The organism is Corynebacterium falsenii (genome assembly GCF_020099275.1).
Taxonomy (GTDB): Bacteria; Actinomycetota; Actinomycetes; order Mycobacteriales; family Mycobacteriaceae; genus Corynebacterium; species Corynebacterium falsenii.
The window spans coordinates 229760-691132 of record NZ_CP083646.1 but is presented as its reverse complement, the minus strand read 5'-3'; the positions used below and the strand labels follow the sequence as shown (position 1 = coordinate 691132).

The window sequence follows — 461373 nt, the reverse complement described above, 5'->3', positions numbered from 1 at the left end:
CCAAGGGCTTGATTTTCGCCATGCCGCACCGCCACCTCACGCTGGTGCGGGAGGTGACCAACGGGGCGTCGTTGATGAACTCCATCGGGCTCATGGTCTCGATCGCCGCGGAACAGTACACGTCGCAGCCGGGCTCGATTAGCCCTCGGCTGCACCTGTGGCACGAGGGGCAGGTGGAGACGTTTACCGACATCATCTGGGGCGACGATGAGCGCCAGGCCGAGATTCAGGTCAAGCCGAGCCCGTACCTCATGGCGAAGATCAACGAAGGACTGGACGGCCCTGAGGGACCTGAAGGACTCGAGGGGTCGGGTGGCGGCCCGGAGCCGTTCTAGGCGCGAGTTGGGGCGGCGCCTCAGCGCCGTCTCTGCAGATATCTGCAGAAAGAAAACTACTTAATAGGCTCCATATTAGATATTTCTTAATTTTATCTGTTGAACTGTCAGTTTTCTCCAAGTAACGTGCAATGCGTCACGGAGCACTCACTCACACGCTCCACCTGCCTACACACGCTTGGTTTATAAGTAATGAAGAAATTCCCACGCCTGGCAACTGCCAGCTTGCTCGCGCTCCCGTTGAGCTTCCTCGCCATCCCGTCCGCACACGCCACCAACACCGGCACGACCTCCGGCGACAACAGCCAGAAGTGCTCGGTCGACTGGTATGCATCCGCGGTCATGGATGTGGACAAAAAGGTCGATCCCGCTGACATCGGCGCTTACTACAACGGCAATGTCGATGACCTCTGGGTCGATCTCGAGGGCAACCCCGTGCACTACAGCAACGGTGGCTTCATCAAGGAAGTCAGCCCCGTCTACGGTTCCCCGCAAAGTTTGAGGTCCAGCACTACTTCACCGGCCGTGGAGATAACTTCCGGCTCAACTTCCACTACTACATCGGCACCCAGTACGCCGTGGACAATGCGAAGCTCAAGCTCGATCTGCCCGATGTCCCCGGTAATGGCCAGTGGAACTACGAATCCACCGACTGGGGAGCGGCTCGTTTCGCTCCGGCGGCCGGCCTGCCCTACACCACCCCGCACCTCCTGGATAACCCAGTTCCCCAGGACGGGGTGGTCGACCTCGGCAACCTACCTGAGAATTCCTCCACGACCTTCGTGGCTTCGGTTCTAATTCCGCAAGCGAACGAGAATGACTCGTTCGTCGCCGCCGGAACGATCACCGGCGAGTCCGGCCCGGACCGCAACGGTTGCGGAATCACTCCCCCGAGCCTTCCGGAGAGCGAAAAGTGCGTGGTGAATCTCGTCGGACAGACGGTTCGCCTGCCCGGCGGCAGGGACGTCATTGCTCGCGATAGGTGGGACAACAACGGCGCAATCCGGCTGACCAACAACTACGACGATTCGTCCGATGACTACGTCCGCACGGATCCTTCGCCCCTCGGCAAGGTCAACGCCGATAGCTGGGACAGCAACCCCATGTACTACCGCCTCTACGGCGCGGCTGACGTGGACCTCAAGGACGTCGACTACACGGTGAAGGTCGCAGAAGGCCTGACCTTCAGCAAGCAGGACGAGATCAAGGTCATCACCGGCCTCGCCCCCGGCGAGGGCGGAATGGGCCAGCTGCCAGGCAACGGCTACACCAAGCCCGTTGTCGGTGCAGGCACCCCGGTAGTCTCCGACGACGGCAAGACCATCACCTTGCACATCGACTCCATGCCCGCACAGTCCGCTTTCGCTATCACCCTGCCGACTACGCCGGACGCCGACGCCAAAGCCTAAGTCCTGAACGAGTACCTCACCGGTAACGAGGAGGGCTGCGATCCCGACGAGGTCGTGCCGCCGACTGAGACGACGGACCCGACTGAGCCCACTGACCCCACTGACCCCACCGATACGACCGACCCGACTGAGCCAACCGACCCGACCGAGCCCACCGATACGACTGAGCCCACTGAGCCCGGCAAGCCTGGCGAAGGAACGGACAAGCCAGAGCCCTCTAATCCTTCTAAGCCCGGTGAGACCGACACCACGACGCCCGGTGGCTCCAACAACGGCGGTTCCAACAACGGCAACGGCGGTTCCAACACTGGTGGATCCAACGCTGGTGGCTCTAACAACAGCAATGGCGGCTCCGGAAGCAACCACTCCAGTGGCCAGCACGGTTCCAGCAGCCGAGGCAACCTGGCTAACACCGGTATCGCCACCTTCCCGCTGCTGCTCATCGGCGCAGCCGCTGTGGCCACCGGCGCTGCCTTGATCAGCCGTCGCAAGAACGCCTAACGGCTCACTGCCGGCGGCTAGCGGCTAGCGGCTAGCGGCTAGCGGCTAGGGACTAGGCGCCCCGCCGCTGGCAGCGAACCGGTTCCGACTGCGCAGCACAGCACAAAGGGGCGGCCGCCCTACCTCGCGAAGGTAGGGTGGCCGCCCCTTTGGTTTGTCCCAGAGCCACGCCTAGCCAGTGCGCGGACTTGCGCGCAACACACGCTAGCCGTGAGCGTCAGCTCTTAGGCGTCCGCGATGATCACCATCGCGTGCCGCAGCACGCGGTCGCCCAAGCGGTAGCCCTTGCGCAGCACGGTGCCCAGCACCTTGTCGTCGCCGGAGCTGGTGTCCTGCACAGCCTCGTGCAGGTCAGGGTTGAACTCCTCGCCCTCGGCACCGAAGGATTCCACCTTGATGGCGGACATCACGCCCTGCAGCTTGTCAGCTGCGGACTTCAGCGGGCCGGTGAGGTCCCCGTGGGACTCGGCCAAGTCGAGGTCGTCCAGGATGGGCAGCAGCTTGCTTGCCACATCGGCCTTCGCACCCTCGATGACGGCAACGCGGTCGCGCTCCACGCGGCGGCGGTAGTTCGTGTACTCCGCAGTGACGCGCTGGAGATCCTCGGTGCGCTCATTGAGCTGCTGCTGAAGGCCAGAGTCACCCGTGGCACGGGCGGCATCCTCTTCGGCTGCATCCACGGCGGCGTCCTGGGCTGCCTCGAGGTCGCCGGTGGCCTCACCGTCGAGGACATCCTCCACGGCGGCGTCCGCCTCCGGATCCTCGATAATTGGCTCGCCGACACCGTCCGCACCCGCTGCACCAGCACCGGCACCTGCGGAGGCCGGGTTCTCGCCAGCGAATTCACCAGCAAACTCGTCGCGGCCCTCACCTGCGGCTTCCGCTGCGGCAGCTTCAGCGCGCTCGGCAGAGGTAGCTTCGGGATCGGTCGCCTCGGGGGCGCCGGGGTCTTGGCTAAAATCTCGTTCGTTCATCGTCTTCCTCTATTTCTCAACGTAGCTGAACGCCCCGAGCCCACAGCTGGGCCCGGGGCGGTGAAGGCTTACTTGTTGTCGCTCTTCTTGTCGTCGTCTTCGTCAACGACCTCAGCGTCTACAACGTTGGGATCCTCGGAGCCGGACTCAGCACCTGCGGCGCCAGCTGCACCGGCTTCGCCAGCCTGTGCGGCCTCGGCCTCGTAGAGAGCCTTGCCCATCTCCTGGGACTCAGCGGAGAGCTTCTCCACTGCATCCTTGATGGCCTCGAGGTCGTCACCCTTCAGGGCCTCGTCCACAGCCTTAGCTGCGTCCTCGACCTTGTTCTGGGTCTCCTCGGACACCTTCTCCTTGTTGTCCTCGACGAACTTGCGGGTCTGGTATGCCATGGACTCTGCGGAGTTGCGGACTTCCTGCTCCTCGCGGCGCTTCTTGTCCTCCTCAGCGTGAGCCTCGGCGTCCTTCACCATCCGGTCGATCTCTTCCTGGGACAGGCCGGAGCCTTCCTGGATCTTGATGGTGTTTTCCTTGCCGGTGCCCTTGTCCTTCGCGGTGACGTGCACGATGCCGTTGGCGTCGATGTCGAAGGTCACCTCGATCTGCGGCACACCGCGGGGTGCGGGTGCGATGCCGCCCAGTTCGAAGCTGCCGAGCAGCTTGTTGTGGGCTGCCATCTCGCGCTCACCCTGGAAGACCTGGATCTGCACCGAAGGCTGGTTGTCCTCAGCGGTGGTGAAGGTCTCCGAACGCTTGGTCGGGATGGTGGTGTTGCGCTCAATGAGCTTGGTCATCACGCCACCCTTGGTCTCGATACCGAGGGACAGCGGGGTGACGTCCAGCAGCAGCACGTCCTTGACCTCGCCGCGGAGCACGCCAGCCTGCAGGGCAGCGCCGACGGCCACGACCTCGTCCGGGTTCACGCCCTTGTTGGGCTCCTTGCCGTGGGTCAGCTCCTTGACCAGATCGGTCACGGCGGTCATGCGGGTGGAACCACCCACGAGGACCACGTGGTCGATGTCGTCAACGCTGATCTCAGCATCCTTCAGCACGGACTGGAACGGAGCCTTGGTGCGGTCCAGCAGATCCTGAGTGATCTTCTGGAACTCGGTGCGAGACAGGGTCTCGTCGAGGAACAGCGGGTTCCGGTCCTCGTCGACGGTGATGTAAGGCAGGTTGATGGATGCCTGCTGGCTGGAGGACAGTTCGATCTTTGCCTTCTCGGCTGCCTCACGCAGACGCTGCAGGGCCATCTTGTCCTTGCGCAGGTCGATGCCGTGGGCTGCCTTGAACTTGTCAGCCAACCAGTCGACGATGCGCTGATCCCAGTCGTCGCCACCCAGCTCGTTGTCACCAGCGGTTGCGCGAACCTCAACCACGCCGTCGCCGATCTCCAGCAGGGAGACGTCGAAGGTACCGCCACCGAGGTCGAACACCAGGATGGTCTGTTCCTTGTCGCCCTTCTCCAGGCCGTAGGCCAGTGCGGCCGCGGTGGGCTCGTTCACGAGGCGCAGCACGTTGAGGCCTGCGATCTGGCCCGCGTCCTTGGTGGCCTGGCGCTGTGCGTCGTTGAAGTATGCGGGCACGGTAATAACGGCGTCCGTGACGTCCTCGCCCAGGTAAGCCTCGGCGTCCCTCTTGAGCTTCATGAGGATACGAGCGCTGATCTCCTGTGCGGTGTATTCCTTGTCGTCGATCTTGACGGTCCAGTCAGTACCGATGTGGCGCTTCACGGAGCGGATGGTGCGGTCAACGTTGGCCACTGCCTGGTTCTTAGCGGACTGGCCGACGAGCACCTCGCCGTTCTTGGCGAAAGCCACGATGGATGGGGTGGTACGGGAGCCCTCGGAGTTGGCGATAACCGTTGCGTCGCCGCCTTCAAGGACAGACACCACAGAGTTGGTGGTACCCAGATCGATTCCTACTGCGCGTCCCATTGTTGTTTCCTCCTATGTTTGTGGGGCGAATATTAACTCGAGCCTTTAGTGTGGCTGACTCAACTTCGCTTCAACTTCTAGTGACCAGTATCCGCAAATTTTGCGTCTCGTCAAGCTGACTTGAGTTTGTGCCACTCAACTTGCTCACATCTCCTACAACTACTCGCTGCTCAAAGTTGTTCCCAACTCGCTCAACTTTTGTGAAAAATTTTTTTGTAGGCTGTCCCCATGAGTCTCTCGATGCGTCTTCGCGCCTGGTTGTCTGGTCATCGCCACCCTTCTTTCGACGCCACCAGTGACCCCACACCACCCTCTCCTGCGGAACCGCCACACGCCCTGCGCCAACACTTCGCAGTCAACGAGCGCGAGATCCTCGGTTTCCCCGTCTACTCCATCGCCCCCATGCAATTCGGCGCGACGGATGGGCACAGCGCCAGCGCCGAGGCCCTCCACGAGCTCTCCCCCGCCCAAGCCGCCGACCGCGCGGTCCTTTACATCCTTCCCGGCGGGTTCGTGAACCCCATCAAGGAACGAAACTGGGACTTCGTGGGGCAGCTCGCCGAGGCGGGCCTGCGCGTGGAGGTCCCGCTCTACGGGCTACTCCCCGACCACACCGTGGAACAGGCCCTCCCCCTGGTGCGCGAGGTGTATTCACAGCTGGTCACCGACCACGGTGCAGATAAAGTCACAATCATTGCCGACTCCGCTGGTGGCAGCCTTGCCCTGGGCGCGCTCACCTTCCCCACCCCCTGCCCTACCCCCACGTCGCTTATCCTCAACGCACCATGGGTGGATATGGACCTAGCCAATCCGGACATTCCGCAGTACGAGGCCGTCGATCCCCTCCTCAACGCGGAGCAGCTCCGCCGGCAGGGAGCGCTGTGGTCACAGGGGCTCGTAGCGATGGGCGTGACCGACGCGCAGACTGCTACCTCCCACCCGGCCGTCAGCCCGATTCACCTCGACCCCGAGGTCATTCGCGCCACCTTGGGGAGCACTGACCTGCATGTGTTCTGTGGCGACAAAGATCTCTCGCTTCCGGATGCACGGGCTGTGGCGTCGAAAATAAAGAAACAGGGAGTACCGACAACCGAGCATTACCAGCCGGGTGCGATCCACATGTTCCACCTCACCAACAGCAGAGAGGGCAAGCATGCCCGCAAGACGATGATTGACATTGCAACGACTGGCGGCGCGGGGGCGTAGAGCAGCCGCTCACGCGCCGTATTTTCACAACATTTGTGTTGCCGATATGGGCACGTCAGAGGTGTGGTGAAAAGTACAAAAACTGCTCCTTGCCCTGATAATCTGCACCAGTAAGTAATTAGTTCATACATACTTGGCCTTTGCGAGGAGCACCACATGTACCTGCAGGCAGCAGGGCAGGCGACGCACTCCGACATCCCGTGGGAAATCACGGTACCGCTCGGCATCATCGGCGCACTGCTTTCCATCCCCGCCTGGGTAGTCTTCATCCGCGGCGTTGTTCACATCGTGAACACAATCCGCCTGGGACAACCAGCGCTTCCCCGGACGAACAACCCGGGAGCACGTCTTGCCAACCTGATTAAGGAATTCCTGGGCCACACCAAGATGGCCAAGAAGCCGGGCGTGGCCATCGCGCACTGGTTCGTGATGATCGGCTTCATCCTGGGTTCCCTCGTGTGGTTCGAGGCGTACATTCAGACCTTCAACCCCGAGGGCGGCTGGCCCATCATCAGCGACTGGGCGATCTACCACTTCGTTGACGAGATCCTGGGCCTCGGTACCGTCCTGGGCATCACGGCCCTGATCATCATCCGCCAGCGCATCGGCGACAAGGAAAAGAAGGCCCGTTTCTACGGGTCCAACGCCGGTGCGGCCTACTTCGTGGAAGCCGTGGTGCTCCTCGAGGGCCTGGGCATGGTGCTGGTGAAGGCGGGCAAGATCGCCACCTTCGCCAAGTACGACGGCGGTCACGTGGCCACCGACTTCTTCACCATGCAGCTGGCGAAGATCCTTCCCGAATCGCCGCTGCTCGTGAGCGTGTTCGCGCTGGTGAAGCTGCTCTCCGGCATGGTCTGGCTGTTCATCGTGGGCCAGAACATCAAGTGGGGCGTGGCATGGCACCGCTTCATGGCCTTCTTCAACATCTTCCTCAAGCGCAACTCCGACGGCCGCAACGCGCTGGGCGAGGCCAAGCCGCTGACCTCCGGTGGCCGCAAGCTCACCATGGAGAACGCCGATCCTGAAGAGGACACCATCGGCGCCGGCAAGATCGAGGACTTCACCTGGAAGGGCTGGATGGACTTCACCTCCTGTACGGAGTGTGGACGTTGCCAGGAACAGTGCCCGGCATGGAACACTGCCAAGCCGCTGAGCCCGAAGCTGTTGATCACCAACCTGCGTGACCACGCCATCGACTCCGCACCGTACCTGCAGGCCACCCGCGCTAACGCAGATCGTGGCCAGGGCATGTTCACCCAGCACGAGGGTGGAGACACCGCACTGCTGGACGATCCGGCGATGGAAGCACACGCTGACCTGCCGTTGCTGCAGCTCGTGGGCGCCGGCGAGATGGGTGTCATCGATCCCGACGTGCTGTGGTCCTGCACCAACTGTGGCGCCTGTGTGGAGCAGTGCCCGGTGGATATCGAGCACATCGACCACATCGTTGACATGCGCCGCTACCAGGTGCTGGTGGAGTCTGAGTTCCCCACCGAGCTGGGTGGCCTGTTCAAGAACATGGAAACCAAGGGCAACCCTTGGGGCCAGAACAACAACAAGCGCTCCGAGTGGATCGAAAAGGCCAAGGCCGACGGCATCGAGGTGCCGGTCTTCGGCGAGGACGTGGAGAACTTCGACGACACCGAGTACCTGTTCTGGGTCGGTTGCGCCGGTGTGTACGACGACAACGCTGTGAAGACCACCCGCGCCGTCGCCGAGCTGCTATACACCGCTGGTGTGAAGTTCGCCGTGCTGGGCGAGGGCGAAGGTTGTACCGGTGACTCTGCACGCCGTGCCGGTAACGAGTTCCTGTTCCAGATGATGGCCGAGCAAAACATCGAGATCCTAGACAACACCTTCGAGGGTGTCCCGCCGAAGCAGCGCAAGATCGTTGTGACCTGTGCTCACTGCTTCAATGCTCTACGCAACGAGTACCCGGAGATGGGCGGCAACTACGACGTTGTCCACCACACCCAGCTGCTCAACAAGCTGATCCGCGAGGGCCGCTTGGAGCCGGTCGCTGCACCGCAGTCCGGCCGCCAGGTGACCTACCACGATCCTTGCTTCCTGGGCCGCCACAACAAGGTGTTCGAGGCACCGCGTGAGCTGATCCAGGCTTCCGGTGCTGACCTCCACGAAATGCCACGCAACCGCAACACCGGCTTCTGCTGTGGTGCTGGTGGTGCCCGCATGTGGATGGAAGAAAACATCGGCGAGCGCATCAACCTGAACCGTACCGACGAGGCCCTGGCCACCGGCGCAGAAGCCATCGCCATTGGCTGCCCGTTCTGTAAAACCATGATGACCGATGGTGTGAACAACCGGCAGGCAGACATCGAGGACAAGAACGACCGCACGCAGGTCCTGGATATCTCCCAGATGTTCCGCGAGTCCATCCTGGTCGACGGCAAGCTGCCCGCACCCAAGAGCCCCGAGTTCCTGGCACCGCCGGAGCGTGGCTGGGTTGACGAGGAAAAGCTGGCCCGCGAGGAAGCCGAGCGCAAGGCCGAGGAAGAGGCCAAGAAGAAGGCCGAAGCCGAGAAGAAGCGCAAGGCCGAAGAGGCAGCGAAGAAGAAGGCCGAGAAGGAGCAGGCCGCTGCTGCCGCCGGCGGCGCTGCTGCTGGTACCGCTGCTGGTGTGGCTGGAGCCCCGAAGGCTCCCGCAGCACCGAGCGCGCCTGCTGCACCATCTGCACCGAGTGCACCGAGTGCACCGAAGGCACCTGCCGCTCCGGGCGCTCCTGCCGCAGGCAAGGCTCCCGCGGCTCCGGGCGCACCCAGCGCACCAAAGGCACCGTCTGCTCCTGGCGCTCCCAAGGCTCCCGGCGCACCTGCTGCTCCAGGTGCTCCTGCTGCGGGCAAGGCTCCCGCAGCCCCAGGCGCCCCGAAGGCCCCGAGTGCTCCGGGCGCTCCTGCAGCCCCTGGCACGCCCAAGGCTCCAGGCGCACCGGCCGCTCCCGCTGCGACGAAGGCTCCTGCAGCACCCAAGGCTGAGGAAACACCGAAGGACGACGCTGCAGCACCCGTCCCCGAGGCTCCGAAGGACGGTGGGCCCATCAAGCTGAGCTCCACCGCTCCGGGTGCGCCTGGTGCACCAGGCGCTCCGGCTGCCGCCCCAGCCGCTGCAGCCGCTGCAGCCGCTGCTGCACCGGCGGCGCCGAAGGCAGAATCCACTGACTCCCCTGCTGAAGAGGAGGCCACCAAGGCACCAGAAGCTCCTGCGGCTCCTAGCGCACCGAAGGCACCTGCTGCCCCTAAGACTGAGGAAGCTCCGAAGGACTACGCTGCGGCAACCCAGTCCGAGCAGCCCGTCGCGGAGGCTCCTAAGAACGGCGGCCCCATCAAGCTCGGTGCTATGACTCCGGGCGCTCCCGGCGCACCTAGTGCACCGAGTGCACCTGCCGCCGCAGCTCCGGCTGCTCCGGCAAGCGAGCCTGCTGAGGCCGAACGTCCGGCCGAGGCGGAGCAGGTCCAGCAGGCTGAGCCGACCGAGGATACTTCGGATGCCGAGGCTCCAGAGTCCGCTGAGTCCATTGAATCTGCGGCCCCCGCTGAGGAAGCTGCAGAGGAAGCTCCCTCCCAGGAGGAATCCTCCCAGGAAACCCCGGCTAGCCCCGCTGCCACGACCGACGGCGGCGCGATCAAGCTGAGCCAGATTGTTCCCGGCGCACCGGGAGCCCCTGGCGCACCAGGTAAGTAGCCCCCCCCCCGGGGCAACGCCCCCTGAGGTCCCACAAGGCCCGGCACCGATAGGTGCCGGGCCTTGTGGCGTCGAAGGTGAGGAAAGAAAAGGGACCCGCCCTGAACAGGGCACATGGGATATCGGGGGCTACTTGACTACAGTAGAAATATCCGCAGAAATCCCCCCTCGCTCGTTATCTGAAGGTACATACTGGCTCCATGACTGCTGACGATTCCACACAAGGTGGACAACCGAACGCCAACGGCTCCGCCGATGCCCAGCCCCCGGCGAAGGCAACACCGTCGTCCAACACCAAGGACGCACAGGCAACATCTCAGGGTGCCAACGTCCCTCACAACGGAGAGAACAAGCTCTCTACCGGCGGTCGAGACTCGTTGGACAGTGCCGATACGGCCGTCATCCCTGCGGTCAATGCGGAAGAAGAATCCTCCCCGCTCAAAAAGCCAACCGACGGCGCCACGTCTGAAAAGACTGACAAGACTGCTGATTCCGACGCGACGGATGACAAGACACAGGGCGCTAAGAGCTCCACGCAGACCGGCGATACGTCCGACAGTGAGAAGGCCGACAGCGAAAAATCCGACGGCGACAAGGCTGCGGCTCAGGAGACTGGCGGCGAGAATACCTCGATCTGGAAGAAGGCCAGAGATTTCATGCCAGTCTGGGCCTGGATCCTGGCTGTTGGGCTGGTGCTCGCCCTCCTCAGCGCGATCGTATCGTTTGCCGTCATGAGCAGCGCCAAGACCACCACGACCGGTGGCGTGGGAGAAGCGACACAGGTGACCCCCTCCTACCCTGCAGCGACCACCACCGGTAAGTACGACGATAAGGAGAACGCACTTCGCGGTGGTCGAGACACGGGCGGCTCTAGCGGTGGTTATGGCTCCGGATCGGGCTCGCAATCCGGATCCGGTTCCAGCGGTGGCTCAGGCGCAACGAGCAGGACCACGAGCGAAGATACTCCCGAGGAATCCGCAGTGGAGCAGCAGCCAGGAACACCGTCTGAGGCACCATCGCAGCCGGAAACTGGTAACCCCGGCACCAATGAGCCGCCGACCCAGCCAACATCTCAGCCCACCCAGCAACCAACGGCCAAGCCCACGGCGCAGCAACCTCCCGTCACCACTGGAGGCCCGACCAACCAGTAGGGCAAGTGGGATCAGTGCACTGACGGGTAGTGAAGATGGCACAATAGAAAGAATGAGTACCCCGAAACGGCCCAGCGAGCTCCGCACGCTGGATCAGTCCACGAAGCTGCAAAACGTCCTCTACGAAATCCGCGGCCCGGTGAACACCGAGGCCGAGCGGATGGAAGCGGACGGCCACCGCATCCTCAAGCTCAACACCGGCAACCCCGCCGTGTTCGGCTTCGAGGCGCCAGACGTGATCATGCGCGACATGATCGCCGCGCTTCCGACCGCCCAGGGCTACTCCACCTCCAAGGGCATCATCAGCGCCCGCCGCGCGATCTTCAGCCGCTACGAGGTTATCCCGGATTTCCCCACGTTCGACGTGGAGGACGTCTACCTGGGCAACGGTGTATCCGAGCTCATCACCATGACCATGCAGGCGCTGCTCAACGACGGCGATGAGGTGCTGATCCCCTCCCCGGACTATCCCCTGTGGACGGCCTCCACCTCCCTGTCCGGTGGCCGGCCCGTGCACTACCTCTGCGATGAGGAAAACGACTGGATGCCCTCCATCGAGGACATCAAGGCCAAGGTCACCGAGCGCACCAAGGCGATCGTGGTCATCAACCCGAACAACCCGACCGGCGCGGTGTACTCCCGGGAAGTTCTGCAGCAGATCGTGGATGTGGCGCGCGAGCACTCCCTTCTCATCCTCTCGGACGAAATCTACGACAAGATCCTCTACGACGGCGCGAAGCACATCAACATCGCCTCCCTGGCACCCGACCTGCTGTGCATCACCTACAACGGCCTGTCCAAGGCCTACCGCGTGGCGGGCTACCGCTCCGGATGGATGGTCATTACCGGGCCGAAGGGGCACGCGCAGGGCTTCATCGAAGGCCTCAACGTGCTCGCCGGCACCCGCCTCTGCCCGAACGTTCCCGCACAGCACGCCATCCAGGTGGCGATCTCTGGCCGCCAGAGCATCGACGACCTCGTGCTTCCCGGCGGTCGCCTGCTGGAGCAGCGCAACACGGCGTGGGAGAAGCTCAACGAGATCCCCGGCGTGAGCTGCGTGAAGCCCATGGGTGCGCTCTACGCCTTCCCCCGGCTGGATCCGAACGTGCATGATATTCACGACGACGAGCAGTTCATGTTCGACCTGCTGCGCGCCGAGAAGATCCACCTCGTGCAGGGCACCGGCTTTAACTGGCCCACCCCGGATCACTTCCGCGTGGTCACGCTGCCGTGGTCGCGTGACCTCTCCGATGCCATCGAGCGCCTCGGCAACTTCCTGGCCTCGTACAAGCAGTAGGGCTAAGCGCTACGCGCCTAACCCCAGCGCCAGGAACTCCCAGCCCACGTTAATCCACTCCTGACGCGGCAGGCAGTTCCGCCCATCGAGGACCTTCGGGGTGCCCGCGACGAGCTGCTTCGTGCGGGTCGGATCGAGGTTCTGGAACTCTTTCCACTCCGTCGCCACGATGACCAGCTCGGCGTCCGCCAGCGCCTCGTCGGTGCTGGCAGCGTAGTTCAGCGTGGGGAATAGCTTCGCAGCATTGTCCATCGCCTCGGGGTCGTACACCGTCACGGTCGCGCCCGCGAGCGAGAGCGATCCGGCCACGCTCAGCGCCGGCGAATCGCGCACATCGTCGCTGTTGGGCTTGAACGCCGCGCCGAGCACGGTCACGTTGCGCCCGATCAGGCTGCCGCCCAGCGCGTCCTTGGCCATGTCCACGGTCTTTTCGCGGCGCCGCATGTTAATCGCGTCGACCTCGCGGAGGAACGTGAGCGCCTGGTCCGCACCCAGCTCACCGGCCCGGGCCATAAACGCGCGGATGTCCTTCGGCAGGCAGCCGCCGCCGAATCCGAGCCCGGCCCCGAGGAACTTCCGACCGATGCGCTCGTCGAACCCGATGGCATCGGCGAGCGCCGTCACATCCGCACCCGCGGCCTCGCAGACTTCGGAGACGGCGTTGATGAACGAGATCTTCGTGGCCAAGAACGCATTGGCCGAGACCTTCACCAGCTCCGCGGTCGGCAGATCCATCACGAGGAAGGGCGTGCCTTCACCCAGCGCAGACGCATAAATCTCCCGAATCGTGCCCACACTCTGCGGTTCCTCGCCGCTGCCGGCCAGGTAGTCCGGCACGCCCACCACGATCCGATCTGGGTGCAGCGTGTCCTTCACCGCGTGCCCCTCGCGGAGGAACTCCGGGTTCCACACCACGGTCATGGTCGGAGTGGGCTTGTCGGCTTCGCCGTAATTCTCGACGCCACCACGCTCCCTTAGCAACACATCCGCCCGGGACTGCAGCTCGGTGGCTGTCCCGACGGGCACGGTGGATTTTCCGATGATGAGGTGATCGCCCTCCACCACGCTGGCGAGCCGCTCGATCACGGCGTGGACGTACGTGGTGTCTGCGGCATAAGAACCCTTGCGCTGAGGGGTGCCCACGCCGATGAAGTGCACGTTCGCGAACTCGGCGGCGCGGTCGTAATCGGTGGTGAAGGAGAGCCTGCCGTTATCGATATTCCGGCGAAGAATCTCTGGGAGCCCGGGTTCGAAGAAGGGAACCCTCCCTGCTGCTAGGGCCTCGATCTTGGCCTCGTCAACGTCTACTCCCAGTACCTCGTGCCCCAGCTCAGCCATGCAGGCCGCGTGAGTGGCACCGAGATACCCCGTACCGAAAACTGTCATACGCATAGGGTTCATTCTTACCCGAACGAAGTAAACGGAGGTTTACGTGGAGGTGATGTTTTAGCTCACCAGCCCCTTGTCCTTCAGCCAGTCGTGGGCGATCTGCTTGGGCTCGGCTTTTTCCTTGCCGGAGTTGCGCAGGTTCATCTGCTTGAGGTCATCGGTGGTGAGCTTTTCCTGAACCTTCTTCAGCGCATCCTTGGCCTTGTCGTTGAGGGAATCGGTCCGCATGAGTGGGATGACCTGCTGAGCCAGGATCAGGCGCTTGGGGTCCTTGAGCTCCACCACGGAGACCTCGTTACCCGAGCGATCCAGCACTGGGGAAGTGGTGTAGATGTCCGCCATGTTGACGGTGCCGTCCTTGAGGGCGTTGACGGTCAGTGGGCCGCCACCATCACTGATCGGCTGGAACTCGATCTTGCTCTTGGGAACGTCGTAGACCTTTTCGAGCCCCTCGGGGCCGTAGGGGCGGGTCTCTAATTCCGGATTGCCGGCGAGCTTGATCGTGTTGTTCTCGGCGAAAGCGGCCAGATCGCTCAGGCTGGTGAGGTGGTGCTGTGCGGCGAAGTCCGGCATCACGCGGTACGAGTCGCGGGATTCAGCGGGGGCAGCCTCTCCCGCGGATATTCCTTCGGGGAGCACCTTGTCTAGGGTCGACAGCACCTCCTTAGGTTCGGTGCCTGGACCCAGGTCAGCTTCTTCCGGCTTGCCCTTGGCGTAGTACTGCGCAGCATTCCCGGAGTATTCCGGGACGAGGTCAATGCTGCCCTTCTGCAGGGCAGCTAGGTACACGTCGCGAGCACCGATGCCGCCCTGGAAGTTGGCGTTCACGCCTGCGTTCTGCAACACCTGTGTGTAGAGCTGCCCGATTATCTCGCTCTCTGGGAAGTTCGCAGAACCCACGGCGACGGTGCTGTCATTCCCGTCATTAGTCGCCGTTGGGTCTTCGTTGGCTCCGCAGGCGACAAGGGCAGTAGACCCCAACACGGTGGTGGCCACCACCGCCGCGATCTTAGTGCTCATCGATCCGAACAAGCCTGTTGAATGGGTGGTCTTGGTGGTCATCATGGGGTATATCCGTGGTCCTCTTCGCGTATCGCGATTAGTTGTGGCTGGACTCTCGCGAGCCCTTGGGTGCCACCAGCTTACCGAGGCTCGCCAGGAGTATCTCGAAAAATAGGACAATTGCAATCACAATTACCGCACCGGACAACACCTCTGGGTAGTCTCGCGTGGCCAGGCCGTCGATCAAGTACCGACCCAGGCCACCGATGCCCAGGTAGGCACAAATGGTCGCCGTCGAGATGATTTGTAGCAGCGAGGACCGGATGCCATCGATGATCTGCGGAATGGCCAGCGGGATCTCTACCCTGCCCAATACCTGCAGCGGGGAATATCCGATCGTGGTGGAGCCGTCTTTGATGGGGGCCGGGATGGCGTCGATACCCGAATACGTTCCAGCGAGGATCGGTGGGATACCAAGCACCACCAGGACCACGAGCGACGGGATCATGGCGTTGGCAACGCCGCCGGGAATGATCAGCGCCAGCGCCGTCAGTAGACCGAGCGACGGGATCGCGCGCAGGGCGCCGGACGTCCCGACGATCAGGCCACGCCCGCGGCCCGTGTGACCGATAACCAGGCCCAACGGCAACGCGATGAGTAGCGAGAGAGCTAGGGCTATGAAGCTGATCTGCAGGTGTTCCACGATGCGGGCGATGAACCCACCGGAACCGGTCCACGAGGCCGGATCCGTGAGCATGGAGATGGTTTGGGACAACATTTACGCCACCACCTTCGACCGCCACGGCATAGCCAACCGACCGGCGATGACGAGCACGATGTCAGCCACAATGGCTAGCACCACGATCCCGACGATCCCCACCAAAATCTGGGTGGGGAAACTGCGCTGGAAACCGGCGGTGAGTAGATCGCCCAGGGAACTCACACCAATCAGCGCGCCGACTGAGATCAGGGAAATTGTGGATGCAGCGACCACGCGCATGCCCGCCACGATGGAGTTGCCTGCCAGTGGCAAGTCGACCAGCCAGAAGCGCTGCCACATCGAATAGCCAATGGCGGTGGCGGCGAGTTTAGCGGTGGGATCGGCAGCGTCGAACGCCTCGGCAACCACACGAACCTGCAGCGCCAGGCCGTACAGCAGCAGGGCAACGATTACATTCAGCGGGCTCAGCACGGACGTTCCCAGGATCACCGGCAACACCACGAACAGCGCTAGCGAAGGAATGCCGTACAGAATGCCCGTCGCCACGATGACGGCCGAGCGCGCGGGCTTCCAGCGCCTCGACAACCCGGCGCGGTGGGCGGCGTAGCCGATGGGGATCGAGAGGAAGAACACGAGGACGATCACCGGCACGGCCAGCTTGATGTGGTCCACCGTGAGGTTCCAGATCATCTGCGTGTTCGACGAGATCCAGGACGTGTTGAGCCAGCTGCTTGCGGGGCTACTCATCAAGCACACCCACAATGCCACCGCGGGAATCCACGACCACATCCCGGCCATCCTGGCTGACGACCTTGAGATCGCGAGTGGTGGCCTGCAGGAAGTCTTGCACGAACTCGTCGGCCGGGTGTAACGCCAGATCCTTGGGTGAGCCCTGCTGCGCGATCTGCGCGCCCTCCTTGAGCAGCACGATATGGTCGGCGAGGGTCATGGCCTCAGACACATCGTGGGTGACGAGCACGACCGTTTTGTTCAGCCGCTTCTGCAGATCCAACATGAGGTCTTGCAGGCCACGGCGCACAATCGGATCGACCGCGCCGAATGGCTCATCCATCAGGAGGATATCCGGATCGGCGGCTAGCGCTCGGGCGACGCCAGCACGCTGCTGCTGCCCTCCGGATAGCTGGGACGGGTAGCGGTTCAGCATCTCTGGAGACAGGCCCACCAGGTCGGCGGTGTGAGCAGCCCTCTCCTTGGCCTCATTCTTGGGAACCTTGTTGAGGCGCAGCACGCTGGCGATATTGTCTGCCACGGTCTTGTGTGGCAGCAGCCCCGCATTTTGCAGCACGTAACCGATGGAGCGGCGCAGTTTCACGGGGTCTTGGGTGCGAACATCATCGCCGTTGACGTAGACCGTGCCCTCGGTGGGCTGCACGAGGCGATTGACGGTGCGCAGCAGGGTGGTCTTGCCGCAACCAGACGATCCCAGCAGTACGGTGGTGGTGCCTTCGGCCACGTCGAGGCTGAAGTCCTTGACGGCCGGCGTGGTGGTGGGTGGGTAGGTGACGGTGAGGTGGTTAAAGGAAATTGCTGGTTGTGGCACGATAAGTGGTATCTAAGTGTTGTTTCGGAAGTTGAGGTAGGCCTTGGACGGGGTGGGTCCGCGCTGGCCCTGGTACTTGCTGCCCAGCGAACCGGTCCCGTAGGGGGACTCGGCGGGGCTCGTCATCTTGAACAGAGCAAGCTGACCGACCTTCATGCCCGGGTAGAGCGCGATCGGGAGGTTCGCCGTGTTGGACAGCTCTAGGGTGATGTGGCCGCTGAAGCCGGGGTCAATGAAGCCCGCGGTGGAGTGCGTGAGCAGACCCAGCCGCCCCAGGGAGGACTTGCCTTCTAGGCGACCCGCGAGGTGAGCGGGGATGGTGAACTTCTCCAGCGTTGCGCCGAGCACGAACTCACCGGGGTGGAGGATAAAGGCCTCGTCATCGGGGCATTCCACCAGCGTGGTGAGTTCTTCTTGGGGGAGCTTCGGGTCGATGTGGGTGTACTTAGAGTTGTTGAACACCCGGAACAGGCCGTCCAGCCGCACGTCGATACTCGAGGGCTGCACCATCTCATCACTGTGAGGTTCGATGGCAAGTTCGCCCGATTCAATGGCGGCGCGGATGTCACGGTCTGAAAGAAGCACGTTGTTCAGTCTAACGTTTTTCCCACCGGCGTTGGGCTAGTTGGGGTTGTTGTTCGGGAGTTTTCGGGCGCAGTGCTAGGATCATTGATCAGCACAGCACGGCGCCCTGTACGCGCGAGTGTCTTGTGTCCTTGCCGATGTAGTTCAATGGTAGAACTCCTGCTTCCCAAGCAGGCGGCGCGGGTTCGATTCCCGTCATCGGCTCCATTCAAGCGCCAGCGGTGTTTACCGCTCCAGCGGCCGCACGTAGGGGAACGTGATGACCTGGCGGATGTCGGTACCGCAGATCAGCATCACCATGCGGTCGAAGCCCATGCCCATGCCACCAGTCGGCACCAGACCGAGCTCCATCGCATCGAGGAAGTCCTGGTCTAGGCTCATCGCCTCCGGGTCGCCCGCGGCCGCCGCCAGTGATTGCTCGTAGAAGCGCTTCGCCTGCTCCCGCGGGTCCGTCAGCTCCGTGTAGGCAGTGCCGAGCTCCATGCCGAAGGCCACCAGATCCCACTTCTCCGCCAGTTTCTCGTCCGAACGGTGTCCGCGCGTCAGCGGGCTAATTTCCGCAGGGAAGTCCGTGTAGAACGTCGGGTAGCTGGTGGTGGGCTCCACCAGTGCCTCGTAGAGTTCGTTCACCGCGTGTGCCCATGAGGGTTCAATACCCACGTCTACCCCGTGCTTCTCGGCCAGCGCGCACAGCTGCTCCACACTGGTGTCCGAATCCACGTGCTGTCCGGTCGCCACGGAGATCCCCTCCAGAACCGTCACGACCGGCCACGGCTCGGACACATCCACTTCCACCAGCTCAACCGGGCTGTTGTGGAACACATCCGAGTAGGCGCGTTCCTCCTCGCTCGCGGTCGGATCTGCCACGCCGGGTCCCTCAGAAAGGTGCAGTTCGGGCGCCGTGGGGAGGCGTCGAGCATGAAGATCTTCGATGACATCCTTCGGCTGCCAGATGACCTGCTTTCCGTGGATTGCTTGGATCGACGCCCGAATGAGGCTTTCCGTCATCTCCCGCATGTCCGTGTAATCGCTGCCTGCCTTGTAGGCCTCCAACGAGATGAACTCTGGGTTGTGGGTGGCGTCCACACCCTCATTGCGGAAGGACTTGCCCAGCTCGAACACGGCCTTCATGCCGCCGATGGCGAGCCGCTTGAGGTAGAGCTCCGGGGCGATGCGCAGGCTCACGGTCGCGTTGTAGGCGTTCAGGTGCGTGAAGAACGGGCGGGCGTTGGCGCCACCGCTGACCGGGTTGAGGATGGGGGTTTCCACCTCGGAGTAACCCTCGTCGGTCAGGAAACGGCGCAGGGCAGCTCCGGCCCGGGAGCGGTAGTGCAGTAGCGTCATGCTGCGGGGCTGGTTGATGAACTGCAGGGTCCGGTCGCGCGCCAACGTCTGGCGGTCGATCGCCACAGACGGTGGCGGGACGGGGCGCAGCGACTTGGCGAGCATGCGCCACTGATCCACGAACACCGTGCGTTCGCCGGTATTCGAGGTACCAACCCGGCCGTGGACCGCGATGGTGTCTCCCACGTCAAGGAGCCTGACCAGCGCGTAGTCGGATGCCGCGTGGCTTCCGAACAATGCCTGGGTGCCCGAGAGGCCATCGTAGAGATCCACGAACGTCAGGCCGCCGTGGTTGCGCTTGGCCTGGATGCGAGCGTGCACCCAGATCTCCTCGCCGTCGTGGGAATCCACCAGGCTCACCGCGACGGGGCGTTCCTGGGGTTGACCCGGCGGGTAGGGATGCATTCCGGCCGCCTCCAGGCGGGTTGCCTTCGCCCGGCGGACCCGCTGCTGCTCGTTGAGTTTGGCGGGCTCGTAGTCGATCTGGACGGCGTCCTCATAGATCTTGCGCACGGCACGGATGTGCTCCTCGTCGCGAACCCACGAGGGCGTACCCGGCGGTTCCCAGCCCAGGCCGGGCAGGAAGCCTTCCGCGCGACCGGAGGCAATGATGATGGAGGTCATCTGCCACGTGCCGGGGTAGCCGAAGTAGCGCGTTTGCCATTCCGGAAGGTAACGGGCATTGCTTTCGTAGAGACTTTGCAGCTGCCAGAACTTGGAAGCGAACACCATGAAGTTGCGCAGGGCGCGTTGGGTGAAGCCTGCGTCCACGGCTTCGCCTTCTTCAAAGACGTGCCGGAACATGGCGAAGTTGAGGGAGATCTTTTCCACGCGGTGTTCGCGGCAGTAGTCGATGAGGTTGAGGACCATGGCCTCAATCACGCCGTTGGTACTGGTGCGGCTGCGGCGCATGAGGTTGAGGCTGAGACCCTGCCTGCCCCAGGGCACGAAGGTGAGCACTGCCTCGAGGTTGCCCTCGGTATCCCGGGCGGTCACCACGGTCTGGTCACCGTCGAGAGGCTCGAGGAAACGATCTAAGGCCATGGAGAAACCGCGCTCGTCGCCGCGGCGGAACCTCTCCGCGGCATCGGCGACTTCCGCGCGCTCGTCATCGGAGAGCGCCAGGAGCTTGCGGCATTCGATGTCCACGCCCGCGCGCTGCACGCGGCGGCGGGCCTCCTGCAAGGGCTTGGTGGTTGGCAGGTTGCTGTTGAAGTCGTCGACGACCACGATCGCCTCGTCGCCCATGGCGCGGATGCGGAAGCCTGCGGCACGGAACACACGCGCCCCCGTGTTGGAGCAACTAATGACCCCGGGAACGTGCCCGGCGCGGTAGACATACTTTAGCCACTCACTGACCGCGTCCTCCCACGACGCTGGGTCGCCGATGGGATCACCGCCCGCCAGGGCGACATCGCCAACCACGGCATAGCTCACCGCTGCCTTGCGATCGCGGGAGAAACACACCTGGCGAACATTGCCAGTGGCAAAGTAGCTCAGAGAATCGCCCGGATAATCGGCTAGACACCTATGCAGGTCGAGGTCATCCTGAGCGGAGCGCAACCCAGGCTTTTGGCTGCGCAAAAAGATACGCAAAGACACCAAAAGCGCAACGAGCGACAACACAGAAATGACCCACGCGAGCCACAGGTGACCCCCGTGCGGCAAAATCGATTCCTCGGTAAAGAGGTTGTAGCCGAATGCGGAAGCCGCCACCCATTCCAACCGAACTGATCCCTCGGCCAAACGCCCCGGCCAAATGTTCACCAGCCAGTAGCCGAGCACCAAAACCAGGGCCTGTCCCACCACGAGGGCCAAAGCACCTTTCACCGCTGCACCGGCGTTGATGTGAGAAGTGAATTCGTTGCGCAGCAGTAGGAGCGCAACCAGGATCACGATGGAGATCGCCGCGTTGAGATATAGGTACCAGTCACCCGCCGGTTGACCGACATCGTCCCGAGCTCCGAGCTCCACCCCAATCACGACCAGCATGAACACCTGAACAAGGCAGATGAGCCACACAACCACTCGCTTGCGGCGATACGCTGCGCTAGCAAAAACCAGCAATAGAAGAGCGAGGAAGATCGATGGTCCGTGCACGATGTTGAACACATCGACCACGGGGCGAATGACACTAAGGACGTGGTTTCGGGAATAACGCTCGAAGTACTCGATCACGCTAAAGATGGCTGCGAGAACACTGATCCACGAAACGATATCTGGCACTTTGGCGCGCCATGTACGCGAGGTCAACGGCATGAGGGGCCTATCATGTAATTTGCTGGTACGAACTAGATCAGATCGTAGCTTAAGCCCCTCCCAGAACGGATATTTCCCTCTGTCGATTGACTGTCAATTTCACCGGGGAACCCGGGATTTTTGACCCCCGGGAAACACCTGCGGCTTCGGGCTACGGTTTGCAGCTCACGATGGGCTGAGGATCGTAGACCGTGGTGGTGGTCTTGCGCGAGCGCTCCGACCCATCGAGGTTGCGCACCACTCGCGTGTCCGTGGTGGTGAATCCGGGCGCACCGCTCGACGGAGAGCACTTGTCGCCACTGAGCTCCATCCGCTTCGGCTGGGTGGGGTTCGTACGCGGACCGGGGATGGATTCCACGTTGACCTGCTTTACGCCGTACATCTTCACCGTCACGCTGCTGGAATCAGCCGAGGTGACGATGCGCACGGGCGTATCGAACGGGTTGCGGAACTTTAGGTCGATCGCGCCTTCGTACACGGTCGCCTCGCGCCCGGCCGGGTAGCGGGAGATGTAGTAGGAGTGCGGCGTGTGCGCCACGTCGTCCATGCCCGCGAAGTAGGAGGCGTTGTACAACGTGGTGGCGAACTGAGAGATGCCACCACCCACGGCTTCGCCGGAGTGACCATCAATGATGATGCCGGATTCCACGAAGCCCTGCGCCCGCCCACGCGGGCCGGTGTAACCGTTGAGGGAGAACGTCTGCCCCGGCAGGACAATCGCACCGTTGACCATCTCGGCGACGCGGCGGATGTTCACGCCCGAGGCATCCGAGAATCCGCCGGTGGTGAATTCGCCGACCACGTCGTCGAAGTGTGCCTTCTGCGCCTGCTCGGTGGTGTACTTGGCGGGCTTGTCTTCGTAGGTGACGTCATACTGGCGGTTCTTGGTATCCAGAGCCTTCTTCGCGAAATCGCCAATCGTCTTGTCCCACGTGATGGACACTCCATCCTGGGAGGGAACCACGGTCACACCGTTGCCCGCGAAGGTGAAGCTAGCGTCCCGGTACTCCGTTTCGGTGGAACCCAGCTGCTCGCTAAGGATCTTTTGGACCGCGTCCGTGTTCCACTCCGGGCGGAACGCGCCGTTATCAGGGACGAAGGTGAGGATCTGCCCCATGTTCTGCGGGGTGATGATCCCGTCCACGCCATCGCGGCCGTGGAACACGAGGTTGCCGGACGTCGCCGGATCGAGCACATCCTTCACCGCCTTATCAGCGGCCTCGCGGCGAACATTGGCCTCCACGATGGTGGCCTGCCCGTTGATCGTGCGGTTGGTGTTCAGCCAGTTATCCACGACATTCTGGCGCAGGACGGACTGATCGATCGTCTGGCCAGGAATGTCATCCCGGATGTCCGCGCGACCGGCGGTATTCACGGTAAGTGCCGCGTTCTGCGGTTCCCGGGTCAGCTCGCGGCTGACGCGGTTCATCTCGCGGTTCAGCGGCTCGTCCGTGATCTTCGAGATAATGCCGACTTCGCGCGTCTCGAAGAACGACCGGATGCGCGTGATCGGGTTCAGCGGCTGCTTGCCCGCCTGCTTAACGGTGGCGCCCCAGTCGACCTGGAGGCCCGCCTGGGTCGGCTCCAGCATCGAGGACATGTTGCCGGCCTTCACGGTGACTGGCTCGCGGACCTGCTCCCCCAGCTTGAGCCGGAGGCGCTGCTCGGCCTGCGATTCCGACATGCCACCGATATCCACGCCGCCCACGGTCACGCCACGGGGAACCTGCCCCTTACTCATGGCGTAGTCCACCCCATAGAGCACGCCCCCGAGGCCGATCAGCGCGATGAGAAACCACGCCCACAAGGGGAAACGGCGCTTCTTGCGGGGCTTCACCGGGCGAGCACCATCGCCTACGGTCGGCGCATCATGACCAGCTGCGAGCTCATCCCCGGTGGGGAGGCTCGCAGTATGGTGATTTTTGCCCGAGTTTTGCACGCATCAATTTTAACGCGGAAAGCAGCTAACCGTGAATTTGTTAGCCCATTTGGATCCAATTTGTAATCTTTTCCCCATCCCCGCCTAACGGCAGGAGCGCTGCGCCGATTCCACCGCGCGCGCCCGGTCAATCCGCCCATCATCAATGGCGGCAGAGATCTCCTTCACCACCGTGGGAATATCCACGGCACCTGCCGCAGCCAGGGAAATGTCCGCACCCGCAGACAGCGCCGCCACCGCGGCCAACCCGCCCGGATACTTATCCGTGACGGCCTTCATGCCCGTCAGATCGTCGGTGTACACCACACCGTTGAATCCCGGCGCGCCCGCGTAGCCGCCCTTGCGCAGCAACTCGTAGGCAGCGGGGTTGATGGACGACGGCGTGCCCGGCGCGCCGAGCCCCGGAACCTCCACGTGTCCCACCATCACATCCACGCCGGGGATGCTCACCAGCTGGGCGAAGGGAATCATGTCCGCCTGCTCCATTTGATCCAACGGCGGGGTCTTGACTTCACCATTGTGGGAATCGCCCTGTGCATGCCCGTGGCCGGGGAAGTGCTTGAGCACCGGAGTAATGCCCGCCTGCAGCAGGCCCTCCGCGTAGGCGCGGCCGTAGTTCGCAACCGTTTGCGGGTCCGCACTGAACGCGCGGGAACCGATCGCGTTGTCGGAGATCTCCTGGCCGCCGGCCAGATCCACGTCCGGAGCGAAGTCCACCGTGATACCCAGCGCCCGCATCTTCTCGCCGTGGACGCGCATCATGTCGCGCACCTGATCGGGAGTCATCGTTTGCGCCATCTGCTGCGCGCTCGGCAGCTCACCGATCAACGAGGTCAGGCGCTGCACCAAGCCGCCTTCCTCGTCCACGCTCACCGTCAGCGGCTCACCCGCGCGCCGCTGCAACTCCGCGAGGCTGCGCTTAGGGTCGCCCTGGCCGTTGAGGATGGACTTGTCCGTCTGCGATCCAATGAACAGGTGCCGCACACCTAGGTCCACTGCCTGCTCGGCGGAGGCGTAATCCGTCACGCCCACTCCCAACAGGCGGGCCGCCAGCTTCTCCGTGGACTGGTCCTTGATCTGGTCACAGGATGCCGTCCCCGGAGCACCGGCATCCCCCGTGGCCTCCCCCGAGGCAGCGGACCCGGTCGATTCCACCGAGGCGGACGGGGAGGTGGTGGAGTCTGGTGGCGTCGACGATGAGGAGCAACCAGCAACAGCCAGACAACAGATCGCGGATAGGGCAACAAGGTAACGGCGCATAAGACTAACGTAGTGACAGAAGACAATAGGAGGAAAGATATGTCCACCAACGAGCAGCCCTTCGACCCGAACGGCGACACGGTCCTCATTGCCTACGACGGCTCCGACCAGGCGAAACGAGCAGTACAGCACTCGGGACGGTTCCTGTCCGCGAAAAACGCTTACATCCTCACGGTGTGGGAGCCGATCCATCGCCAGGCCGCCCGCGCCGCCGGAATGAGCGGGATGATGCAGCACGGGTGGTCCTCCGAATCCGCCAATGGCGACCCGGAGGAGAACGACCCCGCCTACGCCGAGGCCGTAAACATCTGCTCTGAGGGCGTGGATATTGCCCGCGAAAATGGGTTTGTCACCGAACCTTTCCTGGTAGAGTCCGGTACAGCAGTCTGGAGCGCCATCGTGGACGCTGCAGAGGAGCTAGACGTTGACCTCATCGTCACGGGGACGCGAGCACTTTCTGGGTGGAAATCTTTCCTAAACTCCAGTGTGTCGGATAGCATTATCAAGAATGCGGGCCGACCGGTGCTGATCGTTCCCCCGGCCGGCGACGAAGATTAAGGCAGAGACTGGAGAAACTCAGTCCCTGGAAGAACAGGATTATTCATGGCATACGATAACGAATCCCGCGAGCGCGGTTCCGCTGGCGCGCTGATCGTCGCTGCCGTTGCAGGCATCGTCCTCGGTGGCGCATTGGCCTTCGGTGCTGGCGCGATGGCGGATTCCACCACACTGCCTTCGGACGAGCAGATCGCGGTGAACCAGGATAACGCCTTCCTGGGCAGCGTCCAGTACGGCGGCCGCCTCGGCCAGTAGGGCTCACTGCCGCGGTGATCTGCACGTATTCGCACCCTGAGTGGGTGGGATGCGGCGCGGGTCGCCTCTTTAGTGTGCCCTGCCTGATGCCTGTGCCCGCCCGCGCCCGCGCGATTGCCCTGATTTTCCTTAGCGTCCCATGATGTCTCCCTCCGCCGCATCCCCGCGTGGAGGATCCACCATGGTCGACGCCACCACGCCCCCACACGCCCCACTCAGCCGTAGGACCCTTGCGCTGTGTGCTCTGGCATGGGGGCTTTTTGCTTTTCTGCAATCGCCGGGGCTGATCAGCGCGGACACGAAGCTCGACCTCACGGCTGACCCGTGGGGGTTCCTCCGCCAAGCCCTCTACCCGTGGACGGACACGTTCCCGCTGGGGCAGCTGCAGAACCAGGCCTACGGTTACCTGTTCCCGCACGGCTTGTTTTTTGCGCTGCTGAGCTGGCTCCCGGCGTGGATTGTGCAGCGCTTGTGGTGGACGCTGCTGCTGTGGCTTGCGTTTGCCGGAACGGTGCGGCTGCTGGAGGCGGCTGGCGATCGGGGGATCGGCAGCCGCAGCTCGCGCGTGATCGCGGGCATCCTGTTTGCGCTGTCGCCGCGCATCCTCACCACTCTTGGAGCGATTAGTTCCGAGGCGTGGGTGTGCGCGCTCGTGCCGTGGGTGCTGCTGTTCGTGGTGCGCGCGGTGAGTGCGGGAAGTTATTCGGGGCGGCACAGCAGCGCAGGTGGTGCTGGCAGCGCTACCAGCGCTACCGGGGCTGGCAGCGCCACCGGGGCGAGTGCTCGCGAGCCGGGCGGCCGCCTGCCGAAGCGCTATCTCGCAACGCAGGGGTTGCTCGGCGGCGTGGCGATCCTGTGCCTCGGCGCGGTTAACGCGGTGGCCACGGCCGTGGCTGTTATTCCGGCGGCACTGTTTTGGCTGTCGGCCGTGGTGGGCTTCGGCGCGGGAAGCAGCGGTGCCAGCAGTGCCGCCGGTGCCGCCGGCTCGCGGCGCGCTGCAGTCTTGCGAGCAGCCCAGCGGCGGCGCGCTCTGTACTTCGGCATGTGGTGGATCCCCGCCGGAGTGCTCGCCACCTTCTGGTGGATCGGCCCGCTGATTCTGCTGGGCAAGTACTCTCCTCCGTTCACCGACTACATCGAGTCGGCCTCGCTGACCACGCGCTGGCTCAACCCGATGGAGGTGCTGCGCGGAGCCACGAGCTGGACGCCGTTCATCTCCGCAGAACGCCCGGCCGGAAATGCACTGGTCACCGAGCCAGTGTTCATCGTCGCCACGCTCATCGTTGCCCTCATCGGCCTGTGGGGGCTGTCCCGGCCGGGGTTGGCCTTTGCTGGCCGCTGGCTGCTCATCCTGCTGGTGGGCATGTCGGCAATGATCGTGGCCGTGGCCCCCTTCTCCCCCATCGCCGAACCTGTCCGGGAGTTCCTCGACGGTGCCGGCGCCCCGCTGCGTAACCTGCACAAGTTCGATCCGGTGGTGCGCATCGCCCTGGTGGTGGGCATCGCCCACGGGCTCCGTGGCCTGGAATGGCCGGGGCGTTCGCGGAACAAGTGGGTGGCCTGGCGCAACCCGGAGAAAAACCCGCAGGTCGTCAAGGCCATCGCCGTGAGCCTGCTGCTGGCCGTGGCCACCGCCCCCGGGTGGTCCGGGCAGCTTCCCGCCGCCGACGCCTACCGCGGCGTCCCCCGCTACTGGATCGAGGCCGCGCGGTGGCTCAACGAGCATGCTCAGGCCTCGCCGGGGCATGTCACCCCGCGCACGATGATCCTGCCGGAGGCCCGGTTTGCACGCCAGACCTGGGGCAACACCAGGGACGAACCCGCTCAGCCACTGCTCGACGTGCCGTGGGTGGTCCGCGATTCCGTCCCGCTGGTGCAGCCGGAGGCCATCCGTGCGCTCGACGGTGTGCAGCAGCAGCTCAACACCGGCGTGGCCATCCCTTCACTGTCTGGCACCCTGTGGAGCCAGGGCGTGGGTTACGTTCTGGTCCGCAGGGACCTCACGCGGGCAGCTGACACCCCGGGCGCCAAGCAGGTGGACAAAACGCTGCAATACTCCGGCGGTTTCACACCCGTGGCCACCTTTGGCGGCGAGAGCGGTCAGAACCGCGACAAGTCGGGCGCCACAGACGAGCAGATCACGATCTACCGGGTCGACCCCACCCCAGCTCCCGCTGCTGGCACCGCCGGCGATCTGCGCATCATCGACACCCGCAACGTCGAGGTCGTCTCCGCCGGCCCCGAAGCCCTCCCCCGCCTCAACTCCGCTGACGGCGCCCTGGGCCGCACCGGCACCCCGCGCACCCGCATCCTCGCCGGGCAAGCCCCGGACGATGCCGCCCTGGCGCCATCCCAGACCGCCACCGACACCCCTGCCCTCCGGGAGCACAACTACGGCAACGTCACCCACGCGGATTCGGAGATCCGGTCATCCAAGGACCCCTCTTCGCTACTCAACCCCATCACCGACTACCCGGTCCGCAACACCTCCAGCCCGGACAACACTCCCCTCCCCGCCAGCGACTACACCCAGGTCGTGGGCACCGGTGGGGCCGTGGTGGCATCGTCCACGGCGGCGTCGCCTACCTCATTCGGAGGCGCCGAGACCTACTCCTCGGCCACCTCAGCGGTCGATGGTTCCACTTTCACCGCGTGGCGCCCCGCCCCCGGGCAAGCCGCGGGCCAGTACATCGAGTTCCAGCTCCCGAAGGCTTACGCCAACCTGGGCCTCGAGCTGCGCACCCAAGGGTCGCTGGCGCGCGTGCAGGTCACCACGTACCTGCGCCACAACGACCAGCACCCCGATCAGATCGGTGAGCGCATCGACCCCTCGCAGGCACAGGGGTCCGTGGTCGCCAGCACGACTGCCACGGTGCGCTCCGGCGAGGATAACGTGATCACCGTGCCCGCTGGCCTGGCCGATACCGTGCGCGTGACGATCGTGGGCACCTTCGGTGACTTCGGCATTTCTTCGGCCACGGTCATCAGCACGCAGGGCGATTCCACCACGAACGTCACTCCCCACCGGGTGCCCACGCTGCCGGAGTGGCCCACCGACCCGACCCACCCGGCGCCGAACCGCTGGGTCTACGGCCAGGAGATCCCCGAGGGTGTCATGACCCGCGAGTTCACCGTGCCCGCCACGGTCGGCGGCGGCACCCCGGAGCGCCCCGGTGAGCTTCCGGTGGTGGTGCACACGGATCGCTGCGTGCGGGGCCAGGATGCTCGCGTGACCATCGACGGAGTGGCACACCCCTGCGGAGAGGTCTTCACCCTCACCGCGGGCCCGCACAGGTTGGAGGCCAAGGATCGGTGGGTGTCGCTGACCGTGGCCGAGCCGCTGTATGGCGCCGCCGTGCGCGAGACCCCGTCCGCGCAGCCGCTCACCCAGTCTGACACCCCGGCTGGAACCCCGGACGGCCACGGCGAGCAGTCCACGAACCTCGCCGCCTCGGATCAGCAGCGCATCCTGTTCTCCCCGTCGCAGGCGAACCCCGGCCGCGTGGCCACGTTGGACGGCACGCGCCTCACGCCCGTCACGGTCAACGGTTGGCAGCAGGGTTGGATTGTGCCCGCGGGTGCGTCTGGCCTGGTCACGATCACGTTCGCGGGTACGCACCTGTACCGCGCGTGGCTGCTGGCCGGGGCCGCCGCGGCGGTGCTGTTGCTCCTGGCCGCAGCGCTCATGGTCTTTTCTTCTCGACGCCACCCCACGCCATCCCGCCTCCCGGTCGCTGCAGTGACCACCAGTGAGCCCTCGGCACGCAGAGGCATCAGGCGGTACGCGTTCCCCGTGGCGTTCGGCACCTCGAGCTTCGTGCTGGTGCTGCTCGCCGCGCGTGGCCCGTGGGGCGGGCTGAGCTATGCCGGCGATTCGTGGCTGGTGGCCGGGGCGACCGGCGTGGCCGTGGCCTCCGTGGTGCTGCGCTCAGTGCTGCGCTGGGTGCCGCGTTCCCGCCAGCGCGCGTCCACACCCTTCCACCAAGAGTTGATCCAGCGGCGCGAAGGCTCCTCCACCAGCGAGTAACTTAGGGCTGCGACCGGCACCGTGAGCACGAACGTACCCAGCAGCACGGGGATGACGTAGCCCTGGAACAAGCCAATTCCCAGCAGGGGGAACACCAGCGACAACATCGACATGTGCCACAGGAAGATCGAATACGACCACCTGCCGAGCGCCTGCATCCCGGCGGACTCGAGCCACGGCGACCTGGGGGACACCGCGTAGGGAATGATGAGCGCCGCGGCGAAGATCAGCCCGTAGAACGTGCGGCGAGCGAACTCCGCCGGGGTGGAGTGGGTCAACCCCTCCGGCCCATCCGAAGCCGCCACGGCCAGCGCACCCACCGCGATGAGCCAGAACAGCCAGCGGAACCGCGCCAGGAAGCGCACCACGGCCAGCTCCTCCCGCCGGTCGTTATCCACCTTCGCCAGCACCATCGCCTCCAGCTCCGCGGCGATGAACCCCACGGCGAACCACGCCGTGAAGGCCGGTGGCATGATGTGCGGATTGAGGCCTCCCGGCGGGGGCGGATCAGCGAAGGCGGGGATGAAAGCCCAGCCGAAGCTCAGCACGGACAGCGCCACGATCACCGTGATGCGCCACCGCTGCGTGATGCGCCCATAACAGATGGCCAGCAGGGGAAGCACCAGGTAGAACGCCATTTCCACGCACAGGCTCCACAGGTGAGTCAGCCCGCCCACGAGGCCATCGGGCACGTAGATTTGCGTCATCGTCACGTTCGCCAAGATCTGCACCACCGATGGGCGCTCGGCAACCGGAAAGAATGCAATGACAATCAGGACCGTGGCCAAATACGCCGGGAAGATGCGCCCAATGCGTTTCACGTAATAGCCCACGATGGTGCGCCGGCTGGTGGCGTCGAACGAAAAAGAAAAATCAGTTCGATGCCGCCGCCACAGAAGAAAACCCGACAAAGCGAAGAACACGGGGACGAAAAAATCCGTGCGCGCCATCATGCGGTTAATGAGCGAACCCGTATCCGACCCGGTTTGGAACGCAACGTGGGTGATGATGATGCCGCTACACGCCACCGCGCGCAGGCCCTCCAGAGAAGGCAGGAACGGCGCCGGCGGGCGGGACATCGGGGATCTCACGGCTAGTCAGTCTACCGAACGCCCCCGCTGAAGTTGCATACAACGAAATATTCAAATTTGTCACTAAAACAAGTTTCCATTCGCTACAGTATGACAAGCTATTCCATCGAACAGAGTCAGGAAAATAAGTCCTATGAGGAAGTTTTTCGCCTACGCGGCGGTTGTGCTCGGCGCCATGCTTCTGGTTTTCGCCATTGCACTGCCCACTTACGTAGTCCCCAAGGGCAAGGTTCTACCCCTCGACGTGGTCTCGACGACCGCCACCGACCCCACGCCCGGTAACCTCCTGGATGCCTCCGCACTCGCCTCCGGCAAGCCCGTTCAAGACAACGGCTCCAAGCCCGAGTGCCAAGGCAAGAACCCCCAGATCAGCTGCTTTATGTGGAAGGGCCTGGACATGCAGTCCCAGCGCTTCACCACTGCCCAGGAGCCCTCGAACGACAAGGTCATCACCCTCGAGGTCGGCCAGACTCTGTTCCGCAACGACCGGGAGGAGCCGAAAAACCTGCTCAGCGCCTCCATCGACCGCGTGACCCTGGATCGCAAGACCCAGATGCCCGTACCGGACCCCGTATCCACCGTGCAGATCAACGCCCCGGCGCAGAGCGGCCCGGGTGAGGTGAAGGCATCCGTGGCACCGTTTACCCGCACGGGTATCACTTACCAGTTCCCCATGGGCACTGACCGGAAGTCCTACGACTACTTCGACATGCAGATCCTCAAGGCCCGCCCGATCGACTTCGTGGGCGAGGAAGAGCAAGACGGCCAGAAGGTTTACCGCTTCGAGCAGACCGTGCCGCCGACCGAGCTGTACTCCGCGATCCGCGAGCGCCTGGAGCAAGATGGCGACATCTCCGTGGCCGACGAAGGCACCCTGGCCGCGCTGCGCCTGAAGTTCCCCGCCAAGGTGTGGGGACTTACCGAGGATCAGATCCGCAAGAACAACGTCACGGACAACGAGCCGCCGGTGGAAGAGACTGACGCCGAAGAAGCCGTGGACGCACGCGACAAGAAGGAAGACGACCTCGGCCCCGAGGTGGAGATGAGCCGCTACTACACCGTGCACCGCACCATCTGGGTGCAGCCGGACACAGGCGTGATCGTCAACGGTAACGAGGACGTGTTCCAGTACTACGCGCAGGACCAGGCCGAGGCGGACGAGATCGCGAAGAACCGCGACCAGGAGATCGCCAACCCCACCCGCACCGCGACCTTCTACCCCGGTAAGTGGAACCAGGCTTCCAAGGATGCACAGATGGACAAGGCCATGGAGGGCAAGAACAAGCTGCGCCTCATGGGCACCATCCTGCCGTGGACCTTGGGCATCATCGGCGTGCTGCTGCTCGTCGTGGGATTCGTGCTGGCCCGCGGTTCCAAGCGCAGCGCCGCTGCCGGTGAGGAGTACGACCACTACGAGCACGGCAACAACCACGGCAACAGCTTCGACAACCGTTAGTGTCCTGCCCGTTGGCTACACTAGGCACGTGAGCTCCCCGCAACCGACCGCCGCCCTCCCCGAGCGCTCACGTGCCGACTTTCCCCCGACCACCCTGTCCCCCGCCCGCTGGTGGGTGTTGGCAGGGTGGTCGTGCGTTATCTCCATCGTGACGCTGTGGCCGTTCTGGCTCGGCCTGCGCCCCAGCGAATCACGGGCGTTCATGTTGCGGGACATGTTCGTGCCTTACCGCATGATCGCCAACGCCAACACCCTCGGCTCGGCGGAGGGGCCACCGCGCGCACTGCCGCAAGATGCCATCATGGCCATCTTCAGCCCCGTCATCCCGGCATCCATGCTGGCCTCTTTGCTGATGATCGCGGCCGCCACCCTGGGCAGTTGGTTCGCCGCTGCCATGGCCCGCGAGATGGCCGGCGCCCGATTCTCCGCGCAGCTGGCCGTGGCCCTGTTCGTCCCGTGGAACCCGTTCGTCATCGAGCGCCTCCTCCAAGGCCAGTGGACCCTGGCGGCGGCGGGCATGATGCTGCCGGCCATCGCCTACCTCGCCGCGGCGGGTCCGGGGCACCGTGGTCTGTTGCTTCTGCTCATTTCCGCGTGCGCCATGGTGCCCTCCGGGTTGATCCTCGCCGCCGTGGTCGCGCTGCTGTTTTCCAGCACGTCCCGCGATCGGCTCTGCAATATGGTGGCCTGCGGTTTGGCGTCTATGCCCTGGGTGCTACCCATGATCCTGGCGCCCTCCCCCGGCGCCGCCACCGCCGACCCGGCCTCCGCCGCCGCGTTCGCCGCCCGTGCGGAAACTGGGGTCGGTACCCTCGGCGCGCTGGCGGGCCTCGGTGGCATCTGGAACGCAGACGCCATCCCCCCGTCCCGCACCGTGGCTTCCTCCATCGCGGGCGTGGTCTTCGCCATCATCCTGCTGCTCGGGGTACGGGAGCTATGGCGGGTCTACCGCGCCGTGGCCGTCGTCACCGTCGCCGCGGTCGTGCTGCCCGCCCTGCTGGCCACCGGCCCCGGCATCGCCTTCATGGGTGGGCTGTTGCACTACGTTCCCGGCGCGGGCCTGTTCCGCGATACGTCCAAATTCGTGGCCCTCGCGATCCCGGGATATGTGCTGCTCATCGCCACTGTTGTGGAACGCTGCGATGTCCGCAGGGGTTCTTTCTTTTTCGACGCCACCCCACGCCGCCGACCCCGGCACCTCCCCACGATCGCCGCGGCGGCGCTGTGCGGGCTGTGTGTCCTGTCGGTTCCTGCTTACCCCAGGGATATCGCCCCGCTCGAGGAGGTCACGGTCCCGGAATCCTGGGCTCAGCTGCGCACGGCCATTGTGGCATCACCGAGCGGCTCCACCCTGCTGTTGCCGCCGGGCAACTACCGCATGATTGGCGACCGGCCGGTCATCGCCCCCTCGCTGAAGTTGCTCCCCGGCCACCCGCTGGATCCGGGGTTCCTCGTGGTCGATGGCAAGGTCATCGACGGCAACCCCTCCACCATGCGGATCCTCAGCGACGTGATGAACGGGCGGAACACGCTCCGGGAAAACGGGGTGGGCTGGGTGCTCATCGACTGGGAATCCGTCCAGGACAAGAAGCAGATGGACAAGGCCATGTCTGTGCTGTCCCAGCCGGGCATCCGGGAAACCGCCGCGGCCGACAACTTCGCCCTGTACCGAGTGAGTGATCCGCAGGTGGCCAACTCGCCGTCCGACTTCCGGCGCAAGGCCGCCACCCTGCTGGGGTTGGTGCTGTACTGGTCCGTGTCCGGAACGGGTGCCTCACTGTGGCTATGGTCGCTGCTGCGGCGGCTCAAGAGCCAAGCTGGCGCAACAACTGCTCCCACGCCTGACCCGTAGCCTCCCAAGAGAACTCCTGGGCGCGGGCCTTCGCATTGGCGCCCATCCGCTCGGCCTCCTCGGGGTGATCCAGCAGATACTCCACAGCATTGATGAGCCCGCCGGGCGAGCCACACAGCAGGCCCGTGGTGCCATCCACAATGGAATCCCGCAGACCAGCCGATGAGGCATAGCCCACCGTGGGCACCCCGTGCTGCGCGGCTTCGATAACCGCCAAGCCCCAGCCCTCCTTGCGGGACGGCATGACGTGGATCGCGGCCCGGTCCAGGAGCAAATGCTTCAGCTCCTCAGACACGTGACCGTGGAACACCACGTGCCCTTCCACGCCTAGGTCGCGGGCGTGCTCGCGCAGCTTCTCCGACCACCAGCCATCGCCGATCACGTCCAGCCGCACGTTCGGATGCGTGCGGATGACAACTGCGAGGGCGTCGAGGGCGTGCTCGATCTGCTTGTGAGGCACCAACCTGGAAAGTGCAACGAGGTGCACCGTTGAGGTCCCATCGCTGGCGGAGGAAGTTTGGCGCGGTGGGGCGTCGGGTATGAGAGACGCCGGAACGGGATCGATGCCATTGCGGATAATACGCACGTGATCGCGGGGGATCCCGAGTTCAGCGAGCTCGTCGGCGGAGGGAGCGGAGACGGTCACCCAGGGCGAACGGCGGTGGATCAGGGGCGACAGGCGCGACTCGATGAACCAGCCCAGGCGGGACAGGAACGGGCCGGCGACCGACCACTGCTCGCGGTGGCAATGGTGGGTGAGCACGACGGTCGGCGCGCCGGAGACGAGGGAGGCGAAGAACGGCACGCCGTTCTGCGTATCCACGACCACATCCGGGCGGCCCATGTCCGCCAGCGGCAAGCGGTGAGAGAAGCGGCCGAACCCGATGCGCTTGATGCCGAGGCGTGCGGCAAGGAGAACCGCGAGGGCGCGCGGGTAGACCGAGAGATTGCTGCCGCCGCGGGAAAAGACGACGGGCGCGTGGGGCGTCGTGCCATCCTCGTCGACGGTGACGACCTCGCGGCGGGCGGAGCCGGGGTACTTAGCGGTGCGGAAGATGACCTGGTGCCCCTGGTCGGCGAGGTAGGCGGCGACCCTTTGGAGGTAGCGTTCGCTGCCACCGCCTTCGGGGTGGTTGGTGTCTCGCCAGCACAGAAGCACTATTTTCATGGTGGGTACTATCTTAATGCGCTGGTGGGGGCATGGGCGGTATTCGAAGAAATAGTAGATATAAGTGGATACGTAAGCAGTGGTGTGGGTGGGGTTGGTGAAACTCAGGCGTGTCGCCGGAGGTGCTGCGGTAGGGTTTCCACTGTGAAACTGCCTCGACTTGTCTCCCGCGTTGTTTCCCGTGTTATTCCGGGTGCTATCGCTCGCGCAGTTCCGGGCACCGCTCCTAGTGCCCTGCGGTACTTCGCGGAGCACGCGACGCTGCGCCGCTCCTTCGGGCTGCTGAACGACTTCAAGTACGAGCAGACGCAGCCCGACATCTTCTACGGCCACTTGGCCGAGGACACGGTGGGGCTCATCCGGGATGTGTACCGCGGCGTTGTGGGCGGGGATGGTGGTGAGGACCTCAGCGGGGCTGGAGGTTCTGGCCTAGGCGGGGCCGATGGTACTGAGGGTTCCAATGCAGAGCCGAGCCTGCTGGCGGGGAAGAAGATTCTCGACGTCGGAGGCGGCCCCGGGTATTTCGGCGTGGCCTTCGACCGCGAACAGGCGGACTACTACACCTGCGAACCGGACGTGGGCGAGATGGCAGCGGCGGGGATCACGCTGCAGTCCTCTGTGCGGGGATCTGGCCTGGACCTGCCGTTTCTGGATGACTCCTTCGACATCACCTACTCCTCCAACGTGGCCGAGCACGTACCCGATCCGTGGCGGATGGCCGACGAAATGCTGCGCGTCACCCGCCCCGGGGGCGTGGTGATCTACAGCTATACGGTGTGGCTGGGCCCGTTCGGCGGTCACGAAACCGGCCTGTGGCAGCACTACGTTGGCGGTGAATTCGCAGCTCAGAGGTATGAGAAGGTCCATGGGAAGCGCCCGAAGAACCGCTGGGGCGAGAGTTTGTTTGACGTCTCCGCAGCTGACGGCCTGGCCTACGCCCGCCGCGCCGACGCCGACCTTCTCGCATCCTTCCCCCGCTACCACCCGTGGTGGGCGTGGTGGATGGTGAATATTCCCATCGTGCGGGAATTCGCTGTCTCGAACTTGGTCTTGGTTCTGCGCAAGCGCTAGCCCTCCCCTAGGGCCGAATTCCTCTCCCCTTTGGTTCCCAGTTCCGGGTTCCTCAGGCCCCAGGTTCCGGGTGCCCCAGCCCCCAGTTCCGGGTGCCCCAGGCCCCAGATTCCCCGCCCTTCATCTCCCAGCTCCGGCCTCGGGCTCCGTTTCTCCTCTTCAGCGCTGGTTCGAAATCTTGTCAAGGCTAATACCAGGATTTTGTCAAGGCTTATCCCATACTTTTTGGCGAAAACTGTCTATTTAGCCTTGACAAAATTCTGATCAGCCACTCCCCCTACCCAACGACCCCCTACCCGCGCAGCCGGTCCACCTGCTTCTGCGCCAGCTCCTTCACCACGTCCTTGCTCGCCGTCTTCCCCAGGCTCACCACCTGGAAGTACACCCCGTTGACCGTTCCCGCGATCAGGTAGTTGGTCTCCCCGATGCCGGGCATGTCGCTATCCTGCCCGCCGACCGTCACGTTATCCAGCTTCTCCTCCGCCGCGACGAGCTCATCCGCCCCGTCGATGCCCGCATCCCACGGCGTGGTGGAGAAGTTCATCACCCGCGCGCCGCTCATCTGCGTGTATTCGCGGGTGAACGTCTTGCACGCCCCGATGTCCTGGGGCACCTTCGGGCTCGAATCGGATCCGCTGAGCACCACGGAGTAGGTCGCCCCGTCGGCGCCCGTGTCGGTGCCGGGCTGTTCGACTGCCGCGTCGCCTTCGGCCTGCGCGGCGGGGTCTTCGGGGTTCGCGGGCTCGGCCGCATTGTCGCCAGCACCGCCGACACTGTATTGCACCGCCGCGACCTTCTGCGGGTCCCGCGCCACCATCGCGATGAGGTCCGCGCCGGAGAGGTACAGCCCCGTGCACTCGGGCGGGTTGAACGTGGTGTCAGACGCCATTTGGCTGAACATTTGCGCGTCCTCGGGGTGCGCTCCCTGCCGCTCGTTGAAGGTCGCACCCACGTTGAAGTATTCCGCGCCCTGCGGCCCGTCCTGCGGCGTGAGAATCGCTTCGTTGAGGTTGGAGTCTTTGTTCACCGCCGCGCTGCTCGTGGCCTTTTCGTCGCTCGACGCCACCCCACTGTCCTTATCCTTACTTCCGTCATCGGAGCAGGCGGTGGCCCCGCCGACCAAGAGACCGAGGGCCGCGATTCCCGCGAGGCTCTTCGCCTGCCAGCGGTGGGTTCGGGTGTTGGTGCCTGAGGACGGGTCAGAGGTCAGGTCAGAGGTCAGCTTTGCAGAGGGCTGCTTGGTCATCGTGTTCGGTCTCCCCATGTCAGTGTGAAAGATGTTTCGTCAGGTGACCTATGTTCCCACAGTGGCGGATGTTTCGCCGAGCCTTCCCCGAACATTCGCCGAGCATTCGCTGTGAATTCCCCAAAGCGCCAACACCCCAAGAAAAGGGATAGGAAACGGAGAGACTGCAGCTCAAGACGGAGAGCGCCGATAGAAGAGCTGCAGCGCAAAACAATGACAACACTGAACAATGACAGCGCAGCGACGGCTGCAGATGGGGTAGTCAGTGGGGCTAGAAACCCTAGATTTGCAGATAAGGTTACAACTATTCGCCTCTAAAGCGGGTAATGTGGCGTGGGACACAAGGTGTGCATTTCGCACCACCGGATCACGGACTTTTAGTCACGACCGAAGTTAGGAACCAAGGACTGTCATGACCAGTAACACTGGCGCCCCAGAGGCCTTCATCTACGACGCCGTCCGCACCCCCCGAGGCAAGGGAAAGCCAGGCGGATCCCTCCACACCGTCAAGCCCGTTGACCTGCTCAGCGGCCTCATCGAGGCCCTCGTCGAGCGCAACCCGGGCATCGACCCCAACGCCATCAGTGACGTCATCGCAGGCTGCGTGACCCCCGTCGGCGACCAGGGCATGGACATCGCCCGCACCGCCGCCCTCAACGCCGGCCTGCCGTACACCGCCACCGGCCTGCAGATCAACCGCTACTGCGCCTCCGGCCTCACCGCCGTGAACCTCGGCGCACAGAAGATCCGCTCCGGCTGGGACGACCTCGTCTTCGTCGGCGGCGTGGAGTCCATGTCCCGCGTCCCCATGGGCTCCGACGGCGGCGCCCTGGCACTCGACCCGAACTCCAACTTCTACAACGACTTCGTCCCGCAGGGCATCTCCGCGGACGTCATCGCCTCCCTTGACGGCGTAACCCGCGAGCAGCTCGACACCTACGCCGCCCGCTCCCACGAGCGCGCCGCCAAGGCCTGGGAAGAGGGTCGCTTCGACCGCACCGTAGTCCCCGTGAAGGACCAGAACGGTGTGACCCTCCTGGACCGCGACGAGACCATCCGCCCCGGCACCACCGTGGAAGGCCTCTCCGGCCTCAAGCCGGCCTTCGCCGCCATCGGCCGCGACGGCGGCTTCGACGCCGTGGCGCAGACCAAGTACCCGCAGCTCGAGCGCATCAACCACGTGCACCACGCCGGTAACTCCTCCGGCATCGTCGACGGCGCCGCCCTGCTGGCCATCGGCTCCGAAAAGGCCGGCAAGGACTTCGGCCTCACCCCGCGCGCCCGCGTTGTCTCCGTGGCAACCTCCGGCGTGGAGCCCACCATCATGCTCACCGCCCCAGCACCCGCCTCCCGCGCGGCCCTCGCCAAGGCCGGCCTCAAGCCCGAAGACATCGACATCTGGGAAATCAACGAAGCCTTCTCCTCCGTTGTCCTGCGCGCCCAGCGCGAGCTCAACATCCCCGACGAGAAGCTCAACGTCTCCGGTGGCGCCATCGCCATGGGCCACCCGCTCGGCGCCACCGGCGCCATCATCACCGGCACCGCCGTGGACGAACTGCACCGCACCGGCGGCCGCTACGCCCTGATCACCCTCTGTGTTGCAGCAGGCATGGGTGTCGCAACCATCATCGAGCGCATCTAACCCCCGCGCCCACAAACCCAACACAGCCTGGGCACCCCAAACCCCAGCGAGGACGCACCCTCACTGACCCCCTTCAACCCCAGGCACTTCGCACAACAACCCATGACTCAGCGTCGACGCACTAAGCCCGCAGGGTGGCGTCGAGAAAAAGGAGCAACACAATGAGCGAGAACATGTTCGGATGGGACGTGGATGCTGACGGCATCCTCACCCTCACCATGGACGACCCCAACGCGCCGGTCAACACCATGAACCAGACCTTCCAGGACGCGCTGACCCCCACCGTGGAAAAGATCAAGTCCGGCGTGGAATCCGGCGAGATCAAGGGCGTGGTCATCACCAGCGCGAAGAAGACCTTCTTCGCCGGCGGCGACATCAAGTCCATGATCAAGGCCACCCCGGCAGACGCCGAAGCCCTCACCAAACAGATCGACGGCATGAAGGCTGACCTGCGCGCACTCGAAACCCTCGGCGTGCCCGTGGTCGCGGCGATGAACGGCGCGGCGCTCGGCGGCGGCCTCGAGATCGCCCTGGCGACCCACCACCGCATCGCCACCGACGCGAAGGGCGCCAAGTTCGGCCTGCCCGAAGTCACCCTCGGCCTGCTGCCCGGCGGTGGCGGCGTGACCCGCGTGGTGCGCATGCTCGGCATCCAGGACGCCCTCATGAAGGTCCTGACCACTGGCAAGCAGTTCACCGCCGAGGCCGCCGTGAAGGCCGGGCTCATCGACGAGGTCGTGCCCGCCGACCAACTCATCGACACCGCCAAGACCTGGATCAAGAACAACCCCGAAGCAACCCAGCCCTGGGACCAGAAGGGCTACAAGATCCCCGGCGGCACCCCCTCCACCCCGGCGCTGGCGCAGTTCCTGCCCAGCTTCCCGGCGAACGTCACCAAGCAGATCAAGGGCGCCCCGATGCCCGCGCCGAAGGCCATCCTCAAGGCCGCTGTGGAAGGCGCGCAGCTGCGCAACATCGAAGAAGCCACCCGCGTGGAAACCCGCTACTTCGTGGAACTGGTCACCGGCCCGACCGCGAAGAACATGATGCAGGCATTCTTCTTCGACCTGCAGTACATCAACGGCGGCGGCTCCCGCCCGAAGAACGCCTCCGGCGAGAAGTTCGAAAAGACCCAGTTCAAGAAGCTGGGCATGGTCGGCGCCGGCATGATGGGCGCAGGCATCGCCTACGTGGCGGCCAAGGCCGGCATGGAAGTTGTGCTCAAGGACATCAAGATCGAGGCCGCGGAAAAGGGCAAGTCCTACTCCGAGGGCCTGGAGAAGAAGGCCCTGGAGCGCGGCCGCACCACCGAGGAGAAGTCCAAGGCGCTGCTGGACCGCATCAAGCCCACCACCGACTACGCAGACCTGTCCGACTGTGACATCGTCATCGAGGCCGTGTTCGAGAACACCGAGCTCAAGCACAAGGTCTGGGCCGAAATCGAGGCCGCTGTGCCCTCCGATTGCGTGCTCGGCACCAACACCTCCACCCTGCCCATCACCGGCCTGGCCGAGGGCGTGGAGCGCAAGGGTGACTTCATCGGCATCCACTTCTTCTCCCCCGTGGACAAGATGCCGCTCATCGAGCTGATCTCCGGCGAGCAGACCGAGGACGCCACCCTGGCCAAGGCCCTCGACTTCGCCGCCCAGATCCGCAAGACCCCCATCGTGGTCAACGACTCCCGCGGCTTCTACACCTCGCGCGTCATCGGCTTCTTCCTCAACGAAGCTATGCGCATGCTCGTCGAAGGCGTGGACCCGGCAGTCATCGAGGCAGCAGGCCGCCAGGCAGGCTACCCCGCCCCGCCGCTGCAGCTGCAGGACGAGCTGAACCTCAAGCTGGCCCGCAAGATCAACTCCGAGACCAAGGCAGCCCAGGAGGCCGCTGGCATCTCCGTGGACGATGGCGGTGTGACCGGCATCATCGACAAGATGCTCGACGAGTACGACCGCCCCGGCAAGCTCGAGGGCAAGGGCTTCTACGAGTACAACGAGGAAGGCCGCCGCACCGGCCTGTGGCGCGGCCTGTGGGACGAGCTGGGCGCTGGCACCGTCAAGGTCGCCGATGCCGAGTCCGCCCTCTCCGGCCACGGCCTGGACACCGCTGCCGCAGGTGCCGTGAAGAAGGCTGCAGGCCACGCCTCCGCCGGCGACGGCAACGAAGAGGGCATCTCCACCGGCACCCCCGCCGGCGCGGACGTGCCCGCCGAGGCTCCGGCCTTCATCGACCTGATCGAGCGCATGCTGTTCAGCGAGGCTCTGGAGACCCAGAAGTGCCTCGATGAAGGCGTGCTGACCAGCGATGCAGATGCCAACATCGGCTCCATCATGGGCATCGGCTTCCCCGCATGGACCGGCGGCACGCGCCAGTACATCAAGAACTACGCGCGCCCGGCCGCCGCTACTTTGCCGGAGGGCAAGACCGCTGACGTTGACGGCGGGGACTACCCGACCACCGGCGTTGCAGGTTTCGTTGCCCGCGCCGAGGAGCTGGCCGCCAAGTACGGCGAGCGCTTCACCCCGCTGGATTCCCTGAAGGGCTAGCGTTCCGGCTGGCGGAGTGGCTGGGTTGGCTCGGGTGGGCTGGGTATTTTTGAGCCGACGCCACCAGCCGCCCACCACCCCAGTCTCCTCCTGGGGTGACTAGGAGGCACTTGCCTAGGGGCTGGCGCGGCGCGGCACTGCGCGGCGCGCCCTGCCTCCCCACCACCTCTCTACAGAAGTTTTTCCACCCTGGCCGGCACTCGGCCGCCGATTTTCAACATTGCCATCGTCACCCGCAGCACTGGAATACCTGCACCCAAAAGAACCGCCGAGATTTCCGAATCGCGGTTCTTCTGCTCATTGCTGAGGTGATGGCTGCCATCAAACATGAGCGCCACAATCCCTTGGCCTCCTCCACCAACCTTGCCCTTGTCCGGAACTTTGAGAATTCGGCAAGGGTATGCCTCACTCCAAGACTTGGGGTTGGGGATCTCTTCCACGAGGCGCAACCTGGTGGTGTGCACGAGTAAGGCGTCGACCACGGTAATAACCCGATCACCGCTCACTATGGCAACCTGAGTCAGGTATTCATACCCGTTTTTCTTCAGTATTCCTCGCAGTTGGATCCTCATGAGCGATTCCGGTGGAGACTCCGACCCCGCATCCGCTCTTTCCCATACCCACCGGAACAGCTTTTCATCGCAACTCCCCGCAATCTGTTCCACGACTTTGTCTACCCGTCGCCTCCTGATTGGTTGCGTCCGTAGGGTGGCGTCCAATATTTGAATCTGCCGTATTTCCTTGCCCCAGGGTTCCAAGAAAGCCGGAATATCCCAGGGCACTACGGCCCTCTCGTCGCCAGATTCGAGAGCCGCGATCACCTGAGCGCACGCGACCATGGGACGAACCGCATGGAGTTCCGGGTTAGTGCAATCCGGTCTCCACAACTTTCCGGAAGGAGTCCCCCATCGGGCTTGCCGAGTATGCAAGCGATTCCCCGGGGTATCAAGGTTCAGGCCGGGGAAAAATAGCTTGTCGTCTCTAGGGCTCTTTGTCAGCGCCAGTGTTGGCTGTTCGTCTACGAAATACTTCATCTTGGCGAGGGCTAGGGCTCCGAATCCAGCTATCACGGCCCTGGGGTTCGCCAGGTGATATGCCCTCGCGCGTTCCACAGCATCCAGGACGAACAGTTCCTTACCCCTATGGTCTTTGACGGGGCTTACAGACCGCCCGGGAACGTAAACTCCCTTGAGAACTCGGGAATACCTGGTACGAAGTTGATACCCGGAGACACCAAATTGTCTGAGCTCCTCGATCCCCAATGTCGTCTGCACCCCTAACTCCCTCAAGACGACAGCATTGCTCGATGTCAGCCCCTTCATACCCCTAAATACCCCTAATGCCCCTCATGGCCCTCATGGCCCTCATGGCCCTCATAGCCCTCATAGCCCTCATGGCCATAGTGAAGCACTCACCGCATCCGATAGTCACCTACCTGATATGCGCACCTGTGGAACGTGGAGTGAGTTATCCACAGCCTTGAAAACTAGGGGCACTTTGCCAACCAGGGACCGTCCGGCCTCCGCGGTCGAGGACTTGCCCTTCAACCCGTCAAGGATCTTGACCCGAGGCTCTCAAAACTCCGTCAAGATCCCCGCCAAATAGCCGATCGAGAGCCCGTTGAGAGCCTGTCAAGGCTCAGCAGCAAAATTAGTCAAGGCTCCCGTCCACTTCTGGACCCTTTCCTCGCAGCCCGCCTTGACAAAACTTGCAGGCCAGCATTGACACCTCCCGAACTGCGAAAACACCCCTACCTCAGCCCGGAGCCAGGTCCCCCGCCCCACCCCGGCCGAACACCACCCCGGCCAGGTCCAATCCCAAACATCACCCCGGCCAACTCCAAACCCCCAAACCCCAAACCCCCTAGTCCTTCACCTCGGTCTTGTGCAGCTGCTCGTCCAAGTCCTCCGGGTCCAAGTTCGCCTTAGAAAAGCCCGAATCCAGCGGCAACCGCAGCTCGAGGTCCGTGCCGGGGCACAGCTCGATCTCCCCCTCCGTCAGGGTGAAATCCAGGACGTGCCCGCCAACACGGCGCTCATCATCAATGAAATGCACATGGCACCCAGGCACACTAATGCCCTTCTCATAGATGGGAGTACGGAAACCAACGATCACCCCGGAGATGTCGTTGAAGTTCTGTTCTTCGTCCTCGTCGGTGGCCTCCGTCATGGGGCGGTAGGGCTTCTCCTGCTTCACCACGGTGCGGGTCTTCACGTTCGAGAAGTGCCCCGTGATCCGCAGCGCGTACATGTAGTTTTCGCTGGGTGTCATGCCGTCGATGAATTCGGATAGCTCCGAGCGGCGGATATTTTCCGGTGCCTTCCTGCGGATACGCGGCACGAAGTTCGTCGCTACCGCGTAGGGGCTGCAGGCCTCCAGGTCGGCCCGGGTGGCCGAGCCGTCGTGGCGTACCTGGTAACACACGCCGTCAACGATCACCATTTCGCCGTCGAGCCCATCGAAGGTCCCGATGCCAAAGTTGCCCTTGCCGAGGAGTTCACCAACGGTCATGTCTCCTTCGTAGATGCCGTCGAGGAGTGCGGTCATCAGCGAGGTTTGGAAGATTGTGTGCCTTGTGAGCGGACGATCAGTCATGGATATAACTTTGCCACAATCCGCCGAAGGGGCTGGCCATAGCAATTCGGAGTGTTAATGTGGATTTTCTAAGCGAAGCACGTCCCACCGAAACGGCGTGCAGACGGAGAGAACCATGTTCAAGAGGATCGTCACCGTAGCGCTCGCGTTCGTGGGATTGTCGGTGGGGGCCGGCTTCGCGTCGGGTCAGGAAGTGCTGCAGTTTTTCGTTCACTTCGGGGTGGGTGGCCTCATCGGGGCGGTTGTTGTGGCGCTGCTCATGGGCTGGGCCGGCGGAATCCTGTTGCAGTTGGGGTCGTTTCACCAGCCCAGCGATCACAATGTGGTGTTCCAGCGGTCGTTTAGCCCCATTCCCGCCCGCTTGCTGGATATCGCGGTCATCGCCACGGTGTTCAGCCTGTCCACGGTGATGTTCGCGGGCGGCGGCTCCAACCTCAATCAGATGTGGGGTTTGCCCACGTGGGTCGGGTCGGTGCTGCTCTTGGTCCTGGTCCTCATCGCGGGCAACGCCCCCAGCGAGCGCATCAGCTCGGTCATCGCGTGGACGACTCCGCTGATGGTGATCCTCATCATCGTCGCCTTCGTCTATTCTGTCTGGACCTTTTCCTCCGACGCCACCACGAGCCTCGATTCCCTCAACGCCGCTGCGGCCAGCACGAGCAGTACTCTGCCCAATGTGGTCATCGCGGTGATCAGCTACCTGGGGTTTTCCATGATCGTTATCGTCTCCATGGGCTTGGTCATCGGCGGCGAGTTCATTAACACCCGCGTGGCTGGCATCGGTGGTGTGGCGGGTGGCTTGTTGTTCGGCATCCTTTTGGTCATGGTGGCCTTCACCATTTATGTCAATGTGGGCGACGTCGGAATGGACCAATTCCCCATGTTGTCCTCGGTGACTATCGTCAGCGGCGCGGCTGGCACGCTGATGTCTATCGCGATTTACGCGATGATCTTCAACAGTGCGCTGGGCATGACGTACGCGTTCACGTGCCGTTTCGTGGAGGATCGCAGGAGCATGCGTTTTCATGTGGTCTACAGTGTCACGGCAGTGGTGGCTTTTGGGCTGTCGTTCTGGGGGTTCAGCAATATCGTGGGTTATGTGTTCCCCGTGCTGGGTTACATCGGGGCGGTGTTGTTCCTGCTGCTCAGCGTTGAGTATCTGCGGCGCCGGACCCAGATCAAGTGGGTGAGTAACTTCCGCGTACGCCGGTCGTGGCCGCTGCGCAAGGGGCAGAAGGGTGGCTCGGGCAACACGTCCGGCGCGGCCGACAAGAACAGCGCGACAGGTACGAGCAGCGCGGCTGATAAGGCTGAGTAGCCCCCTCCCCCGCGCATCTACCCACCGGCTGCGGTATGAGAGATACTAATGTACATGATCAACAGCTCTCCGCAGTCTGCTTCTCCTTCCCCGGATGACTCCGGCGACATCTCCCCTGTCGCCGACCAACTCGACGGCACCTACACTGAGCCCGCCCAGCCCAGCTCCGTAACCACGGCTCCCCCTACGTCCCACCGCGAGCTCGTCACTGCCCTGCGCAAGCTCGGCCTCCCGTCGGTTCTTTCCGCCCGCGACCGCGCCCAGGACCTGCTCCGCCGCGTGGCCGTTCCCCTGTGGCTCGTCGCAGGCTTCATGATCACCATCGCCTTGCTCAATCGAGCCATGGTGATCCTCGCCGACTCCCCGATCACGGACGGCGAGTCGGACCTGGACCTCCCCGAGGAGGTTTATGCCCCGCTGGGCGGCGCGGTCATCTTCTTCGTCGCAACCCCCATTCTCGGCATCATTGCCGCGGTGCTGACCAGCCGCAAGCGGTCGCACGCCTTCGCCTCCGCAGTGGGCGTGGCCGGCGCGCTGGTCACGATCTTGCTGCCGGTGTTTCCCTCGCCGGATAAGCTATCCGCTTTGTTCTGGGGCGTCGCCATCACGGCGGTCATCTTCGGCGCCACGTATATCGGTATCGGCTCGGTGCTGTCCTGGTCGATCCATCGCGTGGGCCAAGAGCTTTTCAGCCTCGGCCCAATGATCGCGCGCACCTTGCCCCTGTTCACCCTGGCCAGCCTTTTCCTGTTTTACAACGCCGAGATCTGGCAAGTCATGTTGCCACTCACGTGGCCGCGCATTCTTCAGGTCGCGGCCGCCCTGGGAGTGCTCACACTGTTGCTCGTGTCCGTCACCACCCGCGACGAAGTCCAGGAGCTCCTCAGCAACCACGCGGACGATCTGCGCCGTTCCGAGCGGCTCAACATTGTTCTCATCCCCAGCCTGGTGACGATTATTCAGTCCCTCTTTTTCGCACTGTTGGTGTTCCTGTTCTTCCTTGCTTTTGGCCAGCTTTCTGTATCCGACGCCACCATTTTCCAATGGACCCAGGCCCAGGTGGACAAGACGTTGTGGGAGCACTACCGGATTCCCTTCGCGCCGACCCTGATCAAGGTGTCGTTCATCCTTTCCGCGTTGGCTGCCTTAAACTTCGCCGCCAGTGCTGCGTCTGACTCGAACCATCGGCAGCGGTTCGTGGCTCCGCTGATCTCGGAGGTCGCCATGGGGTTGGATACGCGCGCAGCCTATTTAACGTCCCAACGTGTTACCCCCGTTCACTAAGCCTGCCCACATCCCCTGATAGTCGCAGATCAGAAGCCCAAAGCGGGGGAAACGTGGCGTGGCGTCAGGCTAAAACTACACCCACATTAATTAGGTTTAACCTATAGGCGTGCAGAGACGTGAAGGTAATGGCTATAGTTGGTGGTGTCAGCGGAACCGACAAGCAAACAAGGAGAACGCTATGTCTCTGATCAACACCGAGATTCTCGACTTCAAGACCCAGGCTTTCCACAACGGCGAGTTCGTTGAGGTCAGCAAGGACGATGTGCTGGGCAACTGGTCCATCTTCTTCTTCTACCCCGGCGACTTCACCTTCGTCTGCCCCACCGAGCTGGGCGACCTGGCTGATTACTACGACCAGCTGAAGGACCTCGGCGTGGAGGTCTACTCCGTATCCACCGACTCCCACTTCGTGCACAAGGCATGGCACGAGAGCTCCGAGGAGGTCGGCAAGGCCAACTACTACATGCTCGGCGACTCCACCGGCCAGCTGACCAACAACTTCCAGAACATGCGCGAGGGCGCCGGCCAGGCCGACCGCGCAACCTTCCTGGTTGACCCCGAAGGCGTGATCCAGTACATCGAGCAGACCGCCGAGGGCATCGGCCGCTCCGCTGCCGAGCTGATCCGCAAGGTCAAGGCTGCTCAGTACATCGCTTCCCACCCGGGCGAGGTCTGCCCCGCTAAGTGGGAAGAGGGCGAGGACACCCTGACCCCGGGCATCGATCTCGTGGGCAAGATCTAAGACAGATCTCACCGAGCAGGTCTGTGATCAGGGCCTGAGACAACCCTTCCTCGGTCGGCGTCGCGGGCAACCGCTCGTCGGCTGAGCTGGCGGGCGGGCCTGGTGCCCGTCCGCTTTTGTCTTGCCAGCGCGGGGCCGGTGTGGGTCCGACGTGGCTCCCGCACGGGCTCCACCTGGCGCTGTAGCTAGCACTAGCTTTTTCCGCTCCTTTTCAATCGCTCACCGTCTTGCGCCGTGGTCCGCGGTGGTCCGCGGTCGCACACACGCCGCAACTCGCTCTCAACAACACACCAAAGAAACTCACCGAAAAACTCAGCTAACCGAACACTTAGGAGACCCCATGGCTAAGCAACTTCTCGATGACAACCTCAAGAAGCAGCTCGGCTCCCTGGTGCCCCGCATTACCGAGGACATCGAGCTGGTCTACAGCCTCGACGACCGCGATGCGTCCGCCAACCTGGAGAAGCTGCTGCAGGACATCGCCGAGCTGTCCGACAAGATCACCGCCCGCCAGAATGACGACGCGCACGACCGCAAGCCCGCCTTCACCATCGTGCGCAGCAACGACGAGAACATCGCCGTGACCTTCGCCGGCATCCCGATGGGGCACGAGTTCAGCTCCCTGGTGCTGGCCCTGCTGCAGGTCGGCGGCAACCCCATCAAGGAAGACCAGGACGTCATCGACCAGGTCAAGGGCCTGGCCGCGGATGGCAAGGACCTGGAGTTCACCACCTACATGTCCCTGTCCTGCCAGAACTGCCCCACCGTGGTGCAGGCACTGAACACGATGTCCGTGCTCAACCCGCACATCAAGCACACCGCCGTGGAGGGGTCCCTGTTCCAGGACGAGGTCAACGACAACGGCATCCAGGCCGTGCCGACCGTGTACCTCAACGGCGAGGAGTTCACCTCCGGCCGTACCTCCATCGAGGACTTCGTGCGCATGCTTGATTCCGGCGCCGCCGCTCGTGAAGCCGCGAAGCTCAATGAGAAGGGCGAGTTCGATGTGCTCGTCGTGGGTCAGGGCCCCGCTGGTGCCACCGCTGCTATTTACGACGCCCGTAAGGGCCTCAACGTGGGTCTGGTGGGTGAGCGCTTCGGCGGCCAGGTGCTGGACACGATGGCCATCGAGAACTTCATCTCCCAGAAGTACACCGAAGGCCCCAAGCTGGCCGCTGCCCTTGAGGAGCACGTCAACGACTACGAGGTCGACGTGATGAAGGCTCAGTCCGCCACCGGCTTCACGCCCGCCGCCAACCCCGGCGAGGCGCACACGGTTCACTTCGGCGACGAGGCTTCCCTGAAGGCGCGTCAGGTCGTCATCGCGACGGGTGCGAACTGGCGCCTGATGAACGTGCCGGGCGAGTCGGAGTACCGCAACAAGGGCGTGACCTTCTGCCCCCACTGCGATGGTCCGCTGTTCAAGGGCAAGGACATCGCCGTGATCGGCGGCGGCAACTCTGGCGTTGAGGCTGCTATCGACCTCGCAGGCATCGTCAAGCACGTGACCGTGCTGGAGTTCGGCGAGCAGTGCCGCGCGGATGACGTGCTCATGGACAAGCTGAACTCGCTGGACAACGTGGACGTGATCACCAGTGCCGCCACCACGGAAATCGTGGGTGATGACAAGGGTGTGACCGGCCTGAAGTACACCGACCGCACCAACGACGAGTCCAAGTCGCTGGAGCTCTCCGGTGTGTTCGTGCAGATCGGCCTGGTGCCGAACACCCAGTGGCTGAAGGACTCCGGCATTGAGCTGAACAAGATGGGCGAGATCGTCATCGACAGCCACAACGCCACCAACATCCCCGGTGTGTTCGCCGCCGGTGACTGCACCGCCATCCCGTTCAAGCAGATCGTGGTCGCCGAGGGTGCGGGCGCAACCGCTGGACTGTCGGCCTGGGAGTACTCCGTGACCGGACCGGCTCCGGTGGAGGCTCCGGCCCAGTAGGCTCCCAAAGCCCCCGGTTCCATAGGACCTGGAGTACTTTTCCCGGCACGTTCGCTCGGATTTGTTTAGGCACAATTAAAGCCCGGCTCCTGTATCAGGGGCCGGGCTTGTTGTCGTTCAGGTGTCAGGTCTGTGCCGGTGCCACATCTGTGCGGGTGTCAGGTCTATACCGGCGCCAGCTTTCGCGAACCGGACCTACTTTCCCGACTCGGCGACCTTCTTGATGGCAGCCAACGTCTCGGGGATGCCTTTGATAGCGGAGTTGCGCCGCTCTTCTGCCTCGGATGCGCCTCGGTCGCCCCACTTCTTGAAGAAGGCGTCGCGGCCCGGCTGGTGGAAGTCCCAATCCTCGTGGAGTCGTGTACCAGCATCGATCTCTTCGACGCGGTACCCCCAACGGACAAAACCGCCCTCAACGGCGTCGGGGCCAACAACCCAAGCGAACTCGTGCGGGCGATCTGCAGCAACCACCTCGGATTCGGTTTCCCAAGTGCGCTCCGGGGTCTCGTTGTGCCCCTTGAATCGGCTGCCGACCTTGCCAGCTTCGCCGAGCCATTCGCACCACTTGCACGTCGGCGACCATTCCCCGGTGCGGGTGACATCGGAGATGAGGTCGTAGACGTGCTCGGCTGCGGCGTTGATATCGACCGAGTTGCTGACCTTCCAATGGTCAGCACCATCGGCGGTATCAGCGAAGTTGGTGGTGTTCGTGCTGGTGTTCTCTGTGGTACTCATAACCCCAGACTAGCGAGCTGGGGCGGTCTCGTCATTGTTCCAGACCTGCATAGCGCCTTCGTGACCAGTCATGATGACCGTGACGATCACAGCGATGGCGGCAACGATGGTCAGCACTCGAACTAAGGTGAGCAGCCAGCCGGGCATAGCCACGAAACGGCTGATCACGAAGAACCCCAGCACCACGGCGCCGAGGGCGATCACGCTGCCCGTGAGGTAGTTAGCGTATTCGGCGTGCTTGGCCAGCGGGCCCGGGTCTTCTTCGGTGAAGCCCTGCATCTTCAGCAGCGTCTCACCCGAGGAGCGGGCGAGCCAGGTGAAGCCGAGGGATAGAAGGTTGACGGCTGCGGCGGTGTAGCCGAGCGTCTTGGCTTGCGGGCGAATAGCCCACGCGATACTGATGAGCGCAGCGAGTGGGGCAAACACCACGGCTGCGTGGACAAACAGGGGGTGCGCAGGCACACCGGCAATCGTTGATAGCATGCCACAAGTTATAGAGATGGCATTTCACGGTGGCAACCAATCTCATGCTGCCCTAAGCGAATGGCCCCTAAGAAAAGCAAAGACGTCCTAAGCTGCGCTGCTACTTCGCAGCCTCCACGCGAGCCTTGAGGTCGTTGAACTCGTCCCAGACCTCGGAGGGAACGCGGTCGCCCAGGAACTTCAGCCATTCCTCGTTGTCGGCAATGTCGGCATCCCAGTCGGCCGGGTTCACGGACAGTGCCTCGCGGATGTCCTCCTCGGTCTCCTTGAGGCCGTCGGTGTCCAGGTCCTCGTAGCGGGCGGTGTAGCCCACCACGGTCTCGTCGGCTTCCACGCGGCCTTCGATGCGGTCCACGATCCACTTCAGCACGCGGGAGTTCTCGCCGAATCCGGGCCACAGGAAGCGGCCGTCTTCGCCGCGGCGGAACCAGTTGACCAGGAAGACCTCGGGCATCTTGTCGCCGCCCTTTTCGCCCATGTCAATCCAGTGCTGCAAGTAGTCACCGGCGTTGTAGCCGATGAAGGGCAGCATGGCCATGGGGTCGTGGCGCAGGGATCCCACTGCGGCCTCGGCAGCGGCGGCAGTCTGGCCGGAGGCCAGGGTGGCGCCGATGTAGGTGGCGTGGTTCCAGGAGTGGGCTTGGGTCACCAGCGGCACGGTGTCGGGGCGGCGGCCGCCGAACAGGATTGCGGAGACCGGCACACCCTTCGGGTCGTTGAACTCCGGTGCGGCCGCGGGGCACTGCTCGATCGGCACGCAGTAGCGGGAGTTGGGGTGGGCGGCCACGCTGCCGTCTTCGGGGGTCCACTCGTTGCCGAGCCAGTCGATGAGCTTCTGCGGCTCGCCTTCCTTGGACTCCCACCACACGTCGCCGTCCTCGGTGAGGGCAACGTTGGTGTACAGCGCGTTGCCGGGCTCCATGGTCTTCATGGCCACGGGGTTGGAGGCGTAGTTGGTGCCCGGTGCCACGCCGAAGAAGCCGTTCTCCGGGTTCACGGCGTACAGGCGGCCGTCCTCGCCGAAGCGCAGCCATGCGATGTCGTCGCCCACAACCTCGGCCTTCCAGCCTTCGATGGTCGGCTGGATCATGGCGAGGTTGGTCTTGCCGCAGGCAGAGGGGAATGCGGCGCAGATGTAGTAGTCCTTACCCTCCGGGCTGATGAGCTTGAGGATGAGCATGTGCTCAGCCATCCAGCCCTCGTCCTTCGCCATGGCGGAGGCGATGCGCAGTGCGTAGCACTTCTTGGCCAGGATGGCGTTGCCGCCGTAGCCGGAGCCGTAGGACCAGATCTCGCGGTCCTCGGGGAAGTGGGTGATGTACTTGGTGTCGTTGCAGGGCCATGCAACGTCTTCCTCGCCGGCCTCCAGCGGAGCGCCCACGGAGTGCCAGCCCTTGACGAACTCGCCGTCGTCGCCGATCTTGTCCAGGGCTTCCTTACCCATGCGGGTCATCACGCGCATGGACATGACCACGTAGGGAGAATCGGTGATTTCCACACCCAGCTTCGGCTCGGGGTCGCTGATGGGGCCCATGCAGAAGGGCACGATGTACATGGTGCGGCCGCGCATCGCGCCGGAGAAGTGTTCGCGCATCTCAGCGCGCATTTTCTCCGGGTCGACCCAGTTGTTCGTCGGGCCCGCATCGCCCTCGTCCTTGGAGCAGATGAAGGTGCGGGACTCCACGCGGGCCACGTCCGCGGGGTTGGACCGGGCGAGGAAGGAGTTGGGGTTCTTTTCCTCGTCCAGCTTGATGAGGGTGCCATGCTCCACGAGCTGGGCTGCAAGTCGATCCCACTCTTCATCCGAACCGTCACAAAAAACTACGGAATCGGGCTGGAAGAGCTCAACGCTCTCCTCAATCCACTTCAGCAGCTCCTTGTTGTTCGTGGGTGCCTCGCCGACAAGCCCTTTAATGGTCATCGCTGTTTCTCCCTCAAGGTTTTGAGCGTTGATAGGTATGTGGAACGTTTCCTACCCTCTACTTTAATTGCGAATGGGACTGTTATTAGAAGGTTTCGCGTTCGCCACATATGGTTCTCAACACACCCTAGCCCCAGTCCCCCCGTTCCACACATTTCCACGTTTCCGTTTTCCACTCTTGCTGACCACCATCGGGGGTAGCGGGGGGTTGCTCGCTATCGCTCGTCTTTTCTTCGACGCCACCAGCCTCCTCGTCCTCCACAGCACTCCAGGCTGACCATCCTCCCTGGAAGCAGACGGAAGACAGGTAGTCGACCCGCCCGTCTCCGTTCGTGTCGGAGAGGATGTTCATGGTGGTGTCGTCCGCCAATGTGATGGATTCCACAGTGCCAGTTGTGGTAGGGGCTCCCACGGCGTACCGCTGGCCGTTGTAATCAAAAAACAGATACGCCATCTCACTGTTGGCCTCTCCACCCGCTTCGGGGTGAGGCGCGAGCTGGACGTGGGGGCTGTTGATGAGGTGCTCCAGGGGGTTCGCTGGCGGTGGCCCCTCGGGGATGATGGGGGGTCGGATGCTGGTGGCGTCGGAGGGGTCATCGATGCCGCCGAGCGGGTCCACCAGGAAGCCGTGGTTGCCGTAGCTGGTGGTGAGGCCTTCGGGGCCGATGGGTTCGAGGGGGGCGAGCGGGTCGTTGAATCCGTCGCCGGAGAAGTCAAAGTAGTGCTCAACGGGCATGGGTGTTCAGTCCTCTCGGGAGGGTCGGGATGGTGTCGGCGATGCGGGGGATGTGGAGGCGGGAGATGACGTCCGCGACGAGCGCGATCCACACCTCGCGGAGGCGTTGGGCGTTGGCACGCCGCTGGGCTGCGCGGTGTCGCGACCGGACCAGCCACAGCCGCACCCCGACCAGCGCGCACCACACGAGCAGCGCCGCCACGATGGCCGCGAAGGCGCTGCCGGTGATGCGGTACGTCAGTGCTCCCACCCCCGCCGCGCCGGCCAGGCCACCGGCGGCGGCGAGGGCCCAGCCAGAGATGCGTTCGCGCGTGGGTCGCGGGGATGAATGCGGGGCGGTAGGTGAGTGAGGTGCGGCGGACAAAGCTGCGCTCCCCGTGTCCACGCGCGGAAAACACACGCCCTGCTCCGCCACCGCGACGCGCAGCCGTTGCACGAAGCGGTGGTGGAGCTGCTCGGCCTCGGACTCGCTCACGCCAGCGCCCGAGCCCGCACCGCCCTTCCGGTCGCGCGCCTTCGCCTGCTCGCCCGGTGACTCCCCTAACACCTCCCCCAGCAGCTCCGCGGAAATCCGGTGCGAGGCCAGTCGGATCGCCATGCGCACCCGTTCGAGCCGCTCGGCGTCCGCCCGTTGGGCATCGCCGGCCCAGGCAGTCAGATCCACACACGCGCGGTTCACCAGCGTGGCCGCATCCTCAACGGATTCCACCGAGTGCCACCCGGGATAGTGGGGCCAGGGCCGGGGTGTGGCGTCGACAATAAGAACAACAAACCCCACGGACTCAGAGACCGCCTGCGCGATATCCACATCCTCGGCCGTGGGATCGCCCACGACCGCCACGACAACATCCGGCCGCGCCTCCGGACCCGCGCCCACGATGACCGTAGTGCCGGGGCGCACGAGCTCCCGCAGCTTCTCCGCGCACGCAGTCACCCGTGCGCTATCCGGGCCGATAATTGAGACCGTCTTGGTCACAGCTTCCCCCACTTTCCCCCGTACATCTGCCACAATGAACGGGATGAATAATTCTGATAAGAGTCCCGATAAGACAGATAATGATGCTCGTTCAACCGGTTCCCTACCCCAGGGCCGGCCACTGCAAACCGATTTTAACGATGGACGCGACTATCCGCGACTGGGCAACTTCAGCTTCCGCCGCGGCACCCTGACCGACAACCAGGAAGCACTGTGGGAGCAGCACTGGCCGCGGCTGGGCACTGTGCTCTCTGACAACGTCATTGACCTGCAGGATTGGTTTGGTCGCGACGCCGAAACGATCGTCGAGATCGGGTCCGGCACAGGTACCTCCACGGCGGCGATGGCGCCGCTGGAAGCGGAGACGAACATCGTGGCGGTGGAACTGTACCGCCCGGGTCTGGCGAAGCTGCTGGGGTCCGTGGTGCGCGGCGATATCGACAACGTGCGCATGGTCCGCGGTGACGGCGTGGAGGTGCTGCAGCGCATGTTCGCGCCGGAGTCGCTGGCTGGGGTGCGGATTTTCTTCCCGGATCCGTGGCCGAAGGCGCGTCACCACAAGCGCCGCATTATTCAATCGGGCACGTTGCACCTTATTGCCTCGCGGTTGAAGCCCGGCGGGATTCTGCACGTGGCGACGGACCATGCGGATTACGCCGAGTGGATCGACGAGCGCGTGGAGGTAGAGGAGCAGCTGGAGTACCTGGGCTGGCCCGATGCCGAGGGGATGAAGGACATTCCGGTGCTTACGGACCGGCAGGTGATCACGAAGTTCGAGGGCAAGGGTCTGGATAAAGACCACGTGATTAAGGAGTACCTGTGGCGGAAGAAAGCGGGCGCCGCAGAAGCAGAGGGAGAAGAACATGCTTGATTACGACGAGCCCACCACGCCCCGGCTGCTGCTGGTATGGGACGCGCCGAACATCGACATGGGGCTGGGGTCCATCCTCGGCGGACGCCCCAACGCAGCGCATCGCCCTCGCTTCGATGCGGTGGGCCGCTGGCTGCTGGATCACTCCAAGGAATTAGAGAACACCTTTGGCGAGGCAGTGGAGCCGGAAGCCACGGTGTTCACCAACATCGCCCCTGGTAGCGCCGATGTTGTGCGCCCGTGGGTGGAGGCACTGCGCAACGTTGGTTTCGCCGTGTTCGCCAAGCCAAAAGTCGACGAGGATTCGGATGTGGACCCGAATATGCTGGCGCATATTCGGCTGCGTCGCGAACAAGGAATGCTCGATGGACTTGTGGTGGCCAGCGCTGACGGGCAGAATTTCAAGGATCTGTTGGAAGAGCTGGCGGATGAGATCCCCGTGTTTGTGCTGGGTTTCCAGGAACACGCCACGTGGGCTGTCGGATCACCGCTGCTGGAGTTCATAGACTTAGAGGACATCCCTGGGGTGTTCCGCGAACCCTTGCCGCGCGTCAACCTGGACTCCCTCCCGGACGAGGGCGCGTGGCTGCAGCCCTTCCGGCCGCTTTCCGCTTTGTTGGATTAATCGTGGATTAGTCCGCACTAGTCCGCATTAGTCCGCACCCCACCAGCGTGGTGGCACCACACCGCGCACCCGGGTGGTCGCCACATCACACGACCGCCCAGCCCAGTCTGACCCGAAGGAGGACCCCACAGTGTTCATGAGTTGGGGCGATACCGCATACCGGTTCCGCCGATTGATCCCCCTGGTGATCATCTCTGCCGTGGTGGCTCTCTATGCCATTTTTGGGCTGCAACTGGGCGACCGCATGAGCCAGGAGGGTTGGGACGATCCCAACTCGCAGTCCACCCGCGCTGCGCAGCTGGAGCAGGAGGAGTTCGGCCGCGATGCCAACGGAGACGTCATCGTGCTGGTCAACGGCGACCAGCCGGGATCGGCCACGTCCCCTGCGGTGAAGCAGGATATCGGCGCCCAGCTCGATGCGCTCAAGGCGAACCATCCCGATGCGGTCGCGAGCATTACCAGCTACTTCAACGGTGGCCCGGCCGTGCTGGCCAATGAGGACGGCACAGCGGCCTTCGCCATTGTGTCCCTCCAAGGCGTGGAAGACGATGTGCTCATCAACTTCCGCAAGATCAAGAGCGAACTGGAGTCCATCCAGGCCCCCGGTGTGACCGTGGAGATCGCCGGTGCCACCGCGATCTCCGATGCCCTCGATGATGGCATGGCCGGGGATATTCACCGCGCGGAGATCTTCGCCCTGCCCGCGGTGGGTATTTTGCTGTTGTTCGTCTTCGGCGGCGTGGTCGCTGCGCTGATCCCGCTGCTGGTGGGCGCGCTGTCCATCCTGGGATCCATGGGTGTGCTGTCCATCCTGGCGCAGTTCACGCAGATCAACGTGTTCGCCCAGTCCGTGGTCACGCTGCTGGGCCTGGGCCTGGCCATCGACTACGGCCTGTTCATGGTGTCTCGCTTCCGCGAGGAGCTGGAGGAAGGCAACGACGTGCGCACGGCCGTGCGCAACACCACGGCCACGGCAGGTAAGACCGTGCTGTTTTCCGCAGCGATGGTGGCCGTGGCACTGTCCGGCCTGTTGATCTTCCCGCAGGCGTTCCTGAAGTCCGTGGCGTTCGGCGCAATGTCCGCCGTGGGCTTGGCCGCGCTGCTGTCCGTTGCGGTGCTGCCGAGCATCTTCGCCCTGCTAGGCAAGAACATCGATAAGTTCGCCATCCGCCGCCGCCCGCGCAAGCGCGCGGAGGTGGTGAGCGGCATGTGGGGCAAGATCCCCGCCTTCGCGATGCGTCACTCGAAGAAGCTCACGTTCCTCGTGGTCGCTGGCTTGCTGGCCCTGACCGTGCCGATTGCCGGGATCAAGCTGGGTGGCATCAACGAGACGTACCTGCCGCCGACTAACCAGACCCGCATTGCGCAGGAGCACTTCAACGAGGAGTTCCCGAAGTTCCGTACCGACCCCATCAAGCTGGTCATCGAGGGCGATAACCAGGCCATCGCTGCCGTCTACCAGAAGACCTACCAGATCGAGGGCCTCACCGGACCGTTCCAGGTCACCCGTCCCACCAAGGACAATGTCACGGTACTGTCCACCGGCATCGTCAATCGTGAGGATAACGGCCGGATCGTCCGCGAGCTCGAGAATCTGGACGTACCCGGCGCGACTGTCCTCGTGGCGGGCACCCCGGCGCTGGAGGTCGAGTCCATCGAGGCGCTGTTCCACAAGCTGCCGTGGATGTTGCTCTACATCGCGGTGGTCAGCTTTGTGCTCATGGCGATGATCTTCGGCTCGCTGATCATCCCGGCCAAGGCGGTGATCATGAACATCTTGGGCATCGGCGCCACGTTGGGCATGCTCACGCTCATTTTCGTGGACGGCATGGGCGCGGATCTGTTCAACTTCACCCCGGGTCCGCTGATGAGCCCCGTGCTGGTGCTCATCATCGCGATCCTCTTCGGCCTGTCGACGGACTACGAGGTCTTCCTCGTCTCCCGCATGGTGGAGGCGCGGGCGCGCGGCGCGTCGACGGATCAGGCGATCCGCTTCGGCACCGCCACGACGGGCAGCATCATCACCGCTGCGGCGTTGATCATGATTGTGGTCTGTGGGGCGTTCGGGTTCTCGTCGATTGTGATGATGAAGTACATCGCGTTCGGCATGGTCATTGCCCTTATTCTCGACGCCACAGTCATCCGCATGTTCCTCGTTCCTGCGGTAATGCACTTGTTGCGTGACGACAACTGGTGGGCTCCGCGCTGGGTACAGAAGTTGTCTGAGAAGGTGGGCCACAACGAGCAACTCGACGGGCACTCCGCTGCAGTGCCAGCTGCAGTCGGCGCTGGAGTGGGCGCCGGTGCTGGTGCTCGCCCCGAATCCGCAGCGGAAACCACGGGCTCCCGCCTGCGGGTGGCCGACCTCGCGGAAGCCATGGAGCACCGGGAACACCGGGACCGCAAGGATCGCAGAGAGCATCACGATCAGTACAACCACCACGCAATGGGTAGCGGTGCTGGCCGCGCTGGCGAGACCGATGCGTCCGGCGAACTCATCGATCCTTCCCGCCACGAACGCACGCTGCCGTTTAGCGAGCTCATGAAGCGCGTCAACGATCGCCGCGATGATTCTGGTGATCGCCACTCATGATGTCCTTTCTCAAGAAACCCTCCGTGAGAGCTGCCCTGGCTCTGATCCTGATCGTTGCGATTGGGGTCATTGCCCGGGAGCACTTGCACTTCATCGGCGATGGCTGGCGGGAGCTGGAACACGCCAACAACAAGTGGATCAGCCTAGCTGTCCTCGCGTTGGCCCTGTCGATGGTGGCGCAGGCCGAGGTCATGGTGATCCTCATGCGCAGCGCTGGGGTGCAGGTCAAGCGCCTCAGCGCGAACATGCTGGGGCTGGCCGCCAATGCCTGGTCCGCGACCTTCCCCGGTGGCCCTGCCCTGTCCGCCGCCATGATCTTCCGCGAGCAGATGAAGTGGGGCGCCACCCCAGTCATCGCCAGCTGGTACATGGTGCTGTCTGGCGTGCTGGCCAGCGGTGGCATGGCCATCTTGGCGATCGGTTCGATCTTCTTCCTTGGCCTTACCGTGAAGCCGCTGACGCTGGCGCTGTCCGTGGTGGGCGTCATCGCCTTGGCTATCGCCACGAACTGGGTGGCCACCCACCCGCGGCAGGTCGAGAACTGGCTGCTTCGCCAGGTTCGGCGCTTCAACCGCTGGCAGCGCAAGCCGGAGGATCGCTTCACCGAAGCGATCCTCGGTTTGGGTCAGCAATTGTCCGCCGTGAAGCTGCCGCTGCCGCGCCTGAGCGCCGCGATTACCGCGTCCTTGCTGAACTGGATCTTCGAGATCCTGTGCCTCATGGCCTGCATCTTCGCCATCGGCGCGCAACCGCCGGTCGCCGGTGTCATCTTGAGCTTCCTCACCGCCAAGCTGGCTGGCCAGGCGCAGGTCACGCCCGGTGGCTTGGGTCCGGTCGATCTCGCGCTGACGAGTACCCTGGTAGGCTTTGGCGCCATGACCTCCGTGCAGGCCTTCGCCTCGGTGATCGTGTTCCGCATGCTTAGCTTCATCGGGCTGGCGTTGGTGGGCTGGATCGTCTTCTTCGTCACCAAGCTGGCTAACCCCCGCGCTGCCGAGGAGACCGAACCGGCCGGAATCGCGCAAGACTCCGCCTCTGCGTAGCACTGCCCCAACCTAGAGCCCCGAACCGGGGCTGGCGTGCCATACCTCGGGGAGGGTGTGGAGAGGAAAGGTTGTGGCGTCGGATATGGATAACCGGCGAAAGTTGAGAGGGCTTAGACTGACAGGTATGAACGCAACGAGGACGCACCGAAGCTCGACTCATCGAAGCCCCGTGTCGGCGCTTGTCGCCGATGTGATCGCCATTGCGGTGTTCGCGCTGCTGGCGAGGATCGCGCACAATACGCCGGAGATGCCGCTGAGCTTCGTCGGGTGGCTGGATACCACCTGGCCGTTCCTGCTCGGCGTGGCGCTGGCGTGGGCGCTGCTGTGGTTCGGGGTGCTGCCGCAGCTGCGCAATGGGGGTAGTGGGCACGATATGGCGTCTGGTGTAGTGGTGTGGATCTTCGCCGTCGTGGTGGGGCTGCTGGTGTGGGGGCTGCGCCACGGTCAGGTGCCGCACTGGTCGTTCATGCTGGTCGCCACGATCATGTCTGCGATCCTGCTGCTGGGGTGGCGAGGGATTCTGCGGCTGCGGTCGCGAAAGGCCTAAAACGCTGCCTAAGGATTTCTAACAATTTCGGCGGAGTTAACCGTTCGTACACCTTCAGTCCATCACGATGTCAATTGAGGCCCATAACCTCTCTCCCGTTCACAACTAACGTTTCAACGATGGGAACCACTGACTATGGGCCTTCTGGGTAAAAACCTGCTTGACAAGATGGACTTCACCTCCAGCCGTTCGCACCGCACCTGCGTATACAAGTGTGGCGACGCCTGCTCGAAGCCCGTCCCCAACACCTCCGACAACAGCTACTTCGGCGACATCGTGAAGGCAACCTTCTCCCGCCGTACCGCGCTGCGCGCCGGTGGCGCCGCAGTTGTCACCGTCGGTGGCGCTTCCTTCCTGGCGGCCTGCAGCGATTCCAACAACGGCGGCAGCGGCTCCAGCTCCTCCTCCGCATCCGGTTCCGCTTCCTCCTCGGCTGCTGCAGACGTACAGCCGCCGAAGGGCCTGCAGTTCGACATGGTTGCACCCAACACCGAGGACAAGGTTATTGTACCCAAGGGCTACAAGTCCGAGGTCGTCATCCGCTGGGGCGATCCCGTCATCGAGGGCGCGCCTGAGTTCGACATCAACAAGCAGACCCCCGAGTCCGCAGCGAAGCAGTACGGCTTCAACAACGACTTCGCCGGCCTGCTGCCCATCGAGGGTGAAAACAACCGCTACCTGCTGGTGTGCAACCACGAGTACACCACCCCGCAGCAGATGTTCCCGGGCTACGATGCCAACAACCCCACCAAGGAGCAGGTGGACATCGAGATGGCCAGCCACGGCATGACCGTGGTTGAGGTCGAGGGCAACGACAAGGACGGCAAGCTCAAGCCCGTCATGGGCAAGTACAACCGCCGCATCGACAGCAGCACCAAGTTCGAGCTCCGCGGCCCCGCCGCCGGCACCGACCTGGTCAAGACGCAGGACGACCCCGAAGGCAAGACCGTTCTGGGCACCCTGAACAACTGCTCCGGCGGCGTGACCCCGTGGGGCACCGTGCTCTCCGGCGAGGAGAACGTGGACCAGTACTTCGCCGGCGGCGAGAAGGTCAAGAACGAAGAGGTTCGCAAGCACCTCAAGCGCTACGGCATCGAGGATGCCGAGACTCCTCGCCACTGGGAGCGCTTCTACGATCGCTTCGACGTGACCAAGGTGGAAAACGAGCCCAACCGCTTCAACTACGTGGTGGAGATCGACCCGTGGGATCCGGAATCCCGCCCGGTCAAGCACACCGCCATGGGCCGCTTCAAGCACGAGGGTGCCAACATCTTCGTGACCAACGACGGCACCGCAGTGGCCTACTCCGGCGACGACTCCCGCTTCGAGTACCTCTACAAGTTCGTCTCCTCCCGCAAGGTCCGCAGCGGCAACTCCCCGGAGGACCGCCGCGAGAACATGAAGATCCTCGACGAGGGCACCCTGTACGTGGCCAACTTCGAGGGCAACTCCCCCGACTTTTCCGAGTCCGGCAAGCTGCCGAAGGACGGCAAGTACGACGGCACCGGCAAGTGGATCAAGCTGCTGACCGTCAAGGAGGACGGCTCCGCTGAGTCCCACGTGGACGGCATGAGCGCCGAAGAGGTCGCCGTGTACACCCGCGAGGCTGGCGACAAGGTCAAGGCCACCAAGATGGACCGCCCCGAGGACGTTGAGCCGCACCCCGTGACCGGCAACGTCTACGCTGCGCTGACCAACAACAAGTACCGTGGCGCCAACCGCGACGGCAAGAATGATGCCCCCATCGCCGAGTACGCTCCGATCAAGGAGAACAAGAACGGCATGATCATCGAGATCGAGGACAACCACACCGGCGAGGACATGAAGTGGAACCTGCTGCTCGTGTGTGGTGACCCGAACGAGGCCGAGACCTACTTCGGCGGCTTCGACAAGTCCAAGGTTTCCCCGATCAGCTGCCCGGACAACGTGACCTTCGACTCCTTCGGCAACCTGTGGGTCGCCACGGACGGCAACGCACTGAAGTCCAACGACGGCCTGTTCGCCGTGTCCCTCGAGGGCGACACCCGCGGCATGACCAAGCAGTTCCTCACCGTGCCCGCTGGCGCCGAGACCTGTGGCCCGCTGGTGTTCGAAAAGCGCGTGATCGTCAACGTTCAGCACCCAGGCGAGGACGAGGAAGCCACCGTGGAAAACACCAAGTCTCACTGGCCGGATGGCGGCAACTCCCTGGCTCGCCCCGCCACTGTCGTGGCGTGGAAGGACGACTTCGGCACCATCGGCACGAACTAGTCGGCGCTAGTCCCCGTTAGTCGGCGCTAGTCGGCGTGCCACTGCGGCTGGCCCGCATGCACGCGGCTGGCAACGAACTCCCGGAAAGCGTCGGCGGCCGGCGCCCGCGAGGCGTGCGACCGCCACACCATCCCCAGCTCCCGTTCACGGGTTTCCGTGAGCGGGAGCATTACCATTCCCGGCACCACAATGTTCGGATCCCCCAGCGGCAGCAGGGCCACTCCCAGTCCCGCCGAGACCAACCCCGCCAGCGTGGTGAGCTCCATCGACTCGAACACGAGCCGGGGGCGATACCCGGCGCGGGCCGTAAGCTCGTCGAGCAGCATCCGCGTTCCATACCCGGGCAGCATGGCCACGAACGGCTCATCCACAGCCTCCGCGATGCTGATCGACTCCCCCCCTGCCCACCGATGCGTCGCGGGCACGGCCAGGGCCAGCCGCTGCGTGGCCAACTGCAGCCACTTCAGCTCCCCGGATTCCACGAAGCTCGTCGGCTTCGGCCCCACCAGGGCAACGTCCGCATCCCCGGCGAGCACATGATCGATGAGTACCTGCGCTGCGCCCTGCACCAGTTGGAACGTCACCTGCGGGTGTTCCTTGCGGTAGTTCCCCAGCAGATCGGGCACCAGCCACGTGCCGAGCGAGTGCATGAAATCGAGCCGCACCGTGCCCGTTTCCGGATCCATGAGCCGGTGCACTTCCTCGATGCCGCGCTGCCACACGCTCGTGGCCTCGCCCGCACGTTGCGCCAACGCTCGGCCGCATTCGTTGATCGAGAGGTGCCGGCCGTGCCGGTCGAACAGCGCGCAGCCGACCTCCTTCTCCAAAGACGACAGCCGTCTCGACAGCGCCGATTGGCTAATCCCCAGGTGCAGCGAGGAATCCACCATGTTTTGGGTGCGCGCGAGATCCAAGAACCACTCAAGTTCCTTCATATCCAAAATTGTTGCACATTTTGGGACACGAAGGCCTGATTATTGCATTTACAGAATTGAGTTCTCATCCACCACAATTGAGGTGACAGGAATCACCCCTCACGATCCCAGTATGACACGGCAAAAAGGAGGCCCCTGATGGCGTCGCCAGAAAAACCCATCCCCCTCACACCCACCGACGCGGGCTACAAAAAGGCCCTCGCCGCCTCACTCTGTTCCGGGCTGGCCTCCTACAATGCCCTGTACGCTACGCAGGCAATTCTCCCCGCCTTGGCGGATGATTTTCATGTGACGCCAACAGTTACAGCGCTCACAGTATCCGCCACGACTGGCGGTTTGGCTCTGATGGTGGTTCCCGCCAGCGTGATCTCGGAACGGGTGGGCCGCCGACTGATCATTCAGATCTCGGTGATGGCCTCCACGCTGCTGTCGCTGGCCCTGGTGCTGTTGCCCTCGATCCAGTCGATCATTGCCGTGCGGCTGGTGCAGGGCTTCGCGGTGGCGGGCGTACCCGCAGTGATGATGGCATTCCTTTCGGAGGAGGTCGACCGCAAGTACCTGCCCCGGATTATGGGCTTTTATATCGCCGGCAATTCGCTGGGCGGGCTCATCGGGCGCCTCATCCCCGGCATCACGTTGGACTTCGCGAGCTGGCGGATCGCGATCCTGCTTAGCGCGATCTTTGCGGTGGTCATGGCGATCATTACTGTGCTCCTGCTGCCACAGCAGCGCTTCTTTACGCCGAAGAAGATCACCCTGTCGCACGAGGTGGAGGCGTTTGCGCAACACCTGCGCAACCCCACGTTGCTGAAGCTGTTCGTACTGCCGTTTTTGATGATGGGCGCGTTCGTGTCGCTGTATAACTACCTGGGGTTCCGGCTGATCTCGCACTTTGGACTGCCGGAGTCGCTGGCGGCGATGGTGTTCATCATGTACCTGTCCGGTACGTGGTCATCGGCGCGGGCGGGCACGTACGTGGCGCGCTTCGGCAGCGGTTCCGTGGTGGCCGGGTGCACTGCCCTGGCGCTGGGGAGCCTGTTGCTGCTGCTGGTTCCATCCTTCGTGACGACGCTCATTGCGGTTCTGCTGTTTACCGCGGCGTTCTTCGCGGCCCACTCGGTGGCCAGTGCGTGGGTGGGGGAAGTTGCGACGCATGACCGCGCTGAGGCCTCGAGCTGTTATATCCTGTCCTACTACCTAGGTAGCTCGTTGCTGGGATGGATCTCTGGATATTTCTTCGACTTCGGGTGGTCCGTGTTGGTGCTGTGGCTGGCGGCGCTGTTCCTAGTCGCTTTTGTGACGGCCGTCAGGGTAAAGGCCGAACGCGGGAAAAATTAGTGCTTTTTGCACCAAAACCACATCAGTTTACCTGGCGTTTTGTTGCTTTAGGGTTCAAAACAGAAACTTTTTTTTGAATTTTGCTTCGAAACAAACATCTATGTGAGTAGCATCACATGCATGGGTCACACACGTAAACTACGCTTCGTCGGCGTCCTGGGAGTCGGACTCCTGGCTACCGCCGGTATGGGAGTTGCCGTCGCTCAGGGCGGCGTCTCCGCAAACCTTGCTCTGTCCAACACGCTCTTCAACATGAAAGTCGGTCAGCTCCGTGGAGAGGGATTCAGCCTGTTCACTGACGCCGACAAGATGCACTACGGCGATGAGGCAATCTCGCGCATGCGTATCAAGGACGCGCACGTTACCGACGTGTGCATGACCGCCCCGGTAAAGATCCCGGGTGTGGGCGATAAGAAGTTCCAGATGCTCGTGCCGGGCGAGAACTTCTCCGCACAGAACCTCATCATCGGCGCCAAGAACATCGGCGGCGCGCTGACGCTGAACAAGCCGCAGATCGGCATTGACGCTAACTTGGTGGATAGCGACGCCCCGAAGGGCGCGTGGGGCCTGACCGCTTCCGAGATCATCGCGAAGGATCAGGGCATCGAGACCTCATCCATCTCCGCCGATCAGCTCACTGCGGCGGGCAGCAAGATCACTTTGGAGGATCCTGACAATGCCAAGTGCTAGTAGCAAACGCGCTACTGGTTTCGGCGGTTGGCGTAGGCGCCGACCGTTCGCAGCCGGACTGTTCATGTTACTTTCCGGCATCGTCATGGTCACTCCGGCGTACCTTTCGTTCGAGGTCTCGAACATCATCATCCAGGTCTCGACGATCTCCGGCGTGTCCACGCTGCTGATCGGTGCTCTCCTGGCGACCTGCGCGATCATGGCGTGGTACAAGCCGGAGATGCGCCTACTCGCTGGCGTGGCGGCCATGATCCTGGGCATTGTGGCGCTGCCAATGTCCAACTTGGGCGGCTTCATCATCGGCACGCTACTGGCGCTGATTGGTGGCGCGCTGGCGTTGTCATGGACTCCGGAGGACAAGGATCGTGACGGCGACGTTGTCTACGATTCCGAGAACCCGGACGACGTAGCTGAACAAGCCGAGTCTGAGCAGCCTGAGCAGTCTGAGCAAGCCGAGCACTCTGAACACACTGAAGAAGCCTCCGTTGATGCCTCTGCCGCCACGGTACCCGCCTCGAGCGTGGCAGCGGAGCCGGTGGAGCCAGCTGAAACGGCATCTCAGTCTGATCGGTTGCAACACACTGACCAGCACGACACCGCCGCCCTCGATCCCCAGCCGGCCGCCGACGAGTCCGAGACTCAGGTCATCCCCACAGTCGAGGAAACCGCCGAGCCGAAGCGCCGTAAGCCATGGAGCAAGCTGCGCCGGGGCTCCAAGACCACCGTTCTGGCGCTCCTCGTCACCATGGGTACCGCCGCTGGTGTGGTGACCTACGACGCGCCGAATGCCCAGGCTCAGATCCCGCTTCCCCAGCTTCCTCAGCTGCCGGGAATGCCGGGTCAGCAGCCTGCCCAGCCGGGTCAGGGTGGTCAGCCATCGCAGCAGGATACAAATCAGCCCCAGGCGCCTCAGGTTCCGGGGCTCCCCACGCTACCGCAGCTGCCCCCTCCCCCGTCGCTGCAGGATCTGGCGAACTCTCCGCAGATTCCCGAGGATTTGCGTTTCGACTTCTCCCCACCATCCCCGATTCCGGACGAGCTTCCGGTGCAGGACTCGATGTTCGAGATCAAGTCCGATTCCACGAAGCTGGTGGGCCACGTAAAGTTCTCGCTGATCCAGCAACCCACCACGCGTGGCCCCGAGCCCGCCCTGCGTATCGACGCCGACAAGGCCATCCTCGATAACCTCTCCGTGCAGTTCCCCGGAACCCCGGCGAATAACTACGTCTCGCGTAATCAGCGCAGCGGCCCCGGTCAGATTTCGACGCTCACCGGAAATTTCCACATCATCGTTCGGAAACTCACGGTGACGCCGCAAGTCTCCGGAGTCACCACCTTCCCCATCACCCTTGATGCCAGCATGGCCCCGATTGAGCTCCAAAAGGAGCTGTCCAAGGTCGGACTCGGTCAACCAGAAGCCCTGGCCTCGCAACTGGTGATGCTCAACGGTGTGATGGACACCTACTTCGTGAAGGCTGACCAGCTGGATCTCGGCCCGGGCACTCAGATCGGCGACTAGCTCCAGCTCGCCCCACTTGGGCATAGGAAAACCCGCCTCCCAACCAGAAATGTGGTTGGGAGGCGGGGTCATTTGTGCTCCCCTTCCCCTCAGAGGATTCCGCTCCTCAGGAGATCTTTCTCCTAGGGAGGGAGCAGCTCAGCCTACGAGCCTGGCCTACCGGCTCGGCGGTAGCATGCGCGGCATCACCTTGCCGGTGGGGTTGCGCGGCAGGCGATCCATAAAGACCACGTCACGCGGCACGGAGTGCTCAGCCAGCTCGGAACGCACCCACTCCTGGATGCTCTCCTTCGTCAGCGCACGGCCGGCCTCGGAGTCCTCGCGCACCAGCCACACGGCCAGGCGCTTGAAGGTCTCCTCGTCGTCCACACCGTGCGCGTAGAGGTCCTTCACGCCGGGCATCGGCGCCAGGACTTCCTCCATGGACCGCGGGTAGACGTTCTCGCCGCCCACGATGATCATGTCGTCGGCGCGACCCAGCACGTATAGGCGGCCGTCCTCATCCATGTAGCCGCGGTCGCCGATTTCCAGCAGGCCGCGCTTGATCTTCATCTTGTCGCGGGCGTGAACGTAGCGGCGCATCGTCATGCTGCAGCGCGTGTAGATCCTGCCTGGGACATTGGGCGGCAGGACGTTGCCGTCGTCGTCCAGGATCTTCAGGCGCACGCCGGAGACAGCGCGGCCGGCCAGAGCCGGGTCCTTCGCCAGCTCCTCCTTCGTCGCCACGGCGCACACGGAAGCCTCCGTGGAGCCGTAGAAGTTCACGGTCACCTCGCCGAACTGCTCGTTGAGTCCGCGGATGAGGTCCTCGTGCATCGCGTTGCCGGAGCTCACGATGAACTCCACGCTGGAGTGATCGTAGTGGCCTTGCTGGGCGACCTTCAGCTGCTCCTTGACGAAGATGGGCGAGGTCACGATGCCGTTGACCTTGTAGTTCTCCACATCCTCCATGGCCTGCTTCGGGTCGAACTTGCGCCGCACCAGGGCGGTGCACCGGTGCGCGAACAGGATGTTGATGTTCGCCCATCCCCAGGAGTGGAACATCGACGCCGTCAGCTGGATCATCTGGAACGGCCGCCACGGGATCATGTAGGCCAGATCAATGACAGGGGTTGGGAAGAGCGGCTCGCGGTGCATCACGGCCTTCGGGGTTCCGGAGGTACCGGAGCTCATGATGACGATGTGTCCAGCGGATGGGAACGTGGGCAGCTTCTCTTCCTCGGCGGAGGGGGCATCGTCGATGAGCTGCTGGAAGGTCGGCCACTCCGGGTTGGGGGCCTTCGGGTTATGCAGATCCTCGGCGTGGCCGATCACCACCGTGGCCTTGTCGTAATCAGCGGGTAGGTGGCCAGCGAACTCCTCGTCGAGGATGACTATCTCGATGCCGAGCTCGTCGATGCTCTTCTGCAGCTGCGTGGGCGAGGACGCCGGGTTGAGCAAGTAGATGTCCGCGCCGATGAAGCCCTTGGCCGTCAGCGGGTAGATAATGACGCGGGAGTTCCGGGCCATCACGCCAATGCGGGAGCCCTTGCCGAGACCGCGGTGCTGGAAAGCCCGAGCGAGGGCCTGAATGTCGCTGCGCATCTCCTTAAAGGTGCGCTCGCCCATGTCGTCGATGAGGCCGAGGCGGTTGGGCTCGATCTCTGCGGCGTACCACACGTGCCGAGCACTGGTGAAGTGGTAGCGGAGGATGCCCTCCACCAGCTTGGCCTTGGTCTTCAAGCCGCCGCCGCGGTGCACGGCACCGGAGCGCAGCAAGGGGCCGAGGCCCTTCGCAATCGTCTTCACTTCAAAAGCCAGCGCCTCTGCGCCGTACCTGGCGTTTTCCAGGCGCTGCTTTACTGTTGCTTTCTCTCCCACAGGATCCTCTCCAATTGAGGCTAAAGACGGCAGATTCCCGGCGGGCACTCCATGCACCTCGCCAGCACTGTGCGCATGGTTGTGCCCTGCCGGGGCTACGTCGCTAACCTCGTGATCGATCAGTTATCTCTCATCACGATTGTCACGTAATAATTGAAACGCTTTCGCAGACCGAAATGTTACTATTCCGTCGCCACTTTCTCAGCGATTTCACATACTTAACCGGTCGGGATCCCGTCTGGATCCGATCTACATCGGCATGATCGTGTGCTTCTTCGGCGGATCCAGCTGGAACTTGTGCTGCAACTGGCGCAGCGCCTGACGCAGGCGCACGCGCGTCTCTTCGGGAGTAATAACGCTATCCAGGTAGCCACGCTCCGCAGCCACGTACGGGCTGGTCATGTTCGCGTTATAGAAGTCCATGAACATCTGCTTCGCCGCCGGGCGCTGCTCCTCCGGCATCGCTGCCAGAGCCTTGCCCTGCATCATCACCACGGCCGCCTCCGCGCCCATCACGGCGATCTGCGCGGTGGGCCACGACAGGTTGATGTCCGCGCCCAGGTTCTTTGAACCCATCACGGCATAGCCACCGCCGAAGGCCTTGCGCACGACCACGGTGATCTTCGGAACGCTGGCTTCCACCGTGGCGAAGGCCAGTTTTGCGCCGCGGTGGATCAAGCCCACCTTTTCCTGCTCCACGCCGGGCATGTATCCAGGCGTGTCCACGACCCAGACCAAGGGGATGTTGTAGGCGTCGCAAATACGAATGAAACGGGCGGCCTTATCGGCAGCGTCCGCATCCAGGCACCCGGCCAAGACCATGGGCTGGTTGGCGACCACGCCGACGGAATGACCATCGATGCGGGCGAATGCCGTGATGACGTTGGAGCCGTAATCCTCCTGGACCTCGAGCACGTTCTCGTCATCGAAGATGCGCGTGAGCACGTCCATGATGTCGTAGGCGGCGTTCGGGTCGTCCGGGATGATGTCGTTGAGCTCGTAATCGCGGGCGGTCAGCTCGTCGGAAGCACTCCAGAACTCCGGCGTGGGGTCGAACGCGCTGCTGGGTAGGAAGTCCAGCAGATCCTTGACGTAGTTGAAGGCCTCTTCCTCGGAGGGAGCCACGTAGGAGACGTTGCCGTTGCGGGCCTGCTGGCGCGCGCCGCCGAGCTCCTCCATGGAGACCTTCTCGCCGGTGACGGACTCGATCACGGCGGGGCCGGTGACGAACATCTGCGTGCGACCCTCCACGGCCACAACGAAGTCCGTGGTCACGGGCGCATACACGGCACCGCCAGCGGAGGGGCCGAGCAGAATGGAGATCTGCGGGCTCTGTCCGCTCAACGGCAACTGGCGGCGGCCGATTTCGGAGTACATAGCTAGGGACATCACGGCGTCCTGAATGCGGGCGCCACCGGAGTCGTTGATACCAACGATGGGGCAGCCGATGCGGGTGGCCATGTCCATGACCTCCACGACCTTCTTGCCGAACGTCTCGCCCACGGAGCCGCCGTAGACGGTCTTATCGTGCGCGTACACGGCAATGGTGCGGCCGTTGACCTGGCCGTAACCGGTGACCACGCCGTCGCCGTAGGGCGCGTCTTCATCGCCCGGCGCGCGGCCGAGGGCACCGATCTCGACGAAGGTACCTTCGTCCAGCAGCGCGGCGATGCGCTGGCGCGGGGTGGTGAAGCCTGCTTCGTCGCGCTTTGCCTTGGCCTTCTCGGAGCCGGGGTCTTGGGCCTTTTCGAGGCGGGCGTGCAGGTCCGCGAGCTTCTGCGCCGTCGCGCCGTTCACAGCACCGCCCGCAGCATCCTCGGGGTTGGTGCCCTCTGGTTGCGTCGTGTCAGTCACAAGTAATCCCTCTAGCTCTCTCGGTTACCGTCGCCGGCCTTATCGGCCTCGCCAGCCTCGGCCTCGCCGGCCTGCATCTGCCGAATCCGCTCCGTCACAATCCGGCCCACCGTGGAAATATCCGGCTCATCCACGATCGCCAGGTGGTCGCCGCGCAGGTGCACGATCTCCAGATCGTCCACGATCTGCGACCACCCGCCGTCTTCAGCAATCTCAGCATAGGCGGGTTCCAGTTCAATGGCGCCATCGTGCATCCTGGACGCCCTAAACAGCGTCACCGGCGCATCCACATCCGACCACGCAGCGAAGTCCAGCGAGTCCAGGATCCGGTTGTCCACGAAGCTGGCCCGCTGGTGCTCCAGCACGCCCGCCGGCAGTCCCATGCCCTTGGCCTCGGGGGATTCGAGGAACTGCTGGAACAGCGTCAGCATCACGGATTCGCCGTGCTCGTCCAGCAGCTCGTGCGGGATCTCCAGCGGCAGCCCGTAGGTGCGCTGCACAAAGTCGGCGTAGCGGTCCCACCGGGCGTGCATCTCCTCGGCGGTGTCGGGCGCGGGGTTCTTCGGCTGCACGGTATCCAGCAGCACGATCCGTGCGACCTCCGCGCTCGGCTCGCCTGCCTTGGCCCGTTGCGCGAGCTGGTGCGCGGCCTCGTAGGCCAATGCGCCGCCGAAGCTCCATCCGCTGAGGATGACGGGCTGACCCGCGGCGAGTTCCACGATCTCGTCGAGGTACTGCGCCACGCGTTCGCTGAGCTCGCCTTCGAGTCGTTCCACGCCGTAGACGGGCACGTCCTCGGGAAGGCGCCGCATGAGCGGGTTGAACACCACGGACGACCCACCGGCCGGATGGAACACGAACACTGCTGGCGCCGCCTTGGCGGCATCGCTGTCGCCGCGGGCACGCAGCACGCGGATGTTGCCTTCCACTTCGCTTTCGAGGCTGTCGCGCACGAGGTCGCTGAGCGGTTCCATCGTCTCGGCGCTGTGCACGTCCGAGGCGCTGATCGTCGCGCCGGACCGCTCGGACAGTCGCTCGGCGATGGCCTCGGCGTGCTCGTCGGTGATCTGCGGAAGTTTGCTGGTCACGCCCTTGGCGGCCTTGCCGGTCACCTTCGCCCACGTGGCGAACACGAGGCGCTCGGAGGCATCGCGCGGGGCCACTCCGCCGCCAGTGGCGGTGTAATCCGTGGTCGCGTCTGCTTCCTCCTTATTGTCCTTCTCGTCTTTATTATCGACGCCACCAGCTTCCCCGCCCTCGGCGGCAGCACTGGACTCGCCAGTTTCAGCGGCGTCAGTGGCGTCAGCGGCACCAGCGGCGTCGGCGGATTCGTGGCGCTCCGCGATCATGCGCTCGACCATCGCGATGACATCATCCACCGAGGCATCACGCAGCGTCTGCACCTGCAGCGGGGGAAGATCAAAGTCGTACTCCACCCGGTTCTTGATGCGCATGCCCATGAGCGAATCCAGGCCCAGGTCGATGAGCGGCAGTTCGCCGGGCAGATCTTCAATGTCGTAGCCCATGGACTCAGAGACGATTGATCGCAGCCGGTCGGCGGGCTTTTCCCCAGACTCCGGGGACCAGCGGGCCGCACCTTCGTCCACTTCGGGCAGCTTGTTGCCGGCGGTTGTCTTCTCCTCGCCAGCGGCACCAGCGACAGCGGCTCCACCAACACCAGCGCCACCGGCGACACCCTGGGCGGGATCGTCACCGGGGAGGCTGGTGGCGTCGGCGGACGAAGAGCTTGCGGCAGCGGACCCGAGCAGGGAGGATGCGAACGCCTCGGCGAGGAGGGGCAGGGAGGCGGATTCGGCGTCGTGGACGGCGATGGACCAGCCGCCAAGCGTGCGCGAGGCGATGGTCGTGAGCTGGCCCGCGGTCGGCAGCGGAGAGTGCTCCTCGACGGCCACGATGTTTGCGTCACCAGCCACCTCGGCGGCGACGGACTCCACAAGCGCCGGAACGCTCGGCACCGTATCAGCGGCCACGGAGAACGCGACCGTGCCACCGGGCAGGTTCACGCGCGTGCCCGGCAGATCCACCACGCCGCCGGACGACGGCCGCGCGTTCGTCCAATGCCGCTGCAGGTTCCAGTGCACACCGGGAACATCAGCAATCGGGCCGGGGCCCACGAGGCGTTTCAAGTCAATATCGGCGCCCTGAACGTACAGCTCAGCCAGGGCGCTAAGGATGGTCTCGGCCTCCGGCTCCTTGCGCTTGAGCAGGAACATCAGCTTGGAATCGCTGGCATCATGCGCGAAGGAGTTGTTCATCATCGGCATGAGGGCCACCGGGTTCGGGGAGATCTCCAGGAAGGTACGGAAACCGTCATCGAACTGCTTGCCGGTGGCATCGGAGAACCAGACGGGCTGGCGGGTGCAGCGCAGGAAGTACTCGGCATCGTGGACCGTCTCGCCCACGCCGTAGACGCGGCCGCGATCCACCGAGGAGTACAGCGGGATCTGCAGCGGCTGCGGATCGATATCGCAGATTTCGTAGTGCAGCTCGCCGAGGATCGGGTCCAGGGTGGAGGTGTGGCCCGCGCCCTTGACCGGGAGCATGCGGGCGAACTTGCCCTGCTCCTCGAGGTAGTCCACGAGCTTCTGCACGAGCGTGGCGGGTCCGCCCACCGTGGTCATGCCGGGGGCCGCGTAGACGGCGGCCTCTACCTTCGCGAACTCGGGGTGCTCGGCGGTGAAGGTTGCTAGATCGTCGACGCCGAACTCCACCACGGCCATCGCGCCTTGCTTATCTCCCACGAGCATCTTCTCGCCTTCGCCCATGAGGCGGGAGCGGTGGCAGGCGATGCGCACGGCATCATCGCGGTTCAGGCCACCGGTGGCGTAGGCGGCGGCGATTTCACCCATGGACATGCCCGCCACGGCTGCGGGGCGTGCGCCCAGGTGGAACAGCAGGTCCGTGAGCGCGATCTGCAAGCAGGTGATGCCGACTTGTGCGGTTTCGGTGTCGTAGTTCTGCTCGTCATCGAGCACCATGTCCACGAAGGACCAGCCGGATTCGCGCTGGACGATCTCGTCGATCTCGTCCAGGCGGGCGGCGAAGAACGGGGACTGCTCGTAGAGGGCCTTGCCCATCTTGCGGTGCTGGGAGCCGAAGCCAGAGAACACCCACACCGCGCCGTTGGCGGACGGGGAATCGGCGACCTTGATCATGGAACCGCTGCGACCCTCGGCGAGGCGGTTCAAGCCCTCGAAGGCGCTATCGCGGTCGGCGGCGAGCACCACGCCGCGGGAACGGCCGTGGTTGTGGCCGGCCAGCGCGCGGGCGATGGCGGTGAGGTCGGCGGAGTCTGAGTCTGCGGCGTCGGCGCCGTTCTCCTCCATCCAGTCCTTGAGGTCCGCCGCGGCCTGGCGGCGGCGGGAGGGCAGCAGGCCACTGACGGGCAGCAGCGCGGGGCAGTCCAAGCCGACGGGCTCGGTTCCGGGCTCGGCAGGCTGGCCATCAGCAGCACCAGCCGCGCGCGCCAAGTCCTGCGGCTCCGGGGAGACCACCACAACGTGCGCGTTCGTGCCGCCGAAGCCGAAGCCGGAGACACCTGCGATGGCGCGCCCGGAATACTCCGGCCACTCGCGCGGATCCTCCACGACCTCCAGGTGTTCCTTGTCGAAGTCGATGTACGGGTTCGGCCCGGAGTAGTTCAGCGAGGGCGGCAGCAAGTCTTGCTGCATCGCCATCGTCACCTTCATCACGCCCGCCACACCCGCGGCCGCCTCGGTGTGGCCGAAGTTCGTCTTCGCGGAGCCGAGCAGCAGCGGACGGTCGGCTGGGCGGTTGTGCCCCAGCACGGCACCCAGGGCGGTGGCCTCAATGGGATCACCCAGGATGGTGCCGGTGCCGTGGGCTTCCACGTAATCCACGGTGGTAGGGTCGATGCCCGCGTCGTTGTATGCGGCGCGCAGCACGTCCACCTGCGCGTCCGGGTTCGGGGCGGTCAGGCCGTTGGAGCGGCCGTCGGAGTTCACCGCGCTGCCCTTGATCACGGCCATGACGGTATCGCCGTCCCGGCGCGCGTCAGCCAAGCGCTTCAGCACGATCACGCCAGCACCATCGGAGCGGACGATGCCGTCGGCGTCGTCGCTAAAAGCGTGGATAGCGCCGGTCGGGCTGAGCACGCCGAGTTCCGAGAACGCCACGGAGGCAAACGGGCTGGCCAGCAGGTTCACGCCGCCGGCGATGGCCACGGTGGAGTCACCGTCGCGCAGGGAGCGCACGGCCTGGTGGATCGCCACCAGCGAGGACGAGCACGCCGTGTCCACGGCCACCGACGGGCCGCGGAAGTCGTAGGCGTAGGAGATACGGTTGGCGATCACGGCCGTGGAGTTGCCGGTGAGCGCGTACGGATGCGCCTCGGCCGGGTCGGCGGAGATGAGCATCGCGTAGTCGTTGTTGGTGCTGCCCATGAACACGCCCACGGGCAGTCCACGCAGCTGGTTGGCGGGGATGTGCGCATGCTCCAGAGCCTCCCACGTGAGCTGCAGCAGGATGCGCTGCTGGGGATCCATGTTGGCGGCTTCGAGCGGAGAAAGGCCGAAGAATTCCGCGTCGAAGCTGGCGATGTCCTCGATGTAGCCGCCGGTGAGCTGTGCGTCCTTCATCCGCTCGGAGAGGTTGTCCTCCCCCGCGTATTCGGCCCAGCGGCCCGCGGGTGGTTCGCCCACGCCGCTGCGGTAGTTGGCGAACATGTCCCACATGGCCTTGGCGTTTGGTGCGCCGGGGTAGCTTCCGGCCATGCCGACGATGGCGATGTCGCGTTCCTCGGGCGTGAGTGCTCGGCCGGATCCGCTGGTCACGGCTGCTTGGAGGCTGCCGAGGTTCGCGCCATCCCCGCGCCCGTTGATGAGGTAGTCCGCGAGCGCGCTAATGGTGTTGAATTCGTAGGCGATGGTGGCGTCGAGTACCTGGCCGGTGAGGCGTTCCAGGTCTCCGGATAGCACCACGACGTCGCGCGAGGACAGCCCGAAGGCTTCCAGCGAGCGGTCGTCGGCGATATCCGCGGTAGACAGTCCGGTCGTGTCCGCCACCCAGTTGCGCAGCCAGTCGCGCATTTCCGTGATCGTGGTGGGGCGTGACGTGCTGTCCATGTGCGTGTCTCCCATACGTTTGTGCCGCATTCCTTCCTGCGTGTTGCGTGCAACAATCAATAAAACGGCCACTACTGCTGCGATCCAAGTGGCCGTGTTGTCGTTATTATTCTATCGGTTGATGTGCGGCGCTTGTTTCTCACTCTCCCCTTTTTATACTCGACGCCACCGCCCAGTTGAACAAGGCTGGCCGGGGTGTTCGTGCGTGTGGCCAGCCTGTTCTGGGTAGCAGAGCAGAAGAGCGCGGCCGAGTACGGCCGAGTGAGGCGGGGCTAGAGCTCGCCGTCGAGGTAGGCCTTCGCTGCCACGCGGCGGGCGATCTTGTTGGCCGTGGAGCGGGGCAGCTGGCCAGGGGCCACGATGCGCACGTCCTGGGGCTGCACGCCGTGCTTCTGGCTAACGGCCGCGCGGATGTCCTCGATAGCTTGATCGTCGCCGCTGGGGTCGGAGTCGGGGTCGCGCTCGGCGACGATGACGAGCCCTTCCACGTCTTCACCCTGCACCGCGAAGGCGGCGATGACGGCACCGGCGGTGTGCTCGGTGGATTCGTCGGCGGTGGCCTCGATGTCCTGCGGGTAGTGGTTGCGACCCGCCACGATGATGAGGTCCTTGAGGCGGCCGGTGATGTACACGTGGTCGTCGAGGATCACGGCGAGATCGCCGGTGCGCATCCAGTTGTCCTCGTCCGCACCCTCGGCGCGGGAGTTATCCAGGCGGTTGGCTGCGGGCAGGTGGTTGCGGAAGGTCGCTTCCGTCTCGTCCTCGCGGTTGAGGTAACCGGCGGCCATGTTGTCGCCGTGGGACCAGATCTCGCCGACGGTGCCGTCTTCGACTTCCTTGCCGGTCTCCGGGTCCACGATGACGAGGTGCTGCGCGGGGCAGACCTCACCGAGGGACATCAGCGGCAGGGCCTCCGGGTCGTGCGGCTCGAGCACGGTGGCGGTGCCCTCGTTAAGGTCGGTGCGCTTGAACCAGGTGGTCAGCGGGCGATCCGGGGTCTGCGGCGTGGACACGATGAGGGTCGCCTCGGCCAGGCCGTAGGACGGGCGGATGCACTCGCGCTTGAGGCCATAGGGGCCAAACATTTCCTCGAACTTGCTCACGGAGTTGAAGTGCACGGGCTCCGAGCCGCAGATCAGGCCGTCCACGGTGGACAGGTCCAGATCCTCCAGGCCCTTGGTAGTGGCCGGATCGGCGTAGCGCACGGACAGCTCGAGGGCGAAGTTCGGCACGACGGTGTAGACGTTCTCGTCGTCGTCCTTCTTGCTGAGCTGCTTGAGCCAGCGGGCGGGGTCCTGGATGAAGTCGCGGGGGCTCATGAGGTCGAATGGCAGGCCCAGGATGATCACGAAAGTACACAGGATCACGCCCATGTCGTGGTGCAGCGGCAGCCACGTGGACAGGCGCATGGGGGTCTGCAGGTTGATGGCCTTGAAGATCTGCAGCACGTTGGTGACGATCGAGCGGTGGGTCAGCACCACGCCTGCGGGCGTGCGGGTGGAGCCGGAGGTGTACTGCAGGAACGCCTCCGCCGAGGAGCTGGGCGCCAAGGAGGGGTCGGCCATGATGGCCGCCATGGGGTTGACCCACTCATCGGCCAGGGCGTCCGGTAGGGCGTCGACGGTAAGAATGCGTGGACGCTCAGCGGTCGGCGTGCCAGAGAAGTGCTGACGCACGGCGGTGGCCGAGCGCTTATTCGTGAGAACCACGGTGGGCTCGGAGGAACCGAGGACGGCGTTGAGGTGGCCGGTGTGGCCGGGCTCGTTCGGGTCGTAGAGGGGAACCGGGACCATGCCGGCGTACATCGCGCCGATGAAGGAGTACATGTACTCCGGCGAGTTGTTGGCCAGGATGGCCACGCGGTCGCCACGCTCGGCGATCTGCTGCAGGCGGACGCACACGGCCTTGATGCGGGTATTGACCTGGGCGCGGGTGATCTCGTGGACGGTGCCCTCGCGGGATTCGGAGAAGTCCCAGTAGCGGATGAGGGTGCTATCGGTGGTTCCCTCCATCTGGGCCATGGTGAACAGCATCTCGCACATGCCGGGCAGCGTGAGCTGGTCGGGGATGGCGATCTGGCCCTTCTCGTTGAAGAACTGGCCCATTGCCGTGGTGATGTCCATGTAATCTCCTTGTCGTCACACCCTGCGCGGCGGTCGGCTCGCTGTGGTCCTGCAGCGCTTCAGCGGCGCATCAGTAATGTTTCATACCCAATTATTTTAACTAGTGAACCATATCAGAGGGACAGCGACACCCGATTGCCCGAATCGCCCCGGCCGCGGGGTCGGCGGGGTCGCTGCCTAGCTGCCCCGCCTAGTTGCCGTTCTGCTGGATGAGATCGCGGGCCCAGTTCACGATCCACTGCGGCACGGTCTGTCCGGGCACCACGGTGCCGTTGGTGGCGTACTGGGCGTGCACGGCGTTGGCCGCCACGAGGTCCTGGGCGCGCTGGATGGCGTTGCCGAGGTTCGGTGGGGCGTCGCAGACGAGATCCTGCACGGCGCAGAAGTTGTTCACTCGATCATTGAGCACGCCGAAGCCATCCGGGCGAGGGCCGCGCATCGTGGCGCCGGGCACGATCGGTTGCACCAGACCGCTCACCGGGTTGAGCGCGATCTCCGCACCCACGCCCTTAACGTTCTTGTCGCCGATGAGGTTGCCCTTGTCGAGCTGCTGGCGGCCGTCCGCGATGAGCGCCACGCCCGCAACGTTCTCGGCCGGAATGGGGCCGCGGCCGTTGCCGATGTCAGAGGCGATGTCGCCGGTGATGACCGCACCCTGGCTGAAGCCGATGAGGGCGAACTTCGTGGCCGGGCACGCGTTGTGCGTAGCCGTGAGCTTCTGCTGCATCTTGGTGAAGCCCTCTTGGCGGGAGTCGTCGTAGGACATCTCCTGCGGCGCGTTGAAGTTTCGGAACTGCGCAGTGTACGGCAGCGTCCACACCTTCACCTGCTCGGGGGAAAACTCCTGCTGCAGCGGCTGGGTGATGGCCAGCATCAGGGAGTTCGGGTTCGCGTGCGGGTTCACCGGGTCGTCATTGGCCGCGGACTCCCACGTGCCCGGTGCAGCGATGACCTCAAACGGTGCGCAGCCGGGAGGGTTCTTCGCCTCGGACGGCTGGGCGGACTGACCTTGCGGCGGGTTCGCCGGGCCCGGACCCTTGTTGTTCTGGTTCATCCAGTTGCCCACGCCCACGGCAATGACGACGAACAGGATGACCACACCGAGAATGGTGAGAACTTTCTTCATGGACCTATCTTTCACAAGAACCTAACTTCCATCAGGGTGTATGCCCCCGAAGTATCGGTATAAATAGAAGAATTCTCCAACACTTTAGCCCTCCCGCGTGGGAGGAAGCTGTGAAGTGCTGGAGAATCGAATGGTGGGACTTACTGGCAGTACGCCTCCGTGGCGGCGTCCTGCATGATCTTCTCAGCCTCCTGCGGCTCGCCCTGGTACACACCCATGGTGGTCAGCTGGCCCGCCGCGACGGGGAGGAAGATGTCCGGCTTGTTGTCCTTTTTCGCCTCGCAGTGGGCACGGCCAGCGGCGATGACCTGGTCCTCGAGACCACCGGTCTTGTCTGAGCCTTCGGCCTTTGTGACGTCGACGCCCTTATCCTTTAGCAGCGACAGGTACTTCTCGTCCTCTGGGGTTCGGCTGGCCTGGGTGGGCACTTGGTCGACCTGGTTGACGTTGCCGTCCTGCGCGGAGCCACCGTTGGCCTGGTTATCCCCGGCGTTGCCCTGAGCGTCATTGGGGTTTGCGGACGTAGGGGCGTCGGATGGCTTGGCCGTGGAGGTGGTGACCGAGGGAACAGTGGAGCTGTTATCGGAGTTATCGACGGTCGCGTCCGAGCCGCAGGCGGCGAGCAGGAGCGCGCAGGCGCCTGCGGTGACACCGAGTGCGGAGCGGCGGATGGTGCGGGAAAGTGACTGGTGAGATGACTTGAGAGGGGTCATAAATTACTAGCGGCTTTCCTGAATCTGGCCGTTGACCAGCTTGATGTTGCCGTGCTGGAAGTCGATCTCCTCGCCGCCGGCAGGGATGGCACGCTGGTCGGAGGTCGGCCAGCCCAGACCGGACTCGGGGCCGCCGTCAGCGAAGTACTTCTGAGCGATGGGCCCCTGCACAGCGACCACGCCACCATCGGGGCGGCGCAGGATGGCACCGTTCTGGAACTTCATCACGGAGCCGCCAGCGACCTCCTTCTCGGGCTCGGTCGGGTAGCCCAGTGCACCCTTCTCGTAGCCGAGATCCCTGTACTTGGCGAACATGTCCGACTTGATCTCCACAGCGCCGGTCTCATGCGACCAGTAGATCGCGCCGTTCTGGAAGTGCACGATGCGTCCGGCGTTGTTCGGGCCGATCGCGGATTCCTGATCGGTGGGGTAGCCCAGGAAGGAGGACGGCCCGCCGATTCCGGCGTAGCGGGCGCCAATGCGGCCCCACATGAACTGCGCACCCGTGGCGGGCGTCCAGTATGCGCGACCGCTGCGGAAGTCCTGCACGCGGCCACCGTTGGGGGCATCGTACTCGGGGGAGACACACGGTCCGACCTCGTTCTGGATGGACGGCCACTTGTCGCCGATGGCGCCGCTGGGCACGCAGGTTGCGGTGGTGTCTTCAGCGCCGAGGTTCAGGCTCTTGGCGATGTGCGGCCATGCCTGGGTCATCTCGAACTGCCAGTAGGGCCAGGAGTGCGTACCGGCGGGGCGGAACGCGGTGATCACGTTCACGCCAGCGCGGTTGGCGTAGTTGACGAAGGTCTGCGTGGTCAGTCGAGACATGACCTCCAGACCGAAGCCAGCCATGTTGTCCGGGATGCCGGGGATGGGGCCGTTGTGGTCGTACTGGCCGGTGTTGCCGTTACCTGCGGAAACGTACACACCCATGTTCTTGAGCTTATCGACGCCCAACTTCGGATCGTGGTCGATCCAGTCCTGGGAGTAGTAGGGGCCCCACATCTTCTTTGCGTCGTAGCCGCCGCCGTCGTGGGTGGCGTAATCGATGCCCATGGGCATGCCGTAGGAGGTGGTGTCCAGGTAGCCGGAGAAGGAACCGACGAACTTAAACATCTGCGGGAAGCGCTCAGCCAGGTTCATCGCGGCGGTGCCGCCCATGGACAGGCCAACGATGGCGCGGTCGTTGTTGGTGCGCCAGCCCTCGGAGAGCACCGGGGGCAGCTCCTTGGTCAGGAAGGTCTCCCACATGTAGTGCTTGCCGTTGTCGGGCTGCTGCCAGTCGGTGAAGAAGGAGGACTCGCCGCCGACCGGGAGGATGACGTTGACGTTCTTGTCTGCGTAGAAGTCAGCGATGTTGGTGGCCAAGGTCCAGCCGGACTCGTCATCGCGGGCGCGCAGACCGTCAAGAGCCCAGACGCTCGGGAAGGTGCGGTTGGGGTCCTTGTACCAGTCGCGGGCCAGCAAGATCTGCACCTTGATCGGCTTGCCGGGCATGGCCTTGGAGTTGATGTAGACGTTGGCCCAGCGGTTGGTGATCCACTCGACCTTCTCCACGCTCACGCCGGCGGGCAGGCCGGGGAGGTTCTGCTCCTCTACGCGCTCAACCGTGCGGTTGGGCTGCTGGTTGGGGCGCAGGAAGTTGGTGTCGGAACCGGGGCCGAGCTGGGGAGCTGCGGTCTGAGCGCTGGCGGCCGGGGTAACAACCGACGGCATGGTCAGGCCAAATGCCAGGGGCAGTGCCAGGGAGGCGGCACCGATGCGTCGGTTGAAGCGGCGACGGGAGAGGTTCGCGTTGGAGCGCATAGGTTCTTCGTCTTTCCTTACGTGAGCGTTAGGGCGTGGGCTTTCGAGCTTGAGCTTTAAGGCTTGAGCTTTAAGGCTTGGGCTTTCGAGCTTGTGCATTAGAGCGTGAGCGTTCGGTCGAATGGTCGTGTGCTCACGGATGGGTACCGCTGGGGGCACGAGCTCTTTGATGCTATAGGAGTACATCGTTCGCGTGGGTAGATATGTAACAAAACGAACATAATTACATCTCTGTAATTTTCCGCCCTGCCCATACCTCGCACGGCTCGCACAATTCGATCCGCCCAGACTGCAGAATCCAGCCCAAACGGTCTAGCCCCGTACAGTTCGGTGCAACCGGAGCAGGTTCCCCTCCTGCTCCGAGTGCACACCATCCGTCGTGACAGTGCCATTGAGGTCATTATCGCAAGTTTTTAGGAGTCCGCCTGCGAAACACGCGGAAAACCTAAAGTTTTACTTGAGAGTTAGCTTAACACGCCGCTCCCGGCCTGAACACTCCCCCGCCCCACCTTCAGACAGCCCCTCGGCACCCCTCTTAAACCAGGAGCTTCACATTTGCTGCGAAATCATTGCCCGAAATGTACATTTTCAGGCCCTCAACGTACCCCTTCGGTAGATATTTTCGCAGCACATGTGCTACTGGCGGGTGTTTGCCCCGTCGGGAGAGTGCCAAGGGACGAAAAATTGCGAGGTTTGAGCCGGAGGACTGGCAGGAGGGTCCGGGCAGCAGAAAACGCCACATCCCAGGGCCTGCGGGGAGGCGGGGTGGGGTGTGGCGTCGAGGATAAAGAGAGAAGAGAGAGGAGCTGCGGTTTAGTAGCCGAGGGCTGCCTGGATGTGCGGCTTAGCCTTGACGAGCTCGCTCTTCCACAGGGGCCAGTCGTGGATGCCGGTGATCGGGTAGTCCGTGACCGGGTTGGAGCCGGTGGCACGGGCGGCCAGCTCGAACTTGGCGGTAGAGGTGCGAGCCATCCACTCGAGGCCCACGCCCACGGAGGTGCCCAGCGGGTCAGCAAGGAAGTCGCGGCCCGGCTCCGGCACGCCAGCGGCAGCCGAGATGTACATCGGGATGCCGCTCAGCTGCGGGGTGTTCAGCAGCGGATCGTTGCGGAAGCGGGTCAGATCCAGCGGGTTGCCCCACATGTCCCAGATGCGAGCGCCGGGGCCGGCGGAGTCGAGCATGGCAATCTCGATGCCGGCGTACATGCCGGGCCAGGTCGGGTTGAGGTAACCGGACAGGGAGGTGACCTGCTTGAACTGGTCGCGGTGGTGTGCAGCCAGGTTCATCGCAGCGGTGCCGCCCATGGAGAGGCCGACGATGCCGTTGCGGGTCTTGCTCACGCCGAAGTTCTTCTGCAGGTAGTCCGGCAGCTCGGCGGTCAGGAAGGTCTCCCAGCGCGGCTTGCGGGGACCGTTGGTGCCGTCCCAGGGGCCGATCCAGTCGGTGTAGAACTGAGCCTGGCCGCCGACGGGCATCACGAGGGTGACGTTGTCGTTGACGAACTGCTCGGGAGCACCGCCCCACGGGCCCCAGGCGTTCCAGTCGTCGCGGGCGCGGAGGCCGTCGAGGAGGTAGAGGCCGGCGTCGCCGCCCTGGGCGGCGGGCTTGATCTGCACCTTGATGTTCTGACCCATTGCGGCCGACCAAACATCACAGTCCTGCACGTAGAACTTAACACCCGAAGGGCCCTTATCTGCCCAGGTGCAGCCCGGACGGGGGCGGAAGTTGGGGTTATCCTCCGCGGACGCTCCCGGCGCAGCAACGACGGCCAGGCCCAGCGCGGTGGCCACTGCCAACAGCGCGGCCATCATCTTGGAACCGAAGCCCTTAGTGGTCTTAGTGGTGGTCATACGGTCTCTTCTCTCTCGAACTCTAGCGACCTGCGTGCACGATCCTGACTCAGCATGTGTGCAGCTCATAGGCGCGCGCCGTAGTGAACGCCCGCCGCGGATGCCCGTGCACCGACATCCGCAAGCCACTGCCGCAAAGTAGCCAGCATATACGCGACCGGGAAGCTACTCCCAATCGCAAGGATTACCGCAACGTTATCAAAAAGTTATTGAAACTTCTAAACAGCGTAACAAATTACTGGTTGCAACTTGTTTTGACAACAAAATAACGCCTGCATCGCAGGGGTTAGTCCGTTAGCGCGTGCAAGTTGGCGACCTGCCCGCTGGTGCGTTAGCGAGCTTGCCCGCTGGACCGTCGTGCGCACGCGGCGCTCGACTGTTTGCGACTCTACTAAGACCATCGTCCCGGCGGCGGGAAACGTAACAGCCGCAGCCGCCACCAACCGCTAGAACAGCGGCACGATGTACACGGCCATCGCCACACACGCCAGCCACAGCAGGGCCAGCAGCTGCAGCGTCCGGTCCTCCAGCGCGATCTCATCCGGCGCTCCGCCCTGCCCGCGGTCCACATCCGCGGCGTAGCGCAGAATCGCAATTGTGAACGGCACCATCGAGATCTGATACCACACGGCCGCAGCCCCGGAGTTCTCCTGCTGCGACAGGTCAAAGCCCCACAGCGCGTAGCTCAGCACCACGGCAGTCGCGGACAGCGTCCACACGAACCGCAGGTACGTGGGCGTGTAGCTTTCCAGGGACTTGCGGATCTTCGCACCACTGCGCAGCGAGAGCTTCAGCTCCGCGTAGCGCTTGCCCGCCGCCATGAACAGCGAGCCAAACGCCGCCACCAGCAGGAACCACTGCGACAGATCAATAGAAGCCGCCACACCACCAGCCATCGCGCGCAGCATGAACCCGGAGCTCACCAGCGCAATATCAATGACTGGCTGATGCTTCCAGCCGAAGCAGTACCCCAGCTGCAGCGCGATGTACACGGCCACCACGATGGACAGCCCGTACCCGGAGGTCGCCAGGAACGATCCGCCCACGGCCAGCGCAATGAGCACCACGGCCAGCACGTACGCCAGCTTCACGGGCAGCACGCCGGCTGCGATGGGCCGGTAGCGCTTGGTGGGGTGTGCGCGGTCGGCTTCGACGTCTCGCGCGTCGTTGATCAGGTAGATCGAGCTCGCCGCCAGGCAGAACACCACGAACGCCACGAGCACGTCGAACAGCACCGATGGGTGGAACAGTTTGTCGCCACCGGCGGCCACGGGCGCGGCGAGCACCAGCGCGTTCTTGGTCCACTGCTTGGGCCGCATCGCCTTGACGATTGCTTCCGGCAGGTTCCGCGGCGCGCGCAGTTTCTTGTTGTTAACGTCTTCGGGCGCGGGGCGTTCCAGGCCGGAGGTGTGCGGTTCGTGTCCAATTAGCGGTTCTGTGTGGTCGCTTGGCTGTTCGCTCACCGTGTGCTCCTTTAGTTCTTCTTTTTGTCTCGACGCCACCAGGCTCCCCCACCGTCATTCTCCCCATAGTAGGCGGAGATGGCGCGGCGCATGGCTTGCGCGGTGGTGGCTCCGATTGCGGTGCCGATGGCAACGTCGGTGGGGTAATGCACTCCGAGGACCAGGCGTGAGAGCGCCATGGCCGGGATTCCCACGAGTGGCAGTGGGTTTCGGATGGTTTCTGCGATGGTGACCAGCGCCGCGGTGGAACTGGTCGCGTGCGAGGATGGAAAGCTCAGTTTAGATGGTGTGCCCACTCCGATGACAATGTCGGGGTGGTGTGGCCGTGGTCTCCGCACGATGCGCTTGAGCACCACGCTGGCCGCGTGCGCGGTGAACGCGGAGGCACCGACGGTGAGCCAGCCGATCCGGGTGGGATCATTGGCGGGCTTGCCCTGGGCGACGGTCACGCCGTAGCCCAGCGCCGCGGTGCCGAGCCAGCCGAGGGCGTGTTCCCCGAAGAAGCTCATGGCTTTGGCTGCGGGGATCACGCCGGGGCGGTGCGCCAGGGCGTGCTGGATGTTGATCAGCGCCGCTGATTCGTTGAGCGGGTCGCCGGTCACGTGGGACATTACTGGGCACCCGCCTCGGTGGTGCTGGAGGTGCCAGCAGTAGAACCAGCGGCGCCTGCAGCAGCAGAGCCCGCACCAGCAGAGCCCGCGGCACCGGCGGCAAGGTCGCTGCCGGGCTCGAAGATCTGCGCCCATGCCTCACGGCTCACGAGCTGCGGGTGCGCGGCGCGGTAGCGGTCCCGCATTTCGTCGAAGCGGTCGAGCACTTCCTTCTGCAGCTTGGCGGATTCGCGCGCCAGGGCGATCATTTGGCCGCGGTCGCGCTTGCGGAACACCACTCCCCTGCCGTCGGCGGTGGTCACGGTGCCGCCGTCGATGCGGGACATGCTGAACCAGCGCGCTTCGATCGGGGGCAGGTTCACCTGCGGGGCGTGGTGGTGGCGTGCGTCGGCAGGCTTGGCGTTGTTGATCACGGCCTGGGTGAGGGTCTTCACCTTGGCCCAGGGCGACAGCGGGATGCGCGTCAGGTGAGCCGGGCCTCCGGTAGCCGGTGGGAGTTCTGCGGCAGAGGGGATCACAATGGCGTCGGAGTAATTCTTGCGCATCTTGTTGATCCGCGGCAGTGCGGTTTCGAGGATGTTGAAGAGGTTCTCCGGGCCTGCGAGGAAGTCCTTCATGGCCTCGTTCTGGATGGCCACGGTGGAGTATTCCAGGCACAGCAGGTGCTTTGCGGTGGCCTTGGCCATGGAGCTGACGATGCCCTTCGGGGAGCCGTCGTGCTGGATGGCGGCCACGATGAGGCGGTTGCGCAGGTGGAAGTAGGCCTGCCAGTCGATGGCGTCGTCCTTGTCGGACCATGCCATGTGCCAGATGGCGATGCCGGGCCAGGAGGCGGTGGGGAATCCGGCGTCGCCGGCGCGGAGGCCGTATTCGCCGTCATCCCACTTGATGAACAGCGGCAGGGGCTGGCCAATGCGGTCGGCCACGAAGCGCGGGATCATGCACATCCACCAGCCGTTGTAGTCCACGTCGATGCGGCGGTGCAGGTCCTTGGAGTCGATGTACTCGCCGGAGGCGTTGCGGCCGTACTCGCCACGGTCGCGCAGCGGGTGGCGGTAGAAGTCGTGGTCGTAGTGGGTGTGCGGTGCGGCGGTCCACATGAAGCGGCCGCGGTCGATGATCTCGCCCATGGAGTGCAGGTGACTGCGCTCCTGCAGGTTGAGCATCTGGCCACCGATGAGCATCGGGGACTTCGCGTAGCGGGCGGCGGCGAGGCTGCGGAGGATGGAGTCCGGCTCGATGGCGATGTCATCGTCCATGTAGAGGATGTACGGACTGGTGGTGCCCCGCTCCGGGTGGCGGGCCTCGTACATGATGCGACTGTATCCGCCGGAGCCGCCGAGGTTGCCCTGCTGCATGATACGCAGGCGGTCACCGAAGTGCTCGGCGACGGCGGCGAAGCCCGGCTCATCGGCCGGGTGCTTGTTGCCCTGGTCGGGCATGATGACGGCCTCGATGACGCTGTCTACTTGGGCGTCGCTCGAAAGAGCTTCGAGGGCAGCGACCGCGTCGGCGGGGCGGTTAAACGTGGGGATGCCCACGGTGATCCTCGGCTCGGCGGCGGGCAGCTCCTGGCCTTCGAAGTGCTGCGGGCCGGCTTCCTTGGTGGCGTACCAGCCGGCGGAGTGGATGGTGGTTTCGGATTCGCAGGTGATGTCGAACCAGATCCAGCCGCCGTCCTCGAACGGCGCCAGGGAGATGGTGAACTCGGCGGTGCCGCGGCGGTTTTCGTTGACTTCCACGTTGCCGCCGGTGACGGCGATGCGGGAGCCGTCGATCTTGGAGCGGTAGATGTCGATGCGGGCATCGCCGGTGAGGTCCACACGGAGCTGCACTTCGTCCAGCTGGGACCAGCGGCGCCAGTAGGAGGCCGGGAAGGCGTTGAAGTAGGTTTCGAAGGAGACTTCCGTGCCGCCGGGAATGACCGCTTCGGTGCGGGAGCGTGCCGTGACGCGGCCGGGTGTGGCCGATTCGTTTTCCACGATGTAGAGGGATCGAACGTCGCGGGGCTCACCGCGCTTGGGCAGGATGATGCGGGCCAGGCGGGTCGCGTCGAATTGCTGTGCAGTCATTAGCTTGGAAGCCAACCTCCGAGTAGACAGTAATACACCTCGATTATCCACCACGTGGGGCATCGAGGTTCAGTACGACACTACCCGAGCGGATGATTCCAGCTCGGGTAGTGGGCGCGCGGCATGCGCGGCTAGCGCGGTGCGGCTAGCGCGGCTAGTGCGGCTAGTCCTCCGGGTGTCGGCGGCTCAGGTAAATGGCTCACGCGGTAAACCAACGTGGCTGGCAGCGCTACAGCAGCGGCTCCAGCTTGTTATCAAACATGCTCAGCGCCGCACCAATAGCCATGTGCATGTCCAAGTACTGGTATGTGCCCAGGCGACCGCCGAAGAACACCTTCTCCTCGTTCGTCTCCTGCTCCGCACGCTCGCGGTACTTTAGCAGCATCTCGCGGTCGGCGGGAGTGTTGATCGGGTAGTACGGCTCGTCATCGTCCTCCGCGAAACGGCTGTACTCCTTCATAATGACCGTCTTATCCTTTGGATACTTATCCTCCCGCTCCGGGTGGAAGTGACGGAACTCGTGGATCCGGGTGTAAGCGAACTCCGCATCGTTGTAGTTCATCACCGGGGTGCCCTGGAAATCGCCCGTCTCCAACACCTCCGTCTCAAAGTCCAGCGTGCGCCAACCCAGGCGCCCCTCCGAGTAGTCGAAGTAGCGATCCAGCGGGCCGGTGTACACCACGGGAGCATCCGGCGACTCCGCCCGGATCTCATCGCGCACCTCGAACCAGTCCGTATCCAGGCGCACCTCAATGTTCTCGTGCGCCGCCATGTTCTCCAGCCACGCGGTGTAACCCTCCACCGGCAGGCCCTCGTACGTGTCGTTGAAGTAGCGGTTGTTGAACGTGTAGCGCACCGGCAGGCGGCTGATGTTGCTGGCCGGCAGATCCTTCGGATCAGTCTGCCACTGCTTCGCCGTGTAGTCGCGCACAAACGCCTCATACAGCGGGCGACCAATCAGGGCAATGCCCTTTTCCTCCAGGTTCTTCGCCTCATCCGGGTTCAGACCATCCGTCTGCTCCTCGATGAGCTTGCGCGCCTCATCCGGGCTGTAATACTTGCCGAAGAACTGGTTGATCAGCCCCAGCCCCATGGGGAACTGATACGCCGTGCCCTTATGCATCGCGAACACACGGTGCTGGTAATCGGTGAAATCCGTGAACTGATTGACGTAATCCCACACACGCTTATTCGACGTGTGGAACAGGTGTGCACCGTACTTGTGGACCTCGATGCCCGTCTCCGGCTCCGCCTCCGAGTACGCGTTGCCACCGATGTGATTGCGCCGCTCCACGATGAGCACGCGCGCACCCTTCTGCGATGCCGCGCGCTCCGCCACCGTCAAACCGAAGAAACCACTGCCGACCACGATGAGGTCATACGCGCCCTTCGCGTCGCTCGTGCCCTTCGTACCGCTCTCGCCCTGTGTGCCTTGATTACCAGATTCACTCATGGCTGCAACGTTACCTAAACGAAGCTAAAACCAGCGCTCCAACACTTGTGCCACACCATCAGAGTTGTTGTCCGCCGTCACTTCATCCGCAACGGACTTCACCCCATCCTCGGCATTACCCATCGCCACGCCCAGCCCCGCCCAGCGCAGCATCTCCACATCATTCGGCATGTCACCGAAGGCCACCACCTCGCTGGCGTCCACCCCAATGTCCTCAGCGATCCACTCCAACGCCGAGCGCTTCGACACTCCCGGCGCGCTGACCTCCACCAGGCCACCCTCCCAGGAGTACGTGGCCGTGGCCACCTCCGGATCGATCACCGGCGCCAGCTTCTCGTACAGCTCCGCAGAGCTCAACCGCGGGTCGCGCACCAGCAGCTTCACCGCAGGTGAACCCACCAATCCAGCCATATCCACATGCGTATGCTCATCCGAATCCCACGCATGATCGTAGCCATCAGTCACCGCAAACAACTCGCCCGCGTCCGGGACAGCCCGCTCGCCCTCGCCGGCGCGTTCCGCACCGAAGCCGACCCCCGGCACAGCGGAGCGTATGGACGTCACCAACTGATCAAGCACATCCGGAGACAACGCAAACGTGTGCGTGATCCGATCCTGCGACGAGTCATACACCACCGCACCATTCGCGCACACGCACACCGGCCGCACGGGCAACTGCTCCAACACCGGCAGCAACCACCGCGCAGGCCGACCCGAGGCAATCGTGAACACCGTGCCCTGGTGGTTCATGCTGCGCACCACGGCCCTCATACGGTCGGTCACGCGCTCCCGGCTGGTCAGCAACGTGCCGTCCACGTCACTGACCACCAGCAACGGCGGTTGCATCATCGGTGATCGCGCTCCTGCTTCTCCTTGAGCTCCGCAGCGCGCTTCGCCTTCCTCGCGGCGGCATCGGCGCGGTCCTTCGCCGTGGCCTCCTCCAGCGTCGGCGCGGTTCCGCCCATAGACGCCGGCACCCAGTACATCCCCTTCGGCATCTCACCGAAACGATCGGCATACACCTTGCGGGTGCGCTCGAGCTGCTTGACCATCGTGTCGTGCAGCCGCTCGGTCGTCTCCGCCGCGTCGTCGGTGACCTCCACCGGCTCACCGACGATGAGCACCAACCTCGCATCCTTCGGGCGCCAAATCGGCTTATGCCCCTTCGTCCACACCTGCTGGGAACCCCAAATCGTCAGAGGAATCAGCGGCACACCGGCATCGTGGGCGATCTTCGCCGCTCCCTGCCGGAACTCCTTGATCTCGAAACTGCGGGAAATCGTGGCCTCCGGGAAAATCCCCACCAGCTGACCTTGGCGCAGCCGCGCGATCGCCTCGTCGACCGACGCCTGACCGTCCGCCCTGTCCACCGGAATGTGCTTCATTGCACGCATGAGAGCGCCGACGCCTTTGACGTCGAAAATCTCCTTCTTCGCCATAAAACGCACCAGGCGGCGACCGTTGAAGTGTGCGGGGATGCCGCCATAGACGAAGTCCCAGTAGCCCGTGTGGTTCACCGCGATCATCGCGCCGCCTTCGGCGGGGATGTTCTCCGCGCCGATGATCTCCACATCAAGGCGTTGCACGTACTTCATCCACAGCTTCGCCAACGGGATGATGATGCGGCCGTACACCGGTTCCTTGGCCTCGCGGTGCTTAGGGGCTGGGGTGAAATCGTCGGGGAGGTGGATCTCGGGCATGTGAGGCTCGCTGTTCCTTGTCTGCAGGGGTGGAGGGGCTGGGTGCCGCTGGGGCCGCTGGGTGCGGGTGCTGCTACAGCTTAGTTTCCTTTGGGTTCAAGAACATCTTTACCCACGAAAGGACGCAGCGCCTCCGGCACCACCACAGAACCATCGGCCTGCTGGTTGTTCTCCAGGATCGCCACGAGCCAGCGGGTCGTCGCCAACGTGCCGTTGAGTGTGGCGGCGATCTGTGCCTTGCCGTCCGCATCGCGGTAGCGGGTCTTCAACCGGCGGGCCTGGAACGTGGTGCAGTTCGAAGTACTCGTGAGCTCGCGGTACGTGTTCTGCGTAGGCACCCACGCCTCCGTGTCGTACTTCCGCGCCGCCGAGGAACCCAAGTCGCCACCGGCCACATCAATCACGCGATACGGCACACCCACGGCAGCGAGCATGTCCTTCTCCATCGCCAGCAGCTCCTGGTGCTGCGCCTGAGCCTCCTCCGGCTTGCAGTAGACAAACATCTCTACCTTGTCGAACTGGTGCACGCGGATGATGCCGCGGGTGTCCTTGCCATAGGAACCAGCCTCGCGGCGGAAGCAAGACGACCAACCGGCATAACGCACCGGACCGTTGGAAAGGTCAATGATCTCATCAGAGTGATAGCCCGCCAGCGCCACCTCCGAGGTGCCGACCAGGTACATATCGTCTTCCTCGAGGTGATAAATCTCATCCGCATGCGCACCCAGGAAGCCCGTGCCGGACATCACCTCAGGGCGCACCAGCACCGGCGGAATCATCAGTGTAAAGCCATGCTGCACAGCCTTCTGAGCGGCCAATTGCAGCATGCCGAGCTGCAGCAGTGCGCCGTCGCCAGTAAGGAAATAAAAACGTGCGCCGGAAACCTTCGTACCGCGCTTCATATCAATCAAGCCCAAAGACTCACCCAGCTCCAGGTGATCCTTCGGCTCGAAATCAAACTGCTTCGGCTCGCCAACATGCTCCAACACCACGAAGTCATCCTCGCCACCAGCCGGGGCGCCATCCTCCACAATGTTGGAAATGCGCATCTGCAGATCATGGACCTTCTTCTCCGCAGCGTTCTGCGCAGCCTCAATCTGCTTAACGTGCTCCGCCTTCTGCTTGCCCTCCTCGCGCAGAGCCAGCTTCTCCTCATCAGACGCAGTGCGCATCTTCTGGCCCATCTCCTTCGAGAAGGCCTTCTGCTCCGCGCGGGCAGAGTCTGCGGCACTAATGGCCTCACGGCGCTGCTCGTCAGCCTCGAGCAACTGGTCCACCAGCGCAGGGTCCTCCCCACGAGTGCGCTGAGACTCACGTGCCACATCCGGATTTTCACGCAGAAGCTTAAGATCAATCATGACCTTTAGCTTAGCTATAGTAGAACGAACCGTGCTGCGCGGGCACACCCTCCCGCGCACTCCACCATGGGAAGAGAAGCAATGTCACTCAGCACAGCCAAGCGCACCCGCCGCGGCCGCTCCGTGGGCGTGACCCTCACGGCCGCGCTCTGCGGCGGCGTGGCAGCAGCGGCCTTCGCGGCCGCAGCTCCCGAGGGCAGCACACCACTCGCCCCCTCCAGCACCTCCGCCAGCAACTCGGCAAAAGGCGGAAACGGTAAAAACGACTCCGGAGAGGTCGACCCCTTCACGACCGCCAACGCCGGCGACTGCGTCAACTGGACCCCCGGCCCCAACGGCGTGAACAGTGGATTCACCACCGTGGACTGCTCCCAGCCACACCGCTTCGAGGTCTCCTCCCGCGAAGACCTATCCAAATACCCCACCAGCGAATTCGGCCCCGACGCTGCCCAGCCAGACCTCAACCGGCAAGAGCAACTCACCGAAGAACTCTGCACCGGGCCGACCCTGAAATACCTGCAGGGCAAACTGGACCCAGAAGGCCGCTACTCCATCTCCCCGATCCTGCCGCCGCAAGCAGCCTGGGCCGACGGCGACCGGACGATGCTGTGTGGCGTCATGGTCCAAGATGCGCAAGGCAGGTCAGTAGAAACGACAGGCTTCGCTGCTCAGCAAGACCAAGCGCGCGTCTTCCCCGCCGATACCTGCGTGCGCGTGGACGGCGACGTGCCGAACGAAGTGCCCTGCGACGAAGACCACTCGTGGCAAGTGACCTCCGTGGTGAACCTCGGCGAACACTTCCCGCAAGGCTGGCCGACGATCCAGCAGCAAAACGACTACCTCAACGGCATGTGCACCGAAGCCGCGCGGGCGTACTTGGGCGGCGATGACGCGCTGTACAACTCCACGCTCACGCCATTCTGGACCACGCTGCAGCAGCAATCGTGGGACGCCGGCTCGCGATCCGTGAACTGCGCGCTGACGTACGGGCACCCCGGCGGTGGCTTCGCGACGCTGAAGGGCGACGTGCGCAAGGAGTTCACCATCGACGGACAACCGCCTGCGAAGCAGCCGCCGCGGAACCCGCTGCGGAACCGGTAGGTAACTGGCGCTGGCGGTGCTGGCGGTGCTGGCGGTGCTGGATTCGTGGCAGGACTAGAGGGCAAGGGCTAAAGGGAAGGTAGGAGTCAGCGGATGGCAATTGAAGTTTCAGAGGAGCGATTCGAAGAGCTCGTCGACGCCGGCCTCCGCCGCATCCCCCAAGACCTCCTACGCAACGTCAACAATGTCGCGATCGTCACCGAGGACATGAACGAGGCCGGCCCGCACATCCTCGGGCTGTACCAAGGGGTGGCGCTCACCGAGCGAACCAGCGAATACACGTCCGCACTGCCGGACAAGATCACCATCTACCGTCTCGCCATCGCCGGAGTCTGCAACACGGAGGAGGAGCTGGTGGAGCAGGTCGCCGTGACGGTGATCCACGAGCTCGGTCATCACTTCGGTATCGACGACGCCAGGCTCCACGAACTCGGCTGGGCCTAACCGCCTCGCCCTTCCCCGGCTCCCACCCGCGCTGCCCCAGGCACCCCAGCAATCCCATCTATCACACGCAGTGCCTTCCGCCGGCCCACGCAAGCCTCCTTCCGCCCGCCACTGGGGCTTCAAGTGTGACAATGTTGTGTTTTGTGGAAAACGGCTCCGCAAAACCCCAGGTCGCGATTTCTGGAAACCCGCAAAACACAACATTGTCACAAGTGCAGCCCCCAAGAGGCTCCGCACGTATGGGTTGAAGCTCTGCAGGCCTAGGCTGAAGCCCTGCACGCACGGGTTTGAGGCCTGCGGACGGTGGTATTGCTGCGCCAGGCGAAGGTATTGAAGGGGGATCGTGTGCGAATGCCGTGTGTTAACGAATTCACGATTGCAAAAAACCAGGTGGTCAAATCTGCTACCTCACAAAACGCGCCATTCGTACACCGGCACACAGGAAACCCGGCGGGCAGATGGGCACAGCAGGGCTGCGGAGTGCAGAGTGCGGAATACGGGGTGCGGGGTGCGGAATACGGGCAGCCCTGGCACCAGGGAAACGGAGTGCCGATCAGGGCAGCGGGTGATCACCCCAGGAAGTGATGCTCATGGTGTTGCGGAGTTTGGTGAGCAGGTCGTCGGCCTGTTGGGCAGAATCAGACGCCGCAGAATTAGATGCCGCAGAGCCAGACGCGGCGGGGGCATCGGCATCGGAGGACGAGGAACCGGTTAGCGAAGCAGAAGAGGAAGCGCCGGGTTCCACCGTGATGACCTGGGCATTGCGCAGGTAGGCGCCGTACGCCCAGTCCGGATCCACGCCGCCGAGGAACGCCGCAACCAAGCGGATGACGGCGCCGTGACTAACAAGGGCCACATCGCAGTTATTGCGCCGCCCAGCATCCAACAGCTCCAGCACGCGCGGCAGGTAGCCCTGCAGGATTTCCGTGCCGGTCTTTCCGCCGGGGACGCGCTCGTCGATATTGCCGTGCAGCCATCCACCGAGGATGGAGTGGTACATCTCGTGAGCGTCTTCGTCGTTGCGCATTTCCATATCGCCCGCGGCAATCTCCGCGACACCCGGCACAATCGCCAGCTTCGCCTGCAACTCCCGCGACCGCTGCGCTGCCGGAACTGGTGCCGCAGAATCCGAAGCAGAATCCGAGGTTGCGGAGCCAGCGGACCCGGCACCCACGAAAGCGATATCGGCGAGTTGCTGCGCAGTGGCGTCGGATAAAGGAAAAGCCGAAGGCACATCAGCCGGCACCAGGTCCGCGCCACCGCGTTCCAGCGCCGCCGCCACATTCACCGCAGTCTGCTGCGCCCGCGCGGCCAACGACGACAACACCATCACCCGGTCACTCACCCCCGCGAGGCGACCGCCCGCCTCCGTGGCCTGCTCCCGGCCCAGCGGCGTGAGGTCAGCGCCGGGCAGCGCGGTGTCCAGCGCGTGGATCGTATTCGACGTGGTCTGCCCGTGGCGCACCAGGAACAGACGGGGAGAACGGACGGAGCTTTCTGACATTACTGACGGCCTTCTTGCAAATTCGCAATCCACTGATGAGAAGCAGTGTAACTGGGCGGCGCGCTACCGGCATGGCGGTTCACGCGGTCGCGGGAGCCGTCGTGGGCGCCTGGCCGCATGACCTCATCGGCGGCCGGCCAGCTGCCCAGGTAGCGCACGGACTCCGTGCTCCGGTACAGGCCGGCGAGGGCTTCGGCAACGGCGGCATCGTCAATGTGCCCCACAATCGCCACGTGGAACATGTACATGCCCATGCGGGTGCCGTCCTCTCGCCGTAGCGGGCGCGAACTAATCCTCGACATATCGACGCCACGAGTACTCAACTCCGCCAACGCATCCAACAGGGACGCCGGGCGGTTCTGCAACGTGAGGATCACGCCGGTGCGATCGTGGCCCGTGCGCCCCGTGGGTTTCGAGGGGCGCCCAATGAGGACGAAGCGGGTGTACGCGCCCTGGATGTCGGCCACGCCCTCGGCCACGGCGCGGAGGTGGTGGATGTCGCCGGCGCGTGCGGGGGCTGCGGCGGCGTCTGCCTTCCCCTCGGCCACGGCCTGGGCGGCCGCGCCGTTCGAGGAGGCTGGGATGAAGCGCGCGTTCGGGATGTTCTTCGCGATCCAGTTACGCACCTGGGCCTCGGCGACCGGGTGGGTGGTGAACGTGGAGATGCTGGACAGGTCGGCGGCGGCATCGCCCTCCCCAGGCCGCACGAGGATCGAGAACACCACCGGCACCAGCACCTCGTGGAAAATCTGCAACGGCTCGCCGTACGCCAGCGCGTCCTCGGTCTGCGACACCGGCCCGTCCACGGAACTCTCCAACGCCACGCAGGCGTAGTCCGCATCCCCGGCACGCACCATGTCCAGCGCAGCGCGCGGCGACGTCACCGGCACGGCCTCCGCATCCGCGGGCACGAACCCCTCTTCTTGCATGTCGCGCAGGGCCTGTTCGGTAAACGTCCCCTCCGGCCCCAGGTAAGCCACGCGCACTGGCCCAGCCGCAGCAGCGGTATCGGAAGAAGGTGCGGGCGTGGCGGCGTCGGACGAAGACGAAGAAGAAGAGGCGGCGCTGTTCATAAAACCCACCATACTGAACCCCGAGACACGCGTTAGACTACCAACGATGAACACCTTCGCCCGATCCGTGCAGCGCCTCAGCGACCGCACGGGCCTGACCCCCGGCCAGCTTGGGATCGCGCGCGTCTTCGACACGCCGCACCACAACCCGCACGCCACCGGGCCGCTGCAGGGCATGGACGTGCTGGTCAAAGACCTGCACCAGGTCGAAGGCGAAGTGACCACCATGGGCTCCGTGCACCAACAATTCACCGCGCCGCACTACGACTCCGCCGCCTACGCGCTGCTCGAAGCCGGCGCGCGGTTGGTCGGAATGTCCACGAGCGCGGAGTTCGGCACCACCGCCTACACCGAGCCGGTGGGGATGGACCACCCCGTCAATCCGATTAGTCCGCTGATGATGACCGGCGGGTCGTCCGGTGGCGCGGCGGTGGCGGTGGCGCGGGGGCTCGTGGACGTCGCGCATGCCACGGACGGCGGCGGGTCGATCCGCATTCCCGCAGCGTGCGTGGGCCTTCCGGGGCTCAAGCCGGCGCACGATCGGACGGTTGGGCACTTCACTCCGGCGGCGCAGGGCTTCATCGCCAAGGACATTGCCACCACGGCGCGGGCGTATGGCGTGGAGCTGTCGGAGGACTTCGGGGCAGGCCCTGCCGGGGCGGCCAGCAACAACCCAGCCCGCCCCACCCACCGCCTGCGCATCGGCTACACCAACCAACCTTTCCACTCCATCAGCCGCGTGGACCCCGCCATCGCGGCAGCAACCGCCGCAGCATCGGCGCTGGCGGCCACGCACCCAGGCGTGGAGTCGGTCTCACAAGCGCCGCCGCCGTATCCCCCGGCGATGTTCGACCTGTTCTCCGAGATGCTCGCCGCCCGCTGCGCGTACCTCCCCGGCGAGCTCACACCGCTCACCGATTGGCTCCGACGCCGCGGCCAGCAAGTCCCCTCCTGGCGCCGCATGCGCGTGGAGGACCAGCTGCTGGGCCTTAACCCGATGGAGGCGTGGTCGGAGTTGGACGTCATCCTCACCCCCACCCTCGCCTGCGCTCCCCCGCCGCCGGGCACGTTCTCGGCGCTACCGCCCGCGCGCAATTTCCAGGCGCAAACAGCGTGGACGCCCTGGGGCACCCTGTGGAACATCACCGGCTGGGCCGCGGTATCCGTACCGCTCGTCGACCCGGCGCGCGTCCCGGGCCGCTGGCCGATCTCGCTGATGATCGGGGCGGTTGGTTCGCGGGTGTCGGCTGGCGAATTGCTCTCGTTGGCTTCTTTTATTTCCGACGCCACCAGCTCCCTCCCCGCCGAAGGCCTCTCGTTGGAGTTGCCGGGGGATGTGGAGGCGCTGGATTACCTGCGGAAGCCGGATAACTCGCATCAGTACGGGCACGAGCACGGTGACGGGCACGAGCACGGTGACGAGCATGGCCACGGTGAGGGTGCGCATGGCCACGGCTGACCGGCGGGCGCTGCGCTGGGAGCTGCTGATCGTCCTAACCATCACGTTCGGCACCAGTGGAGTGCGGGCCGTGCTGCGCCTCATCGAGGCCGCCGCCCGCCCGGAGAATCTCAATGACCAGGAGGCCACGCTCAACCAACGCCAGTCGGTACTACCGTGGCTGGATCCACTGTTCCAGCTCATCAGCAGTGGCGTGCTGATCGCGTGGGGCGGGTTGGCGATTTTCCTGCTGCTGCGGCACGTCCCGGTGCGCGTGGGCGATGCAGGGGCACTGTCGTCAGGGGCGCCAAACATTGCGTGGCGGATGCGCGGCGCGGACTGGCTCCACGGCGCCGGACTGGCGGCGGTGATCGGCCTGCCGGGGTTGGTGTTCTACTTCGGGGCTGTTGCCCTGGGTTTGAGCAAGCAGGTTGTACCCACCGGGTTGGGTGATTCGCCGTGGGAGATTCCCCTGCTCGTGGTCAATGCCTGGGCCAATGGCTTCGCCGAGGAGTGGATCGTGGTGGCCTGGCTGGCCACGCGGTTGCGGCAGTTGCGTGTGAACTGGGTGTGGGTGTTTGTGGCGTCCGCTGTGTTGCGGGGCAGTTATCACCTCTACCAGGGCTATTCCGCCGGTGTCGGCAACATCATCATGGGGGTTGTTTACCTCTGGTACTTCAAGAAAACGGGGCGCGTGTGGCCCCTCGTAATCGGTCATGCGCTGATCGACACGGTCGCTTTTGTGGGCTATCCGTTAGTTCTCCAATAGTTGTTGTCTCACTGAACCGCTAGAATGTCCTTCATGGATTCACGCGACGATGTGGCACGGGACCGCAATGGCAAACCGATCCTGGACCGCTTCGGGCGGCCGGTTCGGCGTCGTCCGCTGCCGCCATCGTCGAAGGGGACGGGCGCTGGAGTGGGTACAGGAACTGGCGCCGCGGGCTCCGAGGAGCGCCCGCGCGGCCGCCACGCCGCCCCGGACGGCGAACGCCCCGAGTGGTTGGAACGCCGCCTGCGCGACCAACCGCGGGCCTGGGAGAACTCCGGTGAGCGCGGAGCTCACAGCGCGGGTGGCGCTCACGCGCGCCACAGTGCTGACCGGGCTGACCGGGCTGACCGGGGAGATCGATCAGATCGCGCGGCGCGCAACCCCCGCTACGGCGGCTACGAACGCAACGACCGCAACGCCGATTCCCCCCGCCGCCGCGAGGGCGTAGTCCCCGAGCCTCCCCGGTACTCGCGCCGCGAGCAGCACGACCGCGAGCTGCGGAATCGCGAGCAGCCCTACGCTCCGAACCGCGGTGACTATCGCCGCCGGGCAGCGGCAGCCGCAGGAGCAGCCGGAGTTGCTGGCGCAGGCGCCGCCGCGTCCGCCGGCGCATACCCGCCGCCGCGCCCCAACGCTCCGGAGCGCATGGAAGGATGGCAGGCGCCCGAGCAGCGCCCGGGTCGCTCCTCCCGCCGGTCCGCTCGAGTGGCACGCGGGGAAGGCCGCCCGAAGCGGCGTCGGATAAAAATCGGCCGGATCTTGGCCGCGGTCCTCGTGGTCATCGTGGCGCTGACCGTGGGCACCGGCGTGTGGATCAACTCCAAGCTGCAGCGCACGGACGCGATCCAGAACTACGACGGCCGCCTCGGCAACACATCCGGCACGAACTGGCTGCTCGTGGGCTCCGACTCGCGCGCGGGTCTCACGGAGGCGGACGCGGACCGACTCATGGCCGGCGAGCTAGACGACACCGTGGGCCGCACCGACACCATCATGCTCGTGCACCTGCCCACCTTCGGTGGCCAAGCCACGATGCTGTCCATCCCCCGCGATAGCTACGTGGACATCCCCGGCTACGGCCAGAGCAAGATCAACGAGTCCTTCAGCCTCGGCGGGCCGGCGCTGCTGCAGCGCACGGTCGAGCAGGCCACGGGCATCCACATCGACCACTACGCGGAGATCGGCTTCGGCGGATTCGCCAACGTCGTGGACGCCGTGGGCGGCATCGAGATCTGTGTGAAGGACCCGCTCGACGACCCCATGGCGGGCATCAACCTGCAGCCCGGGTGCCAGAAAATGAATGGACCCACGGCACTGGGATACGTGCGCTCGCGCTACGCCTCGGCCAATGGTGACCTGGATCGTGTGCAGCGGCAGCGGCAGTTCCTCACCGCGCTGAGCGACAAGATCGCCTCGCCGGGCACACTGCTCAACCCGTTCCGTGCCGTGAAGGTTATCGACACGGTGACGGCCAGCCTGACCGTCGATAACTCAGACAACGTGCTGAACCTGGCCCGGCTGGCATGGGGCATCCGCGGCGCGAAGCAGGAGACAGTGCCCACGTCCGGCACCGAGGACACCGACGCGGGCAACGTGCTGCTCTGGGACGACGGCGCCGCAGAGCAGCTGTTCCAGAGCCTGCGCTAGCGGGCTAGCGGATCGTCACCTGGCGGGAGACGATCGTCTGCTTCGCCTTGTGCTCATCACCGGTGAGCTCGGGGGCGGAGCCATCGGCCTCAGCGGCCAGCTTCTCGGCGAACTTCTTGTCCAGAGCCTCGAGGCCTGCGGCCCAATCGTCGGCATCCTTGGTGTTGTCCAAGTCCCACACCGGCACGAGCACGCCGTGGGTGCGGAACACGCCAGCGAACTTGGAGCCCTCACCGAGGTTCAACTCACCAGCAGCGTGCAGGCGAGCGAGCACGTTCAGCAGATCAGCTTCCTTCTCTTGGCGCACCCAGCGGATGTGAGCCTTCTCAGAGGGGTTGATCCACCACGCCACGCCATTGATCTCCGCGGCGACCTTCTCGGAAGGCAGCACGGAATCGTTGGCCTGCTGCAAGGTGGCCACGACCTGCGGGTTGTCGCGCTGGTCCTCGGTGAGCCACCAGTTGAAGTCCTGAGCCACGGTAATGGGCTCGTCCATGTCCTTATCCAGCAGATCAGTGAGGGCGGGCTCGCTGCCGTCGGCGATGCCGGTGTCCAGGGACTCGCCCGGCTTGGCGTTGATCGCCCAGTTCAGCTTGTAGGCGAGGTCGCGGTTCGGGTTGTCGCCGCGGCGCTGGGTTTGCAGCGCCACGAGCGCCTCCACGGCACCGTTGGAGCCGTTCGAGTCTTCCTCGGAACGCACCAGCGCAGCCACAGCACCGGGCAGCACGGTGACGATGCGCACCGTGCGGTCGGCACCCTTCACATCAGCGGTGAAGTGTGCGGACGGCACGAACTCCTGCAGCGCGATGAGGTCGGCTTCCATCGCGAACCCGTCGTACGGGCGGGGGTCCTTCTGCAGCTTCGCGCGCTCAGCGGCGCGGGCAGCCAGCTTCGCTTGGCGCCGGCTCATGCCCTCGGGCAGGTTTTCTTGGTTCTTTTTCTTCTTAGCCACGCGGCCAATCCTACCTGGGCGCTCCCCCGGCGCCGCTACCGCGCGTATTGCACCTGCGCTTCGTCATCGCTCCACATCTTCGCGCGACCCGGATAATTCGTCGCCAACCAGGTCACGTCCCGGCGCGCGGCCCAGCGCACGTCTTCTTCCTTGTCGGCGGTCCACACGTAGGTGCCGTCGCCGTAACGACCAATAATGTCCGGGCGCACCTTGCCACGCGCCACAGACAGCCCGTGCGCATCGACAACGTGCAGCGCCTGCAGCCCGGGGTTGAGCATCCGCTGGTACTCGCGGCGCAGCAGAATCCGGTGGATCTTCGGGTTAATCAGCTTGAATCGCACCAGCGATTGCGGGCTGAAGCTAATGAGGTGCACGCCCGAGTCGGCGTCGAGCCCCTGGTAACGAAGTTCCTGGTTGAGCGCTGATTCCACACGGGGCCCGTACCTGTTGGGGTGCTTGGTTTCGATGAAGATTTCCCTATCGTCAGCGCCCCCACGTTCCCGACTGTCTCGGAAGAATTCGAGGAGTTGCCGCAGCGTCAGCACCTCGGCGGGCTCCTCGGGCGTGCCGAAGTTGAGCTCGCGCAGTTGCGCGAGCGTCATTTCGCTCACGGCGCCCGTGCCGTCGGAGACTCGTTCCACTGTCCGGTCGTGGATGCACACCAGTTCGCCGTCGCGGGTGAGGCGAATGTCGCACTCGAACCCGTCGGCGTCGCGTTCCAATGCGAGCTCGTAGGCGGCCATGGTGTGCTCGGGGCGTTCCCCGGAGGCCCCACGGTGGGCAATAATCTTCATGACCTCCATTCTGGCCCCATTCAGGAGAAAATGACAGGTCGAGAAGCCCTCCGCCAACAAGACTTCACTTTCAGTTCACTTGAGTGTCAGTTCACGCACCGCTGCAGTTGCCAGTCCACACCCCAACCCCCGCACGCGGGTCTCAGCTGCGTCTCAGCTAACCACGCGGTACCCTGTTCCACGTGCTTACGGTCAACAACACCGCGCTCGTCTTCGAAGGCGGCGCCATGCGGGCGGTGTATTCAGCCGCACTCGTGGAAGCGCTCATCGAGGCAGACGTGGATTTTCGCTGGGTCTACGGCAACTCGGCCTCCACGTCCCACGTCGCGTTTTACATCACCAAGGATGTTGACCGGATGCGGCAGACGTTCACCACGTTCCCATCGCACCCCGAGTTCGGAGGACTCAGGGCGTGGGCGCGCGGCCGCGGGTTCTTTAACGCGGAGTTCGTCTTCGGCCGCGCCACCGAGCCCGACCATCCCCTCAACATGGACTGGGATGCCTTCAACAATTCCCCGGTGAATTACCGCATCACGGGGTTCAACGCCCTCACCGGCCACACCGAGCACTGGGGGCGCGAGGACATCCATTCCCCCAAGGATTTCTACCTGCGCGCCCGTGCGTCGTCTTCCCTGCCGTTCTTCATGCCACCCGTCTGGATCGACGGTGCCCCGTGGTATGACGGTGCCTTCGGCCCCACCGGCGGACTGCCGCTCGATTCCCCGGCCGTGGATGGTTTCGATCGCGTCTTCGTGGCCACCACCCGCACCCGCGATTACCGCAAAGCCCCTGGCCACATCGACTACCTCGTGCGCAAGCGTTTCGCGGCCTACCCGCACCTCGCGGAGTCCATCATCACCCGGCACGAGCGCTACAACCAGACCAAGGATCACCTCCTCGAGATGGAGCGCGAGGGCCGCGCCTACATCTTCACCCCGGAATCCATCACCATCGGCAACGGCAACAGGAACCGCAAGCGCCTCGAGGAGGCGTACTCCCGCGGTCTCGAGCAGGCCCGGCGCGAGATGCCCGCCATCGTGGACTTCCTCCGCGCCGGCGAAACCAACGCCCGCGCCGGCGAAACCGGCAGCACCGAAACCAACGCCCGTTAGTTCAGCCCGGTACCCTTCATCACCCCGGCCAGCACCTCCGCCGAGTGCGCGAACTGCTCCCGCTCGGTCTCATCGAGGTCCAGCTCCACAACGTGCCGGATGCCCTGCCGGTTGATCACCGCAGGCGTACCAATATAAAGGTCACTGAACCCGTACTGCCCCTCGAGCAGCGCGGAGACGGGCAGCACCACGTCCTGGTTGCCGAACACCGCCTGGGTAATCCGCGCCAGCCCCATGCCGATGCCGAAGCTCGTGGAGCCCTTCGCCTGGATGATCTCGTAGGCAGCGTCGCGCGTGCGAGTGAAAATGTCATCCATGTCCATCTTCGACCGCTCCCCCATCGTCTGCAGCCGCCGGGTGATGGACGTGCCCGCCACCGATCCGGCCGACAGCACCGGTAGCTCCGTGTCCCCATGCTCACCGATCACGTAAGCATGCACGGAGGTCGGCGCCACGTCGAAGTACTGCCCCAGCCCGTAGCGGAAGCGCGCAGTATCCAAGATGGTTCCGGAACCGATGACCCGGCTGGAATCCAGCCCGCTGATCTTCCACGTGGCGTACGTGAGGATATCCACTGGGTTCGACGCCACCAGGAACACCCCATCGAACCCATTGTCCATCACGTCACCGATGATCTTTTCGAAGATCTTCGTGTTCTTCGCCACCAGGTCCAGACGCGTCTCACCCGGCTTCTGCGCCGCACCCGCGCACACCACGACCAGCGCGGCGTCCCGGCAGTCCTCGTAGCTGCCGACGGTCACGCGGGTGTTGTGGTGCGACCACGGCACGGCGTGGTTGAGGTCCTGAACGTGCCCCCACGTCTTCCGCTCGTCGAGGTCAATAATCGCGAGGTGGTCGGTCAACCCCTGGTTCACGACCGTGTACGCGTACGCCACGCCCACGTCCCCCGCCCCGATGAGCACGATCTTGCTGCCCAGCGTTGCCCCGCCTGTATTGGTGTTTTCTTTATTCGACGCCACACCTGAGCCCTGTGCATCCGCTTCCGCGGACTGGCCGTGTGCGTGTGCGTACGTTGTCATGTGCCCTCCACTGGTCACCGGTACTGTGCAACTTCTGTGCAACTTCTGTGCGACTCCACCCTAGAGACAACCCAGCCCTGGTGCACCGATAGGCGACATGGGGAAAGGGGGTGCATGGTGGCGTCGAATATGAAGAAATGGCCAACGACCTGCTACTTCAGAATTGGAGCTTGCAGGCTCACCTAAAGCGCGTAACACTTGTTGTTGTAGGAATCACAGCAAACGCCGAAAGGAAATTTTTCATGCAGAAGTACGAACTGCCCGATCTGCCTTACCCGTACGACGCTCTAGAGCCCCACATCTCCGCTGAGATCATGGAGATCCACCACACCAAGCACCACCAGAACTACGTTAACGGTGCTAACACCGCTCTGGAGAAGCTGGCTGAGGCTCGCAAGAACGGCGAGCTGGGCCCCGTTGTTACCGGCCTGTCCAAGGACCTGGCGTTCAACCTGGGTGGCCACACCAACCACTCCCTCTTCTGGAAGAACCTCTCCCCCAACGGTGGCGGCGAGCCGACCGGTGAGCTGGCAGAGGCCATCAACCGCGACTTCGGCTCCTTCGAGGCTTTCAAGGAGCACTTCTCCGCAGCCGCACTGGGCCTGCAGGGCTCCGGCTGGGCTGTGCTGGGTTACGACCACATCGCTGGCAACCTGGTTATCCAGCAGATGACCGACCAGCAGGGCAACCTGTCTGTCGACCTGACCCCGCTGCTCATGCTGGACATGTGGGAGCACGCCTTCTACCTGCAGTACAAGAACGTGAAGGCTGACTACGTGAAGGCCATCTGGAACGTCTTCAACTGGGACGAGGTCGCCAAGCGCTACGAGGCTGCTGCTAAGTAGTCAGTAAGTGGTGGCGACTGCGCCACCATTGCGCTAGCACTGGGCAGCACCGCTGCTCGGCTCGGCCACGACCTGAAAAAAGGGGCCGCATCCTCTCCATTGTGGAGTGAGGATGCGGCCCCTTTTTATGCTGTTCTGGTGAGGTCGCGGAGGGTTAGATCACACCGACCGGGCAGCTCACGCCATTCGGCCCGTGGTTGCAATAACCGCCGGGATTCTTGTGCAGGTACTGCTGGTGCTCATCCTCGGCGAGGTAGTAGTGGCCATTGCCGGTGGTGACCAGCTCGCTGACCTCCGTGGTGACCTCGCCCAGGCCGGCATCAACGAAGCGCTGCTTCCACGCCGCAACGGCGGCCTCGGCGCGCTTCTGCTGCTCGGGGCTCGAGGTGTACACGGCAGAACGGTACTGCGAGCCCACATCGTTGCCCTGGCGATCACCCTGGGTGGGATTATGGTTCTCGAAGTCGATCTTCAAAATCTCCTCCACGCTCACCACCTCCGGGTCGAAGACCACGCGGACGACTTCCGCATGGCCAGTGCGACCGGTGCAGACCTCGCGGTAGGTGGGGTTCTGAGTCCACCCACCGGCGTATCCCACGGAGGTCCCCACCACGCCGTCGACATCCCAGAACATCCGCTCGGCACCCCAGAAACAGCCCATACCCAGCACGATCTCATCGAGAGCGCGGCCATCCCACGCGGGATCATTCGCGCCCACCAGCGGCGTGCCGAGCACCGCGTTCGGTTGGGGGTTGGGCAGCACGGGGTGCTTGCCGCCCTTGAGTGCGGAGTTGGCGTCCACCCGCTCAGCGCGGAAAGGACCGCGCGTGTTAAGGGCCATCATTCGTTCAAACAAGCTGCTCATGGTCTGTTCAGCTCCCCTCATACCTCTTTTATTCCCGGCGCGCCCCGCCGCAGCCAGGCGCGCACGGCAGACGTTGCCACGCAGTCATCCGCGTTGTAGCGCTCCAGCGTACGCCGCGCCGCCTGCGCTGTGGTCTTGGAACCGGAAATGGCCTGCTCAAACAGGTGCACGGCGGCTTTGCCGTCCACGCCCTCCTGGCTGAAGGAGAACCCGGCCAGGGGCGCAACCGTCTTCAAACCCAGGGAGTCCGTGGGCGCCAAGGCCTTTCTCACCAACTGGAAGCAATCGCACCAGACCTCCGAGGCAATGAACTCGTTGACCTGGTCCAGCGTGGGCATGGTGATGGTGCGACCATCAGCCAGCGTGTAGATCTGCCCGCCGTGGCGCTCGGCGTAGAAGCGCAGCCAGTAGTTCTCGCCCTGCTCCGAGTAGACCCACACGCGCAGGCGCTTACCCGCGCCCTCGGCGCGGGTGCGCTGCTGGCCCAGCCACGCCCAGAACTCCGCGACGTGCCGCCCGTCATCGCCCGCAGCGCTGAAATCGCCGAAGCCAATGTAGCGGGAGCCGTCGAAGGTGCCCCACAGGAACGTGCCGCGGTGCGGGTGCGCCTCCATGTCCACGTCCACATCCACCACGTCTGCCAGCTGCTGCTCCATCGGGCGGGTACCCACCGCGGGCATGACGAACTCGTGGCCGCCCCACAGCATCGGATCCGTGATCCACCGGCGCAGCGGCCGCCGCAGCGCCGACTCCCCACGCATCCAGGCCGCGGCCAGTGCGGATGCCTCGCCGCGGTCGGCCTCTGCCAGCTGCGGCAGCGTGGAGATGCCGTCCTCGCGCAGCAGGCGGTTCTTATCCCCGGGCAGCATCAGCGAGATATCCAGCGAGCTCAGCAACTGCGCGCGACAATGGTTATGGAACTCGCAGACCTTGCATTCCTTGACCCGGCTCGGGACAGAGGGAACCGGCTCAGCCAACGCGGCGGACAGGCCGGGGAGGACCGTGGTGGCGTCGAAATAAAAACAGCGAACGCGCGTGGTGCCGGCACGGCCGATGAGCGCCACCTGGCCGGAGGCGAAACCGAGCTGCTCCAGCACCACATGCGCCATCGCCACTTTCTGCGACTCCCCTGCCGAGGCGCGGTGGCGCCACGGCGCCGGAGCGGGCACGGCCAGGCCCAGGGCGTTGACGTCCGTGACGCGGCAATCGGCGTGTGCGGCCGACCGGGCCTTGCGCGCCACCGAGTGACCGGAGACGACCGCCGGCGTGTAGGTCATGAACTCGTCCACGCCGTGACCGCGATCGTGGCGAACCAGCAGGTCCGCCTCCACATGCAGCGGACCGTACTCCAGCGCCGGGCGGGTGATCAGGCGCGCGCCGGAGGCCATAGCCTCGAGCGTGTCCTCCACGGCGTTGGGCCCCGGAGTGATGTCCACGCGGGAGGGGAAGAGCTTGTCGCCGATGCGCGGGCGATCCGGGAGGCAATCGAAGACCACCTGGCGGCGGGCGGCGGTGGTGATGCGATGCGAGAGGCGCTCGACCTCGGACTCGATATCCTGGCGCACCCACATGCGCGGCGACGGCCACGAGGCGCGGCGCAACACCGCACGGTGACGACAACCCACGATATCTGCGGGAGTGACCGGCGCGGGCAGGGCTGCCGGGGCGGTGGGCGCATCACGATGGTCACTAGTCACAATGCCTTGTAGTTTATGCGAGGGTTGTTGGCCACGGGCGACTAGCAGGCAGTTAAAGGTGCCCAGATCAAACCCCCTGCAGTAAGGTGGGTGGGGAAAAATACCGAAATTAGACGGACTCAATCGGAAATTAGACGGAAGAGGCTCAGGGACTATGGGACTGCTCGGCACGATGCGCAAGCGCCGCATGGAGCGCAAGGCGGCAGAAAAGGCCGCTCGCTACAAGGCAAAGGCACAGGTCAAGGCCGATGCTGAACTGGAGAAGCGGAAGGAAGCCTACCTGCGCAAGACCGCCAAGCAGGTGCGCAAGATCGACGCCAAGGAGATGAAGGCGCGCCGCAAGCACGAGCAGAAGATGGCGAAGTCCGCTGTGGAGCAGCTCAAGGCCGGGCGCTTTAACGCGCAGACCATTAGCCGCTACGCCACCGCGTCCCGCGTGGCAGCCCCCATCGCCGTGCCGCTGGTGTACCGCCTGCTGACCCAGCTGCGTGGCGCCACCGAGGCCACCGCCGCCTCGCGTGCCGGTGTGAACCGCGACGCGCTGGCGAAGTACTCCGGCCAGGACGAGGCTGCAGCGGCATACCGTGCTCGCATCGACCAGGTGCGCGACAGCCTGGATAAGGGCGTGCCCAGCGGCTTCGCCAAGGACATTGACGAGCGCCTCGACGATCTGGACGATGCGGTGAAGAACTCCGGTTCCATGACCGAAAACCAGGCCCGCCACGTACTGAAGTCCGTGGATCGCGAGCTGGACCTCATCGAAGCCCAGGTGTCCACGAAGAAGTCCTAGCGCTACCGCCGCGCCGAGGCGATTCCTAAGCCTGAACTAGAGCTTCAGACTTAGCGCCCCTTAACCTGCAAAAGCTCGGCGCATGTGGTGTGATTCTAGGCATGTCTGACACCTCTCCTTCCGCGCGTTCTGCGGTTCCCCGCCGCCGCGTGCTCCAAACCGGCGCCGTGGGCGCCGCCGCGCTGGGCCTCAGCGCCGCCCTCCCCCCGTCCGCCTCAGCCAACGCCCCTGCCGCACCCGTCGCCGGGGCCCCTGCTCCCGGGTCCGCCGGCTCAGCCTTCCAGCACGGCGTTGCCTCCGGCGACCCCTACCCCACCAGCGTGATCCTCTGGACGCGCATCACCAGTAACGACGCCGACTACCCCGGCCTCGGCAAAGGCACGCCCACGGCCGTGACGTGGGAAGTTGCCCCGGATGAGGGCTTCGGGACGATCGTGAGCAGCGGATCCGCCACCGCCACTCCGGATACTGACATGACAGTGAAGGTGGAGGCCGCCAACCTGCAGCCTTATACCCCGTACTTCTACCGCTTTACCGTGGCCGATGGGGAGAAGAAGGGCCAGGTCTCTCCGGTAGGCCGCACCCGCACCGCACCGGCCTCCGGCCAGGACATGTCCGAGCTGCGCTTCGCCCTGTTTAGCTGCTCCAACTGGGAGGCCGGCTACTTCAACGCGTACCGAGACATGTCCCAGCGCGGCGACATCGACTACGCACTGCACGTGGGCGATTACATCTACGAGTACAAGCGCGGTGAATACACCGGCAAGACCGGCGCCGTGCGCGACCACGAGCCCGCCAACGAGATCGTGTCCCTGGCGGACTACCGCCAGCGCTACGCCCTGCACCACACCGATCCGGACGTACAGGCCGGCCACGCCGCCTGCCCGTGGATCGTCACCTGGGATGACCACGAGGTCGCCAACGATGCCTGGTCCGGCGGTGCGGAGAACCACTCGCCCGAGGAGGGCGATTTCACCGCGCGCCGCAATGCCGCCATGCAGGCCTACACGGAATGGCTGCCAATCCGTGCCACCCCGGTATCCCAGGGCGGGCACATTTACCGCAATTTGGGCTTCGGCAACCTGCTGGAGCTCAACATGCTGGATCTGCGCACCTACCGCAATGAGCAGGCAAGCTTTAAGAATTCCAAGGTGGTGGACGACGATAGCCGCACCATGATGGGTTCCGAGCAATTCGGTTGGCTCACTAAGAAGTTGGCTTCATCCACCGCTCGCTGGAACGTGATCGGCAATTCGGTGATGATTAGCCCGGTCCTTATTCCGCCGCTGGATCCGCAAACCACTGCCGCTGTTACTCAGCTCCTTGGCCTTCCCGAACAAGGCATGCCTTACAATTTCGACCAATGGGACGGATATGCGGCTGAAAGGCGCAAGCTGATCCGATTCCTCCAAGACAAGAACATCAACAACACCGTGTGGTTGACGGGCGATATTCACACCTCGTGGGCCGTGGATGTTCCCGTGGAGCCCGCGACCTACCCCGCTTCCGGCACGGCTGCTGTGGAAATTGTATGCCCCTCCTTAACGTCTTCTAATATTGACGATATTTTGAAACTCCCGGAGGATAATCCGCTGAGCCAGGGCGCTGAATTGGCATTCACGAATCTGAATAAGCACATTCAGTACCTGGATATGGATTCCCACGGTTACACGGTTGTGCAGATCACTCCGGACTTCGTGCAGGCAGACTGGCTGTTCCAGGCGCCGGACGGCAAGCTCATCGCCGGAGCGCCACTGCACTACGCACAGTCCGCGCGTGCCGCGCACGGCCAGGGCATCCGCCCCACCATGGGCGCGATTAACCCCGCTGTGCACTCTGCACGCTAAACGGCACAGTTCTGCACAGTTCTGCACGCCTAGGCACAGATCCGCGCAATGGGGCCAGGGAAGATCTTTTCCCTGGCCCCATTGTTATGCCCAGTTATGCCCAGTTATGTCCGGTTATGCCCGCAGCTCACACTGCCTTGCAACCTTCTTGCCAGCCTCTTGCCAGTCTCGCCTAAAACTCCGTTTAATAATCAGAGCAATAAGCTAATAAAATATGGTTTATCCCTCAGCTACTGTGTGACTTGTCGAATATGATTTGTTTTTTAACGCATCAAACGTATGATGGGTTTGGAAACAGACAAAGCCATCTTTTAAAGAACACATGGAGGGCATGAAGTTATGGCACGCCGAGAAGTGACCCAGTACTTTGATGATCTAGATAACACCACCCTTAACGAGGAAGAAGTTCGTGTCGTCGACTTCTCCGTTAATGGTGTGGATTACACCCTGGATTTGTCCGAGGATAACAAGGCCAAGTTCGAAGAGGCCTTGGCTCCCTACATTCAGGTTGCTCGCCGCAAGGTGCGTGGTGGCGCCGCTGGTCGCCGTACCGCTACCCGCAGCGCTAACCCGCAGCGCAACAAGATGATCCGCGAGTGGGCTCAGGCCAACGGCGTAGAGGTCTCCGAGCGCGGCCGCATCGCGCAGTCCGTCATCGACCAGTTCGAGAAGGCTCAGGGCTAACCCGGCCTCGCGATTATCCGCACAACGTCACCGCAGCACGCTTTCATGGTGTTTTCCGATTTTCGACGCCGCCACGTAACCCACGTGGTCGCCACGGCTCTCACCGCGTGTTGCGGTGTTGTCATGCTCACGGGGTGCAACAGCTTCGGTTCGGATTCCGGATCTGACCCCGGAGCCGACACGCAAGCCCAGCAGCCAGCAGACCCGGCAACCGAGCAGACCTTCCCGCCGGTGCGCGGCACGGAGCTTCCCATTGACGCCACCGCGGATCCCGTGCCCGCCGGCCAGCCAGCGGGCACCACGAGCTGCCCCTACATCGACAGCACGTGGCTGGGGAACACCACCGGCCAGCGCTTCACGGGAGTCGGCCTGGACGAGCGCTTCGATCCGCCCGCGTGCGTGTTCTGGTCCTACGAGGACTTCCCCCAGGCCACCGTGCTGGTGCGCCACATGACCACGAACAAGGATGCCGTGGCCGTGGTGGACTTCCACGCGCCCATCGACTCCACGCTCAAGGCCCTCCAGCCCGAGGGGTGGAGCGGCGGGCGCCGCGGCGGCAACACCGATGACGGCACGCCGGGGGCCTCCGGCGCTATCTACGCCGTGTGGAAGGGCCCCACCGCGGTGGTCGTGCACACCGCACAGGATCAGTCGGTGAAGGCACAGCAGATCGCAGAGGAAACGATCCGCAACCTCAATCTCTAGGCGCCTCGCACGCCCGCTCCCCCCTAGCTAAGCGCCTCGCGCTAGTGGACGTCCACCTCAGTCCACGGCATCATCGGCCCGATCCACGGGAACACAACCTCCATGAGGAGGAAGAACACGCCCACCAGCAGGGCGATCACGATGAGCAGCCGCACCCACCAGGGTCCGGGCAGCATTCTCCAGAACGCGGCGTACATCCTAAACCTCCTGCGTCATTTCCGGCGGATAGTACCCCGGCTTCTTCGGGTCAGAGCGCACCATCACCGCATGGACAATCATGCGCTCCCGGTTGGAGAACTGCGGGTGGCACGTCGTCATCGTCAGCAGGGACGCATCATCGGGAGCCACGTCCGCACTCGGCTGATTCGGAATGGGATTGATCACTTCCACATCGCCCGGGGTGGTGATGTAGCGCCCCTGCAAGCCCTCGTACGGCCCGGAGGTCACCTTCTGCGCCAGCGCCGGATCCATGCACGCCTCCGCGGCGCGCACCCGATCCTGTGGCGGCACGTCGATGGGCAAGACGCGATAGACGTTCCACGACCCGGCGGTTTCCACCACTATGGCGTCGCACGAATGCAGCAAACCGAGGTCGTTGAACGGCGAGCCGCGGCCCACCCTGTGCCCGGCGAGGGCGAAGTTGCCCGGCTGGTCAGGGTCCTGCGAATCCAGGTACTGTCCGGGGCCTTTGCGCAGGTCGGCGTCGCTGGTTCCCTTGACCACGGCGAAGTCGAAGTCCGAGCCGAAGCTCGGGATGAACAGGCGGGCAAACGCCGTGCCCTCGGACGGCGCGGTCAACGGGCGCGGGTTGCGGCTATCCCATTGATCGTCCAGCCGCTGCGCCACGTGGGACTGCTCGCGGGCGGATTGCACGTTCGTCCACACCACATCCCAGAAGGCGAACAGCAGCGCCAGCACACCCAGGGTCACCAAAATCTCCCCAAGTACACTCACCGGATCGAGGCGGCGTGTGCGGGCGCGGCGGGCTGAACTCATAGATCGCATCTTACAGGGGCAATGTAAGCTCACACACATGATCGTTGTGGAGTACCCAGTCGCACTCGTGCTGAAGGGTTGGCATCTGCTCCTCACCGCGTTGGGCATCGGCCCGGATCAGTCGTGGCTGATCTCCCTGGTGTTGCTCGTCATCACCATCCGCGCGTTGCTGTTGCCGCTGTACTACCGGCAGATCCGCTCCGGGCGCATCCTGGCCAACCTCCGGCCGCAGATCCGCGCGCTGGAGGCCACATACGCGAACCGCCACGATCCTGCCTCGCGCAAAGAGCTCATGGCCAAACGCAAGGAGCTGCAGAAGGAGAACAACTATTCCATGGCGGATGGGTGCATGCCGATCTTCGTGCTCCTGCCCGTCATCATGGGCCTGTACCGGCTGCTCATCCGCATCGCCCGCCCCTCCGAGGGCCTACAGGCAGCGCACGAGGGCTTCGGCCCGCTGAGCAGCGCGGATATCGACTCGTTCCTCCGCGCCGAGTTCGCCGGAGTGCCGCTGCCCGCGTATTTCCGGATGCCGGTAGACCAGCTGCAGTTCCTCGGCACGACCCGCGCGGACGTGCTGCACGTTGTGCTGCCGATGGCGATCTTCGCCTCAATCTTCACCACGAGCAACTGGGCATATACGATGCGCCGGAACCTGCGCACGCTCGACTACGGCTCCGGCGCGGCGCGATTCATGATGAAGTTCATGTGGCTCATCGGGCCGATGATTATGCTCTCGCCGTTCCTCGTGAGCTTCGGCGGTCCCGGCCCGGTGGCCATCCTCGTCTACTGGGTGTGCAACAACTTGTGGACCACCACTCAGGCGGTGGCGGTGCAGAAGTATCTGGATCACACGATGCCCTACACCGACGAGTTCCACGAGTTCACCCGCACGGAAAAGCAGAAGCTGGTGGATCGCCGCCGCGAGGTCAAGCGGGCCAAGCGGGTGTTCAACGAGCGCGAGATGAACCGCGCCCGCCTGCTGCAGCAGGGTGGCCCGGTGGCGGCCATCAAGGAGGAGTCCGCCCGGGAACGCGCGGAGCTGGACCGGCTCATCAACGGTCCGAAGTTGGCGAAAAAGCAGCGCCGCCTCGAACGGCGCCGCCAGATCGCCGCGGCCCGGGCGCATAAGAAGGCTGCTTCTGCATCGTCGACGCCACCAGCCACCCCCGCCCCGCAGGCCGAGACGGTTAACAATCAGGTGGCCCGACCCGAAAAGACCCGGCCGGAAGAAACCCAGCCCGAAAAGAAGCGCCGCTTCCCCGGCAGGCAGGCGCGTCTCGAAGACTTCAAGCGCGTGCCGTCCGGCGGAAAGAAGAATTCAGGGCGCCACCGCGCCTAGGCATCCCCTCGGCACGCTGCGGGGTTCGGTGGCTAGATGTTGTACGTAATCGGCGCCGTCAGCAGCAGCTGCTTCGCCAGGCCACGCGCGGTTTCCAGCGGCACGGTTGTGCGGGACATCTTCGCGCCCGCGAGACCGCCATCCATGAACACCATGAGCTGATCCGCTAGGGTGCTGGACGCGTAGCCGAACTTTTCTGTGAGCAACTCGGCCATCGTGTCGCGGCACCAACGGCGATACTCCATGGCGGCGTCGCGAATACGCTGCTCAGAGTCAGTCTCCGGCCGTGGGTATTCGCTGGCGGCGTTTTGGAAGTGGGAACCGCGGAAGTTGTTGCCGGGTTCGTCGCGGATGCACAGGTCGAAGAAGGCGATGATGCGATCCTCGGGCTTCTCGCGCTCGTCGGCGAGAGCGTGCCAGTCCGCACGCCACTTCTTATCGAGCTCCTGCAGGTAGGCGACCACGAGATTGTCCTTGGAGCCGAACAGGGAATAGAGGCTGGCCTTGGCCACGTCGGCATCGCGGAGGATACGGTCAATGCCGATCACGCGGATGCCCTGGGTGGTGAACAGGTTGGTGGCGCTGGCGAGCAAGCGCTGGCGGGGTCCTGGCCGGTTGCGGCGAGAAGACGTCGCCTTCTTCGCCGGCTTCGATGCCCGCGAAGAGTCTCCTGCACTTGCCATCCAACACCCTCCTAGCCTGGTGCCGCCGGGTACCGGGGCACATGTGGTGCACCCCGGCCGCCGACGGCCGGAATCGTTCTCAGCTCAAACTTTATCGCACTGGGTGCGCGATCAGTTCAATTGGAGAGTTGTTCGCGCGCACTCAAGCGCACTCGCGCGCTGAAGCGCGCTCTTAGATGTTGTCGCTCGGGCGCACAACCATCATCGGGCACGGAGCGTACTGCAGCAGGGCGCGGGAGGTGGAGCCCAGCAGCATGCCCTTGAAGCCACCGCGGCCGTGGGAGCCGAGCACCAGCAGCTGCGCACCCTTGGCGCACTCAACCAGAGAGTGCACGGCACGCTCGCGCTCGACGATCTCTTCGACCTGCACGGAGGGGAACTCCTCGAGGAAGGGCTTCAGCTCGTCATCGAGCATGTCCTGGCGCTCGGAAACTTCCTTGTCCATGCGGTTCTGCGCATCGACCAGGCCCACGTAGGTGGTGTGCACCTGAGCGTCGGTGTAAGCGTGCACGGCGCGCAGCAGGGCGCCGCGGGCCTCGGCCTCACGGAAGGCCACGCGCATGGCCTTGCGGCTCACGTCGGAACCATCGACACCCACCACCACGGGGCCGTACTTGGTGTCCTCGTTTACGTCATTGTCCTTGCGCACCACAACAACGGGGCAGTTGGCGTGAGAGACCACAGCGCTAGAGACGGAGCCCATCACCAGGCCGGACAGTCCGCCGAGACCACGGGAGCCCATGACGATCATCTCTGCGGAATCGCCGAGCTCCAGCAGCAGATCAATCGGAGCGGATTCCTTCAGCAGGCGGGAGACCTCCACCTCAGAGCTGAAGTCGGTAACGATCTTCTGGGCGTTGTCCAGCTTGTCATTGGCCTCGCCCTCCAGCTCGTTGTAGAGCTCCTGCGGGGGCACCATGCCGTCGGCGTACATGAACTGTGGCATCGTGTAAGCGGTGACGAGCTTCAGCGGCTGCTTCCGCTTCAACGCTGCGTTGGCGGCCCACTTCACGGCCTGGTTGCTGGCATCGGAGCCATCGACGGCGACAACAATTTCTTTAGTGCTTTGTTCAGACATGCTAGAAAGCCTTTCCAGTTGAGTGCTCGGTCTTTCCTTTTACACCCCCATTATCCCGCATTTTCCTACCCCTGTGGGCAGCCCCACGTTTTTCAACCCCAATCGTGCACTGCCTGCGGGGGCACACGGCTACACACGGCTACACATGGACAAACCCCGTCGCTGGCGCTGCGCTGGCTACAACGAGTGAGGCACAGCAGGTGGGGCACAGCAGACGGGGTACAACAGGCGGGGTGGTGCTGGTGGGGTTTAGTTGGTCGGCTTGTTCGGGGTCGGCAGCGGCACGTCGCTGGCAGCCGGGGCGTTGGCGGGGAACAGGTTGTTGAAGATTGCTACGATTCCCTGGAAGACTGCGCGGCCGAAATCGGTCCGGATGAAGTTATCGAAAATCTGGGTGAGTGAGTTGAGATCCATGCGGAGGATAATACCGACTCGATGAAACGTTTGCCAATAAAACAGGGGCTCAATCCCACGCGCGCGCAAGTCCCTCGGTCGTGGCCCGGCCCGGTCGCCGCCGCCGAATTCGTGTGGTTCCTCATCGACAACCAACGCCACCGGGCGCCAACGGATAGCTTTTCTGCTGTGCTGTCGCGCTTTTCGCGCGGCGAAGTTCTTTCCGACGCCGGAACGCGCCTCCGGCCTTTCGATGCCGTCCATCCGGGTTCTTTCGTGAATTTCTACCGGGCGCCGGCACCGGAACGCGAGGTGCCGGGGGACATTCACGTACTGCACCAAGATGACACCCTCGTGGTGATCGACAAGCCGCCCTTCCTCTCCACGATGCCCCGCGGCCAGCATATTTCCCAGACCGCACTGGTGAAGGCGCGCGTGCAGCTAGGCATCCCCGAGCTCTCCCCCAGCCACCGCCTGGACCGGCTCACCCGCGGCGTGCTCATGTTCACGGCCCGGCGCGAGGCGCGCGGGGCGTACCAGACGATGTTCGAGCGCCGCGAGGCCACGAAGATCTACGAGGCGCTCACTCCGCGCCGAGGCGCCGCACCGTTCGCCCCGATCGAGCGCTTCGCCGACTGGCACCAGTGGCCCGCCCCCAGCGAGGACCAACCGTGGACGCTGACCCACCACATGGTGAAAATCCGGGGGCACTTGAGCACATATGTGGTGGAGCCTCCCGCGGGAGCTGCCGCTGCGGTGCCACCGGAAGCCAACGCGGTGACTCACGTGCTCGGCGTGCGCGAGGACGTTCGCGACGGTCGCGACGTGCTCGTCTGGCGCCTCAAACCCGCCACGGGCAAAACGCACCAGCTCAGAGTGGTGCTACGCAGCCTCGGCCTGCCGATCATCAACGATCCCCTCTACGAAGAGCTCAGCGACGCCGCCCTCCACGATCCCTCCGCTCCCACCCCGCACCCGCCTTTCGCCGACGAGGAAGACTTCTCCCACCCCATGGGACTGATCGCCAAGGAACTGCGGTTCACCGATCCGTTGACGGGCGAGCCGCGGCGGTTCATCAGCAACTACTAATCGGCTAGTCCTGCAACTCCACGCGCACGCCGCGCAAGATCCTGCCCGTGTACAACGCACCGGCTATCAACGTGACAACCACCACCCCTGCGGTTACCGCATAGGCGCTGGAATAGGCGCTGGCTGCGGCGTCGAGAATAGAAGACGCAACGATGGGCCGCGCGCCATCGACGGCGATCACAGCATCCTGGAGCGACTCACCGGCCCGCGGCGGCGAGCCGGCAGGGGCGTGGAAGAAACGCGAGTAGCAGAACGTGACGAGCGACCCGAGGATGGCGACGGCGGTGAGGGAGCCGAACTCGTAGCTGACTTCCTCCACGCTAGAGGCCATGCCAGCGCGGTGTGGCGGGGCACCGGAGATCATCGCGATCGAGGCGACCGACATCACCCCGCCCATCCCCATGCCGAGGACGAGCATGCCCAGCACCAGCAGCGGCGTGGAGGACACCAACCCCGCGACGCCCACGATCGCGGTGCCGATGGCCGACACGCCCAGCCCGCCCGCGATGAGGCGCCGCACCCCCATGCGGCGCAACGACGCACCGGCGGCCAGGGAGGTCACGAGCGAACCCGCCGCGATGACCGCCACGACCAACCCCGATTGCAGCGGCGAGAAACCGTCCGCGAGCTGCAGCTTCTGAGTGGTGATGTACTGCAAGCCCACGATGGCGAACATGGCCAGGCTGGCACCGATCGCCCCGGAGCGGAAGCTGGGGCTGCGGAAGATATCGAGGGTAATCAGCGGCTGCGCGAGGGAGTCTTGGCGCCGGACGAACAGCGTGCCGAAGACAAGCGCGAGTACCACGGCCACGGCGATGAGGGCCCAATTCTGTGGCGAATGCGCGGCCTCCTTGATGATGAGGACAACGCTGACGAGGGTGACCATGGCGAACGCGCTGGAAATCCAATCCCAATGCTTGGTGGGGTCCCGGCGCTGGGCGGGTTTGACAAAGGGGATGGTGACCAGGGCGAGGACGACGAACGGGATGTTGAGCAGGAAGGCGCTGCCCCACCAGAAGACCTCCAACAAGGCGCCGCCGACGATCGGGCCGAGGGCCGAGGAGATGGTGGCGAGGGAGGCCCAGATGCCGATGGCGAAGTTCATTTCCTGTGGATCGGTGAACGTCAACCGAATGAGGGACAGCGTGGAAGGCATCATCGTGGCGGCGCCGACGGCCAACAAGGCACGGGCGGCGATGAGCATCTCCGGGGATACGGCGAAGGCCGCGAGCAGGGAGGCGACGCCGAAGATCGACATGCCGATGGTGAACATCGTGGCATGGCCGATCTTGTCCCCGAGGGTGCCAGTGCCGAGCAGGAGACCTGCGATGACGACCGGGTACGCGTTGACGATCCACAGCTGCTGGGTGATGGAGGCGTTGAGATCCTCGACGAGGCGCGGGAGGGCGGTGTAGAGAATCGTGTTATCGAGCGTGATGAGGAAAACGCCCATGCCAACCGTGGCGAGCAGAACCCAGCGCGTGACGGCGCTGGCGGGTTCTGCTGATGACTGTCGCACGGTGGGGCACATTCCGGTCTTTGGTTTCGACACACGGGGGCTGGGTGGTTCAACGCTGTCACAGTATCAAAGGCATGAGACAGCCCATCCCGGGTGTGCGAGGGAAGGTGCGCGGGGCGGGGGCGTGCGTGGGGCGAGCGCAGGGCGAGCGCAGGGCGAGCATTGTGGGCGGGTTCGATCACTGCTTCCTGCGAACACCAAAGGCAACGAGTGCACCAATGACCACCAGGATGATCACCCCACCACCGATGAGCAGCGGCATTTTCTGTGACATCGGGGAGCTTTCCGCTGCAGCGTCTTTTGCAGCGTCTTTTGCAGCATCGCTCGGTTGTGCGTGGCCGGTATTAGGCTCCGAGCTTCCGTCGCGGGACTTGATTGGTGTAAACACTGGGCCGGGCGTGATCTCTTCGCCCTCCCGCGCCACTGCGAGTAGGAAGCGCTGCGGTTGAACGTTGCCCTGGCCAACGCCTAGGCCGTGCTGTTGCAAGGACTCTTGGTTGGTGTCCTTGGTGACAGCGATGATCTGCTCGCCTGGGTGTGACGGAAACGCTTCGTAATCGTTATTAGAAGTCTTTTTCACGCCTAGCGTGGCGTCGAGTTGCACGGCTTCGGTCCCAACGACCGATCGCGGTTGCGTACCGGCGGCGTCCGGCCCTTCGTCTATAACCTTGATACCGCCCGCCGAACTGCTATAGGAAAAATCGGGAGAAAAGGTGTGCAGCCTAAGAACTTGGCTGATCTTTTCTGATTCACTCTCGGGGCCACTGAGTGGCTGCGCGACTGCTGCGTACGATTGTCCCCAACCGAGACGGATCCTGTAATACCGCACTTCGCCCGGTGCGATGTCCGTCGTCACCGTACCTGGTTCCAATAGAGGGGCATTAGTTGGATCGGTGCCACCGGCCACGAAGGGGCTGGAATCTGGCCCCACGCGTACAACCGTAGGATCGAGTTTCTTCGGCGGGGCGCTGTCGGCGTTCTCAACATCGTGAAATGCAGCAAGGGCCAACATGAACGGCACGGGATCAGACGCGAACTTCATCCCGCCGGATTTCCTCACTGACACGCCGTAAAACGCATCCGCCCCAGCGTGAAAAGTTTGGGAAGAGGATGGAATCGTTAAAAGAAAATAGGACGGGTCAATATCGACGTTGGACCCAGATTGCTCGAACCAGCCGCCCTCATCCGACAGTGACTTCTCAGTGACAGTTGTCTCAAGCACCGCTGCTCGATCATCTGGATGTGCATCTCCAGGAAGGGGACGCCTAGGGGCGAGGAACCCAACCACGAGGGTATCGCCCTTATTTAGCCAGACTTTGTACGACCGATACTGGCTACCCCTATCATCGCCAACAGGATTGAGGTTAACGCCTTCTGGGACCGGTGGTACTTCGTCGGTGTAGATCTTCGGCTCAGCCATCGTTCCTGGCACCGCTTCCGGAGCATCGCCGAAGGTCTGCTCTGACGTGCGATCCTTGAGATCGACCGTAGATCTGGGAGCTGTCCAATCTTTGCCCGCGATCGGTTCGCCTGCGTACGTTGCGCCTGCAACGTCGCGAGTGGCCACCGAAAGCTGCTTACTTAGGCTCGCTGCGTCATTGGCATCCGCATAAACTCCACCCGTGGACTGTGCAATGCACTGCAATTCCGATCGGCCCTGATCGTTAATGTTCAGGCCAATAGTATTGACCTTCACATCGATGCCCTTCGCCACGAGATCCTTAGCCACCTCACACACCGGCGGTGGAGCACACGTATCCTCACCGCCCGAGACAAGGACAACGGTTCCCTTGTTGTCTGGCAACAGGTCAGCAGCCTGCTGCAAAGCCTTGCCAATGGGGGTCCAGCCACGTGGCTGAATGCCGTTGACTGAATCAACCGCCTTCTGCTTATCCCCGGTCGCTAGCGGCCGGAGGATCGTGACGTCCTGGCAGCCACGCTCCTTGTCAGCATCATCGCTGCTGGTACCGGCACCGTAGGTCACCACCCCAAACTTCTGATCCTCGGCCAGCCCATCGATCAACTGTCGGGTCGCGTCCTTGGCGGCGTCGATACGCTTCTGGCCACCGGCATCATCTGCCAACATCGAGCCGGAAGCATCAAGAACCAGCACAATCGGGCGCTGCTCAGCGTCCTGGGAGGATGGGGCTTGCGCTTCAGCACTACCAACTGCGAAGGGACCAACGGGGAGCACAAGCCCGAACAGCAAAAGCATGAGCGAAAACCGAGCGACTGCAGTCTTCCACGAACAATTCCACAAACGATCCCACGATGACCGAGCCATGCGAGGCCCCTCTCCAGTACACGTCAGCAATGACCTGGGAAAACCGTGAGGAATTAATCCCCGTCTGGCCTCAACAGGTTAGATTTGTTCAACAAGATACCGAACGTCATTCAGGTTTGCAGCACATATTCAGCACAGACCTGCCATCCCACCCCTGAATGCCGCGGAGTTGCCTGAGCAATCTGGGCTGATTCGCATGCACAGCTGAGCTATTCACCCCCTTTTAACTTCTTTCCGCGCATGCGAAAAGAGGGTGGTCAGTGCCGGTTGTGATCATCACGAATTTGTGACGAACACAGCCAACACTGACCACCCACTATCAAGTTTAAGGCCGGCGGTGACTTACTCTCCCACACCCTCCCAGGTGCAGTACCATCAGCGCAGGTAAGCTTAGCTACCGGGTTCGGAAAGGGACCGGGCGGATCCTTACCGCTAACAACCACCGACACAACAAACGGAACCAAACACACCCACCCACACACAATGGTGGTGGTGTGCCGTGTCGTTCCAGACACTGCATAACAGACGCGAGCAACCCACAAACAGGGTAACAAGAATAATCGTTTATCCAACACGCTCCATGTGACCAGCCGAACACCACCAAACAGGGTGTCACGGGTGTGATCCACACAAACCAACAATTTTATGTGTGTTGAACATTGGTAAATTAGTACCGGTCACCTCCACACCTCACAGTGCTTCCAGATCCGGCCTATCAACCCCATCATCTATAGGGAACCTCAAAAGAAACCTCATCTCGAAACAGGCTTCCCGCTTAGATGCTTTCAGCGGTTATCCCTTCCATACGTAGCCAACCAGCCATGCCACGGGCGTGACAACTGGCCCACCAGAGGTATGTCCGTCCCGGTCCTCTCGTACTAGGGACAGCCTTTCTCAAGTTTCAACGCGCACGGCGGATAGAGACCGAACTGTCTCACGACGTTCTAAACCCAGCTCGCGTGCCGCTTTAATGGGCGAACAGCCCAACCCTTGGGACCTACTCCAGCCCCAGGATGCGACGAGCCGACATCGAGGTGCCAAACCATCCCGTCGATATGGACTCTTGGGGAAGATCAGCCTGTTATCCCCGGGGTACCTTTTATCCGTTGAGCGACACCGCTTCCACAAGCCGGTGCCGGATCACTAGTCCCTACTTTCGTACCTGCTCGACCTGTCAGTCTCACAGTCAAGCTCCCTTGTGCACTTACACTCAACACCTGATTGCCAACCAGGCTGAGGGAACCTTTGGGCGCCTCCGTTACTCTTTGGGAGGCAACCGCCCCAGTTAAACTACCCACCAGGCACTGTCCCTAACCCGGATCACGGGCCGAGGTTGAGATGCTCAATACGATCAGAGTGGTATTTCAACAACGACTCCACCACCACTGGCGTGATAGCTTCACAGTCTCCCACCTATCCTACACAAACCGAACCAAACACCAATACCAAGCTATAGTGAAGGTCCCGGGGTCTTTTCGTCCTGCCGCGCGTAACGAGCATCTTTACTCGTACTGCAATTTCGCCGGGCCTGTGGTTGAGACAGCAGGGAAGTCGTTACGCCATTCGTGCAGGTCGGAACTTACCCGACAAGGAATTTCGCTACCTTAGGATGGTTATAGTTACCACCGCCGTTTACTGGGGCTTAAATTCTCCGCTTCGACCCAAAAGGGTCTAACAGGTCCTCTTAACCTTCCAGCACCGGGCAGGCGTCAGTCCGTATACATCGACTTCACCGTCTTCGCACGGACCTGTGTTTTTAGTAAACAGTCGCTTCCCTCTATTCTCTGCGACCACCACCAGCTCAAAACCAGTCTGTCACCAGCAGTGGCCCCCCTTCTCCCGAAGTTACGGGGGCATTTTGCCGAGTTCCTTAACCACAGTTCACCCGATCGCCTTAGTATTCTCTACCTGACCACCTGTGTCGGTTATGGGTACGGGCCATGTATGCACTCACTAGAGGCTTTTCTCGACAGTACAGGATCACCAACATCCCCACAACGGGTACGCATCACGCCTCACACATCATGTGCCCCGGATTTACCACTGGGCACGTGCCACACGCTTACACCACAATCCAATAAGTGGCTTGGCTACCAACCTGTGTCACCCCATCGCTTGGCTACTACCAGATCAGGTCCCACGCATCACCACACACCACAAGGCAAAGCCTCGTTAGTGGCGGGTCAGGGTGGTTAGTATCCCCGATTCACCATTGGGCGCACATACACGGGTACGGGAATATCAACCCGTTATCCATCGACTACGCCTGTCGGCCTCGCCTTAGGTCCCGACTCACCCTGGGAAGATTAGCTTAACCCAGGAACCCTTAGTCATCCGGCGGACAAGTTTTCCACTTGTCATTCGCTACTCATGCCTGCATTCTCACTCGCATAGCCTCCAGCACTGGGTCACCCCGCACCTTCACCGGCCACACGACGCTCCCCTACCAACCCACACAAAATGTGAGTTCCGCGGCTTCGGCGGTGTACTTGAGCCCCACTACATTGTCGGCGCAGAACCACTCGACCAGTGAGCTATTACGCACTCTTTCAAGGATGGCTGCTTCTAAGCCAACCTCCTGGCTGTCTTCGCGATCCCACATCCTTTTCCACTTAGTACACTCTTAGGGGCCTTAGCCGGCGATCTGGGCTGTTTCCCTCTCGACTACGAAGCTTATCCCCCGCAGTCTCACTGCCGCGCTCTAACTTACCGGCATTCGGAGTTTGGCTGATGTCGCTAAGATGATAGTCCCGCTAAACCAACCAGTAGCTCTACCTCCGGCAAGAAACACACGACGCTGCACCTAAATGCATTTCGGGGAGAACCAGCTATCACGGAGTTTGATTGGCCTTTCACCCCTACCCACAACTCATCCCCTCAGTTTTCAACCTAAGTGGGTTCGCGCCTCCACAACCTCTTACAGCTGCTTCACACTGGCCATGGGTAGATCACCCCGCTTCGGGTCCAGGACATGCCACTACAAACACACTAGTTAGTATTCGCTTTCGCTACGACTACCCCACATACTCGGGTTAACCTCGCGACATGCCGCTGACTCGCAGGCTCATTCTTCAAAAGGCACGCCATCACCCCACAAGAGGGCTCTGACGGATTGTAAGCACACGGTTTCAGGTACTATTTCACTCCCCTCCCGGGGTACTTTTCACCATTCCCTCACGGTACTAATCCGCTATCGGTCACAACAAGTATTCAGGCTTACCGGATGGTCCCGGCAGATTCACAGCAGATTCCACGAGCCCGCTGCTACTCGGGAACAAACACACACCACCACAGTCATGCTTTCACGTACCGGACTCTCACCGTCTACGGCAGGCCATTCCAAACCACTTCCGCTAACACACTATGACAATGCACGGCATGGCAGCACCGCACGCATTCGTCCCACAACCCCACACACGCAACCCCTGCCAGGTATCACACGCATATGGTTTAGCCACATAATCCGCGTTCGCTCGCCGCTACTAACGGAATCATTATTATTTTCTTCTCCTACGGGTACTGAGATGTTTCACTTCCCCGCGTTCCCTCCACACCAGCTATGAATTCACTGGCAGGCGACCACCCATAACGATGGCCAGGTTTCCCCATTCGGACACCCTCGGATCAACGCTCTATTGGCAACTCCCCGAGGCCTATCGCGGCCTTACACGTCCTTCATCGGCTCATTGTGCCAAGGCATCCACCGTGCGCCCTTCACAGACAACACACACAAACAATCAGATTTCTATGGATACACCACAAACAAAATCACACTAAACAAGAAGAATAAAGAATATTCAACACCCACCACACACAAACACACACAAGCATTCACGCGTGGCGAGTAAAGATACTCGCGTCCACTATACAGTTCTCAAACAACACGAACCCCACACCCACACACAACCAACCAGTCATGCGCAAACCATGGGAATCCCACTCAAAGGAACAACACAAGCCGTTCCAGACACCCAACAATATGACAAACCAAGAACAAACAACAATTCACATCAACCACTGGTGTTGATCATCCACCACACCAACCCCACACCAATCGTGGGGCACGGTCCGTGAACTACCCAGATGAAAATAATGAAAATATAACTCCTTAGAAAGGAGGTGATCCAGCCGCACCTTCCGGTACGGCTACCTTGTTACGACTTCGTCCCAATCGCCGATCCCACCTTCGACAGCTCCCTAACGAGTTTGGGCCACTGGCTTCGGGTGTTACCAACTTTCATGACGTGACGGGCGGTGTGTACAAGGCCCGGGAACGTATTCACCGCAGCGTTGCTGATCTGCGATTACTAGCGACTCCGACTTCATGGAGTCGAGTTGCAGACTCCAATCCGAACTGAGACCGGCTTTCAGGGATTAGCTCCACCTCACGGTATCGCGACCCTCTGTACCGACCATTGTAGCATGTGTGAAGCCCTGGACATAAGGGGCATGATGATTTGACGTCATCCCCACCTTCCTCCGAGTTAACCCCGGCAGTCTCTCGCGAGTCCCCACCATAACGTGCTGGCAACACAAGACAAGGGTTGCGCTCGTTGCGGGACTTAACCCAACATCTCACGACACGAGCTGACGACAACCATGCACCACCTGTATACAGACCACAAGGGAAACTACATCTCTGCAGCGATCCTGCATATGTCAAGCCCAGGTAAGGTTCTTCGCGTTGCATCGAATTAATCCACATGCTCCGCCGCTTGTGCGGGCCCCCGTCAATTCCTTTGAGTTTTAGCCTTGCGGCCGTACTCCCCAGGCGGGGCGCTTAATGCGTTAGCTACGGCACGGAAATCGTAGAAAGATCCCCACACCTAGCGCCCACCGTTTACGGCATGGACTACCAGGGTATCTAATCCTGTTCGCTACCCATGCTTTCGCTCCTCAGCGTCAGTTACTGCCCAGAGACCTGCCTTCGCCATCGGTGTTCCTCCTGATATCTGCGCATTTCACCGCTACACCAGGAATTCCAGTCTCCCCTACAGCACTCCAGTTATGCCCGTATCGCCTGCACGCCCGGAGTTAAGCCCCGGGATTTCACAGACGACGCGACAAACCACCTACGAGCTCTTTACGCCCAGTAATTCCGGACAACGCTCGCACCCTACGTATTACCGCGGCTGCTGGCACGTAGTTAGCCGGTGCTTCTTATCCAGGTACCGTCACCACAAGTGGCTTCTTCCCTAGCGAAAGAGGTTTACAACCCGAAGGCCGTCATCCCTCACGCGGCGTCGCTGCATCAGGCTTGCGCCCATTGTGCAATATTCCCCACTGCTGCCTCCCGTAGGAGTCTGGGCCGTGTCTCAGTCCCAATGTGGCCGTACACCCTCTCAGGCCGGCTACCCGTCGTCGCCTTGGTAGGCCATTACCCCACCAACAAGCTGATAGGCCGCGGGCTCATCTTGTACCGAAAAAACTTTCCACCACACACACTAAAGCATGGTCCTATCCGGTATTAGACCCAGTTTCCCAGGCTTATCCCGAAGTACAAGGCAGATCACCCACGTGTTACTCACCCGTTCGCCACTCGAGTACCCCTGCAAGCAAGGGCCTTTCCGTTCGACTTGCATGTGTTAAGCACGCCGCCAGCGTTCGTCCTGAGCCAGGATCAAACTCTCCATAAAAACATTGTTTCAGAACAAAGAGCCTGAACAACTGGCAAAATAACCAAAAATTACTGACAAAAAATCAAAACATTCATCATCAGACCCCCACCCACAAAACAATAAGTAGGGGATTACGCACCACAATATTTAACGCGGCGGCGTTACCCACCCGCGCTGGCACGAACCACACCAACCACACACCCATATACGGCATGCAGCCATGCGGCCAACGATGAACAATCAACAAGGTTGAAAAAATAATCATTCAACAGCACACAACAACACAAAACATGCCATCATGCACTGCACTTGGTTCATCACACTATTGAGTTCTCAAACAACTTACGCACACAACAAACCACCCACACCCACAAGATGTGGAGCTCATCGTGACAGGAATCCGAGCTTATACCAACCACACGCTACAAAGCAAATCCGTGGCGAACAGGATGTAAACACTCGGTGAACACCACTGCTACTTCAATGGAAACCGTCAGGGCCGTTGTCCTGCCGCACACCCACCACATCACCCAAGAACAATCTCGGTAACTATTGTGGTCACGGTCGCGGTGTCGGTCGCGCTGACTCGAATAAATCTACACACCCCACCACCAACACACAAATCCCCAGCTCACACCCCACAAACACCACCCAGCAACCACACACCATGGTGGCGTCGAACCACCAAGAAGCCGAACCACCAACCAGAACGGAACGGCCACAGGCCGCGACCCCACCGCCCGCGATTCGCGTCTACACTTCCTCCTATGTCCAGCAACCTCCCCACCCAGTGGTTCCAATCCATCACCGACCGTCTGGATACCTGGGACAGCACCGGCCTCACGCGCACCATGGCGGAGTTCTCCACCGGCCAGGACCCGATTTGCACCATCGATGGCGACTCGCGCGTGCTGTTTTCCTCCTCCAATTACCTAGGTCTTGCCCAGCACCCGCAAGTCGTGGGCGCAGCGCAAACAGCTTTGGAGATCTACGGCGCCGGATCCGGCGGATCGCGCCTCACCACCGGCACCACGGATCTGCACAACGGAGTGGAGCGCCGCATCGCCTCGTGGCTCGGCTACCCAGAGTGCTGCTTCTTCGCCACCGGTTATCAGGCCAACGTGGGCCTGATCTCCACACTCGCGGATGAAGCCACCATCATCTTTTCCGATCAGCGCAACCACGCTTCCATCATCGACGGCTGCCGCCTGGCCAAGGCCACCCGCGGCACACGCACTGTCGTGTTCCCGCACCGCGATGCCGCCGCGCTGCGCACGCTCCTTGCCGACTACCGAACCATCTACCCCGATCACCGCTTCCTTGTTATTAGTGACGGGGTGTTCTCCATGGACGGAACCTGCGCCGATCTGCCCAGTCTCGTGGACACCGCCCACGAGTTCGGGGCTCTCGTCATCGTCGACGACGCGCATGGAATCGGCACCATCGGCGCATCCGGCCGCGGCGTGATCGACGTTTCGCCTGATCACGCCCCCGATATCCTCGTCGGAACGGCCAGCAAGGCCCTTGGCGCGGAGGGTGGTTTCGTGTGCGCTCCCGAGCCCGTGGTGCGCCTGTTGCGCAACCAGGCTCGTAGCTTCGTCTTTTCCACATCGACCTCTGCCGCGAACATGGCCGCTGTCGGCGCGGCGGTGGGTGTGGTGCGCTCGGCCGGCTCGCCGGTGCCGCAGCTGCAGGCCAATTCGCTGGCTCTTCGCGAGAAGCTGCGCGATGCGGGCATCCTCGAGACACCTGAGACAGCGGAATCAGCCGTGCCCGCCGACCCCACCGAATGCTCGCCCATCATCCCCATCCCCATCGGCGCGGAATCGACCGCCATGGCCGTAGCCGCCGAACTGCGCAGCCGCAGCTTCCACGTGCCGGCGATCCGCTACCCCACCGTCCCCCGCGGCGCCGCGATCCTGCGGGTCACTGTGATGGCCACGCATAGTTCCTCGCAGATCACCGATTTTGTCGACGCCATTACGGACGCCCTCGCCCACGTCAGCGATTAAGCTCCCGGGGCAGCGATATCCACTGGCGGGCCCCGCGGACGAACTCTTCCTGAGTGAGCGCTCCCGCGCCCTGCGGGATCCCGCCGAGCCACGGCACGCGAGTGGGGCCGAAGCCGCCGGATGCGGAAAATTCCTCCAGCGTCAGCCCGGTCGCCAGGTCCGGGTCGGCGGGGACTGACCCGCCGATCAGCCCGGCGCAGCCCACGCCCCGGCGCTCAATGGATTCGAGGGTGAGCAGTGCGTGGTTGAGGCTTCCCAGGCCCGTGGTGGTGGTGACCACGAGGGGCGCGGAGAGTTCCCGGGCCAGGTCGGCGATGGTCCAGCCTTCGCCCAGCTCCACCATGAGACCACCCGCGCCTTCGACGAGAAGGAGGGTGCTGGTGGCGTCGGATGAAGAAGAGAGCGCGGTGAGCTCGGCGGCGACATCGGCGAGGTCGAGGGTGGGCATTCCGGCGCGGCGGGCGGCCATGACCGGGGCGAGGGGCTCGGGGTAACGGGCGCATTCGTGCAGGTCAGAGATGCCGGTGAGGGACTCGACGGTCGCGAGGTCCCCGTGGCCGGCGGGCTCGCCGGTTTGGATCGGCTTGGCCACGCGCACGTGCCAGCCCGCGTGCTCAGCAGCGGCGGCGAGGGCTGCGGTGGCGATGGTTTTGCCAACGTCCGTGCCGGTGCCGGTCATACACAGAATCATGAGGTCAACCTTTCTAATGTGCGCGTCTCATGTGCGCTTCCAATATGCACGCGGTCTCGAGAGGGCTAGCGCGCGAGCTGTGCCACGGTGTGTGCCATAGCGTTGACGATGGTGGCGATGTCCTCGTCCGTGCTGATGAACGGCGGCATGGTGTAGAGCAGGCGGCCGAAGGGGCGCAGCCACACGCCGCTATCCAGCAGCGCATCCGTGGCCGTGCGCATGTCGATGGGTTCGCGCATCTCCACCACGCCGATGGCGCCGAGCACGCGAACGTCTGCCACGGCTGGGTTGTCGGCGGGGCCGCAGACGTCGTGGAGTCGCTGCAGCCCGGTCTCGATGCGGGGCACGGATTCGCGCCAATAGCCCGACTCGATGAGGTCCAGCGCAGCGCCCGCGACCGAGCAGGCCAGGGGGTTTCCCATGAACGTCGGCCCGTGCATGAGCGCGCCGCCGCCGGACGGGGAGTCGATGCCACGGGCCACCCGGGCGGAGGTCAACGTGGCGGCGAAGGACATAAACCCGCCGGTCAGCGCCTTGCCGAGGCAGAGAATGTCCGGCAGCACTCCCGCAGCGTGGCAGGCCAGGGCGTGGCCGGTGCGGCCAAAGCCGGTGGCGATCTCGTCCAGGATCAGCAGCGTGCCGGTGCGGTCGCAGATCTCGCGCAGGCCGGTGATCAGCTCCGCGTCATGGAAGCGCATGCCCCCGGCGCCCTGGACGATCGGCTCCACGATGACGGCGGCGATGTTCCCGGCTTCGACAAGGCTGCGTTCCAGGTCGGCGAGGTAATCGGCCCGCTGCTGCTCGGTCGCCCCCATGACGGGCGGGGCGGGCACGAAGCGTTGGCGGGTGAGGGTGCCCTCCCACAGGGCGTGCATTCCGCCGTCCGGATCGCACACGCTCATGGGGCCTTGCGTGTCGCCGTGGTAGCCACTGCGCCAGGTGAGGAAGCGGTCGCGGTGGGGGTTGCCGGTGCCGCGTTGGTATTGCAGCGCCATCTTTAGCGCGACTTCCACGGCCACCGAGCCAGAGTCGGAGTAGAACACACCGTCCATGGGATCGCCGGCGTTGACTGAGCCGCTATTGACCCAGTTCACCAGCCGTTCGGCCAGCTCAGCGGCGGGCTGGTGGGTGAGCCCGCCGAACATCACGTGGCTCATCCGGTCGATCTGCCTGTGCGCCGCCTCCACGAGGTGCGGGTGGCCGTGGCCGTGGCAGGCCGCCCACCACGAGCTCATGCCGTCGATGACCGTTCGCCCGTCCGCGAGGTGAAGGTTCACCCCTTCCGTCGACGCCACAGCCTGCGCCGCCTGGAACGCGTCTGCATCGGTATCGGCCAGGGTCCGCGGCGCGTAGGGATGCCACACGTAGCGCTGATCGGCCTCGATGATGCGTTCGGCTGTCCACGGCTGCGCCGATGGCGTGGGAGTTCGTGGTTGGTCTGAGGGCGATTGCGCTGTTGGTGATTGCGCTGCGGGTGAAGCAAGCATGGTTTCACTGTAACGCACTGCTCACAGGCCAACTTGAACGGCGTTCACCTAACTCCCGGAAGCTCGATGCCCGGCGCGGGGGTCGATTGATTCGTTGCAAACGTCATTAATACAGCCCTCTGCTTTCTGCGACTTGGTCAACCAACGTGCGGACCCGCTGCTGATCCATCCCCAGCTTCACCGCTTCATCGACCATGGGGACCACGTACGCGGACACGAACGCCGCGCGGCGCAACTGCATGATCTTCTCCCGCGCGCCGTGTTGCACGAACATGCCCACGCCGCGGCGCTTGACCAGGACCTCTTGATCGACGAGCACGGTGAGGCCCTTGCGGGCCGTTGCCGGATTGATGTGGTGGAACTCTGCGAGCTCGTTGGTCGAGGGGGCCTGCGCTCCCTCGGGAAGCGAACCATCCACGATGGCATCCGCAATCAAATCCGCTACTTGCTGAAAAAGCGGTGCCGATGCCTCATCCATCTGACCTCCACCTTTCCCACCTAGTTAGTTGGTTAGTTACTTGTGTAACTAACCGTAGCACGATGTTTTCAGGCATGCTAGAGAGGAGATATAAGTTATCGAGCGAAATGAAATGGACTATGAACAATGCTGGAACGCACGCAAGTCTTTGTCGACACGTCTTACCTGCTAGCGAGCTTCTACAACTCCTGGGACACAGGCGCCCGGGCACAGTTAGAAATCGACCTCCCCGAGGTCGTATCCGTCCTCAACCATATGGTGCAGGACCAGCTTAAACAGCCCGTTCACCGCCAATTTTGGTACGACGGCATCCCCGAGTCCGGACCCCACCGCTACCAACGCAGCCTGCGCAGCGAACCCGGGGTTCAGCTTCGCGCTGGCCAGCTCATCGAATGGGGCGACCGCCGCACCCAGAAGGCCGTGGACACACGCCTGGTAGCGGACATGGTGCTCGCCGCCACCCGCGGGCACGTCTCCGACATCGTGCTCGTCTCCGGCGATGCCGACATGCTCCCCGGCGTGGAAGAGGCCGTCAACGCGGGCATCCGCGTACACCTCTACGGCTTCGGCTGGGACTCCATGTCCTCCGCCCTGCGCTTCGCCTGCGACACCACCACCATCCTCGACCCGCGCGAGGACTTCCGGGACACCATGCGCCTGCAGATCCTGGAAGGCCCGCTGCCCGCCGGCGACCAGCCCATGGAACCGGCACCCAAGCCGCTCGGCGACGCAACCTCCCCCGAGGAGCCCACGCCGTGCGTCCTCACTTCTCCCACCTCTCGGTCCGACGCCACGCCGAGCGAGCCCAGCCCCCAGGACGCTCCCGCGGGTGACCAGCCCCAGCAGCCCGAAGGCTCCACGGCGGATGAGCCGACCGAGGTGGCGTCGAACACCAAGGCCGAAACCGCACCCAGTGCCGAGGTTGACACAGAAAAAGCAGCCCCGGCGGAGCCTGCCGAGGCGCAGATTCCCGGGCCGGTGCGCAGTGGCCCGGAGGCCACGTCGCGCGGCACGCAGCCGACCGGTGCCAACGAAATCGGGGACAACGCTACAGCCGCTACAGCCGCCACAGATGCCACAAATGCTGCAGGCGCTGCAGACGGCACAGAGGATAACGACGGCGTCGACGAAGCCGAGCAGACCCAACAGGCCACCGAGGTCGGCGCCGCTGCGGACAAGAGCCCGGCCAGCGATGACAAGCCCAAGCCCCGCCCCAACCCCGGCATGATGGCGCGGCACCGCAAGCTCCGCAGCCGGTACGTGCCACTGCCCAACGAAGTGTGGGCGTCCTCGGGCGAGCAGAGCCCCTTCGACATCGGCCAGCAATACGCCGTGTGGTGGTACGACCACGCCGCCACCGAGGACCAGAAGGACAACGCCCACCTGCTCTCCGGCGGCGGGCTTCCCCCAGAGATCGACCGGCCGCTGCTGCAATTCGCGTGCGAGACGCTGCACGAATACACCCTCACCGAGACCCAGCGCGTGGGGCTGCGCGACGGATTCCACTCGGGCATCCGTGGCATCATGCTGCGCTAGCACCTCTCAAAGTCCTTAATGCCGTTCCGGGTATGCGAAAATTGAGGGCATGACTCAGCAGGATCAGGCCAGCCGACCCAGCACACCCGCCGCACCCGCCGGAGATTTCCTGCGCGTGCGCACGATGGTGCTGGAGATGATCCTCGCCGGCGGCGCGTCCGCTGTGCTGGCGCTCGTGGCCTGGGCCGTGATGGGCCACACCAACATGCCGGCCTTCAGCAACAGCTACGTGCTGCGCGCCCTGGCCGTCGCCGGCATCACCATCTCCATCGTGGGCACCGCCGTGGCCTGTTACTTCTGGGTACACCCGCGCAAAGGTCACCACACGCGGGCGTCCACCTTCCTTATCAAGGCCGTGGTGCACCTCGCCCCGGCGCTATTGGTGATCACCGCCATCGGCGTGCCGCTGGCCGCTACCCGCCTGTACCTCGACGGCATCAGCGTGGACCAAGTCTTCCGCACCCAATACCTCACCCGCATGACCAACCACCCCGGCTGGGAAGACATGGCCTACATGGACATGCCCTCCTTCTACCCCGGGCTGTGGTTCTTCACCGGCGGCATCTTCGCCAAGGTCACCGGCATCGCCGCATGGGCGGCGTACCAACCGTGGGCGCTCATCACACTGTCCGCCACCGGCGCGATGCTGGTGCCGGTGTGGCAGCGCATCACCGCCTCGCTGCCGACCTCCAGCGCCATCTCCCTGCTGACCGTGGCCGTCACCCTGGCCGTAGCACCCGAGGAGCCCTACGCCGCCATCGTCGCCATGGGCGTGGCCCCTGCCATGGTGCTCGGCTACCGTGCGGTCCGCGGCTCCACCCTGGCCATCCTCGGCATGATCGTGTACCTGGGGCTGTCTGCCAACCTCTACACCCTGTTCACCGGAATCTCGGCACTATCCGTGGTGGTGCTGGCCCTCATCACCGCGTGGAACCTGCGTTCCATCCGCCCGCTGCTGCGCGTCACCGCCATCGGCCTGGGATCCATCGCACTCGCCCTCGTGGGATGGGGACCCTACCTCTACGCCCTGGCCACGCGCCCCCACGGGCCGACCGGCAAGGCGCAGCACTACCTGCCCGAGATGGGCACGCAGATCCCCGCCCCCTTCTTTGAGTCGGTAGTGCTCGCCTTGCTCAGCATCATCGCGGTGATCTGGCTGGTGACCCGACGCCGAGACGCAGATGCCTTCAGCCTCGGCATCGGCCTCATCGTCAGCTACGCCTGGGTCATCCTCTCCATGCTCGTCACCGTCCTAGGAACCACGCTGCTGGGATTCCGCGTAGAACTGCCGATCATGCTCATCCTGTCCACTGCCGGCGCCCTCGGCATCACCGAATGGCTGCGTCAAGACCGGCCCCAGTTCATCACGGTGAACTGGGGAGCCCTCGCGGCGGCGTCGAGCAAAACAAAGGCAGAGGTGGCCGGTGACGACGTCGCCGTGAAGGGCGGACACTCCGCCGACGGCAACACGGTGTTCGTCCGCATCATGGCGATCGTGCTCGCCTTCTCCGGCATCTACTACGCCACCACGATCCCCAGCCTCAACGAGCGGCACATCGACTTGGCCTACACCGACTCCGATGGGAACGCCAACCGCGGCGACCGCTTCCCCGCGGACTCCACCGCCTACTACGCCACCATCGACAAGGTCCTGTTCGACAAGCTCGGCACCCGAGCGGGCGCGATCATCCTCACGGATGAGAAGAACTTCATGGCCTACTACCCCTACCACGGCTACCAGGCCATTACCGCCCACTACGCCAACCCGCTCGGCGAATTCGCCAAGCGCAATGACGAGATCGAAACCTGGACCAAGATCACCGACCCCGCGAAGCTCACCGCCGCCATGGACAAGGCCCAGGAGACCCACGGCTGGCAAGCCCCAGACGCCCTGATCCTGCGCGGGCAGTTGGACGTCGAAGGCGAGATAGACAAATCCGGGTCACTGATGCCCAAGGACGGGTCGCTGCCCACCGTCAAGGGCACCGGCGACGGCGAGTTCAGCTACATGATCGCCGACGACATCTACCCCAACCAGCCCAACGTGCGCTTCCGCACCGTGAAGTTCAAGGCCAAGGCATTCGCGGAAGGCTGGGACCTCAACCAGGTCGGCCCGTACGTCGTTGCCATCCGTCAGCGGTAGTCCCCGGCCGTCCCACGCACAGTTCCCCCAGCGGACTGCGACGGTGTTGAGATGATGCTGAGATGATGCTGCGATGATGTTGTATCCATCACGGTTAGCTTTTTTCAGCTAGAGCAGTTCGGAATGCCTGGTGTCGTCGCATAGAATCAACACCCGTGTCTACAGTCCAGCAGCAGAAACGAACAGAAGAAGGGTTTTCCGATTCCGCAGACAGCGGCGCGGCAGACAAGCGCCGCCGGATCAAGCTGATCTCGATCATCTCCGGCTTCCTCGGATTCTTCCTTTTCCTCTCCATCCCATTCCTGCCCGTCAAGCAGGAACAGGCCAGCTTCAGCTGGCCGCAGGGCGGGGACCTCACCTCCGTGACGGCCCCGCTGATGTCCTACGTCCCGCAGGACCTGGACATCTCGCTGCCGATTGAAGAGACAACAAAACTTAACCCGGGCGCGACCACGGTGCTTTCCACCGTGCCCCAAGACGCACAAGAGGCCACGCTACGCGGCCTCTTCGTGCGCTCCACGGACAACGGCCTAGATGTGGTCATCCGCAACGTGGTGCCGCTGAGCATCCCCAAGGATGACCTGAGCAAACTCCCCGCCAACGCCGTGCTGCGCATCACCAGCGATTCCACGAAGACACACGTGTGGATCCCCGACGCAGACCGCCCCGATGGTCAGCCCTACGATTCCACCATCAACGATGACATCCGGCCGATGCTCACGGGCATCTACTCCGAGATGGACAACACCCCAGCCAACACCCAGGCTGCGGAAGCTGCTGGACTGAAAGTCGACGTCAAGGTCGACTCCCGCTTCACCACCTCGCCCTCGCTGATTAAGACGCTCGCGATGTGGCTGGGCATCCTCGCCACCCTCGTGTCCCTGTGGGCCCTCTACCGCATCGACGCCATGGACGGCCGCCGCCGCTCCGGGCGCTTCCTGCACAAGAACTGGTGGAAGCCGCGCCCGCTGGACGCCGTAGTGGGCTTCGTCTTGCTCGCCTGGTACTTCGTGGGCGCCAACACCGCCGACGACGGCTACCTGCTCACCATGGCCGAGGAATCCCAATCCTCCGGCTACATGGCCAACTTCTACCGCTGGTTCGGTGTGCCCGAATCTCCCTTCGGCTCCCCGTACTACGACCTGCTGGGCCTCATGGTCCACGTGTCCACCGCCTCCATCTGGATGCGCCTGCCCTCCCTCATCGCGGGCATCATCACGTGGCTCGTGCTCTCGCGCGAAGTCATGCCCCGCCTCGGCACCAAGATCAACTCCCGGCGCGTGGCCCACTGGACCATGGCCAGCATGTTCCTGCTGTTCTGGATGACGTACAACAACGGCACCCGCCCCGAGCCGATCATCGCCATGTTCAGCCTCCTAGCCTGGGTCTCCTTCGAGCGCGCCATCGCCACCCGCCGCCTGCTCCCCGCCGCCATCGGCACCATCCTGGCCACCCTGGCCCTCGGCGCCGGACCCACGGGCCTCATGGCCGTCGCGGCCCTGCTGGCATCGCTCGGTTCGCTCATCAAGATCGTGATCCGCCGCCTGCCCATGCTCGGCGCCCCGAAGGGCTCGAAGCGCTCCACCTCCATCGTCGCAGTACTGGCGCAGATCGCCCCGTTCCTGGCCTCCGGCACGGCCATCCTCATCGCCGTGTTCGCCGACCAGACCTTCCGCACCGTCATGGAAGCCATCAAGGTACGCAGCGCCATCGGCCCATCCGTGCCCTGGTACCAGGAATACCTGCGCTACGAAGCGCTCCTCGAGCAGACCGTGGACGGCAGCTTCCCCCGCCGCTTCAGCATGCTCATGCTGTTCTTCTGCTTCGCCGTGGTCATCGCCTCCATGCTGCGCAACGGCGGGCGCGTGCCCGGTGCGGCCAAGGGCCCATCCACCCGCCTGACGCTCATCATCCTGGGCACGATGTTCTTCATGACGTTCGCGCCCACCAAGTGGACCCACCACTTCGGCGTGTACGCCGGCATCGGCGCAGCCCTCGCTGGCCTCGCCGCCGTGGCCGCCAGCCACGTTGCCCTACGCTCGCGGCGCAACCGCATCCTATTCATCGGCGCCTCCCTGCTGCTGTTCGCCTTCACCCTCGCCGGCACCAACGGCTGGTGGTACATCAGCTCCTACGGTGTGCCGTGGTGGGACAAGACCATCCAGCTCGGCGGCATCCAGGCCTCCTCCGTGATGCTCGCCCTCTCTCTGCTGGTGCTCGTGTGGGGCGTGCTCGTCGGCTTTCTCTCCGACGCCCGCCACGCCCGCGCCGAAACCACCCAGGACCTTCGGGATATCGACGCCGCCGAGCGCAAACGCCTCCGCCGATTCAACGGTGTCGCGGCCGCGCCCATCGGTGTGCTCACCAGCATCGTGGTGGTCTTCACCCTGCTCTCCCTCACCAAGGGCTTCATTGGCCAATGGCCGGCATACACCGTGGGCAAGGGCAACGTCGAGGCCCTCACAGGCAACACCTGCAACCTGGCCAGTGACGTGCTCGTGGAGAAGAACACCAACGACTCCTTCCTGCCCGTCGCCGACGGCAGCCCGCTCAAGGACTCCCTCACCACCGAGGGCAGCACCGGCTTCAAGCCGAACAACATCCCCGCCAAGATCCAAGCCGGCTCCGAAGGCTCCTCGGAGGCAGCCACCGCCACCACCCAAGGAGACCAGTTCTCCAGTTCCGATAGCAGCAACACGACCGCCGGCTCCGGAACGGATAAGTCGGGAACGGGCGACGTTGAGGCGTCGAACCAAGATAGCCCCGAGAAGACAAACAACAACGAGGCCGCACCCACGGCCTCCAGCAACCCCAACGACTCCGGCACGACCGGCGGCACGCGCAAGACCCCCGGCATCAACGGCTCCTACGCGCAACTGCCCTTCGGAATCGACGGCAACAAGATCCCCGTGGTCGGCAGCTACCGCGACGGACTGCAGGAACCCGCGCAGACCACCACCAAGTGGTACACCCTGCCGCCGCGCAACGCCGACACCCCGCTCATCGTGTTCACTGCCGCCGGGCGCATGGCACACAACGACATGAACGGCGTGTTCCAGTACGGCCAGGAAATGAAGGTCCAGTTCGGCGAGAAGGAACCGAACGGGAAGTTCAAGGTCATCAGCGACTACGTGCCGCTCGACATCGGCACCGGGCCGGAGTGGCGCAACATGCGCATCCCCATGTCCGTGGTGCCGCAAGACGCCACCGACATGCGCATCGTCGCCGTGGACACGAACCTCACGCCCGACCAGTGGCTGGCGTTCACGCCGCCGCGCGCTCCCGAAATGGAGGGCCTGAACCAGTACCTCGGCAAGAACGAACCGGGCCTGCTGGACTGGTCCACCGCCTTCCAGTTCCCCTGCCAGCGCAACTACCACCACTGGGCAGGCGTGGCCGAGGTGCCGAAGTTCCGCATCTCGCCGGACCACAGCGCCCGCCGCGCGCACACGCCGGTGATGGACTACGCCGGCGGTGGCTCCATCGGCCTCATGCAGATGACCACCCAGCCGAACGAGGTTCCGACGTACCTCAACAACGACTGGCAGCGCGACTGGGGCGTGCTCGACCGGCTCTACACCTACCACTCCGTGACGGGGCAGGCGCCGAAGCCGGCGAAGCTCGATGTCACCACGGTGACGCGGTCCGGGCTGTGGTACCCGGGGCCGATGAAGTTCTCGTCGTAGGGCGCTGGGGCCGGAGCCGCTGAGCTGGCTGGGGCCGGTAACGCGGTATTAACAAAACCGTAGTTCGCACGACTCACAGCGCTCCTAGGGTGAAAGCAATCGCGGAACGCACACGCCTTCCGCGCGGCTTTTCCCTCGAATGATCAGGAGCTCATCGTGACCACCAGCCTCTCCAAGCCCACGGTCCACCGGCATACCTTGCCAGCCGACCAACGCCCGCCGGCGATTGATGGGATGAGGGCGGCGTCGAGGTTAAAGGAACTAGAGGCCGGCGCCCGGCGCGAAATGGAAATCCTCGGCCACAACCACGACTGGGTACCCGACCCCTCCGACGGCGCGTACAACGTGCTCATCATCGGCGGTGGACAGGCGGGGCTCGGGGCCGCGTTCGCGCTGCAACGGCACCGAATCGGGAAGGTAAAGATTCTCGACGCCGCCCCAGCCGATTCCATCGGATGCTGGTCGCGGTACGCGCGGATGCACACGCTGCGGAGTCCAAAGAATATGAAAGGCATCGAGTTGGATGTGCCTTCGTTGCACACTGAGTCGTGGTTCCGGGCGAAGTACGGGGACGAAGCCTGGGAGCACACCACGCTCGTGCCGCGGCTGGACTGGCACGAATACTTGGAGTGGTACCGCACGGTCACCGACGCGGATGTGGACTTTGAAACAGAGGTGACGGAAGTGCTGCCACCGAGCGAGCCGGGTGGGGCGTTTACCGTTCGGGCGCGGCGCGGTGGCGACGGCGACGGCGACGGCGGTAGTGAGGGCGTGGAGTACCGCGCGCAACGGGTCATTTTCGCCCTGGGGCTCGACGGCGGCGGCGGAGCCTTCGTGCCATCTTTAATCCGTGAGCTGCCGCATAAGTTCTGGGTGCACACCGAGGACATGATCGACTTCTCGCAGTTCGAAGGGCGGCGAGTGTTAGTGGTCGGCGGCGGCGCTTCCGGCTTCGACAACGCGGGTACGGCCTTGGAGGCAGGCGCGGAGTCGGTGACCTTGTTCCAGCGTTCGGCGCAGGTCGCCACGAAGAACTCGCTGCGGTGGATGGAGTTCCCCGGCATGCAGGAGCGCTTCTTCGACCTGCCGGACGACAAAAAGTGGGAGTTTGGCCTGTTCAACGGCGGCCTTCCCCAGCCGCCGACGCAAGCGAGCATCTGGCGCGCGTTCGCCTTCGACAACTTCTCGCTCCATGAGGGCACCACGATTCAGTCGATTGAGGTGATCTCGGATGGTGACGCCGCTGGTGGCACAGGTGGCACGGAGGAGCTGCTGGTCACCGACAATCACGGCGACGTCACCGTGGTCGACTTCATCATCTCCGCAACGGGCTACACCGTGGATCTGGCCCTGCGGCCGGAGCTGCAGGAGTTCGTGGGCGACATTCAGCTGTGGAGTGATCAGTACTCCCCTGCTGCGGGGCACCCGATGGGCAAGTGCCCGTACTTGGGCGATGGGTTCCAGTTCCAGCCGAAAGCTGGGGCTGAGGCTGAGGCAGAGGTTGGGGTTGAGGCTGAAGCTGGCGCCGATCCGGCCGAATACATTCCCCGGCTGTACCACTTCTCTACCGGGGCGCGGGCTTCCCATGGCCTTGCGGGCAACCAGCTTTCCGGCATTTATGCAGGTATTACTCGAATGTCCGCGCGCATCGCCACGGACATTATGGCCGAGAACTGGGACGATTTCTTCGAGGACTTCAAGGCTTTTGAGCATGTCGAAGTCACCAATGTGGGTCGCCACAAAGAAGGCGACCCCTGGTACCCCCAGCAGCCGCGCTACTAGGCAGCGAGCTCTGCGTGTACGAATGCCGTGTTTTGTGAGGTAGCACATTTGACCATCTGGTCTTTTGTGCCCGCGAAATCCACAAACCACGGCATTCGTACATGTCCCTGCTGGGTTTTCCGGATCGTCGGTCCAGACCGTGCCGCGCTGATCTGCACGCTGATTTGAAGACCTCCAATCGCCTGAACCCTCCGCCTTCTCACCGCCAGCGGTGCTTCACTTGTGACAATGTTGTGTTTTGAGGGGTTACAAAAATTTCGACCTGGGGTTTTGCAAAGTGAATTTCGACAAAACACAACATTGTCACATCTGAAGCCCGGCGCTCACGCTCAGGACCCGCGGTACGTTGAGTAGCCGTATGGGGACAGCAGCAATGGAATGTGGAGATGCGACGCCCCCGCACCGAGGTCCACATCGTCCACCCGGAACGTCACATCGACCCAGGGATACAGTCCACGAATACCGCGTGCAGCAAAGTAAGAGTCCGTGTCGAACCGCAGGTTGTACACGCCGGCCCCCAAGCGATCGGCGAAGGAGAAACGGCCGTCAGCGTTGGTCTCTCCGCTCTCCACTACCGACTGACCAGGATTGACAGTCGCATCGCTGCCGACACCTGCACTTTCCTCAGCACTGTTGGCACTGTTGGCGATGGCACTGCTGGCACTGGCACTGCTATCGCTGCTGGTACCGCTACCACCACTGACCCATTGAATCAGTTGCAGCTCGAAATGCACCCCAGACGCCGGAAGCCCAGTGGATGTGTCCAGCACATGAGTTGATAGCGTCGGGCCGGTCACACCCAGAGACTCCAGCATCTGCCGCATCCGCAGCTCATTGATTGCCGCAAGGTTGCCCAGCACCTCACTCCACTCAGCTTCGGGTGTGTTGGTGAGGCGCTGCTCGAGGTTGGCCAAGATCTGCCCTGCCGTCAACCCCGCCGCACGAATGAGGAACGTGTAGCCAAAGCGCCCTCGGTACTCTTCGTTGAGTGCGCGAATCGTGGTGAGGGGATCAGCACCATCGCCTTCACCACCGCCTTCGCCACCTGCGCCCTGATCACCCAGGGCCGCCGACTGCTCCGATTCCGACAGCGACCCCTTCTCCACCGAACCACCAATCGGAGGATGCGCATTGACGCTTTCCAAAATGGCATCTTCGGGCAGGTCACGGAGCAATTCCTTCATTTCGTCGACGGCATCATCCGCCGTTGCGAAAGGACGCGCCGCCACCACCTGCTCGGCCAGCTGCGCGCTGCAGAAAAGCGGTTCAAGCAGCGAAACAGCTTGCCGCTCAGGGGCGTGATTAAACGCTTCGACGCCGCCAGTCTCGCCCTTCCCCGATGCCGTTCCCGATGCCATTACCTCGATCCTCTCTTCAGTGATGTGTTCATTCATTATTGCCTGCCGCTTCCGCATAGTGTCATGGTGCATAGTGTCATGGGGCTACCCGCGCTCCACGGCACGTGCCGGTCGCCCGTGCACCCAGACTTCGCGAAGGACGCGCTCGTCGGCAAGGAGGAACGTCGCGAACAGCGCTTCCTCGGTGCTCCCACCAGGGCCACCACCGGAAGCACCACTGCACGCGTCCCCAGACACACCACCGCCCAACCGCGCCGCCAGCGCCGGACACGCCGCCGGATCCACCACCAGCACGTCCGCATCCTTGCCCACCTCCAGGCTCCCCACGTGCGCATCCACACCCAGCGCCTCCGCGCCGGCGAGCGTCGCCAGGTACAGCATCTGCCCCGCGTTCACCGGGGTGCCGAGCAGCCGCGACACCTTGTATGCGTCCGCAGCCACGGACGGCGCCCACAGACTCGGCCCAGCACCGACATCCGATCCCAGCCCCACGCGGACGCCCGCGTTCCAGGCCGTTGTGGCGTCGAATAAACCAGACCCCAAAAACAAGTTAGACGACGGACAGTGAGCCAACCCCGCCCCTGTCTCCGCGATGCGGTGCAGCTCAGCAGGCGACAGGTAGATCGAGTGCCCCAGGATGCTGCGCTCGCGGACCAGGCCGCGGCTGGCGTACACATCCGTGTAGTCGGCAGCCTCCGGGTACAGCTCGCGAACCCACTCGACCTCGCCGCGGTTCTCCGCCAGATGCGTCTGGATCACCACAGTGGGAAACTCGCGCGCCAGCTCTCCCAGCGCGTCCAGTTGCGCAGGCGAGCTCGTGGGGGCGAATCGCGGCGTGATCGCGTACTCCAACCGGCCCACGCCGTGCCACGCTTCGATGAGCGCACGGCTGTCGGCGTAGGCGGTGTCCGGGGTGTCCAGCAGCGGCTCGGGGGCGTTGCGGTCCATGCACACTTTGCCGCAGATCACGCGCATGTCCCTGGCCTGGGCAGCGCGGAACATGGCGGCCGCGGAGTGGGGGTGGCTGGTGGCGTACACGCTGGCGGTGGTCACGCCGTGGGCGATGAGTGCATCCGCGAACACGTCTGCTTTCGCCTCGGCGAAGGCGCGGTCGGCGTAAGCCTGCTCGGCGGGGAACGTGTAGGTGTTCAGCCAGCCGAGCAGCTCTTCGCCCGGGGAGGCCACCATATCGAGCTGCGGGAAATGCACATGGCAGTCCACGAACCCAGGCAGCAGGAAGCAGCCACGGTGGTCGCGCACGGTTACCTGGTCCGCTGCTTGTTCCGCGCACTCCGCACGCACGCTGGCGTAGTCTCCCACGGCTTCGATCGTGCCCGTGGCGGTGTCGATGGCGATGGCTCCGTCGGGAATATCTTTGATCTCGACGCCACCAGCCTCTCCCCATCTCACCTGCCCCTGTCGGAGTGCTGCGGAGCCCTGGGCGAGAGGGGTGAGGACGTGGCCGCGCAGGATCATCACGCCGCTGGGGTTGGGGCTGCCGATGGGGTTGCCGCTGCGGTGTGCGGTCTGGGGCTGCTGAGTGTTCACCGAATCCAGCATTACAGATCCAACACCAACTCCGCCGAGCGACTGCGCGAACAACACACGTTGATCTGCGTGTTCGCCTGATGCTCAGCCTCGCTTTGCACCTCATCGCGGTGATCCGGCACGCCGGAGACCACTCCCGTGATGCACGACCCGCAGATGCCCTGCTCGCAGGACAGTTCCACGTGGTAGCCGTGATCGGCCAATACCTCTGCAATGGTCTGCTGTTCGCCGACGGGCATGCGCTCGCCCGTGGAGTGGGCAACCACCTCGAACGCCTCGCCCGTGGTGTCCACCGGCTCGGAGAGCCGGAATCGTTCCACGTGGATGGTGTCTTCCGGCCAGCCTGCGTCTCGCGCTACTGCCACGGCATGGTCGATGAAGCCGGCCGGCCCGCAGATATACACGTGGTCACCGGGCTGATATTTCCGTGGCAGGGCGGTGGCAGTGCGGAAGCTGGGTTCCTCGTCCGAGTAGTGCTGGTGCCACGCCGCCTGCGCGGTTGGTGCGGTTGGCACGGTTGGCGCTGTTGGCACGGTTGGCGCAGTTGGCGGGTCGGGTACAAGGACACTTCCGATGTAGTCCGCCAGCGGGGCGTCCCGGCGCGTGGAGGCATACGTGTGCAGCTCGAACTCCTCGCCCGCCCCGACCAGGTGCTGAGCCATGGCGGCCAGGGGTGTCACCCCGATGCCGCCGCCAAGCAGCACGTGCTGTCCTCCGGCGGTGTGGTGATCCCCACGAGCCAACGGAAAGGTGTTCCGCGGCGCGGAGATGTCCACGATGTGGCCGACGCGCAGCACGTCGTGGATCAACCGCGAGCCACCACGGGACTGCGGCTCCCGAAAGACGGCTATGAGATAGCGCTGGGGTGTGGCGTCGGAGTTGATGAGGGAGTACTGGCGAATGGCGTCGCGGCCATCGACGGGAAGATGGATATCGATGTGCGAACCCGCGCTGGCCTGCGGGAATGCGCCGGTAACGGGGCGGAGTTCGACGATGAGGACGTCCGGTCCACCCCAGGTCACGGAGTGCACGTAGGCCTCAATAGTGCCGGAGGGCGTGCTGGCAGACATGCTGGTTGTCATGCTCGCCCCCTTACGCCGTGAAGAACTCAGACAGGCCGAGGGCGCGCAACGCCCGCCGGTACGCGATGGACGACTTGTCCGCGGGGATGTGCACCTCCAGCTTCGGATCGAGCGGGAGGTTCTCCGGCTTCTGGGCCTCCACCATCGCGCGGTCTTCCTCGAAGACTTGGCGGTTGAAGTCGTAGACGTCCTGCACGGGCTGGTCGGTGTCGAAGTTGCGGCAGCGGGCGTCGAACAGCCGAGTCTTTTTCGCCGAGACGGGGCTCGCGGCGTTGAGCATCGACAACCGCGCTCCCCCGGGGAAATGCACCACCAACGACGCCGCAAAAGGCACATGCAACCGGAAATGCCGCAGCCACTGGAAGCCTTCCGGAACGTCCAGCTCCACGCCGTGCGGGACGTTCGGCATGGTGGACCAGTACTCGGCCTCGAAGCCATCGTCGGTGAGCACGGGGGTGTAGTTCGGCACTTCCTCAATGGCGGCATCGGCGAAGGAATCGGCGTGGACGAAGGGGAAATGCGCCACGTCCAAGAAGCCCTCGACTTGGCGGCCCGCGAAGGCCTCCACGTCGATATACGGGCAGTTGATCTGCTGGAACTCCGGCTCGTCCCAATGCGGCACCGGCGGGATGTGTGCGGCGGGGTCCGCCGCCTCCCCGGCACCGGCCTCCCCGGCGCGGACGGCCAGGCAGGTCCACACCAATCCATAGCGCAGCACCACACCGTAGGAGCGCAGATGCATCTTCTCCGGGATCTTGTTATCCGGGTGCGCCGGAACCGAAATGCACCGGCCGCCCTTGCCGAAGCGCAGGCCATGGTACGGGCACTTGATGCCCTGGCCATCGCCCTGGTCCGAACCCATGGACAGTTTCATGCCGCGGTGCGGGCAGAGATCGTCAGCGACAATTATCTCACCTTCATGGCGGTACACCACCAGCGGCATGTCCAGCAGCGTCACGCCCATCGGCCCCTCGGTGACATCCTCAATCCGCGCCACCGGGTACCAGTAGCGGGCGAGGATCTGCCAGTCACTTGGGATGAACGTGAGGGTACGCGGCAGCGGCAGGTCGCCTGGGTTCTGGCTGGTCTCGCGCGCTTGATGCGTGTTGTCGGTCGGGGTGGTTGCGGCAGTCGGGGCGGTCTGTCCGCCACGACCTGCCATTCTGCGCAGGCTAGTAGTCACAGGGTGTCCTTATCGGTCGGTTGCTCAGCGGGGTTGTGGGGGTCTGCGCGGCCCTACGCCCCGTGCGCGATCTGGCCCACCGGCCAGCCCGCGTACCGCTCCGTGATCACTGAGTTCATGGCGTGCCCGCCCCTTCGAGCGCGCGCTTGGTCTCGGTCGCCGTCTTTTTCTCGACGCCACCAGGCTCCCCCACCTCAGCGTCCGCCTCGCTGGCCAGCTCTGCGCTGACCTCGGCTGCGCCCAGCGGGGTGGTCTCCGCACCCATGGTCTCGTCCACATGACCATTGCCTTGGCGGTTAATCAGCAAGTTCAGAAGGATAATGCTGATTGCGCCCATCGTGATTCCCGAATCAAGGATCATGGCGAAGGTCTTCGGTAGGGCGTCGTAAAAACCAGAAGAAATAGAGGGCAACAGGGCGATGGACACAGACACGCCGACGATGAGAGCGCGGGTCTCATTCCATTCGATGCTGGCAAGGGTGCGGATGCCCGAGGCGGTAATCATGCCGAACAGCGCGATGCCCGCGCCGCCGAGAACCGGGGTGGGGATCGCGGCCACGGCGCCACCGAGCTTCGGCAGCAAGCCGAGGGCAATGAGGATCACGCCCGAGGCGGTCACCACGAAGCGGGAGAACACGCGGGAGAGGCTCACCAAGCCCACGTTCTGCGCGAATGCCGTGTAGGGGAACGTGTTGAACACGCCGCCGAGGAGGGTGGACAGGCCGTCGGCGCGCAGGCCGTTGCCGAGCACCTGCTTGCTTGCGGGGCGGCCGGTGATCTTGCCGACGGCGATGATGTCGCCCGTGGTTTCCGTCATAATGACGAGGCCCACGATGGCCATGGTGAGGATCGCGCCGATCTGGAAGGTGGGAAGGCCAAACTGGAAGGGAGTGGGCACGCCGATCCACTCGGCCTTGTGCATCTCAGTCCAGTTCGTGGCGCCGAAGAGCTGCGCGACGATGGTGCCGACGATCACGCCGCCGAGGATCGCCATGGGGCGCCAGCTGGCGGAAGAAAAGCGGTGAATGACAACGACCGTGAGGAGCGTGACCAGGGCGAGGAGGAAGTTCAGGCCGCCGCTGAGGTTCGGGGCCATCTTGTCCGAGACGATCCAGCCGGCGGGGACCTTCATGAGGGAAAGACCAATGATCGTCATGATGGTGCCGGTGACAATCGCCGGGAAGTACTTGACGATCTTCGAGAACACGGGGGCCACGGCGATCATGATGAGGCCAGTGGTGATGACGGAGCCGTAGATGGCCTGCACTCCGAATTGGCTTCCGATGGCGATCATGGGGGCCACGGATACGAAGGACACGCCCTGGATCAGCGGAAGGCGTGAGCCGAACTTCCAGAAGCCGACGGACTGGATGATGGAGGCGATGCCTGCCACGAACAGGTCCGCGACGATGAGGTGGTGGATATCGGACTGCTGCAGCTTGCCCGCGGCGACCATGGCTCCGCCGACGATCAGCGGCACGGCCACGGCGCCTGCGTACATGGCGAGGACGTGCTGGAGGCCGAGGATGAAAAGCTTGCCGAAGGGTGGGCGCTGGTCCACGGGGTGCGGGGTGTTGGGGGTTGCAGCGGTGGTGGCCGCTGTTGTGGTGTTTGCCATGGCGGTAGTCGAAGTGGTGGCCGGGGTGGTGGTCGCAGCGGTGGAGGCCGTGGCGGTGGAGGCCGTGGCGGTGGAGGCCGTGGCGGTGGAGGCCGTGGCGGTGGAGGCCGTGGCGGTGGAGCTGCGACGCATGGAGACCCTCGACCTCGCTGTAGTTACCCCGGACTTCACTCGATTTGTAGCGCTGGCCCAGATCGTGCGCTCAGCCTCTGCGCGGGCTCGGGCTTTCGCTGCGGCTGCTTCAAGTCTCGCTGTGGCTAATGCCAGGCTGTCTCCGGTTGTCATGATCAGGTCTCCTCATCTCATCATCGGGGCCGGTGTTGCGCCGATAGGGATAAGTCTGATCGATGAATGTTTCGCAGCAGTTAAACAGCGATTACATATAGAAAGCGATGGCCGGGGATCTGTTTTCAGCGGTGTTAACGGAGCCAGAGCATTGGCGGGACTGGAAAGTAAAAGGTCAAGGGGAAGGAGAAGGGGTTTCCGTGGCGTCAATGACCCCGTCAAGGGAAAAGTGCAATTTTGGTCAAGGCAGAACTAAGCAAAAAGCAGGTTTTTACGTAGTTTTGCCTTGACAAAATCTGACCAAATCTCCATTGGCATCTCAGGACCCCCACACAGCCTCGACGTGGAACAGCATTGCACGTTCCGGGAAGCCCTCAACGCATCGAATGCTTCCACCACGCAGCAATTCAGCGTTCCCAGCGCGCCTCGAGCTCGCGCAACCCCGCACCCGTCAACGAGCCAAACACGCGCAGCCGTGCCAAGCCTCCGTCCGGGTACACGTCCAGACGCACGTGGGTAATCGGAAGGTCGCGGGCTTCCTCGGATACCGCGAATCGGTGGCGCGTGTCCGGCAGAACCCGGCGCTTGGATACCAATTCGATGATCTCGGGCCCAGCATTGCTACCAGCACTGCCATCACTGCCATCAGCATCCACACCAGCACTGCTCGCACCGCCATCGCTGCCATCAGCATCCACGCCAGCACTGCCATCAGCATCCACATCACCGCCAGCGTTCCACCCGGTCAGCCGGATCTCCCCCGGCGCGTTGAACACGAAGTAGCTCGTATCCACCTCCACGAACTCCGGGACGCTCTCCCCAGCCAGCCGGATGACGACATGGTCGTTGCCACCATTGCGGCGTCGAGCATTTTCCCAACCCCCACCCATATTGATCGCCCGGCCGAGGCTCAAGATCTGGTTCGGCGAGGAGTAGAACATGTTGGAACATTCGGTGACCCACCCGCCGTGCTCGATCGCCGCGAGGTCCACCGTGGACCCCAGGAACTGCGGATTCGGCGCGGGGATGCCGTGGACGCGCAGGCGAGCGATGCCACCGTCCGGAATCATGATGAGCTTCACGTGCGTGACCCGCGTCTGCCCGGCCGCACTGTCCGGGTCGATGGCCACGGCGTGCCGCGTATCGCCCTGCGCGTCGGTGACGCCAACCAGGTCGAACCACTCACTATCGGGCAGCGCGGCGATCTCGTCTGCGGGGAGGTAGTCGTCAATGCAGATGCCCTTGACCGCGAACTGCGGCGGGTAGTTGCCGGTGAACCAGGAGGTGTCTACGACCACGCCGCGGATGTGGCCGGGCACGCCGAGGCGGACGATGGCGGCATCGTTGTGGCCAATTTCCTCGTGGCGGCGCCGGCGTGTTTCCCAGCCGTCGTAGACCTTGCCTTTGTTGCCGAACAGGGCGGGGTCGAAGGCGGGGTCGTGGGGCATGATGAGGTTCTCGCGCTCGGCGAAGGACTCGTCGCTGGCCCAGATCACTGATCCCGCGAGCTGGCGATTGGCCAGGTCGGGGTAGTTTTCGAAGTCCTGGGGTGTGCTCATGTTCCTAGTTTCCTTGTCCACCGTTGTGTGTTTTAGCGTCGACGCCACCATGCTCCCCCACCGCATCCGGCCTATCGACGAGAGGCGGTGTGCCCCCGGGGAAGGTAGCGGTGTCCGCCTGGGCTGCCGAGTCCGTGGGACGTGCAGCATCAGCTGTGTACACGACCTCCCCGGCGACCCAGGTGGTGTGCACTACCCCGGCCAGGGCGCGCTGGGCGTACGCGGAGACCTTGTTCTTGTGGTGGAGTTTGTCTGGGAGCACAACGAAGGCGTCATCTGCGCTGACGGCCACGAAGTCAGCACGCGCGCCGGGGACGATCGCGCCACGGTCGGTGAGGCCGCACCACCGTGCTGGGTTGGTGCACATCCAGCGCACCACGTCCGTGAGCCCCAGTCCACGCAGGCGGGCCTGTGACCACACGACGGGCAGCCCAAGCTGCACGGATGCCACGCCTCCCCAGGCTTGCCCGAAGCTGCCTTCGGAGCCGCGGCCGTCTGCGCCGGCGCCGCCGAGGTTGGTGCCTTCGGCGTCCATGGCGGAGAACGGCGCGGGAGCGGCGGTGGCGAACTTCTTCAGCTCCGCGGTGCACGGCGAGTGATCCGAGACCACCGTGGAGATCACCCCATCCACTAGCCCGGCCCACAGCCGCTCGCGGTTACCTGCGGTGCGGATCGGCGGGCAGCACTTGTACTGGGTCGCGCCGTTCTGGATTTCCTCACTGAACAGCGACAGGTAATGCGGGCATGTCTCCGCGGTGATGCGCACCCCTCGGCGCTGCGCATCCCGCAGTAGCTCCAGCGAGCCCGCGTCCGAGAGGTGCAGGATGTGCGCCCGGCAGCCGGTGCGCTCGGCGGCGTCGATTACCGTTTCAATGGCGGTTCGCTCGGCCTCCGGTGGTCGGGACGCCTCGAATGTCGCATAGACCTGCGTAATCCCGCCGCGGCCCTGCTGCTCCTGTTCGGCGCGTTCGATGGTCTCGGAGTCCTCGGCGTGGACGATGAGCAGCCCATCGAAGTCCGCAATTTCCTCCATCGCGCGCTGTAGCTGGATCGGTGTGAGAGGCCGGAATTCGTCCACGCCTGAGTGCAGCAGGAAGCACTTGAAGCCGAACACGCGCCCCGTATCCCACAGCTCGCGCAGCTCTCCAGTGCCGAGATTCTCCGGCACCACGCCACCCCAGAAACCCACGCTGATCTTGGCTTTGTCCTGCGCGATGTCGCGCTTGGTGCGCAGCGCATCCATCGTCACAGTCGAGGGGATCGAGTTCAGCGGCATGTCCAGCAGCGTGGTCACGCCTCCGGCCGCTGCGGCCCGGGTGACGCTGACGAACCCTTCCCAGTCCGTGCGCCCCGGCTCGTTGACGTGCACGTGCGTGTCCACCAGGCCGGGCAGCAGAATCTGATCGTCGGGAATGGTGATGATCTCGGCGTCGGCGGTGCCGGGGAGGTCGGCGCTGGTGATCTCGGCGGAGCCTCCCTCATAGATTTTCTCGACGACGCCACCACGCACCACCACCGTCACCGGTGATTCATGGACCTCTGGGTATCCGATGACCGCGCGCCGAGCACGGAAGATCTGCACTGTCATAGTGGGAAATTACTCCTGGTTGGTGAGATGGTCGGTGGGATGGTCGGTGAGGCGCCCGGTTGCCTCGAGTTGCACGAGCTGACCTGCTGTTACTCCGGCGGTGCGCACTTCGGCGTCGGCGATCGCGCCGCAGGCGTGCGCGCGTCGGAGGAAGCTCGCCAGCATCTTCGCGGTAGCTGGCTCGTCCATCCACTCCGAGGTATCCCCGGCCACGTAGGCCTTGAGACGCCGGGCGGACAGTTCCCAGTCGCGCCGGAAGTACGCAATCGTAGCGAGGTGCCGGGTGATCAGCTGGTGTGGGTGCAGATCCCAACCCTGCCTAATTCCCCTGGTCAGGTGCCGGGTGACGAGGCGATAGTGCAGCGCCCACGCCTGCTCCATAGCCGCCGAGCTCCCCACGGGGATGCGGTTCGTGGACCCGTCGGAGAGCTCGACCCCGTGACCGCGGGCCACGACCTGCAGCAGGCCCTTGGCCGTATCAGCGACGGGGTGCTCCATGGACTGCTGGGCCGGGTCCACGCCCAGGAATGCCGAGTAATCGTACGTGCCGTAGTGCAGCGACAGGCACCGGCCTTGCGCGGCCTTGATCATCCGCGCGGCCTCGACCAGGCCGTCATCTCCGATGACGGCCTGGGGTGTTTCCACCTGAATTTCGAAACGGATCTGCACGCCTCGAGCATCCAAGCCCCACTCGGCTTCCAGCATCTGCAGGATCTCCACCAATGCCTCTACCTGCGACGTATCCTGCACCTTCGGGAACGTCAGCCGCAGGGCGCGGGGGTCGAAGCGCGGCGAATCTGGGCGGTACAACGCCTGCAGCACGCCTCGCTCGTGTAGCCCGGTGAGGACGGTGATGAGCGTATCGATGCCCCGCTCGCGCACCAGCGGGTCGAAGGACTTGAATCGGATACCGCAAAACGGCGGCACTCCCGTCCCGCCGTCGAGGAGCCAGTCCGCGAGCAGGTCGGCGGCCCGGGCAGCGAAATCGGACTCCTGCTGATCTCGGCGCTCGGAAGGCACCCCGCGCTGGGTGAAACCGTCCTCGAAGTCGATGCGCACGTCCTCGATCGGCTCGCGCAGCAGCTTGTCCACGGCTAGGCTTGCCACGCGCTGTGGATCCTCCACGCCCAGGGATTCTGCCAGGTCACGGGCCGCATCGGCGGCCGACGCTGACTCCCCGGCGCGCTCCTGCAACACATCCACTATCTGCTGGCCCCACCGCTGCGGGAGGGTGTGGGGCGGGTGGGGTGTGGCGTCGAGAAAGAAGGTCGACGCCGGGATGTAAACGGTGTGGATGGGTTGACGCCACGACAGGGGGCTCGACCACTCGCCCGTGACCTTGGGATCCGTGGCGGTGAGGCGCGCGGCGGCGAGGTCGGCGGCGCGGCGTGACAGGGGCGAGATCATGCGTTGACGAGGGCTTTCTGCTGGGGCGACGTGCGAGGCAACGAGGGGCGCAGGCGCTCCAGGCCGACGAGCACTGCGGCTGCGACCCCGGCGCCGATGAACCAAGTGTAAGTGGCGGCAGGTTGGAGGGCGGGGACAAGGATGGTCAACAGGCTCAGTACAGCGCCCACAACCGTGGCGATCACAGCGTTGATATTGAAACCGTTGCGATAAAAATACGGGCCCTCGGGTGAGGAGCTGAACAGGGCGTCCACGTCCACGCGGTGCTTGTGAATGACGTAGAAGAAGGCGATCAGCACGCCAAACAGCGGACCGATGAAGGAAGCCAGCGTATCCAGCGTGTAGTGAATGACCTCCGGAGAGTTGTAGAGATTCCATGGGGTGAGGAAGATCGACCCGACCGCCGCGATCATGCCACCGGTGCGCCACGAAATTTTCGACGGAGCCACGTTAGAGAAGTCGAAGGCCGGGGCGATGAAGTTCGCAACGATGTTGATGCCAATCGTGGCGATCATCAACGTGAGTGCACCGAAAGCAATGGCAAACGTGTTGCTGAGCTGCGCGATTGTTTCCACAGGGTCGGTGATGAGGCGGCCGTAAACCGGGACTGTTGCCGAGGCCGTGACCACCACGAGGATCGAGAAGACCAGGAAGTTCACCGGCAGTCCCAGGAAGTTACCGCGCTTCACCGCAGCCTGGGAAGAGCTGTAGCGAGAAATGTCACCGAAATTGAGCATTGGACCGGAGAAGTAGCTGACCACCGTGGCGGTTCCGGCACAGAAAGCCGAGAACGCCGCCCAGCCGGAGAGCTGGAAATCTGCCAATGAGAAGCTGATGTTCGACCACCCAGCCTGGGAAATGAGGTAGATCGCCAGCAGGAACATCACCACGTAGACAGCCGGACCACAGAAGTCGATGAACTTTCGAATGGCCTCCATGCCGCGCCAGAACACCAGCGCTTGGAGCACCCACAGGATGAAGAAACCGATGTATCCCAGCACAGACAGTCCGAGGAAACCGTGGAGATCCTTGTCTGCGTAGGGTGCCCAGGATGGGACGAGCTTCACCAGCAGCACGACGAGTGCATGGCTGGCGAGATACGTCTGGATTCCGTACCACGCCACCGCGATGAGTCCGCGGATGATGGCAGGGATCTTCGCGCCCTGAATACCAAACGCGGCGCGGCACACGACTGGGAAGGGTGTGGCGGTGCGCTGGGATGGCAGCGACACGAGGTTGCAAAGGAAATAGACGATGGTGATGCCCAGCAATAGGACAAGCAGAACCTGCCATGCCGTCAACCCTAGGGCGAACAGTGCTCCGGCTGTGATGTAGCCGCCGACGGAGTGGACGTCTGACATCCAGAAGGCGAAGACGTTGTAAGCACCCCAGTGTTGGTTCTTCAGCGGTGCAAGGTCTGGGTTGATGAGGTCGGGGTCGGCATTGGCAGGAATGACAACGTCATTGCCGCTGATATCTCCGGTATTCATGGGGATGGGGTCAACTTTCCGTGAGGGATTCGGTAGGGAGTTCGAGTTGCTCAAAGCCATGAAGGCGCTTGGGACCGCGCGGCGCGAAGGTTCCGATGCGGGAGGTCGTGAGCCCCTGTCGCACAAGCGATTCGGCCTGTCCCACCGCGGCAGCCACGCCATCGACGACGGGGACACCGAGTTCCTTCGACAGCTCGGGGCCCTGGCCCGCCATTCCGCCGCAGCCTAGGCAGATGGACTCCGCGGGATGCTCGGTGCGGCGCAACGCTGCGGTAGCGGCATCGATGATTGCTTGGCGGGTGCGTTGTGGATCTTCTTCCAGCTCGAGCACGCCGAGGCCGGTTCCGGTAATCGACACGCACCGATCGATGAGCCCCGCCTGGCTTAGCCGCGCGCGAATCATGGGCACTGTGCGGTCGAGCGTGGTGACCACCGCGTAGGCATCGCCCACAGACATCGCGGCCACTGCTGCGGCCTCGGTGATATCGATGACGGGCACGTCAACAAGCTCCTGCAGAGCCTCTTTTCCTTGGTCGCCGTAGCCGGCGATGATCCATGCGTCGACGGGGAGCGATGCGGTGTCAGGTAACTGTGCATCGGCAGGGAGCGATGTGGTGGCTGGGGAGTCCGTTTGCGCGCCTTGGGACGCGGATTCAAGAGTGTAACGATGCACCGCCTCAATCACGCCGACAGCGGAGAGATAGGCCTCCACATGAGTCTCGACCGATACCGGACCGCGCTGCGGGGTGAGTCCCACAATGGTTGTGTCAGGGGCTGCGACGGCGCGGGCGGCGTCAACGATGGTGGTGGTCATCGACTCCGACGTGTTGACGTTCACGATTCCGATAGTGGGCATCCGATGGGGACCTTTCCGGCGTATCTGCCTTGTGCTGGATTGGCTTGCGTGGAGCTGGGTGCCCTCTTGTCGTGGGCAATTTGGATACTAAGGTGGCGCGGAGTGCATCCACACGCTGAAAAGGGCCGCCGGAGCAGCGGGGGTTAAAGTTCGGAGATCGCGTTAACACGGTGGAAACTAGCAGGCGTTGAAGTGTGTCTGGGCATAAGCGTGTGCACGCCGCGTGGCGGTCAGGATGGAGCGAAAGTGCTGATAGACGGCATTTCCTATGAGCTCAAGCTCCAAGGCATGATGGGTGCGCACGGAAAACCCCTGCGCGTTCACAGTGACGGAGGGCGTACTGATCTTGCTGTGGCAGCGCCGGAGACTCGACAAGTGTTGGACTGGAAAAACGCTGGTCAGCGAAAGTGCAGCAATGGTGACTGCTGATGGTGATGGCCGGATGAACGGGGGGAAAGTTTTAACGCTCGAGAAACATGGTGGGCGCCAAGCGACAGCGACGAAACGTTCATGCTCAAGCTACGCCGACCTTAGAGCGGAATGCAGCAAGATAGGTCCCAACAGAAGAGAGACGAGTTTCTCCATGAAGGTCTCCGTGAAGCTCTCCGTGACGTTGAAATCGTCAATCATCGCATGGCCTTTTCATGCTGTTTTCACCAAACCCTATGTACGGTTTGGCGAAACGTGTCGTCACCTCGATTGGGGTCGGAGTGAGCTGATTGACATTCCAGCGGAGTCAACGCTGTCGGTAGGTTCTTCCTACCGCTGGGCCCTCCATCAACGACTGGCGGAAACCTCTTATGGCGCGTTCGGCCGTATCCATGCAGGCACGGATGTTGTGAAAGCTAGGCTGGGGCCTGCGAGGGCCGGGCGCTCCCCGCAGCCCTTCACAGTCAGTTCAACAAGCTCCGCCGATAAAAGACGACCATCGCTCCAGCAGAGACAAGGACTGCGATGCAGGCGCTGGTGAGAAAACCCCACCCGACCTGCGTGGTCAGCGGGCCCGCGAGCAGGCTGCCCACGGCGAGGCCGGACACGGGGAACAGCTCACCAATGCCGCGGGCGATTCGCCGCTCGGCCGCCGTATAGGACGTTGTCAGCAGTGCGCTGCCTATCGCATAGCTGATGGCCCAGGCCACACCCACCAAAAATAGCGTGACGGTAATCGCGGGTCCGCTGCCGACGAGACCGACGAGCAAACCTATGAGGCCAAGCACGATTCCTATGATCGCCTGCGCACAGTGACTCAGCCGGCCAGCTATCAGCGGAAGAATCAACATCGGCGCGTACATGCCAACCATGTGTAGCTGCATGCCGAACATTCGCATGGTCTCGCTCGTATGAAGACTGTGCTCCATTTCGAGAGGCGCCCCCGCCATCACGATCGCCATGGAGAAGCATCCAGCAAAGCTCAACAACGCACCGGTGCTGAAAAGGGGTCTACGAAACAAGTCGAGCACCGACACTGATGCCGCTTGCCCGGGTCGTGCATCCTGTTCAGCAACGAGGTTGGCTGATGCGCAGTGACGCGGCAACAAGCTCAGAGTGGCAATCGCGCCGAGGCCTAGAACAGCGACGGCTAGGTACGCTCCCGAGTACAGCGGGACCAGTAGGTCACCGGTCACTGTGGCGATGATCGGTCCGATGATCGCCGCGACCACCCCTGCTGACAGGACCACAGCAACGCTCTTGGCCTCCTGCCCTGGCCTGGAATCCGCAGCGATGTATCGGTAATAGTTCGCTATTGACTGGTACACGCCCACGGCGAACGTGCCGAGGCAGAGCAGCACAAAGATCCCCTTGGTCATAGCCAGCCATGACAACACACCACCCAGCACGGCGGTGACAGCCCCAGCGATGAGTGTTGGCTTTGTTCCGAGCTTCGCCATGAGCCAGCTGACCATGGGAGCGACAAGCACACTACCGATGGCTATGGCGGCCATCGGCAGGGTTGACCACACTGGGCTCGGTGCCAACGACGCACCAGCCAACGCTGTGACGGTCAGGTCAATGCTCATGGCGGACAAATAGAACCCTTGACTTGCGGAAAGAACCACAAGCATTCTGCGTGAATGTCCGGATTCAGCTGCGCCTGTCATAGCGATGCCACCCCCTCGGGCTCGACCTCGAAATGGTATAGCAGCGAGCCTAGATCAAATGCTGATGGGATTCGGTGCATTTCGGGCGACACATGCCGACCGCCCGAGCCCCCCTGAGCGTTGGTGCACCCTCCCCTGAAAAGTAAGCGCCTGAATAGGAGGCCCCCTGGGCGCTAGTGCGCCCCTCTTAGGAAAGTGGGCGTCCGACTGCGACGCCACACTCTCCTTGGGTTCTACTGCGCGGGCGCTGCCGGCGCAGTAGGCGCAGCGGGCGTTGCCGGTGTGGCAGCGCCGCCCTGCTCCGCAGCGGAAGCAGCCTTGGCAGCCTCATCCAGCTTCTTCAGCGCATCAGGATCGGGCTGAACCTCGCCGTTGCGCAGCTTGGCGTTCCAGTCGGAAACCCCGCCGGACTGCTGCAGCAGAGACAGCACCTGGCTCACATTCACCGTGCCAGCACTGCCGTTAGCGCCAGCAGACTTCTGCTGGCTCAGCGCTGCAGTCAGCTGATCCACGGGGATCTTGTTGCCGTTAGCGTTGAACTCCTCGAGGGCGCCAGCCAGTGCGGTGTAGGCACGCAGGATGTTCTGGGCCGCGGCCGTCGCGCGGGACACATCGCCACCGTCACCGCCGTTGGCAGCGTTCGCGTTCTCAATCTCCGTCGCGCCCTGGGTCAGCAGCGCCTCGGCCGGCAGGCGGCCGCCGATCACGCCGAGCAGAACCATGAAGAAGTCGCTGGCCATCGGCACATCCACGCCCGTGGCGTGCTCAATTTCGTTGGCCACGTTCGCCTCGGCACCCGCGACCTGGCGGACCGGCTCCAGTGCGTCTGCGGTATCGCCCGCGACGGTGCCCGACGGCAGATCCTCAGACAGGGCCTTCAGTTGGGCGTCGTCGCCGAAATACTCGTTCATATCAACGGGACCCACGATCCCGTCGACGCTGGCCTTGTCCGCCTTCTGCCAGAAGGTCACGTACTTCCAGCCGCCGGGGATGGCTTCATCGGGCAGGGTGTCGCTGTAGTACGCCAGCCAGAGGGGGTACTTGTTGAACTCGGTGGTGTTGGCCATCCGGTTTTCCCAGAACCACTTGTAGGTGTAGATGATCGGGTCGCGGCCGGTGAGGGTCTTGATCTCGTCGATCCACTCGCGGGTCCAGTTCTGCAGCTGCGTCGGGGTCAGGCCTTCGTCTTCCTCGAGGTCAAGCACCGGAGGTAGGGAGGGCTGAGCGCCAGTCGCCAGCGTTGCCGCGTAGAAGCGGGCTTCGGAGCGGGCGTCGTTCTGGCCCGGGCGGGCGTAGTGGTAGCTGCCCGGGGTGATGCCTGCTTCCTTCGCCTTGATCGAGTCGCCGGAGAAGTAGGGGTTGGTGTAGCCGGTGCCCTCGGTGGCCTTGATGAAGGCGAAGGACTGGCCGTTGGCCTTGACCTGCTGCCAATCGATGGCAGAGTCTCCGGGGTGCTGGTGGGAAGCAACGTCGACGCCACTAAGCGCCCACGACGGGACGGGGACTACGTCTGTGGCAACGAGCGCTGCCACCGTGGCAGCAGAGCCCAGCAAGGCTGCTGCCGTGATGCGTGCGGGAGCGGTTTTGCGCGCAGAGCGGCGCCATGGCAGTGATAACATGAGTCACACGATACCCAAATGTCACAGTTTTCACACAAGCAACACTGTTCACGTGGCGAAAATTTTCGGCCCCCTGCCAGCATTGCTGCAAAAGCGCTGGTCACAGCTTTGAGTGACTTTCATCACACGACACGCCCGAATCATCTACCTGCGGAAATGCTGAGAATCTGTTGCGGGGGCTGCGCGGCGGGGCCAGCCTCCGACCATGGGAGTTTCCTGAGTTTCCGGATTTTCCGGGGCTTCCGGACCTTTCTGTACTACCGAAAGCGATCCGAGCGCGACGGCATGGGAACCCTGTGCTGCGGAGTCGTGGGTACGTAGGCCTGGTGGTGCGGCTGCAGCGGTGCGTGTTGCCCCACCGGCTGCGGCCACGCGGCCGGCAGTCCACTAACACCGAGCGGCACCCCGGCGAAGCGAGTCTCTGGCGCGAATTGCTTTATATATAGCGTCACCGCCGGATACAGCCCGGCGTCCAATTCCGGCTTCAGTTGCTTCGTCTGGCGCCAGATCAAAACGACCAGCCCCGTCACGATCACCAGCCACACCCCGATGTGCCAGATCAGCTGGATCACCGGATAGTCGGAGAACATCATCGCATTGAACGCGAAGTGAGCCGCAAAGCCCGCCGCTCCCCACAGGACCACCTGCCCCAGCCTCCATGCTTTCGTCCGAGGCACCCCGCGCCGATCCGTCCGCGCGAACAGTGCCTGGCCGATACCGAATCCCACGAAGCCGCTGAAAATAATGTGCAGGCCCGCGCCGACCACCGTGCGCATACCGAATATCTGCAGCATTCCCTGCATGTCGCTTTCGGGGTTCATCGGTGCCAGATTCAGCGAATAGATCATGTTTTCCACCGCGTCGAAACCGACCCCGACCAGCATTCCCGCCACGATGCCGTGCCATGGGCGGTTCCACCAGGACCGTCCGATCATGAGCACGAACCAGATCCCGAGGCCCTTCATGATCTCCTCCGGATAGGCCCCAACGAAGCTCGCGGTCAGGGAATACCACCCCAGCTTGTCCACGATGCTCATCATCGGAGCGGCCCCGAACGTGCTGGTCATGATCATCGCGGCCGACCCTCCCCACAGCACTGACAGCACGGCCATTCGAATCGGCGTGCCGCGGCTTATCTTCAACCACAGCACCGCCGCCACGACGACCAGGATTTCCACGAGCATCAGTAGCGCCGCAACGACGCTCACCGTGCCGTCCAGCAGCAACGCAGGAAGCGCCACCGTACCAATCATCATCAGCACTGACGGCACCACAATCACCCAATACACCCAGAACCAGGCACCCTTGAACATCCGCAGCGTCGGTCGCGTGGCCGCCGGCTGCGCCATGTGGAAGGCGCGCGGCACATCCATGACCAGGTAGTTAGACATCCTGGTGCGCTCCTTCCTTACCGGAGCCACTCTCCACGTTGGTCTCCCGGGCAGTCTCAATGACCCTGTTCAGCGCCTCATCGACATCCCTTTCGGTCGACGCCACAACGTCGACCACCACCAAGTCCCCACCGGTGAATGCACTGTCTCCGCTGCCTCGGAAGAAGCCGACGGATCGGTGCACTCCCTGGGCGGTCGGCGCGAGACCTACATCTCCCGGGAGTTCGGCATCGACCGCGAAATACTCCGAGATCCACACCTGATCCGCACCCGAGCGCTCCAATAAGCCGGGCACCCTTGTTTGTGCGTCGGCTGTGTCATCGCGAGGCCCAACGTCCGCGCTGACGATGGACCACATCGCCCGTACCGCCCGATCAAATGCCGTGGCGACCGCGCTCGGATCATCCTTCACATCCACCATGCCGATCACGTTGACGTTGCTGGCGCTGCACTCCAGGTAAACGCGCTCGTCGACGTTGAAGCCGGGATCGCCCGTGCACTGATCCAGCGCCTCGAACGTCAGCGGCCAGCTCGTGGCGGTTCTGAGCTGTGTCGTCAAAAGTTCAGAGGCATTACCCTCCACCGAGTTCTCGGGAAGAGCGCGATCGACAAAGTACGGAATGAGGCATAGGACAACAACCGCGCCGAGGACTGCGAACAGATAACCGGCCGATGTCTTGCGGTTAGTCGGCGCAGGACGGTACCAACCGTGGGGATCGGCGGCCGGCACCTGAGGAGGCGGGCCCTGTATTGGACCCGGCTGCGAGCCCTGCGACGGGCCCTGTGGTGGAAACTGATGGGGCATCACGCGCCTAAGCATAACGGTGGCTGAGACACCGACGGTCCGATCACGCCGCTCCCCCACGCCCTGCCAGACGAACACCATGGCGATCACCGCTGGTCAATGGAGGTTGGGGCGCGTGGTGGCGTCGGAGTAAAAGACGTTGTCCACAGTGCCGTCTATGGTGGGGATCATGACTGACAACACCGACAAGACCATCCCCGACAACATCTCCGAGGCACCAACCGGCGCGGTGAGCGCGGCGCAGGATCTCTACCGCCACGTCAACGGCGCATGGCTGGGGTCGCACACCATCCCCAACGACCGGCCCGTCGATGGCACGTTCCACGAGCTGCGCGACCGCGCGGAGAAGGACGTGCGCACGATTATTGAAGCCGCGGCGCAGGACGAGCCGGACGGGCGCGTGGGCGCACTATATAGCTCGTTTATGGATGTCGACGGTATCGAGCAGGCCGGGCTGGGCGTGCTCGATGCGGACCTGCAGAAGATCCGCGAGGCCAGCTCCATTGAGGAACTCGCGGTGGCGCTCGGCGAGCTGGATGTCACCGGTGTTGGTGGCGTGGTGGGGTACTTCGTGGAGAAGGATTCCGGCTCGGATATCGAGCGCGCCTACCTGGTGCAGACCGGGCTGGGGCTGCCGGATGAGGCCTACTACCGGGAAGATCAGCACCAGCAGACGCGCGAGGAATACCAGCGCTTCATCACGGAGATGCTGGAGCTCGTCTCCGACCAGGAACGCCCCGGACGGTTCGCCGATGCTTCCGCGGAAGAGGCGGCCCAGGCCGTGATGGAGTTCGAAACGCAGCTGGCCAAGGGCCACTGGGACAATGTGACCAGCCGCGATGCGGACAAGACGTACAACCCCACGGACGTGTCCGACTTGCCGGCCGGGTTCCCGTTCGCGCAGTGGCTGCGTGCCACCCACATCGACACGGACTCGGCGGGTGGGAAGATCATCGTGGTGAGCCAGCCCAGCTACCTCGATCACGTGGCCGAGATGGCCCAGAACGAGGATCTCGATGCCTGGAAGATGTGGGCCTACTGGCACGTCGTGACCTCCCGCGCAGGGCTGCTTCCGGAAGAAGTGGGCCGCCGCAACTGGGAGTTCTATGGCCGCACGCTCTCCGGCGCCACCGAGCAGCGGGCGCGTTGGAAGCGTGGCGTGGGGCTCGTGGAATCTCAGATCGGCGAGGAAGTCGGCAAGAAGTTCGTGGCCGAGCACTTCCCCGCCGAATACAAGGAAAAGATGCTGGAGCTGGTGGACTACCTCATCGGTGCCTACCGCGAGCGCATCAGCGACCTTCCGTGGATGACCCCAACCACGCGCGACAAGGCGCTGGCGAAGCTGGAGAAGTTCCAGGCCAAGATCGGCTACCCAGATAAGTGGCGTTCCTTCGACGGCCTCAGCTTCGGAGCCTCCGGGGCGGACCTCGTGGCCAACGTGCGCGCTGCCACGGAATTCAACCATGATTACGAGGTCAACAAGCTGGGCAAGCCCTCCGACGATGAAACGTGGTTCGCCACGCCGCAGACGGTCAACGCGTTCTACAACCCGGTGAAAAACGACATCACCTTCCCCGCCGCCATCCTGCGCCCGCCGTTCTTCGACCCGCAGGCCGACATGGCCGGCAACTTCGGCGCAATCGGCGCGGTCATCGGCCACGAGATCGGCCATGGCTTCGACGACCAGGGCTCCAAGTACGACGGCGACGGAAACCTCAACTCCTGGTGGACCGACGAAGACCGCGCCGCCTTCACCGAGCTCACCGACAAGTTGGTTGCCCAGTACGACGGCCTGGTCCCCACCGGCCTCGCGCAGCGTGGCATCACGGACCACAAGGTCAACGGCAAGTTCACCCTGGGCGAGAACATCGGTGACCTCGGCGGCCTGGGCATCGCCATCGTCGCCCTGCGCCGCTACCTCGCGGATCACGGAGAGACTTTCGAGTCCGCACCGAAGCTGCCGGTCGAGGGCCTCGAGGATGCGGACGGCAACCCGGACACCACCGAGTACACCGCCCTGCAGCGCGTGTTCCTACGCTGGGCCCGGATCTGGCAGACCGCGATCCGCCCGCAGATGGCGGCGCAGTACGCCTCCATCGACCCCCACTCTCCCGCGGAGTTCCGCTGCAACGTAGTCTCCAGCAACATCGCGGAGTTCTACGAGGCATTCGACGTATCCAAGGACGATGCCATGTGGCTGGACGAGGATCAGCGCGTCACCATCTGGTAGCCCCCGCCGCCGCGAGAACGTAAACCTCTAGGCGAAGAGATCCGGCTCGTGGACATCGTCCTCAGCCGGCTCAAACTCCGGCACCTCCACCAGCTGCAGCGGCGCCCCCGCCACGTCCTGGATCAGCGCCGCCGGCTCGTGACCTGCGTTGTCGACCTGCAGCACCAGCCCGCCGTGGTTTTTCACCTTCTCCAGGGCCTCGCTGAGGTTGCTCACACCCCAAGAGATCGTCCACATGCCGGGGACTTCCTCCCCCTGCTGGTGGCCGTTGCCGACGCGCTCCCAGAAGCCCACAACGGGCGAGCCTTCCACGTCGCCGGTGGCATAACGCTGCCCCTCGCCGCCGCCCTGCAGCTTCACATCGAAGCCGCACAGCTCGTGGTAGAACTTCAGCGTCTCATCCCAATTGCGCGTCACGGCCAGCTCGAACCACACCGGCGTGCCCGGTTCGCCGGCGGCCATGATTGCTTGCTCATCCGGACCCTTCCGCAGCGACGCAATCGCGCCCGTCGGGTCCATCAGCAGTGATTGCACCGCGCCATCGTCCGTGGGCGTCGGCGCGAGCCCGGACTGTCCTCCCACGGCCAGCGCCGCCTCGTGCGCGGATTCAACGTTCTCGGCGTGGAAGTACAGCCCCCACCGTGTGCCGGGGCTGTCCGGGTTCGCAATGATCCCGGCGACCGGCATGCCTTCCTTCGTCGCCACGGCATAGCTGGGGTCGTCGTCACGGAACTCCCACCCAAACAGCGGCCCGTAGAACTCCTTAGCCTGGCCGAGGTCACGGGTGATGAGCGTTTGCCACACGGGCATTCCGGGGTGCGCAATCATTGCTGGCATTACATGTTCCTCCATTTTTCGGGGTCGAAGTCATCGTCGGCGGTGGCTTCGTCAAAGTATTCGCCCAGGTCATCCGGATCACCGGCTTCGCCGTTCATATCCGACGCCACCATGCTCCCCACCGTCGCGCCCGCCATGGGCTCACCAGAGTCGAGATCGATCAGCTGAACCTCGTCGCCCGGCCGCAGAACTTTGCCGCGGCGCGTATCAACCTCCCCGTTGACGAGGACGGCACCGGACGCGATGACTTCCTTCGCGATGCCACCCGTCTCGACAAGGTTGGCCAGCTTGATGAATTGACCGAGGCGGATCTCCCCGTCTCGGATGGGTACTTCGGGTAGCTGCATGGTGGCCATTCTACGCAGGTCGGAGACAGCCACCCCCAGGCACTGTCCGGTGCCGGTGTTAGGATCACGACTATGCACGCTGATTCGGATGCTTCGCCCCAGACGGCACCTCACTGTGTAGTGGTCATGGGGGTGAGCGGGTCAGGGAAATCGACCGTGGGGGTCACTCTCGCCGATCGCCTGGGACTGCCGTTCATTGACGGCGACGATCTGCATCCGCCAGCGAATGTCGAGAAAATGTCCCACGGTATTCCCCTAACGGATGACGACCGCTGGCCCTGGCTGCGCTCAGTCGGCCAGTGGCTGTCCGACCACCCCGGCGGTGGCGTGGTGGCTTGCAGCGCCCTGAAGCGCAGCTACCGCGACAGCATCCGCGAACTGTGCCCCGATGCCGTCTTCGTGCACTGCGATGGCACTCGTGAGTTGCTGCTGGAGCGGATGAGCCAGCGCGTGGGGCATTTCATGCCTGTGGCCTTGCTGGATTCCCAGCTCGATACGCTCGAGACCCTGCAGGCCGACGAACCCGGGCGAGCCTTTGACATTGCCGCCAGCCCCGCGTTGATCACGGATGAGATGATTGATTGGCTTCGGAACCAGCACGAGGACGAACCAGGCTCGCAGCATCCATAGGCTTACAAGGCTAGCGACGCTCCGTACAGCACCATGACGATGGCGAAGCCGATGACGGAGATGAGCGTCTGGTTGACCGTCCAGGTCTTCAACGTCGTGGCGGTGTCCATGCCCATAAGGCGACCGACCAGCCAGAATCCCGAGTCGTTCACGTGAGAGGCAATGACCGATCCTGCGGCGGTTGCGATGACGATCAACGCCACCTGCAGCGCGCTGAAATCTCCTGTGGTCACGGCCGGAGCCATCAACGCGGCAGCCGTGGTCAGCGCCACGGTGGCCGAGCCCTGTGCCACGCGCAGGCAGGCGGCGATGAGGTAGCACGCCACAATGACGGGGATTCCAAGCCCTTCCAGAGAGGTCGACAAGGCGTCACCAATACCCGAGGTACGCAGCACCCCGCCGAACATGCCGCCCGCGCCGGTGATCAGCACGACCGAGCAGATCGGACCCAATGCGCCATCCATGGCCTTCTCGATGCTCTCGCGGGACACGCCTCGCCGGGTGCCCAGGAACACCATGGCCACCAACGTGGTGAGCAGAAGCGCGATCGGCGTCTGCCCCAGGAACTGGAGAAACCTGGCCCAGGCGACATCGCCATTGATCCACCCAGCCGACGCCGCGGTATTGATGCCGGTGTTGCCGAAGATCAACACCATCGGCAGCAGAAGAATCGCAATGATGAGACCCGCCGAGGCCGGCGCCTTCGGCAGGTCGTCATCCTCGGCCTTGGTGCCGATCAACAACTCGGGAACCGGGAGCGGGTACTTCTTACCGAGGTACTGTCCCCACAGGTAGCCGGAGAGATACCACGTCGGCAGTGCGACGATGAGGCCCATGAGGAGGATGAGGCCGATGTCTCCCTTGAAAAATTCCGCAGCAGCCACCGGCCCCGGGTGTGGGGGAAGAAAAACGTGAGTCACGGAGAACGCACCAGCGGCTGGGATTCCGTACGCCAAAATGGGGCCGTTCAGCCTCCGAGCTACCGCGAAGATGACTGGAAGCATGACGATCAGTCCGGCGTCGAAAAAGATGGGAAAGCCCATGATGAGCGAGGCGACGCCGAGAGCTGAAGGGGCCCGCTTCTCGCCGAAACGGCCGATAAGGGCGTCCGCGAGGGACTGCGCACCGCCGGAGTTTTCCACCAGCCGGCCGAGCATCGCGCCCAGGCCAACCAGCAGGGCGACGGACGCGAGGGTCTTGCCGAAGCCCTCGGTCATGGTGGGGACGACCTTCTCGAACGGGATGCCGGCCGCCAAAGCCGTCAGCGCAGAGACGCTGATGAGGGTGACAAACGCATGGATCTTGAAGCGGATGACCATGACGAGAATGACGGCCACCGCGATCACCGCGATGCCTAGGAGGGGGCCGGTCGATAGCGTCGGTTCCCACGTATCCATGATGTAACTTTCCACGAAACTGATAGAGCCAGGCGATAAAAGCCAGTGTCAGCTTCCCACGGGGGCGGGTGTCGCCCCAAGCAGTCACGGAGGCAAAGGGGTGAATCAGCGGCGAAAAGAGCAGGTGGAAGATTTCAGAAGGGTATTCACCGGCGGGACATCACAGGAGGCGGTGGATGCCCTCGGCGACCAGAAAACCGCCAAGAATCATGAAGACGATGCCCGCGATGATCTCGATCCACGGGTTGAATTTCTTCAGGCGCGTGGACCAGGCGGGGTTGGAGACGAGGTAGGCGAAGCTGCTGAACCAGGCCAGGCCGGAGACGGTCATCATGACCAGCACAGCAATGCGCTCGGGGATACTGATGCCGACGGGGAGGAATTGGGCGAAGACGGAGCCGAAGAACAGCAGAGCCTTGGGGTTGGAGAGGTTGGTGGCGAGGCCGAGGCGCCAGGCTTGGGCGTCGTTGAGATGGGGGATGGTGGTGGCCGGCGTGGGGTCGACGGCGGGAGAAGCATCGCTGCGAGGGACCGGCACCGAGGCGCGAGTACGCAGGTCGGCGCGGCCGCCGCGGAAGGCGCCGAACCCCATGCGCAGCAGGAAGGCGCCACCGCCGAGATAGAGAATCGTGAGAATCCAGGGGAAGGTAGCGATCAGGGCTGCGAGGCCCAGCATGGTTACGACCGGCCATATAACGTTGCCGGTGCAGATACCCACCGCAGCCAGGACGGCGTTGCGGCGTGAGCGGGAGCCGAGGCGGAGGAGCTGCACCGTATCGGGCCCAGGCGACATGATGGCGATCAGCCATGCGCCAAGAAGGCCTAGGTATGCAGCGACGGTCATGGCGGGTAGCTTATCACCGCCTGTTGGAGCGCAGGATCAACGAGGAAGATGAAGTAGCGGAGTGCGGCAGCGGGTGCGGGGGTGCGGGGGTGCGGAACGGCCGAGTGGAGTGCGGCGCTGGGGGTTTCGGGCGCGAAGCATTGGTCTGGTTAGACCGTCGTGGCGACCTCCAGCTCGTCGCATGACCGCAGCAGCCTGTATCAAATGTGCAGCGACATTAACCACCGAAGGGGCCGTTTTTACCCCTCGAAACGTGCAATAACGTCAACAATTTCGCTGCAAACTTGCTACATTAGCGGTTTAGCTCCGCCAAGCTGCCTAACGCAGAACCAGCACAGCCCCGCACCGCGCCAGTACCGCGCAAGCACCGAGCAAGCACACCCCCACACCGGGCAGAAACAGCGCAGGCGCAGCGCAAAGGGCCCCGCTGAGGAATCAGCGGGGCCCTGCAGAGCTCAAAAGAGCTCAAATGAGGCGAACTATGCGCGCATTGCCACGTCGGTCGGGTTGATCGGCTTCGGCAGAGCGGTCTCGCCCATGAGCACGCGATCCAGCTCGGCGGCTGCGGAACGGCCCTCGGAGATGCCCCACACGATCAGGGACTGACCACGGCCAGCGTCGCCAGCCACGAACACCGGGACGTCCGCGAACTCGGGGGAAGTGGCGGTGGCACGGAAGTGCTCGTCGCGGACCAGGCGGCCACGCTCGTCAACCTCGATGCCGAGGTCGCGAACCACCGGGGTCTCTTCGACGGACACGAAGCCCATCGCCAGCAGCACCAGGTCGGCATCCATCTCGAAGTCGGAGTCCGGCACGTTCTCCAAGCCGTTCTCCCCCTTGCGGCACTCAGCACCCTTGAGGCCGGTGACCTTCTCGCCGTCGCCGGTGAGCTCGACCGTGTTGATGCTGAACTTACGCACGCCCAGCTCGTCGCCCGGGGTGCGCTCGGCGAGGCCCAGAGCAGCGATCTCGTCGGCGGACTCGTTGCCGGTCACGCGGTACTCGCCTTCCTCGTGGGCACTGGCCACGCGCCACACGCGCGGGTAGGTCGGCCACGGGGTGCTGGCGCCACGGGTCTTCGGCGGGCGGGGGCCAATGTCGAACTGCGTCACGGAGACAGCACCCTGGCGCAGGGCGGTGCCGAAGCAGTCGGTACCGGTGTCGCCACCGCCGATGATGACGACCTTCTTGCCCTTGGCGTCGATCTCGGAAACCTCGCGGTCGCCCTCGGTGACGTGGTTGGCGGCGGGCAGGTACTCCATGGCCTGGTACACGCCCTTGAGCTCGCGGCCGGTGACCGGGAGATCACGGCCGATGGTGGAACCGAGGGCCAGAACAACAGCGTCGAAGCCCTTGAGGTCATCACCGGTCGGCGACACGCCGGTCACGAACTTCGTGCCCTCGGCCTCCATCTGCTCGAGGCGGCGGTTGATCCACTTCTTTTCCATCTTGTACTCGGGCACGCCGTAGCGCATCAGGCCACCGATGCGGTCGGCACGCTCGAACACCGTGACCTCGTGGCCCGCGCGGGTGAGCTGCTGAGCTGCGGCCAGGCCGGCCGGGCCGGAGCCGACGATGGCGACCTTCTGGCCAGTCTGGAAGGTCGGCTTGATGGGCTCCACCCAGCCCTGCTTCCAGGCGTGCTCGATGATCGTGTATTCCACGGTCTTGATGTTCACCGGGTCGTCGCCGATGCCCAGCACGCAAGCGCCCTCACAGGGGGCGGGGCACAGGCGACCGGTGAACTCGGGGAAGTTGTTGGTGGCGTGCAGGCGGTCGTAAGCCTCACGCCAGCGACCCTGGCGAACCAGGTCGTTCCACTCCGGGATGATGTTGCCCAGCGGGCAGCCATCGTGGCAGAACGGGATGCCGCAGTCCATGCAGCGGCTGGCCTGCACCTGGACCTTGTCATCTGCGAAGTCTTCGTAGATCTCGTTCCAGTCCATGAGGCGCAGGGGAACGGGGCGGTGTGCTGCTGCTTCGCGCCCATGCTTAAGGAATCCGCGTGGATCAGCCATTAGTTCACTTCCTCCATGATTGCGGCGGCAACGCCGTCTTTGTCCAATCCTGCAGCTTCTGCACGCGCGATGGCATCCAGAACGCGGGCGTAATCCCGCGGCATGATCTTGATCAGCTTGGCCGCATCTACCTCAACAGTAGATCCGGTGAGTTCGCGGTGGGTGGCGATGGTCTCCTCCACCCAGTGCAGTTCTTCTTCGTCGGTGATGCGTTCGATGTCCACCAGATCCTTGTTGATCCGGCTCTCCACGTCCGTGCCGTCATCGAGCAGGTAGGCGATGCCGCCGGACATACCGGCCGCGAAGTTGTTGCCCACCTTGCCGAGGACGATCACGCGGCCGCCGGTCATGTACTCACAACCGTGATTGCCGATGCCCTCGACCACTGCGGTCAGGCCAGAGTTACGTACGCAGAAGCGTTCGCCCACGGTGCCGCGGATGAACATTTCGCCTTCCACGCCGCCGAAGCCCAGCACGTTACCGGCGATGACATCCGTGGAGGCGTCGCCGGAAGCGTTGTCCTCAGACGGGCGGATGATGATCCGGCCACCGGACAGGCCCTTGCCCACGTAGTCGTTGGCATCGCCATTGAGGGTCAGGGTCATGCCGTGCGTGGTGAAGGCGCCGAAGGAGTTGCCGGCCGAGCCGGTGAACTCCAGGTTCACCGTGTTCGGTGCCAGGCCTTCGCGGCCAGCCACGCGGGAGATCAGCGAGCCGGTCATCGTGCCCACCGTGCGGTTGACGTTGGTGATCGGGTAGCTGCGGGTGATGGACACATCGTTGCCCTTGGCTGCCTCGCGGATGGTGTCCTCCACGTCGGCGAGGATCTGGTTGTCCAGAGCCTTGTCCAGGCTGTGGTCCTGCTCCTTGGTGCAGTGCAGGTCCTGGAACATGAACGGGCTGTCCGGGCGCTCAAAGATCGGGCTGAGATCCAGCTTGCCAGCGGTCTTGTGCTCCACGGCCATCGAGCCGCCGGTGAGGCACTCGGAGTGGCCCACGGCCTCTTCGATGCTGCGGAAGCCCAGCTCGGCGAGGTACTCGCGCACCTCCTCGGCGATGAACTTGAAGAAGTTCACCACGTGCTCGGCCTGGCCCTTGTAGCGCTTGCGCAGGTCCGGGTTCTGGGTAGCCACGCCCACCGGGCAGGTATCCAGGTGGCACACGCGCATCATGATGCAGCCCGTGACCACCAGCGGGGCGGTCGCGAAGCCGAACTCCTCGGCACCCAGCAGGGCTGCCACCACAACGTCGCGGCCGGTCTTGAGCTGGCCGTCGCACTGCACGGTGATGCGGTCACGCAGACCGTTCATCAGCAGGGTCTGCTGGGTCTCGGCCAGGCCGAGCTCCCAGGGACCGCCGGCGTGCTTCAGCGAGGTCAGCGGGGATGCGCCCGTGCCGCCATCGTGGCCGGAGATGAGCACCACGTCAGCGTGCGCCTTAGACACACCGGCGGCGACCGTGCCCACGCCCTGCTCGGCAACGAGCTTGACGTGGATGCGCGCATCCGGGTTGGCATTCTTCAGGTCGTGGATGAGCTGAGCCAAGTCCTCGATGGAGTAGATATCGTGGTGCGGCGGCGGGGAGATCAGGCCCACGCCCGGGGTGGTCACGCGCACCTCGGCGATCCAGGGGTAGACCTTGTGCGGGGGCAGCTGGCCGCCCTCGCCGGGCTTTGCGCCCTGGGCCATCTTGATCTGGATGTCCGTGCAGTTGTTGAGGTAGTGGCTGGTCACACCGAAGCGTCCGGATGCGACCTGCTTGATGGCGGAGCGCTTCCAGTCACCGTTGGCCTCCGGCTCGAAACGAGCAGGATCCTCGCCACCCTCACCGGAGTTGGACATGCCCTTGAGGCGGTTCATGGCGATAGCCAGCGTCTCGTGCGCCTCGGCGGAGATGGACCCATAGCTCATCGCGCCGGTGGCGAAGCGCTTGACGATCTCGCTGACCGGCTCCACTTCCTCAATCGGCACCGGCGGGCGGTTGGAGTTGAACTTGAACAGGCCGCGCAGGGTTGCCAGGCGCTCGGACTGGTTGTTGACCTTCTCGGTGTACTCCTTGAAGATGCGGTACTGGCCCGTGCGGGTGGCGTGCTGCAGCTTGAATACGGTCTCCGGGTTGAACAGGTGGTACTCGCCTTCGCGGCGCCACTTGTACTCGCCGCCGATTTCCAGCTCGCGGTGAGCCTGCTCCTCCGGGCGGGGCAGGAAGGCCTCGCGGTGCCGGGCAGCCACGTCGCCGGCGATCTCTTCCAGACCCATGCCGGAGATCGGGCTGAAGGCACCCGTGAAGTACTCGTCCAGCAGGTTCTGGTGCAAGCCGGTGACGTCGGCGAGCTGCGCACCGCGGTAGCTGGCCACGGTGGCGATACCCATCTTGGACATCACCTTCTGCACACCCGTGGTGGCGGCGTTGATGAAGTTATCCTCGCCGGTTTCGGCGTCGACGTCACCAAGGCGCCCTTCGGCTGCCAGGTCGTGGATCGTCTGCAGAGCCATGTACGGGTTGATGGCGTCCGCACCAAAGCTCAGCAGCATGGCCATGTGGTGGACCTCGCGGGCGTCACCGGTCTCGACGACCAAGGACGCGCACGTACGGGTCTTCTCATTGACCATGTGGTGGTGGACGGCAGAAGTCAGCAGCAGCGACGGGATGGGCGCCAGGCGCTCGTTGGACTCACGGTCGCTGATCACCACGATGGTGGCACCGTCGGCGATGGCCTGGGACACCTCGCGGCGCACCCGCTGGATGGCCTGGCTGAGGCCGCGGCCGCCGTGGGCAACCGGGTACAGGCCGGAGATGGTGACGGTCTTGAAGGCGCCATACTTCTTGTACTCGCTAAGACCCTTGAGGTTGGCGAGCAGCTGGTTGCGGATGATCGGGGTATCCAGGTGGATGCGGTGTGCCGCGTCGCGCCCCGGGTTGAGCAGGTCGGCCTGCGCACCCAGGTGGGTGAACATGCTGGTCACCATCTTCTCGCGGTAGCTATCCAGCGGCGGGTTGGTGACCTGGGCGAAGCGCTGCGCGAAGAAGTCGTACAGCATGCGCGGACGGTTGGACAGAGCGGCGATGGGAGTATCGGTACCCATGGAGCCGATGCCTTCGGCACCGACGGCAGCCATCGGGCGCACGAGCGTCTCGATGTCTTCCTCGGTGTAGCCGAACACACGCTGGCGCAGCACGGTGCGCTCGTGGTTCATTTCGATGGTCTCGGCCTCGGGGAGCTCGTCGCCGCGGACCAGGTTGTCATCGACCCACTGCTGGAACGGGCGGGAAGCCAGCTTTTCCTTGATTTCTTCATCGCTGACGACGCAGCCCCGGGCGGTATCGACTAGGAACATCTTTCCGGGTTCCACACGGGTGCGCTCCACGATGTCGGAATCGGGGATGTCCAACACGCCGGCTTCGGACGCCATGACGACGAGGCCATCCTTGGTGATCCAGATGCGTCCCGGACGCAGACCGTTGCGGTCCAGGGTGGCGCCGATGATGGTGCCATCGGTGAAGGCGAGGGCAGCCGGGCCGTCCCAGGGCTCCATGAAGGTGGAGTGGAACTCGTAGAAGGCGCGGACCTGGGGGTCAACGTTCTCGTTGCGCTCCCATGCCTGCGGAACCATCATGAGCACGGCGTGCGGCAGGCTGCGGCCGCCAAGGTGCAGCAGCTCTAGCGCTTCGTCGAAACGGCCGGTGTCGGAACCATCCGGGTCGCAGATCGGCAGCACGCGGTCGAGGTCGCCCAGGATCTCGGAGTGGATCTGGGACTCGCGGGCGCGCATCCAGTTCTCGTTGCCGCGCACGGTGTTGATCTCGCCGTTGTGGGCGAGCATGCGGTACGGGTGAGCCAGCGGCCAGGAGGGGAAGGTGTTGGTGGAGAAGCGGGAGTGCACGATCGCCAGGGCGGATTCCAGGCGCTCGTCCTGCAGGTCGAGGTAGAACTCGCGGAGCTGCGGGGTAGTGAGCATGCCCTTGTACACCACGGTGCGGGAGGACAGGGACGGGAAGTACACCGTGTCGCCACCGGAGCCGGAGCCTGCGCCGCGGCGGCCCAGCTCGCGCTCGGCGCGCTTGCGAACGAACCATGCGCGACGGTCCAGCTCAAGCCCCTCGAGGGGCTTGCCGTTCTCGTCGTCGCAAGCCACGAAGAGCTGGTGGAACAGCGGCTCGGCATCGCGGGCGATGGCGCCTAGGGAGGAATCGTCGACTGGCACGTCGCGCCAACCGATGAGCTTCAGCCCTTCTTCCTTGACGATCTGCTCGACATCGCGGACGGCCTCGAGGGCCGCCATGCGCGAGTTCGGGAGGAAGGCGATACCAGTGGCGTACTGGCCTGCGGGCGGCAGCTCGATGCCCTGAGCAGCCATTTCTTCGCGGTAGAAGCGGTCAGGGATCTGAATAAGGATGCCCGCGCCGTCGCCGGTGTTTTTCTCGGCACCTGCGGCGCCGCGGTGATCCAGATTGACCAGTGCCTGGATGCCCTTATCCACAATGTCTCGGCTGGCGCGGCCATGCATGTCCACCACGAAGGCGACACCACACGCATCATGCTCGAATTGCGGATCATAGAGACCCTGGCGTGCTGGGTAGTTATTCATGATCTGTGGCCTTACTCTCGTCACAAAAACAGCGGCGTTGTGTATATGCAAATAATTTTGCCGTAGCGGTTGTGATCTGATTCAAAAACACGGACTGTGCGGACTCAGATCACGATCGCCGTTGGGACAGGTAACTAGAGTGACCCTAGCGACCGTTACCAGCAAAATTAGGTGAGCCTTATTTCCTGAGTCGGATGAACGAACGACGCGCGACCCTCACAGGCAACTCATCTTTGGGATGCATTACTCACATTTTGATAAGCACTTTAATCGCATAGAGCCCCGTTGCATACTCCACAGCCATAGATCCAGCCGTAGTTAACATGCTCGAAACATGCACTCCCCCCGCTGCCGGTCAGCACCCGGCAGCTGAGCCCTCCCCTTCATCGACCCGATCGTTGACCATCCCGATGGCCTGCATCAACGCATAACAGGTGGTGGGGCCCACAAAGCTAAATCCGTGGGACTTCAGCGCCTTCGCCAGCGCCTTCGCCTCCGGCGAGGTTGTGGGGATCTCCTCCAGCGACGCTGGGCGCTGCTCGACCTCTGGGACAAAAGACCACACCAGCACGGGCAACCCCGGCGCAAGGCGCTCCGCAGCGCCGCCCAGGATTCGGTAGGCCGGGGCATCTGCGGGGAGCTTCTGATAGTCCGGATCGTCCCGCAACTCCACGGTGGCCTGGGCATTGACGTACAGCGCCCGGTGTTTCTGCGGATTGCGGATCAACCGTGCATCCGACAGGGCTGTTTCCCTATCGGACTCGGTCATGGCGGTGATCCTGGTGGCGTCGAACATAGAAAACACCGATCGGAAATCGCGGCGCTTGCGCAATACGGTGGCCCACGACAGGCCGGATTGGAATCCTTCCAGGGTGATGCGCTCCAGCAGGCCGTGCTCGGTAATGACGGGGCGGCCCCACTCGTTGTCGTAGTAGTCGAGTTCTGCATCGCTGCGGTAGGCCCACGGTGGTCGGGCGACGCCCTCGGAGTCGATGAGCTGACCGGTCGGTGAGGGGGTGAGGTGATCGTCGATCACGGAGGTGCTCCTTGGTTGTGCTGGACGTTGGACGGGATCTGTGTGCTCGATCTGTGTGCTGTGACGTGCTCGCCCAAGCCTAACCCGCCGTGGTCGTTGCGCAGCGCTGAATGCTGCGGGTGGGACGGGGTGGCTGTGGATAACTCGGCGCCTGTGGATAACCGCGTTCACAGTAGCGTTCGCAGTAGGACGCACAGTGCGGTGCAGCGGGGGCACTGCGGGGCACAGTGTCCGCCCCCGCAAACGTCCGGATAGCATCAGTGGCATGTGTGCATCCGTGGCCTCCACCGACAGTTCGGGCGCAACGCCGGCGTATCTTCGCACGTCGGCGGCAGCGCACCTGCCCTTCGCTGCCGCCACGGACGATCTGCAGCGCGCGCTGACCTCGGCGGGCGCGGCGGTCGTACAGTCTCCGCCCGGAACGGGCAAGACCACGCTGGCGCCGGGGATCGTGCTGGGCTTCGTCGATGCCAACGCCACTACCGACGAGCACCACGCCGCGCTCCCCCGCGTCGTTGTCACCCAGCCCCGGCGCGTGGCCGCCCGCTCCAGCGCGGCGCGGATCAACGAGCTATCGCAAACTCCGATCGCCGGGTACACGGTTCGCGGCGAATCGTCCGTGACCAGCGACACGCGCATCGAGTTCGTCACCGCAGGCGTGTTGCTCCGGCGTTTGCTCAACGATCCCGACCTGACGGGCGTGGCGGCCGTCATCCTCGACGAAGTCCACGAGCGCGCCCTCGATACTGACCTCGCTCTCGCCATGCTCGCCCAACTGCGCGAGCTTCGGGAGGACCTGCTGGTCGTGGCCATGTCCGCAACCGTGGATGCCCCCGCGTTCGCCGACGTGCTCGCCGCCCCAGTCGTGGCGGTCGAGTCTCCCATCCATCCCCTCGATATTCATTACGCTACCTCGGCTACCACCATCACCGCGCGGCAGCGCCGGGCTCGGCCCGGGCAGCCGGGGTCTATTGAGGACATCGTGGCATCGGCGGTCGTGGAGGCCCTCGCCGCCACCGAAACCCGCACTGACGCCACCGACACGCACCCCGCCGACCTCCTCGCCTTCGTCCCCACGATCCGCGGCACCGAACTGGTCGCGGACCTCGTCACGCAGCGCACGGGCATCCCGGCCGTCGCCCTGCACGGCCAGCTCAGCGCCGACGAGCAGGCCGCCATCGTCCGCGGCACCACCCACGCCGGCTCCGCTCCAACCTCAACCGACTCCCCCGCCCGCCGGGTCATCGTCGCCACCAACGTCGCAGAGTCCTCGCTCACCATCCCCGGCGTGCGCGTCGTGGTCGATTCCTGCCTCTCGCGCGTCAACCGCCGCGATTCCTCCCGCGGCATGAACGTGCTGGTCACCGAACTTTCCTCCCAGGCCTCCGCCACACAGCGCGCCGGTCGCGCCGGCCGCGAGGGCCCCGGCACGGTGTTCCGCTGCATCACCGCCGAGGAGTACCCGAAGCTCCCCGCGTTTTCCGCGCCGGAGGTCGCCACCGCCGATCTCACCGGCGCCCTGCTGGACTGCGCGGTGTGGGGCGCACCGGGAGGCGCTGACCTGCCGCTGCCCGATTCTTTCCCCGCCGCGTCGGCCGCCGCTGCTCAGCGCCAACTGGAGCTGCTGGGCGCCGTCACAGCATCCGGTGAGGTTACCGATCTTGGCCGCACCCTTGCCCGCCTGCCGATGGATCCGCACTTGGCCCGGGGCGGTCTGCGTGCGTCCGAGCTGGTGGATCCCGTGACCGTCGCCGTTGTCTTGTTCCTCCTCGAGCAGGGCCGCGTGCCCGATAACCTGCCGCAGGCCGTGGCGCGCGCGGATCGCCGCCATCCTACGGTCCGCCGTTTCGTCCGCTCGCTCCGCGATGTAGCCAACCATTCGTCTGCCGAGCTCACCGGCACCGACGCCATCGCCTACACCGTGGCCTGTGCTTTCCCGCACCTCATCGGCCGGGTCACCGCTGGCGGCGATCGCGTGGCCACCGTGGGCGGCTCCGCCGCCTCTTTTCGTTCGACGCCACCAGCCTCCCCCGACCACTGGTACGCCATTGCGGATGTCGCGAAGGCGAATACCGGCGACGGCACGGGGGCCGTCATCCGCTCAGCCCTCCCCCTCCCCTTCGAGCTGGCCCAGCGCGCCGTGGGAACCGGCGTGGCAACAACCCGGGTGGTCACCTGGGACGGTTCCGCCCGAAAGGCCAAAGCCCGCGAAGTCACGGCCCTCGGCGCACTCGAACTGTCCTCCCGGCCGGTGCAGCCCACCGCGGAGGAGACGCGCGAGGCCCTACGCGAAGCTCTGCACCGCGTCCTCACGGTAGCCAGCGCTGGCGGCCAGCCCAGCGAGCAGGCGATGCTCGGCGGGGACCTCATTCCCTTGTCGCAGGCAACCCTGGAGTTCCTGCGGAGGGTGCAATGTGGGCATGCTGGTGGCGTCGTCGGATATCCGGATCTGACGAAAGGGCTGCCGGACACAGTGGTGAGCTACGTGGTGGACGACCTTGCGGCGGGCCGATCGCCCGACGTTATGCAGCTGCTTAAAGGGGTTCTGCCGTGGGATCAGCCGGTCGATCAGGTGGCTCCGGCAACGATCGAGCTGCCGAACGGTCGACGGGCGAAGGTGACGTACCCCGAGCTCAGCGCGTACACGGACCCCGACAATCCGCCCGGTCCGCCCGTGGTGGCGACAAAGCTGCAGAACTGCTTTGGGTTGCGCGAATCGCCAATAATCGCTGGGCGGACGGTGCAGTTTCATCTGCTGTCGCCGGCGCAACGGCCGGTGGCGGTGACGGATGATCTGGCGAGCTTTTGGGATGGGTCGTACCAGGGTGTCCGTAAGGACATGCGTGGGCGCTACCCCAAGCATGACTGGCCGGAGAATCCGTAGAGTGAAGAGCCATGCAAAAAGGCCCGCACCGAAGTGCGGGCCTTCATTCTCACGAAGCAAGTGTGTGCGGATCCTTAGACAGGAACCGCGGATGACGTCGTAGGAACGGGGGGATGTTGGCTGCTTAGCGCTTGTTGCCGAAGATCAGCTTGAGGATCCACAGCAGGACGACGGCGCCCAGCAGACAGGTCAGGAAGCTCCAGATCCAGCCACCGTTGCCGATGTTGAACAGGGTCAGGATCCAGCCACCGAGGAAACCACCGATGATACCGACGATGATGTTGGCGATGACGCCCATCTGGGCGTCGGTGCCCATTACCTTAGAGCCGATCCAACCGGCGAGACCGCCGATGATGATCCAGCCGATGAAGCCGAGAGCAGGAGTACCGGAAGCGGCAAGAATCTGAGTGCTTGCCTCTGCAAGAAATTGTGTAGTCATAGGTCATATTTTAGCGCAAACCATTGCGGAAAATGCAATAGCTGACACAACATTTTCGTTAACGACGCGAAATCTTAATCAATTCTTAAGCTAAATTTGCCAAAATTGGGCACCACGGCCAACCAGCAGGCAGGCGCAGCGCTCCCGTTAGAGGTTCTTCTTCAGCCACTTTTTGAGGATTTTCGCGTGCTGATTATCTTCGTCGCGCGCAGTGTAGAGAAGAACGATTCCCCGCTTCTTGTCCTTCTTCTTGAGAGATTTTCCCTTTTTCTGCTTCTTCTTGATCTTTTTGTGCGTCTTCTTCAGACCCTGCTTCAGCTCCGGCAGAATCTCATCCAACTCGCCATTCTCGAGTCGCTGGTCGAGCTCGGTTTGATATTCAGCGGAAAACTCCTTGTATCCCAGGGTGGGCTCGTCGCTGGTTCCCTGGAAGCGCTTGCGCAGCTCCTCGCTGGGCGCGAGCTCCTTGGGCCAGCCCTGCAGCGCCAGGCGCTCCTTGCGCACGCCCACCGGCCAGATGCTGTCGATGAGGTACAGCTTCGGCTGCTTCTTATCCTCGTCCGTCCAGTTCTGGACGCGGTCGATGCGGAGGTACTTCGTAAATTTCTTAACGTTCTTCTTAGCCATGACCTCAGTTTACGCAGGGTAATGTGCCCCTACGCAAATATTGGTAGGCATCATCGTTGAGTTTTCTAACTATTTCTTCGGCGCTCAACTCCGCGCGCAGCAGCCCGATCCCCTGCCCGGCGTGAAGCTTGAGATCCTCCGAGAAGTCCCCTCCCTCGCCACGCGCATCGCGCAGTTCTGCATCCGTCACGTCACCGGATTCAGACATCGGCCCGAAGATGTCCACGAAAGAATTTCTCACTGTACGCGTGGGCCACTTGTCCGTGTTCCACTTTTGGCCTTCGGCGCGGTCATAAATGTCCGTCAGCACCGTCTGGTCGCTCGTTGCCCGCACCGCTGCGGCACGGAGCTCGTCCGATCCGAGTGCTTCGGGCGACGCCAACAGCGCCGTCCCCACCCACGCAGCATCGGCACCCGCAGCCAAGCACGCCGCCACGCCACGGCCACTGCCAATGCCACCAGCAACGGCAGTGGGAATGCCCGGCGCGTTGACCTCGATGTAATCCAGCACCAACTGCATGAGCGGCATGGTGCCGATCCGGCCGGTGGGCCCGCCCGCGTCGGTGCCTTGAATACAGATGGCATCCACCTCGGCATCGAGCGCTTGGCGGAGCTGTGCCAAGTCATTGACCGGCGCGACCACCGAGATTCCGGCCTTGTGCGCCTGCTCCACGTACGGCAATGGGTCGCCGAACCCCAGAGACACCACCGTGGGCCGCGCCTCCAGCACGGCCTCCCACTGCTCCGGCGCATCGTCCTGAGCCCACAGCATCAGGCCGATTCCGTAGGGGCCTGCCTCGGCCGCGATGGACGCATTGTCCTTGATCCACTCAGCACTGGTTGCCGCGCCGACGCCGATCATGCCCAGTCCCCCGGCGCGACTCACAGCAGCGGCGAGGTGCCCACCCGATCGCCCAGCCATGGGCGCGCCGATAATGGGCTTGTCGATGCCCCACAGCTTTGTGAGCCGAGTGTGGATTGCGTGGGGTTCTTCTGGGAGTTGACTACTCATCCGAAGCTCCTCCTTCTTATTCCCTGAGTCTATGCCCTGAAGGCGAGCTTGTGCAGTCGCTGCACATGGCTTCAAGGGTACGATCGCACCCATGAGCATCTTCAAAAAGAACAAGTCCAAGGATACGTTAGAAAAGCTGAAGCCAACCACGACACTCAAGCCCGCCCGCGAGGTCAACACCGCGGCTGTGGTTGTCACCGGCCTGGTTGGCGGATGGCTGACCGCCCGCGAGACCGGCATCCGCCCGCTCGGTGGTGTGATCCTCGCTGCCGCTGGTGGCTACGCCGCCCGGTCGTGGAACGCCAAGGCTGGCGCTGGCACCGCCGCTGGCCTGACCGCTCTGTACACGCTCGCCTTCGGCGCGTCTCACCCGCTAGCGAAGAAGATGGGCTCGTGGCCGGCCGTTATCACGGTGACCGCCGTGGCCGCCGGCGCCGCCTACGCTCTGTCGGACGCCAAGTAAGTCCGCCTATTTTTCTTTTTCCGACGCCATAACGGCCGCACCGACCACGGATTGAGCCATGGTGATTAACTGGTCAGCGTGCTCGCTGGGATCGCCGACGAACTCGACCGGTTCGGCGGCAATTTCCCAATTCATCCCCGTGGTCAGGCTGCGCATGGCTTTCTCCGCCCCGGCGGTGTCGTACCCTCCACGGATCCACCAGCTCACGGGCAACCCCGCGGTCGGCTCGTGCGCGGCGACGAACGTGGAATCAAAGTAGTGCTTCAACGCCCCAGAGATGTACCCGAAGTTGGCCGTTGTACCGAGGATCACGGCATCTGCGGCGAGGAGCTCCTCCACGTCGGGTTCTAAGGCGGCGCGCTCGACGATCCGCACCTGACATGCGTCCCCCATGGATTCCGCAACCTCGGCGGCCGCCTCGCGGGCAGCGGTCAGCACCGTGTCAGCGATGCCACGGGCGGTGGGCGTGGGACTGTGGTGAACAACGAGAATGGTGATGGCATTCATGCCTTCCCATCGTGCCATGCACGGCTAGCATGAGAAGCATGAACAGCCCCTTGATCCTGCCGTTCAACGGCAAGACCCCACGCATCCACCGCAGCGCATACATCGCTCCTGGCGTCACCATCATCGGAGACGTTGAGATCGGCGCCGATTCCTCCGTGTTCTACGGCTGCGTATTGCGCGGCGACGTGGGCGCCATCCGCATCGGCGAGCGCACCAATATCCAGGACAACTGCGTGCTGCACACCGAAAGCGAATCGGACTGTGTCCTTGAGGACGACGTCACCGTGGGCCACCTCGCCCTCGTGCACGCCTGCCACGTGGGCGCGGGCACCCTCGTGGGCATGAAGTCCGCGCTGCTCTCGCGCTGCACGATCGGGCCAGGCTCGCTCATCGCCGCCGGCGCCATCGTCCTAGAAGACCAGGAGATTCCGGCGCGCAGCCTTGCCGCGGGCGTTCCGGCCAAGGTGCGCCGCGAGCTCACGGAGGAACAATCCCGCGGCTTCATCGCCCACGCCGCGCGCTACGTGACCACCGCCCAGCAGCAGCCCGACCCCTCCGAGGCACTCACCCTCGAGGACACCTGGTTCGACTAAACCCACGGGGGTCAATACACTAACTCCCCGTTATGACCCCGGCACCACCAGAAACTTCCGCAGCGCCCAGCACTGTACCTGCAACAAGCGCTGCACCCGCGGCCCGCTCCTCCATGCGCTACGACATCGAGGGGCTGCGTGGCGTCGCCATCGCCCTGGTGGTCATCTTCCACGTTTTCGTTGGCCGCGTCTCTGCCGGCGTGGACGTGTTCCTGCTGCTCGGCGGCATTTTCTTCTTCTCCTCGCAGCTGGCCAACGCGCGCAACCCCAAGGGTCTGACGTTGGTGCAGTCCCTCATCCGGATGCTGCGACGCCTATTTCCGCTGTTGGCCGTGGTCGTGGCCTCCACGCTCGCAGCCAGCCTGCTGCTCATGAATCGGCTGGTGCACCAGACCATGGCCAGCGACGCCGCCGCTTCCCTCGGTTACGTCATCAACTGGAAACTCGCCTTCTCCGGGCGCGAGTACACCGCCATCCGCACCACGGTCAGCCCCTTCCAACACCTTTGGTCGATGTCCGCGCAGCTGCAGATCTACGTGGCATCGCTGCTGGTCATCACCCTGATCGCGCTGATCTTCCGCCGGCTCGCCCGCCCCGCCGTCATCGTTGTGGTCTCCGCCGCCACGGTCGCCTCGTTCTGCTACGCGATCTACCTCAACGCCGTTGACCAGGACCTCAATTACTACTCCTCCCTCTCTCGCTTCTGGGAGATCGGCCTGGGTGGCCTCGTCGGCCTGGTTATTCTGCGCCGGGATAAAGGCGCGGCACAGATGGGGCCCATCCCGGCGTGGCTGCGCCGCGTCATGGGTGTGGTCGGCCTCGCGATGATCGTCATGACCGGATGGGTCGTCAACGGCGCACAGACCTTCCCCGGCCCCCTCACGCTGCTGCCCCTCGGCGGTGCGTTGCTGGTGGTCATCGCGGGCTCGTCCGGCACCCCAGTTGGCCTTACCCGCTTGCTGGAGACCTCGCCGTTCCAATTCTTCGGCCGCATCTCCTACGCCCTGTACCTGTGGCACTGGCCGCTGCTCGTGCTGGTCATGAACCACTTCGACGCCCCAACGGTCACCCCAGCCATTGGACTATCGGTGATCGGAGCCAGCGTGGTCCTGGCCTGGCTGTCGCACAAGCTCGTAGAAACCCCGCTGCGCCAGAAAGGCAAGCCAGCCCGCAGCAGAGTGCTGACCAATCCGACTTATTGGAAGCGCTCCTTTGCCGCCCGACCCAAGGCGATCTATGGCTCCGCGATCATCGTGGTGGCGCTGAGCGTTGTGGCGTCGCCAACATATATCGAGCGACGTATCGCCATGGGCAACGAAGAGCTATGGGCGCTGGCCGAGGAACGCGGGCTGTATCCCGGCGCCGAGGCGTTCCTCGATGGCGACAAAGTGCCGGCGGACATGCCGCTAATCCCGCCGCTAGACGACTTTGAACGTCTGCTGCCCCCAACGCAGCAAGACCAGTGCTTCACCGGCTTCGAGGGCACATTCGTGGCCACCAAGAAGGGGTTCAATAGGAGCCAGGAGGATTGCGCCTATGGTGACCCGAATGGCAAGACCCTCTACGTTATCGGCGGCAGCCACAGCGAGCACTACTTGCCGGCGCTGGACATCATCGGCAAGCGCAAGGGCATCCGGTTCGAGCCGGTGCTGAAGATGGGCTGCCCCATCAACGCGAACGTGACGCTGTGGAACGGCGAGGACTACCCGGACTGCCGCGAATGGTCGAAAAAGGCCATGCAGTACATCAAGAATAACCCGCCGGAGCTGGGTATTTTCATGACTGGGACGCGGCCCACGACCATCGCGGGCAACGGGCCGGAAATTGTGCCGAAAGAATACGTGAAGACGGTGCAGAAGTTCACCGACTGGGGAATTCACAGCTACCTCATCCGCGACAACCCGTGGCACATGCTCCCCGCCGGCAACGATTGGCTGAACATGCGCACCTGCGTGGCGGAAATGATGGATGGCAAGTTCCCGGGGATCGGCCCGACCCACCGCGGCAAGGATTTCCCCGGGCTCGCAACGCCGGGCACGCCCACGGCGGAGGAAGTCGAGGAGATCAACGCCGTGTGCGGCACGCCGGCGGGTGAGTCACTGCGGCCGGTGGATCCGTCCATCGCGGCGTATGCGGGGCTGGATGTCACGTTGCTGGACGTCACCGCAGGTGTGTGCGAGGACGGCTGGTGCCCGGGGATCATCGGCAACATGGTGGTCTACCGCGACGCGCACCACTACACGAACGTGTTCGCGGAAACGCTTGCGCCGGAGCTGGAGGCGCAGATGTTTGACCCGACCTACGAGGTCCCGAAGACGGTGGTGCGGTAGCGGGTGCGCTAGCGGCGCTTCGGCTTCTTCGCGCCCGCGATCTTGCTCGGCGGCGGGGCTTCGCCATTGGCCTGGGTGCGGGCGGTTTTCGCGGGCTCGGACGACCTACTGAGCAGGTCGGAGAATGGGCTGGTGGACAGCGGAATTTCCTCCCGAGCGAAGGCCTGCATCACGGCGGTGATGACCGCATCGGTGGCCTCGCGGGCTTCCAGGCGGGTGGAACCGGACCAGAAGATGAGCTCGAGAGTCACGTCTTCCACGCCCACGGTGGTGTAGAGGCCGCGCGGCTGCGGGTCGTTAAGGACTAGGTCGAGCCCGCGCATGGTTTCTTCGGCTACGGTGCGGGCGCGTTCCAGATCGGCCGACGTGGAGATCGCCACCGGGACGGTCGCGCGCGTGGTCTCGAACCCGGTCTGCACGATGATCTGGCTGGAGTGCATCACGGTATTCGGCACGATCACCAGCTGACCGTCAAAGCGGCGTATGGTCGTCGACGACAAATGGATAGCGGTAATGGTGCCACCGTTGTCCTCAACTTTGACCTGGTCGCCCACGCGGAACTGATCGCGGCTGAGGATGACGATGCCGGCGAACATGTTGCCCAGCACCGTTTGGAAGGCAATACCGGCGGCGATGGAGACAACGCCCAGGCCACCGAGGACGTCCACGGGGTTGATGGAGGGGAAGATGACGGTGAGGGCGGCGAGCAACGCGATGATCGCGCCGATCCAGAACACGAGCTTGCCCAGGACGCGCCGGGAGCTTTCGCCGCGGTGCCGCGCCTTGAGGAACAGGCCCACGAGGAACCACACGACGGCGGCGATGGCCAGTCCGATGACGAATACTTTCAAGCCTTCCAAGGCATCGTGCCAGGTCACGGCCCTGATAATTTCCTCACCCTTCATGTGGGGCAGTCTATCGGACTTTTGTGGGGGCGGTTAGTCGGCTGGGTTGCCGGGGACCGAGTTGTCGAGAGGCTGGTCGTCGAGGGCGGCGAGCAGCGCCGGCACACCCTCAGCAGCCGTAGCGCGGATCGACCACGTGGCCAGGTCGGTGAGGTCCGTATCGGCCGGCGAGATCTCCACGATGGGCGTGCCTTGTCGCGCCGCGATGGCGGGCAAGCCAGCGGCAGGCCACACCACGCCGGAGGTGCCGACGATCACCACGAGATCCGCCTCCCGCATCCACCGTTCGGCGCGCTCCCACTCTTTCTGCGGCAGGGATTCCCCGAACCACACCACGCCGGGTCGCACGGGGTTCCCGCACAGACTGCAGGCGGGTGGGGTGACGCGCTCGACTTGCTCTTCTGGCAACTCGGGGGTTGCAGCGGGCTTGCCGCAGATGGAGCAACGGTACGCGAACAGGCTGCCGTGGAGGTGGGCGATGTTGTCCGCCCCACCTCGCTCGTGCAGGTCGTCGATGTTTTGGGTTGTCACATTAACTTCGACGCCATCACGCCGCGACCATTCACCAATTGCTCGGTGGCCAGGGTTTGGTTCCGCACGGCGGCAGAGGGTGCCGCGCCACAGGTACCAAGCGAGCATGGGATCGGGGTCCCGCGCCCAGGACGAGAGGCTAGCCATGGCCTGCGGATCGACGTGGGACCAGATGCCGGTTTGGGCATCGCGGAACGTGTCAAGGCCGGAGTCGGCGCTCATGCCAGCGCCGGTGAAGAAGTTCACGCAGCGAGCGGCGCGGATGGCTTCGCGGAGGTCAGAGGGCAACCGGCGATGCGGATTCTGGTCAGCTTGTTCGGTGTGGTGAGACATGCTTCCACGATATCCAGTAATGAGATTGGATATGCTGGAGAAGCTATGAAGAGAATTAATGTTGTTGGTGCGGTCCTCCTTCGAGATGGGAAGATCCTGGCAGCTCAACGAGGCACAGATATGTCTCTGGGCGGCTTGTGGGAGTTTCCCGGTGGAAAGATCGAAAAGGGCGAAACTCCCGAGGAAGCACTGGCCCGGGAACTCGAAGAAGAGTTACACATCACGGCACAAATCGGTGACAAGATCGAAACTACTGAACACGAATACGACTTCGGTATCGTAATCCTGACCACGTTCTATGCCAGCCTCGATTCAGGAGAACCGGAACTCACCGAGCATGCGCAAGTCCGTTGGTGCACTCCCGAGGAGCTTGAGACGCTCGAGTGGGCTCCAGCTGACGTACCGACTGTGAAGAAAATCGTCAACGAGCAGATCTAAGTTGGGAATGCTCGCGCTATAGCTCCGGAAATACGAATGGTATTTCATCAAATCCTAACTTTGGCCCAGCACTAACACAGTACCTTGGCTATAGTCCAAGTATGGAGAGCCTCGATAACATCATCACCAAGACCGGGTCCAAGCTAAGCACCGAAGATGCCATTAAGGCCGATACGAACTTCGGGTTTTTGGATAGAGAAGGCGACGTTAATCGCGGTTTTCACCCGAGATTGATCGCTAATGCCGGACCGATAACGATGAAGGCCGCCATTCAGCACGAACTTGCACGGTGTACGACGTTCAAGTTTTCCGTCGCGTTCATCACAACGAGCGCCATCGCCGAACTAAAGAATGATCTCGTTGAACTGGCAAGGGGCAGAAAAGGAACTATATACACGTCCACGTATCTGGACTTCAATGAGCCAGCAGCCTTCGAAGAGTTGATGGCTTTAGAAAATGTCGAAGTACGTGTTCTCAAGAACAAGGATGCCTTCCACAGTAAGGGCTACATCTTCGAGCAAGAGGGAGCCACTACGGCAATCATCGGCAGCTCCAATCTGACGAGAGGAGCACTGCTGGAAAACAGCGAATGGAATATGCAGTTTTCCGCACTGCCTGGAGGCGATATCGTTGATCAACTCAACAATGCTATCGACCATCTCCATCGTGAATCAGAACCACTTACCCAAGAGTGGATAGATCACTACGCCGAGACCCGGCGCCCGCGACCCAACCCGGCCGCAGACGATGGAGCCAGCGAGGAGGTCGTCCCTGATGGCAAACTCGTACCGAACAAGATGCAAAACGACACGCTGGATGAGTTAAAGAAGCTCGAGCTCGCTGGGGAATCGAAGGCGCTGATTGTCTCGGCTACAGGTACAGGTAAAACAATCCTCTCGGCTTTCGCCACGCAACAGTTCAATCCCGAACGGATGCTGTTCATTGCCCACCGTGAACAAATTCTCGACAAGGCGACCGAGGAGTACCAACGAGTCCTCGAAGACGCGTCCTCTGATACATGCGGGAAATTTGTTGGTTCTCGTCGAGAACTAGACCAAAATTACACGTTCGCCACCATCCAGTCGTTGACCAACAGGAATACGCTCGAGTCAATCGATCCGAATCACTTCGATCTCATCATTATCGATGAAGTGCACCGCGCGGGAGCACAGTCTTACCGAAAGATCTTGGAGCACTTCAGTGCTAAGTTCACACTCGGCATGACGGCTACACCGGAGAGAACTGACGGCTTCAACGTTTTCAGCCTATTTGATCATAACGTTGCGCAGAATATTCGGCTCCAGCAAGCTCTTGAAGAAAAGATGCTTGTACCATTCACATACCAGGCTGTGACCGACTACGTGGACAGCGATGGAAATACCGTTACGGAGAGTTCTGATCTAGCCAGGCTTGTGAGCCCTGAGAGGGTCGAACATCTCGTGGATTGTTTGGGAATCTACGGACTTTCTCGCGATGTTCACGGTCTCATGTTCTGTTCCTCTACCACTGAGGCAGACGAGCTTTCAATGCTTCTCAATGAGAAAGAGGTGTACGGAAGGAAGCTTCGCACGAAAGTCCTCACGGGCACCGATTCAATGAGCTCGAGAGTTAACATCGTTAAGGAATTGGAATCCGGCCAACTGGATTACATTCTCACTGTTGACATCTTCAACGAGGGTATTGACATCCCTTGCGTAAACCAGATAGTCATGATGCGTCCAACACAGTCGCCCATTATCTTTACCCAGCAGCTTGGGCGTGGTCTACGCAAACTCAAGGGAAAGACCCATCTCCGGGTAATCGACTTTGTTGGCAACTACCAAAACAATTACAACATCGCACTTTCGTTGTTCGAGGACAAGAATCTTGACAAAGATGGACTGCGGCAGGAACTAGCGACAGCACGCAGGTCTCGAACCATCTTTGGGCTGAGCTCTGTCAATGTTGACGAGATTTCCTACCAGCGCATCCTCAAGTCTCTCAATCACACGAAGCTTGACAGTATGGTCAATCTGTGTCGGATTTATCGCCAGCTGGAAGCGGCTCTAGGCCGGCAACCTATGCGCCTAGATTTTGCAACTAGCGAGAAGCTGAATCCCACCATTATCGCTACGCATCCCGCTGGGTTGAATAACTTCTGGGAGTTCCAAAAACATATCGGTAAGGTGGATTCTGGCCCCACAGAGAAGCAGTCCTACTACCTGAATTTGCTTGATAACGAGTTCCTCAACGGCAAACGGCCTCAAGAATTGGTCTTGTTGAGGGAGCTATTGAAGCACCAACGGGTATCTGTAGCAGACCTAGATATCGCCCTATCGAAATTCTGTTCCCCAGCGCCTGCTGGAACACTGAACTCAGTCGCAATTAACTGTCTAACGCAGATCTTCAGCCTCGATTGGTTCACCGCTCCTGAGCAGAAGAAATATGGTCATGTGAAGTTGGCTGATTTTCACCGATCAGCCGGCCCCGATAGTTACTTTTCAGTCAACGAAGATTTCTATCAGGAGTACCAGAACTCCGCAGAGTTTAAGCGTCATGTTGATGATGTTATCGACGCCGGCTTGCACACCAACCGCCATGACTATAATTGCGCTATCGCCCTCGTTGTCGGCAGAAAGTACACACGTAAAGATGCCTGCCGTTTGTTGAACTGGCGCAAGAATGAGTACGGAGGTATTTTCGGCTACAAGCTGGATCGGGATACTAATACGTGCCCGATCTTCGTTACCTATCACAAAGATTCTCAAATTTCTTCGACCACCCAGTACGAAGATGCCTTCGAGTCTCGAGAGACGCTAAGGTGGTTCACTCGCTCCGGAAAGACGCTCAGTTCCAAACTGGAACGCGAGATCGCTGCTGGACAACATGAGCTCCCGATCTTCGTAAAGAAGGATGATTTCGAAGGAAGGTCTTTCTTCTACGTAGGCACCGGAACGCCCCGGGATGCGGTAGAAACTACGATGGCCGGTTCGAAATCAGTCGTTGAAATGAGGCTCGACCTCGCTAACCCGCTGGACGACGTGACCCTCGACCTGATCCAAACCCCTACGAAGGTCGAGTCCTAAATCTTTCCTGTTTAGCCCTCCGCCCAACCCCATCGCACACTTCGAGGCGAAAGTGCATGGGGGTGGCGTCGAAGGTAAGAAGGAGCACGAGGCCAACGTTGGCCGCACCAGAAGAACCGAAAGGGAGCCCGCAATGCTCGTCACAACCACCAACACCGTCGACGGTCACGAAATCAACAACTACCTGCGTGTTGTGTCGGGCGAGACCGTCGCCGGCATTAACGCTCTGAAGGACATCGGCGCATCCTTCCGCAATTTAGTGGGCGGTCGTTCGGGTTCATACGAAGGCGAGATCCGCAATGCCCGCGAATCCGCCCTCGCGGAGATGGTGGACAGGGCAATCGAACTCGGTGCGCACGGGGTGGTCGGCGTGGACGTAGCGTACCAATCGCTGGGCGACGGGGCGGTGATCCTCGTCAGCGCGGCCGGCACCGCAGTGACGTTCGCCAGCTAGGTGAGTCCGGTCGGCGTACGCGCGCGCCGCGAGGGGATTCATCGGCTCGGGCGGCTAAGATGGAGCGCAGCAAGAACCGCCCACCGACCGCCAGAAAACGAGTGACGATGAGCAACCCCATCAAGTCCGCCATCAATCGCGCGACCACCACCGCACGCCACGCAGCTCTCACGCTGCCGCAGGTCTACGCACCGCAGACTGCGAGCAAGGTCGTCCGCGCCGTCACAGGTGGGTCGGGCAAGAAGAAGGCCCAGGGACCGTCCGAAACAACCGGCCACACCCCCAAGGTAGGCTTCGGCACCACCATCGGCGAGCCCGGCGAGCGCTACACCCCGCCAGCGCCGAACAACGGCCGCACGGATGGTGTGGTGGCAGCGCAGTTCGCGGCAGCGCAGCCCGTGCCGAGTGCACCGCTGGATCGGGATATCAAGGACGTGGAGGCGGAGGCGTAGCATCCACAGCGCTGCCCCCACAGCGCCACCCACCGCCTACGGCCGCGGCACCAGGTACTTCCCCGCTCCCGGCACAACCTCAACCTCCATCGGCAACGGTGCGTACAGCTCACCATCCGCGTAGCCGTTGATGCCATCCATCTCCACGCGCACCTTCTTGGCCTGATACATCTCGATGCCGTTTTCCCCACGGATGCTGCCGCGGAAGATCTTGCCGAACTTCCACACCACCTCGGCACGGTTCATGCGCCCCATGACCGTCACATCGAACAGCCCATCGTGGTGATTCGCATCCGGGCAGATGTACATGCCGCCGCCGTAAGTGCGGGTATTGCCGATCGCGCACAGCGTCACGCGGTCGCCCAGCTCCCGCTCCTGGTCCGTCCCCGGATCCAGCACCACCCGCGCGGGCAGCGAGTGGAAGTTCAGGAACTCCAACACAATCGCCAGGTTGTAGCGGTTGCGCCCCTTCGGCCACGTGATCTTGTTCGTGCGGTCACTCACCAAAGAATCGAAGCCCGCGCACGCGATCGTGCCGAACCAGTGCGGGTCCACATCCGGCGCGTCCGCCCGCATGGTGCCCAAGTCGGTGGTCGTCCAGAACCCATCGGCAATCACGTCCGCAGCCTTCTCCGCATGCAGCGGAATGTTGTACTCGCGCGCGTGATCGTTGCCCGTACCAGCGGGGATGATCCCCAACGGCTTGCCGGACTGCGCCTGCTCCTGGAGGGCCAAGTTGATCAGCCCATCGCCGCCGCACACCACCAGCGCATCCACGCGATCGTCGTTGATCGCATCGGCGGCCAGCTTGCGCGAGGCTTCCGGCGTGGCGCCCTGGATGCTCACCACGTCCACGCCGCGGTTGTTCAACCGTTCCCTAGCGACTGTGGCGGCATCCGCGGCCGACCCCTTGCCCGCCGCCGGGTTTGTCAGCAGCGCAACGGTGCCGATCTGCGCGTGGCCGACCTGAAACGTCTCCGGCACACTCATAGCGACCGCTCCGCGGACTCACGCGCCGCCGCCGCGTTGAGGTCAAACGTCTTACCCGGGTTCAGAATGCCCGCCGGGTCCAGCTGCTTCTTCACGGCCTTGAGGATCTGCAGGCCCAGCACGCTGACCTCCCGGCCCATCCACGGCAGGTGATCCGTACCCACGGCGTGGTGGTGCGTGATCGTTCCGCCGGTTCCGGTCATTGCCTCCGACGCCGCACTCTTCGCCGCCTTCCACCGCGCCGTCGGGTCCTCGCCGGCCGCGCCGACCACAGTGAAGTACAGGGAGCAGCCCTCGGCGTACACGTGCGAAACGTGGCACATGATCAGCGCGGGCGAACCATCCTTGACGAGCGTCTTTGCCAACGCCCCGCCCACTGCCTTCTTCAGCGCAGGCACATTTGACCAGTCGGTAGCGGTTTCCAGGGTTTCGCACAACGCACCGGCGTCGATCAACGAATCCCGCAACACGGGCGCCCCGAAACGACCCTGCTCCCACTTACGGGCGGGGCCTTCGCCCACGGACTCGCCACCATGGGCCAACATGAGCGCGCGGGTTTCCTGGTGCCGCGACTGGGCGTGCTGGATGGTGCCCTCGAACACGGTGATGGCCAGGCAGCCGTTGTGCTCGGACTCGTCCTGCTCACCGATGTTGTCGGTGCTGGTGAGGTTCACGGAGGACTCGATCTCGTCAGACAGGCGCATGACGGTCGGGCCAGCGCCGGCCTGCTCCACCGCGCGCAGGGCATTCACGCCGTCGGTGAAGGTGGGGAAGCTGAAGGCCTCGTAGATCTTGGCCTCCGGGATGGGGTGCACGCGCACACGCACCTTCGTGATCACGCCGAGGGTGCCCTCCGAACCGAGGAATAGTTCCTTCAGCGCGGGGCCCGCAGCGGTCGCAGGCGATGCCTGACCAGGGGTGATGATGCCGCGCGGGGTGACAACGGTGAGGCTGCGCACCATCTCATCGAACCGGCCGTAGCCCGCCGAGTTTTGCCCGGAGCTGCGGGTGGCGGCGTATCCGCCGATGGTGGCGTACGGGAAGGACTGTGGGAAGTGGCCGAGCTGTAGGCCGTGCTCAGCGAGCTTCATTTCCGCGTGCGGACCGGACAGGCCGGCGCCGAGGGTGGCCAGGCCGGAGACCACATCCACATCTTCGAGCTGATCGAAGCGCGCCAAGTCCAGGCTGATGACCGCTCGGTTGTTGCCCTCGCGGGGGTTGAGGCCGCCGACCACGGAGGTACCGCCGCCGAACGGGACCACGGCCACGTGCTGGCGCTCGCACCACTCGAGCAGCTCCGCGACCTCTTCGTCGGTGGCGGGGGCCACCACAGCATCGGGCGCGGTGACCTCATGATCGCGGCGCCATTCCAGCAGATCTAGGTAAGACTTGCCGCGGGCGCGGGGCAGGCGCTGATCGTGGTCGGTGGACACGTAGCCAGCGCCCACGATGCCTTCCAACGCAGAAAGATCAGACTCGCTCAGGCGGACCGGAGCCAAGCGGATGTCCTCGGCGGGGATGCGTGGCTGAGGATCGGTCACGCCCAGCATCTTCACGAGCATCTTCTTGATGGAGGGCGACAGGACCTTCGCCTCATCCGGGGTACCCCACAGGTTGAAATCCATCGGCGGGGTGGGCAGCTGGCCACCGGAGGTGTGGCTCTGGTTGTGTTCACGCTGTTGGCTCATGCCCCTGATTGTAACTGGCCAGGCCTGCACATCGCGGCTGCAATTGTGCATTTCACTATATCTTTCTGTCCCGGGCGCGCGGTATCCTTAAGGCATGAGCCGCATTCGCTTCGCCACCGCCATTGCCAACCGCCCTCGCTCCGGTCAATCCGCTGGTGAGGCCCCGTTTATGCCCGCCGACGCCGCGCTGTCCCCGGCCACCCGGCAGCGGGTTGTGGAGTCCCTCCGGCAGGGGAAGCGCTACGACGTCGTGGTCATCGGTGCGGGCGTGACCGGTGCCGGAGTCGCCCTCGATGCCGCCACCCGTGGCCTGAGCGTGCTGCTGGTCGACAAGCAGGATCTCGCCTTCGGCACCTCTCGGTGGTCGTCCAAGCTCGCGCACGGTGGGCTGCGGTATCTGGCCACCGGCAACGTGGGCATTGCGCACCGCTCGGCCCGCGAGCGCGGCATCCTCATGGAGGTCACCGCCCCGCACCTCACCCACGCGCTCCCGCAGGTCGTGCCCGTGATGGACTCCTTCTCCGTGGCCAACCGCGTGTTGCCGCGCCTGGCTTTCATCGCCGGCGACGCCCTGCGTATCGCCGCCGGCACCTCCGGCTCCACGTTGCCGCGCTCACGGACCGTGTCCGCGGCCACGGTCGCCAAGCTTTGCCCCGCCGTGCCGCGCGACAAGGTGCGCTTCGGCTACGTCAACTATGACGGCCAGCTTATTGACGACGCCGCCCTCGTGACTGCCTTAGCTCGAACCGCCGCTGGGTACGGCGCGGATGTGCTGCTGCACGCCAATGTGGATTCTGTGGACACCGAGTCCGGTTCTGTGTCGTTGCAGGTCAGCGGCGCAAAGGGCGAGCAGGAGTCCCTGACCGTGCACGCCGAGGCCATCGTCAACGCCACCGGCGTGTGGGCTGGCGGCCTGTGCCCGCAGGTGAGCGTGCGCCCCTCCCGCGGCACGCACCTGGTGGTGGACGCCGAGCGGTTGGGCAACCCCACCGGCGCGCTGACGGTTCCCGTGCCCGGCGCGACCAACCGCTTCTGCTTCATCCTGCCCACCCAGCTGGGGCGCTGCTACGTCGGCTTGACGGATGAGCCCGCCCCCACCATCGAGGAAGAGCCCACCGCTCCGGAGGAGGACGTGCGCTGGATCCTCGATGTGGTTAATCAGGCGCTGGAGGTCAAGCTCACGGAGGACGACGTGATCGGCACGTTCGCCGGGCTGCGCCCGCTGGTGCACTTCGAGAAGAAAGGCACCTCCTCCACCGAGGCGGATGACAACGAATCCACGGCGGATCTGTCCCGCGAGCATGTGATCCTGCGCGACGGCGCCATGCTGACCGTCACCGGCGGGAAGCTCACCGAGTATCGGCTGATGGCTGAGCAGACGGTGGATCAGCTCGTCAACGACGGCATGGTGCGTTCCGTAGGCACGTCTGTCACCGCCACCACTCCCCTGGTCGGCGCGCGGGATGATGCGCTGACTACCGATGAGCCGGTGCTGCATCCGGCGTCGTCGTTTACAGAAGCAGCATCGTCCCCGGCAGTCCGCGAGCGGCTGCACCGCCGCTATGGCAACGAGGCGACACACGTTGTGTCCGCGTGCCTGCTGGATCATCCGCTCAAGCCCGTTGCCGAGGGCACGGATGTGACGCGGGCCGAGTTCAGCTGGGCCGTAACCCACGAGGGCGCGATGACGGTCGCCGATATCCTGGACCGCCGCACCCGGTTGGGCCTGGTTCCCAAGCAGCGTGCCGCCGCTGAGGCCACCGCGAAGGAAGCCCTCGAAGCCGCACGTGTTCTGGAAGAGGACTCAGTGGGCGAGGACGCCCACTAACCTTCTCGTTGTTATGTCCGGCGTTCTGCCCGGTCCCGGCCTCTAGACCTGATCCAGGGGCCGGATCATGATGGATTCCACGTCCATGTGGCGGGGGCGATCCGCGATCCACCGGATCGTCTCACCGATGTCCTCAGCCACCAGGTTGAGCTTGTCGGCGTACACCTCGTCCGCGCGATCCTTGTCCCCCTTGAAGCGGTTGAGGGAGAAGTCCGTGGCCACCCGGCCGGGATCCACCTGGCACACGCGCACACCGCGTTCGGCGAACTCCATGCGCATCACGTCCGTGAGTGCCGTCTGCCCGAACTTCGCCGCGTTGTACCCGGCGCCGTTGCGGTACGCCCCGCGCCCGGCCACGGACACCACGTTGATGATCTGCGGCGCCTCGGCGGCCTCGAGCTGAGGGAACATCGCGCGGGTGACCTGCAGGGTGCCCATCACGTTGGCTTCGTACATCCAGCGCCAATCGGCCGAGTCCGTCTCCAGGATGGGCTCTAGGCCACGCGCACCACCGGCGTTGTTGACCAGCAGATCAACCGTGCCGCCGGTGATCTCCTTCACCCGCTCGGTGAATGCCTCCACGCTCTCGGCGTCCGTCACGTCCAGCACCGCCGGGACGGCGCGGTCCTCGCCGCATGCGGTGCGGATCTTCTCGGCTACTTCCTGCAGCTTATCCTCGCGCCGGGCGGCCGCGATGACGTACCAGCCGTCTTTAGCCAACAGCTCGGCGGTTGCCTCGCCGATACCTGCGGAGGCGCCAGTGACAATCGCCCAGCGGGTTTTGCTTGTGCTGCCGTTACTCTCTGATGCTTCATGTGCGGTCATGGTGACCAGCCTAGTTTCTCCCGCCCGGTGAAGTTTGGAATCCGCTCACGTTGCCACCCCACGCATTTCTATGCATACTTATACGTATGCCGAATAAGACGATCTACATCTCCGACAACGACCTCCCCATCGTGGACACCGCAGCCGAACTCAGCGGTGGCCTGTCCGCCGCGGCCGTCGAGGGGATGAAACTCCTTGTCGAGCGCAAGAAAGCCCACTCCGAGGGCTTCCAGGAAGTCCAGGTCACCGACTACTCAGATGCCTCCACCGGCGCCCCTTCCCGCAAAATCTTCCAGGGCCGCCAACTCGCCCAGTTAGATCAGTCTTTTAGCGGCACCCGCACCGTGTGGACCAGCTACCTCACGCCGAAGGACAACATCGTCATCGTGCGCACCACCCTCCCCGACACCGTGGGCGTAGCGACAGACGCACCTCGCCGCGGCGCGGATGGGGACAACGTAGCGGCGTCGAAGAACAAAGCCCATTCCACTGGGCTGACCGGCAAGATCGAAGAGTTTTTGCTCGGAGACATGCCGCTCAAAACCGGCAAACTGCTGGGCCCGGCGCAGCGCCTGACCCGCGATATGGACCTGGAATGGATCAATAACCCGTGGAAGCTTTTTGATCTACTGTCGGATGATTCCACGCATGATTCCACTGATACTTCTCATTCTTCGTCGACGCCACACCGCGGCACCACCCCGCACGACTCTCCTGGATTCTCAGGATCCATTCCCGTGAATTCGGAAAAGGACTCCGGGCGCGATGCGGACCGCGATACAGACAATGAGACAACAAACTCGGATTCCTCCTCAAAGCGGAACGAAAAACTGCCCGCCCCGGAAAACTCTGCTGGAGCTGACCGCTGGCAGGCGTCGAGCAGCCTCGAGGTCTTCGACTCGACCGAAGCGCTCCGAGAAGCGGCTTTTCGGCAGGTAGATGCCCCGGGCACGCTAGGGGCCATTCCTGCAACGCTCATCACGGCAACCGAACGCGGATTGGATAGTGGCGGAGCAGAATATCTCGATATTTAACGCCATATTTTCGAGCGGGGGGAGCTGAAGATAAAAGTGGCGTGCTTGCCGAGTGAAAAGAAGTTTGGTTGTCGTAAGCTATGAACACGTTTCAAGAGAAGTAATACGTGTTTGGAGAATCATGGCAGACAACAACTCCCGCAATCCCAACGGGTTCGGTCCACAGGGACCGCACAATCAAGGCCCGCACAATCAAGGCCCGCACAACCAGGGACCGCAGGGATATCAGGGCCAGGGTCACCCGCAAGATCCATTCAACCCTCACGGTGAACCGGGGGCTTACGGCAGCTTCGGCCCCATGGGCCCAATAGGCCCACAGGGCAACCCCAGCGCCAATGCCAACCCTGGCGCATTCGGGCCTCAGGGGCCGCTAGGCCCGGGAGGGCCACAGGGGCCACAGGGGCCGCAAGGCCCCGGCGGCCCAGGTGCGCCTTTTGGCCCAGGACCGGGTTTCGGCCCTGGCCCCACCCCCGAGCCAGACAATGGCAGTCAGTCTAAGTCGGTTGCCCTGGTGATCGTCGGGCTCATCGTTGCCATCGTTGTGGTTCTCGCCGCGATCCTGTTTCTCGGCAAAGACAACGAATCCTCCAGCAATAGCGCCACCGAAAGCAACACCGAGGGCACGATTGGCCTCACCGAGGAGCAGAGCACCCCTGGTAGCGCTAGCTCCCCGTCGCCAGGCGGACTGCAGGCAGATGGAAGCCTCGACTCCACCTACGTTGATGGCCTCCCGCCGCAGCTCAGCGGATTCCTCACTGCATGCTCAAAGGCTCAGTTCGAGTTGCAATACGAAGATGGCTCCAGCCCCAGCCGCATGATGGACGGAATGCAGTGCTCCGGCACATCGGGTTCGCCGTTCTTCATGCAAAAGGTTGACCTCGTCAACGACAAGGAATACGCCAACGAAGTCGCGCTCCGCAAAAACGTCAGCGATGCCGTCATCGCCAGCGATACCCCCACGAACTTCGCGGGGTACAGCGCTGGCCCCGCCCCCACCTTGTTCATCGCCAACCGGGAGAGTGGACGAGTCCTCGAGGTCGAGAACTTCTTCGGTGGTGACCAAAAGGCCCGCGAGGCCCTCCAAGCTCTGGGCTACAACATGGCCGACAGCGTGGGCTAACCACGCAGACCCCCAAGATAGTTCGCGACGCGGTCGCGTCGCGGATATCGATAGTCCCGCGGTGGTGGCATAATGAGTGATTTGTATGAGGAAATGGGTTAAAAACACGCTAGCCGCCGTAGGCGTCACCGGCATTTTCGCCGTGGCCACCGGCGTGGGTTTGGGCATCGCTGCTGCCCCCGCAGCCGAGGTTGGCACGGGCTACTACGCCGAAGCCGCCTGCGCCACCCGCTATGTGCTGGGCAAATACAATTGGGATCCGGACATCCCAGACAACCCCCTCGCGGGGCTCATCACCCCGGCGCGCAACATCATGGAGCGCTCCACTTCCGCATCCATTCTGGGGCTGTACACGAAGCGGGCTTATGGCGTCGAAAATAGTGGCTGTGTCATTGCCGACACCCCGCCCAAGTATTCGACCAGCGTGCCGGACATCGACACCCGCGCCGAACAAATCCGCGCAACCGGCGGCGGCGTACCCCAACCCACGGTGGAACCCAGCGACCCCAAGCGCAAAAAGGAGCTCGACAAGGCAGTCGAGGACGCCCTCGACGTGAAGGGTGCTCGGGCAGTCGTCATTATGAAGCAAGGGGCCGTTGTCGGCGAGGGGTATGGCAAAGACTTCGACGCCACCACGCCGCAACTGGGCTGGTCAATGTCCAAGTCTTTGACGAATCTCATGGCCGGACGGCTGGCGATGGAGAACAAAAACTTCAGCGTAAAAGACTCGCAACTGCGCCCTGAGTGGAACGGCGAGGGAGACGAGCGCGCCGACATCACCATCGACCAGCTCATGCGCATGACCAGCGGCTTGGAGTGGAACGAGAACTACGACACCGGCGGCGACACCCCGCAGATGCTGTACCGTGAGCCCAACATGCCGGAATACGTGGCAGACAAACCGCTCGAGCACACACCGGGCACCTACCAGGAGTACTCAACCGGATCGACGAACCTGCTGTGCAACGCGATGCAGGAGAAATCCGGCATGGGCATCGACATGGCCTGGCGGCTCATCTTTAAACCGCTGGGAATGCTGAGCGCTGAAATGGCGCCGGATGCGTCCGGCAACCTGGTGTGCGGCTCGTACACGTGGGCCACGCCGCGCGACTGGGCGAAGATGGGGCAATTCGTGGCCAACGGTGGCGAGATCAACGGCGAGAAGCTGCTGCCCGACGGCTGGCTGAAGGAATCCACGACCGCCACCAAGGTCTCTGAGCGCGATGACCCCAATTCGCCGGCCTACGGGGCCGGATGGTGGCTCAACAAGTCGGCGAATGGCTCCCTGTTCTTCAAGGATTTGCCCGCGGACATGATCTGGGCGGACGGCCACGACGGCCAGTACACCGTGATCATCCCGAGCAAAAACGTTGTGGTGGTGCGCCAAGGGTTCTCGGAGAATTCCACGCTGGAATCCTCCGGCACACTCGACGTGGTGCGCACAGCGCTGAAGTCCCCCGAGGGTGAGGACGAAAGCAGCTCGGGTGCTGGAGCGGGGGCTGGGGCCGGAACGGGTGTCGGCTACGGTGCCGGGGCTGGAGCGGGCTACGGCTACTAGGCCGACTGTGCTGAGGCCGACCCTACTTTGGCCGACCCTAGTTAGGCCGACTCTGCCTTGAATGCCTCGTGGTAGGTGACCGTAGCCTCCGGCAGCTCGTCACCGTCGAGCGATAGCGCCTGGAAGTACTCGCTCGGCGCCTCCGCATAGGCCAGCTTGCTGGGGCCGAAGCCGAAGCGCTTGTAGTAGCCCGGATCACCCAGGACCACAGCACCGCGGGCGTTGATCGCACGCAGCTGATTCAGGGCGTGCTCCATGAGAGCCGCGCCGTATCCCTGGCCCTGCAGCTCCGGCAGAACAGAGATCGGGCCGATGCCGTAGAAGCCGTCGAGCTTCTGCTTCTTGCCCTTATCGTCGGTGGCCTCGACCGTCACCGGGGATACCGCGACGTGCCCCACCGGGCGACCCTCCTTGATGGAAACGAAGCTGAAGGTCAACGCATCCGCCGCGCGGAGCTCGTCAACGACGAACTGCTCGCGGTGCGACGCATTAGGGGCATCCGCGAATGCCTGCATGACAATGGCGTGGATGGTGCCGTACTCCGAGGGGCGTGCCGGGCGGATGTGGGTAACTTCCTCGGTGGCATCCTCATCCAAGTGGAAAGTGGACTGGGTGTTCTCATTTGCTGCGCTCATACGCCCGAATTTACCCGTGTTCCACGGCCGGTGCAGTTAACTTTTGGTTACAGCTGCGCCAGCGCCTGCTTCACATCGGCCAGCAGATCGTCGATATCCTCGATGCCCACACTGATGCGCACGAGGTCTTGCGGCACCTCCAGCTGCGACCCCGCCACTGACTGGTGCGTCATCGTCGCGGGGTGCTCCAACAGACTTTCGACGCCACCAAGCGACTCCGCCAAACAGATCAACTTCGTGGCCCCGCAGAACTTCAGCGCCGTGGACTTGTCGGCAAAACGCACGGAGATCATGCCGCCGAAGCCCTTGCCGGTGGACTGCTTCTTAGCGATCTCGTGCCCGGCGTGGCTGGCCAGGCCGGGGTACAGGACCTGGGAGACCTGCGGTTGCTCCTCAAGGAACTCCGCGAGGCGCTGGGCGTTCGAGCAGTGCCGATCCATGCGAACCCCGAGGGTCTTCACGCCGCGAGCAGTGAGGTAGGCATCGAAGGGGCTGGCGATTGGGCCTGCGCCGCCGAGGAGGAAGTCCAGCTTCTCGTCCAGCTCCTGGTCATTGCTGACCACGGCGCCGCCGACCACGTCGCTGTGCCCGCCGATGTACTTTGTGGTGGAATGCAGCACGATGTCCGCCCCCAGATCCAGCGGGCGCTGGAGGTAGGGGCTGGAGAAGGTGTTGTCCACGATCAGCTTCACCCCGGTGCCGCGGAGAGCGTCCGCAACGGCTGCGATATCGGTGATCGCGAGCAGTGGGTTCGTGGGGGTCTCTACCCATACCAGGCGCGTGGTGTCCTTGACGGCAGATTTCACCGCGGCGGCGTCGGTCGTATCGACAACCGTGAAGTCGATGCCCCATTCAGCAAAGACGCTGGCGATGAGGCGGTAGGTACCGCCGTAGGCGTCGTGGCCCATGATGAGGTGGTCGCCGGGGCACAGGATGGCGCGGAGGAGATGGTCGGTGGCAGCCATGCCAGACGCAAACACACGACCATACTGCGCGCCCTCCAGCGCCGCGATGGTGCGGGCCAGGCTGGCGACAGTGGGGTTCGCCACGCGGCCGTACTCGAAGCCGCCGCGCAGGTCGTTGGGGGCGTTCTGAGCGAACGTTGTGGATGCGTAGATCGGCACGTTGATAGAGCCCATTGAGGCATCGGGTTCGTAACCTGCGTGGATGGCTGCAGTATCGAATCCGGTGGGCTGCGTTCCGGTCATCATCACTCCTGTGCTTCGTGGGCTTGGGGTTGGGGTTGGGGTTGGGGTTGCCGTTGGGGTAGCTTCGTGACCTGCTCGTATGTGGTGGTGTCCACCGACAAACACGCCCTGCCAACAGCGCAACTGCACCGATTCTAGACCAAGCTGTCTCTTTTGTGGCGATTGGGGCGATTTTGGACTCTTTCCCATGTCATCCGCGCCCCACCTACCCTCCACTCCGCCCCCCATTCGGCCTCCATTCCGCCTCGCCCTCGCCCCCGGACCCACGCCGCTGCACGGGATTTGGGGGAGCCCCGCCAGGCTTCCGTGTCCGGGGAATGCCACCATCCGCGGGTCCCAAACCTCTGCGCACAAGACGTTCCGGGGCTGCACTTGTGACAATGTTGTGTTTTGAGCCTTTTTCAAAATCGCGACCTGGGGTTTTACAGAGCCGATTTCTACAGAACACAACATTGTCACATCTGAAGCCCCATTTGTTGTGGGGATTGCACGGATGCCCCACCGCATGGCCCAGCGAACCTTGCAGCAACCCACCGTGACCGCCCTACTATCTGGGACAATGGCGCCATGACCGACACAACCAAGCCAACCTCCACCAACGCCTCCACCCGCAACAGCGCCGACGCCAGCACAAGTGACAGCACCAGCGCCAAGACGAGCACCACCTCGACTGCGGCGCACAATCTCGCGGCGGAGCTGCGCCTCACCCCGGAACAGCTTGCGGAAAGGACGAAGAACCGTCACGCAGGCCGCAATGTCGAGGGCGACGCTGGCGACGCCGGCGACGCTGGTGTCGCTGATATCGCCAAACCCACCGACTTTGCCACACTGAGCATGCTGCACCGCATGATCGCCGGGCAGCTCTATCGCGCCGATGACTCCGAGATCCGCGCCGCCTCCATCGCCGGTAAATCCGCAGCTCAGGCCATTAACCGCTTGGACTTCGCCGATGAAGAGACCCGCAACCGCAAGCTCGCAGAACTCCTCGGCACTTTCGGTGAGGGCACAACAGTCATCCCCGACATCACCGTGGACTACGGCTTCAACATTCACATCGGCGACCACACCTTCGTGAACTTTCACTCCGTGTTCCTCGACGTTTGCCCCATCACCATCGGGAACCACTGCCAGATCGGGCCGCGAGCGCAGTTCCTCACCCCACTGCACCCCATCGACAACGTTGCCCTCCGCGCAGCCGAGTGGGAGTACGGCGCCCCGATCACACTGGAGGATAACGTCTGGCTGGCGGGCGGAGTCACCGTCTGCGCCGGCGTGACGATCGGCGCCAACACCGTCGTCGGCGCAGGGTCGGTAGTCACCAGGGATCTGCCCCCGGGCGTGGTTGCGGTGGGCTCCCCGGCGCGCGTCATCCGCGAACTGCAACAAGAAGCATGACGGACCAGGCACGCACGTCAAACATGACAAACACGCCAGCCACATCAACCACACCAAGCACACCTCCCGCCCCATCCATCGACTTCTCCCGCCCCGCCGACGAGGTCGCTCCCCTGCTGCTCGGCGCAATCCTGCGCGTCGGCCCCGTCGCGGTCGAGCTCACGGAAGTGGAGGCCTACCTCGGCGAACTCGACGCCGCCAGCCACGCCGCCAAAGGCCCCACACCGAGGGCGTCCGTCATGTTCGGTCCCCCGCAGCGGCTCTACGTGTACGTCAGTTACGGCATCCACCGCGCGGGCAACATCGTCTGCAGCCCGAACGGCACCGCCAGCGCCGTGTTGCTGCGCGGCGGGCGGGTCGTTATGGGCGAGGACATCGCCATGCAGCGCCGCCTCGACACCCGCACCGGCACCCGCTCGGCCATCGCCCCCGAGATGCTCGCGCGCGGCCCCGGCAACCTCGGCGCGGCGTTGGGCCTGGACCTGCACCTCAATGGTCAGCCCTTCTCGCAGGGCTCGGGGACGGGGCTGGCTGGTGGCGTCGAACTAACACCGGCCGCACGGCGGGTCGACTACGTGACTGGGCCGCGCATCGGCATTTCGAAGAACACCGACGCCCAACTGCGGTTCTGGATCCCCGGCGACCCCACCGTCAGCAGTCCCCGGGGACGGGCGGCACGCGGACGCGCCTAGCTAGCGGAGCGATCGGAAGCCATCAGGATTCAGTGCCGGGATTCAGTGCCAGGATTCAGCTCCGAACGCAGGCGCGGCTCCACACGCTTGTGCGGATAGAAGCCGGACTTATCCGGCTCTTCACGATTTAGAGTGCGTTGATCCGGTTGTGTATCTGGCCGGAGTGGATCAGTGACCGCAAGATGTAGTGGTTGAGATTCCTGAACCCCAGAGCAATCCCGCGTAGATGCTCGAGCCGTCCGTTGATCGCCTCGACCGGACCGTTGGACGCCCCGATATCGAAGTACGCCAGGACATCCTCACGCCGACGCCACAATGTCCGACCCAGTTGCGCGAGCTCTTCCAGCCCCTTCGGTAGGCCCTTACGAATGCTGTTGATCACCCTGCTCATGAGCTTCTTGCCCTCCGACTTCTGCGGATGCCCGTAAGCCGCAATCATGTCCTGATAGAACATCCAGGTCACCTCCAGGGCCACGTATTCGTCATCGGTGGCCCACAGCATGTCCAGGCGCTGCTTCTGCCGCTCGGTGAGGTAGTCCGTCCTGGTCAGTAGCGTGCGACGGTGCTTGTACAGCGGATCGTCCTTGCGGCCCCGGTGTCCGGTGGTCTCTCGTTGGAGCCGTTGCCGGCATCCGGTGAGTTTGTCGGCTGCCAGATGCACCACGTGGAAGGGGTCCATGACCTTGGTGGCATCCGGGAGCATCTGATCGACGGCTGAGGCGTAACCGGTGAAGCCGTCCATGGTCACCACCTGCACATTTTCCCGGAAAGCAGGATCGCGTTCCTGCAGCCAGGTGCGCAGCACCTGTGCACTGCGGCCGGGGCGCATGTCCAGCAGTCGGGCAGGGCCACGGCCGTCGACCAGGGGCGTGAGGTCGACGAGGATGGTCACCAGACTGGATGGCTGACCTGACTTTCGGGTGTGTTTCCATACGTGCTCATCCACCCCGAGGATGCGCACCCCGTCCAGATGCGGAGAGTCGTCGTAGACAAGCTTGCGGCAGGCCTCGAGGGCGACCTGATTGACCAGCTCCCAACCCACGCCGAGTGCCTTGGCGGTGGCAGACACGCTCATCCGGTCGACCGCGAGGCGCTGGAGGATCCAGCGGGTCACCCGGTGGGTGAGTTTCGCTCCGTCATCGGCGCAGCTCAGTGTGGCCTGGAAGATCTTCCTGCCACAGGAGGCATTCGTACAGGTGAAGCGGGGCACGCGGACGTGCAGACGGGTCGGGAACCCGACCACCGGCAGATCGACGAGACGACGAAGGACGTGGTCGCGAAGCTTCCCGGATTGTGCGCAGTCAGGGCAGGTGTTGCTCGCGGACACGGGTGTGGCGTCGATGATGGTGATGTTTCCGGCGTCGGCGGCACCGGTGATCGTCAGGCCGATCTCGGCGGTGCGGCAGATGGTGTCGGCGACGAGGTTGCCAGTAGTAGGCTGCACAGTAGGGTCCTGGTTCGGTTGGATGGAAGCGTCGTAACTCTCATCTTGTACCGGCCAGGACCCCTATATGTTGTGCCACCCCGAACCCCACCCCGCGGTCAACTACGCACTCCGAAACGTGAAGAGCCACTTATCCTCGAAGAACTCGCGGATGCGGTCCATGTCGGCGGAAACATCGCCGGTGAGGGTGAACGTGGGGCCCAGTCCGGAGGTCATGGTGTGACGATCCACGTAGGCGAGCGTCACGGGCAGCCCGGTCTCCTGGGCGATGCGGTAGAAGCCGGACTTCCAGTATTCGTGGCCTCCGCGGGTGCCGTCCGGCGTGATGACGAGACCCGCTCCGTGGCCAGCGCTCATCCGATCCACGAGTTCGGAGACGACGTTCTGCGGGTTCTTGCGATCCACGGCGACGCCACCAAGTGCGCGCATAATTTTTCCGCCAATGCCCTTAAACAAGGCGTCCTTGCCGACCCAAAAGATATCGATATCTTTCTGCCACGCCACGGCCAGCATGAGGATGAAATCCCAGTTCGAGGTGTGTGGCGCGGCCACGAAGACGCTCGGTGAGGAGGGGGCGTCTTCGGAGCGCAGAGTCCAAGGGGACACGGTCCAGAAGCCGCGGGCAAGCAGGCGTTTAATCATTGGTTCAGTCTACGTGGGGTCTGCGGGGTCTAGGATATTTCTCGTCAGGAAAACTATTGTCGAAGGTGAACTGTCATCGCTATTCATACTCCCATCGATCGCGGGCCGCGCCCGATCCTGCGCGGACGGTTGCACGCCAACGCGGCGTGGTACTTCGGCGGCACCTCCACAGCGCTGGTGGTCGCCGCCGCCGGGTTGCACGGGATCAGCCCGTTGACGTTTGCCACGGCGGTGTACGCCGCCCTGCTGGTCTGCATGCTCAGCGTCTCGGCTCTGTACCACCGCTTCCCTTGGCGCACGGAAGGTGCCGTGGCCGGATGGCGCCGAGCAGATCACTCCATGATCGCGCTGTTCATCGCCGGAACGTACGGGCCGGTCATCATCGGAGCGAACACCGACGCGCGAAGTTGGATCGTGCTCGGTGTGGCCTGGGTGGCCGCGCTGGCGGCCGTGGCGCTGAACATCCTGTGGATCACGCACCCGCGCTGGCTATCGGTCTCCGTGTACCTCATCTTGGGCTGGACCGCGCTGGCTGACCTGGGCAATCTTTCCCGTGGGCTCGGCCCGGCCGTCCTCGTTCTCATCATCATCGGCGGCATCATCTACACCGCCGGCGCGGTGGCCTACGCCCTGAAGTGGCCGAACATCAGCGTGCGTTGGTTCGGCTTCCACGAAGTCTTCCACGCCGCCACGATCTTGGCCGCAGGCTTTCACCACATCGCGATCTGGCTGATCGTGCTCAACAATTTTTAGGCGCTACTTAGGCGCCACAGGTGCTCAGCACCCGCTCGATCGCGTCCTTTTCCGCCTGCGTGACCCACAAGTGATACTTGGCCTTCACCTGCGTTTGAATGGTGACGTACTGGCACCGGAATGCCTTGTTCGGGGGCAACCAGGTGGCAGCATCCCCGGCACCCTTGGCCTGGTTGGTGGGGCCATCGACGGCGAGCAGGTTCATGGTGTCGTTGCCGATCTCTTCCCGCTGTTCGGGGGATAGCTGCTGGGCGCCCTTCTGCCAGGCGTCGCCAAGCGCGACCACGTGATCGATCTGCACGGCAGAAGACGTCTTCGCTCCGCGCCGGAAATCGATGGTCTCACCCGTGTAGGGATCCTGCAGTACACCACTGAGGACCTTGCAACCCTCCGGTGCGTTCACGTCCGTGAGATCCCGGGCCAACACGTCATTGCGCTGATCACAGCCGTTGCGGTCGATGTCCTTCCAGCGCTGCCCGAACTCGTCGCGCGAGTACCCGGTCTTCGGCGCGCGACCCTTGACCTCGAGGGTGTTCAGCAATGCGAGCGTGCCTGGAACGTCAACCGGGGGATACTGCCGCGCGGCCGGTGGATCGGCCGGTTCCGGTACGGGCGCAGGCGCCGAATCCGAGTCGGAATCGGTCTCGGAACCGGCCACGGAGTCAGGTGCAGAGCCGGGCGCAGAATCAGGTGCGGAGTCGGCAACAGAACCAGAAGACCGCGCGGCCCCAGGCTGCTGCTCCACAACCGAACAGCCAGCAAGCCCCAGCACTAGCCCCAGCGCCAAGGCCACCATCACCGCAACTGCGGCTGCACACATCGCGACCGCTACCGCAGACCCCCCGTATCTCCCGAGCCCCCTTCTCGTCCTTTCACTCGTCTTCTCGCTCCGAACCATGGAGCACACCTTAGCCAGCTGGCTGGACAACACCCTCCTGCGGCTCCCGCAGCGGACTGGTGGAGTGCGGCGCGGGGTGGCGTCGGAAAGGAAGAAGCGGCGGGGCGCCCACGGGCTTTGGCACCGTGACCAGGTACGTAACGAACAGGATCAACCCCGACAAGCCCTGCAGGTTGTAGACAAACCACTCCGGAAATTCGAACGAATAAGTGGGCTGGTTCGGGTACAGCACCCAGAAACCCGCGAAGTTCGCATACAGGAACAGCAGCATCGCCGCCCCCACATAGCGATTCACCGCGACGAACACCAGCGGCAGCGCGATGACCATGCCGGACCAGTGGTGCGTCACCGCAATGGGATTCGCCAGGGAAATACCGAGCAGCACCAGCATCAGGGCGTCCACATGCCTGCCGGACCACGTCAGCTTCCACACGCCCCAGAAGGTCAACGCGGCCAGGATCAGAAAACCGGGGCCCATGATGGTGGAGGCAGTGTCGTCCGAGACACCGAGGCGCGCAATCAACCCCGTCAGCGCCTGATTCGGCGGATACGAAGGGGCACCGCCACGATCAGGATTGAAGAACTCAACGGTCCAGTAGTACCAGGCATCGGACGGCCGAATGAGGAAACCGATCCCCACCGTGACCAGGGCGAAGAACACCGAGCGACCCAGCGACCACCAGTCCCGGCGCACGAAGAAAATGAGGGCATACGCCGCCGGCGTGATCTTGATGCCCGCGGCCACGCCGATGCCCAAACCCCGCAACCAGCGAGGCATATACCCCAGCACGTCGGCGGTGATGAGCAGCACAAGGAAGATGTTGATCTGCCCGTACATCAGGTGCTTCTGGATCGGGTCGAGCATCAGCGCGAAGCCAGTCAGACCGATCGCCCACATCCACCAACGGCGCAGGCCAAGCCGGTGCGTTGCCATCGACACCACGGCCAGGACTGCAACCACGGTGGCGATGGTCCAGACGGCCTGCATGCGCTCCTCGCTCATCCACGTCAGCGGCACAAACAATGCTGCGGCGAACGGTGGGTAGATGAAACGGAACCCGGAGCGGGTGGGGAAATCAGACGAGTACAGCGGGAAGTTTTCCGTAATTGCCCGGCCCGCGTCACGGAACACACCGACGTCGAGGAGGAAAGCCACGCGGGCGTGCTCGAGGGTGTCCTACACCGCGTACGCACCAAAGAACAGCCCCATGATCAGCACACATGGGGCGAGATAGTCGAGCGAGCGGTGCGCACGCACGGTCGGAGGAAGTTGAAGCATGGAAAATATCGTAGCCCGTCAACCTTTGAAGTCCGGCACGCTGCACACTACCTGCAGCTGCCCGCCACGTAACTAGCGCAGTTAATGTAACTAATGCAGCTTCTCGCGCACCCATCCCACAACCTGCGGCCACAGTTCGCGATTCCTCGACCGATAGAAACCCATATGCCCCACGGCCCCGCGTGGCGTCGCCTTCCCGCATTCGATATCCAGCTTCTCCACTTTTGCGCTGGTCATCCGGTCAGTCAGCACATCCACGGCCGCTCGGTTCGCCCACAGGTCGTCGGTGAGCACCACGGACAGCACCGGCCCGGTCGCCGCCGCGTAGCGTGTAGCCAGGTCGAACTCCGGGTCGCCGAAGAAGTAGTCCGGTTGGCGGCTCCACCGCGCCCACTGGGTCATCACGCCCACGGGAATCTGTTTGCCCACCCCGAGTTGTTCGACGGGCACGTAACCCAGAACTTTCGAGGTCACGGGCGTGATGATGTTGAAGATTGCCCAGATTTTCGCGCGCTCGGTTCGCGTGGAAATGGTGGCGGTGATGCCGGCGTGGCTGGCGATCATCACCATCGCGTCCACGGGTTCCTGGGCCTGCGTCGCGAGCATCCCGTGCGCACCCACCGAGTGCCCAATTCCCACGTGCTTGCGCCCTGGAAACCGCTCCTTCAGCCACGCGGTCGCTGCGGGGACGTCCTTGAGGATCCAGTCGGACATCCGCACCGTGGTGTCTTTTTTATCCGACGCCACAACGGACAGCCCTGACCCCCGAAGATCGTAGGTCAGTGCAGGCCATCCCTGGCCGGCGAGGTAGTCCGCAAATTTCCGGTAGAGGTGCTGGTTCACGCCCGTGGCTGGGTGCAGGACCGCTGCGGTGCCGGTGGGTTCGCCGGAGGCTGGGAGGAAGAGTGTGCCGACGAGTTCTCGCCCGTCGGCAGCGGTGATGGTGACGGCTTCCGTCGTGGCGGCACCGGGCTGAGCGTTCATGTGAACCACGTTACAATCCACTCGGTGTGCACGTGGCACAATAAGAGACATAGTTTTATACATATGCGTTTGGTCATACGCTCGGGTCGGAAGGTTTTAGCAGCACATCATGGCAGAAGCATCACACGCCGGACATAACACGTCTCCCCATGCGGCAGACGATACAAAGGGCAGCGCGAAGAAGGGCCTGCTGGGCACGCTGAAGAGCTTGGCGAAGAGCCCGCAGAAGATTACGTCCACGCTGGTGGGGCGCTCCATGAAGTCGCCGTCGAAGATGAAGGGCTACATGAATCTGTGGCCGCCGCTGTCTGGTTCTGGCGTGAAGATGACGCACATCTCGGACGATTGGTCCAAGGCGCGCATTGAGCTGAACCTGCACTGGTGGAACGCGAACATGCACGGCGCTGCCTTTGGTGGCACGCTGTTCGCCATGACCGACGTGATGTTCGGAACCCTCGTTGCCCGCTACCTGGGCAAGGACTTTGAGGCCTGGACGCGCACCGGCACCTTCCAGTTCCTCAGCCCCGGCCGGGATGGCGCCTACCTGGACGTGGAGATCACCCCGGAGCTGGGCGAATGGATGCGCGCCACAGTCGCGGAGGATGGATACGCCAACGTGCCCTACACCTCGGTGATCAAGAACAAGGACGGTTCCATCGTGGGCATCGGCCAGCAGGATCTGCACGTGCGCCCGCGTGGCGGCGGCCAGCGTGCCGAGAAGCCGCAGCAGGCAACCCGCCCGCGCGGCCTCGTGTTGGAATCACTGGCCACCGCCGTGGTGTGGCACTGCTTCAAGGATCAGCCGGAAATCCTCACGGTGCTCATGTCTGAGCAGCGCCGCATCCCCGATCCCGAAGACCAGATGCGACACGTTGTGAAGGTCGCGCTGGAAAAGTCGGACAAGTCCCGGGAGGATCTGCTGGCCTTGGACATTCCCGAGCACTACCTGCCCGCCGACTAGCTAGCCGGCTCCACAAGATCCACCGTGTAGGCGGCCTCAGTCTTTTCCTCGATCTCATCCAACGTCACGCCCGGCGCGAGGCGGCGCAGGATGAGGTGGCCCTCGCCCGCATCGAAGCTGGCCAGGTCGGTAATCACGCGCTTAACCACGTTCACGCCGGTCAGCGGCAGGTTACATTCCTTCACCAACTTCGGCTCGCCGCTCTTGGACACGTGATCGGTGAGCACCACCACACGCGGGGTTCCCGCCACAAGGTCCATGGCCCCACCCATGCCCTTGATCATCTTGCCGGGGATCATCCAGTTGGCGAGGTCCCCGTTCTGGGAGACCTGCATGGCGCCCAGCACGGCCATCTTTACTTTGCCGCCGCGGATCATGCCAAAGCTCGTTGCGCTGTCGAACACGGCAGCGCCGGGGCGCAGCGTCACGGTCTGCTTGCCCGCGTTGATGAGGTCCGGGTCCTCTTCACCCTCGTAGGGGAACGGGCCCATGCCCAGGATTCCGTTTTCGCTCTGCAGCACCACGCGCACCCCGTCGGGTAGGTGGTTCGCCACGAGCGTGGGGATGCCGATACCCAGGTTGACGTAGTCGCCGTCGTTGAGCTCGCGCGCGGCCATCGCCGCCGTCTCGTCCCTCGTCCAGGCCATGATTACTTCGCCTCCTTGGGGCGGGTGGTTCGTTGTTCGATGAGCTTTTCGCGCTCCTGCGCCTGCAGGATGTGGGTTACGTACACGCCGGGGGTGTGCACACGGTCAGGGTCGATTTCTCCCCTGCCCACGAGGTGTTCCACCTCTGCGATCGTCACCTTCCCAGATGCCGCGCACAGCGGGTTGAAGTTCTGGGCGGTGCGGCGGTACACGAGGTTGCCGTCCACATCTCCGGTATGCGCGTGGACCAGCCCAAGGTCCGCCACGAGCCCGCGCTCCTGGATGTAGCGTTCGCCATCGAATACCGCTTCCGGCTTACTTTCGGCGATCATGGTGCCCACGCCCGTAGCGGTGTAGAAGGCAGGGATGCCCGCGCCACCGGCGCGCAGCCGCTCGGCCAGGGTGCCTTGGGGGTTAAACTCCACCTCCAACTCGCCGCTGAGGGCGAGTTCGGCAAAGAGCTTGTTTTCCCCAACATAGGACGCAATGACCTTGCTGACCTGCTTCTTTTCCAGCAAGATACCGAGGCCCTGTCCATCGATGCCCATGTTGTTGGATACGATGGTGAGGTCCTTGGCGCCGGAATCCCGCACGGCCTCGATAAGGTCGTAGGGCACGCCGCAGAGGCCGAAGCCTCCTACGGCCAGCGTCATACCGTCTTCGATAAGCTCCGCGATGAGCTCGCGAGCCGTCTTATCCGTTGTCGTCGCAGTCATAATTCTTCCGTCATGGGAGCAGCTAGTGATTGCTACCCATGCTGCCCTTTTTACTTTTTCCCGCAATAGTATTGGCCAAACTGGCTAAAGATTCTCCCTCCCGCGCGGCCATTACCGCAGGTCGTCCACTCCGTGGCGCTGCCGCGTTGCCCCGGCCACGATGGGTTTCCCTGTTAGTTCACGGGCAAACCGTTTATGGACTCATAGACAGTCTGACGCCGCTACGTCCGCCCGAACGGACGGGAATTGTGGGCGGCTTGCGGCGTCGCAGTCGCTGCTAGGGTGAAGGCAAGGACGCCATCCACAGAGTGGCTACCCCCTGCTCGCATACCGAAGGAGTGTTACCGTGCCATCGCAACTGATCTGCTCGCCGCCGTCTCCCGCTTCGATGTTCCTCGTGTTGACCGTCAACGACGCGCCGGAGAGCCGGGAGGCCGTGCGTGATTTCCTCGGGGATTTCCCAGGCCTCACGCGCACCGTGTCTTTCCGTTCTCCAAAGAGCAACCTTCTCAGCGTGGTGGGTATCGGCGCTGACCTGTGGGAGAAGCTCTTCCCCGAGCACAAGCCGAAGCACTTGCACCGTTTTGAGGAGATTCGGGGTGCGAAGCACACTGCGGTGTCCACGCCTGGCGACCTGCTGGTTCACCTCCGCGCCGCGGACCTAGATATGTGCTTCGAGCTGGCTCGGTTGATTTCCATCAAGCTGGGCGAGCACACCACCGTGGTGGACGAGGTGCACGGATTCAAATACTTCGACCAGCGCGACCTGCTAGGGTTCGTCGACGGCACCGAGAACCCCGAGGGCTCGGACGCCGACGAGGCCGTCACGATCACTGAGGAGGAAGACCCGGAGTTCGCGGGCGGAAGCTACGTGATCGTGCAGAAGTATCTGCACACAATGAAGGAATGGTATGCCCTCAGCACTGAGGAGCAGGAGAAGGTTATCGGGCGCACGAAGCTGGATGATGTGGAGCTAGACGATGACGTCAAGCCCAGCAACTCCCACGTGGCGCTCAATGACATTGCCGATGAAGACGGCAACGATCTGGATATTTACCGCCTGAACATGGCGTTCGGATCCGTGGGCGATAATGAGTACGGCACGTACTTCATTGGCTACGCCAAGGACCCGGGCATTACGGAGCGGATGTTGCGCAACATGTTCATCGGCGAACCCGAGGGTAACTACGACCGCATCTTGGACTTCTCCGAGCCGAAGACGGGTGCGCTGTTCTTCATTCCCTCGGCAGAGTTCCTGGAGGAGCTGGACTAAGACCAGCCGAACCGGCTGAAGGAGGTGCGGCGATTAGCGAACAGCCGCAGCCTCGATGCGTGACGGCGTGGTGTACGCCACCGCAGCGGTACAGATGATGCCCGCCAGGGTGACCAGCGTGCGCCAGTCGCCCTGCAGCAGGCCGCCAAGAACGACCCACAGCACGGCCGCCACCACAGCCAGGGCAATCACTGCGAGGCCGAACATGTGCTCGTTACCCGTACCCGAGACTGGAATGTATAGCAGGCCGACCAGCACGCCGATCACGCCCGCAACCACTCCGGCCATGACTGCCGTGCCAACCCCGCCGGACGTCTCGTCGGGCAGCAAGCCAACCAGCAGATCCACGATAAACACCACTGCGAACGTGATGGCGCCTGCGAGAATGGCGAAGATAACGAGGTTAACGGCAACCTTCTTGCCGTCGAAGCGGCCAGCGAGCAGACCCTTTTCCTCGTAACCCGCCTGGCTGTAGTTCTGGCTGTAATTCTGGCCATAACTTTGGTTGTAACCCTGCGAGCCCTGGGAATAGGGCTGCTGATACTGGCGAGTCTGGTCGTACTCGTTGTAGTCGTCGTAGCGGTCCTCGCGGCCGTAATCACCGTAATTGTTGTTGGAATTGTTCGGGTAGGTCACTGCAGGGACTCCTTTCGCGGTTGTTCGGTCTGCCATGTTACCGCATGTAACTGGTGTGACCACTGTGAAAATCCGGGGGTCAGCCTCCCAGTTCTCCACAACCCCATCAGCTTATTGGATTTCATTTCCGTTAAGGCGTCTCATGCCTTATCCTTCTTGTTGATAACTCTTTCCATTAAGGCGCGGGGCCTGCACGCGCCCCGCAGCTATCTCAAGGAGGATCATGAACCATTCCCCCACCCGGCACGCCCTTGCCGCCATTACTACCCTCACCAGCATCGCAGCACTCTCGCTCACTGCCTGCAGCGCAGACTCTTCTTCCCCGTCTGCTCAGTCCACGGAAGGATCCCTGGCGGCGTCGGAAACAACGACCCACCAGCCCGAACGCACACCGCAGGAAGCAGCTGGCCCCAGCCCGCGGCTCGTGGCCACCTACGATGGAGGGCTCCTGACCCTCGATGCCGCCACCCTCCGCGTCATCGACGACACGAAGCTCGATGGCTTCAACCGCCTCAATCCCGTCGGCGACGGCCGCACCGTGCTCGTCTCCACCCAAGACGGCTTCCGCGCGCACGATACCGGCACGTGGACCCAACCCCACGGCGACCACTCGCACAGCTACACGATGCCGCCACAGCTCACCGAGACCACCTACGCCGCGGCCAAGCCCGGGCACGTGGTCAACCACGGCGGCCGCACCCTGCTCTTCGGCGACCGCGATGGCAGCATCCAGGAACTCCGCATCGGCGACTTCAACCGCGCCTACCAGCACAGGAAACTGGCAAAGGCGCAGGATATCGCCACGATCACCCCTCACCATGGAGTTGCCGTGCCGCTCAGCGACAACGGCGGGATGCTGCACACCGAAGGCACCGAAGATGAACGCCACTCGGTCCTCGCCGTGGACGCCAAGAACAAGGAAATCGCCCGCGCCGACAACTGCCCGGGCGTGCACGGCGAGGCAACAGCCGCGAACGGAGTGATCACCGTAGGCTGCGAGGACGGCGTGCTGATCTATCGCCCCTCCGATAACGGCGGCTCGTTCACCAAGGTCACCAGCCCCGATTCCTTCGGCCGCATCGGCAATCAGGCCGGCAGCCCCGTCTCCCCCGTCGTGCTGGGCGATTATAAAACCCAGAAGGAGCCGAAGGAACGCGAGCAACCCACGCGCATCTCGCTGACGAACACGCAGACCGGCGAGCTGCGGCTCGTGGACCTCGGCGCGAGTTACAGCTTCCGCTCCCTCGCTCGCGGTCCCCACGGCGAGGCGTTGGTCTTGACCGACGCCGGTACGCTGAAGAAAATCGACCCCGCGACCGGTAGCATCACGGGGACTTATCCCGTGGTGAAGCAGTGGGTGGAGCCGCTGAAGTGGCAGGAGGCCCGGCCGACGCTATTCGTCCAGGGTGCAACGGCTTATGTCACGGAACCGGCCGCCAACAAGATCCACGCGGTAGATATCGCAACCGGAAAAGTGACCGCAACGGCAACGACACCGGCTCAGCTCAATGAGCTCACCGGTGTCAGTGGCTAGCTTTCAGTGGCTAGCGAACTTTAGTGCTCGTCCCAGTGGTCCTCGTGCTGGGCGTGGCGGTGACCATCGTGGATGTAGTCCACGTGGTCACCGTGGGGGATCGCCACGTGGCCGCAGTTCGGGCCGTGCTGGTGCTCGTGGTTCTCGTGGGTGGTGCAGCTCATGATGAATCCTCCTTGGGTAGCGGTGGGCGCTTATGCCCTATCGTCTGACTACATCTTACTGATTTTCAATTGATATTCAATAATAGAAATATGCAGATCAGGCTACTTATCGAAGTTGGTTTTCAGCAGCGTTCACGTTTTCAATAAGAGGGCAGCAAGTATGCTGGTCACGGTCATTCCTCAGACATGAGGCGTGCCAGTTGGCAGGCTGGGAGGAGCCCGAGAAATTCCCGCTAGGCGTCGATATCGTCCAGCATGATCGTGGCATCGTCGCCGTCGTCTGCAATCCAGACATTCTTCGCCAACGGGATCTGGTGCGACGCACTCTCCAGAATGTGCATGAAGTACCCAGCAGTGTTGGGGATCAGCAAGAAATCTCCCGGGCACACGCCCTGCGGGAAGACCATGCGGCGGCGGACAATCACCTCATCCTCGATGCAGTAGGCACCCACGAGGAAACCCTCGAAGGGATCGCCAGCACCGGCACCCTCTGCACGGACGAGGAGCGGATCGACCAGGATGTCATCGGCCGTGGTACGGCACTGTGTGCGGTTCATCTCGAGCCCAACCAGGTTCTCCCCATCGCTGCGCTGCTTGACGAACGCCACCCGCGCCACGATCACGCCGCCGCCATCGAGGATGCTGCGCCCCGGTTCCATGTGCAGGCGCAAGTTCCGGCTGCGCAGGGCATCCGCCGCCGTGGTTCCCAGCCCCGGCACCGCCCCGTCCAGGAGCTCGCCGAGCCACTGCCCGCGCACCGGCGACTGCCTGAAGGGGTACACGTTCGTCAGCGGATCGGCCTTCCACGTGAACACGGACCCGCCCGAGCGCTGCTCAGCGATGCGTTGCTGGAAGGTCTCCCATTCCCCATCACTATCGAGGTAGCTCATGGGCACGCCGCCGCCCAAGTCGATGAACTCGACTGCATGACCGGCCGACGTGGCGACGTCGACGACATGAACAGCGTCGGCCAGAGCCACCCGGCGATCCGATGCGGAGTATCCGTGCAGGTGCATGTGCACGCCGACGATCCGGACGCCAGTGCCTTCAGTCCCAGCACCTTCAGTCGGCAGGCCGTCGATGACCTCCTGCCATGTGCCCGCCAACTCGCCGAAGCGGGTCGGCGGCAGCACCGCAGGGTCCGGCGCGACCCGGGGAACCACCGGCGCGGTGACCCCCAGCTCACGGGCGATCCGCTGGATAGCCCGCAGTTCAGCAACGTTATCCACGCTGATGGGCACCCCGGCGCGCACAGCCTCGTTCAGCAGCCGCTCGGGCTTCACCGCCGCACTGAGGATCATTTTCTCCGGTGCCACGCCGCGGTCCAGCACCTGCAGCAACTCCCGCTCGCTGGCCACGTCCACGCCGTGCCCAGCATCCCGGGCGGCGTCCACGAAGCTCAGCCCCTTATTGGCCTTGCGGGCGAAGAACACCCGCACATCCACACCGCGCTCGGCACCGGCATCCACAAGCTCTGCGGCGTTGCGCGGCAGCACCTGCGGGTACAGCACGTTGACCGGCGAGTCGTAGTCCGCCACGAGCTGTGCGACCTGCGCCGGGTTAGCTGCGAGTCGTTCCATCCACGGCTCGAGCCGCGCGGTCAGCGGCGGGGTGCCGTGCATCCCGGCCTGCGGGGTGGCGTGGCTCGCCTCGGTTGTCATCACTCCTGCGCTCCATTTCTTCAGTTCGGGGTGCATCGTTCGGTTGAGGGTGTCGTGTCCGAGGACGGTACCTTCGGCGTCCCGCCCGATGACGGCGAGGCTGGGGTGGCCAGGCACCGTCGCATCCCGGTTGAGGTCCAGAGTGCCCCAGGGCGTCCGTCCGATCACACCGCGGGCGACCAGGTCGGCGACGATCGTGCCCGGCTGCACACCGGGTGGCGGGATGACCGCATCGACCGTCACGTCTGCCGTGTCCAGCGCGCTCGGCTCCTCCCCGACGCTCGGCCCATCGGCCACGCGCACCAGCCCTTCATCGATCACGGCCAGCACCCGGGCGCTCGTCACCGCAGGCGGTCCGAAACCCACCCGCTCGAGGCGGCGCGCCAGTTCCGCGAAGCCGTCCAGGTGGCGGTAACTCATCCGCTCCACGATCGCCGGATACAGCCGGCGCCACGCCTCGCCCACCGCCCACGCGGCCGAGGGTTGCGCCAGCCCCCGCACCACGTCGAGGGATCGCCGCAGGTCGCGTACTGGGTCATCGCTTCCATCCGTGCCGTCGAGCACCGCAGCAATATCAGCAATAGCAGCAGCGTCTGCGCTACCGCCCGCCTGAGTCAGCAACTCACCCGACGCCACAGTCAGCGCCCGCCGAATCGTCGCCACGTCCTTGGCACCCCTGATCTCATCCGAGAGCGCCTCCACACTGGGAATCGGCAGGTTGTGCAGCGCGCTGCCCGGCTCCGGCTTGACCTCCATGAACCGCCCCGACCGGCTGTACACCACGATCTCCGCGGGTTCCTCGCCACTCGGCTCGTAGCGCAGACCACTGGTTCCTGCGCCGGCTCCAGCGCCCGCCTGCTCCATGAACCGCCCGCCCCTGCCCTCGGTGAGCGCCAGGCACACGTCAATGAACGTCAACGCCGCACCACGCACGCACACCCTGTCACCTGCGCCGATGGTCTCCAACCCCGGCGCGCCGTACGGCCTGACCACGGGCGTTCCGGCCTCCGCCTCGCTCAGCGCACCGTCCCACTGCCGCGCGTGCCCGGTCGCAATGAGCAGCCGATCGACCTCCTCGCCGCCGTTGATCACCCAGCGGCCACCCTCGGCCGGATCCACGGTCTCCACCTTCTGCTTACGGTGGTTGATCTGCACGTTGTCGGGTGCCGACGCCACAACGTAGCCCCAGCTCTCACTCAAAAACTGGCCCACCACGGCGCGTGGTGGAAAGTTTTCCTTCGGCAGGCCGCGCTCATCCATCCAGTCCGTCAGATCACCTGCAGCGGTGGTGACGATGGACGCGGGCGCATTGAGGCGCCAGCACAGTGGCTGATCCGCGCGGTACACCCATCCGGCACCGGGATCCTGTGGGTCCCACAGATCAATGATGATGTGGGGTGCGGTGGGGCGTCGAGCGAGAGAAACAAGCAGTTCCACGGCCCAAAGTGCCCGAGGGCCGCCGCCGATAATGCCAATGCGCATTAGCCCACGACCTCCCGTACGCGACGCTCGATGAGCGTGGCGGAGCTATCAAGGTTGTGTTCCACCCAGGCGTCGTTATAGATGGTGTCGAGGTAGTTTGCGCCGCCATCGTGGAGGACCATCACCACGTCCGAGCCCGGCTCGATCGCGGGCGCTGCCTGCAATAGTGCGGAGACAACCGCGCCGCCAGACGCGCCCGGCAGGATGCCCTCCGTGCGCGCGAGTACGCGGGCGCCGATGACGGAATCGAGGTCGTGGATGCGCATGATCTCCGTGGGGGTGACCTCCTCGGAGAGTTTCGGAATCACCCCCGCACCGAACCCCGGGAGCAGGCGTGTGGCGCGGGTGCCGCCGAACAGGACCGAGCCGAAAGCATCTACGCCCACGCTATGGGTGGTGGCGCCGACGTCGGCGAGTTTGCGCAGGCAACCACCGATGGTGCCGGTAGTGCTCATCGCCACGAACAACCAGTCCGGGGCGTGGCCGAGGTCGCGGAGGATCTCCGTCATGGTGCCATCGCAGTGGGCGGTGAAGGCGGCGCGGTTGGAGTACTGATCTAGGTTGATGGCGTGCGGGATGTCGGTGAGGAGCTCCTGCACACGGGCGCGCCTGGCGGCAAGCCAATCGCCGGTCTCGGGGTCGGGGCTGGTGATCTTATCGACCGTGGCGCCGAGGGCTTCCATCGTGGCGATGGTGGCGGAATTGACGCGGGGGTCGACCACGCAGTGAAACTCCCAACCGCGGAGCAGAGCCTGGCGGGCTAGGGCGATGCCGAGGTTTCCGGAGCTGGATTCCACGAGCGTTACGGGTGAGGTGGGATCGATGAGCCCCTGCGCAATGGCGGCCTCCACGAGAGCCGCGGCAGTACGATCCTTTGCGGAACCGCCGGGGTTGAACTGCTCAAGCTTCGCCCACAGGCGAAATGGAGCGACAGAAGGGGTGGGAGATGAGGTGGCACCAGTTCCACCGGCTGCGCGAGCCACCACCTCCGCAAGGCGCGGAAGTTCGACCAGTGGAGTGTTTCCGAGCAGCGCGGACACGCCAGAATAATGTGCTAAAGGCATATATGCCATCTTAGCGGCGGGGCTGGACAGCACGTGTGGTGCGCACAGCAGGTGCCGGGTGCGGTGTGATGGGCCGCGTCCTACGATGCCCCAGATTCCAGAATGCTGACGATGGAAAACAGGGTGAAGCACACCGCGCCCAAGCCCATGAGCACCCGGGCGGGGATAAAGAAATCCGGGGTGGTCGTTGCCAGCTCGAACATGAACGACGCGAGGAAGCAGCAGGCCAGCGCCGTGAAAATGGGAATCATGGGAATGCGGTTGGCCAGCGGGAATTTCTTCCACCACAGCTTCGCCAGCAGGATGACCTTGCTCGAAATCGAGAAACACACCAGGGACAGGCCGATCACGATGAAGCCGATGACGTGCACAGTCGATCCCACGTAGGCGATGGCCATGTACAGACCCCACAGGAGCATCACCGTGGCTACGCCCAGCACCATCCACGGCCAGAACACGGCTTCTTTCTCGGTATAGACGTTGCGGATCTGCCGCACGATGGTGCTCACCAGCGCGATGAGGCACGTGCAGATCGCTGCCAGCCCGGCCACCACGTGACCGGCGATGAACTCCTTAGCATGCTCCGTGGATGCCTGCGACAGCAGCACAATGGCCCACACCCACAGCACCACCGCGCTGATCACGGTGATAGATTCCAGCACCCGCTCGGCACCCACGCTGAACGTATTGTCCGGCACGTGACCCACCCGCTTGTGCTTGCTGTTCTGGGGAATCAGGGTGAACTTAGTGGAGGACGTGGCGGCGGTTGCGACACAACAGGCAATGAAGCCGATGCCGGTGACCACATGGGCGGCCACGAATTGCTGATTGGTCTCCGCCCGCCCCACGAGCACGAGGCCCACGATGATGGTGCCCACGCCCATGATGTAGCCCAGGATCGGCAAACCCCACCGCGCGGCGGTGGTGTAGGTTCCCAGAATTTGCCGGATGATCGTGGCTGCCGTGCAGAACAGTGCCACGCAGATGGCACCAAGAGCCGTCACGACCGGGCCGGCCACCATGCGCTCGGGGTCCTTGCCCCAGTTCAGGATGAACAGACCGTAGCCCACGCAAAACACAGCCATGGCCAGGGGAATGAGCCTAAAGATGACGCTAATGGTCTTATTCACCGTGATCTCCTCTCGCGCGTGCTCCCTGTGTGCTCTTTACACGCTAATGTCCGCCGACTTCTCCCGCTGATCGAGCGCTCTCTCATTCCGCTCGGCCAAGCGTGCCGAACGATCCGCCAGAGCATCGTAAATCGGCTGGGCCTTGAAGAACTCCGCCACGAAAATGGAGGCAGCGCAGATGCCCAGCAGAGGTGGCAGCAGCGACACGGCACCGGTCATCTCCGTGGTGAGCACCAAGCCGGTCACCGGAGCACGCACACTAGCGGCGAAGAACGCGGCCATTCCCATGATGGCCAACGTGCCGGGATGGGGTGCACTGCCCGGAACCACGTAGTTCGCCGCAAGGCTCACGATCACGCCGATTTCCGCACCCAGTACGAGCATGGGGGCGAACAAGCCTCCTGGCGTCAAGGCGAGATACGACCCCACAGCCAGCACGAACCGGAGGACAAGAATGCCCACCGCCACCGCGAGAGTGCCGTGACCGAGCAAAGCACCGAAGGTGAGGTTGTCGCCGCCACCGACCATGTCCGGCGCGAACCACCCCACCAAGCCGACCATGCCGCCGATGAATGCGGCGCGCAGCTCCACGGGGATGCGGGAAGTATCGACGATCGCCAACAACCGCATCAGCGAGGAGTTGTAGAACACCGCCACAGCACCCGCCAGCAGACCCGTGATGAGAATCACCGGCGCATGCTTGAGAGACGCGGGTTCCACCGGAGGCAGCGGGAACATCACCTGATCGCCGAGCATTTGGTGCACCACCACGAATGCTCCACCCGACGCGGTGAGCACGGCCACGGTCATGCGGGCCTCGAACTTTTTCACCAATTCCTCGAGCACGAACACGGCACCCGCCAGAGGGGCGGAGAACGCCGTGGTCAGGCCAGCCGCAGCACCGGCGGCAATGAGCAGGCGCAGATCAGCTTTGTTCGTGTGGAAGATGCGGCCCAGGATGGTGGCCACCGCGCCGCCCATGTGCACCGACGGACCCTCTCGGCCGAGTGCCAGACCGCTACCGATCGCAGCCACGCCGCCCACGAACTTTACGGGGAGAAGGCGCACTCGGGAGGGAGGCACGTCGCCGCGGACGGTGGCCTCCACGCGGGGAATACCAGACCCCTCAGCGATAGGCTCCCACCTGCGCACCATGCCGGCGGCTGCGGCGGTGAGGATAGCGGGCACGGCGATGGCGATGAAGATTCCGTACCACCCCACATCGCCCGTCCAGTTCAGCACGGCCCCGCGAATGTCATCGGCATAGTCGAGGGTCTTACGGAACCCGGCGGCAACGAACCCCGTTCCCAAGCCCACCATGGCCGCTGTGACAACGAGGACGGCGAGGGACTTGGCGGGCTCGCTGGCGAGCTCCTTCAGGCGGTTCTCCTCCCTCTCAGACGGAGCGCTCTCGGGGTGCTTCCTTCTACTCGGCATGAGGGTTCTCTTCCGTCACAGTTGTCGCGAAACGTCGTGCAGCGTGCATATCCACCTGCATATCCACCAAGGAAAGCCGAAAGACTCCCCACTGTGGCAATCCAGTTAGGGTTTGCTATGCTCACCTGTATTAGCGTTAGCTACCCTGATCTAGGGCTTGTTCCCAAACTCCAGCGAGCCTGTCACCGGCAGACCCGCCACAGCAGAAAGCTCACCGCACAGATGTCACTTGCAGTTTACGCCCTAACCGTGGCTCATTAAGCGCCATCGCTGAGCACGCTGCTTGTACCGACATCGCCATCAGTGCTGACAGTTCAACCGAAAGGCTTTATTCACTATGCGACGCATCGCCGCGACCATCGCCACCGTTGCCATGGGATTGTCCCTCGCCAGCTGCGCTGGAGGAAGCGGAGATGAGGGTAACGATTCATTCGATATCTCCTCGCCGGACGTAGTCAACGTCTACTCCTCCCGCCACTACGACGTCGACAAGAAGATCTACGACCGGTTCAAGAAGGACACGGGCATCAAGATCAACGTCGTCGAGGGCAAGGCAGACGAGCTCATCGAGCGCGTCAAGCGTGAACAGTCCAACCCGTCTGCCGATGTGTTCCTCACCGTTGGCGCGGAATCGCTTTACCCCCTGAACCAGGCCGGTGTGCTCGCGGATTCGACCTCCCCGAAGATCAAGGAGAGCATCCCCGAGAACTACCGCGGCGATAACTGGATGGGCATTGCCTCCCGCGCTCGCGTGATCGCATACAACAAGGACAAGGTTGATCCGAAGGATCTGAAGACCTACGACTCCGTGACGGATCCGAAGTTCAAGGGCAAGCTGCTGACTCGCTCGTCCAGCTCGTCGTACAACCAAGCTCTGCTGGCATCCTTCGTATCCCTCTGGGGCGAGGACAAGGCCAAGGACTGGGCCCAGGGTGTCGTGGACAACTTCGCCCGCGAGCCGAAGGGCAACGACCGCGACCAAGCTCGGGCCATCGCCTCCGGCGAGGGCGATATCGCGATCATGAACTCTTACTACTGGGCCCAGATGAAGAAGTCCTCCGACCCGGAGGAGCGCAAGATCACCGACAAGGTCGGCCTGGCCTTCCCCGAGAACACGCACCTGAACCTCAGCTACGCCTCCGTGCTGAAGGGCGCGAAGCACACGGACAACGCCAAGAAGTTCCTCGAGTACCTCGCCAGCCCCGAGATCCAGGAGCTCATCGCCAACGACAACGGCGAATTCCCGCTGAACCCGGCCGCTCCCCTGCCCGAGGTGCAGAAGTCCTGGGGCACCTTCACCCCGCAGAAGCTGGATTACGCCACCTTCGGCAAGGAACGCCCCGTGGCCACCCGCATCTTCGACGAAGTCGGCTGGAAGTAATACATTGTTGATCTGCCGGTAAGGTTCTCCTGGTGAGTTTCCCCCAGCTCGCGACCGCCCGATCCCGGGCGCCGTGGCTCATCCTCAGCGTGGCGGTAGTGGCTTTGATGCTGCTGCCGCTCGTCGGCATTCTCTTTGGACTGTTCGCACCGGTCACCGACACGTGGCGCCACATCCAAGACACCCTCCTGCTGGGCTATATCAAGGAGACCGCCATCGTGGTCGGCGGAGTACTGCTCGTGACGTGCACGCTGGCCTCCGCATTGGCGTGGCTCGTGACGGCCACGGAGTTCCCCGGCCGGAAGTTCCTCAGCGTGGCCCTGGTGGTTCCGCTGGCCATCCCGCCCTACATCGCTGGCTACACCTACGTGGCCATGACCAGCTACACCGGTCCGATCCAGGTCACTGCCCGCGACCTCGGGATCAATCTGCCGCCGGAGCTCATGGACATCCAAAATGTCCCCGGCGCGATCGTCGTCTTCTCCCTGTTCCTGTACCCGTACATCTACCTGGTGGTTCGGGCATTCCTTGACCGCCAGGCCGGGGCGCTCATCGAGGCATCGCGGATGCTCGGGGCGGGGCCGTTCCGCACCTACTTCCGCGTGATCCTGCCGCTGACCCGCAACGCCGTCATCGCTGGCGCCACACTCGTGGCTTTCGAGGTGCTCTCCGACTACGGCTTGTCGCAGTACTTCGGACTCAACGTGTTCACTACCGCCATCTTCAAGAGCTGGCTGGGCTTCCAGGATGTCAACGCCGCCCTCAAGCTGGCGGCGATCCTGCTGCTCGTGGTCACGGTCATCAGCATCGGGGAAAAAGCCCTGCGTGGCTCCCGGTCGTCGTCATACGCTTCCGGTCGCGTCACGCCGATCAAGCGGCGCCAACTTAGCGGCGTCGGAAAAATAGCAGCGATGCTGCTGGCCTGGGGCACTCTAGCGTTTGCGCTGATCATCCCGGTGGCGCAGATGGTGTACTGGGCGATCCTCTCGCTGCCGCGCATCCGCACCGAAGGTCTGCTGGAGGCGGCGACCACCACCGTGTGGGTCGCGGCACTCGGCGCGCTGCTGACCACAGTGTTTGCGATCATTGTGGCGAATCACCAGCGCCTGTGGCCCTCGCGGCTGTCCAAGCTGCTCGCACGGGTGACGGTCATGGGCTACTCGGTGCCGTCGACCGTGATCGCCTTGGCGATCCTGTTGGTGGCACTGTGGATCGACGCGCACTCGCCACTGCAGCTCATGCTCTCACCGATGATCATTGTCATCGGCTATGTGATCCGCTACCTGGCAGTGAGCATGCAGGCCGTGGAGTCCGGCTTTGACCGCATCGGCGTGAAGTTCAACGAGTCGGCACGGATGCTGGGGTCTGGGCCCACTCAAGCCTTTTTCCGCGTGGACATGCCGCTGATGTCTACCGCCGTGTTCGGTGCGTTTCTGCTGGCCTTCATCGACATGGTCAAGGAACTGGCGATCGTGCTGATTCTGCGCCCATTCAACTTCAACACTCTTGCCACGCGCGTGTTTGAGTACGCCAATGACGAGAAGATCCCGGAGAGTTCCCTGGCTTCCCTCTTGATTATTCTCATCGCGGTTATTCCGTTGCTGGTGCTGCTGTGGCGGCAGCGCGCGGCTGGCACTGCAAACACCGTGAACACCACAAGCGACACAGATTCCGCCAAGGAGCACTAGACGATGACGAACGCCAACACTTGCCCGTCCATCGAGCTCACCGACGTCTGCTTCTCCTACCCCGGATCCGAGCGGCCGCAGTTGCAGGATTTCACCCTCGTGGCCCCGGCGGGCGATTGCACCGCCCTGCTCGGCCCCAGCGGCTGCGCCAAGACCACCGTGCTGCGGTTGATCGCGGGCCTGGAGCAGCCGAGTTCGGGAACCGTGTCCCTCGACCACACCACCATTGCCGGCCCCGGCGTGTTCGTGCCACCGGAGAAGCGGAAGATCGGGCTGGTGTTCCAGGATTACGCGCTGTTTCCCCACCTCACGGTCGCCGCAAATGTGTCCTTTGGTCTACGCGGCATGCCACGCAAGGCGGCGCGTGAGCGCACGCAGGACATGCTCGGCATCGTGGGCCTGAAAGGCTACGACAAGCGCTATCCCCACGAGTTGTCGGGCGGCCAACAGCAGCGCGTGGCCTTGGCCAGGGCGTTGGCTCCTGCCCCACGCGTGTTGTTGCTCGATGAGCCTTTTTCTAACCTCGACGCCGACCTCCGCGGCCAGGTGCGGGATGAAATCGCCTCGATTATCGAGCAGCAGAATGTCACCACGGTGTTGGTGACTCACGACGAGCAGGATTCTGCTCGCCTAGCTCAGCACACGGTTCGCATGTCTCCGGAGCAGTGATGCCAATGATGCCAGTGGAGTCAGTCATGCCATTGGTGCCGCAGCGCCCCGCAGCCTGCTCCACTTCCCGTCACGTACCGTGAACCGCCCGCCAGCAAGCTCGGCGACCACCACGGTGGTGACCCACCACAGCGCGATGCCAGCGAGGAGCGACAACGGCACGGTGATCACCTCTGTGATGGGCTGATCCAGGATGTCGAACTGGATGAGGTAGATGTACAGCGATGCCGAGGCGATCAGCCCGACCGGCTTCACCGCAATGCGCGGTACGGGCAGGCGCACGCCCAGCAGCAGTACTGCGCAGACGATCATCACGTAGATCCATTGGCTGGTGTGCTCGAAGAGGGAGATCGACCCGCCGACGAGCATCGCCGCCGTGATGAGCTTGTGCCGCGTAGTGCGGGCATTGGCGATCATGATGCCGGCCGCGATGAACCAGATCACTCCCGGTGGCTCGAAGCGCGTCTGCATGATGTCCCACGCGCCCGTCTTGAACCGCCAGGCGAGCAGCACGGCCGTGAGCAGCGCGGCGGTCCAGAACGGCTGGCGCTGGTAGAGCCGGTAGACCTGCGGTATGGCGAAGAAGCCCACGATGAGAAGCATGCCCAGCAGGTAGGACTCGATGAACCACAGCGAACCGCTGCCGCCCAGGCTTGGCTTCCACCAGTGGATGAACAGGAGGTTCGCCAGCCCGTAGCGCCCCGTGATGGCCATACCCACGAGCACCACGGCGATGGTGGGGATAGCCACGGCGGCGAGCGAGCGGGCCGTCGCGCGCAGGCGCGTGCGCGCACTGGGAATGGAGAGCCCGAAGGAGCCCAGCATGACTCCCGCGATGACCAGCAGGGAGTGTGCCCCACCCATGATCTTGTGCGAGCTGGCGTGGGTGAGCACGATCGTGATGGCGCAGATGGCGCGCAGCACGATTGGGGCATCGAGCCACCCCAGGGACAGCGGCCGATCGCTCGGACGGGCTAGCAGCGCGTCAATAGGTACGTCGTGCCAGCCAGTCGGCAGCTCGATGCCCGCATCCGCGAATGCCATGGCCACGGGGACAAAGCTTAAGGAGCTGCCGCCGTTGTCCACGAAAGACAGGTCCCGGCGCACTGCATCCGGGGCGACACCTAGGGCTCTGGCGATCTGTGCGATGACGGCCTGCTCGGCCCCTACCTGCTCACCCGCTGCCCGGTTCCTCCCTTTCCGCTGTCCCCCGCCGTACCGCGCCTGCTCTGGGATCTCGGCGGCGGCATCGGCGAGGGCGGCACAGTGGCGTCGATCAATCTTGCCGTTATCGAGCAGCGGAAACGCGGGCAGCACCACGACCCGCACGAACGCGGGCGTGAGCCCGGTGAGCTGGCAGATGTCGCGCTCGATGGTGGGCGCACTCAGGCGTGCGCGACTGGTCTGTACGTCTGCGGCGATGCGCAGGGCGGTATCGTCGCCGGTCACGCACGCGGTGATGCCCCGCTCGGCGAGCCACAGGCGGATCTGTTCGCACGAGGTTCGCACGCCCGCGAGCTTGACGAAATCTGATGCCCGGCCCGTGATGCGCACCAGCGGCACGCCCCCGTCGGTAGTGACGATCTCGCCGAGATCGCCCGTGCGCAGCTCGGTGATGGTTCGGCCAACGCGCAGGTCCTCGGGGCTTTCCGCGTATCCGAGCATGACGGAGGGGCCGGTGAAGACGAGCTCGCCGGTGCCTGTGACGCGCATGTGATGGCCGGCCAGGGGTGTGCCCACCGCGTTCGGGTGGTCGGCCATGAGCTCGGCGGGCATGATCGTCATACGTGCGGTGGCCTCGGTCTGGCCGTACATCACGCGGAAATCCGTGCCGTGATCTGCGAAGAAGCGGTGCCAGTGGGTCACGTCGGCGGGGTCGAGCTTGCCGCCGGCCTGGTAGACGAGGCGCGCCTGCGCGAGGCTTTGGCCGCCGTCGGCGGTGCGCAGCACCTGCAGCATGTGCGGGACCACTCCTATGTTGGTGACGCCACAGCGCTCCACCTGCTCGGCAAAGCCCGGGGCTGCCACGGAGCATTCTTCCACGGCAATGGAGGCTCCGCTGATGAGGTGGGAGTTCAGTACCGACAGGCCGAAGGAGTAATGCAGAGGCAGCAAGGTGATGCCCCGGTCGGCGGCGGTGATGCCGAGACCGTGGGCGATGGCGCGGGCGTTGGCGATGAGGTTGTCGAGGCTGAGCTTGACGAGTTTCTTCGAGCCGGTGGAGCCGGACGTGGCGAGAAGCACGGCGATGTCCGGGTGGATGGGCTCAGGAGTTTCAGCGTGGTGGAGCCGGACGAGTTCTCCGGTGTCGGGGTCAATCGTGGCGGCGGGTTGGTAGGTGCGGATGATCTCGCCGTATCCGCTGTCCACCGCGGGGTCTACCTGTCCGGTGATGAGCAGGGGAAGGCCGGCAGAGAGCGCGGCGAGGTAGGAAACCACGGCCTCGATGCGCGGCTGGAAGGGCAGGTGCAGCAGGGTACCGGGGGCGACGGTTGCGAGAAATTCGGCGGCCCGGCGCGCGGTTGCGGTCTCGAGCTCGCGGTACGAAAGTTCACGGTCGGCACTGGTGATCGCGCTGCTGAGGGCGGTCGTCATGGTTGCTCCTTGTGTGCCCGTCCTGTGTTGTGCTCTTGTGTTGAGCTCTGCCATGCGAGCCAGCAGGCCCACCGCTGCGGGACACGCTCTACCCAGACTACGTTCGGGTAACCATAACATAACCTAACTTAGGCAACCATTGCCAAATCGGGTGTGAGGAGGATCGCCACGCCCACCCCACATGGAACTTCGCTCCTCACTTACCCTAGAACGTGATGGAGCACAGTAACTGTCACCGAACACTGTCACTGCACACTGTCACCACAAGTCGACAACCCTTCAAGGAGAGTAACGATGTCATCCACCACCCCGACCACCCCGACCCGCCTCACCGGCCGCACCGCACTGGTTACCGGATCAGCAAGCGGCATCGGCAAGGCTGCCGCCGAACGTCTCGCAGCCGAGGGCGCGAACATTGTGGTCGCCGATGTTCAGGATGACTAAGGCGAGGAGTTCGTCAAGGAGCTGGAGACGCAGGGCACGAAGGCCATCTTCGTCCACCACGATGTCACCAGCGAGGATGAGTGGCAGAAGGTCGTCGACCGCGCTGTCGAAGAGTTCGGCGCTCTGGACATCCTCGTCAACAACGCTGGCCTGGCCGACAAGCACTCCATCGACGACGAATCATTCGAGGAGTGGCAGCGCACCATCAACGTTGACCTCAGCGGAGTCTTCCTGGGCATGAAGGTTGCCGGCCCCGCACTGAAGAAGTCGGGCCACGGCAGCGTCATCAACATCAGCTCGATCTTCGGCACCTCGGGTGGTTTTGGCTCCAACCCCGGCTACCACGCCTCCAAGGGCGGAGTTCGCACCTTGACCAAGAACGCTGCGCTCCGCTGGGCCCAGGAGGGCGTGCGAGTGAACTCGGTGCACCCGGACTTCGTGGAAACCCCCTTCGTGAAGGATCTCAAGGGCACCCCGCAGGATAAGTGGATCATCGACAACACCCCGATGGGGCGCTACGCCCAGCCGGAGGAGGTCGCGGCCGGAATTGCTTTCCTTGCATCGGATGACTCCACCTACGTCACCGGCCTGGAGCTGTACATCGATGGCGGCTTCATCGCCAAGTAGGTAGTCAGTAGTCACTTGCCGCACCCCTCGCCTCCCCCACCGGAGGCCGGGGCGCACACGACCAAACCGCTGACCATCACCGTGTTTGCACTGTGATGATCAGCGGTTTCGCTATGCTCCGCGCACAACCTGCGCGAATCAACTAGTTGGTGGGCGAAGGGGGACTTGAACCCCCACGTCCCGAAGGACACTGGCACCTGAAGCCAGCGCGTCTGCCATTCCGCCACTCGCCCGAGTCGCTGATGCTTTCGCATGGGTTGCCGTAGCAACAGAATGAAACTCTAGCACGGCATACACCGGGTACCAAAAATCAAGAATAACCAGCAAAAATAGACCTTCGCCCTTAAGGAACACCTATAATGGTGTGAACTACACAATGACCCTTGGACAAGCCGTACAACGAGCCCTGGCTTCACCTGTGCTTGTTCTTTCAGCCGACACCCCTCCCAGGCAGCGTTCTTCCAGCTAGTGAGAATCACTGCGGTAGTACCGGTTCTCACCAGCGAATATGCGCACTCGCAGATTGCTTGTTCGTCAGTCTGAACCGGGGCTATCGCGCTGCCGCCAGGGCTCACATAATCCTCCGCACGGTCGCCATCCGCGCGGACACCACAGAGATCGAAAAGAGAATCTAGCGATTTACACCGGCCGTACAACGCCAACCGACAGGAAGGATGGCAGACAATGGATCTGTTCGGAAGATTCAAGAAGCTAGATAGTTCGCTCCAACGCGGGCTAGACAACGGCTTCGCGCGAGTCTTCGGTGGCGAAGTAGTCCCAACCGAGATTGACGAAGTACTCAAGCAGCAGGCCGAAGAGTCGGTGATGATCGACTCCCGCGGTCGGCAGTTGGCGCCGAGCTACTTCAGGGTGCTCGTGAGCGAGCGCGATTACCACAGCCTCACCGAGAACCGTCCTCGGTTGGCCGATGAGCTCAATGACCGGTTGAGCCGTTTCATTCGCAACCAGGGCTGGCACGCCAATGGCCCGATCCAGGTCGATGTGGATTCCCACGAGGATCTCCACTCTGGACAGTTGCGGGTCGATGCGCGTTTCAACGCACCCAAGGATAAGAAGAAGGCCGACGCCACCGCGGGCACTGGGGAAGGTGACTCCGCGGTCGCCAACGGTCGCGATTCCTCCGATCCGCAGGGGCGGTACCGAGATGGTGGAACCCCTGATGGTTCCTACCCAGATTCCTACCCCGGCCAGCGAATGCAGGCCCCGGAAGAGCGCCCTGAGTGGCCCCAGCGTGAGGCCTCGCAGCGCTCCCTGGTGTCCCAGGACTACAACGTGTCGCGGGATTCGGACAGTGCCGCATCCCGCTCGGCAGCCGGAGCTGCCGGTGCAGCGTCTGGCGCCGCAGCCGGTGGCCTCGCTGATCTCGTGCGCGGCGACCGCGCGTTCGAAGAGGACAAAGACCGCAGCAAGGAGAAGAGCCAGAGCGATCCGCACGGTGGCGACCTCCACGGCGGCGAACCCGTGAGCGCGCAGAATAGCTCGAGCGACTCGGACGACCTACCCGAGCCCCCGATCAGCTACCCCGGTACCGAGGTCATCGCTCAATCCGTGCCGGACGAGCCAATCCGCGGCGGCAATGGCGAACCCAACGGCTCGTCCGCCATGACCGTCACGCTCAAGCTCCGCGACGGCTCCGACCGTACCTACGAGCTACGCCAGGGCAGCAACCTCATCGGCCGCGGAAACGGTGTGGACCTGCGCATCCCCGACACGGGTGTCTCGCGCCAGCATGCCGACATCGCCTGGGATGGCTTCGATGCCGTTCTCACCGATCTGCAGTCCACCAACGGCACCACCGTCAACGAGATCCCCATTGAGAACTGGCTGCTCGCGGATGGGGACATCATCTCCCTCGGCCACTCAGAGATCGAAGTTCGGTTCAGCTAGCCGCCACTCCCCCGGTCACCGCCTCAGCGGCGGTGCTGGTCAGGGCGGTGGGGGTGACGTCGATACGAAGATCAATCGGCACACCGATAAGGACAACGCTCAGCAGGGAGCACAACAGTTTTCGGTGTGGCTATTCTTGGACGTTGATCTGAACTAGGCTATTCAGGTACCCCAAGCACAGTAGCTCTCTCGCGCGGTTCTGCGTGAGCGTGGCCCGCGAGCTCGCCCTGCTGTGCCAACCGGCTTCGCTGAAGGAGATGAACACCGTGCAGACCACACTTCTACTGCTGGTCAAAATCGGCCTGCTGTTATTGCTGTGGTTCTTCATCTGGATGACACTCCGCTCGCTGAAGAAGGACGCAGACCGGGCCTCTGGGCTCGCGCTCAGCACCGTTGGTTCCGCCGCCGCGCCCCTCAACGGGCCGCCCGTGGGATACAACGCTCCCGAACCGGGCGGGCACGGATTCCGGCGCAACAAGGCACCCAGCTCCTTAGAGATCACCTCTGGGCCGCTGACGGGAACCACCCTCGACCTCGAGGGATACGAGGAAGTAAGCATTGGCCGTTCCAGCTCCTGCACCCTGGTGCTGGAGGACGACTTCGCCTCCGGAACCCACGCCCGGCTCATCAAGCGGGGTTCGGACTGGTTCGTTGAGGACGAAGACTCCCGCAACGGAACGTGGATCGGCACGCTGCGCATCGATCAGCCGGAGAAGTTGCACGCGGGCATGGAGATTCGCATCGGCCAGACACACGTGAGGATGGACGGATGACGGAATCCCGCACACTGAACTACGCCGTCTGCTCCGACAAGGGCTTGGTGCGTGGCAACAACGAGGACTCCGCCTACGCCGGCCCGCGGCTGCTTGCCCTCGCCGATGGCATGGGTGGGCACGCAGCCGGCGAGGTCGCCAGCCAGTTCCTCATCAACTCGCTGAGCCCGCTGGACACGCCGCTCATTGACGATCCCGAGCAGCGCGAGCGGCTCGTCACCCTGCTCGCCACCGCCGCCGACGAAGGCAACCAGGCCATCGCGGCGCACGTAGACGAGCACCCGAATCTCGAGGGCATGGGCTGTACCCTCACCGCGATGCTGTTCCGCGCCGACGAGGTTGGCGTGTGCCACATTGGCGATTCGCGCGGCTACCTGCTGCGCGATGGCGAGCTCACACAAATCACGAAGGATGACACGTTCGTCCAGTCCCTCGTGGATGAGGGCAAGCTTGATGCCTCGGATGTATCCAGCCACCCACAGCGCTCGCTCATCCTCAAGGCGCTCACCGGCCGCCCGGTGGAGCCCACGCTGTTCACCGAGAAAACGCAGATCGGTGACCGTTTCATGCTCTGCTCCGACGGCCTGTCGGACCCGGTGAGCTACGAGACGATCCAGGAGATCCTGTCGACCGGCACCCCGGACAAGGCGGCTCGCAAGCTCGTGGAGATGGCTCTGCGCGGCGGCGGCCCGGACAACGTGACGGTGGTCGTGGCCGATGTCGTGGGCTTCGACGAAGAAGCTAACGCTCCCGTTGATAGCTCCATCACCCTGCCCACGGCACCGGTTCTCGCCGGCGCGGTGGGCAACCAGCTCGAGGAGTTCCCCCGCCCCAACAGCTCGGCCGCTCGCGCCGCAGCGATCAAGGGCCTGAGCACCACCAACTCCCGACCCCGCGCGGCGGCTGAGCCCGTGCCGGAAAGCGCCGGCGCTGCGGAAGCCGATCAGGGCGGACACAGCGGAGATAACGGCACGGATGGCAAGAAGTCCCGCAAGGGCATGTGGGTCACGTTGTCGATCATCTTGGTGTTACTGTTGGCCGCCGGCGCCACCGGCGTGGTCATGTACCAGCGCATCAAGGACACGTATTACGTGGCACAGCAGGATGATCAGATCATCATCCGCAACGGTACGAACAGCACCGTGCTGGGCTTCGCCCTCAACACCGTGTATCAGCGGGCCTGCCTGGATTCGTCCGGCAAGGTCACGCTCATTGATCCCAACTCCACGGACAATTGCCACCGGTTCTTGACCTCCGACCTGACCCCGGCCGCCCGTGGCGCGCTAGAGGATCTTCCGGAGGGCAGCTACAACTCCGCCGAGTCGCAGATCACGCGTTTGGCGTCACAGACGTTGCCGGTATGTGTAACGCGCGTGCCGTCGAACGGTGCCGACCGCGCACCCGGTGACAAGCCTTCTGACAAGCCTTCTTCGAGTGCGTCGCCAAGCGCCGCCCCGAGTGCTTCAGCAAGCGCGTCGCCAAGCGCCCAGCCGGGCGATTCCTCCGCATCACCATCAAGCACCCAAGCCGCTCCGGAAGATCTCACGACTCCCGGTGTGTCCTGCCGCGAGGTGAAGTAGACCATGAAACTTTTTGGCCGCCGCACGGAGGCGGGATTGCTGCTTCTTGCCGCTCTCGTCTTGCTCGTCGCGATCATCGCCTTGGAGATCTCCCAGGGCAATGAGCTATCCAGTACTGTGTTTTACCTGGTTGGCGGGTTCTTCCTCATCTTCCTCGTCGCCCACCTCGTCATGTGTTGGGCCGCACCTGATTCCGACCAGATCATGCTGCCGATCGCCGCACTGCTCAACGGCGTCGGTTTGGTGATGATCTACCGGCTCGACTTGAGCTCGGGGCTGAACCTGGCCACGTCTCAGATCATGTGGACGGTCGTGGGCGTGGCCTTGCTGTGCTTGGTCATCATCTTCCTGCGCGATCACCGCACCCTGCAGAATTACTCGTATCTGCTGGGTTTGCTGGGTCTGATCTTGTCGGCACTGCCGATTGTCTGGCCGACCTCTTTGAACGCCGACGCCAACGTGTGGATCAGCATCGGGCCGTTCTCGATCCAACCGGGTGAGTTCGCGAAGATTATGCTGCTGCTGTTCTTCGCCGCGCTGCTGGTGAACAAACGCAAGCTATTCACTGTGGCAGGCAAGTCCTTTATGGGCCTGCAGTTCCCCCGCTTGCGCGACTTGGGCCCGCTGTTCCTCGTGTGGGGTATCGCGTTGCTCATCATGGCTGCACAGAACGACTTCGGCCCGGCCCTGCTGCTGTTCGGCACTGTGCTGGGCATGCTGTACATCGCCACGGGCCGCGCCTCGTGGCTGGTGCTCGGCTTGGGCTTGGCAGCGATCGGCGCGGTGGGCGTGTACCAGATCTCGTCGAAGATTCAGGATCGCGTCTCGAACTTCATCGACCCGCTGTCGCACATCGACGGCAACGGCTACCAGCTATCGCAGGCCCTGTTCGGCCTGTCCTTTGGTGGCATTACCGGCCGCGGCCTGGGCGAGGGCTACCCCAACAAGATTCCTGTCGCTCATTCCGACTTCATCCTCGCGGCCATCGGCGAGGAGCTCGGCCTGGTGGGCCTGGCCGCGATTCTGTTGCTGTACGCGGTATTCGTCTCCCGCGGCTTCATTGCTGCGATGCAGGCCAAGGATTCTTACGGCAAGCTCGTGGCGGCTGGCCTGTCGCTGACGATTGCCATCCAGGTGTTCGTGGTCACGGGCGGTGTTTCGAGGCTGCTGCCTATGACGGGTCTGACCACCCCATTCTTGGCGCACGGTGGTTCCTCGCTGCTCGCCAACTACATCTTGCTGGCAATCCTGCTGCGCATTTCGAATTCCGCCCGGGCTCCCCTGGCGGTGAAGGGACGTGATGATTCATGAACCGATCAATCCGTGCAGTCACCATCTTTAGCTTCGTCCTCGTGGCGATCCTCATCGCTAACCTGACGTACATTCAGGTTTTCCAGCAGGAATCCCTTGCTGAAAACCCGCGCAATACCCGCCAGTTCCTCGAGGCGAAGACTCAGGAGCGTGGCCGGATCACCGCCGGGGATCAGGTTCTCGCGCAGTCCGTGAAGGACAGCGATGGCTTCTACAACCGCGAGTATCCCTACGATCCGGCGGCGTTCGGTTCCGTTGTCGGTTACCTGTCCGACCGCTTCGGCGCGGCGGGTATCGAGGCAAGCCAGAACTCGATCCTCACGGGCCAGGATGATTCGCTGTTCGCCCAGCAGACGTGGGACATGCTGACGGGTAAGGAACCCGCCGGCGCTAACGTGGATCTCACGCTGATACCAAGCGTGCAAAACGTGGCTTATCAGCAGCTCGCGCAGAAGGGCTACTCCGGTTCTGTGGTGGCCATCAAGCCCTCGACCGGTGAGATCCTGGCGATGGCCTCCACGCCGTCGTTCAACCCGTCGCTCATCACGGGCCCGGATGCTGAGACTGATCAGGCCAACTTTGAGAACTACGCCAACGATCCGTCCTCGCCGTTGCTCAATCGCTCCACCCAGCAGATCCAGCCCCCCGGCTCCACCTTCAAGGTGATCACCACGGCGGCGGCCCTCGAGGCCGGGGATACTCCCGATACGACGGTGACCGCCCAACCGCAGATCACCCTGCCTGACACTACGACCACCCTGGAGAACTACGACGGCACCCGCTGCGGCGGTGGCGATACCACCACGCTGCTCAATGCGTTCCGCCGGTCGTGCAACACCGCCTTCGCGGAGTTGGCCATGCGCCACGGCGCCGATGCGCTCAAGGATGTGGCTCGGAAGTTTGGCGTGGGCGAACCCATCGATGGGCTCGGGTTGCCCGTGCAGACGTCCCAGATCGGTGAGATTCCGGACAAGCCGGCGCTTGCCCAGTCGGCGATTGGTCAGCGCGACGTGGCCCTCACGCCGCTGCAGAATGCTGTAATTGCCGCGACCATCGCCAATGGTGGCAAGCGGATGGAGCCACACCTCATCCACCAGGTCACCGGCCCGGATATGGCGACGCTGCGCACGACCAAGCCGAAGTCCGAGGGTCAGGCTGTGCCCCCGGAGGTGGCCGAGACCATCAAGGGCCTCATGGTCCAGGCTGAGGAGTGGGCCGGCGGCGATTCCACCATCGCCTCCAAGACCGGTACCGCCGAGCACGGTGAGGACTCCCGCGATTCCAAGCCCCACGCGTGGTACATTGCCTTTTCCACCACGAAGGATGTCGCCGTGGCGGTTCTCGTGGAAAACGGTGGCGACCGGGGTCAGGCCGCAACCGGCGGATCCGTCGCCGCACCCATCGGCCGCGCCGTCATCCGAGCAGCGGAGCAGGAGCAGCAGTAACCCGTTATGAGCAATGAAGATCTCCAGCGCCAACCCGACCGCACGGACATCGAACGCACCCAACAGCTCTTGGGTGACCGGTACGAACTGAACTGGATCATCGGCCGCGGTGGCATGTCGACCGTGTGGTTGGCGTGGGACACGCAGACCGAGCGGGACGTTGCCGTCAAGATCCTCAAGCCGGAATACACCGACAACCCGGAGTTTCGTACCCGCTTCCGCAACGAGTCCCATGCGGCGGCGCGTCTGCACAGCGAAAACGTCGTGGAGACCTACGACTACGGCGAGGTGCAAAACGGCGGCACGGTCTTCTGCTTCATCATCATGGAGTACGTCCGCGGTGAATCCCTGGCGGATGTGCTGACCCGCGAGCGCGTCCTGCCGGAGGCGCTCGCCTTGGACGTGCTGGTGCAGGCTGCCTTGGGCCTCAAGGCCATTCACGAGGCCGGCATGGTGCACCGTGACATCAAGCCCGGCAACCTCCTCATCACCTCCGATGGTGTGGTGAAGGTGACGGACTTCGGTATCGCCAAGGCTGCTGAAGCCGTGCCGCTGACCCGCACCGGAATGGTGGTCGGCACCGCGCAGTACGTCAGCCCAGAGCAGGCTCAAGGCCAGTCGGTCGGCCCGGCCTCGGACGTGTACTCGCTCGGCGTGGTCGGCTTCGAGATGTTCGCGGGTCACCGCTTGTTCACGGGAGAGTCCACGGTATCCGTGGCCATCAAGCACATTTCCAGCGCGCCGCCACCGCTGCCGGAGAACATTAGTCCGCACATGCAGGAGCTCATCAACATCTGCCTGCGCAAGAATCCGCAAACGCGGTACGCAGACGGTGCCGAGCTCGCGGCCGCCGCGGCACTCGTGGCCCAGGGCCAGCGCCCACCGCAGCCGCACAACGTGCCCGCAGTGAGCATGGATCCGCACCCGCTCACTGAGCAGTTGGGCACGGTCGCTCATGGGCAGGGCACTCGCGTACCGCCGATGCAGGGACCGGGTGCTGGACCCAGTGTTGGTCCAGGTGCTGGCTCGGGCCGCCCCGCGCCCACGGGAGCACGGCCGGCGGTAGCCGCGTCTGGGGCTGCGGCAGGTGCGGGCGCGGCGGCGTCGACAAAAAAGAAGCCCAAGAAGTCCTCCGGTGCCACGCCGGTGATTGTGCTCGGGATCGTAGCGGTGCTCGCACTTATTCTTGCGGCCTACCTGTGGGCGAGCGGCAAGGACGATGCTGCGCCGAACAAAGAGACGATGACGGTGACCAGCGAAGTCACCAGCGAGCCCAATCAGGGCAACGAGCCTGCGCGGCCGGCTAATCCGGCACCGCAGCGCCCGCAGCGCACCACGCAGCAACAGCAGCCCGAGCGCACGTCCGAGGCGCCCACCACCGAGGAGCAGCCGACCCAACTGCCCAGCACCGAGCCGGCCCGGCCCAGCCCGAACCCCACGAATACGGCGAACACTGGCGACCTGCCGGGTGGCGGAGCCGGTGGGGGGAACTCGGGCGAGTCCGGCGGTGGAGCCCAGAACCAGGGCCAGGGAGCTGGCGGCAACGGAGGCAACAGTGGTACGGGCGGCACCACGAACACCGCGAGCACCGGCACCACGGCGGGAACGAACATGGTCGGGTCGCCGTCCAACCCGGGAACCGCCACCGGATAGCGCGATGATGGTTCTACCTGCATAAACACAGGCAGTACAGGTGATTGACAGGTAATTAAACTAGGTCGGCGAACTAAAGTGGACTAAGATTCGTTAGGTCAACTGTGTCCGCACGAGCCGGGTAGACACAGAGAGACCCAGATAGACAGAACAGATACAGCAGACCGATTCGCAAAGGAGCACGGCGTGGACCGAACTGGCACAACCCTTGGCGGGCGTTACCGCCTGGGAGCCAAAATCGGCACGGGCGGTATGTCCGACGTCTACGCCGCTGAAGACGAACTGCTGGGCCGCGATGTCGCCGTGAAGATGATGCGGCCGGACTTGGCGCGCGATACCACCTTCCTGGAGCGCTTCCGCCGCGAAGCGCAAAACGCGGCGAAGTTAAACCACCCTGCGATTGTGGCGGTGTACGACACCGGCCAGACCCCGGACAACGAAGGCGCGGTTCCCTATATCGTCATGGAGCGCGTGCACGGCGAAACCCTGCGCGAGATTGTGCAGGAATCCGGGAAGATGCGGCTCAACGATGCCGCGAATGTGATGAGCCAGGTATGCTCTGCGCTGCACTTTTCGCACGAAGCGGGCATCATCCACCGGGACATTAAGCCCGCCAACATCATGATCACCAACACCGGCGCGGTGAAGGTCATGGACTTCGGTATCGCCCGGGCGCTGTCCGATTCTTCCGCAGCGATGACGCAGACCGCGGCGGTCATCGGCACCGCTCAGTACCTTTCCCCCGAACAGGCTCGGGGCAAGTCGGCGGATGCGCGGTCGGATATCTACGCGGCGGGTTGTGTGTTCTACGAGCTCGCGACCGGCCAGCCGCCGTTCAAGGGCGAATCCCCGTTCTCGGTGGCATTCCAGCACGTCCAGGACGAGCCGCAACTGCCCTCGCAGCTTCCGGGCATGCATCTTTCCAAGCGCGAGGCGCTGAGCTTGGATTCCATCGTGCTTACGGCCATGGCGAAAAACCCTGCGGATCGCTACGACGATGCCCAGGAGATGTCCACCGACTTGGGCCGCCTCGCCAACGACCAGCTTCCGCTCGTAGCTCAGGCCTACACCTCCAACGGCGAGGGCAATGGTGGGGCGCACGCCACATCGGTCTTGCCCGCAGCCGGTGCGGCTGGCCTTGCGGGTGCTGCAGGCGCCGCTGGCTTCCAGCCGCCGGAGTACGCCGAGGCCGCCGCGCGCAACGGTGATAAGTACCCGGGCAATGCGTACCCGAACAATCCCTACACGGATAACCCGTACAACGGCGATTACAACGACTTCGAACATTACGAGGGTGACGAGTCCGGCGGCTACGAGGACTACGACACCGACGAGGGTTACCAAGACTACGAAGAAGAGCGGCCACGCCGGCGCCCGTGGGTGCCACTGCTGTGGATCTTGGCTCTGCTGTTGCTCATTGGTGGCGGCATTTTCGCCTACACCGCATTCACGGATGGCGGCGATGGCTCTTCGAGTTCTTCCCAGGAGCAGATCCGCATCCCGGACGTAGCCAACAAGAGCCGGGAGGACGCGACGAAGGCGCTGGAGAGCGCCGGGTTCGACGTGAACACGGAAGACCGCAACGACGATGTGATTCCGCGCGGCAAGGCCGTGGGTACCCATCCCGCAGCCAACGCGACCGCCCCGAAGGGCAGCACGATCACGCTGTTCATCTCCAGCGGCAAGGAAATCACGGACGTGCCCGACCTCACCGGCATGACCACCGAGCAGGCTTCCCGCACGTTGAAGGATGCCCGCTTAGAGCTGAACTCCGAGGTCAAGGAGGAGGCCAGCGCAACCGTGCCGTCTGGTCAGGTGATCACGCAGAATCCACCGCAGGGTTCCCAGGTGTCTGTGGGCACGAAGGTCACGATCACCGTCTCCACCGGCCCGGAAGACGTCCGGGTGCCGATGGTCAAGGGCCAGAACGTTGATGCCGCGCGCCAAAACCTCGAGGCCGCGGGCTTCCAGGTAACCGTGCAGCAGGTGGATTCCCCGGAGCCGGAAGGCCGCGTGATCTCCGCGTCCAGCGAGGGGCAGCGCCTGCCGAAGGGTTCTCAGGTGACCCTCCAGGTGTCCAAGGGCAATCAGTTCCAGATGCCGTCGCTGCAGGGCAAGAAGTTCAGCGAAGTGGACGCGGCTCTCCGCGCCGCCGGCTGGCAGGGCTCCCCGAGCCAGCTGCAGCGCAGGGATGTGAAGACCCCAGACGTCACCCGCGCCGACGAGGTTGCCCAGCAGTCGGTGAAGGCCGGCCAGGTCATTAATAAGGATCAGCCCATCACCGTGGACGTATACGTCTTCAGCTTGCTGCCCTAGCGCAGCAAGCCCCCCAACGGCCCCCTATAGCTCCCTACAGCCCCCTACAGCATCGACGCTTCGGCGCTGATCAGCCCCGTCACGGCCAGCTGTTCCCGCTCCAGCTCCTCCACCAGGCGCTCCGGTACCTCTGCCCCCGCCAGGTTCAACCAGTTGGCGAGCATCCGGTGCCCGTATTGCGTCATCACGCTCTCCGGGTGGTACTGCACGGAGTGGATCGGCAGTTCGACATGCCGCATCGCCATGATCATCCCGGAGTCACTGCGCGCCGTGACAACGAGCTCGTCAGGTAGAGTCTCCGGATCCACCGTCAGGGAGTGGTAGCGCGTCACGCGGAACGGGCTGGGCACGTCCACGAGCACCCCGGTTCCGTCGTGTTCCACCGGCGAGGTCTTGCCATGGAACAGCTCGTCGGCCCGCACCACGTCCCCGCCGAAGTGCTTGCCGATGGCCTGGTGGCCCAGGCACACGCCGAACAGCGGGATGCGCAGCTCGGCAGCGACCTCGATGACCTCCATCGTCTTGCCAGCCTGGCTGGGTTCTCCGGGACCGGGGGAGATGAGGATGGCGTCGAAGGTGGAAAGCACCTCGGCGAGTTGGTCCCTGGTGGTGCCGAGGCGGCTATCGGTGTTGCGCCACACGGTGCAGCTGTCGCCGGAAAACCCCAGTTGTCCGATGTATTGGACGAGGTTGTAGACAAAGCTGTCGTAGTTATCTATCACCAGGATGCGCATGCGCCTGATTTTAGCGTGCCGTGTGTGCTGATAAGATCGCGTGGTACACCAATTCGCATTCCCCTAGGTCTCGAAGGTTCCACGATGCCAAAGTCCAAGGTCAATTCTTCTGACGATAACTTTTCCAGCTCTGCTGCCTCCACGGGTGCGGATAACCGCACTCCGGTGAAGCTGAATTCCACGGGTACGCCGCGGTGGTACATCGTGCTGATGCTGGGCCTCATGGTTGTGGGCTTGGCGTGGCTGGTGGTGAACTACATCGCCGGTCCGGAGATTCCGTTCATGGCGGAGCTCAACGCCTGGAATTACCTCATCGGCTTTGCGCTGCTCATCGCCGGATTGCTTATGACCATGGGCTGGAAGTAGCCAGCAGCCCGCCGGGTGGGTAGTGCCCGCCCAGGCCCATCCAGGCAGCTATCCCGAAGATCACCGCCGCGATCACAATCGCGGTGGTTTTTTCTGTGGTGGTGCTTGTCATATCCGACGCCACCAGCCCCGCCCCCACCTTCGTGCGGCTGCGGGATATGGCCACGGCAAGGATACCGCCGGCCACGAGGCCTCCGACATGCCCCCACAGTGACACATTGCCGAACATGGAGTAGCCCAAGTTCACAAGGATGAGGGCGATGGGCGCGCGGAGATCCTCATGCCGGGAGCGGGCGAGGCCTAGGATCATGGCAAACATGCCGTAACCCACCGTGGAGGCACCGCCGACGGGTGTGCTGGGGGCAAAGAGCATGCAGGCCAGGGCTCCGCCGGAGGCGGATGCGACCATGAGGCTCAGCATGACCACGCCGCCGTAGGCTCGCTCCAGCTCACGCCCGAGCAAGTAGATGAGGATCATGTTGAAGATCAGGTGCGCCGGGTTGAGGTGGACCAGCGCTGCCGTGAGGATCCTCCACCATTGCCCGAAGGCGGTGACCGATCCGGCGTCGAACAGCAAAAACCAGCCGAGCCCCTCGCCCCCGAGCAGCTCAACGTGATGGCTGGCGGGGTTGAGGAAGCGGTGGCTGGTCAGTGGTTCGGTGATGTTGCCGGACTGAATGACTGTCACCACGTACACGGCGCAGCACGCCGCGATGAAGACGTTGGTGACAGTCCAGGGATTATTCCTGGATGTCGATGGACTCGATGACCACGTCATCGTTCGGGCGATCCATCCGGTCGGTGGCTACGCGGGAGATCTTGGCAACGACCTTCTGGGAATCGGGGTCGGTGACCTCACCGAAGATGGTGTGGCGGTTGTTCAGGTGCGGGGTGGCCGTCACGGTGATGAAGAACTGGGAACCGTTCGTGCCGGGGCCAGCGTTTGCCATGGCCAGCAGGAACGGGCGATCGAACTGGAGCTCCGGGTGGAACTCGTCTCCGAACTGGTAGCCGGGGCCGCCACGGCCGGTGCCGGTCGGGTCTCCGCCCTGGATCATGAAGCCGTCGATGATGCGGTGGAAGATGGCGCCATCGTAGAACGGACCCTCGTTGGTGCCGGAGGCGTTGGGCTGGGAGTAGTCCTTGGTGCCCTTGGCCAGGCCCACGAAGTTCTCCACGGTCTCGGGAGCGTGGTTGCCAAACAGGTCCACGGCGATGTCGCCGTAGTTGGTGTGCAGAATTGCGGTTGCAGTCTTGTTAGTCACGGTGCTCAATTGTACTGATTTGTGGGACGCTGTGGGGAATGCTGTGGGGAATGCTGTGGGGGACGCTGTGAGATAGGCGCCCCGTCGAATCGGGGGTCTCAGCTGCCTTGGGGTTACTGGAAGATTCCCGCGATGAGGTTGATCGCCGCGCCCAGGATGGCCATGCCGAAGACGAAAGCGAGCACGGAGTGTCGCAGGACGGTGAAGCGCACCGCCTGGGACGTAATCTCCGGATCGGTCACGCCGTAGGTCATACCGATGGAGTAGCTGAGGTACATGAAGTCGGTAAAACGGGGCTTGACCGACTCGTCTTCTTCGTGGAAGTTCACGCCACCATCGTCTTCGAGGTAGTAGAGGTAGGCGTAGTGAATCGAGTAGGTCTGCTGCACGCAGGCCCAGGCACCGAACACGCCCAGCAGCATGAACACGGCCGCGGTGATTTCCTGCGCGCTGCCGTGATGCTGGCTTAAGCCGAGCACGACGAGGCTGATGATGGCAGCGGCCGATGCCACGACGAGCACCAGCTCATCTTCCAGCGGGCTCAGGTTTTCGCTGAGCACATTATCGGCAGTCTGTTGCGGATCCATGGGCACAATGACCCGCAGCGATAGGACGAGGAACACGCATTCGGCGAGGATCACCCCGGCCATGGATGCGAGCGTCCAAGGGATGAGCTGGCCGAGTGCTACGGCGAGAACCACGCCCGCGACGACTCCGATGAGGAGCTGCACCCGGGTTTGTTGGAGCCGGGGCAAGGGGCTGGTGGCGGTTTCAGGTTCGTCCATGGCTATCTATTGACTATTCATTCCGGTGGCTGTTGAGATCTGGCGCTTAGAAGCCCATGGTGTTTTCTGGGCTGACCACTCCCCTGTTCTGCAGGTGGATGCGGCGGGCCAAGCGGATCCCGGGTCGGATGAGCATCTGAATGCTGCCGATGAGGAACAACCACGTTCCGATCGTCACCTTGGATTCCTTGAAGAACAGTATCGAACCAACGGCGAACCACAGGCCCAGCATGATGTCGTTGACGATACTCAGCAGCTCGTAGCGCTGACTGATGATGAGTTCTTCCCGGCCGAAGTGGATCTCGATATCGTTCTTCTTGACCTTCTTGGTCACGGGGGCGCGGTGCTGCTCATCGTTCGTCATGGCGGGGTCTCCTCAGTCTTGTTGCTCGTCTCTGGCCTCGTAACTCTGACGCTGGAAAATCTACCGCACCAGCGGACGCCTCGGGAATACCGCACTAATACCGAGCCAATACCGCACGCCTGTGGTGGAAACTCCACCCCACGATCACTTTTTTGCCTAAACTAGTAATGAACTGATGAGTACAGAACTTCTATCAGAAGCCCCACGCGGTTCAGTGACGGCTAACTGACGGCCAAGCACGGCCATGCACACCGCTACGTAAGGAGCGCACACCACATGAACCCCACCACCCTCAAGCTGGCTCTGCGCGGCGCCAAGCAGGCCCGCCAGGCGCTGAAACAGCGCAAGGAGAAGAAAAAACTGGAGGACTTCGATTCCATCCACGCCCTTCGCACCAGTTTGAACGCTGAGGACCGGGCTGCCGTGGTCGCCAACTCCCCCGCCCACATCAAGGCCGTTGCTGAACGCATGCGTGAGGAAGACGGTGCGGCGGAAGCGCTGCGCAAGGCACGCGCCGCCGCAGCAGCTCGTAAGCACGAGCGCTCCGTTGCTGCTCATGGGCCCTCTACGGTTCACGCCGCCGACATGGCCACCACTGGTCTCGCCGCGTACGGCGTGGCGGGTGTGGGCGACGTAGCGGCGTCGGATAAAAATTCGGATAATAGCGAGAAGAATAATTCAACAAAGGAGCTGAATATGAAGACCAAGGCTTTGGAAAAGAAGCTGCGCAAGAACGCTGACAAGAAGTCCAAGCTGTTCAAGAAGCGCGCCAAGGTAGCCAAGAAGCACGCTGCGAACACCTACCAGGATGCCCTCGAGCTCGGCCGCGACCAGCTGGCTGTGGCTCAGAGCCGTACCCAGGATGTGGCGTCTGACCTGCGCAAGACCGTCGAGGACAAGCAGGACGACGCTGCGAAGGCCACCAAGAAGTACCGCAAGCAGGCCGCCAAGAAGGCCAAGGCTGCCCGTGAGCAGGCTAAGGCCGCTCGCAAGCAGGCCCGCAAGAACCTCAAGGGTGCGCAGAAGGACGCTCAGAAGCGCGCGAAGAAGCTGGATAAGAAGATCCAGAAGACCCAGGATAAGGCTGCTGCCAAGGCTCAGAAGAAGCTCAAGAAGCAGCAGAAGTCCAGCGGCAAGAAGAAGTGGACGCTCGTGGCGCTGCTGGCTCTGGCCGGTGCCGTGGTTGCATACCTGCGCTCCTCCAAGAAGCCCGCTCCGCAGACCACCCCGAAGGTTCAGGACTTCACCCAGAAGACCACCGGTGCTGCTGAGAAGTCCAAGGCTGAGGCTTCTGCGCAGGCCGATAAGGCCAAGTCCGAGGCGTCCGCTCAGGCCGACAAGGCCAAGGACAAGGCATCCGAGGCTGCGGATACGGTCAAGGAACAGGCTCCGAAGGCTGCCGAGGCCGTGAAGGACGCAGCCGCCAAGATCGCCGACAAGACTCAGGAGAAGGCTGCTGAGGCTCAGGCGAAGGTGGAAAAGGGCGCCGATAAGGCTGCCGACAAGGCCACCGAGGCTGCTGATAAGGCTGAGGATAAGGCTCACGAGACCGCTGACAAGTCTGAGTCCAAGGCTCAGAAGGCTGCCGACAAGGCCGAGGACAAGGCTCAGAAGGCTGCCGACAAGGCTGGCGAGAAGGCCGACGATGTTGACGGTGGCCGCCACCGCCTCTAAGCCGAACTAGCGTCGGCGCGCGGGAGTTTGCGCCCACAGCACTCCGCGGGTGATGATGCCTTGCGTGATGCCTAACCCCGCCTCGGGCGCATTCCGCCGCCCTCGCCTCGCCTTCCGCACCCTTCCCATTGAGGTGCCGGGAGCTGTGGTGTGGCGGACCCTTTTTTCCGACGCCACCACGCCCGCCATCTGGCTCGATTCCTCCTCGAGTGACCAGCAGGAGGGTCACCACCAGGGGCACGGCGGTGCGGGTCGATTCTCTATCCTCTGCGATGCCAGCGGACCCGGCGCGGAGTATCTCCGCTATACGGTCGGAAAGCCCGGAGAGCCCGGAGGAAACGGTGGATTATTCGCCCACGTAGCGCGGCGTGTGGCGCTGGGCGATACCGACCTGGCGGTACCGGAGGACTGGCCATGTGAATTCGCCCTGGGGTGGGTGGGCGCGTGGGGGTATGAGCTGCGACATCTTATCGAGCCGGCGCACGGGGTGGGCTCGGCGCAGGGCGCCCCGGACCTTCCCCAGGCACCGGATGCGGCGCTGATCTTTGCGACCCGCGCGGTCGTTATTGAGCACGGTGTGGGCACGCACCTGATGGTGCTCACAGATGAGGCCAACCCAGCCACCGCCGCAGAGCAGCAGGACTGGCTGGATGCCACGGACGCTCGCCTGCGCGATTCCGTCCCTGCACCGTCCCCTCGCAGTGACTACCGCCCCATGCAACCGGGCCGGGATGTTCCCTTCCGCTTCGTGCAGTCCAAGCAGCGCTACCTGGACAACATCAATCGCTGCTTGGAGTACATCGCTGCGGGCGACTCCTACGAGATCTGCCTGACCAACACCGCGATAGGCCCAAGCATCGCGGACATTGTCCCTTTGGAGGCCACGAAGGCCACGCAGGCCACAGAGACCGCAGTACCCACAGAACGCGACCCCTACCTCGCCGCTTTCGAGCGACTGCGCGCGGTGAGCCCCGTGCCGTATGGAGTGTTCGCCCGGTTCCCCGGTACGTCCGAGGGGGAACGGGATGTGCGGGTGCTGGGGGCGTCGCCGGAGAGGTTCCTCAAGGTCAGCGCGGGCGGGCATGTCAGCGCCAAGCCGATCAAGGGAACGCGGCCGCGCGCAACCAGCCCGGCCGCCGATGCGCGTATCGCAGATGAGCTGCGGGGCAACCCGAAGGATCGCGCGGAAAACCTCATGATCGTGGACTTGCTGCGCAACGATATCGGCCGCGTATGCACAACGGGCAGCGTACAGGTGCCGGTGATCTTCGATGTGGAAACGTACTCTCACGTGCACCAACTGGTGAGCACCATCGAAGGGCAGTTGGCCCCGGGCCACTCGGTGGTGGATCTGCTGGTGGCCTGCTTCCCCGGCGGATCCATGACTGGCGCGCCGAAGGTGCGGACGATGGAGATCATCGCGGAGCTGGAAGGCATGCCGCGGGGGCTGTATTCCGGCGCGATTGGGTGGCTATCGCCAACTGGGGCTGGGGATCTGAGCATCACGATCCGCACGCTGGTGGATGACGGCCAACGGGCGAGCTTCGGCGTGGGTGGGGCGATCGTGGCGGATTCCGATCCGGAGGCGGAGTTCGAGGAGACGCTGGTGAAGGCCTCTGCGCTGCTCGATGCGCTGGGGGCCTACCTGGAATTCAGCTAGCCCGCGCGGCTGGCAGAAAATACAGCTGGTCGAAAAATTCCGTGCTCCCTGACAGGCGCGGAGGTCTACACTGAAGACCATGAAGATCCTGCAATTTGTCCTCAACATCATTTGGCTGCTCACCGCCGGCTTGGCTCTGTTTGTGGCCTACGTGCTCGCGGGTGTGGTGGCCTGCATTTTCATCGTCACCATCCCGTTCGGCCTGGCCAGCTTCCGCATCGCCGGTTTCGTGCTGTGGCCGTTCGGCCGCGAGGTCGTGACCACGAAGTCCCCCACGGGCCTGTCCACCATCGGCAACGTTGTCTGGTTCATCGTGGCTGGCCTGTGGCTGGCCATCGGCCACGTTCTCACCGCCGTGGCTCAGGCTGTGACGATCATCGGCCTGCCGCTGGCATGGACCAACCTGAAGCTCATCCCGGTCACGTGCTTCCCCTTCGGCAAGCGCGTGATCAGCAGCAACGATTCGCGTGCTGCGATGTTCCCGGTGGCTCACCAGTAAGTTTCACGGGTCAATTACGCTGGAGGGTATGGCAGCTCATACCCGCAATCCACGCCAGTCGGCGCCGCAGCAGCCCGCGCCGCAGGTCCTCGAGGAACTCGCTACCGCGCTGGTCCCCGCACTCTCCCCCGGCGCTGTAGTCACGGACCCGGATATCCTCGCCGCGCACAGCACAGATGAGGCGCCCGACTGTCCCGGTGCAGGCGCGATCGCCCTGGTTCGCGCGAAGTCGGTGGAGGACGTGCAGGCCACCATGCGCTTCGCGCACGCCCATCACATCCCGGTGGTACCGCAAGGGGCGCGTTCGGGCATTTCGGGTGGCGCTAACGCCTCGCCGGGGTCGATCTTGCTAGACGTCACGGCGATGAATCGCATCCTCCACGTGGATGCGGAGAATTTCGTGGTCACTGTGCAGCCGGGGATCATCAACCAAGACCTCAAGGATGCGCTGGCACCGCAGGGGCTGTTCTACCCGCCAGATCCGGGCAGCGTGAAGCTATCCACCATCGGCGGGAACATCGCCACTAACGCCGGGGGTTTGTGTTGTGTGCGGTATGGGGTCACGCACGATTTCGTCCGGGAGATTAGGGTGGTTCTCCCCGATGGCACGCTGACTCGGCTGGGCCGCAAGACCGCGAAGGGTGTGGCGGGATTGGATCTGTGCTCGCTGTTCGTTGGATCAGAGGGCACGCTGGGGGTGATTGTGGAGGCCACGTTGAAGGTGATTCCACTGCCGTCGGCACCGCTGACGGCCGTGGCCACCTTCCCGAACGAGGTCGCCGCTGCCCGCACGGTGTCGCAGTTCATGGCGGAGGGTGTGGTGCCCTCGCTCATGGAGCTGATGGATGCCACGACCATTGAGATGTTGAATGGCTTTGGGGATTTTGGACTCGACGCCACAGTGGGCGCCATGCTCATTATGCAATCGAACGGAACGGATGCTCCTACCGATGTGCAGGCTTTCGCGCGCGTGGCGGAGGCGAACTCTGCGCTAGATGTAGCGGTGAGCGATGACCCGCGGGATTCGGAGGATCTCATCGCGACGCGGCGGATGGTGCAGCCGTCGTTTGAGACGTTCGCTCGGGCGCATGGGGGTGGCCAGTTGTTGGACGATGTGTGCGTTCCGCGGTCTGCGCTGCCTGAGTTCTTTGAGCGCCTGGACGAGATCAGGGCCGAGACCGGTGTGATCATCAGTGTGGTGGCCCATGCCGGGGATGGCAACACGCACCCCGCGATTTTCTACGACCTCCACGATCCGTCCTCTCGCGACGCCGCCACCAGGGCATTCGGCCAGATCATGGAACTGGGACTCTCATTGGGCGGCACAATCACGGGCGAGCACGGCGTTGGTTTCCTCAAGAAGGAGTGGCTCCCCAGGGAGCTGGATGAGGGCGCCCGCAGGCTGCACCGGCAGGTGAAGGACGCGATCGACGAGCGGGGGATCATGAACCCCGGAAAAATGCTGGGAAGCCTCTAGGGCAGCGGGAGCGGCTGCTTGGTCTGTAGCCGATTTCGTATTCTTCGACATTGCCGCTTAACGAGAAGCTCACTCATCGCTTTCAAACTGGTCGCGAAATGTGGTCGATTCTCTCTTGGCAACTTGTGTAGGTGGTGTACCTCCAACCCAGCCGTCAAAGAATTGCATATCGAATTTCGCTTTGCCTCGTTTCCTCTTCCAGAACCACACGGCTAATAACATTATTGGAAGGAGGCCGAGGGCGACCTCGGCGAAGATAAGTAGCACTTCTTGCATGTGAATTGACCTCGGAGTTTTCTCAATAGAAAGATAACAGCGGCTTCGCCTATTTATTTCTTTCCGACGCTAGCTATTATTCTCTTGGTTAGTGGGCTTCCCCGACGGGTTGTACGTGGTTAGATCCCCATACCCAAAAACTTAAACGGTGTCCCCTCGCACAACCACCGGACCACGACAAACGTCGCCCCATACAGCGCACTCAACCCCAGCACCACCGGCCCCGGCCTATTCAACGTCATCCTATTGGCTCCTTACGCAACAATTGAACATGACAATATACCCAAGCTCGTTTAGGTTGCTCCCCCACTCGTCATCTCCCCGGAGAAGGTTCATCCGCGCCATGCCACCGCGCTCCCTTAACAAGTGCATCAGCAGGTCGTCGAAGACGCAGCAACATAGGCTCGTAAACTACTTCACAGGTCACCCACCCCATCGAGACCCAAGGACATGAACCCAGACACCTTGCTGGAGAAGCTATGACCACACCCTTAAACCCCCAGGCTGGAAACTCGGAACGCCCTAGAACCACCGCCGACCCGAGGATTCTCAGCACCGAACGGAAGCTCACGCTGCAGCGGCGTATCCGCATCATCGTCGCCGCAACGATCACGTACAACGTGGCGGAAGCTCTCATCGCCATCATCGCCGGCCGGTCAGCGGGTTCCGCAGCTCTCTTTGGGTTTGGGCTCGACTCGACGGTAGAAGTGCTCTCGGCGGCAGCGGTGGCGTGGCAGTTCGCTGGCCCCGATCCCGAGCGGCGCGAGAAGCCCGCGCTGCGGCTTATCGCGTTCGCATTTTTCGCTCTAGCCGCCTGGGTCGGCTTCGAGGCACTATCTGCACTGGTAACCGGTGAGCAGGCACAACACTCACCAGTCGGCATTGGCTTGGCCATCGCCAGCGTGATCATCATGCCCGCGTTGTCCTGGTTCGAGCGACGCACAGGGTTGGAACTGGGGTCCGCCTCCGCTGTGGCAGATTCCAAGCAAACCTTGGTGTGCAGTTACCTCTCCGCAGCACTGCTCGTAGGACTGGTCCTCAACGCAGCATTCGGCTGGTCGTGGGCTGATCCCATCGCCGCGCTCATCATCGCAGGCTTCGCCATCCGCGAAGGTCTGGAAGCCTGGGGCGGCGAAACATGCGTGCAGCCAGTAAGCACCCTCATCGATGATAGCTCTGAGGCGCCAAACTGCAGCTGCCACTAACTACAGGAACATCAGCAGCGACAGCGCCATCACCGCCATGCCCGCAATCAGCCCATAAATCGCCGTGTGATGCCGGCCCGTGGCAACCGCCGCGGGGAGCAGCTCATCCAAGCTGATAAACACCATCACGCCCGCGATTGCCGCGAACACAACACCCAACGTTGTGGGCCCCATGAACGGCATCAACAACAGGAAGCCCAACAGCGCCCCGGCCGGCTCGGCCAGCCCGGACACCGTGGACCACACCAAAGCCTTCCGTCGCGAACCCGTGGCCTCACGGATCGGCACGCCCACTGCCACTCCTTCCGGAATATTGTGGATCGCGATGGCCACAGCCACCGGGATCGCCACCTTCGCATCCTCCAGGCCAGCAACAAACGTGGCGAAGCCCTCCGGGAAATTGTGAATACCAATGGCCAGGGCAGTGAGCGTTCCGGTCTTCATCATCGCCGCCTGGCGCTGCTTGCGTTGCCGATCGCTGATGGCATCTGGCTCATGCGGATTCATTGGCTCCGGCACCAACCGGTCAATCACGGCAATCACCGCGATACCTGCGAAAAATGCCCCCACGCCCACCCATGTGGCAGGCTTTTCCTCCCAATTTTTCGCCAACGATTCAATGCCCGTGGGAACCAGCTCCATCATGGAGACATACAGCATCACACCCGCTGAAAAGCCCAGTGAGCCCGCCAAGAACTGCGGCCCCGGATTGCGCTTAGCAATGGAAATCACACCACCCAAGCCCGTGCTCAACCCGGCTAACAAAGTCAGGCCGAAAGCCAGCAATACCGTTTCGAGGGGATAGTTCATGCGCTCAATCTAGCGGACGGCCACATGCTTGACGGAAGGGGTGCCCGTCGTGGCGTCGAAAGAAAGAAAAAGCACTACGCAAAACGATCCGGGCCCTGCCGCGTATCACGCGAATGGGCCATGATCCACTCCACGATGCGGCGTTCCAGATCCGGGGTGTAATGAACCTTCACCGCATCACCCAGCACATCTCGCCAGATAGGAACCATGATGGCGCGGTAATTATGGCCATGATCTGAGGGGGCATGCTTGGCCGTCAGCATGTCCAGCGCCACCTGCCATCCCGTCGTAAACGGTACCCACCACAGCGCATCAACCACGTCCACATGCTGCGTCGGCGGGGCTGCCACCCCGCGGGACCCCGGCTCCCGCAACCATTGCGGCTGACGGTAGAACAGCTCGGGCGACCACCACACAATCGCATCGCTCGGGAACTGCGCGACCACTACTCGGGAAGACTCCCACTCGTGCTCGTAGTCCCTCCCCCGCCAATCACGGCGCAGGTGATCCGGATGAGCCACGAACCGCACGTGCCTGCCACCATCAACGACCGGCAGCCGCTCCGGCGAACCATGCTCACGCTGGTGCGTCCACGAGCGAATGATGCGCGTGAACCGAGGCGCACCAGACAACACCGCGCCATCCACGCGGCGCAGCAATTCATCGCCATCGCGAAACGCACTGCACGTTCCATACGCGCCCAGGGACTCGCCCACCACAAAGACCTTCGGCGGATCAGGCATGTCCTCGATGAGCTCCAACACAGCATTGATGAGCAGCTGCCCGGCGCGGGCGGGAGTATCGCGGTCAATCATGTACGCAATCGGGGACTGCACAAAGCTGTACTGCATCGTCACGGTCGCGCAATTGCCGCCGGTGAGGAACTCGACCGTGTCCACCTGCCAATCCGGTACCCAACCCGTGCCCGTGGACGTGTGGATCGCAATCACGCTGCGGCGCAGCGCGCCTGTACGCATGATCTCGCGGATGCACATGTGAACGATGGTCTCCAAGGAGCGGCCCGGAACTAATCCGCCGTAGATGCGGATCGGCTCGCGGATCTCGATGGGGTCGGCGGGCGTGTAATCACTGGCGGGCGCTTCCTCAACGCCGAGGACGTCACGGATATCCCGCGCCCGCGGCCCCCCACCGACGAGCACCCGCCCCTGGGCACCCAAAGAAATCCACTTTTCGTACGACCACACGGACCCGGACCGCTCCGGCTCCCAGGGTTGCTGAAAGCCGTCATAGACCCGCCGGTTCACCTGCTCCGCCGAGGCCGACAGTCGCTCCAGCACAGCCCGAAGTAGCACCTTATCCGAGACCACAAAACCCGCCGCAACCAGCGCAATAGCCGAAGCGAACATCGCCAGCGGCGCGGGAAACACCCGGCGCAGAGATCGATTCGTCAACGAATACGACCCCTGCACGGCCTCCCCCACAATTAACAACCCGCCGTAGCCGATGGTGCCCACGGCGATGCCGGCGGCAGCCGACCGCGCCCCGTGGCGCTGACTGCGCACCAATTCCGCGGACTGCCCCTGCAATCGGTAGGAACGCACAGCTAAAGCAGCCGTCATGAGCGCCGCCACGAGGTGCGGGGTGCTCAGTGAAGATTGGGTGAACCGCTCCTGATTGCGCACGCCCAATTTGCGCAACACCGCCGCGACAAGAGTGCCGTTGAAATGCCCCACGGCCTGCGACGTCGCCGTGTTCGCAGCCACCGCCCACCACGGGTGCGGCAGCAGCGACGGCGCCAGCGCGTTCCATGTGGCGATCTCCGCGCCGAGAATCCCCGCCCCCATGCTGGGCGACACGATCTTGCGCCTGGTTAGTCGCACGCCGGGAAACAGATCCACGTACACATCCAGCGCACCAGCGGCCACGCGCAGCACCGTTGATAGCCCAGGAAGTCGCATGCCTCCATTATGGGCCTCCGGTGGCGGTGTGCGCATGCCCGGCGCACGTGCCGGTAGCGTTGGTGCCATGCCCCCGACCGACCCCGCACTCGTGCACGCGGAGATCCCCAGCCCCCTCGGCCCGCTGACGCTGGTCGCCGACACCTCCCCCGCGCTTACCTTCGACACCGCGCGCGAACCCGGCGCGCTAACTGGCGTGTACCTCGCCAACCAGGCGCATCGCCCCGCTGCGGATGCCCTTGGCTCCGCTGTGTCACTCGCTGATGTACCCGTCCTCGAGCAGGCATCGGTGCAGCTCACCGAGTTTTTCGACGCCACCCGCCGCCGGTTTGACCTCCCGCTCGCGCCGGTAGGTCCCGAGTTCAGCCAGCGCACGTGGGCTTTGTTGCGGGAGATCCCCTACGGGCAGACCACCACCTACGGTGCGCTCGCCGCTCAGCTGGGAAACAAGAACCTGGCCCGCAGGGTGGGCCAAGTGGTGGGGCGTAATCCCATCAGCATCATCGTGCCGTGTCATCGGGTGGTGGCGGCCAATGGCGCACTCACCGGTTACGCGGGAGGGCTCGATAACAAGAAATGGCTCCTCGACTTCGAAGCGGTGACGCGGCCTGCTAACTCATCGATTGGACCCGCACCAAGACGGTGTAGTCCGTAGCGGCGTCGGATAAAGCATCCCGCAACGCGTCTTTGATCGCGTGTTGAATCTTTTCCACGACCGTGAGCACGCGGGTGCCGTGGTTGAGGGACACCTCGACGGTCACGAGGTGTTGTTCGTGGTCGATGACCAAACCGTAGCGGGCGCGCTGGTCGCCGTTGCGTCGCCGGATACGGGCGTCGATGGCACGCAGGGTGGAGACCACACCGGCTTCCATGCCTGCCACGCCGGGGATGGATTCCACGAGTTTCACTAGGGAGGCGGCGCTGATTGCATCCGCTCCCGTGCGGGTGGGATTAGTCATGCAGCGAAGCCTCCTTCTGGTTGTAGTACAGGTCGGCGATGTGCACGTCTACCTTAACGCCATCGAGGCCCACGCTATCGGTGAGTTCTTCCCGTACCGCGTCGCCAACAGTGCCGGCGACGCGCTGCAGATCTGGTATCTCCGCCTTGCCGCTGCCCGGCACGATGTCGATAGACACCGCGATAATGCAGGTCACAATGTCCGGTGCGGCCTTGACGCGACTCTTCGAAGCGGCATCGGGGTAGGCAACACGAGTCTTCAAAGACTGCGCGCCCGGTACCCGGTCGACCGCCCCCCGGATCAGGGTGCGCAGCGCGAGCTCGGACATCGTGAACGGGCCTTCCTGCGTGGCGCCCAGGTCGATCTGGGAGCCGTGGCGGGCTGCCGCTCGGACGGACTCGCGGATGGTGGATCGGGCGCTGGAGGACAGTTGCACGGACTCATCGCCGCTGTCTTCCAGTTCCTCCCATTCCTTGGTGACGGAGCGCAACAGGTCGAGGTAGCGCTGGGTGTCTTGGTCATCGTTGCGCTCGGTGTTGTGCTTGGTGGCTGTCATCTCCACTCCTTCATGCGTTCAACGATTTGGGTGCGGGCGCGGGCGATGCGTCCGCGCACGGTGGATTCGGTGGCGTCAACGATCACGGCGATCTCGCGGTAACTCATTCCGTCGATTTCCCGAAGCACCCAGCAGGTGCGCTGCTCGGGCGGCAGTGTTTGCAGAATCCCGGCGAGTGCCTCCATTTGTGCGTTCACCATGGCGGAGTCGGCGGAGTCCTGGGATTGTTCGCGCCCGGACCCTGCGCTGGACCCCACGGAGTCGCTGGAGTGAGAAAGGTCGATGTCGTCGTTGGTGGTGGCGTCTGTGGCGCGGCGCTCGTTGCGGCGCGTGACGTCGATGGCTGCGCGGCTGGCGATGGTGGAGACCCAACCGCTGAATGCATCGGGGTCACTGAGGAGGTGCAGGCGGCGCCAGGCGGTGAGAAGTGCTTCCTGCACTACGTCTTCGGCGTCTGAGCGGTCGCGTAGCACCATGTAGGCGATACGAAAAAGTCGACCTTGGTGGAGGTCGACGAGTTTTTCGAACGCGCCAACATCCCCGTCCTGCGCGCGCAGGACGAGGAATCGCTGGTCAGCATCCGTGGTCATAATTAACCCTGAGTTACCCTTTCGGATCCAACCTCGGCCACCTTGGTGGACTGGGAGGATCCGTGTGTGCTGAGCTCCACCATGAGGTCAATCCTGGTGGGCTCTGCTTCGGTGGCGGTGGCGATGTCATTGCGCAGGCGGGTACGCGCTGCGTTGACTACCCAGGCTACTTCGGCGTTGGAATCCACGTCGATGGTTGCCTGGACCCATGGTGCTTCGGTGGTGCCACCGATGCGTACGCTGGCATCGTTGATACCGGCGATATCTTCGAGTCGCTCCTCGAGGGCACGATCCAGCACGTCCGGATCGAGGGATCCGAGGAGCTGGTCATCCTCGTCGGCGAAGCGAAGCTGGTTGCGCGACGGCGCGGTGGGGATCTGCGCGAACAGCATGAGCAGGCCCACGATGGCCAGCACAACGGTCACGGCGATGGCGGTTGGCAGCAGCCAGGACTGGTGTGCCGAGGCGATGTCGCCGATGGTGGAGTTGTGGTCCGCGAGGAATCGCTCGGATTCCTTCCATTGCTGCGGCAGGTTGAGTCCCGATGCCAGCACCCACGCCGCTGCGACGATGAGCAGCAGTCCGCCGAGGATCAGTACTGTTCGGTTGCGTCCGCCGGATATGGTCCGCATGATGATGGTTCCTTTCAGATGGACACAGGTGGTTAGTCAGTACGGATAACGCGGATCCGTGGCTTGATGCTGTCGGCGGGTCGGAAGTCCTCCAGTGCCTGGGTGACTGTCTTTTCCGTCCGACGCCGCACCGCATCCGTGTTGTCGATGGGGGTGTGAACGTGGACATCCAGGGTGTTCTTGTTCATGGTGGCGGAGGCGCTTTGCGCACCGTCAACCCGCTCCACCTTGGATTGCACCCATCCGGCAAGGTCGCGGCGGGAGATTGCGGTCTGTCCGGGGATCTCATCATCCAGCACCTCGCGGTTGGGGCTGTCGCCCGGGGTGATGCCCGCGATGAGGAAGATCAGTCCGAGGACCGCCACTGCGGCTGCGATGGCGATGACTGCTGGGTCGGAAAGCTGGGTGCCGGCAACGGTGTTAATGGCGTTGCTTGCTGGCTGGGGCCAGTTTCCGGTGGCGGCGTAGGTGCCGAGGAGCCAGATGCCGAAGCCTCCGGCGGCCACGAGGAGGAGGGCGAAGATGGTCACTGGAACCACGCGTGATGGTTTCTTGGTCAGGCTGTCAAGCTCTGAACCCTTGGGGGTTGAACTCATTGCAGAACCCTCCTTCCTTGTGCTTCGGCGTTGAGCCAAGAGATGTCGATGTCGATGCGGCCCACGGTGAGCCCGGTGAAGTACTCGATGCGCTGGGTGAGGTGTTGGCGCAGCTCGGTGAGCGCGGTCTTCATCGGCGTGGGGAATGCGAGGCCTACGTTCATGCGCAGCACAACGGTGTTGCCGTAGATCTCTACATCAGCCTTGGGCCGGGAGTGGAAGTCCTTGCGGGCACCGATGCCGAGGACGCCTCCGGCGTCTGAGCCCACACCCCGAACCTCATAGGCGGCTTGTTCCGCCATTTGGGCGACCACTTTGGTTGAGACGGTGGTCGCGCCCCTCGAGGTGGTCGGGTTTTGGGTGGCTGTCATGGTTAGTCCTTCCGGCGATCAGTGATTCCGCGAACTTCGATGCGGCCTTCCAGTGCCAGGCCCACGGCCAGACCCAATGCGCCGAAGACGAGGACCAGGAAGAACTGGCCGAAGCCACCGAACGCTGCGACGATGCCGAGGATCAGGCCGATGAGCAGAGCGAATTGAGAGGATTTCATGGTTACTCCTTGATGAAAAGGAGTCGGGTACCGGGCCCGAAGGCCGCGGATGACCGACTCAGGACTGACTGCGGTGGGCTTTACTGCAGTTCGTTGTTCTTGCGGGAGGAGTCGTCGTCGTTATCCTCTTCCGGCAGGTGAACGTCAACCACGTTGACGTTGACCTCGATGACCTCGAGGCCGGTGGCGGACTCGACCTGGTCGATGATGTTCTCGCGGATGTTGTCGCCGACCTCAACGACGGATGCGCCGTACTCGATGACAACGGTGGCGTCGATGGCGGTCTGGGTGTCGCCCTTCTCCACGCTGATGCCGCCGGTGACGTTGGTCTTGGAGTTCGGGATGCGGTCGGTGACTGCGGAGAACGCACGACGGGCAGCGTTGCCCATGTCGTACACGCCGGGAACCTCGCGGGCGGCGATGCCGGCGACCTTGGCGACCACGGTGTCTTCCATGGTGGTTACGCCGCGCTCGGTCTGCAGCGGGCCGCGCAGCTCCTTGCTGTTGTCCTTCTGCTCGTCAGCCTTCTTGGCTGCCTCGCGCTGCTGCTGTGCACCGGTCTGGGGAAGATTCTTGTCAGACATGGAAAACTCCTTGAGCTCGGATCCGGTTGTATCCGGTTCCGTAGTGGATTGTTGCTTCATAGCTTCTTGCTTGCTTTTTGCTTCCGTCTTTCGTGGAAGCAACCCCGTTTGGCAGGGACACTATGAAGACGAGACCAGTGGAGAAATCGTCACGGAAATTTTCTAAAAAGAGTATGTGATGCGTATCACATTCTAAGAACATGCAGTTCAGCGGGTTATTTCCAGTCGGTCATGCGAGATATTTTGGGTGAATTATTCGACGGGATTGTCCATCTTCTCGTCGATGACGTTGTCCAGCCGATCCAGCACCTGCTGGTATTCCGGTAGCGCCACGCTGCGCAGATCGTTGATCATCGTGTGCAGAGCGGGGCCGATACGCACGGCCGTGGATCCCCAGTGGGCGATTTCCACCACGGCAAGTTCCAGGTTTTCCTCCACAGTTTGCGGCTGGTAGATCACACGGAGCTCACCATCGTCATCATTGAGGTAGTTACTGGGCACGCGGCGGGTCACCATCACCCGACACAGGGATTGAATGCAGTTAATGCACTGGATTGCCGTGGTCGGATCGTTCACGCCGGGCGATAGGGCGCGCTCGGCAATGTCCACGAGCTGGCGAATAGAAAAGGAGAAGTCCTGTCGGATGGTGCGCTCGCGGTTGAACGACATGAGCTCGGTGACCGCTTCGCTGAGGTCATCGACCCCGTCGAGCTCCTTCGGTCCGAACCACCGGGCGATGACCTGGTTGCAGGGTACGTAGTGGCCCACGGGATAGAGCACCTCGAGCACGCCGCCGTGCTTGTGTGCGAAGGACATGAGTTTGTTGTAGTTGACCTCGCAGATGTACCCACCGCGACCGCCGTAGTACACGTCGCGTACCGACTCTTCCTCATCCGGGCGCCACGGCTTCCGGGTGATGTTATCGACCTCCGCCTGGTCTTCCGGCATCACGTTGTTGAGCGATTCAATGCCGGAGAGCTGGATTCGGAAAATCACCTCGGAGATCTGAATGGAGAGCACGATGTGACGGATGAACGCCAGGAACATGCCCATGCTGCCCACCACCATGAAGAAGGCAAAGGACGTAGCTAGCTGCGGCACGAAGTCCGGATCGGTGCGGATCGAACGCATCACGGTCAGCGCGTAGAGGAAGGTGCCCACGAACATGCCCAGGGAGAACTGGGTTACGCGGCTTTCCAGGAACGAGCCCAAGATGCGCGGCGTGAACTGGCTACTGGCTAGCTGCAGCACCACCAAGGTGATGGAAAAGACTGGGCCGGTGATCGAGATGGTGATCGAGGCGATGGTCGACAGCAGGCTGCGGGCACCGGAGGCGCCGGAGTGGAAAAATAGCGGAATCTCGTTGGCGACCAGGCCGTCAATGGCCGGCAGCAGAAGGGCGAGGCCCACGGATGCCACGCTAATGGCGATGGGCACCATCCAAAAAGGCGCCCAGAACCTCTGCCAGAGGGATGAGGTCCGGACTCCCGGAACCCATCCGTTGCCGAAGAGGAGTTGTTGATGTTTAACCATGGGTCTCGCTTCGTGGGGGAGGATGATGTGTCAGTGATCGGGGATTAGTTTACTGACGTGCGAGACAACCTCGGAGCAGAACCCGCGGCAACACCCTCGCTGTTCTGCAGGGGGAGGAAGGCGTGGGGTGGCGTCGAAAAAGGTTGGGAAACCGACATCAGGGATGCTCGAGGTACTGGCCACCGATTGTGGCGACCTGACGGTCGACGGTGGAACTGAACGTGGCTCGGTCGACAATGGCGCGAGTGTGGGTGGCGGTGCCCATGAGGACTCCGCCGCGGCTGGTGCGGACCTCGACATTCCAACTCGCTCGGCGGGCGCTGGCTGCGGTGACTTCGCAGTGGATGTCAAGCTCGGTGCCGGTGGTGCACGGGCCGTCGTGCGTCATGTTCATGGCGATGCCCAGGCTGATCTGACCGGAGTCGAGGTGCGGGCTGAGCTGCTCGATGCAGGACCACTCCATAAGGGCAACGAGGCAGCCGGTGGTGAAGACGTCCGGCATGTCGGCGAATTCGCCGGCTTCGGGGAAGATGTCTCGAACCGTATGACCGGGGTGGATGGTGTAGTGCTTGGTAAAAGTGTCGCCTGGGTTCAGCACGGTGGGCTCCTGCGGTGGTGTGGGGTCGTTGGGTAGGGGCTCGAGGCGGTCTTGAGGCAGTTCTCGAGGCAGTCTCGCACCAATGTTGGCAATGGTGGCAATGGTGGCGCCGAGATATTGTTTTTGCGCCAAAATTGCATGTGTGGTGACCATGCTAGTACGGCTGTTCGTGGCTCTCGCGGTGCTTCGTTCGCCGCGTCGTGTGCGAATGCCGTGTTCTGTGAGGTAGCAGATTTGACCACCTGGGCTTTTGCGGAGCGGGATCGGCCAGAACACGGCATTCGTACACGGCACTCAGGAGGCGCACCGGGTAGCGGACTATGGGCGGACTGCGGGCGCCAGCACGCACAAAAAGTAGGGCCGTTCTCGAAAGAACGGCCCTATTGTTTTATCTGTGGAGCATAGGAGAATCGAACTCCTGACCTTCTGCTTGCAAAGCAGATGCTCTACCAATTGAGCTAATGCCCCATATAAAATTGTTGTTCGAATGGTGGGCCTAGGAGGACTTGAACCTCCGACCTCTTCGTTATCAGCGAAGCGCTCTAACCGCCTGAGCTATAGGCCCGTCGAACGAGTAGAAACTTTACCTACTGCCCTGTGTTTCACCAAATCAGCAGGTCAGAAGGCAAAAAGACTACCGGTCGAGAGTAACTCGCACGCCACCAAAAAGCGCAGCCGCGGAGTTGTAGATCAGCGCCACTACCGGAGCCAGCAGAGTAAAGACCACAACCTCCACGAGCCCCAGTGCCACCACGGCACCGAAGTAGAGTCCGGCCGTCATGCCGTCCGAACCAGTGAGATCCGCCACAAGGCTGTTCAGCCGATCCCACACGCCAGCGCTACCCAGCACGATGTAGATCAGTGCCATCGCCACGAACCACACGGCGAACAGGGCGAGGTTGAACACCAAGCCCATCTTCAACGCGCTGACCGGATCAATGTGGGTGATAGCACGGTCCACGTCCACCAAGGCGCCGCTAGAAGCCTGACCCTGGGCAGCCGCACCAGTCGCCGCCTGTCGGGGCTTCTGAGCCTGCTGGCCGCTACGCGGGTTCTTGCCTGACCCCACCGTCGCCGGCTTCTGTGCCGGCTTCTGTGCGGAATTCTTCGCGGCTCCCTGAGCCGACTTCTGCCCAGCGCCCTGGCTCGCAGCCCCGGAAGACTGCTCGGCGCCCTTCTGCACGGGCATGACCTGAGTCGTGTCCGCATCTGCGCCACTGCCCGCGCTAGCACTGCCTCCGCGAGCCCCGCCCGCCGAGGAATCCGTGGAACTCCCGGACTGAGCGTTGGCCGAGGGGCGTTGTGGCGTCACCGAAGAGGTCTCCGCAGGAGACGCGTCACCGGAGTTCTTATCCGATGGCATCGGAGTCTGGTGCGTCATGATTGTGCCTCAGGTTGTCTACTTGGAATCAGTATCGAGCTGACCGGAACCCTTTGCGGCTTCTGCAGCTTCCTCAGCGGAAACCTCAGCCTCTTCCTCAACGTTACGGTCAACGGCGACCAGCTCCACGTCATCAGCCAGATCCACCAAACGCACACCCATCGTGGCGCGTGCGGTGCTGCGGATCTGCTTGACTTCGGTGCGGATCACACCGCCGGCGGAAGTCATTGCGAGGATCTCATCATCCTCGCTGACCGTCAGCGCACCGATGAGCTTACCGCGCTTCTTGTTGTACTTGAATGCCACAACACCCAAGCCACCGCGGCCCTTGGAGGGGTACTCCTCCATCGGGGTGCGCTTGCCATAGCCACCGGAGGTAGCCACGAACAGGCTGGAATCCTCCGCAACCACGGTCAGAGCAAGCAGTTGGTCTTCCTCGCGGAAGCGCATGCCCTTTACGCCAGCGGTAGCGCGGCCCATCGGACGCAGCGTCTCATCGTCGGCGGTGAAGCGCATCGCCTGGCCTTCCTCGGAAACGAGCAGCAGATCGTCCTCGGCTGTGCACAGCTGCGCGCCAACCAGGTGGTCGCCCTCGTTAAGGTTGATGGCGATGAGGCCACCGGACCGGGCCGTGTCGTAATCCGTCAGCTTGGACTTCTTCACGCGGCCGTGAGCCGTGGCCAACACCAAGTATGGGGCGTCCTCGTAGGACTGGATCTGAATGACCTGGGCGATCTGCTCACCCGGCTGGAACTCCAGCAGGTTCGCCACGTGCTGGCCGCGAGCGGTGCGCGTAGCCTCCGGCAATTCGAAGGCCTTGAGACGGTACACGCGGCCGAAGTTGGTGAAGAACATGATGATGTCGTGCGTAGAGCAGACGAAGAAGTGGCGCACCACATCGTCCTGCTTCAGCTCGGCACCGCGCACGCCCTTGCCGCCGCGACGCTGGCTGCGGTAGCTGTCCACCTTCGTACGTTTCGCGTAGCCGGTAGAGGTGATGGTGACCACCACGTTCTCGCGGGCGATGAGGTCCTCTTCGGACACGTCACCGGAGGCGGCGACGATCTGCGTGCGGCGCTCATCGCCGTACTTCTCCACGATCTCTTCCAGCTCGGAGCGCACGATCTCGCGCTGGCGCTCCGGGGAAGCCAGGATGTCCTTCAGGTCGGCGATGATCTTTTCGATCTCGGCCAACTCGTCGATGATCTTCTGGCGCTCCAGGGCGGCTAGGCGGCGCAGCTGCATGGCCAGGATGGCATCGGCCTGGATCTCGTCGATATCCAGCAGATCCATCAAACCCTCGCGGGCCACGTCGACCGTGGCGGAGCGGCGGATCAGGGCGATGACCTCGTCGAGAGCATCGAGGGCCTTCACCAGACCACGCAGGATGTGGGCGCGCTTTTCGGCTTCGTCCAAGCGGAACTGGGTGCGGCGCACGATCACATCGATCTGGTGATCCACGTAGTAGCGCAGCATCTGGTCCAACCGCAGGGTGCGGGGCACACCGTCCACGATGGACAGCATGTTCACACCGAAGCTCGTCTGCAGCTGCGAGTGCTTGTACAGGTTGTTCAGGACAACGCGGGGTACGGCGTCGCGCTTCAACGTGACCACGATGCGCATGCCCACGCGGTCAGAAGATTCATCGTCCACGCTCGCGATACCGCTGAGCTTGCCGTCGCGCACCTGCTCGGCGATGGATGCCACCAGGCTGTCCGGGTTCACCTGGTACGGCAGCTCGGTGATGACGATGATCTGACGCTTGCCCTCCTCCTCGATGGTGCACACGCCACGCATGCGGATCGAGCCGCGGCCGGTAGTGTAGGCATCCTTGATGCCGGAATCGCCCACGATCAGGCCGGCGGTCGGGAAATCGGGTCCCTTGACGCGCGCCATACAGGCATCGAGCGTGGTCTGCTCGTCGGCCTCGTGGTTGGCGAGGATCCAGTAGATCGCGTCAGCCAGCTCGTTGAGGTTGTGCGGGGGGATGTTGGTGGCCATGCCCACGGCGATGCCGCCGGAGCCGTTCATCAACAGGTTGGGCACGCGGGAGGGCAGGATGTCCGGCTCGTTGGTCTTGCCGTCATAGTTCGGGCTGAAGTCCACGGTGTTTTCGCGGATGTCCCGGACCATCTCCATCGCCAGCGGGGTGAGGCGGCACTCGGTGTAACGCATGGCGGCGGGGCCATCGTCGCCGCGGGAGCCGAAATTGCCCTGTCCGTCGACCAGCGGGTAGCGCATCGACCACGGCTGAGCCATGCGCACGAGGGTGTCGTAGATCGCGCTGTCACCGTGGGGGTGGAATTGACCCATGGTGTCGGAAACGGGGCGGGCGGACTTCACGTAGCCTCGGTCCGGCCGGTAGCCAGAGTCGTACATTGCGTAAAGGATGCGCCGGTGTACCGGCTTCAGCCCGTCGCGCACCTCGGGGAGGGCGCGGCCCACGATCACGCTCATGGCGTAATCGATGTAGCTGCTTTCCATCTCTTCGCGCAGATCGATAGGCCGAATACGGTCGTAGAGGCTGTCTCCGCCGTTGTTATCGTCGCTCACTGGGTGTGAAGCCTTTCTGCTTTGCGTTCAGACCAACCCATTCTACCTGTTGCACCCCCCTCTTTTCTTCGACGCCACCCCGATCGCTCCTCGTCCCCCCGTTTCTTCGGGTAGCGATCGTGGTGCTTTTGACCCGTGTTCGGTGGCGGTGGTGCAGCCCGGAGAGCCTTTTTCTTTGTTTACGCCACCCATTTCTCCCGGGTGACCTTTCCGAGTGTTCTATTTGTATATCTGTTGAAGCCTCGAGCTATGGCCTTTATTGTGTAGTCAGCACTGACCATTCTGACGTTTCTGTGCGACTGTTCCAATTTTCTTTTTGTTCCTTTCCCCGTCGTTTCCGAGGACACTTCACATGGCTCCCACATCCGCCACTTCCCCGTCCGGTGCTCTGCGATCCCTCACTCGGTCGCTGACCGCAAAGAAGGCCGCAGCCTGCGCTTCTAGCATCGCCTTGGGTGCTGCGAGCGCGATCGCTTTGCCGGCGACCGCTCAGGCCCAGACCGCTGCCGCGCCCACGTCACCGCCGAATGGCACAACCAGCAGCTGCGATGCGGTACTGACCACGTCCAATACTTTGGATCTTAACGCTCTGGATTATGGCCAGAATGCGCAATCTATTTCGCGCCAATTCTCCATCGGAATTCAGAAATTCTCCACGGGTAGTGGAACCGTCAACTGGCGACCGTGGGTGAAATTTTTCAATCTCCAGGGCCGCACCGTCAAGAACACCACCGCCACCTTTACGCAGAGCAGCAATGCAGCTGGCCCCTATACGGTGACTAACCAGGAATTGGGTACCCACTTCACCGTTCCGGTGAAGATGCAAGTGACCCCAGACAAGACTTCACTTGAGGCGAATGACTCGTTCACGGCCGATCTCGGTGACTACAACGCACCGGCCGGTTCCGGCTGGGGTGGCGCGGGTGTCATGTGGGTGGTCAATGGCCCGGATGGCAACCTCAAGGCCGCCGATCCGCAGATCGCCAAGTCCACCTTAACCCTGAACACCACCTATGTCCCCCTCACGAGCGAGACCAATGCGTGCCGTCCCATTGAGATTTCTGGGACCGCCAAGGTTCTCCCCCGGTCCGACAAGCTGGCCGCAAACGGCATGACGGTCAACGCCCGCGAGGAGGATGCCCAGCGCCTCAGCGGCATCGTCTACAAGCCCGGAACGGACGAGGTGATTGAGGGTGCGACTGTCAAGGTAGCCAACGATGGGCGCGTCCTAGTATCCGTTCCTCAATCAAATGAGACGAAGTCCCTGGACACGGTTGATATTCAGCTCACCGCAACTCCGCGTTCCGATGCCGAGGACCAAACTCCGGTGAACATTGGCTCGCGGTTCTCTCAGCCGCTCCGCGACGTCGTGAAGCCCCCGTTTGAGCCCACGAACGGTGACAACACCGACTGGGCGAAGTGCGGGCCACTGGACTGGACCGCCGGTGCCATCATGAATACCGAGTGGGACGACTACTCCAACACCGGCTACACCAAGAAGGTGAAGGATTACATCAGCCCCGGTACTCGTGGCGCCATGGAGATGCAGCACTGGCGTGATCCGGGCGTGCTGTACTGGCGCCTACCGGTCGGTACCGATGAGGCCATTTCCGGCGGCAAGCTGCGCGTCACTCTGCCAGATCTGCCCGGCGCGAAGGTCACGGCCGAAAACGGCGATTACATTTACATTGCGCCTGATCACCCGTTCGGCATCGCCGACAACGGTCGGCCGAATGACAAGACGATGAAGTTCGAGAACATCGAGATCAACGGCAACGTCATCACCGCAGACATCGACATGCCCGCTGGGACGCACGCTGTGCTCATGATGAGTCAGACGGTGCCCGCCGATACTCCGGAGGACAAGGTTCTGGAGGCCACGGCTCACCTCACCGGCGATCTACCTGATTGCAAGCCGGAAACCACGCCCGGCGGCGGTGATGGCGACGGTGATGGTGATGGCGGTGGCGATCACGGTGGCGGAACCGACAACGGCGGCGACGGCTCCGGAGATAATGGAGGGGACAACGGCCACGGTGGCGATAATGGCTCCGGCGGCTCCGACAATGGCGGTTCCGGAAACGGCCACGGTGGCCACGGCGGCGGTACCGGCTCCGGCCACGGCGGCGGCATGGTTCAGCCCGGTAACCCCACAGGTCATGGCGGCAACGGCGGATCCGGCAGCTCGTCCCATGGATCGGGCTCGTCCACCGGCTCCCAGGCAAGCCACGGTAACCATGGCAGCCACGGGTCCAGCAGCTCTTCCGCGCATCTCGCCAACACGGGCACCAGCGATGCAGTGCTGGTTCTGCTCGCCGCAGCCTCCGTATTCACGGCTGCAGGCGTGAGCCTCATCGCATGGCGCAAGCGCCGCGGCTAAGCACAACTAAGCACGGCTAAGCCGCAGCGAGCCGAGCTACTCGGTGAAATCGGATACCTGTCCGGTTCCACCGAACAGCCACGAAACCAGGATGGCACCCGGATCCACCACGCCCTTGGAGGCATCGCCGAGGTAGGACGCACGCCCCTTCGTCGCAACCATCTCGCGGGTCGACAGCGCGCCCTCCTCGGCGGCCTTGTAGGTCTGCTCTAGGGCATCCTCGAAGCTCTCCGCCGAGTCGGCGATCTCCGCCAGCTTCTCCGCGGCCGGAACGAGGGCGTCGACCAGCGTATTATCGCCAGGCTTCGCGCCGCCCAGATCGCGGACGGCTTCCACTGCCGCGCTCAGTCCCTTGTTCAGGCCCGCAATGCGGTCCTTGGGGCTGTTATCGGAGCCATCCATGCCACGAGCCATCTCGCGGAACATCGTGCCCAGTACCGCACCGGACGTACCACCGGCGCGCACAAACAACCGGTGCGCCAGCCCGTCGAGCAGCGCCGTATCCTCGCCCTTCAGCGGCAGGTCCACCGATCCGAAAGCGGCATCCATGTTCTGGCCGAAGTCGCCATCACCGGCCAGGCGATCCAGTTCCGTGAGGTCATCCGTGGCGTTCTGAATCCGCTCCACCACGGCCGTCAGCCACTCGTTCTCCTCGCCCTCATCGGGCAAATCTTCCTCGAACACCTGGTGTGCGGCAGAGAACTCCGTGCCAGTCCCCAAGGACTTCGGCCAGGCCGGGGCCTGCGTTGGGGCGTCGAGCAACTCAACCACCTCGGAGCTCGCCTTCGTGAGCGTCAAGGACACACCGTGCATATTGACGCTGGTCACGAACGTGCCAACCATCGAGCGCACGGGGATGATGTGCTTATCGGCGAGCCACTGAAGTGCCTGGCCGAAGATGAGGTTGAGCTCCAGGTCGGTGGTGCCGCCGAGACCGTTGACGACGAGGATAACCTCATCGCCGTCGCCGAGGCCGAGGTCCTCCACGACGGGCTCGAGCAGACGATCCACGATGGAATCAGCGGTGGTGGTCTCCTCGCGAGACACGCCACGCTCGCCGTGGATACCCACGCCGACCTCCATGGAACCGGCGGTGAGATCGAAGGTGTCTTTACCCGACGTCGGAAGGTAGCCCGGGGCCAAAGCCGCTGCCATCGACGCCGAATTCTCCGCAACCTCCCGGCCGATGGCGGCGACAGAAGCCAAGTCATCGCCGCGGTAGGCAGCGGCGCCGCAGACCTTTTCCACGAGGATCGTCGCTGCCGTGCCGCGGCGGCCGGGGCCGTCGTCGTTGGAGTCTGTATCAGAATCAGAATCATCTGCGCTGCTCAGAGCTGTGGCGACATCGTCGGCGACGAGCACGCTCTCCGTCTCAACCTCGCCCTCGAGGCCTTGGCGGGCAACCTTGAAGTTCATGACGTCGCCCGTGTAATTCTTCACAATGTGAAGCACGCCGGCGCCCTGATCGGCCCAGTTCGTGGCCTCGGTGATTTGTACCGCGTTGGGGCTGGTAAACAACAGGCCCGGGCAGACGGCGTTGAGCATGCCCTCGCCGAGGAAACCGGCGTGCATGGGCTCGTGGCCGGAACCGCCGCCGGAGATCACCGCGACGGCAGGCTTGCCGTCCTTCGTGACGATGGGGGTTCGTTGGCCCAGGAAGCCTTCATCGTGCCATTCGGCAGCGGGGTGGTGATTAACGAGACCACCGAGGGATTCCGCGAGAAAGTTGGCTGGGTCATTTTTGAACGACCGGATGCGACCGGATGAGGCGGACGCATCGGTGTGCTGTGCAGTGTGCTGTGCATCTTCAGTAGCCATAGCGCCCATACTAGTGAACTCAATCACGAGTGGGGCCAGAGAGTGCTTATGGATGCATACATAGATTTTTAGCTAGGGTGGATGAAAGTGACCACGAATCTGGTTCGAAACAACCGAAACCCCCTCAATCTGAAAGGACCATCATGACTGTCGACAAGATGTACACCAGCCCTTCCCGCTACGTGCAGGGCATCGACCTCATCGACCGAGCAGCGCAGTACCTCAAGCCGCTCGGCACCAATCCCCTCATCATCGCCGATGACGTGGTGTGGGATATCGCGGGCTCTAATCTGGAAAAATCTCTGAAGAACGACGGCATGAACCCCTCCCACGAGATCTTCGGCGGCGAGGCCTCCATGAAGGAGATCAACCGCATCGCCGAATCTGCGGATCAGGGCGACACGGATGTCATCATCGGCCTCGGCGGCGGCAAAACCATCGACACTGCCCGCGCTGTCGCCGACCACGCATCCCTGCCGGTTGCCATCTTCCCCACCGCTGTGTCCGCAGATGCGCCCACTGCGCGCGTGTCCGTGATCTACACCGAGGATGGCGTGTTTGACTCGTACCTCTTCTACGATCGCAACCCCGACCTCGTGGCCATCGACACCCGAGTGATCGCCAACGCCCCAGTGCGCACCCTCATCTCCGGCATCGGCGACGCCCTCGCCACCAGCGTGGAGGCACGCGCCGTCGCTCGCGCTAACTCCCGGCGCATGGACGATTCGGCCCGGCCCACCCTGGCCGGCCTGGCGCTGGCGGAAAAGTGCGAGGAGACGCTGTTCGCCTACGCCCACCAGGCCATTCGCGACGCCGAACAGCACATCCCCAGCCGCGCCCTGGAGAACATCTGCGAAGCCAATACCCTGCTATCCGGCTTGGGCTTTGAAAACGGTGGCCTCGCTGCCGTTCACGCGATCCACAATGGCTTCACCGCACTGGACGGCGACATCCACCACATGACCCACGGTGAAAAGGTTGCCTTCGGCGTAGGTGTGCAGCTCATGCTGGAAGGTGCCCCGAAGGACGAGGCCGACAAGTTCATCGGCTTCATGCAGTCCGTTGGCCTGCCCACCACCCTGGAGGAAATCCACCTGGCCGATGCCTCTGACGAGGACCTCATGCGCATCGCGGAGCTGGCCTGCTCCGACAGCGAGACCCTCAAGCAGATGCCCGGCGAATACACCCCCACCGACGTGGTTCAGGCCATCAAGGCTGCAGACAACTACGCCCGCGGCTTGAAGGAAGCCAAGTAGCCACTGGCCCCTGGCTCGGATCAGAGCTGAGCCACGAACTCCTCGAGCCGGTCAGCAACCACGTCCGGCTCCCGCGCCCAGCGGTTGTGGCTCAGCTCCCCCGGCAATTCCTCCACCGCCGGGCCGTCGCTGCCTGGCGCCGCAGCATGGGGCAGATCCGCAGCCAAGTTCTGCGCAGACGCCATCGGGCAATCCACATCATTGCCGAAGCGGGTCAGCAGCACCGGGGTGGTTACCGTGCGCTTTGCTGCCTCGTAATCCATATCTTGACCAGCAAGTTTATTCAACCTGTTGGTGTGGGCATACCGGAACCACTCGCTCAAGTGCGGACCCGCCTGGCGCCCATAGCCGGCCAGGTCCAGCACACCTTCGGGCTGGTAACCCCACAGCGCCACCGTGGCACGCACGAGATACGTGCCGAAGCGCAGGCGATACTTTTCCGGGGAACCAAAGCCACCCCAATACGGGCTGCCGGCCCCCACGCCCAGCACGCCGATCACGTTGAGCTCCGCTGCCTCCGGCCGAGCAATGAACAGTGAGGCGATCTGACCACCCATGGAGTGGCACAGCAACACCGTGGGGTAATCATCGGGCAGATCCAGATGGCGCTTCACCCCATGGATCGTGCGCGGATAGTCCTGGGAAGCCAGCTGGTGATAACCCCACCGGCTGAACCGAGACGCCTTGGCCGTAGACGAGCCCTGGCCACGCAGCTCGCCCGTTGCCACGGGGAAACCGCGATCCGCCAGCTCCCACGCGATCGGGTCATAATAACGCGCGCCCATCCCGAAACCGGGCCAGATCACCACCAAAGGCAGCTGGCGATCACCAGTCGCCTCAGCGGAGCTCGAGGATGGGGAGCTCGTAGCGGCGTCGAACAACCGAACCCCTGAGGTGGAAGCATCCGGCATGCGCACCGGAACAATCTCCGGAGACCGCCGCTGGGCTGAGCGACTCGAACGGGTGGACCTCGAACGGGTGGACTTAGACATCCAAGAAACGCACATCGCGGGCGTTGCGGGTGATGAAGCTGCGGCGAGCCACCACGTCGTCGCCCATGAGGATGCTGAAGATCTCGTCGGCAGCGGCGGCATCTTCCAAGGTCACGCGGCGCAGCGTGCGGGTCACCGGATCCATGGTGGTCTCCCACAGCTCCTTGGCGTTCATCTCGCCCAGACCCTTGTAGCGCTGCACGCCGTCATCCTTGTTGATCTTCCGGCCCTGCTCCAGGCCCTCCTTGAGCATCACATCGCGCTCGCGGTCGCTGAAGGCGTAGCCGGGCTCGCCCTTGCCCCACTTCAGCTTGTACAGCGGCGGCTCGGCCAGGTACACGTAGCCTTCTTCCACCAGCGGGCGCATGAAGCGGAACAGCAGGGTCAACAGCAGCGTGGCGATGTGCTGGCCGTCCACGTCGGCATCGGCCATGAGCACGATCTTGTGATAGCGCAGCTTGGTGATGTCGAACTCGTCGTGGATGCCGGTGCCCAAGGCGGTGATGATCGCTTGGACTTCCTTGTTCTTCAGCACCTTGTCCATGCGGGCCTTCTCCACGTTAAGGATCTTGCCGCGCAGCGGCAGGATGGCCTGGAACATGGAATCGCGGCCGGACTTCGCAGAGCCACCTGCGGAATCGCCCTCCACGATGTACAGCTCGGAGACCTTCGGGTCCTTCGAGCGGCAATCGGCGAGCTTGCCGGGCAACCCGCCCATGTCAGACGCCGACTTGCGGCGCACCAGGTCACGGGCCTTGCGGGCGGCATCGCGGGCGTGGGCGGAGGCCACAGCCTTGTTGATGATCGCCTTTGCTTCCGCCGGGTTGGCATCCAGCCAGTCAGCGAGGTGCTCGTTGACCGCCTTCTGCACGAAGCCCTTGATCTCGGTGTTGCCCAGCTTGGTCTTGGTTTGGCCCTCGAACTGCGGGTCGCCCACGCGCACGGAAATCACGGCAGCAAGGCCCTCGCGCACATCGTCGCCAGAGAGCTTGCCATCCTTTTCCTTCATGAGCTTGTGCTCCCGGGCATAGCGGTTCATCAGCGAGGTCAACGCAGCGCGGAAGCCCTCCTCGTGCGTGCCTCCCTCGAAGGTGTTGATCGTGTTGGCGAAAGTGTGCACGGACTGGCTGAAGCCGGAATTCCACTGCATCGCGATCTCGACCTCGTGGTCCTCGCCCTTGACGTCGAAGCTCACGATGGTGGGGTGGATCGGGGTCTTCTTCCGGTTGATGAACTCAACGTAGTCCTTGAGCCCGTCCGGGTAGTGGTAGGTGCGCTTGCGCGGACCCTTCTTCGCCTGCTCCTCCGCAGCCTTTTCTTCAGCGGACTTCGGCGCGGCTGCATCCTCGGCGGCGTCTTCCAGCTCGTCCTTATCCACCTGATCGGAGCGCTCGTCGATGAGCGTGATGGTCAGGCCCTTGTTGAGGAATGCCATCTCTTGGAGGCGCTTGGCCACCGTGTCGAAATCGAAGCGGACGGTCTCGAAAATGTCCGGGTCCGGCCAGAAACGCTGGGTGGTGCCGGTGCCGCGGGCCTTCTTGACCTGCTGCAGCTCCTTCGGCACAGCCATCTCGAAGTCCTGGCGCCACAGGTAGCCATCACGCTTGATCTCGGTTTCCATGCGCGTGGACAAGGCGTTAACCACAGAGATGCCCACGCCGTGCAGACCACCGGACACCGCGTAGGAATCCGAGTCGAACTTACCGCCGGCGTGCAGCTGGGTCATGACCACCTGGACGGTCGGCGGGCCGGTGGGGTGATCTTCCACGGGGATGCCACGGCCATCGTCGACAACCTGCACGCCGCCGTCGGCCAGCAGCGTGACGGTGACCTCCTTGGCGTATCCCGCCATAGCCTCGTCCACCGAGTTGTCCACAACCTCCCACACCAGGTGGTGTAGGCCGCGCTCACCGGTTGAACCGATGTACATGCCGGGGCGCTTACGAACAGCCTCCAGTCCTTCCAGGATGGTGATTGAGCTTGCGCCATAGTTGTTGTTCTGAGTTGGTTCACCCACGGTGGGAAAAGCTCCTTCATTGCTTAGGGCTTATTAACCACTCCATTCTACCGTGAAATCATCCAAAGTCATCGCGCGGCCCACGCCCTTTGACCCGCAATCGCCCGGTTCGCGGCAGTTTGATGTTCGGGCCTAGGATTTTCAACTCCGCGACCACGTCCGGCCCGAGCTGCCTGGCCAGCGATTGCAGAATGGACCGCTGCATGAGCCGCAGCTGCGTGGCCCACGGTGTGGAATCGCATTGCACCACGAGCTGTTGGTTCTCCTGCTGGTACGACACCGGCCGCGTATGCGCCGCGACCTTGTCGCCCACGAGCTCCTCCCAGGCGTTCATGAGCTTGTGCACGCTGAACTGCTGCTGCCACCCCTGCCGCCGGATCTCCCTGCCTACGAGTTCGTGAAAACCCTTGGGGTCGCGGTAACTCCGGTCGGCGCGGCCATCCATCCGCGTGGGGATTCGCCGGCTGGCTCGCCTTTGTGTGGTGTTTTTTCTTCTCGACGCCGCTACGGGCGCCCCAGACACAGGTGTTCCACCGGCCTTTTTGAGGTTCTCCAGTGCACGGGCGACTGGATCGGTGGTCATGAGTCCTCAGGGTCCTTTCCTGTGTCTGCGGGGTCTGGGTTTTCAGCACTGATGTGGGAGACCCTGCCATTATCCCCCGTTGCCGCCTCCACGGTGAAGAACGTAGCGAGCGCACGCAACTCCTCGGGGATATCTTCATCGACAGCCGCCGTGATCAATACCTGTTCCGCCTTGTGGAGAAGCTGCACAAGGCGGCGTCGGCGATTGTTATCCAACTCAGCGAAGACATCATCGAGGATGACGATCGGCTCGGTGCCATCGCTGCGCTGCATGAAAAACGCGGCCAGGCGCAGCGACAACGCGAAGGACCACGACTCGCCGTGGGAGGCAAAGCCCTTCGCTGGCTGAGTGCCGAGCATGAGGATCATGTCATCACGGTGCGGACCCAACAGGGTGGTGCCGCGCTCGACTTCCTGCGGGCGCTTATCCGCAAATGCCTGCAGCAGGGTGGCTTCGGCGATCTCGGGGCTGACCAGGGCTAACTCGGACTCTGGGTCGCAGGTGTTAAGTGTGATCCCGAGGGCCTCGAGCTGGGAATCAATGGTGGACGTGTAGCAGATATGCGCGGGTCGGGATTCCGGGGCGAGGTCGTGATAGGTCTGCCGCAGGTGAGGGGCCAGGTCGTGGACGATCTGGATGCGGGCGGACATGATCTGGCCGCCGAGTGCCGCCAACTGCGCATCCCATACATCGAGGGTGGCCAAGGCGGATTCGGCATCACTGGCGATGCTGTCATTGAGCTCGGCATCGGTCAGTGCCATGCGCAGGGCAAACGAGGAATTGCGCAGTAGGGCGTTGCGCTGGCGCAGGGCTTTATCGTAATCCGCCTTCACCGCGGCCAAGCGCGGGTAGCGAGCGATCATGATGGCATCGAGGAACGCCCGGCGCTGTTCCGGCTCCCCGCGCACGAGGGCCAGATCCTCCGGGGAGAACAGGGTGGTGCGGACAATCCCAAGAATCTCCCGCGGGCTATTCATCGTGGCGCGGTTGATGTGAGCGCGGTTGGCGCCGTGGGCGCGGATCGCCAAGGTGGCGGTGAGCTCCCGGCCGTTATTGACCGCCGTGGCGGAGACGTTCGCCACGGAGCAGCCTTCGCGGACCAGGGCTGCGTCGCTATTGACTCGGTGGGAGCCGAGATAGCTGAGATAGCCCAGAGCCTCCACGATGTTCGTCTTGCCGTGACCGTTGGGGCCGGAAAAGACGGTCACTCCGGGGGACAGAGTGATGTCGAGGTTCTGCCACGAGCGATAGTCGCTGAGGCGGAGGGAACGAACATACATGAAGGCTCTTAGTGGGGGATGACCGGTATGGCTGTGCCGTGGGGTTTAACCCGGTAGGCGGACCGGCATGAGGAGGTAGGTGAAATCGGTCTCCGGGGTGGGGAATGCACCGTCTTCGCGGGCCTCTGGCAGCTCGCCCTGATCGGGAAGCAGGATGGCAGGCCGGGAGGCCATGGTGAAGCCGAACACCACGCGCGGGGTGTGGATGGCAGAGAGGCCTTCCTTGAGGTAACCCGGGTTGAAGGCGATGACTAGGGGCTCGCCTGCAAAGGCGCAATCCAGGGTTTCCGTCGCGGAGCCCACGTCGCTACCGCCGGCAGACAGGGTCACGGAGTTGTCTTTGAAATCCATGCGGATCTGGGAATTACGCTCGGCCACGAGGGACACGCGGCGAATCGCATCCTGCAGCGGTCCGATCTCCACGGTGGCGATTGCCGTGTGGCTGGTGGGCAGCAGGGGGCGGTACTTCGGGAACTCTGCATCGAGGAGGCGCGTAGTGGTGTGGCGGGTTTCCGTGGAAATGCCAAGAAGTCCCTCACGGCCGATGTCTTCGCCAGAGCCCACAGCGATCTCGATGGGGTCGGTGCTCGCGGAGTCGAGGGACCGGGCGGTATCGGAGAGTGTACGCGCGGGGATGAGCAGTGTTGCTTCGGCATCGGCTTGGGCGGGGTTCCACTGGAAGGAGCGTACGGCCAGGCGGAAGCGGTCGGTGGCGACCATGACCATGTTTTCGCCGTCGATCTCCACGTGAATGCCGGTGAGCATCGGCAGGGTGTCATCTCGCCCGGCGGCGGTAGCTACCTGAGAGATGGCCTCGGCAAACAGATGAGGATCAATCGTGCCGGTGACGGCGGGCAGTTCCGGGAGAACTGGGTAATCCTCGATGGTCATGGCGGGCAGCTCGAAGCGGGAGCTGCCGCTGGTCATGACAACCGTGGTTCCCTCGTAGTCAATGCGGATTGGCTTGTCCGACAGGGAGCCGACGATATCGGATGCCAACTTACCGGCAACGAGGATCTGGCCGGGCTCATCGACCTCGGCGTTGATGCGCACGCGCGTGGAGACCTCGCGGTCGAATCCTGATAATTCAAGGCCGTCATCCGTGGCGTTGATGAGAACACCGCGCAGGATCGGCTGCGTGGGCTTGCTCGGCAAGGATCGTGCTACCCAGCCCAGGGCAGACGAGAAGTCATCCTTGGGAACAACGAAGCTCACTGTTTGGTCCATGCTCATCTATTGTCTCTAGCTTCCATCTTTTCGTGTGGTTTCGATGGTTCCAAGGTTATCCCACACGCCCTATTTCTCGTTATTTTTCTTAGAGAGAGATGTAGTAGGTGTAGTAGGTCTTGTGGAACCTGTGGATAACTCACTATCTCTGCTGTTCACAGGATATTTCCACCTGTTCTTAACCCTGTGTATGCCGTGTGTACAACTGTAGCCAGGGTGGGGAGAAAACGCGACGCGGCCGAGTTATCCACACGCTGTCCACCGCCTGATCCCCAGCGAAAACGGGGGTTATCCCCAGGCAGGAGTTGTAATTACAGCCCTGTAGTGCAGAAATCCTCTCCGAAGGGGTATCCCCCGGAATTACAAGTTTGTAATTACACCTGTGGAAAACCCTGTGGAATTGTGGATAACTCGCGCGGGCACTCCGGAAGTTCAGGTCATGCCGCACGAAGTTATCCCCAGGTTGCCTGTGGATAACTCAGCAAAACTGGGGATAACTGTGGATTACTGCGTTCGAAAACGCCGCTTTCGAACGATTGGGGGATCAGCCTCGGGCATACACCTTGATTTTTTGCGACAAGGTTTGCACCTGATCGAGCACCTTCTTGTCCAAGGACATCTCCTTGCGAATGCCGCGTTCCGCATGCATCACGGTCGTGTGGTCACGGTTGCCGAACGACTCCCCCACCTTCGGCAGCGATAAATCCGTGAGTTCCCGGCACAAGTACATGGCGATCTTGCGCGGCTGAGCGATCCGCTTGGAGCGGCTCTTGCCCAGCAGGTCATCCTCGGTGAGGTTAAAGTATTCGGCCACGATGTCGATGACGTGCTGCGGGACGATCTTCACGTCCTGGTCCTCGGGCAGGATGTCCCGCATGACCCGTTCCGCAACCTCGGCGGTAATCGGCTCCTTGTTAATGGAACAGTGCGCCGTGATGCGGATGCGTGCACCCTCGAGTTCGCGGATGGACTTCTCGTAGCGGCTGGCGATGAGTTCCTTGACCTCTTCCGGAAGGTAGACGCCCTCGGCCTCGTCCTTCTTCGTCAAGATGGCGATGCGTGTTTCCAGATCGGGAGTCTGAATATCAGTAATCAGGCCGCCTTCGAAGCGCGTGCGCAGGCGATCCTCTAGGGTGGTGAGCTGCCGCGGGTGGCGGTCCGAGCTGAGCACGATCTGCTTATTGGCTTGGTGCAGCGCGTTGAATGTGTGGAAGAACTCCTCCTGCGTGGATTCCTTGCCCTGGAGGAACTGGATATCGTCCACGATGAGCATGTCCAGGTTGCGGTAATTCCGCTTGAAGGCCTCGCGCCTGTCGTTGGCGATGGAGTTAATGAAGTCGTTGGTCAGCTCCTCCGAGCTGATGTAGCGCACCCGCATGTTCGGGTACAGCTGGCGCGCGTAGTGCCCGATCGAGTGCAGCAGGTGGGTCTTGCCCAGCCCCGACTCACCCCAAATGAACAGCGGGTTATAGGAACGCGCGGGGGCTTCCGCCACGGCACGGCAGGCGGCCGCGGCGAAGTTATTGGACGAACCGACCACGAAGTTATCGAAGGTGTAGTCCTTGTTGAGCGGAACATCCAGTTCGCTGGCCTGGTTGGGCGATCCTGGTTGTCGCCCGCCCGGCCTGGGTTGTGGCCGTTGTCCGCCGACGCCCACAGCTCCCCCCGGGTGGACAGCCGACATTTCGGAGTCGCTGAAATCCGCAGCCGTGCGGGGAGATCGGTCGGCGTGACTGTCGCTTCGCCCAGTCTGATCCGGGGTGTTCGTAGCGGCGTCGATACCGGAAGTGACCTGCGAAAAAGATCCTGAACCCTGGGATGGGCCGTGTGGCTGACGGTGGGACGGAGATGCCAAGTGCGCCGGGGTGCCGGTGGGGCGTGGCGAACGGGGGTCGCTAGATTCGGTGTGTTGATCGTGCTCGCCGTGGTCCGCGTCGTTGTCTGGAGTGTGATCATCGTGATCCGCGTGATCACCGTGATGATCTGCGTGGTGCTCATCATCGTGTTCGTCGTGGCCCCCGGCCGGCGACTGAGCATTGTTGTGGCTGCTCACCGCGAGGGTGACATCCATCCCGAGCTTGGATTTCAGCACCTGTTTGATGGCACTGGAGAGCTTCCGTTCGACTTCCTGCTTGGTGTAACCACTATCGGCTTCGAAGACCACGATGCTTCCCATGAGGCCCACGGCCGTGAACTTGCTCAGCAGGCTGCGCTGGCGTGAGCTCAAGTGTGGGTAATCGCTGTCCTCAGGGGCAGCTTTCCAGTCGGCGGCAATCGCGTTCCACATGTCGGGGAAGTGTTCGCGAAGCGGGAAGTCAGGTTCAGTCATGGGGGCAGGTCAGTTCCGGATGTGGTTGGGTTACGTGGTCTGGGGTTTTGTGCCCCTGTGGTGGAGGGACAGTCAGGAGCTAGTCCGGTGGTGCGTTGTTAACCATCGAATCAAATCGTTGCTCCGTTTCAGGGGTAGCGGCGGGTAAACGGCAGATGAATGGCATCTGTCAAAAGGATGTGCGCTATCCACCGCTATGTGCACAGACCCAAAAGGGTCATAAGCTGCGTTTCCACAGGGTTGTCCACACCTGTGGATAACTTTTATTCACATGTTATCCCCAAGCTACTACCTTCCTGTGGATAACTCCTAATTCCGGGCAAATGTGGCTCTGAGCTGCAGCAATAATGGCTAAAGTAGAACTTTAAAGTTTGGGGGTAGTCGAGTTATCCACAGGCGGAGGTCAATTCAGCAAACACACAGGTGACGGGCTTGTGGAGGCAGGGGTGACCAATTTTGAATACCTCGCGCTAACAACGTATCCTTGGAATGTCTATGGCTAACCTGTGCTGCGACTGCACGCTCAGCTTGTTTGCCCTTAGAGGTTTCCTCCCGCGAGTGCGCGGTGGTGGCGGCTTTTATGGGTAAGCGCGAGTGAGAGCGGGCTGTGTTGCTCATCGGTTACCGTCCATGCTGATGATGTGCAGCGTTGCGTGAGATGCTTCGCGTGGCCGCATAGAGTGTTTGAACTGTATGTTTGAGACGTCAGCATTTACACGTCCACCTCAATCGCGGGCGGCACGCATGACCCATGATGCGCCCGCGATCTTTTATGAAAAGGAGTGAAGTACCGTGGCTAAGGGCAAGCGTACTTTCCAGCCGAACAACCGCCGTCGTGCACGCGTGCACGGCTTCCGTACTCGCATGCGTACTCGTGCCGGTCGCGCCATCGTGTCCGCACGTCGTCGTAAGGGCCGTAAGTCCCTCACCGCCTAATCAGGCGGAATAGGGCCACGGCGATGCTGATGCATCGCCATTGTGGGCCCGCCGTCGACCACCACCACCGTGCTATCCCCGCAGCATCGGCTCCGATCCACCGCCTTGTTTGGCAAGACGGTGAGGAAAGGCCGTAAGAAGGGCAGCCGCACGGTGGTGGTTTACGTATATCAGGGGGCAGGGCGCGCAGAGCAGGTCCCCAGCGGTGTGGACGAGCGCTCTGGGGCTGGCCCGCGGGTGGGTCTCGTGGTCTCCAAGGCTGTCGGCAACGCCGTCACTCGCCATCGCGTGTCCCGTTATCTGCGGCACGCGGCCGCGGACGTGCTGAAGAACCGATCCGGGGTGGCCGGCGCCGATTTACCCTCCGGCCGTTCGCCGTTGGAGGTACCCGTGGGGGCGTGCATCGTCATCCGCGCGTTGCCCGCCAGCGCCAGCGCGAGTGTCGAGGAGTTGAGTAGAGATGTGCACAGCTGCATCCGGCGAGCCCTCGCGGCCTAACGATCTCGGTGCCGCCGGTTCTGCTGCTGGCGGGTCTACGTCTGGGCCTAGTCCGTCCTCGTCGACGCCACACCACTCCCCCCAGCGGGAGGGGTCCGGTCGGGCCGCCATGGCGCGCCGACTAATCGAGGGTTACCAAGATAACCTCTCTGGCCTTAAAATGGGTCCGACGTGTCGTTTTGATCCGACGTGCAGCAGTTATGCTCTAGAAGCGTATTCCCGACATGGATTCGTGAAGGGAACGCTGCTGACCATCGGACGTTTGGCTCGGTGCGGACCCTGGCACCCCGGTGGATGGGATCCCGTCCCTCCACGCTGGCCCCGACGCAGATCACGCGGCGAGAGTCGTACCGTTTAACCGATTCACAGGAGAGACCTCTAGACGTGCTGAATTTCATTTATTACCCGATCTCCGGGGTGTTGTGGTTCTGGCACAAAGTGTTCAGCTTTGTGCTCGACCCGGCCGCTGGCGGTACGTGGGCGCTGTCGATCGTATTCCTGGTGTTCACGATCCGTATCTTGCTGGTGAAGCCGACTGCTAACCAGATGCGGTCTTCGCGCAAGATGCAAGAGATGCAGCCCAAGATGCAAGAGTTGCAGCGAAAGCACAAGAACGACCGGCAGACGCTCGCGCTCGAGATGCGCAAGCTGCAAAAGGAGATGGGTGTCAACCCGTTGGCCTCGTGCCTGCCGGTGCTGGTTCAGATGCCGATCTTCATCGGCCTGTACCACGTGCTGCGATCGTTTAACCGTACCGCCGGCGGCTTCGGCCAGGTGGGTATGACGGTCGAGGAGACTCGTAACACGCCGAACTATGTCTTCGGTGTGGACGAGGTGCAGTCGTTCCTCAACGCCCGTCTGTGGGGCGCTCCGCTATCCGGCTACATCAACATGGACCCGGTGAATTACCGCGCCTTCTCCCCCACGGGTGAAGTCGACTTCACCCGGATGAACATCATCGTGATTGTTGTGCCGTTGATGATTATCGCGGCCGTCCTCATGCACTTCTCCGCTCGCATCAGTATGGCTCGCGCTAAGCGGAAGAAGGACGCTAACCCGACGAAGAAGAACGATGACCCGCGTCAGGCTCAGATGCAGATGCAGATGGACATGATGCAGAAGATGATGCTGTGGGCCATGCCCGTGCTGTACCTCATGGGTGGTTTCTTCTGGCAGGTTGGTCTGGCTCTGTACATGGCGACAAACATGTCTTGGTCCTTCATTCAGCAGACGCTGCTGTTCAAGAAGATGGATGCTGAGGAGGAGGCGGAACGCGAAGCTGTTCTGGCTACGAAGCGCACCTCCGCTCCGAAGGTGGGTGCTCGCCCGGATAACCCGAAGAAGAAAAAGAAGAAGGGTAAGTAGTTTGTAGAACTCGAGTAAGTCGAAGTTCTGCCCTGGGGCAGTGGAGCGCCAGCCCGTTTCAATGAAAACCGCCGCTGATAACAGCGGCGGTTTTCTTATGTGTCGGTTTAAGTAATCTTAGCTGTGTAATTACAGTTTTGTTGTTCCTGTGTCGATAGATCGACGGATAGGTGTGCGCGGGCGAAGGGGGATAGAATGTTTCACGTGAAACATCGCGGTCGATGGAGAGTGAGAGGTCTGCACAGTGAGCGATTCTGAGTTCCCCGCCGAGGTCCTTGGGCCAACTCCGGCGTGCGCCGAAAAGGTCTTCGGTGAACGGCTGACTCTGGCCGAAGATTATGCGAGCATTCTGTCGACGAAGGGGATTGAGCGCGGCCTTATCGGGCCTCGCGAAATTGGACGTATATGGGAACGGCATGTCCTAAACTCTGCTGTGCTCGGTGAGGCTATTCCCCACGGCGCCCGGGTCATCGACGTGGGATCTGGGGCGGGGCTGCCGGGTATTCCGCTGTCCATAGCCCGTCCAGATCTCGACGTGATACTGCTAGAGCCTCTGCTCCGCAGGACGCGATTCCTGGATGAAGTGTCGGCTGAGCTAGGCCTCTCGATACGGGTGGTACGCGGGCGAGCAGAGGATGGCGACATTGTTCGTTCGATTGGGGGCGCTGAAGTTGTAACCTCTCGCGCAGTAGCGCCTTTGGGGAAGCTCGCGGCATGGTCACTTCCGCTAGTTAAGGTTGGGGGCAGCATGAGGGCTCTCAAGGGGGCGTCCGTTAGTGAAGAGATAGAGCGCGATGCACAGCAGATTGTTCGGTCTGGCGGCGGTAAGGCATCGGTAGAGCTGGTGGGAGAGGGCGTCCTAGAAGAGCCCACCCATGTCGTTGTGATTCCTCGAGTCTCTTAAGAGCAATGGTGGACGCGTTGTTGGTGTCCCACTCCCCTACTACTCTGGAACCAGTGAAACTCAATGTTTCACGTGAAACATTGACGAATTCAAGGATAGGAATTTCATGGCGTCTCACGACTGGGATGACACCCCAATCGCTCGCGCGGCCCGTCAGGCTGCCAAGATGCAAAACCCGCAGGGGCTTCGCCTAGCCAAGCCTGATCGGTGCCGAAAAATCACCATTGCCAATCAGAAGGGAGGGGTGGGGAAAACGACCTCCACTGTCAACCTTGCGTGGGCTTTGGGCCTTCACGGACTCAAGGTGTTGGTTGTGGATTTGGATCCACAGGGGAACGCCTCCACCGCGCTCGACGCCGAGCACCGTATGGGCACGCCCTCCAGCTATGAAGTTCTCATCGGAGAAATCTCGATGGAGGATGCAATCCAGACAAACAAGGATAATCCGAACGTTGACTGTGTGCCGGCAACGATCGATCTCGCAGGTGCTGAGATCGAGCTAGTAAGCATGGTTCGCCGCGAATACCGGCTAGAGAGCGCTCTGTCCGATGAGTTCATCGAGGAGCATGGATATGACTTCGTCTTTATTGACTGTCCACCCTCGTTGGGCCTGCTAACGATCAACGCCATGACGGCAGTCGATGAGGTTCTCATTCCAATCCAATGCGAGTACTACGCTCTCGAGGGAGTGGGTCAGTTGCTCAATAACATCGGGATGATCCGTCAGTCGTTGAACCCGCAGCTCCACATCTCGGCCGTGCTGTTGACCATGTACGACGGCCGCACCAAACTCTCAGAGCAGGTATCCGATGAAGTGCGTAACCACTTCGGATCGGTGGTTCTCGATAACCGAATTCCGCGTTCGGTGAAGGTGTCCGAGGCCCCTGGCTACGGTCAAACGGTTTTGCAATACGACAGTGGATCTCGAGGTGCGCTCGCTTACTTCGATGCCGCTGTGGAGTTTTCCAAGCGCGGTGATTACAAGCCAACGGAGGATACCGTTCCGATCGGTGTTGCTCCTGAACTACACGGGGAAGGGTAGATCATGGCACAGAAGAAGAAGCCCGCGATGCCAAGCGCTTCGGCTCTCAGTGATAGCCGCCGCGGTGGTTTAGGCCGCGGGTTAGCATCGCTGATTCCGTCTGGGCCGTCGAAGCCGAGTCTCGGAAACGGTGCCGCCGATATCATCATCGGGAACGGTGAGAACGGTACGCGCGGTAGGAAGAGCCAGGAAAGCCCCTCCCCTTCCCCGTCGGCGGACAAAACTGTCACCAAGTCCAGTCAGGATAAACGTCACGGTGACGAAACAGAGAAGGGAGGCGGTAAGGCAAAGAAGCCCGCACAGAATCGCGTTTCCAGGTCCGAATCATCGGTGGAAGGACATTCGAGCGACCGTGGCACCAGTGCGGGTGATTCCGCACGTGTGAACGATGCTGCTAACGACTTCGGCGCGAGCTACCAAGAACTTGACGTAGCGAATATCCGGACGAACGCCAAGCAGCCGCGATCCGTCTTCGACGAAGAAGCCCTCGGCGAACTCGTTCACTCGCTCCGCGAGTTCGGACTCATGCAACCCATCGTGGTTCGCCGTGCACCAGACGGAGAGACCGACTACGAACTCATCATGGGTGAGCGCCGCCTACGCGCGGCAAAGAAAGCAGGCTTCACTGCTATCCCTTCGATCATTCGGGAAACCGATGATGATGCCATGTTGCGGGATGCTCTGCTGGAGAACATCCACCGCGTGCAACTCAATCCGCTGGAAGAGGCCGCGGCGTACCAGCAACTCATGGAGGAGTTCGGAGTCACGCAGGAGCAGTTGGCACAGCGCATCGGTCGCTCCCGCCCACTCATCACCAATATGATTCGTTTGCTGCAACTTCCGGTTGGCGTGCAGCGACGTGTCGGCGCGGGGGTTCTCTCGGCCGGGCATGCTCGAGCACTGCTGGGACTTAAGGCCGGCGCAGAGGCTCAGAATGCCTTGGCAGATCGTATTGTCGCCGAGGGCATGAGCGTGCGCGCAACCGAGGAGGCCGTCACGCTTCTCAACCGCGAGGGTGGGTCCCCCACCCCTGCCTCTCAGCGGAAGAGCCAGCGTGGAGAGCTTCCTGAATCTGTGAGCACGTGGGTTACGCAGGCCGGCGATGCCCTTGAGACGAAGGTCTCAGTACAGATGGGGAAGAAAAAGGGAAAGATCGTCGTTGAATTCGGTGGTCCTGAGGATTTTGAGCGCATCATTGAGTTGATGCGCTTCACTTCAGAGGACTGATGACCAACCCGTTTTAGCAGTGGGGCTCAGAGCCATTAGCCCCGATAAATCCACCGAAAGACGCAGGGCAATGAGTATAAGTGTAGAAGAAGCCATCCGGCGACGCCGCGCAGTTCGAGTCTACGAGAACAAGCCCATCCCTGATGATGTTCTCGACAAAGTTGTCGAGCTAGCCCTCGAAGCACCAAGCGCGTTCAACGCCCAAATGCGGGATCTCGTCGTTGTCCGCGATCCCAAGATCAAGCAAAAGCTGTACGAAGATTCCGGCCAAAAACAGTATCTATCTGCCCCAGTAGTCTTCATTGCACTCGGGCGCACTGAGATCCTCCCTGAGGATGCAGCTGAGATCCTTCCGCCAGCGCTCATCGAGCGCGTCGAAGGCTTCCAACGGGCCAAGAGCCCCGCAGCTCTACGTGAATCCGGTCTTCGCGACGCGATGCTGATGGCTGGTTTCCTGCTTCTCGCGGCACAAGGTGAAGGCTTATCGACCTCCCCAACCACGGGTTGGGACGAGGAAAAGGTCAAGGCGGCCATCGGTATGGAAGGTCGGGATGATCGTTCCGTCGCCCTTGTGGTGGCAGCTGGGTATGGCGCAGAGAGCCCACAGCACCCCGGACGCGTTCAGACGCGGCGTGTGGACGATTCCTACTAGAAGGCTTACCACTGTACGCGGTACTGGCTCTGCGAGTGTGCAAGCCGCCGGCAGACGTACGTAGCGCGGGCAATGTTTCACGTGAAACATTGCCCGCATTCTTGTTTCTGTGGATTCTGTGATTCCCTCCCCGCGCTGATCTGCCAAGGCATAGAATCACGGATAGTCGGCACGCATCAACACGGAAGACATTGAGCTCAGGCCCCACGTCGTATCCACACGATGGCGCTGCGATGTGTCATGCCCGGTGCGGCGTCGAGAATAAAGATTCGTGGTTGGAAGGGAGCGTAGTGGAAGTATCCATTCGGGCACTGTCTCCGTCCACCATGTCTCAGATCGAGGCGAGCGCAGCCGCATCGACGTTCTGGGAGCTACCCCCGCCGGACTCCGACAATGAGCAGCGCATGGCCCATGAGGATCCGACCTTTGACAAGCAAGTGTGGATGCAGCAGGTGCTGCTCGAATGGGGTATCTGTGGCTACACCGCCTTCGTGGGCACTGGCGACCAGGGAGCGCAGTGCGTCCCGGCGGCCACGGTCTTCTTCGCGCCGGCGCGGTACATGTGCGGGATCGGCCAACTGCCCACTGCCCCCATCTCCCCCGATGCCATCCTGCTCAGCGCCGTTCATGTGGCCCTGCCATACATGGGGCTCTACCTGGAACACCAACTGATCGACACGGTGCTCACCGAGGCCCACCGCCGAGGAATCAAGGCTGTGGAAGCCTTCGCCCGCGTGGAGGACTTCGACGACGAGCTCATCCTCAATGCCACCGGCGGTGCTGCCCTCCCCCAGCCCCTCAGCGCCATTCAAGAACTCAACTATATTCCGGAGTCCTACCGCGGCTGGGACGAGCCACAGCAGGCGCATACCGGCGATCCTGTCACCGATCGGCTGAGCACCGCTCCCATGCTCTCGGAAGACATTCTGGAGGCCGAGGGGTTTTCCGTGGTGCAACACCATCCGCGCTTCCCCCGCTACCGCGCGGAGATCACCGGTGCCTCCAGCATGTTCGCGCGTTTCGCCGAAGAGGACCACAAAGCAATGAACGGCCCTGAGATGCTCAGGACCGTGACGGGCGGAGGGCTCATTAAGAGCGCGGCTCGGGCGCTAGGCGTCCGGCGATTCCGCGCGCAGAAGCTCACTAAATGAGAACGTGCCAGTGGCGTGCACATCGTCATCAAGCAGGTACAAACGCTTGACGGCCACAACAATTGCTTCTGCGATAGTGTCACGCATCGCAGGATCGGTGAGGATGCCCACGTCCTTGGGGCTCGTGAGGTACCCGGGAACAACCTGAACGGTCGGCATGCTCGTGAGGCGCAGAATGTCCGAGGTTTGTCCGTGGTTGTAGCAATTCTGCAACGGTGTGCGGGCCACGATCTCGCGCTGAATGAATCCAGACAGCTTCTCGCCCACCACGGATGAGTAACCGGTCAGGGAACCGAAGTAGAACGTCGCCGCGCCGTTGGCCTTCTCGTTGGGGTAAATGTCCGTGCGCAGGGAAATGACCACATCGGCGCCGAAAGCGTTGGCGATGTTAGCTCGGTCCTGGTTGGACGGGTTGGCAGACCGCGGCCGGGAGAGGATCGTCTCCATGCCGGCGGCGATCATGCGCCCCTCCACGCGGCCTGCGAGGTCCCAGAGGATCTCTTCCTCGGAGATGTCCCCGTACGGCCCCTTCACGATGTAGCCCTTGTCCGAACCTCCCAGGCCCGGATCGATGACCACGCGCTTGCCGGAGAGCTGCGGGCCCGCAGAGCGAATCTGCTCCTGTTCCCGGATCGACTGCGGGGAGCCACCCGTAATCCGACGCCCCAAGTAGGACAACGCGCGGAGCGTGTCCGGGCCGACCACTCCGTCCGAATTCAGGCCATAGTTCATTTGGTAATTCACCACGGCTGCGTGCGTCTTCGGCCCAAAGTGCCCGTCCACGCGATTGGTGTAGAAACCCAGATCGTGCAATTGCGTTTGCAACTGGGATACGTCATCGCCCACGAACTGGTTGCTCTGCAGGCTGAGTACGCGGGCTCCGAGTTTGTAGGAGGCTTCGCGCAGGGCCCGCAGGGTGCCCGGTGTGATGGTGCCGTCTGCGATGATTCCACGCTGCTGCTGGAAGGCCCGGAGTGCCTGCGCCAGGTGCTCGTCGAAGATCTCGTCTTCGGGCTGCCAGCGTTGGCTGGATGAGCCCGTTGCGTCACCAGAGTAGCCCTCCAGCTTTCCCAGGCGAGCCAGGGTGCCACGCACCTCGGCGACGCGTGGGCTACGGTCGCCAACCTGGAGAAGCAAACGTTCCACGGGGGCTAACACTCCATTCTTCGGTCGGTGCAGCGATCGTTGATCGCGCACACGGGTGGTACCTGAGCAAAAGGGGATTCAAGAATCCGCTAGGACATATTCTAGGCGGTTCGCCGTTCTTTTGCCCTAATCCTCCGTAGCGCGTCTTCGGCGCGCCCATGGAACCGATCGTAGAAAAAGTGCAGCTCACAGCACTATTTTATGCTCACTGGCAGCCAGCCAATGAGCGGGATACCTGTGTGTTAGGCGTAGGATTCAAGCTTCTGCTTCAGGGTTTCCTTAGACTGGACACCGCTGAATTCAGCAACTTTTTCACCGTTGTGGAACACCATCAGCGCAGGGATGGACATGACCTGGAACATCGCGGCGAGCATCCGCTCCTCTTCGATGTTTACCTTGGCGATGCGGGCCGTCTCACCCAGTTCCTCGGCCAGTTGATCCAGTATGGGAGACATGCGCAGGCAGGGGCCGCACCACTCGGCCCAGAAGTCCACGAGGACGGGGACGTCCGATTCCACAACCTGCTGCTTGAAGGATGCCTGGGTGATGTTGATGATGTCAGCCATGGGTGGGGGCCTTTCATATAGCTAGTGGGAGATGAGCGGTGTCTGGGTGGGGTCTGGGCGAGCCGGCTCTCGCGTGTGCCTACTTGCGGGTCGGCTCCCATGAGTCGGAGAACGATGCCAGGTAGGCCTCCGCATCCAGGGCAGCGCGACAACCGGAGCCGGCGGCGGTAATGGCCTGCTGGTAGTGCGAATCCACCACGTCGCCCGCAGCGAACACGCCCGGCAGGCTGGTGCGGGTGCTGGGCTCCTCGACCTTCACGTAGCCGTTGTCGTGGACTTCCACCTGGTCCTTGAATACTTCCGTACGTGGGTCGTGACCGATGGCCACGAACATGGCGTCCATCGGAACCTCGGTGGTCTCGCCCGTCACGGTGTCTTCGACAACCAGTGCGCTCACGGCGGCATCGCCCTTCACCTCAACGACCTTCGCGTTCATAATGAAGTTGATCTTCGGGTTGGCCTTCGCCCGCTCCACCATGATGGCTGATGCGCGGAACTCCTCGCGGCGGTGGATGACCGTCACGGTCTCGCCGAACTTGGTGAGGAAGTCGGCCTCTTCCATGGCGGAATCGCCACCTCCGATGACGGCGATCTTCTTATCCTTGAAGAAGAAGCCGTCGCACGTTGCGCAGGCGGATACGCCTCGGCCGAGCATTTCCTGCTCACCGGGCACGTTGAGGTAGCGCGGCGCAGCACCGGTGGCCAGGATCACGGTCTTGGCCTGGTATTCCTCGCCGTAGACCCATACCTTCTTGATATCCCCGGTCAGGTCCAGCCGCTCAACGTCTTCCTGGCGCAGGTCAGCGCCGAAGCGTTCGGCCTGGGAGCGCATTTCCTCCATGAGCGCAGGGCCCATGATTCCCTCGTGGAACCCAGGGAAGTTCTCCACCTCGGTGGTCTGCATGAGCAGTCCGCCGTACTCGATTCCTTCGAAGACAATGGGCTTGAGTTCCGCGCGCGCCGCATAGATCGCAGCGGTGTACCCGGCGGGTCCGGAACCGACGATGATGACGTCGTGAACAGAGCTACCGGTATCGCCACGATCAGCGGAGTCAGCGGAATCGGCGCCGTCGCGAGAGTCGTTCTTGTTGTTCAGGAAGCCAGTTGCGTTGAGGAACGGTTCAGCCATGGTGTGGGTCCTTCAGCAGGGTTGGGAAAACGTAAGGCACGGTTACGGCACAGATAGAGCACAGATAGAGCACAGCCACAACGGCCCGCCACTGCCAGCCGTAGCGCCAATCTCCCCCAGTTTAACCGGCTGCAGCAACCTGGTATTCCCCTACCCCGCCGAGGTGGCGTTGCAGCTCGGCCCGCGCGCGGAACTTCTTCGATTTCACCGTTCCCACCGGAATCCCCAACTGCCGCGCTACTTCTTGCTCGGAGTGTCCGTAGTAGGCCGTGAGTGTGATGACCGCCCGCAGATCCGGGCTGAGCCGCCGCAGGCACCGGTGCAAGTCCAGCCGCTCCACCGTGGCCTCCTCTCGGAACCCGCGGGGTGAGGCCACGGTGCGCACCCGGTCGGTGAACTCGTGCTCGTCCGGCTGAGCCTCCCGGCCGTACTTGCGCATATACGTCAGCGCTGCGTTGCGCATGATCGTGGTGATCCACGTGGATACCGTGGCCCGCCCGGTGCCGTTGTAGTTGGCGGCGAAGCGGTGCATCCGGATCAGGCCCTCCTGGAACACATCCATGTGATGCTCCCGTGGCACATCCGCGCGTTTGATTGCCCACCACAGCTTCCGGTGGTGGCGGTGAATGAGCTCGCGAAACGCCCCGCGCACTCCGGCGATGTGGTCTCGCAGCAGTTCCTCGTCGGTGTGTTCCGGAAATTTCGGTGCGTACATGTCGTTGAACATCGTTGTCCCCTCCCCCAGCGAGCCGGTGGTCCTTACCCCGTGACCACCGTGTTCACTCGCTGTGTGCCCCCACTGTAGGAACGCCACCACCCGACCGCTGGCTATCCTCCCCCGGGCCTGTGGATAACTTAGTTTCTACGGCGACGAGGCTGTGGATAACTCCGAACCCTCCGGCTGATCCTCCGCGTTCATCCCAGGCCAGGTGCCTTGCACGGAGATGTCGCTGATCGACGCCGCATTCGGCATCGGCAATCCAGTGATCCACAGGAGCAACCGGTTGCCCTTGGGCCGACCCGGCCCCTTCGGGTCGTTATTCGGGTTGCTGCCCGGATCGGCGCTTGCGCTGGCACCCGGTTGGGGCTCGACTGTCACGGTCACCGCATCCGAGGGCGATGCAGGGTTCGCACTGGGCACCTGTTGCGTCGTCGATGGCGTATCCCGGCGAGTGGGATCTAGCTCGACCGTCATGTCCGGGGCCGTCACAGAGACGGTGTCCAGCAGCGTGGTGTCGTTGAGCGTCGTCGGATCTCCTGTAGAGGTGCGCAGCTGCATCGTGGTGCCCGGTGTGAGGCCCTGCAGGGCAACGGAGTGGATCCGTGTGTCCTGCGGCAGGTCGATGAGGATACCCACGCCCTCCTTGAGGGAGTTCGGCCCAGGACCGAGCTGGTTGACGTACACATCAGACTCCCAGCGAGTCGCCGGGTTGCCGTCGAGGACGAGCGGCACCATGCTGGGATTATCTTCGGTCCCCTTGCCGTTGACGGGCATCCACGCCCGCGCGTTGGACAGGGCAACGGGGGCTGGGTCGCCGTCGACGATGGATTCAGCGCCCTGGCGCAGCGAGTTCGTCGACAGCGGCGAATCGTTGCGGTTGCCGCCCAGGATGCTCACCAGGCCGGCAATGAGAGCCGCCAGCAGCACGACGGTCACGAACGCCAAACCACCGGCCATGACGAGGTTGCGGGGGCGGTTGCGCTCGGCACCGAAGCCGGCGCGGCTGGAGGGATCCGGGGTGTCATCCTCGGCCACGCTGAGCTCGCCGGTGGCGATGCTGCGCAGCTGCTTGGCGACCTTGCGCAGGTCCACCGCGTCGGTGTCCGAGGAGTTGAGGTCCTTGATTGTGCGGTAGGCATTCGTCAGTGCGTCCGGCACGTCCTCGAAGGGAACGTGTTCCAGCAGTAGGCCCAGCGCCACGGCGATGCCGTGGGTGTCCTGCCGGGTGCTGTTGTTGGGGAGCACACCGGGGAATGCCACCACGGCGGTGCCTTGGGTGGTCACACGGAGGCGATCGCGGTGGTCCAGTCCCAAACACGTCTCAGCGTCGTGGGCGGCTGCGGCGGCGTCGGCGAGGGAAGCCACCGCATAGCCAGCGGCCAAGGGATCAGGAGCGGATTCTGCCACCGTGGTCAGCGGGGACCCCTGCATCCAATCGGAGACGATCAGCACGAGGGTGCCGTAGTCGATGACGCGGCGGACCTTCGCCATGCCCGGCTCGTCGAGGTCCTTGAGCTTGGCGGAGCGGCGCAGGATGTCGTCCTTGGCCTTGCGCACGCGCGCGCCGTTGGGGTTGATGTACTCCCCCGGCTCCGCGTGGGCCTTGACGTAGGCGCACGGGTCCATGATCGTCAGGGCGACAATCGAGCCGTCGGAGACGTCGCGACCCTGCCACAGCCGAGCGCTGCTGGAGCCGCCGTGGTCCGCGAGCAGGCGGTAGCGACCTTCCAGGATCGGTGCACCGGCCACGAGGCGCGGTCCGCGTACCCGGCCGGCAGACAGCGGCGGCAGGGCCGTGCCCATCATGGAACCGGACATGCTGGCGGATTCGCGTGCAGCCAGCTCCTGGGCGGAGGTGGCCTGCTGCGGCGCGTAGGGCTTCTCCTCCTCCACGTCGGCGGGGCGCGGCTTCGGCAGCACCTTCGCCAGGCCCGGCACGCGGGAGAGCACGCCGAGCAGCAGCGAGATCTCGGGCAGCGGGGCGCGCAGCAGCACCACGCCGGTCACGCCGAGGAAGATCACGCCGGAGATCAGCAGGCGGAAGAGCATGTACGGGTTCGCCACGTCGGGAAACACGTAAGTGTGAATGAGCACATCCACCCGCCAGGCCACGAGCGCGCCGAGTAGTGAGGAGCCCAGCGCCCACAGCACCGTCTTCGTAACCTTGCGGAACTGCAGGCTGCCCAGCGATCGGCGCAGCAGCCGGTCGCCAATGATTGCACCGGCGAGGAAGCCGAAGCCGTTGGCGGCACCTAGCAGCACCACCACGAGTCGCGGTTCGGTGGCGATGTGTGGTGCCGTGTAGGCCAGCGCCAGTTTGGTGATGGTGATGCCCGCGATGATGAAGGTCGGAGTCCACACTTCCTCGCGCGCGTAGAACACGCGGAGGTGCAGCAGCACGATGGCGTAGGGAATCAGCGTGAAGGCCGAGAACGACACGGTCCAACCGAGCACTGTGGCGTCGTCCATACTGAAGTTCTTGTACGCAAACAGTGCTGTGGCGATGAGGGTGCCGAAGCAGGTGTAGAACACGATGACCGGCACCAGTGCCATCATCGTTAGTTTCGACGCCACCGTCAGGTCGCGCACCACCGCTTTGTCGTCGCCGTCTGCGGCATTCCTGGATAGGCGGGGCATGACGGCGGTCAGCAACGTCACGCCAATCACGCCATACGGCATTTGCAGCAATTGCCACGCCTGCATATAAATCGTCGGCGCAACGGCCCAAGTATTACCGGCGATGCGGTTATTCAGGTTCCAACCGACCTGGGAAATGGCGACATAAAGAATAATCGCCACGGCCATTCCGCCGAAAGCCTTAAGGCGATCATCCAGGCCCCACAAAGGTTTAAGATTAATGTTTGCCTTTTTGAGATAAGGCAGCATAATAACGGCCTGAATAACCACGCCCAACGTCGTACCCAAGCCCAGCAACATCACATGGGGATTAGTAAATGTCACATTATCCGTGGGCTGCAGGCGCGATTGTTCGGGAACGAAGAAATACAGGCTCATCACGGCCAACGTGACAATGTTATTGGCCACCGGGGCCCACGCGCCGGGCTTGAATATGCCTTTAGTGTTGAGCACCGCCATGAACACGGCAAACATGGCGTAGAACAGGATCTGCGGTAACAGCAGGTACGAAAAGGCCGTGGCCATTTCGATATTGACTTTGCCGTCTTCCGGCAGGCTTATTCGGATCAGAACTGGTGCTAGAAGAACGGAGGCAATGGTCACCACAATGGTGATGCTGAAGGTAATTGTCAGCAATCTTCGAATAAAGGCCTCGCCTTTATCTGCGTCTTCCTTTTCCGCGCGCACCAACACGGGCACGACAAGTGCGGTAAGAACGGCGCCGAGCACCAATTCGGTGACTAGGTTCGGCAGCGTATTCGCCGTGTTAAAGGCAGAAGACACAGCGCCACCGAGCGCGGCGGAAATAAAGACCGCGCGCAAGAAGCCGGTAATACGGCTCAGCAGTGTCGCAATGGCCATGGATCCGCCGGTGCGGAGCATAGCACTGTCATCAGAATCCGCGGCGGTGTGTTTTTTCGTATCCGTATCGGCACCGGCGGAAGCTTTGCCCTGGGTTGGAGCAGCGTCTGCCGTGGCATCGGTGGCGCCAGTAGCGCTGCTTTCCCTCTGTGAGCCTGCTGGCGCGTCTGCGGTCGCCTGCGCTGCCTTCTGCTCGGTGCCCTGCGGATGGCTCAGGGCCGAACCAGAGTCCTGTGAAGCAGCCTGCGACGAGCCGGGCGGAGTGGTACCCGAAGGCTCAGTTTTGGAACTGGAGGGCACGATCGCCGGCGGCAGTGGCGCGTGAAAGCGACCGCGCTGTCCCGACGTCGGCTGGGAGTCCTGTTCTCTATGATCCACAAATGCAATCATGGTGCATAAGTGGTGAGTGTCCTAATCTTTGCCGCGGAGTTTTGAGCATTCAGCGCTGTGCGGTGCGAAAAACAATAATTAAGGGGTTTAGCGATTAAGGCGCTTTAACCGCCGCGACGAGGAACCACTCCGCCTGGACCACACAATTTTTCCGGCCACAGCAATGAGCGCCAATCCGCCTACAATCGCCGCAATGGACAATCCAGACATGCCCGGAACTGATTGCACACGCAGCTCCACGGGCGCGGAGATGCGCGTGGGATCCTGATCCGGGGACAGGCTGCCGCGGGGAGCGTCGGCTTCCGCCAACTGATCATTGGCAGCGCCTGCGGACTCCGCGAGATCCCGGGCCTCTTCCGACCCGGGCGGGGCGGCCAGCCACAAGCTCAAGTCCGTGGTACCTGAAGGATCCTGCATGTCCGTGGTCAGGGACAAGGTGATGGACCCCTTTGCCGGAATCAACTGCACCTCCTCGGGGAGGGTGACGGTGACCGGCGTGGTGGCGTCGGAATGATAATCAACTTGCGCGGGTACCGGCAGCGGCAAGCCGTTGCGCGCCACCACGAGCAGCGGGGAGGAGTCCGAGGTCCGCGTGAACACATTGCCCGGTGGCAACAACGCAATGGAGGACCGCAGATTCCTCACCACTGTGGCGACCGTGTCCAGGCGGTTAATGGCGGCCTGGCGCGACGCAACGTATAGCGACCGCACCCGTGTGCGGTACGACGACGCGGCATGCAGCACGTCCGAGAACAGCGGGCGCGTGTAGACCTCCCGCGTCACGGCAATGGCCGGGTCGTTGCGCATGAGCAGCGTGAGGTCGCGCACCTGGCGGGAAACATCACCGATGGCGCGCACGAACTCGGGGCTGGCCTCGCCCACATCGGAGTACGGATCGAGCGTGGTGCCCTGCGGCAGCGTCACGCCCTCCGGCGGGGAGCTCACGGCGGCGGACAGAGGGCGCGGCGTGGCCGAATCGTCAGCGAAGTGCGCCGCGACCGTATCGAGGAATGTCGTTGCGCCCTGCTTCGACACGCTCCACAGCGCCGGGGGCACCGCCACCACGGGCGTGCCGGAGGAGACCTGCTGGTCGAGGACGGCCACGGCGTTGCTCATGCGGCTGGCCGGGCTATCTTGCTCCATGGTGTAGCGCAGGTCGGGGTTGGAAAACGGCGCGACCTGCGGCTGCGTGCCGGTGGCCATGAGCGCGGCTCCGAGGTCCGCGGAATAGGTCAGGGCGCGGGTGCCGTTGGCGATGGCGACGAGGTCGTTGGGGCGCTGGCTAGCTGCGCCACCGTTGCCTACCCCACCGTTGCCTGCGCCGCCGTCACCGGAGTCATCAGCCGTACCACTGCCCGGCGTGGTCACCTGCACGGTGTTATCCGCTACCAGCGTGGTCACCTCCGAACCATCGCCCAGGGTCGGCAACGCCGACTGCGCGGCCACCGTCGCCTCGAATCGCTTGGACGCGTTCTCGTCTACTCCCCCGCTGGCACCCGCAGCCAGCAACGGCACGGCCTGCTCGGTGACATACCCGCCGCCGGGGATCACCACGTTCTTCATCGGCACCTGCCCGAGCACCCGCTCCAGCGTGGCCGATCCCAGCCCGTAGGCCAGCACGCTCAGCCACTCGTTATTCGCCCCGGCCAGGGTGTTGATGTCCGCTCCGGCGTACGGCAGCGCCACCGAGCAGTTGTTTTCCACGAGGCTGCGCAGGTCGGCGAGCCACGCCGCCGCCACGTCCGCTCCCTGCCCCGGTGAAGTTTTCGGCTTATCGCGGCCGAGGATCTCCCCCCACGAGTCGCGCAGTCGCTTCGGTTCCTCCACCGAGTCCGGGATCTCCGTGCCCACCGTGTAGCCACCGGCCATCCGGTCGACCGTGTCGAGCAGCTCCGGGTCGATCCCGATGCATGTCGCCTGGCGCAGCTTGGCGCCATCTGGCTTCGCGACTGCGTCCCGGTACGCATCGAGCAGGTCGCGCAGCCGACCGCCGGGCCGCAGCTGGTCGGCGAGCTCCTCGTTGCTGAGGTACAGCGGCGCGCGCTGTGGGGCGTCGCCCGTGGCACCCGCAGTGCTGTTCGTCTCCGCCGCGAGCGGGTAGATCACCGTCACGGGCGTGGGTAGCTTCTGATCCGCCTGTCCTTGCTGGTCTTGTTTTTCTTTTTTTGACGCCACCAGCGACAACGTCGCCCGAGTCACCCCGAGGAGCTGGCTACCGCCCTGGTCCCGGGGAGTACCGGAGAGGCTGAACAGCAGCGGATGGGCGCCAACACCCGATATGCCGGGTGCGGGCAGGGCCAGCGTTGTGGCGTCGGAAAAAGAAGGATCGAGAGGAATGGAGACGGTGACGTCGCGCGATTGGCCTGGGTCGATGGTACCGGAGAGCTTGTCAAGGTTGCTGGAGAACGGGAATTCGCCTTGGTTGGTGAGCTGTGACAGGCGGATCGTGGGGCCGGTCGTGGCGGGGTTGGCGTAGAACAGGCGCAGGGAGAGGTCGCTGATGGGATCGAGGCGGTTGTTGGTGATGCGCAGGGAGTAGCTGACGTGGCTGGAGTCCGTGGTGACGACGGTGGGGGTTGCCGAGAGGACTTCCACGGTGACGGACTGTTGCGGGTCGGTAGAGCGCGCGTTGGGGTTGGACCACTGCGCGGCGCCGGTGTCCGAGGTGGGGTTGTAGGGGAATGTGGAGACGGACACGCCGAGGCCGGCGGGTTGGTTCGTTGGTGTGGCGGCGGAGGCGGTGGGCAGGATCGAGGGCACAATCGTAGGCACGGCGATGGTGGTGAGGCCGGTGAGGCCGACCGTGGCGAAGCTGGCCACGAGCGCGCGAGAGGCGCGGCGGGGGCCGGTGCTGCGCACAGTGATGCTCGTGCGGGAGCGCTGGTTGCGCTGGGTGCGCAGTGTGCGCGGTGTGCGCTGCGGGGCGCGGCGCTGAGATCCTAGGGAGCGTGCCATGACACTTACCGTTGTACCTGCTTTTCGGGCGGATTACTGGGTGGACTCGTGGGTGGCGTCAGCGGGGAGTGAACCTCCCTGCCACGGCCTCAGCGCGGGCGTAATCCGGCAGAGAATCGAAGGCCTGGCGGGCGAGGCGGCGTTCGTCGGCGTAGGCCAGGCGCTCCATGAGCTGGTTGACCGGCAGCCAGTGCACCTCGGTGACTTCTGGGTCTTCGTCGTTGAGGTCGCCGTCCACGTAGCGCAGCAGGTGGTGGTGCACGGTCTTGTGGATGCGGATGCCCTCCGAGACAAACCAGTAGTCGATGGTGCCCAGGTCGCCGATGACTTCACCGGCGATGCCGGTCTCCTCCCATACCTCGCGCTCGGCGGTGGCGTGCTGGGATTCGTCCGGCTCGATGTGCCCCTTGGGCATGGACCACAGCAGGCGCCCGCGGCGATCCAGGCGGCCGATGAGGGCCACATAGATGGTGGAAAGATCCACCGAACCGTCCGGCTGCACAGCCTCCGCGAGGCCCGAAAGGACCAAGCCTCCGGCGGATGTTTCGATGCTGGTGGGCAGGTCCGAGTCTTTGTCGAAGTGGGACAGTGACCGCGCCGGGGAGCGCCGGGCATTCGGCCCGGATACGGAGACGGCTGCCTGGTTGCTGCCCGACCGCGAGGACGCATTGGTGTGGCGGCGGGAGTTGGGGCGCTGGTTGGACCGCGAGTTGGGCCGAGAGTTCGAGCGGGCGTTCGAGCGGGAAGTGGAACGCGAGTGAGAGCGGGAGTTGGAGCGGGACGAGCCCGTGGAATTGTTCTTGGCGCTGTCTTTTGCGTTGCTCTTCGAGTTGTTGTTTGCGTTATTCTTCGCGTTTTTGTTGGACCGACGGCGCCGACGACGGCGCTGTCCGTCTCCGGTGCTTTCGTCCTTACTCATTCTGATAACGATAGTCTGTGCTGCGGGCAAAGTGGAACCGATCGCACCTAGTAGAATCTCCACACGTGACTACTCCGCAGGAAAACCCAGTTAAGCCCCAGCCCGCCCAAGCCTCCTCGGTCACTGCGGCACCGGAGCGATCTGAGCACGCCATGCTGGCCGCAGCGTGGCAGACCCTCCGCGGACTGGACGATCAACTGCTGCCGCTAGCCACCGCCTTCGCGCAGGCCGGGCATTCCATCTATCTCGTCGGTGGCTCGGTCCGTGATGCCTTGCTGGACCGCCTGTCGCACGATCTCGACTTCACCACCGATGCCCGCCCGGAGCAGATCGTGGAGATCATCACTCCCCTGGCGGAGACGGTATGGGACACCGGCATTGAGTACGGCACGGTCTCGGCCATGGTGCACGGCATGATCCTGGAGATCACGACCTTCCGTGCCGATTCTTACGATGGCCAATCCCGCAACCCGGAGGTTACCTTCGGCGACAGCCTCGATGGCGACCTCATCCGCCGCGACTTCCGCGCCAACGCCATCGCCCTGGAGCTCTCCCCCACCGGCGAGCACGAGTTCCGCGATCCGCTGAACGGGCTGCACGATGTCGTGGCTGGCGTGCTGGACACCCCGGATGCGCCGGAGATCAGTTTCCGCGACGACCCGCTGCGCATGCTTCGGGCCTGCCGGTTTGTCTCGCAGTTGGAGTTCGCGGTGGCTCCCCGCGTGCAGCAGGCCATGGTGGAGATGAGCGACCAGATCACCCGCATCACCGTGGAGCGCGTGGCCGTGGAGCTCAACAAAATGATGCTCGGCGTGGCCCCGTGGGAGGGCCTGGATCTCATGGTTCGCACCGGCTTGGCCGACCACGTGCTGCCGGAGCTGCCCGCCCTCAAGCTCACTCAGGATGAGCACCGGCAGCACAAGGACGTCTACTGGCACTCGCTGAAGGTGCTCCGCAACGCGGTGGAGTTGGAGGCGCAGCGCGGGCTGGAGCCCAACCTGGAATTGCGCTGGGCCGCCTTGATGCACGACATCGGCAAGCCCGCTACCAGGGCGTTTACCGATTCGGGCGCGGTGACGTTCTACCAGCACGACGTGGTGGGTGCGAAGATGACCCGCAAGCGCCTGCGGAAGTTGAAGTTTTCCAAGCAGCACGTTCAGGACATCAGCCAGCTGGTGTTCCTCCACATGCGCTTCCACGGTTATTCCATGGACCAGGGCAGCGGCCCGCGCCAGGACGCCCCGCGTGGTGATGGCTCGAAGCCCGCTGGAGAGTCCACGTGGACTGACTCGGCGGTCCGTCGTTATGTTAACGACGCCGGCAGCCTCCTCCCCCTCCTCCACGTCCTGGTGCGTGCGGATTGCACGACCCGGAATAAAAGGAAGGCACAGCGGCTGCAGCAGACGTACGATCAACTGGAAGAGCGCATCGCCTACCTGCAGGAACAGGAGGATCTGGCGGCCGTGCGCCCAGACCTGGATGGCAACGAGATCATGACGATCCTCGACCTGCCGCCGGGCCCGCAGGTGGGTAAGGCCTGGAGTTTCCTCAAGGAGCTGCGCCTCGACCGCGGTCCGCTGGATCGGGATGAGGCCGTGGCAGAGTTGAAGAAGTGGTGGGCTGAGCAGCAGTCCGGTGCTGGCGCGGACGCGAAGACGAATACGCAGAAGGAGGATGGGCACCAATGAGTGACAGTGCAGACAGTGCAGACAAGGCCGCCACTGCCGTTCGGGCGGGAGACATCATCTTCCAGTCCCCGCAGGTCGTCGCCGATTCCATGAACTTGGCGGCCACCCGGTACATCCCACAAGACGCGGAGGAAAGCTTCATCGCGGCGTTTTCCGCCGAACCGGGCCAGCTCAACCAACCGGGGCGCCCCGGCGCCGAGGCCCTGCTCGTGCTCCAGACGGATCAAGATGCCAACGACGAGGGTGAGGGCCCGGGCATCGTGGCCGTGCAGCTCGGCTTGATGAGCACCGAAGCCGTCGCCAACCACCTACCCCACCTTGCCGACAAGCTCACGAAGCCGAAGGTGTTCTTCATCGGCGGCCACCGCGAACCAGTGGTACTGGCCGTGGCGCTGCTGACCCCGGAACCGGCAGCCTCGGACAACCCCGCGGCTGCCGCATTGCAGACTCTGCAGCCTTCGCACCCGTCGCGCTTCGGGCCGGACAACCGTTTCCTCCTCATCCACACCGGAGAGGGAGCGCCCAGCGTCGAGGACCAGGTAGCCGCCGCGACCGGCAGCAGTGACGGATCCCGGTTGCAGGGCATGCGCCTGTTCCACAGCTACGTTTCTGTATCGCACGCACAAGTAAACAAGTGGGTGGAGTGCGGGCTTGTTGGCGTCGAACATGCAACACCTGACGATGTCTTTACTGCAAAGCCTGCAGAGACCTGGCGCCAGCTGATGAAGCGGCGGCCTTTCCCCGAGAACCTGTTTGTCACGTGGGCGACGAACCCGGAGCGCAACTAGGGTGAAGAGGCAGGTCACAGCCGGTATAGGCGACGCCTGGCCGGTCGCGCTAGGCATGGTGCCACTCGGACTGGCATTTGGGCTACTCATCACGCAGATCGGGTTTGCGTGGTACTGGGCGCCGGTGTTTTCGCTGGTGATTTACGCTGGCTCGATGGAGTTCCTAGCGATCAGCCTGGTCACGGGTGGAGCGGCGCCATTGTCTGCGGCGCTGTACGGACTGCTGGTGAACTTCCGGCACATTTTCTACGCACTCAACTATCCGATGGATCGCGTGAAGGGCTGGCTCGCGAAGGCATACGGGGCGTATGCGCTGACGGACGAGACGTACGCGATTGTCTCGGCGCGAGCCGACGCGAACTGGACGACCGCGCGCGTCATCACGATCCAAGCGCTGCTGCAGGCCGGGTGGGTCGGCGGCGGCGTGCTGGGTGCGCTGTTCGGCTCGGCGCTGCCATTTACGCTGGTGGGGATGGAATTCGCCCTGACGGCGTTGTTTACCGTGCTGATGATTGAGGCGTTTGCGGCGAACCGGGACCTGTCGCTGCCGCTGAGCGCTGTGGTGCTGGGGCTGGTGGCGTGGTGGATCGCGCCGGACAACGTGCTGATGGTCGGCATGACGCTGTACTTTGCGCTGCTGGTGGTGCGGTTCTTCGTGCCGCCGGTGAATAAGGCGCTGACGTGGCGCGTGGGGGCGCGGCCGGTTGGTGCTGGCACGGCTGATGCTTCTGGCACAGAGGAGGAGTCCCAGTGATCCATCACGCTGCCGCCGCTGCCGCCGCTGTCGCCTCGGCCACCACCGTCCCAGGCACCACCGCCCCGGGCACCACCCTGGCCAGCGCCGGACTTCCCGACGGCGTGGAGCTCGGGCCGACCCTAGCGATCCTGTTCGCCATTTTCCTCGTCACCGTGGGGCTGCGTGCCTTGCCGTTCGCGGCACTGCGCTTTTTCCGGGAATCGCGCTTGGTTGCGTGGCTGGGTCTGTCGATGCCAGTGGGCGTCATGGCGATTCTCGTGCTGTACACGGTGATTGAAGGCGGCGATTCTCCCACTGGTTTCGTCCCCGTGATGATCGCGTTGGTTTTCACCGTGGCGCTGCATGTATGGCGGCGCTCGGCCACGCTATCGATCCTGTTGGGCACGGTGTTCTACGCGGTTTTGGTGAACGTGGTGTTCTAGCGCAGCGCTCTGGATGTGCGAATGCCGTGTTTTGCGAGGTAGCACATTTGACCACCTGGGGTTTTAGAAAGGCCAAATCGTCAAAACACAACATTGTCACACGTGAAGCCCCAGAAGGGGTGGTGCCAGTCGGGGTACGAAGCAGTGAAGCTGCCGTCGAGGGGGAATGCGGGGGGTGTGCCGGACGGTGTTGATGGCGACGCACGCTGATGGATCGCGTGGGTGAGCAGCGATGCCGCGGGGCGGAAGGTGCGCGGTAGTGTGAGAACCATGCCAACCCCCGAGTTCATCCTCACCCTCCGCGAACGCATCGGCCACGATGAGCTGTGGCTCCCCGGCGTCACGGCAATTGTGCTCAAGCAACCACCAGCAGACGCGCCGATCTGGGCGGTCCCCGAGGTCTTGCTGGTCAAGCGCGCCGACAATCAGCAGTGGACCCCGGTCACCGGCATCGTGGATCCCCGCGAAGAGCCGCACCACGCCGCCGTCCGCGAGGTACTAGAGGAAACCGGGTTGAACGTGCAGGTGGAGGCGCTGTTGGGCGTCGGCCAGGTGGGGCCGGTGGAGTATCCGAACGGTGATGTCACCAGCTACATGGACACCACCATGCGCTGCAGCGTCGTAGATGACGCCGACGACACACCCCGCGTCGCCGACGATGAATCCGTGGATGTCGGCTGGTTCCCCATCAGCCAGCTGCCGCCCATGCAGCCCCGCTTCCGCCTCGTCATCGCAGACGCCGCAGCGCAGGCCAAGCACCCCGCCGGCTTCCGCCCTCGCATGGGGTACGCCAAGCGCACCTAGTTCTGCGGCGTCCTGCGGCGTCCTGCGGCCCCGAAAGCTACGGCCCTGCGCCCCCCGCGAACTGAACGCCCCGTAAACCGCCCCGCACGCCCCCGCTACCAGGTCCGCGCAGCCTCCGGGGCTTCCTCGTACTTCCGCGCATACGCACTTGCGCGCAGCGAGCAGATGATCAACTGCACCTGGTGGAAGATCATCAGCGGCAGGATCATCATCCCCAAGCTCGCCCCGCCGAACAGCACCGCCGCCATCGGCAACCCCGCCGCCAGTGATTTCTTCGTGCCAGCGAACTGAATCGCCACCTGATCCGCATAGTTGAACCCGGCCTTGCGCGACAGCACACTGGTCAGCCACAGCATGAAATACACCGCCACCACGGATCCCAGCAGCAGCCCCACGATGGCCACCCAGCTCACGCGGCTCCACACGCCGGAGACCACGCCGTCGGAGAAGCTCACGTAGACCACCAGCGCAATGGAGATCTGGTCCACCTTCTTCGTCGCCGGGCTTTTCGCGAAGTTCACCACCCAGCGGCGCAGCAACTGGCCCAGCGCAAACGGCAGCAACAGTTGCACGCCGATGTCGAGGAAGGTTGTGGCGTCGATGTGAAGACCCCCGGAATGAGACATCAATAGCAACACGAGAAGGGGCGTGAGAAACACACCGAGCAGGCTGGACACACTAGCCGCCACGATCGACGCCGCTACGTGTCCCCGGGCGATGCTCGTGAACGCGACTGACGACTGGACCGTGGACGGGACGAGTGTGAGGTAGAGAATGCCCAGATAGAGCGGCTCACCGATGAGGAATTTCAGCGGTGTGAGGGCCAGCCCGAGGAGGGGGTAGATGAGGAAGGTGAAGGCCAGGATCACCAGGTGGAGCTTCCACTGCATGAGGCCCTTGAGCGCTTCCTTGGGTGCTAGGCGCGCGCCGTAGAGGAAGAAGAGGAAGGCGATGGCGAGCTTCGTGATGACGTCGGCGACGTCGGCGGCCTGGCCGCGGACGGGGAAGAGGAGAGCCACCACGACGGCGGTGAGGATCGCGACGATGAGGAAATCGGGGCGATAGTTCAGCAGCTTGCGCAGCGGGCCGGGCTGCGATGACCGCTTGGCTGCGGGTGTCGGTGCCATGGGGGCCTCCTCGGGGAGCGCTGGGTGGGGGTGGCGGGGAGTGAGTTAGCGCTTGGTCGTTGGGGTGTGGGACGGGGTGTGGGCTGTGTCCGCAGGTTCTTCGACGATGTCGCCGTCTTCCTCAGCGGTGGTGGTCCGCGGGATGAGGAGGCTGGTGAGCACGGCGACGCCGATGATGACGGCGCCGACGATGAAGGCGGTGGTGTAGCCGCCCGTGGACGTGGAGCCCTCCGGCGAGCCGGCGACCATGAACACCGGCAGCACCGCGAAGGACATTCCTGCACCTAGGTTAAAGGCAGCGGAGTTCATGCCGGGCAAAAAGCCCTCGTTATCCTTCGGCGAGTTCACTACGCCGAGGTTGTTGAGCACGATGTTGGTGATGCCCGCGTACGTCACACCCAGCAGGATCACGGCGATGATGAGCACTGCCTTGGAGTGCACGCCCACGAACGCCAGGCCCAGCAGCAGCACGGCAGAGGCGATGTTGCTCAGGCGGATCAGGCGCGTGTAGCCGATCCGGGGCGCCCAGCGACCGGCGAACGGGCCGACTGCCCAGCCAACCAGGGCGTAGGGGGTGAGCAGGATGAGGGATGCGAAGTCTGCGTCCAGGCCGAAGCCTGCGGTTTTGTTCTGTGCCAGGGAGATGGCCACACCGTTGACGGCGGCGAACACGCCGGTCATGGTCAGCACGGTGGTGAGCAGGAGGGCCCAGGTGTGGCGTCGGGCGAGGTACTTCGGGGCGACCAGGGGCTGCGACTGCTTGTTCTCGTACGTCCAGAACACCCAGAACATGGCCAGACCGATAACCACCTCGATGGCGACGAGCGGCCAGTTCGCCGCGGCGGACTTGCCGGCCTCGTTGACGGCCAGGGTGACAGAGAGCACGGACACCACCAGCGTGGCCGCGCCGACCCAGTCCATGCGGACGTTATTCGACGGCTTGGATTCCGGTGCCCACGCCACCACGGCGGCGGTGGCGATGGCGCCGATGACGGCGATGAACCAGAACACCGCGCGGAAACCGTAGTGTTCTGCGAGCCAGCCGGCGAGGATGGCATCGATGCCCGCCACGCCGCCGTTGACGGCCGCGAGTAGGCCCATGAGTGTGCCCAGGCGCACCTCCTGCTTGACCTGCGAGCGCAGGATGATGAGGCACAGCGGGATCGTGGGCCCGGCGATGCCCTGCATGGCGCGGGCGACCATGAGCACACCAATGTTGGGTGCCAGGGCGGCCACGAGCCCGCCGAGGGACATCACTGCCATCATGATGACGAGGATGCGCCGCCGCCCCACGATGTCGGACAGTCGCGGCAGGAACAGCCCGCACATCGCACCGGCGGTGAAGAAGGCGGTCTGGGTGAGACCGCTGGCGGCCTCGTCGGTACCCAGCTCCTGGGCCATGGTGCGCAGCACCGGCGAGAGCATGGAGGCATTGAGCTGGAATGCGATCGCGGCGGTAATGAGCACCGCCATGAGCAACGGTATGCCGCCCTTGCGGCTATCGATGGGGTCTGGGGAAGTAGGGCGCCCGGTGGGGGCTGGGGAGTTCATCCGGTGATTCCTTGGGATTTCTCGGGATTTCTTCGGATTCCGTGGGATTCCGTGGGATTCCGTGGCAGAGGTGTAATTCGACATGGCCAGCTGAGGACCCCGTTGCTTAGCTGAGCGCCCTCGCGAGCGGTCCGTGTGGGGACTTTAGTTCGCGAAGCCGGTATTCCCAATACGCGTCAGCGCATCGATGAGGAGATCCCAGAACTTGTCGGCGTCCACGTCCACGGCCACCCAGTGCGGCGGGATGGCCTCAGCGCCCTCAGCACCGTCAGCGCCCTCAGCCGCATCCGAATCATCCGCGATCCCCAACGCTGTGGGATCCACGCCTCCGCCTTGGCTATTCCACGTGCGCCGCAGGTCAACGATGGTTTGCCCGCGCGCGTGCAGCCCCTGCGTCTCCACATACACGGGGGCGCGCACGGTCCGCACCACACTCGGGTCAGCCACCGCCGCCACGGCTAGCGGGTCGTGCATCGGCGGCCCGGGGTAGTGGCGCTCCTTCATGTAGGCCGCGCCGAAGAACTCCACGAGCTCCGCGATGAACTGCGCCACGTCCGTGCCCACAGCCTTAAGCTGCTCCATCCGGTCTGGGGTCGCCAGCACCTTGTGGGTCACGTCCAGCCCCACCATCGTCACGGGCCAACCGGCTTCGAAGACGATCTTCGCCGCCTCTGGGTCCGCCAGAATGTTGAATTCCGCTGCGGGCGTCATGTTGCCCGCGTGGTGCGCTCCACCCATGAGCGTGATCCCGCCGACCCGCTCCACCAGTTCCGGGTACATCCGAGCGAACAGCGCAATATTCGTCAGCGCACCCGTCGGGACGATCGTGATTTCCCCTGGCTCGTGGTCTCTGATGATGTCTGCGATGAGGTTCACCGCATGTCGCTGATCTTTTTCGACGCCAGCAGCCGGCAATTCCGGACCATCCAAACCGCTATCACCGTGGATTTCCTCCGGGATGATTTGCGGTGCGACCAGCGGCCGGTCCGCGCCCGCCGCGAAGGGTACGCCGGTGATGGCGCCGACCCGCGCGAGCGCGCGAGCATTAGTGGTGACCTTGTCGAGGGTTTGGTTCCCCGCCACCGTGGTGACCGCGCAAACGTCCACACCTGGGGTGCCCCAGGCGAGGAGGAGGGCTATGGCGTCGTCGTGACCGGGATCGCAATCGAGGATGATCTTCCGGGGACCGTTGGGCTGGGTGGGGGTGGGTGCATGACTACTCATGCACCCATCGTGCCACGCCACAGTGCGCCGGGAACCCGGAAACCGGGCAACTGTTGGCCCGGTTGGCTCAGTCGGCTCAGAGGAGCTTCCAGTTGTGGAGGGCCTCCTCGAGGATGTCGCCCAGGTGGCCGTGCGTGGACTGCTTCATCGCGCTGAGCGTGAAGCCCTCCAGGGTCTCCAGCGGGATGTGCGACGGCTTGGCCAGGGCGTACTTATCCACCACGATGTCTAGGACAACGGGGCCGCCGGTGTGGTTCAGAGCGCGTTCCAGGGCGGGGCGCAGATCCTCGACCTTTTCGACCCGCTCGCCGGTCGCTCCCAGGGCGGTGGCCACGGCGGCGTAGTTCGGGTTGGGCAGATCCGTGCCGAAGGGCACTAGGCCGGCCTCCTGCTGCTCAATGTTGACGAAGTCCAGCAGGGTGTTGTTGAAGATGATGTGCACGTTGTTGGTCTTGTGCTGCACCTCCGTGATGATGTCTCCCAGGCCCAGCATAGAGAAGCCACCGTCGCCACAGAATGCGATGGACTGGCGGTGCGGGGCGGCCTTCTTCGCGCCGAAGCTGTTCGGGGAAGCGTTGGCCATGGATGCCCAGGAGAACGATCCCATCATGACCTGACCCTTCTTGGCGATCATGTGGCGGGAGTTCCAGATGCAGGGCGTGCCGGTGTCCATGAAGAACATGGCATCGTCGTCGGCGAGCTCGCTGACAAGGTGGGCGACGAGCTCGGGGCGGATGGCCTTGTCCTTGTTGGGGTTTTCCACCAGCGAGTGCAGCTTCTCGTGCCACTTCTTGGTGGTCTCCACGTGCTCGGAGACGAACTTTTCGTCATCGCGCTGTGTCACGCGCTTGAGCAGGGCGCGGGCGGTCTCCCCCACGTCGCCGTGGGCGCCGAGGACCACCGGAACGCGGCGGCCGATGTGGGTGGGGTTGATGTCGATCTGCACGATCTTGGTCTTGTCCGGATCGGGCAGGAAGGTGGGGAACGGGTAGTCCGTGCCCAGCATGATGAGCAGATCGGCGTTGTGCATGGCGTCCCAGCATCCGCCGTAGCCCAGCAGGCCGCTCATGCCCACGGCATTGGGGTTATCGGGCTCGAGCCACTGCTTGCCCTTGTAGCTGTAGCCCACGGGGGCATCGAGCTTCTGGGCGAGGGCGATGACATCGTCTGCGCTGTGGCGGCAGCCATCGCCACCGAGGATGGTGATGTGCTTGGCTTCCTCGATGAGCTCCACGAGCGTGTCGAGGGCCTTGTCGTTGATGCACCCGCGGTCGTGGTGCACCGGCGTGTAGGTGGGGATATCTTCCGCGTCCTGGGAGGCGATGTCGCCGGGCAGAGCGATGACGGTGGGGCCGGACTCGGCTACGCACGTATTGATGGCCTGGGCGAACACCTGCGGTGCCTGCTTCCGGTTGACGACGCGGCCGGTGTACAGCGACGCGGTGCGGAATAGGTCGTAGGGGCTGATTTCCTCGATGGCCTCGGTGTCGATGAGCTCGGTCTCTACGTCTCCGGCGACGGCGATGACCTTGGAACGCTCGTGCTTGGCATCGAGGAGGCCGTTGAGGAGGTGGGTTACGCCGGGGCCGGCGGTGCCGCACACGGCCACGGGGCCTTCGCTAATGCGTGCGTCTGCGGAGGCGGCGAATGCTCCCCACTCCTCGTTGCGGACGTGCACGAATTCGATGTTCTTGTGGCGCGAGAGTGCATCCATGGTGGGGTTGAGGGCATCTCCGACGATGCCGTAGACACGCTTCACGCCAGCTTCGGCGAGCATGTCCCACATTTGATCAGCAACGGTTGGTTTCGACATTCACGGGCTCCTTTCGAGCGCAGGGGTTTCAACTCTGGATGTGAGTTCACTGTTCAGATAATGAATGGAGCTTGCATTTATTGAGTTTTTAGCCACTCCCCGTGAGAACGCCCCAGATGAGCTGAGCGTTCAAAATGGTGAGCACTACTCCCGAGACTAGTCCCAAAATCGTGACCCAGTAGGGGTTAGCAAACTCTCTGCCCATGACACGCTTGCTGGCTGTGAGCGCTATCAGCGGAAACATTGCGAATGGCAATGCGAGGGAAAGAAATACCTGTGAGTTCACAAGGAGCGTATCCAGCGCTGCTTGCGAACCGTTGTACATGATCGTGCAGATGATGACAGGAATGACGGCGAGGCCGCGGGTGACTAATCTCCTGAGCCACATGGGAAGGCGAATGTGCATAAAGCCCTCCATGACCACCTGGCCGGTAATGGTGCCGGTAATGGTTGAGTTTTGACCGGAGGCCAGCAGCGCCACGGCGAATAACGTCGCCACGGTGGATGACGCGACGCTGCCCACCACCGTGCTGTCCTTGAGGGAGTTGTAGACCGCATTGAGCGAGGAGAAGCTGCCGGGCTCTTGGCCGGCGAACATCACCGCGCCCATGACGAGTAGCAGGCAGTTGACGAGGAATGCGGCGGCCAGTTGGATGTTGGAATCCCACGTTGCCCATTTCACGGCAAATTTTTTCGACGCCACCGAGGATCGATCTACCGACCGCGTCTGAACAATCGCCGAGTGGAGGAAAAGATTATGGGGCATGACGGTGGCACCGATGATTCCCAGTGCCATTGTCAGTTGTGACGTGTGGAGAATATCGGGATGCGGAAGAAAGCCCTCGGCGAGATAGGCGTAATCCGGATGGGAAATAAGAACTTCCCACCCCATGACTCCCATAATGGTGAAAATGAGGACCGCAACAATGGCTTCGATTTTGCGGAATCCGAGGCGCATGAGGAGGAGAAGCCCGAACACATCGAGCACGGTGATGAGCACGCCGATGGTGAGGTTGAGGCCGAAGAGCAGATTGAGGGCAATGGCAGAACCGATGACTTCAGCAATATCGGTGGCCATGATGGCGAGTTCGGTGATAATCCACAGGAAAAAGGCGGTCTTCTTGCCTGTCTTGGTGCGCATGGCTTGGGCGAGGTCCATGCCGGTGACCACGCCGAGCTTGGCGGCCATGTATTGAAGCAGCATGGCGATGAGGGAGGATAGCAGCACCACGCTGAGCAACAGGTTTCCGAAGAGCGCGCCACTCTGGATGGACGTGACCCAGTTTCCTGGATCCATGTATCCCACTGCGACGAGGAGCCCGGGGCCGGTGAAGGCGAGCAGCGAGCGCAGGCGCGACGTGCGTGGCGCACCGTCGATGGTGGAATTCACCTCGGCGAGCGTGCGCATCGGCGGTGTGCCGGGATCTTTGGGCGCGCTCATGGGCAGCTTCTCCTGAGATTTTTAGAAGGGAGTTTTTAGGAGCTGGTGATTGTGGTCTACCTGCACCTGCGTTGGTGAGGGCAATGGTTGCATTGTAGTCACCACTGCCCCGGTGGCTCACGGATGGCTGATGCAGGCTCGATACAAACGCAGCTACACGCGAGGTGCCAGCGCAGGCAGGGACGTTTTGTGCAGCGCACAGGAGGTTTGGGAAGCTGGAAATCTCAATGATTCTAGAATGAATCGAGTTCTGACATTTTCGTGAAGGGTACGCCGACCAGTGTCCAACTCCTCCCCAACCGCCTCTGCTGACGTCTCAGGGTCCTCCTCCCCCACAGTGAAGAAGAAGGGCACGGGAGCAGCCGTGGCGGTGGCCATGCTCATGCTGTTCTCTATGTTCTTCGGCGCAGGCAACCTCATTTTCCCGCCGATTCTGGGAGCCAGCTCGGGGGATGGATTCTCCCCCGCGATCAGCGGTTTCCTCATCACCGGCGTGGCCTTACCGGTGATCACAGTCATCGCCGTTGCCATCACGGGCAAGGACGTTCAAGAACTCGCGGCCCGCGGCGGAAAGATCTTCGGCCTGGCGTTTCCGGTGGCCGTGTACCTCGCACTCGGTGCTGCCTATGCTTTGCCCCGCACGGCCGTGGTGAGCTACTCCTCGGCCGTCACGCCCGTGACCGGGTTCGACGGGCCGGTATCCTCCGCCATGTTCGCCGTCATCTTCTTCTCGATTGCGCTAGCGCTAGCCTTCGACCCCACCGGCATTGTCGATCGCCTCGGCAAGTACCTCACCCCGGCGCTGCTCGTTCTGCTGACGGTACTCATCGTCCTGTCCGTTACCGGCCTCAAGGGTGAGCCACCCGCAGCCTCCGATGACTACGCCGATAACCCGCTGGCAGCTGGTCTGATCGAGGGCTACATGACCATGGACTCGTTGGCGGCCATGGCGTTCGGCATCGTGGTGTTGAACTCCCTGCGGCAGAAGGGCATTAATTACGGACCCTCCCTCGTCCGCGGGGTGGCAACCTCCGCTATCGGTGCTGGTGTGGTGCTGGTAGCCGTCTACGTGGGCCTGGGACTAGTCGGCCAGATCTTCCCCGGCTCGGAGAACTACACCGACGGTGCCGCGCTGCTCTCCGATGCGGCACGCTCCACCATGGGCTTCCCCGGTGTGATTCTGTTCGGCGGCATTGTGCTGCTCGCGTGCCTCACCACGGCTGCGGGCCTCATCGGCGCCACCTGCGAGTTCTTCCACAAGATCATCCCCAGCGTGTCCTACCGAACCTGGGCGGTCTTCTTTGCCGCGGCTTCCGTTGTGGTCTCCACGCTCGGCCTCGACGTGGTGCTGTCCATTGCGGCTCCAATCATCGGGTTCCTCTACCCCATCGCCATTACCTTGGTGGCCATCACCATCATCGAGCCGCTGCTGGGGCGCAAGCTGCACTGGGCGTTCCGAATCAGCTTGACCGTGGTGACCGTCTGGGCGGCCCTCATGACCGCCGAGGACATGGGCGCGGATGTGTCGCCCCTCATCGGCTGGTCGCCCGGTCATGACCTTCAGCTGGGCTGGATGATTCCCACGGCCGTGGCCATCGTGGTGGGCATCATCGTGGATTTCGTTGTGCGGCCCGATCGCGCTGTTCCTATCGGTGGCGAGCAGCAGATCGAAGCCGAGTTGCGAGGCAGCCGTGCGGACGAAGAGGCTCTCAACGACGCCATTCACTCGGCCCAGGAAATTTTCGATGCGGACATTGACACCGTCGACATCGACCAAGCTATCGAGGAATCAGAGCAGCACGTTGAAGCGCTGCGCAGGGCTGAACAGGAGGCTCGTGAGCGGCTGGTTATGATCAAGACCGCCCGGAAGCAGGCGCGCCAATCCCTGACCACGCTCCGCAATGCCAAGAAGCGACACGTTGGAGAGCAGCTGGAGTAACAGCCCCGGAGCCTACGACTGGGCGAGCTCCTCGTACTTGCGTTCCACCTCGTCGCTGCTGGGGTTCGTGGCGTGGGTGCCGTCGGAGTACAGCACTGTGGGAACGACACGATTGCCCTCATTGACGGACTTCACCCACTCCCCCAGATCCTCGTGCTTGTCGACGTCCCACGCCTCGAAGGGAACACCCTTGACTTTCAGCGCGGAGACTAACCTGATGCAAAAGGGGCACCACTTGGTGGCGTAGATGGTGACGTGTTCGCTGGTCTGGGGAGTATCAATGGGCGTAGTCATGTCCATTCCAACGAATCACACCACCGAGTTGTTCCAGCGCGATCGGTTCCAGCGCGATCGGTACGAGGGGAAACACACTGGGTTGGATCCCACGCGGCTAGAACAGGTGAGCAGCACAGCTAGCTAGAAGTAGTAGGCAAACGGCCCGTGTGGACCATCCAGCACCTCAATATCGGTGCGGAAAATGCGAGTTAGAGTGTCTGGTCGCATGATCTCCTGCGGCGTTCCATACGCAATCACCGAACCATCCTGAACAGCGCAAATCTGATCCGCATACGCAGCGGCGAAGTTGATGTCGTGCAACACCACGATGATCGTGCGCCCCAACTCGCGGGCGGCCCTGTGCAGGTGCCGCATCATGTCCACCGAATGAGCGATATCCAGATTATTGAGGGGCTCATCGAGCAGCACATAGTCTGTCTCCTGCGCCAACACCATCGCCACATAAGCGCGTTGGCGCTGGCCACCCGAGAGCTGATCCAAATACCGCCCCTCCAGCTCACGGAGGCCGAAAAAGTCGATGGTCTCGCTGATGATGCGCTCGTCTTCTGGCGTCAAACGACCACGACTGTGCGGAAACCGCCCGAAACCCACGAGTTGGCGCACGGTGAGCCGCGTGACGAAATGATTATCCTGCCGAAGGATCGAGATGATCTTGGCGAGGTCCTTCGACTTCGTCGTGGCGACGTCATAGCCCGCGATCTCGATCGTGCCCTCGTCGATGTCCAGCAAGCGCCCGATCATGGTGAGCAACGTGGATTTACCCGCACCATTCGGCCCCACCAGCGCGGTGATGCCGCCCTCCGGGATGGTCAGATCCACGGGGCCAATCGTGGTGGACTCCCCGTAGCTTTTCGTGACGTGGTCAATGGTGATCACAGGCGACCCTTTCGCAGAATGACAATGAGGAACGTGAGCCCGCCGACGAGCTCGATGATGACACCCACCACGCCTTGCGCGTAGAAAACGTGGTTAAGGACGAAGTAGGCGCCGCTGAGAACAGCGAATCCCAGGGCGAACGCCATCGGAAAAATGAAGCGGTGATCGTGCGTTGCGGAGAACTGGTACGCCAACGTGGCCACCAAGAAACCGAAGAACGTCATGGGGCCGACTAAGGCTGTGGACGTCGCCATCAAGATGGACACCAACACCAGCACCCCAATGGCGGTCCAGCGGTAATTCACGCCCAGATTCGTCGCTGCCTCCCGGCCCAAAGCCAGCACGTTCAACCGCCGGGACAGCACGTACAGCGCAGCGGTGCCAACGGCGACCAACGGGATCGCCACGGGGAAATACGCAGCGTTGGCATTGCTGACAGACCCGAACAACCGGGCCGTGAGCAGGTCGAACTCACTGGGGGTGAGCAACCGCTGCATAAACGTGGACAAGCTTCCCAGGCCACCGCCGATGACAATGCCCACCAGCAACATCGCATGCATGTTCCGGGCGCCATTGCCCAGCAGCCAGGAATACAGCACAAGGGACAGGCCAACCATCACGAGTAGCTGCAGCAAGAAAGACTGGGTGTTTTGGGTGGCAATGATTCCCGCCGCGCCAAAGGCAAACACCATCGTGGTGTGAATGGCTCGGTACAGCGACTCGAAGCCCAGGATGGATGGGGTGACGATGCGGTTATTGGTGACAGTCTGGAAGGCGACCGTGGCTATTCCCTGACACGCTGCGACAAGAATGATCGCGATGACAGCCTTCATACGCCGTTGGGCAATGAGCCAGAAGCCCTCCGAGCCCACGGGCATCGGGTTACCGTAAGCCAACAGACCGAAAGCGCAGGCAGAACCCACGGCCACGATCACTGTCAGCAGGACCCAATAGCGGCGGGCAGAGGAGGGTGAGGTGAACGCCCCGGTGTGGCGTCGAGAAGAAGGAGCCGGAACTACCGCCGACGGTGATTGAACAGGTGAACCGTACCTAATGCCCACGGGAGTACCTCACAATCATGATCACGAAGAACACGGCGCCAACCATGCCCAGCACAACGGCGACGGGAATCTCGAACGGGGAAATGATGGTGCGGGCAATCAGATCACATGCCGTGACCAGGCCAATGCCCGTCAAGCACACCCACGGCAGATTGCTGCGAAGATCATCGCCGCGGATGAGCGACACGAGATTGGGCACGATCAGGCCCAAGAACGGAAGATTTCCGACGACCACCGTGACCACACCCGTAGCAAGTGCGATCAGGCCAGTGCCGATGAGGACCAGGCGGTTGTAATTCACGCCCAGCGCCGTAGCCATGTCCTCGCCCAAACCGGCCGTGGTGAAATGATCAGCACCAATGGCCACGGCTACGACCACGGCAAGGACGACCCAGAGGACTTCGTACTGACCCTTATACACAGAGGTGAAGCTGCCTTGGAACCAGATGCTCAAGGTCTGTAGGGCATCGGCTTCGAGAGCGATGAACGTCGTGATTGCACTCACGACCGCGCCCAGCATGATGCCGATGATCGGGACCACCAGGGACTGGCGCAGGCTAACTCTGCGCAGGAAACCGAAGAACACCATCGTGCCGATGAAAGAGAAGACCACCGCGACCACCATGCGCAGCAGGATGCTCGAGTGTGGGAAGACGATGATGCACAGCAACAACCCCAAGCTGGCCCACTCCGTGGTGCCCGTCGTTGTGGGCTCCACGAAACGGTTTTGGGTGAGCAGCTGCATGACCAGGCCACTCATCGCCATTGCCGCGCCGGAGAGGACCAACGCGATGGTGCGCGGAACGCGAGTGGTGGCGAACATGTGGCCGCCGTCTTTGGAGAACCCGTTAGCGGTGAAAATGTCGTACTCGCCGACCATGAGCGATAGGGCGAGGAGCCCAATGACGATCAGGGTGGCGACAATAAGTCCAGGCGTGACCAACCGGCCCCGCGTGCGAGCGCGCGGGGCCGGTGGCGTGGTTGTGATGGTAGGCATCAGTGCTGATCAGTGCTGCTTACTGCTGATTGTTGAAGGCATCGGCAATGTTGTTGAGGATGGTGGTGTACGTGATGATGGACTCGTTGATGTACGTGTCCTTTGGTGCGTACACCAGGTGCTTGTCCTTCACCGCAGTGACGTTCTTGAGAGCCTCGGAATCTGCAATGACACTGGAGGCCTCCTTGTAGTCCGGCTTATCGGCGTTGATGGCGCCATCGCGGTCCATGACGAAGATCCAGTCCGGGTTGGAATCGGCGATGGCCTCCACCGAGATGTCATCGCCTTCGTGGTTGCTGGAGGGCTTATCTACCTTGAGGGCCGGCTTGAGCCCCAGCAGATCAAAGACGGGGCCGAACGTGCGGCCAACCCCTGGCGCGATGTAACCGATATCGCCACCGGAGACGTTGACTGCCATGACGGTGTCCTTGCCATCGCCATGGTCTTGGTAGGCCTTCTTGGCGCGCTCCGCTGCCTTGTCGAAGTCGTTGACGAGTTGGTCGGCATCCTTTTCCTTGTTAAAGACCTTGCCCAGCTGGAGGACCTCACGCTTCATCTCGGAGAAGAAGTCCTTATCGTCGCGGGGCTCGAAGTCCACGATGGGAACCCCGGGATTAAGCTTCTTCATCTCCTCGTAGTACTGGGAAAACCGCTGGCCGGAAATGATGAGATCGGGCTTGGCGGCTACCAGAGCCTCAAGGTTCGGATCGCGGTGCATACCCATGTCGGCGACATCGTCCCCGTTGTATGCCGTGACAGTCTTGGGAATGAGCTTCTTCGGTGCAGCTACGAGTGGAATTTTCCACTGTTCCAAGACCTGGAAGGTCCGATTGTCCGTGGAGGCTACGCGTTCAACTGGGACAGGGATAGTGACTTCACCGTAGTTGTCTTCCACGGTGACTGTCTTCTTGTCGCTGCTTGCGGAATTCGTGGAGTCTGTCGATGCAGACTGGGAGGATCCGTCGTTGTTGGTAGATCCGTTGTTGTCACCGCACGCGGTGAGGGTCAGGCCTGCGACGGTCACTACTGCCGCAATCTTGGATAGCTTCATGCCTCGGCTCTCGATCTTGTGTGGAATGGGTTTCAGGTTGGCGTCCCGGCGTGGGGATGCTGAAGTCACAGGCTATCCACATTTTTAAAGTAAGGCAACCGTAAGTTAAGCAACGCTTTACTAAACTAAAGTGTGCCTAATGTTAGTTGTCCGCGTGAGGCCAAAAAAAAGGGATTGACGTGCTCGGATGGATTTGTGAATAGGCTGCTGGTTCGTTGCCTAGCCCTATTACCCCACCGAGCACCCCCGAGTCCTTGTGCAAGAAGCTACATGGTTCCTGAAGTAATCATAAGAAACTACTTCTTTTCGGGCAGACCCCCAGCCCACAGTGCAGCCGCGATCAACGCGGGCTGGCCGAACAGTCGACCAAGGCGCTTACCATCCGTATCCAAGCCGAAGCCGTTCTTGCGCTCCGTATACTGCGCAATGTTGCCCGGGAAAATGGCCGCGTAGAAGGCAGCCAACGCCGTACCCACGGCCCTGCGGTGTTGGGGCAGCGTGAGCAGCGCCAGACCCAGACCAATCTCGGCCACTCCGGAGCCCAACACCACGGGGTCCTCATCCATCGGGAACCAATCGGGAACCTGAGCCTGGAACTCCTCGCGGTTGAACGTCAGGTGAGACACTCCGGCGAACGTCATCATGCCGCCCAAGGCCAGGCGGGCGACGGTCTGGGAGGTCGTGGCCTTGGGCGCTGCGCCGAGGTAGAGATCCTTCGCTTGGGCGAGTTTGGTGCGAGCGTTTTTGCTCAGTGCCTTGCGTGTGAGGGACATGTCAGAAGACTCCTTGAGGGTGATAGTGCGAGACGTTGCGGCCGATAGCGAGAGGAGTGTTGTCATCGCCATCAGCCGTCTTTCCACACCTGTTCAACACATTCCGCAGAGCGCTTATTCCGCGCACCCATCCCGGAATAATCCCCGCACCGCAGCCGTTGGGTATGGGGCAGGGTGAAGCAAGCGCTTTGCCCTAGGGAGACCTCTGCAACGCCGAAGCCTCCACATATCCACCACGGCACAGTGAGCGCCGATCGTTAAGGGTGGTTAGCGATGACCCTCGGTCATCACTGTTCACCTGAGGGCTCGCTGTCTGAGAATTGAGGAATATACATGAGCACCATTGGTTTCATTGGAGCCGGCCTGATTGGCTCCACCGTCGCCCGCCTATCCGTTCAGGCTGGTCACAACGTTGTTCTGAGCAATTCGCGCGACCCCAAGACCCTGCTTCCTATCGTGGCAGCGCTCGGGCCGCGGGCTCGCGCAGCCACCCGCGAGGAAGCCGCCGAAGCTGGCGACATCGTGGTGGTCACCGTTCCCCTCGGTGCCCTGGACGATATTCCGGTAGAGCCGTTGAAGGGCAAGACCGTGATCGATACCAGCAATTACTACGAGCAGCGGGATGGTTTCATCGACAAGCTCGATAAGCGCCAGATCACTACCTCCCAGATCCTCCAAGATCGGGTGCCGGAGGCCAAGGTCGTGAAGGCTTTCAACAACATCAACTTCGCCCACCTCGGCGAGTTGGCTCGCCCGGCCGGTGACGGTCAGCGCACGTCCCTCGTGATTGCTGGAAACGACGCTGACGCAAAGAAGCAGGTCAGCGAGTTCCTGGACTCCATTGGTTACGGCACCTACGATGCCGGTGACCTCTCGGAAGGCTGGCGCTTCGATAATGGCCAGCCAGCCTACGGTAAGCCGTACATCCAGCCGGGTACGAACCCCACATCCCTGTTGGACATGGGCCCGGGTCACCCCGCCACGGAGGATGAGCTCCGCGATGCCCTCGAGGCCGCCGACCGCCCCGAGTAACCCGCTGAGCGTTTAACTATCCCATCCATTCAGCACGATCTTGCCCATCACGTGCCCGTCTTCCAGCTCGGCATGGGCGGCGCGGATCGTGTCCGCGTTGATGGGCTCCACCGAACGCCGCAGCGTTGTGCGCAACCTGCCGGCGTCCACAAGCTCCGCGATCCGGCGCAGCGCTTGCCCTTGCTCCTCGGGGTGGTAGTCGTGTAACGCCCGGGCGAACATGTACTCCCAGTGCCACGTGATGGCCTTGTTCTTCAGGGCAAACAGATCTAGGTCGCTGGCCGTATCGATGGAAACAATCTGTCCGAATGCGCGCATGACCTGGCTAAAGAACTCTGTCTTGCCTTCGCTGTGCGCACTGAAGGCGTAGTCCACCCCGCCGGGTGCGTGGGCGAGGATCTGGTCAATCACGTCGGCATCGTGGTGGTTCACCACTACGTCCGCGCCCATCTCTGTCACCCACGCTGCCGATTCCTCGCGCGAGGCCGTGGCGATCACCGTCAGCTGCGTGAGTTCTTTAGCGAGTTGGATGAGGATCGACCCCACTCCCCCGGCGCCGCCGATGACCAGTAGTGTTCCGCGGCTGTCCGCACCGACCTGGAACTTGTCGAACAGTGCTTCCCATGCGGTGAGGCTGGTGAGCGGTAGCGCCGCCGCCTCCTCGTTGCTCAGCGTGGTCGGGGCCGGGCTGACGAGTGCCGAGTCGACGAGCTGTTGTTGCGCATAGCTTCCGGCGCGCGCGATTGACCCGGCGTAGTACACGCGGTCGCCAGGCGCGAATCCTTCAGCGCTGTCGCCCACGGCGAGCACCGTTGCCACCGCGTCCCATCCGAGGATCCGGTCCGTGCCGTCCGGGTTGTCTTTCCTGCGCGTTTTCGTGTCCACCGGGTTCACCGATATCGCTTCGACGCCAACATGCAGATCCCGCCCCGTAGGCCTGCCGGGTGCATCCACGGTGGCATCCACCAGGGAGCCGGGGGTCCCCAGTGACCCACCGGCGCGTGAGACGACCGCGCGCATCGTCGTGCCGGTGTCGCCGGTGTTGCCAGTGCTGCCAGTGTTGTCAGTGTTGTCAGTCTTGCCTGAATCCATGGGAGTCCTCTCGCGGGGATTGGGGGGTGGGTAAAGGGTTCGCTATTCCTCAGCGAGGGCGCGAACCTCCACTTCGGAGGCGTAGCTGCCCGCTGCGCCCTTCTTCTGTGTCGCTAGTGCTCCCGCGGCGGTGCCGAGTTTGCAGGCGTTTTCCAAGTCTTCGCCTTGCGCGAGAGCCGCGGCGAGGGTGCCGCAGAAGGCATCCCCAGCACCGGTTGTGTCCACGACCGACGGAACCCGGACGGCGGGGACGCGCAGGGTGGCGTCGCCCGAAAGAATGACAGCACCCTCCGCGCCGAGGGTGACGACGACGGAGCGGGCGATGGGGCGGAGCAGATCGAAGATCTCCTCGCGCGGGGTGGAACGTGGCACGTCAAGAACGTCCGCGGCCTCGCCCTCGTTGAGGATTAGCGGGTCTGCAGCGGCGAGCAGATCGGGATCGCGGGTGGTCACGGGGGCGAGGTTGAGAACCAGGCGAGTGTCCGTGCCACGGACGAGTTTGGGCAGCTCGGCGCTGTGCTCGGGGGTGAGCTCGCCTTGGGCGAGGACCACCGGGACGGGCCCTTGGGAGCGCAGGGTGTCCACGGTCTCGCGCTGCTGGGCTGGGCTGACGAGCTGATTGGCCCCGGAGGTGACGATGATGATGTTCTCCCCAGAGCTGTCGTTCATGATGAACGCCTGGCCGGTGGGCTGGCGCGTTTCCGCGACGTGCTCAGTGTTGACGCCGTGGCGCTTCAGCTCGGTGATGGCGAGCTCGCCCTGGGAATCCTGCCCCACGGCAGAGAGCAAAACGGTGCGCACGCCCATGTGAGCACAGGCAGCGGCTTGGTTGGCGCCTTTGCCGCCGAGGCCTTCGATTCCTCGGGTGCCGATGACGGTTTCGCCGGGATGGGGGAAATTATCGACACCCACGAAAGTGTCAATGTTGACGGTGCCCGAAACGACAACGGTGGCGTTAGAGTCTCTCATGCTTCCCGAGGGTACTAGGGGTCCGCGGGTCTGGAGGTAGGGCGCCTACTCCCCTAACGCTGGTCCTGCGCCTCAACCGCCCGTCGCGCAGCATCTACATCCACCGCAGGGCTCGTCCGTTGTGCGCTGGTATTGCGGGCGTCGAAGGCCGCTCCCCCGCCCTCGCAGGCACCATTGAGTGAGCAGCTGCCGCACGCCTGACCGCTGGCGCACTGCTCCGCAGTGGGCTCGCCGTCCGCAGAGCTACAGCACCCGCCGGCAGCGCCGGCATCCTCCTGGCCGGCAGCGCCCGCGCTACAGCACGATGAATTGGCCTGCTCTTCGCGCTGCCTGGCGGCGTCGACCTGGGCAAGAGCGTGAGCCGCCATGGCCGAGCCGATACCGGCAAGGACCAGCGAGCCCACCACCAACATTGCGACAACCAGCCACATCCACCCCGAGGCCGACGAGCTCACCAAAGCGCCCAACAACATCACCAGACCGGAACCAATCCACCCCGGCCCGGCGATGCGGTGTGCCAACGTCCAGTTCTCCTGCGATTGGCGGACCTCCGGGATCCGCAGCCCCACCACCGAGTTACCAGGCAATTTGTTGGTCAACGCCAACACACCCACCACCAGGATTGCCAGGCCGATAATGCACAGGATAACGCTCAGCACGATCATGCTCACCAGTCTATTCCCACCACAACCAGCAACACCAACCAGCACCAACCAGCGATACGGCCGCGAAAGCTACTGGTGGAATAACTCGCCGTCCCAGCGCCTACTACACTTAGGACACATGACGAATCCTGGAACAAACCCCTCGGCAGAGACCCCGTACCGCTACACCCCGGAACTCGCCGCCGATATTGAAAAGCGGTGGCAGGAGTACTGGGCAACGAACGGCACATTCAACGCCCCCAACCCAGTGGGCTCCCTGCACGTCGAGGGCCAGGAACTCCCCACGGATCGTAAGTTCATCCAGGACATGTTCCCCTACCCCTCCGGCGTGGGTCTGCACGTGGGCCACCCGCTGGGCTACATCGCTACGGACGTGTTCGCCCGTTTCCACCGCATGAAGGGCGCGAACGTGCTGCACACCCTGGGCTACGATGCCTTCGGCCTGCCCGCGGAGCAGTACGCCGTGCAGACCGGAACGCACCCGCGCACCACGACCCAGGCGAACATCGACAACATGGAGCGCCAGCTCGGCCGCCTGGGTCTGGGCCACGATAAGCGCCGCGCCATCGCCACCACTGACACTGACTTTTACCGCTGGACGCAGTGGATCTTCCTGCAGATCTTCAACTCTTGGTTCGATCCCGAGGCCACCAACCCCGCCGATGGAAAGGGTGCGGCCCGCCCCATCGCTGAGCTCGAGGAGAAGCTGGCCGCCGAGCGCGCTGACTGGGCTGAGCTCACCGCAGCTGAGAAGCAGGAGATTCTGGATGGCTACCGCTTGGTGTATCGCTCCAACTCCACGGTGAACTGGTGCCCGGGTCTGGGCACGGTGTTGGCCAACGAGGAGGTCACCGCCGATGGCCGCTCTGAGCGCGGCAACTTCCCCGTGTTCCGCAAGAATCTGCAGCAGTGGATGATGCGCATCACCGCCTACTCCGACCGCCTGATCGACGACCTGGAGTATCTGGACTGGCCGGACAAGGTGAAGTCCATGCAGCGCAACTGGATCGGCCGCTCCCGCGGTGCCGAGGTGGCCTTCGCCGCCCCCGGTGGCAACGAGATCCGCGTGTTCACTACCCGCCCGGACACGCTGTTCGGCGCCACGTATGTGGTTTTGGCTCCGGAGCATGAGCTCGTTGATGTGTTGGTATCCGACGCCGCTACGGGCTCCACCGCCGACAATTCCGCTGCCGCGGCTTACGAGGGGATCGACGAGCGGTGGACCTACGGTAAGGCAACCCCCGCCGAGGCCGTGGCGGCCTACCGCGCGGACATTGCCGCAAAGTCCGACTTGGAGCGGCAGGAAAACAAGGACAAGACCGGCGTATTCACCGGCGCTTATGCCATCAACCCGGTCAACGGCGCACAGGTGCCGATCTTCATCGCTGATTACGTGCTGACCGGCTACGGCACCGGCGCGATCATGGCTGTGCCGGGCCACGACACCCGAGACCACGAGTTCGCCAGTGTCTTCGGCCTGCCCATCGTGGAGGTACTGCAGGGCGGCAACGTGGCCGAGGAGGCCTTCACCGAGGACGGACCGCACGTCAACAGCGCCAACGACAACGGCCTGGACCTCAACGGAATGGGCAAGACCGAGGCCATCGATGCTGCTATTGCCTGGCTGGAGCAGCAGGGCTCCGGCGAGGGCACGATTCAGTACAAGCTGCGCGACTGGCTTTTCGCCCGCCAGCGCTACTGGGGCGAGCCCTTCCCCATCGTCTACGACGCAGACGGTGTGGCCCACGCCCTGCCGAACGACATGCTGCCGGTCGAGCTGCCCGAGGTTGAGGATTACAAGCCCGTCAGCTTCGACCCGGAAGACAAGGACAGTGAGCCCCAGCCGCCGCTGGCCAAGGCGAAGGAATGGGTGGAGGTTACCCTCGACCTGGGCGACGGCGAGCAGACCTACTACCGCGACACCAACGTGATGCCGCAGTGGGCCGGTAGCTCCTGGTACCAACTTCGCTACATCGACCCCACCAACGACGATGCACTCGTGGACATTGAGAACGAGCGCTACTGGGTAGGCCCGCGCGAGGGTCGTCCTTCCGGCGGTGTGGACCTGTACGTCGGCGGCGTGGAGCATGCCGTGCTGCACCTGCTGTACAGCCGTTTCTGGCACAAGGTGATGTTCGACCTCGGGATTGTCTCCAGCTTCGAGCCGTACTACCGCCTGTACAACCAGGGTTACATCCAGGCCTACGCCTACACGGATTCCCGTGGCGTGTACGTGCCCGCTGCCGAGGTCGAGGAGCGCGATGGTCGCTTCTACTGGATTCGCCCGGCGGACAAGGGCGGCGCGGAAGAGGGCGTCAAAGAAGGCGCGGAAGAAGAGGTGTTCCAGGAATACGGCAAGATGGGCAAGTCCCTGAAGAACTCCGTGTCTCCGGATGAGATCTGCGACAACTACGGTGCCGACACCCTGCGCGTCTACGAAATGGCCATGGGGCCGCTCGATACCTCCCGCCCATGGGCCACGAAGGACGTGATCGGTGCACAGCGCTTCCTGCAGCGCGCCTGGCGCCTCGTGGTCAACGAGAACACCGGCGAGGCCACCGTCACTGAGGCCGACCTGACTGACGAGGACAACAAGGCGCTGCACCGCACCGTGGCCGGCGTGTACGAGGACTTCGCAGAACTGCGCGATAACACGGCCGTGGCAAAGCTCATCGAGTACGTCAACTACCTGACGAAGAACTACAGCACCTCCGGCGCGGCAGCTCAGGCGCCCCGCAAGGCCGTGGAGCCCCTCGTGCAGATGCTCTCGCCGCTGGCACCGCACATCGCGGAGGAAATGTGGAAGATCCTGGGCCACGAAGGCGGAATTACCTACGTGCCCTTCCCCACGTGGGAAGATAAGTGGCTGGTCGATGACTCCATCGAGCTGCCGGTGCAGGTCATGGGCAAGCTCCGCGGGCGGATCACCGTGTCCACCGATGCGAGCCGCGAGGACATCGAGGCGGCCGCGCTGGCCGAGCCGAACGTGGCCGCGCACGTGGAGGGCAAGACGGTGAACAAGATCATCGTGGTGCCCGGCAAGATGGTTAACATCGTGGCGAAGTAGCATTCGCCGTGCCGTGACGGGGAGCTGCTACGGCACGGTGGTGCCGCGCCGGGGACCGGGGAGCTAGGGCGCCACGCTGTGTCCCAGGATCAGCATGGCACCAATCGAGGTGACCCATGCCATGGAGAACGGCATGATGAACCAGACCACGGCGATCCACGGGCGCCAGCGCTCGTGCCTGCGCCACTTCAGGTAGGCGATGAACGCGCCGCCGAACAGGCCAAACATGGCGATGGACGTGGGTACCAAAGAGAAGATCAGCTGGAACCCACGGCTGCACAACTGCGCTGTATCGTCGCGATCGCAGTACGGCCCGCCCATGGTGAGTGATAGCACCCAGATGATGATGGCAGAAATCGTGGTGGCGAAAATGATGCCGAAGAAAAACACGATGGCCTGGGTGGAGCTGCGATTGTTGCGCTCCAGACGGAGCAGCGGGTCAGCCTCGTAGTCGAGGTCGCTGGGCCGCGACGGTGCCGAGTCGGAGTGCTCGTCGAGGGGATAGACATCGAAGCGGTCGCGAGGATGCAGCTCGTCATAGTCATCATGCGTGCTCATAATGCCTCTATGCTACGCGGTGGCTGGTGAGCAGAGAAGAGGCGGAACCAGGGGGCCGCAGCGGCACCGCCCCTACACCGGCACGATCAGCACGGGCGCGGGGCTGTGGCGCAGAATCTGGTTCGTGGAAGGGCCCAAAAACACTCGGCGGAACTGCCCCAGCTGGCTGGACCCCAGCACCAGCAGGTCGCCCTTCTTCCACTTCAGCGCGTTCATGGCACCAGACCAGCCGTAGCCGCTGCCGGCCTCGGTCTGCACAACAAGGTCGGCGTGCCTGGCCAGCGCCCGGTCGCGGCCCCGATCCAGCAGCGCAAGGGCCTGCTCGCGCCACTCCACCATCTGCTCCGACTCATCGTCGAAGGGCGTTTGCGTGGGGTACATCGTGACGCCCCGCGGGCTAAACGCCACCAACCGCAGCGGTATCTGCCAGCGGGCAGCCAAGTCAGCCGCTGAGCGCAAGGCCTCGTGGGACTGATCGGTATCCACATACGCGCAGCTCACGCGGGTAACGCCCCGCTTGGATAGCCGGGGAGCTCGCGGGCTCAACAACAGCGGCTTCGGGGAACAATGCAGCAGCGCGTCCGCTGTGGAACCAATCCGGAACCGCTCCTGCGGCGCGGCGGGGTGCGAACCCACGACAATTGCATCGGCTGAAAAATCCTCTGCGGCAGCGATGAGAGCGCGCGTTTCGGAGTGATCCACGCTCACCACGGATGCCTGCTCGGAATCGAGCATGGAGTGCGGCAACTTGGCGTGATCGAGGGCGCCGAGAGCGGCCTTCGAGCAGGCCTTCGCTTCCTTCGTCGCCCAGTGCTTCAGCTTCTCGAGGTTCTTTGCCTCGGGTTGAACGGTCCATGCCCGCGGGATGACCGTGGCCGTGCGAGCCGTGATGGCTTGCGTGCGCCCCAACCATGCGACGACCTGGGCCGCCTCCGAACCGGGGGACTGCGGCCGCCATGCCATCATGAGGCGAAGCGGCTGCGATGAAGGACTGCTAAGAGAGCTCACAGGGCGTAAACCTTAGTCAACCGTAGGAGAACTGAGTAACCCGAGCGATTCACGTGGCCTAAAGGAACAAAAACCATCTCGGGCTTAGTAAACATGGCAGGCATGGCGAGACACGGTCGGGCTTCGTGCGCCTAGTGTGCGCTGCGCCCGCCGTGCTCGTGCTCAGCCTTCAACTTTTCCTCGATGGAGGCGGCGTAGCTGTGCAGGATCTCATCGATCAGCGACACAGCTTCCTCAGTGCGCTCCAGCTCCTCATCGTTGAGTCCCTCGAGCATGCCGGCCAACTGGTTGGCGCGCTCTTCGCTGAGCTTTTCGAGCTCCTCGCGGCCCTTGTCGGTGAGGTCGACGCGCACGCCGCGGCGATCCGAGATGTCGCGCACTCGGGTGACCAGGCCCATCGTCTCCAGCTGGTTAACAGCGTTGGACGCCGTGGGCATGCGAATCGCCTCGGTCGAGGCAATCTGGCTAATCCGCATGGGACCCTTTTCGTCCAGGATCATCATGATGGACAGCTGGGCCATGCTAATGGTGGAGTTCTCCGCCTGGCGGAAGTACAGCAAGTACAACCGCGTGAGGGATGGGCGGAGCTTTGATGCGATCTCGAGTGGAGTAGAGGCCATAAATACCAAATTACAACAGTTTTGGATGTAAATGGGAACTGTCCCATTTCTTGACGCCGCCATGCGGCCCTGGCTTTAAGCGCCGTTGATGAACTCTTCGAGCTGTGCCCGGGCCACGTCGTCGGGGAGCTGAACCGGCGGGGACTTCATCAGGTAGCTCGATGCCGCGTCGACAGGCCCGGCAACTCCGCGATCCAAGGCGATCTTCGCGGCCCTGACCGCGTCGATAATAATGCCTGCGGAGTTCGGGGAATCCCATACCTCGAGCTTGTATTCGAGGTTCAGCGGGACCTCGCCGAACGCGGAGCCCTCGAGGCGTACGTAGGCCCACTTGCGGTCATCGAGCCATTCCACGTAATCGGAGGGGCCGATGTGCACGTTGCGGTCATCGATCTTGCCGGCCAGCGGGCTCTTCTTGAGGTTGCTGGTCACAGCCTGGGTCTTGGAGACCTTCTTGGACTCGAGGCGCTCGCGCTCCAGCATGTTCTTGAAGTCCATGTTGCCGCCCACGTTGAGCTGCATGGTGCGCTCCAGGCGCACGCCGCGGTCTTCGAAGAGCTTGGCGAGCACGCGGTGGGTGATCGTTGCGCCGACCTGGCTCTTGATGTCATCGCCGACGATGGGTAGGCCCGCGTCGCGGAACTTCTGCGCCCACTCCGGGTCGGAAGCGATGAAGACGGGCAGGGCGTTGACGAAGGCGCAACCTGCGTCAATGGCGCACTGCGCGTAGAAGCGGTCTGCCTCCTCGGAGCCCACCGGGAGGTAGCTGACAACAACGTCCGCCTTGGCTTCCTTGAGAGCGGCCACGACATCGACGGGCTCCTCGGAGGACTCTTCGATGGTCTGCTGGTAGTAACGGCCCAGGCCATCGTGGGTGTGGCCGCGCTGAACCTTCACGCCGGTGGTGGGCACGTCGGCGATCTTGATGGTGCAGTTCTGGCCGGACTCGATAGCGTCGGCGACGTCCTTGCCGACCTTGTCGGCGTCCACGTCGAACGCAGCGACGACCTTGACATCGCCCACGGCGTAGGGGCCGAACTTGGTGTGCATCAGGCCGGGAATGTCCTGGTCAGCGGTGGCTTCGGAGTAGAGATGGATGCCCTGGATCAGGCTGGTGGCGCAGTTGCCCAGCCCGACGATGGCAATGTTGCAGGTATTTTCACTCATGAATCCCAACATAAGGGCGACCGGCGCGGTGACCTGCACTGAACGCAGGGTTGACCGATTAAGCGGTGGTGGTTAACCGATTAAGTCCGCTGCTTGCTGTCGGCGGAGACGGTGCTAGTGCGACGGTGCGGCAGGCGCGCGTTGCGGTGTTCTCGCCGTCAGCATTTATCATGTTGTCCATGCCCACTGATTCCCACGCGTCACTTTCACCACACGGGCGCCCCAGGAAGGTCATTGACCATCAACTGGATCGCCAGCGGGTGCTTCGGCGTGTCCGCAGCGGAGACATTTCTGCAGGCCAGGTGCGAAATGCAACACCTTCCCTCATGTCTTCCGCCGACGTCCTGGGAACAGTGGTCGGGCGCGCGTGCCCGCTGTGTGGTGCCCATACTCTTCGAGAAACCCTGTGGATTCATGGCGCAGCATTAGGTGAAAAGTCGGGCACAGCGCGTAGTGTAAGAGAAATAGACGGCGTGGTGGAGGCCTTTCCGGAGCTCACCATCCACACCGTGGAAGTCTGCATGACCTGCAGGTGGAACTTTCTGATCCGTGAAGACATCATCGGATCCGGTTCCGCTTTTGATAATCGACCGGGAGACTCGATTAGTTGAGTAACGACAAGCCATCACAGAACCCTTCCAACAACGGAAAGCCTCCCCGCCGCAACGGCAACGGCAACGGTAACGGTAAGGGACGTCCGCAGGGACGCGGCTCGGCCCAGGGCAAAGGCCCGGCAAAGGGCGGTGCCGCGAAGAAGTCTGCCTCCACTCGTCCCAATGCCAAGCGACCAGGCCGTGGCGGCTCCAAGGCCGCTGCAGCCAGCGCGGCCGCAGCGGCGTCGAGGAAAAAGAAGAAGGACGAGGCGCGGGTCGCCAAGAACGGACCGATCACCGCGCGTACCCGCAAGAAGAAGAATTGGCGCGATGGCCACTTCCGGAAGCAGCTTCTCGCTAGTCTGGCGGCCATCATGGCGGTCATCATCATCGTGCCGCTGGTGGCATTTTTCACCGCATACTCCGTGACAAAGGTTCCGGAGCCGGAAGAGTTGGTGAACAACCAGATCTCCTACATCATGGCCGATGACAATCAGACCGAGCTGGCCCGTATCGTGCCGCCGGAGGGTAACCGCCAGAACGTCACGCTCAACCAGATCCCGTTGCACGTTCGCCAGGCCGTGCTGGCTGCCGAGGACCGCGAGTTCTATTCCAACCCCGGCTTCTCCATCACGGGCTTCGGCCGCGCCGCACTGGGCCAGCTTCTCGGCCGCGAAGGAGCGGGCGGTGGCTCCACCATTACCCAGCAGTACGTCAAGAACGCGCTGGTTGGTGACGAATTCAGCCTCGTCCGTAAGGCCAAGGAACTCGTGATCTCCGCAAAGATGGCGAGGGAATGGAGCAAGGATGAGATCCTTGAGGCCTACCTCAACACCATCTACTTTGGCCGCAATGCCTACGGCATCGGTTCGGCGGCTCACGCTTACTTCGGTAAGGACGTCAGCCAGCTGACCATCGAGGAAGGCGCGGTGCTGGCCGCCACCATCCAGGCTCCCTCTGCGCTGGACCCGTGGACCAACCGCGAACGTGCTGAAAGCCGCTGGAACTACGTGATGAACGGCATGGAAGAAACCGGTGCCATCACCCCGCAGCAGCGCAAGGATGCGAAGTACCCCGAGGTTCTGGATCCGGCCACCACGGCCAACAACACGCAAAGCGATGGCCCCAACGGTCTGATCAAGACTCAGGTCATCAAGGAACTGGAAGCGGCCGGCATCACTGAGGATCAGGTCAACACCGGTGGCCTACGCATCACGACAACCATCGACCCCAAGGTGCAAAACGCCGCGGTTGATGTGTCGCGAGCGAAGAAGGAAGGTGAGCAGGAGGGCATCCTCGATGCTGTCGTGTCCATCGATCCGAAGACCGGTGGCATCCGTGGCTGGTACGGCGGCGAAGACCCCGTGGGCTTCGACTACGCCGATGCGGGCCTGCAGACCGGTTCGACCTTTAAGATCATGGCCCTCGCCGCGTACCTGGATCAGGGCGGCAGCATCTACGATCAGTTCGACTCCTCCCCCGTCACTACCGGCGGGACCACGGTGACGAACGTCGACAACATGAGCTGTGGCACGTGCTCCATCGCGCAGGCGCTAAAGATGTCGCTGAACACCAGCTTCATCCGCCTCACCCGCAAGCTCAACGGTGGCGCCCAAGACGTTGCGGACATGGCCCACCGCCTCGGCGTGGCAGAGTCTATCCCCGGCATCGACAAGACCCTTAGCGAAAACGGTGGCGCCCCCTTCGAAGGTATCACCCTGGGCATGTACCAAACCCGCCCGGTGGACATGGCTTCGGCGCTGGCCACCCTCGCGAACGAAGGCAAGTACTACCGCCCGCACTTCGTGCAGAAGGTGGAGAACTCTCAGGGCGAAGTACTGCTGGACAACTCCAAGCTCAAGGGCGACCAGGTCATCGACAAGGAGGTTGCTCAGGGAGTCATCTCCGCGATGCAACCCATCGCCGCATACTCCAACGGAAACTCGTTGGCCGGAGGCCGCCCCTCGGCTGCGAAGACCGGTACGTCTCAGCTGGGTGACACCGGCGAGAACAAGGATGCCTGGATGATCGGTGCCACCCCGCAGCTGGCCACCGCTGTCTGGGTTGGTACCGCTGACGGTGCTCCCCTGCGCAACGCCTACGGCGGAGTGATGTACGGCTCCCAGCTGCCCTCCCAGATCTGGAAGGGTGTGATGGACCAGTCGCTGCAGGGCGATGACGTGGAGTACTTCGGCTCTGGTTCCGCATCCTCCGGTTCGTCGGGATCGTCCGGTTCCGGTAGCTACTCTGGTGGTTCCACTGGCGGTGGCGGTGGCACCGGCGGTACCGATGGAGGTGCCCAGCAAGAGGCACCGGCTCAGGCGGAGCAGCAAGCTCCGGCACCGGCACCGCAGGCGCCCGCCCCAGCCCCGGCTCCCCCGCCGGCACCGGCGCCGAACCTCGGAGACATCATTAATGGACTCGTCAACCCCTAGTAGTACGCCCAGTAATACGCCCAGCAGCTCCTCGTCTCCGAAGGACTCCTCGGCTACAGGGCACCCTCAGCACCCGGCGACTGTGACTCGGCCACAGTCGAACAGCCGCCGGGTGCTTCCGTCTGCCACGGAACCCATGGCCCGGGGATTCATTGACTTCATCGGCGGCCCTCCCGGCCACCACGCGCTGATCGGCAGGCAACGCTGGTGGACTCCCCTGCGGGTGCTCCTCGCGGTCGGAGTCGTGTTTTTGAGCCTCGGTTGGCTCCAAAAAGGCCAGTGCATCCGCACCGGGCATTCCGATAACGGAGTGTTCGCGGATTGGACCGGCTACCGGCAATACACCTCGGCCTGCTACTCAGACACTGTCACGCTGTTCTCCTCCCGCGGCCTGGACCAGCTCCATTTCCCGTACCTGTATTCCTGGGTCGACGATTCGGGCGTCACTCGCTACATGGAGTACCCGGTGCTCTCCGGCATCTACCAGTGGCTCGTTGCCGTCATCGCCCGCCCAGTGCACAGCGCCTGGGATCTCCTGGGTCTCCCCCAGGTTCCTGCGGTGAGTGTGTACTTCGCCGTCAATGCCTTCTTCCTCGCAGCGGCGTGGCTCGCCGCCGTTGGTCTCGTGGCGAAGCTGGCGGGTAACCGCGTGTGGGACACGCTCCTCATGGCCGCCTCTCCCCTGGTCATCGTGCACGCCTTCACCAACTTCGATCTGCTCGCTTGCCTCGCCGCCGTGGCCGTGCTGAGCCTGTGGGCGAACCGGCGGCCCGGTTGGGCCGGGGTCGCCGGTGGAATCGGTGTGGCGCTGAAACTCTGGCCGGCCTTCGTGGTCGGTGGCATCATCTTGCTGTGCCTGCGCGCGCGGGCGTGGTCACCCCTCGCCCGCCTCGTGGCGGGCACGGTGATCACCTGGCTCGCCGTCAACGTGCCGATCCTCATCCTCTCCCCCAACGGCTGGGCCGAATTCTTCCGGCTCAACTCCTCCCGCGGCTGGGAAGGTTCCACGATCTATGCGGTCATCGCCCACATCACCGGCAACGATGCCTGGTCCGGCATCACCCCTTCCCAAGCCGTCGAAGGAGCCGGGACCCTCAACCTCATCTCCACCATTGCGCTCCTCATCTGCTTGGGCGCCCTGGCCTGGTTTGTCATTTTTTCTTGTTCGACGCCACCACGCCTCGCACAGGTCGCGTTCCTTGCGACCTTCGCCTTCATGCTGACTAACAAGGTGTGGAGCCCGCAATACTCGATCTGGCTGGTTCCCCTGCTCGCGCTGGCGCTGCCGAGGTGGCGCCTCGTGTTCGGCTGGGCGGCGTTGGAGACCGTGTACTGGTACGTGCGCATGTGGCAGTTCCTGCCAGCCGGCCAGGCGGCGCCGAACTGGCTGGCGGACACCCTGACGGTTGCTCGGCTGGGGTTGCTCGTGATCATGAGCGTGCTCATCATTCGCCAGGCCAAGGGAGTGGATCCGGATAGTGTGCGCCAGGCCCACGGGGGCATCGACCCGCTTGCCGGGGTGTTGCTGGCATACCCCTCCCAGTCCTGGGCGAGCCGGAGGGCGGGGGCGCATGGCGGCGTCGAGAAAAAGCGCTTGAACAAGCAGCCACAGGGTACGGGGCGCGCAGGGGCGCAGATTAGTATGGGACGTAACTACGGAGGAAAGTGATCACATGAGCAACACGGCCCTGATCGTCACGATGGTCAGCGTATTTATCGGATTTTTGCTGTTCGGAGGTAGTTTCGCCAGCTTCATGTACAAGAAGTCGAAGCAGCAGATTTGGGGGCTGTTCATCCTGGCCGTGGTGTTCTTGACGATCATCCCCACCACCACCGCGATCTTCTTCGCTACCTAGTTTGACCCCAGCCGGGCCCCAGTCGGGCGTTGTGCCGGGGCGACCACGGGTTGCCCGGCTCGAACGGACATTTCTTATTCCCCACGTCAGCATGTAATCTGAAAAGGTTGCTGACGCAACGACCCTCCTGCCATGCCCAAACCCGGGCACGGCCGAAAACATTAAGACCATAGGAGGTGATGAGGTCCGTGCGTCAATACGAAGTGATGATCATCATCGACCCTTCCCAGGATGAACGCACCGTTGCCCCGTCGCTGGACAAGTTCCTGAACATTGTCCGCAAGGAGAACGGCACCGTGGAGAAGGTCGACATTTGGGGCAAGCGTCGCCTCGAGTACCCGATCAACAAGAAGGACGAGGGCATCTACGTTGTTCTCGACCTGAAGTGCGAGTCGGATACCGTGCAGGAGCTTGACCGCGTGCTCAACATCAACGACACCATCATGCGCACCAAGGTGCTGCGCAAGGACCAGTAATAACTGGATCTTGAACACACCGGATCGACTACTCTAGGAAACGTCGTCAACGCGGCACAACGGCCGCGCTGAGAAACCTCGAATCACCACCGCCCTCGACCGCACACAGCGCGTCGCACACCAAGCAAGGAAGAACACATGGCACAGGGAGACACCCCAATCACAGTGGTTGGCAACCTGGTTGCGGACCCAGAACTGCGCTACACCCCCAACGGTGCAGCGGTAGCGAATTTCCGCGTTGCCTCCACCCCACGGCGCTACGACCCGCAGGCGGGTCAGTACGTGGACGGTGAAGCGCTGTTCCTCACCTGCAACGTGTGGCGCCAGGCGGCGGAGAACGTGGCGAACACCCTCACCAAGGGCGATCGCGTGGTTGTGACCGGAAGGTTGCGCCAGCGGTCATGGGATGACAACAACGGTGCACGCCGTACTGTCTTCGAGGTTGAAGTAGACGAGGTTGGTCCCTCCCTGCGGTACGCAACGGCGCAGGTCACGAAGGTGACCCGCGGCCAAGGCGGCCAGGGCGGCGGCTATAACCAAGGTGGTCAAGGCGGATTTGGAAACAACCAAGGAGGCCAGGGTAACCAGGGTGGTTTCGGCCAAGGCGGCCAGAACAACCAGGGTGGCTTCGGTAACTCGGGCAACCAGGGTAACCAAGGTAACCAGGGCAATCAGGGCTTCGGCGGGCGTAACGCGTCCACCGACGATGATCCGTGGAACTCCGCACCGCAATCCGGTTTTGGTGACGGCGATGACGAGCCGCCATTCTGATTGAAAACTTTTCTCTTCACAGGGGTGGCACGCAGCTAGCCCCCGGAGAAACTAGGTTCGCCTAGTACGACATATTCAATTTGGTCAAACCAAAGCACAACGAAAGGCTGGATCATGAAACTGATCCTCACCGCCGCCGTTGACAATCTCGGTGTTCCCGGCGACATCGTTGAAGTCAAGGCTGGCTATGGACGTAACTACCTGCTCCCGCGCGGCTACGCCATCGTAGCTACCCGCGGAGCTGAAAAGCAGGTCGAAGGCATCAAGCGCGCTCAGGAAGCACGCCAGATCCGCGACCTGGACCACGCTCGCGAGGTCAAGGAAGAGCTCGAGGCACTGCAGGCCAGCGACGTTACCGTCGAGGTCCGCACCTCCGAGTCCGGCAAGCTATTCGGCTCTGTGACTGCAGACGATGTGGTTGCAGCCGTGAAGAAGGCTAACGGCCGTTCCTTGGACAAGCACTCCATCAAACTGCGCAAGGGTGATGTGAAGGCTACCGGCATCTACTCCGTGGATGTCAACCTGCACAAGGACATCACTGCGTCCCTGAACTTCGAAGTAGTCGGTTCCGCCAAGTAAACAGTCCTCTCGAGCAATCACGCGCTACCGCCCTAGACAGGCGGGTTCAGCCGCGCTGATTGGTTCGCGACTGGCCCCTGACCGCTATCCCCAGTGGGGATGCGCACCGGCCGCTGCCGCGAACCGTGGCCTAGACACCCACGGTAGGTAGCGATAGACACCCGGTGATGGACGCGGGGGCGGCGATCTGAACTGCATTTACGATAGACAACAGCACACAAGAGCGGGGCGAGCCCTCCGATCATTGCGATCGGTGAGGCCCGCCCCGCTTTTGCATGCTCAGCCGAGGTAAGGGGGTGAGTGGTGAGCACACCTAGTGCTAGTACACCTAGTGCTAGTACACCTAGCGCTTGCTCACCTAGTGCTGCAGCACCTCCGCGCCGCCGCCACTAGCAGTGCGCGCCAATACCGCCGCGGCATCCAGGGCATCCTGGCCGAACACCATGTCCTTCGTGTTGTCCTGGCTGAGGTAGGTGCGGCGTTCCTTGATGTAATCGTGCTCCATCCGCCACGGATCCGCCGCTCCCTGGCGCGGCAACTCGTCGATGCTGCGCTGGATGTATCCACTGCCCATCTCCAGCATGGGGCGATCGGCGGCCACGCCCTCGGGCAGCACGGGGGCGGCCCACTTGTCGCCGCGGGCGCGCATGTCCTGCCATAGTTTCACCAGGTAGCGGCTGGTCATGTCGGCACGCAGCGTCCAGGATTGGTTGAGGTAACCGATGGTGTAGCTGACATTCGGCAGCCGGTTGCCCAGCATCGACCGGTAGGCCACGAGGGATTTGGTGGGGATATCCTGCCCATCCACCGCGAACGTGAGGTTTCCGAACGGCTGAAGCTGCAGGCCGGTGGCAGTGACGATAATGTCCGCCGGGATGTGCCGCCCGTCGATCAAGTCGATCCCGTCTGCCGTGACGGTGGAGATCGCTCCGGTCACCACCGATGCGCCGTCTTTGAGCGCGCGGAAGAAGTCGCCGTCCGGGGATTTGCACACGCGCTGATCCCAGGGGTTGTACGGGGGAGTGAAGTTCTTCTTGATCTCGGCGCCGCTGATGTACTGCCGATTCATGGCCCAGAAGTACTTGCGAGCCACCCATGGGAACGTCTGGCAGAAGTGGTATTGGAACATGTCGCGGAAGATGTGCAGGTTCCGCGCGATCGTGTGGCCCCGCTTTCCGGGTTCCATGTTGAAGCCCAGCCCCACGACCTTGCTGATTCGGTCGTCGTTGGGCAGGGGAGCGATGTATGTGGGTGTGCGCTGGAGCATCGTGGCCCGAGCGCCCATCTCGTGCAACGCGGGCATGAGCGTGACTGCCGTGGCCCCCGATCCCACAACCACCACGCGCTTGCCGCTGACATCGAGGTTGTCCGGCCAGCGTTGCGGGTGGATGACCGTGCCTTGGAAGTCGTCGATGCCGGTGATGGTGGGGGTGAACCCGGAGCTGTGCCGGTAGTAGCCCGCAGCCAGGTGAACCCATTTCGCCCAGTATGTTTTCGTTTCGATCTTTTGTTCGACGCCATCATGATCAGCGCCGTCCATAGCAGCTCGTCCCTCGGAATTATCCGTGCCCTTGGGGGCTTGCAGGGCCGCTACTTCCCACAGGCCTTTTTCGGTGTGGAAGTTGATGCGCTGCACCCACGTGGAGAGCTCGAGGCGGTCGAGCATGCCGCATTCTTCGGCCGCCTCGCGGGTGTACTCCTTGATCTGGGCGCCGGAGCCCAGTGTGCCTTTGTGAGGCCAGCGCTTAAACGGTAGGGCGAAGGTGGCCATGTCGGAGTCGGAGCGGATGCCGGGGTAGGTGAAGGTGTTCCAGGTTCCGCCGATGTCGCTGTTGGAGTCTACGACCGCCCAGTTCCAGTTGGGGAAGTTCTTGTGTACGTGGTGCGCCATGTCCACGGCGGAGAGGCCGGCGCCGACGATGAGAAGGTCCAAGGGTTCCATGGCTTCAACGCTACTAACGTGCTGCGGTTTTGTTTGGGAAACGAGCATAACGCGGCACAGGTGGGTGGGTACATGGGTGGAGGTGAGGGGGTCGGCGCCTGAGACGTTGATGAATTTAGGCTTAAAGGTGGGTTGACGTGCGGTGACGAGATGAGTGCACTGATGGTTCCATTGTCAAACTCCCAAGACGCCGATACGGATGTGAATAACTTGGGGATAACTAGCACACGGAGGGGGATAGATGGTGTGGAAGTATGCCGATTTTTTGCTTCGGGGGAGCCGTTTGCACATTCGGGGGCAATGAGTTATCCACTATCCACATTTCCGCAGTCACATCAGTAACAACGCTCTGACCTGCAGGTTTCTGTAAACCTGCTGGTGAGAGGGTTGGTTGTCCACAGGTTATCCACAAGGCGAACTGGGGAGATGGAAGTTACGCACATTCCATCCACATGGTTATCCACAGGGCCTTGTGGATAACTGGGTCGGGGGAGGTGTGTGACGATGAAAGTGGATGTCTCACAGGCCACTAAAATGAGAAACCATGAGCCCACGCGATAGTGACCTTTCCTTCGACGACTACGCACCGTTGCCCGATGAACCCCCTGCCGATCCTGCCGACAATCTGGGGGGTGGATCGGGCGCTGGGTGGCGCAAGGATAACAACGGCGGTCGCCGTGGCCGTGGAAACGGCTACGGGGGCGCGGGCTCCGATGAGGGGCAAGAGTTCGGCCGCGTGATGCCACAGAACGTGGAGGCGGAGCAGGGCGTGCTCGGTGGCATGCTCATGAATAAGGACGCGATCGCGGACGTGGTGGAGACGCTGCGCGGCGATGACTTCTACCGCCCCACTCACAAGACGATCTTTGATACGATCCTGCAGCTCTACGGCGAGGGTAAGGAAGTGGACCCCGTCATTGTTGCGGGCCGCCTGGATCGCGATGGTGTGCTGGATATGGTCGGCGGCGCGCCGTATTTGCACAGCCTGATTAACAAGACGCCTACGTCGGCGAACGTGGGTTACTACGCCGACCTGGTGAAGGAAAAGGCTACGCTGCGCCGGCTCGTGCAGGCGGGCACGAAGATTGTGCAGCTCGGCTACTCCGGAATTGAGGGGGCGGAAGTAGAAAATGTTGTCGATAATGCTCAGCAGGAGATGTTCGCCCTGACGAACACCGCAGCTGCTGAGGATTATGAGGTGTTCGGCAACTTGCTGCAGCCGGTGATGGACGAGATCGATGAGCTGTCCGAGGTGGGCGGCAAGGCCATGGGCGTGGCCACGGGATTCAGTGAGCTCGATGATCTCACGAACGGGTTGCACGGCGGGCAGATGATCATTGTGGCGGCACGTCCGGGCGTGGGTAAGTCCACGCTGGCGCTGGATTTCATGCGTTCGGCGTCTGTCCAGCAGGGCAAGCCCTCGGTGCTGTTCAGCTTGGAAATGAGTAAGTCGGAAGTGATGATGCGTATTTTCGCTGCCGAGGCGGAAGTGCGGTTGTCTGCCATGCGCGGCGGGCGGATGGAGGACGAGGACTGGGATCGGCTGCACACTAGGGTGGAGCAGATCGACCAGGCCCCGATCTACATCGATGACTCGCCGAACCTCACGATGATGGAGATTCGCTCGAAGGCGCGGCGCCTGAAGCAGCAAGTGGGGCTGGAGCTCATTGTGGTGGACTACCTGCAGCTGATGACCTCGGGCAAGAAGGTCGAATCGCGCCAGCAGGAAGTCTCGGAGTTTTCCCGCCAGCTAAAGCTGCTGGCTAAGGAAGTGAACGTGCCCGTGGTTGCTATCTCGCAGCTCAACCGTGGTGTGGAATCGCGTGGCGAAGATGCGCTGCCGAGGGTCTCTGACCTGCGCGAATCCGGCTCGCTGGAGCAGGACGCAGATATGGTTATGTTGCTGAATCGCCCGGATGCACAGAACCCCGATCATGAGCGCATGGGCGAGGCCGACATCATCCTGGCTAAGCACCGCGGCGGTCCCATTGGCACAGTGACGGTGGCTCACGAGCTGCAGTACTCGAAGTTCACCGACTGGAAGCACACGGATCTCACGCCGATGCCCTAGGGCTGCTCTGAGCTCGCCGAGCTAATCGAGTGTGCCAGTGCCTCGAGGACATTGCTGAACTGTTCGCAAAGCTCTGGTGTGAGACCATCGAAGAACTGCTTCTTGACTAGCCTTGCGTGTCCCGGGGCTGCGTTCTGGATGGCCGTGAGGCCCTGGGGTTCCAGTACGGCGAAGAAGCCGCGGCCATCAGTATCGCAGCTTTCCCGCCGTAGCAGGCCGCGATTTTCCATACGGCGAATATGGTGTGACATGCGGGAACGGTCCCACCGCAACTGATCTGCCAACGCGGAGATGCGGATCCGATGGTCAGGCGCTTCAGAGAGGTGAACAAGAACCTCGTAATCCGCCAGGGAGAGTTTCGATTCTTCCCATAGCTGCCGAGCCTGGGTAGTCGTTGCCGCTGCATGAAGGTTGATCCACAGTCGCCAGAGGCGTTGCTGCTCGGCAGATAGCCACGGACCTTCATGCTGGAGCTCAACCTGGGGATCGGGAGCAGGGCGCTGTTCGTTCATGCCACCATCATCCCATAACGGCAATGTAGTTGACACAACAACTAACTGGGTATAGTGTGGGCCGTGTTCGAGACAATAATCAACGATGTAAGGACAGAAACCCCATGTCACACACTGCTCATACTCCCCGGCCCGTCACCGACTACAGCGGCACGTACAGTATTGACCCGGCCCACTCTGAAATCGGCTTTACCGCCCGCCACGCCATGGTGACCAAAGTTCGCGGCGCGTTCAATGAGTTCACCGGAACCGCGCGCACTGAAGAGAGACTCGCCAACGCCTCCATCGAGGTGACCATCGACGTAGCATCTATCGACACCCGCAATTCCCAGCGCGATGAACACTTGCGCACGGGCGAATTCTTCGATGTGAGCAACTACCCCACGATGCGCTTCACCTCCACGGATATCAGTGCTCGAGGGGACGACGGCCTCACCGTCGTCGGCGACCTCACCATCAAGGGCCAGACCCGGCAGGTCAGCATCGATTTCGATTTCACTGGCGACGTTCAGGACCCCTGGGGCAACACCCGAGTGGGATTCGAAGGATCCACGGTCATCAACCGGCGCGATTTCGGGCTGGAGTGGCAGACCGCGCTCGATGGTGGGGGAGTGCTGGTCAGCGAAAAAATCACGCTGAACTTCGACATCTCTGCCGTGAAGCAGGAAGGCTAACTAGCGGTCTGCCTTCTCGGGATCTGCGTCGGGATCGATCACCCGCTGCAGTAGTCCGAGAATCTCGCCGAATTGCCGCTCCTGCTCGGGCGTGAGGTGCTCGAAGAACTGCTTCTTCACCAAGCGCGCGTGCCCCGGGGCGGCATCCTGAATGGCATTGAGACCGCGCGGATCAAGCACGGCGAAGAAGCCGCGGCCATCCGTGTCGCAGCTTTCGCGCCACAACAGGCCACGCTCTTCCATGCGCCGGATCTGATGGGACATGCGGGAGCGGTCCCACTGCAGTTGATCAGCCAGCGCGGAGATGCGCAGGCGGCGCCCCTCGGCTTCGGACAAGTGGACGAGCACCTCGTAGTCGGAAAACGACAGCCGGGAATCGTCCCACAATTGGCGAGCCTGGGCCGTGACGGCCTTGGCATGCAGATGAATCCACAGGCGCCACATGCGTTGTTGTTCGGCGTTGAGCCAGGGGCTTTCCTGCTCAATCTCGACCTGGCGGTCAGGTGTGGATTGTTGATCAGCCATGGCACCTATTATGACATAACGAAAAAGTTCTATGACCAGTTATTTCAATGTTAAATGCGTTTAATGCACTGTTAATCTTAACGTCTCACTCGGGCCGGAGTAGATAGCCCGCCGGTTCCGAACCACGGAGAATCCCACCACCATCAACAGCAGGGCGAACAACGTGACATTCGCCCGCTGCGCCACGCCCGCTACCTGGTCAAGAACGACATACGCCACGAGGAACCACACATTGGCGGCAACGGATGCGGAAGCTATCACCATCGCCACCACCGAGGGCCTCGGGCCTCGTGGTCGCCACCACCACAACACCACCACCGCAAGGGCGCACGCCATCGCCGAGCCGGTAGCGATGGAACTGGTCACCACATGGATATCGTGCTCAATGCTCAACCGCCCCTGAAACTCCATCTCCGCGCACCAGTCCTGCACAACAGCACAATCCAGCGGCAGGATGGCGTCACAGATCGTGCCCGCGCCGAAGGCGAGCAAGAGCCACCCGTACAGGCGATGCAGCCTGCTCCACTGAGCGTTGCGGGCTACCGCTAGAAACGCGACGGCGGCCACGACGGCCAGGGAGCCCGCGGTGGCGTCGAGAATACGAAACCACATGCTGAACGGCATGGAACGGGCCGAATACTCCGACAGATACGAGTTGGAAATCGGCAGCGTCCAGCCAGTGAAGGCTTCCGCGACGATCGTGGGATACACCAGTCCGGTGAGGAACGTTGCCACGCCTGCGATGAGGACCGCCCGATGCGACCCACCCGGGCGGCGCCGCGGCGTTCGGCCACGGCGCGAGGGCGAGCCCGGGAACTCAGACTTAGCAGTAGGTTTCGACAATCTCAGCGACCTTCTCCGGGTGATCATTAAACACCAGGTGCGTGCTGGGGGAGATGCTGACGTGATTGGCGTGCAGCTGGGCCGCCAGGGTGGAGTGCTGATCCACCCACGAATTGCGGCGGAGCTTACGGGAAGCCATGTTTCCGGGATTCAAGGCGCTGACCACCACACTGGGAACGGCATCCACTGCCGGGCCACCCGCAGCGCGAACCGCGCGCACGAACTTCGCCGTGGAGCGGAATGCGGCGTTCTCTCGCAAAAACAGACCCATCTGCGCCAGACGTAACTGCAGCTGGCTGCCTTCCGGAAGGCGGCGTGCAGCCCACATCGTGGCGCGAATGGCCGGCCGCCACAGCTGCCACAACCGATTCGGGTTCATCAGGGGATCCGGCACGTCCGTGATGGAGGGATCCAGCAGCACCAGGGATACGACCTGGCCGGGGTGTGTCACTTCCATCTTGTGCGCCGCCAGCTCGGCCAAGTACGCCCCAAACGAATGGGCGACCAGCACCACCGGATCATCGCCAGCGGCTGCAATGATTTCGTCCACGGCCGCGCCGAGGTCAAACGGCGCATCCTTCAACGGCCGACCCACGGACACGGTGGTCAAACCATCCGGCAACAGCGGGAAGAACTCGTCCGCGTCCGAGGCTGGGCGAGACATGCCGGGAACAAACACCACGCGCCGGGCCGGCGGGGCGGAATCCGGAGAAGCCACAGACGGATCGTCCGCAGGCGCACCCGATTCGTGGGTCAGTTCACCAATCTCCTCGAGATCGGGAAGCTGGTCGAGTGGGGACGAAGAGTGATCAGAGGTGTTCATAAAATCCTTGCGCAAACGCGATCAGGCAGACGCGGGCTTCTTCGCCGTGACCCAGATATCGATCTCTGCGTACACGGACTCCTTGACCTCGTCGTCGCTGAAGTGAATGGTTACCGTCACGGTCTGCCCGCCCGTTTCCGTGGTGATCGTGGAAAAGTCCGGCAGGTCGGCGGTGGCCACGGCAGTGAGACTGCCAGCGGTCTTGGCCTTGTATTCCACCCGCATGCCCTGGGGCAACCAGCGATGCGAGGCAGGAATGGAGACCTCGGCCAGTGTACCCATGGCGAACTCCGCAACGTTACACGCTGCGATCGCGTGGAACGTGCCGATGTGGTTGTTGAGCAGCCACCACTTGTGGCTGCGCACCTTCGCGTAACCGGGGCGAAGCTCCTTCACACGCGGCTGGACCGTGGCGAAGTAAGGGGCCTTAAGGGCAACACCCAGGGAAAACAGCGCCTTGCCCAGCGGCTTTCCAGCGACCTTTTGGTACATCTGATACGTGGGCGAGGGCTTGCTGGTGGCGTCGAAGGCGGAGGAAGCAGACTGCGATTCGGGGGAGTTCGTAGACATGTCTAGAACCATAATCGACAGGGCGTGGCTGCGGAATAAAACGGACTTTGCGTAACGTTGGTAGGGACAGAACGCAAGAACGACCCCACGAATGCAAAGGAATTAACCATGGCAACTGTTCAAATCACCGGTGAAAACTTCCAGGAGACCGTGCAACAGGACGGCATTGTTGTGCTGGATTTCTGGGCTGACTGGTGCGGGCCGTGCAAGCGCTTCGCGCCTATTTTCGAGCAGATCTCCGAGGAGCACCCCGATGCCACCTTCGGCAAGGTCGATACCGAAGCTAACCAGGATCTTTCCGCTGCGCTGCAGATTCAGTCCATCCCCACCATCATGATGTTCCGTGACGGCATCCTGCTGGCCCGCGAGGCAGGTCTGCTGCCCCCGCAGGCTCTTAACGATCTGATCAACCAGGCTCAGGCACTGGATATGGACGAGGTTCGCAAGCAGGTGGCGGCACAGAACGCCGCAGCGGATGACGCCGGTGAGGCCAAGTAGCTCCACCATGTCCGGCATGCCCGGCATGGTCGGCATGGTCGACGCCACCACGATCGGCGCCGCCATGCGGTAGCTGGAGTGCTAGATCGTGTTTGCGTCGATGACGAAGCGGTAGCGCACATCCGAATCGATGACGCGCTCATAGGCCTCGTTGATCTGCTCGGCGGGGATGACCTCGGCCTCGGCGGTGATGCCGTGCTCGGCGCAGAAGTCGATCATTTCCTGGGTTTCGGGGATGCCGCCGATGGCGGAGCCCGCGAGGCTGCGCCGACCACCGATTAGTTGGTTCGCGCCGATTTCCATGGGCTTCGGGGGCAAGCCCAGCATCACCATGGTGCCGTTGCGGTGCAGGGTGGAGAGGAACGGTGCTGGGTCCATCGGGGCGGACACGGTGTTGATAATGAGATTGAACTTGCCCTTGAGGTTCTCGTGCCAGCCTTCCTCACCGGTGGCGATGTAGTCGCTGGCGCCGAACTTCCGGCCATCTTCTTCCTTGGCCTTGGAGTGGCTCAGCACGGTCACATCCGCACCCATGGCCGAGGCGATCTTCACGGCCACGTGGCCGAGGCCGCCCATGCCGACGATCGCGACATTCATACCCGGGCCCACACCCCAGTGCTTCAGCGGGGAATAGGTGGTGATGCCTGCGCACAGCAGGGGAGTGGCCGCCGCGGCCTCGTGTGATTCGAGGTCAGAAAAAGCCTCCGGGATACGGATGAGGAACTCTTCGCGGCACACGATGTGGGTGGAGTAGCCGCCCTGGGTGATGGTGCCGTCGATGCGGTCGGGGGCGTTGTAGGTGCCGGTGGCGCCGTTTTCGCAGTAGTTTTCGTCGCCGTCCTGGCAGGCTTCGCACTCTTGGCAGCTGTCCACGAGGCAGCCGATGCCCACGATGTCGCCGACGGAGAATTTCGCCACGTCGGAGCCGACCTCGGTAATTTCACCGATGATTTCGTGGCCAGGGGTGAGGGGGAAGTTATCGTGCGGCCAATCGCCGTTGACGGTGTGGATGTCCGAGTGGCAGATGCCCGCCCAGCGGATCTTGATGAGGCAGTCGTTGGCGCGGAGATCGCGCCTAGTGAGGGTGGATTTCGTCAGCGCCTCGCCGGCGCCGGGAGCGGCGTAACATGCAATGTCCATGGGGAAAGGCTACGCCTATTTTGATAGCGAGCGCGCTCCCGAAGTGAAGCAGCGGCCGGGCGGTGTGCCACGTAGGATGGTTGCCATGGCGAATCCATTTTCTAAAGGTTGGAAGTACCTGATGCAGTCCCTCGATACGAAGATCGAGGAGAATGCCGATCCGATGGTGCAGATTCAGCAGGCCACCGAGGCCGCCCGGAAGCAGCACCGGGAGATCACCGAGCAGGCCGCTGCGGTGATCGGCAACCGGAACCAGCTGGAGATGAAGCTGAGCCGTCTGCAGGAGGATGCCCAGCGCCTGGCGAACAATGCCCGCACGGCGATTACGCAGGCGGATGCCGCAGCGGCCTCGGGAGACGAGGCGAAGGCCAAAGAGATGAATCAGACCGCCGAGGTGTTTGCCTCGCAGCTGGTCACCGTGGAGCAGGAGCTGGAAGATACCAAGCAGCTCCACGCCGGTGCGGTGCAGGCCGCTCAGCAGGCGGAGCAGCAGCAGAAACAGTCCGCTGCGCGCCTAGAGGAACAGATGGCGCAGATTGACCAGCTGCGCACGCAGGCGCAGCAGGCGAAGATGCAGGAAGCCACCGCCGAGTCCGTGCAGCGGATGAATGGCATCGCCGCCGATGACAGCGTGCCCACGCTCGATGGCGTGCGGGAGAAGATCGAGCGCCGCTACGCGCAGGCGCTGGGCAGCCAGGAGCTCATCGAGGGCTCGGTGCAGGGCCGCATGCAGGAGATCGAGGAGGCCGGCCGCGATATGCGCGCCAGCTCCCGCCTGGAGGAAATCCGCGCGGAGCTCGATGCCGCAAAGAAAAACCCGGAGCTCGAGAAGGGCGAGTAACTCGCCGCTCTGCTCCGGGTGGGGGCGTCTTAGCCCTGGTAGGGGCGGATGACCTTCATTTCCTTCGGCTCGCCCTTGATCATGCCGTGGCGGATCATCATGGAGCGGCCAGGCTCCATGTAGCGCTTGTCTTCCGGCAGCATCGGGTGAACCTTGCGGACCACAGCGCAGAAGCGGTCGAAGCGCTTCTGATCCTTCTCGGTCCACGGAACTTCCAGGATGTCACGCTGGGATTACTCCAGCGTGCCGATCGTCAGCCACACCATGGAGCGCATGACCGGCTTCCAAATAACGTTCCACACCTTCGGGTTCATGCCGTCCGGAGCCTTGACCTTTTCGTTGCGCACGCGACGCAGCGCGAAGTCCACGGTCTCATTGCGCTCCAGCTCAGTGCGGGTCATTTCCTCGATGTAGTCAACGAGGCCCTGGTAGTTGTCGATGACCGGGCGGTCGGATACTCCGTATCGACGCCACCAGGTCACGCCTTCCTGAACGAGCTGCTCGCGCTCTTCAGGGGTGAATGGCTTACCGAACAGGTCCTGGGTGCGGATCACGCGGTACACGAACGTGGCGTGTGCCCACCAGTAGGTATCCGGGTTGAGCGCGTGGTAGCGGGAGCCGTCCCGCAGCTTGCCCTGGATGTTGGTGTGGTAGTCGCGGATCTGGGTGCCCAGCGGGTCATCGTCGCCGATGTACATGGACTGGATGATCTGCGGGGTGGAGCGCTCCAGGCGAGAGAAGGGCTCGTCGAAGAACTTGGAGTGGTCCAGCAGAGACTGGCCGATGGCCGGCAGCATGTTCTGCAGGATGCCGGTGTAGCCACGCATCAGCTGGATGCGGTTATCGGAGCCGTACTTCCACAGCAGCGAATCGGTGTTAAGGGGAGCGCTCTTCAATTCGCGGCGCTCGTGATCGGCTTTGTGGTCGGACTTGGGGTCTCCGGCCTTGTTGTCCTGCGGTGCAGTCATTATCGTCCTCCGAACAGTAGGGTTCACCACCGTTGTAGCAACCGCGCCCGCCAGGACGAAATAAATCGTTATATTTTGATCTTTTTATACAATTCTCTGCGTGCCGTGGTGGCTCCTGCACAACGCACTAGTGGCGCTAGTCGTTGCCGCGATCATCGTCGGTCGTGAGAACCCGCGAGCCATGCCAGTGCGCCAACTCCAGTGCCAAGGCGAAGTCCGGGGAGGAGATATCGTCCCGCCCCACGGCTTCCTTGAACTTGTTGAGACGGTACTTAATGGTGTTGCGGTGCGCGGACATGTTGTCCGACGCGCCGGACGTTCCGTTCAGCAGCACGCTGCGCGTGGTCTCCCGGATGATCTCTGCGTAGCGATCATCCGCCGCGAGGCTGTGCAGCGTGGAGATGACGATGTCCGAGGCCTCGTCGACGCGATCCACGAAAGCCGCTGCGGTGGTAGCGCCCGTCGTGGTGGCGTCGAGAACAGAAGGAGCCGTAGCGGGGCACGTCGCGGACAGGCGGTGAAGGGCCATCGCGCGGCGATGCGACAGGCGGAAGCCCTCCACGCCGTGATCGTAGGTGCCGATCGCCAGGCGTGCTCGCGCCGGGAACTCGATGGGTGGCGGGCCGCTGGGAAGCCGCTCCGGGTCCAAAGCGATCCAGCACCACGCTTCCGTGTGCTCTGGGAAGACCGTCAGCGGCTCGCTGGGGGAGCCGTAGCTCTGGGCAACCTGGGAGGCGAACTTGCGCACGGCGTCCGCGGGGAGCTGATCGGCGCCCTGGGACCAGATGATGAATGCCTGGTGCGTGCCGGTGAGGTCGTAGTCCACGGCGGAATCGTCGGTGGGCAGTTCCGCGATGTCTCCCTTGACGATGGCCTGGACGTGCGCCAGCAGCTGGGGATCGCCCGGCAGGCTTGTGCGCTGCGCCTCGTCCTCGTAAATCCGGCCCACGGCCTGCTCCATCGTGGTGATGTAGCGGCTGGTGATGTTGCGCATCGTGGTGAGCACCATGAAGAACTCCGAGGCCTGCGGGGAGCCGGTGTGCGTGCGGCAGACCGTCTCGATGAGGGGAAGCAGCTGGCGCTCCAGCGAGTTGTGCGCGCAGTGATACATGAAGATCAAGCGGTGCAGCGGCACGCGGTTCTGGGCGAGCACGCGGGTGAACTGCGCAATGGCGCGGCTGGGCTTGGCGCGGTCCATGGATTCGCCGGTCTGCAGCAGTTCGCCGAAGATGCGGATGTTCGAACGCACGCTGGCATGTAAGAGCCGGTGCAGCGGTGGTGGAACTTCAGCACCGAGTTCGCTGAGAAGATCGTGAACCGCGTGGTCGGTGAGCACATTGAGGTGCCGCAATACGGATTCTGCGATGTTGCGCCGCACACCGGTATCGATGTGGAAACGATGAGATTGAGTCACCATAACCCCCTCTACTTAGCCGTACGGCTGCTATAGCTAGCGGGATGGAAGCTGCTAGCTGTGCTGGTGGTTAGTGAATGGGTCATACGGTTAATCAATTCTAGTGGGGGCGGGCGGGAGGTACGCCATCGGCACATAGGTGAGCCCACAAATGGGTCAAGTTAGCAATGTGAATTACGTTACAGAGTTACCAAGAAAGCTGAGATGAACAAAATTAAGTAGCCCTACTCTGGGTGCACATGGGATAGACCAGTAGTGGCTAGTTGTGAGGCCAGGCCAAAAATTCGACTACGAGCCATCGGGCGAGACAGAATAGTGCAGCTGACATGCGCGAGAACGTTACTGTGTGAGCACGTTTGTTTCGGCCTCGAAAAGTGGGGCGTATCAGGAGGACCAATGGGAAAAATCAATAAGACTAAGGCAACGGCTGGACTGGTTGTTGGCCTGCTGGCCTTTTCCGGTGCTGGTGTAGCCGTGGCCCAGGGCGGTCTGACCGCCAACCTGGCCCTTTCCGGAACCTTGTTCAATATCAAGATGAGCCACCTCACCGGCTCTGGATTCTCTCTGTTCATGGATTCGGACAAGAAGGGTGAGGACACGATGCCCGTTGCTCGCCTGAAGTTCGAGCAGGCCAACGCTTCCAACCTGTGCCTGTCCACCACGCTGCCGGACCTTCCGGGCGTGGGCGAGGCCACCCTAGCGCTCAAGGCCAACGGCGATAACACCGTTGATGCCCAGAACCTCATCGTGGGCGTCACCGACATTGCCGGTGCCCTGAAGCTCACTGACCCGCAGGTCGGCATCGATACCCACCAGGTCAACAACGCTGCGCCTCCCGGAGCCTGGGGGTCTGTCCTCCCAGTCTGTGGAAGTTCGCGCAGATGACATCCTCGCCACTGCCATTGGCGCCTCCACGCTGACCGTCGAGGGTGTGACGGTGAGCGTGAAGCGGGGTTCCGATAATGCCTGCTAACTCGACTGCTGAGCCGGCCGAGAACGAGAAAAAGACCACCCGCTTCGTCCGCTGGAGGCGCGGCCGCCCCTTTATTCCCGGCCTGCTGATGATCCTCGCGGGCATCGTCATCATCACTCCCGCGTACCTTTCGGTCCGGATTTCGGATCTGCTGGTGATGATCTCCACGATCTCCGGCGTCTCCACGTTCGTCATTGGCGCCTTGCTGATCATGTTTGGCCTGGGCGCATGGTTCCGTCCCGCAACGGCCACCTACCTGGGTGTGTTTGGCATCATTATCGCGGTTGTCGCATTGCCCACGTCGAACTTCGGTGGCTTTCTGCTGGGCTCGATTCTCGGCATCGTCGGCGGTGCGTTCACCCTTGCGTGGGAACCCACCGCCGACGCCACCCCAGACTCCGATGCCGCCGATGCCGGCTCTGGTACTGACGAGGGGGAAACTGCTGAAAGCACTGAAAGCGCTGAGGGTGCCGGGGATGCAGATAAGAACCCGTACGCTACTTTTCCCGCCTCTAGGGGCGCTGCATCTACCGGTGCTGGCGATACTGCGGACTCCGTGAATGCTGAGGGTGCTGCCTAGGATACCGCCAGCACAGCAGACGGCGACGCCGTAGAGCAGCCCAAGAGCCCGGGCCCCAAGGCTCCGTATCACACCCCCAAGGCCGGAGCAGCCCTGCTACTCGCAGGCTTGGCAGCCAGCGTGTACCTCTACGGCGCCGGCGACATTGTCGAGGCCCAGCAGCAGCCTACCCAGTACGCGCTGAAGGGAACCCCAGGCATCGTGAAGGCTGATAAGGTCACGTTCCTCGGTAACGTGCGCGTGGCCCTCGTGCCCGTAGAGACGGAGTCCGGTACCGTGAACGCGCTGCGGCTCACTGGCGACAAGCTGGTCGCCGATAACCTCAGCGTGGAAGCCCCCGGCTCGCCGGCCAACGGTCTGTTGACCACCGGCCCTGGCGCGATTTCACAGGTCATTGATGGCCCGGTGGAAGTGCAAGCCGTGGGCCTAAAGACTATCCCCGCCCTGGCGGATATCTCCACCATCCCCGTGGCGATTGACCTCAGCGGTGATCTGGGATCGGTGCTGCGTCAGTTGCAGCTTCCGGAGGTCGGGGTGCCAGACCCCATCATGCAAAATGTGTCCCTTCGCAATGCGACACTAGATCTCATTAGCTTGAAGGGACACATCCTCGACGTTCCTACTGTGCGGCTTCGGCCTTCTTAAACGCCCGCTCCGCGATCGGCACCATTCGGACCTTCCGGGGGAGGATACTGAAGATCCCCCGAAGAGTGCGGGAGAACAGGGTGAACCTGACGGCGTCGGACTTGGTCCACTTCCAATCGAGAGCCTTGCGAACCTGGTCCGGCAGCAGTCCGGTGGCAGCCCACATGAGCAGACGCGAGGCAACGGGGGCGATGGGGCGCCAAGCCCACTTCGGGAAGTTGGGCATCGGCGGGTCCAGGGTCAGGCCGCGGATGATGCGGGAGCGGTCGATCGTCTCCGTGCGCCCCAGAGTGTCGATCATGGAATCGAAGTAGCTCTGGAACTCATTGTAGGTCTTCGGAGCATTCTTCGGCTCCGCCACACCGTAGTAGGTGTACCAAGTGCGGGTCTCCTGGAAGAGCTGCTCTTTCTCCTGCTCGTTCATCGGCGGCATGAAGTTACCAGCCAGCACGAACGGCATCGCGGCGAAGGTAGCGTGAGCCCAGTAGTACACATCCGGGTTCAGGGAGTGGTAGCGGCTCTCGTCCGGGTGGGTGCCCTTGATGTTGCGGTGGAAGTCGCGGATCATCGCGCCGACCTCATCACCTTCGTAGACGGTGCGAATGATCGGGAACGCGGAGCGCACCAGGCGGGCAACCTCGTTGTCGAACACGTTGGAGTGCTGGACGAGAGCGCGGCTGACGTCCTTCTGGGTAATCTGCAGCACGCCGACGTACAGAGCGGCGAAGGTGGAGCGCCAGTCGCCGTAGCGCTGCCACAGGATGGAATCCGGGCCCAGCGGCGGCAGATCAGCGGACGGGTTGGAGGAAGCGGCCGCCGTCTCAGACGGCGGGGTAGCGGTGATGTGGCTCATGAGAAACTCCTTAGTACCCCGCACTGAACAACACTGCGGGAGAAATCAGCGGGGGATGTTACTTGGCGGTGGCCTTGGTTTTTGAAGGGGCCTTTGAAGAGGCCTTCGAAGAAGCCTTCGAAGAAGCCTTCTCCGAATCGGCCAGCAGGTACACCTTGTAAGGGAAAGGCTCGAACGAGGTCAGGTTGGCGATCTCTTGCTTCACAGTAGCCTGCTGGGCCAACCAGTGGTCAGGCTGAACACGCAGTTCGCCGGGGCCGTTGACCTCGAGGAAGCGGGCGTAACGGCGGCAGTACTCACCACGCGCCTCGGCGATGGCCAGCGGCTTCTTACGCATTAGGCGGCTATCGAGGCCATTGGCCGGGTACGGGCCGTCGACGAACAGCGCATTCGGCAACCCGATGGGGTGAATGCCGAGGTGCAGGTGATCCGTCTCGTCCTCCTTGATGCCCGGGCCGGTTGCGGCCTTGAACGCGGGCGGGCGGACACCGTTCGAGGCGGACGAGCCGGTGGCGCGCACAACGATGTCGAAGTACTCGACGGGGCGCTCCGAACCATTGCTGGTTTCCGAGGCCACAGCCCACTGGCCGCGCTCCTCGTCGAACGTTGCGGTAGTAACGGTGGCGCCCAATTCTAGCTTCGCACCAGCGGCGTTGAGGGCCGCCTCGAGGTGCGTGACGAACGAGGCGACTGAGCCGTCCGTGTCGGTAAGCTTCAGGTAAGGAACGTTGAAGTGGTAGCGCTTCGTCAGCTCGGCTGAGCCCTGGTGGGAACCAGAGGCAGCGCCGCCGGAGGAAGCACCGTTGACGATTGTTCCGCCGGGCTGCGTGTTGGCGTCGAACAAAGAAGTTTCGAAACCAGAGAACGCGCATTCAGCAGCAGCGGCGCATCCGGCCGGACCAGCGCCAATGACGGCGACAGTGGGGCGCCGATAAGGCTTAAACATGAAAACATCCGCCTTCAAGGTTGTGAATAATTTCTACGTACGCACTGAGGCCTTCGCGGGGTCTGGATTTGCGCGAACAAAACATGCGTGGGTGCATGATAATGAAGGCGGATTGAGCTGGTCAGGGGATTGCCGAAGTGCGCCGGGATATCGTTCATTGCGTGCACATGTCGATATGTTTTTGTACCGGCTGAACAAGCAGTCGGCCGGGTGGGGCCTACAGCGGCAGCTTGCGGATAATCGGCAGCGGCAGGTGCTTGAGGATAAACATGATCGGCTGGAACAGTGGGTGAACCCAGATCAGCGTCTTCTTCTTATCCACAGCGTTGGCGATGGCCTTGGCTGCGTCTTCCTTATCGACGGTCAGCGGGGCATCGTCAAGGTCCTTGGTCATGTTCGTGCGAACCTGGCCCGGGCGCACAGTGAGCACGCGCACGCCGGTGCCGCGCAGTGCCTCGCCGAGCATCCGGTAGAAACCGTCGAGGCCGGCCTTGGTGGAGCCGTACACGAAGTTGGAGCGGCGAACCATCTCGCCAGCCACGGTGGAGAAGGCCACGATCTGGCCGTGACCCTGCTTCTTCATGTAATCAGCCAGCAGCACGCCCACGGATACGGCGCCGGTGAAGTTCACCTGGGCGGCCTGGACGGCCAGCTTCTGGTTCGTCCACTGCTGCTCGTTGTCGCCGAGGATGCCGAAAGCCACGATGGCGATGTCCACGTCGCCGTGGCTGAAAATCTCCTCGAACACGGCGGGGTGGGAATCGAAGTCAATCGCGTCGAACTCCACGGGGATGACCTCGGAGGCGCCAGCGGCCTTCGCGCGCTGGGTGGCCTCATCCAGCGACTCGCCGGGCCGGGCGGCCAGGATGACACGCGCCGGGCCGCGGGTGAGGAACTCCTCGACAACGGCCAGGCCCATGTCGGAGGCGCCGCCGAGCAGCAGGATGGATTGGGGTTTTCCTACAGCATCAATCATTGGTGGGGATTCTCCTTAATGCTCGTGAGCTCTAAAGCTCCAGGCGGCGGGACATGTCCGATGCGAACACGCCGGTCGGGTCGATCTCGTTGCGGGTCTTCAACCAGCCCTCGAGGCCGGGGTACATCTTGTGGAAGTTCTCCGCAGAGGTGCGGGACTCCTTCGCCAAGTACAGGCGGCCGCCGAACTCCATGACGCGGCGGTCGAGGTCATCGAGGAACGCGCCGAGACCCGGCTTGATCGGGAAGTCCACGCACACGTTCCAGCCCGGCATCGGGTAGGACAGCGGCGCGCGGTTGCCCTCGCCGAACAGCTTGAACACGTTGAGCGCGGAGTAGTGGCCGGAAGCCTGGATGTCGCGGATGATCTCCTTGAACGGCTCCACAGCTTCGGTGGGCACCACGAACTGGTACTGCAGGAAGCCCTTAGAACCGTAGCCACGGTTCCACTCGCCGATGAGGTCCAGCGGCTGGTAGAACTGCGTGAGGTTCTGCACGGAGTTGCGGTATTCGCCGGACTTCAGCCACCACAGCTCGCCGATGGCAATCATGGACAGCTTGTTCATGGTGAAGCTCGGGAAGATATCCGGCACCGTCATGAGCTGCGGCGCATTGAACTTCAGCGGGTCCTTGGCCAGCTTCGGCGCGAGTTCCTTGAGCTGGTCGAGCGTGGCCAGGCTACCGCGCGAAATGGCGGCGCGGCCCAGCTTCTTACCGCCCGAGATCGCGTCGAACCACGCGGACGAGTAGGTGTAATTGTGCTCGGAGCCGTCCGAGTGGAATGCGATCGTCTCGTCCAGGGAGTGCGTGAGGTCGCCGTCGGCGATGAAGTACGCGGTCTCCGTCTTGGTCATGCGGATCTTCGCGCGCAGGATGATGCCGGTCAGGCCCATGCCGCCCACGGTGGCCCAGAACAGTTCGCCATCCGGGTCGTCCTCGCTACCTTCGGGCTCGAGGTGGAGCACCCGGCCGTCGGCCACCAGCAGTTCCATCGACACAACGTGGTTGCCGAAGGAGCCTGCGGAGTGGTGGTTCTTGCCGTGAATGTCCGGGCCGATGGCGCCGCCGATGGTGACCTGGCGGGTGCCCGGCAGCACCGGTACCCATAGGCCGTAGGGCAGGGCGGCCTTCATGAGCTGATCCAGGGTCACGCCCGCATCGACATCCACGAGGGCGTTGTCGGGGTCGATGCTGTAGATCTGGTTGAGCTCCTGCATGTCGATGACAAGCCCGCCGGCGTTCATAGCGGGGTCGCCGTAGGAGCGCCCCATGCCACGGGCGATCACACCACGCTGCAGGTGGGCGGGCTTATCGGCGTTATCATCGGCGACCTGCGCCACGGCCTTGGCGATGACATCCACATCGGGAGTCTTAAGAACCTCTGCGGTGGTCGGCGCGGTGCGCCCCCACCCGGTGAGAGTTTTCGTGCTGGTCTGCAAATCCATAGTTCCCACCCTAGTACAGCGACTGCTCAGGCCCGCTTTCAAACAGGCCGGTTGGGAGTGGTTCCCTGGGTTCTCACGGGGAGTTTTAATACAGCTCCATAATCTGCCGGATCTCCTCCGGCAGTTCCTCCACGCTGGTGATTTCGGGGCCGTCGTAGCTTCGGAGGATGTCGTTGACCCGTTGCCTGCTGGTGCTATCCAGGATGGGAAGTTCCTGGGCCATGAGGCGTGTCATGAACTCGTTGAGTGGCAGGTTTGTGCGCGTGGATGCTTCGTAGGAGCTTTTTTCGCCGACGCCACCAACCCGCACCGGGTTCGCACGTTGCTCCTGGTCCTCTGGGCTGCGCTTCTTGCGGGAGAAAAAGTCAAAGACTGCCATGATGTGCAGCTTACTGTGCCAGCGCACGCGGTTATGATGGGGTGCCATGAGCGACCAAGCACCAGCCCCCTCACCAGCCCCCACGGCAGCACCCCAGTTCGATCCCATCATGGTGCTCGCCCGCGCCGAGGGCGAGCGCGGGCCCGTCTACGCCGTCTGGCAGGTGGAAACCGATCCCACCGTCACCCTCGGAGACTTCTCTGGCGCGTGGGTCATCACCGCGGACGGCATCCAGGGCTTCGCCAGCTCCGCCGACTGGATTGAAAATCGCAGTGACCAGCGCTCCATCCTCACCACCTTGCTGCGATACCCCGTGCTGCTCACCGAGGGGGTATCGGTGGAGGACGTGCGTGGTGGCGTCGACGATAAAGACCTGCCGATCATCGACCGTGCGGCCACCCAACACGCGGCCGAGGAAGCCATCGCGGGAGCGAAGGAAACGTTTGCCAAGGAATTCCCAGAAAAGCGGCAACCGGCGTGGGGAACGGTCGAGCCACTCGAGCCAGATGCGGCGCGCGCGCCCGAAACCGAGGGGCAAGATCCGGCCACGACCAGCGCGATCACCGATGCGCTCGCCACGGCCAAGGGGCTGCGCGCGTGGATCCGGCAGTGGAATGCGTTCGACAAACTGCGCGTGCGCAGGCTCGGAGAGGTCGATGACTCACTCAGCGAGCTGCAGGGAGTGCCACTACGCTTGACGGCATGAACAGTGAGCGTGTGATCCGATTCCCCGGCGGGGACGATTCGCATGCTCAGGGAATCATTTTCGCCGGCGGCAGCAACGCCGGTGGGCGCGGCGGAGCAGACTTCGGGTCCTCCGCGCTGGAGCGCCGAATGCACCGGCACATGTACCTCGTGTCCGTGCAACACCAGGCCGCCGGGGGCCTGTATTCGCGCCTGGTGGTGCTGGATGCCGGGCTCAGTATCGCCGACGCCGCCGATGCCATTTTGACCTGTTACGGCTGGCCAGAGCGTGTGGAAAGGCAGGACTACCACCAGCCGCACGCGGTCGGCGAGCCGTGGAGCTTCCGCATCTCCGGCAGGACGTACGCCGCGCAGGGCTTGGATGGTGTGGAGTCCATGGGCACGTCGCTGTGGCAGGCGTGCGAAGGCGAGCGCGCCGTGGGCATGACTGGGTTGCTCGTGGTGGGGGAGTTCTACTTCAGCGTGACTGTGGTGGATCACCGCGACGTGCGCGCCGGTGAGGAACTGTGCGGCCAGGCGGAGGACACGATCAGTAGGGCGCTTGGGCTGCACGGCGTGTTGGCGTCGCATGGTGGCGATGGGTTGGAGTCCGTTCCCGATGCGAAGCTGGTGAGCTGCGATTATGTGAGCGTGCGGCTCAGTGCGCGACGGAGCGTCAGTGCCAGCGGTGCGAACAGCGCCAACAGTGCGGACAGCAACAGCGCCCCCGCGCTGCGCCAGCACCCGCTCAAGATCCGCAAATGGCCCAGCGTGGCGGAAATCAACGTGGAACTGGCGGGCGAGGCCACGGTCGAGCATGTCCTCGGAGCCGTGAAACCGGAGCTGCGCCGCTGGCTGGAGTCCCCGGAGAGCTGTGAGTTCATTCCGCTGCTGCAATCGCTGGATCTGGACCGCCCGGCGGTCGTGTCGGAACAGGCCGCGGAACTACTCGCCGACGCGCCCGTGGAACACGAGCCCAAGGCCCGCGCCGCGGCGTGGGCGCACATCATCGCCCTGTCCACGCTGGTCAAAGACGATGACGCTGAGCGGGTCCGCGAGGCGTTCATGACCCTGGCGGGCTACCCCGGAACTAGCGCCAACGCCGTGCGCGAGCTCTGCACCCGCACCCGGAAGGTCCTGGCGATGGCCGGTGCGGATAGCTGGTCGCCGTCGCCGGAGGAGACCACGGTGCCGCTCGTGCAGCGCAGCTCCTTGGTGGATCGGTTGGAGATGTACCGCTTCCTCCTGCAGCACTAACCGCGAGCTACTTCTTGAAGATCAGGAACTTCTGGATCAGGAAGTTCAGCACCGTCGCCGTGCCTTGCGCGATCACGAAGCTCCACACGCGAATCCAGAATGCACTGAGGTCCATCCCCTCCAGCACCGGGATGAACACCTTGTAGAGCCCCACCTGTACGCCAAAGGTCAGGGCGTAGGACACCATCGTCACCACGAACCGGAACGTGGAAGGCTCGGCCTGGAACGTCCACCGGCGGTTGATGATGTACGCCGTCAGCGTTCCCAGCACGAAGCCCAGCGACTTCGATAGCGTGTCGCTGAACCCCAGCCCGAAGTGGAAGATCGCCGTGGACCCGAAGTCCACAATGGCGCTGAACCCGCCCACGAGGATGAACCGCACCAGCTGCGATTCCATCATCGTGGTGACCGGGTACTTCGCGGCGTACGGTTCACCATTCACGGTTTTTGCCATCGTTTGTCCTTTTGGGGTCTCTAGGCCTCGGGGTTGTGTGCGCGTGTGGGACTGTCGCCTGCGCTGTTGTTGGCTTTCTTGTTCTCGACGCCACCCCGGTCCGTTTCGCCCATAATGTCGGCGTCGGGGGCTCCAGTGGCCGCGGCCGCCACGGGGTGGGTGGCGGTGCGGGGACCGCGGGTGCGCACGCCCTTAGCGGGCTTCGCGCGGAAGGTCCACAGCTTGTTGAACAGGAAGTTCGCGGGAACGGCCACGATCACGCCGATGAAGTTACCCCAGTACACGCGGGTGCGTAGACCCGTGGAGTCGTTGAAGATATCCGCTGGCAGCGCGATGGGCGATTCGGGGTTCACCAAGGCGGTGGCCACGGCCAGCGTGATGAGCAGGCCGAAGACGCCCACCGCCATGAACTGCGGGAGCTGCTTCCACCAGGCCTTCTTCGGCACGCCGGAGAAGGTCCAGTAGCGGTTGAGCAGGAAGTTCCAGACGTTCGCCACGATGAAAGCCAGGGTGGAGAACAGGTGATACCAGCGCAGGTTGAACTGAGTACCCACGAGGTTGAGCAGCACATCGTCTGCGGAGTGGTCCCAACCCCAGTCGAGAGTCTTCTTGCACAGCACGAACACCGCCTGGTTGACGATGAAACCGGAGGCGCCGACCATTCCGAATTGGATGAACTGCCGCGCAACGTTGCGCTTGCTGAAGCTGCGGCGCGTGCGCTGTTCGGAAGTGGGGGCTGTGGTCACGGGCGTCCTCTATGTGCGGGGGCTCTGGTGCTGCGATCAACCTGGTGTGATCAACCTGGTGCGGCCCACGATGCGTGGGTCGTGAGCCAGGCTAAAGAATAAGGATACGCCTGCGCACTGCAGTGATAAAGCCAGACGGGGGCGAGGAGCCCGATTTCCCAGGTGGGTTCCAGATCAGGCGCTGGCCGGTTCGGGATCCGGCTTGGATCCGGCGAGCGTCGCGGCAGGTGCGCAGACCGTGACCGGCAGCCCCGCTCCCACACTGCCCTGCACCTCAGCGCGCATCGTGGCCACCACCTTCCGGCACCACGCCGGCACTGACTGCCGCGCCTCCGGGGTGTCCGGGTAGCGCACGCGCAGGTGCATGCCGTCGTCATTGGACACGAACCACGCCATCACCCCGTCGGTCTTGATCTCTGCGGAGATGTGCTGCGGTTCCAATCCTGGCTCAATATCCACCGGCAGCTTGCGGTTATCCAGCCAGGAGATCGCGAACATTCCCTTTGTAGCGGGCACGTTTCCGCCCCACGGTTCCATGATCGGCGCCAGGGGATACGAACCTAGTTGGATTGTCTCGCGGATCGCGTCCATGATCGAGCGGGCAGCGGCAGCATGGCTCACGTCTGCGTGGCCCGGCTCCGCCCCCACGTCCGGGCAGTCCAGGATGGAGTTGGTGATAAACCACCCCATCGCGTTATCCCAGGTCTCAGCAGGGGTGAGCGGCTGGCGGCGCGAATGAATGGGGAATACAGCCTTCACCGGAGCCATCGCCGCCACCGCCAGCCCCAACATGCTCATGTCCTGGGCGGCCGATGCATCATCGAAGGCGATGAGCTCGTTGGCGTCGAAAATATCAACCACGTCCACCACCTGCGACCGCGGCTCGGAGAGATCCCCGAGGTCCCCTGGGAACACGGGCATCGTCCCGTCCGCTAGGTGCTCGTGCCAGCGGGCCACCACGTGCTCGGGCGCGCCGTTGCGCTCCACCAACTGCCGGGAATGATCACCGAAGCCCAACGTGGGCGTCAGCACGGTCGCCGGATCCGTGCCACTGATCACCGCATCGAGCAGAGCCGTGAAGTCGCGGATCGTCACCAGCAAGCTCCAAGCATCCGTGTGGGAATGATCAAAGCCGATGATCACGGTCGCATCCTCCATCGGCTCGCCCACGCGCGTGGCCTGCGCCGTGCCAGCCCGGTGGTCAACAACGCACAGCTGGTGGGACGGGCTGGCGAACGGGTTGCAACAACGGTCAAAGACCTCGCGCAAGATCGGGCGAGGATCGAACTGCTCGTCGCCATCCATGCCACCGGTCTCCGGGTGCCAGTTACCCTGGCACACGTTCACCACCTCCAGCCGAGGGTCGGCCGGGTTTACCACCACTGTCTGCATCGTGCCGTGGTGGGCGATGAGGTGGTGGTACGCGGTGCTGATCTGGGACAGGGTGGCGGCGCGGGGGAGGCTAAAACTCACCGCCATCCATGAACCCGGGCGCGGCCCGCGGGCACAGTGTTGGCGCTGGTCAAAGCTAATGGGCGGGGCAACCGACCCGCTGCGGGTGCGGGTTGTCACCCCGTAGCTGTGCACAATGCCCGGGCGGAGGTTCATGGTATTAATCGTTGTGAGTCGCATAATAGGCAGACTAAAAACCAAATGTTTCCGGGAAAGGTCAAGCGCGTTGACATCATTGAAACTTGACGTGGGCAGGTGGGCCATCGCCGCTGATCTTCACCCCTCCCCGGCGGCCAGCGCCCGCCTGGTGCAGCTCCACGGGCTCACCAGCTCCATGGCGCGCGATGAGATCCTGGGGCTGAACTTCGTCCACGATCTGCCGGAGTTCGAGACACTGCGTTACGACGCGCCGGGGCACGGCCGCACGCGCTTGCGCGAAGACGGAGCCCATGATGGGCAGAAGGCCGTTGAGCAGGACTTTCTCTGGGACTCCCTGGCGGATACCCTCTACGCCGTGGTGGGGGATGTGTGGCCGGATGTCACCGACACACGCCCCCTCGTGGGAATCGGGCAATCCATGGGGTGCGCCACCCTGCTCACTGCTCAGGTAAAGCACCCCGGCCTGTTCGACAAGCTCATTCTGGGGCTCCCGCCCACCGTCTGGGAAAATCGCAGCGCCCGAGCCACCGGCTACGAGTTCTCGGCGCAATATGTGGAGGACAACGGCCTAGCAGCCTACTCGGAGTTCACGAAGCACGAGGCCCTGCCACCGGCCGTGAACCCCGACCGGCCGCACACGGACCCGGACGTGCTGGAATCCATCCTGCCGATCGCCTATCGCGGCGCCGCCAAGGCGAACCTGCCGGCCAAGGAAAAGATCATGCAGATCGAGTGCCCGGTGCTCATCCTGGCCTGGACCCAGGACCCCGGCCACCCCATCGAGAGCGCCGAGGAACTCGGTGACCTACTGCCGAACGCAGAGGTCCACATCGCGGAAACGCCCGATGACGTGGGTCAGTGGACCACGATGATGCGGGAGTTTATCCTCCGCTAGTCCTCCGCTAGGGGCGGTTGAAGCGCTCGTTGCGCCCCGCCTTGTGCAGGGAGAACCACTCTTTGAAGCCCTTGACATCCCGGTTTTGCACCAGGAAAAACCACGCGAACCGGGCGTACTCCTGCGGCAGCAGCTTGCGCATGCCGGGCTGGTTCATGATGTAGCCACGGTTGCGGTAGGTGAAGAAGCGCTTGAACTCGTTATCCGGGTACTGGGTGTGCATCTTGCCGCCCAGGATCGGCTTGAACTCGTCGGAGCCATCCGGGTGCAGATACGCCGTGGTCAGGCATGTGCCGAACCGCAGGCCGCTGCGTACCAGGCGGCGGTGGTACTCCACCTCATCGCCGCGGATGAACAGCCGGTAGTCCGGCACGCCGATGATCTCCATAGCCTTCGCGCTGATCAGTGCTCCGTTGAACAACGAGGCGATGCCGGGGAGGAAGTCGCCCTCCAGCTCGCTGCGCAGGCGGCGCCACACCAACCCCTGGCGCAGGGGGAAAGCTAGGCGATCGGGTGCATCGATGTTGCAGACCATGGGGCTGATCTCATCGAGGCCCTCCTGTTCCGCCACGCGCTGCAGGGTGGCAAGCACGTGGGCGTCGGCAGGGCGACCATCGTCATCCGCGCACCAGATCGCATCCGCACCCAGGGACAGTGCGGTGAGGAACCCCAAGGCGAACCCGCCGGCGCCGCCCAAGTTGGTGGCGGAGCCGATGTAGTGGCCGCGTTCCCCGGCCACCTCATCTACTAGAGCTTTCACGGCGGGGTCGTTGCCGTTGTCGACCACGATGATGTGCCGCGCTTCGGCGCCCTCCTGGTGGGCGACTTGGTCCAGGGAGGCGCGCAGCAGCTCAACCCGGTTGTGGGTGACGATGACTGCGGCGACGGTATCGGATGTACGTAAAGGCATGGCTTCAATTATGCCCGGTCGCTCCGCCCGCCGGTCTTCTAGTCGTGCTTGATGTCCTTGAGGAAGTCCTTGACGATGTCCTGCACCTCGCGGCGGCGCACCTTGCCCATCTGATCGGCGGGCAGCTCCTTGAGCTCCTGGAAGATGCGCGGCACCTTGTACTTCGTCAACTTGTTCGCGGCGAAGGCCCGCAGCGCGTCCTTGTCCAGCGTGGCGCCGGCGGCCAGGATCACGGCCGCCGCTACGGTCTCGGAGCCGTCCTTGCGCGGCACACCCACCACGGAGGCCTGCTCGATGGACTCGTGCTCCATGAGCACCTCCTCCACCTCGGCGGGGTAGACGTTGAATCCGCCGGTGATGATCATTTCCTTGATGCGGGAGACGATCTTGATGAACCCGTCCGGCTCCATCACGGCCATGTCGCCGGTGCGGAACCAGTCCTTGTAGAAGGCCTTCTCGGTTTCCTCCGGCTTGTTGAGGTACCCCTTGAACACCTGAGGGCCGCGGACCAGCAGTTCGCCTTCTTCGCCGTCCGGGAGGGTCTTGCTGGGGTCGTCGGGATCAGCGATGCGCACCTCGGTGGAGGGGAAGGGCACGCCGATGTAGCCCTCCCGGCCGTGCCCCATCGGGTTGCCCACGATGATCGGCGCGGTTTCGGTGAGGCCATAGCCCTCGATGATCTTGCCGCTGGTGAGCGACTCCCACTTTTTCACCGTGGAGGCAGGCAGCGCGCTCGCGCCGCTGAACGACGCCCGCACGCCGTCAATGCTGAGTCCCTTCTTCTCGGCGGCTTCCATGATCTTTTCGTACAGCGCGGGCACGCCCGGCATCCACGTGGGCATGTTCTTCTTCATGATCCGCATGACCAGATCCATCTCGGGGGCGGGCAGCAGCTGGATCTCACCGCCGATCATCGGAGCCATCGTGATGTTCATGGTCAGGCCGTAGGCGTGGAAAATCGGCAGCGCGGCGAGCATGACCTCCGGCTTCGGGCCCTTGCCTAGGCCCTCCACCCACTCGAGGCCCTGGCGCAGGTTCGCGATGAGGTTGCGGTGCGTCAGCACCGCGCCCTTGGGCTTGCCCGTGGTTCCGGAGGTGTACAGAATCAGCGCAGGATCCGTGGGGTCCAGGGGCTTCTTTGGCCCGACGCCACCAGTGTATCCGCCGCCCAGTTCACTCTTGGCCTTGGATTTTCCCTTGCCCATGAACTCGTTCCACGGCAGGGCTTCCGGAGCCGGGCCGGTGAGCTTCTCCTTGAGCTTCTTCACGGGCGGGATGGGGAGCTTGAGGGCGAACTGCATGACGCGGGGCATGGCATCCGGCAGGCTCACGGCAATGACGGTGTCCAGCGGAGTCTTGTCGCGGAGCTGCTCGGCGGTGCCGGCCATTTTGTCCCAGAAGAAGCCGACCTTGGCGGCGTGATCCTCGAAGGGGTGGGTCAGCTCAGCTGCGGTGTAGAGGGGGTTGTGGAGGGTGGGGACGGCGCCGATGGTGAGCGTTGCGTAGAAGGCGGTGAGCGCTTGGGGGCAGTTCGGCAGAGCAATTGCCACGCGCTCGCCCTGCATCACGCCGAGCTTGCGCAGACCGGCTGCGGCGGTGGCGACGTGGCGACCGAAGTCCTTGTACGTCACGGACTTGTTGAAGAAGGTGAACGCCGTGTTGTCCTTGTAATCGTGTACGCCGTTCCAGAAGATCTCCGGCAACGTGAAGCCGCGGGGGTTCTCCTTCGGATCCTCGAGGTCGATGGTGTGAGCTGTCCACGGGGTGTACAGCTCGAGCCACTTCTTTGAGTTGAAGGCATCGGAAGCGGTGTCATCGCCACTGGTGCTGGGGGAGTTGTGCGTGGAGGAAGTCACGGTGTCAGCTGCGCTTTCGTTGGGGGTGTAGAGGTGGAATCGAGGAAGTTTACGGAGGGTCGATAAAGTTATTTTGAGTAAAAAATTAATGCTTCTTGTGCGTGCTACCGAGGTTACCCGCGCGCGCTGGATTGTCAGCCAGTTCGCAAAAATGCCCCGGATTTAAGCCAGATCACACAATCGCACTCGATTTTACGCGCGACCGAGGTCTCGCAGCACGCTGCGAACCAAGTTTCCAGCCTCCGGCCCCTCATAGGATTCCACAACATCGGCCACCGGGCCCGCCTTCTTGACCTCTCCATGGTCAATCCACAACGCCGAATCGCACAATTGTGCAAGGAAGTCGTTGGAGTGGCTGGCAAACACCAAGATGCCGGAACGCTTCACCATCTCCTCCAGCTTCACCCGGGCCTTGGTCATGAACGCCGCATCCACGGCGCCAATGCCCTCATCGAGCAGCAGGATCTCCGGGTCGATGGAGGTCACCACGCCCAGCGCCAAGCGGATGCGCATACCCGTGGAGTACGTGCGCAGGGGCATGGATAGGTAATCGCCCAGCTCGGAGAACTCCGCAATCTCATCCATCTTTGACTTGATGGACTTGCGCGTCTGTCCCAGAAACAGGCCGCGGATGATGATGTTTTCGTACCCCGAGATCTCCGGGTCCATGCCCACGCCCAGGTCGAACACCGGGGCCACGCGCCCCTTCACCACGGCGGACCCGCGCGTCGGCTCGTAGATGCCAGACAGCAGCCGGAGCAGTGTGGATTTGCCCGCGCCGTTGTGGCCGACCAGGCCCACCCGGTCGCCGTCCTTGAGGTGCAAGTTCACGTCGCGCAACGCTTCGACCATCACGGTATTCGACTCATTACGTCCGATAGCACCGCCCGCGGCACCCAGGAACGTCTGCTTCATCGAGCGGGATTTGGCGTCGAAAATAGGGAAATCAACACAGGCGTTGTAGGTGTCGATGGAAACCACGGTGACCTCCGTTAAAAGGATGGGCAGGAAGAAACGAACAGCGGACGGCGGGTGTGCAGGTGCTAGACCCAGTAGCTCACGCGGAAGCGCCATTTGCGCATCGTGAGAAGGGCGAGGAGAAGACCCACGCCGGTCATGGCCAGCACGATCCACCAGTGGTAGGCGGCCACCGGCTCGCCGATCATGGGCGCGCGGATGATCTCTAGGTAGTGGTACAGGGGGTTGATCTCCGCGATCTTCGCGCGGTTGGCGATCTCACCGCCCTGCTCCCTCAGCGTCGCGGTGGTCCACACGATGGGGGTCATGTAGAACGCCAGCTGAACGAGGGAATCGAGCAGCGGAGCCACGTCGCGGAAACGGGTGGCGATAATGCCAAAGAACATCGTCACCCACACGCCGTTGAGCACCAACAGCGCGAGCGCTGGGATGGCGAGGAAAACGTTCCACCCCAGGTGAGGGCGAAAAATAGCGATGAGGACAACCCAGATCACCAGGTTGTGGCACAGGAAGAGGAACTGCCGCCACACCAGGCGGTACACGTGCACCGATAGAGCCGAGGGGAGCTGCTTGATCAGACCCTCGTTGGCGATGAAGACCTGGGAGCCATCCTGGATGCAACCGGCGATGAAGCCCCAGATGATCAGGCCCACGGCCACGTGCGGGAGGAACTGCGCCAAGTCCTGCTGGAACAGCAGCGAGTACAGCAGACCTAGGGCCAGGGCCATCACGCCGGTGGCGATGGTGATCCACAGTGGACCCAGGGTGGAACGGCGGTAGCGCTGCTTGATGTCCTGCCAGCCGAGAGCCAGCCACAGCTCGCGCTGCTCGAAGCCCCGCTTGAGGTCCTTCCACGCGGCGGAGAATGTTTCTGACTTGCTCGCCGGGATGTCATGCACCTCGGTGGTGGCGGTGATGCGTTCTACATCTGCGGTCTGGGCCACAACACACCTTTCCTTCGTCGTAGTGTGTCCAACTTACTCCATCCGGATGAACGGCCCATGCGGGGACCGGAGGCTTCCGCATGGTGGGCGCATGCCGAGCGTCGCGGAATCGGACATAATGGGTCACGATGGATACCTAATAGTGAAAGGTTGTCACCTTTACACAAGCATTCGCGCGATCATCAAAGATTCGTTATGCGCGAATATCTGTTGTCCACCGAACACGCTAGTATCGTCACAAGCTGTATTCGAGCAGTACGAGGGCGCGTCGCTATGCGACTTCGGTCGCACAACGATCACTGCTTGGATCACTGCCTGACCGAGGCGGGGGCAACCGCGCCGGGTTGCCTGTCGAGAAAGGAGTTCCGGTGTTTGATAACCCTCGGGTGAGAGGCCTGTACGCATCGCTGTCCGATGGCTGGACCTATATGAACGCCCAGGATTATCCGCAGGTCCCGGAACGCGTCTCCGCGGCCGTTTCCCGATCCTTCCGTGCCTCACCTCTGCTGGAGCCGATGGAATCGCCCCATGGGGTGGCGTCGGATAACAAGGTGCTTGGCCGACGCATCGGCGAGCAGTTCGTGGACGCCGCCAAGAACGCGGTGGCCGATCTGACCGGTGCGCTGCCAAGCAACGTGGTGCTGGGCTCCTCGCGCGCAGCGCTGCTGGACCAGCTCGCCAGCGTGCTGTACCGCCGCCTGCGGCTCGGGCAGGAAGTGGTGCTCTCCCGCATCGATGACCCAGCGAACATCCGCCCCTGGCGCCGCGCGGCGGACCTCTACGGTGCGCGGGTGCGCTGGGCAGAGCCGGATCTGTCCACGGGTGTGCTGCCGGCGTGGCAGTTCGCCAACCTCGTGGGGCCGGAAACCACGGTGGTCGCCATCGCCGCGGCGAACCGGTACGTGGGTTCGGTGACGGACGTGCGGGCCGTGGGCGAGGCAGTGCACAACAAGTCCCGCGGACTGTTCGTGGTGGATGTGAACTCCTACGCCCCCTATCGCGTGGTGGATATCGACGACATGCAGGCAGACGTGCTCGCGCTGGATATCAGCTCGATCGGCGGGCCGACTGTGGGCGCGCTGGTGTTCCGCGATTCCTCCGTGCTGGCCTCCATTCCGTTCAACGACCCGCGCGGTGTGCTGGGCGTCGGCGGGGTGTCCGAGGGCCTGCTGGGCGGCGTGCCGGAGGCCGTGGAGCATCTGGCCCGATTGGATGATTTCGCGCTGGGATCTCGCAGGCACCGCGTGGCTGATGCGTTGCCGCAGGCCACCCGCTACATGAACGGCCTAGCGCGCCGGGCTGTGGAAGGCCTGCAGGCGCTGGGGACCGTGCACGTGATCGGCGTGGATGGTGAATCCGAATTGTTGCCGTACTTCGACGCCGTGGAGCGCGTGCCCCGAGTGAGCTTCATTGTGGAAGGTGTGCCCGCCGCCGTGGTGGTCGACAGGCTGCTATCCAATGGCGTGGTGGCTGGTGTGGTCAAGCCCGGCGATTCGGAACTGCTGGCCAGCATGGGCGTGTTCGAGGAAATCGGCGCTTCGCGGCGGGCGCGTCGCGGGCGGCATGGCCGCAAGAATGCCAGCAGCCTCAGCGGACAGACCGAATACCATCCCGATTCCGGGGCGGTGGCCATCGGCTTCGCTCCACACAACACGGCCTACGACGTGGACCAGCTGGTGCGGGCGGTGGCGAGCCTGCGCTAGAGCGCTGGTGCACTGGGGTTGGCGCTAGTGCGCTAAGGTGCGCTGTTGTGACTCGTTTGCTGACCGCACTAACGCCCATCATCTGGGGAACCACCTACATTGTGACGACGGATTTTCTTCCGCCGAACCGCCCGCTGCTGGCTGGGGTGCTGCGCGCGCTGCCGGCCGGGCTCCTTTTGCTGCTGTGGTTCCGCAGGCTCCCGCACGGCTCCTGGTGGTGGAAGTCGGCGGCGTTGGGTGTGGCGAATATCGGGGGATTCTTCGCATTTTTGTTCCTTGCGGCATACCTGCTGCCGGGCGGGGTGGCCGCGATTGTCACGAATACCGCGCCGCTGTGGGTGATCGCCATGAGCCCGCTGCTTCTGGGCACGAGGTTGCAGTCCGTGCAGATCATCGGCGGGATCATCGCCGTGATCGGCGTGGCAGCGTTGGTACTTACACCCTCGGCGGAGCTGAATATGGGTGGCGTGCTCGCCGGGCTGGCGGCCAGCATCTGTATGGCCACGGGCATTGTGTTGGCCAAGAAATGGGGAGCACCCAAGGGCGTGCCGCAACTCGTGGTCACCGGGTGGCAGCTGACGTTCGGCGGTGCGGTGTTGATCCCATTTCTGCTGGCCATCGAGGGGCTGCCGGACACCCTGAACGGCCGGAACATCGCAGGTTTTGCCTACTTGACCATCATCGGGGCACTGGTGGCTTACGGCCTGTGGTTCAACGGCATTGCGAAGCTCGACGTCGTTGATGTCGCAATCCTCGGAGTGTTGTCCCCGGTGACCGCGACTGTCATCGGCACGGTGTTCAAGGGCGAAACGCTGACGGCCGTGCAGTGGGCGGGCATGGTGATGGTCCTGATAGCCCTGGTCGTGGTGCAAACCGTGGGGACGTGGCCGCGGCGGAGACCTCGAGCGGCCACGAGAGCCCGTTAGTTGACGACCTGCAAGACGATCTTGCCGGTGACCTCGCCATCGAGCAGCGCCTTGTGCGCGTCGGCGGCTTTCTCCACGGGAACGACACGGTCGATGTGGTGGGTGATCGAGCCGTCTTCCAGCAGGGGCCAGACGTGGCGAATGGTCTCGCCGACAATCCGGGCCTTATCGTCCAGGTCGCGGTAGCGCAGGCCCGTTGCGGAGATTGTGCCGCGCTTGTTGAGCAGCTTGCCGATGTTCAGCTCGCCCTTGACACCGCCCTGCATGCCGATGATGACGATGTGGCCATCCTTGGCGAGGGCATCAATGTTGCGGTCCAGGTACTTCGCGCCGATGATGTCCAGGATTACGTCCGCCCCACCGTGATCCTTCATGACCTCCACGAAGTCCTCATCCTTGTAGTTGATGAGGATGTCCGCGCCGTAGCGGGAGCACACGTTGAGTTTGTCCTGGGAACCTGCGGTGACCGCGACCGTGGCACCCAGGGCCTTGGCGAGCTGGATACCGAAAATGCCGATGCCGCCACCACCGCCGTGGAACAGGACCGTGGAGCCCTTATCCACATGGGCGGTCATCATGATGTTGGACCACAGGGTGCAGGCAACCTCGACCACGCTGGCGGCCTCCGCAAGGGAGAATCCGGCGGGCACGGGCATGAGCTGGCCTTCTGGCACCACGACCCGCTCCGCGTAGCCGCCGCCGGATAGCAGCACGGCGACTTCGTCTCCATCGACCCAGGGGGTGCCATCCGGGCGAGTGGTGCCGTTGGCGCGCTCGATCACGCCGGCGGCTTCGAGGCCGATGATGTTCGTGACACCCTTCGGGGGTGGGTAGTGGCCCTGGGCCTGGAGAGTATCGGCGCGGTTGACGCCTGCGAAGTGGACCTTCACCAGCGCTTCGCCCTGTTGGAGGTCATCGAGCTCCGTCTCCTTCCACTCCAGAGAGGCGGGATCGTTGGAATCGGTCTGGACAATGGCTCGTGTGGTGATGCTCATGCCAGCCAGTGTAACGGCAGCGTGGGCGAGGTGTCTGGAGGTCGTGCTACTACTGGAAAGCGACAGTGAGGGCTAGTAAAGGCTAGTGAGGGCTAGTGAAGGGTGAAGCCCTCAAGCCCGGTTCAGCACAGGAGGAGCCGATCCATGACCATCCACCGCCGAAACGTTGATCGCCCCGCCCGCCCGGGGCGGATTGCCATGGCCGTGCTGAGCATCGGAGCCGTTGCCGCCCTGTCCGCGTGCGGCAACGGGGATAATTCGTCCCAGAACGGCACCGACTCCTCTGCGGCCGCTGCCAGCTCGGGGGATAAGGGCACGGCTGAGAGTTCGGCAGCACCCACCATCAAGGACGTGAACGCCGCCGACTTTAGAAGCGGGCCATCGTACCTGTTCACCTACCAGATCGACGGCGGTAAGAAGGGCGAATGCTTCGTCGCCGAGACCGGCCTGGGCTGCACCGGAACTGTTTCCAAGGACGTGCCGGACGTGGTGGTGCCGCCCTTCGAGCAGCAGCGCCCCGGTGCCGTGTTCGCCAACTCCGAGGGGCCGGACTACGGCATCTTCGAGGGCGTCCCGCCAGCAAAAAAGCCCCTGCAGTCGGGGGAGCGGATCACCGTGGGTACCTCGCAGTGCACTCTCACCAGCGACAAGCTTGAATGCTGGGTGGGCAAGCGCGGTGACAACAACGGCTTCACCATCGAGGGCGCTGACCGCGCCATCACCACGATGAAAACACCGCTGGGCAAATCCTTCGTGGGTGAAGGAGCCACCAGCGCGGTTCGCCCGCAGGCGAAGGGTAACCGCTGCGGCACCATTCGTTCCACGCAATTTCCCCCGTTCGACGGTGCCTCGGTGAACGTTCTCAACGGCGACGTGCCGTGCGACAAGGCGGTGTCTGTCATGGATGAGTATGTGAACACCCCGCCTGACGGCATGCACGGCAACGCGAACGTGCGCACGATCCAGGGCTGGTCGTGCAACATGCCCACCGCCGCGGCGATGGATGCGGACGGCCTGGCAGCGGTGTGCACCGATCGTTCCTCCGGCGGGAAGATCGGCGTGCCGGTCGAGTAGGCACAGAGTAGGCACAGAGTAGGCACAGAGTAGGTGCTGGGTAGGAGCTGATGAGGAGCGAGTTCGGCCGCTGACAGGCCGTGATGTATGCTTTCTTGCGCACGGACATGCTGCGGGACACCGCACGGGATACCACAGCAGTCGCGTACTGGAAGTATGGCAGAGCGGCCGAATGCACTGGTCTTGAAAACCAGCGATGGGAAACCATCCGGGGGTTCAAATCCCTCTACTTCCGCCACCCACCCCCGGTGAACCGCACGATGACTGCGGTTCGCCGGGGTTTTTCGTAGCCGCAATCCGGCGCTATTCCGCGCGGAAGACCGCCTCCACCACCGGCAGTTCCTCGGCCGCGCCGCCCGCATCCACGACCACCAACGGCTCACCCGCAGCAGCCCGCGCTACCCGCGCCCACTTCATGCTCTGGCGCGTCATGTCCCGCCGCCCCGGCGAGTACACGCGCAGCCCGTGATCTACCTCCACGATGGACCCATCTGCACAGGTCACCACGTACACCCGGTCGCCGATGGAGGAGCGCCGCGCCCGCCCCAACTCGTCGGCGAGCTCCGGCGCATCCATCGCGAAATCCTGCACGCTCAACCGCGAGGCCAACCCCAGGCGATGCCGGTTCCCCGCCACATCCTCAATGATCACTGGCCCACCCGCGCGGCATGTCACCACGCGCGCATACCGCCACACCACCGGCTGCAACCCCGCTCGGCGCACCAGCACCCAACCGGCACCGTCGCCATGCGGGGCGCTGAGCGTGAGAAGCTGCTCAGCGCTACCTCCCCCGCCGGGCGCGGCACTGGTCTCGCCCACGATGCACTCCACCACGATGCTGCTGCTGCGGCCGCGCCCCAGCGCTCCCGTGTCACCCGACGACACACGCCGGGGCGAGGGGAGTGGGGTGGCGTCGAGCGACGAGGAGCTCACCGAGCCCACCACGAATTCGGCAAAAGAGCTCGGATGCTCGGCCAGCAGGTCGGCGCAGGCGCGCTGCAGCTCGGCGTCCGTGGAATTGAACCCCACCCCGCGGGCCTCCAATTGCGCCCAGAGCTGCGGAAACGCCACATTCGGCTGGGCCTCCCACGCGCGTTGCAGCGCCCCGACCACGCCGGGAATCCGAGTGGGATCGTGGAGCTCGCTCATCGCGCCACCGGGTGATCGCTGGCGATGGACACGCGGTTGAATGCGTTGATGGTCACGATGGACCATTCCAGCGCGGCTATCTGCTCGGCGGAAAAGTGCTCTTGAGCAGCGGCAATGGCGGTCATCACCGGGGTCTTGCCTTCGGCCTTAACCCCGACGCCACCATGCCGCCCCGGCTCCGTCAACACCTCGGTGAGTTCCAGGACTGCCCGCTCGGCGGGGGAAAAGTCGTGGGCGCCGCGCCAGCCCGCGAGAACATCCAACTTCCACTGCGCCACGCCCGCCCGGCGCGCCTGCTCGGCGTGGACGGACAGGCAGGCCACGCACCCGTTGATCTGGCTGGCGCGGACGTTGGCGAGTTCCGTGAGGGCGGGGTCCAGGTTGGCTTCGCGGTTGGCCAGACGGATCTGGCGGAGCAGGCCGACGAGCGCCTTATAGGTGGCGGGGCGGGCGGTGTTGAGGTCGGGAACGGCGCGGTCGGACGCACGACCTGGCGCGGAGGCGGGTGGCGACGCTGAAGATGCTGAAGACGGTGAAGACGGTGAAGACGGTGAAGACGGGGGCACACCACGGATTATCCCACCCGCACAAACCAGGCCACCACTTGCGGGGTTGAAATGTGCATCCCGCATCGGTGGAAGGTTTTCCAGACAATACTCCTTACCCTTAAGCTGAGAGTGAATGATCATTTTTCTCAGGTCAGCCTGGCGATCGGTATGCAGTGATCGACGAGCACTGATCGGTGGGCAGGGCGGTGGAGAAGTGGTCATCGGGCGCGGATTCTCGCGCGCCTGTCACAGGTGGCGCGAGACCCTGACGTTGTCCGCGCTGCGACCGTGACAACACGAGTGAGCGGCACAGCCGCAACCCTGGATGGCCGGCTCACAAGAGGAGAACGACCAATGACCGATACTGTGGGGCAACTGCACGCCACACCCAGTGCAGACGAGGCCACCTACAATGAAAAGCGGCTCAATCGCCGCCGCATGACCGGCCTGTTCGTGGGCATTGCGCTGGCCGTGATCGTGTACCTCATCTCCCCTTCAACGCCGCAGATATGGTTAACGCGGCCTACCCGGATGACAAGAACGGCCCGTTCAACGAGGAAGCGCTGCGCATGACGGCAGCCGTGGCCGTGCTCATGGGCGCATGGTGGATGACCGAGGCCATCCCGCTGGCAGCCACGGCCCTCGTGCCGCTGGTGATTTTCCCCATCGCCCAGATCGTGGACTTCGGCGACATCTCGCCCTCCTACGCGGAGCCGACAATCTTCCTGTTCATGGGCGGGTTCATCCTGGCGCTCGGCATGCAGCGGTGGAACTTGCACCGCCGCCTGGCGCTGAATGTTGTCCTGCTGGTCGGCACCAAGCCTAAGCAGCTCATCTTAGGTTTCATGGTGGCCACGGGCTTTCTGTCCATGTGGGTCTCCAACACCGCCACCGCTGTGGTGATGCTGCCCATCGGCATGTCCGTGCTGAACCTCACGGCTGACATCGTGGGTGGTTTTAGGAACCAGAAGAAGTTCGCTACCGCTCTCATGCTGGCTATCGCCTACTCCGCCTCCATCGGTTCCCTCGGCACGATCATCGGCACCCCGCCGAACACCCTCATGGTCGCCTACCTGTCCAAGACCTACAACATCGACGTCGGATTCTTCGACTGGATGCTCGTTGGCGTGCCCCTGGCAGTGGTCTTTACCATCGTGGCCTGGCTGGTGCTCATCACAGTCTTCAAGCCGGAGATGAAGGAAATCCCGGGCGGCCGCGGGCTAATCCGTAAGGAACTCGATGACATGGGATCCGTCACCCGCGCGGAGATCACCGCCGGCATCATCTTCCTGGGTGCGGCCCTGTCCTGGATCTTCATTCCTCTGTTCACCGACTGGTTCGACTGGAACATCAAGATCGCGGATGCCGCCATCGGCATGGCCGCCGCCCTGCTTATGTACCTCATCCCCGTGGACAAGAAGGGCACCCGCGTGATGGATTGGGAGCACACCAAGTCCCTGCCGTGGGACGTGCTGCTGCTGTTCGGCGGCGGACTGGCGCTGTCCTCCATGTTCTCCATCTCTGGCCTGTCCCTGTGGATCGGCGAGAAGGCCCGCGGCCTGGAGGTGTTGCCGATCGTCATCCTGGTCTTCTGCGTGTCCCTGCTGATCCTGGTGCTCACCGAGTTCACTTCGAACACCGCCACCGCCGCGGCCTTCCTGCCCATCATGGGTGGTGTGGCCGTGGGCATCGGCCTGACCAGTGCCGCCGATATCAACGTGATGCTGCTCGTGGTTCCGGTGGCTCTGTCCGCAACGTGTGCGTTCATGCTCCCCGTCGCCACCCCGCCGAACGCCATCGCCTACGGCTCCGGTTACGTCACCATCGGCGAAATGATCAAGGGCGGCTTCTGGCTCAACACCATCGCCGTCTTCCTCACCACGGCAGTGACGTTCCTGCTGGTTGTGCCAGTGTTCGGGCTCGTCCTGTAGGAACCAGGTGTTCTGTAGCTCCTGCAGATACGGGAGCTTTTACAGGTACGCGGCAACCTTCTGTAGCACGTCGAGGAGCCTGTCGGTTTCTTCCTTATTGGTGACGCTGATACGCACGCCCTCGCCCGCGAAACACCGAGCCACGATGTCGTGTTCCTTCAATGCCGCATCCAGGGCCTCTGCTTTGTCGCCGAGGCCCAGCCACACGAAGTTCGCCTCGGAGGGGTACACGCGCACCGAGGCGTGCTCCTGCAGCCACTCGGTCACGCGGTTGCGCTGGGTGACCGTTTCCTCTACGCGCTCGTGCAGCTCGTCGTGAGCGTCCAGGCTGGCGAGTCCGGCAGCCTGAGCCAGCGCGTTGACCCCGAAGGGCACGGCAACCTTGTTCACAGCCTGCACGAGCTCCTCGTGGCCGATGAGGTAGCCCAGGCGCAGCCCGGCCAGGCCGTAGGCCTTGGAGAACGTCCGGCACACCGCCACGTTGGGGTAGCGGGTGAATACATCCGCGAGGGTGGGGCCGTCCTGGGCCTGGTTGAACTCCACGTAAGCCTCGTCTAGGACCACGGTGACACGATCCGGTACGGCGGCCATGAACTCATGGAACTCTTCGGCCGTGACCGTGGTGCCCGTGGGATTGTTCGGGTTACAGACAAAGATCAAGCGCGTGTTGTCCGTAATGGCGTCGACCATAGCGGGTAGGTCATGGCGCTGATCGGCGGTGAGCGGAACCGGCACGGGCGTCGCTTCGGCGATCCGCGAGAGGATCGGGTAGGCCTCGAAGGAGCGCCACGCGAACACGACCTCCTCGCCGGCCGCGCAAGTGGCTTGGATGAGCTGCAGGCACAGCGCGGAGCTGCCGTTGCCCACGGCGATGTTATCCATGGTGAGGTTCAGGCCAGCGGCGGCCTCCTCGGCGGAGCCGCCGCGATCGGTCTGGGCGGCCGGGGCCTGGGTGCCCGTGGTGCTGTTGAGCCAGTCCGCAAACTTCTGGCGCAGGTCAACCGCGCCCATGTCCGGGTAGCGATTGAGGTTGGAGGTGGCCTGCTCGATCGCGCGGGCGACAGAGGGCAGGGGGGAATACGTGCCCTCGTTGGATGCCAGCTTGAGGGCATTCGGCAGGGTCGCGCCGGGGACATAGGCGGGGAGGGATGACAGATCGGATCGAACCATGATCTTCAGGGTAGTACGAGGAGCTGCAGTCGTGGGGCTGAAGGGACTGGGTTCATAGTTGGCGGTAGTTGGTGGTGGTTGGTGATAGTTGCAGGGCAATTTGGGGGAGATAGTAGCGCTTGTGTAGGCTAAATCCCGGTCGAGTTTTGGGTTGCCCAAAAGTAGCCGAATACTCAACCTGGAGGCGTGCCAGAGCGGCCGAATGGGGCTCCCTGCTAAGGAGTTGTCCCGTAAGGGACCGCAGGTTCAAATCCTGTCGCCTCCGCAGCTTCGACAGAATGCGATACACCAGAGCTGCCCAAAAAGCTGCCCGATGACTTGTGGTGAGGTTTCGGGGTTCACAGCCGCGGACAGTGTTGTGGGGCGTGTGGTGCGCCTGTGGTGGTCCGCTGGGATTGTGCCGGTGCGTTGCATTCTGTCGGAGTTACCCTTGCGCCCGTAGCTCAACGGATAGAGCATCTGACTACGGATCAGAAGGTTGGGGGTTCGAATCCCTCCGGGCGCACAGTACAAAACCCCAGTTAGATGGAAAATCTGCCTGGGGTTTTGCGATGGGTGGCAGGCAGCTGCGAAGTCGCGGGCGTGGACCCTGGCGGTGCGGTGGCGCGTTGTAGAGCTGCCGCAGTGGGGGTTTGTGCTCCGACATCTGGTAGTTCCTTTGGATGTGGTGCCGTTTTTCTTCGTAAGCCCTGCGCATACCGGGCATCGTGGTCCGTTTCATGTCACCGAGAAAGCACATCAATCTGTGGGATCGGAAGATCGTTGATTCCATCCGGGACACCATCGCGGCCCCAGACGAGTACGTGCCTGTTAGGGGGAAAGATGTGCGTCGGCGGGTGCGTAAAAAGATCGACGGGGTAACCGTGGATGTGAGCTGGAAAATCCAGACCGACGGAGAAGCCGTGTTCTAAACTTTTCCCGCACGCGGTAACGGTGTCAAGTACGTCAACTCTTCCGGTAATCTAATGGATATACCGACACTCCACGCCAAAGATCACCTATTTGTCCCCGTGAGGAGGTAACCCATGCTGTATCCGGAGCTGGACCAAGATCAGATTCTCTATGAGGAACTGCGCCGTAAATATTTTGACGAATGGGATGAACAGCCCTTCGGCATGCTCTTTTGGGGCGGCGATCATGGTGAAGAAGACACTTCGCTTTATCTGGCAGTGGTGGAGCCACCGCAATTCGGCCACTACCTTGATGAGGACCTCCTTAAACGCATCCTCGACTATTTCGGCGGCCCCGACCGGTCACCAAAAGATCAACGCCTTGCTGTCGAGAAATATTACCCAGATTTCGCCAAGCGCTATTACGGCCAGGGCAGCACCGCTTAACCAAAACTTCCCATCTTCTTTCGTCTAAACGGTCCTTCACCTGTACGAATGCCTCCTGTGGCAGGAAGATCTTCCAGGCCACACTGAGCTGCGCCGATGACGGAGCGAAACTCACCCACCGGGTGACCCGCTGGATCCTCCAGCGCCTCGCGGTCGACCGGATGAGCGTGTCTGCCACGCCAAGGCACTCGGCGTGGGTTGGGAGCTGGTCAATCAGGTCGCCCTCGAGGCCTGCCGCAAGCTTGTCTACGACGACTCTCCGCATCTGGACGGGGTGCGCATCCTCGGGGTGGATGAGCACGTATGGAAACACACCCGAAAGTCAGGTCAGCCATCCAGTCTGGTGACCATCCTCGTCGACCTCACGCCCCTGGTCGACGGCCGTGGCCCTGCCCGACTGCTGGACATGCGCCCCGGCCGCAGTGCACAGGTGCTGCGCACCTGGCTGCAGGAACGCGATCCTGCTTTCCGGGAAAATGTGCAGGTGGTGACCATGGACGGCTTCACCGGTTACGCCTCAGCCGTCGATCAGATGCTCCCGGATGCCACCAAGGTCATGGACCCCTTCCACGTGGTGCATCTGGAGCCGACAAACTCACCGGATGCCGGCAACGGCTCCAACGAGAGACCACCGGACACCGGGGCCGCAAGGACGATCCGCTGTACAAGCACCGTCGCACGCTACTGACCAGGACGGACTACCTCACCGAGCGGCAGAAGCAGCGCCTGGACGCTGTGGGCCACCGATGACGAATACGTGGCCCTGGAGGTGACCTGGATGTTCTATCAGGACATGATTGCGGCTTACGGGCATCCGCAGAAGTCGGAGGGCAAGAAGCTCATGAGCAGGGTGATCAACAGCATTCGTAAGGGCCTACCGAAGGGGCTGGAAGAGCTCGCGCAACTGGGTCGGACATTGTGGCGTCGGCGTGAGGATGTCCTGGCGTACTTCGATATCGGGGCGTCCAACGGTCCGGTCGAGGCGATCAACGGACGGCTCGAGCATCTACGCGGGATTGCTCTGGGGTTCAGGAATCTCAACCACTACATCTTGCGGTCACTGATCCACTCCGGCCAGATACACAACCGGATCAACGCACTCTAAATCGTGAAGAGCCCTTAAACGCATCCTCGACTATTTCGGCGGCCCCGACCGGTCACCAAAAGATCAACGCCTTGCTGTCGAGAAATATTACCCAGATTTCGCCAAGCGCTATTACGGCCAGGGCAGCACCGCTTAACCAAAACTTCCCATCTTCTTTCGTCTAGCACGGCACCAAGACAACGCTCCCGCGTCAGCGGCAGCGTAGAGCTAGGTTCGAGCAGAAGTTCAGTATCCTTTCGTAGATGCCGATCACGGCGAGTATGAGATTGCCCCTGGAGTCTGCAGTCAGAAACCCACCTCTATACGGGTGCTACCTCGACAAGGACATGCACAGGCGCATCTTAGATTTCTACGGAGGTCCGGGACAGCTCCCAGATGACCTGCAGAGAGCCGTCGATGAGCACTACCCAGATTTCGCAAGACGTTATCGCGGATAGGGGAAACAACGGTTGCCTGAAGCTAGCTCGTTTCGGGGGACCCAGGAATGACCCAGGAATACTGCCCCGTCACGCTTCTAGTCCCGTGCCGCCCACATCTTCTTGGCCAGTAGTGGCACTGCAGTTACGGCACAAACCACGATGAGGATCACGACGGCGTACATGGCCTCGGTCTCCAATGGGTTAGGTGTCGGCGCGATGAAGCCGATGATGAGGCACGCCAGCATTGTCAGTGCACCTAGGCCGGCAACGGCGCTCAGGCCCCAGATGCCACCGGGGACCGAGTAGGAACGGTGCACTTCCGGCTGCTGAATGCGCAGCTTGATGGCAGAGGCGAACATCAGCAGGTACATCACCGAATACAGAATCACGGCGATCGAGGTCAGCACGAGGAAAGCGGTGCCCACCGAAATGCCAGTGAAGAACACACAACCCACCACGGAAATGCAGGTCGCCTGGGCGATGAGCAGCCGCGTGGGGACGTCATTCTTGTTCTTGTGAGCGAAGGTAGGCGGCAGGAAACCACGATCCACAGCAACAGAAAGGCCTTGTACCGGGCCCACAATCCAGGTGCTCACCTGGCCAATAGCGCCGATGGCGATGAGGGCCGCGATGATGGGCGTCGCCCAAGAAATGCCCAAGCTGGAGAAGGCCGTTGAGAGCGCCTGAATTGCACCGTTGATGGTGTCGATGCGGTTGGACGGGATGATCAAGGCAATGGCCATCGCGCCCAGCAGGGTGATGACGAATCCGATGATCGACGCCAGGAACAGCGCGCGCGGATAGGACTTCTGAGGGTTACGAACGTACTTCAGGTTCGAGGCCGAGACCTCGATGCCCACGAAGCCGAAGACGAAGCTCAAGAACAACAGGAGCGTCGCCTGATTGCCCAGGTCGGGGATGAGCGGAGTGGAGGTATCGAAGTGGTCCGAATTGCCGGATGCGGCCCACCAGCCGCCCACGCCAGCCAGGATGAGCGAGGGAGTAACAACGCCGGCAATGAGGCAGAACGTGGAAATCTTCGAGGAATTCTCCGCACCACCAAAGTTGGCCAGGGTTGCAATCCAGTAAATGGCGATGATGGACAGGCCGACGAAGTAGGGGTTGTCGCCGAGCTCGGGCTTGAAGACGTATGCGGCGGTACCGGCGGCATACGCCAAGATCGAGGTGAGGCCGAACAGGGACTGCGTCCACTGCAACCACGTGGCAACCAGCGCGGGGCGGGTACCAAACGCGGCTTCGACCCAACCGAAGACACCGCTCTTCGACCAACCCGTTCCGAGCTCGGCGGCAACGAGGGCAGCCGGGATGAGGAATGCGAAGACCGCGATGATGTTGAACGCGAACATCTGCATACCCGTCTGCGCCATCACGGGCATGTTGCGCAGCGTGAGGAACAGCGCTGCGGTCATGCAGACTAGAGGGATAAAGGCGATGCCCGCAGGGCGAGGCGACGATGCGTCCGCTCCCTGAGGTGAGGTTGCTGTGGTAGTCGACTCAGAAGCCATAGGCATAGTCTACAAGGGGTTTAAGGGCTTTGAGGTGCGGATTTGGTTTAGGCGAAAGGCACTGTGTAAAGTCGTACCTTGTTGCAGCGAAAGCCACACACTAGATGGCCGCCGTTGTATGTTGCGCCCGTAGCTCAACGGATAGAGCATCTGACTACGGATCAGAAGGTTGGGGGTTCGAATCCCTCCGGGCGCACAGTGCAAAACCCCAGGTAGATGGAAAATCTTCCTGGGGTTTTCGGCATAAGCAGAAAATGTAATGTCTGCTTCGGCGTGTAGTTCGTGAGGAGGTACCCCATGCTGGATCGGCAGGTTTCGTATGGCAAGCGGCTTTAGGATTCAGCGACCGTCACATATAAGGTATGCATTCATAACAAGTCTGGTTTGTAGTACGCGCGTGCCGTGCGGGCACGGGTTCACTACTAATCCGTTCGCCGGTAAGTGGGCACAGGCGATCGTCGCCGAAAACTGCGGCTGTGCACCGTGAACAGAGCGGACATGCCGTGAACACAGCACGAAGCAAGCCAACGATACCGAGGAAGCGGAAAGGAGTTGCGCCATGCTCGTCGATCTCGAAGCTCCACCGACGTCGGGCATGCCAGCGCGCCAGAAGCTCCTGCTGACGCTGCTGTCCTTCGTGCTCGTTGTCATCACCATTGCCGTGGGTTACGAAGCCGTCGCCAGCACCGATGCCTTCAATCGTCGCCAAGAGATCGAACAAGCCGACACGAAGCCCAGCACGCAGCTCCACAACCCACAGGATGCCCAGCTGCAACCAGCGATGGAGCAGGTCGCGCTCACCATTGCCCAGGATTTCGATGCGCAGGTTGGCATCGCAACGCTCGGCGGCGGTGGTCCTGTGCACGCTGGTGAGCTCGATAACCGCGCTGCGTGGTCTACCCTCAAGGTCCCTATTGCTGCTGCCGCGTGGGAGAAGTTGCAGCAAGATTCGGCTGCCGACCAGCCCGATCCTGCGACCGCCGCCGAGGTCCAGCAGAACATCAACGACGCGATTGAGAACTCCGACAACGATGCAGCTCTTGAGCTCTGGTACTTCCTTGGCGACGATTCCGATCAGCTCGCTGCCGATCGCCTCAGCGCCTACCTAACCCGCGGTGGTGACAGCACGCAGGTTCCGGAGGAGTTCCAGACCGGCGTGTTCGAAGGTTTCGGCGACACCCTGTGGCGGGCCACCGACCAGGTGCGTTTCCTCTCGAACTTCCAATGCGAACCGGGGGCGCAGCCCGTCCTTGAGGCAATGGGCCGCATCAACCCCGAGCACATGGTGGGCCTGGGTACCGTCCCCGGCGCGCTCTTCAAGGGCGGGTGGGGCCTCGGCTACGACGATCAATATGTCTACCGCCAGATGGGCCTTGTCCCGGCGGGTCCCGGAGGGGCGATGATCCCGGTCGCGATCATTATCATCCCCAATGACGGCTCCCAGGACACGGCCATGTCTGCGATCGACGCCACCATGCGCCAACTCACCCCAGCCCTCAGCGAGGCAACCCCAGTCCGCCCCTGCCCCTAGTCGGCCGAGGTGCGCTAGAAGATACCGATCTGCGCGCCCATCGACTCCGCCGACTGGAGCTGATTTAACCAACCGCGCTGACCGGGGCGCACACGGATGATTGGGCGGTGCATCGTATCGCCGCGCTTGCGACCGGCTCGCGCCTCGAAGCGCCCGCGCGCCGCATTGCCATCTTCAGCGAGCCCGCGCATGTCCTGAACCGGATCGGCGATATCGGACCGTGCCTGCTGCAGCAGCGCGATCGTCTCATCCAACGCCTCCACCACGGCGGTGCGGTTGTTCTCGATCATGGCGCGCACCAGCGCGGGCTCGGTGCCGGCCACGCGTGTGCCGTCGCGGAAACTGGAGGCCGCCAGGCTCAGCGCGAGTGGGCCGCCCTGGTCGCCCGTGACGGCCAGCGCCTCCGCGAGGATGTGTGGCAGGTGGCTCACACGCGCCACGGCGCGGTCGTGACGGCGCGCTAGCGCCGGAACCACCGCGGCGCCGACTTCCTCGGCAATGCCGACCACGCGGATCCATGTGTCCAACCAACGCTGACTGGACTGCCCAGCCTCGGCTTGTGCCGCGCTGGACTGCCCAGCACCCGCAGGATTCGCGGACGCGTGCTCCACGGCATTGTCGTACGTCACCACCCACACGGCCCCCTGGAACAGCCCCTTCATCGTGGCAGCCCACCCCGAGTTCGCGGTTCCCGCCATGGGGTGCCCGCCCACGAAGCGATCCGTGAGCCCATGAGCTTCCACCAGCTCGTGCACTTCCACCTTCACGCTCGTGACATCCGTAATGCCGCATGATGGGGCGTGCTCGCTGATGGCGTCGAATAGAGAAGCCAACGCGGGAACAGGGACCCCCAAAACGATGAGCGCGTCCTCCCGCTCGGCCCGCTGCAATGTGGCAACGAGGTCGGCGGACGCATCGAAACCGTCGCGGCTGGCGCGTTCCACAGTTTTCTCCGAGCGGTTCCATCCAAACACGGGCCAGCCAGCCTGTTTGAGATCCCGCATCAAGGATCCACCGATCAACCCCAACCCAAGAATGCACACGGGGCGGCGGTCTTCGGGAAGCGTGCTCAAGCGGTAATCGGAGACAGAAAAATCACTCACGCTACCCAGTGTCCCACAAGGCGACTACCTTGGTGGTTATGACTGATGACACAGAAGTGACATTCGCCGTAGCCGCGTACGGCCGCGATGCCACCTGGGATCTGCGCGAGCTGCCCGAAAGCGCCACGGAGGACCTAGAAGAGCTGGTCAGGCTGCTGCGCAACAGCCGTTCCGAAGGCGCGGTGGTCGGTTTCGTCTGCATCGACGACGATTGGTGCGCCATCCTTCGCCCCGTTCCGGGTGGGGTGAGGCTTCTCATATCCGACGCCACAGCGGCGCTCGACTACGACTTGGCCAGTGACATCCTCGAGGAACTCGACGTGGACTGCCCCACCGAAGAAGAAGTCGAGGAGACGGACGAGCCATGGCCGGAGGGCGAGTTCGACCTGCTGGAGGACCTGGGCGCTTCGGAGCAAGTGCTGTCCGTCATCTTCGACGATGAAGACCTCTATGCCTCGGAGCAGGTGCTGCGCGTGGCGGAGGAGCTGGGGTGCGCCGAGGACCTCGCCGACCTCGTGGACCTGGAGTTGGACTACTAAGTGGCAGGAAGGGGGCCGGCCTTGCCGCAGCCGGCGCAGCAGGACTGGGACGAGCGGTGGATGCGCCGGGCGCTGGATGTCGCGCGGACGGCCGGCGAAGACGTGCCCGTGGGCGCCGTGATCGTGGGGCCGGATGACCAGGAGCTGGCCACAGGGGTAAACCGGCGCGAGGCCCTGGGCGATCCCACCGCACACGCCGAAGTGGAGGCGATCCGCGCGGCGGTGCGGCAACTAGGGGATTCGTGGCGCCTCGAGGACTGCACGCTGGTGGTCACGCTGGAGCCGTGTGCGATGTGCGCCGGGGCGGCAGTGGGCGCGCGCATCGGCACGATCGTGTTCGGCGCGTACGAACCGCACACGGGTGCATGCGGCAGTGTGTGGGACATTCCACGCGAGTCTCCGCTGCATTGGGTGCAGATGCGCGGCGGCGTGCTGGAGAACGAATGTGGGCAGGTACTGCGGGAGTTTTTCGACGCGCGCCGGGGGTGGTAGCCTATATCGAGTCTGCGCGGGTGTCGCGCGGGCAAAGATGGTGGCGTGTCCGAGCGGCCGAAGGTGCTCGCCTCGAAAGCGAGTGTTGTGTAATAACAACCGAGGGTTCAAATCCCTCCGCCACCGCACATGCAAGACCCAACCGTGCCCCTAGGGTGAGAGCGGAGTAACCGCCCGATCCTGGGGGCACGTTTGTGCTTGTGAGGGGTTGCGATTGCACCAGTACCCAGGCCTTCCACAAGATGCAGATAGCTGGTTCCCAGGACTGCCGGGTACGATCGACGGCTATGACTGAGCTTTGGACACCGGAATCGTGGATCTCTAGCGGCAGCGTTCTGCGGCCGCTCCGTCGCCCATCCGTGTCACTGCCAGTGAAGGGTGCCCGTTCCTAGTGGCAAAGTTTCTGTTTCACGTAGGGCGCTGGTCTTATCTGCACAAGCGCCTGGTCATCGCCGTTTGGCTCATCATCTTTGCCGCCGTGGCGGGTGTGGCGCTGAGCTTCCAGAAGGGCTTCAACGATATCTTCGAAATCGATGACGTGCCTTCCTCCCACGCCACCGAACTGCTCATGGAGAAGTTTCCGGGCACGAAGAACCCGGCGGCGTCGGCGGACGTCAACGTTGTCTTCGAAGCCCCCGAGGGCCAGACGCTGAATGAACCGCAGTACATGCAGGCCATGGACAAGACCATGGAGTCTCTGCGGACCGACGTCCCAGACTTCAAGGCTGGCCTGCAGTTCGGCAACCCGGTCACGCTCAACGAGCAGATCCAAACGCAGGTCGTCGACCAGCTCACCAAGCAGGGCCTCCCGGAGTCCACAGCCAAGGCCGACGCCCACAACATCCGCACCCTCTCCGATGACGGACGTTACGGCGTATCGACCTTCTCCTTCGATGTGCCTCTGCCCGCAGACGTCACCAAGGCCGATCGGCAGGCGGTTCAGGACGCTATACAGATTTCCCGCGACGCCGGCCTGACCGTCGAAGTCGGCGGTCCCGGTTACGGTGACCCTATCGCCGTGGAGCCCATCTCCGAGGCCGCCGGCGTGATCGTTGCGCTGGTCATTCTGTTGTTCACTTTCGGTTCCCTACTGGCCGCGAGCATGCCGCTGATCACCGCGATCGTCGGCGTGGGCATCGGTGCTCTCCTCACGCTGGGCGCCACCGCTGTGCTGCCGCTGAATTCGATCACGCCCACCCTTGGCGTGATGATCGGGTTGGCCGTGGGCATCGACTATGCCCTGTTCATCATGTCCCGGTACCGCGACGAGCTCCGCCGCGGTCGCGACCGCACAGACGCCATCGGCCTCGCCACCGGCACCGCCGGATCTGCGGTGGTCCTCGCTGGTCTCACGGTCATCGTTGCGCTCGTGGGCCTGCGCCTCGTCGACATCCCCTTTCTCACATACATGGGGTATTTCGCCGCGGCCAGCGTCCTCATTGCTGTCTTGGTCGCATTGACCCTGCTGCCTGCGCTTCTGGGACTGTTCGGGCGCCGCATTTTTTCCGACGCCACTACGGACTCCACATCCCGCCGCCCCCGCCGCCGTCGCAGGAAGACCGGTCCCGGGTTGGGTGAGCGGTGGATCGGCCTGGTGTATCGCTTCCCCGGCATCATGATTGGCGTGGTCACACTCAGCCTCGCGGCGCTGACCGTGCCGGCGATGAATCTGCAGCTGTCGCTGCCGAATGACATGACTGCGAACGTGAACTCCACCCAGCGCAAGTCCGCGGAGATGATCCAGGAGGGCTTCGGCCCGGGGCGCAATGCTCCGTTCCTCGTGGTGGTCAATGGCGAGCATGCGAATCCGCAGTCGGAGGCACTACGCCCGCTCATCCTCGCCCAGGCAGCTCAGCCTGCGCCTGCCCCTGCGCCTGCTGCTCCCGGCGAGGAGAACCCGCCTGCGGATCCGAATGCAGCCCCGGAACAGGCACCTGCCCCTGCGCCAGAGCAAGCGCCCGCCCCAGCACAGCCTCCGGAGCAGGCCGATACCCTGCAGAAGCGCGCCACGCAGGCGTCGTTCATCTATGCCGTGGAGCAGCTCAATGCGAACGCTGCGGTGGAACACGCGCAGCTCGTTGGTGAGAGTCCGGACGGAACCACGGCGCAGATCCTCGTTACCCCCAGGGGCGGGTTGCGCGATGAAGAGACCGTCAACCTCATCCACGCCCTCCGCGACCAGCAGTCGCAGATCGAAGCAGAAATCGGCGTGGACATGGGCATCACCGGCTTCATGCCGATCCAGCAGGACGTCACCGATCGCCTCGCCAGCGCCATGCCGCTCTACCTCGCGCTGGTCGTGGGGCTGGCGTTGGTGCTGCTGCTCATGGTGTTCCGCAGCCTGCTCGTGCCGCTCATGGCCGCCGGTGGCTTCCTGCTCTCCGTCGGCGCGGCCTTCGGCGTGACCGTGCTGGTGTGGCAGGAAGGGCTCTGGGGACTGTGGCCCTCGCCGGGGCCGCTGATCAGCTTCATGCCGATCTTCCTCATCGGCGTGACTTTCGGGCTGGCGATGGATTACCAAGTGTTCATCGTCTCCCGGATGCGGGAGCGCTACATCCACGAATCGCAAGACTCCGCACGCGGGTCGAAGTACAGCCGCACGGAAGACTCCGTGGTGTTCGGCTTTGAGCTCGGCGCGCGCGTGGTGACGGCCGCCGCGCTCATCATGATCGGCGTGTTCGCCAGCTTCATTTTCCAGCCGTTGCCGTTCATTCAGATCTTCGGCTTCGCCCTGGGCGCCGGGGTGCTATTCGACGCGTTCTTCGTGCGTATGACGATGATCCCCGCGCTCATGATCCTGTTCAACCGCGCAACCTGGTACATGCCACGGTGGCTGGACAAGATCCTGCCGACCTTCGACGTGGAAGGCAGCGCGCTGGAGCGGGCGTTTAGCGCGGGCGAGCTCGACCAGCGCTAGATGTGGTCCAGCCAGGTGTCGCCGTAGTACCGCGACAGGAACTGCTCGCGGAACTCCGCGAAGCGCCCCTCGTCAATCGACGCCCGGATCTGGTCCACCAACCCCACCATGAAATGCAGGTTATGCAGGGTACACAGCGTGCCCGCCAGAAACTCCTTCGCCTTGAGTAGGTGGTGAATGTACGCCCGAGAGTAGTTCTCGGAGACATAGCCGCCCGTTTCGGCGTCGATCGGAGAAAAATCCCGCTTGAACCGAGCAGCCGCAAGGTTCATCCGACCATCGAGGGTGTACACCCCACCGCGGCGGCCCAGGCGGGTGGGCGCCACACAGTCGAATGTGTCCGCACCCGCCGCGATGGCGGTGAACAGGTCATCCGGCTCGGAAATGCCCAGCAGGTGGCGCGGCTTATCCTCCGGCAGCTCCTGGCACACCCAATCCACGATGGTGCCCAGGTTTTCCTTCTCCAATGCGCCGCCGATGCCGAAACCGCCGAAGCCGCGGCGCCCCTCGGACTCCGCCTGCTCGGACAGCTCCACGAGGCCACGGGCGGCCTGGCGGCGCAGATCCTCGTATTGCGCGCCCTGCACCACGCCCCACAGTGACTGCAGCGGGCGGTGGCTGCGCAGATCCGTCTGGCGCTGGTGCTCCTCGAGGCAGCGGGCGGCCCAGCGATGCGTGCGCGCCACGGATTGCTCCTGGTAGTGGCGGGTATTGACCAAGGTGGTGAGCTCGTCGAACGCGAACATGATATCCGCGCCGAGCTCGTGCTGGATCTGCATGCTCACTTCCGGGGTGAAGCGGTGCTTGCTGCCATCGATGACGCTGCGGAAATCCACGCCGTCCTCGTCCACCACGGCCATGCGCTTTTTCTGCTGGGCGATGATGTCTTTCTCGCTGAGACCTTTCGTGTCCATCGCGAGCACCTTTTTATATCCGACGCCCAAACTCATCACCTGGAAACCGCCCGAATCGGTATAGGTAGGGCCGCGCCAGTTCTCGAACGCTGCCACGCCGCCTGCCTCGTCCACAATGTCCGGGCCGGGCTGCAGGTAGAGGTGGTAGGCGTTGGAGAGGATCGCTTGGGCGCCGGTGGAGCGCACCTGCTCCGGTGTGAGCGTTTTCACGGTGGCCTTGGTGGCGACGGGGATGAACGCGGGGGTGTGGATGTCGCCGTGGGGCGTGTGGATGGTGCCGGTGCGGCCGAGGAACTGCCTGGTGGCGGCGGGGTGTTGTTCTGTGGTGCGCTGCTGCTGCGCTGCGCCCTGCTGCGCTTGGATCTGCTGCTCGCGCACGGTATCGATGTCCGGGCAGTCGCGCAGCCGCGTGTGCACCTCGAAGGAGAGATCGGCAGAGGCCTGGGGGCGAGCGTTGTCAGTCATGGTCACACAGTCTAACCGCCAGCTGCTTCGATTCCCCTTTTCCCGGCGCGGATACTGGCATGCCTCGGTCGCGCTGGGGTGGGTGAACCGTGGTAGCGTCGAGCCCAAAAAGGCTGCAGATGTGACAATGTTGTGTTTTGAGCATTTTCTAAAAATGCGACCTGGGCTTTTGCAGAGCCGAATTCGACAAAACACAACATTGTCACAAGTGAAGCCCCGTGAGCCGGGTTGTCTAGGGCCGAATGGGCGTAAGTGAGACGGACTGGGACACTGCAACCGGGGTGAACGGGTGAATGTGAGCGATGGACTGGCACGCGACAGGGAACGTGAAGTGCCTGCGGTAGCCGAACAACCGCGGGCATCGCACAATACCGATCATGACTAAGGGGTGGGGACCTTTTCTGGTGACGTCGCGGATGGGGAGCGCCGAGCAGAGCCGGCTCCGAAAGGCGTTTCACCAGGGCAAAGTAGTGAAACTCGCGCATGGCATCTACACGGATCGGCAGCACTGGAGCGGCTTGTGGCCGAGCGAGCGATTCCGGCTGCGCGCCCTGGCCGTCGGCGCGAGCAATCCGAAGGCTGTGCTGTGCCGCAAGGCAGCGGCCGCAGCGCTCAACCTGCCCACCGAAACCGGATTTCGCGATGTGCCCGTTGAACTGGGAAGACGTACTACCGCGCGGCACCGCTCAACCGGCCGGGTCCGCGTCGGTTCACTGTTGCGGGAGCGCAGCGTGCCCGCCGTCGCGCTGTCCACCGCCACGCGCCACAGTGAGCACGGCCTCGAGTTCGCCGTGGCCCATCCCGTGTTCGCCGCGTTCACGTTGGCGGCGTGGCACAGTGTCGAAGACGCCGTCGTGGCCATCGAGGCCGCCCTACGCACCGGCACAATGACTACGGACTCACTCCACCGCGCCGCCGACGTCACACTCGCGGGCTGCAAGGGCATCGCCCGCTTCCGCCAGGCCCTGCGCCTGTCCAACCGCCATTCGGAAAGCCCCCGCGAGTCTGGCCTCAAGGTGAAACTGTGGCGCGCCGGGTTGCCGCCGCCGTTGCAGCAGGCCCAGGTGTATTCCAAGGCTGGCGGGTTCATCGCTCGTCCGGATTTTTTATTCGACGACGCCTCCAGCCTCATCGTCGAATACGACGGCCGCGGGAAATACCGCGGCGCGGATGGAGGGGAGAACGCGGCGGCGATGTTGGAGCCGGAAGCGCACGATCCTGCCTACACCTTCGATGCTCTCAACAGCGAGCGTGACCGGGAGAAAATGCTCCTCAACCAGGGGTTTCGGGTGCTGCGGGTGTATGGGGATATCTACGACGATCCGCAGACCGTGTGGGACATCGCGGCGGCTCATGGTGGGGCAGGGGCTCAGGCGCGCTGGCAGGGACATCCGCACGCGCAGCGGCAGGCGGGGGAGTTCCGACAGTGGGAGCTGGTGGTCGGCGGGTATCGTGCGTGGGTGTGAACGATGCACCAGCGAGCCCAACTCCCCAGAACCCAGGGTCCCAAGGCCCTGAGCTTCAGAACCCAGCTCCGCTCGGACGCCCCGCAGGCCGCTATGCCCCCAGTCCCTCGGGCGACCTGCACCTGGGGAACCTGCGCACTGCCGTGCTCGCGTGGCTCATCGCCACCACGGAGAACCGCCCGTTCCGCCTGCGCATCGACGATATCGACGCGCAGCGCTCCACCGCCGAAGCGGCGAGCAGGCAGCTCGAAGACCTCGCCGACCTGGGCATCACCCACGACGGCCCGATCGCCCGCCAGCAGGAGAACATGCCCCACTACCGCGCAGCGCTCAAGCAGCTGCAGGATGCCGGCATGGTCTACGAGTGCTACTGCTCCCGCAAAGACATCGCCGACGCCCAACGCGCTCCCCACGGCCTGCCCGGTCGCTACCCGGGGACCTGCCGGAACCTCACCGACGCCGAGCGCGATCAGCGCCGCGCCGACTTGTTGGCCCAGGGGCGGATGTGGTCGTTGAGGCTGACGGCGTCGGAGAATATCGAAGGGGAGTGGGCCGTGCGCGAGCGCGTAGCAGTGGCGCACGACCCCGGCCGGAATAGCGGTGAGTTTCGCGGCGAGGTGGATGACATGGTGCTGCGCCGCGGCGGCAACATCGAGCGCGCTGATGATGATGCGGTCGATGACGGCGCCGGCGGTCACGCTGACGATTTTGCCTACAACCTGTGCGTCGTGGTTGACGACGCACTCGCTGGCGTGGGGCAGGTGGTGCGCGGTGATGACCTGTTGACGTCCGCGCCGCGTCAGGCGTATCTCGCGCATCTGCTGGGCTTGCCGGACGTGGAGTACGCGCACGTGCCGCTGGTGCTCGGGCCGGAGGGGCGCCGACTCGCCAAGCGCGACGGCGCCGTGACCCTCCGCGAACTACCCGGCGGCGCGCGCGAGGGGATGCAGTGGATCCGCGCATCGCTCGGCAAGGCCGTTGATCAGTCTTTTTCCTCCGACGCCACCACGCCGCCCGCCGCCATACTTGCCCACATGAGGGACACGTTTGACCTGGCCAAGCTGAGCCGGGAGCCCGTGACCTGGCGCTAGCGCACCTCGCGGCGGCGGAACTTCGCCGCGATTTTCTCCGCAGGGATCTTCTTCGCCGCGGCCTTCTGCGCGATTCGCGTGTTTTTCGTCGCCAGTAGCCGGGACTGGCGCAGGCGCTCCTTGACGAAGGTCATGCGCGGGCCTGACTCCCACGTTTCGTCGATGACGCGCTTCGCATACGCCACCGAGTCCGGTGACCGCGTGATGATCTGGCGAGCCAGCTCCTCGGCTGCGGCCAGGGGGTCGTCCACGACCTCGGAGGCCAGCCCGTACTCCACGGCCTTTTCACCACTGAGGATCTCACCGCTCATGGTCAGGCGCTTCATCACGTCGATGGGCAGCACCTGCTTCATGGTCATGATGCCGGACATGTCGGGGATGAGGCCCCATTTTGCCTCGAGGACGGACCATTGCGCGTCGGGCGTGGTGAAGCGATAGTCGGCCGCCAGGGCGATCTGCACGCCACCGCCGAAGCAATATCCCTCCACCGCGGCGATGACGGGGACGGGTAGGCGTCGCCATGCCCAAGGAGCCTCCTGGAAAGTATTGGTGCCCCGCCACGGGCGTGGGAGGAACGTGGCGGCGATGCGGCCCGGGCTTTTCAGCGCCGAGGCGAAATCGAGGCCGGCGGAGAAGTTGTGCTCGAACCCGGAGAGGATCACGGCCCGCACGCTGCGGTCGCGGCGGAGCTTGTGCGCGGTGGCGACGAGCTGGTTGAGCGTGTCGAGCGTGAGGGAGTTGAGCTTGCCCGGGCGGTGCAGCTGCACGTGGACGAGGCCGGGGGTGGTCTCGGAGTGGCGGACGGTCACGAGCTGGTCGGTCGCTGCGTGCTCGGACACGGTCGGGTCGGGTGAGGTCTGGTCGGTCATGGTTATGAATCTAGGACACAGCGGGCGGCTGCGGGGTGGATTTGGGAAACCGGTCTGCGCCTTTATGAATTGTGATTCAAAACTAATCTGACCTGCATATATGGGGGTTGCCGAATGGTAGGGTGGGGATGCAAGAGTCCGCAGAGCTGGTGACCCCAGCTGCGGCACCACACCGAAGGTTCCGATAGCCACAAGCATGACTGGAGCACCAGGGCACAATCGGGGCCTCGCTAACTCACGAGGAGTTCACCCCATGAGCTCGACAACTCAACGCGAGCACGCCTCAGGGCATGGTTCAGGGCAAGGTTCAGGGCAAGACGCTGGCCTGTCCGCCACAGACGATGCGCAACAGGCCACACAGCAGACCGCGCAGCAGAACGAAGCGACGAAGGACAAGTCACTGCGGCACAGGCTCAACCTCAAACCCGCATGGTTCGCCCTCGCGCACGTGGTGCTCATCGCCATCCTGCTGCTACCCAGCCCAGACGGCCTCAGCTGGCAAGGCCAAATTGCCCTCGCGGTCTTGGGCTTCGCGGTGGTCATGTGGATCACGGAGGCAGTGACCTACCCCGTCTCCGCCATCATGATCATCGCCTACCTGGCGCTGCTCCTCGGACTGTCCGGGGACCCAGACGCGCCCGGTGCCGCCTTCGGAACGAAAAACGGCCTGACCACTGCATTGGCAGGGTTCTCCTCCTCCGGCGTGGCCCTCGTGGCCGCCGCCCTGGCGCTGGCAGCCGCCATGCAAGCCACCGGGCTACACAAGCGCGTGGCCCTGCTGGTTCTCAAGATCGCTGGCGAGAAGATCTCCCACATCGTGGCCGGTGCCATCATCATCTCCATCATCCTGGCGTTCTTCGTTCCTTCGGCTACGGCCCGCGCAGGCGCGGTGGTCCCTATCCTGCTGGGCATGGTTGCCGCCTTCGGGTTGGCGTCGAACTCAAAGCTATCCGCGCTGCTTATCATCACCGCGGCGCAATCGATCTCCATTTGGAATGTCGGCATTAAGACGGCCGCGGCGCAGAACCTCGTGGCCCTCAACTTCATCGAAGACTCCATGGGTCGTTCCGTGTCGTGGGGTCAATGGTTCCTCTGGGCCGCGCCGTGGTCGGTGCTCATGTCCATTGCGCTGTTTTTCATCATGCGCTGGGCCATCAAGCCCGAGGTCGACCGCATGGATGGCGGCAAGGAGACCGTCCGCCGTCAACTCGAGGAGATCGGCCCCATCACGGGCCCGGAGATCCGGTTGATCGTGGTCTCCATCGCGCTGCTGTTCTTCTGGTCGACTGAAGGCTTCCTCCACCCCGTGGATTCCTCCACGATCACCCTGGTGGCGATCGGTTTCCTGCTGCTTCCCCGCGTGGGCGTGTTCACGTGGAAGAAGGCCGAGAACCTCATCAACTGGGGCACGCTGGTGGTCTTCGCCGTGGGCATCTCGCTCGGCACGCTGCTGCTGAAGACGGGCGCGGCCGGTTGGCTGTCGCAGAAGACCTTCGGGGCGATGGGGCTGGACTCCATGCCACTGCTCGCCACCATCATCTTGGTCGGTGCGTTCACGGTGATCATCCACTTGGGCTTCGCCTCCGCCACCGCGCTGTCCTCGGCGCTGATCCCGGTGTACATCGCGCTGGCCGCCACGCTGAACACCCCCGATGGTGGCCTGGGCTTCGTGGTGATCCAGCAGTTCCTCATCAGCTTCGGGTTCCTGCTGCCGGTCTCGGCACCGCAGAACATGCTGGCTTACGGTACGGGCGCGTTCACGACCAAGCAGTTCCTGCGCACGGGTATCCCGCTGACGATCATCGGTTACGCGCTGGTGGTGCTGTTCTCCGCGACGTACTGGAAGTGGCTGGGCCTGGTGTAACGCGCTGGCGTTCGCGGACTCGCGTGAGAGTCCGCGCTAGTCCCACCCGCGCGGCGCGAGCATCTTGAATCCGTGCAGCTCGTCGGCATCTTCCACGCGCCGCCAGCCCAGGTGCTCCCAGAATCCGGCGAGCTCTTCTTCCGGCGTGGCGATCAGCTTTGTGTCCGCGAACTTGTCGAGGATCGCGTCAACCATCCACCGCGCGATCCCCTGCCCGCGCTCGTCCTCGCGCACGTCGATGAGCGCGATTTCGATGCAGTCGTCGCAGTTGCCGTCCATGCTGATGCGCGCCACGTCTTTGCCGCTCTGGGTGTCTTTCTTATCGTCGACGCCGCCACGCTCCCCATCGTCGTCCACCTTGAGAACGCGGAACACGCAGATGCTGTCTTCCAAGCCCTCGGGGTCGGACCAGTACGAGTCGAATTCGTAGCCGCAGGATTCTTTGAAAACCTGGGAGCCGGGGGTGAGCTGCACTTCGTCGAGTTCCAACCGCATGTGACGGGGTGCCTTCCTTCGATCCTTACTTCCTGAGCACAACCGCGTGGGGTGCAGGGGCGGGCATTCCGTTTGGAGGCGCGCTCGCCACAGTTTTTAAGAATACAAAAGAGGCTGGGCTTGGGGGAGGGATTCGGAGCGTGAGTGGCGTATCTGACACATCCGGCTCAGCCACTCTCAGAACTGGAAGAATGCACTGCAACGTCTCGCGGAGGCAGCAAGAAGTGCAAGAGCGGACAAGTGCAAAGGACAACCGCACAAAGGCATAAAAAAAGGGGACCCCGCGCACCCGTCAGAGCTCGCTGACCCTTGCTGCATTCCTGCCCTGGGGGAGTTCACAAGATAAACGCCGCGCGGAATCCGTTGCCCATCCTATCCCAGACCGCCGCGCCAAGCCAAAACCTATCCAGCCAATTTGGATTCAACCCCGGTGCTTGTGTAATCTCTTCGAAGGACGTGAGGGCACTGCCCTTTCCGTCAGGCATGGAGGATTCGACTAGCGGCCTATGTCACACGCCTGGAACGCGTGCGGGAGTTACATCCCTCAGGGGTTCAAATCCCCTATCCTCCGCCAAACGGAAAACCCCTGGTCACCGCGACCAGGGGTTTTCTTGTGTCTACCAGTGGGAACGGCACATTCCCCCAGTAGCGCTAGCATGCAGCAGTGGGCACGGAACGGCACCGAAATCCCCAATCGTGTCCCCACGTCCCCAGCCTGTATCCCCACTCGCCCCGGAGCACCCCCCATGTCCCGCGATATTCCCCATGGCAGCGTTGAGAAGCGCGGAAACCGTTACCGCGCCACCTACTACGACCCCGCCGGCACGCTCACCCCATCGGGCCGACCCCGCAAGGTCTACAGCCCCATGTCTTTCACCACTCGTGCCGATGCCGAAGCGTGGTTGATCGCCGAGTATGAGCTGATCCGGTGGGGAAATTGGACGCACCCCAAGGACCGCGCCGCCGCGAAGGCCCGTACCGCGACCACCCTGGATGACTACCTGGACCGCTTCATCACCGCCCGTGGCTACCGCCCGTCGACAGAGGCGACCATGCGCAGTGTCTACAAGACCAGAATCAAGCCACACCTCGGGGACCGTCCCCTCACCGACCTCACCGCCCCCGACGTGAAGGCATGGCAAGCGGCCCTAAAGGCAGACCCCGCCACGTCGGCCACCCTTAAACGCAACCGCGATGCGTTCGCAATGTTGTCCACGATGTTCGCCCAGGCCGTGGAGCACGGGCTCGTGGACGTTAACCCCTGTTCCGGTGTGAAGGTCCGCAAGCCGAAGGCCGACGCTAAGACGGTGCCGACGGTGGAACAGGTCACGGAACTGATCGGCCTCATGCCCGAGCACTACCGCCTACCTACGGCCCTCATGGCGTGGTCTGGTCTGCGCGTCGGGGAGGTTGCCGGGCTACAGCGTGCCGACGCCTACGCGGTCACCACGGGCGGGCAGACGGTCCATTACGTCCATGTCCGCCGCACCGTGCAGCGTGTCGCGGGGGAATGGATCACCACCCCGGGCAAGACAGAGGAGGCCCGCCGCCGCGTGCCGGTCCCGCCGCATATCGTCCCGCTGCTGGTGTGGCACTTGCAGAGGTTCACCGCCGACACCGCAGACGCCCCCCTATGTGTGAACAAGGACGGCGGGATGATCGTCCGCCAGCGCTACGCCCGCGTGCTCGCGGACCGCGCCGGGCAGGTGGGGTGCCCCGACCTGACGCCGCACGTCCTCCGCCACTTCGCCGCGACGCAGTATGCCCGGATGGGGGCCGGCGTGCCGGACCTGCAAGCGTGGCTCGGGCACGCAGACCCGGCCATGTCGTTGCACTACGCCAAAGCCGCTAGCGGGCGCGCGGAGCAGTTGGCCGCAGCCATGTCGGCGCTCGCCACTGGGGAAGGCGCGTGACCGCCGCAGGCGACGCCTACGCGGCCCTAGAGACCGCCGGGGGGGGTGAAGGCACACACGGCCCTGACATACCGATGCAGGGCTAGGGGGTGCCAGCTGGTGCGGGTTCTCCGCGTGCCCGCCGGCCTGATAGTCGTGTGGCCGTCCGCGAGGGTGGGGGAACGGCTACGGCTGCGCCACGTAGTGCCGATGACCCCGGGAGGGGTAACGGCGAAGTGGTGGGGCGAAGCATGGCCGCTAGGCCGGTCTGTCGTGCTCGTTGGCTGCGGGCACGTCACCGCCTCACTGTCTGCCGACGATGTGCGGAACGACATGGCCGCTGGTCACGGGGCGGTTGTTGTTCTTCCCCGTGAGGGCGACGCAGCGAACGCGCTTGCCGCCGGTCCGATCCAAACCCCGGGGTAGGATTGCCCCATTGCCCGCACTGGAAGTGCGAACAGCCGTTTGGGGATGGGCACCCACGGCCCGGCCCTAAGGGGTCATCATGTCTAAAGAGCACCGCCGCCAACAGCCGCCGCAGAGGCTTATCACCCAGGGCGACGCCGCCGACATGCTCGGAGTGTCCGTCGACACCATCCGCCGCCGTATAGCTGACGGCTCGATCCGGGGGTTCCGCGTAGGCCGCGCCGTCCGCGTGTGCGAGGCGGACGTGTGGGCACTGGCCCGCCCCATCCCCGTCACTGACTAGCTGCAACCGTGCTGGTCAAAGCGGTTTCATGGTGCCTGTTGCGCGCTGACGTAAACTCGTGTAACGTGGCCCGTGTTGGTATGGTGTATCCAAAACCGACCAGACCCGGACTTGCTTGCTGCAAGTGCCGGGTCTTTGCGTACCCAGACCATCTAGCCCCGCACCGAACCCGGTGACGGGGCTACACGCCGTTGGAGAACATCATGGACTTGATGACCGCGCAGGAAACCGCAACGATCCTGCGCACTACGACCGCAGCACTCGCCGCGCATCGCCACCGGGGCACTGGCCCCGATTTTGTCCGCGCTGGCCGTCGAATCCTGTACCGCCGTGGGGCCGTTGAATCGTGGCTGCGCGACGTTAAGGGCATCGCATGACCGCCCGCGCTGGCCACCTAGCAGTCGCGGCCCAGCTGACCGCACGCGCCGCCGCCGCCGAACGGCTGGTGCCATTAGAGCACTCGGGCAAGCGCGACCCTGGCTCCGGCATTGCTCCGCGCCGCGACCGCCTGCCAGTCAGCCGCCGGCCACCAGCACCACACGCCAGAATCATCGCCGCAGCACGCGGCGGAGGCCACTACGTGCCGCACGGCACGACCCGCGACGAGTTGCGCATCGTCTGGCAAGCCAGGCCGGAGCTGCGCGACGCCGTCGCCCTCATGGCAAGCCAGATAACAACCACCGAGAAGGAGCAAGCATGACCTACTACGACACCTATTCCAGCCGCACGCCCGACGACCAACCCACCGACACCCGACGCAGCACCCCGGAGACGCCACTACAGGCCGCCATCGCCAAGATCATCGACCAGGCCGCAGGCATGGCCGGAGGCGGCAACGCGGATCACCGAGCGCACGACTTGAACGCCATGGAGGCCGACGTGCGCGACTACGCCGCGAGCATGGCGCTCTACTCCGAAGAGCCGCACGAGTACGTGAACGCCGTAGGTGCCGACAAGATCGCCGAGCGCCGGGGAGCATACCGCTTCGACCAACCCGCCGGCCTCCCCATCGCCCACGACGACGACCTCCGCCGTCGGCAGAAAGAGGGCCTACGGCAGGCCATCTTCGGAGACCAGTACGAACCGCCCCGCGAGAAGCGCCCGCAAGCCCGATCCTCCCACGGTGGCGTTTGGGCCTCGGCGCAGCAAGAAGTCATGCCGGGGTACATCCAGCCCGAGCACGACTACCAGTAGAACCCAACGGGCCCCCATCCCCTCCCCACTAAAGCAAAAAGAACGCCCGCCCCGGGCTGGCACCAGGGCGGACGTAAACGGCGAGAGGAATACCGTGAGCACTACCCTAGCAGGTCAGACCCCACAAACGCCACTGCACAGCGTTCTAAATATTGACCAATGGAGTGAACTCGACTCCGCAATATTCGACAACTCGGAAATGCTAGAGAGCATCCGCGCACACGCCCGACACGTTCGCGTAGCACCGATAGCGCTGCTATTCGTCAGCATCGTTCGCGTCCTAGGTGCCGTCCCCCCAACCGTTCACCTCAATGCCGGCGGCGGGCCCGGCGCGCTTAATACCTTCGTTGCACTGATCGGCCCATCCGGTGCAGGCAAGGACCGCACCCTAAACGCGGCCACAAGGGCCCTGAGAGTCCTCGACGCCGACGGTAGGGAGATTGCCCCGCCAACGTTCCCATTGGGCTCGGGAGAGGGCGTCACGGGCGTATATGCGCCACGAGAAGGCCACGACGGCCCCATCCCCGGTGAAACGACCGCCCTATTCGTTGAAACGGAAGTGTCCTCGCTTACCGCGCTGATGGGGCGCACCGGGGCGACGCTGCGCTCGACGCTGCTAAAGGTCTACTCGGGCGGCGACCTAGGTGCCACCAACAAGTCCGAGCACGTCTCCGTGCCGTGGGGCACCTACCGGGCCGGGATGATCGTAGGAGCCCAGCCCGACCGGGTGGGCGGCATCCTCGACGACGCAGGCGACGGCCTACCGCAACGGTTCGCGTGGACCGAGCTGGTCGACCCGCTGCGCAAAGAGGGGCGGGCATACCCGACCGCCGACGTGCTACCCGTCCCGCTACCGGCGTTCGACGGCCAGATCACGTACTGCGACCAGGTTGTCGCGGCCACCCGCGCCGCCGATGACGCCCGACTAATCACCGGCAACACCGGGGGGCTCAACGCCCACGGCCACCTCACCCGCTTGAAGATCGCCGCCGGCATTGCCGTGCTGCGGGGCCGGGCACACGTCACCGAAGATGATTGGCGACGAGCCGGGGCCATGTGCCGGTACTCAGACAAGGTTCGCCACCGCTGCACCGCCCATCTAGAGGGCCAGCGCGTCGCGGCAGAAGCAGAGAAGCACCGCCGCCACGAGGCCGCAGAGGCCGCCGCCACCGCCGACCGGATCAGCGCGGTGACCGAGAAGGTCTACACCGCCCTAGAGTCCGCAGACGACGTTGGCGGGTGGGTGAACGAACGACTTATTCGCCGGGGTCTGACGAAGCGCCAGCAGGACGTTCTGCCGGATGTGCTCGACTCGCTACGGGACGGCGACGACGACGGCAACGGGGCAATTGAGTCGCAGACTAACCCGGACCCCCGGGCGAGGGGCGGGCTGCAATGGCGACTATGCCGCGATTAGGGGTGTCGCGGGTGTCGCAAGTCCCTGACCAGCATGAACGGCGCATTCGGAGGTGTCGCGCATGTGTCGCGCATGTGTCGCGGCACTATCGCGGGTTGATCCGGACCCGCGACATGCTGCGACGGACCCGCGACGGACCCGCGACACCTCGAAATCCGGCATCACCGCAGGTCAAGCCATATGCGACACCCGCGACACCTAGAACCGCACCAACCAGGAGGAGTACGACATGAGCAAGTACCAGCAGACCACCGCAGAACTCTATGCGGACACCCTCACCACCCACGGCAAGGAGGTGGACGACGCTATCGCCGCCGTGTTGTCGGTGATGACGCCCGACGGCCTGGCACACAACCCGGCCCTGGGGACCGCAGCAGCGGCCCTATTCAGGGAGCGTAGAGAGACAGCCGCCGCCCTAGTCGTTGCGAGCGAGAACGCCCGCCTAGCCAACCGGAGCAACCGATGAACGCCCCCCGCCCGCTGGACGAGTGGGAACGCGAGTACATCGTCAAGCGCCACGCAGAAGGCGCATCGTGCCGGATCATCGCCCGAGAACTAAGCCGGGGGCACGCCACGGTGTCCCGTACGCTGCAAGCCGCCGGTGCGACAACGGACACCGCACAAACCGCCGCCGCCACAGAGACCCGGCTACAGCGGATCAACGCCGAGAAGATCGACCGGACAGAAGCGCTACTCGCCCATGCGGATGAAGTGCTGCGGTCCGCGTGGGATGACGTGCGCGAGATGATGAACACGACCGCCGGGCCGATGTGGGTGGAACGCGAGCCCAGCGCACGCGAGGTCAAGACCGCGTTCGACGCCGCCGCCAAGCTGATCGACGCCGCCGACAAGACGGTCGCCGGGATCAACCTCCACGGAGGGAGCAACAAGTCGATGGTGGAAGAGCTGCGGCAAGGCATCCGGGCCATCGCCGCACAAGTTAAGGGCGAGCAGCGCCTCGGGGACGACGACTAGGGCGTGTCTCCTAAGTTCGTGAGGACGCGGGGGTGACGGTAGGTCAATGAGCCGGCGAAGCGTGTTGTCCGATACCCAATGGGAGACGATCCAGCCCTTGCTCCCCGCTCGGCGCCCCTGGTCAGGGAGGCCGAGACGGGATCATAGACAGGTGGTCGAGGGGATCATCTACCGCTACCGGTGCGGGATCGCCTGGCGCGATCTCCCCGCCGACTTCGGGCCCTGGCAGACAGTCTGGAAGCGCCACCGCGCCTGGGCAGTTGATGGCACCTGGGACCAGGTCCTCGACGCGCTCCTGGTCCGTGCCGACGCGGACGGTGACCTGGACTGGTCGGTCGCGGTCGACTCCACGATCTGCCGCGCTCACCAGCACGGCACCACCCTCGAGCGCACCACAGGGGGCGCAGTGGAATCACAAGAATCTCCGCGTCGAGCCAGCTGATCACGCGCTGGGCCGTTCCCGCGGCGGGCTCTCGACGAAGATCCATCAGCTCGTCGATGGACACGGCCTACCGCTGGTAATCCTCTGCGGACCCGGTCAGGGAGGGGACTCACCGATGCTCGCCCCACTGCTCGACGCCCTCTCCGTCGCCCGCAAGGGACCAGGTAGACCGCGCACCAGACCGGACATGTTGCGCGGCGACAAGGCCTACTCCTCCCGCGCCACCCGCCAGACTCTGCGCCGTCGCGGGATCAAGGCCGTGATCCCCGAACCCAGCGACCAGCAGCAACACCGTCGCAACCGCGGTTCACGCGGCGGACGCCCCGTGGGTCTCGACATGGAGGCCTACCGCGGCCGCAACGTCATCGAGCGCGGCTACAGCGACGTGAAGCAATGGCGCGGCCTGGCCACCCGCTACGACAAACTCGGCCTGACCTACCGCGCCGGAGCCGTCCTCCGCGCGATCATCCAATGGCTCAACCACCTCGTTTGACGAGGTTTCGGGATATCGCTCCCAGACCTACGCACTCGTCCGTTCCGGGGAGCTGCGCTCGATCCAAGTCGGCGGCCGTGGGCAGTTGCGCGCCGAGCACCCCGAGCTCGAGGCGTCCATCCAGCGCTGCGGCGAGGAGACTGCGCAGCTCGTCGCGCGCAAGGAGGGGTCGACCCCATGAGGTCGACTCCTCCCGTACTCGCCGGCGGTGCAGGCCGGCCCGCAGTCCGACCGGCCACCCCGGGTGAGCAGCCAGCGTCTCCGCCTGACCCGGCAGGACTTGCGCACCGCTGACTGTAAGCATATACTTACACCTGACATCGTTCGATTACGATCCGGAGGGGTGATGGACGCAGCACGGCTCGCTCAGATGCTCAGTGCTCTCGGAAGTGAGCCTCGGTTGCGAATTATCGCCTCCCTAGAGACGGAGTCGACCCATGTTAGTGAGCTGGCCCGCCGACTCGGGATGTCTCGGCCACTGCTCTACCAGCACCTCAACCGCTTGGAAGCTGCTCGACTCATCGAGAGTGGCCTGGAACAGCTCGGAGAGAGCCGAGTGAGGAAGCACTACTGGGTCGCTCCGTTTCGGCTTGAAATAACTCCAGACCACATTGTGCACCTGATTAATCAAGAACAGGAAAGGGAATCTTCGTGACACTTACCGCTACCGTATTTGTTATCATCCTCGCCGCCGCACTACCACTCGCGATCTTCGTTGTTCTTACCGTCTGGGTGGTACGCACCGTCACCAGCGCACGACGCGAAACGGCGACGGCGATCGATGGTTCGAACCAACTCATCGTGGAGCACCTACGCAACATCACCGAGCGGTTGGATCGGATTGAGGCCCAACTCAGCGAGGTCCCCGAGTAATCAGGCCCTCCAGAGAGCCGGTGACCGCCACGCCCCTCTTCATGACGCTGGAGGGCGTGCAGACCATCATGTCCCTTGGCCGCTCCCAGCCCTACGCACTCGTCCGCTCCGGTGACCTGTGAGCGATCCAGGCCGGCGGCCGCGGACTTTGGCGCGCCGAGCGCCCCGGGCTCGAGGCATCCAAGCCCACCCACCGTCAGACCTCCAACCTCCACGACCTTAAGAGACCCGCCCTAGGGCGGGGACGTTCCGGTGATTGGCTCGCACGCGCCCGCACGCGTGGGGGTTACGGGCGGTAGGATGGGGCCAGCCGGTGGGGACATGGCGGCGAGTGGGGGCGGGTTAGGAAACCCTAATGTCCCCAGTTTTGTCCCCAATTCGGGGGAGGGGATTCTTATGCCCACCCTGACCAGCAGAAACAGTGCCGGGGTCTGAATCCCCTATCCTCCGCCATCACGAAGCCCCGTCTCGGCATCACGCTGAGGCGGGGCTTCGCGCATTGTCTCTATTTCGTTCGGGTTGAGGGGCAAAAGGGTGGGCGGACACCATCCCACAGCCGCCCTCCCAACAGGCGGCAACGGCACGTCACAGGGGCTTCTACTAGACTGGCGTAACGGAACACAATCCCAGGCACGCGACCCATCCATCGCCGCGAAGCCGCGGGTGAATACCCAGCTGAGGGAGGCTCGGAACATGAAACTAGAGAACATCAACCGCGACCAACTCCTTGCCGTGCAAGATGAGGTCAAGGCGGCTTATCAGGAGCTCAAGGACCGCAATCTGAACTTGGACCTGACCCGCGGCAAGCCTTCGACGGAGCAACTGGATTTCTCCACCGACCTGCTGAGCCTGCCCGGCGAGAGCTACCGCACCCCCGCGGGCACCGATACCCGTAACTACGGCGGCCTCACCGGCATCACCGAGCTGCGCGAGCTGTGGGCAGACGTGCTCGGCATTCCGGCGGACAACGTCTTCGCTGGCGATGCCTCCAGCCTGAACATCATGTTTGACCTCATTAGCTGGTCTTACACGTTCGGCAACAACGACTCCCCGAAGCCTTGGGCGGTCGAGGACGATCTGAAGTGGATCTGCCCCGTGCCCGGCTACGACCGGCACCATTCCATCACGGAGCTGTTCGGCTTCGAGATGGTCACCGTGCCCCTGACGGACGAGGGCCCGGACATGGATAAGGTCCGCGAGCTCGTCAAGGACCCGGCGGTCAAGGGCATGTGGACCGTGCCGATGTTCTCCAACCCCACGGGCGTGACGTACAGCGAGAAGATCGCCCGCGAGCTGGCGGAAATGGAAACCGCCGCACCGGATTTCCGCATCGTGTGGGATAACGCCTACGCCGTGCACACCCTCACCAACGAATTCCCGGACGTCATCAACATCCTCGACGTCGCCGAGAAGGCCGGGAACCCGAACCGCTTCTGGTTCATGTCCTCGACCTCGAAGATCACCCTGGCCGGAGCGGGCGTGGCGTTCTTCGCATCGTCGAAGGAGAACCTCGATTGGTACAGCTCCATCGCAGGCGTGCGTGGCATCGGCCCGAACAAGATCAACCAGCTCGCTCACCTGCAGTTCCTCGAGAGCCCGGAGGGCGTGCGTGCCTTGATGCGCAAGCACGCCGGCGTGCTGGGGCCGAAGTTCACCCGCGTGGTTGAGGTGCTGGAGCGCCGCCTGGGCGACATGCATGTGGCCGAATGGACCGTCCCGGAGGGTGGCTACTTCATCTCCGTCAACGTGGTTGACGGCACGGCCTCCCGCGTGGTCGAACTGGCCAAGGAGGCAGGCGTGAGCCTCACTGCCGCCGGCGCCACCTACCCGCTGAAGAAGGACCCGAACGATCGTAACCTGCGCCTGGCTCCGTCCATGCCGACCATGGATGACCTCGAGGTCGCCATGGATGGGTTCGCCACCTGCGTGCTGCTCGCCGCCATCGAGGCTGTCAACGAGGGCGGCGCTGTGGATGCGGACGGCCAGGCGGGTGCGCCGCACACCGCCGAGGACGGTGCCGAAGGCGGGATCGCTCATTAATATCGAAGAGACCTACATCTGGGTCGAGGGCCTGCTGCCCGGCGAGCCGACCATCGCCCGCCGCAAGCTCGGGGATTCCTTCCCCGAATTCGCCATGGCTCAGGTGCTCCTCGGCTCCCCGGAAACGGGAGACGCTGAAACCGTCGCCATGACACTCGATGCCTCCCGCATCGACCCCGCGTTGGAAACCGAGGACGGCTCAGACCTGCGGGTCGAGTTACTCACGGTGGTTGAGGGTCATGGTGGCGTCGCCGCTGATCTACTGGCTCATGCAGCCACGATGATCAGCGAAGGGCCGCATGACAGGCCGCCGAAGCCCGGAACACTGCTGCCGAACGTGGCCCAGGGCGTGGAGGGCGTCACTGCGCGGCATGGGCTGCTCGTGGTGCCGTTCGTGTGGGACGAGGGCGTGCCGCACGTCCACGAGGTCGCTCACGAATCCCGCGGTCGGCACGCCAAGCAGTCGAACGGCCCAGCCGAGGCGGAGCTCACCCACCCGGGCCGGCTGACCGTGGCCGCGCAGCTGGTGATGCTCAACGACGAAGAGCTGGACATTGCCCGAAAGCAGGGCATCGAGGCTGTTCAGGCCCATCTGGTGCAGCACGGCATCAATCTGAATAACGTCTACCGCTAGCGTGAACGGTACCCTGTAATCGTGGCTCTTTACCGGAAATATCGCCCAGCGACGTTCGCCGAGGTCGTGGGGCAATCGCATGTGACCGAACCGCTCTCCGTTGCGCTGGATAGCGGGCGGATCAACCATGCCTACCTTTTTTCCGGCCCCCGCGGTTGCGGCAAAACCTCCTCGGCGCGCATCCTCGCACGGTCGCTGAACTGCGTAGAAGGCCCCACGTCCACCCCATGCGGGAAGTGCGATTCCTGCGTATCGCTGGCGCCCGGTGGGCCCGGCAACTTGGATGTCACGGAGCTCGACGCCGCCACCCACAACGGCGTGGACGACATGCGCGAGCTGCGCGAACGCGCTTTCTATGCCCCGGCGGAATCCCGCTACCGCGTGTTCATCATCGACGAGGCGCACATGATCTCCACCGCGGGCTTCAACGCTTTGCTGAAGATCGTGGAGGAACCGCCGGAGCACCTCATCTTCATCTTCGCCACCACCGAGCCGGAGAAGCTGCTGCAGACCATCCGCTCGCGCACGCACAACTACCCCTTCCGCCTGCTCACGCCGCCGGACATGCGCAACCTGTTGACCTCCGTGGTCCAGGGCGAGGGCGTGGAGGTTGAAGATGCCGTGTATCCACTGGTCATCCGCGCCGGCGGTGGCTCGCCCCGCGATTCGCTGTCCATCATGGACCAGCTGCTGGCAGGTGCGGGCTCGGAGGGAGTCACGTATAACCGCGCCCTGGCGCTGCTGGGCGTCACAGACATCACGCTGATCGATAACGCTGTGGTGGCGCTGGCGAACCAGGACCAGGCCGGGTTGTTCGGCGTGGTCGACGAGGTCATCGAGGCCGGTTACGACCCCCGCCGCTTCGCCGAGGATCTACTCGATCGTTTCCGTGATCTGCTGGTATTGCAGGCCGTGCCGGATGCCATCGATCGCGGCCTCGTCAACGCCCCCGCGGATGCGAAGCAGTCGCTGGAGGAGCAGTCGCGGATGCTCGGCCAGGCCACACTGACTCGCTGCGCTGCGCTGGTCAACGAGGGGCTGGCACAGATGCGCGGTGCGACGGCACCCCGGTTGTTGCTGGAGATTCTGTGCGCTCGGATGGCGCTTCCCGCTGCCGGTTTGACGGTGGAGGCGTTGGCCCAGCGCGTGGAGGCCTTGGAGCAGGGCCGTGGTGGGTCGCCGGCCGCGTTGGGCGCGTCCGCTGCTGCTGGTCAGGCGCCGAACTTGTCGTCTGGCAAGAAGTACGAACGCCCTTCTCGCCGACGCCAACCCGATGCCGCCCAACCCCAGTCCGCTGAGGGCAACGCCGGTGGCGCTGCCCCTCAGGAGACGCGGGAGGGGCAGGAGGCTCCGGCGGCTCAGCCAGCACAACCAGCACAGTCTGCTCAGTCTCTGCCCGCGCAGCAGGCAACGGAATCGCGAGAAACCCAGCCCGCGCAGACTGCGCCCGAGCAGCAGCCCGAACCGGCGCAGACCGCCGCGCCGGAGCAGCAGGAAGCACCGGCGCAGCGCGCGCCGGAGCAACAGCAGGGCTCCGAGCAGGTGGAACACGACGAGGTGGAACCCCCGGAGGTCGCGGAGGCCCGCAAGGCCCGGGAGATCATGGACCGGAACCGCCAGTCCAGCGCGCCCACGAGTGCGCCCGTCAGCACTCCCACAGCCGCCGCCCCCAGCGCTGCATCGCAGGAGACCACCCAGCCGGACCCCGCCGCCGACGCGGACAAGGCCATCACTGCCGACCAGTGGACAGACGTGCTCAACGCCGTCAAGGACGCCGACCTCAGCGCCTGGATCGCACTGCGCGATGCCACACTGATTCCCGAGCAACCCACTCCCGGCGAAATCCACGTCACGCACCACACCGGGGCGCTGGCGAACTTTGTCAACAATGACCGCAACCGGCAGGTCTACAGCACGGCCATCGAGTCCATCACCGGCACACCGGCCACCGTGGTCGCCAACGGCGCTCACCGGGAGCCGCCGGGAAAAGCCCCACGGCCTGAGCCTGAACCGTCAGAGCCTAGGCCGCAGCGATCATCACACAACCCGATCCCCGCCGAGACAGACACGGATGTGACGACGATCCGCACCGCGGCCACCAGCGCCCTCGAAAGGGCAAAGGCAATGGAAGCCGCCCTGCGGGACGCCGCGATAGCTGCGGGTGGAGGCCAGGGTGACGCTGGTGGCGTCGAGAAAAACGACACACCACCGAGCAATGCCGACGTGCGCAAGAGCAGGCACCGCGAACGCGCGGAACGGGCGCGCGCGAAGCGGCAATACAACCAAGAGAACGGCTTCGGCGGGGTGCCGCTGCCGGACGAACCTCCGGAGGATCCGTGGGACGCGGCCCCGCCGGAGGACTTCATGCCGGAGGCATATCCCCAGCACGGGCAGGCTAATGCCGGCGGTCCGGCGGGAAATGACAACGCACAGGCCCGGGCGCAGGCACCGGCGCAGGTGCGACAGCGGCCAGCGCAGCAGACGCACCAGGCGCAGCAGTCGAACCAACCTCCCCGCGACACCGGCGACGAGCAGCGGCGCAGGCTCGAAGACGAGATGGTCGAGTCGCTGCGCAACGGCCCGGGTGAAAAGGAGCATCGCTCGCCGCTGGAGATCGCAGGCGACCTCATCGAGCAACACCTCGGCGCCAAGCGCGTGCGCTGACCGACAGTCCGGCCGACCGGCGGTACAGTGGTCGGCGGTACAGTGGTCGAGGTACGCGAAACGAAAGGACACGACATGTCTCAGCCAGATATGAACCAACTCATGCAGCAGGCGCAGCAGATGCAGGCTCAGCTGCAGGAAGCGCAGAAGGAGATCGTGGAGTCGACAGTCACCGGCGATGCTGGCAACGGCCGCGTCACCATCACGATCGCCGGTTCTGGCGAGGTGAAGTCTCTCGAGATCGACCCGGAGGTCGTGGATCCCGAGGACGTCGAAACCCTGCAGGACCTGGTCCTCGGCGCATTCCAGGACGCCAACAACAAGCTTCAGCAGCTCGCCCAGGAGAAGATGGGCCCGCTGTCCGGCGGCATCCCGGGGCTGGGCCTGTAGCACCGGCTTCACCAGCGATACCATAGCTTTTTAGGGGAAAGACACCTCCTTGTTCGAAGGACCATTACAAGACGTCATCGACGAGTTCTCTCGCCTGCCCGGCATCGGGCCGAAGAGCGCGCAGCGCATCGCGTTGCACCTGCTCGAGCAGGAACCCGAGGACGTGGAGCGCCTGCAGTCCGCCATCGGGCGCCTGCAGCAGGGCGTTGCGCTCTGCCGCATCTGCCACAACATCTCGCAGGAAGATGTGTGCCGCATCTGCGCGGATTCCTCGCGCGATAAGTCGGTGATTTGCGTGGTGGAGGAGTCGAAGGACATCCAGGTCATCGAGCGCACTGCCGAGTACCGTGGCCGCTACCATGTGCTCGGCGGTGCGTTGGATCCGCTCAACGGGGTCGGGCCGAAGGAGCTGAATGTCACGCCGTTGGTGCAGCGTATCGGTGGTGTGCTGCCCGATGTTGCTTCTTCTCAACTCGACGCCACCACCGGCGAACCCGTCTTCGAACCCGCGCCGGAGGTCGAAGAGGTCATCATCGCCACGGATCCGAACACGGAGGGCGAGGCCACGGCTAGTTACCTTGGCCGGCTGCTGCGCGATTTCCCTGGGTTGAAGGTGACGCGCCTTGCTTCGGGTATCCCGATGGGAGGGGACCTGGAGTTCGTGGATGAGCTGACGTTGTCCCGCGCCTTCGCCGGCCGCACTGTGCTGGGGGTGTAGTCGTGCTGCGCTGGGCTGGGCGTTTGGCCGTGCTGCGCTGGGCTGACCTGCGTCTATCACCAACTGCAGCCCAGGGTTGATCTGGGTGTTGAGCCGCTGCGCTCTACGGAACTGAGTCTTGGGCCGCCCGCCGGGAGCGCTTTGGTGGTGGCTTGCGGTGGGGCGTGTGCGAATGCCGTGTTTTGCCACTTCCCGGTTTGTAAAAGCCTAGGTGGTCAAATCTGCTACCTCACAAAACACGGCATTCGCACACAATGCAGAGGCCGCTACGGTGCTTGAGCCCTACGGTGCTCGCCAATCCGGGGAATGCAGGCTATGCCGATGTGGCTACGAGGGCGACAAGGGCTTCAGATGTGACAATATTGTGTTTTGTGTTGCTTCATATTTGACCACCTGGGGTTTTGTAAAGCCAATTTCCGCAAAACACAACATTGTCACAAGTGAAGCCCTCGCGAGGTGGGAAGGTGCAGGGGAAAATGCTGGAAAGATACGCGGAAGGGTTCGGAAGGGCGCGGTAAAGGCGAGGTAAGGGTGGGGAAGGGCGGGGTAAGCGCGGGATAGTGCGGTTGGGCGCCCGGTGCGTGTGTCGGGAGGTGTCTACAGTGGGGACAATGCAGAGACAACGACGCAGAGACAACGGCAATGAAGCGCCGACGAGAATGAAGAGACAATGGTGACACTGATGACGAAGAATAGCGGGAAGGGCTCAATGAAGAATTCGATAAGGACGGCCCTGCAGCGCACGACAAGCGGCGATGCAGCTAAGAGCAGCGCTGGGATGGTGTGGCGCTCTGTGCTCTGGGCGGGAGTGTTCGGCGCGGCAGGAACGCTTCACTTCGTGCATCCGAAGAACTTTGATCAGATTGTGCCCGAAGGCATCCCCGGCACGGCGAGGCAGTGGACCTACGCGAGTGGTGTGGTGGAGCTGGGGCTGGCGGCGTCGATTGGAGTGGCGACTGCCGTTCCGACGCTGCGACCGTACCTGAGCAGCGCAGTGGCGCCGGCTGCTGCTGGCTTCCTCGCGGCGGTGTGGCCTGCAAATATGAAGATGGCGTGGGACTGGCGGGATAAGGACGCGGCCAAGAAGGCGATCGCCTTCGCGCGCGTGCCGCTGCAGATTCCCATGATTGCGTCCGCGCGCAAGCTAGGGAGCTAACTCGGGCCGTGCGCAGAGCTTGAACTGCAAAGCGGGGGCGCGCAAGCTCGGGCGCTAGTGGAGGCGCTCGCGCCGCAGGGCACGGACCTCCGCCGTGAGCTGCTCCGCGAACTCACTGGTCATCGGCGGAAGCTCCGCCACGGTGGTGCCCATCGCCTCGGCGAGGAGCGCGTCCGCGAGCTGCGGATTACGCGCCAGCACCGGGCCGTGCATGTACGTGGCGATCACAGACCCCTGGATCACACCCTCGGCCTTCACCTGGCGCTCCACCTCGGCGCCGGAAAGCCCCGCGGTGGTGGCGCCGTGCCCATCAGTGTTACCCGTGCCGCGCGTCAGGGTCCCCAGCGGGCGCGCCTCGGATCCCAAGATCGTGGCGCCCATGTGGTTAGCGAAGCCCGTCAGCGGTTCCGTGAGGGCATCCAGCACGCGGCGCACAGAGGGGCTCACGTGGGAGTCGGCGCCGTATCCCTCGCCCCCTCCGTTCGGCTGAGTCGCGATCTCACCGATCATGCGCTCTTTGAGTGCGGACGTGGTGGCGTCGAGTAACCCGAGACCGTCAACCATGCGGCCGGAAGCGCGGAAGGACTCGCCGAAAACCTGCAGACCAGCGCAAATCGCGAGCACCGGGCGGCCGGCGTTGACGGCGCGGACGATGCCACCATCGTTGATGAGGTGCTCGGCCGCGAGGATCTGTGCGGTGTCCTCGCCGCCGCCGACGGTGTAGACATCCAACTGCTCGGGCACTGCGGTGCCCAAGGTGACGGGTACGATCTCCGCGTCGAGGCCACGCATGCGGGCGCGCTGGCGCAGGACAAGAGCGTTGCCGTCGTCGCCGTAGGTGCCGAGGACGTCCGGCAAAATCAGGCCGATGTGGAGCGTGCTCATGATTCCTTCCCTTCGGACGGTGGGGTTGTATCGGACACCACCGTGCCATCGCGGTCCAACACCCGCTTCAGATCGCGGAACGCCGTGTAGTTCGCCAGCACCTCCACGCGCCCGGGCGGGCACTGGCGAATGGCCTCGACGGTGTCCTTGATCAGCTCGTGCTCCACGCCCGCGTAGCCCAGGCGCACAGCCAAGTCGGTGCCGCGCTCGCCCGCGGCGACCACGTGCACGGATTCGAAGTTCTCGAACCGCACGTCCCACAGCCACGACAAGTCCTGACCGTCCGCGACTTGCCCGTTCACGCTAATGACCAGGGAATCCGCAGTGCGATCCACCATCGACAGGGCCTCCTGCCACCCGGCGGGATTCTTCGCCAGCATCAGGCGCACATCGTGCCCATCGAAGTGCACCGTGGAGTAGCGGCCGGCCACGTTATCCACCTGCTCGGCGGCGGCGATGGCATCGTCGATGGTCACGCCGATGCCCAGCGCCAGCGCGGCGGCGATGGCCTGGGTGGAGTTGCCGCGGTTGGCGTTGCCGGGGAGCTTGAGATTCAGCGGGTACGTGCCCTCCTCCGTGACCGCTCCCTTTTCCACGACCACGCCCTCATCCGTGATCCGCCACGTCGGCTCCGGACGCCGAAACTCCCGACCATCCGGCAACTTCTTCACGGCGTACCAGTCCACGATCCCGTCCTCGCGGGTCTCGTGGATGATCGCCCCTCCCGTACGCGGGCAGCTCGTGGAATCGCCAGCCCAGCCGAACCCGGCCGACACCCACACCACGTTCGGGCTGTCCCACGCCACGGACGTCACTGACACGTCGTCGCAGTTCGCGATCACGGTCATATCCGGGCGGGTCTCCACGCAGGCGCGCAGCGTGCGCTCGATCTTGTTGATCTCGCCCACACGATCCAGCTGGTCACGCGAAAGGTTCAGCAGCACCAGCACGTCCGCATCCAGCTTCTCCGCGATGGCGGGCACGTGCAGCTCGTCGACTTCCAACACAACCGTCTCAGCCTTGCGGCCGGCCAGCAGCGCGCTGATTACGCCCGCGTCCATGTTGTCGCCGCCCTCATTGGTGGCGACCGCGCGGGTGGTCTGCGCCGCCTTGGCCAGCATCCGGGTGGTCGTGGACTTGCCATTCGTGCCGGTCACGATCGCGGTGGGGCGGTGCGCACCGTTCGTGCCGGGCCCCAGGTTGGCCATGAGGTTTGGGTCAATCGCGCCTGCCACGAGGCCGCCGATCATGCCGCCGGCGCCGCGCCCGGCCTTCCGCGAGGCCCACGTTGCCGCATCGGCCGCGGCAATGGCCACGGAGCTCCGCAGCTTGCCGAACAGGCCTTTCGTCTTGCGTGCTTGGGGTGTTGTATTCACGGCTCACGATTCTAGTGCACGGCCGCGACAACTCCCTGCACGCTACTGGCTGCGGCCACGCCGCCCACCACGCCGACGCCGCCGGCCGCCACGGTTTCCACCGTTGTTCTTGCCGTGATCCTTGCCGTCGCCGCGGTTCGTCGAGGACGTTGGCCCGGGGATGCTGTTGCCGCCCTTGTTGCTCTTGGCGCCGCTCTTGGAGCCGCTTTTACCACCGTGTCTGCCGCCGCTTCTGCCACCGTTCCTGTGGCCACCCTGCTTGCCACTCGAACTTCCACCAGCAGACTTACCCGCGGAACTGCCCGCAGACTTGCCCGCAGAACCCCCAGCAGAACCACCAGAGTTCCCACCTGGCAGCCCAGACGTCCGCGGACGCACCCCCATGCCCGGCTTCACCGGCCGCTCTTCCTTCTCGCCCGGCGCCACATCATCCAGCAGCTCGAGGAACTTGGCGTCGTCGACCAGCGGAATATTCTTCCGCTCAGCGTGCATCGCCTTGCCACGCAGTTCGTGGTTCGTGTTGCACACCACCAACGAGCTGCGCCGATTCAGCTTCTCGCTGTAGACCAGCCCGGCGGCCACGCCGCGCTCGATGAGCACGTCCGGATCGCTCGCCACATCCGGGCTCAGCACGAACTCCATGCCCTTGACCAGCGGTTTTCCCTCTTCCCAGGTGCCCGGGTTCACGTGCGTGCGCGGCGCGTTCGCCGCATCCACGCGCACGCTGCTTCGCTGCAGGCCGAAGTGGTCGGCCACCAGTTGCTCTGGGTCGATCTGTGCGCATCCGCCGATTCTGTGCTGCGCATTCGCCAGCGCCGCGGTGAGCCGCGCATCCGCTTCGAGTAGCGTGTCTGGGTCGATGGACCTTCTTTCGTCCGACGCCACAGCCCCCACCAACGGCATCGCGCCTTCGGGTGCCACGACCGCGCTGCCCAGGGCAGAAGACGGGTCGTTGTAGCAATCCACGATGGCCCTTAGCCGTGAGTCGTAGCACTCCACGGACTGCCGCCGGGCAGTCGCGAGGGTGTCAATGATGAGCGTGGGCTCAGGTGCCTGCACCTTTTTCACATTCCGCCCACGGCCGCGACCACGGCGACCGCGGTTGGCGGCGCGCTGCGCTAGGCGGAACTCGTGTCGAATGAAGCCCCACGTGTAAGCGGCCTGGTGCAGCACGAGCGTGCGGCCGTCCAGCGCTTCTTTGAACAGCTCCGCGCTGCTGGCGAAGCCCAGGGATTGCGCGAGGTCGGCGGGGCGGTAGCCGTGGAGGTGCCACGGGCCGGCGTCCTCACCGGGGTTGAGGTGGCGAGTCAGGGCGTACACCTCGGCGCCGACCAGCGCGGAATCCTCCGGGCTGGGCGCGTAGAACACAATGGAGATCGCCACCAGCCGTGCGGTGGTGGGGTGGATGCCGGACGTCGCGATGGATACCGCGGCGAACGGCGCATCCTCAACGCTGGGAAGCGTACTCAGTGCAGAGCGCAGCTTCTGCCTCGGCTCGCTGGAATTCGCCGGTTGCGTGGAAGCGCTGGGGGAGGGCTGCGGTGTGGCGTCGGATAAAGAAGCCGGTGAAGACGGCGACGGTGACGATGCCGACGATGATGTTGGCGATGGTGCCGGAGACGGCGATGCAGCGCGCCGCGACACGCGACGGCGCGGGCGGCGAGACGAACGAGCCTGCTGGCGCGATCCCGACCGCGCGTGGGACTCGTGATCATTCATGGATACAGATGTTACGTCGCGCCGTCGCTAGTGCCTAAACGCCCTGCGGTACCCCAGAGGTGGCGTCCTGCGAACGGTTCGCAGCGGACGTGATGGCCTTCAGGGAAGCGTAGGTAATGGAGCCGGCGATGCCCACGCCCCACACCTTCGAGCCGTTGACCTCAGCCAATACGTACGCAGCGGCCTCGGCATCATCACCGGAGGTGCGGGCGTGCTGGCTGTACTCCTGAACCTCCACGTCCAAGCCGAGCTGCGACAGCGCATCGCAGTACGCGGCGACCGGGCCATTACCGCGGCCCTGGATCTCGCGGTGCTCACCATTGAACTCGACCTGGGCGGTGACCTTGGCCTCCTCGCCCTCATTCTGCCCGCCGTCGACGGTCACGCTGATGGCCTCGATGGGGCTCGTGCGATCCAGGTACTCACCTGCGAATATGTCCCACATGGCCTTCGGGTTGACCTCGCCACCCTCGGCGTCCGTGACAGCCTGGACCACGGAGGAGAACTCCACCTGCATCGGGCGAGGCAGCTTCAGGTTGTGATCGGTCTTCATGATGTAGGCCACGCCGCCCTTGCCGGACTGGCTGTTCACGCGGATGACAGCCTCGTAGCTGCGGCCCACGTCCTTGGGGTCGATGGGCAGGTAAGGAACCTCCCACACGTTCTGGTTCTCCGGAGCCTGCACGGCCTCCAGGCCCTTGTTGATCGCATCCTGGTGAGAACCGGAGAAGGCCGTGAAGACCAGGTCGCCACCGTAGGGGTGGCGCTCCGGGACGCGCAGCTGGTTGCAGTACTCCACCGTGCGGCGGATCTGGTCGATATCGCTGAAATCGATCTGCGGGTCCACGCCCTGGGTCAGCATGTTCAGGCCCAGGGTGACCAGGCAGACGTTGCCGGTGCGTTCGCCATTACCGAACAGGCAGCCCTCGATGCGGTCGGCGCCGGCCATGTAGCCCAGCTCGGCGGCGGCCACGCCGGTGCCGCGATCGTTGTGGGGGTGCAGCGACAGGGTGATGGAATCGCGGCGGTTCAGGTTGCGGTGCATCCACTCGATCGAGTCGGCGTACACGTTGGGGGTGATCATCTCCACGGTGGAAGGCAGGTTGAGGATGATCGGGTTCTCCGGGGTGGGGTCCATGACCTCGACCACGGCATCGCAGACTTCCTTGGCGTAGGCGACCTCGGTGCCGGTGTAGGACTCGGGGGAGTACTCCCAGCGCCAGTTGGTGTCCGGGTAGTCCTTGGCGATGGACTTGATCAGCTCGGCGGCGTCGGTGGCCAGCTTCTTGATGGCCTCCTTGTCCTTGCGGAACACCACCTTGCGCTGCAGCTTGGAGGTGGAGTTGTAGAAGTGCACGATGACGTTCTTGGCGCCCTCGCAGGCCTCGAACGTGCGGCGGATCAGGTGCTCGCGGGCCTGCACCAGCACCTGGATGGTGACATCATCCGGGATCATGTTCTTTTCGATGATCTCGCGAACGAAGTTGAAGTCGGTCTGCGAGGCGGAGGGGAAGCCGACCTCGATTTCCTTGTAGCCCATGTTGACCAGCAGCTCGAACATGCGGCGCTTGCGCTCGGGGCTCATGGGGTCGATCAGGGCCTGGTTGCCGTCGCGCAGGTCCACGGCGCACCACTGCGGGGCGCGGTCGATGACCTTATCCGGCCAGGTGCGGTCCGGCAGGGTGATTTCTTCGACCCCTTCGGCGAACGGCATGTAGCGCTGATCCGGCATGGTGGAATTGCGCTGCTTGTTCCAGGCGGGCTGGCCCTCGGGGATATCGCCATCGGGGGTGTTGATGCGGGCGGGTGCGGAAATGAAAGTGTCTGGAGACATGGTCGGTTCCTTTTCTTCGTCTACTGCGTTTACTTCGGGCGTAAGCGATGTACGTGAGAGATGGGCGCGGTGCCGACTCCGTGCTGGGCGGTGCCTCGTGCCGCTGGATGCGGACTGTCACGGCGGGGTGTGCCGCGGAGAACTGAGAGGGGTCCTGTCCGTGCAGTGTAGGCGTGCTGGCGGGGGTGCGCAGCGTATTTTCCGGAAGATCCCTGGGCACACTGCGAGAGTCGGATACGACTGGCAGGACTGACTCCGCGACGGGGAGCCAGTCGCCGTTAGGCCCCGTCGCGGCGAATAAGGAGGAGGTTAGCCGCAGCGATAAACATGTGACCGAGCTTACCCGATGTAGCTGCAGGGCGTCCCAAGAAATGGGATGAACGTCTCATTACTGCACCCATCTGGGGGACGGAATGCTGCGTGAGCAGAGTGAGTAGAGTGAGCAGAGTGAGCAGGGTGTGCTGAGTACGCAGCGCGAGCTGGATCCGCGATATGCGCAGCTCTAGGCCTCGGTTAAGGCCTTCTCCATCCGCTTGTCGGGAATGACCCACAGAATCGCCACCACCACGTATGCCGCAACCGCGAAGTAGTCGAACACGTGCCAGCCGCCCCACAGCGAGATCGCGGCGCAGATCACGCCTACCGCGTAGAGGATGAAGGAGGCCGGGCCCTTGCGGTCCTTGTCAAGAGCGCGCTTGATGCGGGAATGGCAGACATTGCTTGAGATGGCGACCCGCTGCAACGTGAGGTAGGCAACGCCGGCGGACAGCAGATTTACCCCGTACACCAGGATCGGTGCCGGGGCGAACGAGGTCTCGGCCATCCAACCGGTGCTGAACGGGAGGAGTGACAACCAGAACAGAGAATTCAGGTTGGCCCACAACAGTGTTCCGGTGACGTGGTCGACCACATGGAAGAAGTGATGGTGGTTGTTCCAGTAAATACCCACGTAGACGAAGCTCAGGACGTACGAGAAAAACCCGACCCCCGTGCTGTGCCATAGGTCCCCAAGGGAGGCTCCCTCGGGTTTGGGGAGTTCCAGCACCATGATCGTGATGATGATTGCGAGGACACCATCGGAGAAAGCCTCTAAGCGGCTAGTGGGCATGGCAGACCTCTTTTTATTTGCTTTTATTCGACGCTCTTACGGCTCAGCACGATCGTCGAACTGATCATAGTCACCAACGCAGCCCCCATGAATACCCAGCCCACGCCGGTTACCTCGAAGTGCTCACCGAGCACCAAGTAACCAAGCGTGAACGCCACGAGTGGCTCCCAAATTGTCATGGCAGGCAGTGAATTCTCCAGCGCCCCCGCATTGAAACTTGCCTGCTGCACTGCCGTGCCGATCGCCGCCCCAGCGAGTAGCGCGTACAACTCCCAGCTCGTCAGGAGGTGGCCAAGGCCGCTGTGGGTGAAGATATCCACCACGGACTTGGACATCACGGCCACATAACCCATGATGGCGCCTGTGATCGTTCCCAGCCAGAGGGCCTGCGCCTTGGGCAGCTGCCGCTTCGCGTAGATGTACAGTGCCACCAACACCACCACGCCGATGGTCAGTGCGATCAGCCAGCGCTCCAACGGGGGAGTGGGGCGGCCGGGGGTTGGCCTTCCCAGAACAACCAGCACGCCGACGGCCACGGTGAGCAGACCGGCCCAGAACATTTCCGATCGCGAAATGGGCCGACCTTCGTACTTCGAGGCCAGCGGCAGGGTAAACATCAGCGACAGCACCAGCACGGGCTGAACGATCAGCAGCGTGCCGAAGGACAGCGCAACAATCTGCAGCGCATAACCCAGAAGTGCGCCGAACATGCCCAGCCACCACAGCGGGCGCACAAGTGCCGCGAAAATGGGCGTCTTGTGAGCCTTGTGCCCGTTGGTGGGGGACATGTCGGTCTCTTCGGCGATGCGGTGCCGAAGAACTGTGCCCCAGGCGATGGAGAGGGCGGAACCGAGGGCGAACAGGACCGCGAGCAGATTGTTATGGATCATCACGGTTAAGGCTAAACTATTTGCGCCGGTCGCGCGTGGTCGGCGCGCAACGCACGCGTGAGTTATCGGAACTGGTAAAATGCAGCAGAGTTTCGTGGCAGTAGCGGACTGTGTTTAACAGACTGTGTGCGGTTGCCACTTTTGACCAATATTTCGACGCGTCCATGGCGCGTGTCTGAGGAAGCCGAGAGGTGGGTGCTACGTGGCACTGATCGTCCAGAAGTACGGTGGCTCGTCGCTGGAGAGCGCTGAGCGTATTCGACGAGTTGCCGAACGGATTGTGGAGACCAAGAAGCAGGGCAACGACGTGGTTGTTGTCTGCTCCGCAATGGGTGACACCACCGATGAGTTCCTCGAGCTCGCCGAGCAGGTCAATCCTGTTCCGCCGGCTCGTGAGATGGACATGCTCCTCACCGCCGGCGAGCGCATCTCTAACGCGCTCGTGGCCATGGCTATCGATTCCTTCGGCGCGGAGGCCCAGTCCTTCACCGGTTCCCAGGCCGGCGTGCTCACCACGGAGCGTCACGGCAACGCCCGCATCGTCGATGTGACCCCCGGCCGCGTCCAGGAGGCCCTCGATAATGGCAAGATCTGCCTGGTCGCAGGCTTCCAGGGTGTTAATCGCGAGACCAGGGATGTCACCACCTTGGGTCGTGGTGGTTCCGACGCCACCGCGGTCGCCCTTGCCGCTGCGCTCAATGCGGATGTGTGTGAGATCTATTCGGATGTGGATGGCGTTTACACCGCGGATCCCCGCATCGTGAAGAACGCCCGAAAGCTCGACACCATCTCCTTCGAGGAAATGCTGGAGATGGCGGCCGTCGGCGCAAAGGTCCTCATGCTGCGCAGCGTGGAATACGCCCGCGCTTTCAATGTGCCCCTGCGCGTGCGTTCGTCCTACAGCACAGACATCGGCACCCTCGTTTCCGGATCAATGGAGGATATCCCAGTGGAAGAAGCAGTACTCACCGGCGTGGCGCACGACCGCTCCGAAAGCAAGATCACCGTTCAAGGCATCCCGGATTCCCCCGGCGAGGCCGCCCAGGTTTTCCGCGCCGTGGCGGATGCAGAGATCAACATCGACATGGTGCTGCAGAACATCTCCAAGATCGATAACAATCGCACGGACATCACTTTCACCTGCCCGCGCGAGGATGCCACCCGCGCTGTGCAGCTGCTGAAGTCCATCCAGCAGCAGAACGACTGGCAGGACGTCCTGTTCGATGACCACGTTGGCAAGGTGTCCCTCGTGGGTGCGGGCATGAAGTCCCACCCCGGCGTGACCGCCGACTTCTGCGAGGCTCTGCGCGATGCGGGCGTGAACATCGAACTGATCAGCACCTCCGAGATCCGTATCAGCGTGCTGATCCGCGACACCGAGGTGGATAAGGCCGTGAAGGCCATCCACGACCGTTTCCAGCTCGGCGGCGAGGAAGAAGCCACCGTGTACGCTGGAACCGGCCGCTAAGCAGCGAAAACACTTGTGCCGCCCCGGATAAATCCGGATAAATGGGGGCACGCCGTCACAAACCCCAGGGATGAGGATTTTTACATCATGACCACCATTGCAGTCGTTGGTGCCACCGGCCAGGTCGGGCGCGTGATGCGCTCGATCCTCGAGGAGCGCAACTTCCCCGCAGATAAGGTGCGTTTCTTTGCATCCTCGCGCTCGGCCGGCAAGACTCTCGAGTTCCGCGGCGAGGACATCACCATCGAGGACGTGGCAGCCACCCCAACTGAGGATCTCAAGGGCATCGACATTGCCCTGTTCTCTGCAGGTGGCGGGACCTCGCGTGAGCACTCCCCGCGCTTCGCAGAGGCCGGTGCCATTGTGGTCGATAACTCCTCGGCGTTCCGCAAGGATCCCGATGTGCCGCTCGTCGTGTCAGAGGTCAACCCCGAGGCTGCGAAGTCCACGCCGAAGGGCATCATCGCGAACCCGAACTGCACCACCATGGCCGCCATGCCGGTGCTCGGCCCGCTGCACAAGAAGGCCGGCCTGAAGCGCCTGCACGTGAGCTCCTACCAGGCCGTTTCCGGCTCCGGCCTCGCGGGCGTGGAGGCTCTGCTCAACCAGGTGCTGGAGAACAAGGACGAACTCCAGCAGCTGGTCCACGATGGATCCGCACTGCAGGCCAAGGACCTGGGCCCGTATGTGGAGCCGATCGCGTTCAACGCCTTGCCGTTCGCCGGAAACCTCGTTGACGACGGATCCGAGGAGACCGACGAGGAGCAGAAGCTGCGCAACGAGTCCCGCAAGATCCTGGACATTCCGGAGCTCCGCGTGGCGGGTACCTGCGTTCGCGTTCCCGTGTTCACCGGCCACACCATGACCGTGCACGCCGAGTTCGATCAGCCCATCACCCCTGATGAGGCTCGCGAGATCCTCGCGGACGCCCCTGGCGTGAAGGTCGTGGATGTGCCCACCCCGCTGGCCGCTGCTGGTGTGGATGAAAGCCTTGTGGGCCGCATCCGCCAGGATCAGAGCGTTGATGACAACCGTGGTCTCGTGCTGGTGGTGTCCGGCGACAACCTCCGCAAGGGTGCCGCGCTCAACACCATCCAGATTGCTGAGCTGCTGGTCTAGCTCAGGCCTTTAGCTGCAGCACCCTGGCGCGCAGGGAGAGCCGTTCGCCGTCTGGCCGAAGTTCGGTACCGTACCGTACTTCTCCACGATCCGGCGGGCGGCTTCGCTCGCTTCTGACGCCGCCCCGTGGGCATCACTGCCGTTTGCTTCGCGGGAACCGGCAGTGTTCTCCTCGGTGCCGAACGCTCCCAGCTCGGCCATCATGTCCACGACCATCGAGGCGAACGCCGGGGTCAGCCCGGGCGTATCGACGCGCACGAACGGCACGTTCGCGTCCTCCGCAGCTTCCTTTGCCTCCGTGTCCAGGTCCCACATCACTTCCACGTGATCGGTGATGAAGCCGACCGGGCACAGCACGATGGGGCGAGTGTTGCCAGCCTCCACGCGGGCCTCAATGTGGTCGCACACATCCGGCTCCAACCAGGGAGTATGCGGAGATCCGGAGCGCGATTGCCATACCAGTTCCACCGTGTGCTCGGTGTCCACCCCGAGGTCAATGCCCACGTCCACGCCAGTGTTGGCTGGGCCGTCGCCGCGGCCACCCACTGCGGCGTGCTCGGCGAGCTTGCCCGTCCAGCTGTACGCGGCGCCGGAGCCCGGCTGCCCGGCAAAGCTCGAGGCCTCCTGCACCAGCCGAGCCGCATCCAGCACCTGCTGGGAGTACAAGTTGCCGCCGAAGGAATGCGGGCCCGCCTTGTCGTCGGCCACACTCGGTACGGAGTGCGCGGTGAAGATCAGGTCGGCATCTGCGCGCTGCTCCTCCGGAAGTTCCTCGCGTGCGCGATCCACCGCTGCAGCGAACTCGGCGATGAACGCCGGGTTGTCGTGGAACTGCGGCAGCCGCTGCACCTGTGGCGGGGTCTCGCCGGCCTTCTCCACGGCCTCGATAGCGCGGCGGATGTCCTCCTGGTACTGGCCGCAGCCGGAGTAGCCGCCCCACGCCGAGGTGGCGAACACGTATGCGTCCGTGATCCCGTCCTTCGCCATCTGGGTCAGCGTGTCTTCAACGTAAGGCTCCCAGTTGCGGTTACCGAAGTACACCGGCATGTCGATTCCACGCCGCTTCAGCTCCGCCTCGATGTTCTCGATCAGCTTCTTGTTCTGGTCGTTGATGGGGCTGCGTCCACCGAGCTTGAAGTAGTGTTCGCCGACCTTCTCCAGCCGCTCGCGAGGAATGCCGCGCCCACGGGTGACATTTTCCAGGAAGGGAACCACTTCGTCGGCCTTTTCGGGGCCGCCGAAGGAGAGAACCATCAGTGCCGTTGTGGTGCTTGTGTTGCTCATAACTATTAACTGTAGACGTTGTCCCGCTGGTCTCTTACTTCGCTTCCTTTCCCAGCTCGTGGCGCAACGCGGCCTCCACGGTGGGGTAGCGGTACGTGTGCCCCATTCGGGTCAGCACGCCCGGCTGCACGTTCTGGTCGGCGAGAGCGAGCTCCCGCGCACCGTCCTTGCCGAGCATCACCGCGGGCGCGGCCTTCGGCACCGGAATGAGCGCTGCGCCGCCGCCGACCTCCGCCAACTTCTCGGTGAATTCGTGGTTGGTCACGGTCTCCGGCGCCACCGCATTGACGACCCCTTCCATCTCCGGGTCGATCGCCGCTCGGTAGTAGATGTCCACCACGTCGTCGATGGCAATCCACGCGAAGTGTTGGGTGCCATCGCCCAGGTGCCCGCCGCCGGTCTTCACGCTCGCGGACAGCAAATCGAGCATCGGCGAACCGCCCGCGATGACCAGGCCGCTGCGCACATTGACCACACGCACGCCCGCATCCTTCGCGGGCTGCGTTGCATCTTCCCATCGTTTGACGACGCCAGCCAGGATCCCTTCCCCGGCGTCTCCGCTCTCGTCGACTGGGGTGGACTGTGCGTGGCCGTAGAAACCAACGGCCGATGCACACACGAAGGTGGTGACGCTATCCGTGGCGGCGGCGAGCTCCGCGAGCTTGCGGGTGGGGCCCACGCGGGATTCTTCGACCTTCTTTACGTGCTCGTCGGTGAACCGGCCTGCGATGGGGTGACCCGCGAGGTGGATGAGGGTGTCCACGCCCTCGAGCAGGTCGGCTGCCGGGTTATCGGGGTTCCAGTTGGTAGAGCGGCTGAGCTTTTTGATGGTGTGCCCGGCCAGGCTCAGCAGGGCGCAGAGTTGCGTGCCGACGAGGCCATCGGCACCAGTGACGGCAATGGTGCGCGGCGCGGTTGTCTGTGTTGAGTTGGTGGCCGAAGTGGTCGCCGCACCCGTTGCCGTACCTGCTGCCGCATCACTGTCCTCCCATTCGCGGGCGCGCTGGAGGAAGAGAACGTCCTGGAGTAATTGGTTCTGGCGGTAGGCGAAGACCGGCTCCAGCAGCTTGCGGCCGGCAAACTCGGGGGCATTGAGGTGGATGGTGTCGTGGATCGTCGCAGCATCGTCGTCGCCGGAGAATCCGTGCTGGTGAGTCCAACCCGTCACCAGGCCGAGGCCGGGCGTGGTGCACGTGTCCGTGAACAGCTCGTGGTCCTTGAACTTTTCTGGAACGTGCTGGCCAACCCACTCCAATCCGCCTGGAAGATCGAAGATGGTGGTGCCGTCGCGGAGATCGTCAGTCTGCTGGCGCACTTTCATGCGGGATAAGCCCGGGGTGAGGCGGGCGACGATCCCATCGCGGGCGTGCAGGCGCCACGCGTCGTCGAGACTGGTGGGGATGGTGTGGGCGAATTCGGTGTGGCTCATACGCCCCACCCTAATGAAATGCGTTGAAGCTAGACGATGCCGAAGCGACGGCGGGGCGGGGAGGGCTGTGAGTTCGCGGCTGAACCCTGAGAGTTAGCAGACGTGCTTGCCCCGGAATAGGGGGAACCGTTCGCTACATTCTGAGAATCGTGGCCGAGGGCGCTCGGTGTGGCGTCGGAGTGAGAAGAAGGCCGGGCGGTCGACATCTCGACGAGATCGGCGCGAGCGCGAGCCACGCGAGAGCGGATCGTGCCCACGCGAACGTTGGCGATTTTCGCGGCCTCGGCATAAGTGTAGCCCAGAACCTGGGTGAGGATGAGGGCCTCTCGGCGCTCCTCCTCCAACTGATCAATGAGGGCGCGAGTGTCCACCCACTCCGCCCACGTCTGACCGCCCGTGGTCTCCTGGGCCGGAGTTGACCCGGCCGCGGACTCCCACTCGGTGCCGGAATTGACTGGTCGGGCCATGTCGTGACGGATCGAATCGACCCAGACGCGGCGAGCGAGCGAAAGAATCCACGTGCGCGCTGACGAACGCGCGGCGAACCGCGGCAGAGCGCTGAGCACGCGCAGGTACGTTTCCTGGGTGAGGTCGTCCGCCCGATCAGTGTCCGCCAGGTGAGCAAGCAAGCGCCACACGTCGTTGTGCGTTGCGGAAATAAACTCCGTGAGCGCGGCCCGATCCCCGCCGGCCGCGCGCAGCGCCAAGTCGGTCACTGCGGCATCGTGAGCTTGCTGATTCATAAAACTGAAGATTAGCAGGCGAAGCTGTGAATACTGTGAAAAGGCTAGCAACCCAGCTTCTTTCGATCTGGCATCATGGCCGTATACGGCAAGATTCACAACACGCCGCAACCACAACTGATACTCGCATTAGGTACGGGAGGTACCCCATGACAGCGGAGAATCACAACAACAAACAGCTGACGTCCGAGGACGTCGCCAAGCGAGGCATGTGCCCCTATTCCGGGCCGTCCACGAACGTCAACGGAGCACCCGTTCACACCGAGGAGCACTCGGTCACTGTTGGTGAGCAAGGCCCCTTGCTGCTGACGGACGTGCATCTCACCGAGAAGCACGGCCACTTCAACCGCGAGCGCATCCCGGAGCGCATCGTGCACGCCAAGGGCGGCGGCGCCTTCGGCGAGCTGACGATCACCGAGGATGTCTCCAAGTACACCAAGGCAGATGTGTTCCAGCCCGGTCGCAAGACCCCCATGCTGGCCCGCTTCTCCACCGTCGCCGGCGAGCAGGGCTTCCCCGATACCGTCCGCGACGTGCGCGGCTTCTCGCTGAAGTTCTACACCCAAGAGGGCAACCTCGACATCGTGGGCAATAACACCCCGGTGTTCTTCGTGCGTGACGGCGTGAAGTTCCCCGACTTCATCCGCTCCCAGAAGCGCCTGGCCGATTCGGGTGCTCGTTCCAACGACATGCAGTGGGACTTCTGGACCCGCAGCCCAGAGTCCGCTCACCAAGTGACCTACCTGATGGGCGACCGCGGCATCCCGACCGACTTCCGCCACATGGACGGATTCGGCAGCCACACCTACCAGTGGATCAACGCCGAGGGCGAGCGCTTCTGGGTGAAGTATCACTTCAAGACCCGCCAGGGCTGGGAGTTTTACACCGACGACGAAGCCTCCGAGGTGCTCGCGAAGGGCGACTTCGACCACTCCCGCGAGGATCTGTACAACGCGATCGAGCGCGGCGATTACCCAGAGTGGGACTTCAAGGTGCAGATCATGCCCATCGATGAGGCCGAGGGCTACCGCTATAACCCTTTCGACCTGACGAAGACCTGGTCGCAGAAGGACTACCCGCTGATTCCGGTGGGCCACTTCGTGCTCAACGAGAACCCCCAGAACTTCTTCGCCCAGATCGAGCAGGCTGCGTTCGCGCCGTCGAACCTGGTGCCCGGCACCGGCCTGTCCCCGGACAAGATGTTGATGGCCCGCGCGTTTGCCTACGCCGACACGCAGCGTTACCGCCTGGGAACCAACTACTACCAGCTGCCGCCGAACCGCCCGGTCGTGGCACAGCGGAACTACTACACGGCCAAGGATGGTGCGGGCACGCAGGAGTTCCCGCCCGCTGGCACCCCGACGTACTCCCCGAACCGCTTCGAGCGCCAAGAGGGCTTGGACGATGTCAACGACGGCTCCGGCGCAGTAGAGAAGGGCGTGGAGCCCGGTCAGTCCAAGTACGGCTTCGGCCGGGGTCAGGAGTCTGGCACCGGACTGGCTGCTGACCTGGGCCTGTTCGATGACCTTCACGGCACCGATCTGACCCGCGGAGCCTACGTGCGCCACCCGGAGGATGACGACTTCATCCAGCCCGGAATCCTGGTGCGCGAGGTCATGGACGACGCCGCCCGAGAGCGCCTGGCCAACAACATTGCCGGCGCTATGGAGGGTGTCTCCGACCAGGTCGCCGAGCAGTGCTGGGTGTACTGGGGCAAGGTGGATGAGAACCTGCGCGATCGCGTGAAGGAGATCTTCGAAGGATAGCGGCAACGGCGGGCAGCCCCGCCGCCCGCTGAATTCTGTGTTATACATCACTACAGGTGCTCTTGATCTTTCTCGGTGCCCCTGAGGCGTCGAGGAAGAGACGAGAGCACGCGGCTTCAGCGACTGCGCTGCGCCCACACGATCTAACCCACAACACTTACTAGTAGCGAGAAACCAGCCCAAACCACCGCGTTTGCCTGGGAAAGGATGAACCATGAGCGAAAAACTGTACACCGCAAAGGCACTGTCTACCGGTGGCGGCCGCGACGGCCACGTAGCCACTGATGATCGCCAGATCGATCTGGATGTCCGTCCGCCCAAGGCAATGGGCGGCTCCGGTGAGGGCACCAACCCGGAGCAGCTGGTAGCCGCTGGTTGGGCAGCCTGCTTCAACGGCGCCCTGCAGCACACCATGAAGAGCGAGGGCGTGGAGATCGACAAGTCCCCCGAGGTCGTCATTGAGTGCAGCATCAACAAGATCGACGACGGCTTTAAGATCACCGCCGCAATCCAGGCCACCGTGTTTGGTGTGGACCAGGAGACTGCAGAAAAGCTGGTGAGCAAGGCTCACCAGTTCTGCCCCTATTCCCGCGCTTTCCGCGGCAACGTTGATCCCGAGGTCACTGCCATCGCCGGCTAGTGGGCCTAGCCCGACGAGGCACACTAAGAAAGGGAGTTCCTATCCACGCTGTAACGTGGCCAGGAACTCCCTTTTTCCAGTTCGGGCTACTTCTGCTTGTCAGCATTTTCTTGGAGTCGTTGAGTGGCCATGATGGTCCCCATTATTCCAAGAAGAGTGCATAGTGAAGCACTCACGATGAGTGGAGCAGAACGGATCTCATCAATCGTGATGGACATGCTGAGCACAGTCACTCCTAGAACAAGCCCTATGATGCCGAGCGTTAGAGCGATTGATTTTTTGATGAGAACTCACTTCTCTCTAGTTTCCGGGATATTCGGCTGCAGCGCCGCCGATCGTTCCGGCTATCCCAGATGCAGCAGCAACCCTGTCAAGATGGGGCTGCTGTTCGCAGGGGGTGCTATCAATTAGAACGAATCCTTTGCTCGTTTTCCGCCGGACAGCGGCACAGTGTGGTCCCAGTGCGTGGCATGCAGGGCTCGGCCCATCACGCTGGAGCCAACGGAACTAACCACCAGCAGCGCGGTGATCGCCACGATCGCCCGAATCAGGTAGCCCAGAACAAAGCCCTCGGTGGCGAAGGAATACACCAGGTTCGCGGCGATGAGCAGGGGAAGCCCCAGCCCAACCGCCGGGCCAACCATGTTGACTTGGCTCAGCGCGTCCGGAGCCAGGTACATGGCGCGGGCCGTGACGAAGATGAAGATCGAGCCCGTGATGGCCAGGGCACCCGTGAGGATCACCGCAAACCAACTCGGATCGGAATACTGAACCTGTTCCTGCGCGGCAGCCAGAACAAAAGACTGCCCGGAAGCAAGGGGAGTGTTCACGATAGTCGTCATGTCAGCGCCTTCCTCGAGTGATGATGCGGGCGTAGGCCACGGTGGAGAGCACACCGAAGAGACCGGCAAACATCGCGACCTCGTAGGTGATGCTGCTGCGGTTGAGCAGCGTGTAACACAGGAACAATCCAGCCATAGCCATAAAGACAATGTCTGCCGTCACGGCACGGCGGGCGTCGTTATCCGTGGTGCTCGCGTGCCACAGCACGGTAATGAGCGCCAGCAGCACGATGGCCCCGGCGATACACACCATGATGGTGAGCAGATCGGTGGGTTCCATTAGTTTTCCTGCCTCTTCTTTTGCTCAGCCTTTTTCTTCTTTGCCCGCTCCCTCTCGCGAGCTGCCTTCTCTTCCTCAGCCCAGCTCTTCGGCGGATTCTTCCAGCGCTCAGAGCCATCAACATCGTGATCGCCCTTCGGCCGGTTGTTCGGGTACAGGGGATCGTAGAGCGTCTCGCCGGGCTTCGTGCGACCCTCGCGGTCCGGGCGGGATGCACCCAGATTATCGCCGCTGTGGCTATCCACATCCGGCTTCGCGTTGGCGGCCTTGCGCTGCTTGCGGGCATCGCGGCGCTCAGCCATCTTCTTACCGAAGCGGCCCTTGTTCTTCTCCGGCTGGTCACCCTTGGACTGGCCGAGGCGAGTCCCCGTAGTGGCGTCGGACGAAGAGGACGAGCCGGATGAATCGTCGTCATCATCATCCATCGCCATGATGGCAGACACGAACGCCGAAGCATGGGGCGTGGGATCAACCTTCTCCACATCGAAGACTGTCTCGTCCGAGGCCCTGCCACCACGACTGCCGCGGAAACCACGAGGACCGGGGCGACCACGCTCCACGAGGTTCTCCACCTTGAAGTTCAGCTTCTTTCCACGCACCGACGGCGCGAGCTTCTCCTCCATGTGGGCCAAGTCAGCGAGCAGCTCCTCGGGCTCCGAACCGTACATGGCGTGCACAGCGAGGAAGCGCTGCACGTGGGTCAAACCATGGGTGCCGTACTCAGACCTGGCCACCGCAAAAGCATCCTTAGAAGACCGTTTGCCCGCGGCGGCGTCGTAATCGACTTCCTTGGGGCCAGTGACGCCGAGGGCAAGGGTGCCGGGTGTCATCGTGATCGAGGCCATGAAGGCCGCGATGTCTCGTTCCTTCGTGACCCGCAGCGGGTAGTAGATCACAACCGGTGCGATGTGGCGACCGGTGCCCAGGGTATCGACGGCCATGACCACCGATTCCTTAATGACCTGGCCGGTCAACCACACGGGGTAGGCAATGCAGTGCCCGATGGTGCGAAAGAGGGACATGATTTACTCACCGTCCTTGGGGCCGGGGGAGTTATTGGCGCGCTCGGTGGAATTGTACTGCTCCGGGTCGCGAGCCTGCTTGCGGTCGGTCTGCTCCTGGCGCACACCGGCACCGGCCGTGGACAGCTTGTCCTTCGGCACGTTGTCCAAGCCGGAAGGCCCAGGCGGCAGCACAACGCCCACCGCAGTCTCGGGATCCTTGAGCACCGCCTGCACGTAGGCGGTGGTGTCGGTGAGGTTGTGGGCGGCCTTGCCCGTGAAGTTGAACACGGGTCCGGCGCCGAAGAACATCGCCACGGAAATGATCATGAGCGTGGCAGACGGCCACACGTAGCGCTGCGGAACGCGCAGATTCGGATCCATCTCGTTGGCGTTCATCTGCCGGCCCCAGAAGACTTCACGCCAGGCGTAGATCATCGACATCAGGGCGCCGATCGACCCGACAATCAGCGCGCCGATGCCGATCCACGCGCGCCACGAGCCATCCTGGGCCATGCCCAGCACGAGGGCCAGCTTGCCCCACAGGCCGGAAAACGGCGGCAAACCAACGATGGCCAGCGCACCGGCGGCGAACACGGTAGAGACAAACGGGTCGCGGCGCATGATGCCCGACAGCGGGCGCAGGCGGGAGGTGCCGTACGTCTCCTCGATCGCGCCGGAGGCCATGATCAGCGATGCCGCGACCACCATGTGGTGCAGCATGTAGAACAGCGCGGCGCTGAGCATGAGCTTCGGGTTGTTCGCCAGGAAAGCCAAGGCCAGCAGAATCACGGGGATGCCGTTGACCATCTGGTAGGAGATCACGCGGCGCAAAGTGGACTCAGACAAGCCGCCGAAACCACCGACGATCATGCCCACGGCCATGATGACCACCAGGGCCCACGACCAGGTGCGATCGCCTTCGAAGATGGTCATGAACACGCGGAAGATCGCGTACACGCCCACCTTCGTGTGCAGACCGGAGAACAGCCCCATGACCGCAGGAGAGGTGGACGGGTAGGCCTGCGGCAGCCACGTGTGCACCGGCGCCAGACCGGCCTTAATCGCCAGCGCCAGCAGCACCATGCCCATGGGCACCACGAGCTGCCACTGATCACCGAACACGCCAGAGGCGAACTCTGTTCCGCGCGGGCCGGCGGAACCAGCCAGAGCGGCGATGTTGGTGGTGCCCACCACGCCGTAGACCAGGGCCACGCCCGCGAGCAGCAGGCTGGAGGTCACGAGGTTGACGATGATGAACATGCGCGCAGCGGCCAGGCGTGCCCACGTGCCTGTCATGGCCACCAAACCGAACGAGGGCATGAGCATGACCTCGATGAACACGAACAGGTTGAATAGGTCGGCGGTGAGCAGGGCACCGTACACGCCGCCGATGAGCATGAGCGTCAGCGCGGGGTAGAAGCGGGTGCGGGATTCGCCCACCACGTCAGCGAACCAGTTGGCGGTCAGCGCCACCACGGAGGTGGCCAGCAGCATCACGCCCGTGAGCGTATCTGCGGCGAAGGGGATGGCGATGCCACCCACGAAGTCGCCCACATTGTCGGCGATCACGGTGCCGTCGTAGACCTCGGTGAGGATCCAGATGGAGCCCACGATGCCCGCTGCGGGCACCGCGATGGCGATGATGCGTCGCACGCGACTCCACGGGATCGCCGCGGTGGTCGCCGCGCCGAGCAGGGCCACGACGACGAAGAGCGGGAGGATGTTTCCGGCTGTCATTACTTCTCCGCTCCCTTCTCGTTGTTCTTGTCGGCCTTGTCTGTGGTGTCTGTGGCGTCTGTGGTGTCTGCCTTCGCAGCCTTGCGGCCCTTACGGCCCTTGTGCTCCTTGCGCTCCTGGCCAGCCTTGCCGGAACCCTCGTCCTCGCCGAGCATGTGCGGCTTACCGTCGCAGTTGTGCACCGCTTGGTAGTTGTTGGCGCCGAGGATCGGCGGACGCACCGGGTCCTCATTGCCGGGGCGCAGCCGGCCGGCACCCATGGTCTGCAGCGCGCGGAACTTGCGGCTTGCTGCCTCTGGGTCGTCGGTGCCGCGGGTGTCGTCGTCTCGGCCGAGCGCCGCCATCGCGAGCATCACGGCGGTGGCCGCCATGGAAATCACGATTGCGGTCAGCACGAAGGCCTGCGGCAGCGGGTCTGCAGCCTCTCCCGCGTTCGCGCGGTTCATGATCGGCTCGGTACGCCAAGCTCCGATGCCGGTGGCGAGAATGAGCAGGTTAACCGCGTGGGTGAGGAGGGCGATTCCCATGATCAGTCGCAGCATGCCGCGCTGAAGCACGAGGTACGTTCCTCCGGCTACCAGGATTGCGATGGTCGCTGCGATGATCATTTGTCGTCTCCCTCGCTGCGGTTGGTGCGGTTGTCGTCTTTGTTATCGACGCCAGAAGCGTCCCCCGATCCACCACCCGATGGAACAGGAGCTCGCGCGGCCTCGCGCTCAGCGCGGTGCCGAGCCTCCTCTTCCCGTGCGGCTTCCGTGACCTCAGTGGGGTTCAGCGGTACGTGGCTACCACCGGCGTTGATAGCAACCGGGGAAGGCTGATTGGGCGCGTGGTGCTCCTCAATCGGCGCGGCCTTCTTGCCCTTCTTGTCCGGCGAGCGCGTGGCCTTGTAGGCGGCCATGTACGCGCCGGGGTCGGCACCGGGGCGATCGCGACCGCCCATGTAGTTGACCACCAAGACGATGAGTCCGAGCACAGCCAAGTACACGCCCAAGTCGAAGATGAGCGAGGTGCTGACGTGCTGACCCAGGATTTCCCCGTGGATGGGGGCCAGGAAGTTGCCCTCGAGGAAACCGATGATGCCGGTGATCAGCGCCGTGGCGACACCCGAGCCCACCAAGGTGTATCCCAGTTGATCGGTTCCCAGCTTCTGGGCCTTGGATTGGGCAACGTAGAAGTACAGCAACCCACCGCCGGTGATGAGGGCAGCAACGAAGCCGCCACCCGGCGCCTGGTGGCCACGCCAGAAAGTCACGACCGTGAGGATGCCCAGAACCGGCATGAGCGGGTAGGCCGTCATGCGGCTCAGGATCGAGTTCAGGTGGGTGGAGCGCAGGTACTTGGAGTAGAACGGTGCCAGCTCCGGAACCTTGTGCACATCGGCGAAACGGGTCGTTCCCGGCGCGCGGAAGAGCTCAGAGGTGGAGCCGGGGCCGTAGCCTGGCAGCGGGGACTTCGGGATGGACTTGATCATCGCGGCAATAACGATGCCGGCCATGCCCAGAACCGTCAGCTCGCCCAAAGTATCGAGTGCACGGAACTCCACCAGGATCACGGCGACAACGTTGTTGCCGCCCGAGATCTCGTGAGTGTTGTCCAGGTACCATTGGGCAATTTCTGGCTTGTCGTGCCGGCCCAGCAGCAGCCACAGGCCGAAGAAGGTCAGCAGCCCCATGATGATGGCCATGGCCGTGGCGAAGCGGGTGCGGTTATCGCCTTCCTTGAGATACAGGCGTGGCTGGTGGCGGACCACCAGCATCATCAGCACGATGACCGCGAACTCCACCAGCAGCTGGGTGGTTGCCACATCGGGTGCACCGAGCGTCAGCATCTGCCAGGACACGCCCACACCGACGATGCTCACCAGTGCCACAGAGGCGAGGCGGGAACGGGTGGAAATCAGGCTGATTGTAGCCAGCGCCACGATGATGAGGGCGATGAGGTCCGAGGCGCGATCGATGCCGGACACGCGCGGCTCGAGATCGCGGAGGCTCTCCAAGCGGCCGGGGCCGAGGATAGCGAACGCTCCCAGGGTGATCAGCGAGCCAAAGATCCACATGACGTGGCGGTAGGGGCTGATGGAGTTTGCCGGGGTGGCAACGATCCGGCCGAGGCGCGTGCACAGGTTCGTGAACGCGCGAATCATCTCGTTGCCCGTGGCTACTCCCAGGCGCTTCCCTGCTAGCGGATCCACCAGCGTGCGCCTCTTAGCGACGACGATAACGCCGAGCACGATCACGATCATCGAGATGATGAACGGCACGTTGACCCCGTGGAACAGGGCGAGGTGCGTCTCCGGTTCGCCGACTCCGGTGTCGCGGACTATGGCGTCGAGAGGCTTGTCGAAGATGCCCATAAACAGCACGACCGGCAACGACAGAACACCAGGGATGGCGGCCGGCAACCACAGCGAGATGCTTGCTTCGTTGACCTTGGAGACGTCGCGCTTGCCGTCGATGAAAGCACCGAAGACATAGCGAGCGGAGTAAACGAACGTGGCCAGTGCGCCGACACCAGCGGCGATGAGGAGGATCACGATACCCACGTGGTGGAACGGTGCTTCCTCGAAGGAGGCGAGCATGCCCTCCTTGGAAACGAAGCCGAAGGTCGGGGGGATGGCGGCCATGGACGCGGCGGCGATAGCGGCGGCGCCGAAGGTGAACGGCATCCGCTTGTACAGCGGGCCGAGGCGGCGAATGTCGCGCGAACCGGCTTGGTGATCAACCACGCCAACGAGCATGAACAGCGAGGACTTGAACAACGCGTGAGCGGCGGTGTGCACCAGGGCCGCAGCGAGAGCGAAGGGAGTGCCCACGCCGATGGTGGCCACGATCCAGCCGAGCTGGGACACCGTGGAGTAAGCGGTGAGCTTCTTGAGGTCCGTCTTCTGCATGGCGAAGACGGCCGCCATGATTGCGGTGGTCATGCCCACGACGATGAGGAGGGTGTGCCACATCATGACGCCCTCGAACAGGCCGGAGAAGCGCATCAGCAGGTACACACCGGCCTTGACCACCGCGGCGGCGTGGAGGAATGCCGAGACGGGGGTGTCTGCGGCCATGGCCTCGGGCAGCCAGAAGTGGAATGGGATCTGCGCGGCCTTCGAGAAGCCGGCCAGCGCCATGAGAACGGCGATGATGGCCAAGCGGGTGTGGTGGCCCTCCCACGCATCCGAGGAAATGATCTCCGAAACGCGCATCGTGCCAGTGGTGGCGACAGCCAGCATGAGAGCAACGATGAGGAACAGACCACCGATGAAGGTGAGCAGCAACGTGCGGATGGAGCCGGCCTCACCACCCGAACCGGAGCGGGCGATGAGGAAGAAGGACGCGAGGCTCACCAGCTCCCAACCGATAAACAGCAGGGCTACGTCATCGGCCAGCACGAGCAGCAGAACCGCCAGCATGAAAGCTGTCATGAGGAGGTAGAAGCTCAGGATCTTGTCGCCACGGTGCAGGTAGCGGGTGGAGTAGATGAACACCACCGCGCCGATGAGCAGCGCCAGCAAGGTGAAGAAGAGGCCGAGCCCATCCATGCGAAGGGCGAAGGAAATGTTCTTGCCAACCTGCGATTCAGCCGCGCTGGGGCCACCGGCCCCGCCGTTGGTAAGGAACGCTGAGACCCACGTTGCGGAAACCGTGACAGGTTTGCCGTCGAGGATGGGTTGAGCGTGCTTGAGGACATAACCGGCGAGGGCTATGAACGTGATGCCGAGGGGCCAACCTGCATTGCGGTCCAGGACCTTCACAAGTAAAGGAACCAGAATGAGGGCCACGGCTATGGTGACTGGAACGGCTAAAAGGGCCACGTCAGTACAACACCCCAACTATCTGTAGGCGATTTTCAGTTTCCTCACACACATGACCCACAGGTTCCGAGCGGGAACGACCGCTCACATGCTGGCGCGTACCAGGGGCGCACCCCTTGGGGCGGTCCCGTGCGAAACGTCAGCGCTGCGATAACAGTTGAGGCAACACGCGCTGCCACGGTGGAAGCCGTGGCGAGTGCTCCTCATCCTTCGGTGTCCTTCGTTGTTCCTCGGGTTCTTCGCTGTATTTCTAGGACGGCGACGATCCCGAAGAACGTACCGGAGAACAAGCTGGGGTGGTGGCCACAACTTGGAAACCGGCATTGTGATCCGACACGTCGGAACATGGACGGAAAGTTATGCGATATGGCTATCTTAGCAGGTCATTAATCTACCCCGAACGGGGGTGGTAAAGGTGGGGTGATCGGTGGATATAGAAAACACCGGCGGGCTCACAATGTGAGCCCGCCGGTGCGGTGTGCCCCGGGGGGCTGATGGTCGGGATAACAGGATTTGAACCTGCGACCTCTTCGTCCCGAACGAAGCGCGCTACCAAGCTGCGCCATATCCCGGTCTGGAGCGACACGGTTCGAAACCGAACCAATGAAGCAACGTTGAACACTATAGCCCGCTACCCTCGGCGCTGCCAAAATGCCCTGGGTTAAGCGCCTAGGAGCGCTCAGCTCGTAGACGTTTTCCGTGGATCATTCCGGTGGTTTTCCAGGAGTTTTTCCTTAACGGGTCTTCTCCGTGACATGGACGAGCGTGGCCGAGGGGCGGCAGAACGTGCGGAACGGCACGTACTTTGAGTTGCCCAAGCCGTTGCTGACATGCAGCCACATCCGCTCAGTCCACCGCGACAGGCCCGCGACCCGCGTGCGGTCGATGCCGCAGTTGGTCACGATCGCGCGGCCACCGGGGAGGCAGAGCTGCCCACCATGAGTGTGGCCGGATAGGACGAGCTGGTAACCGTCGGCGGCGAAGCGGTCCAGCACAGCAGGCTCGGGGGAGTGGCTCAGGCCAATGGCAAGGTCGGCATCCGGGTTGGGTGGTCCGGCGATGGCATCGTAATCATCGAGGTCGTGGTGCGGGTCATCCACACCGGCGATAGCCAGCTTTAGCTTCGGCGCCCCAGACAGAGACCCCGTAGCTTCCGGATCAATGGCGAATTCGACTCTGGTGTTGGTGGCATCGAACCAACCCCGCTCGATAAAGGCCGCCCGCATGCCTTTCCACGGAAGCTCCACAGAGGAGGGCTTGCGCTTCTTGCCCAACAAGTAGATGAAGGGATTGACCGGGCGGGGTGCGAAGTAATCGTTGGAGCCGAAGACGAACACGCCGGGGCGATCGAGGAGGGGGCCGAGGGCGTTGAGTACGCCGGGAACACCTTCGGCCTCGCCAAGGTTGTCGCCGGTGTTGATGACGAGATCGGGGTCCAGATCATCCAGCTGGGAAATCCACCGCTGCTTAGTGGTCTGGTTGGCGAGCATGTGGAAGTCGCTGACGTGGAGAATGCGGAAGGACTCCCAATCGTCCGGCAGGCTACCGGGTTCCAGCAGCGGCACCTCTACGTGGTGCAGGCGGAACTGCGTGATTTCGCGATTCGCTGCGGCGAGAGTGCCCAAGCCGGCCACAGTGGCGGCTCCCGCAGCGGCAGCCAACTTGGCGGCCAGCGTACTGCCGGGCGTGTGCCCAGATGTGGCGCTTGTAGTAGTCCGATGGTTCTTTCGCTTCCTTCCGCCACGAAGGGTGGTGAGCGGTGAGGGCGAAGGCAAGAGAATCAGTCCTAACTGCGGTCGATGGGTGTTCGAAGCGTGAATAGTTGGTGGTTATTGGCCGAGCCGGTTGAGGAACCGGTTGAGGTCATCGAGGCCCCGTTGTACCTCCGGGGAAATGGGAGGAAGCCCGACCCCTGGGTTGCTGGGCGCCTGTGCGTAGGGGGAGAACCCGTTCGACCGCGAGTTGCCGGTGGGGGCGGAAATATCCGCCCAGGCCTGCGGGTTCGTGCCCGCATTGTAACGCGGGTCGTACGGCGGCAATTGCGGGCCGCCGTAGCGGTTGATGTTGGGGATCGTGGTGGTGAAGTAGATCTGAGCGGGCTCCTCACCACCGTAGAGATCACCCTTGGCGCATTGCCGCACGGGAGCGGTGCACAGGTTCGCAGGCGTTCCACCATCGTTGAAGATGTAGGAGGAGCCAGCCCAGCCGGGCGTGAAGCCTAGGAAGGCTGCGGAGTAGCTGGTCTCCGTGGTACCGGTCTTTGTGGAGATGGGCCCGCTCCAGCCGGTCGCGCGGGCGGCGTTGGCGGCGGTGCCCGTGGACACGTCGCTTCCCATGCCGTTGGCGAGGGCATGGGCAACATTGCTGTCCAGAACCTGCTCGCAGGGCTTCTTCTTCAGTTCCTGCGGGATGCCCTTGCGGTCGGTGACGGACAGCACCGGGGTGGGTTCGCACCAGCGACCGTTATCCGCCAGCGTGGTGGCCACGTTGGACAGCTCGAGGGGGTTGACCGGTGTGGGGCCCAGCACGAAGGAACCGAGGTTCGCGTTCTTGACGTAATCCTGGATGGAGCTCTTCCCGTCAAAGGTGCCGTCTTGTGCGTAGGAGCGCAGTCCCAGCTTCACCGCGAGGTCCACGATGCGGCCCATGCCGATCTTGTGCGCCATGTTGATAAATGGCGTGTTCGGACTGGTCGCCAGCGCTTCGCGCAGCGTCATCGAGGGCTTGTAGTTGGTGGCGTTTTCCACGCAGTACTTGTTGGGCGGGCAGCCTTCGGCGCCGCCATCGCCCATGCCATCGACTTCCACGCGCTTCGGCACGGCCAGGTTCGTGTCCAGTCCCATTCCGTCCTGGATAGCGATGGCCGCGGCGAAGATCTTGAAGATTGAGCCTGCGCCGTGGCCCTGCAGTGAGTGCGTGAGCGGCATGACGGTCTGGTGAGCGTCGGTGTTGAGGCCGTAGTCGCGTGATGCGGCCATGGCGACAACCTCGTGGGTGTCTTTGCGCGGCACCAGGTAGTTGGTGGCCGCCGCCACGCCTGGGGTGGTGGGGTCCACATTGGCCCGCGCGGCGTTTTCGGCCGACTTCTGCGCGGCCGGATCCAGAGTGGTCTTGATGGTGTAGCCACCCGCGGCGATCTTTTCCCGGCTGTAGCCCTGGTCGGCGAGCCATTCGAGCACGTAGTCGCAGAAGAAGCCCGCGCCATCGGCTCCAATGCAGCCATTTTGCGGAATGGCCGGCTTGTCCTTGACACCCAACGGTTCCTGGGAGAGCTGGTCTGCCTGCTGCTGCTGCAGGGTTCCCGCTGTCACGCGGGCCTGGAGCACGTCGTTGCGGCGAGCAAGTGCACCTTCCGGATTGGTGTAAGGGTTCAGTCCGCTGGTGGACTGTACGATTCCGGCCAGGAACGCCGCCTGGGTGTCGTTGAGGTCGGCGGCGTTCACCCCAAAGTAGGTCTGCGCGGCGGCCTGTACGCCGTAGGCCCCGTTTCCGAAGGACACGAGGTTGAGGTAGCGGGTGAGAATCTCGTCTTTGTTGAACTGTTTATCCAGCTCGGAGGCCATCTTCATTTCGCGAAGCTTGCGCGGGATAGAGGTTTCGATAGCCGCGTTTTGCTCCGCTTCGCTCTTCGCACTGATGAGCCACAGGTAGTTCTTCACGTACTGCTGGTCCAGCGTGGATGCGCCTTCTTCCACTCCACCGCTGGAGAGGTTGGACACCGTTGCGCGCAACGTGCCGCGCAGGTCCACGCCACCGTGTTCGTAGAAGCGCCGATCCTCGATCGCCACGATGCTGTCTTTCATCGCCTGCGAAATCTTGTTGGACGGAACTTCGGTGCGGTTTTGCTCGTAGAGCCAAGCCAGCGTGTTGCCCTCCCGGTCGGTGATCCGGCTGGTGAGCGGCAAGGTGTTGTTTTCGCTGATGTCCTCGAGGTTCGAGTTCATCGTCTTTGTGCTGGCATTGACGGCCCATCCACCTGCTCCGGCGATGGGCAGAATGGCCACGGCTAGGAGCACGCCACCGGTGAGGATGGCGAGCAAGAGCTTGTTGAAGGCCTGAGAACGTTCCACCCGTTACACATTAGCCGACTGTGAGACGGTCTCCTTTGTCTTTAGCGTTCCCGCTAGGTTTCCCGTTGGCTTTCTCTTCTTTCTCGACGCCACCCCACGGCCGCCCCACCCGGCGGGGGTAATAGGTGACATGCCCGCTTCTTCGGCGGTAACGGAAGAGTCTCGCGGGGCAGATGTGACGGGAACCGCCGACCCCCAGGGCTGCGCACTGTGATGCGAATCACGCGCCGAACCCCTGTGACCTGCGAGTGCTGGTGGTAATGCGCGCTGGGTTTCGGGTTCTGCGCCTCACGTTTCACGGTTCCGCGATCGCCGATCGTGGAGCGATCTGGCTGCATTGTCGGCCATATCTCATGAATGTCTTTCCCGGCCTAAGTACCCCCAAACTGTGATCCATTCGACAGTTCTAAAAACGTGTGAATAAGATTACGTTCACCGCGAAAACGAAGACCCCACTGACATCTATCGCGCACAACGATGAAGCGTATTCGCGGGATCCGCCCCAAACGGATCAGCGCTTTTCTGGAGGAGATCATGACTGCATCGCTCGCACGCCCCACCGCAACCACCAGCGTGGGTGCTCAACCCACCCGCATGCCGGCGAAGCAGCTCACCCACCGCGATTCGTTCCGCAATCGTGGCGAGTGGATCACCGAGGCGCACTGCCGCAACGTGGACCCGGACGAGCTCTTCGTCAAGGGTGCAGAGCAGCGCAAGGCCGTGGCGATCTGCCGTCACTGCCCGGTGGTTCTGCAGTGCCGCGCTGATGCCCTGGATAACAAGGTGGAGTTCGGCGTATGGGGCGGCATGACCGAGCGCCAGCGCCGCGCGCTGCTGCGCAAGCACCCCGAGATCGATAGCTGGGCGGACTTCTTCGCCGGCCAGCTGGAGGCCGTCGCGAACACGCGCGACTAGCCTCACCACTGCTACAACACCCGCCACGTACCGAACGCACATGCCACGCATGTGAGCCCTCGGTGCGTGGCTCGTTACGTATAGTGGTGCCATGACTAAATGGGAATACGTGACCGTTCCGCTTCTGACCCACGCCACCAAGCAGATCCTCGATAACTGGGGCCAGGATGGCTGGGAGCTCGTCTCTGTGCTGCCCGGCCCGACCGGTGAGCAGCACGTCGCTTACATGAAGCGGGAGCTGAACTAACGATGGCCGCACAGACTTTTAGCCAGCGCCTGACGGATCTCGGCATCACCCTTCCCCCGGTGGCCGCCCCCGTCGCCGCTTATGTTCCTGCCGTGAAGTCCGGCGACATGGTCTACACCTCCGGCCAGCTTCCCTTCGTTGATGGATCCCTCCCCCAGACCGGTCTGGTCGGCGAGGACAATCACCAGGGCGCATCCGTGACCCCCAAGGAGGGTTACGATCACGCCCGCCAGGCCACCCTCAACGCACTCGCCGCCCTCGACGATCTCGTGGGGATCGATAACGTCGAGCAGATCGTCAAGGTCAATGGTTTTGTGGCCTCAGCTGCAGGTTTCGGCGGTCAACCTGGTGTGATCAATGGTGCCTCGGAACTGCTCGGGGAGATTTTTGGCGACGCCGGTACGCACGCCCGCGCCGCAGTGGGTGTTGCCGAGTTGCCGTTGAACGCCCCCGTAGAGGTAGAAATCATCGCGCGGGTCACCACCGCGTAAGCTATTCGTTCTAAACTGGGAGCCATGGAGCATCCTGCTTATAGCGAATTACGTCCAGTGACCCCGAACGTCGGCGTGGTTCTTGCGCCGAACCCCAGCTATGCAGCGCTGGAGGGAACCAACTCGTGGGTCATCCGTGGGGAAAACGACTCGGTTGCCGTGGTCGTGGACCCAGGCCCGCAGGACGAAGGTCACCTCAACGTCCTCAACGCCAAGGCCACCCAGAACGGCGCCACCATCGCGCTGGTGATCCTGACTCACCGTCACGCGGATCACGCTAATGGCGCGCAGCGCTTCCGCCAGATTTCGCAGGCGCCGGTGCGCGCCTACGACAAGCAGTACTGCATCGCTGCGGAAGAGCTGAAGGATGGAGAGATCATCTCCTTCGAGGGGCTCACTCCCACCATCGAAGTTGTGCACACCCCCGGCCACACCTCTGATTCCGTCTGCCTGTTCGTCCACTCGAAGGGCGGCAATGACGATTCGGACGTGGAAGGCATCCTGACCGGCGATACGATCGCTGGCCGCCACACCACCATGATTTCCGAGACGGACGGCGATCTGGGCGACTACCTGGAGACGCTCACCAAGCTGCGCGACCGCGGCAAGGGTATCCCGCTGCTTCCCGGCCACGGCCCGGATCAGCCGGATCTGTCCGAGGTTGCCGAGCGCTACATTGAGCGCCGCGAGCAGCGCCTAGACCAGGTCAAGGAGGCCCTGCAGGAGCTGGGTGATGACGCTCCGGTGATGGACATTGTGGATCACATCTACACGGACGTGGATCCGGTTCTGCGTGACGCCGCTGCTCAGTCCACGCGCGTCACGCTGCGTTTCTTGCGCGGCGACAAGTAGTCGGCACGCAGCTATACCCCGCTGGATTCAGCTAGACCCAGCTAGATCTAGCGATGCGGGGTGGCGCGCTCCCCAGCGCGCCTTTGCCCTCCCCCTAGTGCCCTTGCAGCCCTAGCGCTCTCGCGCTAGAGCGCTAGCGGGCGCGCTTGGCCAGACGCTCCGTGTCGGAAATCAGCACAGATTTGCCCTCGAGGCGGATCCATCCGCGGTGCGCAAACTCGGCCAGTGCCTTGTTCACGGTCTCGCGGGATGCGCCCACGAGCTGCGCGATCTCTTCCTGCGTGAGGTCGTGGTGCACGCGCAGCGCGGTGCCTTCCTGGGTGCCGAAGCGGTTCGCCAGCTGCAGCAGCGCCTTGGCCACGCGGCCGGGCACGTCGGTGAAGATGAGGTCGGCCAGCGAGTTGTTCGTCCGGCGCAGGCGGCGGGCCAGCACGCGCAGCAGCTGCTCGGAAATCTCCGGGTGCTCGCCGATCCAATCGTGCAGCATGGTGGAATCCATGGTTGCTGCGGATACCTCGGTCACGCACACGGCGGACGAGGTGCGCGGACCCGGGTCGAAGATGGACAGCTCGCCGAACATGTCGGACGGGCCCATGACCGTGAGGAGGTTCTCGCGGCCATCCGCCGCGTGGCGTGCCAGCTTCACCTTGCCGCTGATGATGATGTACAGGCGGTCGCCGGGCTCACCTTCCTCGAAGATGGTGGTGCCTCGGGAATACTTGACGGTGTCTAACTGTTCGATCAAGGCTCGAACGGCTACTGGATCCACTCCTTGAAAAATCCCTGCGCGGGACAGGATCTCGGATACTTCAGACATCGTGTGTACTCACTCCTGATCAATTGCTGGCGACTGTGGTGAGGTGCAGCCTACCTTCTTGTGTATGTTTGGTTACTCCAGGTACACAATACCCGGAAATGTCACACTTCAGCTCAAATAGGGTGCTTTTTCCGGCCACTCACAGTCAATTGGTGGTTTCGCACATTTTTGGGCCCCGCTGTGAGCCAGATGACGGCCTGAATGACGGGTCGCACTACTGTTGTGGGCATGGCACCTTCCCGAACGCACATCGCCGCCCGCGGCAAGGAGACTCCGCTGGGGCGCAAGCGCCGGGCCCGCAAGATCAACCGCATGCTGGCCGTCGCCTATCCCGATGCCCACGCCGAGCTGGACTTTAGCAATCCCCTCGAGCTACTGGTCGCCACCGTCCTATCCGCCCAGTGCACCGACGTGCGCGTCAACCAGGTCACTCCGGAGCTGTTCCGCCGCTATCCCACGGCCGCCGATTATGCGGAGGCCAACCCCGATGAGCTGGAAGAACTCATCCGCCCCACCGGCTTCTTCCGCGCGAAGGCGAGGTCCATCCAGGGGCTCGCCAGCGCCATCGTCGACCGGCACGGTGGCGAGGTCCCGCGCACCCTCGACGAGCTCGTGAAGCTCCCCGGCGTGGGCCGCAAGACCGCAAACGTGGTGCTCGGCAACGCGTTCGGCGTGCCCGGCATCACCGTGGACACCCACCTGGGCCGCCTCGCGCGGCGCTGGATGCTCACGGAGCAGCAGGACCCAGTGAAAGTCGAGCGCGACCTCATGGATCTCATCGAGCCCGCCGAGTGGACGATGTTCTCCCATCGCGCCATCTTCCATGGTCGCCGTGTGTGCCACTCGCGCCGCCCGGCGTGCGGTGCGTGCCTGCTGGCCAAGCAGTGCCCGAGCTTCGGGGTGGACGGCCCCGCCGACCCGCTCGCCGCGATGGAACTCATCCGCTCGGAGGACAGGGATCACCTGTTGTCTCTCGCCGGATTAGAGTAGGTACGCAATGAGTACCGAGTCGACCAGCGAGCAGCCAGACACGCCCCCATCGACCGACCGCACCCGCATGATCATCGTGACCATCACGGTGCTCGTCGGGCTAGTTGTCGCGAGCATTCCGCTGCTCACCACGCTGATGTCCAGCGACGATGCGTCGTCGTCCTCGTCAACACCAGCCACATCTGCCCCGTCCCTGTCCGAGCCCCAGTCCGCTCCTTCTTCTCCCGACGCCACCAGCGCCCCAGCCGCCCCCGGTCCCGTTGAGGTATCGCACCGGGTGGCCTGCCCGAAGCCCACCAACGGCGCCACCCCCAGCCCCACTGCCGAACTGCGGGATGTCCGACTGCCCTGCCTGACGGAGGGAGACGCCCCCTCCGAGACGTCCATGGCAGAACAACTGGCAGGAAAGCCCAGCGTCATCAACGTCTGGGCGTGGTGGTGCGGTCCCTGCCGCGAGGAACTGCCGATCATCCAGCAGCTCGCGCAGGACAACCCGCAGTGGAACGTGGTGGGCGTGCACCTCGATGCCAAGGCTCAGGCCGGCGCTGATCTGCTCAAAACACTCAACGTCACCGACCTGGCGAGCTACCAGGACTCCAACCACACCTTCGACGCCGCCACGGGGATCCCCAAGGTCGTGCCCGTGACCATCGTCTACCGCGCAGACGGCACCCGCGCGGCCACCTTCGCGCAGACCTTTGATTCCGAGGCCGAGCTGCAACAGAAAATCCAGGAGGCACTGTAGCCATGCCATACTCCCAACAGCAGTGGCTCCACGCCGCGCAGCAGCAGCCCACACTGCCGGAGAACGTCCCCACCTGGCTGCGACGATTCGCTGCAGACTGCCGCACAGGGGACATCCACGATCTACTCAACGACAAGGCACGAATTGTGCCCGATAAGGACGCGGACGGCCATCCGCCCCGCTACTCAGCGGTGCTTATTCTCATCGGTGGCGACCCCGAATGGGAGCCCAAAGACGGTGCCGCCCGCGGGGTGGCGTCGTACCCCAAGGATGCAACCGTGCTGCTGACCCACCGGGCACCGACCATGCGGAAGCACAGCGGGCAGGTCGCTTTTCCCGGCGGCGGGCGGGAGGATCAGGATGACGGGCCGATCGCCACCGCCATCCGCGAAGCGCAGGAGGAAACCGGGCTGAACCCCGAGAGCGTGGAACCGCTGGCGATCATGCAGCCGATCTACATCGACCGCAGCAACTTCGCGGTCATCCCCGTGCTCGCCTACTGGCGCACCCCACACCGCGTGTACTGCGCGAGTGCGGAAAACGACTGGGTGGAACCGTATCCGATCAGCGAACTGGCCAACCCGGAGCGTCGATTCCGGGTGGAATTCATGCAGTGGAACGGGCCCGCATGGAAACTCGGCAACCTGGTGCTGTGGGGCTTCACCGGCGGAGTGATCAGCGCAATGCTGCAACGCGCCGGGTGGGACCAGCCGTGGAACGATTCCGATAGGGTAGATCTATTCAGCGCACTGAAACAATCCGACAACGGGGAGGCCCTGGGACAGATGCACCGTGACTTCACCCACGCAGGCCCCGAGGGAGGCGCTCCATGATCAGCGGGTCGCTCATCGTCGATATCGTGCTGGTGCTCATCGCCATCGGCGCGATGATGTCCGGCTACCGTCAGGGAGGATTCAGCGCATTCCTGAGCCTCATCGGCGTGCTTGTGGGCGGGTACTTGGGCGTGAAGCTCATCCCGACCTCGTTCACCCTGGTGGACAAGTTCTGGCCGGGGCACTCCGGGGCGCGCTTCATCGCTGCGCTGGTGACGGTCACGCTGCTCGTGGTGATCGGTTATGCGCTGGGCTCCGGGTTGGGGCTGCGGTTGCGCAACGCGATCCGCACCCGGGCCGTGTTCAAGCTGGAATCCCTGGTGGGAGCGATCGTGCAGGTCGTGACAACGCTGCTGGTGATCTGGCTGATCGTGGTGCCCATCGTGGCCAACAGCAACGGGTCGCTGGCGAAGTCTGTGCGCGGCTCGGCCATCCTCGGGGCTGTCGGAAACGTGGTGCCGGAGTGGCTCAAGCAGCTGCCATCTGAGACCGCAGCACTGATCAACGCCTCCGGCTTCCCGGTCATTACTGACCCCCTCGAGACTCTGCCGAACGCCAACGTGGAGGCGCCCAATAGCGAGCTGAACAACTCGCCCGAGGTGCAGGCCACGCGGGAGAGCGTGGTGCACGTCGTTGGCCAGGCCGAGCAGTGCAGCAGGCTGCTACAGGGCTCGGGCTGGGTCGTGGCGGACAACGTGGTGATGACCAACGCGCACGTCGTGGCCGGAACGGATCACGTGCAGCTCGCCACAGATAAGGGGCCGGTGAACACCGAGGTGGTGTACTTCAACCCCCAGGCAGATATTGCGCTGCTTCGGGCATCGGACCTCAACCTCGTGCCGATGAAGTGGGCGCAGGAATCCGGCACGCAGGGCCAGGACGCGATCGTCATGGGATACCCGCTCGGCGGCCCGTTCAAGGCCACACCCGCGCGCATCCGTGATGCATTCATGGTCAGCGGGCCCAATATCTACGGCGACAAGCGCGTGGAGCGCGAGGCGTACTCGCTGCGCGGCGAAGTGGTGCAAGGTAACTCTGGCGGACCGCTGATCGATACGAGCGGGCACGTGTTGGGCCTGGTGTTCGGCGCGGACGTCAACGAGAGCGATACCGGTTACGCGCTCACCCGCGATGAAGTTCAGGGGCAGGTCGGGGACGTGAACCAGTGGCGCACGCCCGTGGAGACCGGCGCCTGCGTGATGAAGTAGGGGGTACCAGGCCCGCTGCTGGAGTCGCTAGCGCTGCTAGAACAGTCCGCGGATCTGGTCCGCCACGGCCTCGGGGTCCTCGATGTGCGGGTAGTGGCCCACGCCGTAGAGGAGCTCGGAGCGGAACGATGCGGCCCGCTTGGCGGACTTGCGGGCCACGGCGGAGCTGTAGTTGGGGTCCATGTTGCCGTCGATGGCCAGCACCGGCGGCTTGATCTTCCGGGGGAAGCTGCTGTCGAAGATCGCCCCCTCGGGGCGGAAGCGGCTGCGGAACGGCCAGCGCTGGTATTCGGAGGACAGGTGCGCGACCTTATCCACCTGCATGGCGGCGCGGCGCTGCGCGGCCATGTAAGAATACAATTCGGTGTCGCGGAAGCCGGGGCCCACGTGAGCGCGAAAGATTTTCTCGGCCAGGGCGGCGTCGGATTTCACGAGACGGTGCTCCGGGAGGCGCGGTACCTGAGCGGCGAGAGTGCGCCGCAGCAAACGCCACTGAGAAAACGGGTGGGAGGCAACGTACCGGAACATCACCACGGGGTGCGCCGAGGAGAGCGATACGAGATTGCGCACGCGATCCGGAGCGTGCGCGGCGAGCGTCCAGCCCACCATGCCCCCGAAGCCGTGGCCCACAACCGTAGCCCGCGTGTGGCCGAGCCCGCGGACGGCGCCGGCCATGTCGCTGGCAGCGGTGGTGAGATCGTAGCCGCGCGGGGTCTTATCCGACCGGCCGTAACCGCGCAGATCAACGGCGGCCACGCAGAGATGATCGCCGGAGAGCTGCTCCATCAAGGGAGCGAAGTCGAAGGCCCCGCCGCCCCAGCCGTGGATGAGGAGCACGAGGGGCGCGCGGCGGGGTCCCTGGACATCGACATGAAGCCGCACGCTCCGGGAGTGCACGAAGGCGGCTTCCGGAGCGTGCGGCGGTGCTCCATCATGAGAGGTCATGAAACTCGTTGCCCTTGGGGAACGGTCGCGCGCTGAACAGCGGGGCGCAACCGGTGAGGGGTTCTTAGGTGTACATGCCCGGGTCGCGGGAATCCGCGCGGGATTTGCCCTTCTGCGGAACAACGGTCTTGAGTTCGCCGAGCGACTCGATGGTCTTTTCTGGCTTCTTGACCTTCTTGATCTGCTTGAGGCCGATCAGGGCCAGCACGGCCACGAGGGCCAGCATGATGAGGAAGACGATGAGGAAGGCCAGCCAGCGCGGCAGGAAGGTATCGAAGACCTCGGCCAGGGTGAAGAACAGGAAGAAGGAGCTGTAGGCCAGGATCACGGCAGCGCCGGCGAACAGGCCGATGCCGATGCCGGCCTTCTTGGCGGAGGTGGCAACCTCGGCCTTGGCGAGCTCAACCTCAGAACGAACGAGCGAGGAGATCTGAGCCGATGCGTCCTTGACCAGGTCGCCAATGCTTCCCTGACCCTTCGGGTGGGTGTCTACATCGGACAGAGGGATGGAATTGACCTGCGGGTTGAAGCTATCGCGGTCAGTGAACATGCCATCGCTATTGTTGTTGCTCACGGGTATTCTCCTGAATTCGCACCTAAATGACTCCCTATAGTTTGCCAGACTATGTGGGATCTCGCGTAATAGGGTGAATTATTGTTGTTTCTATGGCTGATTTTACGAACGGATCTTCGTCCAACTCGGTGAGTGCTGGGGCTCCCGATCCGTTGGCACCACTGGCGGACTTGCCGGGCGTGCCCGACGCCGTGGAGAAGGCCAACGACTTCCTAGCCCGAGTACACCGCCACCCCGCCAACCTCCGCGGCTGGGATGTGACGGGTTCGGAAGCGGTGCTGCGCGGTGCCCGCGCCTCGGCGCAGCTCGATGGCGGAAGCCCCCGCCTGCCCGAGGATGGGCAGGTAGAGGATGCTGTGCTCGCCGGCGCACTGCGCGCTGCCGAGATGCTGGCGCCGGACGGTATCACGGAGACCCAGACCACCTGGCGGCGAGCGCCGTCGCAGATCATGGCGAAAATCAACGCGGTGGCCAGCCCGCAGATGTCCGACCCCAGCTTCCGCAGCAAGGTGGCTGGATCTGCTGAGTTCCTCGTGCCCGGTCGGCCGAAGCGGGCCACGGATGGGCGATTGCAGCTGCTCGGCAATTTCATTACCGGCGGCACGAAGGTTAATGCAGTGGTGCTCTCCGCCGTGATCCACGGCGAGCTGCTCACGTTGCAGCCTTTCGCCGACGCCAACGGGGTCACCGCCCGCGCGTGTTCGCGCTTGGCCACGATTTCTACTGGTTTGGATCCGCGTGGCCTTGGCGTGCCGGAGGTGTGGTGGAATCGCCACCGAGCGGAGTATGCGGAGAAGGCGGAAGGGTTCGCGTCCGGTGCGCCCGATGCCGTGGCGGAGTGGATCGTGTTCCACGCGACGGGCCTGGCGGAAGGAACGTTGGAGGCGAAGTCCATCGCCGACGCGAAGCAGGGCTAAGTTGGGCTAAGCAGCCCTATGTTGGGCTAGGCGTTATCGTCTTTGCTCTTGAGCCACATCGCCAGTCCGGTCGCCGCCGCGCCGAGCAGCGCGAGCGTTGCGCCGGCTCCCACCAGCACCGCGCTTTGGGGGAACAGTGGTTCGGGCCGGCTGAAGTTCTTAATCTCCCAGCCGCGTTCTTGCGCGAGCTTGCGCAGCGTCCGGTCGGGATTGACGGCGGTGGGGTGTCCGGCGAGTTCGAGCATCGGTACGTCGGTGGCGGAATCGGAGTAGGCGTAGCTTTCGGCGAGGTCGTAGCCTTGCTGGTCCGCTAGCTCCTTGATGCGGTCGGTCTTGGCTGTGCCCTTGTTGAAGTGCAGCACCTCGCCGGTGAGTGTGCCGTCGATCTCTTCGAGTTCGGTGGCGATGAGGTGATCGACCTCGAGTTCTGCGGCAATCGGTTCCACCATGATCGAAGCCGATGCCGTGACAATTGCAATGTGGTGGCCCTGGGCTTTGTGCCAATCCAGCAGCTCGCGCGCCTCCGCATAGATAAACGGCGTGATGACCTCCGTGAGGGCATCTTGGGCCACGCTGCGTAGCGCCGCAGAATCGCGACCTTTGATGATGCTGGTCAGCGCATCTTTCGTGGCGACCATGCTTTCCTCGGTGTGCGCGCTGAGCATGTAATTGCCGAGCAGCGTGAGCATCTTGAGGACTTCCCCGGTGCTGATCAGGCCGCGTTGAGCCATGGGCCGTCGGTAGGCCAGGGATGCGGATGTGTCGATGATCGTCTTGTCGAGGTCGAACACCGCGAGAATCGTCGAGGATGCGCGCCGAGGTGTCACGGAATCAAGCGTATTATCTTCTGTCACATTTGTCACTCCAGTCACAATTTTGGCTACTTATCCACAGGGGTGGCTCCCTCTTTTTCTCGACGCCACCCCACTTATCCACACACCAGCACGCCGGGGCTGGCTAGTCTCCCCGGCCCGCTGGGAAAGTCTGGGGCATGACACGACGGACTTCGCGCTCTCCACACACTTCACGCTCCACACGCACCTCACACAGCCCACGCACTTCACACAAGCCGCGCGCATCTCGTGGGGCCGCGGCCACATCGGCGCTCATGCCCGTGTTCGTCAACGTGGCCGATCCGGCATGGATGCAAGAAGTCCGCATGGTTGTTGCCGTGACCGGGCGCATTCTCGTGCCGGTGACGGACGAGATGGAACCGCCCGCCGAAGCAGGATCAGCGTGCCGGACCATCGGGTATCTCGTCGCTGACCACGCAACCCCCTGGGACAAACACCCCAACCTCACCGTGATCCGAGTGGATACCTGCACCCCGTCGCTAGATGACGGAGGTGCACTCACCCTCGCTGAACGCATCGGTGCTGATGATCGCCCACTCATCGCCGTCACGGGTGCCGTGGGAGGCGCGGGAACCAGCTTGTTTGCCGCCAGCATCGCCCACTATCTCCATGCCCAGGGAACACCGGTGTTGGTAGTCGACGCCGACCGAGACTCCGCCGGCGTGGACGTGGTGTACGGGCTGGAAAACCAGCCCGGATGGCGGTTGGGTGACCTCCCGGAGGATGCCACCTGGGAGGACGTCGCGGCGAACACTCCCCAGCTTTGTGACGTGGACGGTGCCGGCATCCCCGTCCTCGCGGCGAGCCGGGATGTTACGGCGAGCTCCCGAGATTCCTCTGGCAGCATGCCCGGTTGGGGTGGACGCGTTGCATCGGTACTGCGAGGCACGCAGCGACCAGCCACGGTGATGGACTGCGGGCGCAGCCTTCCCGACGAGCTGGGGGAGCTCGGCCGGGAGATCGACCTGCACGTCATGATGGTTCCCCTCACCGTGCCGAGCATCGTGGCGGCGCGTGACCGCATCGCGCGGATCGCTGCAGATGGGCGTACCGAGCCGGTGGTCGTTGTTCGGGACATCCCCGGTAGCACCACCACGGTAAACCTGGCCGCAACCATGTTGGCGATCCGCCCCGCAGCGCGCATCCCCGAAGATCGACACTGCCTACAAGCCGTCGAGACCGGTCAAGTCTCTCACTGGCTCACCTCCACCCATCGCAACGGGCATCCAGCGGCCGCCACAGTGATAAAGGCCTTCGATAACGCCCGTGCGGAGCTGATCACTGACGTGCTTTCGAGCTATACGGTGGCGCGGGCGGGCTAGTGGCGTCGAGACGAAAAGAAGAGATCAGCACAGACAGGGTAGGGGTGAGCATGCGGGGGAAACGTGCGTTGCTGGGCGCGTGGGCCGGTAAGCAGCTGGCGGCGGAACGGGAGCGGGCGCTGCCGGACCTCGACGATCGGGCGGCGGTGGTTGATTTTGTGCGCAACGAGCTGGCTGAACAGGGCATCGTCGCGCCGGATGAGCAGGCGATCTCGGCAAGTTTGCGAGGCGCGGCGACGGTTGATGCGGTGGTGCACGTCCAGCAGGAACTGTCCGGGCTGGGGGCGCTGGCCGAGCCGCTAATGGATCCGCGTGTGACGGACGTGGTGCTCAACGGCGATGGCAGTGTGTGGTGCGATGCCGGCAGCGGCATGACCCGCTACCCGTGCGCGCCGATTGCCGCCGATGCGGCCAGGTCCATTGCGGTGCGGCTGGCCATGGCATGCGGGCAGCGGCTCGACGACGCCCAACCGTGCGCAGACGGCGTGCTCATCAACCTGCCGCCGGGCGTGTGCGCCGGGGCCGTGCGCGTCCACGCCGTGCTGGCGCCTCCCGCGGCAGGGGCAGCGTGCGTGAGCCTGCGCGCGCTCAGCAAGAGTTTCACCACCCTGGATGACCTGCGGAAAACCGGCATGATGAGCGCTCAGATGACTAGCGTGCTGCGGGGCGTGGTACGCGGTCGGCGCAACGTGGTCATTAGCGGCGGGACGGGCGCGGGTAAGACCACGCTGCTGGCTGCACTCATGGCTGAGGTGGGGCCGGACGAGCGAACCGTGGTGATTGAGGACACCCCAGAGCTGCTCATCGAGCATCCGCACGTGGTGGCCATGAGCACGCGCCGGGGCAACGCGGAGGGGGCCGGGGAGATTTCCATGCGCTACCTGGTGAGGCAGAGCCTGCGGATGCGCCCCGATCGCATCGTGGTCGGGGAGATCCGCGGCGCGGAGGTGGCCGACCTCCTCGTCGCGCTCAACACCGGGCACGCGGGTAGTGCCGGGACGATCCACGCGAACAGTCCGCATGCGGTACCGGGGCGGTTGGAGGCGTTGGCGGCGATGGGCGGGATGCCGTTGGCGTCGTTGAGGAGGCAGGCCGCTGACGGGATTGACGTGCTCGTTCATGTGGTGAAGACGGATGGTGGGCGGCGCGTTACGCACCTGGCCACGCTCGACCGGCGTGGTGAGGATCTGGCGATCCGCGAAGTGTGGAACGGCCGCCCCAAAGCGGGGTGGCAGGAGTTTTGCCACGGACTTCCCGGCGTGGGTGAGGCGGGTGCTGCATGATTGCCGCAGTGTGGTGCGCGTTGGTGGCCATCGTTGGGCTGACCGTCTCGGTTGTGGTGCGGCATGCCCGGGACATGCACAGGGACCGCACCCGCGTGGCGCATGTGCGTGACAGCGTGGACTTCATCTCCCGGGAACTTGCGGCGGGGTCGCTGCCGCTGGCCGCTCTGGCGCGGGCGGCGGATGTCGCGGGTGATGCCCAGGTTGGCACAGCCTTGCGGACCCGCTCGGCGGCGGTGCGCATGGGTGCCGATGTGGTTGGTGATGCGGGCAGTGAGCGACCAAGCGTGCCCGAGCTCGGCCACCTGTTTCGGCTCTGGTCGATCAGCCACACTCACGGCGTGGGGTTGTCCGGCCTTACGCGTTCATACGTTGTTGATCTCGACGCCCAACTGGCCCACATCTCCCGATCGCAATCGGCGATGGCGGGAGCCCGGCTGACAGTGGTTGTGCTGCTGGCTTTGCCGTGCGGGGCGGTTGCCCTGGGGCAAACGATGGGGTTCGGCACGCTGCGGTTTCTTACGGCGAACGGCCTGGGCTTGATGCTCAGCACAGCCGGAGTGGTACTGATCTGCGCGGGTGCATTGTGGGCGGAGAGGCTCACCATAACTGTTCTCGGCGGAGTGGGCGGACGCGCCGGGCCGGGCCACGGCCCCTTGACGGCCGCCCGCAATCTCGATGTCGTTGCGGCTGCATTGACGTCGGGGATGCCCCTAGTTCTCGCGTGGGCCACAGGGGTGGGGGATAACAAGGAAACAGCGCTGCTTCGCCTGGGTGCGGATAGCGCTGCCTGGGATGCCGTAAGTTCCGACCCGTTTTACGGGCCGGTGGCGCGGCAGGCGGCGCATCATGCCAGGTCGGGAGCTGCGTTAGCAGAGGGGATGAGAGATCAAGCAGAGCGTCTCAGACGGCTCGCGGCTGATCAATCCACCGCCGGGGCGGAGCGGGTGCTCATCGCGCTGGCGGCCCCGCTGACCTTGTGTTTCCTCCCCGCATTCGTCCTCGTGGGACTGGTGCCGTTGGCCATCGGCCTGGCGGGGCTGTGAGGTGCACGATGTGCGGCCTAGAGGGGCTGATCGTGCGCTGTACGAACCAACACAATTCAACGACAACACATCACGCGCATGCCCACCGATGGGCATGCCCAATCCGAAAGGACGATCACCATGACCACTACGACCACGACCGCTGTTTCCAACACCCCCTCGATCGATGTTGCGGAGCCGATGCCGGCACACACCGAGGATGCATTACTCGACTGCCCCGCACAAGACCTGTGCGTGTGCAGCGACCGAAACTTCATCGAACGCCAGTGGGATGCCTTCGTTGGTGCCGCCCGCAAGCACTGGGATGACGAAGAGGGAATGAGCACCATCGAGTACGCCCTCGGATGTGTCGCGGCGGCCGCGCTGGGCGCGTTGCTCTACACCGTGGTGACCTCGGACACCGTTGAGCAGGCACTGTCCCAGATTTTCGAGCGAGCCCTTAAGCAGGGCTAACACTCGCAGCCTGGTTGCGCGTCAGTCTTTGGGAAAGACTGCTGATCGAGCGTTCACGGCGATAACAAGAAAGGAGAGCACATCATGAACACAGTGGAAGGGGCTATCGTCATGTCCGCCTTAACGGTGGTCGTAGGAGGACTCCTTGCGGGGTTCGGCACCATGGCCACTGCTTCGGCTACTCAGTCACTGGCTCGGGATGTTGCCCGAGCTGAGGCGATGGGGGCCGACGGCCAGGCGCTGGCTCACGCCAAAGATCCCGATGCTGTGGTGGACATCAGCCCCACGGTGCATGCTGGGGTCAACTCCGTCACCGTCAGGGTGACAGCCCCGGCTCCACTGTTCGATGTCCATGCTGAGGCTGTGGTGGTGGCAGAACCGTGAGCACAACCTACGCAGTGAGTGCGACTCTTGCGATTCTGTCTCTTGGCGCGTTCATCGTCGCGAGCATGGCTCTGTTGGGAGAGCACGTTCGAGCCGTGAACGCTGCAGACCTCACCGCCCTATCAGCAGCAGCCATCAACGCTACCGGGGACGGTGATCCCTGCGCGGCGGCGGGCACTTTTGCCCAAGCAAACGGCACCACGCTCGAGAGCTGCGAGGTTGCGGGCGACCGGGTCACCGTTACGGTGGCAACCTCTGCCCGCAGCGCCACCGCAGCCGCCGAAACTGCTGTTGATGCAGGCTGATCATCCCTAGCTAGGGTCCGTGAGAGCCCGCTACTGGTCGATCCTTGCCAACTTAGTCCTAGTAGAGATTCAGTTCCTCCGTCAGGGCTGTTAGCTCATCGGCGGCTTGGCGTGCCGTGAGCTCGGCATCGTGTGCCGAACCTGAGCGATTGGAGGCATTGTCTAGAGGATGAGAAGCCTCTGGGGAAGAAGCTAGGGCCTGGGGATTCGTGGTCAACTTATGTTCGGCTGGCCCCTCGGTGGTGTTCGCATTTGCCATGAAAACAACATTAGTGAACCGTCTGCATATTGTGAATGCCCCGCCGCACCCCGATGGCGGCAGGTTTTAAGAATCGCCGGAGGTGGCGTCGGACAAAAAGGAGAGCAATTCCAGCGCACCCGTTTTGAAGAGAGGATCGTTGCCGTTGCCGCACTTCGGGGACTGCACGCAGGAAGGGCAGCCGGAATCGCAGCCGCACGACCCCACGGCGTCCGCGGTGGCGCGCATCCACTCGGCGAAGCGCGCGAAACCTTGCTCGGAAAAGCCCGCGCCGCCGGCGTAGCCGTCGTAGACGAACACGGTCGGCAGGCCCGTGTCCGGGTGCTCCACGGTGGACACGCCACCGATGTCCCACCGATCGCACGTGGCCAGCAGCGGCAACAAACCGATGGCGGCATGCTCCGCAGCGTGTAGCGAGCCCGGCCACGTGGGCTCCGGCAAGCCCAGGTCAAGCAGCACATCCGGTTCCACCGTGTACGCCACGGCGCGGGTGCGCAGCTCATCAGGCGGCACGTCGAGGGGGACAGTCTCCAAGATCTCGCCACTGGGCAGGCGCTTGCGGTAGCCCGTGACCTGGTGGCTCACGCGCACGTCGACATCCGCGAGCCACACGCCATCCGTGATCTTGACGGTCTGGCGGGTGCGCAAAAGCTCAATGTCCGTGGTGCGCACCGCGCTGGTGGAGTATTCCGGATAGGCCTGGTGAACCCAGGCCACGTTGTCGGCGAGGTTGAGCTCGTCCACGATGAACGTTTCGCCCTGGTGCACGTACACGGCGCCCGTGTGGACGTCGGACGTAGCGCGCGTGGCATCGACAGTGCCCAGCATGCGGCCGGTTTCCTGCTCCACGATCGCCACGTGCTCCGCCGCGCCACCGCGCAGCGCAACCTGCCCGTGGACCTCCTTGGCGCGGCGCAGATCCGCGAAGATGCCGCGGGGCCGACGCTTGAGATCGCCGCGGCGAAGCAAATAATCCACCACACGCTGCACATTCGCGGCGGCATCGGTAGCGCCCTCCGCGTCTGCCGTGTCCGTTGCGCCGCCAGCCCACGCCGCGATCTCCGCGTCCGTCAGCGGCTTCTCCGCCGCCGCGCACAGCAGGTGATCCGCCAGCACATAGGGATTCGTAGGGTCGAACACCGTATTCTCCACCGGCCGATCCAGCAGCGCTTCCGGGTGGTGCACCAGGTACGTATCCATCGGATCATCCGCGCCGACGAGCACCACCACAGCACCCTGCCCGCGCCGACCCGCGCGCCCCGCCTGCTGCCGGAAGCTCGCGATCGTGCCCGGGAAACCGCTGGTCACCACAGCATCAAGACCGCCGACGTCAATGCCGAGCTCCAGTGCATTCGTCGCAGCCACGCCCAGTAGCTCGCCGTTGTCCAGTCGCCGCTCCAGCTCCCGGCGGTCCTCCGGCGTGTACCCCGCGCGGTAGGCCGCCACCCGCACCGCGTCCTGGCTGCGCCCTAGTTGCGCCAGCTTTTCCGCCGCGTTGATCGCCACCATCTCCGCGCCGCGCCGGGAGCGCACGAACGTGAGCGTCCGCGCACCCGTGGCGATGATGTGCCCCATGATGTCCGCCGCCTCGCTGTTCGCCGCGCGGCGCACTGGCGCATCGTGTTCACCCTGCGTATCGGGCAGGAATCCCGGCTCCCAAAGCGCGATGGTGCGCTGGCCGGTCGGGGCGCCGTCGTCGGTGACGGCCAGGATGTCCGTGCGCCCGGTGAGACGCCGCGCGTGGGCGGCCGGATCCACGCTGGTGGCGCTGGCCATGATCACGGTGACGTCGTTGCTCGCCAGCCGCAGCAGCCTGCGCAGCACCATCGACACGTGCGCGCCGAACACGCCGCGGTACACGTGGCATTCGTCAATGACTAGGTAGCGCAGGGTTTTCAGCAGCCGTGTCCACGCGCCGGGGTTGCCTAGGATGCTGGCGTGCAGCATGTCGGGGTTGGTGATGACAATCCGCGCGCTCTCGCGGATCGTGCGGCGCGCCTCGGGTGGGGTGTCGCCGTCGTAGCTGGCCACGAGCACGTCGGCCAGACTCGCCGCTCCCGAACACATCGCCGCCAGGCTGGCTTTCTGGTCCTGCGCGAGCGCTTTCGTGGGGCTGATGTAGAGGGCAGTCGCCGTCGAGTTGGCGGCCAAGTGGCTCAGGATGGGCAGCTGATAGCCCAAACTTTTTCCCGACGCCGTTCCGGTCGCACAAATCACATCTCCACCCGACCACGCACGCTCCGCCGTCTCGGCCTGATGCGACCACGGCTGTGTTATTCCACGGTCGGCGAGGTAAGCCAGCAGGTCGGCATCTGCCCAATCAGGCCAGCTCACAGGGGTGCTGGACTGTGCGGGGACGTGCCGGATGTGGGTCAGGGTGGACCGCGGGAAGAAGCCGGTGATCTGGTCCAGAATTTCCTGGCCGAAGCTGGATTGAGTCATGATTATTCGGTCGCCATTCTAAACCCATTAGGGGGTGGGCAAAAAAACTTTGCCTCCCGGGTACTAATTAATAGTGTTTCGTGGCACACTGGTCAGCAGGTCGAAGAATACTGCCTGTTACTTGTGGGGCGAAAGCTGCAGTTGTACAGGGTGTGTAGGTTTTTTCACCCAATTTCCGCCCAACATGTAAGTACGTTGGGCGGCAGCGTTCACCACGAACGGCTCACAGAAGTTGATTGTGGCTAGGTGGATGCTGATCGTTTCACATACAGTTAGGTTTTAACATGGCACAGGGAACCGTCAAGTGGTTCAACGCTGAGAAGGGCTTCGGCTTCATTGCTCCGGAGGACGGCTCTGCGGACGTTTTCGTTCACTACTCCGAGATCCAGGGCAACGGCTTCCGTACCCTCGAGGAGAACCAGCAGGTCGAGTTCGAGGTCGGCGAGGGCGCTAAGGGCCCGCAGGCTCAGAACGTTACCGCCCTGTAAGACGTTCTTACTTCGCATATAACCACCGGTGCCCCCGCGCGGCGGTTCTGCTTCACTTCTTGGTGAGGCGGACTGTCGCTCGGGGGCATTAGTGTTGCTGAAGGTGACCCCCTTTTTGGAAAAAGTCGGTAGGCTCACCTAGAAAAGCATGTAAAGGTTCGCGGGGAAGCGCACTATATATAAGGAATAAACCGAACTAAGGAAGTGTGATCAAGCCCAATGGCTAGTGATGGCGTCAAGCGCCTGGTGATTGTGGAGTCTGGAACGAAGGCTCAAAAGATCGCCCCTTACCTGGGGTCGGATTACATCGTGGAGGCCTCCGTGGGGCACATCCGCGATCTTCCCCGCGGTGCGGCCGATGTTCCGGCAAAGTACAAGAAGGAGCCTTGGGCTCGGTTGGGCGTGAACGTAGACAAGGGCTTCGAACCCCTCTACGTGGTCAGCCCGGACAAGAAAAAGAAGGTCTCCGACCTCAAAGCCAAGCTCAAGCAGGTAGACGAGCTCTACCTGGCCACAGACCCCGACCGCGAGGGCGAGGCCATTGCGTGGCACCTCCTGGAGGTTCTCAAGCCCAAGGTGCCGGTGCGCCGCATGGTGTTCCACGAGATCACGAAGCCTGCCATCCTCGAAGCCGCGAACAACACCCGCGAGCTCGACACGGACCTTGTTGACGCCCAAGAGGCCCGCCGCGTGCTGGACCGCCTGTACGGCTACGAGGTGTCCCCGGTGCTGTGGAAGAAGGTCATGCCGCGCCTGTCCGCCGGCCGCGTGCAGTCCGTGGCGACCCGCGTGATCGTGGAACGCGAGCGCGAGCGCATGAAGTTTGTGGCAGCCGAGTACTGGGACCTGCAGGCACAGATGCAGCTCAGCGACTCAGCGATCTCGGCCCTCACCAGCGGTGGATCCGGTAGCGCTGGCAGCGCCGCCGATGCGGCCAGCCAGAACCCCCGTTCCTTCGAGGCTCGCCTGGCCACCGTTGATGGCCAGCGCGTGGCACAGGGTCGGGACTTCGGCGATGACGGCAAGCTCAAGGCCAGCAAGTCCTCCCAGGGTTCCAAGGAATCCGTCCTGGTGCTCGATCAGCAGCGCGCCCAGGCCCTGGCCAAGGGCCTCGAGGGTGCGGAGATGCTGGTCAGCTCGGTGGAGGACAAGCCCTACACGCGCCGCCCCTACCCACCGTTCATGACCTCCACGCTGCAGCAGGAGGCCGGCCGCAAGCTGCGCTTCACCTCGGAGCGCACGATGCGCATCGCCCAGCGCCTGTACGAAAACGGCCACATCACCTATATGCGTACGGACTCGACCACGCTGTCCAAGTCCGGCATCGATGCCGCCCGCGCTCAAGCCCGCGAGCTCTATGGCGATAAGTACGTGGCCGACGCACCCCGCCAGTACTCCCGCAAGGTCAAGAACTCCCAGGAGGCCCACGAGGCTATCCGCCCCGCCGGCGAAACCTTCGCCACCCCGGGGCAGCTCTCCGGCCGCCTCGACGCGGAGGAGTACAAGCTCTACGAGCTGATTTGGCAGCGCACCGTGGCCTCGCAGATGGCTGATGCCAAGGGCATGTCCATGAAGGTCACTGTCACTGGTGAGGCGTCGACGGGCGAGACCACCGAGTTCACCGCCACCGGTCGCACCATCACCTTCCCCGGCTTCCTCAAGGCCTACGTGGAGGTCTCCGAAACTGCGGACGGCCGCAATGTCGCCGACAATGCTGAGAAGCGCCTGCCGCAGCTCACCCCCGGCGACGAGCTTCGCGCCACCGAGGTCAGCGCCGACGGTCACACCACCAACCCGCCGGCCCGCTACACCGAAGCGAGCCTGGTCAAGCGCATGGAGGAGCTCGGCATCGGCCGTCCGTCCACATACGCCTCGATCATCCGCACCATCCAGGACCGCGGCTACGTGCTGCCGCGCGGCAATGCGCTGGTGCCTTCGTGGGTGGCGTTTGCCGTGGTCGGGTTGCTGGAGGAGAACTTCGGTTCCCTCGTGGACTACGACTTCACCTCCGCGATGGAAGACGAACTCGATGCCATCGCAGCAGGCCGTGAGGACCGCGAAAACTGGCTGCAGGGCTTCTACTTCGGTGACACGTCCCGGCCCGAATCCCCCTCGGCGGCTATCCCGCGGATGGGCGGGCTGAAGCACATCGTGGGCGACAACCTGGAGCAGATCGACGCACGCCGCGTGAACTCACTCCATCTTTTCGACGACGCCAACGGGGTGCCCATCGTCGTGCGTGTCGGGCGCTATGGGCCGTACCTCGAGCGGGTCAAGCCGGTTCCCGCTGGCTCCCCGGAGGGCACGGAGCCGGAAGTCCAGCGTGCCAACCTGCCCGAATCGATGACCCCCGACGAACTGACGTTGGAGGTTGCCGAAAAGCTCTTTGCGACACCGCAGACGGGGCGAGAGTTGGGCGTCAACCCTGACAATGGCCGCACGATCGTGGCGCGCGAGGGGCGCTACGGACCGTACGTGACCGAACTGCTGGGCGAGGACGAAGAGGCCACCGTGGCCGCGAAGGCCGAGAAGCAGTGGGAGGCCGAGCGCGACGAGCAGGACAAGGAGCGCGAGGCCGAGGGCAAGAAGCCACTCAGTCGCGAAACCAAGACGGCGCAGAACCAGAAGGCCAAGCGCGTCAAGGAGATCGTGGAGGCCACGCTGAAGCCGAAGACGGCTAGCCTGTTCAGCGACATGGAGCCGGCGACGGTGACCTTGGACGAGGCGCTGAAGCTCATGAGCCTGCCGCGTGAGGTGGGTGTGGATCCGTCAGACGGCGAGGTCATCACTGCGCAAAATGGCCGGTACGGGCCGTACCTGAAGAAGGGCAACGACTCGCGGTCGCTGGCGAATGAGCAGCAGATCTTCGACATCACGCTTGACGAGGCGCGGCGGATTTACGCTGAGCCAAAGCGTCGCGGGCGGGCTGCGGCGCAGCCGCCGCTGAAGCAGCTGGGCGACAATGACGTCTCCGGCAAGCCGATGAGCGTGAAGGACGGCCGCTTCGGGGCGTATGTCACGGACGGCACGACGAATGCGTCGCTGCGCAAGGGCGATACGCCGGAGACGATGACGGACGCGCGTGCCAACGAGCTCCTGTCGGAGCGCCGGGCGAAGGAGGCTGCCGAGGGCGCTGGTGGCGCGAAGAAGTCTGGCAAGAAGGCCGGGAAGAAGTCTGGCACCAAGGCGGCGAAGAAGTCCGGTGCTAAGAAGGCTGCGAAGAGCTCGGCCGCTGCCCGCAACGCCACGACCCGCACGGTCAAGCGCGGTGCGACGCGGAAGGCTGCAAAGAAGAGCTAGCCCAGGGCGACCTGCTCGCCTGGGTGCCTAGGTTCGTGGGCCAGGTTTGCGGCTAGGTTGGTGCCTAGGTCCGTGGCTGCGGTGTACGAATGCCGTGGTTTGTGCATTGTGGATTTCTAAAACTCCAGGTCGCGATTTTCCAAAAGGCACAAAACACAACATTGTCGCATCTGCAGCCCCTGCGACCTGCTCTGAGGTGGTGATCGGGGTGGTGATTGTGGTGGCGATCGCTCCAGCGACAAGGGAGATAGGGATGGGCCAGGAGGCAGGGGTCCACGTTCGGGCAGGTTGCTCATGGCAAGAATAGTGCAGCCTGGGTGCACCCTCGCATTTGTAGACCGAGCTGTCCGTGGGGTAGTTTTCTACAAAATGAACAGCTCGGTCTAGTTTTGGGAGACTTCACAGTGAAGCGCTTTTTCGGACGCCACTCGGCAACTCACGACTCATCTGCTACAAAGCCAGCCTCCGGCACACGTGCCAACGGTCGCAAGAAGGTGCTGGCGGCCGCGATGGTAGCGGCGACGGGACTCTCCATCGCGGCATGTGGGCAGGGGAGTGATGATGGTGGCGTCGTAAAAATTGGTGCAACCGAGCCAGAACAGAAGCAGTGGGAAGCATTCAAGGAAGAAGTAAAGAAGCTTGATTTCCCCGTGGAGGTCGTGAGCTTCAGCGACTACAACACGCCTAACCAGGCGTTGCTGGATGGCTCTATCGACGTAAACAATTTCCAGCACATGCTGTTTCTCGCGCAGCAAAACACCGGCAGTGGGTCGAACCTCGTGCCCATCGGCGCTACCCAGATCTACACCCTCGGTGTGTACTACAAGGGGCGCAATGACCTAGATTCGGTCGCCAAGGCTGGTGAAGTGGCGATCCCTAATGATGTGACCAACCAGGGTCGAGCGATTCACGTTCTGTCTCAGGCTGGCCTGCTTAAGCTGAAGGACAACAACATTTTGGTGCCTACCCCTGCAGACATTGATGAGTCAGCGTCCAAGGTCAAGGTTGTTCCGGTTGATGCTGCTCAGACGTCTATGTCTTACCTCGACGGTAAGCCCGCGGTCATTAACAACACGTTCCTGACCCGCGCGGGGATCGACCCCAAGTCCGTGATTTTCCACGATGATCCAAACTCGCCGGAGTCTAAGCCATACATCAATGGCTTCGTGACGACCGAAGATCGCAAGGATGACCCGAAGCTGCAGAAGCTGGTTGAGGTGTGGCACAGTGAGCCGGTGCAGAAGGGCTTGGCTGAGGAAACAAACGGCACTGCGGTCCCGGTGCGCATGAGTGGTCCCGAGCTCAATGAGGTGCTCCAGGACACGGAGAAGAAGATGAAGGAGCAGAACTAACTCCGACGCCGCCAGTCGGCCCATCTGCCTTTAGCCTTCGGGTGTGGAGGTTTTTAGAATTCCACCTCGGCAAGTCTCCGGTGATGTTACGGTCAGGAAAAGTTGCCGTGCAAAACTATCTAAACGCGGCACCAGCGATACCCAGCGCTACCCAGTACCACCCAGCATTAGTTACTAGACGTGGAGACAAAGGCAGTGTCGTCCGATTCGGAAGCCCTCAGCGTGCCCGCGGTTCCGCCCGCGACCGCGTACATAGACGCGCCTAGTGCGCACGTCACCCCACACCGCGTGGTCAGCATCGCCACGAACCTGCCAGGCCCCCTCGCCGCGCGCCGGTTCGCCGAGCTCGGCATGCACGTCACCAAGGTCGAGCCACCCAGCGGCGACCTGATGGAGCATTACTGCCGCGCCTACTACGGCGAGCTCATCGCAGGTCAGCACGTCTGCACTATCGACCTCAAATCAGAGGACGGGGCCGCGGAACTGCGCGACCTCCTCGCCCAGGCCGACCTGCTGCTGACCTCTCACCGACCCGCCGCGCTCGAACGCCTCGGCCTTGGCTGGGAGCAACTCCACGCCGATTTTCCGCAGCTCAGCCAGGTTGCCATCGTCGGCCACTCCGGCGACCGCGCCGCGATGGCCGGCCACGACCTCACGTACCAGGCCCACGCGGGCACCCTCGACCCACCGCACATGCCCCGCATCCCCGTCGCGGACATGGCCGGTTCGGAGCGCGCGGTGTCCGAGGGCCTCGCCGCGCTCCTGGACCGCACCCACACCGGTTCCGGCAGCTACCGCGAAGTCGCTCTCGCCGACATGGCCGAGCACTTCGGCGGCCCCGCGCGGCACGGCCTGACCAGCAACGATGGACTCCTCGGCGGCGGCATCCCGCAGTACGGCCTGTACCCCGCCCGCGAAGGCTGGGTGGCCGTGGCCCTGCTGGAGCCCCACTTCCTCGCCGACGGCCTCGAGCTCCTCGGCATCTCCGGCGACCGGGAAGAATTCCAGCGCATACTTGCCACCAAAACCGCCTCGGAGTGGGAGGTTTTTGCTCGACGCCACAACCTTCCCCTCGCCGCCGTCCGCGAAGGACCTCACGCGCCAGACCCTGGGGAGGGGTAGGGGCGTGGGCGCGTGGTGGCGTCGAGAAGAAGAAAACTACACACGGAAAAGAGAACACCCATGAGCGCACTAGATGACCACCGTTCGCCTTGGATGAACGAGGAATTGGACAGTCTGCGGGAACATGCCCGCGCGTTTTTCGAGCGTGAGGCGCTGCCGAACCAGGAGCGTTGGCTGAAAGAGCACGCAGTGGACCGCGAGTTTTGGAACAAGGCGGGCGACGCGGGCCTGCTGTGCCTCGGCATCCCCGAGGAGTACGGCGGGGGCGGCGGCACGTTCGCGCATGAAGCCGTGGTGATGGAGGAGCAGGCGCGGATTTTCGACTCGAGCTGGGGAAACACGATCCACAGCGGCATCGTGGCCCCGTACTTCGTGCACTACGGCACCGAGGAACAGAAGCAGAAGTACCTACCGAAGGCGGCGACGGGTGAGATCGTGTTCGCGATCGCGATGACCGAGCCGGGAACGGGCTCTGACCTGCAGAACATCAAGACCACTGCGGTGCGTGACGGCGACGACTACGTGATCAACGGTTCTAAGACCTTCATCACTAACGGCACGCACGCGGACGTGATCCTCGTGGTGGCGCGGACCGGCGGAAACGAGGTGAAGGGTGCGAAGGGCATCAGCCTCATGATCGTGGAGGCCGAGCGCGAGGGCTTCAGCCGCGGGCGCGTGCTGGACAAGCTGGGGTTGCGCGGGCAGGACACGCGGGAACTGTTCTTCGAGGATGTGCGCGTGCCGAAGGAAAACCTGCTCGGCGAGGTTGAGGGGCAGGGCTTTGTGCAGCTCATGCAACAGCTGGGGCAGGAGCGGCTGGGCATCGCCGTGGGCAGCATCGGCGCGATTGAGGCGGCGTTGCGCGAGACGATCCAGTACACAAAGGACCGCACGGCCTTCGGGCAGCGGCTGCTGGACTTCCAAAACACGCGATTTGAGCTGGCGGAATGCGTGAGCGAGGCGCTGGCCGTGCGAACGCTGGTGGATCTGTGCATCCAGGAGCTGGTGGCGGGGCGGTTGGATCCGGCTCGGGCGTCGATGGCAAAGCTGCTGGCGACGGACAAACAGGGTCAGATCATCGACCGCTGTTTGCAGCTGTTTGGCGGGTATGGCTTCATGCTGGAATACCCGATCGCGCGGGCGTACGCGGATGCGCGTGTGCAGCGGATCTACGGCGGGACGAACGAGATCATGAAGGAGCTGATCGCCCGGAGCCTGTAGGGGTTGGTTACCGGATGACCTTGCGCACCGTCTTGGCGGACTTACCCATCAACAACCGGGTGAAATACGCCCGATCCTCCGGGCCGAACTTAAACCCAGCCGCCGACCGACCACCACCAGACCGCGACGCCGCCCGACCACCAGCACCGGCACCGGCACCGAACCCAGCAGCACCTACACCGCCGGTACCAAAGCCCGAAGCGGCAGACGCCCGACCAAAACCACCCCGCTGACCAACAGCACCCGCAGCAGAACCACCACCAACACCGGCACCCACACCAGGACCAGAGCCGATACCAAGACCAGTACCAGCACCGGTGCCGGTGCTGAAGCGCTGAGCCATCTGCCGGGAGACTTCCCGCGCCATCACCGCCTGACGCGCATGCTGCGGCAACTGCGGCAACCGCTGCCCCACACCACCACGAGATACACCCTGCCCACCAAACGACAGCGCAGGCGACGAGGCAGACCGCTGACCCGAAGCCCGACCACCACCATCGGTCACCACCCCAGGCCGGGAAGCCACACCACCACCGGTGGCCCCCACCCCACCGGCAGACGCAGGTGCCATCAGACCACCAGCAGACTGCGGAGACACCACCGGGGAGGGAGTCGGCTGTGACAGTCCACCGGATGCCGCCGGTGCCGTCGGCGCAGCACCCGCCACCGACGGCGCTTGAGGGGTGCTCGCAGCCGGGGCGGGTTGGGACGCCGAGGCCGCCACCGCCGCGTCATTACCCCGACCAGCCGACCCGGCCGCGGCATCCGCGGCCTGCCCGAACGCATGGGTAGCGGTGCTGGCGGCCGTGGTGGTCAGACCCGTGATCTGACTGACCGGCGTGACCGTGGAACCCTGCCCCACGGTGGAAGTGGTCAACACTCCCCCACCGGTGTGGCCAACGATCGGCACCCCCAGGTTCATAATCGGTGGGCGAACGAGCTCAAGGGAGGGCTGCAGCTGAGTGGAGACGAACGTGGCGACGGCGGATTGTTCCGCAGCCAGTTTCGCCGCGGGGTCGGTGATGGTCGCGGTGGAGGCTTCAATGGCATGTAAGGCCGCGAGGTTGGCCGTACGGATGGTGGGGAATTGAGCGACGGTGGCGGACATGATCTGGGCATTAGCCGCGACGATGCGGCCGGTGCGGACCACGGAGTCGATGGCCTCTCGTGCCATGTCGAATGATGTGCCTATGGTCGTGGCGCTGAGTTGGCGACCGGCGGCATCGAGCTGATCCATGATCGACGATAATCGGGTGGATACTTTCGCCCAGTCGTTGGATATGGCCAGCGGTGCGGCATCGTCGGTACTGAACGCGGCGATCAGTGCTTGCAGCGGCATCGTCGCTTCGGCGGCGGTGACCGGGTCGGTGTACAGGAAATTATGGATGGTGTCTTGCGGGCGGGTATCGGCCATCATTGTGCTGAGGTCTTCGCACCGTGGCGCGTCGGAGTTGATGGAATCAAAGCTGTGCTGGTTATCCCGTTCCTGATCATCCAAACAATCCGTCTGTTGCCGGAGGTGATCGGTGACCCATCCGATGTTCTTGCCCAAATATTCACAGGCCTTCAGACCGCACCCTGGCTGCGAGGCCCACAGGCTCTGGTGAACACCGAACGCCAAGTTCACAGCAGGCGAACCCGTGTACGTCGGAATCTGTGGAATATTGTCAACATTTAACCAAGTGCTTTGAACTAATGCCAGGTGGAGCTTCTGGATGGTAGCCATTAAATCTTCAATTTCGAATCGAATCATTTTTCCCCCGAATTTCCTGTTATGTTTACAAATACTTGTCGTGAGTAGGCTGCACGCAAGCAAGCGGTTCGCAGCTCTGGCTCCATCGTTGCTTCGATCTGAGATGCGTAAATAACCGGCGTACCTTTACTTTTGATCATCGCTACGCAGTCCCGCGGAAGACCTGTGCCGGGAATCGAAAAGACTTCTGGAATGCCAAAATTCTCTATTTCGGAAATCACCTTGTCGGGCGAATGCAGTGGCCAAGAATTGGAGTACCAAACGGCATAGCTGAAGTAGTTGTCCTTACCTATGTCTTCAGGGGTATGGGTGAAGACGCACATTCTCCTTCCCAATCCCTCCTGAGTGCTCTCAGCTACAAGATCGATGGAGGCCAGCCTGCGTTCGACCTCTGGCGCACAGTAATCGGGCAGGCCCTTCAAGCCCGCGCCGAACTCCGCGCTTTCCCCCAGCACTGGCAATTCCAACGGATCCCCCACAAACTTCTGCGACCGCCAAACGTATTTCCCCCACGGGTCGTCCGGCTCAGTCTCGAACCAGATTCCCTCGTGCCCCTGTGGTTGTAGCATACGGCCGTCGTCCGTCACCACCGGTTTGTCAGGGTTATCCACAGCTCCGGCCTGTGAGTCGTTGGCTGTGGATACCGAAAGTTTGGTGGTGGCTGGCGGCCGCGTGTTGGCGTCGAATATAGAGCAACCAACCAAACAAACGGACAATAGAGCAGCGAGAACACCGCTGGTCAGACGTGTAATCCCCAAGAAAACCCCCTTGAATTCTCGACGCTGCCGCGTACAGCAGACAAGTTCAAGATAGCGGCAGCGCAAGAGGTTTGCACGGCGAAAGCTAGCCGCGAGGGGGCTCCTTGGTGTCCATCACGCTGTCGTGGCCGTCGCCGAAGGGGCCGGTCGAGGTGGGACCTGCACTGCCCGAGCCGCCCGCACCCGAACCACCAGCGGAACCGCCAGCCCCCCGCTGCGCGGCATCGCGGTCCGCCAACGTGGGGCGAATCGGCCGCGCGAGTTGCGTCATCTCACGCCGACCGCGCAGCTCCACGGACTTCATCAGCGTCCACCGGCGCTGCTCCGCCTCGTTCGCGGCCCGCAGCGTGGCGGCGCTCGTGAGCACCTGGCCGGGCGTCTGCTTCGCCAGATCCGTGAGGCGCGCTGCCTGATTCACGGCGTCACCGATCACGGTGTACTCGAAGCGATCCTTCGCGCCGATGTGCCCGGCCACCACGGACCCAGCGGCCACACCCACGCCGGCCACGAACTCCAGGCCCTGCAGCTTCGCCTTCAACTGCCGCGCGGCAGCCAAGGCGTGGCCGGCCACATCATCCAACGGCATAGGTGCGCCGAAGACGGCCAGCGCTGCGTCGCCCTCGAACTTGTTGATGATGCCCTTGTTGGCGTGCACCACTTCCACCACGCGGTCGAAGAACTCGTTGAGCGCCTTGACCACGTATTCCGGGTCGCGTTCCGTGGCAAATCCGGTGGACCCAATCACGTCCACGAACAGTACGGCCACATGCCGGGTTTCGCCGCCTAGCTCGGGCTTTTCCTCCAGCGCTCGGCGCGCCACCTCGGTGCCCACGTAGCGCCCGAACAGGTCAGAGACTTGCTGGCGCTGCTGCAATCCGCGCATCATCTCGTTGAAGCCTGCCTGCAGCACGCCGATCTCGGAGGAGTCGTAGATCCGCACGTCCGTGTTTACTTCGCCCCGTCGCACGCGGTTGATGGCGTATTGCAGCTCGCGGATGGGATCCGCCACCGCCATGGAGAATAGCTGCGTGCCGGAGAAGCCTGTCACCAGCGTGGTCAGCGCCAGCGCTAACAGAGCGGGCATGACCTGGTTGCTGTCGTCCGGGAAGTACCCCACCACCGCGGCGAGCATCATCAGCACCATGCCCAGCACCGGCACCGCCGAGGTCAGCGCCCACGTGGTCATCAGCCGGTGCGACAGCGGCGATAGGCGCGAATGATCCGGTGCGCCCTTCGCCAACGCGCGGGCCGCGACGGGGCGCACGAGCCGCTCGGCTTCCATGTACGTCATGAGCCCCACCATCAGGCCGCCGAGCACGGCGCAGACCGCCACGGTCACGCCCCACCGGGTGGAGTATTGCAGCGCCACCACGGTAAACACGATCACGCCGATGCCCCACAGGATTGCCCCGGTCACGGTCTGCAGCAGGGGAATGCGCAGCACCAGGTCCCGCACCATGTTCGGGTCGTAGGCCTTGGGGTTGCGTTGCCAGCGCAGCAC

Annotated in this window: 381 protein-coding genes, 11 tRNA genes, 3 rRNA genes, 1 other RNA gene and 5 pseudogenes (2 of these 401 only partly in view); 185 read left to right on the top strand and 216 right to left on the bottom strand. The window is 63.4% G+C overall.

Annotated elements, in window-relative coordinates; genetic code table 11:
• The 3 genes from LA343_RS03095 to LA343_RS03085 form a co-directional block, all read left to right on the top strand.
• Nucleotides 1-335: the final stretch of a hypothetical protein gene (locus tag LA343_RS03095; RefSeq protein ID WP_025401902.1), read on the top strand. It extends 1045 nt beyond the left edge of the window; only the last 335 of its 1380 coding nucleotides appear in the window; its start codon lies beyond the left edge, outside the window; it ends in the stop codon at nt 333-335.
• A 578-nt stretch (nt 336-913) separates the two neighbouring features.
• The gene (locus LA343_RS03090) at nt 914-1744 is read left to right on the top strand and encodes a hypothetical protein (RefSeq protein ID WP_025401900.1); all 831 of its coding nucleotides are present in this window, start codon (nt 914-916) and stop codon (nt 1742-1744) included.
• Nucleotides 1745-1798: 54 nt separating this feature from the next.
• Nucleotides 1799-2245, top strand: a complete 447-nt coding sequence (locus LA343_RS03085) for an LPXTG cell wall anchor domain-containing protein (RefSeq protein WP_025401899.1) — start codon at nt 1799-1801, stop codon at nt 2243-2245.
• Nucleotides 2246-2469: 224 nt separating this feature from the next.
• Here LA343_RS03085 and grpE read toward each other — a convergent pair whose 3' ends face one another.
• A complete protein-coding gene (grpE, locus tag LA343_RS03080) occupies nt 2470-3219 on the bottom strand; it encodes a nucleotide exchange factor GrpE (protein ID WP_025401898.1) in 750 nt (249 codons plus the stop codon).
• A gap of 68 nt (nt 3220-3287) precedes the next feature.
• Nucleotides 3288-5153: a molecular chaperone DnaK gene (gene dnaK / locus LA343_RS03075; protein ID WP_025401897.1), complete on the bottom strand. Its 1866-nt coding sequence runs from the start codon at nt 5151-5153 to the stop codon at nt 3288-3290.
• A gap of 228 nt (nt 5154-5381) precedes the next feature.
• Here dnaK and LA343_RS03070 point away from each other — a divergent pair, with 228 nt between their 5' ends.
• The 4 genes from LA343_RS03070 to LA343_RS03055 all read left to right on the top strand — a co-directional run bounded on the left by LA343_RS03070 (nt 5382) and on the right by LA343_RS03055 (nt 12506).
• A complete protein-coding gene (locus tag LA343_RS03070) occupies nt 5382-6359 on the top strand; it encodes an alpha/beta hydrolase fold domain-containing protein (RefSeq protein WP_081737250.1) in 978 nt (325 codons plus the stop codon).
• A 156-nt stretch (nt 6360-6515) separates the two neighbouring features.
• Nucleotides 6516-10058, top strand: coding sequence for a (Fe-S)-binding protein (locus LA343_RS03065; protein ID WP_025401895.1), 3543 nt, complete (start codon nt 6516-6518; stop codon nt 10056-10058).
• Nucleotides 10059-10258: 200 nt separating this feature from the next.
• Complete coding sequence (locus tag LA343_RS03060) at nt 10259-11209, top strand: hypothetical protein (RefSeq protein ID WP_025401894.1); 951 nt, start codon at nt 10259-10261, stop codon at nt 11207-11209.
• 52 nt (nt 11210-11261) lie between these two features.
• Nucleotides 11262-12506: a pyridoxal phosphate-dependent aminotransferase gene (locus LA343_RS03055; RefSeq protein ID WP_025401893.1), complete on the top strand. Its 1245-nt coding sequence runs from the start codon at nt 11262-11264 to the stop codon at nt 12504-12506.
• A 9-nt stretch (nt 12507-12515) separates the two neighbouring features.
• On the opposite strand, the gene LA343_RS03050 is transcribed toward LA343_RS03055, so the two are convergent.
• From LA343_RS03050 to dcd, 6 genes are all read right to left on the bottom strand, one after another.
• Nucleotides 12516-13898 carry a UDP-glucose dehydrogenase family protein gene (locus LA343_RS03050; protein ID WP_039910840.1) on the bottom strand — a complete coding sequence of 461 codons (1383 nt, stop codon included), beginning with the start codon at nt 13896-13898 and terminating at the stop codon, nt 12516-12518.
• Nucleotides 13899-13952: 54 nt separating this feature from the next.
• Nucleotides 13953-14915, bottom strand: coding sequence for an ABC transporter substrate-binding protein (locus LA343_RS03045; RefSeq protein WP_039911083.1), 963 nt, complete (start codon nt 14913-14915; stop codon nt 13953-13955).
• A gap of 79 nt (nt 14916-14994) precedes the next feature.
• Entirely contained in the window at nt 14995-15675 is a 681-nt protein-coding gene (locus tag LA343_RS03040; protein WP_025401890.1) for an ABC transporter permease, read from the bottom strand.
• Complete coding sequence (locus LA343_RS03035; RefSeq protein ID WP_025401889.1) at nt 15676-16365, bottom strand: ABC transporter permease; 690 nt, start codon at nt 16363-16365, stop codon at nt 15676-15678.
• Nucleotides 16358-17179, bottom strand: a complete 822-nt coding sequence (locus LA343_RS03030; RefSeq protein ID WP_396021869.1) for an ABC transporter ATP-binding protein — start codon at nt 17177-17179, stop codon at nt 16358-16360. Before LA343_RS03030 ends, LA343_RS03035 begins: the two co-directional genes overlap by 8 nt.
• 12 nt (nt 17180-17191) lie before the next feature.
• Nucleotides 17192-17764 carry a dCTP deaminase gene (gene dcd, locus LA343_RS03025; protein ID WP_025401887.1) on the bottom strand — a complete coding sequence of 191 codons (573 nt, stop codon included), beginning with the start codon at nt 17762-17764 and terminating at the stop codon, nt 17192-17194.
• A gap of 133 nt (nt 17765-17897) precedes the next feature.
• On the opposite strand from dcd, the gene LA343_RS03020 reads away from it, so the two are divergent.
• Nucleotides 17898-17971 (top strand) — tRNA-Gly (locus LA343_RS03020).
• Nucleotides 17972-17989: 18 nt separating this feature from the next.
• On the opposite strand, the gene lysX is transcribed toward LA343_RS03020, so the two are convergent.
• The 3 genes from lysX to LA343_RS03005 all read right to left on the bottom strand — a co-directional run bounded on the left by lysX (nt 17990) and on the right by LA343_RS03005 (nt 24566).
• Entirely contained in the window at nt 17990-21367 is a 3378-nt protein-coding gene (gene lysX, locus LA343_RS03015) for a bifunctional lysylphosphatidylglycerol synthetase/lysine--tRNA ligase LysX (protein WP_025401886.1), read from the bottom strand.
• 151 nt (nt 21368-21518) lie between these two features.
• Complete coding sequence (locus LA343_RS03010; protein WP_025401885.1) at nt 21519-23204, bottom strand: VanW family protein; 1686 nt, start codon at nt 23202-23204, stop codon at nt 21519-21521.
• Nucleotides 23205-23390: 186 nt separating this feature from the next.
• On the bottom strand, nt 23391-24566 hold the full coding sequence (locus tag LA343_RS03005) for a glycoside hydrolase family 3 N-terminal domain-containing protein (RefSeq protein ID WP_039910839.1): 1176 nt from the start codon (nt 24564-24566) through the stop codon (nt 23391-23393).
• Nucleotides 24567-24605: 39 nt separating this feature from the next.
• Here LA343_RS03005 and LA343_RS03000 point away from each other — a divergent pair, with 39 nt between their 5' ends.
• The 3 genes from LA343_RS03000 to LA343_RS11840 all read left to right on the top strand — a co-directional run bounded on the left by LA343_RS03000 (nt 24606) and on the right by LA343_RS11840 (nt 29406).
• Nucleotides 24606-25124 carry a universal stress protein gene (locus LA343_RS03000; protein ID WP_039910837.1) on the top strand — a complete coding sequence of 173 codons (519 nt, stop codon included), beginning with the start codon at nt 24606-24608 and terminating at the stop codon, nt 25122-25124.
• 45 nt (nt 25125-25169) lie between these two features.
• Nucleotides 25170-25379 carry a DUF2613 domain-containing protein gene (locus LA343_RS02995; RefSeq protein WP_025401882.1) on the top strand — a complete coding sequence of 70 codons (210 nt, stop codon included), beginning with the start codon at nt 25170-25172 and terminating at the stop codon, nt 25377-25379.
• A gap of 139 nt (nt 25380-25518) precedes the next feature.
• Nucleotides 25519-29406, top strand: coding sequence for an alpha-(1->3)-arabinofuranosyltransferase domain-containing protein (locus tag LA343_RS11840; protein WP_081737248.1), 3888 nt, complete (start codon nt 25519-25521; stop codon nt 29404-29406).
• Between the two features lie 59 nt (nt 29407-29465).
• Here LA343_RS11840 and LA343_RS02985 read toward each other — a convergent pair.
• Nucleotides 29466-30485: pseudogene (locus LA343_RS02985) on the bottom strand (acyltransferase family protein); the annotation flags it as partial.
• Nucleotides 30486-30630: 145 nt separating this feature from the next.
• Here LA343_RS02985 and LA343_RS02980 point away from each other — a divergent pair.
• Together LA343_RS02980 and LA343_RS02975 are read left to right on the top strand one after the other, a co-directional pair.
• On the top strand, nt 30631-31953 hold the full coding sequence (locus LA343_RS02980) for a cell envelope lipid trafficking protein PgfA (RefSeq protein WP_025401879.1): 1323 nt from the start codon (nt 30631-30633) through the stop codon (nt 31951-31953).
• 28 nt (nt 31954-31981) lie between these two features.
• The gene (locus tag LA343_RS02975; protein ID WP_025401878.1) at nt 31982-33805 is read left to right on the top strand and encodes an MmpA family trehalose lipid delivery protein; all 1824 of its coding nucleotides are present in this window, start codon (nt 31982-31984) and stop codon (nt 33803-33805) included.
• Here the strand turns inward: LA343_RS02975 and LA343_RS02970 are convergent.
• Nucleotides 33759-34973: a glycosyltransferase family 4 protein gene (locus LA343_RS02970; RefSeq protein ID WP_025401877.1), complete on the bottom strand. Its 1215-nt coding sequence runs from the start codon at nt 34971-34973 to the stop codon at nt 33759-33761. The genes LA343_RS02975 and LA343_RS02970 overlap by 47 nt on opposite strands.
• Before the next feature lie 198 nt (nt 34974-35171).
• Between LA343_RS02970 and LA343_RS02965 the strand changes: the two genes are divergently transcribed.
• Complete coding sequence (locus tag LA343_RS02965; protein WP_081737391.1) at nt 35172-36044, top strand: class I SAM-dependent methyltransferase; 873 nt, start codon at nt 35172-35174, stop codon at nt 36042-36044.
• A gap of 292 nt (nt 36045-36336) precedes the next feature.
• Here LA343_RS02965 and LA343_RS02960 read toward each other — a convergent pair whose 3' ends face one another.
• Nucleotides 36337-37290 carry a hypothetical protein gene (locus LA343_RS02960; RefSeq protein WP_025401875.1) on the bottom strand — a complete coding sequence of 318 codons (954 nt, stop codon included), beginning with the start codon at nt 37288-37290 and terminating at the stop codon, nt 36337-36339.
• Nucleotides 37291-37702: 412 nt separating this feature from the next.
• On the opposite strand from LA343_RS02960, the gene LA343_RS02955 reads away from it, so the two are divergent.
• Both LA343_RS02955 and LA343_RS02950 read left to right on the top strand, forming a co-directional pair.
• On the top strand, nt 37703-38932 hold the full coding sequence (locus LA343_RS02955; RefSeq protein ID WP_025401874.1) for an acetyl-CoA C-acetyltransferase: 1230 nt from the start codon (nt 37703-37705) through the stop codon (nt 38930-38932).
• Nucleotides 38933-39093: 161 nt separating this feature from the next.
• Complete coding sequence (locus LA343_RS02950; protein WP_025401873.1) at nt 39094-41475, top strand: 3-hydroxyacyl-CoA dehydrogenase NAD-binding domain-containing protein; 2382 nt, start codon at nt 39094-39096, stop codon at nt 41473-41475.
• A gap of 170 nt (nt 41476-41645) precedes the next feature.
• Here LA343_RS02950 and LA343_RS02945 read toward each other — a convergent pair whose 3' ends face one another.
• Together LA343_RS02945 and budA are read right to left on the bottom strand one after the other, a co-directional pair.
• On the bottom strand, nt 41646-42797 hold the full coding sequence (locus LA343_RS02945; protein WP_025401872.1) for a PDDEXK family nuclease: 1152 nt from the start codon (nt 42795-42797) through the stop codon (nt 41646-41648).
• A 541-nt stretch (nt 42798-43338) separates the two neighbouring features.
• Entirely contained in the window at nt 43339-44070 is a 732-nt protein-coding gene (gene budA / locus LA343_RS02940) for an acetolactate decarboxylase (protein ID WP_039910836.1), read from the bottom strand.
• Between the two features lie 115 nt (nt 44071-44185).
• On the opposite strand from budA, the gene LA343_RS02935 reads away from it, so the two are divergent.
• The 4 genes from LA343_RS02935 to ahpF all read left to right on the top strand — a co-directional run bounded on the left by LA343_RS02935 (nt 44186) and on the right by ahpF (nt 49368).
• A complete protein-coding gene (locus LA343_RS02935) occupies nt 44186-45388 on the top strand; it encodes a YkvI family membrane protein (protein ID WP_025401870.1) in 1203 nt (400 codons plus the stop codon).
• A 54-nt stretch (nt 45389-45442) separates the two neighbouring features.
• Nucleotides 45443-46672, top strand: coding sequence for a hypothetical protein (locus LA343_RS02930; RefSeq protein WP_144084466.1), 1230 nt, complete (start codon nt 45443-45445; stop codon nt 46670-46672).
• 181 nt (nt 46673-46853) lie between these two features.
• Nucleotides 46854-47417, top strand: a complete 564-nt coding sequence (gene ahpC / locus LA343_RS02925) for an alkyl hydroperoxide reductase subunit C (RefSeq protein WP_025401868.1) — start codon at nt 46854-46856, stop codon at nt 47415-47417.
• Nucleotides 47418-47757: 340 nt separating this feature from the next.
• Nucleotides 47758-49368, top strand: coding sequence for an alkyl hydroperoxide reductase subunit F (ahpF, locus tag LA343_RS02920; RefSeq protein WP_025401867.1), 1611 nt, complete (start codon nt 47758-47760; stop codon nt 49366-49368).
• 195 nt (nt 49369-49563) lie between these two features.
• Here the strand turns inward: ahpF and LA343_RS02915 are convergent, their stop codons facing one another.
• The 5 genes from LA343_RS02915 to LA343_RS02895 form a co-directional block, all read right to left on the bottom strand.
• Nucleotides 49564-50103: an SRPBCC family protein gene (locus tag LA343_RS02915; protein WP_025401866.1), complete on the bottom strand. Its 540-nt coding sequence runs from the start codon at nt 50101-50103 to the stop codon at nt 49564-49566.
• A 9-nt stretch (nt 50104-50112) separates the two neighbouring features.
• Nucleotides 50113-50586: a DUF2231 domain-containing protein gene (locus tag LA343_RS02910; protein ID WP_119665013.1), complete on the bottom strand. Its 474-nt coding sequence runs from the start codon at nt 50584-50586 to the stop codon at nt 50113-50115.
• Between the two features lie 100 nt (nt 50587-50686).
• Nucleotides 50687-52507: a phosphoenolpyruvate carboxykinase (GTP) gene (locus LA343_RS02905; RefSeq protein WP_025401864.1), complete on the bottom strand. Its 1821-nt coding sequence runs from the start codon at nt 52505-52507 to the stop codon at nt 50687-50689.
• Between the two features lie 127 nt (nt 52508-52634).
• Nucleotides 52635-53243, bottom strand: a complete 609-nt coding sequence (locus tag LA343_RS02900; protein ID WP_025401863.1) for a hypothetical protein — start codon at nt 53241-53243, stop codon at nt 52635-52637.
• Entirely contained in the window at nt 53233-54219 is a 987-nt protein-coding gene (locus LA343_RS02895) for a hypothetical protein (RefSeq protein ID WP_025401862.1), read from the bottom strand. The genes LA343_RS02900 and LA343_RS02895 overlap by 11 nt, the downstream gene beginning before the upstream one ends.
• 34 nt (nt 54220-54253) lie before the next feature.
• Between LA343_RS02895 and trmB the strand changes: the two genes are divergently transcribed.
• From trmB to LA343_RS02865, 6 genes are all read left to right on the top strand, one after another.
• Nucleotides 54254-55090 (top strand): tRNA (guanosine(46)-N7)-methyltransferase TrmB, encoded by an 837-nt coding sequence (gene trmB / locus LA343_RS02890; protein ID WP_052337497.1) that lies wholly within the window; start codon nt 54254-54256, stop codon nt 55088-55090.
• Nucleotides 55083-55715, top strand: a complete 633-nt coding sequence (locus LA343_RS02885) for a PIN domain-containing protein (protein ID WP_025401859.1) — start codon at nt 55083-55085, stop codon at nt 55713-55715. Before trmB ends, LA343_RS02885 begins: the two co-directional genes overlap by 8 nt.
• Before the next feature lie 130 nt (nt 55716-55845).
• A complete protein-coding gene (locus LA343_RS02880) occupies nt 55846-58308 on the top strand; it encodes an MMPL family transporter (RefSeq protein WP_025401858.1) in 2463 nt (820 codons plus the stop codon).
• Nucleotides 58305-59351 (top strand): lysylphosphatidylglycerol synthase transmembrane domain-containing protein, encoded by a 1047-nt coding sequence (locus LA343_RS02875; RefSeq protein ID WP_025401857.1) that lies wholly within the window; start codon nt 58305-58307, stop codon nt 59349-59351. The genes LA343_RS02880 and LA343_RS02875 overlap by 4 nt, the downstream gene beginning before the upstream one ends.
• A 127-nt stretch (nt 59352-59478) precedes the next feature.
• On the top strand, nt 59479-59901 hold the full coding sequence (locus tag LA343_RS02870; RefSeq protein WP_052337496.1) for a DUF3054 domain-containing protein: 423 nt from the start codon (nt 59479-59481) through the stop codon (nt 59899-59901).
• 135 nt (nt 59902-60036) lie between these two features.
• Entirely contained in the window at nt 60037-62151 is a 2115-nt protein-coding gene (locus LA343_RS02865; protein ID WP_025401855.1) for a PhoX family protein, read from the top strand.
• Nucleotides 62152-62177: 26 nt separating this feature from the next.
• Here LA343_RS02865 and LA343_RS02860 read toward each other — a convergent pair whose 3' ends face one another.
• Nucleotides 62178-63086, bottom strand: coding sequence for a LysR family transcriptional regulator (locus LA343_RS02860; protein ID WP_039910835.1), 909 nt, complete (start codon nt 63084-63086; stop codon nt 62178-62180).
• A gap of 138 nt (nt 63087-63224) precedes the next feature.
• Here LA343_RS02860 and LA343_RS02855 point away from each other — a divergent pair, with 138 nt between their 5' ends.
• The 3 genes from LA343_RS02855 to LA343_RS02845 all read left to right on the top strand — a co-directional run bounded on the left by LA343_RS02855 (nt 63225) and on the right by LA343_RS02845 (nt 66633).
• Nucleotides 63225-64424, top strand: coding sequence for an MFS transporter (locus LA343_RS02855; protein ID WP_025401853.1), 1200 nt, complete (start codon nt 63225-63227; stop codon nt 64422-64424).
• A 120-nt stretch (nt 64425-64544) separates the two neighbouring features.
• Nucleotides 64545-65114 (top strand): DUF6230 family protein, encoded by a 570-nt coding sequence (locus tag LA343_RS02850; protein ID WP_025401852.1) that lies wholly within the window; start codon nt 64545-64547, stop codon nt 65112-65114.
• A gap of 64 nt (nt 65115-65178) precedes the next feature.
• A complete protein-coding gene (locus LA343_RS02845; RefSeq protein WP_374957161.1) occupies nt 65179-66633 on the top strand; it encodes a DUF6114 domain-containing protein in 1455 nt (484 codons plus the stop codon).
• A gap of 156 nt (nt 66634-66789) precedes the next feature.
• Here the strand turns inward: LA343_RS02845 and LA343_RS02840 are convergent, their stop codons facing one another.
• From LA343_RS02840 to serS, 15 genes are all read right to left on the bottom strand, one after another.
• Nucleotides 66790-68493, bottom strand: a complete 1704-nt coding sequence (locus LA343_RS02840) for an AMP-binding protein (protein WP_039910834.1) — start codon at nt 68491-68493, stop codon at nt 66790-66792.
• 249 nt (nt 68494-68742) lie between these two features.
• Complete coding sequence (locus LA343_RS02835; RefSeq protein WP_039911070.1) at nt 68743-70290, bottom strand: acyl-CoA carboxylase subunit beta; 1548 nt, start codon at nt 70288-70290, stop codon at nt 68743-68745.
• Nucleotides 70291-70358: 68 nt separating this feature from the next.
• Complete coding sequence (pks13, locus tag LA343_RS02830) at nt 70359-75452, bottom strand: polyketide synthase Pks13 (protein ID WP_025401850.1); 5094 nt, start codon at nt 75450-75452, stop codon at nt 70359-70361.
• Nucleotides 75453-75724: 272 nt separating this feature from the next.
• Nucleotides 75725-77575, bottom strand: a complete 1851-nt coding sequence (locus LA343_RS02825; RefSeq protein ID WP_025401849.1) for a FadD32-like long-chain-fatty-acid--AMP ligase — start codon at nt 77573-77575, stop codon at nt 75725-75727.
• A gap of 190 nt (nt 77576-77765) precedes the next feature.
• Nucleotides 77766-78701: a cutinase family protein gene (locus LA343_RS02820; RefSeq protein WP_025401848.1), complete on the bottom strand. Its 936-nt coding sequence runs from the start codon at nt 78699-78701 to the stop codon at nt 77766-77768.
• A 140-nt stretch (nt 78702-78841) separates the two neighbouring features.
• On the bottom strand, nt 78842-79414 hold the full coding sequence (locus tag LA343_RS02815; RefSeq protein ID WP_025401847.1) for a DUF732 domain-containing protein: 573 nt from the start codon (nt 79412-79414) through the stop codon (nt 78842-78844).
• Between the two features lie 6 nt (nt 79415-79420).
• A complete protein-coding gene (locus tag LA343_RS02810; protein WP_025401846.1) occupies nt 79421-81220 on the bottom strand; it encodes an alpha/beta hydrolase-fold protein in 1800 nt (599 codons plus the stop codon).
• An 813-nt stretch (nt 81221-82033) separates the two neighbouring features.
• Entirely contained in the window at nt 82034-83071 is a 1038-nt protein-coding gene (locus LA343_RS02805; RefSeq protein ID WP_025401845.1) for an alpha/beta hydrolase, read from the bottom strand.
• A gap of 446 nt (nt 83072-83517) precedes the next feature.
• Complete coding sequence (locus LA343_RS02800; protein ID WP_025401844.1) at nt 83518-84534, bottom strand: decaprenyl-phosphate phosphoribosyltransferase; 1017 nt, start codon at nt 84532-84534, stop codon at nt 83518-83520.
• Nucleotides 84535-84545: 11 nt separating this feature from the next.
• On the bottom strand, nt 84546-85145 hold the full coding sequence (locus LA343_RS02795; RefSeq protein WP_025401843.1) for a phosphatase PAP2 family protein: 600 nt from the start codon (nt 85143-85145) through the stop codon (nt 84546-84548).
• Nucleotides 85145-87217 carry a glycosyltransferase gene (locus LA343_RS02790; protein ID WP_025401842.1) on the bottom strand — a complete coding sequence of 691 codons (2073 nt, stop codon included), beginning with the start codon at nt 87215-87217 and terminating at the stop codon, nt 85145-85147. The genes LA343_RS02795 and LA343_RS02790 overlap by 1 nt, the downstream gene beginning before the upstream one ends.
• Nucleotides 87218-87446: 229 nt before the next feature.
• Entirely contained in the window at nt 87447-88670 is a 1224-nt protein-coding gene (gene glf / locus LA343_RS02785) for a UDP-galactopyranose mutase (RefSeq protein ID WP_025401841.1), read from the bottom strand.
• Nucleotides 88671-88694: 24 nt separating this feature from the next.
• Nucleotides 88695-89519, bottom strand: a complete 825-nt coding sequence (locus LA343_RS02780) for an HAD family hydrolase (RefSeq protein ID WP_025401840.1) — start codon at nt 89517-89519, stop codon at nt 88695-88697.
• Nucleotides 89516-90370: a lysophospholipid acyltransferase family protein gene (locus LA343_RS02775; RefSeq protein ID WP_025401839.1), complete on the bottom strand. Its 855-nt coding sequence runs from the start codon at nt 90368-90370 to the stop codon at nt 89516-89518. Before LA343_RS02775 ends, LA343_RS02780 begins: the two co-directional genes overlap by 4 nt.
• An 80-nt stretch (nt 90371-90450) precedes the next feature.
• Complete coding sequence (serS, locus tag LA343_RS02770) at nt 90451-91728, bottom strand: serine--tRNA ligase (RefSeq protein WP_025401838.1); 1278 nt, start codon at nt 91726-91728, stop codon at nt 90451-90453.
• Between the two features lie 81 nt (nt 91729-91809).
• Between serS and LA343_RS02765 the strand changes: the two genes are divergently transcribed.
• Nucleotides 91810-92829, top strand: a complete 1020-nt coding sequence (locus LA343_RS02765; RefSeq protein WP_025401837.1) for a septum formation family protein — start codon at nt 91810-91812, stop codon at nt 92827-92829.
• Between the two features lie 93 nt (nt 92830-92922).
• Nucleotides 92923-93273: a metallopeptidase family protein gene (locus LA343_RS02760; protein WP_025401836.1), complete on the top strand. Its 351-nt coding sequence runs from the start codon at nt 92923-92925 to the stop codon at nt 93271-93273.
• A gap of 553 nt (nt 93274-93826) precedes the next feature.
• On the opposite strand, the gene LA343_RS02755 is transcribed toward LA343_RS02760, so the two are convergent.
• Both LA343_RS02755 and pheA read right to left on the bottom strand, forming a co-directional pair.
• A complete protein-coding gene (locus tag LA343_RS02755) occupies nt 93827-94777 on the bottom strand; it encodes a histidine phosphatase family protein (RefSeq protein WP_025401835.1) in 951 nt (316 codons plus the stop codon).
• The gene (gene pheA / locus LA343_RS02750) at nt 94777-95763 is read right to left on the bottom strand and encodes a prephenate dehydratase (RefSeq protein ID WP_025401834.1); all 987 of its coding nucleotides are present in this window, start codon (nt 95761-95763) and stop codon (nt 94777-94779) included. Before pheA ends, LA343_RS02755 begins: the two co-directional genes overlap by 1 nt.
• 133 nt (nt 95764-95896) lie before the next feature.
• Between pheA and LA343_RS02745 the strand changes: the two genes are divergently transcribed.
• The 3 genes from LA343_RS02745 to LA343_RS02735 are packed head-to-tail and all read left to right on the top strand — an operon-like array spanning nt 95897 to nt 99707.
• On the top strand, nt 95897-97309 hold the full coding sequence (locus LA343_RS02745; RefSeq protein ID WP_025401833.1) for an amidase family protein: 1413 nt from the start codon (nt 95897-95899) through the stop codon (nt 97307-97309).
• Nucleotides 97275-98057: a CPBP family intramembrane glutamic endopeptidase gene (locus tag LA343_RS02740; protein WP_224209209.1), complete on the top strand. Its 783-nt coding sequence runs from the start codon at nt 97275-97277 to the stop codon at nt 98055-98057. Before LA343_RS02745 ends, LA343_RS02740 begins: the two co-directional genes overlap by 35 nt.
• 33 nt (nt 98058-98090) lie before the next feature.
• The gene (locus LA343_RS02735; RefSeq protein ID WP_081737390.1) at nt 98091-99707 is read left to right on the top strand and encodes an LCP family protein; all 1617 of its coding nucleotides are present in this window, start codon (nt 98091-98093) and stop codon (nt 99705-99707) included.
• A 4-nt stretch (nt 99708-99711) separates the two neighbouring features.
• Here the strand turns inward: LA343_RS02735 and LA343_RS02730 are convergent, their stop codons facing one another.
• Nucleotides 99712-100659 carry a DUF5926 family protein gene (locus tag LA343_RS02730; protein WP_025401830.1) on the bottom strand — a complete coding sequence of 316 codons (948 nt, stop codon included), beginning with the start codon at nt 100657-100659 and terminating at the stop codon, nt 99712-99714.
• Between the two features lie 35 nt (nt 100660-100694).
• Nucleotides 100695-101453: a glycerophosphodiester phosphodiesterase family protein gene (locus LA343_RS02725; RefSeq protein WP_025401829.1), complete on the bottom strand. Its 759-nt coding sequence runs from the start codon at nt 101451-101453 to the stop codon at nt 100695-100697.
• Between the two features lie 182 nt (nt 101454-101635).
• On the opposite strand from LA343_RS02725, the gene LA343_RS02720 reads away from it, so the two are divergent.
• Nucleotides 101636-102565, top strand: a complete 930-nt coding sequence (locus LA343_RS02720) for a patatin-like phospholipase family protein (RefSeq protein WP_025401828.1) — start codon at nt 101636-101638, stop codon at nt 102563-102565.
• Here the strand turns inward: LA343_RS02720 and LA343_RS02715 are convergent.
• Complete coding sequence (locus LA343_RS02715; protein ID WP_081737247.1) at nt 102562-103605, bottom strand: L-lactate dehydrogenase; 1044 nt, start codon at nt 103603-103605, stop codon at nt 102562-102564. The genes LA343_RS02720 and LA343_RS02715 overlap by 4 nt on opposite strands.
• Nucleotides 103606-103847: 242 nt before the next feature.
• Here LA343_RS02715 and LA343_RS02710 point away from each other — a divergent pair, with 242 nt between their 5' ends.
• Nucleotides 103848-104450 (top strand): superoxide dismutase, encoded by a 603-nt coding sequence (locus tag LA343_RS02710; protein ID WP_025401826.1) that lies wholly within the window; start codon nt 103848-103850, stop codon nt 104448-104450.
• Nucleotides 104451-104604: 154 nt separating this feature from the next.
• Here the strand turns inward: LA343_RS02710 and msrA are convergent, their stop codons facing one another.
• Both msrA and LA343_RS02700 read right to left on the bottom strand, forming a co-directional pair.
• On the bottom strand, nt 104605-105315 hold the full coding sequence (gene msrA, locus LA343_RS02705; protein ID WP_025401825.1) for a peptide-methionine (S)-S-oxide reductase MsrA: 711 nt from the start codon (nt 105313-105315) through the stop codon (nt 104605-104607).
• A 17-nt stretch (nt 105316-105332) separates the two neighbouring features.
• Nucleotides 105333-107012 (bottom strand): TM0106 family RecB-like putative nuclease, encoded by a 1680-nt coding sequence (locus LA343_RS02700; RefSeq protein WP_224209208.1) that lies wholly within the window; start codon nt 107010-107012, stop codon nt 105333-105335.
• A gap of 154 nt (nt 107013-107166) precedes the next feature.
• Here LA343_RS02700 and LA343_RS02695 point away from each other — a divergent pair, with 154 nt between their 5' ends.
• The 4 genes from LA343_RS02695 to LA343_RS02680 all read left to right on the top strand — a co-directional run bounded on the left by LA343_RS02695 (nt 107167) and on the right by LA343_RS02680 (nt 111038).
• The gene (locus LA343_RS02695; RefSeq protein WP_025401823.1) at nt 107167-107802 is read left to right on the top strand and encodes a DUF6474 family protein; all 636 of its coding nucleotides are present in this window, start codon (nt 107167-107169) and stop codon (nt 107800-107802) included.
• 101 nt (nt 107803-107903) lie between these two features.
• A complete protein-coding gene (locus LA343_RS02690) occupies nt 107904-109649 on the top strand; it encodes an alkaline phosphatase D family protein (RefSeq protein ID WP_025401822.1) in 1746 nt (581 codons plus the stop codon).
• Nucleotides 109650-109988: 339 nt separating this feature from the next.
• On the top strand, nt 109989-110333 hold the full coding sequence (locus LA343_RS02685) for a histone-like nucleoid-structuring protein Lsr2 (RefSeq protein WP_025401821.1): 345 nt from the start codon (nt 109989-109991) through the stop codon (nt 110331-110333).
• Nucleotides 110334-110378: 45 nt separating this feature from the next.
• On the top strand, nt 110379-111038 hold the full coding sequence (locus LA343_RS02680) for a DUF2020 domain-containing protein (protein WP_039910832.1): 660 nt from the start codon (nt 110379-110381) through the stop codon (nt 111036-111038).
• 41 nt (nt 111039-111079) lie between these two features.
• Here the strand turns inward: LA343_RS02680 and LA343_RS11700 are convergent, their stop codons facing one another.
• Both LA343_RS11700 and LA343_RS02675 read right to left on the bottom strand, forming a co-directional pair.
• Nucleotides 111080-111214: a hypothetical protein gene (locus tag LA343_RS11700; RefSeq protein WP_263437102.1), complete on the bottom strand. Its 135-nt coding sequence runs from the start codon at nt 111212-111214 to the stop codon at nt 111080-111082.
• Nucleotides 111215-111236: 22 nt separating this feature from the next.
• On the bottom strand, nt 111237-112034 hold the full coding sequence (locus tag LA343_RS02675) for a class E sortase (protein ID WP_025401818.1): 798 nt from the start codon (nt 112032-112034) through the stop codon (nt 111237-111239).
• A 37-nt stretch (nt 112035-112071) separates the two neighbouring features.
• Here LA343_RS02675 and yidC (LA343_RS02670) point away from each other — a divergent pair, with 37 nt between their 5' ends.
• A complete protein-coding gene (gene yidC, locus LA343_RS02670; RefSeq protein WP_025401817.1) occupies nt 112072-113376 on the top strand; it encodes a membrane protein insertase YidC in 1305 nt (434 codons plus the stop codon).
• Nucleotides 113377-113408: 32 nt separating this feature from the next.
• Here yidC (LA343_RS02670) and LA343_RS02665 read toward each other — a convergent pair whose 3' ends face one another.
• The 3 genes from LA343_RS02665 to LA343_RS02655 all read right to left on the bottom strand — a co-directional run bounded on the left by LA343_RS02665 (nt 113409) and on the right by LA343_RS02655 (nt 115551).
• Nucleotides 113409-114059: a TetR/AcrR family transcriptional regulator gene (locus LA343_RS02665; protein WP_025401816.1), complete on the bottom strand. Its 651-nt coding sequence runs from the start codon at nt 114057-114059 to the stop codon at nt 113409-113411.
• 172 nt (nt 114060-114231) lie between these two features.
• Entirely contained in the window at nt 114232-115137 is a 906-nt protein-coding gene (locus LA343_RS02660; protein ID WP_025401815.1) for a universal stress protein, read from the bottom strand.
• A gap of 249 nt (nt 115138-115386) precedes the next feature.
• Complete coding sequence (locus tag LA343_RS02655; protein ID WP_224208089.1) at nt 115387-115551, bottom strand: hypothetical protein; 165 nt, start codon at nt 115549-115551, stop codon at nt 115387-115389.
• A gap of 21 nt (nt 115552-115572) precedes the next feature.
• On the opposite strand from LA343_RS02655, the gene LA343_RS02650 reads away from it, so the two are divergent.
• Entirely contained in the window at nt 115573-116619 is a 1047-nt protein-coding gene (locus tag LA343_RS02650; protein WP_025401814.1) for a pseudouridine synthase, read from the top strand.
• Nucleotides 116620-116623: 4 nt separating this feature from the next.
• On the opposite strand, the gene LA343_RS02645 is transcribed toward LA343_RS02650, so the two are convergent.
• The 5 genes from LA343_RS02645 to LA343_RS02625 all read right to left on the bottom strand — a co-directional run bounded on the left by LA343_RS02645 (nt 116624) and on the right by LA343_RS02625 (nt 126058).
• Nucleotides 116624-118138 (bottom strand): MFS transporter, encoded by a 1515-nt coding sequence (locus tag LA343_RS02645; protein ID WP_039911057.1) that lies wholly within the window; start codon nt 118136-118138, stop codon nt 116624-116626.
• 178 nt (nt 118139-118316) lie between these two features.
• Nucleotides 118317-120353: a vWA domain-containing protein gene (locus LA343_RS02640; protein WP_025401812.1), complete on the bottom strand. Its 2037-nt coding sequence runs from the start codon at nt 120351-120353 to the stop codon at nt 118317-118319.
• A 398-nt stretch (nt 120354-120751) separates the two neighbouring features.
• Nucleotides 120752-120869, bottom strand: a 5S ribosomal RNA gene (gene rrf, locus LA343_RS02635).
• 199 nt (nt 120870-121068) lie between these two features.
• Nucleotides 121069-124150 (bottom strand): 23S ribosomal RNA (locus tag LA343_RS02630).
• A gap of 384 nt (nt 124151-124534) precedes the next feature.
• A 16S ribosomal RNA gene (locus LA343_RS02625) occupies nt 124535-126058 on the bottom strand.
• The 16S, 23S and 5S rRNA genes sit together here, the layout of an rRNA operon.
• Before the next feature lie 749 nt (nt 126059-126807).
• Between LA343_RS02625 and LA343_RS02620 the strand changes: the two genes are divergently transcribed.
• Entirely contained in the window at nt 126808-128052 is a 1245-nt protein-coding gene (locus LA343_RS02620; protein ID WP_025401811.1) for an aminotransferase class I/II-fold pyridoxal phosphate-dependent enzyme, read from the top strand.
• On the opposite strand, the gene bioD is transcribed toward LA343_RS02620, so the two are convergent.
• From bioD to LA343_RS02605, 3 genes are all read right to left on the bottom strand, one after another.
• A complete protein-coding gene (bioD, locus tag LA343_RS02615) occupies nt 128042-128743 on the bottom strand; it encodes a dethiobiotin synthase (protein ID WP_025401810.1) in 702 nt (233 codons plus the stop codon). The genes LA343_RS02620 and bioD overlap by 11 nt on opposite strands.
• Before the next feature lie 65 nt (nt 128744-128808).
• A complete protein-coding gene (locus tag LA343_RS02610) occupies nt 128809-130230 on the bottom strand; it encodes an adenosylmethionine--8-amino-7-oxononanoate transaminase (RefSeq protein ID WP_025401809.1) in 1422 nt (473 codons plus the stop codon).
• A 106-nt stretch (nt 130231-130336) separates the two neighbouring features.
• Nucleotides 130337-130708: a GntR family transcriptional regulator gene (locus tag LA343_RS02605; RefSeq protein WP_025401808.1), complete on the bottom strand. Its 372-nt coding sequence runs from the start codon at nt 130706-130708 to the stop codon at nt 130337-130339.
• 126 nt (nt 130709-130834) lie between these two features.
• Here LA343_RS02605 and LA343_RS02600 point away from each other — a divergent pair, with 126 nt between their 5' ends.
• The 4 genes from LA343_RS02600 to LA343_RS02585 all read left to right on the top strand — a co-directional run bounded on the left by LA343_RS02600 (nt 130835) and on the right by LA343_RS02585 (nt 139855).
• Nucleotides 130835-132244: an NYN domain-containing protein gene (locus LA343_RS02600; protein WP_025401807.1), complete on the top strand. Its 1410-nt coding sequence runs from the start codon at nt 130835-130837 to the stop codon at nt 132242-132244.
• Between the two features lie 49 nt (nt 132245-132293).
• Nucleotides 132294-134387 (top strand): galactan 5-O-arabinofuranosyltransferase, encoded by a 2094-nt coding sequence (locus LA343_RS02595; RefSeq protein ID WP_025401806.1) that lies wholly within the window; start codon nt 132294-132296, stop codon nt 134385-134387.
• A gap of 155 nt (nt 134388-134542) precedes the next feature.
• Complete coding sequence (locus LA343_RS02590; protein ID WP_025401805.1) at nt 134543-138073, top strand: arabinosyltransferase domain-containing protein; 3531 nt, start codon at nt 134543-134545, stop codon at nt 138071-138073.
• A gap of 156 nt (nt 138074-138229) precedes the next feature.
• On the top strand, nt 138230-139855 hold the full coding sequence (locus LA343_RS02585) for an NAD(P)-binding domain-containing protein (protein WP_224209207.1): 1626 nt from the start codon (nt 138230-138232) through the stop codon (nt 139853-139855).
• Between the two features lie 329 nt (nt 139856-140184).
• Here the strand turns inward: LA343_RS02585 and LA343_RS02580 are convergent, their stop codons facing one another.
• The 14 genes from LA343_RS02580 to LA343_RS02515 form a co-directional block, all read right to left on the bottom strand.
• Entirely contained in the window at nt 140185-141249 is a 1065-nt protein-coding gene (locus tag LA343_RS02580) for a 2-oxo-4-hydroxy-4-carboxy-5-ureidoimidazoline decarboxylase (protein WP_224209206.1), read from the bottom strand.
• Between the two features lie 48 nt (nt 141250-141297).
• Nucleotides 141298-142773 carry a guanine deaminase gene (guaD, locus tag LA343_RS02575; protein ID WP_025401803.1) on the bottom strand — a complete coding sequence of 492 codons (1476 nt, stop codon included), beginning with the start codon at nt 142771-142773 and terminating at the stop codon, nt 141298-141300.
• Nucleotides 142773-143843 carry a PDR/VanB family oxidoreductase gene (locus LA343_RS02570; RefSeq protein ID WP_025401802.1) on the bottom strand — a complete coding sequence of 357 codons (1071 nt, stop codon included), beginning with the start codon at nt 143841-143843 and terminating at the stop codon, nt 142773-142775. The genes guaD and LA343_RS02570 overlap by 1 nt, the downstream gene beginning before the upstream one ends.
• A gap of 10 nt (nt 143844-143853) precedes the next feature.
• Complete coding sequence (locus LA343_RS02565) at nt 143854-145005, bottom strand: aromatic ring-hydroxylating oxygenase subunit alpha (RefSeq protein WP_025401801.1); 1152 nt, start codon at nt 145003-145005, stop codon at nt 143854-143856.
• Nucleotides 145006-145141: 136 nt separating this feature from the next.
• A complete protein-coding gene (locus LA343_RS02560; protein ID WP_224209205.1) occupies nt 145142-146929 on the bottom strand; it encodes a nucleobase:cation symporter-2 family protein in 1788 nt (595 codons plus the stop codon).
• Between the two features lie 407 nt (nt 146930-147336).
• Nucleotides 147337-148488 (bottom strand): allantoicase, encoded by a 1152-nt coding sequence (alc, locus tag LA343_RS02555; protein ID WP_025401799.1) that lies wholly within the window; start codon nt 148486-148488, stop codon nt 147337-147339.
• A 4-nt stretch (nt 148489-148492) separates the two neighbouring features.
• The gene (gene allB / locus LA343_RS02550) at nt 148493-150076 is read right to left on the bottom strand and encodes an allantoinase AllB (protein WP_025401798.1); all 1584 of its coding nucleotides are present in this window, start codon (nt 150074-150076) and stop codon (nt 148493-148495) included.
• Nucleotides 150077-150085: 9 nt separating this feature from the next.
• On the bottom strand, nt 150086-151483 hold the full coding sequence (locus LA343_RS02545) for a DUF6986 family protein (protein ID WP_025401797.1): 1398 nt from the start codon (nt 151481-151483) through the stop codon (nt 150086-150088).
• The gene (locus LA343_RS02540; RefSeq protein WP_224208104.1) at nt 151480-152973 is read right to left on the bottom strand and encodes an NCS1 family nucleobase:cation symporter-1; all 1494 of its coding nucleotides are present in this window, start codon (nt 152971-152973) and stop codon (nt 151480-151482) included. The genes LA343_RS02545 and LA343_RS02540 overlap by 4 nt, the downstream gene beginning before the upstream one ends.
• A gap of 10 nt (nt 152974-152983) precedes the next feature.
• A complete protein-coding gene (locus LA343_RS02535; RefSeq protein WP_039910831.1) occupies nt 152984-153829 on the bottom strand; it encodes an aspartate/glutamate racemase family protein in 846 nt (281 codons plus the stop codon).
• 893 nt (nt 153830-154722) lie between these two features.
• Nucleotides 154723-155847 (bottom strand): MFS transporter, encoded by a 1125-nt coding sequence (locus tag LA343_RS02530; RefSeq protein ID WP_224209204.1) that lies wholly within the window; start codon nt 155845-155847, stop codon nt 154723-154725.
• Between the two features lie 314 nt (nt 155848-156161).
• A complete protein-coding gene (locus tag LA343_RS02525; protein ID WP_025401793.1) occupies nt 156162-157547 on the bottom strand; it encodes a glycoside hydrolase family 25 protein in 1386 nt (461 codons plus the stop codon).
• A 257-nt stretch (nt 157548-157804) separates the two neighbouring features.
• Nucleotides 157805-158938 carry a PrsW family intramembrane metalloprotease gene (locus LA343_RS02520; protein ID WP_025401792.1) on the bottom strand — a complete coding sequence of 378 codons (1134 nt, stop codon included), beginning with the start codon at nt 158936-158938 and terminating at the stop codon, nt 157805-157807.
• Nucleotides 158931-159746, bottom strand: coding sequence for a hypothetical protein (locus tag LA343_RS02515; RefSeq protein WP_144084465.1), 816 nt, complete (start codon nt 159744-159746; stop codon nt 158931-158933). Before LA343_RS02515 ends, LA343_RS02520 begins: the two co-directional genes overlap by 8 nt.
• A gap of 166 nt (nt 159747-159912) precedes the next feature.
• Here LA343_RS02515 and LA343_RS02510 point away from each other — a divergent pair, with 166 nt between their 5' ends.
• Nucleotides 159913-161973, top strand: coding sequence for a M13 family metallopeptidase (locus LA343_RS02510; protein WP_025401790.1), 2061 nt, complete (start codon nt 159913-159915; stop codon nt 161971-161973).
• Between the two features lie 27 nt (nt 161974-162000).
• Here LA343_RS02510 and LA343_RS02505 read toward each other — a convergent pair whose 3' ends face one another.
• Together LA343_RS02505 and LA343_RS02500 are read right to left on the bottom strand one after the other, a co-directional pair.
• Nucleotides 162001-162810 (bottom strand): VOC family protein, encoded by an 810-nt coding sequence (locus tag LA343_RS02505; protein ID WP_025401789.1) that lies wholly within the window; start codon nt 162808-162810, stop codon nt 162001-162003.
• Complete coding sequence (locus LA343_RS02500) at nt 162810-163157, bottom strand: RNA-binding S4 domain-containing protein (RefSeq protein WP_025401788.1); 348 nt, start codon at nt 163155-163157, stop codon at nt 162810-162812. Before LA343_RS02500 ends, LA343_RS02505 begins: the two co-directional genes overlap by 1 nt.
• Nucleotides 163158-163283: 126 nt before the next feature.
• Between LA343_RS02500 and LA343_RS02495 the strand changes: the two genes are divergently transcribed.
• Nucleotides 163284-163787, top strand: a complete 504-nt coding sequence (locus LA343_RS02495) for a gluconokinase (protein WP_025401787.1) — start codon at nt 163284-163286, stop codon at nt 163785-163787.
• Nucleotides 163788-163789: 2 nt separating this feature from the next.
• Here LA343_RS02495 and LA343_RS02490 read toward each other — a convergent pair whose 3' ends face one another.
• The 5 genes from LA343_RS02490 to LA343_RS02470 form a co-directional block, all read right to left on the bottom strand.
• A complete protein-coding gene (locus LA343_RS02490) occupies nt 163790-165184 on the bottom strand; it encodes a GntP family permease (protein WP_025401786.1) in 1395 nt (464 codons plus the stop codon).
• A 160-nt stretch (nt 165185-165344) separates the two neighbouring features.
• Nucleotides 165345-166028, bottom strand: coding sequence for a LysE family translocator (locus LA343_RS02485; RefSeq protein WP_025401785.1), 684 nt, complete (start codon nt 166026-166028; stop codon nt 165345-165347).
• A gap of 479 nt (nt 166029-166507) precedes the next feature.
• Complete coding sequence (locus LA343_RS02480; protein WP_025401784.1) at nt 166508-168046, bottom strand: glutamate synthase subunit beta; 1539 nt, start codon at nt 168044-168046, stop codon at nt 166508-166510.
• Nucleotides 168046-172635 carry a glutamate synthase large subunit gene (gene gltB, locus LA343_RS02475; RefSeq protein WP_025401783.1) on the bottom strand — a complete coding sequence of 1530 codons (4590 nt, stop codon included), beginning with the start codon at nt 172633-172635 and terminating at the stop codon, nt 168046-168048. The genes LA343_RS02480 and gltB overlap by 1 nt, the downstream gene beginning before the upstream one ends.
• A gap of 355 nt (nt 172636-172990) precedes the next feature.
• Nucleotides 172991-173668 (bottom strand): DNA-3-methyladenine glycosylase I, encoded by a 678-nt coding sequence (locus tag LA343_RS02470; protein WP_025401782.1) that lies wholly within the window; start codon nt 173666-173668, stop codon nt 172991-172993.
• Nucleotides 173669-173936: 268 nt separating this feature from the next.
• Here LA343_RS02470 and LA343_RS02465 point away from each other — a divergent pair, with 268 nt between their 5' ends.
• Complete coding sequence (locus LA343_RS02465) at nt 173937-176555, top strand: ATP-dependent RNA helicase (RefSeq protein WP_081737244.1); 2619 nt, start codon at nt 173937-173939, stop codon at nt 176553-176555.
• Between the two features lie 124 nt (nt 176556-176679).
• Here the strand turns inward: LA343_RS02465 and LA343_RS02460 are convergent, their stop codons facing one another.
• From LA343_RS02460 to LA343_RS02450, 3 genes are all read right to left on the bottom strand, one after another.
• Nucleotides 176680-176994 carry a GlsB/YeaQ/YmgE family stress response membrane protein gene (locus LA343_RS02460; protein WP_025401780.1) on the bottom strand — a complete coding sequence of 105 codons (315 nt, stop codon included), beginning with the start codon at nt 176992-176994 and terminating at the stop codon, nt 176680-176682.
• A 147-nt stretch (nt 176995-177141) separates the two neighbouring features.
• On the bottom strand, nt 177142-177621 hold the full coding sequence (locus LA343_RS02455; RefSeq protein WP_025401779.1) for a DUF488 domain-containing protein: 480 nt from the start codon (nt 177619-177621) through the stop codon (nt 177142-177144).
• A 4-nt stretch (nt 177622-177625) separates the two neighbouring features.
• Nucleotides 177626-178633, bottom strand: a complete 1008-nt coding sequence (locus LA343_RS02450; protein WP_039910824.1) for an NAD(P)H-dependent flavin oxidoreductase — start codon at nt 178631-178633, stop codon at nt 177626-177628.
• A gap of 91 nt (nt 178634-178724) precedes the next feature.
• Here LA343_RS02450 and LA343_RS02445 point away from each other — a divergent pair, with 91 nt between their 5' ends.
• Complete coding sequence (locus LA343_RS02445; RefSeq protein WP_025401777.1) at nt 178725-179096, top strand: hypothetical protein; 372 nt, start codon at nt 178725-178727, stop codon at nt 179094-179096.
• Between the two features lie 6 nt (nt 179097-179102).
• Here LA343_RS02445 and LA343_RS02440 read toward each other — a convergent pair whose 3' ends face one another.
• Nucleotides 179103-179621, bottom strand: a complete 519-nt coding sequence (locus LA343_RS02440; RefSeq protein ID WP_224209203.1) for a flavodoxin family protein — start codon at nt 179619-179621, stop codon at nt 179103-179105.
• Nucleotides 179622-179641: 20 nt separating this feature from the next.
• Between LA343_RS02440 and LA343_RS02435 the strand changes: the two genes are divergently transcribed.
• Nucleotides 179642-180196: a gamma carbonic anhydrase family protein gene (locus LA343_RS02435; RefSeq protein WP_025401775.1), complete on the top strand. Its 555-nt coding sequence runs from the start codon at nt 179642-179644 to the stop codon at nt 180194-180196.
• A 32-nt stretch (nt 180197-180228) separates the two neighbouring features.
• Nucleotides 180229-182526: an acyltransferase family protein gene (locus tag LA343_RS02430; RefSeq protein WP_224209202.1), complete on the top strand. Its 2298-nt coding sequence runs from the start codon at nt 180229-180231 to the stop codon at nt 182524-182526.
• An 8-nt stretch (nt 182527-182534) separates the two neighbouring features.
• Here LA343_RS02430 and LA343_RS02425 read toward each other — a convergent pair whose 3' ends face one another.
• Together LA343_RS02425 and LA343_RS02420 are read right to left on the bottom strand one after the other, a co-directional pair.
• The gene (locus tag LA343_RS02425) at nt 182535-183431 is read right to left on the bottom strand and encodes a mechanosensitive ion channel family protein (protein WP_025401773.1); all 897 of its coding nucleotides are present in this window, start codon (nt 183429-183431) and stop codon (nt 182535-182537) included.
• A 33-nt stretch (nt 183432-183464) separates the two neighbouring features.
• A complete protein-coding gene (locus LA343_RS02420) occupies nt 183465-184295 on the bottom strand; it encodes an NAD-dependent deacylase (protein ID WP_052337491.1) in 831 nt (276 codons plus the stop codon).
• A 45-nt stretch (nt 184296-184340) separates the two neighbouring features.
• Here LA343_RS02420 and LA343_RS02415 point away from each other — a divergent pair, with 45 nt between their 5' ends.
• The 4 genes from LA343_RS02415 to LA343_RS02400 all read left to right on the top strand — a co-directional run bounded on the left by LA343_RS02415 (nt 184341) and on the right by LA343_RS02400 (nt 188704).
• Entirely contained in the window at nt 184341-184733 is a 393-nt protein-coding gene (locus LA343_RS02415; protein ID WP_039910822.1) for a (deoxy)nucleoside triphosphate pyrophosphohydrolase, read from the top strand.
• 101 nt (nt 184734-184834) lie between these two features.
• Nucleotides 184835-187798 (top strand): DEAD/DEAH box helicase, encoded by a 2964-nt coding sequence (locus tag LA343_RS02410; RefSeq protein WP_025401770.1) that lies wholly within the window; start codon nt 184835-184837, stop codon nt 187796-187798.
• A 133-nt stretch (nt 187799-187931) separates the two neighbouring features.
• Nucleotides 187932-188252 carry a YbjQ family protein gene (locus tag LA343_RS02405; protein WP_025401769.1) on the top strand — a complete coding sequence of 107 codons (321 nt, stop codon included), beginning with the start codon at nt 187932-187934 and terminating at the stop codon, nt 188250-188252.
• A gap of 107 nt (nt 188253-188359) precedes the next feature.
• Nucleotides 188360-188704 (top strand): hypothetical protein, encoded by a 345-nt coding sequence (locus LA343_RS02400; RefSeq protein ID WP_025401768.1) that lies wholly within the window; start codon nt 188360-188362, stop codon nt 188702-188704.
• A 36-nt stretch (nt 188705-188740) separates the two neighbouring features.
• On the opposite strand, the gene LA343_RS02395 is transcribed toward LA343_RS02400, so the two are convergent.
• Nucleotides 188741-189694 carry a diacylglycerol kinase gene (locus LA343_RS02395; protein WP_025401767.1) on the bottom strand — a complete coding sequence of 318 codons (954 nt, stop codon included), beginning with the start codon at nt 189692-189694 and terminating at the stop codon, nt 188741-188743.
• Nucleotides 189691-191319 carry an FAD-binding oxidoreductase gene (locus LA343_RS02390; RefSeq protein ID WP_025401766.1) on the bottom strand — a complete coding sequence of 543 codons (1629 nt, stop codon included), beginning with the start codon at nt 191317-191319 and terminating at the stop codon, nt 189691-189693. The genes LA343_RS02395 and LA343_RS02390 overlap by 4 nt, the downstream gene beginning before the upstream one ends.
• 232 nt (nt 191320-191551) lie before the next feature.
• Here LA343_RS02390 and LA343_RS02385 point away from each other — a divergent pair, with 232 nt between their 5' ends.
• The gene (locus LA343_RS02385) at nt 191552-193210 is read left to right on the top strand and encodes a glycerol-3-phosphate dehydrogenase/oxidase (RefSeq protein WP_052337609.1); all 1659 of its coding nucleotides are present in this window, start codon (nt 191552-191554) and stop codon (nt 193208-193210) included.
• A gap of 42 nt (nt 193211-193252) precedes the next feature.
• Here the strand turns inward: LA343_RS02385 and LA343_RS02380 are convergent, their stop codons facing one another.
• Nucleotides 193253-194035 (bottom strand): SDR family oxidoreductase, encoded by a 783-nt coding sequence (locus LA343_RS02380; protein ID WP_025401764.1) that lies wholly within the window; start codon nt 194033-194035, stop codon nt 193253-193255.
• An 86-nt stretch (nt 194036-194121) separates the two neighbouring features.
• Between LA343_RS02380 and LA343_RS02375 the strand changes: the two genes are divergently transcribed.
• The 3 genes from LA343_RS02375 (at nt 194122) to LA343_RS02365 (ending at nt 197747) form a co-directional block, all read left to right on the top strand.
• A complete protein-coding gene (locus tag LA343_RS02375; protein ID WP_025401763.1) occupies nt 194122-195069 on the top strand; it encodes a hypothetical protein in 948 nt (315 codons plus the stop codon).
• A gap of 121 nt (nt 195070-195190) precedes the next feature.
• The gene (locus tag LA343_RS02370; protein WP_224209201.1) at nt 195191-196189 is read left to right on the top strand and encodes a hypothetical protein; all 999 of its coding nucleotides are present in this window, start codon (nt 195191-195193) and stop codon (nt 196187-196189) included.
• 85 nt (nt 196190-196274) lie between these two features.
• Nucleotides 196275-197747: a serine hydrolase domain-containing protein gene (locus LA343_RS02365; protein WP_025401761.1), complete on the top strand. Its 1473-nt coding sequence runs from the start codon at nt 196275-196277 to the stop codon at nt 197745-197747.
• A 41-nt stretch (nt 197748-197788) separates the two neighbouring features.
• Here the strand turns inward: LA343_RS02365 and LA343_RS02360 are convergent, their stop codons facing one another.
• Entirely contained in the window at nt 197789-198382 is a 594-nt protein-coding gene (locus LA343_RS02360; protein WP_025401760.1) for a GNAT family N-acetyltransferase, read from the bottom strand.
• A 47-nt stretch (nt 198383-198429) separates the two neighbouring features.
• On the bottom strand, nt 198430-199593 hold the full coding sequence (locus LA343_RS02355) for a cystathionine gamma-synthase (protein ID WP_396021868.1): 1164 nt from the start codon (nt 199591-199593) through the stop codon (nt 198430-198432).
• Nucleotides 199594-200157: 564 nt separating this feature from the next.
• Here LA343_RS02355 and LA343_RS02350 point away from each other — a divergent pair.
• The gene (locus LA343_RS02350; protein ID WP_310648495.1) at nt 200158-200985 is read left to right on the top strand and encodes a sugar O-acetyltransferase; all 828 of its coding nucleotides are present in this window, start codon (nt 200158-200160) and stop codon (nt 200983-200985) included.
• 23 nt (nt 200986-201008) lie between these two features.
• Nucleotides 201009-201677 carry a DNA-3-methyladenine glycosylase gene (locus tag LA343_RS02340; protein ID WP_052337608.1) on the top strand — a complete coding sequence of 223 codons (669 nt, stop codon included), beginning with the start codon at nt 201009-201011 and terminating at the stop codon, nt 201675-201677.
• Nucleotides 201678-201804: 127 nt separating this feature from the next.
• Here the strand turns inward: LA343_RS02340 and LA343_RS02335 are convergent, their stop codons facing one another.
• Both LA343_RS02335 and LA343_RS02330 read right to left on the bottom strand, forming a co-directional pair.
• Nucleotides 201805-203121, bottom strand: coding sequence for an ISL3 family transposase (locus tag LA343_RS02335; protein ID WP_025401756.1), 1317 nt, complete (start codon nt 203119-203121; stop codon nt 201805-201807).
• A gap of 102 nt (nt 203122-203223) precedes the next feature.
• Nucleotides 203224-203763, bottom strand: a complete 540-nt coding sequence (locus tag LA343_RS02330; protein WP_025401755.1) for a 1-acyl-sn-glycerol-3-phosphate acyltransferase — start codon at nt 203761-203763, stop codon at nt 203224-203226.
• Between the two features lie 75 nt (nt 203764-203838).
• Here LA343_RS02330 and trhA point away from each other — a divergent pair, with 75 nt between their 5' ends.
• On the top strand, nt 203839-204516 hold the full coding sequence (gene trhA / locus LA343_RS02325; RefSeq protein ID WP_224209235.1) for a PAQR family membrane homeostasis protein TrhA: 678 nt from the start codon (nt 203839-203841) through the stop codon (nt 204514-204516).
• Nucleotides 204517-204523: 7 nt separating this feature from the next.
• On the opposite strand, the gene LA343_RS02320 is transcribed toward trhA, so the two are convergent.
• The 3 genes from LA343_RS02320 to LA343_RS02310 all read right to left on the bottom strand — a co-directional run bounded on the left by LA343_RS02320 (nt 204524) and on the right by LA343_RS02310 (nt 207677).
• Nucleotides 204524-205336, bottom strand: coding sequence for a GmrSD restriction endonuclease domain-containing protein (locus LA343_RS02320; protein ID WP_081737243.1), 813 nt, complete (start codon nt 205334-205336; stop codon nt 204524-204526).
• 88 nt (nt 205337-205424) lie between these two features.
• Nucleotides 205425-206570: a glycosyltransferase 87 family protein gene (locus tag LA343_RS02315; RefSeq protein WP_052337490.1), complete on the bottom strand. Its 1146-nt coding sequence runs from the start codon at nt 206568-206570 to the stop codon at nt 205425-205427.
• A 213-nt stretch (nt 206571-206783) separates the two neighbouring features.
• Nucleotides 206784-207677 carry an alpha/beta hydrolase family protein gene (locus tag LA343_RS02310; RefSeq protein WP_025401752.1) on the bottom strand — a complete coding sequence of 298 codons (894 nt, stop codon included), beginning with the start codon at nt 207675-207677 and terminating at the stop codon, nt 206784-206786.
• A gap of 256 nt (nt 207678-207933) precedes the next feature.
• Here LA343_RS02310 and LA343_RS02305 point away from each other — a divergent pair, with 256 nt between their 5' ends.
• Nucleotides 207934-208638: a PaaI family thioesterase gene (locus LA343_RS02305; protein ID WP_081737386.1), complete on the top strand. Its 705-nt coding sequence runs from the start codon at nt 207934-207936 to the stop codon at nt 208636-208638.
• Here the strand turns inward: LA343_RS02305 and LA343_RS02300 are convergent.
• Together LA343_RS02300 and LA343_RS02295 are read right to left on the bottom strand one after the other, a co-directional pair.
• Entirely contained in the window at nt 208635-209285 is a 651-nt protein-coding gene (locus LA343_RS02300; RefSeq protein WP_025401750.1) for a CoA transferase subunit B, read from the bottom strand. The two genes, LA343_RS02305 and LA343_RS02300, sit on opposite strands and share 4 nt — an antisense overlap.
• A gap of 2 nt (nt 209286-209287) precedes the next feature.
• Nucleotides 209288-210001 carry a CoA transferase subunit A gene (locus LA343_RS02295; RefSeq protein WP_025401749.1) on the bottom strand — a complete coding sequence of 238 codons (714 nt, stop codon included), beginning with the start codon at nt 209999-210001 and terminating at the stop codon, nt 209288-209290.
• A 346-nt stretch (nt 210002-210347) separates the two neighbouring features.
• Here LA343_RS02295 and LA343_RS02290 point away from each other — a divergent pair, with 346 nt between their 5' ends.
• The gene (locus LA343_RS02290; RefSeq protein WP_039910821.1) at nt 210348-211274 is read left to right on the top strand and encodes a Dyp-type peroxidase; all 927 of its coding nucleotides are present in this window, start codon (nt 210348-210350) and stop codon (nt 211272-211274) included.
• A gap of 33 nt (nt 211275-211307) precedes the next feature.
• On the opposite strand, the gene LA343_RS02285 is transcribed toward LA343_RS02290, so the two are convergent.
• Nucleotides 211308-211946, bottom strand: a complete 639-nt coding sequence (locus tag LA343_RS02285) for a hypothetical protein (RefSeq protein ID WP_052337607.1) — start codon at nt 211944-211946, stop codon at nt 211308-211310.
• A 187-nt stretch (nt 211947-212133) separates the two neighbouring features.
• On the opposite strand from LA343_RS02285, the gene LA343_RS02280 reads away from it, so the two are divergent.
• On the top strand, nt 212134-213444 hold the full coding sequence (locus LA343_RS02280) for a hypothetical protein (protein ID WP_025401747.1): 1311 nt from the start codon (nt 212134-212136) through the stop codon (nt 213442-213444).
• Between the two features lie 20 nt (nt 213445-213464).
• Here the strand turns inward: LA343_RS02280 and LA343_RS02275 are convergent, their stop codons facing one another.
• The 5 genes from LA343_RS02275 to clcA all read right to left on the bottom strand — a co-directional run bounded on the left by LA343_RS02275 (nt 213465) and on the right by clcA (nt 220382).
• Nucleotides 213465-213608, bottom strand: a complete 144-nt coding sequence (locus LA343_RS02275) for a hypothetical protein (protein ID WP_039910819.1) — start codon at nt 213606-213608, stop codon at nt 213465-213467.
• Between the two features lie 233 nt (nt 213609-213841).
• Entirely contained in the window at nt 213842-216751 is a 2910-nt protein-coding gene (locus LA343_RS02270) for an FAD/NAD(P)-binding protein (protein ID WP_081737242.1), read from the bottom strand.
• Nucleotides 216751-217824 carry a pyridoxal-phosphate dependent enzyme gene (locus tag LA343_RS02265; RefSeq protein ID WP_039911024.1) on the bottom strand — a complete coding sequence of 358 codons (1074 nt, stop codon included), beginning with the start codon at nt 217822-217824 and terminating at the stop codon, nt 216751-216753. Before LA343_RS02265 ends, LA343_RS02270 begins: the two co-directional genes overlap by 1 nt.
• 71 nt (nt 217825-217895) lie before the next feature.
• On the bottom strand, nt 217896-218945 hold the full coding sequence (locus LA343_RS02260; protein WP_025401744.1) for a DUF2776 domain-containing protein: 1050 nt from the start codon (nt 218943-218945) through the stop codon (nt 217896-217898).
• Between the two features lie 36 nt (nt 218946-218981).
• Nucleotides 218982-220382, bottom strand: a complete 1401-nt coding sequence (gene clcA / locus LA343_RS02255) for a H(+)/Cl(-) exchange transporter ClcA (RefSeq protein ID WP_025401743.1) — start codon at nt 220380-220382, stop codon at nt 218982-218984.
• A 337-nt stretch (nt 220383-220719) separates the two neighbouring features.
• Between clcA and LA343_RS02250 the strand changes: the two genes are divergently transcribed.
• From LA343_RS02250 to LA343_RS02240, 3 genes are read left to right on the top strand one after another with little or no spacing between them, the layout of a single operon-like run.
• Nucleotides 220720-221763 (top strand): Fe(3+) ABC transporter substrate-binding protein, encoded by a 1044-nt coding sequence (locus LA343_RS02250; protein WP_025401742.1) that lies wholly within the window; start codon nt 220720-220722, stop codon nt 221761-221763.
• 32 nt (nt 221764-221795) lie between these two features.
• The gene (locus LA343_RS02245) at nt 221796-223451 is read left to right on the top strand and encodes an ABC transporter permease (RefSeq protein WP_025401741.1); all 1656 of its coding nucleotides are present in this window, start codon (nt 221796-221798) and stop codon (nt 223449-223451) included.
• 3 nt (nt 223452-223454) lie between these two features.
• The gene (locus tag LA343_RS02240) at nt 223455-224120 is read left to right on the top strand and encodes an ABC transporter ATP-binding protein (RefSeq protein WP_025401740.1); all 666 of its coding nucleotides are present in this window, start codon (nt 223455-223457) and stop codon (nt 224118-224120) included.
• Nucleotides 224121-224144: 24 nt separating this feature from the next.
• On the opposite strand, the gene LA343_RS02235 is transcribed toward LA343_RS02240, so the two are convergent.
• A complete protein-coding gene (locus LA343_RS02235; RefSeq protein ID WP_025401739.1) occupies nt 224145-226715 on the bottom strand; it encodes an AMP-binding protein in 2571 nt (856 codons plus the stop codon).
• A gap of 294 nt (nt 226716-227009) precedes the next feature.
• On the opposite strand from LA343_RS02235, the pseudogene LA343_RS02230 reads away from it, so the two are divergent.
• Nucleotides 227010-227786 (top strand): annotated as a pseudogene (locus LA343_RS02230) (SDR family NAD(P)-dependent oxidoreductase).
• Nucleotides 227787-227933: 147 nt separating this feature from the next.
• Here LA343_RS02230 and LA343_RS02225 read toward each other — a convergent pair.
• Nucleotides 227934-228019 (bottom strand) — tRNA-Leu (locus LA343_RS02225).
• A 451-nt stretch (nt 228020-228470) separates the two neighbouring features.
• Between LA343_RS02225 and LA343_RS02220 the strand changes: the two genes are divergently transcribed.
• The 7 genes from LA343_RS02220 to pknB all read left to right on the top strand — a co-directional run bounded on the left by LA343_RS02220 (nt 228471) and on the right by pknB (nt 238772).
• Nucleotides 228471-229694: an FHA domain-containing protein gene (locus tag LA343_RS02220; RefSeq protein WP_025401738.1), complete on the top strand. Its 1224-nt coding sequence runs from the start codon at nt 228471-228473 to the stop codon at nt 229692-229694.
• Nucleotides 229695-229960: 266 nt separating this feature from the next.
• Nucleotides 229961-230467 (top strand): FHA domain-containing protein FhaB/FipA, encoded by a 507-nt coding sequence (locus LA343_RS02215; protein ID WP_025401737.1) that lies wholly within the window; start codon nt 229961-229963, stop codon nt 230465-230467.
• Nucleotides 230464-232047, top strand: coding sequence for a PP2C family protein-serine/threonine phosphatase (locus LA343_RS02210; RefSeq protein WP_025401736.1), 1584 nt, complete (start codon nt 230464-230466; stop codon nt 232045-232047). The genes LA343_RS02215 and LA343_RS02210 overlap by 4 nt, the downstream gene beginning before the upstream one ends.
• Nucleotides 232048-232050: 3 nt before the next feature.
• On the top strand, nt 232051-233358 hold the full coding sequence (locus LA343_RS02205; RefSeq protein WP_025401735.1) for an FtsW/RodA/SpoVE family cell cycle protein: 1308 nt from the start codon (nt 232051-232053) through the stop codon (nt 233356-233358).
• The gene (locus LA343_RS02200; RefSeq protein WP_025401734.1) at nt 233355-234803 is read left to right on the top strand and encodes a peptidoglycan D,D-transpeptidase FtsI family protein; all 1449 of its coding nucleotides are present in this window, start codon (nt 233355-233357) and stop codon (nt 234801-234803) included. Before LA343_RS02205 ends, LA343_RS02200 begins: the two co-directional genes overlap by 4 nt.
• A gap of 6 nt (nt 234804-234809) precedes the next feature.
• Nucleotides 234810-236456 carry a serine/threonine-protein kinase gene (locus tag LA343_RS02195; protein ID WP_025401733.1) on the top strand — a complete coding sequence of 549 codons (1647 nt, stop codon included), beginning with the start codon at nt 234810-234812 and terminating at the stop codon, nt 236454-236456.
• A gap of 186 nt (nt 236457-236642) precedes the next feature.
• Complete coding sequence (gene pknB, locus LA343_RS02190; RefSeq protein WP_025401732.1) at nt 236643-238772, top strand: Stk1 family PASTA domain-containing Ser/Thr kinase; 2130 nt, start codon at nt 236643-236645, stop codon at nt 238770-238772.
• A 44-nt stretch (nt 238773-238816) separates the two neighbouring features.
• Here the strand turns inward: pknB and LA343_RS02185 are convergent, their stop codons facing one another.
• A complete protein-coding gene (locus LA343_RS02185) occupies nt 238817-239506 on the bottom strand; it encodes an aminodeoxychorismate/anthranilate synthase component II (protein ID WP_025401731.1) in 690 nt (229 codons plus the stop codon).
• Between the two features lie 84 nt (nt 239507-239590).
• Between LA343_RS02185 and crgA the strand changes: the two genes are divergently transcribed.
• On the top strand, nt 239591-239872 hold the full coding sequence (gene crgA, locus LA343_RS02180; protein ID WP_025401730.1) for a cell division protein CrgA: 282 nt from the start codon (nt 239591-239593) through the stop codon (nt 239870-239872).
• Here crgA and LA343_RS02175 read toward each other — a convergent pair.
• The 4 genes from LA343_RS02175 to LA343_RS02160 form a co-directional block, all read right to left on the bottom strand.
• Nucleotides 239850-240650: a rhomboid family intramembrane serine protease gene (locus tag LA343_RS02175; protein ID WP_052337488.1), complete on the bottom strand. Its 801-nt coding sequence runs from the start codon at nt 240648-240650 to the stop codon at nt 239850-239852. The genes crgA and LA343_RS02175 overlap by 23 nt on opposite strands.
• Nucleotides 240613-241137 carry a peptidylprolyl isomerase gene (locus LA343_RS02170; protein ID WP_025401728.1) on the bottom strand — a complete coding sequence of 175 codons (525 nt, stop codon included), beginning with the start codon at nt 241135-241137 and terminating at the stop codon, nt 240613-240615. Before LA343_RS02170 ends, LA343_RS02175 begins: the two co-directional genes overlap by 38 nt.
• 113 nt (nt 241138-241250) lie before the next feature.
• Nucleotides 241251-241922, bottom strand: a complete 672-nt coding sequence (locus LA343_RS02165; RefSeq protein ID WP_025401727.1) for a DUF1345 domain-containing protein — start codon at nt 241920-241922, stop codon at nt 241251-241253.
• Nucleotides 241923-241968: 46 nt separating this feature from the next.
• Entirely contained in the window at nt 241969-242286 is a 318-nt protein-coding gene (locus LA343_RS02160; protein WP_052337487.1) for a YrhK family protein, read from the bottom strand.
• Between the two features lie 276 nt (nt 242287-242562).
• Between LA343_RS02160 and LA343_RS02155 the strand changes: the two genes are divergently transcribed.
• The 5 genes from LA343_RS02155 (at nt 242563) to LA343_RS02135 (ending at nt 249077) form a co-directional block, all read left to right on the top strand.
• Nucleotides 242563-243960, top strand: a complete 1398-nt coding sequence (locus LA343_RS02155; protein ID WP_025401725.1) for a hypothetical protein — start codon at nt 242563-242565, stop codon at nt 243958-243960.
• 67 nt (nt 243961-244027) lie between these two features.
• Nucleotides 244028-245620 carry an anthranilate synthase component I family protein gene (locus LA343_RS02150; protein ID WP_025401724.1) on the top strand — a complete coding sequence of 531 codons (1593 nt, stop codon included), beginning with the start codon at nt 244028-244030 and terminating at the stop codon, nt 245618-245620.
• Nucleotides 245621-245699: 79 nt separating this feature from the next.
• A complete protein-coding gene (locus LA343_RS02145) occupies nt 245700-246119 on the top strand; it encodes a YccF domain-containing protein (protein WP_025401723.1) in 420 nt (139 codons plus the stop codon).
• 28 nt (nt 246120-246147) lie between these two features.
• Nucleotides 246148-247596: an FAD-binding oxidoreductase gene (locus LA343_RS02140; protein ID WP_025401722.1), complete on the top strand. Its 1449-nt coding sequence runs from the start codon at nt 246148-246150 to the stop codon at nt 247594-247596.
• Nucleotides 247597-248351: 755 nt separating this feature from the next.
• Nucleotides 248352-249077: a cation diffusion facilitator family transporter gene (locus tag LA343_RS02135; protein ID WP_025401720.1), complete on the top strand. Its 726-nt coding sequence runs from the start codon at nt 248352-248354 to the stop codon at nt 249075-249077.
• Here LA343_RS02135 and zupT read toward each other — a convergent pair whose 3' ends face one another.
• On the bottom strand, nt 249078-249887 hold the full coding sequence (gene zupT, locus LA343_RS02130; RefSeq protein WP_025401719.1) for a zinc transporter ZupT: 810 nt from the start codon (nt 249885-249887) through the stop codon (nt 249078-249080).
• Between the two features lie 74 nt (nt 249888-249961).
• Nucleotides 249962-251806: an alpha/beta-hydrolase family protein gene (locus tag LA343_RS02125; protein ID WP_224209200.1), complete on the bottom strand. Its 1845-nt coding sequence runs from the start codon at nt 251804-251806 to the stop codon at nt 249962-249964.
• On the opposite strand from LA343_RS02125, the gene LA343_RS02120 reads away from it, so the two are divergent.
• A complete protein-coding gene (locus LA343_RS02120; protein ID WP_224208157.1) occupies nt 251805-252461 on the top strand; it encodes a methylated-DNA--[protein]-cysteine S-methyltransferase in 657 nt (218 codons plus the stop codon). The genes LA343_RS02125 and LA343_RS02120 overlap by 2 nt on opposite strands.
• On the opposite strand, the gene LA343_RS02115 is transcribed toward LA343_RS02120, so the two are convergent.
• The 14 genes from LA343_RS02115 to gyrA form a co-directional block, all read right to left on the bottom strand.
• Nucleotides 252418-252765 carry an Asp23/Gls24 family envelope stress response protein gene (locus LA343_RS02115; RefSeq protein ID WP_025401716.1) on the bottom strand — a complete coding sequence of 116 codons (348 nt, stop codon included), beginning with the start codon at nt 252763-252765 and terminating at the stop codon, nt 252418-252420. The genes LA343_RS02120 and LA343_RS02115 overlap by 44 nt on opposite strands.
• Nucleotides 252758-253321, bottom strand: coding sequence for a hypothetical protein (locus LA343_RS02110; protein WP_025401715.1), 564 nt, complete (start codon nt 253319-253321; stop codon nt 252758-252760). The genes LA343_RS02115 and LA343_RS02110 overlap by 8 nt, the downstream gene beginning before the upstream one ends.
• Nucleotides 253318-253911: an RNA polymerase sigma factor gene (locus LA343_RS02105; RefSeq protein ID WP_025401714.1), complete on the bottom strand. Its 594-nt coding sequence runs from the start codon at nt 253909-253911 to the stop codon at nt 253318-253320. The genes LA343_RS02110 and LA343_RS02105 overlap by 4 nt, the downstream gene beginning before the upstream one ends.
• Before the next feature lie 2 nt (nt 253912-253913).
• Entirely contained in the window at nt 253914-254543 is a 630-nt protein-coding gene (locus LA343_RS02100) for an Asp23/Gls24 family envelope stress response protein (protein ID WP_025401713.1), read from the bottom strand.
• 32 nt (nt 254544-254575) lie between these two features.
• Nucleotides 254576-255139: a DUF6286 domain-containing protein gene (locus tag LA343_RS02095; protein ID WP_025401712.1), complete on the bottom strand. Its 564-nt coding sequence runs from the start codon at nt 255137-255139 to the stop codon at nt 254576-254578.
• Nucleotides 255136-255510 carry an Asp23/Gls24 family envelope stress response protein gene (locus LA343_RS02090; protein ID WP_025401711.1) on the bottom strand — a complete coding sequence of 125 codons (375 nt, stop codon included), beginning with the start codon at nt 255508-255510 and terminating at the stop codon, nt 255136-255138. Before LA343_RS02090 ends, LA343_RS02095 begins: the two co-directional genes overlap by 4 nt.
• A 2-nt stretch (nt 255511-255512) precedes the next feature.
• On the bottom strand, nt 255513-255689 hold the full coding sequence (locus tag LA343_RS02085) for a hypothetical protein (protein ID WP_025401710.1): 177 nt from the start codon (nt 255687-255689) through the stop codon (nt 255513-255515).
• An 80-nt stretch (nt 255690-255769) separates the two neighbouring features.
• Complete coding sequence (locus LA343_RS02080) at nt 255770-256273, bottom strand: Asp23/Gls24 family envelope stress response protein (RefSeq protein WP_025401709.1); 504 nt, start codon at nt 256271-256273, stop codon at nt 255770-255772.
• Between the two features lie 252 nt (nt 256274-256525).
• Nucleotides 256526-257713 carry a DUF2254 domain-containing protein gene (locus LA343_RS02075; protein WP_052337486.1) on the bottom strand — a complete coding sequence of 396 codons (1188 nt, stop codon included), beginning with the start codon at nt 257711-257713 and terminating at the stop codon, nt 256526-256528.
• Nucleotides 257714-257963: 250 nt separating this feature from the next.
• The gene (locus LA343_RS02070; protein WP_224209199.1) at nt 257964-258536 is read right to left on the bottom strand and encodes a thioesterase family protein; all 573 of its coding nucleotides are present in this window, start codon (nt 258534-258536) and stop codon (nt 257964-257966) included.
• Nucleotides 258537-258799: 263 nt separating this feature from the next.
• A tRNA-Ala gene (locus tag LA343_RS02065) sits at nt 258800-258872 on the bottom strand.
• A 20-nt stretch (nt 258873-258892) separates the two neighbouring features.
• A tRNA-Ile gene (locus LA343_RS02060) sits at nt 258893-258969 on the bottom strand.
• Nucleotides 258970-259038: 69 nt separating this feature from the next.
• On the bottom strand, nt 259039-259785 hold the full coding sequence (locus LA343_RS02055; RefSeq protein ID WP_025401706.1) for a DUF3566 domain-containing protein: 747 nt from the start codon (nt 259783-259785) through the stop codon (nt 259039-259041).
• An 18-nt stretch (nt 259786-259803) separates the two neighbouring features.
• Nucleotides 259804-262338 carry a DNA gyrase subunit A gene (gene gyrA / locus LA343_RS02050; protein ID WP_025401705.1) on the bottom strand — a complete coding sequence of 845 codons (2535 nt, stop codon included), beginning with the start codon at nt 262336-262338 and terminating at the stop codon, nt 259804-259806.
• A 352-nt stretch (nt 262339-262690) separates the two neighbouring features.
• Here gyrA and LA343_RS02045 point away from each other — a divergent pair, with 352 nt between their 5' ends.
• Nucleotides 262691-264718 (top strand): hypothetical protein, encoded by a 2028-nt coding sequence (locus tag LA343_RS02045; RefSeq protein WP_025401704.1) that lies wholly within the window; start codon nt 262691-262693, stop codon nt 264716-264718.
• Nucleotides 264719-264754: 36 nt separating this feature from the next.
• Here LA343_RS02045 and dhaL read toward each other — a convergent pair whose 3' ends face one another.
• Complete coding sequence (gene dhaL / locus LA343_RS02040) at nt 264755-266536, bottom strand: dihydroxyacetone kinase subunit DhaL (protein WP_081737385.1); 1782 nt, start codon at nt 266534-266536, stop codon at nt 264755-264757.
• A gap of 143 nt (nt 266537-266679) precedes the next feature.
• Between dhaL and LA343_RS02035 the strand changes: the two genes are divergently transcribed.
• Complete coding sequence (locus tag LA343_RS02035; RefSeq protein WP_025401702.1) at nt 266680-267792, top strand: glycerol dehydrogenase; 1113 nt, start codon at nt 266680-266682, stop codon at nt 267790-267792.
• A gap of 20 nt (nt 267793-267812) precedes the next feature.
• On the opposite strand, the gene LA343_RS02030 is transcribed toward LA343_RS02035, so the two are convergent.
• From LA343_RS02030 to dnaA, 6 genes are all read right to left on the bottom strand, one after another.
• Nucleotides 267813-268784, bottom strand: a complete 972-nt coding sequence (locus tag LA343_RS02030) for an alpha/beta fold hydrolase (RefSeq protein ID WP_310648496.1) — start codon at nt 268782-268784, stop codon at nt 267813-267815.
• Nucleotides 268777-270801, bottom strand: coding sequence for a DNA topoisomerase (ATP-hydrolyzing) subunit B (gyrB, locus tag LA343_RS02025; RefSeq protein ID WP_025401700.1), 2025 nt, complete (start codon nt 270799-270801; stop codon nt 268777-268779). The genes LA343_RS02030 and gyrB overlap by 8 nt, the downstream gene beginning before the upstream one ends.
• Nucleotides 270802-270859: 58 nt before the next feature.
• Entirely contained in the window at nt 270860-271384 is a 525-nt protein-coding gene (locus LA343_RS02020; RefSeq protein ID WP_025401699.1) for a DciA family protein, read from the bottom strand.
• Nucleotides 271381-272664, bottom strand: a complete 1284-nt coding sequence (gene recF / locus LA343_RS02015; protein ID WP_025401698.1) for a DNA replication/repair protein RecF — start codon at nt 272662-272664, stop codon at nt 271381-271383. Before recF ends, LA343_RS02020 begins: the two co-directional genes overlap by 4 nt.
• Before the next feature lie 45 nt (nt 272665-272709).
• A complete protein-coding gene (gene dnaN / locus LA343_RS02010; protein WP_025401697.1) occupies nt 272710-273891 on the bottom strand; it encodes a DNA polymerase III subunit beta in 1182 nt (393 codons plus the stop codon).
• A gap of 544 nt (nt 273892-274435) precedes the next feature.
• The gene (dnaA, locus tag LA343_RS02005; protein WP_025401696.1) at nt 274436-276220 is read right to left on the bottom strand and encodes a chromosomal replication initiator protein DnaA; all 1785 of its coding nucleotides are present in this window, start codon (nt 276218-276220) and stop codon (nt 274436-274438) included.
• A 792-nt stretch (nt 276221-277012) separates the two neighbouring features.
• On the opposite strand from dnaA, the gene rpmH reads away from it, so the two are divergent.
• From rpmH to LA343_RS01960, 9 genes are all read left to right on the top strand, one after another.
• Nucleotides 277013-277156 (top strand): 50S ribosomal protein L34, encoded by a 144-nt coding sequence (gene rpmH, locus LA343_RS02000; protein WP_013889512.1) that lies wholly within the window; start codon nt 277013-277015, stop codon nt 277154-277156.
• A gap of 69 nt (nt 277157-277225) precedes the next feature.
• The gene (gene rnpA, locus LA343_RS01995; protein WP_025403883.1) at nt 277226-277654 is read left to right on the top strand and encodes a ribonuclease P protein component; all 429 of its coding nucleotides are present in this window, start codon (nt 277226-277228) and stop codon (nt 277652-277654) included.
• A gap of 109 nt (nt 277655-277763) precedes the next feature.
• Nucleotides 277764-278012, top strand: a complete 249-nt coding sequence (gene yidD / locus LA343_RS01990) for a membrane protein insertion efficiency factor YidD (RefSeq protein ID WP_081737384.1) — start codon at nt 277764-277766, stop codon at nt 278010-278012.
• 26 nt (nt 278013-278038) lie between these two features.
• Entirely contained in the window at nt 278039-279019 is a 981-nt protein-coding gene (gene yidC, locus LA343_RS01985) for a membrane protein insertase YidC (protein ID WP_025403882.1), read from the top strand.
• 244 nt (nt 279020-279263) lie between these two features.
• A complete protein-coding gene (rsmG, locus tag LA343_RS01980; RefSeq protein ID WP_025403881.1) occupies nt 279264-279923 on the top strand; it encodes a 16S rRNA (guanine(527)-N(7))-methyltransferase RsmG in 660 nt (219 codons plus the stop codon).
• Between the two features lie 106 nt (nt 279924-280029).
• Nucleotides 280030-280965, top strand: coding sequence for a ParA family protein (locus tag LA343_RS01975; RefSeq protein ID WP_025403880.1), 936 nt, complete (start codon nt 280030-280032; stop codon nt 280963-280965).
• Nucleotides 280966-280968: 3 nt separating this feature from the next.
• Complete coding sequence (locus LA343_RS01970) at nt 280969-282192, top strand: ParB/RepB/Spo0J family partition protein (RefSeq protein ID WP_025403879.1); 1224 nt, start codon at nt 280969-280971, stop codon at nt 282190-282192.
• 70 nt (nt 282193-282262) lie between these two features.
• Nucleotides 282263-282844 (top strand): nitroreductase family protein, encoded by a 582-nt coding sequence (locus LA343_RS01965; RefSeq protein ID WP_025403878.1) that lies wholly within the window; start codon nt 282263-282265, stop codon nt 282842-282844.
• Nucleotides 282845-283134: 290 nt separating this feature from the next.
• Nucleotides 283135-283995: a hypothetical protein gene (locus LA343_RS01960; protein WP_025403877.1), complete on the top strand. Its 861-nt coding sequence runs from the start codon at nt 283135-283137 to the stop codon at nt 283993-283995.
• Here LA343_RS01960 and LA343_RS01955 read toward each other — a convergent pair.
• From LA343_RS01955 to LA343_RS01925, 7 genes are all read right to left on the bottom strand, one after another.
• The gene (locus LA343_RS01955) at nt 283954-285141 is read right to left on the bottom strand and encodes an N-acetylmuramoyl-L-alanine amidase (RefSeq protein ID WP_025403876.1); all 1188 of its coding nucleotides are present in this window, start codon (nt 285139-285141) and stop codon (nt 283954-283956) included. The two genes, LA343_RS01960 and LA343_RS01955, sit on opposite strands and share 42 nt — an antisense overlap.
• Before the next feature lie 242 nt (nt 285142-285383).
• Nucleotides 285384-285707 (bottom strand): thioredoxin, encoded by a 324-nt coding sequence (gene trxA, locus LA343_RS01950; RefSeq protein WP_025403875.1) that lies wholly within the window; start codon nt 285705-285707, stop codon nt 285384-285386.
• A 79-nt stretch (nt 285708-285786) separates the two neighbouring features.
• A complete protein-coding gene (gene trxB, locus LA343_RS01945; protein WP_025403874.1) occupies nt 285787-286836 on the bottom strand; it encodes a thioredoxin-disulfide reductase in 1050 nt (349 codons plus the stop codon).
• Nucleotides 286837-286957: 121 nt separating this feature from the next.
• Complete coding sequence (locus LA343_RS01940) at nt 286958-287563, bottom strand: RNA polymerase sigma factor (RefSeq protein WP_025403873.1); 606 nt, start codon at nt 287561-287563, stop codon at nt 286958-286960.
• 135 nt (nt 287564-287698) lie between these two features.
• Nucleotides 287699-291433, bottom strand: coding sequence for a murein biosynthesis integral membrane protein MurJ (locus LA343_RS01935; RefSeq protein ID WP_224209198.1), 3735 nt, complete (start codon nt 291431-291433; stop codon nt 287699-287701).
• A gap of 99 nt (nt 291434-291532) precedes the next feature.
• Nucleotides 291533-294400 (bottom strand): hypothetical protein, encoded by a 2868-nt coding sequence (locus LA343_RS01930; RefSeq protein WP_025403871.1) that lies wholly within the window; start codon nt 294398-294400, stop codon nt 291533-291535.
• Between the two features lie 58 nt (nt 294401-294458).
• Nucleotides 294459-295319: an NUDIX hydrolase gene (locus tag LA343_RS01925; protein ID WP_025403870.1), complete on the bottom strand. Its 861-nt coding sequence runs from the start codon at nt 295317-295319 to the stop codon at nt 294459-294461.
• 152 nt (nt 295320-295471) lie between these two features.
• Between LA343_RS01925 and LA343_RS01920 the strand changes: the two genes are divergently transcribed.
• The 5 genes from LA343_RS01920 (at nt 295472) to LA343_RS01900 (ending at nt 299778) form a co-directional block, all read left to right on the top strand.
• Nucleotides 295472-297007, top strand: coding sequence for a CCA tRNA nucleotidyltransferase (locus tag LA343_RS01920; RefSeq protein ID WP_025403869.1), 1536 nt, complete (start codon nt 295472-295474; stop codon nt 297005-297007).
• A complete protein-coding gene (locus LA343_RS01915) occupies nt 297004-297795 on the top strand; it encodes a hypothetical protein (RefSeq protein ID WP_025403868.1) in 792 nt (263 codons plus the stop codon). The genes LA343_RS01920 and LA343_RS01915 overlap by 4 nt, the downstream gene beginning before the upstream one ends.
• Before the next feature lies 1 nt (nt 297796).
• A complete protein-coding gene (locus LA343_RS01910; protein WP_025403867.1) occupies nt 297797-298549 on the top strand; it encodes an AzlC family ABC transporter permease in 753 nt (250 codons plus the stop codon).
• Entirely contained in the window at nt 298546-298974 is a 429-nt protein-coding gene (locus tag LA343_RS01905) for a branched-chain amino acid transporter permease (RefSeq protein WP_396021867.1), read from the top strand. The genes LA343_RS01910 and LA343_RS01905 overlap by 4 nt, the downstream gene beginning before the upstream one ends.
• A 270-nt stretch (nt 298975-299244) precedes the next feature.
• The gene (locus tag LA343_RS01900; RefSeq protein WP_025403865.1) at nt 299245-299778 is read left to right on the top strand and encodes an NUDIX hydrolase; all 534 of its coding nucleotides are present in this window, start codon (nt 299245-299247) and stop codon (nt 299776-299778) included.
• Between the two features lie 95 nt (nt 299779-299873).
• Here LA343_RS01900 and LA343_RS01895 read toward each other — a convergent pair whose 3' ends face one another.
• From LA343_RS01895 to LA343_RS01875, 5 genes are all read right to left on the bottom strand, one after another.
• Nucleotides 299874-300905 (bottom strand): bile acid:sodium symporter family protein, encoded by a 1032-nt coding sequence (locus tag LA343_RS01895; RefSeq protein WP_052337603.1) that lies wholly within the window; start codon nt 300903-300905, stop codon nt 299874-299876.
• Nucleotides 300906-300950: 45 nt separating this feature from the next.
• Nucleotides 300951-302456 (bottom strand): MFS transporter, encoded by a 1506-nt coding sequence (locus tag LA343_RS01890; protein ID WP_052337602.1) that lies wholly within the window; start codon nt 302454-302456, stop codon nt 300951-300953.
• Between the two features lie 144 nt (nt 302457-302600).
• Nucleotides 302601-303680, bottom strand: coding sequence for a nucleoside hydrolase (locus LA343_RS01885; protein ID WP_025403862.1), 1080 nt, complete (start codon nt 303678-303680; stop codon nt 302601-302603).
• 76 nt (nt 303681-303756) lie between these two features.
• Nucleotides 303757-305493 (bottom strand): thiamine pyrophosphate-dependent enzyme, encoded by a 1737-nt coding sequence (locus tag LA343_RS01880; protein WP_025403861.1) that lies wholly within the window; start codon nt 305491-305493, stop codon nt 303757-303759.
• A gap of 88 nt (nt 305494-305581) precedes the next feature.
• Entirely contained in the window at nt 305582-306934 is a 1353-nt protein-coding gene (locus LA343_RS01875) for an Nramp family divalent metal transporter (protein WP_025403860.1), read from the bottom strand.
• Nucleotides 306935-307214: 280 nt separating this feature from the next.
• Here LA343_RS01875 and brnQ point away from each other — a divergent pair, with 280 nt between their 5' ends.
• Entirely contained in the window at nt 307215-308873 is a 1659-nt protein-coding gene (gene brnQ, locus LA343_RS01870) for a branched-chain amino acid transport system II carrier protein (protein WP_025403859.1), read from the top strand.
• 12 nt (nt 308874-308885) lie between these two features.
• Here the strand turns inward: brnQ and LA343_RS01865 are convergent, their stop codons facing one another.
• The 6 genes from LA343_RS01865 to LA343_RS01840 form a co-directional block, all read right to left on the bottom strand.
• On the bottom strand, nt 308886-309167 hold the full coding sequence (locus LA343_RS01865) for a mycoredoxin (protein ID WP_025403858.1): 282 nt from the start codon (nt 309165-309167) through the stop codon (nt 308886-308888).
• A gap of 123 nt (nt 309168-309290) precedes the next feature.
• On the bottom strand, nt 309291-310046 hold the full coding sequence (locus LA343_RS01860) for an iron ABC transporter ATP-binding protein (protein ID WP_025403857.1): 756 nt from the start codon (nt 310044-310046) through the stop codon (nt 309291-309293).
• Nucleotides 310043-311101, bottom strand: a complete 1059-nt coding sequence (locus LA343_RS01855) for an iron chelate uptake ABC transporter family permease subunit (protein WP_039911752.1) — start codon at nt 311099-311101, stop codon at nt 310043-310045. Before LA343_RS01855 ends, LA343_RS01860 begins: the two co-directional genes overlap by 4 nt.
• Nucleotides 311097-312104: an ABC transporter permease gene (locus LA343_RS01850; RefSeq protein WP_025403855.1), complete on the bottom strand. Its 1008-nt coding sequence runs from the start codon at nt 312102-312104 to the stop codon at nt 311097-311099. The genes LA343_RS01855 and LA343_RS01850 overlap by 5 nt, the downstream gene beginning before the upstream one ends.
• Nucleotides 312105-312123: 19 nt before the next feature.
• A complete protein-coding gene (locus LA343_RS01845; RefSeq protein WP_039911003.1) occupies nt 312124-313155 on the bottom strand; it encodes a siderophore ABC transporter substrate-binding protein in 1032 nt (343 codons plus the stop codon).
• A 296-nt stretch (nt 313156-313451) separates the two neighbouring features.
• Nucleotides 313452-313799 (bottom strand): DoxX family protein, encoded by a 348-nt coding sequence (locus LA343_RS01840; protein ID WP_220473224.1) that lies wholly within the window; start codon nt 313797-313799, stop codon nt 313452-313454.
• Nucleotides 313800-314261: 462 nt separating this feature from the next.
• On the opposite strand from LA343_RS01840, the gene LA343_RS01835 reads away from it, so the two are divergent.
• Nucleotides 314262-314960 (top strand): NADPH-dependent F420 reductase, encoded by a 699-nt coding sequence (locus tag LA343_RS01835; protein WP_025403852.1) that lies wholly within the window; start codon nt 314262-314264, stop codon nt 314958-314960.
• A gap of 12 nt (nt 314961-314972) precedes the next feature.
• Here the strand turns inward: LA343_RS01835 and LA343_RS01830 are convergent, their stop codons facing one another.
• Genes LA343_RS01830 through LA343_RS01820 form a run of 3 tightly spaced genes read right to left on the bottom strand, consistent with a single transcriptional unit; the run spans nt 314973 to nt 317686 of the window.
• Nucleotides 314973-316052, bottom strand: a complete 1080-nt coding sequence (locus tag LA343_RS01830) for a zinc-binding alcohol dehydrogenase family protein (RefSeq protein ID WP_220473216.1) — start codon at nt 316050-316052, stop codon at nt 314973-314975.
• A 42-nt stretch (nt 316053-316094) separates the two neighbouring features.
• Nucleotides 316095-317021 (bottom strand): ribokinase, encoded by a 927-nt coding sequence (locus LA343_RS01825; protein ID WP_025403850.1) that lies wholly within the window; start codon nt 317019-317021, stop codon nt 316095-316097.
• A gap of 53 nt (nt 317022-317074) precedes the next feature.
• Nucleotides 317075-317686 (bottom strand): SdpI family protein, encoded by a 612-nt coding sequence (locus tag LA343_RS01820; protein ID WP_025403849.1) that lies wholly within the window; start codon nt 317684-317686, stop codon nt 317075-317077.
• 118 nt (nt 317687-317804) lie between these two features.
• Here LA343_RS01820 and LA343_RS01815 point away from each other — a divergent pair, with 118 nt between their 5' ends.
• Entirely contained in the window at nt 317805-320753 is a 2949-nt protein-coding gene (locus tag LA343_RS01815; protein ID WP_025403848.1) for a leucine--tRNA ligase, read from the top strand.
• A gap of 63 nt (nt 320754-320816) precedes the next feature.
• On the opposite strand, the gene LA343_RS01810 is transcribed toward LA343_RS01815, so the two are convergent.
• From LA343_RS01810 to LA343_RS01795, 4 genes are all read right to left on the bottom strand, one after another.
• A complete protein-coding gene (locus LA343_RS01810; protein ID WP_025403847.1) occupies nt 320817-321311 on the bottom strand; it encodes a membrane protein in 495 nt (164 codons plus the stop codon).
• A 72-nt stretch (nt 321312-321383) separates the two neighbouring features.
• Nucleotides 321384-322277 carry a universal stress protein gene (locus LA343_RS01805; RefSeq protein WP_276784800.1) on the bottom strand — a complete coding sequence of 298 codons (894 nt, stop codon included), beginning with the start codon at nt 322275-322277 and terminating at the stop codon, nt 321384-321386.
• A 173-nt stretch (nt 322278-322450) separates the two neighbouring features.
• Nucleotides 322451-322939, bottom strand: coding sequence for a MarR family winged helix-turn-helix transcriptional regulator (locus LA343_RS01800; protein ID WP_025403845.1), 489 nt, complete (start codon nt 322937-322939; stop codon nt 322451-322453).
• Between the two features lie 75 nt (nt 322940-323014).
• The gene (locus LA343_RS01795) at nt 323015-324106 is read right to left on the bottom strand and encodes an inositol-3-phosphate synthase (protein ID WP_025403844.1); all 1092 of its coding nucleotides are present in this window, start codon (nt 324104-324106) and stop codon (nt 323015-323017) included.
• Between the two features lie 179 nt (nt 324107-324285).
• On the opposite strand from LA343_RS01795, the gene LA343_RS01790 reads away from it, so the two are divergent.
• From LA343_RS01790 to rplI, 7 genes are all read left to right on the top strand, one after another.
• Nucleotides 324286-324717 (top strand): DUF5318 family protein, encoded by a 432-nt coding sequence (locus LA343_RS01790; RefSeq protein ID WP_224209197.1) that lies wholly within the window; start codon nt 324286-324288, stop codon nt 324715-324717.
• A 356-nt stretch (nt 324718-325073) separates the two neighbouring features.
• Nucleotides 325074-327134 (top strand): transglycosylase domain-containing protein, encoded by a 2061-nt coding sequence (locus LA343_RS01785; RefSeq protein ID WP_182840917.1) that lies wholly within the window; start codon nt 325074-325076, stop codon nt 327132-327134.
• Nucleotides 327135-327216: 82 nt separating this feature from the next.
• The gene (locus tag LA343_RS01780) at nt 327217-328803 is read left to right on the top strand and encodes a glycosyltransferase family 87 protein (RefSeq protein WP_224209196.1); all 1587 of its coding nucleotides are present in this window, start codon (nt 327217-327219) and stop codon (nt 328801-328803) included.
• Nucleotides 328804-328807: 4 nt separating this feature from the next.
• Nucleotides 328808-328990, top strand: coding sequence for a hypothetical protein (locus LA343_RS01775; RefSeq protein WP_025403841.1), 183 nt, complete (start codon nt 328808-328810; stop codon nt 328988-328990).
• 188 nt (nt 328991-329178) lie between these two features.
• Entirely contained in the window at nt 329179-329466 is a 288-nt protein-coding gene (gene rpsF / locus LA343_RS01770) for a 30S ribosomal protein S6 (protein WP_025403840.1), read from the top strand.
• Nucleotides 329467-329604: 138 nt separating this feature from the next.
• Nucleotides 329605-330237 carry a single-stranded DNA-binding protein gene (locus LA343_RS01765; protein ID WP_025403839.1) on the top strand — a complete coding sequence of 211 codons (633 nt, stop codon included), beginning with the start codon at nt 329605-329607 and terminating at the stop codon, nt 330235-330237.
• Nucleotides 330238-330351: 114 nt separating this feature from the next.
• Nucleotides 330352-330816, top strand: coding sequence for a 50S ribosomal protein L9 (gene rplI, locus LA343_RS01760; protein WP_025403838.1), 465 nt, complete (start codon nt 330352-330354; stop codon nt 330814-330816).
• Nucleotides 330817-331174: 358 nt separating this feature from the next.
• On the opposite strand, the gene LA343_RS01755 is transcribed toward rplI, so the two are convergent.
• On the bottom strand, nt 331175-332758 hold the full coding sequence (locus tag LA343_RS01755) for a flavin-containing monooxygenase (protein ID WP_025403837.1): 1584 nt from the start codon (nt 332756-332758) through the stop codon (nt 331175-331177).
• 544 nt (nt 332759-333302) lie between these two features.
• Here LA343_RS01755 and dnaB point away from each other — a divergent pair.
• Nucleotides 333303-334829, top strand: coding sequence for a replicative DNA helicase (gene dnaB, locus LA343_RS01750; protein WP_025403836.1), 1527 nt, complete (start codon nt 333303-333305; stop codon nt 334827-334829).
• On the opposite strand, the gene LA343_RS01745 is transcribed toward dnaB, so the two are convergent.
• Nucleotides 334826-335341, bottom strand: a complete 516-nt coding sequence (locus tag LA343_RS01745) for a MarR family winged helix-turn-helix transcriptional regulator (RefSeq protein ID WP_025403835.1) — start codon at nt 335339-335341, stop codon at nt 334826-334828. The genes dnaB and LA343_RS01745 overlap by 4 nt on opposite strands.
• A 104-nt stretch (nt 335342-335445) precedes the next feature.
• On the opposite strand from LA343_RS01745, the gene LA343_RS01740 reads away from it, so the two are divergent.
• Nucleotides 335446-336015, top strand: coding sequence for a YceI family protein (locus LA343_RS01740; RefSeq protein WP_025403834.1), 570 nt, complete (start codon nt 335446-335448; stop codon nt 336013-336015).
• Here LA343_RS01740 and LA343_RS01735 read toward each other — a convergent pair whose 3' ends face one another.
• The 4 genes from LA343_RS01735 to LA343_RS01720 are packed head-to-tail and all read right to left on the bottom strand — an operon-like array spanning nt 336016 to nt 338776.
• Complete coding sequence (locus LA343_RS01735; protein WP_025403833.1) at nt 336016-336540, bottom strand: MarR family winged helix-turn-helix transcriptional regulator; 525 nt, start codon at nt 336538-336540, stop codon at nt 336016-336018. It lies immediately after the preceding gene.
• 60 nt (nt 336541-336600) lie between these two features.
• Nucleotides 336601-337383, bottom strand: a complete 783-nt coding sequence (locus LA343_RS01730) for a DUF998 domain-containing protein (RefSeq protein WP_224209195.1) — start codon at nt 337381-337383, stop codon at nt 336601-336603.
• Nucleotides 337364-338206 (bottom strand): alpha/beta hydrolase, encoded by an 843-nt coding sequence (locus LA343_RS01725; protein ID WP_025403831.1) that lies wholly within the window; start codon nt 338204-338206, stop codon nt 337364-337366. The genes LA343_RS01730 and LA343_RS01725 overlap by 20 nt, the downstream gene beginning before the upstream one ends.
• 21 nt (nt 338207-338227) lie before the next feature.
• On the bottom strand, nt 338228-338776 hold the full coding sequence (locus tag LA343_RS01720) for a hotdog fold domain-containing protein (RefSeq protein ID WP_025403830.1): 549 nt from the start codon (nt 338774-338776) through the stop codon (nt 338228-338230).
• Between the two features lie 108 nt (nt 338777-338884).
• On the opposite strand from LA343_RS01720, the gene trxA (LA343_RS01715) reads away from it, so the two are divergent.
• On the top strand, nt 338885-339274 hold the full coding sequence (gene trxA / locus LA343_RS01715; protein WP_025403829.1) for a thioredoxin: 390 nt from the start codon (nt 338885-338887) through the stop codon (nt 339272-339274).
• Between the two features lie 81 nt (nt 339275-339355).
• Here trxA (LA343_RS01715) and LA343_RS01710 read toward each other — a convergent pair whose 3' ends face one another.
• Entirely contained in the window at nt 339356-340414 is a 1059-nt protein-coding gene (locus LA343_RS01710) for an NAD(P)-dependent alcohol dehydrogenase (RefSeq protein ID WP_025403828.1), read from the bottom strand.
• 85 nt (nt 340415-340499) lie between these two features.
• Between LA343_RS01710 and LA343_RS01705 the strand changes: the two genes are divergently transcribed.
• Complete coding sequence (locus LA343_RS01705; protein WP_025403827.1) at nt 340500-341255, top strand: PspA/IM30 family protein; 756 nt, start codon at nt 340500-340502, stop codon at nt 341253-341255.
• A gap of 233 nt (nt 341256-341488) precedes the next feature.
• On the opposite strand, the gene LA343_RS01700 is transcribed toward LA343_RS01705, so the two are convergent.
• Entirely contained in the window at nt 341489-342223 is a 735-nt protein-coding gene (locus LA343_RS01700) for an oxygenase MpaB family protein (RefSeq protein ID WP_224209194.1), read from the bottom strand.
• A gap of 136 nt (nt 342224-342359) precedes the next feature.
• On the bottom strand, nt 342360-343640 hold the full coding sequence (locus LA343_RS01695; RefSeq protein ID WP_025403826.1) for a helix-turn-helix domain-containing protein: 1281 nt from the start codon (nt 343638-343640) through the stop codon (nt 342360-342362).
• Between the two features lie 393 nt (nt 343641-344033).
• Here LA343_RS01695 and LA343_RS01690 point away from each other — a divergent pair, with 393 nt between their 5' ends.
• From LA343_RS01690 to LA343_RS01680, 3 genes are all read left to right on the top strand, one after another.
• Entirely contained in the window at nt 344034-344522 is a 489-nt protein-coding gene (locus tag LA343_RS01690; protein ID WP_224209193.1) for a DUF6230 family protein, read from the top strand.
• Nucleotides 344523-344599: 77 nt separating this feature from the next.
• Entirely contained in the window at nt 344600-345190 is a 591-nt protein-coding gene (locus LA343_RS01685; protein WP_025403825.1) for a DUF6114 domain-containing protein, read from the top strand.
• A gap of 108 nt (nt 345191-345298) precedes the next feature.
• Entirely contained in the window at nt 345299-345835 is a 537-nt protein-coding gene (locus LA343_RS01680) for a hypothetical protein (protein ID WP_025403824.1), read from the top strand.
• Here LA343_RS01680 and LA343_RS01675 read toward each other — a convergent pair.
• The 5 genes from LA343_RS01675 to LA343_RS01655 all read right to left on the bottom strand — a co-directional run bounded on the left by LA343_RS01675 (nt 345810) and on the right by LA343_RS01655 (nt 350433).
• Nucleotides 345810-346688, bottom strand: coding sequence for an oxygenase MpaB family protein (locus LA343_RS01675; protein WP_025403823.1), 879 nt, complete (start codon nt 346686-346688; stop codon nt 345810-345812). The two genes, LA343_RS01680 and LA343_RS01675, sit on opposite strands and share 26 nt — an antisense overlap.
• 58 nt (nt 346689-346746) lie before the next feature.
• On the bottom strand, nt 346747-347634 hold the full coding sequence (locus tag LA343_RS01670; RefSeq protein ID WP_025403822.1) for an FAD-dependent oxidoreductase: 888 nt from the start codon (nt 347632-347634) through the stop codon (nt 346747-346749).
• 217 nt (nt 347635-347851) lie between these two features.
• The gene (locus LA343_RS01665) at nt 347852-348610 is read right to left on the bottom strand and encodes a decaprenylphospho-beta-D-erythro-pentofuranosid-2-ulose 2-reductase (protein WP_025403821.1); all 759 of its coding nucleotides are present in this window, start codon (nt 348608-348610) and stop codon (nt 347852-347854) included.
• 31 nt (nt 348611-348641) lie between these two features.
• Nucleotides 348642-350054: a decaprenylphosphoryl-beta-D-ribose oxidase gene (locus LA343_RS01660; RefSeq protein ID WP_025403820.1), complete on the bottom strand. Its 1413-nt coding sequence runs from the start codon at nt 350052-350054 to the stop codon at nt 348642-348644.
• Nucleotides 350055-350139: 85 nt separating this feature from the next.
• A complete protein-coding gene (locus LA343_RS01655) occupies nt 350140-350433 on the bottom strand; it encodes a hypothetical protein (protein ID WP_039911738.1) in 294 nt (97 codons plus the stop codon).
• Between the two features lie 46 nt (nt 350434-350479).
• On the opposite strand from LA343_RS01655, the gene LA343_RS01650 reads away from it, so the two are divergent.
• Complete coding sequence (locus LA343_RS01650) at nt 350480-351139, top strand: hypothetical protein (protein WP_025403818.1); 660 nt, start codon at nt 350480-350482, stop codon at nt 351137-351139.
• The gene (locus tag LA343_RS01645) at nt 351136-352374 is read left to right on the top strand and encodes a hypothetical protein (RefSeq protein WP_025403817.1); all 1239 of its coding nucleotides are present in this window, start codon (nt 351136-351138) and stop codon (nt 352372-352374) included. Before LA343_RS01650 ends, LA343_RS01645 begins: the two co-directional genes overlap by 4 nt.
• Nucleotides 352375-352381: 7 nt before the next feature.
• Here the strand turns inward: LA343_RS01645 and LA343_RS01640 are convergent, their stop codons facing one another.
• From LA343_RS01640 to LA343_RS01630, 3 genes are all read right to left on the bottom strand, one after another.
• Nucleotides 352382-352828 carry a GtrA family protein gene (locus LA343_RS01640; RefSeq protein WP_025403816.1) on the bottom strand — a complete coding sequence of 149 codons (447 nt, stop codon included), beginning with the start codon at nt 352826-352828 and terminating at the stop codon, nt 352382-352384.
• Between the two features lie 20 nt (nt 352829-352848).
• The gene (locus LA343_RS01635) at nt 352849-353574 is read right to left on the bottom strand and encodes a GtrA family protein (protein ID WP_025403815.1); all 726 of its coding nucleotides are present in this window, start codon (nt 353572-353574) and stop codon (nt 352849-352851) included.
• Nucleotides 353575-353748: 174 nt separating this feature from the next.
• A complete protein-coding gene (locus LA343_RS01630) occupies nt 353749-355206 on the bottom strand; it encodes a condensation domain-containing protein (RefSeq protein WP_025403814.1) in 1458 nt (485 codons plus the stop codon).
• Nucleotides 355207-355252: 46 nt separating this feature from the next.
• On the opposite strand from LA343_RS01630, the gene LA343_RS01625 reads away from it, so the two are divergent.
• Complete coding sequence (locus LA343_RS01625) at nt 355253-356080, top strand: alpha/beta fold hydrolase (RefSeq protein ID WP_039911001.1); 828 nt, start codon at nt 355253-355255, stop codon at nt 356078-356080.
• Between the two features lie 7 nt (nt 356081-356087).
• On the opposite strand, the gene glfT1 is transcribed toward LA343_RS01625, so the two are convergent.
• The 4 genes from glfT1 to wzm all read right to left on the bottom strand — a co-directional run bounded on the left by glfT1 (nt 356088) and on the right by wzm (nt 360768).
• A complete protein-coding gene (gene glfT1, locus LA343_RS01620) occupies nt 356088-356990 on the bottom strand; it encodes a galactofuranosyltransferase GlfT1 (protein WP_039911000.1) in 903 nt (300 codons plus the stop codon).
• Between the two features lie 38 nt (nt 356991-357028).
• Nucleotides 357029-358846 carry a long-chain-fatty-acid--CoA ligase gene (locus LA343_RS01615; RefSeq protein ID WP_025403811.1) on the bottom strand — a complete coding sequence of 606 codons (1818 nt, stop codon included), beginning with the start codon at nt 358844-358846 and terminating at the stop codon, nt 357029-357031.
• A 192-nt stretch (nt 358847-359038) separates the two neighbouring features.
• Nucleotides 359039-359827, bottom strand: coding sequence for a galactan export ABC transporter ATP-binding subunit Wzt/RfbE (gene wzt, locus LA343_RS01610; RefSeq protein ID WP_025403810.1), 789 nt, complete (start codon nt 359825-359827; stop codon nt 359039-359041).
• A gap of 62 nt (nt 359828-359889) precedes the next feature.
• Complete coding sequence (wzm, locus tag LA343_RS01605) at nt 359890-360768, bottom strand: galactan export ABC transporter permease subunit Wzm/RfbD (RefSeq protein WP_025403809.1); 879 nt, start codon at nt 360766-360768, stop codon at nt 359890-359892.
• Nucleotides 360769-361136: 368 nt separating this feature from the next.
• Between wzm and LA343_RS01600 the strand changes: the two genes are divergently transcribed.
• Together LA343_RS01600 and LA343_RS01595 are read left to right on the top strand one after the other, a co-directional pair.
• Nucleotides 361137-362471: an aminotransferase class V-fold PLP-dependent enzyme gene (locus LA343_RS01600; protein ID WP_025403808.1), complete on the top strand. Its 1335-nt coding sequence runs from the start codon at nt 361137-361139 to the stop codon at nt 362469-362471.
• Between the two features lie 47 nt (nt 362472-362518).
• The gene (locus LA343_RS01595; protein WP_025403807.1) at nt 362519-363397 is read left to right on the top strand and encodes an EamA family transporter; all 879 of its coding nucleotides are present in this window, start codon (nt 362519-362521) and stop codon (nt 363395-363397) included.
• On the opposite strand, the gene LA343_RS01590 is transcribed toward LA343_RS01595, so the two are convergent.
• Nucleotides 363394-364392, bottom strand: coding sequence for an NAD(P)H-quinone oxidoreductase (locus tag LA343_RS01590; RefSeq protein WP_025403806.1), 999 nt, complete (start codon nt 364390-364392; stop codon nt 363394-363396). The genes LA343_RS01595 and LA343_RS01590 overlap by 4 nt on opposite strands.
• 144 nt (nt 364393-364536) lie before the next feature.
• On the opposite strand from LA343_RS01590, the gene LA343_RS01585 reads away from it, so the two are divergent.
• Together LA343_RS01585 and LA343_RS01580 are read left to right on the top strand one after the other, a co-directional pair.
• A complete protein-coding gene (locus LA343_RS01585; RefSeq protein ID WP_025403805.1) occupies nt 364537-365466 on the top strand; it encodes a hypothetical protein in 930 nt (309 codons plus the stop codon).
• 150 nt (nt 365467-365616) lie between these two features.
• Nucleotides 365617-365704, top strand: a tRNA-Ser gene (locus LA343_RS01580).
• Nucleotides 365705-365769: 65 nt separating this feature from the next.
• Here LA343_RS01580 and LA343_RS01575 read toward each other — a convergent pair.
• Together LA343_RS01575 and LA343_RS01570 are read right to left on the bottom strand one after the other, a co-directional pair.
• Nucleotides 365770-366615: a hypothetical protein gene (locus LA343_RS01575; protein WP_025403804.1), complete on the bottom strand. Its 846-nt coding sequence runs from the start codon at nt 366613-366615 to the stop codon at nt 365770-365772.
• Nucleotides 366612-367181, bottom strand: a complete 570-nt coding sequence (locus LA343_RS01570) for a carboxymuconolactone decarboxylase family protein (protein ID WP_025403803.1) — start codon at nt 367179-367181, stop codon at nt 366612-366614. The genes LA343_RS01575 and LA343_RS01570 overlap by 4 nt, the downstream gene beginning before the upstream one ends.
• 336 nt (nt 367182-367517) lie before the next feature.
• On the opposite strand from LA343_RS01570, the pseudogene LA343_RS01565 reads away from it, so the two are divergent.
• Nucleotides 367518-369094, top strand: a pseudogene (locus LA343_RS01565) (SLC13 family permease).
• Nucleotides 369095-369133: 39 nt separating this feature from the next.
• Here LA343_RS01565 and hisC read toward each other — a convergent pair.
• Nucleotides 369134-370264 (bottom strand): histidinol-phosphate transaminase, encoded by a 1131-nt coding sequence (gene hisC / locus LA343_RS01560; protein ID WP_025403802.1) that lies wholly within the window; start codon nt 370262-370264, stop codon nt 369134-369136.
• A gap of 180 nt (nt 370265-370444) precedes the next feature.
• Between hisC and LA343_RS01555 the strand changes: the two genes are divergently transcribed.
• From LA343_RS01555 to LA343_RS01535, 5 genes and pseudogenes are all read left to right on the top strand, one after another.
• Nucleotides 370445-370529, top strand: a tRNA-Ser gene (locus tag LA343_RS01555).
• 167 nt (nt 370530-370696) lie between these two features.
• Nucleotides 370697-370769: transfer RNA gene (locus LA343_RS01550), tRNA-Arg, on the top strand.
• Nucleotides 370770-370983: 214 nt separating this feature from the next.
• Nucleotides 370984-371175, top strand: coding sequence for a hypothetical protein (locus LA343_RS01545; RefSeq protein WP_025403801.1), 192 nt, complete (start codon nt 370984-370986; stop codon nt 371173-371175).
• Nucleotides 371176-371289: 114 nt separating this feature from the next.
• Nucleotides 371290-371601: a hypothetical protein gene (locus LA343_RS01540; RefSeq protein WP_224209192.1), complete on the top strand. Its 312-nt coding sequence runs from the start codon at nt 371290-371292 to the stop codon at nt 371599-371601.
• 41 nt (nt 371602-371642) lie between these two features.
• Nucleotides 371643-372706: pseudogene (locus LA343_RS01535) on the top strand (ISL3 family transposase); the annotation flags it as partial.
• A gap of 514 nt (nt 372707-373220) precedes the next feature.
• Here the strand turns inward: LA343_RS01535 and LA343_RS01530 are convergent.
• A complete protein-coding gene (locus tag LA343_RS01530; protein WP_025403799.1) occupies nt 373221-374651 on the bottom strand; it encodes an APC family permease in 1431 nt (476 codons plus the stop codon).
• Nucleotides 374652-374774: 123 nt separating this feature from the next.
• Here LA343_RS01530 and LA343_RS01525 point away from each other — a divergent pair.
• Together LA343_RS01525 and LA343_RS01520 are read left to right on the top strand one after the other, a co-directional pair.
• Nucleotides 374775-374847: transfer RNA gene (locus LA343_RS01525), tRNA-Arg, on the top strand.
• A gap of 363 nt (nt 374848-375210) precedes the next feature.
• Nucleotides 375211-376182, top strand: a complete 972-nt coding sequence (locus LA343_RS01520; RefSeq protein WP_025403798.1) for a hypothetical protein — start codon at nt 375211-375213, stop codon at nt 376180-376182.
• Between the two features lie 14 nt (nt 376183-376196).
• Here the strand turns inward: LA343_RS01520 and LA343_RS01515 are convergent, their stop codons facing one another.
• Entirely contained in the window at nt 376197-377294 is a 1098-nt protein-coding gene (locus LA343_RS01515) for a prephenate dehydrogenase (RefSeq protein WP_081737375.1), read from the bottom strand.
• A gap of 29 nt (nt 377295-377323) precedes the next feature.
• Here LA343_RS01515 and LA343_RS01510 point away from each other — a divergent pair, with 29 nt between their 5' ends.
• The 4 genes from LA343_RS01510 (at nt 377324) to LA343_RS01495 (ending at nt 381233) form a co-directional block, all read left to right on the top strand.
• Nucleotides 377324-377824 carry a tRNA adenosine deaminase-associated protein gene (locus LA343_RS01510; protein ID WP_025403796.1) on the top strand — a complete coding sequence of 167 codons (501 nt, stop codon included), beginning with the start codon at nt 377324-377326 and terminating at the stop codon, nt 377822-377824.
• A 60-nt stretch (nt 377825-377884) separates the two neighbouring features.
• Nucleotides 377885-378316 (top strand): nucleoside deaminase, encoded by a 432-nt coding sequence (locus LA343_RS01505; RefSeq protein WP_025403795.1) that lies wholly within the window; start codon nt 377885-377887, stop codon nt 378314-378316.
• Nucleotides 378317-378355: 39 nt separating this feature from the next.
• Nucleotides 378356-378442, top strand: a tRNA-Ser gene (locus LA343_RS01500).
• 265 nt (nt 378443-378707) lie between these two features.
• Nucleotides 378708-381233, top strand: coding sequence for an MMPL family transporter (locus tag LA343_RS01495; RefSeq protein ID WP_025403794.1), 2526 nt, complete (start codon nt 378708-378710; stop codon nt 381231-381233).
• Here LA343_RS01495 and tgt read toward each other — a convergent pair.
• Nucleotides 381230-382612: a tRNA guanosine(34) transglycosylase Tgt gene (gene tgt / locus LA343_RS01490; RefSeq protein WP_025403793.1), complete on the bottom strand. Its 1383-nt coding sequence runs from the start codon at nt 382610-382612 to the stop codon at nt 381230-381232. The genes LA343_RS01495 and tgt overlap by 4 nt on opposite strands.
• A 377-nt stretch (nt 382613-382989) precedes the next feature.
• Here tgt and LA343_RS01485 point away from each other — a divergent pair, with 377 nt between their 5' ends.
• On the top strand, nt 382990-384078 hold the full coding sequence (locus LA343_RS01485) for a hypothetical protein (protein WP_224209189.1): 1089 nt from the start codon (nt 382990-382992) through the stop codon (nt 384076-384078).
• A complete protein-coding gene (gene gluQRS / locus LA343_RS01480; RefSeq protein ID WP_081737447.1) occupies nt 384075-385169 on the top strand; it encodes a tRNA glutamyl-Q(34) synthetase GluQRS in 1095 nt (364 codons plus the stop codon). The genes LA343_RS01485 and gluQRS overlap by 4 nt, the downstream gene beginning before the upstream one ends.
• On the opposite strand, the gene LA343_RS01475 is transcribed toward gluQRS, so the two are convergent.
• Nucleotides 385166-386038 (bottom strand): crotonase/enoyl-CoA hydratase family protein, encoded by an 873-nt coding sequence (locus tag LA343_RS01475; protein ID WP_025403790.1) that lies wholly within the window; start codon nt 386036-386038, stop codon nt 385166-385168. The two genes, gluQRS and LA343_RS01475, sit on opposite strands and share 4 nt — an antisense overlap.
• Before the next feature lie 253 nt (nt 386039-386291).
• On the opposite strand from LA343_RS01475, the gene LA343_RS01470 reads away from it, so the two are divergent.
• Nucleotides 386292-387902, top strand: coding sequence for an SLC13 family permease (locus LA343_RS01470; RefSeq protein ID WP_025403789.1), 1611 nt, complete (start codon nt 386292-386294; stop codon nt 387900-387902).
• Between the two features lie 36 nt (nt 387903-387938).
• On the opposite strand, the gene LA343_RS01465 is transcribed toward LA343_RS01470, so the two are convergent.
• Nucleotides 387939-388397: a GNAT family N-acetyltransferase gene (locus LA343_RS01465; protein WP_025403788.1), complete on the bottom strand. Its 459-nt coding sequence runs from the start codon at nt 388395-388397 to the stop codon at nt 387939-387941.
• Nucleotides 388398-388667: 270 nt separating this feature from the next.
• Nucleotides 388668-388762: signal recognition particle sRNA small type (gene ffs, locus LA343_RS01460), an RNA gene on the bottom strand.
• A 120-nt stretch (nt 388763-388882) separates the two neighbouring features.
• Between ffs and LA343_RS01455 the strand changes: the two genes are divergently transcribed.
• The 12 genes from LA343_RS01455 to LA343_RS11830 all read left to right on the top strand — a co-directional run bounded on the left by LA343_RS01455 (nt 388883) and on the right by LA343_RS11830 (nt 395519).
• A tRNA-Ser gene (locus LA343_RS01455) sits at nt 388883-388971 on the top strand.
• 172 nt (nt 388972-389143) lie between these two features.
• A complete protein-coding gene (locus tag LA343_RS01450; protein WP_025403787.1) occupies nt 389144-390310 on the top strand; it encodes a tyrosine-type recombinase/integrase in 1167 nt (388 codons plus the stop codon).
• Between the two features lie 99 nt (nt 390311-390409).
• Entirely contained in the window at nt 390410-390715 is a 306-nt protein-coding gene (locus tag LA343_RS01445) for a hypothetical protein (RefSeq protein WP_144084534.1), read from the top strand.
• A 79-nt stretch (nt 390716-390794) separates the two neighbouring features.
• Nucleotides 390795-390998 carry an excisionase family DNA-binding protein gene (locus LA343_RS01440; RefSeq protein ID WP_025403786.1) on the top strand — a complete coding sequence of 68 codons (204 nt, stop codon included), beginning with the start codon at nt 390795-390797 and terminating at the stop codon, nt 390996-390998.
• A 212-nt stretch (nt 390999-391210) separates the two neighbouring features.
• Nucleotides 391211-391375: a MerR family transcriptional regulator gene (locus tag LA343_RS01435; protein WP_224209188.1), complete on the top strand. Its 165-nt coding sequence runs from the start codon at nt 391211-391213 to the stop codon at nt 391373-391375.
• Nucleotides 391372-391698 (top strand): hypothetical protein, encoded by a 327-nt coding sequence (locus tag LA343_RS01430; protein ID WP_025403785.1) that lies wholly within the window; start codon nt 391372-391374, stop codon nt 391696-391698. Before LA343_RS01435 ends, LA343_RS01430 begins: the two co-directional genes overlap by 4 nt.
• Nucleotides 391695-392192, top strand: coding sequence for a hypothetical protein (locus LA343_RS01425; RefSeq protein WP_025403784.1), 498 nt, complete (start codon nt 391695-391697; stop codon nt 392190-392192). Before LA343_RS01430 ends, LA343_RS01425 begins: the two co-directional genes overlap by 4 nt.
• Nucleotides 392193-392391: 199 nt before the next feature.
• Nucleotides 392392-393609, top strand: a complete 1218-nt coding sequence (locus tag LA343_RS01420) for a hypothetical protein (protein WP_025403783.1) — start codon at nt 392392-392394, stop codon at nt 393607-393609.
• Between the two features lie 229 nt (nt 393610-393838).
• Nucleotides 393839-394075 carry a hypothetical protein gene (locus tag LA343_RS01415; protein ID WP_025403782.1) on the top strand — a complete coding sequence of 79 codons (237 nt, stop codon included), beginning with the start codon at nt 393839-393841 and terminating at the stop codon, nt 394073-394075.
• Nucleotides 394072-394584 carry a helix-turn-helix domain-containing protein gene (locus LA343_RS01410; RefSeq protein WP_025403781.1) on the top strand — a complete coding sequence of 171 codons (513 nt, stop codon included), beginning with the start codon at nt 394072-394074 and terminating at the stop codon, nt 394582-394584. Before LA343_RS01415 ends, LA343_RS01410 begins: the two co-directional genes overlap by 4 nt.
• A 61-nt stretch (nt 394585-394645) precedes the next feature.
• Nucleotides 394646-395026, top strand: a complete 381-nt coding sequence (locus tag LA343_RS11835) for an IS5 family transposase (RefSeq protein WP_396021866.1) — start codon at nt 394646-394648, stop codon at nt 395024-395026.
• A 7-nt stretch (nt 395027-395033) separates the two neighbouring features.
• On the top strand, nt 395034-395519 hold the full coding sequence (locus LA343_RS11830) for an IS5 family transposase (RefSeq protein WP_377781883.1): 486 nt from the start codon (nt 395034-395036) through the stop codon (nt 395517-395519).
• On the opposite strand, the gene LA343_RS01400 is transcribed toward LA343_RS11830, so the two are convergent.
• Entirely contained in the window at nt 395503-395823 is a 321-nt protein-coding gene (locus LA343_RS01400; protein WP_025403778.1) for a hypothetical protein, read from the bottom strand. The two genes, LA343_RS11830 and LA343_RS01400, sit on opposite strands and share 17 nt — an antisense overlap.
• A 42-nt stretch (nt 395824-395865) precedes the next feature.
• Here LA343_RS01400 and LA343_RS01395 point away from each other — a divergent pair, with 42 nt between their 5' ends.
• The 8 genes from LA343_RS01395 to LA343_RS01360 all read left to right on the top strand — a co-directional run bounded on the left by LA343_RS01395 (nt 395866) and on the right by LA343_RS01360 (nt 403994).
• A complete protein-coding gene (locus LA343_RS01395; protein WP_025403777.1) occupies nt 395866-396174 on the top strand; it encodes an ArsR/SmtB family transcription factor in 309 nt (102 codons plus the stop codon).
• Entirely contained in the window at nt 396171-396392 is a 222-nt protein-coding gene (locus LA343_RS01390; protein ID WP_025403776.1) for a hypothetical protein, read from the top strand. Before LA343_RS01395 ends, LA343_RS01390 begins: the two co-directional genes overlap by 4 nt.
• 693 nt (nt 396393-397085) lie before the next feature.
• Complete coding sequence (locus LA343_RS01385; RefSeq protein WP_025403775.1) at nt 397086-398432, top strand: aspartate aminotransferase type Ic; 1347 nt, start codon at nt 397086-397088, stop codon at nt 398430-398432.
• A complete protein-coding gene (locus tag LA343_RS01380; protein WP_310648500.1) occupies nt 398407-399066 on the top strand; it encodes a hypothetical protein in 660 nt (219 codons plus the stop codon). Before LA343_RS01385 ends, LA343_RS01380 begins: the two co-directional genes overlap by 26 nt.
• 21 nt (nt 399067-399087) lie before the next feature.
• Nucleotides 399088-401730, top strand: a complete 2643-nt coding sequence (locus LA343_RS01375) for a DNA polymerase III subunit gamma and tau (RefSeq protein ID WP_025403773.1) — start codon at nt 399088-399090, stop codon at nt 401728-401730.
• A 75-nt stretch (nt 401731-401805) separates the two neighbouring features.
• Complete coding sequence (locus LA343_RS01370) at nt 401806-402120, top strand: YbaB/EbfC family nucleoid-associated protein (RefSeq protein ID WP_025403772.1); 315 nt, start codon at nt 401806-401808, stop codon at nt 402118-402120.
• 49 nt (nt 402121-402169) lie between these two features.
• Nucleotides 402170-402838 (top strand): recombination mediator RecR, encoded by a 669-nt coding sequence (gene recR / locus LA343_RS01365; protein WP_025403771.1) that lies wholly within the window; start codon nt 402170-402172, stop codon nt 402836-402838.
• A 709-nt stretch (nt 402839-403547) separates the two neighbouring features.
• A complete protein-coding gene (locus LA343_RS01360; RefSeq protein ID WP_081737446.1) occupies nt 403548-403994 on the top strand; it encodes a DoxX family protein in 447 nt (148 codons plus the stop codon).
• Nucleotides 403995-404048: 54 nt separating this feature from the next.
• Here LA343_RS01360 and LA343_RS01355 read toward each other — a convergent pair whose 3' ends face one another.
• Genes LA343_RS01355 through LA343_RS01345 form a run of 3 tightly spaced genes read right to left on the bottom strand, consistent with a single transcriptional unit; the run spans nt 404049 to nt 407638 of the window.
• A complete protein-coding gene (locus LA343_RS01355) occupies nt 404049-404879 on the bottom strand; it encodes a type 1 glutamine amidotransferase (protein ID WP_025403769.1) in 831 nt (276 codons plus the stop codon).
• Nucleotides 404876-406255, bottom strand: a complete 1380-nt coding sequence (locus tag LA343_RS01350) for a Mur ligase family protein (protein ID WP_081737373.1) — start codon at nt 406253-406255, stop codon at nt 404876-404878. The genes LA343_RS01355 and LA343_RS01350 overlap by 4 nt, the downstream gene beginning before the upstream one ends.
• A gap of 42 nt (nt 406256-406297) precedes the next feature.
• The gene (locus LA343_RS01345; protein WP_119664389.1) at nt 406298-407638 is read right to left on the bottom strand and encodes a hypothetical protein; all 1341 of its coding nucleotides are present in this window, start codon (nt 407636-407638) and stop codon (nt 406298-406300) included.
• Here LA343_RS01345 and LA343_RS01340 point away from each other — a divergent pair.
• Nucleotides 407625-407966, top strand: a complete 342-nt coding sequence (locus LA343_RS01340) for a hypothetical protein (RefSeq protein ID WP_052337597.1) — start codon at nt 407625-407627, stop codon at nt 407964-407966. The two genes, LA343_RS01345 and LA343_RS01340, sit on opposite strands and share 14 nt — an antisense overlap.
• 42 nt (nt 407967-408008) lie before the next feature.
• Here the strand turns inward: LA343_RS01340 and leuA are convergent, their stop codons facing one another.
• The 3 genes from leuA to LA343_RS01325 form a co-directional block, all read right to left on the bottom strand.
• Complete coding sequence (gene leuA, locus LA343_RS01335; RefSeq protein ID WP_025403766.1) at nt 408009-409808, bottom strand: 2-isopropylmalate synthase; 1800 nt, start codon at nt 409806-409808, stop codon at nt 408009-408011.
• A 502-nt stretch (nt 409809-410310) separates the two neighbouring features.
• The gene (locus LA343_RS01330) at nt 410311-410916 is read right to left on the bottom strand and encodes a TMEM175 family protein (protein WP_025403765.1); all 606 of its coding nucleotides are present in this window, start codon (nt 410914-410916) and stop codon (nt 410311-410313) included.
• A gap of 23 nt (nt 410917-410939) precedes the next feature.
• On the bottom strand, nt 410940-411803 hold the full coding sequence (locus LA343_RS01325; protein ID WP_025403764.1) for a DMT family transporter: 864 nt from the start codon (nt 411801-411803) through the stop codon (nt 410940-410942).
• 205 nt (nt 411804-412008) lie between these two features.
• On the opposite strand from LA343_RS01325, the gene LA343_RS01320 reads away from it, so the two are divergent.
• Nucleotides 412009-413274, top strand: a complete 1266-nt coding sequence (locus LA343_RS01320; protein WP_025403763.1) for an aspartate kinase — start codon at nt 412009-412011, stop codon at nt 413272-413274.
• Between the two features lie 87 nt (nt 413275-413361).
• A complete protein-coding gene (locus LA343_RS01315) occupies nt 413362-414393 on the top strand; it encodes an aspartate-semialdehyde dehydrogenase (RefSeq protein WP_025403762.1) in 1032 nt (343 codons plus the stop codon).
• Between the two features lie 9 nt (nt 414394-414402).
• Here LA343_RS01315 and LA343_RS01310 read toward each other — a convergent pair whose 3' ends face one another.
• From LA343_RS01310 to LA343_RS01300, 3 genes and pseudogenes are all read right to left on the bottom strand, one after another.
• The gene (locus tag LA343_RS01310) at nt 414403-415677 is read right to left on the bottom strand and encodes a ferrochelatase (RefSeq protein WP_025403761.1); all 1275 of its coding nucleotides are present in this window, start codon (nt 415675-415677) and stop codon (nt 414403-414405) included.
• 34 nt (nt 415678-415711) lie between these two features.
• Complete coding sequence (locus LA343_RS01305; protein WP_025403760.1) at nt 415712-417106, bottom strand: TIGR01777 family oxidoreductase; 1395 nt, start codon at nt 417104-417106, stop codon at nt 415712-415714.
• 161 nt (nt 417107-417267) lie between these two features.
• A pseudogene (locus LA343_RS01300) lies at nt 417268-417849 on the bottom strand (RNA polymerase sigma factor); the annotation flags it as partial.
• Nucleotides 417850-417998: 149 nt separating this feature from the next.
• On the opposite strand from LA343_RS01300, the gene LA343_RS01295 reads away from it, so the two are divergent.
• Nucleotides 417999-419615: a catalase gene (locus tag LA343_RS01295; protein WP_025403758.1), complete on the top strand. Its 1617-nt coding sequence runs from the start codon at nt 417999-418001 to the stop codon at nt 419613-419615.
• Nucleotides 419616-419829: 214 nt separating this feature from the next.
• Nucleotides 419830-420255, top strand: coding sequence for an organic hydroperoxide resistance protein (locus LA343_RS01290; protein WP_025403757.1), 426 nt, complete (start codon nt 419830-419832; stop codon nt 420253-420255).
• A gap of 407 nt (nt 420256-420662) precedes the next feature.
• Here the strand turns inward: LA343_RS01290 and LA343_RS01285 are convergent, their stop codons facing one another.
• From LA343_RS01285 to LA343_RS01245, 9 genes are all read right to left on the bottom strand, one after another.
• Complete coding sequence (locus LA343_RS01285; protein ID WP_052337596.1) at nt 420663-421097, bottom strand: Na+/H+ antiporter subunit G; 435 nt, start codon at nt 421095-421097, stop codon at nt 420663-420665.
• A 1-nt stretch (nt 421098) separates the two neighbouring features.
• On the bottom strand, nt 421099-421377 hold the full coding sequence (locus tag LA343_RS01280; protein ID WP_025403755.1) for a monovalent cation/H+ antiporter complex subunit F: 279 nt from the start codon (nt 421375-421377) through the stop codon (nt 421099-421101).
• Complete coding sequence (locus tag LA343_RS01275) at nt 421377-422399, bottom strand: Na+/H+ antiporter subunit E (protein WP_025403754.1); 1023 nt, start codon at nt 422397-422399, stop codon at nt 421377-421379. Before LA343_RS01275 ends, LA343_RS01280 begins: the two co-directional genes overlap by 1 nt.
• Before the next feature lie 3 nt (nt 422400-422402).
• Nucleotides 422403-424118, bottom strand: coding sequence for a monovalent cation/H+ antiporter subunit D family protein (locus tag LA343_RS01270; RefSeq protein ID WP_025403753.1), 1716 nt, complete (start codon nt 424116-424118; stop codon nt 422403-422405).
• Nucleotides 424118-424726, bottom strand: a complete 609-nt coding sequence (locus tag LA343_RS01265; RefSeq protein ID WP_025403752.1) for a sodium:proton antiporter — start codon at nt 424724-424726, stop codon at nt 424118-424120. The genes LA343_RS01270 and LA343_RS01265 overlap by 1 nt, the downstream gene beginning before the upstream one ends.
• Entirely contained in the window at nt 424723-427926 is a 3204-nt protein-coding gene (locus LA343_RS01260) for a DUF4040 family protein (protein WP_025403751.1), read from the bottom strand. Before LA343_RS01260 ends, LA343_RS01265 begins: the two co-directional genes overlap by 4 nt.
• Nucleotides 427927-428421: 495 nt before the next feature.
• Nucleotides 428422-428498, bottom strand: a tRNA-Pro gene (locus LA343_RS01255).
• A gap of 162 nt (nt 428499-428660) precedes the next feature.
• Nucleotides 428661-429599 carry a metallophosphoesterase gene (locus LA343_RS01250; protein WP_039911712.1) on the bottom strand — a complete coding sequence of 313 codons (939 nt, stop codon included), beginning with the start codon at nt 429597-429599 and terminating at the stop codon, nt 428661-428663.
• Between the two features lie 156 nt (nt 429600-429755).
• Nucleotides 429756-431996 carry a transglycosylase domain-containing protein gene (locus LA343_RS01245; protein WP_025403749.1) on the bottom strand — a complete coding sequence of 747 codons (2241 nt, stop codon included), beginning with the start codon at nt 431994-431996 and terminating at the stop codon, nt 429756-429758.
• A gap of 534 nt (nt 431997-432530) precedes the next feature.
• On the opposite strand from LA343_RS01245, the gene LA343_RS01240 reads away from it, so the two are divergent.
• The 4 genes from LA343_RS01240 (at nt 432531) to LA343_RS01225 (ending at nt 434501) form a co-directional block, all read left to right on the top strand.
• Nucleotides 432531-432911: a WhiB family transcriptional regulator gene (locus tag LA343_RS01240; RefSeq protein WP_025403748.1), complete on the top strand. Its 381-nt coding sequence runs from the start codon at nt 432531-432533 to the stop codon at nt 432909-432911.
• 91 nt (nt 432912-433002) lie between these two features.
• Nucleotides 433003-433158: a Sp36 family protein gene (locus LA343_RS01235; RefSeq protein WP_119664394.1), complete on the top strand. Its 156-nt coding sequence runs from the start codon at nt 433003-433005 to the stop codon at nt 433156-433158.
• Between the two features lie 2 nt (nt 433159-433160).
• Nucleotides 433161-433649, top strand: coding sequence for a RidA family protein (locus LA343_RS01230; protein WP_025403747.1), 489 nt, complete (start codon nt 433161-433163; stop codon nt 433647-433649).
• Nucleotides 433650-433673: 24 nt separating this feature from the next.
• On the top strand, nt 433674-434501 hold the full coding sequence (locus LA343_RS01225; RefSeq protein WP_025403746.1) for an MBL fold metallo-hydrolase: 828 nt from the start codon (nt 433674-433676) through the stop codon (nt 434499-434501).
• Between the two features lie 133 nt (nt 434502-434634).
• On the opposite strand, the gene glxR is transcribed toward LA343_RS01225, so the two are convergent.
• On the bottom strand, nt 434635-435318 hold the full coding sequence (gene glxR, locus LA343_RS01220; protein WP_025403745.1) for a CRP-like cAMP-activated global transcriptional regulator GlxR: 684 nt from the start codon (nt 435316-435318) through the stop codon (nt 434635-434637).
• A 228-nt stretch (nt 435319-435546) separates the two neighbouring features.
• On the opposite strand from glxR, the gene nth reads away from it, so the two are divergent.
• Genes nth through LA343_RS01200 form a run of 4 tightly spaced genes read left to right on the top strand, consistent with a single transcriptional unit; the run spans nt 435547 to nt 439094 of the window.
• Entirely contained in the window at nt 435547-436308 is a 762-nt protein-coding gene (nth, locus tag LA343_RS01215; protein ID WP_224209186.1) for an endonuclease III, read from the top strand.
• Between the two features lie 7 nt (nt 436309-436315).
• On the top strand, nt 436316-437053 hold the full coding sequence (locus tag LA343_RS01210) for a TlpA family protein disulfide reductase (RefSeq protein ID WP_052337595.1): 738 nt from the start codon (nt 436316-436318) through the stop codon (nt 437051-437053).
• A 2-nt stretch (nt 437054-437055) separates the two neighbouring features.
• The gene (locus LA343_RS01205) at nt 437056-437886 is read left to right on the top strand and encodes an NUDIX hydrolase (RefSeq protein WP_025403741.1); all 831 of its coding nucleotides are present in this window, start codon (nt 437056-437058) and stop codon (nt 437884-437886) included.
• Nucleotides 437883-439094: a MarP family serine protease gene (locus LA343_RS01200; RefSeq protein ID WP_039910996.1), complete on the top strand. Its 1212-nt coding sequence runs from the start codon at nt 437883-437885 to the stop codon at nt 439092-439094. The genes LA343_RS01205 and LA343_RS01200 overlap by 4 nt, the downstream gene beginning before the upstream one ends.
• A gap of 36 nt (nt 439095-439130) precedes the next feature.
• On the opposite strand, the gene LA343_RS01195 is transcribed toward LA343_RS01200, so the two are convergent.
• Both LA343_RS01195 and LA343_RS01190 read right to left on the bottom strand, forming a co-directional pair.
• Complete coding sequence (locus tag LA343_RS01195) at nt 439131-440039, bottom strand: alpha/beta fold hydrolase (protein WP_039910995.1); 909 nt, start codon at nt 440037-440039, stop codon at nt 439131-439133.
• Nucleotides 440040-440103: 64 nt separating this feature from the next.
• On the bottom strand, nt 440104-440613 hold the full coding sequence (locus LA343_RS01190) for a phage holin family protein (RefSeq protein WP_025403738.1): 510 nt from the start codon (nt 440611-440613) through the stop codon (nt 440104-440106).
• A gap of 92 nt (nt 440614-440705) precedes the next feature.
• On the opposite strand from LA343_RS01190, the gene LA343_RS01185 reads away from it, so the two are divergent.
• On the top strand, nt 440706-441530 hold the full coding sequence (locus tag LA343_RS01185) for a Fic family protein (RefSeq protein ID WP_025403737.1): 825 nt from the start codon (nt 440706-440708) through the stop codon (nt 441528-441530).
• 26 nt (nt 441531-441556) lie between these two features.
• On the opposite strand, the gene LA343_RS01180 is transcribed toward LA343_RS01185, so the two are convergent.
• Complete coding sequence (locus tag LA343_RS01180; RefSeq protein WP_025403736.1) at nt 441557-442384, bottom strand: HAD family hydrolase; 828 nt, start codon at nt 442382-442384, stop codon at nt 441557-441559.
• A gap of 254 nt (nt 442385-442638) precedes the next feature.
• On the opposite strand from LA343_RS01180, the gene LA343_RS01175 reads away from it, so the two are divergent.
• From LA343_RS01175 to LA343_RS01150, 6 genes are all read left to right on the top strand, one after another.
• Nucleotides 442639-443706 (top strand): cellulose synthase operon protein YhjQ/BcsQ, encoded by a 1068-nt coding sequence (locus LA343_RS01175; protein WP_025403735.1) that lies wholly within the window; start codon nt 442639-442641, stop codon nt 443704-443706.
• A gap of 50 nt (nt 443707-443756) precedes the next feature.
• Complete coding sequence (locus LA343_RS01170; protein ID WP_081737372.1) at nt 443757-444989, top strand: TadA family conjugal transfer-associated ATPase; 1233 nt, start codon at nt 443757-443759, stop codon at nt 444987-444989.
• Entirely contained in the window at nt 444986-446035 is a 1050-nt protein-coding gene (locus LA343_RS01165) for a type II secretion system F family protein (protein ID WP_025403733.1), read from the top strand. Before LA343_RS01170 ends, LA343_RS01165 begins: the two co-directional genes overlap by 4 nt.
• Nucleotides 446036-446155: 120 nt before the next feature.
• Nucleotides 446156-446488 (top strand): DUF4244 domain-containing protein, encoded by a 333-nt coding sequence (locus LA343_RS11825; protein ID WP_374957140.1) that lies wholly within the window; start codon nt 446156-446158, stop codon nt 446486-446488.
• Nucleotides 446489-446572: 84 nt separating this feature from the next.
• Nucleotides 446573-446872 (top strand): hypothetical protein, encoded by a 300-nt coding sequence (locus tag LA343_RS01155; RefSeq protein ID WP_025403731.1) that lies wholly within the window; start codon nt 446573-446575, stop codon nt 446870-446872.
• Entirely contained in the window at nt 446869-447177 is a 309-nt protein-coding gene (locus LA343_RS01150) for an Rv3654c family TadE-like protein (RefSeq protein WP_025403730.1), read from the top strand. Before LA343_RS01155 ends, LA343_RS01150 begins: the two co-directional genes overlap by 4 nt.
• A gap of 58 nt (nt 447178-447235) precedes the next feature.
• Here the strand turns inward: LA343_RS01150 and LA343_RS01145 are convergent, their stop codons facing one another.
• Both LA343_RS01145 and LA343_RS01140 read right to left on the bottom strand, forming a co-directional pair.
• A complete protein-coding gene (locus tag LA343_RS01145; protein ID WP_144084532.1) occupies nt 447236-447436 on the bottom strand; it encodes a hypothetical protein in 201 nt (66 codons plus the stop codon).
• 66 nt (nt 447437-447502) lie between these two features.
• Nucleotides 447503-449878: a DEAD/DEAH box helicase gene (locus LA343_RS01140; RefSeq protein ID WP_025403729.1), complete on the bottom strand. Its 2376-nt coding sequence runs from the start codon at nt 449876-449878 to the stop codon at nt 447503-447505.
• Nucleotides 449879-450162: 284 nt separating this feature from the next.
• Here LA343_RS01140 and cspE point away from each other — a divergent pair, with 284 nt between their 5' ends.
• The 5 genes from cspE to LA343_RS01115 all read left to right on the top strand — a co-directional run bounded on the left by cspE (nt 450163) and on the right by LA343_RS01115 (nt 457361).
• Entirely contained in the window at nt 450163-450366 is a 204-nt protein-coding gene (gene cspE, locus LA343_RS01135; RefSeq protein WP_025403728.1) for a transcription antiterminator/RNA stability regulator CspE, read from the top strand.
• A gap of 219 nt (nt 450367-450585) precedes the next feature.
• Nucleotides 450586-453666 carry a type I DNA topoisomerase gene (topA, locus tag LA343_RS01130; protein ID WP_025403727.1) on the top strand — a complete coding sequence of 1027 codons (3081 nt, stop codon included), beginning with the start codon at nt 450586-450588 and terminating at the stop codon, nt 453664-453666.
• A gap of 509 nt (nt 453667-454175) precedes the next feature.
• Entirely contained in the window at nt 454176-455018 is an 843-nt protein-coding gene (locus tag LA343_RS01125; protein WP_052337686.1) for a MetQ/NlpA family ABC transporter substrate-binding protein, read from the top strand.
• Nucleotides 455019-455213: 195 nt separating this feature from the next.
• Complete coding sequence (locus LA343_RS01120; protein WP_025403725.1) at nt 455214-456140, top strand: CoA transferase; 927 nt, start codon at nt 455214-455216, stop codon at nt 456138-456140.
• A 60-nt stretch (nt 456141-456200) separates the two neighbouring features.
• The gene (locus tag LA343_RS01115; protein ID WP_025403724.1) at nt 456201-457361 is read left to right on the top strand and encodes an acyl-CoA dehydrogenase family protein; all 1161 of its coding nucleotides are present in this window, start codon (nt 456201-456203) and stop codon (nt 457359-457361) included.
• A gap of 7 nt (nt 457362-457368) precedes the next feature.
• Here LA343_RS01115 and LA343_RS01110 read toward each other — a convergent pair whose 3' ends face one another.
• From LA343_RS01110 to LA343_RS01100, 3 genes are all read right to left on the bottom strand, one after another.
• Complete coding sequence (locus LA343_RS01110) at nt 457369-458913, bottom strand: hypothetical protein (protein ID WP_025403723.1); 1545 nt, start codon at nt 458911-458913, stop codon at nt 457369-457371.
• Nucleotides 458914-459110: 197 nt separating this feature from the next.
• Nucleotides 459111-459725, bottom strand: a complete 615-nt coding sequence (locus tag LA343_RS01105) for a hypothetical protein (RefSeq protein ID WP_144084531.1) — start codon at nt 459723-459725, stop codon at nt 459111-459113.
• A gap of 232 nt (nt 459726-459957) precedes the next feature.
• Nucleotides 459958-461373: the 3' portion of an adenylate/guanylate cyclase domain-containing protein gene (locus LA343_RS01100; RefSeq protein ID WP_025403721.1), read on the bottom strand. 246 nt of this gene lie beyond the right edge of the window; the window shows 1416 of its 1662 coding nt (coding positions 247-1662); the start codon falls outside the window, past its right edge; its stop codon occupies nt 459958-459960.

What these genes read in the sequence shown, in the direction of transcription:
- grpE (WP_025401898.1), bottom strand. Translation starts at nt 3,219, where the DNA reads ATGAACGAACGAGATTTTAGCCAAGACCCCGGCGCCCCCGAGGCGACC.
- dnaK (WP_025401897.1), bottom strand. Translation starts at nt 5,153, where the DNA reads ATGGGACGCGCAGTAGGAATCGATCTGGGTACCACCAACTCTGTGGTG.
- LA343_RS03070 (WP_081737250.1), top strand. Translation starts at nt 5,382, where the DNA reads ATGAGTCTCTCGATGCGTCTTCGCGCCTGGTTGTCTGGTCATCGCCAC.
- LA343_RS03065 (WP_025401895.1), top strand. Translation starts at nt 6,516, where the DNA reads ATGTACCTGCAGGCAGCAGGGCAGGCGACGCACTCCGACATCCCGTGG.
- LA343_RS03060 (WP_025401894.1), top strand. Translation starts at nt 10,259, where the DNA reads ATGACTGCTGACGATTCCACACAAGGTGGACAACCGAACGCCAACGGC.
- LA343_RS03055 (WP_025401893.1), top strand. Translation starts at nt 11,262, where the DNA reads ATGAGTACCCCGAAACGGCCCAGCGAGCTCCGCACGCTGGATCAGTCC.
- LA343_RS03050 (WP_039910840.1), bottom strand. Translation starts at nt 13,898, where the DNA reads ATGCGTATGACAGTTTTCGGTACGGGGTATCTCGGTGCCACTCACGCG.
- LA343_RS03045 (WP_039911083.1), bottom strand. Translation starts at nt 14,915, where the DNA reads ATGAGCACTAAGATCGCGGCGGTGGTGGCCACCACCGTGTTGGGGTCT.
- LA343_RS03040 (WP_025401890.1), bottom strand. Translation starts at nt 15,675, where the DNA reads ATGTTGTCCCAAACCATCTCCATGCTCACGGATCCGGCCTCGTGGACC.
- LA343_RS03035 (WP_025401889.1), bottom strand. Translation starts at nt 16,365, where the DNA reads ATGAGTAGCCCCGCAAGCAGCTGGCTCAACACGTCCTGGATCTCGTCG.
- lysX (WP_025401886.1), bottom strand. Translation starts at nt 21,367, where the DNA reads ATGCCGTTGACCTCGCGTACATGGCGCGCCAAAGTGCCAGATATCGTT.
- LA343_RS03005 (WP_039910839.1), bottom strand. Translation starts at nt 24,566, where the DNA reads ATGCGCCGTTACCTTGTTGCCCTATCCGCGATCTGTTGTCTGGCTGTT.
- LA343_RS03000 (WP_039910837.1), top strand. Translation starts at nt 24,606, where the DNA reads ATGTCCACCAACGAGCAGCCCTTCGACCCGAACGGCGACACGGTCCTC.
- LA343_RS02995 (WP_025401882.1), top strand. Translation starts at nt 25,170, where the DNA reads ATGGCATACGATAACGAATCCCGCGAGCGCGGTTCCGCTGGCGCGCTG.
- LA343_RS11840 (WP_081737248.1), top strand. Translation starts at nt 25,519, where the DNA reads ATGATGTCTCCCTCCGCCGCATCCCCGCGTGGAGGATCCACCATGGTC.
- LA343_RS02980 (WP_025401879.1), top strand. Translation starts at nt 30,631, where the DNA reads ATGAGGAAGTTTTTCGCCTACGCGGCGGTTGTGCTCGGCGCCATGCTT.
- LA343_RS02970 (WP_025401877.1), bottom strand. Translation starts at nt 34,973, where the DNA reads ATGAAAATAGTGCTTCTGTGCTGGCGAGACACCAACCACCCCGAAGGC.
- LA343_RS02960 (WP_025401875.1), bottom strand. Translation starts at nt 37,290, where the DNA reads ATGACCAAGCAGCCCTCTGCAAAGCTGACCTCTGACCTGACCTCTGAC.
- LA343_RS02955 (WP_025401874.1), top strand. Translation starts at nt 37,703, where the DNA reads ATGACCAGTAACACTGGCGCCCCAGAGGCCTTCATCTACGACGCCGTC.
- LA343_RS02950 (WP_025401873.1), top strand. Translation starts at nt 39,094, where the DNA reads ATGAGCGAGAACATGTTCGGATGGGACGTGGATGCTGACGGCATCCTC.
- LA343_RS02945 (WP_025401872.1), bottom strand. Translation starts at nt 42,797, where the DNA reads ATGAAGGGGCTGACATCGAGCAATGCTGTCGTCTTGAGGGAGTTAGGG.
- budA (WP_039910836.1), bottom strand. Translation starts at nt 44,070, where the DNA reads ATGACTGATCGTCCGCTCACAAGGCACACAATCTTCCAAACCTCGCTG.
- LA343_RS02935 (WP_025401870.1), top strand. Translation starts at nt 44,186, where the DNA reads ATGTTCAAGAGGATCGTCACCGTAGCGCTCGCGTTCGTGGGATTGTCG.
- LA343_RS02930 (WP_144084466.1), top strand. Translation starts at nt 45,443, where the DNA reads ATGATCAACAGCTCTCCGCAGTCTGCTTCTCCTTCCCCGGATGACTCC.
- ahpC (WP_025401868.1), top strand. Translation starts at nt 46,854, where the DNA reads ATGTCTCTGATCAACACCGAGATTCTCGACTTCAAGACCCAGGCTTTC.
- ahpF (WP_025401867.1), top strand. Translation starts at nt 47,758, where the DNA reads ATGGCTAAGCAACTTCTCGATGACAACCTCAAGAAGCAGCTCGGCTCC.
- LA343_RS02915 (WP_025401866.1), bottom strand. Translation starts at nt 50,103, where the DNA reads ATGAGTACCACAGAGAACACCAGCACGAACACCACCAACTTCGCTGAT.
- LA343_RS02910 (WP_119665013.1), bottom strand. Translation starts at nt 50,586, where the DNA reads ATGCTATCAACGATTGCCGGTGTGCCTGCGCACCCCCTGTTTGTCCAC.
- LA343_RS02905 (WP_025401864.1), bottom strand. Translation starts at nt 52,507, where the DNA reads ATGACCATTAAAGGGCTTGTCGGCGAGGCACCCACGAACAACAAGGAG.
- LA343_RS02900 (WP_025401863.1), bottom strand. Translation starts at nt 53,243, where the DNA reads ATGCCCGTTGAGCACTACTTTGACTTCTCCGGCGACGGATTCAACGAC.
- trmB (WP_052337497.1), top strand. Translation starts at nt 54,254, where the DNA reads ATGAACGGGATGAATAATTCTGATAAGAGTCCCGATAAGACAGATAAT.
- LA343_RS02885 (WP_025401859.1), top strand. Translation starts at nt 55,083, where the DNA reads ATGCTTGATTACGACGAGCCCACCACGCCCCGGCTGCTGCTGGTATGG.
- LA343_RS02875 (WP_025401857.1), top strand. Translation starts at nt 58,305, where the DNA reads ATGATGTCCTTTCTCAAGAAACCCTCCGTGAGAGCTGCCCTGGCTCTG.
- LA343_RS02870 (WP_052337496.1), top strand. Translation starts at nt 59,479, where the DNA reads ATGAACGCAACGAGGACGCACCGAAGCTCGACTCATCGAAGCCCCGTG.
- LA343_RS02865 (WP_025401855.1), top strand. Translation starts at nt 60,037, where the DNA reads ATGGGCCTTCTGGGTAAAAACCTGCTTGACAAGATGGACTTCACCTCC.
- LA343_RS02860 (WP_039910835.1), bottom strand. Translation starts at nt 63,086, where the DNA reads ATGAAGGAACTTGAGTGGTTCTTGGATCTCGCGCGCACCCAAAACATG.
- LA343_RS02855 (WP_025401853.1), top strand. Translation starts at nt 63,225, where the DNA reads ATGGCGTCGCCAGAAAAACCCATCCCCCTCACACCCACCGACGCGGGC.
- LA343_RS02850 (WP_025401852.1), top strand. Translation starts at nt 64,545, where the DNA reads ATGGGTCACACACGTAAACTACGCTTCGTCGGCGTCCTGGGAGTCGGA.
- LA343_RS02845 (WP_374957161.1), top strand. Translation starts at nt 65,179, where the DNA reads ATGTTACTTTCCGGCATCGTCATGGTCACTCCGGCGTACCTTTCGTTC.
- pks13 (WP_025401850.1), bottom strand. Translation starts at nt 75,452, where the DNA reads ATGGACAGCACGTCACGCCCCACCACGATCACGGAAATGCGCGACTGG.
- LA343_RS02825 (WP_025401849.1), bottom strand. Translation starts at nt 77,575, where the DNA reads ATGGACATCACCACGGCAATGGGCCAGTTCTTCAACGAGAAGGGCCAG.
- LA343_RS02820 (WP_025401848.1), bottom strand. Translation starts at nt 78,701, where the DNA reads ATGAAGAAAGTTCTCACCATTCTCGGTGTGGTCATCCTGTTCGTCGTC.
- LA343_RS02815 (WP_025401847.1), bottom strand. Translation starts at nt 79,414, where the DNA reads ATGACCCCTCTCAAGTCATCTCACCAGTCACTTTCCCGCACCATCCGC.
- LA343_RS02810 (WP_025401846.1), bottom strand. Translation starts at nt 81,220, where the DNA reads ATGCGCTCCAACGCGAACCTCTCCCGTCGCCGCTTCAACCGACGCATC.
- LA343_RS02805 (WP_025401845.1), bottom strand. Translation starts at nt 83,071, where the DNA reads ATGACCACCACTAAGACCACTAAGGGCTTCGGTTCCAAGATGATGGCC.
- LA343_RS02795 (WP_025401843.1), bottom strand. Translation starts at nt 85,145, where the DNA reads ATGTCCCACGTGACCGGCGACCCGCTCAACGAATCAGCGGCGCTGATC.
- LA343_RS02790 (WP_025401842.1), bottom strand. Translation starts at nt 87,217, where the DNA reads ATGACTGCACAGCAATTCGACGCGACCCGCCTGGCCCGCATCATCCTG.
- glf (WP_025401841.1), bottom strand. Translation starts at nt 88,670, where the DNA reads ATGAGTGAATCTGGTAATCAAGGCACACAGGGCGAGAGCGGTACGAAG.
- LA343_RS02780 (WP_025401840.1), bottom strand. Translation starts at nt 89,519, where the DNA reads ATGATGCAACCGCCGTTGCTGGTGGTCAGTGACGTGGACGGCACGTTG.
- LA343_RS02775 (WP_025401839.1), bottom strand. Translation starts at nt 90,370, where the DNA reads ATGCCCGAGATCCACCTCCCCGACGATTTCACCCCAGCCCCTAAGCAC.
- serS (WP_025401838.1), bottom strand. Translation starts at nt 91,728, where the DNA reads ATGATTGATCTTAAGCTTCTGCGTGAAAATCCGGATGTGGCACGTGAG.
- LA343_RS02765 (WP_025401837.1), top strand. Translation starts at nt 91,810, where the DNA reads ATGTCACTCAGCACAGCCAAGCGCACCCGCCGCGGCCGCTCCGTGGGC.
- LA343_RS02760 (WP_025401836.1), top strand. Translation starts at nt 92,923, where the DNA reads ATGGCAATTGAAGTTTCAGAGGAGCGATTCGAAGAGCTCGTCGACGCC.
- LA343_RS02755 (WP_025401835.1), bottom strand. Translation starts at nt 94,777, where the DNA reads ATGTCAGAAAGCTCCGTCCGTTCTCCCCGTCTGTTCCTGGTGCGCCAC.
- LA343_RS02745 (WP_025401833.1), top strand. Translation starts at nt 95,897, where the DNA reads ATGAACACCTTCGCCCGATCCGTGCAGCGCCTCAGCGACCGCACGGGC.
- LA343_RS02740 (WP_224209209.1), top strand. Translation starts at nt 97,275, where the DNA reads ATGGCCACGGTGAGGGTGCGCATGGCCACGGCTGACCGGCGGGCGCTG.
- LA343_RS02735 (WP_081737390.1), top strand. Translation starts at nt 98,091, where the DNA reads ATGGATTCACGCGACGATGTGGCACGGGACCGCAATGGCAAACCGATC.
- LA343_RS02725 (WP_025401829.1), bottom strand. Translation starts at nt 101,453, where the DNA reads ATGAAGATTATTGCCCACCGTGGGGCCTCCGGGGAACGCCCCGAGCAC.
- LA343_RS02715 (WP_081737247.1), bottom strand. Translation starts at nt 103,605, where the DNA reads ATGACAACGTACGCACACGCACACGGCCAGTCCGCGGAAGCGGATGCA.
- LA343_RS02710 (WP_025401826.1), top strand. Translation starts at nt 103,848, where the DNA reads ATGCAGAAGTACGAACTGCCCGATCTGCCTTACCCGTACGACGCTCTA.
- msrA (WP_025401825.1), bottom strand. Translation starts at nt 105,315, where the DNA reads ATGAGCAGCTTGTTTGAACGAATGATGGCCCTTAACACGCGCGGTCCT.
- LA343_RS02695 (WP_025401823.1), top strand. Translation starts at nt 107,167, where the DNA reads ATGGGACTGCTCGGCACGATGCGCAAGCGCCGCATGGAGCGCAAGGCG.
- LA343_RS02690 (WP_025401822.1), top strand. Translation starts at nt 107,904, where the DNA reads ATGTCTGACACCTCTCCTTCCGCGCGTTCTGCGGTTCCCCGCCGCCGC.
- LA343_RS02685 (WP_025401821.1), top strand. Translation starts at nt 109,989, where the DNA reads ATGGCACGCCGAGAAGTGACCCAGTACTTTGATGATCTAGATAACACC.
- LA343_RS02680 (WP_039910832.1), top strand. Translation starts at nt 110,379, where the DNA reads ATGGTGTTTTCCGATTTTCGACGCCGCCACGTAACCCACGTGGTCGCC.
- LA343_RS11700 (WP_263437102.1), bottom strand. Translation starts at nt 111,214, where the DNA reads ATGCTGCCCGGACCCTGGTGGGTGCGGCTGCTCATCGTGATCGCCCTG.
- LA343_RS02675 (WP_025401818.1), bottom strand. Translation starts at nt 112,034, where the DNA reads ATGAGTTCAGCCCGCCGCGCCCGCACACGCCGCCTCGATCCGGTGAGT.
- yidC (WP_025401817.1), top strand. Translation starts at nt 112,072, where the DNA reads ATGATCGTTGTGGAGTACCCAGTCGCACTCGTGCTGAAGGGTTGGCAT.
- LA343_RS02665 (WP_025401816.1), bottom strand. Translation starts at nt 114,059, where the DNA reads ATGGCAAGTGCAGGAGACTCTTCGCGGGCATCGAAGCCGGCGAAGAAG.
- LA343_RS02660 (WP_025401815.1), bottom strand. Translation starts at nt 115,137, where the DNA reads ATGTCTGAACAAAGCACTAAAGAAATTGTTGTCGCCGTCGATGGCTCC.
- LA343_RS02655 (WP_224208089.1), bottom strand. Translation starts at nt 115,551, where the DNA reads ATGGATCTCAACTCACTCACCCAGATTTTCGATAACTTCATCCGGACC.
- LA343_RS02650 (WP_025401814.1), top strand. Translation starts at nt 115,573, where the DNA reads ATGAAACGTTTGCCAATAAAACAGGGGCTCAATCCCACGCGCGCGCAA.
- LA343_RS02640 (WP_025401812.1), bottom strand. Translation starts at nt 120,353, where the DNA reads ATGCTTTTGCTGTTCGGGCTTGTGCTCCCCGTTGGTCCCTTCGCAGTT.
- LA343_RS02620 (WP_025401811.1), top strand. Translation starts at nt 126,808, where the DNA reads ATGTCCAGCAACCTCCCCACCCAGTGGTTCCAATCCATCACCGACCGT.
- bioD (WP_025401810.1), bottom strand. Translation starts at nt 128,743, where the DNA reads ATGATTCTGTGTATGACCGGCACCGGCACGGACGTTGGCAAAACCATC.
- LA343_RS02610 (WP_025401809.1), bottom strand. Translation starts at nt 130,230, where the DNA reads ATGCTTGCTTCACCCGCAGCGCAATCACCAACAGCGCAATCGCCCTCA.
- LA343_RS02605 (WP_025401808.1), bottom strand. Translation starts at nt 130,708, where the DNA reads ATGGATGAGGCATCGGCACCGCTTTTTCAGCAAGTAGCGGATTTGATT.
- LA343_RS02600 (WP_025401807.1), top strand. Translation starts at nt 130,835, where the DNA reads ATGCTGGAACGCACGCAAGTCTTTGTCGACACGTCTTACCTGCTAGCG.
- LA343_RS02595 (WP_025401806.1), top strand. Translation starts at nt 132,294, where the DNA reads ATGACTCAGCAGGATCAGGCCAGCCGACCCAGCACACCCGCCGCACCC.
- LA343_RS02580 (WP_224209206.1), bottom strand. Translation starts at nt 141,249, where the DNA reads ATGAATGAACACATCACTGAAGAGAGGATCGAGGTAATGGCATCGGGA.
- guaD (WP_025401803.1), bottom strand. Translation starts at nt 142,773, where the DNA reads ATGCTGGATTCGGTGAACACTCAGCAGCCCCAGACCGCACACCGCAGC.
- LA343_RS02570 (WP_025401802.1), bottom strand. Translation starts at nt 143,843, where the DNA reads ATGACAACCAGCATGTCTGCCAGCACGCCCTCCGGCACTATTGAGGCC.
- LA343_RS02565 (WP_025401801.1), bottom strand. Translation starts at nt 145,005, where the DNA reads ATGGCAGGTCGTGGCGGACAGACCGCCCCGACTGCCGCAACCACCCCG.
- LA343_RS02560 (WP_224209205.1), bottom strand. Translation starts at nt 146,929, where the DNA reads ATGACAACCGGAGACAGCCTGGCATTAGCCACAGCGAGACTTGAAGCA.
- alc (WP_025401799.1), bottom strand. Translation starts at nt 148,488, where the DNA reads ATGAGCACACCCCAGGACTTCGAAAACTACCCCGACCTGGCCAATCGC.
- allB (WP_025401798.1), bottom strand. Translation starts at nt 150,076, where the DNA reads ATGACAGTGCAGATCTTCCGTGCTCGGCGCGCGGTCATCGGATACCCA.
- LA343_RS02545 (WP_025401797.1), bottom strand. Translation starts at nt 151,483, where the DNA reads ATGATCTCGCCCCTGTCACGCCGCGCCGCCGACCTCGCCGCCGCGCGC.
- LA343_RS02540 (WP_224208104.1), bottom strand. Translation starts at nt 152,973, where the DNA reads ATGAATACCGGAGATATCAGCGGCAATGACGTTGTCATTCCTGCCAAT.
- LA343_RS02535 (WP_039910831.1), bottom strand. Translation starts at nt 153,829, where the DNA reads ATGCCCACTATCGGAATCGTGAACGTCAACACGTCGGAGTCGATGACC.
- LA343_RS02530 (WP_224209204.1), bottom strand. Translation starts at nt 155,847, where the DNA reads ATGAGCATTGACCTGACCGTCACAGCGTTGGCTGGTGCGTCGTTGGCA.
- LA343_RS02525 (WP_025401793.1), bottom strand. Translation starts at nt 157,547, where the DNA reads ATGTTATCACTGCCATGGCGCCGCTCTGCGCGCAAAACCGCTCCCGCA.
- LA343_RS02520 (WP_025401792.1), bottom strand. Translation starts at nt 158,938, where the DNA reads ATGTCTAACTACCTGGTCATGGATGTGCCGCGCGCCTTCCACATGGCG.
- LA343_RS02510 (WP_025401790.1), top strand. Translation starts at nt 159,913, where the DNA reads ATGACTGACAACACCGACAAGACCATCCCCGACAACATCTCCGAGGCA.
- LA343_RS02505 (WP_025401789.1), bottom strand. Translation starts at nt 162,810, where the DNA reads ATGCCAGCAATGATTGCGCACCCCGGAATGCCCGTGTGGCAAACGCTC.
- LA343_RS02500 (WP_025401788.1), bottom strand. Translation starts at nt 163,157, where the DNA reads ATGCAGCTACCCGAAGTACCCATCCGAGACGGGGAGATCCGCCTCGGT.
- LA343_RS02495 (WP_025401787.1), top strand. Translation starts at nt 163,284, where the DNA reads ATGGGGGTGAGCGGGTCAGGGAAATCGACCGTGGGGGTCACTCTCGCC.
- LA343_RS02490 (WP_025401786.1), bottom strand. Translation starts at nt 165,184, where the DNA reads ATGGATACGTGGGAACCGACGCTATCGACCGGCCCCCTCCTAGGCATC.
- LA343_RS02485 (WP_025401785.1), bottom strand. Translation starts at nt 166,028, where the DNA reads ATGACCGTCGCTGCATACCTAGGCCTTCTTGGCGCATGGCTGATCGCC.
- LA343_RS02480 (WP_025401784.1), bottom strand. Translation starts at nt 168,046, where the DNA reads ATGGCTGATCCACGCGGATTCCTTAAGCATGGGCGCGAAGCAGCAGCA.
- gltB (WP_025401783.1), bottom strand. Translation starts at nt 172,635, where the DNA reads ATGAATAACTACCCAGCACGCCAGGGTCTCTATGATCCGCAATTCGAG.
- LA343_RS02465 (WP_081737244.1), top strand. Translation starts at nt 173,937, where the DNA reads ATGTGTGCATCCGTGGCCTCCACCGACAGTTCGGGCGCAACGCCGGCG.
- LA343_RS02460 (WP_025401780.1), bottom strand. Translation starts at nt 176,994, where the DNA reads ATGACTACACAATTTCTTGCAGAGGCAAGCACTCAGATTCTTGCCGCT.
- LA343_RS02455 (WP_025401779.1), bottom strand. Translation starts at nt 177,621, where the DNA reads ATGGCTAAGAAGAACGTTAAGAAATTTACGAAGTACCTCCGCATCGAC.
- LA343_RS02450 (WP_039910824.1), bottom strand. Translation starts at nt 178,633, where the DNA reads ATGAGTAGTCAACTCCCAGAAGAACCCCACGCAATCCACACTCGGCTC.
- LA343_RS02445 (WP_025401777.1), top strand. Translation starts at nt 178,725, where the DNA reads ATGAGCATCTTCAAAAAGAACAAGTCCAAGGATACGTTAGAAAAGCTG.
- LA343_RS02440 (WP_224209203.1), bottom strand. Translation starts at nt 179,621, where the DNA reads ATGGCACGATGGGAAGGCATGAATGCCATCACCATTCTCGTTGTTCAC.
- LA343_RS02435 (WP_025401775.1), top strand. Translation starts at nt 179,642, where the DNA reads ATGAACAGCCCCTTGATCCTGCCGTTCAACGGCAAGACCCCACGCATC.
- LA343_RS02430 (WP_224209202.1), top strand. Translation starts at nt 180,229, where the DNA reads ATGACCCCGGCACCACCAGAAACTTCCGCAGCGCCCAGCACTGTACCT.
- LA343_RS02425 (WP_025401773.1), bottom strand. Translation starts at nt 183,431, where the DNA reads ATGAAGGGTGAGGAAATTATCAGGGCCGTGACCTGGCACGATGCCTTG.
- LA343_RS02420 (WP_052337491.1), bottom strand. Translation starts at nt 184,295, where the DNA reads ATGTCTCACCACACCGAACAAGCTGACCAGAATCCGCATCGCCGGTTG.
- LA343_RS02415 (WP_039910822.1), top strand. Translation starts at nt 184,341, where the DNA reads ATGAAGAGAATTAATGTTGTTGGTGCGGTCCTCCTTCGAGATGGGAAG.
- LA343_RS02410 (WP_025401770.1), top strand. Translation starts at nt 184,835, where the DNA reads ATGGAGAGCCTCGATAACATCATCACCAAGACCGGGTCCAAGCTAAGC.
- LA343_RS02405 (WP_025401769.1), top strand. Translation starts at nt 187,932, where the DNA reads ATGCTCGTCACAACCACCAACACCGTCGACGGTCACGAAATCAACAAC.
- LA343_RS02400 (WP_025401768.1), top strand. Translation starts at nt 188,360, where the DNA reads ATGAGCAACCCCATCAAGTCCGCCATCAATCGCGCGACCACCACCGCA.
- LA343_RS02395 (WP_025401767.1), bottom strand. Translation starts at nt 189,694, where the DNA reads ATGAGTGTGCCGGAGACGTTTCAGGTCGGCCACGCGCAGATCGGCACC.
- LA343_RS02390 (WP_025401766.1), bottom strand. Translation starts at nt 191,319, where the DNA reads ATGGATTTCAACCTGTGGGGTACCCCGGATGAGGCGAAGGTCCTGTCG.
- LA343_RS02385 (WP_052337609.1), top strand. Translation starts at nt 191,552, where the DNA reads ATGCCCGCCGACGCCGCGCTGTCCCCGGCCACCCGGCAGCGGGTTGTG.
- LA343_RS02380 (WP_025401764.1), bottom strand. Translation starts at nt 194,035, where the DNA reads ATGACCGCACATGAAGCATCAGAGAGTAACGGCAGCACAAGCAAAACC.
- LA343_RS02375 (WP_025401763.1), top strand. Translation starts at nt 194,122, where the DNA reads ATGCCGAATAAGACGATCTACATCTCCGACAACGACCTCCCCATCGTG.
- LA343_RS02370 (WP_224209201.1), top strand. Translation starts at nt 195,191, where the DNA reads ATGGCAGACAACAACTCCCGCAATCCCAACGGGTTCGGTCCACAGGGA.
- LA343_RS02365 (WP_025401761.1), top strand. Translation starts at nt 196,275, where the DNA reads ATGAGGAAATGGGTTAAAAACACGCTAGCCGCCGTAGGCGTCACCGGC.
- LA343_RS02360 (WP_025401760.1), bottom strand. Translation starts at nt 198,382, where the DNA reads ATGAGCGCAGCAAATGAGAACACCCAGTCCACTTTCCACTTGGATGAG.
- LA343_RS02355 (WP_396021868.1), bottom strand. Translation starts at nt 199,593, where the DNA reads ATGATGACCGGAACGCAGCCCACCGGATTCGATACTGCAGCCATCCAC.
- LA343_RS02350 (WP_310648495.1), top strand. Translation starts at nt 200,158, where the DNA reads ATGACCGACACAACCAAGCCAACCTCCACCAACGCCTCCACCCGCAAC.
- LA343_RS02340 (WP_052337608.1), top strand. Translation starts at nt 201,009, where the DNA reads ATGACAAACACGCCAGCCACATCAACCACACCAAGCACACCTCCCGCC.
- LA343_RS02330 (WP_025401755.1), bottom strand. Translation starts at nt 203,763, where the DNA reads ATGATTAAACGCCTGCTTGCCCGCGGCTTCTGGACCGTGTCCCCTTGG.
- LA343_RS02320 (WP_081737243.1), bottom strand. Translation starts at nt 205,336, where the DNA reads ATGTGTGCAGCCGCAGTTGCGGTGATGGTGGCCTTGGCGCTGGGGCTA.
- LA343_RS02310 (WP_025401752.1), bottom strand. Translation starts at nt 207,677, where the DNA reads ATGAACGCTCAGCCCGGTGCCGCCACGACGGAAGCCGTCACCATCACC.
- LA343_RS02305 (WP_081737386.1), top strand. Translation starts at nt 207,934, where the DNA reads ATGAAGTCGCCGTCGAAGATGAAGGGCTACATGAATCTGTGGCCGCCG.
- LA343_RS02300 (WP_025401750.1), bottom strand. Translation starts at nt 209,285, where the DNA reads ATGGCCTGGACGAGGGACGAGACGGCGGCGATGGCCGCGCGCGAGCTC.
- LA343_RS02295 (WP_025401749.1), bottom strand. Translation starts at nt 210,001, where the DNA reads ATGACTGCGACGACAACGGATAAGACGGCTCGCGAGCTCATCGCGGAG.
- LA343_RS02285 (WP_052337607.1), bottom strand. Translation starts at nt 211,946, where the DNA reads ATGGCAGACCGAACAACCGCGAAAGGAGTCCCTGCAGTGACCTACCCG.
- LA343_RS02280 (WP_025401747.1), top strand. Translation starts at nt 212,134, where the DNA reads ATGAACCATTCCCCCACCCGGCACGCCCTTGCCGCCATTACTACCCTC.
- LA343_RS02275 (WP_039910819.1), bottom strand. Translation starts at nt 213,608, where the DNA reads ATGAGCTGCACCACCCACGAGAACCACGAGCACCAGCACGGCCCGAAC.
- LA343_RS02270 (WP_081737242.1), bottom strand. Translation starts at nt 216,751, where the DNA reads ATGCGCATTGGCATTATCGGCGGCGGCCCTCGGGCACTTTGGGCCGTG.
- LA343_RS02265 (WP_039911024.1), bottom strand. Translation starts at nt 217,824, where the DNA reads ATGGCATATATGCCTTTAGCACATTATTCTGGCGTGTCCGCGCTGCTC.
- clcA (WP_025401743.1), bottom strand. Translation starts at nt 220,382, where the DNA reads ATGCCGAGTAGAAGGAAGCACCCCGAGAGCGCTCCGTCTGAGAGGGAG.
- LA343_RS02250 (WP_025401742.1), top strand. Translation starts at nt 220,720, where the DNA reads ATGCGACGCATCGCCGCGACCATCGCCACCGTTGCCATGGGATTGTCC.
- LA343_RS02240 (WP_025401740.1), top strand. Translation starts at nt 223,455, where the DNA reads ATGACGAACGCCAACACTTGCCCGTCCATCGAGCTCACCGACGTCTGC.
- LA343_RS02235 (WP_025401739.1), bottom strand. Translation starts at nt 226,715, where the DNA reads ATGACGACCGCCCTCAGCAGCGCGATCACCAGTGCCGACCGTGAACTT.
- LA343_RS02220 (WP_025401738.1), top strand. Translation starts at nt 228,471, where the DNA reads ATGGATCTGTTCGGAAGATTCAAGAAGCTAGATAGTTCGCTCCAACGC.
- LA343_RS02210 (WP_025401736.1), top strand. Translation starts at nt 230,464, where the DNA reads ATGACGGAATCCCGCACACTGAACTACGCCGTCTGCTCCGACAAGGGC.
- LA343_RS02205 (WP_025401735.1), top strand. Translation starts at nt 232,051, where the DNA reads ATGAAACTTTTTGGCCGCCGCACGGAGGCGGGATTGCTGCTTCTTGCC.
- LA343_RS02200 (WP_025401734.1), top strand. Translation starts at nt 233,355, where the DNA reads ATGAACCGATCAATCCGTGCAGTCACCATCTTTAGCTTCGTCCTCGTG.
- LA343_RS02195 (WP_025401733.1), top strand. Translation starts at nt 234,810, where the DNA reads ATGAGCAATGAAGATCTCCAGCGCCAACCCGACCGCACGGACATCGAA.
- LA343_RS02185 (WP_025401731.1), bottom strand. Translation starts at nt 239,506, where the DNA reads ATGCGCATCCTGGTGATAGATAACTACGACAGCTTTGTCTACAACCTC.
- crgA (WP_025401730.1), top strand. Translation starts at nt 239,591, where the DNA reads ATGCCAAAGTCCAAGGTCAATTCTTCTGACGATAACTTTTCCAGCTCT.
- LA343_RS02175 (WP_052337488.1), bottom strand. Translation starts at nt 240,650, where the DNA reads ATGACGTGGTCATCGAGTCCATCGACATCCAGGAATAATCCCTGGACT.
- LA343_RS02165 (WP_025401727.1), bottom strand. Translation starts at nt 241,922, where the DNA reads ATGGACGAACCTGAAACCGCCACCAGCCCCTTGCCCCGGCTCCAACAA.
- LA343_RS02160 (WP_052337487.1), bottom strand. Translation starts at nt 242,286, where the DNA reads ATGACGAACGATGAGCAGCACCGCGCCCCCGTGACCAAGAAGGTCAAG.
- LA343_RS02155 (WP_025401725.1), top strand. Translation starts at nt 242,563, where the DNA reads ATGAACCCCACCACCCTCAAGCTGGCTCTGCGCGGCGCCAAGCAGGCC.
- LA343_RS02150 (WP_025401724.1), top strand. Translation starts at nt 244,028, where the DNA reads ATGCCTAACCCCGCCTCGGGCGCATTCCGCCGCCCTCGCCTCGCCTTC.
- LA343_RS02145 (WP_025401723.1), top strand. Translation starts at nt 245,700, where the DNA reads ATGAAGATCCTGCAATTTGTCCTCAACATCATTTGGCTGCTCACCGCC.
- LA343_RS02140 (WP_025401722.1), top strand. Translation starts at nt 246,148, where the DNA reads ATGGCAGCTCATACCCGCAATCCACGCCAGTCGGCGCCGCAGCAGCCC.
- LA343_RS02135 (WP_025401720.1), top strand. Translation starts at nt 248,352, where the DNA reads ATGACCACACCCTTAAACCCCCAGGCTGGAAACTCGGAACGCCCTAGA.
- zupT (WP_025401719.1), bottom strand. Translation starts at nt 249,887, where the DNA reads ATGAACTATCCCCTCGAAACGGTATTGCTGGCTTTCGGCCTGACTTTG.
- LA343_RS02120 (WP_224208157.1), top strand. Translation starts at nt 251,805, where the DNA reads ATGCCTCCATTATGGGCCTCCGGTGGCGGTGTGCGCATGCCCGGCGCA.
- LA343_RS02125 (WP_224209200.1), bottom strand. Translation starts at nt 251,806, where the DNA reads ATGCGACTTCCTGGGCTATCAACGGTGCTGCGCGTGGCCGCTGGTGCG.
- LA343_RS02115 (WP_025401716.1), bottom strand. Translation starts at nt 252,765, where the DNA reads ATGACTAATCCCACCCGCACGGGAGCGGATGCAATCAGCGCCGCCTCC.
- LA343_RS02110 (WP_025401715.1), bottom strand. Translation starts at nt 253,321, where the DNA reads ATGACAGCCACCAAGCACAACACCGAGCGCAACGATGACCAAGACACC.
- LA343_RS02105 (WP_025401714.1), bottom strand. Translation starts at nt 253,911, where the DNA reads ATGACCACGGATGCTGACCAGCGATTCCTCGTCCTGCGCGCGCAGGAC.
- LA343_RS02100 (WP_025401713.1), bottom strand. Translation starts at nt 254,543, where the DNA reads ATGCGGACCATATCCGGCGGACGCAACCGAACAGTACTGATCCTCGGC.
- LA343_RS02095 (WP_025401712.1), bottom strand. Translation starts at nt 255,139, where the DNA reads ATGAGTTCAACCCCCAAGGGTTCAGAGCTTGACAGCCTGACCAAGAAA.
- LA343_RS02090 (WP_025401711.1), bottom strand. Translation starts at nt 255,510, where the DNA reads ATGACAGCCACCCAAAACCCGACCACCTCGAGGGGCGCGACCACCGTC.
- LA343_RS02085 (WP_025401710.1), bottom strand. Translation starts at nt 255,689, where the DNA reads ATGAAATCCTCTCAATTCGCTCTGCTCATCGGCCTGATCCTCGGCATC.
- LA343_RS02080 (WP_025401709.1), bottom strand. Translation starts at nt 256,273, where the DNA reads ATGTCTGACAAGAATCTTCCCCAGACCGGTGCACAGCAGCAGCGCGAG.
- LA343_RS02075 (WP_052337486.1), bottom strand. Translation starts at nt 257,713, where the DNA reads ATGGTGCCCATCGCCATTAGCGTGGCATCCGTGGGCCTCGCCCTTCTG.
- LA343_RS02055 (WP_025401706.1), bottom strand. Translation starts at nt 259,785, where the DNA reads ATGACGCACCAGACTCCGATGCCATCGGATAAGAACTCCGGTGACGCG.
- LA343_RS02045 (WP_025401704.1), top strand. Translation starts at nt 262,691, where the DNA reads ATGGCTCCCACATCCGCCACTTCCCCGTCCGGTGCTCTGCGATCCCTC.
- dhaL (WP_081737385.1), bottom strand. Translation starts at nt 266,536, where the DNA reads ATGGCTACTGAAGATGCACAGCACACTGCACAGCACACCGATGCGTCC.
- LA343_RS02035 (WP_025401702.1), top strand. Translation starts at nt 266,680, where the DNA reads ATGACTGTCGACAAGATGTACACCAGCCCTTCCCGCTACGTGCAGGGC.
- LA343_RS02030 (WP_310648496.1), bottom strand. Translation starts at nt 268,784, where the DNA reads ATGTCTAAGTCCACCCGTTCGAGGTCCACCCGTTCGAGTCGCTCAGCC.
- LA343_RS02020 (WP_025401699.1), bottom strand. Translation starts at nt 271,384, where the DNA reads ATGACCACCGATCCAGTCGCCCGTGCACTGGAGAACCTCAAAAAGGCC.
- recF (WP_025401698.1), bottom strand. Translation starts at nt 272,664, where the DNA reads ATGTATGTTCGTTCCCTCCGCCTCAGCGACTATCGCTCGTGGCAGAAC.
- dnaN (WP_025401697.1), bottom strand. Translation starts at nt 273,891, where the DNA reads ATGGACCAAACAGTGAGCTTCGTTGTTCCCAAGGATGACTTCTCGTCT.
- dnaA (WP_025401696.1), bottom strand. Translation starts at nt 276,220, where the DNA reads ATGACTGAACCTGACTTCCCGCTTCGCGAACACTTCCCCGACATGTGG.
- yidD (WP_081737384.1), top strand. Translation starts at nt 277,764, where the DNA reads ATGGCGCGCCGACTAATCGAGGGTTACCAAGATAACCTCTCTGGCCTT.
- LA343_RS01975 (WP_025403880.1), top strand. Translation starts at nt 280,030, where the DNA reads ATGGCGTCTCACGACTGGGATGACACCCCAATCGCTCGCGCGGCCCGT.
- LA343_RS01970 (WP_025403879.1), top strand. Translation starts at nt 280,969, where the DNA reads ATGGCACAGAAGAAGAAGCCCGCGATGCCAAGCGCTTCGGCTCTCAGT.
- LA343_RS01965 (WP_025403878.1), top strand. Translation starts at nt 282,263, where the DNA reads ATGAGTATAAGTGTAGAAGAAGCCATCCGGCGACGCCGCGCAGTTCGA.
- trxA (WP_025403875.1), bottom strand. Translation starts at nt 285,707, where the DNA reads ATGGCTGACATCATCAACATCACCCAGGCATCCTTCAAGCAGCAGGTT.
- trxB (WP_025403874.1), bottom strand. Translation starts at nt 286,836, where the DNA reads ATGGCTGAACCGTTCCTCAACGCAACTGGCTTCCTGAACAACAAGAAC.
- LA343_RS01940 (WP_025403873.1), bottom strand. Translation starts at nt 287,563, where the DNA reads ATGTTCAACGACATGTACGCACCGAAATTTCCGGAACACACCGACGAG.
- LA343_RS01930 (WP_025403871.1), bottom strand. Translation starts at nt 294,400, where the DNA reads ATGGCACGCTCCCTAGGATCTCAGCGCCGCGCCCCGCAGCGCACACCG.
- LA343_RS01925 (WP_025403870.1), bottom strand. Translation starts at nt 295,319, where the DNA reads ATGAGTAAGGACGAAAGCACCGGAGACGGACAGCGCCGTCGTCGGCGC.
- LA343_RS01920 (WP_025403869.1), top strand. Translation starts at nt 295,472, where the DNA reads ATGCTGGCCGCAGCGTGGCAGACCCTCCGCGGACTGGACGATCAACTG.
- LA343_RS01915 (WP_025403868.1), top strand. Translation starts at nt 297,004, where the DNA reads ATGAGTGACAGTGCAGACAGTGCAGACAAGGCCGCCACTGCCGTTCGG.
- LA343_RS01900 (WP_025403865.1), top strand. Translation starts at nt 299,245, where the DNA reads ATGCCAACCCCCGAGTTCATCCTCACCCTCCGCGAACGCATCGGCCAC.
- LA343_RS01895 (WP_052337603.1), bottom strand. Translation starts at nt 300,905, where the DNA reads ATGGCACCGACACCCGCAGCCAAGCGGTCATCGCAGCCCGGCCCGCTG.
- LA343_RS01890 (WP_052337602.1), bottom strand. Translation starts at nt 302,456, where the DNA reads ATGAACTCCCCAGCCCCCACCGGGCGCCCTACTTCCCCAGACCCCATC.
- LA343_RS01885 (WP_025403862.1), bottom strand. Translation starts at nt 303,680, where the DNA reads ATGAGTAGTCATGCACCCACCCCCACCCAGCCCAACGGTCCCCGGAAG.
- LA343_RS01880 (WP_025403861.1), bottom strand. Translation starts at nt 305,493, where the DNA reads ATGTCGAAACCAACCGTTGCTGATCAAATGTGGGACATGCTCGCCGAA.
- LA343_RS01875 (WP_025403860.1), bottom strand. Translation starts at nt 306,934, where the DNA reads ATGAGCGCGCCCAAAGATCCCGGCACACCGCCGATGCGCACGCTCGCC.
- LA343_RS01865 (WP_025403858.1), bottom strand. Translation starts at nt 309,167, where the DNA reads ATGACTACGCCCATTGATACTCCCCAGACCAGCGAACACGTCACCATC.
- LA343_RS01850 (WP_025403855.1), bottom strand. Translation starts at nt 312,104, where the DNA reads ATGCCTACCATCACAACCACGCCACCGGCCCCGCGCGCTCGCACGCGG.
- LA343_RS01845 (WP_039911003.1), bottom strand. Translation starts at nt 313,155, where the DNA reads ATGAAGCTATCCAAGATTGCGGCAGTAGTGACCGTCGCAGGCCTGACC.
- LA343_RS01840 (WP_220473224.1), bottom strand. Translation starts at nt 313,799, where the DNA reads ATGATGACGTTCGCCGGAGTGTCTCACCTGACGTTCAACCGCGAGGAG.
- LA343_RS01835 (WP_025403852.1), top strand. Translation starts at nt 314,262, where the DNA reads ATGAGCACCATTGGTTTCATTGGAGCCGGCCTGATTGGCTCCACCGTC.
- LA343_RS01830 (WP_220473216.1), bottom strand. Translation starts at nt 316,052, where the DNA reads ATGGATTCAGGCAAGACTGACAACACTGACAACACTGGCAGCACTGGC.
- LA343_RS01825 (WP_025403850.1), bottom strand. Translation starts at nt 317,021, where the DNA reads ATGAGAGACTCTAACGCCACCGTTGTCGTTTCGGGCACCGTCAACATT.
- LA343_RS01820 (WP_025403849.1), bottom strand. Translation starts at nt 317,686, where the DNA reads ATGATCGTGCTGAGCGTTATCCTGTGCATTATCGGCCTGGCAATCCTG.
- LA343_RS01815 (WP_025403848.1), top strand. Translation starts at nt 317,805, where the DNA reads ATGACGAATCCTGGAACAAACCCCTCGGCAGAGACCCCGTACCGCTAC.
- LA343_RS01810 (WP_025403847.1), bottom strand. Translation starts at nt 321,311, where the DNA reads ATGAGCACGCATGATGACTATGACGAGCTGCATCCTCGCGACCGCTTC.
- LA343_RS01805 (WP_276784800.1), bottom strand. Translation starts at nt 322,277, where the DNA reads ATGATGGCATGGCGGCCGCAGTCCCCCGGTTCGGAGGCGGCCCAGGTC.
- LA343_RS01800 (WP_025403845.1), bottom strand. Translation starts at nt 322,939, where the DNA reads ATGGCCTCTACTCCACTCGAGATCGCATCAAAGCTCCGCCCATCCCTC.
- LA343_RS01795 (WP_025403844.1), bottom strand. Translation starts at nt 324,106, where the DNA reads ATGAGTGAAAATACCTGCAACATTGCCATCGTCGGGCTGGGCAACTGC.
- LA343_RS01790 (WP_224209197.1), top strand. Translation starts at nt 324,286, where the DNA reads ATGCCCACTGATTCCCACGCGTCACTTTCACCACACGGGCGCCCCAGG.
- LA343_RS01785 (WP_182840917.1), top strand. Translation starts at nt 325,074, where the DNA reads ATGGCGGTCATCATCATCGTGCCGCTGGTGGCATTTTTCACCGCATAC.
- LA343_RS01775 (WP_025403841.1), top strand. Translation starts at nt 328,808, where the DNA reads ATGAGCAACACGGCCCTGATCGTCACGATGGTCAGCGTATTTATCGGA.
- LA343_RS01765 (WP_025403839.1), top strand. Translation starts at nt 329,605, where the DNA reads ATGGCACAGGGAGACACCCCAATCACAGTGGTTGGCAACCTGGTTGCG.
- rplI (WP_025403838.1), top strand. Translation starts at nt 330,352, where the DNA reads ATGAAACTGATCCTCACCGCCGCCGTTGACAATCTCGGTGTTCCCGGC.
- LA343_RS01755 (WP_025403837.1), bottom strand. Translation starts at nt 332,758, where the DNA reads ATGGAACCCTTGGACCTTCTCATCGTCGGCGCCGGCCTCTCCGCCGTG.
- dnaB (WP_025403836.1), top strand. Translation starts at nt 333,303, where the DNA reads ATGAGCCCACGCGATAGTGACCTTTCCTTCGACGACTACGCACCGTTG.
- LA343_RS01745 (WP_025403835.1), bottom strand. Translation starts at nt 335,341, where the DNA reads ATGAACGAACAGCGCCCTGCTCCCGATCCCCAGGTTGAGCTCCAGCAT.
- LA343_RS01740 (WP_025403834.1), top strand. Translation starts at nt 335,446, where the DNA reads ATGTCACACACTGCTCATACTCCCCGGCCCGTCACCGACTACAGCGGC.
- LA343_RS01735 (WP_025403833.1), bottom strand. Translation starts at nt 336,540, where the DNA reads ATGGCTGATCAACAATCCACACCTGACCGCCAGGTCGAGATTGAGCAG.
- LA343_RS01725 (WP_025403831.1), bottom strand. Translation starts at nt 338,206, where the DNA reads ATGAACACCTCTGATCACTCTTCGTCCCCACTCGACCAGCTTCCCGAT.
- LA343_RS01720 (WP_025403830.1), bottom strand. Translation starts at nt 338,776, where the DNA reads ATGTCTACGAACTCCCCCGAATCGCAGTCTGCTTCCTCCGCCTTCGAC.
- trxA (WP_025403829.1), top strand. Translation starts at nt 338,885, where the DNA reads ATGGCAACTGTTCAAATCACCGGTGAAAACTTCCAGGAGACCGTGCAA.
- LA343_RS01710 (WP_025403828.1), bottom strand. Translation starts at nt 340,414, where the DNA reads ATGGACATTGCATGTTACGCCGCTCCCGGCGCCGGCGAGGCGCTGACG.
- LA343_RS01705 (WP_025403827.1), top strand. Translation starts at nt 340,500, where the DNA reads ATGGCGAATCCATTTTCTAAAGGTTGGAAGTACCTGATGCAGTCCCTC.
- LA343_RS01700 (WP_224209194.1), bottom strand. Translation starts at nt 342,223, where the DNA reads ATGACTGCACCGCAGGACAACAAGGCCGGAGACCCCAAGTCCGACCAC.
- LA343_RS01695 (WP_025403826.1), bottom strand. Translation starts at nt 343,640, where the DNA reads ATGGTGACTCAATCTCATCGTTTCCACATCGATACCGGTGTGCGGCGC.
- LA343_RS01690 (WP_224209193.1), top strand. Translation starts at nt 344,034, where the DNA reads ATGGGAAAAATCAATAAGACTAAGGCAACGGCTGGACTGGTTGTTGGC.
- LA343_RS01685 (WP_025403825.1), top strand. Translation starts at nt 344,600, where the DNA reads ATGCCTGCTAACTCGACTGCTGAGCCGGCCGAGAACGAGAAAAAGACC.
- LA343_RS01675 (WP_025403823.1), bottom strand. Translation starts at nt 346,688, where the DNA reads ATGAGCCACATCACCGCTACCCCGCCGTCTGAGACGGCGGCCGCTTCC.
- LA343_RS01670 (WP_025403822.1), bottom strand. Translation starts at nt 347,634, where the DNA reads ATGTTTAAGCCTTATCGGCGCCCCACTGTCGCCGTCATTGGCGCTGGT.
- LA343_RS01665 (WP_025403821.1), bottom strand. Translation starts at nt 348,610, where the DNA reads ATGATTGATGCTGTAGGAAAACCCCAATCCATCCTGCTGCTCGGCGGC.
- LA343_RS01660 (WP_025403820.1), bottom strand. Translation starts at nt 350,054, where the DNA reads ATGGATTTGCAGACCAGCACGAAAACTCTCACCGGGTGGGGGCGCACC.
- LA343_RS01655 (WP_039911738.1), bottom strand. Translation starts at nt 350,433, where the DNA reads ATGGCAGTCTTTGACTTTTTCTCCCGCAAGAAGCGCAGCCCAGAGGAC.
- LA343_RS01650 (WP_025403818.1), top strand. Translation starts at nt 350,480, where the DNA reads ATGAGCGACCAAGCACCAGCCCCCTCACCAGCCCCCACGGCAGCACCC.
- LA343_RS01645 (WP_025403817.1), top strand. Translation starts at nt 351,136, where the DNA reads ATGAACAGTGAGCGTGTGATCCGATTCCCCGGCGGGGACGATTCGCAT.
- LA343_RS01640 (WP_025403816.1), bottom strand. Translation starts at nt 352,828, where the DNA reads ATGGCAAAAACCGTGAATGGTGAACCGTACGCCGCGAAGTACCCGGTC.
- LA343_RS01630 (WP_025403814.1), bottom strand. Translation starts at nt 355,206, where the DNA reads ATGCGACTCACAACGATTAATACCATGAACCTCCGCCCGGGCATTGTG.
- glfT1 (WP_039911000.1), bottom strand. Translation starts at nt 356,990, where the DNA reads ATGCCTTTACGTACATCCGATACCGTCGCCGCAGTCATCGTCACCCAC.
- LA343_RS01590 (WP_025403806.1), bottom strand. Translation starts at nt 364,392, where the DNA reads ATGAGCATCACCACACGAGCCATTGTCCAGACCGATTCCAACGATCCC.
- LA343_RS01585 (WP_025403805.1), top strand. Translation starts at nt 364,537, where the DNA reads ATGACCATCCACCGCCGAAACGTTGATCGCCCCGCCCGCCCGGGGCGG.
- LA343_RS01575 (WP_025403804.1), bottom strand. Translation starts at nt 366,615, where the DNA reads ATGAGCGAGCTCCACGATCCCACTCGGATTCCCGGCGTGGTCGGGGCG.
- hisC (WP_025403802.1), bottom strand. Translation starts at nt 370,264, where the DNA reads ATGGTTCGATCCGATCTGTCATCCCTCCCCGCCTATGTCCCCGGCGCG.
- LA343_RS01545 (WP_025403801.1), top strand. Translation starts at nt 370,984, where the DNA reads ATGTCACCGAGAAAGCACATCAATCTGTGGGATCGGAAGATCGTTGAT.
- LA343_RS01540 (WP_224209192.1), top strand. Translation starts at nt 371,290, where the DNA reads ATGCTGTATCCGGAGCTGGACCAAGATCAGATTCTCTATGAGGAACTG.
- LA343_RS01530 (WP_025403799.1), bottom strand. Translation starts at nt 374,651, where the DNA reads ATGGCTTCTGAGTCGACTACCACAGCAACCTCACCTCAGGGAGCGGAC.
- LA343_RS01520 (WP_025403798.1), top strand. Translation starts at nt 375,211, where the DNA reads ATGCTCGTCGATCTCGAAGCTCCACCGACGTCGGGCATGCCAGCGCGC.
- LA343_RS01510 (WP_025403796.1), top strand. Translation starts at nt 377,324, where the DNA reads ATGACTGATGACACAGAAGTGACATTCGCCGTAGCCGCGTACGGCCGC.
- LA343_RS01505 (WP_025403795.1), top strand. Translation starts at nt 377,885, where the DNA reads ATGCGCCGGGCGCTGGATGTCGCGCGGACGGCCGGCGAAGACGTGCCC.
- tgt (WP_025403793.1), bottom strand. Translation starts at nt 382,612, where the DNA reads ATGACTGACAACGCTCGCCCCCAGGCCTCTGCCGATCTCTCCTTCGAG.
- LA343_RS01485 (WP_224209189.1), top strand. Translation starts at nt 382,990, where the DNA reads ATGACTAAGGGGTGGGGACCTTTTCTGGTGACGTCGCGGATGGGGAGC.
- LA343_RS01475 (WP_025403790.1), bottom strand. Translation starts at nt 386,038, where the DNA reads ATGACCGACCAGACCTCACCCGACCCGACCGTGTCCGAGCACGCAGCG.
- LA343_RS01470 (WP_025403789.1), top strand. Translation starts at nt 386,292, where the DNA reads ATGAGCTCGACAACTCAACGCGAGCACGCCTCAGGGCATGGTTCAGGG.
- LA343_RS01465 (WP_025403788.1), bottom strand. Translation starts at nt 388,397, where the DNA reads ATGCGGTTGGAACTCGACGAAGTGCAGCTCACCCCCGGCTCCCAGGTT.
- LA343_RS01450 (WP_025403787.1), top strand. Translation starts at nt 389,144, where the DNA reads ATGTCCCGCGATATTCCCCATGGCAGCGTTGAGAAGCGCGGAAACCGT.
- LA343_RS01440 (WP_025403786.1), top strand. Translation starts at nt 390,795, where the DNA reads ATGTCTAAAGAGCACCGCCGCCAACAGCCGCCGCAGAGGCTTATCACC.
- LA343_RS01435 (WP_224209188.1), top strand. Translation starts at nt 391,211, where the DNA reads ATGACCGCGCAGGAAACCGCAACGATCCTGCGCACTACGACCGCAGCA.
- LA343_RS01430 (WP_025403785.1), top strand. Translation starts at nt 391,372, where the DNA reads ATGACCGCCCGCGCTGGCCACCTAGCAGTCGCGGCCCAGCTGACCGCA.
- LA343_RS01425 (WP_025403784.1), top strand. Translation starts at nt 391,695, where the DNA reads ATGACCTACTACGACACCTATTCCAGCCGCACGCCCGACGACCAACCC.
- LA343_RS01420 (WP_025403783.1), top strand. Translation starts at nt 392,392, where the DNA reads ATGCTAGAGAGCATCCGCGCACACGCCCGACACGTTCGCGTAGCACCG.
- LA343_RS01415 (WP_025403782.1), top strand. Translation starts at nt 393,839, where the DNA reads ATGAGCAAGTACCAGCAGACCACCGCAGAACTCTATGCGGACACCCTC.
- LA343_RS01410 (WP_025403781.1), top strand. Translation starts at nt 394,072, where the DNA reads ATGAACGCCCCCCGCCCGCTGGACGAGTGGGAACGCGAGTACATCGTC.
- LA343_RS01400 (WP_025403778.1), bottom strand. Translation starts at nt 395,823, where the DNA reads ATGCTTACAGTCAGCGGTGCGCAAGTCCTGCCGGGTCAGGCGGAGACG.
- LA343_RS01395 (WP_025403777.1), top strand. Translation starts at nt 395,866, where the DNA reads ATGGACGCAGCACGGCTCGCTCAGATGCTCAGTGCTCTCGGAAGTGAG.
- LA343_RS01385 (WP_025403775.1), top strand. Translation starts at nt 397,086, where the DNA reads ATGAAACTAGAGAACATCAACCGCGACCAACTCCTTGCCGTGCAAGAT.
- LA343_RS01370 (WP_025403772.1), top strand. Translation starts at nt 401,806, where the DNA reads ATGTCTCAGCCAGATATGAACCAACTCATGCAGCAGGCGCAGCAGATG.
- LA343_RS01360 (WP_081737446.1), top strand. Translation starts at nt 403,548, where the DNA reads ATGAAGAATTCGATAAGGACGGCCCTGCAGCGCACGACAAGCGGCGAT.
- LA343_RS01355 (WP_025403769.1), bottom strand. Translation starts at nt 404,879, where the DNA reads ATGAGCACGCTCCACATCGGCCTGATTTTGCCGGACGTCCTCGGCACC.
- LA343_RS01340 (WP_052337597.1), top strand. Translation starts at nt 407,625, where the DNA reads ATGGAGATCGCCACCAGCCGTGCGGTGGTGGGGTGGATGCCGGACGTC.
- leuA (WP_025403766.1), bottom strand. Translation starts at nt 409,808, where the DNA reads ATGTCTCCAGACACTTTCATTTCCGCACCCGCCCGCATCAACACCCCC.
- LA343_RS01330 (WP_025403765.1), bottom strand. Translation starts at nt 410,916, where the DNA reads ATGCCCACTAGCCGCTTAGAGGCTTTCTCCGATGGTGTCCTCGCAATC.
- LA343_RS01315 (WP_025403762.1), top strand. Translation starts at nt 413,362, where the DNA reads ATGACCACCATTGCAGTCGTTGGTGCCACCGGCCAGGTCGGGCGCGTG.
- LA343_RS01310 (WP_025403761.1), bottom strand. Translation starts at nt 415,677, where the DNA reads ATGAGCAACACAAGCACCACAACGGCACTGATGGTTCTCTCCTTCGGC.
- LA343_RS01305 (WP_025403760.1), bottom strand. Translation starts at nt 417,106, where the DNA reads ATGAGCCACACCGAATTCGCCCACACCATCCCCACCAGTCTCGACGAC.
- LA343_RS01295 (WP_025403758.1), top strand. Translation starts at nt 417,999, where the DNA reads ATGACAGCGGAGAATCACAACAACAAACAGCTGACGTCCGAGGACGTC.
- LA343_RS01290 (WP_025403757.1), top strand. Translation starts at nt 419,830, where the DNA reads ATGAGCGAAAAACTGTACACCGCAAAGGCACTGTCTACCGGTGGCGGC.
- LA343_RS01285 (WP_052337596.1), bottom strand. Translation starts at nt 421,097, where the DNA reads ATGACGACTATCGTGAACACTCCCCTTGCTTCCGGGCAGTCTTTTGTT.
- LA343_RS01280 (WP_025403755.1), bottom strand. Translation starts at nt 421,377, where the DNA reads ATGGAACCCACCGATCTGCTCACCATCATGGTGTGTATCGCCGGGGCC.
- LA343_RS01275 (WP_025403754.1), bottom strand. Translation starts at nt 422,399, where the DNA reads ATGTCCCTCTTTCGCACCATCGGGCACTGCATTGCCTACCCCGTGTGG.
- LA343_RS01270 (WP_025403753.1), bottom strand. Translation starts at nt 424,118, where the DNA reads ATGACAGCCGGAAACATCCTCCCGCTCTTCGTCGTCGTGGCCCTGCTC.
- LA343_RS01265 (WP_025403752.1), bottom strand. Translation starts at nt 424,726, where the DNA reads ATGATCATCGCAGCGACCATCGCAATCCTGGTAGCCGGAGGAACGTAC.
- LA343_RS01240 (WP_025403748.1), top strand. Translation starts at nt 432,531, where the DNA reads ATGACTGCATCGCTCGCACGCCCCACCGCAACCACCAGCGTGGGTGCT.
- LA343_RS01235 (WP_119664394.1), top strand. Translation starts at nt 433,003, where the DNA reads ATGACTAAATGGGAATACGTGACCGTTCCGCTTCTGACCCACGCCACC.
- LA343_RS01230 (WP_025403747.1), top strand. Translation starts at nt 433,161, where the DNA reads ATGGCCGCACAGACTTTTAGCCAGCGCCTGACGGATCTCGGCATCACC.
- LA343_RS01225 (WP_025403746.1), top strand. Translation starts at nt 433,674, where the DNA reads ATGGAGCATCCTGCTTATAGCGAATTACGTCCAGTGACCCCGAACGTC.
- glxR (WP_025403745.1), bottom strand. Translation starts at nt 435,318, where the DNA reads ATGTCTGAAGTATCCGAGATCCTGTCCCGCGCAGGGATTTTTCAAGGA.
- nth (WP_224209186.1), top strand. Translation starts at nt 435,547, where the DNA reads ATGGCACCTTCCCGAACGCACATCGCCGCCCGCGGCAAGGAGACTCCG.
- LA343_RS01210 (WP_052337595.1), top strand. Translation starts at nt 436,316, where the DNA reads ATGAGTACCGAGTCGACCAGCGAGCAGCCAGACACGCCCCCATCGACC.
- LA343_RS01205 (WP_025403741.1), top strand. Translation starts at nt 437,056, where the DNA reads ATGCCATACTCCCAACAGCAGTGGCTCCACGCCGCGCAGCAGCAGCCC.
- LA343_RS01200 (WP_039910996.1), top strand. Translation starts at nt 437,883, where the DNA reads ATGATCAGCGGGTCGCTCATCGTCGATATCGTGCTGGTGCTCATCGCC.
- LA343_RS01195 (WP_039910995.1), bottom strand. Translation starts at nt 440,039, where the DNA reads ATGACCTCTCATGATGGAGCACCGCCGCACGCTCCGGAAGCCGCCTTC.
- LA343_RS01185 (WP_025403737.1), top strand. Translation starts at nt 440,706, where the DNA reads ATGGCTGATTTTACGAACGGATCTTCGTCCAACTCGGTGAGTGCTGGG.
- LA343_RS01175 (WP_025403735.1), top strand. Translation starts at nt 442,639, where the DNA reads ATGCCCGTGTTCGTCAACGTGGCCGATCCGGCATGGATGCAAGAAGTC.
- LA343_RS01170 (WP_081737372.1), top strand. Translation starts at nt 443,757, where the DNA reads ATGCGGGGGAAACGTGCGTTGCTGGGCGCGTGGGCCGGTAAGCAGCTG.
- LA343_RS01165 (WP_025403733.1), top strand. Translation starts at nt 444,986, where the DNA reads ATGATTGCCGCAGTGTGGTGCGCGTTGGTGGCCATCGTTGGGCTGACC.
- LA343_RS11825 (WP_374957140.1), top strand. Translation starts at nt 446,156, where the DNA reads ATGACCACTACGACCACGACCGCTGTTTCCAACACCCCCTCGATCGAT.
- LA343_RS01155 (WP_025403731.1), top strand. Translation starts at nt 446,573, where the DNA reads ATGAACACAGTGGAAGGGGCTATCGTCATGTCCGCCTTAACGGTGGTC.
- LA343_RS01145 (WP_144084532.1), bottom strand. Translation starts at nt 447,436, where the DNA reads ATGGCAAATGCGAACACCACCGAGGGGCCAGCCGAACATAAGTTGACC.
- LA343_RS01140 (WP_025403729.1), bottom strand. Translation starts at nt 449,878, where the DNA reads ATGACTCAATCCAGCTTCGGCCAGGAAATTCTGGACCAGATCACCGGC.
- cspE (WP_025403728.1), top strand. Translation starts at nt 450,163, where the DNA reads ATGGCACAGGGAACCGTCAAGTGGTTCAACGCTGAGAAGGGCTTCGGC.
- topA (WP_025403727.1), top strand. Translation starts at nt 450,586, where the DNA reads ATGGCTAGTGATGGCGTCAAGCGCCTGGTGATTGTGGAGTCTGGAACG.
- LA343_RS01125 (WP_052337686.1), top strand. Translation starts at nt 454,176, where the DNA reads ATGGTAGCGGCGACGGGACTCTCCATCGCGGCATGTGGGCAGGGGAGT.
- LA343_RS01115 (WP_025403724.1), top strand. Translation starts at nt 456,201, where the DNA reads ATGAGCGCACTAGATGACCACCGTTCGCCTTGGATGAACGAGGAATTG.